The 325,002-nt window shown below is 51.7% G+C and carries 293 protein-coding genes, 7 tRNA genes, 1 other RNA gene, 3 pseudogenes and 1 CRISPR repeat array; of the genes and pseudogenes, 187 read left to right on the top strand and 117 right to left on the bottom strand.

What is annotated here, in order from left to right; genetic code table 11:
• The 16 genes from OGV52_RS16985 to OGV52_RS16905 form a co-directional block, all read left to right on the top strand.
• Nucleotides 1–672 (top strand): S-type pyocin domain-containing protein (locus OGV52_RS16985; RefSeq protein ID WP_287108832.1); only part of this gene is annotated, 672 nt, incomplete at its 5' end.
• A gap of 117 nt (nt 673–789) precedes the next feature.
• A complete protein-coding gene (locus tag OGV52_RS16980; protein ID WP_502873808.1) occupies nt 790–1,179 on the top strand; it encodes a DUF6392 family protein in 390 nt (129 codons plus the stop codon).
• 219 nt (nt 1,180–1,398) lie between these two features.
• Nucleotides 1,399–1,797: an SUMF1/EgtB/PvdO family nonheme iron enzyme gene (locus OGV52_RS16970; RefSeq protein WP_200052159.1), complete on the top strand. Its 399-nt coding sequence runs from the start codon at nt 1,399–1,401 to the stop codon at nt 1,795–1,797.
• A gap of 39 nt (nt 1,798–1,836) precedes the next feature.
• Nucleotides 1,837–2,289, top strand: a complete 453-nt coding sequence (locus OGV52_RS16965; RefSeq protein WP_200108145.1) for a hypothetical protein — start codon at nt 1,837–1,839, stop codon at nt 2,287–2,289.
• A complete protein-coding gene (locus OGV52_RS16960) occupies nt 2,270–3,046 on the top strand; it encodes a hypothetical protein (RefSeq protein WP_287108830.1) in 777 nt (258 codons plus the stop codon). The genes OGV52_RS16965 and OGV52_RS16960 overlap by 20 nt, the downstream gene beginning before the upstream one ends.
• A gap of 242 nt (nt 3,047–3,288) precedes the next feature.
• The gene (locus OGV52_RS16955; RefSeq protein WP_200052162.1) at nt 3,289–3,498 is read left to right on the top strand and encodes a hypothetical protein; all 210 of its coding nucleotides are present in this window, start codon (nt 3,289–3,291) and stop codon (nt 3,496–3,498) included.
• Between the two features lie 208 nt (nt 3,499–3,706).
• Nucleotides 3,707–3,955 carry a hypothetical protein gene (locus OGV52_RS16950; RefSeq protein WP_200052163.1) on the top strand — a complete coding sequence of 83 codons (249 nt, stop codon included), beginning with the start codon at nt 3,707–3,709 and terminating at the stop codon, nt 3,953–3,955.
• A gap of 169 nt (nt 3,956–4,124) precedes the next feature.
• Nucleotides 4,125–4,391: a PAAR domain-containing protein gene (locus OGV52_RS16945; RefSeq protein WP_200052164.1), complete on the top strand. Its 267-nt coding sequence runs from the start codon at nt 4,125–4,127 to the stop codon at nt 4,389–4,391.
• Nucleotides 4,392–4,395: 4 nt separating this feature from the next.
• The gene (locus OGV52_RS16940; protein WP_200052165.1) at nt 4,396–5,580 is read left to right on the top strand and encodes a KPHS_23130 family T6SS system protein; all 1,185 of its coding nucleotides are present in this window, start codon (nt 4,396–4,398) and stop codon (nt 5,578–5,580) included.
• Nucleotides 5,552–8,938 carry an ImcF-related family protein gene (locus OGV52_RS16935; RefSeq protein WP_287108829.1) on the top strand — a complete coding sequence of 1,129 codons (3,387 nt, stop codon included), beginning with the start codon at nt 5,552–5,554 and terminating at the stop codon, nt 8,936–8,938. Before OGV52_RS16940 ends, OGV52_RS16935 begins: the two co-directional genes overlap by 29 nt.
• Nucleotides 8,935–10,533 (top strand): type VI secretion system protein TssA, encoded by a 1,599-nt coding sequence (gene tssA, locus OGV52_RS16930; RefSeq protein ID WP_287108828.1) that lies wholly within the window; start codon nt 8,935–8,937, stop codon nt 10,531–10,533. Before OGV52_RS16935 ends, tssA begins: the two co-directional genes overlap by 4 nt.
• Before the next feature lie 22 nt (nt 10,534–10,555).
• Nucleotides 10,556–12,322: a type VI secretion system baseplate subunit TssF gene (gene tssF, locus OGV52_RS16925; protein WP_287108827.1), complete on the top strand. Its 1,767-nt coding sequence runs from the start codon at nt 10,556–10,558 to the stop codon at nt 12,320–12,322.
• Entirely contained in the window at nt 12,283–13,371 is a 1,089-nt protein-coding gene (gene tssG / locus OGV52_RS16920; RefSeq protein WP_287108826.1) for a type VI secretion system baseplate subunit TssG, read from the top strand. The genes tssF and tssG overlap by 40 nt, the downstream gene beginning before the upstream one ends.
• Nucleotides 13,346–13,879 (top strand): type VI secretion system lipoprotein TssJ, encoded by a 534-nt coding sequence (gene tssJ, locus OGV52_RS16915; protein ID WP_287108825.1) that lies wholly within the window; start codon nt 13,346–13,348, stop codon nt 13,877–13,879. The genes tssG and tssJ overlap by 26 nt, the downstream gene beginning before the upstream one ends.
• Nucleotides 13,879–14,322, top strand: a complete 444-nt coding sequence (gene tssE, locus OGV52_RS16910; protein WP_047414982.1) for a type VI secretion system baseplate subunit TssE — start codon at nt 13,879–13,881, stop codon at nt 14,320–14,322. The genes tssJ and tssE overlap by 1 nt, the downstream gene beginning before the upstream one ends.
• Before the next feature lies 1 nt (nt 14,323).
• Nucleotides 14,324–15,664 (top strand): VasL domain-containing protein, encoded by a 1,341-nt coding sequence (locus OGV52_RS16905; RefSeq protein WP_287108824.1) that lies wholly within the window; start codon nt 14,324–14,326, stop codon nt 15,662–15,664.
• Nucleotides 15,665–15,823: 159 nt separating this feature from the next.
• On the opposite strand, the gene OGV52_RS16900 is transcribed toward OGV52_RS16905, so the two are convergent.
• Genes OGV52_RS16900 through OGV52_RS16890 form a run of 3 tightly spaced genes read right to left on the bottom strand, consistent with a single transcriptional unit; the run spans nt 15,824 to nt 17,390 of the window.
• On the bottom strand, nt 15,824–16,360 hold the full coding sequence (locus OGV52_RS16900) for a redoxin domain-containing protein (RefSeq protein ID WP_047499262.1): 537 nt from the start codon (nt 16,358–16,360) through the stop codon (nt 15,824–15,826).
• A gap of 41 nt (nt 16,361–16,401) precedes the next feature.
• On the bottom strand, nt 16,402–17,142 hold the full coding sequence (locus OGV52_RS16895; RefSeq protein ID WP_049282737.1) for a hypothetical protein: 741 nt from the start codon (nt 17,140–17,142) through the stop codon (nt 16,402–16,404).
• 8 nt (nt 17,143–17,150) lie between these two features.
• Nucleotides 17,151–17,390 carry a thioredoxin domain-containing protein gene (locus tag OGV52_RS16890; protein WP_046276182.1) on the bottom strand — a complete coding sequence of 80 codons (240 nt, stop codon included), beginning with the start codon at nt 17,388–17,390 and terminating at the stop codon, nt 17,151–17,153.
• Nucleotides 17,391–17,573: 183 nt separating this feature from the next.
• Here OGV52_RS16890 and OGV52_RS16885 point away from each other — a divergent pair, with 183 nt between their 5' ends.
• Entirely contained in the window at nt 17,574–18,161 is a 588-nt protein-coding gene (locus OGV52_RS16885) for a MarR family winged helix-turn-helix transcriptional regulator (RefSeq protein WP_049282739.1), read from the top strand.
• Between the two features lie 510 nt (nt 18,162–18,671).
• Complete coding sequence (locus OGV52_RS16880; protein WP_153690027.1) at nt 18,672–19,877, top strand: PDDEXK-like family protein; 1,206 nt, start codon at nt 18,672–18,674, stop codon at nt 19,875–19,877.
• Between the two features lie 712 nt (nt 19,878–20,589).
• Here the strand turns inward: OGV52_RS16880 and OGV52_RS16875 are convergent.
• From OGV52_RS16875 to OGV52_RS16860, 4 genes are all read right to left on the bottom strand, one after another.
• Nucleotides 20,590–21,120 carry a hypothetical protein gene (locus OGV52_RS16875; protein ID WP_149382417.1) on the bottom strand — a complete coding sequence of 177 codons (531 nt, stop codon included), beginning with the start codon at nt 21,118–21,120 and terminating at the stop codon, nt 20,590–20,592.
• A gap of 238 nt (nt 21,121–21,358) precedes the next feature.
• A complete protein-coding gene (locus OGV52_RS16870) occupies nt 21,359–23,404 on the bottom strand; it encodes a lipase family protein (protein ID WP_233623823.1) in 2,046 nt (681 codons plus the stop codon).
• Between the two features lie 592 nt (nt 23,405–23,996).
• A tRNA-Phe gene (locus OGV52_RS16865) sits at nt 23,997–24,072 on the bottom strand.
• A gap of 105 nt (nt 24,073–24,177) precedes the next feature.
• Entirely contained in the window at nt 24,178–24,885 is a 708-nt protein-coding gene (locus OGV52_RS16860; protein WP_046274954.1) for a DUF554 domain-containing protein, read from the bottom strand.
• A 468-nt stretch (nt 24,886–25,353) separates the two neighbouring features.
• Between OGV52_RS16860 and OGV52_RS16855 the strand changes: the two genes are divergently transcribed.
• Nucleotides 25,354–27,489 carry an ornithine decarboxylase gene (locus OGV52_RS16855; RefSeq protein WP_200108164.1) on the top strand — a complete coding sequence of 712 codons (2,136 nt, stop codon included), beginning with the start codon at nt 25,354–25,356 and terminating at the stop codon, nt 27,487–27,489.
• A 55-nt stretch (nt 27,490–27,544) separates the two neighbouring features.
• Here OGV52_RS16855 and OGV52_RS16850 read toward each other — a convergent pair whose 3' ends face one another.
• The 4 genes from OGV52_RS16850 to mutY all read right to left on the bottom strand — a co-directional run bounded on the left by OGV52_RS16850 (nt 27,545) and on the right by mutY (nt 31,547).
• Complete coding sequence (locus tag OGV52_RS16850; RefSeq protein WP_047499271.1) at nt 27,545–28,801, bottom strand: nucleoside permease; 1,257 nt, start codon at nt 28,799–28,801, stop codon at nt 27,545–27,547.
• Nucleotides 28,802–29,011: 210 nt separating this feature from the next.
• Nucleotides 29,012–30,097 (bottom strand): membrane-bound lytic murein transglycosylase MltC, encoded by a 1,086-nt coding sequence (gene mltC, locus OGV52_RS16845; RefSeq protein ID WP_049040265.1) that lies wholly within the window; start codon nt 30,095–30,097, stop codon nt 29,012–29,014.
• 94 nt (nt 30,098–30,191) lie between these two features.
• On the bottom strand, nt 30,192–30,467 hold the full coding sequence (locus OGV52_RS16840) for an oxidative damage protection protein (protein WP_016154409.1): 276 nt from the start codon (nt 30,465–30,467) through the stop codon (nt 30,192–30,194).
• Nucleotides 30,468–30,494: 27 nt separating this feature from the next.
• On the bottom strand, nt 30,495–31,547 hold the full coding sequence (gene mutY, locus OGV52_RS16835; protein WP_287108822.1) for an A/G-specific adenine glycosylase: 1,053 nt from the start codon (nt 31,545–31,547) through the stop codon (nt 30,495–30,497).
• 160 nt (nt 31,548–31,707) lie between these two features.
• Between mutY and trmB the strand changes: the two genes are divergently transcribed.
• The 5 genes and pseudogenes from trmB to OGV52_RS16810 form a co-directional block, all read left to right on the top strand.
• The gene (trmB, locus tag OGV52_RS16830) at nt 31,708–32,427 is read left to right on the top strand and encodes a tRNA (guanosine(46)-N7)-methyltransferase TrmB (protein WP_016154407.1); all 720 of its coding nucleotides are present in this window, start codon (nt 31,708–31,710) and stop codon (nt 32,425–32,427) included.
• Entirely contained in the window at nt 32,427–32,753 is a 327-nt protein-coding gene (locus OGV52_RS16825) for a YggL family protein (protein ID WP_019077661.1), read from the top strand. Before trmB ends, OGV52_RS16825 begins: the two co-directional genes overlap by 1 nt.
• A gap of 49 nt (nt 32,754–32,802) precedes the next feature.
• Complete coding sequence (locus OGV52_RS16820) at nt 32,803–33,522, top strand: YggN family protein (RefSeq protein ID WP_016157447.1); 720 nt, start codon at nt 32,803–32,805, stop codon at nt 33,520–33,522.
• A 188-nt stretch (nt 33,523–33,710) separates the two neighbouring features.
• The gene (gene ansB / locus OGV52_RS16815) at nt 33,711–34,757 is read left to right on the top strand and encodes an L-asparaginase 2 (protein ID WP_287108821.1); all 1,047 of its coding nucleotides are present in this window, start codon (nt 33,711–33,713) and stop codon (nt 34,755–34,757) included.
• 119 nt (nt 34,758–34,876) lie between these two features.
• Nucleotides 34,877–34,989: pseudogene (locus tag OGV52_RS16810) on the top strand (DUF1202 family protein); the annotation flags it as partial.
• An 18-nt stretch (nt 34,990–35,007) separates the two neighbouring features.
• On the opposite strand, the gene hemW reads toward OGV52_RS16810, so the two are convergent.
• Genes hemW through OGV52_RS16785 form a run of 5 tightly spaced genes read right to left on the bottom strand, consistent with a single transcriptional unit; the run spans nt 35,008 to nt 38,314 of the window.
• The gene (hemW, locus tag OGV52_RS16805) at nt 35,008–36,144 is read right to left on the bottom strand and encodes a radical SAM family heme chaperone HemW (RefSeq protein ID WP_287108820.1); all 1,137 of its coding nucleotides are present in this window, start codon (nt 36,142–36,144) and stop codon (nt 35,008–35,010) included.
• Nucleotides 36,137–36,730 carry an XTP/dITP diphosphatase gene (locus OGV52_RS16800; protein ID WP_016154402.1) on the bottom strand — a complete coding sequence of 198 codons (594 nt, stop codon included), beginning with the start codon at nt 36,728–36,730 and terminating at the stop codon, nt 36,137–36,139. Before OGV52_RS16800 ends, hemW begins: the two co-directional genes overlap by 8 nt.
• Nucleotides 36,731–36,737: 7 nt before the next feature.
• A complete protein-coding gene (yggU, locus tag OGV52_RS16795; protein ID WP_005123286.1) occupies nt 36,738–37,028 on the bottom strand; it encodes a DUF167 family protein YggU in 291 nt (96 codons plus the stop codon).
• Entirely contained in the window at nt 37,025–37,591 is a 567-nt protein-coding gene (locus OGV52_RS16790) for a YggT family protein (protein WP_016154401.1), read from the bottom strand. The genes yggU and OGV52_RS16790 overlap by 4 nt, the downstream gene beginning before the upstream one ends.
• A gap of 18 nt (nt 37,592–37,609) precedes the next feature.
• Complete coding sequence (locus tag OGV52_RS16785; protein WP_016154400.1) at nt 37,610–38,314, bottom strand: YggS family pyridoxal phosphate-dependent enzyme; 705 nt, start codon at nt 38,312–38,314, stop codon at nt 37,610–37,612.
• A 17-nt stretch (nt 38,315–38,331) separates the two neighbouring features.
• On the opposite strand from OGV52_RS16785, the gene OGV52_RS16780 reads away from it, so the two are divergent.
• Complete coding sequence (locus OGV52_RS16780; protein ID WP_181636295.1) at nt 38,332–39,312, top strand: type IV pilus twitching motility protein PilT; 981 nt, start codon at nt 38,332–38,334, stop codon at nt 39,310–39,312.
• Here OGV52_RS16780 and ruvX read toward each other — a convergent pair.
• The 8 genes from ruvX to metK all read right to left on the bottom strand — a co-directional run bounded on the left by ruvX (nt 39,309) and on the right by metK (nt 46,556).
• Nucleotides 39,309–39,725 carry a Holliday junction resolvase RuvX gene (gene ruvX, locus OGV52_RS16775; protein ID WP_003825428.1) on the bottom strand — a complete coding sequence of 139 codons (417 nt, stop codon included), beginning with the start codon at nt 39,723–39,725 and terminating at the stop codon, nt 39,309–39,311. The genes OGV52_RS16780 and ruvX overlap by 4 nt on opposite strands.
• A complete protein-coding gene (locus OGV52_RS16770; protein WP_287108819.1) occupies nt 39,725–40,288 on the bottom strand; it encodes a YqgE/AlgH family protein in 564 nt (187 codons plus the stop codon). The genes ruvX and OGV52_RS16770 overlap by 1 nt, the downstream gene beginning before the upstream one ends.
• Nucleotides 40,289–40,464: 176 nt before the next feature.
• Nucleotides 40,465–41,412 (bottom strand): glutathione synthase, encoded by a 948-nt coding sequence (gene gshB, locus OGV52_RS16765; RefSeq protein WP_016154394.1) that lies wholly within the window; start codon nt 41,410–41,412, stop codon nt 40,465–40,467.
• Nucleotides 41,413–41,424: 12 nt separating this feature from the next.
• Nucleotides 41,425–42,156 carry a 16S rRNA (uracil(1498)-N(3))-methyltransferase gene (gene rsmE / locus OGV52_RS16760; protein WP_181220827.1) on the bottom strand — a complete coding sequence of 244 codons (732 nt, stop codon included), beginning with the start codon at nt 42,154–42,156 and terminating at the stop codon, nt 41,425–41,427.
• Between the two features lie 75 nt (nt 42,157–42,231).
• Complete coding sequence (gene endA / locus OGV52_RS16755) at nt 42,232–42,939, bottom strand: deoxyribonuclease I (RefSeq protein ID WP_016154392.1); 708 nt, start codon at nt 42,937–42,939, stop codon at nt 42,232–42,234.
• 94 nt (nt 42,940–43,033) lie between these two features.
• Nucleotides 43,034–43,531 carry a SprT family zinc-dependent metalloprotease gene (locus OGV52_RS16750; protein WP_016154391.1) on the bottom strand — a complete coding sequence of 166 codons (498 nt, stop codon included), beginning with the start codon at nt 43,529–43,531 and terminating at the stop codon, nt 43,034–43,036.
• 77 nt (nt 43,532–43,608) lie between these two features.
• Nucleotides 43,609–45,003 carry a galactose/proton symporter gene (gene galP, locus OGV52_RS16745; RefSeq protein ID WP_016154390.1) on the bottom strand — a complete coding sequence of 465 codons (1,395 nt, stop codon included), beginning with the start codon at nt 45,001–45,003 and terminating at the stop codon, nt 43,609–43,611.
• A gap of 398 nt (nt 45,004–45,401) precedes the next feature.
• On the bottom strand, nt 45,402–46,556 hold the full coding sequence (metK, locus tag OGV52_RS16740; protein ID WP_003027071.1) for a methionine adenosyltransferase: 1,155 nt from the start codon (nt 46,554–46,556) through the stop codon (nt 45,402–45,404).
• A 538-nt stretch (nt 46,557–47,094) separates the two neighbouring features.
• Between metK and yqgG the strand changes: the two genes are divergently transcribed.
• The 4 genes from yqgG (at nt 47,095) to speB (ending at nt 50,503) form a co-directional block, all read left to right on the top strand.
• Nucleotides 47,095–47,232: a small protein YqgG gene (gene yqgG / locus OGV52_RS16735; protein WP_269149342.1), complete on the top strand. Its 138-nt coding sequence runs from the start codon at nt 47,095–47,097 to the stop codon at nt 47,230–47,232.
• A 91-nt stretch (nt 47,233–47,323) separates the two neighbouring features.
• A complete protein-coding gene (yqgB, locus tag OGV52_RS16730) occupies nt 47,324–47,455 on the top strand; it encodes an acid stress response protein YqgB (protein WP_049041971.1) in 132 nt (43 codons plus the stop codon).
• Nucleotides 47,456–47,463: 8 nt separating this feature from the next.
• Nucleotides 47,464–49,440 carry a biosynthetic arginine decarboxylase gene (speA, locus tag OGV52_RS16725; protein ID WP_016154389.1) on the top strand — a complete coding sequence of 659 codons (1,977 nt, stop codon included), beginning with the start codon at nt 47,464–47,466 and terminating at the stop codon, nt 49,438–49,440.
• 142 nt (nt 49,441–49,582) lie between these two features.
• A complete protein-coding gene (speB, locus tag OGV52_RS16720; RefSeq protein ID WP_287108816.1) occupies nt 49,583–50,503 on the top strand; it encodes an agmatinase in 921 nt (306 codons plus the stop codon).
• Between the two features lie 111 nt (nt 50,504–50,614).
• Here the strand turns inward: speB and loiP are convergent, their stop codons facing one another.
• On the bottom strand, nt 50,615–51,373 hold the full coding sequence (gene loiP / locus OGV52_RS16715) for a metalloprotease LoiP (RefSeq protein ID WP_151222338.1): 759 nt from the start codon (nt 51,371–51,373) through the stop codon (nt 50,615–50,617).
• 279 nt (nt 51,374–51,652) lie between these two features.
• On the opposite strand from loiP, the gene tkt reads away from it, so the two are divergent.
• The 11 genes from tkt to OGV52_RS16660 all read left to right on the top strand — a co-directional run bounded on the left by tkt (nt 51,653) and on the right by OGV52_RS16660 (nt 64,052).
• Nucleotides 51,653–53,644 (top strand): transketolase, encoded by a 1,992-nt coding sequence (tkt, locus tag OGV52_RS16710; protein ID WP_016154386.1) that lies wholly within the window; start codon nt 51,653–51,655, stop codon nt 53,642–53,644.
• 316 nt (nt 53,645–53,960) lie between these two features.
• A complete protein-coding gene (gene cmtB, locus OGV52_RS16705; protein ID WP_016157436.1) occupies nt 53,961–54,404 on the top strand; it encodes a PTS mannitol transporter subunit IIA in 444 nt (147 codons plus the stop codon).
• A 27-nt stretch (nt 54,405–54,431) separates the two neighbouring features.
• Nucleotides 54,432–55,811: a PTS mannitol transporter subunit IIBC gene (locus tag OGV52_RS16700; RefSeq protein WP_153690034.1), complete on the top strand. Its 1,380-nt coding sequence runs from the start codon at nt 54,432–54,434 to the stop codon at nt 55,809–55,811.
• Between the two features lie 24 nt (nt 55,812–55,835).
• Complete coding sequence (locus OGV52_RS16695; protein ID WP_181220825.1) at nt 55,836–57,113, top strand: zinc-binding dehydrogenase; 1,278 nt, start codon at nt 55,836–55,838, stop codon at nt 57,111–57,113.
• A complete protein-coding gene (glpX, locus tag OGV52_RS16690) occupies nt 57,110–58,081 on the top strand; it encodes a class II fructose-bisphosphatase (RefSeq protein WP_287108814.1) in 972 nt (323 codons plus the stop codon). The genes OGV52_RS16695 and glpX overlap by 4 nt, the downstream gene beginning before the upstream one ends.
• Nucleotides 58,082–58,096: 15 nt before the next feature.
• Nucleotides 58,097–58,606: an MltR family transcriptional regulator gene (locus OGV52_RS16685; RefSeq protein ID WP_016154381.1), complete on the top strand. Its 510-nt coding sequence runs from the start codon at nt 58,097–58,099 to the stop codon at nt 58,604–58,606.
• The gene (locus tag OGV52_RS16680; protein WP_216403478.1) at nt 58,603–59,313 is read left to right on the top strand and encodes a nucleoside/nucleotide kinase family protein; all 711 of its coding nucleotides are present in this window, start codon (nt 58,603–58,605) and stop codon (nt 59,311–59,313) included. Before OGV52_RS16685 ends, OGV52_RS16680 begins: the two co-directional genes overlap by 4 nt.
• Nucleotides 59,314–59,600: 287 nt before the next feature.
• Nucleotides 59,601–60,629: an erythrose-4-phosphate dehydrogenase gene (gene epd / locus OGV52_RS16675; protein WP_016154379.1), complete on the top strand. Its 1,029-nt coding sequence runs from the start codon at nt 59,601–59,603 to the stop codon at nt 60,627–60,629.
• 39 nt (nt 60,630–60,668) lie between these two features.
• Entirely contained in the window at nt 60,669–61,832 is a 1,164-nt protein-coding gene (gene pgk / locus OGV52_RS16670; RefSeq protein WP_003027032.1) for a phosphoglycerate kinase, read from the top strand.
• Nucleotides 61,833–61,920: 88 nt separating this feature from the next.
• A complete protein-coding gene (gene fbaA, locus OGV52_RS16665) occupies nt 61,921–63,000 on the top strand; it encodes a class II fructose-bisphosphate aldolase (RefSeq protein WP_003027029.1) in 1,080 nt (359 codons plus the stop codon).
• 191 nt (nt 63,001–63,191) lie between these two features.
• The gene (locus tag OGV52_RS16660) at nt 63,192–64,052 is read left to right on the top strand and encodes a small-conductance mechanosensitive channel MscS (RefSeq protein WP_019077645.1); all 861 of its coding nucleotides are present in this window, start codon (nt 63,192–63,194) and stop codon (nt 64,050–64,052) included.
• A 41-nt stretch (nt 64,053–64,093) separates the two neighbouring features.
• On the opposite strand, the gene dctP is transcribed toward OGV52_RS16660, so the two are convergent.
• Entirely contained in the window at nt 64,094–65,140 is a 1,047-nt protein-coding gene (gene dctP / locus OGV52_RS16655; RefSeq protein WP_216403479.1) for a TRAP transporter substrate-binding protein DctP, read from the bottom strand.
• A gap of 200 nt (nt 65,141–65,340) precedes the next feature.
• Here dctP and argO point away from each other — a divergent pair, with 200 nt between their 5' ends.
• The 3 genes from argO to srsR all read left to right on the top strand — a co-directional run bounded on the left by argO (nt 65,341) and on the right by srsR (nt 67,875).
• On the top strand, nt 65,341–65,976 hold the full coding sequence (gene argO, locus OGV52_RS16650; protein WP_003027005.1) for an arginine exporter ArgO: 636 nt from the start codon (nt 65,341–65,343) through the stop codon (nt 65,974–65,976).
• Between the two features lie 93 nt (nt 65,977–66,069).
• Complete coding sequence (locus OGV52_RS16645) at nt 66,070–66,792, top strand: oxidative stress defense protein (protein ID WP_029139653.1); 723 nt, start codon at nt 66,070–66,072, stop codon at nt 66,790–66,792.
• A gap of 186 nt (nt 66,793–66,978) precedes the next feature.
• Nucleotides 66,979–67,875, top strand: coding sequence for a LysR family transcriptional regulator SrsR (gene srsR / locus OGV52_RS16640; RefSeq protein ID WP_016154369.1), 897 nt, complete (start codon nt 66,979–66,981; stop codon nt 67,873–67,875).
• On the opposite strand, the gene scpC is transcribed toward srsR, so the two are convergent.
• The 5 genes from scpC to argP all read right to left on the bottom strand — a co-directional run bounded on the left by scpC (nt 67,872) and on the right by argP (nt 74,411).
• The gene (gene scpC, locus OGV52_RS16635; RefSeq protein ID WP_287108812.1) at nt 67,872–69,338 is read right to left on the bottom strand and encodes a succinyl-CoA:acetate CoA-transferase ScpC; all 1,467 of its coding nucleotides are present in this window, start codon (nt 69,336–69,338) and stop codon (nt 67,872–67,874) included. The two genes, srsR and scpC, sit on opposite strands and share 4 nt — an antisense overlap.
• Nucleotides 69,339–69,362: 24 nt before the next feature.
• Complete coding sequence (gene scpB / locus OGV52_RS16630) at nt 69,363–70,148, bottom strand: methylmalonyl-CoA decarboxylase (RefSeq protein ID WP_016154367.1); 786 nt, start codon at nt 70,146–70,148, stop codon at nt 69,363–69,365.
• 10 nt (nt 70,149–70,158) lie between these two features.
• The gene (meaB, locus tag OGV52_RS16625; RefSeq protein WP_181626958.1) at nt 70,159–71,154 is read right to left on the bottom strand and encodes a methylmalonyl Co-A mutase-associated GTPase MeaB; all 996 of its coding nucleotides are present in this window, start codon (nt 71,152–71,154) and stop codon (nt 70,159–70,161) included.
• Nucleotides 71,147–73,291 (bottom strand): methylmalonyl-CoA mutase, encoded by a 2,145-nt coding sequence (scpA, locus tag OGV52_RS16620; protein ID WP_181626959.1) that lies wholly within the window; start codon nt 73,289–73,291, stop codon nt 71,147–71,149. The genes meaB and scpA overlap by 8 nt, the downstream gene beginning before the upstream one ends.
• 226 nt (nt 73,292–73,517) lie before the next feature.
• Nucleotides 73,518–74,411: a DNA-binding transcriptional regulator ArgP gene (gene argP, locus OGV52_RS16615; RefSeq protein ID WP_003825477.1), complete on the bottom strand. Its 894-nt coding sequence runs from the start codon at nt 74,409–74,411 to the stop codon at nt 73,518–73,520.
• A 170-nt stretch (nt 74,412–74,581) separates the two neighbouring features.
• Here argP and rpiA point away from each other — a divergent pair, with 170 nt between their 5' ends.
• Together rpiA and serA are read left to right on the top strand one after the other, a co-directional pair.
• The gene (gene rpiA / locus OGV52_RS16610) at nt 74,582–75,241 is read left to right on the top strand and encodes a ribose-5-phosphate isomerase RpiA (protein WP_016154364.1); all 660 of its coding nucleotides are present in this window, start codon (nt 74,582–74,584) and stop codon (nt 75,239–75,241) included.
• A gap of 270 nt (nt 75,242–75,511) precedes the next feature.
• Nucleotides 75,512–76,744: a phosphoglycerate dehydrogenase gene (serA, locus tag OGV52_RS16605; RefSeq protein ID WP_016154363.1), complete on the top strand. Its 1,233-nt coding sequence runs from the start codon at nt 75,512–75,514 to the stop codon at nt 76,742–76,744.
• Between the two features lie 381 nt (nt 76,745–77,125).
• On the opposite strand, the gene OGV52_RS16600 is transcribed toward serA, so the two are convergent.
• The 3 genes from OGV52_RS16600 to zapA form a co-directional block, all read right to left on the bottom strand.
• The gene (locus OGV52_RS16600; protein ID WP_047499309.1) at nt 77,126–77,722 is read right to left on the bottom strand and encodes a 5-formyltetrahydrofolate cyclo-ligase; all 597 of its coding nucleotides are present in this window, start codon (nt 77,720–77,722) and stop codon (nt 77,126–77,128) included.
• 19 nt (nt 77,723–77,741) lie between these two features.
• Nucleotides 77,742–77,925, bottom strand: a non-coding RNA gene (ssrS, locus tag OGV52_RS16595) — 6S RNA.
• Nucleotides 77,926–77,966: 41 nt separating this feature from the next.
• Nucleotides 77,967–78,296, bottom strand: a complete 330-nt coding sequence (gene zapA / locus OGV52_RS16590; protein ID WP_003026980.1) for a cell division protein ZapA — start codon at nt 78,294–78,296, stop codon at nt 77,967–77,969.
• Between the two features lie 167 nt (nt 78,297–78,463).
• Here zapA and OGV52_RS16585 point away from each other — a divergent pair, with 167 nt between their 5' ends.
• The 8 genes from OGV52_RS16585 (at nt 78,464) to OGV52_RS16550 (ending at nt 88,726) form a co-directional block, all read left to right on the top strand.
• Nucleotides 78,464–79,042 carry a YecA/YgfB family protein gene (locus OGV52_RS16585; protein ID WP_141875622.1) on the top strand — a complete coding sequence of 193 codons (579 nt, stop codon included), beginning with the start codon at nt 78,464–78,466 and terminating at the stop codon, nt 79,040–79,042.
• Between the two features lie 24 nt (nt 79,043–79,066).
• Entirely contained in the window at nt 79,067–80,392 is a 1,326-nt protein-coding gene (gene pepP, locus OGV52_RS16580; RefSeq protein ID WP_049282166.1) for a Xaa-Pro aminopeptidase, read from the top strand.
• The gene (gene ubiH / locus OGV52_RS16575) at nt 80,389–81,567 is read left to right on the top strand and encodes a 2-octaprenyl-6-methoxyphenyl hydroxylase (RefSeq protein ID WP_287108809.1); all 1,179 of its coding nucleotides are present in this window, start codon (nt 80,389–80,391) and stop codon (nt 81,565–81,567) included. Before pepP ends, ubiH begins: the two co-directional genes overlap by 4 nt.
• A gap of 139 nt (nt 81,568–81,706) precedes the next feature.
• Entirely contained in the window at nt 81,707–82,909 is a 1,203-nt protein-coding gene (ubiI, locus tag OGV52_RS16570) for an FAD-dependent 2-octaprenylphenol hydroxylase (RefSeq protein WP_094168633.1), read from the top strand.
• A gap of 452 nt (nt 82,910–83,361) precedes the next feature.
• Nucleotides 83,362–84,456: a glycine cleavage system aminomethyltransferase GcvT gene (gene gcvT, locus OGV52_RS16565; RefSeq protein WP_047499315.1), complete on the top strand. Its 1,095-nt coding sequence runs from the start codon at nt 83,362–83,364 to the stop codon at nt 84,454–84,456.
• Between the two features lie 25 nt (nt 84,457–84,481).
• Nucleotides 84,482–84,871, top strand: coding sequence for a glycine cleavage system protein GcvH (gcvH, locus tag OGV52_RS16560; RefSeq protein ID WP_003026965.1), 390 nt, complete (start codon nt 84,482–84,484; stop codon nt 84,869–84,871).
• Between the two features lie 176 nt (nt 84,872–85,047).
• Entirely contained in the window at nt 85,048–87,921 is a 2,874-nt protein-coding gene (gcvP, locus tag OGV52_RS16555; protein ID WP_047499316.1) for an aminomethyl-transferring glycine dehydrogenase, read from the top strand.
• A gap of 61 nt (nt 87,922–87,982) precedes the next feature.
• A complete protein-coding gene (locus OGV52_RS16550; protein ID WP_016154354.1) occupies nt 87,983–88,726 on the top strand; it encodes an SDR family oxidoreductase in 744 nt (247 codons plus the stop codon).
• Nucleotides 88,727–88,820: 94 nt separating this feature from the next.
• Here the strand turns inward: OGV52_RS16550 and bglA are convergent, their stop codons facing one another.
• Both bglA and OGV52_RS16540 read right to left on the bottom strand, forming a co-directional pair.
• Nucleotides 88,821–90,254: a 6-phospho-beta-glucosidase BglA gene (gene bglA, locus OGV52_RS16545; protein WP_200108181.1), complete on the bottom strand. Its 1,434-nt coding sequence runs from the start codon at nt 90,252–90,254 to the stop codon at nt 88,821–88,823.
• Between the two features lie 121 nt (nt 90,255–90,375).
• The gene (locus tag OGV52_RS16540; protein ID WP_287108884.1) at nt 90,376–91,104 is read right to left on the bottom strand and encodes a MurR/RpiR family transcriptional regulator; all 729 of its coding nucleotides are present in this window, start codon (nt 91,102–91,104) and stop codon (nt 90,376–90,378) included.
• Between the two features lie 52 nt (nt 91,105–91,156).
• Between OGV52_RS16540 and yqfB the strand changes: the two genes are divergently transcribed.
• Nucleotides 91,157–91,468, top strand: a complete 312-nt coding sequence (gene yqfB, locus OGV52_RS16535; RefSeq protein ID WP_016154352.1) for a N(4)-acetylcytidine aminohydrolase — start codon at nt 91,157–91,159, stop codon at nt 91,466–91,468.
• Between the two features lie 163 nt (nt 91,469–91,631).
• On the top strand, nt 91,632–92,291 hold the full coding sequence (gene trhA, locus OGV52_RS16530) for a PAQR family membrane homeostasis protein TrhA (RefSeq protein ID WP_153690042.1): 660 nt from the start codon (nt 91,632–91,634) through the stop codon (nt 92,289–92,291).
• A gap of 79 nt (nt 92,292–92,370) precedes the next feature.
• Here the strand turns inward: trhA and ygfZ are convergent, their stop codons facing one another.
• Entirely contained in the window at nt 92,371–93,351 is a 981-nt protein-coding gene (ygfZ, locus tag OGV52_RS16525) for a tRNA-modifying protein YgfZ (protein WP_287108807.1), read from the bottom strand.
• Nucleotides 93,352–93,608: 257 nt separating this feature from the next.
• On the opposite strand from ygfZ, the gene sdhE reads away from it, so the two are divergent.
• Nucleotides 93,609–93,875, top strand: a complete 267-nt coding sequence (sdhE, locus tag OGV52_RS16520) for an FAD assembly factor SdhE (RefSeq protein ID WP_016154349.1) — start codon at nt 93,609–93,611, stop codon at nt 93,873–93,875.
• On the top strand, nt 93,856–94,263 hold the full coding sequence (locus tag OGV52_RS16515) for a protein YgfX (RefSeq protein ID WP_016154348.1): 408 nt from the start codon (nt 93,856–93,858) through the stop codon (nt 94,261–94,263). The genes sdhE and OGV52_RS16515 overlap by 20 nt, the downstream gene beginning before the upstream one ends.
• Before the next feature lie 100 nt (nt 94,264–94,363).
• On the opposite strand, the gene fldB is transcribed toward OGV52_RS16515, so the two are convergent.
• A complete protein-coding gene (gene fldB / locus OGV52_RS16510) occupies nt 94,364–94,885 on the bottom strand; it encodes a flavodoxin FldB (protein WP_016154347.1) in 522 nt (173 codons plus the stop codon).
• A gap of 114 nt (nt 94,886–94,999) precedes the next feature.
• On the opposite strand from fldB, the gene xerD reads away from it, so the two are divergent.
• The 5 genes from xerD to lysS all read left to right on the top strand — a co-directional run bounded on the left by xerD (nt 95,000) and on the right by lysS (nt 101,215).
• Complete coding sequence (gene xerD / locus OGV52_RS16505) at nt 95,000–95,896, top strand: site-specific tyrosine recombinase XerD (RefSeq protein ID WP_016154346.1); 897 nt, start codon at nt 95,000–95,002, stop codon at nt 95,894–95,896.
• A gap of 23 nt (nt 95,897–95,919) precedes the next feature.
• On the top strand, nt 95,920–96,633 hold the full coding sequence (dsbC, locus tag OGV52_RS16500) for a bifunctional protein-disulfide isomerase/oxidoreductase DsbC (RefSeq protein WP_103766660.1): 714 nt from the start codon (nt 95,920–95,922) through the stop codon (nt 96,631–96,633).
• 5 nt (nt 96,634–96,638) lie between these two features.
• The gene (gene recJ, locus OGV52_RS16495) at nt 96,639–98,372 is read left to right on the top strand and encodes a single-stranded-DNA-specific exonuclease RecJ (protein ID WP_016157413.1); all 1,734 of its coding nucleotides are present in this window, start codon (nt 96,639–96,641) and stop codon (nt 98,370–98,372) included.
• 217 nt (nt 98,373–98,589) lie between these two features.
• Nucleotides 98,590–99,688 (top strand): peptide chain release factor 2 gene (gene prfB, locus OGV52_RS16490; RefSeq protein ID WP_100250065.1). Its coding sequence is split into 2 segments (ribosomal slippage): nt 98,590–98,664 and nt 98,666–99,688, totalling 1,098 coding nucleotides; the frame shifts between segments, so codons are not numbered across the junction.
• Between the two features lie 9 nt (nt 99,689–99,697).
• Nucleotides 99,698–101,215, top strand: coding sequence for a lysine--tRNA ligase (lysS, locus tag OGV52_RS16485; protein WP_005123357.1), 1,518 nt, complete (start codon nt 99,698–99,700; stop codon nt 101,213–101,215).
• A gap of 85 nt (nt 101,216–101,300) precedes the next feature.
• On the opposite strand, the gene idi is transcribed toward lysS, so the two are convergent.
• The gene (idi, locus tag OGV52_RS16480; RefSeq protein WP_235117300.1) at nt 101,301–101,849 is read right to left on the bottom strand and encodes an isopentenyl-diphosphate Delta-isomerase; all 549 of its coding nucleotides are present in this window, start codon (nt 101,847–101,849) and stop codon (nt 101,301–101,303) included.
• 166 nt (nt 101,850–102,015) lie between these two features.
• Between idi and actS the strand changes: the two genes are divergently transcribed.
• The 12 genes from actS (at nt 102,016) to vexE (ending at nt 117,501) form a co-directional block, all read left to right on the top strand.
• The gene (actS, locus tag OGV52_RS16475; RefSeq protein ID WP_047502233.1) at nt 102,016–102,774 is read left to right on the top strand and encodes an amidase activator ActS; all 759 of its coding nucleotides are present in this window, start codon (nt 102,016–102,018) and stop codon (nt 102,772–102,774) included.
• Nucleotides 102,775–102,853: 79 nt separating this feature from the next.
• A tRNA-Gly gene (locus OGV52_RS16470) sits at nt 102,854–102,927 on the top strand.
• Nucleotides 102,928–104,167: 1,240 nt separating this feature from the next.
• On the top strand, nt 104,168–104,695 hold the full coding sequence (locus OGV52_RS16465; protein ID WP_047499323.1) for a Vi polysaccharide biosynthesis protein TviA: 528 nt from the start codon (nt 104,168–104,170) through the stop codon (nt 104,693–104,695).
• 257 nt (nt 104,696–104,952) lie between these two features.
• Nucleotides 104,953–106,230, top strand: coding sequence for a Vi polysaccharide biosynthesis UDP-N-acetylglucosamine C-6 dehydrogenase TviB (gene tviB, locus OGV52_RS16460; RefSeq protein WP_016157409.1), 1,278 nt, complete (start codon nt 104,953–104,955; stop codon nt 106,228–106,230).
• A 2-nt stretch (nt 106,231–106,232) separates the two neighbouring features.
• Nucleotides 106,233–107,273 carry a Vi polysaccharide biosynthesis UDP-N-acetylglucosaminuronic acid C-4 epimerase TviC gene (tviC, locus tag OGV52_RS16455; protein WP_141875615.1) on the top strand — a complete coding sequence of 347 codons (1,041 nt, stop codon included), beginning with the start codon at nt 106,233–106,235 and terminating at the stop codon, nt 107,271–107,273.
• Nucleotides 107,274–107,302: 29 nt separating this feature from the next.
• Nucleotides 107,303–109,798: a Vi polysaccharide biosynthesis protein TviD gene (tviD, locus tag OGV52_RS16450; protein WP_152607523.1), complete on the top strand. Its 2,496-nt coding sequence runs from the start codon at nt 107,303–107,305 to the stop codon at nt 109,796–109,798.
• On the top strand, nt 109,798–111,534 hold the full coding sequence (gene tviE, locus OGV52_RS16445) for a Vi polysaccharide biosynthesis glycosyltransferase TviE (RefSeq protein WP_047499327.1): 1,737 nt from the start codon (nt 109,798–109,800) through the stop codon (nt 111,532–111,534). Before tviD ends, tviE begins: the two co-directional genes overlap by 1 nt.
• 45 nt (nt 111,535–111,579) lie before the next feature.
• A complete protein-coding gene (gene vexA, locus OGV52_RS16440) occupies nt 111,580–112,647 on the top strand; it encodes a Vi polysaccharide ABC transporter protein VexA (protein ID WP_047499329.1) in 1,068 nt (355 codons plus the stop codon).
• Between the two features lie 9 nt (nt 112,648–112,656).
• Nucleotides 112,657–113,451 (top strand): Vi polysaccharide ABC transporter inner membrane protein VexB, encoded by a 795-nt coding sequence (vexB, locus tag OGV52_RS16435; protein ID WP_047499331.1) that lies wholly within the window; start codon nt 112,657–112,659, stop codon nt 113,449–113,451.
• A gap of 25 nt (nt 113,452–113,476) precedes the next feature.
• Complete coding sequence (gene vexC, locus OGV52_RS16430; RefSeq protein ID WP_047499332.1) at nt 113,477–114,172, top strand: Vi polysaccharide ABC transporter ATP-binding protein VexC; 696 nt, start codon at nt 113,477–113,479, stop codon at nt 114,170–114,172.
• Between the two features lie 22 nt (nt 114,173–114,194).
• Complete coding sequence (gene vexD, locus OGV52_RS16425; RefSeq protein ID WP_047499334.1) at nt 114,195–115,499, top strand: Vi polysaccharide ABC transporter inner membrane protein VexD; 1,305 nt, start codon at nt 114,195–114,197, stop codon at nt 115,497–115,499.
• Between the two features lie 19 nt (nt 115,500–115,518).
• Nucleotides 115,519–117,501: a Vi polysaccharide transport protein VexE gene (gene vexE / locus OGV52_RS16420; protein ID WP_287108802.1), complete on the top strand. Its 1,983-nt coding sequence runs from the start codon at nt 115,519–115,521 to the stop codon at nt 117,499–117,501.
• A 228-nt stretch (nt 117,502–117,729) separates the two neighbouring features.
• Here the strand turns inward: vexE and OGV52_RS16415 are convergent, their stop codons facing one another.
• The gene (locus tag OGV52_RS16415; protein ID WP_101700195.1) at nt 117,730–118,266 is read right to left on the bottom strand and encodes a GNAT family N-acetyltransferase; all 537 of its coding nucleotides are present in this window, start codon (nt 118,264–118,266) and stop codon (nt 117,730–117,732) included.
• Between the two features lie 949 nt (nt 118,267–119,215).
• On the opposite strand from OGV52_RS16415, the gene pgaA reads away from it, so the two are divergent.
• The 6 genes from pgaA (at nt 119,216) to OGV52_RS16385 (ending at nt 126,140) form a co-directional block, all read left to right on the top strand.
• Nucleotides 119,216–121,678 carry a poly-beta-1,6 N-acetyl-D-glucosamine export porin PgaA gene (gene pgaA, locus OGV52_RS16410; RefSeq protein ID WP_287108801.1) on the top strand — a complete coding sequence of 821 codons (2,463 nt, stop codon included), beginning with the start codon at nt 119,216–119,218 and terminating at the stop codon, nt 121,676–121,678.
• Nucleotides 121,679–121,687: 9 nt separating this feature from the next.
• Entirely contained in the window at nt 121,688–123,709 is a 2,022-nt protein-coding gene (pgaB, locus tag OGV52_RS16405) for a poly-beta-1,6-N-acetyl-D-glucosamine N-deacetylase PgaB (RefSeq protein WP_287108800.1), read from the top strand.
• Complete coding sequence (gene pgaC, locus OGV52_RS16400) at nt 123,706–125,040, top strand: poly-beta-1,6-N-acetyl-D-glucosamine synthase (RefSeq protein ID WP_016154305.1); 1,335 nt, start codon at nt 123,706–123,708, stop codon at nt 125,038–125,040. Before pgaB ends, pgaC begins: the two co-directional genes overlap by 4 nt.
• Nucleotides 125,037–125,543 (top strand): poly-beta-1,6-N-acetyl-D-glucosamine biosynthesis protein PgaD, encoded by a 507-nt coding sequence (pgaD, locus tag OGV52_RS16395; protein ID WP_049041934.1) that lies wholly within the window; start codon nt 125,037–125,039, stop codon nt 125,541–125,543. Before pgaC ends, pgaD begins: the two co-directional genes overlap by 4 nt.
• Nucleotides 125,544–125,625: 82 nt before the next feature.
• Nucleotides 125,626–125,856 (top strand): 4Fe-4S mono-cluster protein YjdI, encoded by a 231-nt coding sequence (yjdI, locus tag OGV52_RS16390; RefSeq protein WP_200047139.1) that lies wholly within the window; start codon nt 125,626–125,628, stop codon nt 125,854–125,856.
• Nucleotides 125,857–125,867: 11 nt separating this feature from the next.
• Complete coding sequence (locus OGV52_RS16385) at nt 125,868–126,140, top strand: GNAT family N-acetyltransferase (RefSeq protein WP_016157396.1); 273 nt, start codon at nt 125,868–125,870, stop codon at nt 126,138–126,140.
• Nucleotides 126,141–126,182: 42 nt separating this feature from the next.
• Here the strand turns inward: OGV52_RS16385 and OGV52_RS16380 are convergent, their stop codons facing one another.
• Nucleotides 126,183–127,112: a LysR substrate-binding domain-containing protein gene (locus tag OGV52_RS16380; protein ID WP_016154301.1), complete on the bottom strand. Its 930-nt coding sequence runs from the start codon at nt 127,110–127,112 to the stop codon at nt 126,183–126,185.
• 391 nt (nt 127,113–127,503) lie between these two features.
• On the opposite strand from OGV52_RS16380, the gene OGV52_RS16375 reads away from it, so the two are divergent.
• The 7 genes from OGV52_RS16375 (at nt 127,504) to OGV52_RS16345 (ending at nt 136,007) form a co-directional block, all read left to right on the top strand.
• Nucleotides 127,504–128,109, top strand: a complete 606-nt coding sequence (locus tag OGV52_RS16375; protein WP_016157395.1) for an ankyrin repeat domain-containing protein — start codon at nt 127,504–127,506, stop codon at nt 128,107–128,109.
• Between the two features lie 15 nt (nt 128,110–128,124).
• Nucleotides 128,125–129,024 (top strand): oxamate carbamoyltransferase subunit AllH family protein, encoded by a 900-nt coding sequence (locus tag OGV52_RS16370; RefSeq protein WP_502873807.1) that lies wholly within the window; start codon nt 128,125–128,127, stop codon nt 129,022–129,024.
• Complete coding sequence (gene fdrA / locus OGV52_RS16365) at nt 129,002–130,549, top strand: acyl-CoA synthetase FdrA (protein WP_287108798.1); 1,548 nt, start codon at nt 129,002–129,004, stop codon at nt 130,547–130,549. The genes OGV52_RS16370 and fdrA overlap by 23 nt, the downstream gene beginning before the upstream one ends.
• Complete coding sequence (locus OGV52_RS16360; RefSeq protein WP_016154297.1) at nt 130,549–131,967, top strand: YlbE family protein; 1,419 nt, start codon at nt 130,549–130,551, stop codon at nt 131,965–131,967. The genes fdrA and OGV52_RS16360 overlap by 1 nt, the downstream gene beginning before the upstream one ends.
• Nucleotides 131,968–132,084: 117 nt before the next feature.
• Entirely contained in the window at nt 132,085–133,635 is a 1,551-nt protein-coding gene (locus OGV52_RS16355) for a permease family protein (RefSeq protein ID WP_016154296.1), read from the top strand.
• 26 nt (nt 133,636–133,661) lie between these two features.
• On the top strand, nt 133,662–134,612 hold the full coding sequence (locus OGV52_RS16350) for a carbamate kinase family protein (protein WP_047499340.1): 951 nt from the start codon (nt 133,662–133,664) through the stop codon (nt 134,610–134,612).
• Between the two features lie 12 nt (nt 134,613–134,624).
• Nucleotides 134,625–136,007, top strand: coding sequence for an amidohydrolase family protein (locus OGV52_RS16345; protein WP_287108797.1), 1,383 nt, complete (start codon nt 134,625–134,627; stop codon nt 136,005–136,007).
• 45 nt (nt 136,008–136,052) lie between these two features.
• Here OGV52_RS16345 and OGV52_RS16340 read toward each other — a convergent pair whose 3' ends face one another.
• Nucleotides 136,053–136,928 carry a nickel/cobalt efflux protein RcnA gene (locus tag OGV52_RS16340; RefSeq protein ID WP_287108795.1) on the bottom strand — a complete coding sequence of 292 codons (876 nt, stop codon included), beginning with the start codon at nt 136,926–136,928 and terminating at the stop codon, nt 136,053–136,055.
• Between the two features lie 120 nt (nt 136,929–137,048).
• Here OGV52_RS16340 and rcnR point away from each other — a divergent pair, with 120 nt between their 5' ends.
• Nucleotides 137,049–137,321 carry a Ni(II)/Co(II)-binding transcriptional repressor RcnR gene (rcnR, locus tag OGV52_RS16335; RefSeq protein ID WP_016154292.1) on the top strand — a complete coding sequence of 91 codons (273 nt, stop codon included), beginning with the start codon at nt 137,049–137,051 and terminating at the stop codon, nt 137,319–137,321.
• Nucleotides 137,322–137,374: 53 nt separating this feature from the next.
• Here the strand turns inward: rcnR and OGV52_RS16330 are convergent, their stop codons facing one another.
• On the bottom strand, nt 137,375–138,604 hold the full coding sequence (locus OGV52_RS16330; RefSeq protein ID WP_029139645.1) for an amino acid permease: 1,230 nt from the start codon (nt 138,602–138,604) through the stop codon (nt 137,375–137,377).
• A 142-nt stretch (nt 138,605–138,746) separates the two neighbouring features.
• Nucleotides 138,747–139,202, bottom strand: a complete 456-nt coding sequence (locus OGV52_RS16325; protein WP_016154290.1) for a multidrug/biocide efflux PACE transporter — start codon at nt 139,200–139,202, stop codon at nt 138,747–138,749.
• A 101-nt stretch (nt 139,203–139,303) separates the two neighbouring features.
• Between OGV52_RS16325 and OGV52_RS16320 the strand changes: the two genes are divergently transcribed.
• From OGV52_RS16320 to kduD, 4 genes are all read left to right on the top strand, one after another.
• Nucleotides 139,304–140,188 carry a LysR family transcriptional regulator gene (locus OGV52_RS16320; protein ID WP_016154289.1) on the top strand — a complete coding sequence of 295 codons (885 nt, stop codon included), beginning with the start codon at nt 139,304–139,306 and terminating at the stop codon, nt 140,186–140,188.
• Between the two features lie 102 nt (nt 140,189–140,290).
• Nucleotides 140,291–141,469 (top strand): acetyl-CoA C-acetyltransferase, encoded by a 1,179-nt coding sequence (locus tag OGV52_RS16315; RefSeq protein ID WP_006686936.1) that lies wholly within the window; start codon nt 140,291–140,293, stop codon nt 141,467–141,469.
• Nucleotides 141,470–141,953: 484 nt separating this feature from the next.
• Nucleotides 141,954–142,790, top strand: a complete 837-nt coding sequence (gene kduI / locus OGV52_RS16310) for a 5-dehydro-4-deoxy-D-glucuronate isomerase (RefSeq protein WP_287108793.1) — start codon at nt 141,954–141,956, stop codon at nt 142,788–142,790.
• A gap of 57 nt (nt 142,791–142,847) precedes the next feature.
• On the top strand, nt 142,848–143,609 hold the full coding sequence (gene kduD / locus OGV52_RS16305) for a 2-dehydro-3-deoxy-D-gluconate 5-dehydrogenase KduD (protein WP_046276126.1): 762 nt from the start codon (nt 142,848–142,850) through the stop codon (nt 143,607–143,609).
• A gap of 144 nt (nt 143,610–143,753) precedes the next feature.
• Here the strand turns inward: kduD and OGV52_RS16300 are convergent, their stop codons facing one another.
• Nucleotides 143,754–144,080, bottom strand: coding sequence for a cupin domain-containing protein (locus OGV52_RS16300; protein ID WP_065554331.1), 327 nt, complete (start codon nt 144,078–144,080; stop codon nt 143,754–143,756).
• Nucleotides 144,081–144,217: 137 nt separating this feature from the next.
• Here OGV52_RS16300 and OGV52_RS16295 point away from each other — a divergent pair, with 137 nt between their 5' ends.
• Nucleotides 144,218–144,925, top strand: a complete 708-nt coding sequence (locus OGV52_RS16295; protein ID WP_287108882.1) for an aspartate/glutamate racemase — start codon at nt 144,218–144,220, stop codon at nt 144,923–144,925.
• Here OGV52_RS16295 and OGV52_RS16290 read toward each other — a convergent pair.
• A complete protein-coding gene (locus OGV52_RS16290) occupies nt 144,897–145,832 on the bottom strand; it encodes a LysR family transcriptional regulator (RefSeq protein ID WP_287108792.1) in 936 nt (311 codons plus the stop codon). The genes OGV52_RS16295 and OGV52_RS16290 overlap by 29 nt on opposite strands.
• Before the next feature lie 118 nt (nt 145,833–145,950).
• Here OGV52_RS16290 and lysA point away from each other — a divergent pair, with 118 nt between their 5' ends.
• Nucleotides 145,951–147,207: a diaminopimelate decarboxylase gene (gene lysA / locus OGV52_RS16285; RefSeq protein WP_016154282.1), complete on the top strand. Its 1,257-nt coding sequence runs from the start codon at nt 145,951–145,953 to the stop codon at nt 147,205–147,207.
• A gap of 51 nt (nt 147,208–147,258) precedes the next feature.
• On the opposite strand, the gene OGV52_RS16280 is transcribed toward lysA, so the two are convergent.
• Both OGV52_RS16280 and galR read right to left on the bottom strand, forming a co-directional pair.
• Entirely contained in the window at nt 147,259–148,269 is a 1,011-nt protein-coding gene (locus OGV52_RS16280) for a LacI family DNA-binding transcriptional regulator (RefSeq protein ID WP_287108791.1), read from the bottom strand.
• 13 nt (nt 148,270–148,282) lie between these two features.
• Entirely contained in the window at nt 148,283–149,311 is a 1,029-nt protein-coding gene (gene galR, locus OGV52_RS16275; RefSeq protein ID WP_016157382.1) for an HTH-type transcriptional regulator GalR, read from the bottom strand.
• Nucleotides 149,312–149,909: 598 nt separating this feature from the next.
• On the opposite strand from galR, the gene aas reads away from it, so the two are divergent.
• Nucleotides 149,910–152,069, top strand: a complete 2,160-nt coding sequence (aas, locus tag OGV52_RS16270; protein WP_141875604.1) for a bifunctional acyl-ACP--phospholipid O-acyltransferase/long-chain-fatty-acid--ACP ligase — start codon at nt 149,910–149,912, stop codon at nt 152,067–152,069.
• The gene (gene lplT, locus OGV52_RS16265) at nt 152,062–153,267 is read left to right on the top strand and encodes a lysophospholipid transporter LplT (RefSeq protein WP_047499358.1); all 1,206 of its coding nucleotides are present in this window, start codon (nt 152,062–152,064) and stop codon (nt 153,265–153,267) included. The genes aas and lplT overlap by 8 nt, the downstream gene beginning before the upstream one ends.
• A gap of 100 nt (nt 153,268–153,367) precedes the next feature.
• Here the strand turns inward: lplT and OGV52_RS16260 are convergent, their stop codons facing one another.
• The 4 genes from OGV52_RS16260 to mutH form a co-directional block, all read right to left on the bottom strand.
• Nucleotides 153,368–154,408 (bottom strand): NADP(H)-dependent aldo-keto reductase, encoded by a 1,041-nt coding sequence (locus OGV52_RS16260; RefSeq protein ID WP_016154278.1) that lies wholly within the window; start codon nt 154,406–154,408, stop codon nt 153,368–153,370.
• A 106-nt stretch (nt 154,409–154,514) separates the two neighbouring features.
• A complete protein-coding gene (gene ygdR, locus OGV52_RS16255) occupies nt 154,515–154,733 on the bottom strand; it encodes a lipoprotein YgdR (RefSeq protein ID WP_000758660.1) in 219 nt (72 codons plus the stop codon).
• A 144-nt stretch (nt 154,734–154,877) separates the two neighbouring features.
• Nucleotides 154,878–155,591 carry a TerC family protein gene (locus OGV52_RS16250; RefSeq protein WP_016154277.1) on the bottom strand — a complete coding sequence of 238 codons (714 nt, stop codon included), beginning with the start codon at nt 155,589–155,591 and terminating at the stop codon, nt 154,878–154,880.
• 75 nt (nt 155,592–155,666) lie between these two features.
• Nucleotides 155,667–156,362, bottom strand: a complete 696-nt coding sequence (gene mutH / locus OGV52_RS16245; protein WP_047499360.1) for a DNA mismatch repair endonuclease MutH — start codon at nt 156,360–156,362, stop codon at nt 155,667–155,669.
• Between the two features lie 684 nt (nt 156,363–157,046).
• Between mutH and rppH the strand changes: the two genes are divergently transcribed.
• From rppH to recD, 12 genes are all read left to right on the top strand, one after another.
• Nucleotides 157,047–157,577: an RNA pyrophosphohydrolase gene (gene rppH, locus OGV52_RS16240; protein WP_003825602.1), complete on the top strand. Its 531-nt coding sequence runs from the start codon at nt 157,047–157,049 to the stop codon at nt 157,575–157,577.
• A gap of 12 nt (nt 157,578–157,589) precedes the next feature.
• Nucleotides 157,590–159,836, top strand: a complete 2,247-nt coding sequence (gene ptsP / locus OGV52_RS16235; protein WP_287108790.1) for a phosphoenolpyruvate--protein phosphotransferase — start codon at nt 157,590–157,592, stop codon at nt 159,834–159,836.
• A gap of 164 nt (nt 159,837–160,000) precedes the next feature.
• Nucleotides 160,001–160,876, top strand: a complete 876-nt coding sequence (lgt, locus tag OGV52_RS16230) for a prolipoprotein diacylglyceryl transferase (protein WP_003825606.1) — start codon at nt 160,001–160,003, stop codon at nt 160,874–160,876.
• 6 nt (nt 160,877–160,882) lie between these two features.
• A complete protein-coding gene (gene thyA, locus OGV52_RS16225; RefSeq protein WP_003033990.1) occupies nt 160,883–161,677 on the top strand; it encodes a thymidylate synthase in 795 nt (264 codons plus the stop codon).
• Nucleotides 161,678–161,860: 183 nt separating this feature from the next.
• Complete coding sequence (locus OGV52_RS16220) at nt 161,861–162,331, top strand: prepilin peptidase-dependent protein (RefSeq protein ID WP_016157377.1); 471 nt, start codon at nt 161,861–161,863, stop codon at nt 162,329–162,331.
• Complete coding sequence (locus OGV52_RS16215) at nt 162,322–162,885, top strand: prepilin peptidase-dependent protein (protein ID WP_287108789.1); 564 nt, start codon at nt 162,322–162,324, stop codon at nt 162,883–162,885. The genes OGV52_RS16220 and OGV52_RS16215 overlap by 10 nt, the downstream gene beginning before the upstream one ends.
• Nucleotides 162,882–163,289: a DUF2509 family protein gene (locus tag OGV52_RS16210; protein ID WP_047499364.1), complete on the top strand. Its 408-nt coding sequence runs from the start codon at nt 162,882–162,884 to the stop codon at nt 163,287–163,289. The genes OGV52_RS16215 and OGV52_RS16210 overlap by 4 nt, the downstream gene beginning before the upstream one ends.
• Complete coding sequence (locus tag OGV52_RS16205; RefSeq protein WP_287108788.1) at nt 163,274–163,597, top strand: prepilin-type N-terminal cleavage/methylation domain-containing protein; 324 nt, start codon at nt 163,274–163,276, stop codon at nt 163,595–163,597. Before OGV52_RS16210 ends, OGV52_RS16205 begins: the two co-directional genes overlap by 16 nt.
• A 12-nt stretch (nt 163,598–163,609) precedes the next feature.
• Nucleotides 163,610–166,978, top strand: a complete 3,369-nt coding sequence (gene recC / locus OGV52_RS16200; protein WP_287108787.1) for an exodeoxyribonuclease V subunit gamma — start codon at nt 163,610–163,612, stop codon at nt 166,976–166,978.
• Between the two features lie 179 nt (nt 166,979–167,157).
• On the top strand, nt 167,158–170,046 hold the full coding sequence (gene ptrA, locus OGV52_RS16195) for a pitrilysin (protein WP_287108786.1): 2,889 nt from the start codon (nt 167,158–167,160) through the stop codon (nt 170,044–170,046).
• On the top strand, nt 170,039–173,584 hold the full coding sequence (gene recB / locus OGV52_RS16190; protein ID WP_287108785.1) for an exodeoxyribonuclease V subunit beta: 3,546 nt from the start codon (nt 170,039–170,041) through the stop codon (nt 173,582–173,584). The genes ptrA and recB overlap by 8 nt, the downstream gene beginning before the upstream one ends.
• On the top strand, nt 173,581–175,401 hold the full coding sequence (recD, locus tag OGV52_RS16185; RefSeq protein WP_287108783.1) for an exodeoxyribonuclease V subunit alpha: 1,821 nt from the start codon (nt 173,581–173,583) through the stop codon (nt 175,399–175,401). Before recB ends, recD begins: the two co-directional genes overlap by 4 nt.
• A gap of 46 nt (nt 175,402–175,447) precedes the next feature.
• On the opposite strand, the gene argA is transcribed toward recD, so the two are convergent.
• Nucleotides 175,448–176,779 carry an amino-acid N-acetyltransferase gene (argA, locus tag OGV52_RS16180; protein ID WP_204552156.1) on the bottom strand — a complete coding sequence of 444 codons (1,332 nt, stop codon included), beginning with the start codon at nt 176,777–176,779 and terminating at the stop codon, nt 175,448–175,450.
• Nucleotides 176,780–177,014: 235 nt separating this feature from the next.
• Between argA and amiC the strand changes: the two genes are divergently transcribed.
• On the top strand, nt 177,015–178,268 hold the full coding sequence (gene amiC, locus OGV52_RS16175; RefSeq protein WP_016154266.1) for an N-acetylmuramoyl-L-alanine amidase AmiC: 1,254 nt from the start codon (nt 177,015–177,017) through the stop codon (nt 178,266–178,268).
• 74 nt (nt 178,269–178,342) lie between these two features.
• Here the strand turns inward: amiC and OGV52_RS16170 are convergent.
• The 3 genes from OGV52_RS16170 to OGV52_RS16160 all read right to left on the bottom strand — a co-directional run bounded on the left by OGV52_RS16170 (nt 178,343) and on the right by OGV52_RS16160 (nt 178,641).
• Nucleotides 178,343–178,419 (bottom strand) — tRNA-Met (locus tag OGV52_RS16170).
• 34 nt (nt 178,420–178,453) lie between these two features.
• Nucleotides 178,454–178,530: transfer RNA gene (locus OGV52_RS16165), tRNA-Met, on the bottom strand.
• 34 nt (nt 178,531–178,564) lie between these two features.
• Nucleotides 178,565–178,641: transfer RNA gene (locus tag OGV52_RS16160), tRNA-Met, on the bottom strand.
• Between the two features lie 205 nt (nt 178,642–178,846).
• On the opposite strand from OGV52_RS16160, the gene mltA reads away from it, so the two are divergent.
• Together mltA and tcdA are read left to right on the top strand one after the other, a co-directional pair.
• Entirely contained in the window at nt 178,847–179,944 is a 1,098-nt protein-coding gene (gene mltA / locus OGV52_RS16155; protein ID WP_019077597.1) for a murein transglycosylase A, read from the top strand.
• A 39-nt stretch (nt 179,945–179,983) separates the two neighbouring features.
• A complete protein-coding gene (gene tcdA, locus OGV52_RS16150; RefSeq protein WP_200051883.1) occupies nt 179,984–180,790 on the top strand; it encodes a tRNA cyclic N6-threonylcarbamoyladenosine(37) synthase TcdA in 807 nt (268 codons plus the stop codon).
• A 47-nt stretch (nt 180,791–180,837) separates the two neighbouring features.
• On the opposite strand, the gene csdE is transcribed toward tcdA, so the two are convergent.
• Nucleotides 180,838–181,281 (bottom strand): cysteine desulfurase sulfur acceptor subunit CsdE, encoded by a 444-nt coding sequence (csdE, locus tag OGV52_RS16145; RefSeq protein ID WP_047357912.1) that lies wholly within the window; start codon nt 181,279–181,281, stop codon nt 180,838–180,840.
• The gene (gene csdA / locus OGV52_RS16140) at nt 181,281–182,486 is read right to left on the bottom strand and encodes a cysteine desulfurase CsdA (protein ID WP_101700181.1); all 1,206 of its coding nucleotides are present in this window, start codon (nt 182,484–182,486) and stop codon (nt 181,281–181,283) included. Before csdA ends, csdE begins: the two co-directional genes overlap by 1 nt.
• Before the next feature lie 192 nt (nt 182,487–182,678).
• On the opposite strand from csdA, the gene OGV52_RS16135 reads away from it, so the two are divergent.
• The 4 genes from OGV52_RS16135 to rlmM all read left to right on the top strand — a co-directional run bounded on the left by OGV52_RS16135 (nt 182,679) and on the right by rlmM (nt 185,694).
• On the top strand, nt 182,679–182,906 hold the full coding sequence (locus OGV52_RS16135; RefSeq protein ID WP_016154261.1) for a YgdI/YgdR family lipoprotein: 228 nt from the start codon (nt 182,679–182,681) through the stop codon (nt 182,904–182,906).
• A gap of 363 nt (nt 182,907–183,269) precedes the next feature.
• Nucleotides 183,270–184,187: a glycine cleavage system transcriptional regulator GcvA gene (gene gcvA / locus OGV52_RS16130; RefSeq protein ID WP_016154260.1), complete on the top strand. Its 918-nt coding sequence runs from the start codon at nt 183,270–183,272 to the stop codon at nt 184,185–184,187.
• Nucleotides 184,188–184,205: 18 nt separating this feature from the next.
• Nucleotides 184,206–184,601: a DUF423 domain-containing protein gene (locus tag OGV52_RS16125; RefSeq protein WP_003034037.1), complete on the top strand. Its 396-nt coding sequence runs from the start codon at nt 184,206–184,208 to the stop codon at nt 184,599–184,601.
• Nucleotides 184,594–185,694, top strand: coding sequence for a 23S rRNA (cytidine(2498)-2'-O)-methyltransferase RlmM (gene rlmM, locus OGV52_RS16120; protein WP_047499372.1), 1,101 nt, complete (start codon nt 184,594–184,596; stop codon nt 185,692–185,694). Before OGV52_RS16125 ends, rlmM begins: the two co-directional genes overlap by 8 nt.
• Nucleotides 185,695–185,729: 35 nt before the next feature.
• On the opposite strand, the gene fucR is transcribed toward rlmM, so the two are convergent.
• From fucR to fucI, 4 genes are all read right to left on the bottom strand, one after another.
• Nucleotides 185,730–186,458 carry an L-fucose operon activator gene (gene fucR / locus OGV52_RS16115; protein WP_094760837.1) on the bottom strand — a complete coding sequence of 243 codons (729 nt, stop codon included), beginning with the start codon at nt 186,456–186,458 and terminating at the stop codon, nt 185,730–185,732.
• A gap of 57 nt (nt 186,459–186,515) precedes the next feature.
• Nucleotides 186,516–186,938, bottom strand: a complete 423-nt coding sequence (fucU, locus tag OGV52_RS16110; protein WP_019077593.1) for an L-fucose mutarotase — start codon at nt 186,936–186,938, stop codon at nt 186,516–186,518.
• A 1-nt stretch (nt 186,939) separates the two neighbouring features.
• Nucleotides 186,940–188,358: an L-fuculokinase gene (gene fucK / locus OGV52_RS16105; RefSeq protein ID WP_275395279.1), complete on the bottom strand. Its 1,419-nt coding sequence runs from the start codon at nt 188,356–188,358 to the stop codon at nt 186,940–186,942.
• 99 nt (nt 188,359–188,457) lie between these two features.
• Nucleotides 188,458–190,233, bottom strand: a complete 1,776-nt coding sequence (gene fucI / locus OGV52_RS16100) for an L-fucose isomerase (protein WP_287108781.1) — start codon at nt 190,231–190,233, stop codon at nt 188,458–188,460.
• Between the two features lie 463 nt (nt 190,234–190,696).
• Here fucI and OGV52_RS16095 point away from each other — a divergent pair, with 463 nt between their 5' ends.
• From OGV52_RS16095 to fucO, 7 genes are all read left to right on the top strand, one after another.
• Nucleotides 190,697–192,196, top strand: a complete 1,500-nt coding sequence (locus tag OGV52_RS16095) for a sugar ABC transporter ATP-binding protein (protein ID WP_103766720.1) — start codon at nt 190,697–190,699, stop codon at nt 192,194–192,196.
• 3 nt (nt 192,197–192,199) lie between these two features.
• Nucleotides 192,200–193,183 carry an ABC transporter permease gene (locus tag OGV52_RS16090; protein WP_003034055.1) on the top strand — a complete coding sequence of 328 codons (984 nt, stop codon included), beginning with the start codon at nt 192,200–192,202 and terminating at the stop codon, nt 193,181–193,183.
• Between the two features lie 73 nt (nt 193,184–193,256).
• Nucleotides 193,257–194,207 carry an ABC transporter substrate-binding protein gene (locus tag OGV52_RS16085; RefSeq protein WP_016157361.1) on the top strand — a complete coding sequence of 317 codons (951 nt, stop codon included), beginning with the start codon at nt 193,257–193,259 and terminating at the stop codon, nt 194,205–194,207.
• Between the two features lie 53 nt (nt 194,208–194,260).
• Entirely contained in the window at nt 194,261–195,841 is a 1,581-nt protein-coding gene (locus OGV52_RS16080) for an FGGY-family carbohydrate kinase (RefSeq protein WP_287108779.1), read from the top strand.
• Between the two features lie 66 nt (nt 195,842–195,907).
• Nucleotides 195,908–196,906, top strand: coding sequence for a LacI family DNA-binding transcriptional regulator (locus OGV52_RS16075; RefSeq protein WP_016154251.1), 999 nt, complete (start codon nt 195,908–195,910; stop codon nt 196,904–196,906).
• 141 nt (nt 196,907–197,047) lie between these two features.
• On the top strand, nt 197,048–197,695 hold the full coding sequence (fucA, locus tag OGV52_RS16070; RefSeq protein ID WP_003034062.1) for an L-fuculose-phosphate aldolase: 648 nt from the start codon (nt 197,048–197,050) through the stop codon (nt 197,693–197,695).
• A 27-nt stretch (nt 197,696–197,722) separates the two neighbouring features.
• Nucleotides 197,723–198,871, top strand: a complete 1,149-nt coding sequence (fucO, locus tag OGV52_RS16065) for a lactaldehyde reductase (RefSeq protein ID WP_016154250.1) — start codon at nt 197,723–197,725, stop codon at nt 198,869–198,871.
• A gap of 91 nt (nt 198,872–198,962) precedes the next feature.
• On the opposite strand, the gene xni is transcribed toward fucO, so the two are convergent.
• The 5 genes from xni to queF form a co-directional block, all read right to left on the bottom strand.
• Nucleotides 198,963–199,718 carry a flap endonuclease Xni gene (gene xni / locus OGV52_RS16060; protein WP_016154249.1) on the bottom strand — a complete coding sequence of 252 codons (756 nt, stop codon included), beginning with the start codon at nt 199,716–199,718 and terminating at the stop codon, nt 198,963–198,965.
• A gap of 137 nt (nt 199,719–199,855) precedes the next feature.
• Nucleotides 199,856–201,223: an L-serine ammonia-lyase gene (locus OGV52_RS16055; RefSeq protein ID WP_016154248.1), complete on the bottom strand. Its 1,368-nt coding sequence runs from the start codon at nt 201,221–201,223 to the stop codon at nt 199,856–199,858.
• A 53-nt stretch (nt 201,224–201,276) separates the two neighbouring features.
• Nucleotides 201,277–202,566 carry an HAAAP family serine/threonine permease gene (locus OGV52_RS16050; protein WP_016154247.1) on the bottom strand — a complete coding sequence of 430 codons (1,290 nt, stop codon included), beginning with the start codon at nt 202,564–202,566 and terminating at the stop codon, nt 201,277–201,279.
• 562 nt (nt 202,567–203,128) lie between these two features.
• Nucleotides 203,129–204,493: a nucleotide 5'-monophosphate nucleosidase PpnN gene (gene ppnN / locus OGV52_RS16045; RefSeq protein WP_003840366.1), complete on the bottom strand. Its 1,365-nt coding sequence runs from the start codon at nt 204,491–204,493 to the stop codon at nt 203,129–203,131.
• A 113-nt stretch (nt 204,494–204,606) separates the two neighbouring features.
• Nucleotides 204,607–205,455, bottom strand: coding sequence for an NADPH-dependent 7-cyano-7-deazaguanine reductase QueF (queF, locus tag OGV52_RS16040; RefSeq protein WP_016154246.1), 849 nt, complete (start codon nt 205,453–205,455; stop codon nt 204,607–204,609).
• Between the two features lie 68 nt (nt 205,456–205,523).
• Here queF and syd point away from each other — a divergent pair, with 68 nt between their 5' ends.
• The 10 genes from syd (at nt 205,524) to OGV52_RS15990 (ending at nt 216,505) form a co-directional block, all read left to right on the top strand.
• Nucleotides 205,524–206,069 carry a SecY-interacting protein gene (syd, locus tag OGV52_RS16035; RefSeq protein WP_016157357.1) on the top strand — a complete coding sequence of 182 codons (546 nt, stop codon included), beginning with the start codon at nt 205,524–205,526 and terminating at the stop codon, nt 206,067–206,069.
• 631 nt (nt 206,070–206,700) lie between these two features.
• A complete protein-coding gene (locus OGV52_RS16030) occupies nt 206,701–207,030 on the top strand; it encodes a YqcC family protein (RefSeq protein WP_200079781.1) in 330 nt (109 codons plus the stop codon).
• Nucleotides 207,030–207,812 (top strand): tRNA pseudouridine(65) synthase TruC, encoded by a 783-nt coding sequence (gene truC / locus OGV52_RS16025; protein ID WP_279263811.1) that lies wholly within the window; start codon nt 207,030–207,032, stop codon nt 207,810–207,812. Before OGV52_RS16030 ends, truC begins: the two co-directional genes overlap by 1 nt.
• Before the next feature lie 19 nt (nt 207,813–207,831).
• Entirely contained in the window at nt 207,832–208,281 is a 450-nt protein-coding gene (locus OGV52_RS16020; protein ID WP_016154242.1) for a flavodoxin, read from the top strand.
• A gap of 324 nt (nt 208,282–208,605) precedes the next feature.
• Nucleotides 208,606–210,279, top strand: a complete 1,674-nt coding sequence (locus OGV52_RS16015; protein ID WP_233630121.1) for a DUF8093 domain-containing protein — start codon at nt 208,606–208,608, stop codon at nt 210,277–210,279.
• A complete protein-coding gene (locus OGV52_RS16010; protein ID WP_200108207.1) occupies nt 210,257–210,673 on the top strand; it encodes a hypothetical protein in 417 nt (138 codons plus the stop codon). Before OGV52_RS16015 ends, OGV52_RS16010 begins: the two co-directional genes overlap by 23 nt.
• Nucleotides 210,674–211,224: 551 nt before the next feature.
• Complete coding sequence (gene gudP, locus OGV52_RS16005) at nt 211,225–212,577, top strand: galactarate/glucarate/glycerate transporter GudP (protein WP_016154241.1); 1,353 nt, start codon at nt 211,225–211,227, stop codon at nt 212,575–212,577.
• 2 nt (nt 212,578–212,579) lie between these two features.
• Nucleotides 212,580–213,920, top strand: coding sequence for an enolase C-terminal domain-like protein (locus tag OGV52_RS16000; protein WP_181627440.1), 1,341 nt, complete (start codon nt 212,580–212,582; stop codon nt 213,918–213,920).
• A gap of 20 nt (nt 213,921–213,940) precedes the next feature.
• Nucleotides 213,941–215,281 carry a glucarate dehydratase gene (gudD, locus tag OGV52_RS15995; protein WP_065554334.1) on the top strand — a complete coding sequence of 447 codons (1,341 nt, stop codon included), beginning with the start codon at nt 213,941–213,943 and terminating at the stop codon, nt 215,279–215,281.
• 81 nt (nt 215,282–215,362) lie between these two features.
• Nucleotides 215,363–216,505, top strand: coding sequence for a glycerate kinase (locus OGV52_RS15990; protein WP_016154238.1), 1,143 nt, complete (start codon nt 215,363–215,365; stop codon nt 216,503–216,505).
• A gap of 59 nt (nt 216,506–216,564) precedes the next feature.
• On the opposite strand, the gene barA is transcribed toward OGV52_RS15990, so the two are convergent.
• Nucleotides 216,565–219,312: a two-component sensor histidine kinase BarA gene (barA, locus tag OGV52_RS15985; protein ID WP_047357900.1), complete on the bottom strand. Its 2,748-nt coding sequence runs from the start codon at nt 219,310–219,312 to the stop codon at nt 216,565–216,567.
• Between the two features lie 57 nt (nt 219,313–219,369).
• Between barA and rlmD the strand changes: the two genes are divergently transcribed.
• The 5 genes from rlmD (at nt 219,370) to eno (ending at nt 227,173) form a co-directional block, all read left to right on the top strand.
• Complete coding sequence (gene rlmD / locus OGV52_RS15980; RefSeq protein WP_016157350.1) at nt 219,370–220,668, top strand: 23S rRNA (uracil(1939)-C(5))-methyltransferase RlmD; 1,299 nt, start codon at nt 219,370–219,372, stop codon at nt 220,666–220,668.
• Nucleotides 220,669–220,768: 100 nt separating this feature from the next.
• Nucleotides 220,769–223,003 carry a GTP diphosphokinase gene (gene relA / locus OGV52_RS15975; protein WP_016154235.1) on the top strand — a complete coding sequence of 745 codons (2,235 nt, stop codon included), beginning with the start codon at nt 220,769–220,771 and terminating at the stop codon, nt 223,001–223,003.
• Between the two features lie 130 nt (nt 223,004–223,133).
• On the top strand, nt 223,134–223,925 hold the full coding sequence (gene mazG, locus OGV52_RS15970; RefSeq protein ID WP_049040397.1) for a nucleoside triphosphate pyrophosphohydrolase: 792 nt from the start codon (nt 223,134–223,136) through the stop codon (nt 223,923–223,925).
• A 224-nt stretch (nt 223,926–224,149) separates the two neighbouring features.
• Nucleotides 224,150–225,787 (top strand): glutamine hydrolyzing CTP synthase, encoded by a 1,638-nt coding sequence (gene pyrG, locus OGV52_RS15965; protein ID WP_016154233.1) that lies wholly within the window; start codon nt 224,150–224,152, stop codon nt 225,785–225,787.
• Between the two features lie 87 nt (nt 225,788–225,874).
• A complete protein-coding gene (eno, locus tag OGV52_RS15960) occupies nt 225,875–227,173 on the top strand; it encodes a phosphopyruvate hydratase (protein ID WP_003034129.1) in 1,299 nt (432 codons plus the stop codon).
• Nucleotides 227,174–227,220: 47 nt separating this feature from the next.
• Here eno and OGV52_RS15955 read toward each other — a convergent pair whose 3' ends face one another.
• The 10 genes from OGV52_RS15955 to OGV52_RS15910 all read right to left on the bottom strand — a co-directional run bounded on the left by OGV52_RS15955 (nt 227,221) and on the right by OGV52_RS15910 (nt 236,864).
• Nucleotides 227,221–227,856, bottom strand: coding sequence for a helix-turn-helix transcriptional regulator (locus tag OGV52_RS15955; RefSeq protein ID WP_047499393.1), 636 nt, complete (start codon nt 227,854–227,856; stop codon nt 227,221–227,223).
• Nucleotides 227,857–228,105: 249 nt separating this feature from the next.
• A complete protein-coding gene (locus tag OGV52_RS15950; protein ID WP_153690061.1) occupies nt 228,106–228,621 on the bottom strand; it encodes a fimbrial protein in 516 nt (171 codons plus the stop codon).
• Nucleotides 228,622–228,660: 39 nt separating this feature from the next.
• The gene (locus OGV52_RS15945) at nt 228,661–229,686 is read right to left on the bottom strand and encodes a fimbrial protein (protein ID WP_287108772.1); all 1,026 of its coding nucleotides are present in this window, start codon (nt 229,684–229,686) and stop codon (nt 228,661–228,663) included.
• Nucleotides 229,687–229,754: 68 nt separating this feature from the next.
• The gene (locus OGV52_RS15940; protein WP_052138005.1) at nt 229,755–230,255 is read right to left on the bottom strand and encodes a fimbrial protein; all 501 of its coding nucleotides are present in this window, start codon (nt 230,253–230,255) and stop codon (nt 229,755–229,757) included.
• A gap of 31 nt (nt 230,256–230,286) precedes the next feature.
• Nucleotides 230,287–230,823 (bottom strand): fimbrial protein, encoded by a 537-nt coding sequence (locus OGV52_RS15935; RefSeq protein WP_047499395.1) that lies wholly within the window; start codon nt 230,821–230,823, stop codon nt 230,287–230,289.
• A gap of 39 nt (nt 230,824–230,862) precedes the next feature.
• A complete protein-coding gene (locus tag OGV52_RS15930; protein ID WP_287108769.1) occupies nt 230,863–231,831 on the bottom strand; it encodes a fimbrial protein in 969 nt (322 codons plus the stop codon).
• Between the two features lie 67 nt (nt 231,832–231,898).
• A complete protein-coding gene (locus OGV52_RS15925) occupies nt 231,899–234,478 on the bottom strand; it encodes a fimbria/pilus outer membrane usher protein (RefSeq protein ID WP_080981770.1) in 2,580 nt (859 codons plus the stop codon).
• Nucleotides 234,479–234,537: 59 nt separating this feature from the next.
• Complete coding sequence (locus OGV52_RS15920) at nt 234,538–235,212, bottom strand: fimbrial biogenesis chaperone (protein ID WP_219816052.1); 675 nt, start codon at nt 235,210–235,212, stop codon at nt 234,538–234,540.
• 88 nt (nt 235,213–235,300) lie between these two features.
• Nucleotides 235,301–235,831 carry a fimbrial protein gene (locus OGV52_RS15915; RefSeq protein ID WP_047499397.1) on the bottom strand — a complete coding sequence of 177 codons (531 nt, stop codon included), beginning with the start codon at nt 235,829–235,831 and terminating at the stop codon, nt 235,301–235,303.
• Between the two features lie 400 nt (nt 235,832–236,231).
• Nucleotides 236,232–236,864 (bottom strand): winged helix-turn-helix transcriptional regulator, encoded by a 633-nt coding sequence (locus tag OGV52_RS15910; RefSeq protein ID WP_047499398.1) that lies wholly within the window; start codon nt 236,862–236,864, stop codon nt 236,232–236,234.
• Nucleotides 236,865–237,247: 383 nt separating this feature from the next.
• On the opposite strand from OGV52_RS15910, the gene OGV52_RS15905 reads away from it, so the two are divergent.
• Both OGV52_RS15905 and queE read left to right on the top strand, forming a co-directional pair.
• Nucleotides 237,248–237,904, top strand: coding sequence for a winged helix-turn-helix transcriptional regulator (locus OGV52_RS15905; RefSeq protein WP_046276166.1), 657 nt, complete (start codon nt 237,248–237,250; stop codon nt 237,902–237,904).
• A gap of 113 nt (nt 237,905–238,017) precedes the next feature.
• Complete coding sequence (gene queE / locus OGV52_RS15900; RefSeq protein WP_016154229.1) at nt 238,018–238,689, top strand: 7-carboxy-7-deazaguanine synthase QueE; 672 nt, start codon at nt 238,018–238,020, stop codon at nt 238,687–238,689.
• Between the two features lie 52 nt (nt 238,690–238,741).
• Here queE and OGV52_RS15895 read toward each other — a convergent pair.
• The 3 genes and pseudogenes from OGV52_RS15895 to queD all read right to left on the bottom strand — a co-directional run.
• Nucleotides 238,742–238,867 (bottom strand): annotated as a pseudogene (locus tag OGV52_RS15895) (hypothetical protein); the annotation flags it as partial.
• 16 nt (nt 238,868–238,883) lie between these two features.
• A pseudogene (locus tag OGV52_RS23565) lies at nt 238,884–238,990 on the bottom strand (hypothetical protein); the annotation flags it as partial.
• 146 nt (nt 238,991–239,136) lie between these two features.
• Nucleotides 239,137–239,499, bottom strand: a complete 363-nt coding sequence (gene queD / locus OGV52_RS15885) for a 6-carboxytetrahydropterin synthase QueD (RefSeq protein WP_016154218.1) — start codon at nt 239,497–239,499, stop codon at nt 239,137–239,139.
• Between the two features lie 305 nt (nt 239,500–239,804).
• Between queD and cysJ the strand changes: the two genes are divergently transcribed.
• From cysJ to cas2e, 11 genes are all read left to right on the top strand, one after another.
• On the top strand, nt 239,805–241,604 hold the full coding sequence (gene cysJ / locus OGV52_RS15880) for an NADPH-dependent assimilatory sulfite reductase flavoprotein subunit (RefSeq protein ID WP_141875580.1): 1,800 nt from the start codon (nt 239,805–239,807) through the stop codon (nt 241,602–241,604).
• Complete coding sequence (cysI, locus tag OGV52_RS15875) at nt 241,604–243,316, top strand: assimilatory sulfite reductase (NADPH) hemoprotein subunit (protein ID WP_287108767.1); 1,713 nt, start codon at nt 241,604–241,606, stop codon at nt 243,314–243,316. The genes cysJ and cysI overlap by 1 nt, the downstream gene beginning before the upstream one ends.
• A gap of 15 nt (nt 243,317–243,331) precedes the next feature.
• Nucleotides 243,332–244,066, top strand: a complete 735-nt coding sequence (gene cysH / locus OGV52_RS15870) for a phosphoadenosine phosphosulfate reductase (RefSeq protein ID WP_016157335.1) — start codon at nt 243,332–243,334, stop codon at nt 244,064–244,066.
• 191 nt (nt 244,067–244,257) lie between these two features.
• A complete protein-coding gene (cas3, locus tag OGV52_RS15865) occupies nt 244,258–246,957 on the top strand; it encodes a CRISPR-associated helicase/endonuclease Cas3 (RefSeq protein ID WP_287108766.1) in 2,700 nt (899 codons plus the stop codon).
• Nucleotides 246,958–247,051: 94 nt separating this feature from the next.
• Entirely contained in the window at nt 247,052–248,566 is a 1,515-nt protein-coding gene (gene casA, locus OGV52_RS15860; protein ID WP_287108765.1) for a type I-E CRISPR-associated protein Cse1/CasA, read from the top strand.
• Complete coding sequence (casB, locus tag OGV52_RS15855; RefSeq protein ID WP_233626863.1) at nt 248,556–249,041, top strand: type I-E CRISPR-associated protein Cse2/CasB; 486 nt, start codon at nt 248,556–248,558, stop codon at nt 249,039–249,041. The genes casA and casB overlap by 11 nt, the downstream gene beginning before the upstream one ends.
• A gap of 10 nt (nt 249,042–249,051) precedes the next feature.
• Nucleotides 249,052–250,140, top strand: a complete 1,089-nt coding sequence (gene cas7e, locus OGV52_RS15850; RefSeq protein ID WP_287108764.1) for a type I-E CRISPR-associated protein Cas7/Cse4/CasC — start codon at nt 249,052–249,054, stop codon at nt 250,138–250,140.
• A gap of 2 nt (nt 250,141–250,142) precedes the next feature.
• Entirely contained in the window at nt 250,143–250,817 is a 675-nt protein-coding gene (gene cas5e, locus OGV52_RS15845; protein WP_095715735.1) for a type I-E CRISPR-associated protein Cas5/CasD, read from the top strand.
• Nucleotides 250,804–251,397, top strand: a complete 594-nt coding sequence (gene cas6e / locus OGV52_RS15840; RefSeq protein ID WP_046274803.1) for a type I-E CRISPR-associated protein Cas6/Cse3/CasE — start codon at nt 250,804–250,806, stop codon at nt 251,395–251,397. The genes cas5e and cas6e overlap by 14 nt, the downstream gene beginning before the upstream one ends.
• A 38-nt stretch (nt 251,398–251,435) precedes the next feature.
• A complete protein-coding gene (gene cas1e / locus OGV52_RS15835) occupies nt 251,436–252,350 on the top strand; it encodes a type I-E CRISPR-associated endonuclease Cas1e (RefSeq protein WP_149381245.1) in 915 nt (304 codons plus the stop codon).
• A 3-nt stretch (nt 252,351–252,353) separates the two neighbouring features.
• On the top strand, nt 252,354–252,638 hold the full coding sequence (gene cas2e, locus OGV52_RS15830; protein WP_046274804.1) for a type I-E CRISPR-associated endoribonuclease Cas2e: 285 nt from the start codon (nt 252,354–252,356) through the stop codon (nt 252,636–252,638).
• A gap of 93 nt (nt 252,639–252,731) precedes the next feature.
• A CRISPR array of direct repeats spans nt 252,732–254,102; the repeat unit is 29 nt; unit sequence GTGTTCCCCGCGCCAGCGGGGATAAACCG.
• 34 nt (nt 254,103–254,136) lie between these two features.
• Here the strand turns inward: cas2e and OGV52_RS15825 are convergent.
• Nucleotides 254,137–255,183, bottom strand: coding sequence for an aminopeptidase (locus OGV52_RS15825; RefSeq protein WP_019077559.1), 1,047 nt, complete (start codon nt 255,181–255,183; stop codon nt 254,137–254,139).
• A 254-nt stretch (nt 255,184–255,437) separates the two neighbouring features.
• Here OGV52_RS15825 and cysD point away from each other — a divergent pair, with 254 nt between their 5' ends.
• The 10 genes from cysD (at nt 255,438) to OGV52_RS15775 (ending at nt 262,902) form a co-directional block, all read left to right on the top strand.
• Nucleotides 255,438–256,346, top strand: coding sequence for a sulfate adenylyltransferase subunit CysD (cysD, locus tag OGV52_RS15820; RefSeq protein ID WP_003034152.1), 909 nt, complete (start codon nt 255,438–255,440; stop codon nt 256,344–256,346).
• 9 nt (nt 256,347–256,355) lie between these two features.
• Entirely contained in the window at nt 256,356–257,783 is a 1,428-nt protein-coding gene (gene cysN, locus OGV52_RS15815; RefSeq protein WP_016154213.1) for a sulfate adenylyltransferase subunit CysN, read from the top strand.
• On the top strand, nt 257,783–258,388 hold the full coding sequence (cysC, locus tag OGV52_RS15810; RefSeq protein ID WP_019077557.1) for an adenylyl-sulfate kinase: 606 nt from the start codon (nt 257,783–257,785) through the stop codon (nt 258,386–258,388). Before cysN ends, cysC begins: the two co-directional genes overlap by 1 nt.
• Before the next feature lie 47 nt (nt 258,389–258,435).
• Entirely contained in the window at nt 258,436–258,759 is a 324-nt protein-coding gene (locus tag OGV52_RS15805; protein ID WP_016154211.1) for a DUF3561 family protein, read from the top strand.
• A 215-nt stretch (nt 258,760–258,974) separates the two neighbouring features.
• Nucleotides 258,975–259,286, top strand: a complete 312-nt coding sequence (gene ftsB, locus OGV52_RS15800; protein WP_003034163.1) for a cell division protein FtsB — start codon at nt 258,975–258,977, stop codon at nt 259,284–259,286.
• An 18-nt stretch (nt 259,287–259,304) separates the two neighbouring features.
• The gene (gene ispD / locus OGV52_RS15795; RefSeq protein ID WP_016154210.1) at nt 259,305–260,015 is read left to right on the top strand and encodes a 2-C-methyl-D-erythritol 4-phosphate cytidylyltransferase; all 711 of its coding nucleotides are present in this window, start codon (nt 259,305–259,307) and stop codon (nt 260,013–260,015) included.
• On the top strand, nt 260,015–260,494 hold the full coding sequence (gene ispF / locus OGV52_RS15790; RefSeq protein ID WP_016154209.1) for a 2-C-methyl-D-erythritol 2,4-cyclodiphosphate synthase: 480 nt from the start codon (nt 260,015–260,017) through the stop codon (nt 260,492–260,494). The genes ispD and ispF overlap by 1 nt, the downstream gene beginning before the upstream one ends.
• A complete protein-coding gene (gene truD, locus OGV52_RS15785) occupies nt 260,491–261,540 on the top strand; it encodes a tRNA pseudouridine(13) synthase TruD (protein WP_259688444.1) in 1,050 nt (349 codons plus the stop codon). The genes ispF and truD overlap by 4 nt, the downstream gene beginning before the upstream one ends.
• A complete protein-coding gene (surE, locus tag OGV52_RS15780; RefSeq protein WP_016157332.1) occupies nt 261,521–262,282 on the top strand; it encodes a 5'/3'-nucleotidase SurE in 762 nt (253 codons plus the stop codon). Before truD ends, surE begins: the two co-directional genes overlap by 20 nt.
• Entirely contained in the window at nt 262,276–262,902 is a 627-nt protein-coding gene (locus tag OGV52_RS15775) for a protein-L-isoaspartate(D-aspartate) O-methyltransferase (RefSeq protein ID WP_003034172.1), read from the top strand. Before surE ends, OGV52_RS15775 begins: the two co-directional genes overlap by 7 nt.
• Before the next feature lie 32 nt (nt 262,903–262,934).
• Here OGV52_RS15775 and OGV52_RS15770 read toward each other — a convergent pair whose 3' ends face one another.
• Nucleotides 262,935–263,162 carry a hypothetical protein gene (locus tag OGV52_RS15770; protein ID WP_223870215.1) on the bottom strand — a complete coding sequence of 76 codons (228 nt, stop codon included), beginning with the start codon at nt 263,160–263,162 and terminating at the stop codon, nt 262,935–262,937.
• On the opposite strand from OGV52_RS15770, the gene nlpD reads away from it, so the two are divergent.
• Both nlpD and rpoS read left to right on the top strand, forming a co-directional pair.
• Entirely contained in the window at nt 263,065–264,147 is a 1,083-nt protein-coding gene (gene nlpD, locus OGV52_RS15765) for a murein hydrolase activator NlpD (RefSeq protein WP_230330220.1), read from the top strand. The genes OGV52_RS15770 and nlpD overlap by 98 nt on opposite strands.
• A 62-nt stretch (nt 264,148–264,209) precedes the next feature.
• Nucleotides 264,210–265,202, top strand: a complete 993-nt coding sequence (gene rpoS / locus OGV52_RS15760; RefSeq protein WP_000081498.1) for an RNA polymerase sigma factor RpoS — start codon at nt 264,210–264,212, stop codon at nt 265,200–265,202.
• A 79-nt stretch (nt 265,203–265,281) separates the two neighbouring features.
• Here rpoS and mutS read toward each other — a convergent pair whose 3' ends face one another.
• The 12 genes from mutS to OGV52_RS15700 form a co-directional block, all read right to left on the bottom strand.
• Complete coding sequence (gene mutS / locus OGV52_RS15755) at nt 265,282–267,843, bottom strand: DNA mismatch repair protein MutS (protein ID WP_047499414.1); 2,562 nt, start codon at nt 267,841–267,843, stop codon at nt 265,282–265,284.
• Nucleotides 267,844–268,252: 409 nt separating this feature from the next.
• Entirely contained in the window at nt 268,253–268,858 is a 606-nt protein-coding gene (locus tag OGV52_RS15750) for a hypothetical protein (protein WP_181633315.1), read from the bottom strand.
• A gap of 136 nt (nt 268,859–268,994) precedes the next feature.
• Entirely contained in the window at nt 268,995–269,585 is a 591-nt protein-coding gene (locus OGV52_RS15745) for a Crp/Fnr family transcriptional regulator (protein ID WP_225622994.1), read from the bottom strand.
• 108 nt (nt 269,586–269,693) lie between these two features.
• Nucleotides 269,694–270,167 carry a FidL-like protein gene (locus OGV52_RS15740; RefSeq protein WP_047414279.1) on the bottom strand — a complete coding sequence of 158 codons (474 nt, stop codon included), beginning with the start codon at nt 270,165–270,167 and terminating at the stop codon, nt 269,694–269,696.
• Nucleotides 270,164–270,940, bottom strand: a complete 777-nt coding sequence (locus OGV52_RS15735; RefSeq protein ID WP_103766742.1) for a winged helix-turn-helix domain-containing protein — start codon at nt 270,938–270,940, stop codon at nt 270,164–270,166. The genes OGV52_RS15740 and OGV52_RS15735 overlap by 4 nt, the downstream gene beginning before the upstream one ends.
• Before the next feature lie 69 nt (nt 270,941–271,009).
• Nucleotides 271,010–272,197, bottom strand: a complete 1,188-nt coding sequence (locus tag OGV52_RS15730) for an HD-GYP domain-containing protein (RefSeq protein WP_047414275.1) — start codon at nt 272,195–272,197, stop codon at nt 271,010–271,012.
• A gap of 68 nt (nt 272,198–272,265) precedes the next feature.
• Nucleotides 272,266–273,444 (bottom strand): fimbrial protein, encoded by a 1,179-nt coding sequence (locus OGV52_RS15725; RefSeq protein WP_047499423.1) that lies wholly within the window; start codon nt 273,442–273,444, stop codon nt 272,266–272,268.
• Nucleotides 273,445–273,473: 29 nt separating this feature from the next.
• Entirely contained in the window at nt 273,474–275,978 is a 2,505-nt protein-coding gene (locus tag OGV52_RS15720) for a fimbria/pilus outer membrane usher protein (protein WP_103928523.1), read from the bottom strand.
• 33 nt (nt 275,979–276,011) lie between these two features.
• Nucleotides 276,012–276,719, bottom strand: a complete 708-nt coding sequence (locus tag OGV52_RS15715) for a fimbrial biogenesis chaperone (protein ID WP_287108757.1) — start codon at nt 276,717–276,719, stop codon at nt 276,012–276,014.
• A gap of 41 nt (nt 276,720–276,760) precedes the next feature.
• Entirely contained in the window at nt 276,761–277,321 is a 561-nt protein-coding gene (locus tag OGV52_RS15710; protein WP_047414269.1) for a fimbrial protein, read from the bottom strand.
• A gap of 917 nt (nt 277,322–278,238) precedes the next feature.
• A complete protein-coding gene (locus OGV52_RS15705; RefSeq protein ID WP_049282625.1) occupies nt 278,239–278,751 on the bottom strand; it encodes a YqeJ family protein in 513 nt (170 codons plus the stop codon).
• Nucleotides 278,751–279,650 carry a winged helix-turn-helix domain-containing protein gene (locus OGV52_RS15700; protein ID WP_287108756.1) on the bottom strand — a complete coding sequence of 300 codons (900 nt, stop codon included), beginning with the start codon at nt 279,648–279,650 and terminating at the stop codon, nt 278,751–278,753. Before OGV52_RS15700 ends, OGV52_RS15705 begins: the two co-directional genes overlap by 1 nt.
• A gap of 342 nt (nt 279,651–279,992) precedes the next feature.
• On the opposite strand from OGV52_RS15700, the gene OGV52_RS15695 reads away from it, so the two are divergent.
• Together OGV52_RS15695 and OGV52_RS15690 are read left to right on the top strand one after the other, a co-directional pair.
• Nucleotides 279,993–280,595, top strand: coding sequence for a helix-turn-helix domain-containing protein (locus OGV52_RS15695; RefSeq protein ID WP_287108755.1), 603 nt, complete (start codon nt 279,993–279,995; stop codon nt 280,593–280,595).
• Nucleotides 280,596–280,824: 229 nt separating this feature from the next.
• Nucleotides 280,825–281,622, top strand: a complete 798-nt coding sequence (locus OGV52_RS15690; protein WP_287108753.1) for an EAL domain-containing protein — start codon at nt 280,825–280,827, stop codon at nt 281,620–281,622.
• A gap of 108 nt (nt 281,623–281,730) precedes the next feature.
• On the opposite strand, the gene sitD is transcribed toward OGV52_RS15690, so the two are convergent.
• Genes sitD through OGV52_RS15670 form a run of 4 tightly spaced genes read right to left on the bottom strand, consistent with a single transcriptional unit; the run spans nt 281,731 to nt 285,168 of the window.
• On the bottom strand, nt 281,731–282,582 hold the full coding sequence (sitD, locus tag OGV52_RS15685) for an iron/manganese ABC transporter permease subunit SitD (RefSeq protein ID WP_016154200.1): 852 nt from the start codon (nt 282,580–282,582) through the stop codon (nt 281,731–281,733).
• Nucleotides 282,579–283,436: an iron/manganese ABC transporter permease subunit SitC gene (sitC, locus tag OGV52_RS15680; RefSeq protein ID WP_016154199.1), complete on the bottom strand. Its 858-nt coding sequence runs from the start codon at nt 283,434–283,436 to the stop codon at nt 282,579–282,581. Before sitC ends, sitD begins: the two co-directional genes overlap by 4 nt.
• A 2-nt stretch (nt 283,437–283,438) precedes the next feature.
• A complete protein-coding gene (gene sitB / locus OGV52_RS15675; RefSeq protein WP_019077551.1) occupies nt 283,439–284,254 on the bottom strand; it encodes an iron/manganese ABC transporter ATP-binding protein SitB in 816 nt (271 codons plus the stop codon).
• Nucleotides 284,251–285,168: a metal ABC transporter substrate-binding protein gene (locus tag OGV52_RS15670; protein WP_200051908.1), complete on the bottom strand. Its 918-nt coding sequence runs from the start codon at nt 285,166–285,168 to the stop codon at nt 284,251–284,253. Before OGV52_RS15670 ends, sitB begins: the two co-directional genes overlap by 4 nt.
• Before the next feature lie 188 nt (nt 285,169–285,356).
• Between OGV52_RS15670 and OGV52_RS15665 the strand changes: the two genes are divergently transcribed.
• Nucleotides 285,357–285,701 (top strand): nitrous oxide-stimulated promoter family protein, encoded by a 345-nt coding sequence (locus tag OGV52_RS15665; RefSeq protein ID WP_287108881.1) that lies wholly within the window; start codon nt 285,357–285,359, stop codon nt 285,699–285,701.
• Between the two features lie 106 nt (nt 285,702–285,807).
• Here the strand turns inward: OGV52_RS15665 and flhA are convergent, their stop codons facing one another.
• The 6 genes from flhA to hypA all read right to left on the bottom strand — a co-directional run bounded on the left by flhA (nt 285,808) and on the right by hypA (nt 291,780).
• On the bottom strand, nt 285,808–287,886 hold the full coding sequence (gene flhA / locus OGV52_RS15660) for a formate hydrogenlyase transcriptional activator FlhA (RefSeq protein ID WP_137352612.1): 2,079 nt from the start codon (nt 287,884–287,886) through the stop codon (nt 285,808–285,810).
• Between the two features lie 206 nt (nt 287,887–288,092).
• Entirely contained in the window at nt 288,093–289,103 is a 1,011-nt protein-coding gene (gene hypE / locus OGV52_RS15655) for a hydrogenase maturation carbamoyl dehydratase HypE (protein ID WP_016157324.1), read from the bottom strand.
• Nucleotides 289,100–290,221, bottom strand: coding sequence for a hydrogenase formation protein HypD (hypD, locus tag OGV52_RS15650; protein ID WP_019077547.1), 1,122 nt, complete (start codon nt 290,219–290,221; stop codon nt 289,100–289,102). Before hypD ends, hypE begins: the two co-directional genes overlap by 4 nt.
• Entirely contained in the window at nt 290,221–290,493 is a 273-nt protein-coding gene (hypC, locus tag OGV52_RS15645) for a hydrogenase 3 maturation protein HypC (RefSeq protein ID WP_003037411.1), read from the bottom strand. Before hypC ends, hypD begins: the two co-directional genes overlap by 1 nt.
• On the bottom strand, nt 290,484–291,356 hold the full coding sequence (hypB, locus tag OGV52_RS15640; protein WP_016154192.1) for a hydrogenase nickel incorporation protein HypB: 873 nt from the start codon (nt 291,354–291,356) through the stop codon (nt 290,484–290,486). The genes hypC and hypB overlap by 10 nt, the downstream gene beginning before the upstream one ends.
• 52 nt (nt 291,357–291,408) lie before the next feature.
• Nucleotides 291,409–291,780: a hydrogenase maturation nickel metallochaperone HypA gene (gene hypA / locus OGV52_RS15635; protein ID WP_019077546.1), complete on the bottom strand. Its 372-nt coding sequence runs from the start codon at nt 291,778–291,780 to the stop codon at nt 291,409–291,411.
• A gap of 198 nt (nt 291,781–291,978) precedes the next feature.
• On the opposite strand from hypA, the gene hycA reads away from it, so the two are divergent.
• From hycA to hycI, 9 genes are all read left to right on the top strand, one after another.
• Nucleotides 291,979–292,437, top strand: a complete 459-nt coding sequence (hycA, locus tag OGV52_RS15630) for a formate hydrogenlyase regulator HycA (protein WP_016154190.1) — start codon at nt 291,979–291,981, stop codon at nt 292,435–292,437.
• Between the two features lie 141 nt (nt 292,438–292,578).
• On the top strand, nt 292,579–293,190 hold the full coding sequence (gene hycB / locus OGV52_RS15625; RefSeq protein ID WP_016154189.1) for a formate hydrogenlyase subunit HycB: 612 nt from the start codon (nt 292,579–292,581) through the stop codon (nt 293,188–293,190).
• Complete coding sequence (hycC, locus tag OGV52_RS15620; protein WP_046274831.1) at nt 293,187–295,013, top strand: formate hydrogenlyase subunit 3; 1,827 nt, start codon at nt 293,187–293,189, stop codon at nt 295,011–295,013. The genes hycB and hycC overlap by 4 nt, the downstream gene beginning before the upstream one ends.
• 2 nt (nt 295,014–295,015) lie before the next feature.
• Nucleotides 295,016–295,939 (top strand): respiratory chain complex I subunit 1 family protein, encoded by a 924-nt coding sequence (locus OGV52_RS15615; protein ID WP_046274832.1) that lies wholly within the window; start codon nt 295,016–295,018, stop codon nt 295,937–295,939.
• A gap of 17 nt (nt 295,940–295,956) precedes the next feature.
• Complete coding sequence (hycE, locus tag OGV52_RS15610; RefSeq protein ID WP_287108751.1) at nt 295,957–297,666, top strand: formate hydrogenlyase subunit HycE; 1,710 nt, start codon at nt 295,957–295,959, stop codon at nt 297,664–297,666.
• A gap of 9 nt (nt 297,667–297,675) precedes the next feature.
• On the top strand, nt 297,676–298,218 hold the full coding sequence (hycF, locus tag OGV52_RS15605) for a formate hydrogenlyase subunit HycF (protein WP_016154185.1): 543 nt from the start codon (nt 297,676–297,678) through the stop codon (nt 298,216–298,218).
• Nucleotides 298,218–298,985, top strand: coding sequence for a formate hydrogenlyase subunit HycG (gene hycG / locus OGV52_RS15600; protein ID WP_003037388.1), 768 nt, complete (start codon nt 298,218–298,220; stop codon nt 298,983–298,985). Before hycF ends, hycG begins: the two co-directional genes overlap by 1 nt.
• The gene (locus OGV52_RS15595; RefSeq protein WP_287108750.1) at nt 298,982–299,392 is read left to right on the top strand and encodes a formate hydrogenlyase maturation HycH family protein; all 411 of its coding nucleotides are present in this window, start codon (nt 298,982–298,984) and stop codon (nt 299,390–299,392) included. Before hycG ends, OGV52_RS15595 begins: the two co-directional genes overlap by 4 nt.
• Nucleotides 299,385–299,855, top strand: coding sequence for a hydrogenase maturation peptidase HycI (hycI, locus tag OGV52_RS15590; protein WP_287108749.1), 471 nt, complete (start codon nt 299,385–299,387; stop codon nt 299,853–299,855). Before OGV52_RS15595 ends, hycI begins: the two co-directional genes overlap by 8 nt.
• Before the next feature lie 74 nt (nt 299,856–299,929).
• Here the strand turns inward: hycI and OGV52_RS15585 are convergent, their stop codons facing one another.
• Entirely contained in the window at nt 299,930–300,169 is a 240-nt protein-coding gene (locus OGV52_RS15585; RefSeq protein ID WP_016154182.1) for a SymE family type I addiction module toxin, read from the bottom strand.
• A gap of 272 nt (nt 300,170–300,441) precedes the next feature.
• Between OGV52_RS15585 and OGV52_RS15580 the strand changes: the two genes are divergently transcribed.
• On the top strand, nt 300,442–300,906 hold the full coding sequence (locus OGV52_RS15580; RefSeq protein ID WP_287108748.1) for an OB-fold putative lipoprotein: 465 nt from the start codon (nt 300,442–300,444) through the stop codon (nt 300,904–300,906).
• Nucleotides 300,907–300,982: 76 nt separating this feature from the next.
• On the opposite strand, the gene OGV52_RS15575 is transcribed toward OGV52_RS15580, so the two are convergent.
• The gene (locus tag OGV52_RS15575) at nt 300,983–302,407 is read right to left on the bottom strand and encodes a 6-phospho-beta-glucosidase (RefSeq protein WP_016154180.1); all 1,425 of its coding nucleotides are present in this window, start codon (nt 302,405–302,407) and stop codon (nt 300,983–300,985) included.
• Nucleotides 302,408–302,429: 22 nt separating this feature from the next.
• The gene (ascF, locus tag OGV52_RS15570; RefSeq protein WP_046274835.1) at nt 302,430–303,884 is read right to left on the bottom strand and encodes a PTS cellobiose/arbutin/salicin transporter subunit IIBC; all 1,455 of its coding nucleotides are present in this window, start codon (nt 303,882–303,884) and stop codon (nt 302,430–302,432) included.
• A gap of 264 nt (nt 303,885–304,148) precedes the next feature.
• Between ascF and OGV52_RS15565 the strand changes: the two genes are divergently transcribed.
• The 3 genes from OGV52_RS15565 (at nt 304,149) to hypF (ending at nt 308,188) form a co-directional block, all read left to right on the top strand.
• Nucleotides 304,149–305,162, top strand: coding sequence for a LacI family DNA-binding transcriptional regulator (locus OGV52_RS15565; protein ID WP_259688446.1), 1,014 nt, complete (start codon nt 304,149–304,151; stop codon nt 305,160–305,162).
• A 145-nt stretch (nt 305,163–305,307) separates the two neighbouring features.
• Nucleotides 305,308–305,853: an electron transport protein HydN gene (hydN, locus tag OGV52_RS15560; protein WP_003037366.1), complete on the top strand. Its 546-nt coding sequence runs from the start codon at nt 305,308–305,310 to the stop codon at nt 305,851–305,853.
• Nucleotides 305,854–305,947: 94 nt separating this feature from the next.
• Nucleotides 305,948–308,188, top strand: coding sequence for a carbamoyltransferase HypF (hypF, locus tag OGV52_RS15555; RefSeq protein WP_287108746.1), 2,241 nt, complete (start codon nt 305,948–305,950; stop codon nt 308,186–308,188).
• A gap of 110 nt (nt 308,189–308,298) precedes the next feature.
• Here hypF and norW read toward each other — a convergent pair whose 3' ends face one another.
• Together norW and norV are read right to left on the bottom strand one after the other, a co-directional pair.
• Nucleotides 308,299–309,432 (bottom strand): NADH:flavorubredoxin reductase NorW, encoded by a 1,134-nt coding sequence (gene norW / locus OGV52_RS15550; RefSeq protein WP_181636357.1) that lies wholly within the window; start codon nt 309,430–309,432, stop codon nt 308,299–308,301.
• The gene (norV, locus tag OGV52_RS15545; RefSeq protein WP_287108745.1) at nt 309,429–310,877 is read right to left on the bottom strand and encodes an anaerobic nitric oxide reductase flavorubredoxin; all 1,449 of its coding nucleotides are present in this window, start codon (nt 310,875–310,877) and stop codon (nt 309,429–309,431) included. The genes norW and norV overlap by 4 nt, the downstream gene beginning before the upstream one ends.
• 191 nt (nt 310,878–311,068) lie before the next feature.
• Here norV and norR point away from each other — a divergent pair, with 191 nt between their 5' ends.
• Nucleotides 311,069–312,586, top strand: coding sequence for a nitric oxide reductase transcriptional regulator NorR (gene norR, locus OGV52_RS15540; protein WP_047499449.1), 1,518 nt, complete (start codon nt 311,069–311,071; stop codon nt 312,584–312,586).
• Here norR and gutQ read toward each other — a convergent pair.
• From gutQ to srlA, 7 genes are all read right to left on the bottom strand, one after another.
• Nucleotides 312,583–313,548 (bottom strand): arabinose-5-phosphate isomerase GutQ, encoded by a 966-nt coding sequence (gene gutQ, locus OGV52_RS15535; RefSeq protein ID WP_287108744.1) that lies wholly within the window; start codon nt 313,546–313,548, stop codon nt 312,583–312,585. The two genes, norR and gutQ, sit on opposite strands and share 4 nt — an antisense overlap.
• A complete protein-coding gene (gene srlR / locus OGV52_RS15530; RefSeq protein WP_003037350.1) occupies nt 313,541–314,314 on the bottom strand; it encodes a glucitol operon DNA-binding transcriptional repressor SrlR in 774 nt (257 codons plus the stop codon). Before srlR ends, gutQ begins: the two co-directional genes overlap by 8 nt.
• A gap of 70 nt (nt 314,315–314,384) precedes the next feature.
• Nucleotides 314,385–314,744: a transcriptional regulator GutM gene (gene gutM, locus OGV52_RS15525; RefSeq protein WP_016154172.1), complete on the bottom strand. Its 360-nt coding sequence runs from the start codon at nt 314,742–314,744 to the stop codon at nt 314,385–314,387.
• A gap of 97 nt (nt 314,745–314,841) precedes the next feature.
• Nucleotides 314,842–315,621, bottom strand: coding sequence for a sorbitol-6-phosphate dehydrogenase (gene srlD, locus OGV52_RS15520; protein ID WP_003037345.1), 780 nt, complete (start codon nt 315,619–315,621; stop codon nt 314,842–314,844).
• A 17-nt stretch (nt 315,622–315,638) separates the two neighbouring features.
• The gene (gene srlB / locus OGV52_RS15515) at nt 315,639–316,001 is read right to left on the bottom strand and encodes a PTS glucitol/sorbitol transporter subunit IIA (RefSeq protein ID WP_053389534.1); all 363 of its coding nucleotides are present in this window, start codon (nt 315,999–316,001) and stop codon (nt 315,639–315,641) included.
• A gap of 13 nt (nt 316,002–316,014) precedes the next feature.
• The gene (gene srlE, locus OGV52_RS15510) at nt 316,015–316,986 is read right to left on the bottom strand and encodes a PTS glucitol/sorbitol transporter subunit IIB (RefSeq protein ID WP_016154170.1); all 972 of its coding nucleotides are present in this window, start codon (nt 316,984–316,986) and stop codon (nt 316,015–316,017) included.
• Nucleotides 316,983–317,546: a PTS glucitol/sorbitol transporter subunit IIC gene (gene srlA / locus OGV52_RS15505; protein ID WP_016154169.1), complete on the bottom strand. Its 564-nt coding sequence runs from the start codon at nt 317,544–317,546 to the stop codon at nt 316,983–316,985. The genes srlE and srlA overlap by 4 nt, the downstream gene beginning before the upstream one ends.
• Before the next feature lie 264 nt (nt 317,547–317,810).
• Here srlA and mltB point away from each other — a divergent pair, with 264 nt between their 5' ends.
• The 8 genes from mltB (at nt 317,811) to OGV52_RS15465 (ending at nt 325,000) form a co-directional block, all read left to right on the top strand.
• Nucleotides 317,811–318,890, top strand: a complete 1,080-nt coding sequence (mltB, locus tag OGV52_RS15500) for a lytic murein transglycosylase B (RefSeq protein ID WP_279265543.1) — start codon at nt 317,811–317,813, stop codon at nt 318,888–318,890.
• Between the two features lie 191 nt (nt 318,891–319,081).
• Entirely contained in the window at nt 319,082–319,579 is a 498-nt protein-coding gene (pncC, locus tag OGV52_RS15495; protein ID WP_016154167.1) for a nicotinamide-nucleotide amidase, read from the top strand.
• Between the two features lie 92 nt (nt 319,580–319,671).
• Nucleotides 319,672–320,736 carry a recombinase RecA gene (recA, locus tag OGV52_RS15490; protein WP_016154166.1) on the top strand — a complete coding sequence of 355 codons (1,065 nt, stop codon included), beginning with the start codon at nt 319,672–319,674 and terminating at the stop codon, nt 320,734–320,736.
• A 69-nt stretch (nt 320,737–320,805) separates the two neighbouring features.
• Entirely contained in the window at nt 320,806–321,306 is a 501-nt protein-coding gene (recX, locus tag OGV52_RS15485) for a recombination regulator RecX (protein ID WP_016154165.1), read from the top strand.
• A 128-nt stretch (nt 321,307–321,434) separates the two neighbouring features.
• Nucleotides 321,435–324,062, top strand: coding sequence for an alanine--tRNA ligase (alaS, locus tag OGV52_RS15480; protein ID WP_016157306.1), 2,628 nt, complete (start codon nt 321,435–321,437; stop codon nt 324,060–324,062).
• Nucleotides 324,063–324,300: 238 nt separating this feature from the next.
• A complete protein-coding gene (gene csrA, locus OGV52_RS15475; protein ID WP_000906486.1) occupies nt 324,301–324,486 on the top strand; it encodes a carbon storage regulator CsrA in 186 nt (61 codons plus the stop codon).
• 341 nt (nt 324,487–324,827) lie between these two features.
• Nucleotides 324,828–324,920 (top strand) — tRNA-Ser (locus tag OGV52_RS15470).
• Between the two features lie 3 nt (nt 324,921–324,923).
• Nucleotides 324,924–325,000: transfer RNA gene (locus OGV52_RS15465), tRNA-Arg, on the top strand.
• Nucleotides 325,001–325,002: the final 2 nt, after the last annotated feature.

Genomic DNA, 325,002 nt, shown 5'->3' with positions numbered 1-325,002 from the left:
CATGATGGTAAAACTGGCGGTTATTCCACGCCACCTACACCAGTCCCAGACTCTCGGGGTATTTGGGGATTGCCTAACCCTGCACCTGAATCGTTACCCCCCGTACCAGGAACGCCGATCCCGGAGGAGCTGGGGCCAAATATTGAAACATTTCCTATCGAAGACCGGGATTTCAATGACTTTATCATTATTGACCCGATGGGGGTTGTATTGGCGATTTATGTGTATTTTCAAAAAGCCCCTGTGGAAGAGTATGAGGTTGACTATTATGAAAATTTTAAAGGGCGTTCAAGGCAGGGATTATATGAAGTAGATCATATTCCATCTAAGGCGGCAGTTCGTATACACTTAAAAAAATTGTATCCTGATGAATCCAGAGAAATTATCGAAAAAATGGTTGATAAGGCCGCAGCGGTTGTGATTCCGAAAGCCGTACACAAAAAATACAGTAAGACCTACGGTGGGCGGAATAATCAGAATGTTGAGATGGAAAATGGTGAGGTATTAACACAAAAGGATCTGGACGCCAGTAGCTTAGAAGGTGCCGTCAATGCCAACTGGGATACTAATGCGAAGTGTCTTAAGAGTGAATATGGCATGAGTGATGAAAAAAGCGAATCGATCAGAGCCAGACTATATGAGCTAAACCGACAAACGGGTTATATTAAATGAATATTGACGTTGAAGAATTGATAAAACAGTTAGGTAAGCCGTACCTGGAGATTTTTGAAAAAAGATTTAATTCCCTATAAAACTAAACCATACCGTGCCATTGATGATGATGAAGCTATATTAGAAATGAAACGTGAAGGACTATTTTTGGTCTTTGATAATAAACCTGATATGGAGTTTAAAGAAATATCGCTAAGATTAGAGGATGAAGGGAAAACCGACTGGCTTTTTCCTAATCCGATGCCATTTGGTCTGGAGCCTGTGATGACGCAGCAGTGGGTGCGGGCACGATTCGGGCTACCGATGATTTATGTTGACGTGAAAGTGGTTATGACTCTCTATAGGGGGGTAAAGGAATTTTATCCATTATTATCTCCTGACCAAGATATAGTTGCTTCATTTAGTTATAATAAAGAACTCTTTGTAGAGAGTGTGACTTTTTATCCACTGGTTCGAGCAAAGGAGATTCAGGTTGCGCTGGAGAAAAAACGGCTTGGTGGCAAATGAACATTGACGTCGAAAAACTTGTGAGGTAATTAGGCAAACCTTGGCAGGATATTTATGAACAAGGTTTAATTTCCTATAAAACAAAACCAAGTAGTACTGTTAGTGATGATATTTATACCCGATAAATTAATGGATCAGTATTTAGCGTTGGTTGACCAGCAACAGACACATGACCCAATGATTGATGATGGACAGACCAGAATAGTTTAATTAAGATATATGATATTAAATAAAAAATACTGCACCGCACTATTAGTAACAATAACATTTTGTAATGGCTGCGATAACAGCAACAGTGCTGAAAGCCAGCAACACACGCATGCGCTGGATAATATGGTACCCATTGCAGGCGGTGAGTTTTTAATGGGGGACTTCGGTCCGCTGATTGGGGAAAAACTGCCCTTCAGCATGAACCAGGATGATAAATATCTGCATATGGTCAAGCTGAGTGACTTTATGATCGGCAAATATAAGGTTACCTATAATGATTATATAAAAATCACCCATAGCAAAAAGCTAACCTATACATTTGGTGGTAAGTTACTGGCGGATGATGTGTCCCTCAGCGTTCCCTGGCAGATGGCCAAAGACTACTGCCTGTGGCTGGGTAAAATGTAGGATATGCCACCAGTAACGGAAAAATAGAGCTCGGATTTAATGTTTCGTCCTTTGATTGCACGGTGTGACAGCAGCAAGTTCTATCTTGTTCCGGCATTAGATTCAGGAACATATTATCAGGCCGAGAAACTCCAGTCTCAATATACCAAGCTGTTTCCACCAAACGCTAATCCGCACCAGGATTCGTTTATTAACCCCATGCATCACTTGATGGGTGATAAATATATCCCATTCTTAAATAATCAGTTGCTTGAATTATGCGATCCAGACAGGGAAATGCAGAGAAAAAGAAAGAGAGAAAGGTTTATTAACCGTATTGAACCTTACAAAGGTCCGGTAACTGTCTGTGAGGATGAAAGACAGAGGAATTTGCTTTTTAGCAAAATTCAAGAAGAAATGTCAGGCACATTATTAATATCACAGTCTGCGGAGGGCGGGAATAATGCGTTATTGCGATTTAAGAAATTCGCTGATGAAGATGAAGAACTTTAAGCTTCTCTTGTCTCCTTTGCTATTCTTAGTTCTTTCTGGATGTGACGGCAGTTTCATTTTCTCCGATGTCAGAAAAGTCACCATAGCAATGGATACGCCGGACCTTCTTGAGAAACCGTGGTTCTCCGTGACCTACCGTTCACATAAATGCCAGCGTACCCGGCGTGATGGTGATTTTAAAAAACACTATGAAGATAATTCCAGTGTCACTACCTATGAGCCGGAGCGGGAAAAGAACAGTAATATTTATAGTGTCACGGTGCCGGTGGAAAAGGGCTGGTACTGTGACTGGAAACTGAGTAATGTTGAATTTAAGCTGAAGTATAAAAAAGGGAATAAATTTTATGATGGAAAACAGGATTCGGCCTTTAAAAGAATAATATTCCGATTTGATGATCATCAGCCTGGTGCAACGAATGGATTATCTGACAGTAGGTATGGTAGAAGGGAAGTAATTAATGAAGATATTTACCCATTTAAGATTGAACATCATATCGTTGGGGGTTTTAATGAATTAAGGTTTACTGGTCGAAGTTTTTTTTATACATACAATTTTGAACGTGATGTTGAATATATTATTTTTAAGCCAACTATACATTTTAATGAAGTGGTTACCTGGATAGATCCTTTAACATGGGGGCATGGCGAACAGGTAAAACTGCTTTATCCGGATGGTTCAGTCGATTTTGGTGAAACTGAACCTGATTTTGAACGACTGCAGAAGATCAGGCGCGAGCGCCAACAAACAAGTAATTAATGCAATATTCAAGCATGAGAAATTTTACCAGAATAAGTTAATGACTGTATCTTATCTTCTGAAGCAAACGTAACCATTATAATTCACCTCAGGGTAACCGGGGAATATGTCATTTATGAAAAATCTACGTACTTATATAAAAATAAAACACAATAAATTTCTATTTCTCCCCGTATTTTGTCTACTGCTGTCCGGATGCGACGATAATTTATTCATCCGATGTCAGAAAGGTCACTATAGCAATGGATACGCCGGACCTTCTTGAGAAACCGTGGTTCTCCGTGACCTACCGCTCACATAAATGCCAGCGCACCCGGCGTGATGGTGATTTTAAAAAACACTATGATGATGATTCCAGTGTCACTACCTATGAGCCGGAGCGGGAAAAGAACAGTAATATTTATAGCGTCACGGTGCCGGTGGAAAGGGCTGGTACTGTGACTGGAAACTGAGTAATGTTGAATTTAAACTGAAGTATAAAAAAGGCAGTAAAATTCTTGAGGGAATTGATGACACGATCTTTGAAAGAATCACGTTTGTGTTTGATGAACATTATCCCCGGGCTACAAATGGACGATCTCAACCTCAGCCAGGGAGGAATAAAATAATTAACGAGGAATTTTACCCTCGAAAAAGGAAAACCATTTAGTCGGAAATCTGGTGAAATTTTCATTTACAGGACGGAAAAATTTCTATGCATACAGGCTTGATAGCGATATTGAACGTGTCATTTTCAGGCCGGTTATACATTTTAATGAAGTGGTTAATTGGATAGATCCTTTAACCTGGGGACATGGTGAACAGATAAAACTTGTTTATCCGGATGGTTCGGTCGAGCTTGGTGAAGCTGAACCTGATTTCGAACGGCTGCAGAAAATCAGTAGTGAACGCAAGGCATCGGCAAACTAACACTCAGTAGAGATAGATTTAGATTTGCCAAAAAATTTAATAATTAATTTAGCCAAGGATTATGCCAAACATTGCTAGTCCTTCAATGTTTAGAGTAGTTCCAACATACAATCATTATATTAAACGATTGGTGTGATTATTAAACGAACATTTTATTAGGAGGTTAATTATGTCAAAAGGTTTTGTTTTGCTAGGCGATAAAACAACTCATGGTGGAAGTGTAATATCTGCATCTTCCACGATGTTTATTCAGGGAAAAACGGTGGCACTTCTGGGGGACATGGTCAGTTGCCCGATACCATTCCATGGTATTAATCCAATTATTGAAGGTTCGCCAGAATGGTTTTCTGATGGTAAACCGATAGTTGTCGATGGATGCCATAGTCTGTGTGGATGTCAGGTTATTTCAAGTGCGCCGGAAGCATCAATAGGATGAAATCATGGGCTGGGAACGCCATAGAATTATCACGCCCGTAGCTCCTGAATCTCTTTCTCTCTGGCGATGGACACTGGTCGGAATATTATCAGCAATAGTAAGTATCTTACTTTTTGTATTGCATGCAACAGATCATCTGCTTTTTATTAATGATGTCAATATCTGGCTGGTTTCACTTTTTCCAGTATTCCTGTGGTTAATAATTGCTAGTATTAGAGGGTATTTATATGGGCGGGCACTTGAATATTATGAATTTTTGCAAAAAGAAATATTAATTTCTCAGCGGGAATGGCAGTCTTGGGGGCAGCGCTCTATTGTCGTGATGAATAGCTGCGTATTGTTACCAGAGACAATTACCGTTTCGTTTATTGCAGATAATTCCACAAATATTGAGAATAAATGTGGTTTAGCTCATCGTATTGACTATTTACCTGGCGTCAAAAATCAAGACAATGCAGTGACTGTTTTGCTTAACAGTATTGCTGAATCACTTGCTATATTACCGACAGCTATTCCTTTGCATGTAACACTTATCACCGATGGTTCAACGGAAGAATGGCATTTACTGCAAAATAACTTTCATAGCATCTGGCAGACAAGTTTCCCTGGCAGGCCACAACCTTCCTCTGTACAGGTAGAAACGGAGTTTCCTTTCTATCAACTGGATACGATCCTGAAAAATGCTGAAGTCAGAAGCGATCTTTTTCTGATTTTGCAATTTAATGGGCATCAGAAATATTCTGATGGAATGGCTGTTTTTCTTTTAGCCAGTGATGATGTTGCGCGCAATTACGGTTTTGAAGGCAAATGTCGCTTATTGCGCCCAATGCCCTTGGATAAATCGTGTTTGCCGCAAGAATTAACCACTTTTTTTACTACACAGGTAAGTGCGAAAAAAACTAGGGCGATTGTGTCTGATTACCAGTCAATTGCTTCGTTGAGTACGCAACTTTACCCAATTGCTCATGACAATGGTATTTATTGGCAGGTTGAAAGCACTATCGTTCTTGAACGATTTATGGGGATCCCCGGTCCATTTTCCGGTTGGCTATGTGCTGGTGTGACCGCTGATATGTCAAAGCATCACTCAGCATCATATTTGATCGTTTCTGTTCAGGAACAACAGCCATATATCTGTACCGTTTTACCCTGGAGTGATAATGAATACGACAAGCCATCTGTGGAGTAGGGGAAGTCAGGCTGTTTTGTTTTTGGTAATCCTGGCGGGATTATCATGGCTGGCGAATCGCTTTGGTGAGTATCTGGGCGCAGATTCATCTACGAAGAAATTTCTCTTAGTTGTAGCAACGGTAATTTTAATTATTTTGATTCGCCTGTATCCGCACATCAAGATTTATGCAAGGGAGCACCTGTTTCGCGCAAAAGAGGAAAACGACGGAGTTTATCCTGAAAATGAATCCCGAATAGAGGAAACACTCTCTGGGAATATACGGGGGGGGGAAATTCGTGATGTACTTAAAGATAACTACGGTCGCCGCTGGCGCGCCAAAACGCGTATCCTGCTGGTGATGGGGGATGCCCCTCAGGTTGATCAACTGGTACCTGAACTCACCTCCCAGCGCTGGGTTGAAGGGGATGGCGTGGTGTTAATCTGGGGAGGCAAGCTCACTGCAACGCCAGATGTCTCGCTGTTTGATACGATACGCAAACTGCATCGGCGCCCGCTGGATGGGGTTGTATGGGTAACCCATACTTTTCAGCAACATGATGCCTTGCTTCAATCAGCCCCTGTTGTGCCCTTAACTTCACAGCAAATGGATGAGGCCGCCCGCCATCTTCTGGCGGTTTTTACCACGCTTCGCTGGCGAGTGCCGTTATACCTCTGGTCGCTGCATGGCACTCAATTTGTACCGGATAACGTAACCTTACACTCTGCGACGTGTATGTTCCCTTCAAAATGCACCACGGCTTTATGTCGTTCGCAGTTGACCTCGTTGGCAATGCACATGGCGGAGCAGGGCACGCAGCAGGTTACGCGAAATATCCGCGATAACTTTTTACTGAAAATGGCTAATTTGCTGATGCCTAATGCAGAAGCCATCAGCGACTCGTTGACCACTTTTTTCAGCCCGCATCGGCCCCTGCCGCTGGCGGCGGTAATCTTGAGCCAGTATGCGGAAAGTACCCCATCGCGCGTTGCGCATGCCTGGACGCGTGATGAGCGTTGGCGCGCGTTGCTTGATTCACTCCCTGCGTTACCTGCGGAGCTAAAGGCACAACGCACAGGCCGTTCAGGGATTCGAGTGCTGGCAGTCGGTACAGCCGGTTTGATGCTGCTATGGGGCGCGGGAATGGCGGTTTCTTTCCTGGCTAATCGCAATATGATCACCGAAAGCCAGGACCAGGCGAGACTGGCCGGCGGTCCGGATAAACCGCTCGCCGAGCGTCTTACGGCGCTATCCGCTCTTCAGCAAACGCCGGGCATGCTTCGCTGGCGTCAGCAGAATGGCGTGCCGTGGTATTACCGCTTTGGCTTGAGCCAAAATGATGCTCTGCTGGATGCCCTATGGCCGCGTTATACGCGTATTGCTATTCCACTACTGCGTGATGAAGCCGCACAACATCTCACTCAGGAATTGACGGCGTTAACGAGACTGGCACCGGATAGCCCGCAGTTTGCAGCTCGGGCAAAGATCGCCTACAACCAGTTGAAAATGTATCTGATGCTCTCCCGGCCCGAACAGATGGAGGCGTCATTTTTTAGTCAGGCGCTGATGCAAGACTGGCCAGAGCGCGCAGGCATTTCGCGCGCATCATGGCAAGGCGTTGGGCCGGGGCTCTGGCAATTCTGGGGAGAAAACCTTCAGGCGCATCCTGAATGGAAAATAGCGGCCGATAAAAATCTTATTAGCCAGGTGCGAACGCTGTTAATTCGTCAGATGGGGATCCGCAATGGCGAAGCCGCCCTGTATCAGAAAATCATTGAACAGGTGACTCCGCATTACACCGATCTTCGTCTGGAGGACATGACCGGCGATACTCGGGCAGACCAGGTATTTTATACCCGGAGTTCGGTTGCTGGCGTGTATACCCGCCAAGCCTGGGAAGAGGAGGTTTTGCCCGCCATAGAAAAAATCGTAAGCAACCGCCGTGAAGAGATGGATCAGGTGCTGGGGGATGAAACGCACTCTGCAAGCGACCCTCTCTCTCCACAGGCGTTAAAGGCGCGTCTTAGCGAGCGTTACTTTATGGATTTTGCCGACAACTGGCTGGATTTTCTCAACAGTATTCGCTGGAAGCGCACCCAAACGCTGAGTGATGCCATCGATCAACTCACGTTGATTGCAGATATCCGTCAGTCTCCTCTGGTTGCGTTAATGAATACGCTCGCCGTTCAGGGACGTACAGGGTTAACCGGGGAAGCGTTGTCGGACTCACTGGTGAAGTCGGCAAAGGATCTGTTTAACACCAAAGAGAATCAGACCATTGACCAGCATGCACGGGAAGAAGGTCCTATGGCGAGTACCTTCTCGCCAATCCTGGCATTGATGGATGAGCAATCGGCTGGGCAGGATATCAGCCATCTGAGTCTGCAAACCTACCTGACCCGGGTAACGCAGGTCAGGCTGAAACTCCAGCAGATTACTAACGCTGCCGATCCGCAGGGAATGAGTCAGGCCCTGGCGCAGACGGTATTTCAGGGCAAAACCGTTGATCTCACTACCACGCGTGACTATGGAAATCTGGTGGCTGCCAGTCTGGGGCAAGCATGGAGTGGATTTGGTCAAACAATGTTTGTTCAGCCGCTGGAGCAGTCATGGCAGCAGGTGTTGCAGCCAACCGCGGCGGGTCTGAATGCGCAATGGAAGGCGCTGATTGTGAATGACTGGAACAGCGCATTCGGTGGACGTTATCCGTTCCGTGATGTCGGCAGCGAGGCTTCCCTGCCGCTGCTGGCGCAATATCTGCGAAGCGATAATGGCCGAATTCAGCATTTTCTCGAAAGTCATTTAAGCGGTGTGCTGCATAAACAGGGAAGTCACTGGGTTGCCGACACGGTGAATGCTCAGGGACTGGTATTTAATCCTGCGTTCCTCGAGGCGATGGACCAGCTCAGTCAAATTGCGGATGTCGCTTTTATTCGTGGAGAAGCCGGGATTCGTTTTGAACTGCGTCCTGGAACAGCACGGGATGTGATGCAGACAGACCTCGTGCTGGATGGCCAGAAACTCACCTACGTTAATCAGATGCCTACGTGGAAAAACGTTGTCTGGCCTGCCGATACGCAAGCGTCAGGAGCAACCCTAAGCTGGGTGAGCACGAATACGGGAACCCGAATCTACTCAGATAACCCCGGTACCTGGGGCTGGATAAGACTGCTTGAGAAAGCGGAGATAACTGATAATGCTGGCGTGAGCAGCGGTTTTAACCTGCGCTGGACTGCGCAAGATGGATTGCCGCTGAACTATACCCTGCGCACGGAAGCGGGTGAAGGTCCCCTTGCATTACTCAAACTCCGCGATTTTGAACTACCCGAAGCAATTTTTATTGTTAGCAGCAAGCTTTCCTCAGAGGAAGAAGAATGAGCGCTCTGAATCGTCTACTGGCCGCCAGTGCGGATTCGACAGATGAACAACAGCAACTGATGGAACAGGCACAAACGCAGATTGCGCTATGGCAAAACTGGTTATTGCCAATTTCAGCAGCCAACCCGGGTGGTGACGATCCTGGCTATGACGATGATTTTCAGCGCATGCGGGAAGAGGTGAATAAACTTTCTGGCGCACAAACGGATCTCATCATTGAGCTTGCGGAAAAACTCCTGATCAACACCTGTAAGGATGTCCGTGTTGTCACTTATTACACATGGGCGCGTTTGCACCAAGATGGTGAGTCCGGCCTGGCGGATGGTCTGATTTTGCTGGCTGGCCTGATGCAGCAATATGGCGATACTCTTCATCCCTTAAAAGCGAATAGTCATAAAGCCGCCCTCGAATGGTTAGCAGGCGGGCGGATGCTGGATAGTCTGGCGCGATTCCCGGAAGTTTCACGACCTGACGCGCAACGGATCGCCGGTGCGCTGATGTTGCTGGACCAGCAATTTAATCAGCGAGAGGAGAGCATTCGCCCAGGGCTTGGAGCGCTGTATAGCGCGCTGGAGAACCGTCTGGCCCAATCCGGCGGTGCTCAGGCATTGGTTCCACAAAATATCAGCACCCAAACCGCTCGGTACAGCGCAGATACTCCCGTCCTCAAAAGTATTGCCTCGGGCCGAGAGTTGCTGGAGCAGGCACGGGTGTTGGCCAAATATCTGGCCGATCAGCCAGATGGCTGGCTGGCGGCGCATCATTTGATGAAAAGCGTGCGGCTCGATACGGTCAGCCAGCTTCCTCCGCCAGATGGCGCCGGACGTACACGTCTGGAACCGCCCAAGAGTGATTACCGTGCGCAGCTTAAACGTCTTTATTTGCAGCAAAGCTGGACTGAATTGATTGAGTTAACTGACTGCTTATTTGTTGAGGGAGTGAATCATTTTTGGCTTGATGTGCAGTGGTACCTTCATCAGGCATTAATGAGGGCTGGATCGCCATGGGATAAAAATGCCGGGATTATCATCAGCGATCTGAAAATGTTGCTGCATCGGATGCCGGGTCTGGAAACGCTGGCATTTAACGACGGAATGCCCTTTGCCGATGACGTCACGCGTGAGTGGATCGCCCGTGAGGTGCTGCAGGAAAGTGACTGGCAAACGGAAAAAGTCACTGCGGCTACCGCAGGGGCGGACGACGATATCCTGCTACTTGAAAGCGAGGCCTTGACGCTGGCGGATAGCGAAGGCGTTGAAGCCGCGCTCGCCTGGCTTCAGGCTCGCCCCGGCGTGATTTCACGTCGACAACGCTGGTTACGCCAACTGTTGATGGCTCGCCTGACGGAACAATGTGGGCGCAACGATCTCGCGCTGCATTTGCTTGGCGAGTTGAATGCGACAGCACACTCTCTCACCCTCAAACAATGGGAGCCTGAACTGCTGTTTGAAGTAAAAGCGCGACGGCTGAAACTTCTGCGTTTGAAAGCCAATCGCAGTGAAAGTGACAAAGCGCGTCTGATGCCAGAGATGGACTTACTGTTGTCCGGACTGGTAGCCATTGATCCTGCCAGAGCTGCCGTCTTGTGTGGCTAAAACAAAATAAGCGAACTGTAAAATGGAAGACTTAACTCTGCGTTATTATGACGCGGAAATGCGTTATTTAAGGGAAGCGGCAAAAGAGTTTGCGCAGGCGCATCCGGATCGTGCAGCCATGCTGGATCTGGATAAAGCCGGTATTCCCGATCCCTATGTGGAGCGATTATTTGAAGGTTTTGCATTTTCGATGGGGCGATTGCGGGCCAAAATTGACGATCATCTTCCTGAATTTACCGAAGGTTTGATGAGTCTGCTGTGGCCTCATTATTTACGTACCATCCCTTCCTTAAGTATTGTCGAGCTTTTACCTGATATTGATGTGCTGAAAATGAGCGAGAGGATTAACGCGCGGTTTGGCGTATTGTCACAGCCCGTCGGTCCTAAAAAAACGGTATGTCAGTATCGTACTACACAGCCCGTCACGCTCAATCCGCTGTCTGTCACGGCGGTGAATATCGATGCGGAACCTGACGGACGCTCGGTCATCCGTATGCGAATAAAGTGCAATCCACAGATGGACTGGTCGCAAACTGATCTGACGCGCCTCAGTTTTTACCTGAGTGGTGATGCACCGGTGACCCATGCGCTGCACCTTGCTTTGACAAAGCGTCTGGCCTCTCTTTATCTGAGGCTCCCCAAAAGCGTAGAGCGTATTCGACTGGATGGTTACTTTTCACCTGGCGGATTTGCCAGTGAAGACAGTTTATGGCCAAAAGGCGATACGGCGTTTGGCGGCTGGCAATTATTGCTTGAGTATTTTACGTTCCGCGAAAAATTTATGTTTGTCCATCTTAACGGTCTGGAAAAGATAATGTTTCCTGCTGGTATAGATTGCTTTGAAATAGAGGTGGTACTGAGTCAACAGTGGAATTCTGAGCTTCCTCTGGGGAGTGAAAATATTCGTCTTCATTGCGTTCCGGTGATTAATCTCTTCACTATGGAGGCCGATCCACTGGTGGTTAATGGACTAGAAAGCGAATATTTGCTGCGTCCGCGTAGGTTGCAGGATGGACATACGGAAATTTATGCAGTCGATGCGGTTTCAGGTTCACAGCGAACGCATAACGCCGTCTATGCTCCTTTCACCAGTTTTCGCCATAAGGGAGGCATGATGCGCCGTAACGCGCCAGAGCGTTATTACCATACTCGCGTCAGACGCGGCGTATCCGGATTATATGATACATGGTTGATCCTTGGAGGAGATGCCTGGGAGCGGGATCGTCTTGCTGAGCAGGAAACCTTGTCATTAAAAGTGACCGGAACAAACGGTCAACTACCCAGGCGAGCTTTGCAGAGTTCATTGCTCAATCGCTGCGAGCAGATCCTCCAGACGCCGATTGCCGTGCGCAATCTGTGTAAGCCGACACTACCTGCTTATCCTCCCGCAGAGGATCGTTTTCACTGGCGAGTGTTGAGCCACCTGGGATCCAGCTTTCTGAATATGATGGCCAGCGCAGAAGTGCTCAAAGGAACGTTGTCTCTCTATAACTGGCAGGACGATGAGCTTAATTATCGTCGTCTGGATGCGATCATGGAGGTTCAGCAACATGAAATACAGCGCTTTGAAAAAGGATTTTTACTCCGTGGTGTGGATATCGAAATAACGCTTGATGAGAACGGATTTACCGGTGAGGGCGATATTCATCTGTTTGGTGAAATGCTTAACCGCTTTTTTGCGTTGTATGCGGATATTCACTTATTTAATCAGCTTACTTTAATCATACAGCCGGCAGGGAAAAGCTTGCGATGGAAAGAGAATCACAATCAGCGACTACCCGGCTGCTAAATAGCCTTGGTGAAAACCTACCCCGTACTAATTTTTATCGTTTCTGCCAGTTGTTGGAACAGTGGAATCCACAAGCGCCAAGTCCTGGAAGCCAACAAAGTCCGCGCTTCGATACCATTCGTTTTCGTCCTCATCCCGGGATGGGGTTCCCGGCGGGGGAGCTAAAAAATGCAGAATATGATCCGCTACAATCCGTACTTCCACCAACGGTTCGTGTCACTTTTATGGGATTGTATGGCGTGGAATCGCCGCTGCCGACAACCTATCAGGATGATATTGCCCAGCGTCAGGAAGGTTCGGACGTTGCTGCTGAGTTTCTGGATATTTTTAACCATCGCTTAATTACGCAGTTTTATCGAATCTGGCGTAAATACAGCTATCCGGCCACCTTCCGCCCAGGCGCTACAGATGAAACATCACAATATTTACTGGGGTTGACCGGGTTGGGCATTCGGGGATGCGCCACGCAAACCGAGGCTCCGTTATCGCGTTTTTTGGCGCTGTTGGGAATCATGAGAATGCCAACGCGTACGGCGGAAGGTATATCCGCGCTGGTATCTTTATTATCACCAACAACAAATATTACCGTGACTCCTCATGATAAGCGCTTAATCCTGCAGGATAAGCCGTTAAAAATGAGTACGCGGCAACCCGTTAGCCTCCATTCTCGCCCGGTGATGGGACATAGCGCTGTAGATATTAACAGCCAGGTGCTTATTACTCTTACAACGGATGTTCCCGATGAGGTTCGCGACTGGTTACCGGGCGGCCAGCTTTATCATGATTTTCTCGCGCTGATGCACGTGTATTTAGGCGCCAGAGTCAATGCAAGGCTGCAATTACGCATTCCTCGCTCGGCACTTCCGGATGCTCAACTTACCAGTAACAAATGTGAACGGGCAGTACAGCTTGGCCGCACGGCCGTTTTGCGTCTGGATAACCCGGAAGCTAATAATCAATTTATAACAATTAAACTTGGGCTTTGGCAGAGCCTTAGTCAACATGATCAGCGGAGGGAAGCCGATGAGACTGGCGATTATCGCTATTAATTTTGCCGTAATAACCGGAATGACCAGTGTGGTCACTGGATGTGGTCTGACACAAAAAGTATCGGAAGGCACGGTGTCATTAACGAAGTCTATTTTTTATAAGGAAATTAAAACGCTGCATTTGGATCTTTCCGCCAGAGAAGGCGCTAATAAAAATGCGCAGGGCATAGCGCTTTCTACGGTTGTGCGTATTTACCAACTCAAAGATCGTAAAGCGTTTGACTCGGCTAATTATCAGTCTTTATTTGTGCAAGATAGCACGGTGGTGAAAACAGATTTACTGGCCCAGAAAGATGTTTTGATACGTCCTGGTGAAAGTGTAACTGTCGATATTCCACTCGAAAAGGAAGCGAAATACGTTGCCGTGGCGGGGATGTTTATTTCTCCCGAACAGTCTGAAGATTCATGGCGCGTGGTATTACGCCGTGAAGATCTCGATCCTGATAAGGCGCGTGTGCTTGAATTAAATACCCGGACTCTGGCACTCCTGGTGCAGGAGGATGAGTAATGGTCAAGCAGCCGTCTCTTTATGACATCTTACTGGGTAATTTTTCCGGTGGTTTCCCTTTGCACTCGGTCAGTGAAAACACGCAGGTCATCTTATCCGTCCTGGATAATATGCAGCGCATTTTGAATACTCGTGCCGGTAGCCTCAAACATTTACCCGATTACGGTCTGCCGGATATGACCAAAATCCTCCAGGGAATGCCAGGTACGGCACATCAGCTTATCAGCACGCTTTCTCAGGTTTTGTTGAAGTATGAACCGCGGCTAAAAGGTATTCAAGTAACGATGCAGGAGCAGGAAACGCCGGGGCATTTGCGTTATTCCATTGATGCTGAACTGCAAGACCTTGGCATTGTTCGCTATGGTACTGATTTTACCCCTGAGGGGCGGGTTCTTATCCGTCACCTTAAGAGGCAGGGTTGGCTTGAGACTGGAGTGTACTGACATGGATAAGTATCGCATCAGCACCGGTGGTGACCCGCGTGCTTTCACGGAGTTCGGGTTGTTACGCGATGAAATCAGCAAGCTGACTCACCCCGCGCGCCCGGACGTTGACTGGCAAAAAGTTGAACAGTTAAGCCTGGCATTGTTTCGTCATAACGGCGTCGAACTGCAAACACTGTCCTGGTACACCGTCGCCAGAATACGTAATGCGGGACTGGTGGGACTTGCCGAATGCGCGGAACTCCTGGAGGCCTTACTGACGCACCACTGGAATGCAATATGGCCACAGCAAACTCATGCCCGCGTTGAGATGTTGGCATGGCTCTCAGCCCGTTTACAGCAAGAATTGCGTACGCTAACGCTGTCATATACTGATTTATCCATGGTGTATCGGGTTGAACAGAGTTTAAAACATGCCTGCGAAGTGCTGCAACGGCTTGAGTTGAAAGCGCTTAGTAAACTGGAGGCTGTCGTGACCTGGATGCACAATGCAGCTTTGCGTCTGGAGAAATCCGAACCCGATTCGGGATCGGCCATTGTGATGATACCGGCTTCAGATGCAACAAATAACGTTGTGACGTCTTTGCCACAACTGGTCTTTGTGGTTAATGAGCCAGCGTCGTCCGGGAAATCGAGCGCAGCGGTTTTAGCGACCAAAATCGATCATGGAACCAGACGGATATGGCTGGGGTTTGCTATCGGTGTCATGGTTACAGCAGTGGTGAGTACAGGCGCTTTTCTTGGTCTCAACCCTATGCGAGCCGACGGATATGAACTGGTTAAGCCATTGCCACAGGTGCCGACGCCTGAACAATTGTCCACATTGAAGCAGTCCTCAGATTTGCAGGGGAAGAAGCAAGATATAATTGCTGCAACGCAAGGGCAATTGGACGTTTTACATCGCTTGTCACCTTTGTGGTCGCGGGAATACGCTGCATCATTAGCGCAGCAGTTAGTCACTCTGTGGCCGGAAGAATCGCAGACGACAGTAATCGCGAGCAGATTACAGAAACAGTTAACTACGGAAGCGTTGCCGGAAAGTGCTCTGCAAAACTGGCATCATGCCCAGCAGGGGCTGGAAGCGTTAACCGCCCAGCTAAATGCGCTTGATGAACGCAAGGGTAAATATCTGACGGGGTCGGAGTTGAAATCAGCCATTTTCACTATCCGCCGCCAGCTTGACCAAACGCCGCCGACAGAAGAATTGTTGCGTCAAATCGATGAGGAATTAAAAAAACAGGGGAGTGTATCACCCGCTTTGTATCAGCAGCTCGATATACGACTTAACCAGCTTCTTAATCGTTATACGCTGCTGAAACAAAATGCCATTCGAGGGCGGTAGCACAGGAAATAAGCCAGCCAAAGATCATCAACTGATTCAGTTGGTTATATAAAATTGGTTGATGATCTTCGCTATAAAATCATGAAAAATTAATAACATTCATCAGGGATTATCACTGAGTGCCCTAAAAGGTTAACGCCAGGATCTCTATCGGGACCCCTATAGTGCACACTGCCCATCACTGCACCCTGATGCCATAGACGTGTTCTCGGAAACAGACAACGACTCATTCAATAACGCCCCGATTTCTGCTCCCAGCGCGAGGTCGTCTACCTGACCAAAATATTGCTGGCGTAGATATCCCTGCTGATCAATTAACGTCAACGTAGGTGTACCGCGCATAGCGTAGGACAGCATGGTCTGGGGGACATCATTGTCAGGAGACGGCATATCCACCCCGACGGGAAAAGGGATGCGGTATTCTGATAGAAAGGTTTCTAGTGCCTGTGCGGTCATTACCTCATGATGTTCAAAAACCGTATGTAGGCCAATAACGGCCACCTTATCCTGTGGAAAAGTGGCATACACACGTGAAACCTGCGGCAGTCCATGGGAAACACAGCCGGGACACAGCATCTGAAATGATTCCATTACCACGACCTTGCCGCGTAATGATTCCAGGGTTATCGGCTGTGACGTATTAAACCAGCGTTCAATTGTCAATGCTGGTGCTCGCGGATGACGAATGATATTCATGTTAACTCCAGAACCCGCACTGTGGTGCGGGTTAATTTCCGTTACTGGTTTACTTTCCCCGGCAGCGTCAGCTTGCCAGAGGCCACTTTAAATACATCCTCGACGCAAAGTAGCGGCGCATGAACGGACGCATTAACTCGTAGCCCGGCAGTTACGCCATCAAACTGGCTGGCAGTGACCACCCCAATATTATCGAACGGAACTTTCACTTCTACAGTTTCGCCTGTCAGCGTAGGATTCCAGCCCGGACTGTCCAACAGTACCGGCAAGCCAGGCCAGGTTTTAGGCAGCCTAGGTTTTTGTCCCTCAGGAATATCAACTACGGCCAGTGCGTCAGGCCCGCAGACCTCGTTAGGCTTCAGCACCACCCAGTGGGTATGCCACAGATCGCCATCATTGTTGCGGTTACCATCGCCATTTTCATCATACAGCGGCGTATCATCCAGATCAGGATGGGATGTTACCGCCAGTGCCAGGATACCGGCCTTATGTTCAAATCCCACTTCATACGGATCGATCGTTGTCGGCCAGACATAAGAGAAAATTTCCGTTCCCGCCAGCTTACCTGTCACTGCAGGCTTACTTTTACCTGCCTTGCCGGAAACTGCCATATGGAAGGTGGCAACATTCCCTTCGGTAGTGACTTTAGTGTGCACAATATCAAACTCAGCCAATACAGCCTTGTCGGCGCTGGTTTTAATACCGCCCTGATGAGGCTCATTGCCATGTGCACCGGCAGAGGTGGCGACAGCCATTGCTAATACAATCGCAATACGTTTCATTTTTATCCTTAAAGCAGATCTTTAATAAACGCACCAAAGTTGATGTGAAGCGGGATACCGCCATCCAGTACCAGGGCTGGAACAGATTGCACACCAGCTTCGATGGCCTCATTCAGTCGGGTTTTATCATTTCCGAGATGAACGATTTCTACCGTGTATTGAGCGGGATCGAGTGCCAGTGCGATTTGGTGTTCTGCATCTACGCATACCGGGCAACCTGCATGAAAGAAAACGGCTTTTTTACTCATGATGACTTTCCTTGTGTAATATTTAATGGTATCGAATCGATATCATTAAATATTACACACACACTGAAAATATTGTCAATATTGTTTTGAATCGATACTATTGATGACAGTAAATCCCCATCTTTAGAAAGTCTGGACGTTTGCTTATCCAGCACGTATCCCGGCAAGCAGAGGCAGGTTACTGTGACACTCTTTGATATTCTTGAACGCCTGGTGAGCCTGCAAATGGGCAGCTTTTATCGCCATCCGCAACTGAAAGGACTCCCCACAACATGGGTTCAGATTCTTTTCTATTTAACGCGATGCAATGGTTATTCCAATACGCCCGCTGCAACCACGGAATACCTCGGGCTGACTAAAGGCACGGTATCGCAGTCCCTGAATAAACTAGAGCGTGAAGGTTGGATTAGAAGAGAAAATGACGGCAAGGATAAACGGGTTGTCCATCTGGTTCTGACATCCAAAGCGAGTGAAGTGATGCATAGCATCATGCAGGAGACACTGCAGGAGCCGTGGGATTCATTAGCTTTTTCTGAGGAACAACTGAAAACAGTTTTTCTGGCCCATCTGCGGAGTATGCAGAAAAATCAGGGGGCCAGAATGTTCGGTGAGTGCCGTTTTTGCCGGTTTCATCAGTCGATAAATGGGCATCCCTGGTGTGGTCTAACAGAAGAGCCAATTCCCATGGAAAGCATCACATTAATTTGTCGTGAATTTGAGGAACCGGAAAATAGTTGCAGCGTTAGCGATCAGAACGAGAGAAAGGGCTAGATACTGGCTTTTGAACGGATAAAGTGCGGACATAAAAAAATCCAGAAAATGGTATGCGCATTCTCTGGATTTAAGTCCCGTTTTCAACTGATGTGGTAACACGAGTACCATCATCATGCCGTATGGGGACTGCTGTCTTACCCGTTAAGGATTTTATCTCTTAACGAACAAGCTCTGAATAAGTGGCGTCCTGACTCGGAATCGAACCAAGGACACGGGGATTTTCAATCCCTTTAAAACTGCCTATGAACTGCCTTTGAGAAGCGCGGTATGACTGGATAGCCTTACAAAAAACTTTCATATCGAGCATTACATCGGAATACATCACAAAATGATCAAATAAAACCTACCAGAATTCTACCTTGTTATTAAGAAAATAGGGATGCCCTTTTCGAGGATTACCACTACGGTTGTCTTGTGTTGATGCTAATCAGGACTGTTCTCGATTTCCCTTGATTTCACCGAGCGCGACATTAAGGTACAGAACACCATTTTGTAACGAGTAAGACAATGAATGAGATACAGCTGCAGAATGCAGCGACGCTTCTGGAAAGTGTTGTACGATGGAATGAAGTGACGGCTCTGGCTAAATTACGCTATCAGGCCGAGCTGGCACCTGATTTCAGCCTTATGGACTGGCTGAAGAATGATGAACTGGCTCTTTCACGCTATCTACGATTTTTGCTTTCTCCTGATGGAACTCATGGGCAGTCAGCACTGTTTCTAAAGGGATTTCTTTCCCTCATCGAAAAGAGTGGACACGATAGCCCTGTAGCTACCGGAGATAAAGTCAGGGTTGATTATGAAGTCACTATCGAAAATGGAAGAAAGATAGACCTGTTACTGACCTCTTCAGAAGGTGTTATTGCTATCGAAAATAAACCATGGGCAGCAGATCAGGAAAACCAGTTACGGGATTATGCGCTATGGCTGAACAAACGTGAAAGGCCCTGGAAGTTAATTTATTTATGCAACCACGAGCCGAGTGAATGGTCTCTTCCCGACACTACTCAGGAAACAATAAGGCAACATATCCTTACAATATCATGGTATGACGTCGTCGAATGGCTAAATACGTGTTTATTACATGTTCGGGCTGGTGCAGTCAGAATATTTGTTGAATCATTGATTAAATATATCAACCAGTCGATTAATGGTGAGTTTATAATGGATAATAGTCGTGAGTTGTCAGAAATCATCCGCAAGGATGGTCATTCTATTGAATCGGCATTTATGATTTTTAACCAGATGAATAAAGTTCGCAGCGATTTACTCAAAGAGTTTGTCTATGATTTAAATGCAAGTTTCATCGATTATCGTTCTATTGAAGTCCTATCGGAAAATAGTACAGATTTTTATAGTCCATTAAGTGCGGATGGTAATTACTCTTTATGCTGGAAGTTTGAATATTCAAATTATAACGGTTTATTCTTTGGCATATCAGAGATTATTCATATAGAAGAGAGGGCTGCTAAAATAGTAGCTGCAATTACAGAGAATTTCCCTCAATTGCGCATTAGGGGACCCTACACAACCTGGTCATGGTGGAGCAGGGATTTCGATCTTCAAGGGAAAAACCGTATTCCTCGTGATTGGGGAAATGACGGAAGTGTATGGGCAAAACTCCCTGAGCGTGGTGAAGACAGTATTTTTGCTGCTGTACGAGAGATGATCCTTGCCATTCACGAAAAGATCGATATGAGTCTGTTGCGCTAAATCCCTGCGCAGAGGAGAAGTAATAATGCTTCCCTTCGTCTGACCGGGCAAAGACCAGATACAGCTTACCTTGATGAATTCACCAGAAATGTATACATGCTGGGAATAATGATCATTGAAAGTTTGGGGGCTAACAGATGAGGAGTCAGTAACCGGAGGGGCAGGGATCTACTAACGGGAATGTTCAGACGGGATACGAAACGCAGGATGGTAATGTCTGAGCTGAGAGCAACCAAAAATCCCCGGCCCCAGAAAGCAAAAAACCAGCCCTAAGGCTGGTTTTTCTAAATAGTGGTGCCCGGACTCGGAATCGAACTGTAAGATGCGGGGAAATGGCGGGAAGTCTTCAGAAAGGTTACAGTCGCCGGGCAAACGCTGCCCACTACCGGTTATCTACGGATAAGAGTATTTGCTAGATGTTTATGATTTTTATGCAATATGCCACTGGTGCTTTTGCCATCAAGCGCTGACAGACAGATATTTTCAAGTTGTTGGCTACGTGGGAAGCTGCTGAAATACTTCAACCTGCTTATTTGCGATGGAAGATTGTTGGCAGTATTGATATCGGCATAGATCCTGTAATCACAAGATGTAAAGGCGTTGTCAGCTCGACGGAGCTGACCCAACCCACCTTACAGAGATTTTTTATTTTATCGAGCAAGGGATTTTACGCGAAAAAGAAGGATCTAAAGGAGATCTTTCTTTTTCCTTTCTATTTCATTCGAAGTAACTTGTCATAATCGGGAACTCTACCACTTATGTTCTCCGAAGTACCATCTGGATATGTGACAATAACTTTTCCGCGTGATGAACCTGATGTTTGAAGTTTTACGACTTTATTCAAATATAAAACAGGTTCAATTTTTATATTCCTGCTATCAGTAACTCTATAATATCTATTCCATTTGTCGTATTTTTCATTCCCTGCAAAGAGATCTAGGTCAATCTCACTAATTGAGCGATATACATATTCCATCGGGAAAAATTCAGTTTTAAAAATCAGATCACCACTGACTGAGTTTGGTTCTCCTTTCCCAAACGCATTACTGTAACCTTCATCATCAAAATCAAATACATAGTTAGCAGGGGTAATATCCTTACCATTAGCAAGAACAGATGTTTTGGCTAACTGAATTCCGACTCTGATACCACTGAGGGTCCAGCCACACTTTGTTCCACCGTCAAGGGCAATTCGGATCTGGCGAATACCCTTAGCATCAGCTGGACTGAGATCCATCTGCATGGGATTCAGTCCCCTTTCCGTACTCACATGTGATTCAGTCGTGGGATCATAAACTTTCCGTCTGCAAGTATCTGAGCGGTAAAGCACATCCAACGGTAATACCTCCGTTTCAGCTGGGAGTTTCACCGCTACAGTTACCCATTCACTACTGGCTGGGGGGTTAAGGGTATAGTCCGGGCGACTGGCACAGCCACTCAGGGGTAACAGCACCAGAAGTGGCAGCAGTCCTGCCAGATATTTAGCGTGTCGATTCAACTTCTTCCTCCGCAACTGATTTAAAACGAGTCAGGGCATTCTCGCCACCATGTAGTTTCCGGGTAACCGTCAGCGAATTGCCCACCATATCCTGCAGGGCCAGGAACATCCGGTTACGCTTCAGCTCTTCTTCCGGCGAATTTGCGCCGTATTTATCCATTTGCTCTCGGAAATCCTCCCGGTACTCTTTCCGGCTCAGTTTCAGCTCCGGCCATGCTGATTCCAGAAGCTGGTTGTTCAGGAACGGCAGATACTCACTCGCCATCGAGTGCTGGCCTGGACTGGTCATATGGTCAAAATTAGGATTGGTGTTCCGGGGGAAAACCTTCTGAATATCTGTGGCCGGGAACTCACGCACAAACGCCTCCTGCGCCTCTTTGGCCTCCGTGTTTTCAGCCTCAGACAGCGACGGGACAAGGAACAACTTAACTTTGTGCATATCGCTTGAGCTGAGACGGCGGCAGGTATGGCTGTTCATCGTTTTACATTCCAGCCAGGTTCGGGTCTGTGTGGCGCGGAAGAAAACCACCGGGCTGCCGTGATGCCAGTAGTGCTCACCGATGTAGGCTCCGGCCATCTGCACCGGCAACTCGGCTGCCAGCGTCCAGAAAAAGCCGAGCGTGGTTCCTAGAGGGCCAAACTTACCGTACATCCAGTTATCCAGATTGGCATCAAACGGTACGCTGGTGATGGTATCGCTGTCGTTGACGTGCCGATAGTGAGTGATCTGATAGAGATTACCCACGGCATCCGCAGTAAAGGTCCTGGGCATTCCGTATGTATAGAGTATCGGCGCAAATTCCTTCATCTCCGCAGCATGAGTCAACCCCAGTGCTCCGCCCAGACTGTGACCGGCGATAAACAGTTTTTTTCCGCCATCAGCTATTCTTTTTATTTCTTTAAATTCATCCCCAAACCGCTCTTTCGCCAGCTGATATGCCTCCAGAAACCCACCATGAATACGACCAGCTTTAGCCAGCTCTGACGGACAAGGCTGCGGCGAATACCAGCCATCGGTGACCCAGTCTGGAACTTCCTGCGTTCCCCGCCATGCCACAACTACATGGACCGCATTTTCAACGTAAAAAAGCTGGGTGCTGTCGAGCAATAAGCGGATGGGGGCTTTGTCACTTAAGCGGGATGAGTCCAGAAATTCAGCAGAGATGTACCGTTCACGGAACGGTACATCAACAACAAGCGCGTAAGGAAATGACGGAAATTCTTCATATTTCGGCGTCGTGGACAAATCCAGGCACTTTTCCAGGAAAAACGGCTTAATCACCGAGTTCCCACCTTTCGCATAGGCCTTATCAGCCATCACGCCGAGGTTATAGCCATTTGCCAGCGAATAGTCTTTTGTATCGTGCAGCACCAGCGACCACGCCCGGAAGGGACAAATCTCAATAACATGGCGCTTTTCCAGTGCCTCCCGCGCTACCTTCGTGCCTTTCAGCGATGTTCCGTGCGGAAAGTGAAACCGGGGTGGCTCTTTATCCTTCCATTCAGGGATATCAGGCATTCGGTCACACAGCTCACCGATAGTCACATAATGATGGTCATAGCCATGCTGTTCCGCGCTAATTTGCACGTTTGAACGCCATTTCGGATCACGCGTTTCTGGCCGGAATATATTACTACTTACCGGCTGGCTGTTCGGGTTGCGGCTGATGCTGAGTGGACGTTGTTCCATTTCGTCGGCCAGCTTCTGACCGTCTGTTTTCACATCAACGTTAATCCAGTACAGGTCATCAAACCGCACCACTCCCTGGCTGTCAGTGACACTGGCGGGCGGGTTCGGTGGCGGCGAGGGATCGAACCGGCTGTCGCCTCCTCGCCTCAACAGTGCCAGCTCCGCCTCCGTTGCAAGCTGGTGGTATTCCAGTTGCACGTTGAGGCCGGATACCGGGTTGTTGTTCTCATCTACAAACTGCAGCTCCAGCCAGTACATCCGCTGCTTACCGCAGGCGACTTCTTTGTACTTCATTTTGTGACTCAGGCAGGTCACTGTCGTGTTGTCTGTTGCGTCCATTATGCGGTTAAATCCTTTTAATTCAATTTGTTAAATTGCTTTCCACCTTGCGCGGGGCGTAACTTAACCAAAATATTCACTGTTATCTTAATATGCAATGGGCTGGAGGTTGCAGGTCATTTAGGGATTTTACGGTAAGCCCCGTTTTGCAGAACTTTCTATCTCCGATTGAGATCCTGTCTCTCGGTATTACCAGTATTCTGACCATAATCCCCCATGGATCATATTGATATAGTAGGAATAATACCCAAAAGGTGACTAAAGCTAAATCAATAAGAGTGAAAAATGTTCGGTTTGATGTAGGGGGAGTGAGGAGGGGTCAAATCAGGTTGTATGCGTTTTACTTCAGACCGGACAAAGACCGGATGTAGCCGTGCAGTAATGAATCTGTTAGCCAGGTACACATGATGGAAATAGTGTTTATTGGGTATAGGAAGTCTGACAGGGAAGGCCCCTGCGACCAGAGGGGTTGGTAGCAGCTCAAGAGAAATGCTCATGCTGGATGGCAGAGGCAGGGCAGGGGCATCGGCGAGCATCTCGACCAGAACCCTGAAAAGCAAAAACCCGCCTCTAGGGCGGGTTCTTTAAATAGTGGTGCCCGGACTCGGAATCGAACCAAGGACACGGGGATTTTCAATCCCCTGCTCTACCGACTGAGCTATCCGGGCAACGAGGCGCATTAAACCCGATTCGCTTCGCTTCGTCAACGAAATTTCTTCAAATCAATGCAGACTGCACAATCTATCACCACATTGCTGCTAATGCACGCATTCTCAGCCAAAAAATGCCGTCCAGGCGGCGGAAAGCGGCATTGCCAGCAGCAGGGCAGGAAGCATATTCACAACCGCAAACATCTTGATGCCGCAAATACGCAAACCGGTTGCCAGCAGCAATAGACCGCCTACGGCGCTGAAATCGGCCATCATAGCTGGCGTCGTCAGGGGTAAAATCAGTGCTGCACAGGTGGCAAGCGTTAACTGGATTGCCAGCATCGGCATGCAAATGGCGGATACCGCGATTCCTAATGAGCAGGCAAAAATGATGGCCGTGAAGAAATCCAAAAATGACTTGGCGATTAAAATATTCGGGTCGCCGGTCATCCCTTCATGTATCGCACCGAAGATCCCGGTACCGCTGGCGCAAAACAGCACAATGATAGCCACATAGCTTTGAATAAAGGATTCGTGCGTAACGTTGGCGTCCGAGCGGGTGAAAACCTGCTGCGCTTTGGCTACCGCGGCATTGATCCCTTTTTCCAGATGACAGAACTCGCCAATTAACGCGCCGACGAGCGTTGCCAGAACCATCACCGGTAGGTTGGCGCATTTGATAACCAGCAAGATACCAATCCCTAACGAGGCCAGCCCGAAAATAGAGGTCATGGAGACCCGAATGCGTTCTGGTATATGCTGGCTGAGCAGCGCGCCGAGAATGCCACCAAATAAAATGGCGCTGGCATTAATAAAGGGTCCGATTACCACATTTGCTCCTGCATACCCATCATCGTCTTGATACTAAAGGCAATTAGCTGGGTGAAATTATGTTTCAGATTGCATTATTATGCCGCAACTTTCAGACGAAATGCTTGCTTATCTGTAAGGTTTTCGCGCAAGATTTTATCTTGCGCCTGTAATTGAAAGGTGCCATGATTGCGCGAATTTTCTCCTGTCTGAATGGGGCTGCCTGGGATGATATTACTCCCCCTACATCGCCTTCAACATCGCCTTTTTGCGCGACGTTTGCCCCTTCCCGCGACTTATCTTTACGCTCCCACCATGCGGTGAGGGCAGCGCACGCTCACTGCAGGATAACAGTAAAATCAGAGGCTATCTGCTTTTACTGATGTCTGGCGGTCGGGGCTGGTAACCAGTTTGACCTGTCATTTCGTGGGCAAAGCCATGCGGCGTTGTCCGGGACTTTTGATTTTCCCGAAACGGGTTATTGCGCTTATGAAATCAATGAAAATTGCCGCCAGTAGTGAACTGGTTTCTCGTCTGTCCAGCCATCGTCAGGTGGTGTCGCTGGACAGTACCGATTTTACTGACGTTGCGGCAGTCGTCATTACCGTTGCGGACAGCCGCAGTGGGATCCTGGCTTTGCTGAAACGCACCGGTTTTCATCTACCTGTGTTTCTGTTCGCAGAGTCTGATGTTGATGTGCCTGCGGGCGTTAATGCGGTAATTCGCGGTCAGGCTCAGGACTGGCTGGAGCTGGAATCTGCTGCCTGTCAGTATGAGGAAGAGCTGCTGCCGCCGTTCTATGACACGCTTACCCAGTATGTCGAAATGGGGAACAGCACGTTTGCCTGCCCGGGACACCAACACGGTGAGTTTTTTAAGAAGCATCCTGCGGGCCGACATTTCTATGAGTTCTTTGGTGAGAATCTGTTTCGCGCGGATATGTGCAACGCTGACGTTAAGCTTGGCGATCTGTTGATTCATGAAGGATCAGCGAAACATGCGCAGAAATTTGCCGCGAAAGTTTTCCACGCGGATAAAACCTACTTTGTGCTGAATGGGACCTCTGCGGCCAATAAAGTGGTCACCAATGCGCTGCTGACGCGCGGCGATCTGGTGCTGTTTGACCGCAACAATCATAAATCGAACCACCACGGGGCGCTGATCCAGGCGGGGGCTACGCCGGTTTACCTGGAAGCGGCGCGTAATCCGTTTGGCTTTATTGGCGGCATTGATGAGCACTGCTTTGATGAGGAGTATCTGCGCCAGCAACTTCGAGAAGTTGCGCCGCAAAAGGCTGATCAACCGCGCCCGTTCCGTCTGGCGATCATTCAGTTGGGTACCTATGACGGTACGATCTACAACGCCCGACAGGTGATCGACAAGATCGGTCACCTGTGCGATTACATTCTGTTTGATTCCGCATGGGTCGGTTACGAGCAATTTATCCCGATGATGGCCGATGGGTCGCCGCTGCTGCTGGAGCTCAATGCTAACGATCCGGGGATTTTTGTCACTCAGTCGGTACACAAACAGCAGGCCGGATTCTCGCAAACCTCGCAGATCCATAAAAAGGATAACCATATTCGCGGCCAGGCGCGGTTCTGCCCGCATAAGCGTCTGAACAATGCGTTTATGCTGCATGCTTCCACCAGCCCGTTTTACCCGCTGTTTGCGGCGCTGGACGTTAACGCCAAAATCCATGAAGGCGAGAGCGGCCGTCGGCTATGGGAGGAATGTGTGACGCTGGGGATCGAGGCCCGCAAAGCGATTATTACCCGCTGTAAGCTGCTTCAACCGTTTATTCCTCCGGTAGTGGATGGCAAACCGTGGGAAAGCTATCCGACACAGGTGATTGCCAGCGAGCGTCGCTTCTTTAGCTTTGAACCTGGTGCTAAATGGCATGGTTTTTCTGGATATGCACGCGACCAGTATTTTGTCGATCCCTGCAAACTGCTGTTAACCACTCCGGGCATTGATGCGCAAACCGGGCAATATACTGAGTTTGGCATTCCGGCGACGATTTTGGCGCATTATCTGCGTGAAAACGGTATCGTGCCGGAGAAATGCGACCTTAACTCGATTCTGTTCCTGCTGACCCCGGCAGAAAGCGCTGAGAAACTGGCGCAACTGGTCGCGATGCTGGCGCAGTTTGAGCAGCATATTGAAGACGATACGCCGCTGGCAAACGTGCTGCCCACCATCTTCAACAAGTATCCGGTACGTTACCGGGATTACACGCTGCGTGAACTGTGTCAGGAGATGCACTCACTGTACGTCAGCTTTGATGTGAAAGATCTGCAAAAAGCGATGTTCCGTCAGGAGAGTTTACCTGCCGTGGCGATGAACCCACAGGATGCTAACAGCGCCTTTATCCGCGGTGATGTTGAACTGGTGCGTATTTGTGATGCCGCTGGTCGCATTGCGGCAGAAGGCGCGCTGCCTTATCCTCCGGGCGTACTGTGCGTGGTACCGGGCGAAGTATGGGGCGGGGCGGTGCAACGTTACTTCTTGGCATTGGAAGAGGGCATAAACCTGCTGCCGGGCTTCTCGCCGGAGCTGCAAGGGGTTTACAGTGAAACGGATGTAGACGGTATTAAACGTCTGTATGGATATGTTCTGAAGTAAGCGTCATCTGACCAAATAGGGCCACCATCAGGTGACCCTATTTAATCAATAAAGATTAGTGCGCGATAGTCTGGGCGCCTGCCGGAACGCGTACGTGTTTGTATTTAAACAGCGCAACGAAGGCAAAAGCCAGAACCAGCGAGTAACCTGCGAAGATCAGCCACACGGTCTGCCAATCGGTAATACCGTTCAGCGTATAGTGTTCAACTACTTTACCGCTCACCAGACCGCCCAGAATACAACCGAAGCCGTTGGTCATCATCAGGAACATGCCTTGTGCGCTGGCGCGGATTTCAGGGCGAACTTCTTTCTCTACAAACACGGAGCCAGAGATGTTGAAGAAGTCGAAGGCGCAGCCGTAAACAATCATCGACAGAACCAGCAGCACGGTACCAAACGGTGTTGGATCGCCGTAGGCAAACAGGCCGAAGCGCAACATCCACGCCACGATACTGATAAGCATCACGTTCTTAATACCGTAACGGCTTAAGAAGAACGGGATGGTCAGGATAAACAGCGTCTCGGAGATCTGCGAAATCGACATCATCACCGACGCGTGTTCAACGATGAAGCTGCCGGAGAACAGCGGATTGTTATCGAAGCTGTGCAGGAAGGTATTACCGAACATATTGGTAATTTGCAGCTCTGCGCCCAGCATCATAGAGAAGATGAAGAAAATCGCCATACGCTTGTTTTTAAACAACGCGAAGGCATCCAGGCCCAACATGGAAGACCAGCTCTGGTTTTTCTGCTGATTGGCGACCGGGATATGCGGCAGCGTCAGGGTGAACAGCGCCAATACGATGGACAGCGTCGCGCCGATATACAGCTGCATATGGCTCAGTTCAAAGCCGGAGAAGCTTACCGCCCACATCGCCAGAATAAAGCCGATGGTGCCCCAGATACGGATTGGCGGGAAGTCTGTAACAATATCCATCCCGGCTGATTGCAGGCGATAGTAAGAGATGGTGTTGATTAACCCCAACGTTGGCATATAGGCCAGGGAGTTAAGCAAGATCACAAAGAACATGGCACCTGGCGTGGTGACTTCGGCTGCGGCGAACAGCGTTGCTGCGCCGACCAGGTGACAAATGGTGTACACCCATTTTGCACTGATCCATTTGTCAGCCACGATCCCTAACAGCGTAGGCATAAACACGGCGGCGATCCCCAGCGAGCTGTACACCGCGCCAATGGATGCACCATCAAATTTAAGGGTGACAAACATATAGGAGCCGAGGGTAGTGAGCCAACTACCCCATAAGCAGAACTGCAGAAACGAGAGAACTTTCAGCTGCAGCTTAAGATTCATGTTAATTTCCTCACACCGTAATGCGGATGAATGTTTTAAAAGGCACATTTGCCGTGGCTATATGATGTGATTCTATCAACGAGAGGCACTCTTTTTTTGTTACCTGTGACAAATATTTGCAAACAATTTCGGATTGCAAAGCAAAAGAGTGATGGAGTTAACGTTTTTCCCCCTTCAGGCCCCCGTTTTAGGGGGCAAGAGAGGGATACATTAGCGGCGACGATATGATTTTTGTGCGGAATTGACCTTGTAAAGATATCGGCGTGATTCAGCAGATGGGTGTCGGGTGGTCAGCGTTTGATAAACGTCCCCTGGGGACATGCTGTTAATGATGTTTGCGGCCTGAATTTTATCGTTCGAGAACACGCGCAGCACGCTGCCCGCGCCGCCGTTATACGCGGTGATCACCGCATAGCGACGCGAGGTCGGATTATCAATGCCGCCCAAATAGACATTATTCAGCATTGCCAGATAGGCTGTACCGGTATCAATGTTGCTGGCCGGGTCAAACAAGAAGCTACGGCTTGGCGTGCCTGAGCGCCCCTGGGAACGGAACACATCTTTTCCGGCGCTGTGTTGTACCACCTGCATGAGTCCCAGCGCATCGGCATGGCTGACCGCATACGGGTTAAACGAGGATTCGGTTTGCATGATGGCCAGAATCAGCGACTCTTCGACGCCATACTTACGTGAAGCCTGACGTACCATGCCGACGTATTTATGCGCGCGCTTATCAAGGTGATTTGGGACCAGATTGATCGTCACGCTATAGATGATACGCAAGCCATTGCTGCGCTTTTTCAGTCGCGTTTGTAGCAGGTAGTTGGCAAAGTTGGTTGCACGTCCCTCCCAACGAATAGGCTGGCCGGTATTATCGACTACCTGCCCGTACAGGAACGGCTCTTTGGAAATCTTAATGTCGTCGACATCGGAATAGAGGTCGATAGAACCCGGATCATCGCCCATCAGCAACGTCTTGATAATCGCTAGACGCAGATGTCCGGCGGGATCTGTCCCGGCAATGGTCTCGACGGTTATCGTACCGTCATCAAAATTGATATGGCTGCGGGTTTGATACTGATCGGTATACTTTACGTAGTCCTTCGGACCCGCAATCAGCACTTCCTTAAATCCCCACAGATTCTCAATGTTATGGGCAAATTGCCCCATCAGAATATCAAAACCGTTGGTATCCTTGACCCAGGCTTCGTTATAGGAATCGCCTTTTTTGGTCGAACTGGAACAGGAGATGAGCAACGGCGCGATAACGGCAAGCGCGAGAAATTTTTTCATCATTCCGGGAGTGCGTGTTGTGTTTGTTGTTGTATCGTTTTGCCGGATGGCAGTGCAAGCACCCTATCCGGCCTACGAGATTGCCAGCAAGCGATGCTTATTTTTTTTCTTCAGGCGTATAGCCTTCAATATGCACATCCTTACCTTCAAACAGGAAGTTAATCATCTCCTGTTCCAGTAACTTACGGTGTTCAACGTTCATCATATTGAGTTTCTTCTCGTTAATCAGCATGGTTTGTTTATGCTGCCATTGCGCCCATGCTTCTTTAGAAATCTCGTTATAGATGCGTTTTCCCAGATCGCCCGGGTACAGCTGAAAATCCTGTCCTTCTGCTTCGCGTTGCAGGAAAGTGCAAAAAATCGTTCTGCTCATAAAAAATCCTCTTTATCGACCGGTACGTTAAACCTGTGTGCCGGCACGTAATTGCTGTAACAAACGCTCCACGGGGGCCGCCAGTCCGACCGACGGCGGTTGCGCTAAGTTATACCAGAGCGCGTTGCCTTCATCCATGCATGAGGTGAATGAGGACACGGGAAGCCACATAGGCACAATATCTAAGTGGAAATGGCTAAAGGTATGGCGAAACGCATTAAGTTGGGTCAGATTATCTGCGTTAATTTGCCGTTGCGCCAGCCAGTCGCGTAGCCCATCCTCATCATCAAACTGCGGAAAACAGTATAAGCCACCCCATAAGCCGCTGGGTGGTCGCTGCGTGAGCAACACCTCGTTTTCATGCTGCATCAGTAAAAAATAGCCCGTCCGTTCTGGTAATGTCTGTTTGGGCTTTTTACCCGGATACAGCGCCCAGCTTGCATCGGCGCTCGCCACACAGCCATTTTCCAACGGACACAGGGAACATTTGGGTTTTGAGCGCGTACAGACCATGGCGCCTAAATCCATCATCGCCTGATTAAACCGCTCAACCCCATGGGCTGGCGTAACCTGCTCGCTCAACTCCCACAGTTTCTTTTCGACCTCTTTTTTACCCGGCCAGCCGCTTACAGCATAACAGCGAGCCAGCACTCGTTTGACGTTACCGTCAAGAATCGGAAAATGCTGACCCAGGGAGAGCGAAAGGATCGCGCCTGCAGTTGAACGTCCGACGCCTGGCAGGGCGGCCACTTCATCAAAGGTTTGCGGGAATGAGCCGCCGTGCAGCGTCACAATCTGTTGTGCGGCTTTATGCAGATTACGCGCTCGGGCGTAATAGCCCAGCCCGGTCCATAAATGCAGGACTTCATCCAGCGGCGCATGGGCTAAATCCGTTACCGTTGGGAAGCGCGCCATAAAGCGCTCAAAGTAGGGGATAACGGTCGCAACCTGAGTTTGTTGCAGCATCACCTCAGAGAGCCATACTTTGTAAGGCGTCTTATCAATTTGCCAGGGCAGCGTTTTCCGCCCGTATTTGTCGTACCAGCTCAAAACCTGAGCCGAGAATTGAGACGCTTGCATGATTACCGTTTCATTATTGCCGGGGGCAAGATTGCAGCACAGCGGCAACGGGGTGTAAACCGGAACTTTCCGCTGCTCACTTTCTTCCTTTACTTGCATCCGGCAACTAACTTTGGATAATGCCCGTTTTCAGAACTCAAACACAGCAGACTAAACTTTTATGAAGAACGACGTCATTTCACCGGAATTTGATGAAAACGGCCGCCCGCTGCGCCGGATTCGTAGTTTTGTTCGTCGCCAGGGGCGACTGACGAAAGGGCAGGAACACGCGCTGGAAAACTACTGGCCGGTGATGGGCGTTGAGTTCAGCGAAGAACCTGTGGATTTCGCTGCGCTGTTTGGTCGCGATGCGCCAGTCACGCTTGAAATTGGTTTTGGTATGGGGGCTTCGCTGGTGGCGATGGCGAAAGCGCGTCCGGAGCAAAATTTCCTCGGCATTGAGGTTCACTCACCGGGCGTTGGCGCGTGTCTGGCTTCAGCCCATGAAGAGGGCGTCGAGAACCTGCGTGTCATGTGCCATGATGCCGTCGAAGTCCTGCATAAAATGATTCCTGACAATTCTTTATCTATGGTTCAGCTGTTTTTCCCTGACCCGTGGCATAAAGCACGTCATAATAAACGCCGTATCGTTCAGGTACCGTTTGCTGAGCATATCTTAAGCAAGCTGAAGCTGGGCGGCGTGTTCCACATGGCAACCGACTGGGAAGCCTATGCGGAGCACATGCTTGAAGTGATGTCCTCGATTGACGGGTATAAAAACCAGTCAGAGAGTAACGATTACGTACCGCGCCCGGAATCGCGCCCGGTAACCAAATTTGAACAACGTGGTCATCGTCTTGGCCACGGCGTATGGGACTTAATGTTCGAGAGGGTGAAATAATGGCAAAGAACCGTAGCCGTCGTCTGCGTAAAAAAATGCACATCGACGAATTCCAGGAAGTAGGATTTTCGGTTGCATGGCGTTTCCCGGAAGGTACATCTGGAGAGCAGGTCGATCAAATCGTTGATGATTTTATCAATGAAGTTATCGAACCGAACAAGCTGGCCTTTGACGGCAGCGGCTATCTGGCCTGGGAAGGTCTGATCTGTCTGCAGGAAATCGGCAAATGCACCGAAGAACATCAGGCTATCGTGCGTAAGTGGCTGGAAGAGCGCAAACTCGAAGAAGTGCGCACCAGCGAACTTTTCGATATTTGGTGGGACTAAGTAGCAAAGGGTCGGCAAATGCCGGCCCAATTTGTATTGAGGGAAAGATATGATGCGCAAAACGCTGCTGGCGGCAGTCCTAACGTTCACGGCGATGGCCGCACATGCTGATTATCAGTGCAGCGTCACCCCGCGTGACGATGTGATTTTGAGTCCACAAACGGTACAGGTGAAGGGTGAGAACGGCAACCTGGTCATTACCCAGGCCGGTGATGTCACCTTTAACGGTAAACAGTACAACCTGAACGCCGCGCAGCGTGAGCAGGCTAAAGATTATCAGGCGGCGTTGCGTAGCAGCCTGCCGTGGATTGACGAAGGTGCCAGAGCGCGCGTGGAGAAAGGTCGCGTGGCGCTGGATAAAATCATCGCCAAAGAGGTCGGCGAAAGCAGCAACATGCGTGGCCGCTTAACTAAGCTGGATGCGCAATTGAAAGAGCAGATGAACCGCATTATTGAGCATCGCACTGACGGCCTGACCTTCCATTATAAGGCGATTGATCAGGTTCGCGCGGATGGACAACAGCTGGTCAATCAGGCGATGGGCGGTATTTTGCAGGACAGCATCAACGAGATGGGGGCGAAAGCCGTGCTCAAAGGCGGTGGTAATCCGCTGCAGGGCGTGCTCGGAAGCCTCGGAGGTTTACAAACCTCAATTCAGAACGAATGGAAGAATCAGGAACAAGACTTCCAGCAGTTTGGCAAAGATGTTTGTGCCCGCGTCGTGACGCTGGAAAACGATCGTAAAACGCTGGTTAGCACTCTGAAATAATCTTCACCTCTTTTTAACGGCACAGAAACATTCTGTGCCGTTTTATTTTGTATTTTTCTGTTTTTTTGATATCCATCTCTAAGAATAACAATTTGATGGAGATATAAATCTGGTTAATTGGATGGCGTCACATTATTCATCTGTAAGATAGACATAATGCTGCAAATTCAAGTAACTGGAGAAATAACATGGAGTTTTTCAAGAGAACGGCACTTGCCGCACTGGTTATGGGTTTCAGCGGCGCGGCGCTTGCACTGCCAAACATCACTATTTTAGCTACCGGCGGGACGATTGCCGGCGGTGGTGACTCCGCAACAAAATCTAACTACACGGCAGGCAAAGTCGGCGTTGAAAATTTGGTTGATGCCGTACCTCAGTTGAAAGATATCGCCGTTGTGAAAGGCGAGCAGGTGGTGAACATCGGCTCCCAGGATATGAATGACGATGTCTGGCTAACGCTGGCGAAAAAGATTAATACCGAGTGTGATAAAACTGACGGCTTCGTGGTAACACATGGTACGGATACCATGGAAGAAACCGCCTATTTCCTCGATCTCACCGTCAAGTGCAACAAGCCGGTGGTGCTGGTCGGCGCAATGCGTCCGTCTACAGGTATGAGCGCTGATGGCCCCTTCAACCTGTATAACGCCGTGGTAACCGCCGCAGACAAAGCCTCTGCCAACCGTGGTGTGCTGGTGGTGATGAACGACACCGTTATGGATGGTCGCGATGTGACCAAAACTAACACTACGGATGTCGCTACTTTCAAATCCGTTAACTATGGTCCGCTGGGGTATATCCATAACGGTAAAATCGACTACCAGCGTACGCCTGCGCGTAAGCACACCACATCCACGCCGTTCGATGTATCTAAGCTGACCGAGCTGCCGAAAGTTGGGATTGTTTACAACTACGCTAACGCCTCCGATCTGCCAGCCAAAGCATTGGTAGACGCGGGTTACGCCGGGATCGTCAGTGCGGGTGTAGGTAACGGTAATCTGTATAAAACCATTTTCGATACGCTGGCCACTGCCGCGCATAAAGGTACCGTTGTGGTGCGTTCATCCCGTGTAACAACGGGCGCCACCACCCAGGATGCTGAAGTTGATGATGCGAAATACGGATTTGTGGCGTCAGGCTCTCTGAACCCGCAAAAAGCGCGTGTTCTGCTGCAATTGGCTCTGACCCAAACCAAGGATCCTAAGCAGATCCAGGAAATGTTTAATCAGTATTAATCACTCCGGCCCCGGTCATTCGACTGGGGCGTTTTCTCAAAACCTCCTGAATATGCGTAACGAACAATTCGCTCATCATTTTTGTGGTTATGATGATTGCCGATCGTTATTTTGCATATTTATACACCTTAGTGGGATTGGTCGGGGATTATGCATTTTTTGAAAGACCTGGACGAAAGGCCATCCTGTAAAGTTTTCCGCCATGCTGACCACTAAAGGCACACCTGTCAATAATGCGCCCGTGGGCGCATCACTCCGCCAGAAACAGCTCCAGCAGCGAATTCAAAAATAGCTTACCGTGTTGGGTAATCTGCCAGTATTCATCGCATTCACTCAGATAGCCCTGGGCAATGGCCTCATCGATCTGTCGACGAATAACGTCTTCGGTAAGCCCGGTATATTGCGTGAACTCCGCGCGAGGCGCGGCTTCCAGCAGCCGGAAACGGTTCATAAAGAACTCAAACGGCTTATCGGCCTCGGCGACATCTCGCTGGCTTTCCAGATAACGTCCTTGCATGTATCCGCGCGGATGTCGCGTTTTGGTCGTGCGCAGGATGCGACCGTCAGGGAAAGTGACTTTGCCGTGCGCGCCGCAACCAATGCCTAGGTAGTCGCCAAAACGCCAGTAATTTAGGTTGTGCTGACACTGATAACCCGGTCTGGCGTAGGCAGAGGTTTCGTACTGCTGATACCCCGCGGCGGTCAGCAACTGGTGGCCTTGCTCAAAAATATCCCACAGCGCGTCGTCGTCCGGTAATACCGGTGGTCGGGACCCGAACAGCGTATTCGGCTCGATGGTCAACTGATACCAGGAAAGATGCGGCGGGTTAAGCGCTATGGCCTGTTGTAAATCGCCCAGCGCCTCTTCCAGCGTCTGATCCGGTAAACCGTGCATCAGGTCGAGGTTAAAGCTGCGTAGTCCCAGACCGCTCGCCAGGTGCGCTGCACGTTTGGCTTCTTCCGGCCCGTGAATACGTCCCAGACGTTCGAGTTTGGCGGAGCTAAAGCTCTGTACACCAATGGAGATACGGTTTACGCCAGCACGTTGATAATCCACAAAGCGATCGGCTTCCACCGTACCGGGATTCGCCTCCATCGTGATTTCTGCATCTGCGGCGAGATTCAGCCGTGCGCGCACGCCGTCGAGCAGCGTTTGCATTGCCGGGCCAGAAAGCAGGCTCGGCGTACCACCACCGATAAAAATCGTCTTTACCTCGCGGCCCTGGGTGTGGGCCACCTCAGAATCCAGATCGCTCAGCAGATGCTGCACATAGTCGTCATGAGGGACTTCGCCTTTAAGCGCATGCGAGTTGAAGTCGCAGTACGGGCATTTCTGCACGCACCACGGGATGTGTATGTAAAGACTTAACGGCGGAAGCTTAACCATTACGCAGGGCATCCAGCAGCAGCTTCAGCGCTTGTCCGCGGTGAGAAATCGCGCTCTTTTCTTCGCGGGTCAGTTCGGCGGCGGTTTTCCCTTCAGACGGCACAAAGAAGATTGGGTCGTAGCCAAAACCACCGTTTCCGGCAGGTTCACGGGCAATAACGCCCGGCCAGCGTCCGTGGCAAACCACAGGTGTTGGATCGTCTGCATGGCGCATATACACCAGCACGCAGTGGAATTGTGCCTGGCGCTTGTCATCAGGAACATCCTGCAGGGTGTGGAGCAGTTTTTCCAGGTTCTGCTGATCGGTTGCATCTTCGCCGGAATAGCGGGCTGAATAGATGCCCGGCGCGCCGCCAAGGGCATTTACCGCCAGACCGGAGTCATCAGCAATGGCGGGTAAACCGGTAATTTGCGCGGCATGACGAGCCTTCAGAATGGCGTTCTCAATAAACGTCAGCCCGGTCTCTTCTGCAGAATCAACACCCAGATCCGTTTGAGCAACAACATCAAGACCGAAATCACTCAGAAGAGAGGCGAGTTCACGCACTTTACCGGCGTTGCCGGTCGCGAGGACAACTTTTTGCATGGGATACCTAATCAGTTAGCGCCGCAATTTCGGGCGGGATCTGTTGCGGATGAATGATTTTAACCTGTTTGTGACGACCAAGCTCGCCCTTCTCAATGACGACCTGGCTTTTTGCCACACGGAACTGTTTGCCGAGAAACTTCACCAGATGGCTATTGGCTTGCCCATCAACCGGTGGGGCGGTAATGGCGACTTTTAACTCGTCGCCATGTAAACCTACAATACTGTCACGGCTGGCTTTAGGCTGAATGTAGAGCCGTAAAACCAGACCGTCATCGCAGGGGGTAACGGCACTCATAGCGCCATCCACAGCCCCGGCAGCAGCATGTTACCTGTCGCCTGTAACACTTCTGCGATGCCCATGTTAATGACATACAGCAGCAGAACCAGGATCATTGGCGAGAAATCGATCCCACCCATGCCTGGAAGTAAGCGACGAATAGGACGCAGCAGCGGATCCGCCAGTTGAATCAGCACGTACTCCACAGGGCTGCGGCCCTGGCTGACCCAGCTCATAATCGCCATTACCAGCAGAACCCAGAAAATCAGCAGTCCGATGGTCTTCAGGACAATGAGCACGGCGGCGATCCAGATGATCGGCTGGAACGTAACCACCTTAAACAGCACGATGGCCTTGATAAAGCTCAGAACGAGCGCAACTAATGCCGATGCGCTGTCAATTGGCCCCATCGGCGGAATAATACGGCGTAACGGCCCAATAATGGGCTGAGTGATTTTCACAATAAACTGCGAGAACGGGTTGTAGAAATCGCAGCGAGACCATTGCATCCACACGCGCAGCAGCAGCGCCATGGTATACAGCTCAATTACCGTTGAGAGCAGGAAGGTCAACGTATTCATGGTGTTCCTTAGTTTTCCTTATTTTTTAGTGTAATCACGAGCACCAAAAATGGCAGTGCCGATGCGCACCATCGTGCTACCCGCCGCAATGGCGGCATCCATATCATCAGACATCCCCAGTGAGAGCGTGTCGATACTTGGGTAACGTGTTTTCAACCCGGCAAATGCTACCGCCATTTGCTGTGCAACTTCAAACTGCCTTACATAATCTGACTCTGGCGCCGGAATCGCCATCAGACCACGCAGGGTAATCCGTGGCAACGCGGCGACTTCAGCGGCCAGTGCATCAAGCTCTGCAAGCGGAATACCTGACTTACTGTTCTCATCGCTGATATTAATCTGAATCAACACATTGAGCGGCGGCAGTTCCGCAGGGCGCTGTTCGCTCAGACGGGCAGCGATACGCAGACGATCAATTGTATGGCACCAGTCAAAATGTTCAGCGACCAGACGACTTTTGTTCGACTGCAGCGGGCCGATAAAGTGCCACTGCAGATCGTTAACGCCTTTTTCCTGAAAGTAGCGGATCTTATCCACCCCTTCCTGGACATAGTTTTCACCGAAGGCACGCTGCCCTGCGGTCATGGCTTCTTCGATGGCGCTCGCAGGTTTGGTTTTGCTGACTGCAAGCAACATAACTTCTTCTGAAGACCGCCCGCAACGCGTCGCGGCGGCTGAGATTTTGTCCCGGACATGTGCCAGGTTATGCGCGATATCGTTCATTTTCCGAGGATGTTCATATGAATATGGAAGAAATAGTGGCCCTTAGTGTAAAGCATAACGTGTCGGATCTACACCTGTGCAATGCATGGCCTGCGCGCTGGCGCATAGGTGGAAAAGTCGAAACCGCACCATTTACTACGCCTGACGTGGAGAATCTGCTGATGTGCTGGCTCAGTGAGCAACAACAGGTACAGTGGCGGGAACAGGGGCAGATTGATTTTGCCCTTACGCTGGCGGACTCCCGGCGTCTACGCGCCAGCGCATTTGCTCATCAGCAGGGAACCTCGCTGGCGCTAAGATTGCTACCGCTTGAATGTCCTCGTTTAGACGATCTCCAGACCCCGGAGGCCATACCTGAACTGCTGCACGGTGAAAATGGATTAGTTCTGGTCACTGGAGCCACCGGCAGCGGTAAATCAACCACCCTGGCGGCGATGGTGGAGTACCTTAATCAACATATTGCGGGGCATATTCTGACGCTGGAAGATCCGATTGAATATCGCTACACCAGCCAGCGTTGTCTTATTCAACAGCGGGAGGTGGGCGTACACTGCGCTTCTTTTGCTGCCGGTTTGCGCGGCGCGTTACGCGAAGATCCCGACGTCATTTTGCTGGGCGAGCTGCGCGACGTGGAAACTATTCGTTTGGCCTTAACGGCAGCGGAGACCGGGCATCTGGTGTTGGCAACCTTACATACGCGAGGGGCGGCGCAGGCCATCGCGCGGCTGGTGGACACCTTTCCCGCTCAGGAGAAAGATCCGGTGCGTAACCAGCTGGCAGACAGCCTGCGGGCGGTACTTTCGCAAAAGCTGGAGGAAGATAAGCAGGGAGGACGCGTGGCGCTATTCGAACTGCTCGTCAACACGCCCGCCGTGGGCAATTTGATCCGCGAAGGGAAAACGCATCAGCTACCCGGTGTGATTCAAACCGGGCAGCAGACAGGTATGCAGACGTTTGCACAAAGTCAGCAGCAGCGCCAGGCGCAGGGGCGACTTTAGTAGCCCTGCTCGAAATAGCTTTCAAGGATAATAACGGCAGAAGCGGAATCTACTTTGCCTTTATTCAACGCCCGGTATCCGCCTTGCTCAAACAGGCCTGAGCGGGCTTCGACGGTGCTCAAACGTTCATCGTGCAGCGTTACGGTTACGCCAAAGCGACCGTGAATGCGGTTAGCGAATTTGCGTGCACGCGCAGTAAGGGGTTGTTCAGTGCCATCCATGTTGAGCGGCAGGCCGACAATGATTTCGTCCGGCTGCCACTCTTTTAGCAGGCGTTCAATCAAACTCCAGTCTGGCGTACCGTCCTGTGCTTTGATGGCGGGCAAGGGTCTCGCCGTACCGGTAATGCGTTGACCAACCGCGACGCCGATACTTTTCGTACCAAAATCAAAAGAGAGTAATGTTCCGCTCATCAGGCGTGTCCCGCCACGCCAGGCATGGTCTGAATATCAATCCCGATAAGCTTCGCCGCATCGCGCCAGCGGTCGGCAATCGGCGTTTTAAATAAGATGTTGAGGTCTGCGGGAGCAGTGAGCCAGGCGTTATCCAGTAGCTCTTGTTCCAGTTGACCTTTTTCCCATGATGAATAGCCCAGCGCAACCAGCACTTCAGATGGCTGCTCCTGCGTACCCAGGGTTTCAAGTACATCGCGGGAGGTGGTGATGATAGTGTTATCTGAAATGCGAATACTGGAGGCAAAGCATGACGGCGGGGTGTGTAGAATAAATCCACGGTCTTCCGCCAGTGGGCCGCCGAGCATCACCGGTTTGTCCAGACGAATGGCAGGATCGCGTGCTTCTGGAGTAATCTTCAGCTTTTCCAGAATCCCTTCAATTTGTAAGTTTTCCAGAGGCTTATTGACGATAATCCCCATTGCTCCGTTCTCATTGTGTTCACAGATATACACCACGGAACGGCGGAAAATCGGATCCTGGAGAGCAGGCATGGCAATTAGAAAGTGATGCTGTAAATTCATTGTCAGAGGTTCTGTTTCCTGGTTCAAAAAAGCAACAGAGCCCAGTATGTGGGCAAAGCGCGAAGATGTCACCCTCTGAAGATAGCTTTGCCGGATGGCGGCTTCGCCTTATCCGGCCTACGGGGTGCAAATGTAGGCCGGATAAGACGCGAAGGCATCGCCATCCGGCAACTTATTTATTTCTGCAAACGTGCCTCGATGGCGTCCATCAGCATACCGGTAATCGAAACCGGGAACTCCGCTTCAATTTCACGAATACAGGTTGGGCTGGTGACGTTAATTTCCGTCAGACGGTCGCCAATGATATCCAGACCGACAAAAATCAAGCCTTTTGCTTTCAGCGTTGGCCCAATGCGACGTGCAATTTCCCAGTCGCTGTCGGTTAATGGACGCGGCTCGCCACGACCGCCTGCTGCCAGGTTGCCACGGGTTTCGCCGCCTTGTGGAATACGCGCCAGGCAGTAAGGAACGGGTTCGCCATCGACCACCAGCACGCGTTTATCACCGTCTTTAATTGCCGGCAGATAGTTCTGCGCCATGCAATAACGGGTACCGTGCTCGGTCAGCGTTTCGGCAATAACGCCAAGGTTCGGATCGCCTTCCTTCACGCGGAAAATAGATGCGCCGCCCATGCCGTCCAGCGGTTTGAGAATGATGTCGCTGTGTTTTTGCCAGAAGGCTTTCAGCTGCGCTTTGTTACGCGTGACCAGTGTTTCCGGCGTCAGGTCGGCAAACCATGCGGTGAACAGCTTCTCGTTACAATCGCGCAGGCTCTGCGGTTTGTTGACGATTAGCGTCCCTTTCTCCTCTGCACGTTCCAGAATATAGGTTGCGTAGATGAACTCGGTATCAAACGGCGGATCCTTACGCATCAGAATGACGTCCAGATCTGCCAGCGGGAGATCCTGCTCGCTATTGAACTCATACCATTTGTCGTAGTTCTGCTCTACGCTCAGGGTACGTGTACGGGCGCGGGCTTCACCGTTGATCAGATAGAGATCGGCCATTTCCATATAATGAATTTCGTAACCGCGACGTTGCGCTTCCAGCAGCATAGCGAAGCTGGAATCTTTCTTGATGTTGATGCTTGCGATGGGATCCATCACGATGCCGAGCTTGATCATTGTTCTTCTCCGTTAGCCCAGATCGCCAAAACGCACCTGTAGCGCGGTGATGGCGGTGAGCGCAGTTGTCTCAGTACGCAGAACGCGAGGTCCTAACAGAATATCAGTAAACTGATACCGTGCGGTCATGGCAATTTCATCTGCCGACAGCCCACCTTCGGGGCCAATCAGCAAGCGGATGCGTTCCACCGGGAGCGGCAGCGTATTGATGCTGGCGCTGGCGCGGGGATGCAGGTTCAGTTTCAGACCTTCATCCTGTTCGGCGCACCACGCTTCCAGATCCATCGCCGGGCGAATTTCAGGCACCCGATTACGACCGCACTGTTCGCAGGCGGCAATGGCGATTTTCTGCCACTGCTGGAGCTTCTTGTTCAGGCGTTCGCTGTCCAGTTTAACGCCGCAGCGCTCAGAAAAAAGTGGCGTAATGAGGCTTACACCCAGTTCAATCGATTTTTGGATAGTAAATTCCATTTTTTCACCCCGCGACATCACCTGGCCCAGGTGGATGTGCAGCGGCGATTCTCGATCGTCGAGTTCAGCGTTAAGCACCTTCACGTCCACGCTTTTCTTACTGGCGTGGGTGATTTCGGCGTCGAATATCTGATTGCTGCCATCAAACAGCTGTAGCGCCTGGCCTGGCCCCATACGCAGTACGCGGCCGATATGGTTGGCTGCATCTTCACACAGTGAAATTTGGCGGCCGGAAGTGAGTGGCTCAGGGTGATAAATGCGAGGAATGCGCATAGTTAAACATCCGCGTCATGGCCCTGGGCTGCAAAAGGCCAGGGCATGGTTAAAAAATATTGCTGCTAGTGTAGGTTAGCTCTTTTGCGCCTGGCAAGCGCGTTGCACATAGGGGTTATGGTTCCCCTGTACCTTTGCAATGCGTTCGTCGCGCTCACACTCCCAATCGGTGACCGGATACTGCTTATTCCAGGCATTAAAAAGCTGAGTTTGCTGGCGGGAGAGCGTCAGGTTGTATTGGTCGCGCATGTAAAAATAGGTACGCGCGATGGCGCCACGGGCGCGGGCTGGCGGCTCGGCAACTTTCTCTTTGAAGTCAACCTTCATGGTGCATTGTCCATATTGGCCTTCGCCACCGTTCCACTGGCTGTACATAAAGTTTGCGCGATCGCCATTGACCTCACCCACCGCGGGCTGCAGGTTATGCATATCGCTTTCCATTTTGCGATAGACCGGATCTTTAGCGCAGTTTTTACGCCCTCCGTCCTGCCAGCACTGGCGCTGATGACCAAATTGCCAGGCGGGGACCACGTGTTCCCATTCAATTCGACTGGCGCGGTTTTCATTTTTTCGCACTTTATAGCCGCAGGATTCGAGGTCAACGACCCCTTTTTTTCCTTGCCAGTTAATTTTACATCCGCAATAGAAATCGCCTGGCGCATCGGCGTTAACTTTAACGCCTGCTGCTTTTGCCTGAGAAAAACTGTTGATGCCTTCGGCTAAAACCGAGCCTGAAAACGCAGCGGCTAACAAGGCCGCAGCAAAAGAAAGATTACGGTACATCACGAACTCCGTGTCAAAACGAGCCCGCAACGTAGCGAAAGTCATTCCTGTATGCAATCAGTTAGATCAGAAAAGTTCCTGATAATTCTGAAGATTATTCTGCAACCAGCGGTTGACCGCAGTGAACGCAGCGGTAGGTGGCTTCGCCGCGTACAACGCGGTTATGGCGGCGGACGGTCAGTTGGTGCTCCTGACACTTACAGCGGTATGTAAAGGTCTTACGCTGCACGGATTGCAGCTCAAACTGATGCGTGCGCCGGGCCGGTACGCCCAGCACGCTCTCCATCATCCATTTCCACTCTTTCCCGTGCGGCGGTACGCGGCCAAAGTGTTTCCACACCAGTAGATGCGCCAGTTCATGGGGCACCACTTCGTTAACGAACGCGTCAACATTCTCCATCAGCAAAACTGGATTAAGACGAATTTCGTAGGTTTGTAGCCACGCGGTACCCGCGGCGGTTCCGCGCTGTTGGTAAACCAGCTTTGGTTCCGGGTATTGGCGTTCGAGCTTGAGATTGGCCTGAGCGAGTTTTTCCCGCAGGCTGCGCATAACGGCTTGCTGGATGGCGATCGGGAGACGGGAGGTTTTCATAACGCCAGAGGATAGTGCGACAGGGAAGGGACTGCAAGAGGAAGGCTCCCTCCCACGGGGGAGGAAGCCTAACGAGATTAGTCGTGTGCGCCAATTTCGCGCAGTTTACGACCTTTCATCAGGTTACGTTCAATGTGTTCCAGAGAGACGTTTTTAGTTTCAGGGATCAGCCACAGGGTCAGGAAGATGAACAGTACGTTCAGGCCACCGTAGACCCAGAAGGTGTTGGCGCTGCCCAGCGAGTTCAGCATCGTCAGGAAGGTTGCGCCGACAATCATGTTGGCAATCCAGTTAGTTGCGGTAGAGCAGGTGATGCCGAAATCGCGACCTTTCAGCGGCTGGATTTCAGAGCACAGTACCCAAATCAGCGGACCGGCGCTCATCGCAAAGCCAACGATAAACATTAGCAGCATCAGGACAGCGAAGTATTGTGCGGCTGGCGAGTGAATACCCACGTGCATCATTGTACCCAGCACGCCCATACCGACGGCCATGACGATAAAGCCGAGGATCAGCGTAGGTTTACGGCCCCAGCGGTCAACCAGGCCAATGGCGATAAAGGTTGCCAGCACGTTGGTCAGACCGACAATAACGGTCCCCCACATCTGTTCGGTGGTGTTGGTGTAACCCGCCAGCTCAAAGATTTTTGGCGCGTAATACATAATGACGTTCATCCCGGTGAACTGCTGCATCACCTGTAACAGGACGCCAAGGAAAACTGCGCGGCGGAAGTTGCTGTTTTCTTTAAACAGCGCCCAGCCGCTCTGCTTCACTTGCAGGCTTTCACGAATTTCATCCAGCTCGCGTTTGGCTTCAGCGCTGGTGTCACGCAGACGCAACAGAACGCGTTCGGCATCGACAAAACGACGTTTAGCCGCAAACCAACGCGGGCTGTCCGGCAGGAAGATGACGCCAACCAGCAGTAACAGGGCAGGAATGATGATCACGCCCAGCATCCAGCGCCATGCGCCGCTGTAGCTAAATGCCGTATCGGAAAGATACGCACCTAAAATACCGATGGTGATCATTAACTGATACATAGAAATCATGCTGCCGCGAATTTTTTCCGGGGCGATTTCGGACAAGTACAACGGTGCGGTATAAGACGCAACGCCGACTGCCAGGCCGAGCAGCACGCGGGAAACCAGCAGCACTTCAACGTTTGGCGCTGCGGCGGAGAACAGCGAACCGGCAACAAACAGGATTGCGCCGATCATCAGGCTTTTTTTACGCCCCAGCTTGAAGGAGAGCCAACCGCTGCCGACGGCGCCCACTGCCGCACCAAACATCATGGAACTCACCACCCATTCTTGAGTGTGTGGGGTAATTTGGAACTCGTCGGTGATGAATGGTAAAGCACCGGCAATAACACCGATATCCAGGCCAAAAAGTAATCCAGCCAGGGCTGCCAGGAAGCAGACAAAAAATGTCATGGCTTTGTTGGAATGCCCCGTTTTTTTATTGTCAGGCATGATGCCCTCCGTTGGGTAGCTAGTTTTGTTGATGTTAAGGGTAGGTGAGTACGGGGTAAAAAAATGCGAATCACATCACATTAGTGTAATCGGTTACACTAACATTCATGTGGATTATTGCTTAATGAATTGAAAGTTAACATTATTTATTATTATAGAATAAAGTTGATTGGCTGATTTTAAGACAATGCTGAAATATGATGTAACAGTGATGCAATGCTGGTAACTAAGAGATGTGAATTCAAGGTAGATAGAAATACCGTGCTATGTAATCGCTTTCATTTGTTATTGAGGCAAATGAAATTAGCGTGGTTATAGCGATGGGGGATGGGAGAGCAAATGACATAAAAAAAGACCAGCACGAGGCTGGTCTTCATAAGCGTTGAGCCGTAGGGGTATTACTTCAGACCGGCAGCTTCACGCAGCAGGGCGGCTTTGTCGGTTTTTTCCCATGGGAAATGTTCGCGACCAAAGTGACCGTAAGCAGCGGTTTCTTTGTAAATCGGGTGCAGCAGATCCAGCATCTGAATCAGGCCATACGGGCGCAGGTCGAAGAACTCACGCACCAGCAGGGTCAGCTGCTCTGAAGGCACTTTTTCAGTACCGAACGTTTCCACCATGATAGAGGTCGGTTCAGCCACGCCGATTGCGTAGGAAACCTGAATCTCACAACGGTCAGCCAGGCCAGCGGCAACGATGTTTTTCGCTACGTAGCGGGCTGCATAAGCTGCGGAACGGTCAACTTTAGACGGATCCTTACCAGAGAATGCGCCGCCGCCGTGACGGGCCATGCCGCCGTAGGTATCAACGATGATTTTACGACCCGTCAGACCGCAGTCACCCATTGGACCGCCGATAACGAAACGACCAGTTGGGTTGATGAAGAACTTGGTTGAAGCTGTCAGCCATTCAGTCGGCAGTACCGGCTTGATGATCTCTTCCATAACGGCTTCTTGCAGCGATTTCTGATCGATATCTTCAGAGTGCTGAGTCGACAGAACAACCGCATCAATACCGACGATTTTACCGTCGTCATACTGGAAGGTTACCTGGCTTTTTGCATCCGGGCGCAGCCAGGATAAGGTGCCGTTTTTACGCACTTCAGCCTGACGCTGCACCAGACGGTGAGCATAGGTAATCGGGGCTGGCATCAGCACGTCGGTTTCGTTGGTTGCATAACCAAACATCAGACCCTGGTCGCCTGCACCCTGTTCCAGCGGATCCGCACGGTCAACACCCTGGTTGATGTCCGGAGACTGTTTACCAATCGCGCTCAGTACCGCACAAGAGTTGGCATCAAAGCCCATGTCGGAATGCACATAGCCAATTTCGCGAACCGTGTTACGGGTGATCTCTTCGATATCAACCCATGCGCTGGTGGTGATCTCACCGCCAACTAAAACCATGCCGGTTTTGACGTAGGTTTCGCAGGCAACGCGTGCTTTCGGATCCTGCTCCAGGATTGCATCCAGCACGGCATCAGAGATTTGGTCAGCGATTTTGTCAGGATGCCCTTCTGATACGGACTCGGACGTAAAAAGGTGTTTTGCCATATTTAATTTCACCTAAGGAGAATGTAGTTAGCTCAAACTGTCGAGTGGAATAGCCATGTGTAGAAGATTCTACCATGAGTCTGCAGATGACGGACACTGGCAGTCTGAGTGTTAATCGGTATAGATGGATTAACATCTGGACGGCTATTTTAAGGTGGTTCTGCGCCTGATTTCCAGCTTTTTTTGATTGAGCTCGCATTGTACTGAAAATGTAACTGGAAATTTTTCCTGACGGTGCTGGCAATGCGCGTATTTATCTTTTGCTTTTTCGTACTGTTGTCGGTATAAAACGCGGCGCGCGGCTCATATCCGTCATACTTCAAGTTGCATGTGCGTTGGCAATACTCGCCCAGTCACTTACTCCTGTAAGCGCCCGGGGATTCACTGCGTTGCCGCCTTCCCGCAACTCGATTTATTGAGGATAGACAAAAAAGCACACGACGTTTTCATCGTGTTGCCACTTCCAGCCGGGTTAAAACTTTAGCTTTGGCTTGTGGGTTCGTTCCGTCAGGAGCAACCGTGGAGGTGATACGAGATAATGAACCGTTGTATTCTGCTGAATCTGTCGCACCGTTCTGGTGTACATATGTCCCCCGCAATCTGCATCTTGCATACCTGCCGATGTTATACCCATCTCGGCGCTTCTCAGGACTCCAGGGCCGGCAACGGTCACTAAGAACTGAACAAGGGCGCTCTTGGTAAACAAGAGTTTTCTCGTGGTTTCGCCGAACCGTCAGCATTAAGTTCGGTTACGTGTTTACATTGATATGAAAAAGAAACCGGTCGCACAGTCGGAGCGTCAGCACTATCTGCTGGAAATTCTGCCTGTATTTGGGTTGTTATCGCGTCTTCGGATTGCGATAGTAGTCAACTGTTTTACACTTGTTAATAAAATTTGAGGTTCGCTATGTCTGACGACATTTCTTTGGGTTCGCCTTCGTCAGCAGGCGAACACGGTGTACTACGCTCCATGCAGGAGGTTGCAATGAGTTCCCAGGAAGCCAGCAAGATGCTGCGTACTTACAATATTGCCTGGTGGGGTAATAACTACTATGACGTCAATGAACTGGGCCACATCAGCGTGTGCCCGGATCCCGACGTACCAGAAGCGCGCGTTGACCTTGCTGAGTTGGTGAAAGCCCGTGAAGCGCAGGGCCAGCGTTTGCCTGCATTGTTCTGCTTCCCGCAGATCCTGCAACACCGTCTGCGTTCGATTAACGCCGCGTTTAAGCGCGCCCGTGAGTCTTACGGCTACAACGGTGACTATTTCCTCGTTTACCCGATCAAGGTTAACCAGCACCGTCGCGTGATTGAATCGCTGATCCACTCCGGCGAACCGCTGGGGCTGGAAGCCGGTTCTAAAGCTGAACTGATGGCCGTTCTGGCTCATGCCGGAATGACCCGCAGCGTGATCGTGTGTAACGGCTATAAAGACCGCGAATACATCCGCCTGGCGCTAATTGGCGAAAAGATGGGCCATAAGATCTATCTGGTCATCGAGAAGATGTCTGAAATCGCTATCGTGCTGGATGAAGCTGAACGACTGAATGTTGTTCCGCGTCTGGGCGTGCGTGCGCGTCTGGCGTCGCAAGGGTCCGGCAAATGGCAGTCCTCCGGCGGAGAGAAATCGAAATTCGGCCTGGCGGCAAACCAGGTGCTGCAACTGGTAGAAATGCTGCGCGAGCGCGGTCGTCTGGACAGTATTCAGTTGCTGCACTTCCACCTCGGCTCACAGATGGCGAACATTCGTGATATTGCCACCGGCGTACGTGAGTCGGCGCGTTTCTACGTTGAGCTGCACAAGCTTGGCGTAAATATCCAGTGCTTCGACGTGGGCGGTGGCTTGGGCGTGGACTACGAAGGTACCCGTTCGCAGTCTGACTGCTCCGTAAACTACGGCCTGAACGAATACGCGAACAACATCATCTGGGCCATTGGCGACGCCTGTGAAGAGCACGGTCTGCCGCACCCGACGGTAATTACCGAATCCGGTCGCGCTGTTACCGCGCATCATACCGTGCTGGTGTCTAATATTATCGGCGTTGAGCGTAGCGAGCATACCGAAGCAACGCCTCCGGCTGACGATGCGCCGCGTGCCCTGCAAAGCATGTGGGAAACCTGGCAAGAGATGCATGAGCCGGGAACCCGTCGTTCGCTGCGTGAATGGCTGCACGACAGCCAGATGGATCTGCACGATATTCACGTTGGGTACTCTTCAGGCACCTTTAGCCTGCAGGAACGCGCGTGGGCAGAACAGCTCTATCTGAACATGTGTCACGATGTGCAAAAACAACTCGACCCGAGCAACCGCGCGCACCGTCCGATTATCGACGAGTTGCAGGAGCGTATGGCGGATAAGATTTACGTCAACTTCTCGCTGTTCCAGTCGATGCCGGATGCGTGGGGGATCGATCAGCTGTTCCCGGTGATGCCGTTGGAAGGGCTGAACAAGGCTCCTGAGCGCCGTGCGGTGCTGCTGGATATCACCTGTGACTCTGATGGCGCTATCGACCACTATGTTGATGGTGACGGCATTGCGACCACCATGCCGATGCCGGAATACGACCCGGAGAACCCGCCGATGCTGGGCTTCTTTATGGTGGGTGCGTACCAGGAGATCCTTGGCAACATGCACAACCTGTTCGGTGATACTGAAGCGGTTGACGTGTTCGTCTTCCCTGACGGCAGCGTGGAAGTTGAGCTGTCTGACGAAGGGGATACCGTGGCGGATATGCTGCAATACGTGCAGTTGGATCCGAACACCCTGCTAACGCAGTTCCGTGACCAGGTGAAAAACACCGATCTGGATACCGAGTTGCAGCAGCAGTTCCTCGAAGAGTTTGAGGCAGGTCTGTACGGATATACCTATCTCGAAGACGAGTAATGCTGTTGGGGTTCGCTTGAACCTGAGCAAATTAACGGCGATAATTCGCCTATACAAGTAGTCACGTAAATCAATCCCTTCCTCGTCGGGCTTAACGACGCGGAGGGGATTTTTTTTCACCGATTTTAAAAGAGGTCAGTACATGAGCACCTTAGGTCATCAATACGACAACTCCCTGGTTTCTAACGCCTTTGGTTTTTTGCGTCTGCCGATGAACTTCATGCCGTACGACAGCGACGCCGATTGGGTGATCACCGGCGTACCGTTTGATATGGCAACGTCTGGCCGCGCGGGCGGTCGTCATGGTCCGGCTGCGATCCGTCAGGTTTCCACTAACCTGGCGTGGGAACACAATCGCTTCCCGTGGAACTTCGATATGCGCGAGCGTCTGAACGTGGTGGACTGCGGCGATCTGGTTTATGCGTTCGGTGATGCCCGTGAAATGAGTGAAAAACTGCAGGCGCATGCTGAGAAGTTGCTTTCTGCCGGTAAGCGCATGCTCTCTTTCGGCGGTGACCACTTCGTCACGCTGCCGCTCCTGCGCGCGCACGCTAAACACTTTGGTAAAATGGCGCTGGTACACTTTGATGCCCACACCGACACCTACGCTAACGGCTGTGAATTCGACCACGGTACCATGTTCTACACTGCGCCGAACGAAGGTCTGATCGATCCGAATCACTCTGTGCAGATCGGTATTCGTACCGAGTTCGACAAAGATAACGGCTTTACCGTGCTGGATGCTTGCCAGGTGAACGATCGCGGCGTAGATGACGTCATCGCCCAGGTTAAGCAGATTGTTGGTGATATGCCGGTGTATCTGACCTTTGATATCGACTGCCTCGATCCGGCGTTTGCTCCTGGAACCGGTACGCCCGTGATCGGCGGTCTGACTTCCGATCGCGCGATCAAGCTGGTACGTGGTCTGAAAGATCTGCATATCGTCGGGATGGATGTGGTGGAAGTGGCTCCGGCCTACGATCAGTCAGAGATCACCGCGCTGGCGGCGGCTACGCTGGCACTGGAAATGCTGTATATCCAGGCGGCGAAGAAAGGCGAATAACGGGTTTCGGACTATTTTGCCGGATGTCGCTGACGCTAGTCCGGCCTACATTATTGCTGAATTTGTAGGCCGGATAAGGCGTTCACGCCGCCATCCGGCACTGTTCGAGGATTATTTTATCCCGTCTGCGCTCATGCGATCGCGAATGTGTTGCGCACGTTCTACAGATGCCGGGTGATCGTCAAACATTGAGCTTTGGCGTCCTGCTTCCAGTTTAGCCAGTTTCTCAAAGCTGGTGGCCAGGCCTGCCGGATTGATCCCACGTTTGCGCAACAAATCATACGAGTAATCATCTGCTTCGGATTCCTGACGCTGGGAGAACTGCGAGTTCACCAGTTTTTCGCCAAGATCGCCCAATTGCGACTGCGACAGGCTGCCGACAATGCCGCCAGCGGAAGCCGCTGCTGCACGTACGGCGTTAGTGCCCAGCGCGACCTGCATGCCTTTTTTCACATGACCCAGCGCGACGTGGCCCATTTCGTGGCCGATCACCGCTTCGACTTCGTTATCGGTCATCATATCCATCAGGCCGCTGTACACGCGGATACAACCGTTTGCCATGGCAAAGGCATTCACATCTTTCGCCATATAGACTTTGTAGTTCACCGGCTGGCCGTTAATGTTGTCGCCAAGCGCGGCGGCGATTTTGCCAAGACGCGTTGCGTACTCGCTGCTGGCAGGGGCGATAGTAGCCTTGCTGTCCATATCTTTACAGGCCTGATCGCTCAGCGCTTTTACCTGAGTATCGCTCAGACTATAGGCCTGAAAAGCCTCTGCGCCAGAAGAAAGCAGTCCGTTTGAGTCCATGTTCTGGCAGCCGGTCAATGCCGCCGCCATGCTCGTAGCAAGCAGTAAAGCGCGAATTTTCATTTTTTCTCTTCCGCACAAAGTCAGGATTATTCTAAAAAATGCGTCGTTTGCAGGTAAACCGACGCTCGGCCTAAGTATAAAGAAAAGAACATTCAGCGGGCGAGAAGATTGCGCAACTTGCGCGCATGATCCAGAGATTTCTGAAGCGGTAAAAGGATGCTCCATGTACATGACACGCGGCTTGGGTTACATTGTTGGCACTTTTTTCCGGCGTAGCCCAAAACGCGCTGTCGTCAAGTCGTTAAGGGCTCAGCCTTCATTATCCGATCTGGAGTCAAAATGTCCTCACGTAAAGAGCTTGCCAATGCTATTCGTGCGCTGAGCATGGACGCAGTACAGAAAGCCAAATCCGGTCACCCGGGTGCCCCGATGGGTATGGCTGACATTGCCGAAGTCCTGTGGCGTGATTTCCTGAACCACAACCCGACTAACCCGTCCTGGGCTGACCGTGACCGCTTCGTGCTGTCCAACGGCCACGGCTCCATGCTGATTTACAGCCTGCTGCACCTCACCGGCTACGATCTGCCGATGTCCGAGCTGCAGAACTTCCGTCAGCTGCATTCCAAAACGCCGGGTCACCCGGAAGTGGGTTACACCGCGGGTGTTGAAACCACTACCGGTCCTCTGGGTCAGGGCATTGCGAATGCTGTGGGTATGGCTATCGCCGAAAAAACGCTGGCGGCGCAGTTTAACCGTCCTGGTCACGACATCGTTGACCACTTCACCTATGCTTTCATGGGCGACGGCTGCATGATGGAAGGTATCTCTCACGAGGTATGTTCCCTGGCCGGTACGCTGAAGCTGGGTAAACTGGTAGCGTTCTACGATGACAACGGCATCTCTATCGATGGCCACGTTGAAGGCTGGTTCACCGATGACACCGCTAAGCGTTTCGAAGCTTACGGCTGGCACGTGGTTCGTGGCGTTGATGGTCACGATGCTGACGCGATTAAGCGCGCAGTTGAAGAAGCTCGCGCTGTGACCGACAAACCGTCCCTGCTGATGTGCAAAACCATCATCGGTTTCGGTTCCCCGAATAAAGCTGGTACCCACGACTCTCACGGTGCGCCGCTGGGTGATGCAGAAATCGCACTGACCCGCGAACAGCTGGGCTGGAAATACGCGCCGTTTGAAATTCCGTCTGAAATCTACGCGCAGTGGGATGCGAAAGAAGCAGGCCAGGCAAAAGAAGCTGCATGGAACGAGAAGTTCGCTGCTTATGCGAAAGCCTTCCCGCAGGAAGCCGCTGAATTCACCCGTCGTATGAAAGGTGAAATGCCGTCTGACTTCGACGCAAAAGCGAACGAGTTCATCGCTAAGCTGCAGGCTAACCCGGCGAAAATCGCCAGCCGTAAAGCGTCTCAGAACGCGATTGAAGCGTTTGGTCCTCTGCTGCCTGAATTCCTCGGCGGCTCCGCTGACCTGGCACCAAGTAACCTGACTCTGTGGTCTGGTTCTAAAGCTATCAACGAAGATACTGCCGGTAACTACATCCATTACGGTGTACGTGAATTCGGTATGACCGCTATCGCTAACGGTATCTCCCTGCACGGTGGCTTCCTGCCGTACACCTCCACCTTCCTGATGTTTGTGGAATATGCCCGTAACGCGGTGCGTATGGCTGCGCTGATGAAACAGCGTCAGGTGATGGTCTATACCCACGACTCCATCGGTCTGGGCGAAGATGGCCCGACTCACCAGCCGGTAGAGCAGGTAGCTTCGCTGCGTGTGACCCCGAACATGAGCACCTGGCGTCCGTGTGACCAGGTTGAATCTGCCGTTGCATGGAAATACGGAGTAGAGCGTCAGGACGGTCCGACCGCGCTGATCCTCTCCCGCCAGAACCTGGCACAGCAGGAACGTACCGAAGAGCAACTGGCGAACATCGCGCGCGGTGGTTACGTGCTGAAAGATTGCGCCGGTCAGCCGGAACTGATCTTCATCGCTACCGGTTCTGAAGTTGAGCTGGCTGTGGCTGCCTGGGACAAACTGACCGCTGAAGGCGTTAAAGCGCGCGTGGTTTCCATGCCGTCTACCGACGCGTTCGACAAACAGGATGCCGCTTATCGCGAGTCCGTACTGCCGAAAGCTGTTTCCGCACGTGTTGCAGTGGAAGCGGGTATCGCAGACTACTGGTTCAAATACGTGGGCCTGAACGGCGCTATCGTTGGTATGACTACCTTTGGTGAGTCTGCACCGGCTGAGCTGCTGTTTGAAGAGTTTGGCTTCACTGTCGACAACGTTGTCGCGAAAGCAAAAGAACTGCTGTAATTTTGATTACAGGTGAAAACGGGTCGCTTATGCGGCCCGTTTTTTTTAAGTAAGTAAATTTATTTGATCTTTCGCAACCCGAAAATGTAGATTTGCATCACAAATATGATATTTAGCGATGTTTTATATTTGCAGCTTGAATCACATTATTACTGTTGATTTTTATATTCCTTTTCTCAATCCATTGTTTTTAAAGGCATCACCAAAAAACATTCTGTGCTGTATGTAGTTTTCTCCTCGATTGATTTCATTTCGCCGTGCGCGTATTTTATTTTTAACGCTAACTCGTACCCTAAAAATAAAATAAGGAAAATGTATGCGGCTGATTGATTACTTTCCCGAATCATCTATCTCAATAAAAAATTCAGCAAAGAACTGGCAGGAGGCAATTGACTTTTCTATGTCATCCTTACTTGCCAATCATTATGTCAATTCAGATTATATTCAGGCCATTAAAGACTCAACGATTAACAATGGTCCTTATTATATTTTAGCGCCAGGCGTCGCCATGCCGCACGCTCGACCGGAGTGTGGCGCGTTAAAAACCGGTATGTCATTAACGCTTCTCAAACAGGAAGTGAAATTTGCCGAAGACGATGAAGGCATTAGATTATTAATCGGATTGTCGGCGGCTAATGCTGATTCACACATTGGCGCTATTCAGGCCTTAAGCGAATTATTATGTGAAGAGGAAGCACTAACCGCTTTGTTAGCGGCTAAATCAGAAAAACAATTGGCGGATATTATCGCTCAAGCATAATTAACGGTTTCCTTTCAGGACATTATTATGGAAAACAAGTCTGCTCGTGCCAAAGTCCAGGCTTTTGGTGGGTTTTTGACTGCAATGGTCATTCCCAACATCGGCGCATTTATTGCCTGGGGTTTTATTACCGCATTATTTATTCCTACTGGTTGGATGCCGAATGAGCATTTCGCCAAAATTGTCGGTCCGATGATTACCTATTTACTGCCCGTCATGATTGGCTCCACTGGGGGGCATCTGGTTGGCGGGAAACGCGGTGCGGTAATGGGGGGCATTGGTTCTATTGGCGTTATTGTGGGCGCGGATATCCCGATGTTCCTTGGCGCGATGGTAATGGGGCCGCTTGGCGGTTGGGTGATTAAGCATATCGACCGTCTGCTGGAAAAACGCATTCCTGCAGGCTTCGAGATGGTTATCAATAATTTCTCTCTTGGTATTGCGGGAATGCTTTTATGCTTGCTGGGGTTTGAAGTTATCGGCCCGGCGGTTCTCATTGCCAATAATTTCGTGAAGGAGTGTATTGAAGCGTTGGTTCATGCGGGCTATCTGCCGTTGCTATCCGTAATCAATGAGCCGGCAAAAATCCTCTTTCTGAACAATGCCATCGATCAGGGGGTGTATTATCCGCTGGGGATGCAGCAAGCTTCTGAAACGGGAAAATCGATTTTCTTCATGGTGGCATCTAACCCAGGGCCGGGATTAGGTTTGTTACTCGGCTTTGCTATCTTTGGCAAAGGGATGAGTAAAAAGTCTGCGCCAGGCGCCATGATTATCCACTTCCTCGGTGGTATTCATGAACTGTATTTCCCGTATGTGCTGATGAAGCCTCTGACCCTGATCGCGATGATTGCCGGGGGAATGACCGGGACGTGGGTATTCCACCTGCTGGACGGTGGGTTAGTTGCGGGGCCAAGCCCAGGATCTATATTCGCCTATCTGGCATTAACGCCGAAAGGTTCTTTCCTCGCGACCATTGCAGGAGTCACCGCGGGAACCGTTGTTACTTTTGTTATTACCTCTGTCATCCTGAAAATAGAAAAGAACGTTGAAACAGAAAGTGAAGATGACTTTGCTGAATCAGCCAGAACCGTCAAAGCGATGAAGCAGGAAGGGAAATTCTCTTATAAAAACATTAAACGTGTCGCTTTTGTCTGTGATGCAGGAATGGGTTCCAGTGCTATGGGGGCAACCACGTTTCGTAAGCGTCTGGAGAAAGCGGGATTGAATATTACTGTGACTCATTATGCTATCGAAAACGTTCCGCAAGATGCCGATATTATTGTCACCCATGCCAGTCTTGAAGGTCGTGTTAAACGTGTAAGTGAAAAGCCATTAGTGCTGATTAAGAACTATATTGGTGACCCATTGTTGGATGATTTATTTAAACGCATTACTGCGAACTAGCCTTCTTATATTTTTGGAGTGAATATGAAAACGAAAGTTGCTGCCATATATGGCAAGCAGGATATTCGTATCCGCGAATTTGAACTGCCTGCAATTACAGATAATGAATTGTTAGTAAGCGTAATATCCGATAGCGTTTGTTTGTCCACCTGGAAAGCAGCAGCATTGGGGAGCGATCATAAACGCGTACCGGACGATCTGGAAAATCATCCGGTTATTACCGGACATGAATGTGCTGGTATCATTGTTGAGGTGGGGAAAAACCTGACGGATAAATATAAGAAAGGTCAGCGTTTTGTGCTGCAACCCGCGATGGGATTGCCAAGTGGATATTCAGCAGGATACAGCTATGAATATTTTGGCGGCAATGCGACATATATGATTATCCCGGAAGTGGCGATTAACCTGGGATGCGTTTTGCCTTACCACGGCTCTTATTTTGCTGCCGCCTCATTGGCAGAACCGATGTGCTGCATTATTGGCGCGTATAACGCGAATTTTCACACCACGCCTTACGTTTATGAGCATCGCATGGGGATTAAGCCAGGGGGGAACATTGCGCTTCTGGCCTGCGCCGGGCCGATGGGTATTGGTGCAATAGATTATGCCATTAACGGGAATATTCAGCCGTCGCGCGTGGTGGTGGTCGACATTGACGAAGCACGACTGGCGCAGGCTAAAAAACTGTTGCCCGTTGAGCGGGCGGCAGAAAAGGGGATTGAGCTCATCTATGTGAATACTACTGGCATGGATTCTCCGACAGCGATGCTGCGAGCGTTAACTCATGACGCAGGTTTTGATGATGTCTTTGTGTATGCGGCAGTGCCTGCAGTTGTTGAGATGGCTGATGATTTACTCGCGGAAGATGGTTGCCTGAATTTTTTTGCCGGTCCTACGGACAGTAACTTCAAAGTGCCGTTTAATTTTTATAACGTGCACTACAACAGCACTCACGTTGTCGGGACATCTGGTGGTTCAACGGATGATATGAAAGAGGCCATTGCGCTCAGTGCAACCGGCCAACTGCAACCGTCGTTTATGGTGACGCACATTGGCGGCCTTGATGCAGTTCCGGAAACTGTATTGAATTTACCGGCGATCCCCGGCGGTAAGAAGCTGATATATAACGGCGTTACCATGCCACTAACCGCCATTGCTGATTTTGCCGAGAAAGGGAAAACTGACCCATTATTCAAAGAACTGGCGCTGCTGGTGGAGGAGACGCACGGTATCTGGAATGAAAAGGCAGAAAAATACCTTTTGGCACACTTTGGCGTTGATATCGGGGAGGCGGCGATATGATGTCGCTGGCATGGCCGCTATTTCGTATCACGGAGCAGGCTGCACTTGCAGCCTGGCCGCAAACCGGGTGCGGCGATAAAAACAAGATTGATGGTCTGGCTGTGACGGCAATGCGGGAAGCATTGAACTGTATTGCCATTCGCGGACGCATCGTTATTGGCGAAGGGGAGATTGATCAAGCCCCGATGCTGTGGATTGGTGAGGAAGTGGGAATTGGCACCGGACCTGAGGTAGATATCGCCGTTGATCCTATCGAAGGAACCCGAATGGTGGCTATGGGGCAAAGTAATGCGCTGGCCGTCATGGCGTTTGCCCCTCGCGGTAGTTTGTTACACGCCCCTGATATGTACATGAAAAAACTGGTTGTTAATCGGTTTGCGAAAGGGGCGATTAATCTGGCGCTGCCGTTGGCAGATAATCTGCGTAATGTGGCAGAGGCGTTGGGTAAACCGCTGGAGCGACTGCGGATGGTGACGCTGGATAAGCCGCGCCTTCAACCAGCGATTGCCGAGGCGACACGGCTTGGCGTCAAGGTCTTTGCTCTGCCCGATGGTGACGTGGCCGCCAGCGTGCTGGCCTGTATGCAGGAGAATCCTTATGATCTGATGTATACCATTGGCGGCGCGCCTGAGGGGGTTATTTCAGCCTGTGCGGTTAAAGCGCTGGGGGGCGATATGCAGGCTGAACTGATTGATTTTTGCGAAGCGAAAGGAAATAACGCAGATAATCGTCTGATTGCGGCACAGGAACATCAGCGCTGCGCGGAAATGGGCGTTGAGATCAACCGGATCTACGCGCTGGACGAACTGGTAGGGGGAGATAAGATCCTCTTCAGCGCAACAGGGGTCACGGGCGGCGATCTTGTGAAAGGGATCCAACAGGTTGCGAATGGTGTGCGCACGCAAACTTTACTGATCGGCGGCGCGGATCGAACGTGTAATATAATAGACTCTCTGCATTCATGGTGATTTATCGAGAAACGAATGACGACGCTGACAGAAGACGATGTGCTTGAGCAACTGGATGCTCAAAATAATTTACTCTCGTTTATGACGACGGCACATAACATTTTGCTCCAGGGCATTAAGCGCTTTCTACCGTCGCTGTTCGTTAATAACGATGAAGAGATCGTGGAATATGCAGTGAAACCGTTACTCGCCCAGAGTGGACCGCTTGACGATATCGACGTTGCGTTACGTCTGATTTATGCGTTGGGAAAAATGGATAAATGGCTTTATGCCGACATCACCCATTTCTCTCAATTTTATCAGTACCTGAACGAGCAGGATAATATCCCCGGTTTTGCCGATGACATTACCTGGGATTTTGTCAGCAACGTGAACAGTATCACCCGCAACGCAACGCTCTACGGTGCGCTGGAGTCGATGAAATTTGCCGACTTTGCTGCGTGGTCCGAAGTGCGCTTTAGCGCAATGGTCAAGACGGCAATGACGCTGGCAGTGACGGCGATTTTAAAGGAATTAACGCCGTGAAAATCAAACTAACGGTGAATGGGCTACAGGTTGAAGCACATTACCGTGATGATGAGATAGAGAACGTCCACAAACCGTTATTACAACAGCTGGCAAAAATACATGCCACTCACCCGCAGCGACGAACGATCGTTTTTCTCAGCGCACCGCCTGGTACGGGTAAATCGACGCTGACCACCTTCTGGGAATATCTCTCCCGTCAGGATCCTGGCCTGCCGGAGATCCAGACGCTGCCGATGGATGGCTTCCATCACTACAACACCTGGCTGGATGCTCATAACCTGCGAGCATATAAAGGTGCGCCGGAAACCTTTGATGTGGATAAGCTTGCGCAGAATCTACGTCTGATAAGGGAAGGGGAGGGCACCTGGCCACAGTACGACCGGCAAAAACACGATCCGGTAGAAGCGGCCATAACAGTGAGCGCGCCGATTGTGATTGTGGAAGGCAACTGGTTATTACGCGATGATGAAAGGTGGCGGGCGTTAGCTGAGTTTTGTGATTACTCGCTGTTTATTCGTGCTCCTGCCAACGCGCTCCGTACACGACTGGTAGGCCGTAAACTGGCGGGCGGACTATCACAAGCTGACGCTGAGGCGTTTTATGAGCGTACCGACGGACCGAATGTTCATCGGGTACTGGAAGCGAGTCTGCCAGGTGACCTGACGCTGGAGATGCTGGAATCTGGTGAATATCGGATAGCGTGAAGGCCAATTATTCCTGTTAAGCCGTAATGATTATTACGGTTTACTGGAATAATTTCCCCCGGTCTCAGCGGGAAAAATGTGATGTACGTCAGATAACTGTTTTCTTTGGCTGGACAATCATTCCTTTTATTCCGCGTTTCGCTTATTCTAGCTGAAGCGTTTCAGTCGATTAAATGTTCGACAATTAACCAATTAGTCGCAGTTTGCGACAGGTAAGGTTTCCCTGAGCGATTTGCTGCATTACTCTGTCTGCCACATCGTTTCTGAGAAATCCTTGCAGGAGACCTATGACCGTACGCGTAGCGATTAATGGTTTCGGTCGCATCGGACGCAACGTGGTTCGTGCTTTGTATGAATCCGGGCGTCGGGCGGAAATCACCGTGGTGGCAATCAACGAACTGGCGGATGCTGCAGGCATGGCGCATTTGTTGAAATATGACACCAGCCATGGACGTTTTGCCTGGGATGTTCGTCAGGAACGTGACCAGCTCATCGTTGGCGATGACGCGATCCGCATTCTGCATGAGCGAACGCTCGATGCGCTTCCCTGGCGCGAACTGAGTGTCGATGTTGTGCTGGACTGTACGGGGGTTTTCGGCAACCGCGAACACGGCGAGGCGCATATTGCCGCTGGTGCAAAAAAAGTGCTCTTTTCACATCCTGGTAGTCACGACATCGACGCAACCGTTGTGTATGGCGTTAATCAGGATCAGCTGCGCGCTGAACACCGGATCGTTTCCAACGCCTCCTGCACCACGAATTGCATAATACCCGTCATTAAATTGCTGGATGATGCTTACGGCATTGAGTCTGGTACCGTCACCACGATCCACTCCGCGATGCACGATCAGCAGGTTATTGATGCCTATCATCCTGACCTGCGTCGCACGCGAGCGGCCAGCCAGTCTATTATTCCGGTTGATACCAAACTGGCGGCGGGCATCACGCGAATTTTCCCGCAGTTTAACGATCGTTTTGAAGCGATTGCGGTGCGTGTACCGACCATAAATGTGACGGCGATCGACTTAAGCGTGACGGTGAAAAAACCAGTAAAAGCCAGTGAAGTCAACCAGTTGCTGCAAAAAGCAGCACAAGGTGCATTTCATGGTATAGTTGACTATACGGAATTACCGTTGGTCTCTGTAGATTTTAACCACGACCCGCACAGCGCCATCGTTGATGGTACGCAAACGCGCGTGAGTGGCGCTCACCTGATCAAAACGCTGGTCTGGTGTGATAATGAATGGGGCTTTGCTAACCGTATGCTCGACACAACGTTAGCGATGGCTGCTATTGGTTTCAGGCTCGACGCTTGAGCGTCGACAAAACTTTATGAATCAACGAGAGGATTCACCATGTCTGTAATTAAGATGACCGATCTGGATCTGGCTGGTAAACGCGTTTTTATCCGTGCGGACCTGAACGTACCAGTTAAAGAAGGGAAAGTAACCAGCGATGCGCGTATCCGTGCTTCCCTGCCGACCATCGAACTGGCCCTGAAACAGGGTGCTAAAGTGATGGTAACTTCCCACCTGGGTCGTCCTACCGAAGGCGAGTACAACGAAGAATTCTCTCTGCTGCCGGTTGTTAACTACCTGAAAGACAAACTGTCTGCTCCGGTTCGCCTGGTAAAAGATTACCTGGACGGCGTTGAAGTCGCTGCCGGTGAACTGGTTGTTCTGGAAAACGTTCGCTTCAACAAAGGCGAGAAGAAAGACGACGAAGCGCTGTCCAAAAAATACGCTGCGCTGTGCGACGTATTCGTAATGGACGCTTTCGGTACAGCTCACCGTGCACAGGCTTCTACCCACGGTATCGGTAAATTCGCCGACGTAGCTTGCGCTGGTCCGCTGCTGGCTGCTGAGCTGGATGCGCTGGGTAAAGCGCTGAAAGAACCTGCTCGTCCGATGGTGGCTATCGTTGGTGGTTCTAAAGTTTCTACCAAACTGACCGTTCTGGACTCTCTGTCAAAAATCGCTGACCAGCTGATCGTTGGTGGTGGTATCGCGAACACCTTCGTTGCTGCTCAAGGCCACAACGTCGGCAAATCCCTGTACGAAGCTGACCTGGTTGATGAAGCTAAGCGTCTGCTGACGACTTGCGATATTCCGGTCCCGACTGACGTTCGCGTAGCGACTGAATTCTCTGAAACTGCACCGGCTACGCTTAAATCCGTTAGCGATGTAAAAGAAGACGAGCAGATCCTGGATATCGGCGACGCTTCTGCACAGCAGCTGGCTGACATCCTGAAGAATGCGAAAACCATTCTGTGGAACGGCCCGGTTGGCGTGTTCGAATTCCCGAACTTCCGCAAAGGTACTGAAATCGTTGCTAATGCTATCGCAGACAGCGAAGCATTCTCTATCGCAGGCGGCGGTGACACCCTGGCAGCAATCGACCTGTTCGGCATTGCTGACAAAATCTCCTACATCTCTACTGGCGGCGGCGCATTCCTCGAATTCGTGGAAGGCAAAGTACTGCCAGCAGTAGCCATGCTCGAAGAGCGTGCTAAAAAGTAAGACATTGATGGGCAGGGAAACCTGCCCAATTATTAGCGCGCTGTCGAGCGCGCCCCCTTTCCAAGGCCGAAGATACAGGACTCGCAACATGTCTAAAATTTTTGATTTCGTAAAACCAGGCGTAATCACTGGTGATGACGTACAGAAAGTTTTCCAGGTAGCTAAAGAAAACAACTTTGCTCTGCCAGCTGTTAACTGCGTTGGTACCGACTCCATCAACGCCGTTCTGGAAACCGCTGCAAAAGTTAAAGCGCCGGTCATCGTCCAGTTCTCCAACGGTGGTGCTTCTTTCATCGCGGGTAAAGGCGTGAAGTCTGACGTTCCTCAGGGCGCTGCAATCCTGGGTGCTATCTCTGGTGCGCATCACGTTCACCAGATGGCTGAACACTATGGTGTTCCGGTTATCCTGCACACTGACCACTGCGCGAAGAAACTGCTGCCGTGGATCGACGGTCTGCTGGACGCGGGTGAAAAACACTTCGCAGCAACTGGCAAACCGCTGTTCTCTTCTCACATGATCGACCTGTCTGAAGAGTCTCTGGAAGAGAACATCGAAATCTGCTCCAAATACCTGGCGCGCATGTCCAAAATGGGCATGACTCTGGAAATCGAACTGGGTTGCACCGGTGGTGAAGAAGATGGCGTGGACAACAGCCACATGGACGCTTCTGCACTGTACACCCAACCGGAAGACGTTGACTACGCATACACCGAGCTGAGCAAAATCAGCCCGCGTTTCACCATCGCAGCGTCCTTCGGTAACGTACACGGCGTTTACAAGCCGGGTAACGTAGTTCTGACCCCGACCATCCTGCGCGACTCTCAGGACTATGTTTCTAAGAAACATAACCTGCCGCATAACAGCCTGAACTTCGTCTTCCACGGTGGTTCCGGTTCTACTGCTCAGGAAATCAAAGACTCCGTAAGCTACGGCGTAGTGAAAATGAACATCGACACCGATACCCAATGGGCTACCTGGGAAGGCGTTCTGAACTACTACAAAGCAAACGAAGCTTACCTGCAGGGTCAGTTGGGCAACCCGAAAGGCGAAGATCAGCCGAACAAGAAATACTACGATCCGCGCGTATGGCTGCGTGCTGGTCAGGCAACCATGATCACCCGTCTGGAACAGGCTTTCAAAGAACTGAACGCGGTTGACGTTCTGTAATTTACGCCGTCCAACGTGACATGAGGCCCGCAAATGCGGGCCTTTTTTATTGCCATTTCAATGTGCTGCTGACAGAGAATTCTGTGATCTGTTTGGCAAAATCTGAGTTTATTGTTTACCCTTGTCAGGTTGCCAGTCCCGTTAGGGCGGCTTTATTTCTCCCGTTTGGGTAAGCAAAAAAGGAATATTGAATGGAAGATTTGAATGTTGTCGACAGCATAAACGGTGCGGGCACCTGGCTGGTCCGCAATCAGGAGCTACTGTTGAGCTATGCCGTCAACATCGTTGCGGCTCTCGCGATTGTCATTATCGGTATGATCGTGGCGCGTATCGTATCAAACACCGTTAACCGCCTGATGCTGGCGCGTAAAATTGATGCCACCGTTGCCGACTTTCTTTCTGCACTGGTGCGCTACGGTATTATCGCTTTCACGCTGATTGCCGCGCTGGGTCGCGTTGGGGTGCAAACTGCCTCCGTGATCGCCGTTCTCGGTGCCGCAGGTTTAGCTGTCGGTCTGGCGCTGCAAGGGTCGCTGTCCAACCTCGCCGCAGGCGTGCTGCTGGTGATGTTCCGTCCGTTCCGCGCGGGTGAATATGTAGACCTTGGCGGCGTTGCGGGAACCGTGCTTAACGTGCAGATTTTCTCCACAACTATGCGTACCGTAGACGGTAAGATTGTGGTGATCCCAAACGGTAAAATCATTGCCGGGAACATCATTAACTTCTCTCGCGAGCCGGTCCGTCGTAACGAATTTATTATCGGCGTGGCCTACGACTCCGATATCGATCAGGTGAAAAAAATCCTCACTGATATCATCCAGTCTGAAGATCGCATCCTAAAAGACCGTGAAATGACGGTACGCCTGAATGAGCTGGGCGCTTCCTCGATTAATTTCGTCGTACGCGTCTGGAGCAACAGCAGCGATCTGCAAAGCGTCTACTGGGATGTACTGGAGCGTATTAAGCGCGAGTTTGACGCCAACGGTATCAGCTTCCCGTACCCGCAGATGGATGTGAACTTTAAACGCGTGAAAGAGAACGCGACCGAGTAACTTCAGCTAAAAACGCCCGCCAGAGAGAGGCGGGCGTTGATTTATCTCGTCTTGTTAAGAATTGCGCTGACACCCTGCATCAGCTCGCCAACATCGTTTATTCCTTTACTTTCCTGTTGGGCAATCCATTCGGCCTGAACGTGCTGATACCCGGTAGCGGCTTGCCACGCATTCAGCTCGCTGTTGGTCAGGTAATGAACGTGTGCACCCTCTTTTGCCATCTTTTTCGCCATTGCGGTCAGGCTTGCGTCCTGCACTGCGCCAATACGCTTTTGCGTCATGGCGGCGGCCCGATTGATGGCTGCGCGATCTTTCACGTCCAGGCTATCCCAGACGTCTTTATTCATCACCAGAAGATAAACGTGTCCGAGCCAGAGCGAAGGGGAGAGCTGAATATAGGGGGCCGCCCGCTGGGCATGGATATCATCTCCGCTGTCGAGGTTAACCATCAGGCCGTCAAGCTGTCCGGTCTGAAGCGCATCGGTAATTTTTTCATTCCATGGCATGCTGACCGGCACGCCGCCCGCGTTGCGTAAAAATGATTGATGCCAAAAGCTGGCGGTCCGCCATTGGCTTGCATTCAGCTGTGCCAAATCGACGTTCGGCCTGGTAGTAAAAAATCCAACCGGATAGCCGAGGAAAAACTGAAGATTCACCAGATTGTTGTTTTCCAGCTCGCGACCAAACTGGCGATACTCGCGGAAAATCCGCTGAAAGGCGTTAACCTGCGCTTCACCACGACCCGGTCCGAGGGGGAAGCTCTTAAAAATCTGGTGTCGCGGCAGTTGTTCGGGCGTGTACTCAGGGACCACGATCCCCATATCCGCCACGCTGCCCTGGCCGATCGTTTTTAAGGCGTCATAGCTGGTGGACAGCTCGCCGTTCCAGTGAGCGTCGATTTTCAAACGTCCAAGCGACTCTTGTTCGATCGCGCGAAAAAAAGTCTCTTTTATGAGCCGGGTACGCATGTTGCCATATGGCTCGTGATCGGTATAGCGCAGCGTTCTGTCTGCGCTGGCGACAGTGGGCCACAAACTGGTAACTACCAGCGAGGCACAGAAGAGAAAAATGTTCGCGTTATGCTTCATACCCATTCCTTTGGTATAGACAGACTTATCTTTCAGCATACCTCGGGTAACGCACAATCGCTATTGTCAGAGACTGAATATGGAGGGGAGTGTGCGCGGTATTATTAATAATGCTAATTACTGATTAATATTATCCATTTCCTCTAATGAATCCCGCGCAGTATAGTCTGCCCACAAGACAATTATGTGAGATGCTTTACATGTTATCCTACTATTTTCAAGGGCTTGCGCTTGGTGCAGCCATGATACTTCCGCTTGGTCCACAAAATGCCTTCGTGATGAACCAGGGGATCCGTCGTCAGTATCACATCATGATTGCTTTACTCTGCGCTATCAGTGACTTAGTGCTGATTTGCGCGGGGATCTTCGGCGGTAGCGCCTTGCTGATGCAGTCGCCATGGCTGATGGCGCTGGTCACCTGGGGCGGGGTCGCATTTTTACTCTGGTACGGATTCGGTGCGCTAAAAACGGCGATGAGCAGTAATCTGGAACTGGCCAGCGCCGAAGTGATGAAGCAGGGGCGCTGGAAAATCATCGCTACTATGCTGGCGGTGACATGGCTCAACCCACATGTTTACCTGGATACCTTTGTGGTGCTCGGGAGTCTGGGGGGGCAACTGGACGTTGAGCCTAAACGCTGGTTTGCACTGGGAACCGTCAGCGCTTCGTTCCTGTGGTTCTTCGGTCTGGCATTGCTGGCGGCCTGGCTGGCACCGCGTCTGCGAACTGCGAAAGCACAGCGCATCATCAATACGCTGGTAGGATTAGTGATGTGGTTTATCGCTTTTCAGCTGGCAAAAGAAGGTGTTGCGCACGTTCATGCGCTGTTCAACTAAGTGTTGTCTGATGGACAACGCAGCGAGATCGGCTAAGCTTGCCTGCATGTGCCCTGAGTTTTGGGGTAATTAATGAAACATGGAGGAACGACCGTGAAGTTCAAAATAATGGCCCTGGCGGCATTAGTCGGATTCAGCGCACTATCGGTACAGGCAAATGAGTTGCCAAATGGACCGCACATCGTGACTTCCGGAACGGCAAGCGTAGATGCAACACCAGACATCGCCACCCTGGCGATTGAAGTGAACGTTGCTGCAAAGGATGCGGCTTCCGCGAAGAAGCAGGCCGATGAGCGCGTGGCGCAATATCTGTCTTTCCTTGAACAGAACCAGATAGCGAAGAAAGACATTAGCGCTGCAAACTTGCGTACGCAGCCGGACTACGACTACCAGAACGGCAAAAGCATCCTCAAAGGTTATCGTGCAGTGCGCACCGTTGAAGTCACGCTGCGTCAGTTGGACAAACTCAACGCTCTGCTTGATGGCGCGCTGAAGGCCGGTCTGAATGAGATTCGTTCGGTATCGCTGGGCGTTGCCCAGCCGGATGCTTACAAAGACAAAGCGCGTAAAGCGGCGATTGATGATGCTGTTCATCAGGCTGAACAGCTGGCCGCGGGCTTTAATAGCAAACTGGGTCCCGTTTACAGTGTGCGTTACCACGTTTCCAATTATCAACCGAGCCCGATGGTACGGATGATGAAAGCAGATGCAGCGCCTGCAACCTCCGCTCAGGAAACCTACGAACAGCCAGTTATTCAGTTTGACGATCAGGTTGATGTCGTCTTCCAGATTGAGCCTACAGTAACCAATAAGTAGTCTTGATATAGGCGTAAGTCGCCATCCGGCAAGTTTTTAGCCTGATGGCGATGCTTACGCGTCTCATCAGGCCGACAAAACATTCCAGCCGGTTTTTCTGTGAGCAACTGTAAAAATGAGACCTCACATTCAGTCTTTTTTTTCGTGGTAATGAGGATAGGCCATAGCGATTTTTAAGGGGACGCTATGGATATTTTTATCTCGAAAAAGATGCGTAATTTCATTCTGCTGGCGCAAACCAATAACATCGCCAGAGCGGCAGAAAAAATACATATGACCGCATCGCCTTTCGGTAAAAGCATTGCTGCACTGGAAGATCAAATCGGCTATACGCTGTTTACCCGTAAAGATAACAACATCAGCCTGAATAAAGCCGGACAGGAGCTGTATCAGAAGCTGTTTCCAGTCTATCAGCGTCTCTCTGCCATTGATAATGAAATCCATAACGCCTCTTGTCGCTCGCGGGAAATCGTCATCGGTATCGATAATACTTATCCAACGATTATTTTTGACCAGTTGATTAGCCTTGGCGATAAATATGACGGCGTTACGGCCCAGGCCGTTGAATTCAGTGAGAATGGGGTGATTGATAATCTGTTCGACCGCAAACTGGATTTCATTATCTCGCCACAGCACGTTTCCCCCCGCGTACAGGAGTTGGAAAATCTGGCGATCAGCGAACTGTCTCCGCTACGTCTGGGGTTTCTCGTTTCCCGGCGCTACGAAGAGAAACAGCCGCAGGATCTGCTGCGCGAGCTACCCTGGCTGCAAATGCGCTTCCAGAATCGCGCCAACTTTGAGGCGATGCTGGATGCTTATATGCGGCCCTGCGGGATCAATCCGACGATTATCTACCGTCCGTACAGCTTTATGGCCAAGATTAGCGCGGTGGAGCGCGGGCAGTTTTTGACGGTGATTCCTCATTTTGCCTGGCGGCTGGTGAATCCGTCGACGCTAAAGTATTTCGACGCGCCCGGCAGCCCCATGTATATGCAGGAGTTTCTCTATTCGCTGAAAAATCATCGCTATACCGGCACCATGCTCCAGCATATTGCTGAAGATCGTGACGGTACGGCAAGTTAACCGAGCATCGATCCTGTCTCGAGAAGGTTGCGATGCAGATCGAACGCATGGCTGAGATCGTGATGGATATGCCCGCCGGGCGCTTTTTCCATATAGCGGTGCAGGTAGTCCCGGTAAAGGGGATGCGCACAGTTATCGATAATCGTGTGCGCCCGCTGCATCGGAGATAACCCACGCAGATCGGCAATCCCTTGTTCGGTCACGATCACTTTAACGCTATGTTCGCTGTGGTCGACATGGCTGCACATCGGCACGATGGTTGAGATTTTCCCGCCTTTGGCAATCGACGGCGCCATAAAGATAGACAGGTAGGCGTTGCGCTCGAAATCCCCGCTGCCGCCGATACCGTTCATCAGGTTCACGCCCGCAACGTGCGTGGAATTGGCATGGCCGTAGATATCAAACTCTAGCCCAACGTTGAGCGCAATGACCCCCAGTCGACGGATGATTTCCGGGTTATTGGAGATCTCCTGCGGGCGCAGCACAATTCGGCTGGCGAAGAAGTCCATGTTGTCGTAAATCTTCTGTAGCGACGGGGCTGAGATGGTCAGGCTGGAGGCGCTGGCACCGGTGATCTTGCCCGTTTCCAGCAGATGCACCACCGATTCCTGTAACACCTCTGAATACATCATAAAGGGCGGGATATCCGGATTCTCTCCCAGTCTCGCCATTACCGCGTTATTGATATTGCCCACGCCGCTTTGTAAGGGCAGAAACTCTGCTGGAATGCGTTTGTGCGCCATTTCTGCCAGTAGGAAAGTGACGACGTTATCGGCAATTTGTTGGCTGACCGGATTGGTTTTATCCGACGCATTCCCGGCATCGGGCAGCTCGGTATCCACCACCGCGACCACTTTCCTGGGGTCTATCTGCACGCACTGACTGCCCACGCGATCCATGGTATGAAATATGGGCACGCTGTTACGCCGCGGCGGTGCGCCGGGTATTACGATGTCGGCAAACTCAGCCACGCGTGGATTATGGTAATGATTCAACTCGATAATCACCTTTTTCGCCCGCAGCAGCCAGGTGGGCGCATTGCCAATACCGCTGGAAAGCCAAATCCGGCCATCCGGCGCAATGGCGGAGGCTTCAATGACGGCAACATCGATTTCGCCAAAAAAGCCGTAATTAACCATCTGCGCGACTTCGCTCAAATGGAGATCGACAAACCTCACCTGGCCCTGGTTAATTTTCTCGCGCAGGCCAGATGAGGTTTGATAAGGCGCACGCCAGGAAACGGCATCCGCCGCGGATAGTGCATCATCAGCGGCGGCGCCAATTGACGCCCCGGTCAACAGGCGGATCTGAAAAGGCTGCCCGTCCTGATGCCGTTCGCAGGCGCGTTGGGCAATTGCGGTGGGTAACGCTTTTGGCGAACCCGCGGGGGTAAAGCCGCTGAACGCCACCATATCATCGTGCTGGATAATTTCTGCCGCCTGTTCGGCGCTCATCCGTTTCATGGCCGTCTCCTTCGTCGGACGTGATTAATGGCCAACAAAATTAGGTTTACGTTTTTCCATAAACGCGTTCATCCCTTCCTGATAATCCTCGCTGTCATATACCGCGCGGCGCATGCCCTGAATGCGCTCGAATTCGTCAGAGTTCATGGTGTGTGCTTCGCCCAACACGCGCAGTTCTTCTTTGATGACGGCGATTGCCAGCGGCGCTTTTTCCGAGATGTGATGCGCCATTTGCAGGGTGAAATCTTCCAGTTCCTCGGTTGGAACGACATGGTTGAGGATCCCGACCGCCATGGCGCGTTGAGCGGTGATGGGCGAGGCGGTAAAAATCAGCTCCTTAACGATGTGAAAACCAGCGTCGCGGGTCAGGTTGTGGATGCCCACCAGGTTATAGGGCACGCCGAGGTTGACCGGGGTCATGGAGAAGGTAGACGTACTGGCTGCGATGATCAGATCGGAACTCATGATCATCTCAAACGCGCCGCCCCAGACGCTGCCTTCAACCATGGAGATCACCGGCTTCGGATATTTTTGGATCATACGAGTTATCTGACGCAGCGGATCGTCATAAGAGAGCGGATCGCGACGTCCGGTGGGGAGTTCATGAATATCATGCCCGGCAGAGAACACTTTGGCCCCGCTCGGGGCGCGCAGAATGATGCAGCGAATGTCCGGACGATTGAGGTCGTTCAGCGCCTGCATCAGATCGTCAATAAACACTTTGCTCAGGGCATTGAGCTTGCGGGCGTAATTGAACTCAATGACCGCGACTTTCTGGATGATGACCACGTTGACGTATTGATAAGACATAATGTTCTCTTTATTGAAAGTAATGATGCTGGATAAATTCGCTGATGTGCCGCAGGCCGGTGCGCGGCGAAAGATCATTGTTTTTGACGGCCAGCAGCGTCTGCTGGAAATACCGGTCGAAATCAGCCCGGGCAAACAGCAGATGCAGGGCTTCTTCTTCAGCCTGCTTGTGTAGCCATTCCACCGCCTGCTGCTGGCGGACTTTTTCCAGTCGACCGCTGGCGGTAAGGCACGTTTTAAAGTCGGTTATCGCCTGCCAAACCTCCTCAATGCCGCGTTTTTCCAGGGCGCTACAGGTCAGAACCTGCGGCTGCCACTCGTCATATTTGCGGCGCAGAATATGCAGGGCGGATTCGTACATATGGCGGGCGATGGCAACGCTGGTACGGTTATCACCGTCGTCCTTGTTGATGACGACCAGATCCGCCATCTCCATCAGGCCTTTTTTGATGCCCTGCAAATCGTCGCCACCGCCGGCGATTTGCAGTGAGAGAAAGCAATCCACCATGCCTGCGACTTCGGTTTCTGACTGCCCAACGCCGACGGTTTCCACAATCACCACGTTGAAGCCCGCCGCCTCGCACAGCAGCATTAATTCGCGGGCGCGCTGGCTGGCACCGCCTAAATGACCGCTGGAAGGAACCGGACGTATAAACGCAGATTCTGCGCGAGCCAGTTCCGTCATGCGGGTTTTATCACCCAGAATGCTGCCGCCGCTGACCGGGCTGCTGGGATCGACGGCGATCACCGCTACCCGTAACCCGCGGCGAATCAACAGCATGCCGAATGCTTCCAGAAAGGTGCTTTTACCCGCGCCCGGCGTGCCGGTGATCCCCAGACGCAGGGCGTTACCGGTGAACGGCATAATCGCGTCCAGCAATTGCGTACTCAGCGGCTGGTGGCGCGGGTGATTGCTTTCGACCAGCGTCATCGCCTGGGCGAGCGTAGCCCGTTCACCGAGTCGCAAGCGGCGGACGGTATCCTCAAGCGTGGCGGCGTTAATCATGATGCTGACTGATACGGGTTAACACATCGCGGACGCTGTCGAGCATTGGCGTGCCTGGGCCATAAATGGCTGCCACGCCATGTTCGTGTAGAAAAGCGTAATCCTGTGGCGGAATAACCCCGCCGGCGACGACGCAAATGTCTTCGCGTCCCCAGCCTTTGAGCGCGGTGACCAGCTCCGGGATCAATGTCTTATGACCCGCCGCCAGCGATGATGCGCCAATGACATGCACATCGTTTTCTACCGCCAGACGGGCAATTTCCTCCGGTGTGGAGAACATCGGGCTGAGATCGACATCGAAGCCGAGATCGGAGTAGGCGCTGGCGATCACTTTTGCGCCGCGATCGTGGCCGTCCTGACCCATCTTGGCGATCAGAATACGCGGGCGGCGGCCATTTTCTGCGAGGAACTGTTCGGTTTGCGCAACAATGGCATCGAACTCATCGGCGGATTTGTCGGACTGGTGATAGCTTTGTGCAATCACCCCGGTAACGCACTGGCTGGGAACCAGATAACGGTCAAAGGCGGCCTCGAGCGCATCGGAGATTTCACCGAGCGTGGCGCGAACGCGGGCGGCGTTGACGGCGGCGGCCAGCAGATTTTCATTCTGTTGCGCAGCGTGGGTCAGCGCGGATAGCGCGGCTTTAACCGCATCATTGTCGCGGGTGGCGCGGATATGCTGCAGTGAGGCAATCTGCTCGTTGCGCACCTTCACGTTGTCGATCTCCAGCACCGACGTGTCGTCTTCTTTATCCAGCTTGTATTTGTTCACCCCGACGATAACGCGCTTACCCTGGTCGATCAGCGACTGTTCGCGCGCGGACGCTTCTTCGATCATCCGTTTAGGAAGTCCGGCTTCAATCGCCTTCGCCATGCCGCCTGCCTCATCAATCTGCTTGATGATCGTGCGCGCCTGCTTCACGATTTGATCGGTGAGTGATTCGACGTAATACGATCCGGCCAGCGGATCGACGGTGCGGCAGATCTCTGATTCTTCCTGAATGATGATCTGCGTATTACGCGCAATACGGGCGGAGAAATCGGTGGGCAGACCGAGTGCTTCATCAAAAGCGTTGGTATGCAGAGACTGGGTGCCGCCAAGCGTAGCGCCGAGCGCTTCAATGGTGGTTCGTACCACGTTGTTGTACGGGTCCTGCTCGGTCAGGCTCCAGCCTGAGGTCTGGCAGTGGGTACGCAGAGCGAGAGATTTCGGGTTGGTCGCGCCAAAACTGCTGACCGCTTCGCTCCACAGATACCGTGCAGCGCGCAGCATGGCGACGTTCATAAACAGATCCATGCCGATGCCGAAGAAGAATGACAGGCGCGGGGCGAAGTCATCAATTTTCAGTCCGGCGGAAAGCGCGGCCTTGATGTATTCAATACCGTCTGCCAGCGTAAACGCCACCTGCTGTACGCAGTTTGCCCCGGCTTCACCCATGTGATAGCCGCTGATGCTGATGGTGTTAAAGCGCGGCATGTTGCCTGAGCACCAGGCGATGATGTCGGCGATAATGCGCATGGAGGGTTTTGGCGGATAAATGTAGGTGTTGCGGCACAAGTACTCTTTCAGAATATCGTTCTGAATGGTCCCGGTGAGCTGTTCCGGCGTCACGCCTTGCTCCTGCGCCGCGACGATATAAAACGCCAGCACCGGCAGCACCGCGCCGTTCATGGTCATCGATACCGACATCTTATCCAGCGGGATCTGGTCGAACAGCACCTTCATATCTTCGACGGTATCGATCGCCACGCCGGCTTTGCCGACGTCGCCCGCTACGCGCGGGTTGTCTGAGTCATAACCACGATGAGTGGCAAGGTCAAAGGCGACGGAAAGCCCTTTTTGCCCAGCGGCGAGGTTACGGCGGTAAAAGGCGTTGGACTCTTTGGCGGTAGAGAAACCGGCGTATTGGCGAATCGTCCACGGCTGCGCGGTATACATTGTGGCGCGCGGGCCACGCACGTAAGGCGGCAGACCGGGCAGGGTGCCCGTGACTTCCAAATTATCGAGGTCCGCTTCGGTGTACAGCGGCTTGATGGTAATCCCTTCCGCCGTCTGTCTTTCCAGCGACTCAACGGTTTTTTCCCGTCGACTGAGTTCTTTATTGGCGAGTGTTTGCCACTCCTGCACATTAGCCATTTTTTGCTCCGTATTACGCAATAAGTTGAATCTTTGCGAATACGGTGTGCTTTTTCATTTGGCTTGTCGCCAGCAAAAAATAGCCAACAGGACGTCGTTTTTTGCCGTGTGGCGTGTTTTATTTTGTGATGTATTTCAAAGACGTGGCGGGAATAGCATGAAAAGAGGGGAAAGGCTTGCAGGCCGGATAAGGCGTCACGCCGCTATCCGGCCTCTGTTCGAGGAATTAATCCTGACGCAGTACGTTGTGGCCATAGGCCAGCAGCGCGTCGGTGACGTTGCGCATCATGCGGCTTTCTGGTGCAAAGCGGTGCCAGTATAGCATCCGACGCTGGAACAGGCCTGGCGTTAAGTCGATAAGCTCACCGCTTTCCAGCTCTTTCTCAATCTGTAAGTGTGGGATCATGCAGCAGGTTGTTCCCTGACGGGCTAACTGGACGAAGGCTTCAGACGAGTTAACGATATGGCACGGTACGCTGCCCGGCGGCAGGTCGAAGTTTTGTTGCAAGAACGCCTGGTGCATATCATCAAGATGGTCAAACGCGACCGCCGGGGCTTTCAGCAGGGCGGAACGGGTGACGCCGTTTGGGAAATAACGCTCGGCGAAAGGTTTAGAGCCAACAAACAGGTAGTCCAGCGCGCCCAGTTTATCCACCAGACAGCTTGGCAGCGCCTGATGTTGAATACTCACCGCACCGACTACTTCACCACGACGCAGACGTTCCTGGGTTCGGGTTTCATCTTCAACTTGCAGGTTCAGTCGAATCGGTGAATTAGCCAGTACCGGGGCCAGCGCCGGAAGTAACCAGGTCGCCAGACTGTCGGCGTTCACCGCCAGCGAAAGCAGAAGCGGCGTCGAGCCGGTTTGTTCATCGCCCAGCCACTCGTCTTCCAGCAGTTCAACCTGGCGCAGAAGCGCCAGTAGTTTCTGTCCCTGTTCCGTTGGGCGCGGCGGTACGGTGCGCACCAGCAGCGGTTGTCCGAACATATTCTCAAGCTGTTTTATGCGCTGTGAAACCGCGGATTGCGTGATGCACAGCTTTTGCGCCGCGCGTTCAAATCCTCGTTCACGAATAACCGCATCCAGTGCTTGTAGTGTTCTGTAGTCCGGACGTTTCATTGCTTTGACGCACTCCTGAAATTTTTGCTTGTTCTGCACTATGACACAATTTTTGATTGGGTAAAGACGAAATCCGCCGCTTGCGAGCGGGTGTGGGGACATTTTTCTGCACAATGTTCTATAATGCGCGTGAATTTTCCCACCATATTCACACCACAGGCGAAACGATCATGACGCAGGATGAACTGAAAAAAGCAGTAGGATGGGCGGCACTTCAGTATGTACAGCCCGGCACCATTGTGGGCGTAGGTACAGGTTCAACAGCCGCACACTTTATTGATGCGCTGGGCACAATGAAAGGTCAGATTGAAGGTGCGGTATCCAGTTCGGACGCATCGACTGAAAAACTCAAAAGCCTTGGCATCCACGTGTTCGATCTTAACGAAGTGGATAGCCTCGGCGTATACGTTGACGGCGCGGATGAAATCAACGGTCACATGCAGATGATCAAGGGCGGCGGCGCAGCGTTGACCCGTGAAAAAATCATTGCTTCCGTGGCGAAGAAATTTATTTGCATCGCGGATGCGTCTAAAGAAGTCGATATTCTCGGCAACTTCCCGCTGCCGGTCGAAGTGATCCCAATGGCGCGCAGCGCTGTGGCTCGCCAGTTGGTGAAGCTGGGCGGTCGTCCTGAATACCGTCAGGGCGTCGTGACGGACAACGGCAACGTCATCCTCGATGTGCACGGTCTGGAGATCCTCGACGCCATCGCGCTGGAAAATGCCATCAATGCGATTCCAGGTGTGGTAACCGTCGGCCTGTTTGCCAACCGTGGTGCGGATGTCGCGCTGATCGGTACGCCTGACGGCGTGAAAACTATCGTAAAATGATCTGACGGGAGCGTCTTCTCCCGTTAAAAAAATTTTGGCAGGGCAAATTTGGTGACTTGTGTCACGTTTATAATATTGTCCTGCCGATCTCTCCAAAGAAAAAGTTATCGCCAGTATTTTCCTCTGACATTTCCCGTTGAATGACATTTCTTCAGCACGGCGACGCAAACGTTCATATTGCCGCAATATTATTTTTTGATATGTTGAAGAGACGGATGAAAATCCCACACACAACACATCAGTTTGAACAAAAAAGACAGGGTCGGGGAAATGGCAAAGGTATCACTGGAGAAAGATAAGATTAAATTTCTGCTGGTTGAAGGCGTGCACCAAAAAGCACTCGAAAGCCTTCGTGCAGCAGGTTATACCAACATCGAGTTTCACAAAGGTGCTCTGGACACTGAACAACTGAAAGAGTCCATCCGTGATGCCCACTTCATTGGCCTGCGATCCCGTACCCATCTGACTGAAGATGTGATTGACGCCGCAGAGAAACTGGTCGCGATTGGCTGCTTCTGCATTGGCACCAACCAGGTTGATCTAAGTGCAGCGGCAAAGCGCGGGATCCCTGTATTTAACGCACCATTCTCTAACACACGTTCCGTTGCTGAGCTGGTGATTGGCGAACTGCTGCTACTGCTACGTGGCGTACCCGAAGCGAACGCCAAAGCGCACCGCGGCGTGTGGAATAAACTGGCTACCGGCTCTTTTGAAGCGCGTGGTAAAAAACTGGGGATCATCGGCTACGGCCACATTGGTACTCAGTTGGGCATTCTGGCGGAATCGCTCGGGATGCATGTCTTTTTCTATGATATTGAAAATAAACTCCCGCTTGGCAATGCCACGCAGGTACAGCATCTTTCCGACCTGCTCAATATGAGCGACGTGGTCAGTCTGCACGTGCCGGAAAATGCCTCCACCAAAAACCTGATGGGCGCGCGTGAGATTTCGCTGATGAAGCCGGGGGCGCTGCTGATTAACGCCGCACGCGGTACGGTTGTTGATATTCCTGCGTTGTGCGACGCATTAGCGACTAAACATCTGGCGGGGGCTGCAATCGACGTATTCCCAACCGAGCCGGCAACTAACAGCGATCCTTTCACTTCGCCGCTGTGTGATTTCGATAACGTGATCCTGACGCCGCACATTGGTGGTTCAACGCTGGAAGCGCAGGAAAACATCGGTCTGGAAGTAGCTGGGAAACTGACCAAGTATTCCGACAACGGGTCTACGCTGTCTGCGGTAAACTTCCCGGAAGTTTCGCTGCCGCTGCACGGTGGTCGTCGTCTGATGCACATTCACGAAAACCGTCCGGGCGTACTGACGGCACTGAACCAGATTTTTGCCGAGCAGGGCGTCAACATTGCCGCGCAGTATCTGCAAACTTCCGCGCAGGTAGGTTATGTGGTTATCGATATTGAAGCGGATGAAGATGTGGCGGAGAAAGCGCTGCTGGCGATGAAAGCCCTTCCTGGAACCATTCGCGCTCGTCTGCTGTACTGATTTCCTCTACATGGGCAGGCGGTTGACCTGCCCATCTTTCCTCTGATTTCCCTGCCTCAAAATCTCTTTCTGTAACGCATACATTCTGTTTTCGAGCTTTGCCGCAGTTGGCAACTAAAGGCAGCGTTGCGTGTTGTACAGCAATAAAAGGAATTTACGATAGGGGCGCAGCATAGCGCTGAAACGGGAAAGCCCCTACCGAAGCAGGGGCTCTAAAAAGGAAAGGGACGATGATGAGATACGTCATCATGCTGCTGATCCTGTTAATCATCGCTTGGCCAGCATATTAACAGAGAGTACGCAGGAGGGAGGTTCGCCTCCCTCACCCTTCACCGAGGAATTTAGGTCAAAAAAACGGCGCTGTCAATCGGCAAAAAACGGCTACCACTCCCAGATTTTGGACGGCGTCACCACCGCTGGCAGCGGGATATCCCACTCTTCAACCGGCAATTTTTCTACTAACTGGCAGTCATGCGCGTAGCCCACGGGTTGGAGCTTATGCTGTTGCCAGTTTTGTAGCGTGCGGTCGTAAAATCCGCCGCCCATGCCCAGGCGTTGCCCGTCCTCATCAAATGCCACTAACGGCGTAATCAGTACGTCCAGCTTTGACAGCGGCAATACGTCGCGTACATCAAGCCGTGGTTCCTGGATCTTTAAGCGATTGGTCACCAGGTCGCTGCGCGGATGATAGTGCAGGAACAGTAAATTACCGGGACTGAAGGGATGAAGAACCGGAAGGTAAACGCGCTTGCCCGCTCGCCACAGCTGATCTATCAGCGGCTGGGTATCGAGTTCGCCATCGAACGAGAGAAATACCGCCACAGTATGCGCGAGTACAACAGGGGGAAAACTGAGCATTCGGGTCGCGGCTTGCTGACCGTAGTGTCGTTGCTGTTCAGAGGTCAGCGCGCGACGACGCTGTCGAATCAGTTGACGAATTTCTTGCCGGGATAAAGGGAGTTCAGAAAGTAGTGTCATGGCTGTTGCCAGGTAGAAGGGAATCTCCGAGATGCCGCCGCAGGCTGTAACCCTTGAACCCTTGGTTCAAGGTGAATGCGTCGTCACAGTTTTAAGGCTTCTCGGACGGGCCGAGCATGCTCACCAACCATGGAGCGCCACATTCTTGTGGTATGAAATATCGGCTCAGGGGACTGGCCCGCTTGCAAACATCTCAGAGAAATTTTGTCTTCACGGTCACTCTACCACAGTAAACCGAAAAGTGTTATTCAAAGTTTTGGCCCGTTTTTTCGGTTATGCGACCCTGATCAAGCAACGCCTGTTCGATGGTCTGTTGTAGCATCCGAATACGTTGTTCCATGCTCGCCGCGTACTCACGCGTCTTCGCTTTTTCCTGAGTTAATTCATAGCTGATGTTCAACGCGGCGATGAAAACCAACTGCTCAGTATTTGTGACTCTAGTGCGAACTTTCAGATCTTGCAATCGCTGATTGAGATCGTCCGCAGCCTGATTCAACGCATCCCTTTGTTCAGGCGGGCAATTCACTCGCAGTGAACGGCCAAATATTTGGATATCGACGGGTTGTGCAGACATGCCACCTTCCTGCTGATTGACTGCGCTGCCTTCGTCTCCAGACCTTGGGTCCGCGAAGGGGCGACACTATAGCTACCCTGGTATCAAGATACAAGCCCTTTTCTGGTCCACCAGGGCCCAAAGTGGTAGCATACCATGAATATTCCTCCCTTTGATGACGAATGCTTATGTCTATACAGAACGAAATGCCTGGCTACAACGACGTTAGCCAGTTTTTGAACCAACAAGGGGCTGGATTAACCCCGGCCGAAATGCACGGCTTGATCAGCGGGATGATTTGCGGCGGCAACAACGACAGCTCATGGCAGCCGCTGCTGCACGACCTGACGAACGAAGGTTTGGCCTTCGGTCACGAGCTGGCTCAGGCACTGATGAAAATGCACTCTGCCACCAGCGATGCCCTCGAGGACGACGGTTTCCTTTTTCAGCTTTATCTGCCTGAAGGCGACGATGTTAGCGTGTTTGATCGTGCCGATGCGCTGGCGGGGTGGGTAAACCACTTTTTGCTGGGCCTTGGCGTTACGCAGCCAAAGCTCGACAAGGTGACCGGTGAAACCGGTGAAGCGATTGACGACCTGCGCAATATCGCTCAGTTGGGATATGACGAAGACGAAGATCAGGAAGAGCTGGAAATGTCGCTCGAAGAGATTATCGAATACGTGCGCGTAGCCGCCTTGCTGTGTCATGACACGTTTACGCGTCAGCAGCCGACCGCGCCGGAAATCCGTAAACCGACTCTGCACTAAGAACGAAACGCAAAGGAGAGTGTGATGAGCGAGATATCTCAGCAAGAATTCCAGCGTCGTCGCCAGGCTTTACTGGCACAAATGCAGCCTGGCAGCGCCGCGCTGATTTTTGCCGCGCCTGAAGCGACGCGCAGCGCGGACAGTGAATACCCGTACCGCCAAAGCAGTGATTTCTGGTACTTCACCGGTTTTAACGAACCGGAAGCCGTGCTGGTGCTGATTAAAAGTGATGACACTCATAACCACAGCGTTTTGTTTAATCGGGTTCGCGATCTGACGGCGGAGATCTGGTTTGGCCGCCGTCTGGGCCAGGACGCCGCACCGGCAAAACTCGGCGTTGACCGGGCGCTGGCCTTCAGTGAAATCAACCAACAGCTGCACCTGTTGCTCAATGGCCTGGATGCGGTGTACCACGCGCAGGGCGAATATGCCTGGGCAGACGAGATTGTGTGCACGGCGTTGGATAAACTGCGTAAAGGCTCCAGACAAAATCTGCACGCACCCGCCGCGATCATCGACTGGCGTCCAATGGTGCATGAAATGCGCCTGTTCAAATCAGCAGAAGAAATTGCGGTCATGCGCCGTGCCGGAGAGATCAGTGCGCTGGCGCATACCCGCGCGATGGAAAAATGCCGTCCGGGAATGTTTGAATACCAGTTGGAAGGGGAGATTCACCACGAGTTTACTCGCCATGGCGCGCGTTACCCATCCTATAACACGATTGTCGGCAGCGGCGAAAACGGCTGTATTCTCCATTACACCGAAAATGAAAGTGAAATGCGCGATGGCGATCTGGTGTTGATTGACGCCGGGTGTGAATACAAAGGTTATGCGGGCGACATTACGCGTACCTTCCCGGTAAACGGCAAATTTTCCCCTGCTCAGCGTGAAATCTACGACATCGTACTGGAGTCATTAGAGACCAGTCTGCGCCTGTATCGCCCGGGGACGTCCATCCAGGAAGTCACCGGCGAAGTGGTGCGCATCATGATTACGGGTCTGGTGAAGCTTGGCATTTTGCACGGCGAGATCGACCAACTGATTACCGAAAATGCGCATCGCCCATTCTTTATGCATGGTCTTAGCCATTGGCTGGGACTGGATGTGCACGACGTTGGCGTTTATGGTCAGGACCGCTCACGTATTCTCGAGCCAGGAATGGTGCTCACCGTCGAACCGGGGCTGTATATCGCGCCGGACGCCGATGTGCCGCCTGCTTATCGTGGTATCGGCATTCGTATTGAAGATGACATCCTCATCACCGAGGACGGCAATGAGAACCTGACCGCCAGCGTGGTGAAGAAAGCGGATGACATTGAAGCCTTAATGGCTGCGGCGCGGCTGCAATGAGCGTGATTATCGTTGGCGGTGGTATGGTCGGTGCAACGCTGGCGCTGGCCATTTCTCAGCTCAGCCACGGGACTCAGCCTGTTCACCTGATAGAAGCGAGCGAACCTGAAACTGACCGCCATCCAGGGTTTGACTCCCGGGCGATCGCGCTGGCGGCAGGGACCTGCCAACAGCTGGCGCGAATTGGCGTATGGCAGGCGATTGCCGATTGCGCAACGGCGATCAAAACGGTTCACGTCAGCGATCGCGGCCATGCCGGATTTGTGACGCTGGATGCGCAGGAATACCGTATTCCGGCGCTGGGCCAGGTGGTAGAACTGCACGATGTCGGGCTGCGTTTGTTTGCGCTGCTGCGTAAAGCGCCGGGCATCACGCTGCACTGCCCCGACCGTGTAGCCAGCGTGTCACGCACGCAGGAACGCGTTGAGGTTACGCTGGAAAATGGCGAGATGATTAATGGTCGCCTGTTGGTGGCCGCCGATGGCACGCGCTCCGCGCTGGCTACCGCCTGCGGCGTTGGCTGGCAGCAACAACCCTATGAACAACTGGCGGTGATTGCCAACGTCACGACCTCCGTTGCGCATGACGGGCGAGCGTTTGAACGTTTCACACAATATGGTCCGCTGGCAATGCTACCGATGTCTGATGGTCGCTGCTCGCTGGTGTGGTGCCATCCGCTGGAGCGGCGGGATGAGATTATGGCCTGGTCCGACGAACAATTTTGCCGCGAACTGCAAACTGCGTTTGGCTGGCGGTTGGGGCGTATTACCCAGGCCGGTAAACGCAACGCCTATCCGCTTTCGTTAACCTCGGCGCAAAAAGCCATTACCCATCGTACTGTGCTGGTGGGGAACGCAGCACAGACGCTGCATCCCATTGCCGGACAAGGTTTCAACCTTGGTCTGCGCGATGTGATGAGCCTGGCTGAGACGTTGACGCAGGCGCAAAACTGCGCGGAAGATATCGGTGATTATGCGGTACTGGCACGCTATCAGCAGCGCCGCGAACGCGATCGCGAAACGACGATTGGTGTGACCAACAATTTGGTGTATTTGTTTGCCAATCGCTGGGCCCCGCTGATCGTTGGGCGTAATGTCGGGCTGATGGCGATGGAATTATTCACGCCTGCACGCGATGCGCTGGCGGAGCGGACCCTCGGTTGGGTTGCGCGATAGATATATCCTGTAGGCCGAATTAAAGAAGCTGGCCTGATTAGCGCAGCGCCATCAGGCAATGTCGCGGAAGTAATGCCGGATGGCGGCTTTGCCTTATCCGGCCTACGGTTTTTGATTGTCCTATTTTCAGGAGCAAACAGTGCAAAGTGTTGATGTAGCAATTGTTGGTGGCGGCATGGTGGGACTGGCGGTTGCCTGCGGCTTGCAGGGCAGCGGGTTGCGCGTTGCGGTGTTAGAACAACATGTTCCGCAGCCTTTGGCGGCGGATGCACCTCCTCAGCTTCGCGTATCGGCCATTAATGCCGCCAGTGAAAAACTGCTTAGCCGACTGGGCGTCTGGTCCGACATTGTTGCCCGTCGCGCTTGTTGCTACCACGGCATGGAAGTCTGGGACAAAGACAGCTTTGGGCGTATTGCGTTTGATGACCAGAGCATGGGCTACAGCCATTTAGGTCACATCGTTGAAAACTCAGAGATCCATTACGCACTCTGGCAAAAAGCGCAGCGTTCAGCGGATATTACGCTGATGGCTCCCGCAGAGTTACAGCAGGTAGCCTGGGGTGAGAATGAGGCATTTCTGTCCCTGAAAGATGGCGCAATGCTGACAGCTCGCCTGGTGGTCGGCGCCGATGGCGCTAACTCCTGGCTGCGCAACAAAGCGGATATTCCGCTCACTTTCTGGGATTACCGTCATCATGCGCTGGTGGCGACTATCCGTACGCAGGAAGCTCACGGCGCGGTTGCGCGGCAGGCGTTTCACGGTGAGGGGATCCTGGCGTTTCTGCCGCTCAGTGACCCGCACCTGTGCTCTATCGTCTGGTCGCTCTCGCCGCAGGAAGCAGAACGCATGCAGCAGACAAGCGTTGACGAGTTTAATCAGGCGCTGAATATCGCTTTTGATAATCGCCTGGGGCTGTGCAGCCTTGAAAGCGAGCGTCAGGCGTTTCCGCTGACGGGACGCTATGCCCGTCAGTTCGCTGCTCATCGTCTGGCGCTGGTGGGGGATGCGGCGCATACCATCCACCCGCTGGCGGGTCAGGGGGTTAACCTTGGCTTTATGGATGCGGCGGAGCTGATCGATGAGCTGAAGCGGCTACAGCGTCAGGGCAAAGATATTGGTCAGTATCTCTATTTGCGCCGCTACGAGCGTAGCCGTAAGCACAGCGCAGCGATGATGCTGGCCGGTATGCAGGGATTTCGTGAACTGTTTGCAGGCGAGAATCCGGCGAAAAAACTGCTGCGTGATATTGGTCTGAAACTGGCCGATACCCTGCCAGGCGTAAAACCACAGCTCATCCGCCAGGCGATGGGACTGAACGATCTTCCTGAGTGGTTACGCTAGCGTCCGTAAGGACAATCTTAAGAGTTTGAGACCCGTCACACTTTCCACTCCCGGCCTGCGCGCCGGGGTGCTTCTCTCATTTGAAATAATCTAATTCCACGCCTTTTTTCGCATTAGTTTTTTTAATATTACGTTTTTTTCATAACGCCATTTTTGACAATTTTTCCACATTTAATGTTGGTTGGTGCTGTTAATTCCAGCTTGTATTTATTTTTTGTTCTGATTATTTGCCGTATGGATGGGGTTTTGTTCTGCCGGTGATTTTGCTGTTTTTGGCCATAAGCTAATGTGATGGTTAATTTTGCCTTATGGTTTAGCGTCTGTTTCGGTGGTAAGTTCAGGACAAAGAGAACGTTTGCGTCGTGGCCCCTGGAGCGGCTGCGGTGCTGGGTTTCGTGGCGAAAATTTCACCGCGAAAGAGTTGGTAGCCCCGCTTATTCAACGAGGAAAAGATGGCTCAACAGACTCCTTTGTACGAACAACACACGCTATGTGGCGCGCGCATGGTAGATTTCCATGGCTGGATGATGCCACTGCATTACGGTTCTCAGCTTGATGAACACCATGCTGTTCGCACCGATGCCGGAATGTTTGATGTGTCACATATGACCATCGTCGACCTGCGCGGTAGCCGCACCCGGGAGTTCTTGCGTTATCTGCTGGCAAACGACGTCGCGAAGCTAACGAAGACGGGTAAAGCCCTCTACTCCGGTATGCTCAACGCGTCGGGCGGCGTGATAGATGACCTGATTGTCTACTACTTCACTGAAGATTTCTTCCGCCTCGTTGTAAACTCCGCCACCCGCGAAAAAGACCTCTCCTGGATTACCCAACACGCTGAACCTTACGCCATCGACATCACCGTTCGAGATGATCTGTCGCTGATTGCGGTGCAGGGCCCAAACGCGCAGGAAAAAGCAGCCACATTGTTTACTGACGAGCAGCGCCAGGCGGTAGAAGGCATGAAGCCGTTCTTCGGCGTTCAGGCGGGTGATTTGTTTATCGCAACCACCGGTTATACCGGCGAAGCAGGCTATGAAATTGCCATGCCGAGTGAAAAGGCGGCAGACTTCTGGCGTGCGCTGGTACAAGCAGGTGTCAAACCTTGCGGTCTTGGCGCGCGCGACACGCTGCGTCTGGAAGCCGGCATGAACCTGTACGGTCAGGAGATGGACGAAGGCATTTCCCCGCTGGCGGCCAACATGGGCTGGACTATCGCGTGGGAACCGACTGACCGCGACTTTATCGGTCGGGAAGCGCTGGAAATGCAGCGTGAAAAAGGCCACGAACAGTTGGTTGGACTGGTGATGACCGAGAAAGGCGTACTGCGTAATGAACTGCCGGTGCGTTTCACCGATGCTTCCGGCAATCAGCAGGAAGGTATTATCACCAGCGGGACATTCTCCCCAACCCTGGGTTACAGCATCGCGCTGGCGCGTGTCCCTGCGGGTATTGGTGAGACCGCGATCGTACAGATCCGTAACCGCGAAATGCCGGTAAAAGTGACTAAACCTGTTTTTGTGCGTAACGGCAAAGCCGTCGCGTAATTCATCCTTTTTTGGAGATTGATTGATGAGCAACGTACCTGCAGAACTGAAATACAGCAAAGAACACGAATGGCTGCGCAAAGAAGCTGACGGCTCTTACACCGTTGGGATCACTGAACATGCTCAGGAGCTGTTAGGTGACATGGTTTTCGTTGACCTGCCCGAAGTTGGCGCAACCGTCAGCGCGGGCGATGACTGCGCCGTTGCGGAATCCGTAAAAGCAGCATCCGATATTTATGCGCCAGTAGGCGGTGAGATTGTTGCGGTTAACGACGCGCTCAGCGACTCCCCGGAACTGGTCAACAGCGAGCCGTATGCAGGGGGCTGGATCTTCAAAATCAAAGCCAGCGATGAAAGCGAAATTGAATCGCTGCTGGATGCGACTGCATATGAAGCTTTGTTAGAAGACGAATAAATACGCTTCATTCTTCACGTTGCAGGTGTGTTGGCTTTCTTGCACACCTCAGTTACTTACTGATGTAAGCTCCTGGGGATGTGCTGCGTCGCCGCCTTCCTGCAACGCGAATTTTTTGCGTATTCAGGTAAGTAGAGACACCTACGATTCACTGCACGTTTCAGGAACCATCGCCCATGACACAGACGTTAAGCCAGCTTGAAAATAGCGGCGCTTTCATTGAACGCCACATCGGACCGGACGCCGCGCAGCAGCAAGAGATGCTGAATGCGGTTGGCGCCGAGTCGTTAAACGCGCTGATCGGCCAGATTGTGCCGAAAGACATTCAGCTCGCAACCCCGCCACAGGTGGGCGAGGCGGCGACCGAATACGCTGCGCTGGCTGAATTAAAAGCCATCGCCGGGCGTAACAAGCGCTTCACGTCCTACATTGGCATGGGCTACACCGCCGTGCAGCTGCCACCGGTTATCCTGCGTAACATGCTGGAAAACCCGGGTTGGTACACCGCCTACACCCCGTATCAACCGGAAGTCTCCCAGGGCCGTCTGGAAGCACTGCTGAACTTCCAGCAGGTGACGCTGGATCTGACCGGCCTGGACATGGCTTCCGCTTCTCTTCTGGATGAAGCTACTGCTGCAGCTGAAGCCATGGCGATGGCCAAACGCGTCAGCAAACTGAAAAACGCCAACCGTTTCTTTGTGGCGGCTGATGTTCATCCGCAAACGCTGGACGTAGTGCGTACTCGTGCGCAAACTTTTGGTTTTGACGTCATTGTTGATGACGCGGCAAAAGCATTGGATCATCAGGATGTGTTCGGCGTGCTGTTGCAGCAGGTTGGCACCACCGGTGAAGTGCACGACTACAGCGCCCTGATGGCTGAGCTGAAATCCCGTAAAATAGTGGTCAGCGTCGCTGCCGACTTTATGGCGCTGGTACTGCTGACTGCACCGGGCAAACAGGGCGCGGATATCGTTTTCGGCTCTGCGCAACGCTTCGGCGTACCGATGGGCTACGGCGGCCCGCACGCGGCATTCTTTGCCGCTAAAGACGAATTCAAACGCTCCATGCCAGGCCGTATTATCGGCGTCTCCAAAGATGCAGCGGGTAATACCGCCCTGCGTATGGCGATGCAGACTCGCGAACAGCATATCCGCCGCGAGAAAGCGAACTCCAACATTTGTACCTCGCAGGTTCTGCTGGCCAACATCGCCAGCCTGTATGCCGTTTATCATGGCCCGGTTGGCCTGAAACGCATCGCTAATCGCATCCATCGTCTAACCGATATTCTGGCAGCCGGTCTGCAACAGAAAGGATTGAAGCTGCGTCATGCGCACTACTTTGACACTTTGTGTGTTGAAGTGGCCGATAAGGCTGCGGTACTGGCACGTGCTGAAGCGGCAGAAATCAACCTGCGTAGCGATATCCATAACGCGGTAGGTATTACGCTCGATGAAACCACCACCCGTGAAAACGTGGTGCAGTTGTTCAATGTTCTGCTGGGAGACTGCCACGGTCTGAACATCGATACGCTGGACAAAGACGTGGCGCTCGACAGCCGTTCCATTCAGGACAGCATGCTGCGTGATGATGCGATCCTCAGCCATCCGGTGTTTAATCGCTATCACAGCGAAACCGAGATGATGCGTTACATGCACTCGCTGGAGCGCAAAGATCTGGCCCTGAACCAGGCAATGATCCCGCTGGGATCTTGCACCATGAAGCTGAACGCTGCCGCCGAGATGATCCCTATCACTTGGCCGGAATTCGCTGAACTGCATCCGTTCTGCCCGCCAGAGCAGGCAGAAGGTTATCACCAGATGATCGGCCAGCTTTCCGAATGGCTGGTAAAACTGACCGGTTATGACGCAGTCTGCATGCAGCCGAACTCCGGCGCGCAGGGCGAGTATGCGGGTCTGCTGGCGATTCGCCATTATCACGAAAGCCGTAACGAAGGCCATCGCGATATCTGTCTAATCCCGGCCTCTGCCCACGGTACCAACCCGGCCTCCGCACAGATGGCGGGTATGCAGGTAGTGGTTGTCGCCTGTGATAAAAACGGCAACATCGATCTTGGCGATCTGCGTGAAAAAGCGGCGCAGGCGGGTGAAAACCTCTCCTGTATCATGGTGACCTATCCCTCTACTCATGGCGTGTATGAAGAAACGATCCGTGAAGTGTGCGACGTTGTGCACCAGTTTGGCGGCCAGGTTTATCTTGATGGCGCGAACATGAATGCTCAGGTTGGGATCACCACACCGGGCTTTATCGGTGCCGATGTCTCACACCTTAACCTGCATAAAACATTCTGCATTCCGCACGGCGGCGGTGGCCCAGGTATGGGACCAATCGGTGTTAAATCGCATCTGGCGCCGTTCGTGCCGGGTCATAGCGTAGTACAGATTGAAGGGATGCTCACCCGTCAGGGCGCGGTTTCTGCGGCACCGTTCGGTAGCGCATCCATTCTGCCGATCAGCTGGATGTACATCCGTATGATGGGCGCAGAAGGTCTGAAGCAGGCAAGCCAGGTGGCGATCCTGAACGCTAACTACATTGCCAGCCGTCTGAAAGATGCCTATCCGGTGCTGTATACCGGTCGCGATGGTCGCGTGGCACATGAATGTATTCTCGACATTCGCCCACTGAAAGAAGAGACCGGCATCAGCGAACTGGATATTGCCAAGCGTCTGATCGATTACGGTTTCCATGCGCCGACCATGTCGTTCCCGGTAGCGGGTACGCTGATGGTGGAACCGACTGAATCGGAAAGCAAAGTGGAACTGGATCGCTTTATCAATGCGATGCTGGCAATCCGCGCAGAGATCGATCGCGTGAAAGCCGGTGAATGGTCGCTTACAGATAACCCGCTGGTTAACTCCCCGCACACGCAAAATGAGCTGGTCGCGGAGTGGAATCACGGTTACAGCCGCGAAATCGCCGTCTTCCCGGCGGGCGTAGCGAACAAATACTGGCCGACCGTGAAACGCCTTGATGACGTTTACGGTGACCGTAACCTGTTCTGCTCCTGCGTGCCGCTGAGCGATTATCAGTAATCGACTGATTCAGCTATCTTTTAAAGGCGCTTCGGCGCCTTTATTTTTGGGGAGAATAGTGATGGCTATAGCACTGGTTACGGGGGGCAGTCGCGGTATTGGTCGGGCAACCGCGCTGCAGTTAGCGCTAGAGGGTTACACGGTCGCCGTTAACTTTCATCACAATATTCGTGCGGCAACGGAGGTGGTGAACAATATCGCCGCTGCGGGAGGAAAGGCGTTTGCTCTGCGGGCAGATATCAGCGATGAAAGCCAGGTCGGGGCGATGTTTGAGTCCATTGACCGCGAGGGTGAGCCGCTGACTGCGCTGGTGAACAATGCCGGGATTTTGTTTGAACAGAGCACGGTGGAAAGCCTAACCGCTGAGCGTATTAATCGCGTCCTGGCGACTAATGTTACCGGCTATTTTCTGTGTTGTCGGGAAGCGGTAAAGCGTATGTCGTTTAAGCACGGCGGTCAGGGCGGGGCGATTGTGAATGTCTCTTCGGCGGCGTCACGGCTTGGCGCCCCGTTCGAATACGTTGATTATGCAGCCTCAAAAGGTGCGGTGGACACGCTTACCACCGGCCTCGCGTTGGAGGTTGCGGCGCAGGGGATACGCGTGAACTGCGTGAGACCCGGTCTTATCTACACGGAAATGCATGCGTCAGGCGGTGAGCCGGGAAGGGTGGATCGCGTGAAATCCATGTTGCCTATGCAGCGCGGCGGACAGCCGGAAGAGGTCGCGCAGGCGATTACCTGGCTGCTGAGTGAGAAGGCGTCTTACGTCACGGGCAGTTTTTTGGAGCTGGCCGGCGGGAAGTAATGCGTTGCTTGCCGGATGGCGGCGTAAATGTCTGCTCTGGTCTACAGGTTCAGTTCCCGTAAACCCGATAAGCGCAGCGCCATCCGGCTAAAAATTACAGATTCTCGCCGTTGCTGGCAATCACCGCTTTATACCACTCAAAACTTTTCTTACGCGAACGCGACATATCGCCAGTGCCGTCGTCGTGTTTGTTCACGTAGATAAAACCGTAGCGTTTGCTGTACTGGCCGGTGGTGAACGAGACGCAGTCGATGCAGCCCCACGGCGTGTAGCCCATCAGATCTACGCCGTCATACGTTACCGCTTTCATCATCTCTTCGACGTGGGCGCGCAGATAGTCGATGCGGTAGTCATCGTGGATGCTGCCGTCTTCTTCAACTTTGTCGTAAGCGCCAAATCCGTTTTCAACGATAAACAATGGCTTCTGATAACGCTCGTACAGTTCGCATAAGGCGTAACGCAGGCCGACCGGATCAATCTGCCAGCCCCAGTCGGATGCTTTGACGTGCGGGTTCGGCACGCTGCCCTCAAAACCGGAAATAGCATCGCCGCTACCACCTTCCGCTTTTACCGCGTTGGTCATGTAGTAGCTAAATCCGAGATAGTCGCAGGTGCCTTCACGCAGGATTTGTTCATCGCCAGCTTCCATTCGAATATTGAATTCGCGGCGCTCCCACTCGTTCAGTACATAAGATGGATAGTAGCCGCGCAGTTGAACGTCGGTGAATACATAGCGTTCACGCATCGATTCCTGCGCGAACATCACATCTTCAGGCTTACAGGAGTACGGGTATAGCGGGACCATTGCCAGCATGCAGCCGACTTTCATTTCAGGGTTGATGCGACGTGCGGCTTTCACCGCCAGAGCGCTGGCCACGAACTGGTGGTGCAGCACCTGGTACATAGTCTCTTCCGGGTTTTCATGCTCGGTATACACCACGCCGGAGCAGCAATAGCCAAACAGCGGTGCACGCCAGTTACGCTGGTTGTTGATCTCGTTGAAGGTCATCCAGTATTTGACTTTGTGCTTGTAGCGCTCAAGGACCACTTCAGCAAAACGGACAAAGAAATCAACGACTTTACGATTGGTCCAGCTACCGTACTGTTGAACCAGGTGTAGCGGCATTTCGAAGTGGGAAAGGGTGATGACCGGTTCGATATTATACTTCAGCAGTTCATCAAACATGTCGTCGTAGAATTTTAGCCCTTCTTCGTTTGGCTGGGTTTCGTCCCCTTTGGGGAAGATACGGGTCCAGGCAATTGACGTACGGAAGCATTTGAAGCCCATCTCGGCAAACAGCTTAATGTCTTCTTTGTAATGACCGTAAAAATCGACGGCTTCGTGGTTGGGGTAGTACTTACCTGGCACGACGTCCTGAGTGATTTCTCGCGGAACGCCGTGTGCCCCCCCGGTCAGTACGTCGCAAATGCTGGGCCCTTTGCCACCTTTATTCCAGCCGCCTTCAACCTGATGCGCCGCAACCGCGCCGCCCCATAAAAAATCGTTTGGTAAGGTAAGTTTTTTCATCTGCGCTCAGTCTCAAATTAATACAATCTGATTTTGAGTCTAACAAAGGAAAGATAAATGTCACGATATAACAAAATAGCGTTAATGTGATTTGTTACATCAAAAAAACATATTGTTTTTTTTACTCTATTCTTTTCGCCAGCTTGCGACCGAGTGATTCCAGAATATAAATAACGGGGATCTGCGTGGTTATATCGTATACCCCGGCAATGCGTGTCTGTGGAACGTGCCAGGAGAGATTAAAGTCGGCAAGTTTCGCGAGGCGCGAATGTTCATGGCTGGTGACCGACAGAACCTTACAGTTATGCAGACTGAACTGGCTGGCAAAGCGTAGGATCTCTTCGGTTTCTCCAGAAACGGAAAGCACGATCGCCAGCGCGTTTCTGGCCATATCATTAGTTACCGGGAAATAAGGGTCATCGATGTGGTTACTGAATTTTCCGACGTTTGAGAAAAAACGTGCGCCATATTTTGCCAGGGATCCGGATGTTCCCGCCCCGACGAATATAATACGCTCGGAAGATAATATAATATCAACAGCCTGATCGAGTAATTTGTCGAACTCGTCGTTATTGACGCCTTTAAAGAAGCTGATAATTTCGCTGGCACCGAAATTAGCCTGTTGCGGTTCATTCTGCTCTAAATATAATTTGAAGCGTACGCGAAATTCTGAGTAACCTTCACACTTAAGCTTGCGGCAAAAGCGCAGTACGGTGGTGGTGGAAACGCCCACGGCATCCGCCAGTTCGCGAATGGTCATGTACATGACTTTGTCACGGTTTTTGATGACATAGTTGTAGACCAGCATCTCAAGATTGTTGAGACTGGCGATGGCAGCGTGGGAGAACATACTCACAATGGCAAAACTCACTCATCAGACTTCATCTACAGGGAATAATAACATGCAGCCAAATGACATCACTTTTTTTCAGCGTTTCCAGGATGACATTCTGGCCGGACGCAAAACCATTACGATTCGTGACGAGTCCGAATCACACTTCAAAGCCGGTGACATTCTACGGGTTGGGCGCTTCGAAGATGAGGGGTACTTCTGCACGATTGAGGTTGTTGGCACCTCAACCGTCACGCTGGATACGCTGACAGAGAAACATGCTCGCCAGGAAAACATGACGCTAGAAGAACTTAAACACGTGATTGCCGAGATTTACCCGGATCAAACACAATTTTATGTGATTGATTTTAAATGCCTTTGATTTTAAAGGTACGCCTGTTAGCTGAATATTAAAATATAACATCATGATTTTTATGGATTATTATTTAGTTGGCAAATATTTTAGCTAACAGGTGTTCACTGGAACCATTCTCAGTTACGCTAGAGGAGCAATCACGATAGTGTTCGTTTCTCGGGAGTAAAATATGGTTCAGAAGCCATTAATTGCGCAGGGATATTCGCTGGCAGAGGAAATAGCCAATAGCATCAGTCACGGTATCGGGCTGGTGTTTGGGATTGTCGGACTGGTATTGTTGCTGGTTCAGGCAGTGGATACCAACGCCAGCGCCGTGGCGATAACCAGCTATAGCCTGTATGGCGGCAGCATGATCCTGCTGTTCCTCGCCTCAACTTTATATCACGCGATCCCCCATCAAAGAGCAAAAGTCTGGCTGAAAAAGTTCGACCACTGCGCGATTTATCTGCTGATTGCCGGGACCTACACGCCATTTCTGCTGGTGGGGCTGGATTCGCCGCTGGCACGTGGACTGATGATTGTTATCTGGAGCCTGGCGCTGCTCGGTATTTTATTCAAACTGACCATTGCGCACCGGTTTAAGGTTCTGTCGCTGGTAACCTACCTGGCGATGGGCTGGCTATCGCTGATTGTGGTGTATCAACTGGCGGTTAAGCTGGCGGTGGGGGGGGTGACGTTGCTGGCAGTTGGTGGTGTGGTGTATTCGCTGGGCGTTATTTTCTACGTCTGTAAGCGCATTCCATACAACCACGCGATCTGGCACGGCTTTGTGCTGGGTGGCAGCGTTTGCCATTTCCTGGCGATCTACCTGTACGTGGGGCAGGCGTAATTATTATTACCCAGCGGTGCTGTGCTTACCGGGTCTTTAAAACTCGTGACCCGGTAAGATAAAGTCACCACCCGGCGATTTACTCTTCCAGCGAATACGGCAGCGGTACGATATGCAGCGTTTTCGCGTCGTCACGAACGCGGAACACGCTGTCGGCTTCCATGTCGTTATTCATCACAACCTGCACCAGTACCTGTCCATCCGCCAGTTGCACCGCGGCGAGTACGGTGCCGGTACGACGCCAGTTCTCGCCCATTTTCAGCTCCAGGTCTTCACCTGCTTCCGGTACCCGACTGGCCGCACCTGCCAGCGTCCACATGGCACGTTTGTTGGCTCCGCGGAATTTTGCGCGAGCAACCATTTCCTGACCGGTATAACAGCCTTTTTTAAAGCTGATCCCGCCCAGAGCCTGCAGATTGGTGGCTTGCGGAATAAACTGCGCGCTGTTGGCAGTATCAATCACCGGAATACCTGCTTCGATATCCAGCGCCAGCCACTGTTGGCTGTTATTTAACTCCGCTTCACCGCGCAGCTTCTCTACCAGGGTTTCCGCCGTTGCAACATCAACGATCAGCAGGAAACGCTCAGCGGGATGTTCGAACCACAATATGGTGGAAGAACCTTCAGTAATGACCTGCTTATCGCTGTTTGGTAATTCGCTAAAGAGATTGGCCAGCGCAGCACGCGCCTGGAATCCCGCGACGCCCATCAGTACGCGCTCGTCGTCCGGGGCAATCGCTACTTTCGAGAAGACTGCATATTTTTTCAGTTCGGTGAGCTGCGCATCGCGCAGACTACGGCGCTCAAGCCATGCAAAACCGTCACCCTGGCGGAACAGACGCAGGTTGCTCCACATTTTACCTTTGGCGTCACAATGTGCTGCCAACACGTGCTGATGCTCGGTCATCTGGCTGACATCCGCTGTGACCTGACCCTGAATATACTTCTCACTGTCGACACCGGTGATGGTGGCGAGCGCCCATTCATCGAGCGTCATTAGCGTCAGAGGCAAGCGCGTTGACGCGAAAGGCTGGCGAGGAGGAAAAGATATAAAAGCCATAATTAATGTCCTGATTTGCTTAACGCAGTGATAATGACTAATGGTAAAAGAGCTATGGCCCATTGCAAGCGGTTTAAACAGGCTATTTGTGCCATATATTAAGCTTTGCGAGGAGACATCCAAAAATGCTGAATCCTTTGACTTAATGTGGTTTTATTTAGCGAGCACGCTTCCGTTTGCTGATATTCCCGTAAATATGAGGGAAAAACACGTTACAATAGCGGGATACTTCGTTTTCGCGAGACAGGAAGAAGAACATGGATATTAACAACAAAGCACGTATTCATTGGGCATGCCGTCGCGGTATGCGTGAGCTGGACATCTCGATCATGCCGTTTTTCGAACATGAATATGACAGCTTAAGTGATGAAGAAAAACGTATCTTTATCCGTCTGCTAGAATGTGATGATCCAGACTTATTTAACTGGTTGATGAATCATGGGAAACCGGCTGATGCTCAGCTAGAGCAGATGGTGCGACTTATCCAGACACGGAATCGGGAACGTGGTCCAGTGGCAATCTGATTTACGCGTTTCATGGCGCGCGCAATGGCTTTCGCTGCTCATTCATGGGCTGGTGGCGGTATTTATATTATTGATGCCCTGGCCATTGAGCTACACCCCATTATGGCTGGTTCTGCTCTCTCTGGTGGTGTTCGATAGCGTCCGTAGCCAGCGCCGAATCAATGCCTGTCAGGGCGAGATTCGGCTGTTGATGGACGGTCGTCTACGCTGGCAAGGGCAAGAGTGGACTATTGCTAGCGCACCCTGGATGGTCAAAACAGGCATGATGCTGCGTTTACGTTCCGATGCCGGAAAACGTCAGCATTTGTGGCTGGCGGCAGACAGTATGGATGACGCGGAGTGGCGGGATTTGCGGCGGTTAATACTGCAACAGGCGAAGCAGGGATAATGCTGATGAATGCCTGATGGCGTGCAGCGTTAAGGTCTACGGTTCGGTGCGGCATGTAGGCCGGATATGGCGTTTACGCCTACATCCGGCAAAATGGTTATCAGGACCAGTGTTCGGCCATTTCACCAAGGATTTGCTCGCACCAGGCCTGAATGCGTTCATCGCTGAGATCGTACTGGTTTGTTTCATCCAGTGCCAGGCCAACAAACAGCTGTCCATCGGCAATGACGGGCTTATCGCTGGTAAATTCATACCCTTCGGTTGGCCAGTAACCAACAAATTTTACGCCTTTGGTGACCAGTTTATCGTGCAGCATACCCAGCGCATCCAGGAACCATTCACCGTATCCCAACTGATCGCCCATACCGTAAAGCGCAACAATTTTGCCTTCCAGGTTGAGGTCGTCCAGTTGCTCCCAGACCGCTTCCCAGTCCTCTTGGATTTCACCGAAATCCCAGGTTGGGATGCCTAAAATGAGCACGTCATACTGCTCCATTAAGGTCGGGGAATCATCTTTGAGGTTGTGCAGTGTCACCAGTTCGGGACCCAGGATATCGCGGATTTTTTCTGCTGCCATTTCGGTATAGCAGGTGCTGGAACCGTAAAAAAGACCCATGTTCATGACGTAAACATCTCAATTCTGCTGTAGCGTTGCGGGTAGTGTAACAGAATCGCCGCATTCTCGGCACAATGGGGCATAATGCATCAAAAATGAGAGTGAAATAAGGGGGCGCGAGTGGAACAGGATCTGGCGCGCATCGAGCAGTTTCTTGATGCCCTGTGGCTGGAACGAAATCTGGCGGAAAACACGCTAAGTGCGTATCGTCGCGATCTGACCATGCTTGTTGAATGGCTACATCACCGCGGCGCCTCGCTTGCGACCGCGCAGAGTGATGACCTGCAAGCATTGCTGGCTGAGCGGATGGATGGGGGATATAAAGCCACCAGTTCCGCACGCTTGCTCAGTGCAATGCGGCGTTTTTTTCAGCATCTGTACCGTGAAAAATATCGCGAAGATGACCCCAGCGCCTCGCTTGCATCACCTAAACTTCCGCAGCGTCTGCCCAAAGATCTCAGCGAAGCACAGGTCGAACGACTTCTGCAGGCGCCGCTAATAGAACAACCGCTGGAACTTCGCGACAAAGCCATGCTGGAAGTATTGTATGCCACAGGCCTGCGCGTGTCTGAACTGGTGGGGCTGACGATGAGTGACGTCAGCCTGCGTCAGGGCGTGGTTCGGGTGATCGGTAAAGGTAATAAAGAGCGCCTTGTCCCGTTAGGTGAGGAGGCGGTGTACTGGCTGGAAACGTACCTTGAGCATGGGCGTCCGTGGTTGCTCAACGGTGTATCAATAGATGTGCTGTTTCCCAGCCAGCGGGCGCAACAGATGACTCGTCAAACCTTCTGGCATCGTATCAAACACTATGCTGTGTTGGCTGGAATCGACAGCGAAAAGCTGTCCCCGCACGTCCTGCGGCATGCGTTTGCCACGCATCTGCTCAACCATGGCGCTGACCTGCGCGTGGTGCAGATGCTACTGGGGCATAGCGACCTCTCGACAACGCAGATTTATACTCATGTCGCAACGGAGCGCTTGCGGCAACTACATCAACAGCATCACCCGCGAGCGTGAGTGCTGACAGGAAAGGATAGGTTATGAAAAAACGTTTTATGATGTTCACCCTGCTGGCGACGGCGTTTTCCGGCATGGTACATGCAGACGATGCGGCGATTCGCCAGTCATTAGCGAAGCTGGGTGTTAAGAGTACCGAGATTCAGTCTGCTCCGGTTGCGGGCATGAAAACTGTACTGACCAATAGCGGCGTGTTGTACGTTACCGAAGACGGTAAACATATTATTCAGGGACCGATGTATGACGTGAGCGGTGCAAGCCCGGTAAACGTCACCAACCAACTGCTGATGAAGCATTTGAACGCGCTGGAAAACGAGATGATCGTCTACAAAGCGCCGCAGGAAAAACACGTCATTACCGTTTTCACCGACATCACCTGTGGCTACTGCCACAAGCTGCATGAAGAGATGAAAGACTACAATGCGTTAGGGATCACCGTACGCTATCTGGCCTTCCCTCGTCAGGGACTGGAAAGCCAGGCCGAGCAGGATATGAAATCTATCTGGTGTGCGAAGGACAAAAACAAAGCCTTTGACGACGCCATGGCTGGCAAAGATGTGAAGCCTGCGACCTGTAATGTGGACATCGCTAACCACTACGCGCTGGGCGTACAGTTTGGCGTCAGCGGTACGCCGGCGATTGTGCTGAGCAATGGCTATGTAGTACCTGGCTATCAGAGCCCGAAAGAGATGAAAGAATTCCTCGACGCACATGCAAAACAAACCAGCGGTAAATAATTCGCGTGAAACAACAGATACAACTTCGTCGGCGTGAAGCCGACGAGACCGCCGAGCTACCTGCCGACTTGCCGCCATTGCTGCGCCGTTTATACGCCAGCCGCGGTGTGCGCAGCGCGCAGGAGCTTGAGCGTAGTGTGAAAGGCATGCTGCCGTGGCAGCATTTGAACGGTGTCGAAAAAGCGGTTGAAATCCTCTATAACGCTTTTCGCGAAGGAACCCGAATCATCGTGGTCGGCGATTTTGACGCCGATGGCGCGACCAGCACCGCGCTCAGCATTCTGGCGATGCGCGCGTTGGGCTGCAGTAACGTGGACTACCTGGTGCCTAATCGTTTTGAAGACGGTTATGGCTTAAGCCCGGAAGTTGTTGATCAGGCCCATGCCCGGGGCGCTCAGCTGATTGTCACCGTCGACAACGGCATCTCGTCCCACGCGGGTGTTGAACATGCCAGAACGCTGGGGATCCCGGTCGTTGTGACCGATCACCATCTGCCTGGGGACACGCTGCCGGGCGCTGAAGCGATCATCAATCCTAACCTCCACGATTGTGAATTCCCGTCTAAATCGCTGGCTGGCGTTGGCGTGGCCTTCTATCTGATGCTGGCGCTGCGCACCTTCCTGCGTGACAAAGGCTGGTTTGATGAACGAGGAATTGCGCCGCCGAACCTGGCGGATTTGCTCGATCTGGTTGCGCTTGGTACGGTGGCTGACGTGGTCCCGCTGGATGCCAATAACCGCATTCTGACGTGGCAAGGCTTAAGCCGTATTCGTGCCGGAAAGTGCCGCCCTGGTATAAAAGCGCTGCTGGAGATTTCCAATCGCGACCCACTCAAATTGGCTGCTAGTGATTTAGGTTTTGCCCTCGGGCCACGGCTGAATGCAGCGGGGCGTCTGGACGATATGTCCGTTGGTGTGGCGCTGTTGCTGTGCGACAACATTGGTGAAGCACGCGTGCTGGCCAATGAGCTGGACGCACTCAACCAGACGCGTAAAGAGATCGAGCAGGGTATGCAGGCGGAAGCGCTGACTCTGTGTGAAAAGCTGGAACGCAGTAGCGATACGCTACCAGGCGGTCTGGCGATGTACCATCCCGAGTGGCATCAAGGAGTGGTGGGGATTCTGGCATCGCGTATTAAAGAGCGCTTTCACCGTCCGGTAATTGCGTTTGCCCCGGCCGGTGACGGTACGCTGAAAGGCTCCGGGCGCTCGATTCAGGGGCTACACATGCGCGATGCGCTGGAGCGCCTGGACACTCTTCATCCAGGTATGATCCTCAAGTTTGGCGGTCACGCTATGGCGGCGGGTTTGTCGCTGGAAGAGGCGCAGTTTGAGCGTTTCCAGCAGCGTTTCGGCGAACTGGTAACCGAGTGGCTGGACCCCGCCTTACTGCAGGGCGAAGTGGTGTCTGACGGTGCTCTGAGCGCGGCGGAGATGACCATGGAGGTCGCGCAAATGCTGCGTGATGCCGGACCGTGGGGACAAATGTTCCCGGAACCACTGTTTGACGGGCATTTCCGTCTGCTCCAGCAGCGTCTGGTCGGTGAGCGTCATCTGAAGGTGATGGTGGAGCCCGTCGGTGGTGGACCGTTGCTGGACGGTATTGCGTTTAACGTTGATACCACCTGCTGGCCGGATAACGGTGTTCGCGAAGTTCAGCTTGCCTACAAACTGGATATTAATGAGTTTCGCGGCAACCGCAGCCTGCAGATTATAATCGATAATATCTGGCCACTTTAGCGTCACTTTACACAAAATCATTCAAGCTGCATCGAGGCGGCAAGTGGATGAGTCTCCATAAGCGTACGAGCAGTACGTGACTGGGGCGAAATCGCGCAGCCAACAAAGAGGCAGCTTGAAGGATGATGTGTATATTCGCTATAAAAAAGGGTGTGGATTAGTTACAATCCCGCTCTTATAACCGCATTTTGACTAGTCCAATAAAAGAAATCAGACAATGTTTGAAATTAATCCGGTAAATAACCGCATTCAGGACCTCACGGAGCGCTCTAACGTTCTTAGGGGGTATCTTTGACTATGATGCCAAGAAAGAGCGTCTGGAAGAAGTAAACGCCGAGCTGGAACAGCCGGACGTATGGAACGAACCCGAACGCGCGCAGGCGCTGGGTAAAGAGCGTTCCTCCCTTGAGGCCATCGTTGATACGCTCGATCAGATGAGCCAGGGCCTGGAAGATGTCTCCGGCCTGCTGGAACTGGCTGTAGAAGCCGACGACGAAGAAACCTTTAACGAAGCCGTAGCAGAACTTGATACGCTGGAAGATAAGCTGGCCCAGCTGGAATTCCGTCGTATGTTCTCCGGTGAATATGATAGCGCAGATTGCTATCTCGATATTCAGGCTGGCTCAGGCGGTACGGAAGCACAGGACTGGGCAAGCATGCTGATGCGTATGTACCTGCGTTGGGCTGAAGCGCGTGGCTTTAAGACTGAAATTATTGAAGAATCTGAAGGTGAAGTGGCGGGTATTAAATCCGTGACCATCAGAATTGCTGGCGAATATGCTTACGGTTGGCTGCGTACTGAAACCGGTGTACATCGCCTGGTGCGTAAAAGCCCGTTCGACTCCGGCGGTCGTCGCCATACGTCGTTCAGCTCTGCGTTTGTCTACCCGGAAGTTGACGATGATATTGATATCGATATCAACCCGGCGGACCTGCGTATTGACGTTTACCGCGCTTCTGGTGCGGGCGGTCAGCACGTTAACCGTACCGAATCTGCGGTGCGTATCACCCACATCCCGACTGGGATTGTGACGCAGTGTCAGAACGACCGTTCCCAGCACAAGAACAAAGACCAGGCCATGAAGCAGATGAAAGCGAAGCTTTATGAACTGGAAATGCAGAAGAAGAATGCCGAGAAACAGGCGATGGAAGATACTAAATCAGATATCGGCTGGGGTAGCCAGATTCGTTCTTATGTCCTTGATGACTCCCGCATCAAAGATCTGCGTACCGGGGTTGAAACCCGCAACACGCAGGCGGTGCTGGATGGCAGCCTGGATCAATTTATCGAAGCAAGTTTGAAAGCAGGGTTATGAGGAACCAACATGTCTGAACAACACGTACAGGGCGCTGACGCGGTAGCCGACCTTAACAATGAACTGAAAACGCGCCGTGAGAAGCTGGCGAGCCTGCGCGAGCAGGGGATCCCCTTCCCGAACGATTTCCGTCGCGATCATACCTCAGACCAACTGCATGCTGACTTCGATGCAAAAGAAAACGAAGAGCTGGAAGCGCTGAACATTGAGGTTTCCGTTGCTGGCCGTATGATGACCCGCCGTATTATGGGTAAAGCATCATTCGTTACGCTGCAGGATGTTGGCGGCCGCATTCAGCTGTACGTTGCTCGCGACGATCTGCCGGAAGGCGTCTACAACGAGCAGTTCAAAAAATGGGATCTGGGCGATATCCTCGGCGCGAAAGGTAAGTTGTTCAAGACCAAGACCGGTGAGCTGTCTATCCACTGTACCGAGCTGCGTCTGCTGACGAAAGCGTTGCGCCCATTGCCGGATAAATTCCACGGTCTGCAGGATCAGGAAGCGCGCTATCGTCAACGCTACCTGGACCTCATCTCTAACGATGAATCCCGCAATACCTTTAAAGTGCGTTCACAGATTATGGCGGGTATCCGTCAGTTCATGGTTGGTCGTGGCTTTATGGAAGTAGAAACCCCGATGATGCAGGTGATCCCAGGCGGGGCGGCAGCGCGTCCGTTTATCACCCATCATAACGCGCTGGATCTGGACATGTACCTGCGTATCGCGCCGGAACTGTACCTCAAGCGCCTGGTGGTTGGCGGCTTCGAACGCGTATTCGAAATTAACCGTAACTTCCGTAACGAAGGCATCTCTGTTCGCCATAATCCAGAGTTCACCATGATGGAACTCTACATGGCTTATGCGGACTACAAAGATCTGATCGAACTGACCGAATCGCTGTTCCGTACGCTGGCGCAGAACGTTCTGGGAACGACTGAAGTGCCTTACGGCGAAGAAGTCTTTGACTTTGGTAAGCCGTTCGAAAAACTGACGATGCGCGAAGCGATTCAGAAATACCGTCCGGAAACCAACATGGCCGATCTGGATAACTTCGATTCTGCAAAAGCGATTGCGGAATCTATCGGCATCAAAGTTGAGAAGAGCTGGGGTCTGGGCCGTATCGTGACCGAAATCTTTGAAGAAGTTGCAGAAGCGCACCTGATTCAACCGACCTTCATTACCGAGTACCCGGCAGAAGTTTCTCCGCTGGCGCGTCGTAATGATGAAAATCCGGAAATCACCGATCGCTTCGAATTCTTCATTGGCGGACGTGAAATCGGTAACGGCTTCAGCGAGCTGAACGATGCAGAAGATCAGGCGCAGCGTTTCCAGGATCAGGTTAATGCCAAAGATGCAGGTGACGACGAAGCGATGTTCTACGACGAAGACTATGTTACCGCTCTGGAACACGGTCTGCCGCCGACTGCGGGCCTGGGCATTGGTATCGACCGTATGGTTATGCTGTTCACAAACAGCCATACTATCCGCGACGTAATCCTGTTCCCGGCAATGCGCCCGGTTAAGTAAGATGTGAAATGCCGGATGGGGGCTGATGCCTTATCAGGCCTACGATGCGTTATGTAGGCCTGATGGGCGTAGCCCCGTCAGGCAATCAATTCCCGTTGGCAAACTTGCGCAGTAACTCTCGCGCCTTAACATCTGAAACCTGCATTACCATCCACGGGCTAAAAGCCCACGGCGTCGCGTCAATCCCGCTTAAAATATCCTCAAGATTGCTCCACTGGAAATCCATCACTTCATCTGGGTTTAGCTGTAGCTCACTGACGATATGTGCGGCATAAACCGGGCATACTTCGTTTTCCACTATTCCACTCGGGTCCGTTGCGCAATAACGAAAATCAGCATATACGGGGCTGAGTGAGTCGATGTCTGCACCCAGCTCGAAGCAAGCCCGGCGGATAATAGCGGCTTCGGTGGTTTCACCCAACTGCGGGTGACCGCAGACAGAGTTGGTCCAGACGCCTGGCCAGGCTTTTTTGTGCAGCGAACGGCGGGTGACCAGCAGTTGACCCTGCTCGTTAAATATCCAGCATGAGAAAGCAGAGTGCAGGGGGGTTGTGGCGGTATGCGCCGCATACTTTTCCAGTGTTCCACAGGGCTGGCCCTGCTCATTCAATAAAATGACATGTTCCTGTCGCATAGCGTCCACCATCAATCTTAAGCATTCACATTATATGCTTTATTAAGTCAGAATGATTAACAGAGGGTGTGAAATGCCAGAGTCGACGCTTCGTTGCGCGATATGATTTGGCATCCGGTTTCTGGCTGCTATGATAAAGCGTCTGAAAATGTTGCGAGGTATTGTTTTGAGTGCAGGACGCCTGAAGAAAAATGGCCTGAGTATCGCGATGCTGCTGTGTGTCGGTCTGCTGTTAGCAGGCTGTTCCGGGAGCAAGTCGTCTGATACAGGAAGTTATTCCGGCTCCGTGTATACCGTGAAGCGGGGAGATACGCTATACCGTATTTCGCGCGCCACCGGGACCAGCGTAAAAGAGCTTGCACGCCTGAATAATATTTCACCGCCCTATACCATTGAAGTGGGGCAAAAGCTGAAGGTCAGCGGCGGCGCGAAAACCAGTTCAGGCTCTGGCAAAACAACTGCGAAATCCTCAACCAAAACGGCGGCGGTCAGACCATCTTCGTCCGTACCGCAGTCCTCCTGGCCACCGGTCGGACAGCGTTGCTGGCAGTGGCCTGCCAGCGGTAAAGTGATTCTGCCTTATTCAACCGCGGACGGCGGCAATAAAGGCATTGATATCTCAGCTGCGCGCGGTACGCCGATTTATGCCGCCGGAGCCGGAAAGGTGGTTTATGTCGGTAATCAGCTGCGGGGTTACGGTAATCTCATTATGATTAAGCACAGTGAGGACTACATCACTGCGTATGCGCATAATGACACGATGTTGGTGAACAACGGTCAAAACGTGAAAGCCGGGCAGAAGATCGCGACGATGGGCAGCTCGGATGCGACCACGGTGCGGCTGCATTTCCAGATCCGCTATCGGGCGACGGCTATCGATCCGCTGCGTTATTTGCCACCAAAGGGCAGTAAGCCAAAATGCTGACGGTGAATTAATCGCCAGTCAGTCAGTCAGTCCCTTGCCAAGAAGAGCGTAAGGTTTATAATCCCTTACGCACTCCAATGCGGGCGTAGTTCAATGGTAGAACGAGAGCTTCCCAAGCTCTATACGAGGGTTCGATTCCCTTCGCCCGCTCCACGACTTACTTCTCACTGACTCTCCTGATTCAATTATCCTTCGTAATCTCAATGTGTTTCTTTGTTTAACGGTCAGACAGACTCAATGCGCGACTATGCAGGCTAAAGCGATTGTGGGAGACGATAGCCCCCCTGGCGGGAGATACCTCATATGAAACTAACTATCCACAGGGGCCAAAGAGAAATCTTTGACGCTCTCGGATAGTAGAGCCTTGTATATGCTGGTTAATCCTTTCAATTCGCGATACTGGTGTCTTAAATATCGCATTTCCCCCCGTGGTACAAAAAATCAACTATCAATCAATTGAATTTATTTAAGAAATTTTAAGAAGTATATTTGATTGTCTGTCTGAAAATATATCAACGTTAATACAGGTCACGTAGTTAATTGTTAGATTATAATTCCAAAGTTATCTTTATTTAACACGATATAAGATTGGTCATTCTTCATAAATAAGTAATGTAGTTTTTTTGTAGGTCAATTTTCTCTAATCGGCAGTAACAGGTTTTAAATGGTTTAGACTTGGTATGATTTTACCTGGATAAACATGGTGACATCTATTTTGTTAAAAACATCTTCAGGAGTTTAATTACTGCTGATAATTTCTTAAGGTGACTAGTTTTGTTCTCATTATCCGGTCACGAAATTATGTAGATACACAAAAATATACGAGTCAGTTTAGTACTTTGTACCATTTTGAATGCTTGCTATGCCGGGGGGCTCGTTAGCCTTGTGTATATTATGTCATTGTTGTTGAAAAATATAGCAAATATAGTTAGATAGACTTCAGTTGTACTGATTAAAATCTCACACGGTATAGCTAAGAATTTAAAGGTAGAGACATGGGTGACAATTCAGTCAGGCTACCTTTAACCCCAGTATGTATGCTGGTAATTTGTAAGAAAATGTTTCCTTGTGTTTTGAGAATTTTCTCATTTTGAATAAAAGATGAAAGTGCGGTTTCACAGGTAGTGCTAATAATACAACCAATAATCGTATTAAAATGCCGATATCCATTAGTAATTCAAATCTAAGAATGAGTGATTGATAGCTTTTAGCTATGAATGGCGAGGGGTTGATATCACATCCTTGTTGTGTAAAAGTTCATCTCATGTATTTAGCAATATTAATAAAATCAATTACTCGATTGTTAGGTATTTTTTAGAGGGTCGGTGTGCTTAAAAGTAGACACTTACCTTTCCATGGATGAAATAGAGTTTTTTGAGGTTATGGAGGCTTCATGAAGTATCAACATTTCTGGCCACCTAATGATATTTACTTTGGGGGTGGTGCCGCTAGTGTTATTGATGAAATGTCACTGATTACAAACGAAAGAAATTATTTATTCGTGAATCTTAATCAATATAGCTTACGTAGCACCTTGGTTTTTTTCTCACGGAATAAAAATATCAATAAAATCATAATCATCATTTCCAGCTCACGGTTGATGCCTTTGGCTCTTTTTTGGTTGGATAATATCAAAAATGTTATTGCTGTTTTCGATACCTCAACATCTGTGTCGGAGATGATTAAGAAAATAAGCCTATATCGACGAAATGGTGACAAGATAACGGCAGGGCGAAGGGAATGTAACTTTAAGATTAGCAACAAAGATATCATGAAGATGAAGTACTTCTTAACCGAAAGCGGTATGGAGGAGCTTCAGGATAGATTTATGAACTCGCCGTCAACATTGTATCGTTGGAGAAAAGAGATCGCCCTTAAATTCGGCGTGCGAGACCCTCGATATCTTCTATTGCCAGAATAAAATGCTATGCGTTTTCTCATTAAGAATTACAATTAAAGATCCGATCTTTAATTGTTGTTTTAGAACGGATACTGCATACGACCTCCATTTAACTAAAATTAGGAAATATAAAATTTCTAGCCTTGCTTAGACTAGAAACTGTCGTGATTTCGATAAGAATAGATACGCTGGCTAAGAACGTCAGGGGCGGTAGCGTTCCAGAAAACATCTGGGATTTATTTAAAGTTAATAATTATTAAATAAGGGACTTATCAGTAATGATCAGCAAAGATGATGTAAAAATTGCCATTATTGGACTCGGGTATGTTGGCTTACCATTGGCTGCTGAATTTGGGAAAATTCGTCAGGTGGTTGGTTTTGATGTTAATCATAAACGTATACTCGAGCTAAAAGAAGGGATCGATGTCAATCTCGAAACCACAGAAGAAGAGCTACGTGATGCTCGCCATCTGACGTTTACCTCATCAATTGATGAAATCAGAGAATGCAATTTTTACATCATTACCGTCCCGACGCCGATCAACGATTATAAGCAACCAGATCTCACCCCTTTGATTATGGCAAGTGAAACTGTTGGCAAAGTACTGAGGCCGGGGGATATCGTGGTGTATGAATCTACGGTATATCCAGGGTGTACTGAAGAAGAATGCGTGCCGATCCTTGAGCGTATGTCAGCGATGACATTTAACAAAGACTTCTTTGTCGGATATAGCCCAGAACGCATCAATCCCGGCGATAAAAAATATCGTCTGACAACTATCAAGAAAATCACCTCTGGTTCAACTGCAGAAACGGCCTGTCTGGTTGATGAGATCTATCGACAGATCATCACGGCAGGAACGTACAAAACGGAAAGCATTAAGATCGCGGAAGCGGCAAAGGTGATTGAAAATACCCAACGCGATCTCAATATCGCGCTGGTAAATGAATTGGCGATTATCTTTAACCGATTAGAGATTGACACTGAAGCCGTACTGCGAGCAGCGGGAAGTAAATGGAACTTCCTGCCATTCCGTCCTGGACTGGTTGGTGGTCACTGCATTGGCGTCGATCCCTATTATCTGACTCATAAATCTCAGGGCATCGGTTACTATCCGGAAATTATCCTCGCGGGTCGTCGACTGAACGATAATATGGGTAACTATGTTTCGGGACAGTTGATCAAAGCCATGATCAAAAAAGGGATTAATGTTGAGGGTTCTAACGTTCTGATTCTGGGGTTCACCTTTAAAGAAAACTGCCCGGATATCAGGAATACCCGCATTATCGATGTTGTAAAAGAGTTGGGCAATTACAGCTGTAATGTTGATATTTTTGACCCTTGGGTGGATGCTGAGGAAGTCGAAGAGGAATACGGGATTATACCTGTATCGGAAATCAAGGCGGCTTCTTATGATGCCATTATTGTTGCCGTTGGCCATGAGCAGTTTAAGAAGATGGGGAGTACTGATATTCGTGGCTTTGGAAAAGATAAACATGTGCTTTATGATTTGAAGTATATCCTTTCGCCTGAGCAGTCAGATGTGAGGTTATAATCATGACAGCCTATGATGAATTAAAAATACAACTCGTTCTTGAACCAAAACGTTGGCTTATTACTGGCGTAGCAGGTTTTATCGGCTCTGGATTATTAGAAGAACTACTCTATTTAAATCAAACAGTAATTGGGTTGGATAACTTTTCAACTGGCTATCAACATAATTTAGAGGATGTGCGTGCCGCTGTCAGTGAAGAACAATGGTCGCGGTTTACCTTTGTTCATGGGGATATCCGGTCGTTTGCCGATTGTCAGGCTGTTTGTGAGAATGTCGATTACGTTTTACATCAGGCCGCTCTGGGAAGCGTACCTCGTTCCTTGCAGGATCCTATCACGACAAATAGCGCTAACATTGATGGTTTTTTAAATATGTTGACGGCGGCGAGAGATGCACATGTATCTGGTTTCACCTATGCCGCAAGCAGTAGTACTTATGGTGACCATCCCGATTTACCTAAAATTGAGGAACGGATCGGCCGGCCATTAAGCCCGTATGCGGTTACAAAATACGTCAATGAATTGTACGCCGAGGTGTTTGCTCGCAGCTATGATTTTAACACTATTGGCCTACGCTACTTTAATGTATTTGGCCGCCGCCAAAACCCTAACGGAGCATACTCTGCAGTCATTCCTCGCTGGATACTATCGCTTCTTAAAGATGAACCAATTTATATCAATGGCGATGGTTCAACAAGCCGCGATTTTTGCTATATAGAAAATGTGATTCAGGCAAATTTATTATCAGCAACGACTAATGATTTAGCCTCAAAAAATAAAGTCTATAATGTGGCTGTTGGAGACAGAACTTCGCTAAATGAGCTTTATTATCTCATCCGCGACGGGTTGAATTTATGGCGGGACGAACAAATTAGTGCTGAACCAATTTATAAAGATTTTCGTGACGGTGACGTTAAGCATAGTCAGGCAGATATTACCAGAATAAAAACATTTCTTTCATATGAGCCTGAGTTTGATATCAAAGAAGGACTTAAGCAGACTCTAAAATGGTATATCGATAAACAGACTGCTTTGTATTCCTGAGTATAACTACTCACTTTCTTTTCACGTGGATGAATTTAATGAAATCGTCAGAGATGTTTACGCTTACCGCCATTGGTAGTTGCCGTATCGCGAGTCCGGTAAAAAGAGCTCAGCCTTATTTTAATTTTAAGGCTAATTTTAAGAAAATATATGGGTTTACGCATACGAGCAGCGAGGCATTACAGCAGGTCCGTTTTATTTTGGGATTGATAGATATTCCTGAAAAGGTCCGGCCTTTTATTTTTAGAACTGCTGTAAATTATTCAAAAACCGACGTTCATAGTCGTTCTGATTTCTATATCGTTGAGATTTCAAGTCAGAAGAAGATTATGGCCTATGGGTTGTGCTTACAACAAAATTATATAACTCGTCATTTTTATGAGTTTTTTAGCCAAACAGAGCGGGCGCGTGTGTACTGGTCGCTGGCCACGCAAGGGAATCAACACAAACTGCTGGCCTATCTCAAAGACGATCCCTGTTTTGCCGGAATGTCGGAAGACGATCGTGCCTTATTAAGCAATATTAATGTTGAGCAGATGGATGAGCATGCTATCGAACAGGATATGATGGAAATCATTCAGCTTCTTGGTCGCGATCGCGTTATGTTTATGACCCATGTTGATGCTGTGACTCGTGCTGGAACCGTCATTCAGTCCCGCAGTCGGTTGATTAAAAATGTCGAGACCATCGCCGCCAGGATGGATATTCCCTGCGTTAACCCGACAAATTTGATGGAAAAGTGGGGGCAGAAACGAGCCCTGGAAAAAAATGGCGACGATCTTACTCATTATACCGACATGTTTGGTGATGCGATCGTTGCGGCTATTTTTAAGGGAGTGATCAACAATACTAAGCATCATCTTGATGAGAGGCGGCAAGAGAAACAAGACCAAATACGTGAGATTACATTATCGATCACTAAGCTGCTTGCCGATGGCGACATTATTGCTGCATCACAGCAACTTTTTGCCGCATTAAGAAATCAGCAGCAAGAGCCCGTTCTGATCCAACTTCGGTCCGTAATCTTCAGCCGTTTAGGTTATTATGAACAGGCTTATCAGGATATTAGTGATGTTGAGAAAATTATCGGTACGACGGACAGTACATTACGTTGTCGGCTGAGGTCTCTGCATGGATTAGCGCGTTGGCGGGAAGCCTTATCGACGGCCGAGATGATGCTTTCCAATGAAATTGAAGATGAAGAAGTCCTTACCGTTGCCGCCGGCTCAGCCGATGCTTTACAGCTGTTTGATAAGTCATATCAATACTGGAAAAGTGTACTGTTATTGAATCCTGAAACCCAAAGCGGATGGGTTAATTTCCTGAGCAGCACGCAATATTTCAATGATGGCAACGCATTCTCCGAAGCTTTCCATGCCGGCATTCAATCGCAGCGCCTAAATGATGCGTTTATGGAAACAGCGTTATCTTTGGCAATCAAATTCAGTGATGAATTGATTTTCAAGCATGCGCTTGAGCAGTTACTCCGCCATGAGTCAGAATTTGCGCTGACGGTATTGTCGACGATTCATGATACCGGTCTCGTCATCCACGCAGCTTTCTGCATCAAGAATATGAGCTATCATCAGGCGCTTAGCACCTCGTATAAAGATAAACTCCACGACGTTTTTGTGGCATGGAACAATACCGCGCTGTCGCTACATTCGGTTGATGATTTTGTCTCACTGAGTACTTCGCTGGTGTACACCTTCTCTGCATTTATGGTTTATCCCCATGCACGTATTTCTCGCTTTAATAATGAAGTTAAAACGGCATGGCGCGAGAAATTAAGAGAAATGTATGAGCGTGAGGATTATGAAAATATCCTGGTAGGGGCGAAAATTGTGTGGCCACTTCTGGAGTTCGATCCTGTTAGCACCGTATATTGTGCAAGAACGCTGGTGAATCTTGGTGCCTGGAAGGATGCGTGCACGTTGGCCCACATGACCTTGATTCGTAACTCGAACATTACCAGCCTGCAGTCGATTATGTTACGCAGCATACGTCATATTAACGACATTCCGTTCCTCATTGATTTGATTGCTAACGTCATGAGCATTTCTCCATCATTCCAGAATGCCTCGATGAACGAGCTGTTTGAGAAAGAGTGTCGCAATGTTGCAACCAGAGCCCTTAAATATGTACGCCAGAAGAAAACTGAAGGGCGTCTGGATGAAGCATTGTCTGTATTGATTAGCCTGAAACGAATTGATCCTGATGTTTCTCGCCTGATGCGTGAATATAAGCAAATTATCAGATTATTTAATGAGTCACTGAAGGATGGCGGCAGCACTATCGCGTCTTATGAACATCTGGATTATGCGAAAAAATTACTCGTTTTTGATAGCGAAAATGCCTATGCCTTGAAATATGCCGCATTAAATGCAATGCATTTACGCGACTATACCCAGGCTTTGCAGTATTGGCAGCGACTGGAGAAAGTGAATGGGCCAACGGATCCGGTGACAAGGCAGATCTCGACCTGCATAACCGCATTACAAAAAAATACATCAGGGAAGTCGTAATGATTACGGAGGAAGAAAAGTTAGCTGCGCTAGGGAAAACGCTTTTAACATTGAAACAAGAGAGGAAGCTTGCGCAAGCTATTGCGTTAATTGACAGTGAATTACCGGCTGAGGCTTTAACTTCATTAGCGATGCTAAAAAAAGCAGAATTTCTTCATGATTTCAATGAAACGGCGCGTGCATACGCGCTCTACGAAACGCTAATTACACAAAACAATGATGAAGCACGTTATGAGTATGCGCGTCGTTTATATAATACGGGGCTAGCCAAAGATGCGCAGCAAATTCTTAAAAAGGTTAGCACTGGCGTGCAGAAAAAATATAACAATTATTTAGGCAAAATAAATAAGATCTGCGATTTGCTTGAACGCCTTGAAGGGGAAGCGATCCCTGTGGGGACCAACACCCGTATTATTGCAATGAAGCATGCCATCTTGTTCTATCGAAATCGTCAGCCGCGGCAGCTTCCCGTCGGATCTTTTGGTCGCCTTGCGCTCTGTACAGGCTCGCTAGGTAGCGGCGGTGCAGAGCGTCAGATTTCCAGGCTGGCTATTGAGATCGCCAGAAAATATCGGCAACAGGGGAAAATTGGCGGCCTGAAAGTAGAAGAGCCGGTAGAGCTCATTATTCGCTCCCTGGCACCGGAACTCAGGCAAGACTTTTTCCTGAAAGAAGTGCTGGAAGAACAGGTCGAGGTGCTTGAAATCGCGAAGATTACCGGAAACTTCTTTGACGATGCGACAATAGAATCTCCGGAGTTGCGCTTATTGCTCTCTCATCTGCCGCCGGTGTGTAACTACGGCATCAAGCATCTGGTCCCCCACTTATGCGAGCGCAAGCCGGATTATCTCTCCGTTTGGCAGGATGGCGCTTGTCTGATGATTGCGCTTGCAGCGCTGATTGCTGGCGTGCCCAGAATTCAACTGGGATTACGTGGCTTACCGCCGGTGGTGAGAAAGCGTCTGTTCAAGCCGGAATATGAGCCTCTTTACCAGGCGCTGGCGGCCGTGCCTGGCGTTGATTTTATGAGTAACAACCATTGTGTGACCCGCCATTATGCCGACTGGCTAAAGTTGGAGGCGAAGCACTTCCAGGTTGTATATAACGGCGTCTTACCGCCATCTACCGAGCCCTCTTCTGAGGTGCCACATAAAATCTGGCAGCAGTTTACGCAAAAAACCCAGGATGCGGACACAACTATTGGTGGCGTTTTCCGCTTTGTAGGCGATAAGAACCCTTTTGCATGGATTGATTTTGCAGCACGCTATTTACAGCACCACCCCGCCACACGCTTTGTGCTGGTAGGCGATGGTGATTTGCGCGCTGAAGCGCAGAAACGCGCCGAACAGTTGGGGATTCTGGAGAGAATACTATTCGTTGGCGTCTCGCGTGACGTGGGGTATTGGCTGCAAAAAATGGACGTATTCATTTTGTTTTCGCGTTATGAAGGGCTACCCAATGTGCTCATTGAAGCACAAATGGTCGGGGTGCCGGTGATTTCAACCCCTGCAGGCGGATCGGCAGAATGCTTTATTGAGGGTGTTTCGGGTTTCATTCTTGATGATGCGCAGACGGTCAATCTTGACCAGGCTTGCCGCTATGCAGAACAGTTGGTCAATTTATGGCGCAGCAGAACCGGTATTTGCCAACAGACGCAGTCATTTTTACAAGAACGCTTCACCGTTGAACATATGGTGGGAACGTTTGTACAAACCATTGCCTCTCAGCCTCGTTAATTAATGGGCAGCATTTTTTCAGCTATTTCATTTATAAAATAAGTTATGAAAAAAATTATTATATTGTTAACGACGTTTTTACTGCTTTCGGGATGCACTATTCCCAGGGCGGTATTTAAATCCAGCCTGATTAATCAGGACGATCCTCATTATCATCTGGTTGAAGTCACACCGACATTAAAACTGAGTGATGCCGATACTGTGCCGAAAACTATTGTCGATCCGGTCTTTGCCGAAAATAACTGGCACTGGACATCTTTGGCTAAAGGCGATGTGCTGCATATCACTATTTTATCCTCGGGCGGGGCGGGGTATTTATCCAATAACGCGAGCGGCGACCGGGCGGATTTTGAAAATATTCTTGTGACTGACGGTAATATCGTTCAGGTGCCTTATGCCGGGATCATTCCGGTTACCGGGCTGGATGTGACACAACTGGCTGAAGAGATCAGAAAGCGACTTTCGCGCGTTGTCCTGAATCCTCAGGTGCTGGTGACGCTTACCGCCCGCACCGGAGCCATGGTGACGGTCGAGGGCAGCGGGAAAACGGGTCGCTACCCTCTCGAACAGAGTATGAATCGTCTTAGTCATTTTTTGGCAACGGCGGCGGCAGTAGAAAATACCAGCGCAGAGATGATGGAAGTTCACGTGACGCGCCAGCAGCATTATTTCAATGCGCGACTGTCAGATATTTATCAGTATCCCGGGTTGGATATTGTCTTACAGCCGGATGACCGTATCACTCTGCGTCAAGTGACCGAGTATGTTAATGTGCTCGGCGCGGCGGGTGTTCAGGGGAAACATGCTCTGGTTCAGCGTCATTCCAGCGTAGTGGATGCTTTGGCGCTGGCGAAAGGATTAAACGACAATCTTGCCGATCCGCAGGCGGTTTTTCTGTACAAGCATGACGAAGCGGAGCAAGCGAAACAGCAGATGCGTAAACTGAATATCTATCATGTCGATATGAGCCAACCTGACTCGGTGTTTTTAGCACAGGCCATGCGGGTGGAAGACGGCGATGTTATCTATATCTCGAACGCCTCTTTGACTGATTTCGCTAAGGTGAAAGCCGCATTCGATAGCTTTTTGATCCGCGGCTCTAATTCTTTCTAACGTCGCCATATGAATATTTTGAAAAATAATACTTATTATTTTATGAAACTCATTACCGTCTGTGAGTTAATCATTTTGTTAATGTCACGCGATATCAAAACACGCTATAACGGTAATTTGCTAAACTATATGATGGTGCTGGCCGTACCACTGGTATGGATAACCATTACCGTTATTTCTTTTCAATATTTAAATCGCACCGTACCAATATTTACTGACGATATCAGCTTTGTTATTGCAGGTATATTACCGTATCTGTTATTTCGTTATACCATTACCGCAACCATGCGTACCCGTTCATTCTCCACATCGTTGGCGGTTGTCTCGCAGGTTAAGAAAAGACATGTGATTTTTGCTCTTGCCGCAGTCGAATTTGTTAATGCGGTTATCATTTATATTATTGTTTCATTAATTAACTTTCTTATCTTCTCCCGCTGGGAAGCCCAGAAACCGATCCTGATTTTTGAAGGGATGGTTATCGCATGGCTTCTGGGGTTATCGTTTGGTTACTTTTGTGACGCACTGTCTGAACGGTTTCCGCTGGTCTACAAAGCCGTTCCTGTGGTGCTAAGACCGATGTTTTTGATTTCAGCTGTCTTTTATACGGCGAATGAATTGCCCTATTCATTATTGAGCATATTCAGCTGGAACCCTCTACTTCATGCTAATGAGATAGTCAGAGAAGGAATGTTTGAGGGATATAACTCCTTGTACCTTGAACCTCTTTACCCTCTGGCATTTTCCGCAACGTTATTCCTCGCGGGCATCATTTTTCACCTGATTTGTGACACTGAAAATCACTGACTTTGGCTTCAGGAGAGACGCGTTCGTGTTCGGTTTATTAGGTTGTACACGCTATTTTGAGTCTGATAAGGGCCCGCGGGTGGTCCTTGATAAAACAGATTTTGTCATGGATTACCATGAGCATATCGGTATTCTGGCGGCCCCTGGTTCAGGCAAAACGACGCTAACCCGATTGCTGTGCGGTATAGATGCTCCTGATGAAGGGGATTTTATTGGGCTACGGGGTGATGCGCTCCCACTGGGGGCAAATGCTTTTGTTCTGCCGGGGTTAACCGGCGAAGAGAATGCGCGCATGATGGCCAGTCTTTATGGCCTGGATGGCGATGAGTTTTCACATTTCTGCTATCAATTGACCCAGCTTGAACAGCGCTATACCGACAGGGTGAGTGAATATTCTGTCACGATGAAAGCGCATCTGGCATTTGCCATTAATTTACTGCTTCCCTGTCGCCTTTATATTGCCGATGACAAGCTGTACACCGGGGATAATACCTCACAGTTGCGTATGCAGGCGGCGCTAGCTTATGAGCTGCAACAGAAAGGGTTGATTGTGCTAACGCGCAACCCTCGGCTTATTAAAGAACACTGTCATGCGTTTGGCGTACTGCTGCATGGGAAAATTACGATGTGTGAAGATTTAGCACAGGCATCTGCGCTTTTTGAACAATATCAGTCAAATCAGGCGATGCTTCAAACTGATAATTATTCCTTTGATATATAAATAGAAAATATACGGATAGAGAGTGGAAAATTCAGAACGTATTAAAAAATGGAAAGAGGAAAGGGCGAAGGTAGCAGAAGAAAGCCGAGCCTTGCGACTGAAACAAAAAGAGGATGAACGCGCCCTTCGCCAGACAGAAAAAACGGCCGATGCGAAAAGTCAACATCGCCCAGACGCCGGTTGGTCCGCGACGGATGCTGATTCCGTCCGTAGAGCGTCATTGGTTATTAAAGAGCGACGTGTTCAGCAAGCCAAACAATCGCTACGTCGGCTCTTTCTTTATATTGCTTTGCCGCTGCTGGTTATTATGCTTATGTCGTGGCTATTAACTTCGCGTTTTTATAGCGCGGATGCCACCTTTATTGTGCAAACTGATGCCAGCCAGGATAATTTTTCTGGAACAGCTTTCTTTGGTGCAGGCAATGAGATGTCGGAGGGCTTTCAGGTTCGCGAGTTTATACTTTCGAAAGAAATGATGGAGCGGATGGAAAAAGATCTCGGTTTTTTATCTTATTTCGCGCAAGACGATATCGCATTATTTTCCCGCTACCATGCACCGCTGGGTATTAATGATGATCCTTATCGTTACTATTTATCGAAAGTCTCGGTTGCTGTCGATATTCAACAGGGCATGCTGCGTTTAAACGTCAAGGCGCGGAGTGCGAAACAGGCTGAGTTTTTTGCCCAGCGCATTCTGGCTTTTGCTGAACAGCACGTTAATACCGTTTCAGCGCGGATGCAGCAGGAACGAATTTTATGGCTGGAAAACGATGTTAAATCGGCCCAGGAAAATCTGGGGGCAGCTCGGCTTGAATTGCTAAAAATACAGCATATACAAAAAGATATTGAACCGCAGGAAACCGTGACCGCGATTTATCAATTAATTGCTGGCTTTGAAACGCAGTTGGCGGAGGCGAAAGCGGAATACGCGCAATTAATGGCTAATGGTTTGGATCAGAACCCCCTTATTCCTCGCCTGTCGGCCAAAATCAAGGTCCTGGAAAAGCAGATCGGCGAACAACGTAACCGCCTGTCAAATAAGTTAGGGTCGCAAGGCTCTTCAGAAAGCCTGTCCCTGTTTGAAGATCTTCGCCTGCAGAGTGAGATCGCCAAAACACGCTGGGAATCTGCCTTACAGACCTTACAGCAAGGGAAGCTTCAAGCGTTACGTGAGAGACGGTATTTGCTGATCATTTCTCAACCGATGGTGGTGTCTGACACCACTCGCTATGCCGATGGAACAAAGTGGTTACTGTTCTTCGTGTTGCTGGGCATCGCGTACCTGGTGACTTCTCTCCTGATAACTATCAGGCGGATGCGTGAATAAGGCGGAGTAAGGAAATACGATGAGCTTGCACTCTACATGTAAAAAAAAATCGCCAACCACCCTGCTCAAACAAGAGGATTGGGAGGGGCTATGTCACTATTTCGGGCAGCATCCCGAAAAAGTGCGAGATAGTGCTGGAAATGAGCAAAACATTATTCTCTTCGCTATCGCGTGTTTGCGTAAAGATGAAACAGATGCCGCGCTGACTTTGTTGTCCGACCGTGTGCTGACAGCAAAGAATAGCCGTGATTTATTGCGACGCTGGGTTATTTCGCCGCTGGCATCACATCATCGGGACGCTGTACTACAGGTGGTTAACAAACTGCTGGCGGTGAATGTGTGCCAGCCGGAGGATGTCCTGCTGGTCGCAAGCGTGCTGCTTAAGAGTAAACAATATGCGACTGTTGCTGACTTAGCCGAGCGGGCATGGCTCGCTTTTTCGGGCAATAGCAAAATTTTTGCCCTCCATCTGCGCAGCCTGACGCTTGTGGATAAAGAGTTACAGGCAATCTCGTTGGCCAGAACACAGGCGCAGGAAGTTCCCCCGCGGGGAGATATGATTGAGACCTGCCTCCGTTTCTTAAATAAAAGCCGCCTACCAGAAGATCATGACCTGGCCCGCGCATTGCTCCCTTTCTTCGCGTTAGAAAAGCAGGAGTCGGCGGGGCTGGCGGTTGATACGCTGTGCGCTGTCGGTAAATATCAGGAAGCCATTCAGATTGGGGAGTCCGCATTAGCCCGTGGGTTGGATGGTGCAGCGCTGCGTCGTAGCCTGGGGCTTGCCCACTATCAATCTGGTCGCAGCCGGGAAGCGAAGCTTCAGGCCGCTGAGCATTGGCGTCATGCCCTGCAATTTAACCCTGATAATTTACGGATCGTGACCCTGTATGCCGATGCCTTAATCAGAACGGGTCAGAATGAGAAAGCCATTCCGTTACTGCAGCAGTCGCTCGCGACTCATCCTGATCTTCCTTATGTCAGAGCCATGTATGCCCGAGCACTGCGCCAGGTTGGGCAATACGCTGCTGCCAGCGATGAGTTTGTACAACTGGCAAGGGAAAAAGGGGTGACCAGTAAATGGAACCGTTATGCCGCGGCGGCGTTGTTACAGGCGGGGAAAACAAGCGAAGCGGAAAGCATCTTTGAGCACTATATTCAGGCCAGAGCAAGCCATCTGCCTCAGTCATTCGAAGAGGGGCTGCTGGCGCTTGATGGGCAAATATCTGCCGTTAATCTACCGCCTGAGCGCCTTGACTGGGCATGGGAAGTTGCCGGCAGACAGTCCGGTATCGAGCGCGATGAATGGGAACGCCGGGCGAAGTGGGGGTATCTTGCCGATAATTATCTCCTCGACTGGCTTGAATGCCGTGGAGAGCAGGCCGACGAACCGATGTATCGGTTGGCCGATATATCGCATGTCGAGCAGTTTTTCCAACGGCTGCAGCTCGATAAGCGTGGTTGCATTGTTGTATCGGCTCATATGGGCGCAATGTATGCCGGGCCGATGATCCTCTCCTTGCTGGAAATGAACAGCAAATGGGTGGCTTCCACGCCTGGCGTGCTCAAAGGGGGCTACGGCGAGCGGTTGATTTCGGTTAGTGACAAAAGCGAAGCGGACGTGGTCAGGGCCTGCATACAGACCTTACATAGTGGGCAGTCGCTTGTTGTGGCGATCGACGGCGCGTTGAATTTGAGCGCGCCGACTATCGACTTTTTCGGCCAGCAGATTACCTACTCCACCTTTTGCTCTCGACTTGCCTGGAAAATGCACTTACCCACCGTATTTGGTGTTCCGGTGTGGCGAGACGGGCGCATCCATTTTGTTTTGGAGAAAATGGTCGATCCGCAGAGGTTCGAAAGCCAGTCTTCTTTTATTGAGCGCTGGAAAGACAATTACCTGAAATGTGTAACCCAAATCCTCAATAGCGGGCCTGAAAATCTGAGACTGTCGGGGGGGATTTGGCGAAATATCACGCGCAGGGATGAATCATCTTCGGGCTGAAAAGACGTTTGCCCCGCGATGCCTTTGGCGCACCAGGCGGGGCCGCCCGCTAAGTAAAACTGAGTTATTCGATTTAGAAAGCATCCGTTCATTAACGTTCGGGTGCTTTTTTCGTTCTAACGAGCTGAAAAATGGAGAATTATTTAATAACTACGTTATACCTGATTGTGGTTCTGTTTGTCTGAGGGTTACCAGAAGACAGTATCCTGAAGTCATCCCTTAGCAATGTTAAATAGCGGCATCGAAATCCGCTGGTAGCGTACTGTTACCTGTGCCCAGGCTGCGTTGCATTAATACCGTATCAAGCCAGAGCCCATGCTTGAATCCAATGTTCGTCAGCGTGCCTATTTTCGTAAATCCGGCCTGCTGATGGACTTTCAGCGATCCCTGATTATTGCTGTCGCCGACGATAGCGATCAACTGCCGATAACCCTGCGTTTCAGCCCACTCAATTACATGGCGTAGCAACGCTTTTCCCACCCCCTGACGCTGTGCCGTCGGGTCAATATAAATCGAATCTTCGAGGGTATAGCGATAGGCATAACGCTCGCGGTAGCGGGTGAGATAGCAATACCCGATGACCTTATCTTCTTGCAATGCGACAACCCACGGCAGTCCCAGACTACGGATTTTTTCCAGACGCCCCTGCATCTCGCGGGTATCCGGCGGGTCAGTTTCAAAGCTGCCGGTACCGTGAATAACATGATGGGCGTAGATATCGCGTATGGCGGGGATGTGTTTTTTTTCAGCGTTAACGATTTTCATTGACCAGCTCCCATTGGCATCTTTGTCCAAATTACCTCAAAGGCTGGAGGGAAGGTAAGTGCAAAAAATTATGCGTCTATACCCGTCATTCTTTAAGCTGCATGTGCGTTGGCTACGTTAGCTCGCCTCAGTCACATAGTTCGCGATGCTCCTGGGGATTTACTCACTTGCCGCCTTCATGTAACTCGAATTATTTAGGGTATATAAATTATTTTCAATGCAAATAAGCTTTCAAATTGTAAGGGTAAAGTGAGTGTGGTTGATACTGTCAATAATACGCAAGAGTGGTAAATACTTTAGCGAGTCGAGCAATGCACAATTCTTCGCGCACGTATTATGGCGGATACCAAAATACCAATTTTGGTAGATTTCAAGGATAGGTCAAGAAGTCATTTGATTTTATTGAGTTTTTACTGTACTTAGTTCTGCTTATGACTGTACCTTTAATTTCATTTTATCGACCCTGTTCGAACCTTAAAATTAGGTTATATTATTTACATTGTGAGCTTTGTTGTTATCAGGGGCATTATTATCAGAACTTTCTCTATCCGCACACAATAGTTACCATGCAAACAGTTGCGCGGTGTAGCTATGCTAGCCAGCAATAGTTATCATCGTCACAAGGTTTCGTCATGCAAACTTAATCTAAATCCAGAATTCAATCCCAAGAGTATTAGGATTATTTAGTCTAAAATACTTTTTTGTCTAAGAGTTTTCGTATCGCATAGCCACGAACTACGCTGAGTGATAAAATTTTCGAGTTTACGCCTGCTTTCCCACGATTAGAGGGCGAGGCGCGGGTAGTCAATAAGACGAAAGAATTAATTGCTTCATAACCCTATTGCAAAATAAGCGGCAGTGCATCTTACATGGTCGGGTATCGTAAGTAACTGACTGTAATATATTGAAAACGCTTATTTTTACTCTGATGTAAGTTATAAGGGCAGATATGTTAAGTATGCGTCGACATGCCAACTTCATTAAACGTTTTAAGTCTTTAAGCTGTTTATTTACGGCAAGCGTTCTTTTCCCTATGCAAATCTCTGCAGCGACATCAGATTATGACGCTTTGGTTATTGAAGCGCGGGGTGGTAATAGTGCACCGTTATTGCGTTATCTAGAGGATCAGGGAAAGCAAAGCGCGCTAACGCCAAATCAGGTTGCCGACTGGCTGCAAGTTTCCAGTTGGGTTGATAACAACGATAAAGCCACTATTGAAATCTGGCAGCGCTATCGTGGGCAGATGGATGTGCCTGCACGCGGCAAAGTCGCCGCTGCACGTGCGTACCGTAACCAGAAAAACTGGAATGATTCATTGGCGGTATGGGAAAGCGTTTTACAGGAAGAGCCTGACAACGTTGACGTACGCACCGGCTGGATAATGACGTTGGCAGATGCTCGCTACAATCAGCAAGCCCTTACTGAAGCGAATAAATGGGCACAGGCACATCCGGGGGCTGACTCCGATGCGCTACTTGCCTACGTATATCATTCTCAGGGAAAAAACTGGGACGCGCTGTTGGTTGCCAGCCAGGCGGATGACGTTGATCCTGGCAACAAAAATGCAAAATCTACGCTGCTGTCTGCTCTGTCAGCAAACCGTGTTTCCGGACCCGCCTTAAATATGGCGGAGGTGGTGCCTACGGCAGATCCTGTGAAGCGCCGCCTTGAGCTTGATGCGGCCGCCGAAATGGTACGTTCCTCCTATACGTCCGCACGTAATGAAGAAGAGCGGTTTATCGTGGCGGATAAAGCGCTGGCCCGTTATGACCAGTTGCTGGCTGCCTGGAAGGATGAGCCGTCCGCGCAGAATGATGTCCGTCGGGCGAGAATTGACCGCATGGGCGCTTTGCTGGTTCGTAAGCGAACGTCTGAAGTGATTAAGGAATACGAATCGCTTTCTGCGAGCAGCGAAGTGCCAAACTACGCAAAACGCTGGGTAGCATCGGCATGGTTAAGCGAACGCCAGCCAGAAAAAACCGAAGCGATGCTGATGAGCATCTACTACCCGAATGGACCGATTCCCGTTACGCCGCTTGGTCCTGAGGATCAACAGGATCTGTTCTACGCGCATATCGATAATGAAAACTTTGATGCCGCTAAAAAACAGGCCGAAAACTTAATCAAAGAGAGTCCGTACCTGCGACGCATCTATGGTTCGCCAACGCCGCAGCCTAACGATAACTGGCTGCTCGGACAGTCGATGCTGACGCAATATTATATTGCTGCCAATGAACTACCTGAGGCTGAAAAGCTCGCTGAGCATCTGGCGCGAACAGGTTCAGGTAACCAGGGGCTGCGCATATCTTATGCCTCCGTTCTTGAAGCGCGTGGCTTGCCGCATGCGGCGGAGAAAGAGCTGAAGCTGGCGGAAGTGATTGAGCCAAGTAACCTGGAACTGGAACGTCAGCAGGCTTATGTTGCGTTGGATCTCCAGGAATGGAGGCAGGCCGATGAACTGACGGATGATGTCATTGCTCGTAGCCCGGATGATGAAGCGACGCTACGCCTCGCGCGTATTCGTGATGTCCACAAAATGTCGGAAGTGCGCATTAGCGGCACACAAGGGATCTCGTCCGATAGCCCGGTCAGCGGTAAGAATGACTTCAACATCAATACTGCCATTTACAGTCCGCCAATTAACGACAACTGGCGATTGTTTACTGGATTCAACTTTGCTACTGGCGAATTTGAGGAAGGTAAAGGCATCAGCCGCGATCTGGCGGCAGGGGCGGAATGGACTTCCCGCGACTACTGGGCAGAAATGGAAGTCTCTGGCCGAAATTATGGCGATGGTCAGAAAATTGGCGGTCGTCTTTCCGGCTGGCATGACTTCAATGACAACTGGCGCGTAGGCGGTTCGGCCGAGCGCTTGTCGCGTAATACGCCACTGCGCGCGCTGCGTAGCGGCGTGTATGCCAACGGCGGCGATATGTTTGTTCGCTGGTATCAAAACGAACGACGTGAATATCAACTGTCGTTTGCCGCATCACATTTCTCAGATGGTAACGATCGCATCGAATACGGACTCAGCGGAAAAGAGCGCATGTGGACAACGCCGCGCTTCACCCTGGACTTTACCCCGGGCATCGGCGGGAGCACCAACACCAAAGAGAATGTGCCGTATTACAACCCGAAGAGTGATTTTTCCGTGGTACCGGGTCTGAGCGCGGAGCAGGTTCTTTACCGCCATTATGACACCGTGTGGACGCAGCAAGGTCTGGCTGGCGTAGGTGGCTATTGGCAGCAAGGCCAGGACGCTGGTGCCATCGTTCAGGTGGGATACGGACAACGGCTCAAATGGAACAACGTTGTAGATGGCGGGGTGATGCTGATTTGGGATAAACGCCCCTACGACGGTAAACGTGAGCGGAATATCTCCCTCGCTTTCGATTTAAATGTCAGGTTTTAAGGATTGTTCATGCTGAAAAGATGCCTGTGGCTTAGCGCATTAATCGCTGGCTGGTTGATGATTACCGCGTGCAGTAGTGCGCACAATACAACGCCTCGCTACGTTCCTCCCGCAGAGAGAACGCCGCTGACGGCGGATCATCCGTGGCCGAAAAATAGCTTCCTGGTGCTCGGCTACCACGATGTCGAGGATGGTGCCGCCGACCAACGCTATCTTTCTGTGCGCACCAGCGCGTTGAGCGACCAAATGGCCTGGCTGCGTGATAATGGCTATAACCCGATCAGCGTGCAGCAAATCCTGGACGCCCATGACGGTAAAATCGTGTTGCCGGAAAAAGCGGTATTACTCACCTTTGATGACGGATATAGCAGTTTTTATACCCGCGTCTGGCCGCTGCTGAAAGCCTATAACTGGCCTGCGCTCTGGGCGCCGGTAGGGAGTTGGGTTGATGCTCCCGCCAACAAAAAAGTCGATTTTGGCGGCTTAATGACGGCGCGAGATAAATTCGCCACCTGGAAAATGGTCGAAGAGATGGGTAAATCACCGTTGGTGGAAGTCGGTGCACACACCTGGAATTCGCATTTCGGTGCACAAGCCAACCCGCAGGGAAGTAAAGAACCGGCAGTGGCGAACCGCCTGTATGATAAGAAAACCGGCACTTACGAAACGGATGAACAGTACACGCGCCGTATAAACGCGGATATCTCTCTCATCACCAACAAGATCAAATCGGTGACCGGGAAATCACCGCGCGCGTGGGTCTGGCCTTACGGTGCGGCCAATGGCACAACGTTAAACCTGGCTAAAGAGCATGGCTATAAGATGGCCTTCACGCTCAACGAAGGGTTGGCGAATGCCGCGTTTCTTGATGACATCCCGCGCGTGCTAATCTCTGATAACCCCTCTCTTAAGCGCTTTGCCAGCCAGGTCGCTCAGGTACGTGAACCGCAGACGATGCGCGTGATGCATGTCGATCTGGATTACGTGTATGACAAGGACCCTGCTCAGCAGAAGCGAAACATCGACAAACTTATCCAGCGCGTTTATGACATGCGTATTTCTCATGTCTTCCTGCAGGCCTACGCCGATCCGCAGGGTGACGGAAATATTCGCGAGCTCTATTTCCCTAACCGCTGGCTGCCGATGCGTGCCGACCTCTTTAACTATATCTCCTGGCAGTTACAAACGCGGGCAGGGGTGACGGTGTATGCCTGGATGCCGGTTCTGGCTTTCGATCTCGACGCTTCCATCCCACGCGTAACCGCCTGGGATCCGAAAACGGGACGTACAGCGATCAACCGCGAGAATTATGTCCGTCTGTCCCCCTGGAGCAGCGAAGCGCGTCAGCGCATCACTGAAATCTATGAAGACCTGGCCAAACACGCCAGCTTCAAAGGGATTTTGTTCCATGACGATGCTTTCCTGACGGACTTTGAAGACGCGTCACCGGAGGCATTGGCTGCCTACCGCGCCGCAGGGCTTCCCGGAAACATTGAGCAAATCCGTAGCAATCCCCAGGCGTTCGAGCGCTGGACGCGACTGAAAAGTAAGGTGCTGATCGACTTCACCAAACAACTGACTCAGGCGGTGCGTAATATTCGCGGTCCGCAGGTGCAGACGGCGCGCAATATTTACGCCATGCCGGTACTGGAGCCGGAGAGTGAAGCTTGGTTTGCGCAGAACCTGAATGATTTCCTCAATACCTATGACTGGACGGCACCGATGGCGATGCCTCTCATGGAGCAGATCCCGGCTAATGATGCCAACGCCTGGCTCGACAGATTAGTGAATGCCGTTGCACAAACGCCCGGCGCGCTGGACAAAACCGTGTTTGAACTACAGGCACGAGACTGGCGTAAATCCGGGGACGAGGCTGAAATCAGCGGAAAACAAATAGCCGAATGGATGCGCCAGCTGAAATTAAGCGGTGCAGGTAACTACGGCTATTACCCGGATGATTTCATCAGCGACAAACCTGAGATGTCAGAGATTCGCTCGACGTTCTCCTCATACTGGTACCCGCAAAAATGACCGATCGCATAATTGCTTTCCTGATACTTTGCCTGATGTTCAGCCTGCCGTTTGGCGTGGCGGTCATCTTTACAGGTGAAGTGATGTTGAACTTCGTCTTCTTCTGGCCTTTGTTTATGTCTGCTTTGTGGATAAGCGGCGGGGTCTATTTCTGGTTCTACCGTGAGCGTCACTGGAAATGGGGAGATGACACACCGCCACCGACGCTGGAGGGGAATCCGCTGGTTTCCATTCTGATCCCCTGTTTTAACGAAGGGATCAATGCGCGCGAAACCATTGAGGCCGCGCTGGCGCAGCGATATAAAAATATTGAAGTGATTGCCATCAACGATGGTTCAACGGATGACACCCACGACGTGCTGGAACAACTGGCGGTGGAATACCCCAGTCTGCGGGTGATTCATCTGGCTGAAAACCAGGGCAAAGCGCTGGCGCTCAAGACCGGGGCAGCAGCGGCGCGCAGTGATTACCTGGTGTGTATTGATGGCGATGCGTTACTGGACCGTGATGCCGTTGCCTATATTGTGGCGCCGCTGATCCAGTTCCCGCGCGTCGGTGCGGTGACCGGGAACCCACGTATTCGAACCCGCTCCACCTTAATCGGTCGGGTACAGGTCGGGGAGTTTTCTTCCATTATCGGCTTGATTAAGCGTACTCAGCGAGTCTATGGGCAGATCTTTACCGTTTCCGGCGTGGTTGCTGCGTTTCGTCGTCGCGCGCTGGCCGAGGTCGGTTACTGGAGCCCGGACATGATCACCGAAGACATCGATATCAGTTGGAAGCTGCAATTGCGCCACTGGTCGATATTCTTTGAGCCGCGCGCACTGTGCTGGATCCTGATGCCTGAAACGTTAAGAGGGTTATGGAAACAACGACTGCGCTGGGCGCAAGGCGGCGCGGAGGTGTTTATCGTGAACATGCGCCGCCTGTGGTCATGGGAATATCGCCGTATGTGGCCGCTGTTTTTTGAGTTCTGTTTTTCTACCACCTGGGCGTTTGCCTATGCGATCAGTATCGTGCTGTTTCTGTTAGGGCTGATGATCCCGATGCCGGACTCGCTGTATGTACAACATCTCTTCCCGCCGGCCTTTACTGGGCTAATCCTCGGCGTGGTGTGCTTGCTGCAGTTTGCGGTGAGTCTGATGATTGAGCGGCGCTATGAAAAAGGCATTGGCGCGTCGTTGTTCTGGATTATCTGGTTCCCGGTGGTGTACTGGATGCTAAGCCTGTTCACCACGCTGGTCGCTTTCCCGAAAGTAATGCTCAAACGCAAACGCGGCAGGGCGCGTTGGGTGAGTCCCGATCGTGGAATTGGGAGGATCGAATCATGAGCCAGCCGCTGATCTTTACGGAGCAGCGTTTGCTGCCGCGCATCATTGACGTGCTGTTAACGCTTTTTGCCTGGGTTGGCTTTTTATATTTGATCTATAAAGGGCTGATCACCGCTCTGGCGCACTCACCTTATATAGGCGTGCGACCCTTTTTCACCACGCTGGATACGGTCACGTTTTACATCCTTGTCGCGCTGGTCAACGGACTGGTGCTGATTGGTTGGGCGAAGTACAACCAGTTTCGTTTTCGGGTGGAACGTCGCAGTCGCAGACCCGGACTGGAAGATCATGAGCTGGCGGAAAGTTTACGTATTACCCGGGAACTGGTGACAGAGCTGAACAAAGCGCGGGTGCTGACGGTTCACCATCATGAAAGTGGTGAAATCAGTCATATCGATGTGGACAGGGATATCGCCGATAACCGTCTACCGCCGCCGACGCCTGCGATGCTGGAGTATTTGCCGCCAGAGCCGCAGCCGTCGTGGCAGAAAAGGCCTGAGTGATATTTCTACTTTCAGCTGCTTCCTTCAGCCTCGCACAGGTCTATGATTAGACCCAGACAATAAAAAAATGCGAGGCAATGTCGTGGATAAGGAACTACTGGATGCCGGTTACCGGGCCTATACCGGTGAGAAGATTGACGTCTACTTCAGTACGGCGATATGTCAACATTCGGGCAACTGCGTGCGGGGAAGCGCAGCGCTTTTTAACCTGAAACGTAAACCGTGGATCATTCCGGATGAAGTGGATGTCGCGACAGTCATTAAAGTGATTGATACCTGTCCGAGCGGTGCGCTGAAATATCGCCAGAAATGAGTGAGGGGACCATGGAAATTCTTGCAGGCCACAACAAATTTTATGTTAACGATGCCGAAGGCAATCAGGTTGCCGAGATTGTCTTCGTGCCGACGGGTGAGCATCTGAGCATCATTGAACATACCGATGTCGACCCCAGCCTGAAAGGCCAGGGGGTCGGTAAACTGCTGGTGGCGAAGGTGGTGGAGAAAATGCGCGCCGAAAACCGCAAAGTTATTCCGCTGTGCCCGTTTGCCAAACATGAGTTTGATAAAACCCGCGAGTACGACGATATTCGCGCCTGATAATCTTACGTGCGCCGGAAGGCATGACCGCCGTCCGGCGCATCACTCCCGATGCAGCAAATCCTGATAAATTCCCGTCAATACCCCTTGTGGGCCAAACTCTTTTTTAATCCATTGGGTTACACGACCGGTGGCCGAATGCTGGGTCGCCAGCAGCATCCGTGAATCCTGACGCGGGTTGTGGATCTGCCGCGTGACCAGCAACGACTTTTCCATCGCCTCGCGCACCATATAGTCCGGCAGAAAACCGATGCCCTCACCCAGGATCTGGCACTGGCATTTGGTATTAAAATCAGGAACCAGAATCGACTCCTGTCCGTGTAACAGCCAGCCGACCTTCTTGTTGATGGTGTGGGCGGTGTCTTCCACCATGATGTTCGGGTACAGGCGCAGCTGGCTCTCAGAAATCGGTTCAGGCATAAAAGCCAGCGGATGATCCGGGGCAATCGCAAACGACCAACGGATCGCGCCGATCTCGGTGTAATCAATCCCCCCGCCGTCCAGTAACGTATCCGGTGCGCCGATAGCGATGTTGGCGAGGTTGTTAATGATCGAATCCCAGACGCCGTTATACACCTCGGTGGTGACGGTTATCTGGCAGGTTGGAAACTGTTTCTTGAGTACCTGCAGCAGTCGTGCCGTATGTTGAGGGGTATACAACAGTTGATTAATACAGATGCGTACCCGGGCTTCAATGCCCTGAGCAATAGTATCAATACTGCGCTTGATGGCGTGGAAATCGTTGAGCAGGTCGGTCGCCTTGCGAAACAGATAGCGTCCGGACTCGGTCAGCTCAATGCTGCGGGTACTGCGGGTAAACAGCACCACGTCGAGCCCCAACTCCATGCGCTTAATGGTGTAACTAATTGCTGATGTGGTTAAGCCAAGTTCCTCAGCCGCCTTGCTGAAGCTGCTGTAGCGGGCTGCCATCGTAAATGCCAGCAGGTTTTCCTCGGTAAAAATTGAATTCATCTTCCTCCCCTCCGGCGACAAACGCGCATCCGCGACGCGATGATTGTTGAATGTATTTGTAATCCTTATGCAGAGCAATCAGTTTTGAACAGAATTTAACACTAGTTTTACAATTGATTTGAAGGCAATCACACTTCTGTATATTAATTGCAGGCCGCTATCCGTGTAGCATCACGCCTGATTTTCCTGACAACTGATTAATGGCTAAAAGCGGCTCTGTCATAAGGAAAAGATTGCACTACAGCACGTTTTGTTCTCATTGTTAAATTTGATTCAATAATCGACACGCTTACGATGAATGAAATTTAAGCGGATATTATTCTCTGCACTCTGTTGCTATTCTCAACTTATCGGATATTTAAAAAGTCTAAAAAACTGCAGGAGAGCGATTATGTCAGAGAAAGAACTCATTACTGAATTTCTGCTGGCGGCAGAGCAGGGTGATGCCGATGGATTAAAATCCTGCCTGGCAAAAAATGTGGATATTAATGCCACTAACCGCCAGGGGCGCACTGCCATAATTATTGCCAGCCTGAATAAACATTATGACTGTGTTTCTTTATTGATTGCCGCCGGTGCCGATATTAATAAACAGGATCAAACCTGTTTTAATCCATTCCTGATTAGCTGTCTGACTAACGATTTAACGCTGCTGCGTACCGTATTACCGGCCAATCCCGATCTCAATTGCCTGAGCCGTTTTGGCGGCGTCGGTATTACGCCTGCCAGCGAAAAAGGTCATGTAGAGATCGTGCGCGAACTGCTGCTGCGTACCGATATCAATGTTAATCATACCAACTTTGTCGGCTGGACGCCGTTACTGGAAGCCATCGTGCTTAATGACGGCGGCGCGAAACAGCAGGAAATCGTCAAGCTGCTGCTCGACCATGGCGCAAACCCGCACATGACGGATAAATACGGTAAAACCCCGCTGGAGCTGGCGCGGGAGAAAGGATACCACGAAATTGCCGAGCTGCTGATTGCGGCCGGAGCCTGACAGAGGAGCGCCACTATCGCTACGCCATCACGGCGATGCGTACGGGCGCTAACCGCAGACGGCGCGTTTCTCGCTTTCCGGGGAACGGGACGGGTTGAACAGGTTTTTTCCCGCGCGGTAAACCTGTTGATACCCGAACAGCAGCGGTTGCTGACGTTACTGAGTGAAGGTTGTGATAACGCGCCTAACAGCTGTCGGCTGGCGCTGACGCATTGTGAAGAGCTGTTTCACCCCGGTGAGAGAGTCAGTTTTACCGAATCGGGGATAGCCGTTGGCAACGATAAATGGATAGAAACTTCCGGTTGTCTGCCATGGCGCATACCACGGTGGAGGCTTGATGCAATAAGCCTTGCTGCAATCCGCTGGCTGCGCTGGGAAGAGGTTATCCGCCAACAGCTAAGAAGCGCTGACACATTATTTCTGTACCAGGGTGATAACCCGTTTTATCTGGAAATCACCCGCCAATTACTGAGTCGCCGACAAACATTACTGGCGGCGTTGCAGACAGGAGAAAATATCTCTACAGCGGTCAGCCATTTAATTGGTCTGGGGATTGGTCTGACGCCTTCATCTGATGATTATTTAGTGGGTTTAAGCACTATTTTATTTATTCCGGGACATCCGCTGGGGAAATATCGTGATGATTTTTTAGCAGCCTTACAACGTGCCGGAAATAATACCACGCTACTCAGCAAAATAACGCTAGAGGAAGCCTTTCATCAACGTTATCGAGAAAGCGTCGGACGGCTGCTGAACCATATTATTACAGAGCAACAACCCGTTTCTACGCAATATATTACTGACATTAAAAATATCGGCTCAAGTTCTGGCTGCGACATGCTGTATGGCATGGCGGATGCCTGCGCCCTGAGCCACAGGTCCGGAGGGAATTATGTCGATCAGGATAGTTGTTAAAAAGAACACGTATTTTGATTCTGTCTCACTGATGTCTATCTCCACACGCGCAAATAAGCTCGATGGCGTTGAGCAGGCGTTCGTGGCTATGGCGACAGAAATGAATAAGGGCGTACTGAAGAATCTCGGTCTGCTCACGCCTGAACTTGAAGAGGCGAAAAGTGGCGACCTGATGATTGTCATTAAAGGCGCCAGCGAGGCGGCGAACGATCAGACGCTGGTGGCGATTGAAGATTTGTTTACGCATAAAGAGCAGGGAGGGCAGCATGAAGCGCGCTATGCCACGCTTGCCAGTGCGAAGAAGCATGTTCCTGACAGCAACCTGGCGGTGATCTCGGTCAATGGTCTGTTTGCCGCGCGTGAAGCGCGTCAGGCGCTGCAAAATAACCTCAACGTGATGCTGTTCTCTGACAACGTCTCTCTTGAAGACGAACTGGCGCTCAAGCAGCTGGCGCATGAAAAAGGGCTGCTGATGATGGGGCCCGATTGCGGAACCGCCATTATTAACGGCGCGGCGCTGTGTTTTGGCAATGCGGTGCGTCGCGGCAACATCGGAATTGTTGGTGCCTCCGGTACCGGTAGCCAGGAGCTGAGCGTACGCATTCACGAGTTTGGCGGCGGGATTTCCCAACTGATTGGCACCGGTGGACGCGATCTGAGCGAAAAGATTGGCGGCCTGATGATGCTTGACGCGATTGGTATGCTGGAGGCCGATCCGCAAACCGAGATCATCGCGCTTATCTCCAAACCTCCTGCGCCAACAGTGGCGCGCAAAGTGCTGGAACGTGCGCGTGCCTGCCATAAGCCCGTCGTGGTGTGTTTCCTCGTACGTGAAGCCGCGCCTGCGGATGAAAACGGTCTGCTGTTTGCACGCGGCACTAAAGAGGCGGCGCTGAAAGCGGTACTGCTGACTGGCGTGAAAAAAGAGAGTCTGGATCTGCATCCGCTCAACTGGCCGCTGATTGAAGAGGTCCGCGCCCGCCTGACCCCGCAGCAAAAGTACATTCGCGGCTTGTTCTGTGGCGGCACGCTGTGCGATGAGGCGATGTTTGCTGCCATGGAAAAACATGCGGAAGTTTACAGCAACATTCATCCGGATCCGGCTTTTCGCCTGACAGATCTCAACCGCAGCGTGGGACATACCTTCCTTGATTTCGGAGATGACGATTTTACCAACGGTAAACCGCACCCGATGATCGATCCAACCAACCGCATTAGTCGTCTGTTGCAGGAAGCACGCGATCCTGAAGTCGGCGTGATCGTTATGGACTTCGTTCTTGGATATGGATCACATGAAGATCCGGTTGGCGTGATGATCGAGGCGATCGTCGAAGCCAAAGCGATCGCCGCCGCAGAGGGGCGTCCGCTTGAGATCCTCGGCTACGTGCTGGGAACCGATCTCGATACGCCGTCGCTGGAAAAACAGTGCCAGATGCTGACCGATGCAGGCGTGATCTGGGCGAGCAGTAGCACCAATACCGGATTGCTGGCGCGTGAATTTATCTGTAAAGGGGAGGAAGCCTGATGAGCCAGACACTGTTTAACCAGCCGCTGAACGTGATTAACGTCGGCATCGCGATGTTCAGCGATGACCTCAAAAAGCAGAATGTTCCCGTGACCCAGCTCGACTGGACGCCGCCGGGCCAGGGCAACATGCAGGTCGTGGCCGCACTGGACGAAATTGCCGATTCGCCGCTGGCTGACAAAATCGCTGCCGCTAACCAGCAGGCGCTGGAACGCATTATCCAGTCGCATCCGGTGCTGATTGGCTATGACCAGGCGATCAACGTCGTGCCGGGCATGACCCGCAACACCATCCTGCACGCCGGACCGCCCATCTGCTGGGAAAAAATGTGCGGCGCAATGAAGGGCGCGGTCACCGGGGCTTTGGTGTTTGAAGGGCTGGCGAAAGATCTGGATGAAGCCGCCGACCTGGCCGCCTCGGGTGAAATCATCTTCTCACCGTGCCACGAGCATGACTGTGTCGGTTCGATGGCGGGTGTAACGTCGGCGTCGATGTTTATGCACATCGTCGAGAACAAAACCTACGGCAACCGCGCATATACCAATATGAGCGAGCAGATGGCGAAGATCCTGCGCATGGGCGCGAACGATCAGAGCGTTATCGATCGCCTGAACTGGATGCGCGATGTGATGGGACCGATGCTGCGCGACGCCATGAAGCTGGCGGGCGAAATCGATCTGCGCCTGATGCTGGCGCAGGCGCTGCACATGGGCGATGAGTGCCATAACCGCAACAACGCCGGGACGGCGCTACTGATACAGGCACTGACGCCGTGGATTATTCAGACCGGCTATCCGGTTGAGCAGCAGCGTGAGGTATTCGAATTCGTCCTCAGCAGCGATTACTTCTCCGGACCGACCTGGATGGCGATGTGTAAAGCCGCAATGGACGCCGCACACGGGATCGAATACAGCACCGTAGTCACGACGATGGCGCGTAACGGCGTTGAATTCGGTCTGCGCATCAGCGGCTTACCGGGTCAGTGGTTTACCGGTCCGGCGCAGCAGGTGATTGGCCCAATGTTTGCGGGCTATAAGCCCGAAGATTCCGGACGTGATATCGGTGATAGCGCAATTACCGAAACCTACGGCATCGGCGGTTTTGCCATGGCCACGGCACCGGCCATCGTGGCGCTGGTGGGCGGTACGGTTGAAGAGGCGGTCGATTTCTCTCGCCAGATGCGCGAAATCACTCTCGGCGAGAACCCCAACGTTACCATTCCGTTACTTGGTTTTATGGGCGTACCGACAGCTATCGACATTACGCGCGTGGGTAGCACCGGCATTCTGCCGGTGATTAACACCGCAATTGCGCACAAAGATGCGGGGATCGGCATGATCGGCGCCGGAATAGTCCATCCGCCGTTCGCCTGTTTTGAAAAGGCGATCCTCAACTGGCGCGACCGCTACTGCCAATAACAACAATCGGGGCTAACGCTGTTAGCCCCACAGTAGCGAAGCAAAAAACGTTGCTTACCTGCAGGGCTGGGCGATCCCCGGGATCGCAAACGATGCTTAACCTGTTAAGGATATTCCATGAACAGCATAAAACTAGAATGGAAACGTGGTGACTGGGCTGCTTACTTTGGGCTGATGACCAACAACCTGACTAACCTGCTGACAATGATGGGGCTGCTCATTTTTGTCGTCGGGATCCCTACCGAAATTGTCTATGGTCGCATTGCGCCTGCCTTTGGTCTGGCGGTGCTGGTGGCCAGCGTCTGCTACGCCTGGTTTGGCCTGCAGATGGCAAAGCACACCGGGCGTAAAGACGTGACGGCGCTGCCGTCCGGGCCGAGCGCACCGTCAATTTTTACCGTGACCTTCCTGGTGCTAATGCCGGTATATCAGCAAACCAAAGATGCCAACTTTGCTATCCAGATAGCCCTGGTGTGGTGCTTTGTCGAAGCGTTGATCCTGGTCGGCGGCTCCTTCCTGGGCGAGACCATCCGCAAGATGATCCCGCGTACGGTATTACTTTCTTGTCTGTCCGGTCTGGGACTGTTGCTGCTGGCGATGAACCCGATGCTGCAGGCATTTGAAGCGCCGACCGTCTCTTTCATCGTCTTGTTGTTAATCTTCATTAACTGGTTCGGTAAGAAGCCGATTTTTGCCCGCATCCCCACCGGTTTGCTGCTGCTGATTGCCGGTACAGCGTTGGCGTGGATCTCCGGTTTGCAAAGCCCGGAAGCCATTAAATCTTCGATGTCTTCCTTTGGCTTCAATCCGCCGGAAATCCATGTCGACAGCTTCCTGCAGGGTTTGCCGCACGCGCTGCCGTACCTGGCTTCTGCGGTTCCTCTGGGTCTGGCGAACTACATTTTTGACCTTGAGAATATTGAAAGTGCGCATGCGGCGGGGGATGAGTACAACACCCGTAAAGTCATGATGGCGAACGGTTTTGCCTCCATGCTCGGCTGCATGCTGGGCAACCCATTCCCGGTGACCGTATATGTTGGGCATGCGGGCTGGAAAGCGATGGGGGCCAGCATCGGTTATACCCTCGCTTCAGGCATCACCATGTTCCTGGTACCGCTGTTTGGGCTGGGGGCGTTTATGCTCGCGATTATTCCGATGACTGCGATAGTGCCGATTCTGGTGTTTATCGGCGTGGTGACCGCCAACCAGGTGGTGCGAGAGACGCCCAAAGTCGAGGTTCCCGTTATCTTTATCTGCTTGTTCCCGTGGATCGCTAACTGGGCGTTGACCATCGTCAACAGCGTGATGGGCGCCGCCGGAACATCCGCGGGGAAACTGGGCAGCGACCTGCTGCACAGCAAAGGTGTCTATTACGATGGGCTGGTGCATCTGGGAAGCGGTGCGCCGCTGGCCAGTATGCTGTGGGGCTGCGTCGCTATCTTCGCCATTATGAATAAGCCGCTGCGTGGGGCGATTGCCGCAGCTTTTGGCGCGCTGTTATCGCTGTTTGGTGTGATTCACTCTCCGGCGGTTGGCTTTGCAGAAGGCAGTTCGATGATGTTTGTTGTGGCCTACCTGATGATGAGCGGCATGTTTGTCCTCAAGCATGTTCTTGATAGCCGTGAAGCGGTGACTGCGCCTGAGCAGGAACCGACGAAAACGACCTGAATCGCCTGTAAGCGGAAGATAACACTATGAAAGAACTTGTGGTCGTTGCCATTGGCGGCAACAGCATTATCAAAGATAACGCCAGCCAGTCGATTGAGCACCAGGCTGAAGCGGTGAAAGCGGTGGCGGACACGGTGCTGGAGATGTTGGCATCGGACTACAACATTGTGCTGACGCACGGAAACGGGCCGCAGGTGGGGCTGGATCTACGGCGTGCGGAAATCGCGCATGAGCGTGAAGGGTTGCCGCTCACCCCGCTGGCAAACTGCGTCGCCGATACGCAGGGCGGGATCGGCTATCTGATCCAACAGGCGCTGAACAACCGTCTGGCGCGGCGCGGTGAGCAGAAGGCGGTTACGGTGGTCACGCAGGTGGAGGTCGACAAAAACGATCCGGGCTTCGCTAACCCGACCAAGCCTATCGGCGCGTTCTTTAGCGAAGCGCAGCGCGATGAACTGCAGCGGGTCAATCCGGGCTGGCGCTTTGTTGAAGATTCGGGACGCGGCTACCGCCGGGTCGTCGCCTCTCCGGAACCGAAACGTATTGTCGAGGCGGAGGCGATCAAAACGCTGACCCAGCAAGGCTTTGTGGTGATTGGCGCGGGTGGCGGTGGGATCCCGGTGGTGCGTAGCGATCAGGGGGATTATCAGAGCGTGGATGCGGTGATTGATAAAGATCTCTCCACGGCTCTGTTGGCGCAGGAGATCCGCGCTGACATTCTGGTGATCACCACCGGCGTCGAGCAGGTCTGTATTCATTTTGGCAAACCCAACCAGCAGGCGCTGGATACGGTGGATGTCGCAACGATGACCCGTTACATGCAGGAGGGACATTTCCCGCCGGGGAGCATGTTACCCAAAATCGTTGCCAGTCTGGCGTTCCTGGCGCGTGGCGGTAAGCGAGTGATCATCACCACGCCGGAATGCCTGCCGGCCGCACTGCGCGGCGAAACGGGCACCCATATTGTCCATTCCTGAGAGGAAATGTGAATGAAGGAAAGTAACAGCCGCCGTGAATTTTTAAGTCAGAGCGGAAAAATGGTGACCGCTGCCGCGCTGTTTGGCGCAGTGGCTCCGGTCGCGTATGCTGCTAATCCTGTCGGGAACACCTGCGGGGCGAAGAGCACAATGACGATTAACGATAAGCACTATTACCTGGATAACGTCCTGCTGGAAGCGGGGTTTGATTACGAAAACTCGGTGGTGGTGCATACCCGTACCGCGCTGCAAACCGTTGAAATTCAGGACGGGAAAATTGTTGCCCTGCGTGAGAATAAGCAGCATCCGGATGCGACGCTGCCGCACTACGATGCGGGTGGAAAGCTGATGCTGCCCGCCATGCGCGACATGCACATCCATCTGGATAAAACCTTTTACGGCGGTCCCTGGCGTTCGCTGAATCGCCCGGCTGGCACCACCATTCAGGATATGATCCGCCTGGAGCAAAAGCTGCTGCCTGAACTCCAGCCTTACACGCAGGAGCGCGCGGAAAAGCTCATCGATCTGCTGCAATCAAAGGGCACCTCGATCGCCCGCAGCCATTGCAATATCGAACCGGTTTCCGGGCTGAAAAACCTGGAAAATCTGCAGGCGGTGCTGGCGCGTCGCCAGCCGGGTTTTGCCTGTGAAATCGTGGCGTTTCCGCAGCATGGCCTGCTGTTATCGAAGTCTGAACCGTTGATGCGTGAAGCAATGCAGGCGGGGGCGCATTACGTCGGCGGTCTGGACCCAACCAGCGTGGACGGGGCGATGGAAAAATCCCTCGACACCATGTTCCAGATTGCGCTGGATTACGATAAAGGCGTGGATATCCATCTGCATGAAACCAGCCCGGCGGGCGTTGCGGCAGTGAATTACATGGTGGAAACGGTGGAGAAAACGCCGCAGTTGAAGGAAAAACTGACCATCAGTCACGCATTTGCGCTGGCAACCCTGAACGAACAACAGGTGGATGCGCTGGCGAGCCGCATGGCGGCGCAGCAGATTACCATTGCCTCGACGGTGCCGATCGGTACCTTGCATATGCCGCTCAAGCAGCTGCGTGACAAAGGCGTGGAAGTGATTACCGGGACCGACAGTGTGATTGACCACTGGTCGCCGTACGGGCTTGGAGACATGCTGGAGAAGGCGAATCTGTACGCGCAGCTGTATATTCGTCCCAATGAACTCAACCTGTCGCGGGCGCTGTTCCTCGCCACCGGCGATGTGCTGCCGCTTAACGATAAAGGTGAGCGCGTCTGGCCGAAGGCGCAGGATGAAGCCAGCTTTGTACTGGTGGATGCCTCCTGCTCAGCGGAAGCGGTCGCGCGAATCTCCCCACGCACCGCGACCTTCCATAAAGGCCAACTGGTGTGGGGGAACGTCGCAAGCTAGCCAGGTTTGATGCGCAGCGGCAATCGCTGCTGCGCTCTCTGCTCGTTAACCGACGATCCCCATATAGCCGTGAATCCCCATATATAAGCCGACCATCGCGATGAGCGCGCTGGAAAAATAGGGCGCTTTGCGTGCCAGTGTGTTAAATCCGCTCCAGCGTTTGGCCGCCTGCTGCACGCTGATTGCCGCTCCCACGCCCACCGTTACCAGCGTTAGCGCCAGCCCGAGGCTGAAGCACAGCACCATAGTGGCACCCAGCGTGAAGGCTTTGAGCTGGATGCAAATCAGCAGTACCGTAATGGCAGCAGGGCAGGGGATCAACCCGCCGGTCAGACCAAACAATAATATTTGGCCGTTGGTGACCTCTTTGCCTGCAAAGCGGCGCTGAATATCGGTAGCATGTGCCCGCTCGTGGGCGTCCTGATACTCTTTCGAACCCTCGCTCAGCCCTGCTAACGCAGCATGGTTATGATCGTGGTCGTGGTCATGTTCGTGATGATGGTGGTGAGCTTCACCGTGGTTATGATGGTGGTGATGGTCATCATGATCGTGGTCATGATGCGTCTGGGTCAGCCAGTTCTGTTCTCCCTGCCAGGTTCGCCAGAACATCCAGAATGCGGTCCCGAGAATAATAATCGCCGAGACAAACTGCAGCCACGGCTCAACGGCCTGGGCAGTTAACGCTTTGCTGATATACATCCCACCGAGCGCAATCAGCCATACCACTGCGGTATGCGACAGCGTTGCCGCCAGCCCCAGCATCACCGCCTGTTTGATGGTCCCCTTAATGGCAATAATAAAGGCCGCCATCATCGTCTTGGAATGCCCCGGTTCCAGACCGTGTAACACTCCTAATAGAATCGCGCTGGGAATGAAAAACCAGGCGTTGCCTTGCTGAAGAAGCGTAGAAAACTCACCCATGAGAATGATTCTTAGTTGTTTAATTTTGCCAGATTCTACTCCCCCCCAGTATTAAATACTACCCCCCAGTAGAATGACGATGGTATTGTCGCTACAGCCAGACGTTGAAAAGGTATTGCTATGTCACACACGATCCGCGACAAACAAAAGCTGAAAGCCCGAGCCAGTAAGATTCAGGGGCAGGTAGCGGCGTTGAAAACCATGCTGGATGAACCGCATGAATGCGCGGCGGTATTGCAGCAAATAGCGGCGATCCGCGGTGCGGTAAACGGGTTAATGCGCGAGGTGATTAAAGGTCATCTGACCGAGCACATTGTGCATCAGGGCGATGAAATTAAGCGCGAAGAAGATTTGGATGTGGTTTTGAAGGTACTCGATTCGTACATCAAATAAGTCAGTTTAACGGCTCATCCACATACTGATGAATGAGCCGTTAAAAACACGTTCTAGCCAAAAAACATCACAGATACGCACAGCAGACCGACAATCAGGGTGATCAGATTTCCCACTGAACGGTACGGCTTTAGCGCCGGGATCAGATAGGTAGATAATGTCGGCATGATAAACAGAATCATGGCAATCAGCGGCCCGCTAATCGCGTAAATCATTGAAATTGCATTAGGGTTAATGCAGCAAATGATAAACGTAATGGTCGAAACCAGCATAATGGACAGGGCGCGGTTAAAGGCCCGGCTTTTCTTCACTCCCACCTGATGCAACGATGTTTTTACCACCTCGGTTGCCCCTTCAATCACGCCAAAGTAGGTGCCGAGGAACGATTTTGACATCGCCACGACGGCGACAATGATCCCAGAAATTGACAGCCATGCTGGTGCGTTTGGCATCATCGATAGCGCTGACAGAATGGTCACCCCTTCATTCTTCGCGTCCTCGATATAGTTTGTCGGAATCGAAAGCAAACAGCTGAAGACGAAAAACAGCACGCTCAGGCAGATGATGACGTAGGCTACCTTCATGATTTTTTTGCATTTACCCATGGCCTGCTCGCCATATTTCTCACGTCGGTCGATGGCGAACGTCGAGATAATTGGCGTATGGCTAAAAGCAAAAACCATCACGGGAATAGATATCCAAACCTGATGAAGCGTGTGCTGATCGAAAGACATCTGGCCGGTGAGTAGCGTTGGCTGCCAGCTTCCGGTCAGGTAGAGCGAAAGGAACAAAAAGTACGCGATGAGCGGGAACACCAGAAAGCCCATTACCCGAATGGTTGCTTGACGGCCCATCAGAAAAATCAGGTTCAGCACCAGCACCACGCCAAGACTGACCAGCATGCGAACACGCAGATCGATGGCGATATGTTTTGCCAGTTGTTCGGTGAGTGAATTGGTTATCGCCACGGCGTAGATCAGCACCACCACAAAGAAGGCAATAAAATAGAGGGTCGTGATCAGGCTGCCTATCTTTTTGCCGTAGTAGTGCGTAACTGCACCAGTGATCCCTTCACCTGCCGAGGTTTTTGAGGACAGGATAAACTGGCACAGCGCCTTGTGCGGCCAGTAGGTTAAAGGCCAGGCGACGAGTGCGGTGATAAACAGTACCACCGCGCCTGCAGAACCCAGCTGTATGGGGAGGAAGAGGGTTCCTGCGCCGACGGCAGTCCCATATAGTGCGAAGCTCCAGAGAGTCTCTTCTTTTGACCAAAATTTCGACATTATTTGAACGTATCAACTATAAAATAAACAAAAAGAAGCGCAATTTACCACAAATGGCAGGGGCTGGGGGAGGTGTCAACAAGCGGGCGAGTGAATGGATCAAAAGCCGGAACCGAGAAGATTCCGGCTATTGTTTGAATTATCAGGCAGTAACGCGCTGCTGGCGACGCTTCATAACGCGCTCGCGTAAAGTGTCATAAGCCCAGTTATAGAACATGGTGTATGGCAGGAAGAACAGGAAGAAACCTATTTCCAACGTGAATGCCTGGAGCAGGCTGACGTTCAGCACATACGCCACGATGCTCACCCCGATGACAATAAAACCGCTCTCGAAGCCTAAGGCGTGGAATGCCCGCACTTTAGCCGTACGTTTTACCAGGTGCGACGGCCACAGTCGGTCAAACAGGGCGTTATAAATGATATTCCAGATCATCGCCGTCGTGGCGAGAAGAATGGTCAGTCCGCCCATTTCCAGCACCGAGCGCTGCATCAACCATGCGGTGGTTGGTGCGAGGATCGCGGTGGCAATGCCCTCAAAGCAGACGGCATGAAAAATTCGCTCCAGTAACGAGCGGCGTTGGACTGTATCGTGTTGCATAATCTAAAACCTTCTTTGATGCCCGGATAACGGAATGGTGGCAATTTTATCGTTTTATGTGATATCTAAAAGATAGTATCCATCGATAAAGTAGATAGTTCATGCGTTACTCTCCTGAAGCGTTAACGGCATTTGTGGAGACCGTTTCCTGCGGCTCATTTTCTGCTGCGGCCCGGCGGCTGCGTAAAAGTCAGTCCACCATCAGCACGGCCATTGCGCATCTGGAAGCCGATCTTGGTTTTGCGCTGTTTGACCGCTCATCACGTCAGCCGACGCTAACCGAAGAAGGTAAGCGGGTGCTGGGCTATGTGCAGGCAATTTTGACGGCCAGCGAACGTCTTGATGAGGCAGCGATTTCGCTGTCGGGTGAAACGGAAGCGCGTCTGACCTTCGTTTTGTCTGACACGCTGCACCCGGATGTGCTGGAAGAATTGATGGTGCAGTTTGACCACAAGTTTCCCCATACCGAGTTTGAATGTCTGATTGGCGAAGATGAAGACGTGATCGATCTGCTGCAAAAAGGACGTGCTCAGGTTGGGTTGATCGAAGCGCGGGAGGATTACCCGACCGACATGGGCGTCACGCGTCTGCCGATGCAAACCTGGATGGGATTATACGTTGCGGCATCACATCCACTGGCGACTCAAGAAAAACTGCAGTGGGAACAGCTACATACCTGGCGAGAGCTGCGGCTGAATACCTATCTGGAGAGCGGCACCAACGTGGCGCGCGGCCCCGTCTGGTCGGCGCCTAACTATTTGTTGCTGCTGAGTATGGCGGTGCAGGGATTCGGCTGGTGCGCGCTCCCTTGTGCGCTGGTGGAGGAGTTTGCGGCAGAAAAACCGCTGGTCCAATTGATGCTGCCCGGCTGGCCAAAGGCTATCTCTATCGATCTGCTGTGGAATAAGAAATCACCGCCTGGCGTGGCGGGAAGTTGGCTGCGCGACCATTTACAGCAGAGTGGCGTTCAGATGACCAATAAATGATACGAATTTCCTTTGTGATAAAAATCACCGTTTTTAAACAACCTTGATAACTCTTTTTAACAATCATCTACTATTGCGGTGTTATTTTGCGCTGAGGTGGTGATGAAAGAGGTTGTGATAGTCGGGGCGTTACGGACACCAATCGGCTGCTTCCAGGGGACGCTGGCGCGCCACTCTGCCGTTGAATTAGGTAGCATGGTAGTCAGGGCGTTACTGGAGCGCACGGGCGTGGACGTTCACGCTGTGGATGAAGTGATCCTCGGACAGGTGCTTACCGCAGGTGCCGGGCAAAATCCGGCGCGTCAGTCCGCCATCAATGGTGGGCTACCCAATACCGTCTCCGCCATCACCATTAACGATGTCTGCGGCTCGGGTCTGAAAGCGCTGCATCTGGCGACCCAGGCTATCCAGTGCGGCGAAGCCGACATTGTCATTGCGGGCGGACAAGAGAATATGAGCCGTGCGCCGCATGTCCTTACTGATAGCCGTACCGGCGCACAGTTGGGCAACAGTCAACTGGTCGACAGCCTGGTGCATGATGGCCTGTGGGACGCTTTCAACGATTACCATATGGGCGTGACTGCGGAAAATCTGGCGCGGGAATATGGCATCAGCCGTGAACTGCAGGATGCCTACGCACTGCATTCGCAGCACAAGGCGCGGATGGCAATTGACGCCGGGCGCTTTAAAGATGAAATCGTGCCGGTGGTAACGCAGCGTAATGGGCAATCGTTCGTGGTGGATACCGACGAACAGCCGCGCACCGATGCCAGCGCAGAAGGGCTGGCGCGTCTGGATCCGACCTTCGACAGGCTCGGTTCAGTAACCGCGGGTAACGCGTCATCCATCAATGATGGCGCCGCTGCGGTGATGATGATGAGCGAGGCTAAGGCCCAGGAGCTGAATTTGCCGGTGCTGGCCCGCATTCGTGCCTTTGCCAGCGTCGGGGTCGATCCCGCGCTCATGGGAATTGCGCCGGTGTACGCGACGCGCCGTTGCCTTGAGCGTGTGGGCTGGCAACTGGCTGATGTTGATCTTATCGAGGCCAACGAAGCCTTTGCCGCACAGGCATTGTCCGTTGGGAAAATGCTGGAGTGGGATGAACGGCGGGTGAATGTGAACGGCGGAGCCATTGCGCTTGGTCATCCGATTGGCGCATCTGGCTGCCGTATTCTGGTTTCACTGGTGCATGAAATGGTGAAGCGTCGGGCGCACAAGGGCCTGGCAACGTTATGTATCGGCGGTGGTCAGGGCGTGGCGCTCGCTATCGAGCGAGATTAACCCCCCGAAGTTTTCTCTGCTTAAACGCCTTTCCCGCTGTATATCCCCTGCATCTATAAAAAAGCCCTCCAACAGGAGGGCAAGGCCAGTTACAGAAACATACACTCTAAACTCTGCTAACGTATCAAAACGGCGTTTCATTTCATGTGATTAACAGCGCACTTTGTTAGAAAAGGTGTGTGAACGGCATGTGAGACTGGCTGTATTTTCAATGTGTTATTCCTACCCCTCATGAACTACTCGTGTTTGTTTTTATCTATCTAATTGTTTTAAATGATTTTATTGAAACCATTCCCGCGATTTATATGCGCTAGCGTGATCGCAATTACACTTTTGATAATAAGATGCAGAAAAAGTGAAACGTTGTTTTATTTGTAATTGAAAACCCATTCCGGGAGGGATATCATGAGCGCATAAGATAAAACGGAACAGCGTTTTGCTATTCGTTTAAGCATTCACGGTCAATTTATCACTGGAGGTAAATGTGGACGTAAGACAAAGCATCCATAGTGCGCATGCGAAAACCCTGGATACTCAGGAGCTGCGTAATGAGTTTTTGGTCGAAGAAGTGTTTGTCCCAGATGAATACACCATGGTCTACAGCCACATTGACCGCATCATTGTTGGCGGCATTATGCCAGTGGCCAAAACCGTCTCTGTGGGTGGCGAAGTCGGCAAACAGCTGGGCGTAACCTACTTCCTCGAGCGTCGTGAGCTGGGTGTGATTAACATCGGTGGCCCGGGCACGATTACCGTTGACGGCCAGTGCTATGAAATTGGTCATCGTGACGCGCTGTACGTCGGGAAAGGGGCCAAAGAAGTGGTATTCGCCAGCATCGATACGGCGAAACCAGCGAAGTTTTACTACAACTGCGCGCCGGCCCACACGACTTATCCAACCAAAAAAGTTACGCCAGCAGATGTTGCACCAGTGACGCTGGGCGATGACCTCACCAGTAACCGTCGTACCATCAACAAATATTTTGTGCCGGATGTGCTGGAAACCTGCCAGTTGAGCATGGGTCTGACCGAACTGGCGCCGGGTAACCTGTGGAACACCATGCCGTGTCATACCCATGAACGTCGTATGGAAGTCTATTTCTATTTCAATATGGAAGAAGATACCTGCGTCTTCCACATGATGGGGCAGCCTCAGGAAACGCGTCATATTGTGATGCACAACGAGCAGGCGGTGATTTCGCCGAGCTGGTCAATTCACTCCGGCGTTGGCACAAAAGCTTATACGTTCATTTGGGGCATGGTCGGCGAAAACCAGGTCTTTGATGATATGGACCATGTAGCGGTCAAAGAGCTGCGCTAGTTGCGGGCGATAGCCGTGCCTGCTGCGGCGGGCATTATAAAAAATTAAGGATTTACAATGATTTTGAATGCATTCTCTCTTGAAGGTAAGGTCGCCGTTGTGACCGGTTGTGACACTGGCCTGGGTCAGGGTATGGCGTTGGGTTTGGCTGAAGCGGGCTGCGATATCGTGGGGATCAACATCGTTGAACCGACGGAAACTATCGAACGCGTGACCGCGCTGGGGCGCCGTTTTTTAAGTCTGACCGCCGACCTGCGTCAAATTGACGGCATTCCGGCGTTGCTGGAGCGCGCAGTGGCAGAATTCGGTCATATCGATATTCTGGTCAACAACGCAGGTCTTATCCGTCGTGACGATGCGATCGACTTCAGCGAAAAAGACTGGGACGACGTGATGAACCTGAACATTAAGAGCGTGTTCTTTATGTCTCAGGCCGCGGCGAAGCACTTTATCGCTCAGGGTAACGGCGGCAAAATTATCAACATCGCCTCTATGCTTTCTTTCCAGGGCGGGATCCGCGTGCCGTCTTACACCGCGTCTAAAAGCGGCGTAATGGGCATCACCCGCCTGATGGCGAACGAGTGGGCTAAACATAACATCAACGTCAACGCAATTGCGCCGGGTTACATGGCGACGAACAATACTCAACAGCTGCGCGCTGATGAGCAGCGTAGCGCAGAAATTCTCGATCGTATCCCGGCGGGTCGTTGGGGTCTGCCGAGTGACCTGATGGGGCCGATTGTGTTCCTGGCATCCAGCGCATCTGACTATATCAACGGCTATACCGTTGCGGTAGACGGCGGCTGGCTGGCGCGTTAATCTGCTTTCCAGAACTGACAAACCCTGCCCTTTGGCAGGGTTTGTCGGTTAAACATAAGGTGAATGTAGCAATACACCGGAGGCGACATATTCATTCCCTCTGGAACAACATTATGCCGCCAGGCAGATTACGAACAGATAAAATTACGCAGGCAGAAAATCTTCGCGCATGGGCGTAAAGGTATCCAGTAGCGTTCCCGGTTTTAAACAGACGCAGCCATGCATAATGTTGGGCTGTTTATATAGGGTATCGCCTGCCCTAACGACATGCATTTCTTCGCCGATGGTAAATTCAAACTCCCCAGACAAAACGTAAGTCAGCTGCTCATGCGGATGATTGTGCATCGGACCAATCGCGCCTTGCTCGAAGTTCACCTCAACCGCCATCATTTTACCGTCGTGAGCAAGAATGCGTCGGGTAACGCCATTGCCCAGATCTTCAAGGGTGGTCTCTTTATGAAAAATAAACATTCGGCCTTCCTGTAATTAAAACAATGTTTCATTAAACCTATATCAGAAAATTAAAAAAAGAAATGCACGCCAACAGATGTGGAAAGTTGATCACATCTTTGGTTCACTGGAGAGATAACAACAAATCAGGGGAAATGATGAAAACGATCGGTCTGTTAGGCGGTATGAGCTGGGAATCCACCATTCCTTATTATCGACTCATTAATGAAGGGGTGAAACAGCGTCTGGGTGGCCTGCACTCGGCACAGATTCTGTTGCACAGCGTAGATTTTCACGAGATTGAAGCCTGTCAGTCTGGCGGTGACTGGCAGCGGGCTGGGGAGATCCTCGCGCAGGCCGCCGCAGGGCTTCAGCAAGCCGGAGCGGAAGGGATTGTGCTGTGTACCAACACCATGCACAAAGTTGCTGAGGCGATTGAAACCGCCTGTGACGTGCCGTTCCTGCATATTGCCGATGCGACGGGTCGGGCCATACAAAACCAGCAGATGAGCAACGTGGCGCTACTGGGTACGCGCTACACCATGGAGCAGGATTTTTACCGCGGGCGCCTACAGACTGAATTTGGTATTAGTACGCTTATTCCTGAGGCTGATGACCGTCAGAAAATAAACCAGATTATTTTCGACGAGCTGTGCCTCGGTGAGTTCAGCAACGCTTCCCGCGACTACTACCTGAGCGTAATTGATCAGTTGGCTAAACAGGGCGCTCAAGGGGTTATCTTTGGCTGTACCGAGATTGGTCTGCTGGTTCCAGCCGAGCTAAGTCCATTACCGGTTTTCGACACCGCGGCAATCCATGCGCAAGATGCGGTGGCGTTTATGCTTTCGTCTGTGGATACAAAATAGCCTCCAGCGGATCGATAAGCCTCGGGAGTTGGGCTTGCAGATGCGCTGTAAAAGCATCGACCAGCGCCGAGGCAGGGCGATGAAGTGGGTGGATCAGGCTGACCGTAAAGGGTACCGAAATACTGAAGCGGCGGATAACCACTCCGCTGCTGGCATAATCCAGCGCGGTCAGTGGGTTTACCACCGAGATCCCCACGCCCGCCCGCACCATTGCACAAATTGAAGCGGCGCTGTGGGTTTCAATCACCATGCGGCGCTTCACCTGATGTTCGTTAAACAGGGTGTCCAGTAGCTGACGGTAACTGTCGGTCCGCGACAGGCTGATATAGTTCTCTCCCTGAAAATCCTGCGGCGTTAATACCGCTTTCTCGGTCAGCGGATGCCCCTGCGGCAGTACACACACTTCATCCAGCGCCAGCAATTCGGTGTGTTTCGTTCCGGCTGGCGTATGCAGCGTTTCCGTTAACCCCAGATCGTGACGCTGCGCCGACAGCCACTCTTCCAACAGTGGTGACTCCTGCGGCACGATCTGAATGTTGACCTGCGGATAGCGCGCAAGAAATGGCTGCAGCAGCGGCGGTAAAAAGGACTGCGAAAATACCGGCAGGCAAACAATCGACAATTCACCTTGACGAAATTCGCGCAGGCTTTCGGCGGCGCTCACAATTCTGTCCAGGCCGTACCACGAACGTTGTACCTCTTCAAACAAACGTAAGCCTTGCACGGTTGGATGCAGTCGGCCACGCGTGCGTTCAAACAGCGTTAATCCCAGGACTTTTTCGAATCGGGCCAGTTCCCGGCTGACGGTGGGCTGCGAGGTATGTAGCATGCGCGCGGCTTCCGTCAGATTGCCTGCGGTCATGATGGCGTGAAAAATTTCAATGTGACGCAGGTTAACCGCGGGCATAAGCAATCCTCAAATGAGCTAATCCATATCATTTTTGCATAGACTCAAGATAAAACGATATTTTTTATTCTTTTTGAGCTGTGGCGTAATCATAAAAAAGCCAATACCGGAGCACGCCATGCCACGCCCACTCAACAACACAGACACTGACCTGACCGCCGACAACCTGTTGCGCCTGCCTGCCGAATTCGGCTGCCCGGTGTGGGTCTATGATGCGCAGATTATTCGCGCGCAGATTGCCAAACTGAGTCAGTTTGACGTGGTGCGTTTTGCCCAGAAGGCATGTTCGAATATTCATATTTTGCGCCTGATGCGCGAGCAGGGCGTGAAGGTCGATTCCGTCTCGCTTGGCGAAATTGAACGCGCGCTGGCGGCAGGTTTTGTACCGGGCAAAGATGAGATTGTCTTTACCGCCGATATGATTGATGAAGCGACGCTCGCCCGGGTGCATGAATTGAGCATTCCGGTAAATGCCGGGTCGGTCGATATGCTGGAACAACTGGGCCAGCTCTCGCCGGGCCATCGCGTGTGGCTCCGCGTAAACCCTGGATTTGGGCATGGACACAGTCAGAAAACCAATACCGGGGGCGAGAACAGCAAGCACGGTATCTGGTACAGCGATCTTCCGGCGGCGCTGGAGGTAATTCAGCGCTATAAGCTGAAATTGGTGGGTATTCATATGCATATCGGCTCTGGCGTGGACTACGCGCATCTGGAGCAGGTGTGCGGCGCGATGGTGCGTCAGGTGGTGGAATTTGGTCAGGATCTGGAGGCGATCTCCGCAGGCGGCGGTTTATCAATCCCGTATCGCGAAGGTGAAGAGGCGATCGACACCGATCACTATTTTGGATTGTGGAACGCCGCGCGCGATAGTATTGCGCGTCATCTGGGTCATGCCGTCAAACTGGAGATCGAACCAGGGCGTTTCCTGGTCGCGGAAGCTGGTGTGTTAGTGGCGCAGGTGCGCAGCGTAAAAGAGATGGGCAGCCGTCACTTTGTGCTGATCGATGCTGGCTTCAACGATCTGATGCGCCCGGCCATGTACGGTAGCTATCACCATATCTCCGCGCTGGCGGGGGATGGTCGTTCTCTGCAACAAACTCCTCAACGGGAAACCGTGGTGGCCGGACCGCTGTGCGAATCAGGCGACGTGTTTACCCAGCAGGAAGGCGGAAATGTGGAAACCCGTCTGTTGCCTGCGGTGGTGCCGGGTGATTATCTGGTTTTGCATGATACCGGGGCGTACGGAGCGTCAATGTCGTCAAACTACAATAGCCGCCCGCTGCTGCCGGAGGTCTTGTTTGATAACGGCGTGGCGCGACTGATTCGTCGTCGCCAGACCATTGATGAGCTGTTAGCGCTGGAATTAATCTGAGTAAAGCCGGCCGGATAAGGTGCTTTCGTCACTATCCGGCTCTTTTTCATATTACTTAAAGTACGGTCCGGGCGTTACTGAGTCACGTAATACCAGTTTGCCGGTAAACGGAGGGATCGGCTCCACGCTCTCACCGTTGGCCAGACGTATAGCCTGGTCGATTGCCGTGGTTATCATGGTATCAATCGGCAGATAAACGGTAGATAACCCCGGTTCCAGCCATTTGGCGCTGGGCGCATCATCAAAACCAAACAGCGAGACGTCCGTCGGGATCCTCAGTCCGGCCTGATGTAACGCTTTTGATGCACCTAATGCCATGTCATCGTTACAGGCGAACAGGGCGCTGAATTTCACCCCTTCCTCCAGCAGTTCTCGACAGGCTTCATAGCCTCGCGTCATCGTGGAGTCGCCGTATTTAACCTTATCAGGATCCCAGGGAATACCGTTTTTTTCCAGAGCCTTACGATACCCCATCAGGCGGGATTTACCGGTAGGCGTATGGCCTGGCACGGTGATACAAGCAATATCGCTGTGCCCCTGCGAGATCAGATAATTGACCGCCTGATACGCCGCGTCTTCCTGCTCAAAGAAAATCGCGCGATCGCGGGCCTGACTGACATCACGGTTGATGACCAGCAAGGGCATCGCAATGCTGTTCATCAGCGACATAATCGCCGTTTCACTCATATAGCGGGTATAGAGAATAATGGCGTCGCACTGCCTGTCGGCCAGCATTTGCACGGCTTCCTGCTCACGCTCCGGCGTGTCGTGACCATCGGTGACGATCAACTGCTTGCCGTGAGACTCCGTCTGGCGCGAGGCCTGTTGCAGCAGGCGGCCAAAGTAGAATCCATCAAATGTGGAAACCACCAGGCCAATGCTGTTGCTGGTGCGATTCGCTAAAGAGCGCGCTAAAAAGTTGGGCCGATAATCGAGTGCCTGCATGGCCTTGAACACTTTCTGGCGCGTGCTCTCTTTTACCTGACCCGTTCCATTTAGTACGCGCGAAACGGTCGCTTTTGAGACGCCTGCGTGTCGTGAAACGTCCAACATCGTAGTCATGACGCAATCCTGGTTAATCGTTTGACGATGAGTTCCCCGGCTCTGTCAGCGCCGAAACGGAATGGCGACGCACCAGAGTTGGGTTAAAGACGTGGGTAATTTCAGGTGCGGGTCGCTTCTCCGCCAACGCGAGCGCCAGTTCAGCGGCTTGGGTTGCCATCGTCACGATGGGATAGCGTACCGTGGTCAGACGTGGGCGCACATAGCGGGAAATCAGCACATCATCAAAGCCAATCAGCGAGATTTCTCCCGGCACATCAATGCCGTTATCATTCAATACGCCCATGGCGCCAGCCGCCATTGAGTCGTTGTAGCAGGCTACCGCAGTGAAGTTTTTGCCACGACCAAGTAACTCGGTCATGGCCTGTTCACCGCCGCTTTCATCCGGTTCGCCGAACGTCACCAGTCGATCGCTTACCGGTATATTGCTCTCCGCCAGCGCGTCGTAATAGCCTTGCAGACGATCTTCCGCATCAGAAATACTGTGATTGGAACACAGGTAGCCAATGCGCGTATGGCCCTGCTGAATAAGGTGTCGGGTAGCGAGCCACGCGCCGAAACGGTCGTCGAGGGCAACGCAGCGTTGTTCGAATCCCGGCAGAATTCGGTTAATCAATACCATGCCGGGGATTTGCTTCATTAATGAAGCCAAATCCGCATCCGGGATGATTTTGGCATGGACAACAAGGGCCGCGCAGCGGTGGCGAATGAGCTGTTCAATCGCCTGACGTTCCTTCTGTTCATTATGGTAGCCGTTGCCAATCAGCAAAAAATTCCCGGTGTTATAGGCCACCTGCTCGACAGCTTTAACCATTGCCCCAAAGAATGGATCGGACACATCACCAACGACCAGTCCGATGGTTTCAGTGGATTGTTGCGCCAGTGCACGCGCATTCGCATTGGGGTGGTAGCTGAGTGATTCCATTGCACTCGTTACGGCCAGACGCGATGCTTCGCTGGCTTTGGGGGAATCATTGATCACTCGAGAAACGGTGGCGACTGATACACCAGCTAGTCGGGCTACATCCTTTATGGTCGCCATGATAGTACCTGTTGTGGGTAAACGCTTACATTCCGTCAGTGTTACGGAAAATGGCTGGCTGTTCAAGCAGATTGCCCGTCAGGACCTCGCAAATGTGAGCGCGCGCGAGCGAAGTAAGACAGAAAATAGAAAATGCTAATTTTTGCTTACACTTTGCGATGTGCTGTTGCGATTGTTCGCTGGTGGGAGAACTGAGCGGATTGCTAAAGTTGGGATCCCAGAGGTATTGATAGGTGAAATCAACTTTCGGGTTGATCACTAGAATTACACCAGCCTGCGCAGATGCGCAGGTTTTTTTTTGCCTTCAGCCTATCTGTAACAGTAACCGATAATTTACACAACTCGTTGCATTTGGGTTCATTCCTTTGCGTTTTCGTACTGGCGTATCTGGCTGCTGACGACCACAATCAAGATCCCAGAGGTATTGATTGGTGAGATTATTCGGTACGCACTTCGTACCTGTCTCTTGCACCGACCTGCGCGGATGCGCAGGTTTTTTTTCGGACTGTATTTACCTGTTTACCTGTCGCGCCCATTCCCCAACTCGTATACTCTCCCACCATTAATGTTTCTATAATTAATGGCACAGGGAGTTGAGATGCTATTTGGCTTTTTTCGTAATCTGTTTCGCGTGCTTTTCCGCGTTCGCGTCACGGGCAATGTCAGCGCGCTACAGGGAGAACGCGTTCTAATCACTCCCAACCATGTCTCATTTATAGACGGCATCCTGCTGGCGCTATTTTTACCGATTCGTCCCGTCTTCGCCGTTTACACCTCGATCAGCCAGCAATGGTATATGCGCTGGCTAACCCCGCTGATTGACTTTGTGCCGTTAGACCCAACCAAACCGATGTCGATTAAGCATCTGGTCCGTCTGGTCGAGCAGGGCCGTCCGGTGGTGATTTTTCCCGAAGGACGCATTTCGACCACCGGTTCGTTGATGAAAATATATGACGGTGCCGGGTTTGTCGCCGCGAAGTCGGGAGCGACGGTCGTTCCTGTCCGCATTGAGGGGGCAGAGCTTTCCCACTTCAGCCGCCTGAAAGGTCTGGTTAAACAGCGATTCTTCCCGCGTATCCAACTGCACATTTTACCGCCGACCCAAATGCCAATGCCGGAAGCCCCGCGAGCGCGCGATCGCCGCAAAATCGCCGGTGAAATGCTGCATCAAATTATGATGGAAGCTCGCATGGCGGTACGCCCGCGTGAAACGCTATACGAGTCGCTGCTGGCGGCAAAATACCGTTTTGGCTCGGGCAAAAACTGCATTGAAGATGTTAACTTTACGCCGGACAGCTACCGCAAACTGCTGACTAAGACGCTCTTTGTGGCCCGTATTCTGGAAAAATACAGCGCCGAAGGTGAAAAAATCGGCCTGATGCTGCCAAATGCGGGGATCAGCGCGGCGGTCATTTTTGGAGCCATTGCGCGTCGACGCATTCCGGCCATGATGAACTACACGGCGGGCGTGAAAGGGTTAACCAGCGCCATTACTGCGTCTGAAATCAAAACGATCTTCACTTCCCGACAGTTTCTCGATAAAGGCAAACTCTGGCATCTACCGGAACAGCTCACCCAGGTACGCTGGGTTTATCTGGAAGATTTAAAAGCCGATGTGACGTTGAGCGATAAGCTGTGGATTTTCTCACATCTGCTGGCACCGCATCTGGCGCAGGTGAAACAGCAGCCGGAAGAGGCTGCGGTGATCCTCTTTACGTCTGGTTCGGAAGGCCATCCGAAAGGCGTGGTCCACAGCCACAAGAGTATTCTGGCGAACGTTGAGCAGATTAAAACGATTGCCGATTTCACCGCCGATGACCGCTTTATGTCGGCACTGCCGCTGTTCCACTCCTTTGGCCTGACGGTGGGATTATTCACGCCGCTACTGACCGGTGCGGAAGTGTTTCTTTATCCCAGCCCGCTTCATTACCGTATTGTGCCGGAGCTGGTATACGACCGGAACTGCACCGTGTTGTTTGGTACTTCAACGTTCCTCGGTAACTATGCGCGTTTCGCGCATCCGTACGATTTCCACCGCCTGCGCTATGTGGTGGCTGGCGCGGAAAAACTGCAAGACAGCACAAAGCAGCTATGGCAGGAGAAATTTGGTCTGCGCGTCCTTGAAGGCTATGGCGTGACGGAATGTGCGCCGGTTGTGTCGATCAATGTACCGATGGCGGCAAAATCAGGAACGGTAGGGCGCATTTTGCCTGGCATGGATGCCCGACTGCTGGCTGTTCCGGGTATTGAGGACGGTGGGCGTTTACAACTGAAAGGCCCGAATATTATGAGCGGCTATTTGCGCGTCGAAAAACCTGGCGTGCTGGAAGTGCCGACGGCAGAAAATGCGCAGGGTGAGATTGAGCGCGGCTGGTATGACACCGGAGACATCGTCCGCTTTGATGAAAACGGCTTTGTACAGATCCAGGGGCGCGCCAAGCGTTTTGCTAAAATTGCCGGAGAGATGGTCTCGCTGGAAATGGTTGAGCAACTGGCATTGGCGGTATCTGCAGACAAAATGCACGCCACGGCGATCAAGAGCGATGCCAGCAAAGGTGAGGCGCTGGTGCTGTTCACTACCGACAGCGAACTCACGCGTGAAAAACTACAGCAGTATGCGCGAGCGCATGGCGTGCCTGAACTTGCCGTACCGCGTGATATTCGCCAGCTGAAGCAACTCCCATTACTCGGCAGCGGTAAGCCGGATTTTGTTACGCTGAAAAGCTGGGTCGATGAGCCGGAAAAACAACATGATTGAGTCAGCGCACACTAACACTTCAATCTGGTCCAAAGGGATGATGTCCGTCATCGCCGCGCAGTTTCTGTCGGCGTTTGGCGATAACGCACTGCTGTTCGCTACGCTGGCGCTGCTGAAGGAACAATTTTATCCGGACTGGAGCCAGCCAATCCTGCAAATGGTGTTTGTGGGCGCTTACATCCTGTTTGCACCATTTGTTGGACAGGTGGCGGATAGCTTTGCCAAAGGCAGAGTGATGATGTTCGCGAACGCCCTGAAACTGCTGGGCGCGGCGAGTATTTGCTTCGGCATTAATCCGTTTCTCGGGTATACGCTGGTGGGGATTGGCGCGGCCGCGTACTCACCGGCCAAGTATGGCATTCTCGGTGAATTGACCACCGGTGACAAACTGGTGAAAGCCAACGGCCTGATGGAAGCCTCCACTATCGCCGCGATTTTGCTCGGTTCTGTCGCTGGTGGCGTTCTGGCCGACTGGCATGTGATTGCCGCGCTTTCTGCCTGTGCGCTGGCCTATGCTGGCGCCGTGGTGGCTAACCTGTACATCCCGAAACTGGCCGCGGCTCGTCCTGGCCAATCCTGGCATCTGGGGAAAATGACGCGCAGTTTCTTCTGCGCCGCTTCTTCGCTGTGGCGCAACGGTGAAACACGTTTTTCGTTGGTCGGAACCAGCCTTTTTTGGGGCGCGGGCGTCACGCTGCGTTTTCTGCTGGTGCTGTGGGTTCCGGTGGCGCTCGGCATCACCGATAACGCTACGCCGACCTACCTCAATGCCATGGTAGCGATTGGGATTGTCGTAGGCGCGGGGGCGGCAGCGAAGCTGGTGACGCTGGAAACCGTGTCGCGCTGTATGCCTGCGGGGATCCTGATTGGCGTCGTGGTGCTGATTTTCTCACTTCAGCATGCGCTGCTTCCGGCTTACGCGTTGCTGATGCTTATCGGCGTGTCAGGTGGCTTCTTTGTGGTACCGCTGAATGCGTTGCTGCAGGAGCGGGGCAAGAAAAGCGTCGGTGCGGGTAATGCGATCGCGGTGCAAAACCTGGGCGAAAACAGCGCGATGCTGCTGATGCTTGGGATTTACTCACTGGCAGTGCTGGTGGGGATCCCGGCGGTAGCGATTGGTATTGGATTCGGCGCGCTGTTTGCGCTGGCGATTTCGGCGCTGTGGATTTGGCAGCGCCGCCAGCCTGGTACGAGATGAATGAACAATGAATGTGCCGGATGGCAGCGTCGCCTTATCTGGCCTACAGAGAGCATCAATTTGTAGGTCTGATAAGCGTAGCGCCATCAGGCACTAACCGTCACGGTGCAGGATAGGTATACACCTGATGCACCGCTTCAATCTCTGCCAGTACTTCTTCGCTCAACTCCAGATGCAGGCTTTCAACGTTGGTTTTTAGCTGCTCCATCGTCGTGGCTCCCAGCAGGGTGCTGGCGACAAACGGCTGACGACGCACGAATGCCAACGCCATTTGCGCAGGATCCAGATTATGGCGTTTCGCGATATCCACATAGGCCGCAACGGCTTTTTGCGTTTGCTCGCCGCTGTAACGCGTGAAACGGCTAAACAGCGTATTGCGTGCACCGGCAGGCTTCGCGCCGTTCAGGTATTTACCGGTTAATGTACCGAAGCCAAGGCAAGAGTAGGCCAGCAGTTCAACGCCTTCATACTGGCTCACTTCCGCCAGTCCAACCTCAAAGCTGCGATTCAGCAGGCTGTAGGGGTTCTGGATGGTGGCGATGCGCGGCAGATCGTGTTTGTCCGCCAGGTGCAGGTAGCGCATCACGCCAAACGCGGTTTCATTGGACACGCCGATGTAGCGAATTTTCCCCGCGCGCTGAAACTCTGCCAGCGCGTCCAGCGTATCCAGCAGCGAAACGACCGGCGCAGAGTCCGTCCAGCTGTAGCCTAACTTACCAAAGCAGTTGGTCGGGCGCTGCGGCCAGTGAACCTGATACAGATCCAGGTAATCGGTTTGCAGTCTTTTCAGGCTGTCGTGCAGCGCTTCACGGATATTTTTACGGTCCAGCGCCTGATTCGGTCGAATACCGCTGTCGTTGTTACGTGAAGGTCCACTGACCTTAGAAGCAACGATTAGCTTTTCACGGCTGCCGTGTTTGGCGAGCCAGTTACCTACGTAGGTTTCGGTGAGACCCTGGGTTTCAGGACGCGGCGGTACCGGATACATCTCGGCAACGTCGATCAAATTTATGCCTTGTTCTACGGCATAATCGAGCTGTGCATGTGCGTCGGCTTCGCTGTTTTGTTCACCAAACGTCATTGTGCCCAGCCCCAGTGTACTGACTTCAAGCGAGCTGTGGGGTATACGGTGATATTGCATAGCCGTTTCCTTTTTATAATCACGACATAAGGATTATAAAAATGGCTGAGGGAAGAGAAAAAGGGAAGTAAAATTGTTAAGGCCAGCGCGCTGCTGACCTCAACCATCAGCGTTCAATGATTTGAGACACATCATCGCGATTAATCTGCATCGCATTGCCTTGCTGGTCGTGATAGCTCACCAGACCGGTATCATCGTCAATTTCTGGTTTTCCATCGGTCAGGATCATTCGACCATCTTTTGTCGCCATAACATAATCACTGCTGCATCCGGAAACGGCAAAAGCCAGTCCTACGGCGGAAATCAAAACTGCCCATTTTTTCATCTGCTTATCCTCACATGGCCTGCATCTGACAATAGTTTAGTAATAACGCGAAGTTGTGCATGGCGAAAGCAGTAAAATCTTAAACTGTGAGAAGAGGTAGGTGTGGCGCGCATTCGCTCCCCGTGCGGGGAGCGATGGATTTCATCAGAGCGGATTTTTTTTATTACGCCACAGGTTCAGGGTCTCTACCGCAATAGAGAAGAACATGGCGAAATAGATATATCCTTTCGGAACGTGGACGTCGAAACTTTCCAGAATTAGCGTGAAACCGACCAGAATCAGGAACGAGAGTGCCAGCATTTTTACCGAAGGATGGCGATCGACAAAATCGCCAATCGGGCGTGCAGCAAACATCATCACACCCACGGCAATCACCACTGCAGCCATCATGATAAACAGATGATCGGACAAGCCTACCGCAGTAATCACGGAATCCAGGCTGAAGATAATGTCTAACAACATGATCTGCACAATCGCGCCCAGAAAAGAGGAAACGCGGGTTTTCAGCCCCTCTTCCTCACCTTCAATGGATTCGTGGATCTCCTTACTGGCTTTCCAGATCAGGAACAATCCCCCGAGTAGAAGGATCAGGTCGCGCGCTGATATTGCCTCGCCAAACACTTCGAATAGCGGGTTTGTCAGACGCGTTACCCAGGCGATAGAGGCCAGCAGTGCCAGACGCATGATCATCGCCGCCGCAAGCCCAATACGTCGGGCATGATTGCGTTGCGCTGTCGGGAGTTTGGCTACAACCAGAGAGAGGAAAATAATATTGTCGATCCCAAGAACGATCTCCAGCAGCGTCAGCGTACCGAGCGCAAGCCAGGCGTTAGGATCGGTTATCCATGCAAATAACATCGAACAAAGTCCTGCCAAAAAAAAGAAGCGGTAATTATAGGCCCGTAACGCGGCGGGTGAAAGACCGGACGGTGCCTATTGCGCCTGGAACAAGAAATGTCGCTCAAGCAATGCGCGCGTGAAGTTCTTTTTCAAGTAAAAACCGCGTGGTAGGGTCAGGATGGGTTCGCCATGGGCGCCAATGGCCTCGGTAAGCGCTCGGGCGTTGGCGGCTTTAGGACGCAGCTGTAGCACTTCCCCATGGCGGGCAGTGATGCGTTCGACGTGGCCTAACACTATCATGTCCATCAACTCTTCCCAGTCCAGACGCAATTGCCGGTCTTCTTCTTCATTCGGGCTCCACAGCAGGGGAGAACCGACGCGGCGCTCTGCCAGCGGGATGCTGCGTTCGCCTTCTACCGGGATCCACAGAACGCGTTTAAGTTTGTGCCGCACATGGCTGGTTTCCCAGGTAACGCCGGTATTGCCGGTTAACGGTGCCACGCACACAAAGGTGGTTTCCAGCGGTCTGCCAAGGCTATCCACTGGGATTGTTTTCAGCTCCACGCCCAGCGCCGCAAAATCCTGTTCCGGTTTGCTGCCCGCACTGGCGCCGAGCCAGATTTCCAGTAGTACGCCAATCCAGCCTTTATCGCGCTTGAGATCCTTGGGTGCGACGAGTCCTGCCATTGCCGCCAACTCTCCTAGCGCGTAGCCCGAAAGCAGCCGTGCCTGGCTCAACAACTGGGCTTCAGATTCAGGGGGAGAAAGCAGCGGATGGAGTTCTGACATCGGGTTAACCCTTAGGTGAAAAAATGAGCAAAGATTTTATACCGTGTGGACAGAGTTTATCTTTTTCCACATGCTTTATTCAATTCTATGATTTATATTGGTTTTTAGATTCACATACGCAGAGTTGCGCAACAGCGAAGCGGGTTTTCCAATTCTGGTCACTGACAATGAACAGGATCTTACACCATGTTATCCACAGAAAGATGGGATAACTGTGAAAAACCCCCACTACTGTTTCAATTTACAGCCTTGACGTGCGACGAAAATCGAATTTTCACACAAATTGTGCCTAACTTATTGGCATAATCTGTGGATAAAACCAACGATGGTCGATCTTTCATCAGCCTAAAGATCGTGTGCGTGATATACGTCACATTTCTATGGGTTTATTTGCGCTTAACGGTTTTAACTTTATGAATATAGAAGACTATTTTTGATATGTGACGAATGTCTTATTCGGACTGTTCTGGGTTTTCCCATAGTAATTCCGTACTTCTTCACAACTATATCCACAGAAAAGGTGAATAAAATCGCCTTGCTTGCCCTTCTTCTGTTTATAACTCCGCCCTTAGCTGTGAGTTATTCAATTGTTATTAGAGTATCGCGCCCTTAACAGAGTGGTTTACCGCCTCTCTGGAGTGTGAAACAATCGTTTGTATATAAGGTTTATATTGAGGTAGTCCGGTGATTGATGACGATGGCTACCGCCCGAATGTAGGGATAGTAATTTGTAACCGCCAGGGGCAGGTCATGTGGGCCCGGCGATTTGGTCAGCACTCCTGGCAATTCCCGCAAGGTGGGATAAATGCAGGAGAGACAGCAGAGCAGGCGATGTACCGGGAACTCTTTGAAGAAGTGGGTCTCAGTCGTAAAGATGTACGGATCCTTGCTTCTACTCGTAACTGGTTGCGTTACAAGTTACCGAAACGTTTGGTGCGTTGGGACACGAAGCCGGTTTGTATCGGCCAGAAACAAAAATGGTTTCTTCTGCAATTGGTCAGCAGCGATGCTGAAATCAATATGCAAACCAGCAGTACACCTGAGTTCGACGGCTGGCGCTGGGTGAGTTACTGGTATCCGGTTCGACAGGTGGTGTCATTTAAACGCGATGTCTATCGCAGGGTGATGAAAGAATTCGCAAGTGTTGTCATGGCGCTTCAGGAGAGCACTCCTAAGCCGCAAAGCGCACCTGCGTACAGACGTAAAAGAGGTTAAGCTACGCAAATTATGCTCACCCGCCTGCGCGAAATAGTCGAAAAGGTGGCCAGTGCTCCGCGTCTGAATGAAGCGCTGAATATTCTGGTTACCGACATCTGTCTTGCGATGGATACAGAGGTCTGTTCGGTTTATTTGGCCGATCACGATCGACGTTGTTATTACCTCATGGCGACCCGGGGACTGAAGAAACCGCGTGGTCGTACTGTCGCACTCGCGTTTGATGAAGGTATCGTTGGCCTGGTTGGCAGGCTGGCGGAACCTATCAACCTCGCCGATGCGCAAAAACATCCCAGCTTTAAATACATCCCTTCGGTAAAAGAAGAGCGCTTTCGTGCGTTCTTAGGCGTACCGATTATTCAGCGCCGTCAGCTGTTAGGTGTGCTGGTGGTCCAGCAGCGCGAATTGCGCCAGTACGATGAAAGTGAAGAGTCTTTCCTCGTCACGCTCGCCACGCAAATGGCGGCTATTCTTTCGCAGTCGCAGCTAAACGCGCTGTTCGGCCAATACCGGCAAACGCGCATCCGCGCATTGCCCGCCGCGCCTGGCGTGGCAATAGCCGAAGGCTGGCAGGATGCGACGCTGCCGCTGATGGAGCAGGTCTATCAGGCTTCAACGTTGGATCCGGCGCTTGAGCGCGAGCGGCTCACCGGTGCGCTGGAAGAGGCGGCGAATGAATTCCGCCGCTACAGCAAACGCTTTACCGCCGGGGCGCAGAAAGAAACGGCGGCGATTTTTGATCTCTATTCACACTTGCTTTCCGATACTCGTCTGCGCCGTGAGCTGTTTGCGGAAGTGGATAACGGTTCGGTGGCCGAGTGGGCCGTTAAAACGGTCATTGAAAAGTTTGCCGAACAGTTTGCCGCGCTGAGTGATAACTACCTCAAAGAGCGGGCCGGAGATTTACGCGCGCTGGGCCAGCGTCTGCTGTTCCATCTTGACGACTCGATCCAGGGGCCGAATACCTGGCCGGAACGTTTTGTGCTGGTGGCGGATGAGCTTTCCGCCACCACGCTGGCGGAACTTCCTCAGGACCGCTTAGTCGGTGTGGTTGTCCGGGACGGCGCGGCCAACTCTCATGCGGCTATTATGGTTCGTGCGCTGGGTATCCCTACCGTCATGGGGGCCGATATCCAGCCATCGGTGTTACACCGCCGTACGCTGGTAGTGGACGGTTATCGCGGTGAACTGCTGGTCGATCCAGAACCGGTATTGATCCAGGAATACCAGCGTCTTATCAGTGAAGAAATTGAGCTGAGCCGCCTGGCAGAAGATGACGTCAACCAGCCAGCACAGTTGAAAAGCGGCGAGCGCGTGAAGGTGATGCTCAATGCGGGCCTCAGCCCGGAGCATGAAGAGAAGCTGGGGAGCCGGATCGACGGCATTGGCCTGTATCGCACCGAAATCCCGTTCATGCTGCAAAGCGGTTTTCCTTCGGAAGAAGAACAGGTTGCGCAGTATCAGGGCATGCTGCAAATGTTTAACGACAAGCCGGTGACTCTGCGTACGCTGGATGTCGGCGCCGATAAACAACTGCCCTACATGCCGATCAGTGAAGAGAACCCGTGCCTTGGCTGGCGTGGCATTCGCATAACGCTCGATCAGCCGGAGATCTTTTTGATCCAGGTTCGGGCCATGCTGCGTGCCAACGCGGCAACCGGCAACCTGAGTATTTTGCTGCCGATGGTCACCAGCATTGATGAAGTGGACGAAGCGCGACGTTTGATTGAACGCGCCGGACGCGAAGTGGAAGAGATGATCGGCTACGCGATCCCAAAACCGCGCATTGGCATCATGCTGGAAGTTCCGTCGATGGTGTTTATGCTGCCGCATCTGATAAACCGGATAGACTTTATCTCGGTCGGAACCAACGATCTCACCCAGTACATTCTGGCTGTCGATCGTAACAATACGCGGGTGGCCAGCATTTATGACAGCCTGCATCCGGGTATGTTACGTGTGCTGGCGATGATTGCGCAGGAAGCCGAAAGAAGCGGTATCGATTTGCGATTGTGCGGTGAAATGGCGGGCGACCCGATGTGCGTGGCCATTCTGATCGGCCTGGGTTTTCGCCATTTGTCGATGAACGGTCGTTCCGTGGCTCGCGTTAAATATCTGCTGCGCCATATCGATTTTGATGAGGCGCAAACGCTGGCGCAACGCAGCCTGGAAGCGCAGATGGCGACAGAAGTACGCCATCAGGTGGCGGCTTTTATGGAACGCCGTGGCATGGGGGGACTGATTCGCGGGGGATTGTGAATCGAGGGCTGGTAACAGTAGGTATACATATCTTTTAACTGTAATCGGCATCCGCTGCGATCCCCATGTGCTATCATTCGCACCTTTGGAGCGCCTGCATTATGCAGGCGCGCTTATCAATTGCTGTCTGACTTCAGCGAAATAACAAGAACTTGTGGTGACAGATGACCAGTAGCTATCTGCATTTTCCGGATTTCGATCCGGTCATTTTCTCAATCGGACCCGTCGCGCTTCACTGGTACGGCTTAATGTATTTGGTGGGGTTTATTTTTGCGATGTGGCTGGCGACGCGCCGTGCTAATCGTCCGGGCAGTGGCTGGACCAAAAATGAAGTAGAAAATCTACTGTATGCGGGCTTCCTCGGGGTTTTCCTCGGAGGACGTATTGGTTACGTACTGTTCTATAACTTCCCGTTATTCCTCGATAATCCGCTGTATCTGTTCCGCGTTTGGGACGGCGGGATGTCCTTCCACGGTGGGCTGATTGGTGTGATCCTGGTGATGATTATCTTCGCCAAACGCACCAAGCGTTCGTTCTTCCAGGTTTCTGATTTCATTGCCCCGCTGATTCCGTTTGGTCTGGGCGCAGGGCGTTTGGGCAACTTTATCAACGGTGAGCTGTGGGGACGCGTTGATCCGAACTTCAAGTACGCCATGCTGTTCCCGGGCTCCCGTACCGAAGACATTTTACTGCTGCAAACTAACCCGCAATGGCAGTCAATTTTTGATACCTACGGCTCGCTGCCGCGCCACGCCTCACAGCTTTATGAGATGGCGCTGGAAGGCGTTGTGCTGTTTATCATTCTTAATCTGTACATTCGTAAACCGCGCCCGATGGGCTCGGTATCCGGTCTGTTCCTGATTGGTTATGGCGCGTTTCGTATTATCGTTGAATTCTTCCGCCAGCCGGATGCGCAGTTTACCGGCACCTGGGTACAGTACATCAGCATGGGACAGATCCTCTCAATCCCGATGATTGTCGCAGGCATTATTATGATGGTTTGGGCGTACCGCCGCAGCCCACAGCAACACGTTTCCTGAGGAACCATGAAACAGTATTTAGAACTGATGCAAAAAGTGCTGGATGAAGGCACACAGAAAAACGACCGTACCGGAACCGGAACGCTTTCCATTTTTGGTCATCAGATGCGTTTTAATCTGCAGGAAGGGTTCCCGCTGGTTACGACTAAACGCTGCCATTTACGCTCGATCATTCATGAACTGCTGTGGTTTTTGCAGGGCGACACCAACGTTGCCTACCTGCATGAAAACAACGTCTCAATCTGGGACGAATGGGCGGATGAAAACGGTAATCTGGGCCCGGTTTATGGCAAACAGTGGCGTGCGTGGCCTACGCCAGACGGTCGCCATATTGACCAGATCACCACGGTGTTAAACCAGCTCAAAAATGACCCGGACTCTCGCCGAATTATCGTTTCTGCATGGAACGTCGGTGAGCTGGATAAAATGGCGCTGGCGCCGTGCCACGCGTTCTTCCAGTTTTACGTGGCGGATGGCAAGCTCTCTTGCCAGCTGTATCAGCGTTCGTGCGATGTGTTCCTCGGTTTGCCGTTTAACATTGCCAGCTACGCCTTGCTGGTACACATGATGGCGCAGCAGTGCGATCTGGAAGTGGGTGATTTTGTCTGGACCGGTGGCGACACGCACCTGTACAGCAATCATATGGATCAAACGCATCTGCAGCTTAGCCGCGAACCGCGCGCGCTGCCGAAGCTGGTCATCAAACGTAAGCCTGAATCTATCTTTGACTATCGCTTCGAAGATTTCGAAATTGAAGGCTACGATCCGCATCCTGGTATTAAAGCGCCAGTGGCTATCTAATCGGCTTCATGCTGTCACAACCGACGCCCGTGTGCGTCGGTTTTTTTTGTCTCAAATCGCGTTCTTCGGCGTGGGGTCCTGAAATATTGCAACGACCTGCAACGCGACAAATATTCCTCGTAGCTCGCCGTAGAAACCGAATTTCCCGCTCGTTATTCATTTTCCTCACGCCATACTGGCGACATGAAAAAACAACACGGCTACACGCTTCTCGAAACCCTGATTGCGATGCTGATCGTCGCGGCGCTTGGCGCCTCGGGGCTGTATGGTTGGCAGCGCTGGCAACAGCAACAGCGGCTATGGCAAACCGCCATTCAGGTGCGAGATTACCTGCTGCAACTGCGTGAAGATGCTAACTGGCGTAACCGCGATCACGTCATCAGCGTGATTCGGGATGGCACATCCTGGTGTTTTGTCAGCTCTGCTGCTGTGCAAACCACGTGTCTACCCGTTTCGCCCTTGGTTTTTACACCGCCCTGGGACGATGTCGAAATGGCAGAGATAACGCCTTCACTGGCCTTTTTTGGTCTGCGCAATACGGCATGGGCTGGACATATTCGCCTGAAAAATACGACAGGGGAATGGCGCGTGGTGGTGTCTGGCTGGGGGCGAATCAGGCTTTGCGAGAAAGATGAGGCCAGGTTATGTCAGTAAATGAACGGGGCTTTTCACTCCTGGAGGTGCTGATTGCTATGGCGATTAGCAGCGTTTTATTGCTTAGCTCAGCGCGATTTTTACCCGCGCTGCAGCGAGAGATCCTGTGCAACACGCGCCAGTTAGCGCTGGAAGATGAAATATGGCAGCGGGTATACACCGTGGCGAAGCATCTTCAGCGGGCAGGGTATTGCCGCGGAAACTGTGTCGGAGAGGGGCTGGAGATATCGGCTAAGGGCGACTGTGTCATTGCGCGCTGGGATGCCAATAGCAACGGCATTTGGGAGAGCAGTCCCGCGAAAGAGGCCGATACGATTGGCTTTCGTTTACAGGACAAGGTACTGGAGACCCTGCGGGGAGCGACGGACTGCAATGAAAAAGGGTGGGAGAAAATGACCGATCCAGCCACGATACAGATTGAGACATTTCAGGTCGAACGTCTGAATATCAGCGGATATTCCCCGCTCCTTACGTTGCGTTTGCGCGGAGTGAACAATGTCGAACCACAAAAGGTTATTGAAGCAGTCTACAGCGTGACAGGATTCAACTTGTGAACCGTGAGCGGGGCGTTTCATCTTTAGCGATGGTCCTGTTACTGCTGGTGCTCGGTAGCCTTCTGCTGCAAGGCGTTAGCAGGCAGGAGTCCCGTTTTGCTTCGCGAGTGGTCACGCAAAGTCAGGCTCTGCAGCGCCAGGCTGTGGTGCAATCCGCGATGGAATGGGGGCGTATGCAGCCCTGGCGCTTACAACTCGCCGCACAGTGTCGGCGTTATACCACGCAGGATGCCGCTGTTTGTCTGCGACTGCTTACTAATAATTTCGTGCTGCTTATAGTCCATTATGAAGGGGTATCGTTATGGCGGCAGGGGGCGATTATTGATGACAATATCGAATATTCGGCGCATGGCTGGAGCGATTTTTGTCCGCTAAAGGAGCAGGCACTATGTCAGATCCCCTGAACAGACAGCGTGGCTTTAGCCTGCCGGAAGTGATGCTGGCAATGGTGCTGATGATCATGATTGTGACCGCGCTGTCAGGATACCAGCGGGCGCTGATGAACAGCTTTATCATCAGAAACCAGTATCAGCAACTCTGGCGTCACGCCTGGCAGCAAACCCAGCGGTATCAGTTTTCATCGCCTTTGAACTGGCAGGTTAACCGAATGCAGACAACGAGCGCGGGATGTGTCAGCATCAACGTTAAAATTTCTTCACCCTTGGGCAGGCAGGGTCAGATGACGCGTCTGCATTGCCCGAATCGTCAGTAGTCAGGAGTCGCTATGTTAAGGGTCTACCACTCCAATCGTCTGGATGTGCTGGAAGCGTTAATGGAATTTATCGTTGAGCGCGAGCGGCTGGACGACCCCTTTGAACCTGAGATGATCCTGGTTCAAAGTACCGGTATGGCGCAGTGGCTACAAATGACCCTTGCACAGAAGTTTAGTATTGCCGCCAACATCGATTTTCCGCTGCCCGCGAGTTTTATCTGGGATATGTTTGTGCGCGTGCTGCCGGATATCCCGAAAGAGAGCGCGTTCAGCAAACAGAGCATGAGCTGGAAGTTGATGACGCTGTTGCCGCAATTGCTGGATGGCGATGACTTCGCATTGCTGCGCCACTATCTGACGGACGACACCGATAAACGTAAGCTGTTTCAGCTTTCCTCGCGCGCGGCTGACCTCTTCGACCAGTATTTAGTCTATCGCCCTGAGTGGTTGACCCAGTGGGAAGCTGGGCGACAGGTTGAGGGACTCGGCGAGTCTCAGGCCTGGCAGGCGCCGTTGTGGAAAGCGCTGGTGGAACACACCGAGGAATTGGGCCAGCCGCGCTGGCATCGCGCCAATTTATACCAACGATTTATTCAGACTCTGGAAAGTGCGTCCGAGTGCCCGCAGGGACTGCCTTCTCGCGTCTTTATTTGCGGCATTTCAGCGCTGCCGCCGGTTTATTTGCAGGCATTGCAGGCGCTGGGCAAGCACATTGATATTCATCTGCTGTTTACCAACCCTTGTCGCTACTACTGGGGAGATATAAAAGATCCCGCCTGGCTGGCGAAGCTGATGGCGCGTCAGCGTCGGCACAGCTTTGAAGAACGCCACCTGCCGCTGTTTCGCGATAGTCAGAAAGCCGAAGGATTGTTTAACAGCGATGGTGAACAGGATGTGGGCAACCCGATGCTGGCCTCGTGGGGCAAACTGGGGCGCGATTACATTTATTTGCTTTCAGAACTGGAAAATAGTCAGGAACTGGATGCGTTTGTCGATATTACGCCTAACAATCTTTTGCATAATATTCAATCGGATATTCTGGAACTTGAAAGCCATGCCGTGGCGGGTGTTACGCTGGAAGAGTATTCGCGTAGCGATAATAAACGACGGCTTGAGCTGAACGACACCAGCGTGACTTTCCATGTTTGTCATAGCCCACAGCGCGAGGTAGAAATTCTTCATGACCGCCTGCTGGCAATGCTGGAAGCGGATCCCACGCTGACGCCGCGCGATATTATTGTGATGGTGGCGGATATCGACAGCTACAGCCCATTTATTCAGTCGGTCTTTGGCAGTGCGCCAGCTGAGCGTTACTTACCTTATGCGATTTCCGACCGTCGGGCGCGCCAGTCTCATCCCGTCTTACAGGCCTTTATTAGCCTGCTGTCGCTGCCGGATAGCCGTTTTGTCTCAGAGGATGTGCTGGCATTACTGGATGTACCCGTGCTGGCGGCGCGTTTCAATATCGATGAAGAAGGGCTGCGCTATCTTCGGTTATGGGTCAATGAATCCGGGATTCGCTGGGGAATTGACGACGATAACGTGCGTGAACTGGAACTTCCGCCTACAGGTCAGCATACCTGGCAATTTGGTTTAACGCGCATGCTGCTCGGCTACGCGATGGAAAGCGCGCAGGGCGAGTGGCAATCGGTATTGCCATACGATGAGTCCAACGGTTTGATTGCCGAGTTGGTAGGGCATCTGGCCTCGTTGCTGATGCAGCTCAATCTCTGGCGTAGAGGGTTAGCGCAGGAGCGCCCGCTGGAAGAGTGGCTGCCCGTTTGTCGGGACATGCTTAATGATTTCTTCCTGCCGGATGCAGATACCGAAGCGGCGATGACGCTGATTGAACAGCAGTGGCAGGCCATTATCACTGAAGGTCTGGGGGCTGAGTATGGTGATGCCATACCGCTTTCTCTATTGCGTGATGAGCTGGCCCAGCGTCTTGACCAGGAGCGCATTAGCCAGCGCTTCCTGGCGGGGCCAGTTAACATTTGTACGCTGATGCCGATGCGCTCTATTCCTTTCAAGGTGGTGTGCCTGCTGGGTATGAACGATGGCGTTTATCCGCGTCAGCTTGCGCCGTTGGGCTTTGATTTGATGAGTCAAAAACCGATGAGGGGCGATCGCAGCCGTCGCGATGATGACCGCTACCTGTTTCTTGAAGCATTGATTTCAGCACAGCAAACGCTCTACATCAGCTACATTGGCCGCTCCATTCAGGACAACAGCGAGCGCTTCCCGTCGGTACTGGTGCAGGAACTGATGGACTACATCGGGCAAAGCCACTATCTGCCGGGCGATGAATCGTTGACCTGCGATCAAAGCGAGGCCCGGGTAAAAGCACACATTACTCGTTTACATACCCGTATGCCCTTTGATGCACAAAACTATCTGCCGGGCGAACAGCAAAGCTATGCCCGGGAATGGCTGCCTGCGGCGAGCCTGTCAGGAAAAGCGCACACGGATTTTGTCCAGACGCTTCCCTTTGAGATGCCTGAAACGCTGACGCTGGAAACGCTGCAGCGATTTTGGGCTCATCCGGTAAGGGCTTTTTTCCAGATGCGGCTGAGGGTCAACTTCCGCTCTGAAGAAAGTGAGATCCCGGAAACGGAACCGTTCACTCTTGAAGGATTAACCCGCTATCAGCTTAATCAGCAATTGCTTAACACGCTGGTTGAAGAGAAGGATGCTGAACAACTGTTTCGCCGTTTTCGTGCGGCGGGCACGCTTCCCTATGGGCCATTTGGCGAAATTCTGTGGGATACGCAGCGTCAGGAGATGCAGTCGCTGGCTGGACGCATTATCGCCTGTCGTCAGCCCTGTCAGAGTATGGAAATCGATCTTAACTGTAACGGCGTGCAAATCACCGGTTGGCTGCCACAGGTGCAAGAGGACGGTTTGTTGCGCTGGCGCCCATCTTTAATAAGCATTGCGCAGGGGGTGCAACTTTGGCTGGAACATCTTGTCTATTGTGCCAGTGGCGGTACGGGAGAGAGCCGGTTGTTCCTGCGTAAAGACGGGGAATGGCGTTTTCCGCCACTGGATGCAGAGCAGGCGCTGCTGTACCTGTCGCAGCTCATTGACGGGTATCGGGAAGGCATGTCGTCACCATTGCTGGTATTGCCCGAAAGCGGCGGCGCCTGGATAAAAACCTGTTATGACGCCGTAAATGATGCCATGTTAGATGACGATGCAACGTTGCAAAAAGCGCGCAGTAAGTTTCTGCAGGCCTATGAAGGCAACATGATGGTACGGGGTGAAGGTGATGATATCTGGTATCAGCGTCTTTGGCGTCAACTGGATGCGGCTACGCTGGAGACCATTGTTTTACAGTCTCAGCGCTACCTGTTACCGATTTTTCGCTTTAATCAGTCATGATGATTGTATAAAAATTGCGCAGTTCGATGGCTTCCACTATGATGCGCATTCTGTCACGGACTGATTCTTACAAAGAGAGGATGCTGGCTCGTTCAGCACATAGTCTTGCCCTGTTCAGACCACGTATTTATGCGTGCTTTGCTGTGAACAGGTGAATACGTTAATGATGAGGTTTGTGAATGCCCCGCAGCACCTGGTTCAGCGCATTACTGTTGTTCGTCGCCCTTTGGGTTCCCGTAAGTCAGGCAGATACCGGTTGGCAGCCTTTAGCTGAAACCATCCGTAAAAGCGATAAAGACACCCGCCAGTATCAGGCCGTGCGCCTTGATAACGGCATGGTCGTGTTGCTGGTATCCGATCCTCAGGCCGTGAAATCCCTTTCTGCACTGGTGGTTCCCGTGGGCTCGCTGGAAGATCCGGACGAGCATCAGGGGCTGGCGCATTATCTCGAACACATGTGTCTGATGGGCTCGAAAAAATACCCACAGCCGGACAGTCTGGCTGAATTCCTGAAAATGCACGGCGGCAGCCACAATGCCAGCACCGCGCCTTACCGTACGGCCTTCTATCTTGAAGTCGAAAACGACGCGTTGGTGGGGGCGGTGGATCGCCTGGCGGACGCTATTGCCGATCCGTTGCTGGATAAAAAATATGCCGATCGTGAGCGTAACGCGGTTAACTCCGAGCTGACGCTGGCGCGTACCCGAGACGGGATGCGTATGGCGCAGGTGAGTGCTGAGACCATCAACCCGGCGCACCCTGGCTCGCGTTTCTCCGGCGGAAATCTCGAGACATTAAGCGATAAACCGGGAAACCCGGTGGTGCAGGCATTACAAAAATTTCATGAAAAGTACTACTCCGCGAACCTGATGAAGGCGGTGATTTATAGCAATAAACCGCTGCCAGAGCTGGCGCGGATAGCTGCTGACACCTTTGGACGCGTACCGAACAGAAATATCGCAAAGCCTGAAATTACCGTACCGGTAGTCACCGACGCGCAAAAGGGCGTCATCATCCACTATGTTCCGGCAATGCCGCGTAAAGTACTGCGCGTCGAGTTTCGTATCGATAACAACAGCGCGCAGTTCCGCAGTAAAACCGATGAGCTGGTGACCTATCTGATTGGTAATCGTAGCCCTGGAACGTTGTCTGACTGGCTGCAAAAGCAGGGACTGGTTGAAGGTATTCGTGCGGATTCCGATCCGGTGGTCAATGGGAACAGCGGCGTGTTAGCCATTTCCGCGACGTTAACCGACAAAGGGCTGGCGAACCGCGATGAAGTTGTTGCGGCAATTTTCAGTTATCTCAATCTGTTACGCGATAAAGGCGTCGATAAACGCTATTTTGACGAACTGGCGCACGTACTGGATCTCGATTTCCGTTATCCCTCCATCACCCGTGATATGGACTACGTGGAATGGCTGGCTGATACCATGATCCGCGTTCCTGTCGAACATACGCTGGATGCGGTGAATATTGCCGACCAGTACGATGTGAAAGCCGTTGAGCAACGCCTGGCAATGATGACGCCACAGAATGCGCGTATCTGGTATATCAGTGCGAAAGAACCGCATAATAAAACCGCTTATTTTGTCGATGCGCCTTACCAGGTGGATAAAATCAGCGACAAAACCTTTGCCGACTGGCAGCAAAAAGCGCAGGGCATTGCGCTGTCGTTACCGGAGTTGAACCCCTACATTCCGGATGATTTCACGCTGATTAAAACGGATAATAAATACGCTCACCCGGAACTGATCGTTGATGAGCCGGATCTACGCGTGGTGTATGCGCCGAGCCAGTATTTTGCCAGTGAGCCGAAGGCTGACGTCAGCGTGATCCTGCGTAACCCGAAGGCCATGGACAGCGCTCGCAACCAGGTATTATTCGCACTTAACGATTACCTGGCGGGGATTGCGCTCGATCAGTTAAGCAACCAGGCGTCGGTAGGTGGAATTGGTTTCTCTACCAACGCTAACAATGGGTTGATGCTTAACGCCAACGGCTATACCCAACGTCTGCCGCAGCTTTTTCAGGCGCTGCTGAGCGGCTATTTCAGCTACACCTCAACGGATGAACAGCTGGAACAGGCGAAATCCTGGTATGCCCAGATGATGGATTCTGCAGAGAAGGGTAAAGCCTACGATCAGGCAATTATGCCAGTGCAAATGCTTTCTCAGGTGCCGTACTTCTCACGCGATGAGCGCCGTAAGCTACTGCCTTCCATCACCCTGAAAGAGGTGATGGCGTACCGCGACGCCTTAAAAACCGGTGCGCGGCCTGAATTCCTGGTAATTGGTAATATGAGCGCCGCTCAGGCGACGACCATGGCGCGGGATATCCAACAACAGCTTGGCGCTAACGGGTCACAGTGGTGTCGCAATAAAGATGTGGTTGTGGACAAGAAGCAGTCCGTCATCTTTGAAAAAGCAGGCAGTAGCACGGACTCCGCGCTGGCGGCGGTATTTGTGCCAACCGGATACGATGAATACGCTAGTTCAGCCTACAGCGCCATGTTAGGGCAGATTGTTCAGCCGTGGTTCTACAATCAACTGCGTACTGAAGAGCAGTTAGGCTACGCTGTATTTGCTTTCCCAATGAGTATTGGCCGTCAGTGGGGAATGGGGTTCCTGCTGCAAAGCAATGATAAGCAGCCGTCTTACCTTTGGGAGCGTTATAAAGCGTTCTTCCCGACGGCGGAAGCGAAGCTGCGGGCGATGAAACCTGAAGAGTTTGCGCAAATTCAGCAGGCGATTATTGCGCAAATGCTGCAGGCGCCGCAAACGCTGGGGGAAGAAGCCTCACAGTTAAGCAAAGATTTTGATCGCGGCAATATGCGCTTCGATTCACGTGATAAAATAGTGGCTCAGATTAAACTGCTGACGCCGCAAAAACTTGCCGACTTCTTCCATCAGGCGGTGGTTGAGCCGCAAGGCATGGCGATACTGTCACAGGTTTCCGGCAGTCAGAACGGGAAAGCAGAATATGTGCACCCGGAAGGCTGGAAAGTGTGGCAGACCGTCAGCGCGTTGCAGCAAACCTTACCCCTGATGAGTGATAAGAATGAATGATGCCGCTGAGTCCCTTGATCCACTGCGCTTGCCCCTGACGGGCGAGCGCCTGATTGAAGCCTCTGCGGGCACCGGTAAAACCTTTACCATCGCCGCCCTGTATTTACGTTTACTGCTTGGACTGGGCGGCTCTGCCGCCTTTCCTCGTCCTCTGACCGTTGAAGAACTGCTCGTGGTCACCTTCACCGAGGCAGCCACCGAAGAGTTGCGCGGTCGAATTCGTAGCAACATTCATGAACTGCGAATTGCCTGCCTGCGTGAAAAGACCGACAACCCGCTATATGCCCGTTTGTTAGATGAAATCGCCGATAAAAAACAGGCCGCTCACTGGCTGCTATTGGCTGAAAGACAGATGGATGAAGCGGCGGTGTTTACCATCCACGGCTTTTGTCAGCGTATGCTCAGTCTCAACGCCTTTGAATCAGGCATGCTGTTCGAACAGCAACTGATAGAAGATGAATCGCTGCTGCGCTATCAGGCCTGTGCGGACTTCTGGCGTCGGCACTGCTATCCGCTACCCCGCGACATTGCGCAGGTGATTTTTGAAACGTGGAAAGGACCGCAGGCTCTGCTGAGAGACATCGATCGCTATCTGCAGGGGGAAGCGCCGGTCATCAAGGCTCCGCCGTCTGATGACGAAACGCTGGCTTCCCGGCACGAACAAATTCTCACGCGCATTAACCAGATCAAGCAGCAATGGCGTGATTCCGTTGATGAGCTGGATGGCCTGCTGGAAGCCTCCGGGATCGACCGGCGTAAATTTAACCGTGGTAACCAGGGTAAGTGGATCGAAAAGATCAGCGCATGGGCGCAAGAACAAACCCAAAGTTATCAGCTTCCTGACGCGCTGGAGAAATTCTCACAGCGTTTTCTGGAAGAGCGCACTAAAGCGGGCGGAATAACCCCTCAGCACCCGCTGTTTGTCGCTATTGATGAACTGCTTAGCGAACCGTTAACTCTCCGCGATCTGGTGATCACCCGGGCGCTGGCGGAGATCCGTTCGGCGGTTGCCGAGGAGAAACGACGCCGCGGTGAGCTAGGCTTTGACGATATGCTCAGCCGTCTGGATGCGGCGTTGCGCAGTGAAAGCGGCGATGCCCTGGCGACGGCTATCCGTACCCGTTTTCCGGTCGCGATGATCGATGAATTTCAGGATACCGATCCGCAGCAGTACCGTATTTTTCGCCGGATCTGGCAGCATCAGCCGGATACCGCACTGCTGCTGATTGGCGACCCAAAACAGGCGATTTACGCGTTCCGCGGCGCGGATATCTTCACCTATATGAAGGCGCGCAGCGAGGTCAGCGCACACTATACGCTCGATACCAACTGGCGTTCGGCCCCCGGCATGGTCAATAGCGTAAATACGCTTTTCAGCCAGATGGATGACGCCTTTATGTTCCGCGAAATCCCCTTTAGCCCGGTAAAATTTGCAGAAAAAAACCAGTCGTTTCGGTTTGTTTTACATGGTGAGACACAGCCAGCCATGAGCATGTGGCTGATGGAAGGGGAAAGCTGCGGCGTAGGCGATTATCAGAACTACATGGCCCAGGTGTGCGCCACGCAAATTCGCGACTGGCTTAAGGCCGGGCAGTCTGGCGCTGCGCAACTGGTCAGTGGTAAAACATCCAGTCCGGTACGCGCGTCGGATATCAGCGTACTGGTTCGTAGCCGCCAGGAGGCGGCACTGGTCCGTGATGCGCTGACGCAGCTGGCAATTCCCTCCGTCTACCTTTCCAACCGTGACAGCGTATTTGAAACGCTGGAAGCGCGGGAGTTGCTGTGGGTGCTGCAGGCGGTGATGACGCCGGAACGTGAGAACACACTGCGTAGCGCGCTGGCGACCTCAATGATGGGGCTGAATGCGCAGGATCTTGAAGCCTTAAATAACGACGAAAATGCCTGGGATGCGGTGGTCGAAGAGTTTGATGGCTATCGTCAGATCTGGCATAAACGCGGCGTGATGCCGATGCTGCGCGCGCTGATGACAACCCGCCAGATTGCGGAAAACCTGCTGGCGACGGCGGGGGGCGAACGCCGCCTGACCGATATTTTACACATCAGCGAACTGTTGCAGGAAGCAGGCTCGCAGCTGGAAAGCGAGCATGCGCTGGTGCGCTGGCTGTCTCAGCATATTCTTGAACCCGACAGCAACGCATCCAGCCAGCAGCTCAGGCTGGAAAGCGACAAGCATCTGGTCAAAATCGTCACTATCCATAAATCGAAAGGGCTGGAGTATCCGCTGGTCTGGTTGCCGTTTATCACGAATTTCCGCGTCCAGGATCAGGCTTTCTACCACGATCGCAGCTCTTTTGAAGCCGTGCTGGATCTCAGCGATGCCGAGGAGAGCGTTGAGCTGGCTGAAGCGGAGCGTCTGGCGGAAGACCTGCGTTTGCTCTATGTCGCGCTAACCCGTTCGGTATGGCACTGCAGCCTTGGCGTGGCGCCGTTGGTGCGACGTCGGGGCGATAAAAAAGGGGATACCGATGTGCATCACAGCGCCCTTGGTCGCCTGTTGCAAAAAGGTGAGCTGATGGATGCCGCGGGTCTGCGTAGTGCGATTGAAGCGCTGTGTAGCGACGATATTGCCTGCCAGACGCCTGCGCAGCCTGACGGTGAACCCTGGCAGGTTGCACAGACTGTTAGCTGCGAACTGAGTGCGAAAATACTACAGCGTACGCCCGGCGATAGCTGGCGCGTGACCAGTTATTCCGGTCTGCAACAGCGAGGGCATGGAATCGCGCAGGATCTGATCCCGCGACTGGATATTGATGCCGCAGGCGTTGGTGAGGTTATTGAAGAGTCAGGGCTTACACCGCATCAGTTCCCGCGCGGCGCTTCGCCAGGTACATTCTTGCATAGCCTGTTTGAAGATCTCGACTTTACTCAACCGGTAGATCCGAGTTGGGTCGAGGAAAAACTGGCGTTGGGCGGTTATGACGCGCACTGGACGCCGGTTTTGACCGAATGGCTGGACGCCATTTTGCAGGCGCCTCTCAACGAGACGGGCGTGAGTTTGAGCCATCTTTCCGCGCGTGAAAAACAGGTGGAGATGGAGTTTTACCTGCCGATTTCGCAGCCGCTGATGGCCAGCCAACTTGATGCGTTAATTCGCCAATACGATCCGCTCTCCGCGGGGTGCCCTGCGTTGGAATTTATGCAGGTACGCGGCATGCTGAAAGGATTTATTGACCTGGTTTTCCGCCACCAGGGGCGTTATTACCTTCTCGATTACAAATCGAACTGGCTGGGGGAAGACAGCTCAGCGTATACGCAGCAGGCGATGGCCTCTGCCATGCAGGCGCATCGCTACGACCTGCAGTATCAACTTTATACCCTGGCGCTGCATCGCTACTTGCGCCATCGCATTGCTGATTACGATTATGAACGCCATTTTGGCGGCGTTATTTATCTCTTCTTGCGTGGCATTGATAGTGAAAATCCGCAACAGGGAATTTACGCGACCCGACCTGACGGGGAGTTAATCGCCTTGATGGACGAGATGTTTGTCGGTGCGCCACTGGAGGAGATGTCATGACAATCCAGAAACGATTACTGGAGGCTGTGGAGCAAAAACAGCTCCGGCCTCTGGATGCCCAGTTTGCGCTGGCGGTTGCCGGAAATGACAACCCTGCCGTTGCGCTGGCGGCGGCGTTGCTCAGTCGTGAAGCAGGAGAAGGGCACGTCTGCTTACCACTTTCACGGTTATCCCTGAGCGAGGATGCCCATCCCCTTTTAAGCGCCTGGCTCGCTGAAGTGGGGGAGCCAGAAGACTGGACGGAATGTCTGCTGGCCTCTGGGGCGGTAAGCCGTGGTGAGCAACCCACGCCGCTGGTGCTGCACAGCGATCGCTTGTATCTGAACCGGATGTGGCATAACGAACGGGCGGTGGCTCGCTTTTTCAGTGAAGTTAACCACGCCATTGAGGTGGATGAACAACGGCTGACCCACACGCTGGCGGCGTTGTTTCCACCAGCGGAAGGTGTTAACTGGCAAAAAGTGGCCGCTGCGGTGGCGTTGACCCGTCGTATATCGGTGATCTCCGGCGGGCCGGGGACCGGAAAAACGACAACAGTTGCGAGGCTTTTGGCTGCGTTGATTCAGATGGCGGAGGGAGAACGCTGCCGTATTCGTCTGGCGGCTCCTACTGGAAAGGCGGCAGCGCGCCTGACTGCCTCGCTGGGCGCAGCGCTACGAGAACTGCCGTTAACCGAAGAGCAAAAGAAACGCATTCCCGATGACGCCAGTACGTTGCATCGATTATTAGGCGCTCAACCAGGCAGTCAGCGCCTGCGCCATCATGCGGGAAACCCGCTGCATCTGGATGTGCTGGTGGTGGATGAAGCCTCGATGATTGATTTGCCGATGATGTCGCGCCTTATCGATGCGCTGCCGCCGCACGGGCGGGTGATTTTTCTTGGCGATCGTGACCAGCTCGCTTCCGTCGAAGCGGGGGCGGTGCTGGGGGATATCTGTGCTTTCGTCGGTGACGGGTTTACCCCGGAACGCGCCCGCCAGCTCAGTCGTCTGACCGGAAGCGCTATTCCGGCAGGTCCGGGAACTCAGGCCGCCGCTTTGCGCGACAGTTTGTGTCTGCTGCAAAAGAGTTACCGTTTCGGTAGCGATTCCGGAATCGGTCAGTTGGCTGCTGCGATTAATCGTGGTGACAAAGCCGCGCTCAAAACGGTCTTCCAGCAGGGGTTTAGCGACATTGAAAAACGCACGCTACATAGCAGCGAAGATTACGCCGCGATGTTGGATGAGGCGCTGGCGGGTTATGGGCACTATCTGGATTTACTGCGAGAGGGCGCTGAGCCGGATGCCGTCATTCAGGCCTTCAATGAGTATCAGCTGTTGTGTGCCCTGCGTGAAGGTCCGTTTGGCGTGGGTGGTTTGAATGAACGCCTTGAGCAGGTGATGGCGCAAAAACGTAAAATTCATCGTTCAACGCATAGCCGCTGGTATGAGGGAAGACCGGTGATGATCGCGCGCAATGACAGTTCGCTGGGATTATTTAACGGTGATATCGGCATTGCCCTCGATCGTGGACAGGGCCTGAGGGTGTGGTTTGCGCTGCCGGACGGTTCTATCAAATCAGTCCAGCCCAGTCGCTTACCTGAACATGAAACCACCTGGGCGATGACCGTGCACAAATCGCAGGGATCTGAGTTTGACCATGCGGCGTTGATTTTACCTAGCCAGCATTCACCTGTGGTTACCCGCGAGCTGGTCTATACCGCCGTCACCCGCGCGCGCCGGCGTCTGTCACTGTATGCCGATGAGCGGATATTAAGTAACGCCATTGCCACCCGCACCGAACGTCGCAGCGGATTGTCGGCGTTGTTTAATCAATAAAATTCGTCGCCGGATAAGGCATTTATACCGCATCCGGCAACGACCACTACCCCAAATCCGCCATCAGTACCTTTGACCGCCGCTGATAGTTGTACATCTCTTTCTTGCTTTCCGGCAGCAGGTCGATATCCACCGGCGTGAAACCACGTTCCTGGAACCAGTGGATGCTGCGCGTGGTCAGCACGAACAGTTTGCTCAGTCCCATTTGCCGGGCCTGCGCGGCGATCCTCTCCAGCAATACTTCCCCGCGCGATGAGCTACGGTAGTCCGGATGCACCGCCACGCACGCCATTTCGCCAATTCTCTCCTCCGGGAACGGGTACAGAGCGGCGCAGGCGATGGTCAGGTTATCGCGCTGAATAATCGTGAATTTGTCGATCTCCATTTCCAGTTGTTCGCGGGAGCGACGTACCAGAATGCCTTGCTGCTCCAGCGGACGGATCAGCTCCAGAATCCCGCCGATATCGTTAATGGTAGCGCGGCGGATCTGCTCGGCGCTTTCCATTACGATCTGCGTACCGATCCCGTCACGGGAGAACAGTTCCTGCAGCAATGCGCCATCTTCCTGATAGCTGATCAGATGGCAGCGCCGTACCCCACTGCGACAGGCTTTCACTGCCCCACGCAGAAAGCGCACTGTGCCGGAGCTGTAATCGCCTTGCTCTTCCTGCAACTCAACGCGCGCCTGGGCTTCGTTAGGAAACAGCTCGGAAATAATATCGCCATCATCGTTGGTGACGCCCTGAGAGGAGCAAAAGCCGATCATTTTCTCTGCCTTCAGTTTGATAGCCAACTGCGTGGCGACCTCTTCTGAAGTCAGGTTAAAGCTCTCACCGGTGACGGAAACGGCGACCGGGCCCATCAGCACAATCGCGCCACTGTCTAACTGGCGGTGAATGGCATCTTCATCAATACGACGAATACGTCCGCTATGGCAGTAATCCACGCCGTCATCAACGCCCAGCGGCTGGGAGATAATAAAATTACCGCTGACCACATTGATGTGCGCCCCCTGCAATGGCGTATTATTCAGGCTCATTGACAGGCGGGCGGTAATATCAAGCTGAAGTAACCCTGCCGCCTGTTTGACCAGCTCCAGGGTTTTAGCGTCGGTAACGCGCGTATTCTTGTGGTACACCGGTTCATGATGATGTGCCGCAAGATTGGCATCAATCTGCGGTCGTGCGCCATAGACCACGACAAGGCGGATGCCGAGGCTATGAAGAAGGCCAATGTCATTGACGATACTGGAAAAGTTTTCATGCTCGATGGCTTCGCCGCCCAGCATAATGACAAACGTCTTTCCCCGATGGGTATTGATATAGGGAACAGAATGGCGGAATCCCTGTACCAGTTCGGTTCTACGCTCCTTCACCACGGCACACCCTCATTGCATGATTATTCGTAATTTGTGTATTTTTATTCTGTTTTGACGCTGTGCGCAAGCGTAATTTTTACCCATGCCGAAGATTTTTCTCAGTAATGCCGTGAATATAAAAAGAATGTTTACCCTTTTATAGATGACAGATTATGCGTCATTCGCTAAAGTTTCCGGTCAATTCAGACGTTTTACGTATTACCTCAATAAAGATTTCTTTTTGCTCGGGAGAAGCATGTCGGGATCCAATTCAGCAATCAGTCGCCGCCGTTTACTGAAAGGTGCGGGTGCTATGTGGCTTTTGAGCGTCAGCCAGGTTGGTCTGGCTGCCATGAGTCAGGTCGTTGCCGTACGTGTCTGGCCAGCGTCCAGCTACACCCGCGTCACGGTAGAATCTAACCGTCTGCTGAAATACAAACAGTTTGCCCTGAGTAATCCTGAGCGTGTGGTTGTGGATATTGAAGGCGTTAATTTGAACTCGGTGCTCAAGGGCATGGGGGCGCAGATCCGTCCTGACGATCCGTATATTAAATCGGCGCGCGTCGGGCAGTTTGACCCACAGACCGTGCGGATGGTGTTCGAGCTGAAACAGAATGTGAAGCCGCAACTTTTTGCGCTGGCTCCGGTGGCAGGCTTTAAAGAACGTCTGGTGATGGATCTCTATCCCGCGAATGCCCAGGATGTTCAGGATCCGCTGCTGGCGTTGCTGGAAGAATACAACAAGGGCGATCTGGACAAACAGGTGCCGCCTGCGCAAAGTGGCCCGCAGCCGGGTAAAGCGGGGCGCGATCGTCCCATTGTCATTATGCTCGACCCAGGGCATGGCGGAGAGGACTCCGGTGCGGTGGGGAAATACAAGACGCGTGAAAAAGATGTGGTGCTGCAGATTGCCCGACGCCTGCGAGCCCTCATAGAGAAAGAGGGCAACATGAAGGTCTTTATGACGCGAAATGAAGATATCTTCATTCCGCTTAAAGTCCGCGTGGCGAAAGCGCAGAAGCAGCGTGCAGACCTGTTTGTCTCTATCCATGCTGATGCATTCACCAGTCGACAGCCCAGAGGTTCGTCGGTATTTGCGCTCTCGACTAAAGGGGCGACCAGCACCGCCGCGAAATATCTGGCGCAAACTCAGAACGCCTCGGATTTGATTGGCGGCGTCAGCAAGAGCGGCGATCGCTACGTCGACCATACCATGTTTGATATGGTGCAATCGCTGACCATCGCCGACAGCCTGAAGTTTGGTAAAGCGGTATTGAATAAGCTCGGTAAAGTTAACAATCTGCATAAGAACCAGGTTGAACAAGCCGGGTTTGCGGTACTTAAAGCGCCGGATATTCCGTCTATTCTGGTGGAAACCGCATTTATCAGTAACGTTGAGGAAGAGCGCAAGCTCAAAACTGCGACCTTCCAGCAGGAAGTTGCAGAGTCGATTTTGGCGGGGATCAAAGCCTACTTTGCCGATGGTGCGACGCTGGCGAGAAGGGGATAACAAAAAAGCGCTGAAAAGCGCTTTTTTTATGGACCGCAGATACAAAAAAACACCCTTTAGGGTGTTTATAATGTTGGTTGCGGGGGCCGGATTTGAACCGACGACCTTCGGGTTATGAGCCCGACGAGCTACCAGGCTGCTCCACCCCGCGTCACCGTACTGCTTTATAGTTTATCAAATTTGATTGGTTGCGGGGGCCGGATTTGAACCGACGACCTTCGGGTTATGAGCCCGACGAGCTACCAGGCTGCTCCACCCCGCGTCACCGTACTGCTTTTATTTCATCAAATTTTAATTGGTTGCGGGGGCCAGATTTGAACTGACGACCTTCGGGTTATGAGCCCGACGAGCTACCAAGCTGCTCCACCCCGCGTCCGTGGATGCGCACTATACTCTGCTCGCATTTTCATGCAACCCTTTTTTCACCTTGATCACGTTTTTAAGGTGAAAATGAACAAAAACAACGCATTCTGGATTGTTTTTTGCTCAAAATTTGCGTTCGGGTATGTATACGCATTTCATTAGGTTCGGGGGTTTGTTATCTTCGTCTCGCATTCAGGCAACATAAGACGAGAACAATGAAAGGACGTTGGGCAAAATATCTTCTTGCGGGAGCAGTCGTCGCGATGCTCGCCGCGTGTTCCTCAAAACCCACCGATCGTGGGCAGCAGTATAAAGACGGGAAATTTACCCAGCCTTTCTCACTGGTGAACCAGCCTGATGCGGTTGGCGCACCAATCAATGCCGGTGATTTCGCCGAGCAGGTTAATCAAATTCGCAGCGCTTCGCCACGTTTGTACGGCAACCAGAGCAACGTTTACAACGCTATCCAGCAGTGGTTACGTGCAGGCGGTGATACGCGCAGTATGCGCCAGTTTGGTATTGATGCCTGGCAAATGGAAGGGGCGGACAACTACGGTAACGTCCAGTTTACCGGTTACTACACGCCGGTTATTCAGGCGCGCCATACGCGCCAGGGCGAGTTTCAGTATCCTATCTATCGCATGCCGCCAAAACGTGGGCGCTTACCAAGCCGTGCCGAGATTTACGCGGGTGCGCTGAGCGACAACTACATTCTGGCATACAGCAACTCCCTGATGGATAACTTCATTATGGATGTGCAGGGCAGTGGTTACATCGATTTTGGCGATGGCAGTCCGCTTAACTTCTTTAGCTATTCCGGGAAAAACGGCCACGCCTATCGCAGCATCGGTAAGGTGCTTATCGATCGTGGCGAAGTGAAAAAAGAAGATATGTCGATGCAGGCTATTCGCCATTGGGGTGAAACGCACAGCGAAGCCGAAGTGCGTGAGCTGTTGGAGCAGAACCCATCGTTTGTCTTCTTTAAACCGCAATCTTTTGCACCGGTCAAAGGGGCCAGCGCGGTACCGTTGATTGGCCGCGCATCTGTGGCTTCTGACCGCAGTATCATTCCGGCGGGCACAACATTGCTGGCGGAAGTCCCGTTACTGGACAATAACGGCAAGTTTACCGGCCAGTACGAACTGCGCCTGATGGTGGCGTTAGATGTGGGTGGCGCTATTAAAGGGCAACACTTCGATATCTATCAGGGCATTGGTGCTGACGCCGGACACCGTGCGGGGTGGTATAATCACTACGGTCGCGTCTGGGTACTGAAAACAGCGCCGGGTACGGGTAACGTGTTCAGCGGTTAATAGCCGGATGGCGCTCGATATTAATGAATTTGAGGTGTTATGTCTGTGGTTATCAGTGATGCCTGGCGCCAGCGTTTTGGCGGTACGGCGCGTCTGTATGGCGAAAATGCGCTGCAGTTGTTTGCCCAATCGCACGTTTGTGTGGTCGGGATTGGCGGGGTAGGGTCGTGGGCGGCGGAAGCGCTGGCGCGTACCGGTATTGGTGCCATCACGCTCATCGATATGGATGATGTGTGCGTCACCAATACTAACCGCCAGATCCATGCTCTGCGCGATAACGTCGGCCAGGCAAAAGCTGAAGTGATGGCTGAACGTATCCGTCAGATTAACCCGGAGTGCCGGGTGAACGTGGTCGATGATTTTGTCACGCCGGATAATGTTGCTGAGTATATGAGTGCGGGTTATTCGTATGTCATTGATGCGATTGACAGCGTGCGCCCAAAAGCGGCACTGATCGCCTGGTGTCGGCGTAACAAAATTCCGCTGGTGACCACCGGTGGTGCGGGAGGGCAGATCGACCCGACGCAGATACAGGTCGTTGATTTGGCAAAAACTATCCAGGATCCGCTGGCAGCCAAGCTACGCGAGCGACTGAAAAGCGATTTTGGCGTGGTGAAAAACAGCAAAGGCAAGTTGGGCGTGGACTGTGTGTTCTCGACCGAAGCGCTGGTTTACCCGCAGGCAGATGGCTCGGTATGTGCGATGAAAGCGACGGCGGAAGGGCCGAAGCGAATGGATTGCGCATCCGGTTTTGGCGCGGCCACTATGGTGACCGCCACCTTTGGCTTTGTTGCCGTCTCACACGCGCTGAAGAAGATGATGGCGAAAGCGGCGCGCCAGAGTTGAGTGTGATGTGCCGGATAAGACGCGTTCGCGTCGCCATCCGGCAACCATCAAACCTGTCGGGCAGCCTCAAGAATCGCCTCGTTCAGAGCATGCAGCCCCTGGGTACGCGAGGCGCTGAGCTGCGCGCGTAAACCTAGCTCGTCAAATAATGCCATAGGCGAATGCGCCAGTAACTCGGCTGCAGTTTTACCTTCGACCGCCGTGAGTAATACCGCCAGCAGCCCGCGTACAATGCGACCTTCGCTGTCGCCGAAGAAATGCAAAGTACCATTCTCATGAAGGGTATGCCCCAGCCAAACGCGGTTTTCGCAGCCCGCGATCTCTTTGGCCTGCGCCTTTAGCGAATCCGGAAGCGCTGGCAACTGCTTACCCAGCAGAATCAGCTGGCGATATTTATCTTCCCACTGGGTGAGCGAGGTAAAGGTATTGCGTAACGTCTCTTCCGTTACGGTTGTGCCAAACGGGTGTCCGGCGAACAGAGGGCTTGTCATTAATCCACCAATATTTCCAGCGCGCGGTCAACGGCTGCGACCAACGCATCTACATCACTTTGCGTATTATAAGGTGCAAATGAGGCGCGTAGCGTCCCGGATACGCCCAGTTCTGCCAGCAGCGGTTGCGCACAGTGTTGTCCTGCACGCAGCGCAATGCCATATTCGGCCAGCAGCGTCACCATGTCGCTGTGATGAACGCCTGCGAAATCAAAGGCTAACAGACTGGAGTCCTGGCAGCGGAAGGAGCGAAAGCCGGGGCGTTTCGCCAGCGCATCTTCTGCCAGCGTCGCCAGACCCCGGCTCCAGTTTTCGGCCTGCACCACGTCAACGTCCGCCAGCCATTCGAGCGCCGCGCTTAGCCCGATAACGCCAGCAACGTTAGGCGTACCGGCCTCCAGCTTCCATGGAGCAGCCTGGGGGGTGAAACCGTCAAAACTAACTTCGCTAATCATTTTACCGCCACCGAGCCAGGGAGACATGGCATCCAGCAGTTCCGGTTTACCGTACAGCACGCCAATGCCGGTGGGGCCATACAGCTTGTGGCCCGAGAACGCATAGAAATCAATGTCTAATTGCTGTACGTCGGCGGGGAAATGGACAATCCCCTGTGCACCATCCACCATCACCACCATGCCAGCCGCATGGGCGAGCGTAATGGCGCGGGCCAAATCCGGGCAACCGCCGGTAACGTTCGACATCTGCCCAAGCGCCAGAATGCGACTGCGTGGAGTGATGAGTTGCGCGAGGCTTTCAACGTCTGGCAATAAATGGGCGTTAAGCGGCAGCCTGACGACCTTCGCCCCCGTTTGCTCCGCCACCATCAGCCAGGGCACGAGGTTGGCATGATGTTCTGCTGCGCTAACGATAATCTCATCACCCGGTTGTAAGCGCGGTCGCGCATAGCTTTGGGCAACCATGTTGATCGCTTCCGTCGTACCGCGGGTCCAGACGATTGTTTTGTCATCCGGCGCATTAATCAGGCTTGCGACTTTTTCCCGTGCGGCTTCATAGCGTGCGGTCAGGCGCTGTGCTTCGGCAAACTGGCTGCGGTGGACGTTCCCGGCGCTCAGGCTATAAAACTGATGGGTGGCCTCAATCACTGCCTGCGGCTTCAGTGCGGTAGCAGCGCTGTCGAGATAGACGCCAGCATCGTTGAGTGCGGGAAATTGCGCGCGAAACTGCGCGGGGTTAAAAGCGTTCATGGTATTCCTCAGTTCAGTAAACCGATCGTGGCGCAAAAAGGGCGCTGATACAAGGGGGGGGCTAACCATCGGAATACTCTGGATATCCTGGCAAAGTCCACGCAGTGTCTTATGCTATATACCGTTAGGCGAGCAATTTAGCCTGTTACGGAGTGTGTTTTTAATAGCATAAATCGCTTTAAGGAGAAAAAGATGAAAAAGACTGCCGCAATTATCTCTGCTTGTATGCTGACTTTTGCCCTGAGCGCCTGTTCTGGTTCGAATTACGTGATGCACACCAATGATGGTCGATCAATCGTATCTGATGGTAAGCCACAGACCGACAATGAAACGGGGATGATTTCGTATAAAGACGCTAACGGCAACAAACAGCAGATTAACCGTACCGATGTGAAAGAGATGGTAGAACTGGATAACTAACCGGTCGTCCATCGACAAAGAGTCGGACAAAAAAAAGCACCGCAATTTGGCGGTGCTACATTAATCACTATGGACAGACAGGGTAAATGTACAGGAAGTGAAAAAGGGTAGCTTTGCTACCATGGTCTGAATCGCAGACCAATTGCAAACACAACAACACAACATCACAACCGTAAGCCAAAAGCCCACCAGAACACGCATTCCGATAAAACTTTTCGTTCCGGCTTCAGGAAGTGCCGCCACTATAGGTATTTGCTGGTAGAACCTCAACGGACAATTTATAATGGCTCAGATAAAAAAAACTAATAGGTTACAACCTGTTGGTTAATTGTTAAATTCATTTAACATCAAAGCCTAAAAGTCATGTCAAAACGATTACCACCCCTAAATGCGTTGCGTGTTTTTGATGCTGCAGCGCGTCATTTGAGCTTTACTCGCGCAGCAGAAGAGCTTTTTGTGACGCAGGCCGCAGTAAGTCATCAAATCAAGTCACTTGAGGATTTCCTGGGGCTGAAGCTGTTTCGTCGACGCAATCGATCTTTGCTGTTAACGGAAGAAGGCCAAAGCTACTTTCTCGACATCAAAGAGATTTTTTCGCAATTAACCGACGCGACGCGTAAACTTCAGGCACGCAGTGCAAAAGGTGCGCTCACCGTGAGTTTATTGCCCAGTTTTGCAATCCAATGGATGGTTCCCAGACTCTCTAGCTTTAACTCAGCTTATCCGGGAATCGATGTCAGGATCCAGGCGGTGGACCGTCAGGAAGACAAACTGGCTGACGATGTTGATGTGGCGATTTTCTACGGACGTGGCAACTGGCCGGGTCTGCGCGTTGAAAAATTGTACGCAGAATATTTATTGCCGGTCTGCTCGCCGCTATTACTCACCGGTGATAAACCGCTAAAGACGCCCGAAGATCTGGCGAAACACACATTATTGCACGATGCGTCGCGCCGTGACTGGCAAGCCTATACGCGCCAGCTTGGCCTGAATCATATCAACGTACAGCAGGGACCCATCTTCAGCCATAGCGCCATGGTGCTCCAGGCTGCTATCCATGGACAGGGAATTGCGTTGGCTAATAACGTCATGGCGCAATCCGAAATAGAAGCCGGACGTCTGGTCTGTCCGTTTAATGATGTTCTGGTCAGCAAAAACGCATTTTATCTGGTTTGTCATGACAGTCAGGCAGAACTGGGTAAAATAGCCGCCTTCCGTCAGTGGATTCTGGCGAAAGCGGCCACGGAACAAGAAAAATTCCGCTTTCGTTATGAACAATAATTTACGTAGGGTATTCACATGACCAGCCGTTTTATGCTGATTTTTGCCGCCGTAAGTGGCTTTATCTTTGTGGCGTTGGGCGCCTTTGGGGCACATGTTCTGAGTAAAACCCTCGGTGTCGTTGAGATGGGGTGGATCCAGACTGGCCTCGAGTATCAGGCGTTCCATACGCTGGCTATATTTGGCCTGGCCGTCGCCATGCAGCGGCGCATTAGCATTTGGTTTTACTGGAGTAGCGTGTTTTTGGCATTAGGAACCGTGCTGTTTAGCGGCAGCCTGTATTGCCTCGCACTCTCGCATTTACGCCTGTGGGCGTTTGTTACCCCCGTCGGCGGTTTCAGCTTCCTTGTGGGCTGGGCGCTGATGTTAGTGGGCGCTATTCGATTGAAACGTAAGGGCGTTAGCCATGAATAAGGTTGTATTGTTGTGTCGCCCAGGTTTTGAAAAAGAGTGCGCCGCAGAAATTACAGATAAAGCAGGACGCCGGGAAATCTTCGGTTTTGCCCGCGTGAAAGACAATGCGGGTTACGTCATCTTCGAATGCTATCAGCAGGACGATGCCGAAAAGTTAGTGAAAGAGTTGCCGTTTAGCTCGCTGATCTTTGCCCGTCAAATGTTTGTGGTGGGTGAACTGCTGCAATATTTACCGCCGGAAGACCGCATTACGCCGATTGTCGGCATGTTGCAGGGCGTGGTGGAGAAAGGCGGCGATCTGCGCGTTGAAGTTGCTGATACCAATGAAAGCAAAGAGTTGGTTAAATTTTGCCGTAAATTTACCGTACCACTGCGCGCGGCGCTGCGGGAAGCGGGCGTGCTGGCAAAATATGAAACGCCAAAACGTCCGGTGGTTCATGTGTTCTTTATCGCACCTGGCTGCTGCTATACCGGCTATTCCTGGCCTGACAATAACTCCCCGTTCTACATGGGCATTCCGCGTCTGAAGTTCCCGGCCGATGCGCCGAGCCGTTCAACACTGAAGCTGGAAGAAGCGCTGCACGTGTTCATTCCTGCCGATGAGTGGGATGAACGTCTGGCTAACGGAATGTATGCGGTGGATTTAGGGGCATGCCCGGGCGGTTGGACCTATCAACTGGTTAAACGCAACATGTGGGTTTACTCCGTGGATAATGGTCCGATGGCGCAAAGCCTGATGGATACCGGACAAGTTACCTGGCTGCGCGAAGACGGATTTAAGTACCGGCCAAATCGCAATAACATTTCGTGGATGGTTTGCGACATGGTGGAAAAGCCCGCGAAGGTTGCCGCCCTGATGGCGCAGTGGCTGGTCAGCGGCTGGTGTCGTGAGACTATCTTCAACCTCAAGCTGCCGATGAAAAAACGCTACGAAGAGGTGTCGCAAAACCTGGCTTATATTCAGGCACAGCTTGACGAGCATGGCGTAAATGCCCAGATTCAGGCGCGTCAGCTGTATCATGACCGTGAAGAAGTCACCGTGCACGTCCGTCGCCTGTGGGCTGCTGTTGGTGGTCGTCGCGACGAGCGATAAGGTAAAATTGCAGGCCGGATGAAGGCGTAAATGCCTCATCCGGCCTGCATTGTTTCAATCAGCGGCGTATCTGAAATAATATGCGTCACATCATCCAGATGCCCAATCCGGGCCTCCCCCGAACGATTAAATTTACTTTTATCGATCAGCAATAATGACTGCGCTGCGCGTTTAAGCAGAATGGACTTGAAGTCGGCATTGGTCGCGTTAGAGTCCCAGAGTGCGCCGTCGCTGTCGATCCCTACGCAGGAAAAAATAAACAGATCGATCTCGAGTGGTTTGAGCTGCGAGATGAGCGAGGGGTTAACATAGCAACCGTATTTACGCTCAAGGCGACCGCCGGAGCTGATGAGCTGAAGGTGTTCGCGTTTAGCCAATTCCTGGCAAATGGGTTGGCTGTTGGTAAAGACGTGAATGTTGATGTCCGGTAACTGTCGCGCCAGGTACCAGCACGTTGAGCTGGCGTCCAGGGCTATCACCATACCTTCTTCGATCCATGCCAGCGCTTCGCGGGCAATATTCGCTTTGTGGGCATAGTGGCTTTTGAGTCGCATATGAAACGGGTCGCCGCTGTCCTGATTTTCCCGATGAATCACTTTGGCCCGCCCGTGATTGCGCAGCACTTTTCCCTGGGCTTGTAGCTCGCTGAGATCGCGGCGGATGGTCTCTTTGCTGACCTTAAGTTGCAAAGCAAGGGTTTCGGTTGTCAGATTTTTGTGGTTGGTAAGCAGATCTACGATCGCCTGCTGGCGCGCCGCTTTCATGTTCTGATCCTCATCTTATGATGAATGCCCGTAGCTGACGGGCATTCAGACCAGAGATTACGGGGTTACTCCTTTTTTTAATAGAATATTCCCGTACTTTGCCCGCTCTCCTGTGATAACGATCGCAAACGCCTGTTGCGCGCGTTCATAGAAGGCATAGCGGTCAATACGCGTGATGTCCGGGCAGGGGGTTTGCAGTGAAAGCGCCTGACGATAGCGGGCCTCGACGTCAGGATCGAGGGCATCGCCTTCAACAGCCGCCATCATCACCAGCGGTGGGGCATAGCTGTCCAGTTCAAAGAGCGGAATAATCGCCTGTAGAAGGTCGCTGACCAATAGACCGTCGGCGCGGATAACCTGCGGTCCCATGCTGTGGGCCGGGAAGTGGGCATCGGAAAATATAATCTCATCGCCGTGCCCCATTTCAGCCAGTACCTTCAGCAGGTCGGGCGAAATTAAGGGAGATATTGTTTTGAGCATGTTACTCAACTCCTGTTAGTTCGGATTCGGTTTGCGGATAGAAGTAACGGTACTGGTAGCGTACCTGCCCGCGTGCCTGTTCCGGTGAGGCAAATTCCCCAATGCCCGACCACGCAAACATTGCGGCACCTGCCACGGTGGTTTCGGCGTCATCCAGCACTTTGACAGGTATCCCGAGAACATTCGCTTTGATCTGATTCCACAACGCGTTGCGGCTTCCCCCACCAACCAATAGCAGTTCAGTGGCCTGGAAATGACCGATTTTTTCCAGCGTATGGAGGTTTCGCTGCAGCTGTTCTGTCAGTCCTTCCAGCGCGGCGCGATAAAAGTGCCCACGGGTGGTATTGAGCGTAACCCCTTGCCAGCCCGCATTCTGACAGGTCAGCAGGTCGCAGTGCATCTTCACGCCTTCGGCGCCTGCCGGGATGGCCCTGGCTTCGTCAATCAGCGTCTGCCAGGGGGTGTCGGCAGTCCACAGCAGCTTACGCACCCACTCGAGTACACCGGAAGCCAGCCACTGCATGCCGGGGTTATTCAGTCCAGCCTGGCTATCCAGCTCACAAGTGGAACCCGCATATTGGCTGAGCTGGGAGGTATCCACCTGCGCACTGCGCACCATCAGAATTTCCCATGTGCCGGAAGAGAGCACCGGTTCATCTGGTTGGGCTCCAGCGCCAAATAGCGCAAACTGCGTGTCGTGTCCGGCAGAGATGACCGGAATTCCCGCCGTAAGCCCGAGCAGGCTGGCAGCCTCTGGTTGCAAAGCCCCAATCTGTTCGCCTGCTTCAACCAGGCGCGGGAACAGACGGCGCGGTATGCCCGTAGCCTGCAAAATGTCATGACTAAAATCGCGCTGCCGGATGTCCAGCAGCTGACTGGTGCCCGCCATGGTGATATCTGTAGTGAACTCGCCGGTTAAACGGTGGTTGATAAGCGACGAGATAAACAACCAGGCGTGCGCCTGCTCCAGAAATTGCGGATGGTTTTCTTTCAGCCACACCAATTTATACAGCGTGTTGAAACTAAATGCGCCGACGCCGGAAATTTCCTGCAATTGCTGCGGTGATATGTAGCGGTGAATATTCTCCATCACCGCTGCGGTGCGTGGGCATTTCCAGCTAATCACCGGATACAGCTGCTTGCCGTTCTTATCAACCAGCGCGCCGTCTACGCCAAAAGTGGTGACGGCGATCCCGCGGACATGGCAGGCGGCCAGTTGCGTGCAGAGGCGCTGACAGCAATCGGCGAAGCGTTGCAGAATGGCCTCCAGCGACCATTGATGCCAGGTACTGTTTTCTGTTGCGATGTCACTGGCGTTCGGGGTTGCTGCGCGGGCGACAATCTTTCCCTGTCGGTCAACGGCGATAGCCCGCACGTTGGTCGCGCCACAGTCGAGAACCAGGATAACGTCTTGTTTCATATTCGCTCCCCAAACGTAGCCGGATGGCGCAGCGCTTACCCGGCTTACAAAATTCACCGCGCAGGCCCGGTAAGCTTGCGCCACCGGGCCAGAGTCGCATTAACGCTTATACAGCGGGCCGTAGTTCTGGCAGGCGCGATAATCCTGGCCTTCCATATCCATACCATGGGCTGCCCAGGCTGAAGGGCGGTAAATTTTTTCGTCTTCCACGTTGTGCATACAAACCGGGATACGCAGCATGGCGGCGAGCGTAATAAAGTCCGCGCCCACGTGACCTATCGTCAGTACGCCGTGGTTTGCGCCCCAGTTAGCCATGACGGAATAGACATCGCTGAACGGGCCTTTACCGGTTAAGCGCGGGGCAAACCAGGTGGTTGGCCAGGTGGAGTTGGTGCGCGCATCAAGCTGGTCGTGCATCTCTTTCGGCAATTCCACGCTCCAGCCTTCCGCGATTTGCAGCACCGGGCCCAGGCCTTTGATGATGTTGATGCGGGTCATGGTGAACGGCACGCCGCCCTCGGTCAGGAAGCGAGAAGAATAGCCGCCGCCGCGGAAGTATTCGTGAATAGCCGGACACCATTCGGTAGCCGCCAGGCAATCATCCGCCTCTTTCTGTGAGATTTCCCAGTGCGGCTTCATGGTCGGTTTCCCTTCGCCGTCGCGCTGTTTGCAGGAGCCATCCAGCGCTGCCGAGCCGGAGTTAATCAGGTGAATAATACCGTGCTCAGCAAGGCCGGTTAGTGGTTTACCCGTGACGCGTTCAACCGCCTCTGGCGACCAGTAGGTGCGCACATCGGCAAAGACCTGCGCTGTGCCGGTGAGTTGATGACCAAACAGCATCGCCACGCCGTTCAGGCTGTCGTTTTCGGTGGCGACAACGAACGGTTCGCGAATGCCGTTCCAGTCAAAGGAGCTGTTGAGCAGTGCTTCGGCGGTATCGCCATTCGGGTATTGATCGGTCCAGTGACGCTGGCCCTGGAAGCCTGCGGCAATCGCGTTGTACCCCAGCGACTCTTCAACCCGACCTTTGTCTGCCAGTTTCTGGTTACCCTGCATCATGTCGCGAATGCACATGGCCATCAGCAGGCTCTCTTTCAGCACCGCACGGCTCTGCTCTGCGTTACGCTTATATTGTTGTGCGTTCTGATCTTCACCGTAGCGGAAGTTTTTATCCGCCCACGCCAGCGCCATTTCCAGCTCGGCTTCGTCATAGATTTTTTGGTCGATGCGACGACGCAGTTCGGTCATATCAACGGGTTGAACCTTCATTCCCAGCCAGGATTCAAAGAAGTTATGATCGACAATCGAGCCGGCAATGCCCATTGAAACGCCGCCTACGGACAGGTAGCTTTTGCCTTTCATACCGGCAACTGCCAGGCCCGCGCGGGCAAAGCGCAGCAATTTTTCTTCGACATCGGCAGGGATCGTGGTGTCGCCGGCATCCTGTACGTCATGGCCGTAAATAGAGAAGGCGGGAAGTCCTTTTTGATTATGCGCAGCCAATGCTGCGGCCAGATAAACTGCGCCGGGACGTTCTGTTCCGTTAAAGCCCCAGATAGCTTTCGGGCGCATCGGATCCATGTCGATGGTTTCGCTACCGTAGCACCAGCATGGGGTAACAGTAATCGTCACGCCTACGTTCAGGCTGCTGAATTTTTCTTCACAGGCGGCAGATTCAGCCATCCCGGCAATGCAAGTGTCGGCAATCACACATTCAATTTGTGCGCCACTGGCGTGACGAAGTTTCTCTGTGATCAGCGCAGCAGTGGCTTTGGCCATATTCATGGTTTGCTCTTCGAGCGATTCACGAACACCCATACGGCGCCCATCAATCACCGGACGAATTCCAATTTTCGGTAAGCTATTTTTGTTCATTCGAGGTTCCTCATCTCACTTTATGCCGTGCTGCAAAAGCGGATGTTGAACACCACCGTCGCAGTTGGCTGAATAACCCATTTTTGCTAACTCGAGTTAGCTTAGGTATTAGAGAGTTTTTTGCACAACTTTTTTGTTGTGGAACTGTGAGAGGCTTCACGAGAAGTGGTTAAAATTCGATCTGCGTCAAATAAACCAGGACGGGTATTTTCAATAAATCCTTTTTAAATTAATCGGTTGTAATAAATTGTCTGTTCAGCGTCACAGTTTTAAACCAAATGATTTGGCTATTTTGAGTAGCTAAAATAGCTTTAAAAGGCACTTCGCTAACTCGAGTTAGCATAATTGATAAAACGCATATGAACTTATAGGTAGTATTCGCATTAACGGTGACGATGGCTCCCTGGCAACGTTTTGCGCCTGATTCACTGATTGCAGTTTCTGTATATTGAGGAAAGCAGCAATGTCTGAAACATTTTTACAGATGAGTCATATTACGAAACGTTTTCCCGGCGTATTAGCGTTGAGTAATGTGGATTTTGCTTTACGCAAAGGAGAGGTTCATGCGCTGCTGGGTGAGAATGGCGCAGGAAAGTCTACGTTGATGAAGATTTTATCCGGTGTTTATCAGCCTGATGAAGGGGATATTATTTTTGAGGGACAACCTGTTACTTTTGCGAATCCGTTGAGTGCACAAAACGCAGGTATCACCATCATTCACCAGGAGTTTAACCTTTTCCCTGAACTCACGGTGGAAGAAAATATATTTATTGGCAGGGAGTTTTGCAAAAATAATCGCTGGCGTCTGGATGATAAACAACAGCGACAGGCAGCTATCGATATTTTGCAAAAATTAAACCTGAATATCTCTCCAGAAACGCTGGTGGCCGATCTGACCGTCGCGCAACAACAAATGGTTGAGATTGCTAAAGCGATATCGGTGAATGCCAAGATTCTTATTATGGATGAACCGACGGCAGCGCTGACCGAAACGGAAATTGACAGCTTATTTCAGGTAACTCGTTTGCTGAAAGAACAGGGAACGGGCATTGTTTATATCTCGCACAGATTAGAGGAACTGGCGCTGATCGCCGATCGCGCGACGGTGATGCGGGATGGTCAGTTTATTGCCACTGTGGATTATGATGCGGTTAAAATTAGCGATCTGATTGCCATGATGGTTGGGCGCGATCTTGGCAATATCTATCCCCGCCGCGAACCTTTGGCTCAACGCAAACCGGTGTTGGAAGTAAGCGGTCTGACGCGCAATGGCGTATTGAACAATATTGATTTCACTCTGTATCAGGGCGAAATTTTGGGCTTCGCCGGTCTGATGGGGGCAGGACGTACTGAGCTGGCGCGGGCAATTTTTGGTGCGGATCCCATTGATGGCGGAACCCTCAAGCTGAACGGTAACGTGACGGTAATTAAAGATATTCCTGATGCTATCAAACAGGGTATCAGCTATTTAACCGAGGACAGGAAAAAAGAGGGGCTGGCATTAGGACTGTCCGTTGAGCGCAATATTATGTTGGGCAATTATCCTGAGTATTCCGATCGTTATGGCAACGTGGACAGCAAACGTTGTCAGAAAACCAGCGAAGAACAGGTGAAAGCCCTACGCATTAAAACACCACATTTAGAACAGGCTGCTCTGAATTTAAGTGGTGGTAATCAGCAGAAAATTATTATTGCCAGATGGGTGTGTAAAGACACCGATATTCTCATCTTTGATGAACCCACTCGCGGTATTGATGTGGGTGCCAAACTTGAGATTTATGAATTAATGAATCGACTGGTGGCCAAAGGGAAGTCAATTATCATGATCTCCTCTGAATTACCGGAAGTGCTGGGTATGTGCGATCGCATTTTAGTGATGCGTAATGGACGTATTACCGGGGAGTTAGCTTCTGATGACGCCACACAAGAAAAAATCATGCAATATGCGACGTTAGAGGACTAATTTATGACTATCTCTGTAACCTCTTCAGACAGCAATAATAAGAAAATAAAAATTAACAAAGAACTTTTAATGCGCCTTGCGCCGCTTTTGAGTCTGATTATTTTAGTAATATTTTTTAGCTTTGGTTCGCCATTTTTCTTTAACACTGAAAACATCATGACAATCGCTCTGCAAACTTCAGTGATTGGCATTATGGCGATTGGCGTTACCTTCGTCATTATCACGTCAGGAATCGACCTTTCTCTTGGCTCGGTGGTGGCCTTTTCGGGTGTTGCGGTGGGCATCAGCGCCACGCTGGGATTGCCTCTGCCCGTATGTATTCTGGCCGGGGTGCTGGCCGGTGGATTATGCGGCTATATCAATGGTCTGCTGGTCACCAAAATGACTATCCCACCTTTTATCGCCACGCTGGGCCTGATGATGTCCGTCAGAGGCATCAATATGGTGATGACAGATGGTCGTGCGATTTATTTCGCTGATTACCCCACCTTCAAAATGCTGGCCCAGGGACGTTTGTTCGATGTGTTGCCTTATCCCGTTTTTTACCTGGTGGTGGTGGCGCTAATCGCCGCCTACATCCTGAAGAAAACGGTGATTGGTCGCTATGTTTACGCTGTGGGTAGCAATGAGGTGGCCGCACACCTATCCGGAATTAAAGTTCAACGCGTCAAAATTTTCGTCTACGCCTTTTGCGGTCTGCTGACCGGGATCGCCGGCGTTATTCTGGCCTCACGTTTGAACTCTGGTCAGCCAACGGTTGGCGTGGGTTATGAACTGGAAGCCATCGCGGCGGTTGTTATTGGCGGTACGAGCCTGATGGGGGGAATTGGCACCATCGGCGGGACTATCATCGGCGCATTCATTATGAGCGTGTTGAAAAACGGTCTGAACCTGATGGGGGTTTCCCAGTTCTGGCAAATGGTGGCCATGGGCGTGGTGGTCATTGCTGCGGTTTATCTCGATACATTACGCAAAAAAATTCGTTGATTTACGCTCCCGGAAGTCACGGGGCATCATAACCCTGACGTTTAGGGTGACTCACTCAGAACGGAGTAAAACAATGAGAACCAGGAATTTTGTCTATGCGTTATCCCTGCTGGCCTGTATGACATCCAGCGTATTGGCTAAAGATATGAACCTTCCGGTGGTCAGTAAAGGTTTCCAGCATGAATTCTGGCAAACCGTAAAAATGGGGACGGAAGCGGCAGCAAAAGAGTCGGGTGATAAAACCAGCTATGTCGGCCCGGCGGATGAAACTCAGATTGCCGAGCAGATTCAGCTAGTTGAAAACGCGATGGCGCAAAAACCCAATGGGCTATTGCTGGCAGCGTTAGATGCCAATGCGCTGGCGCCATTAGTTGAGACCGCAAATTCACGCGGCATTAAAGTTGTGACGTTTGACTCCGGTGTGAATTCCGATATCCCAGTGAGCTTTGTCGCCACGAATAACCGTAAAGCCGGTGCTGAAGCGGCGGATGCACTGGCAGCGGAAGTGGGCAGCAAAGGTAAAGTGGGCATTATTGCGCACGTAGCGGGGACCTCCTCAGCGATTGAGCGTTCGGAAGGGTTTATTGCCCGCATGAAGGAGAAATACCCGGAAATCCAGGTGCTACCGGTCCAGTACAGCGATGGCGATCCGCAAAAAGCGATGGATAAAACCATCGATATGATCCAGGCCAACCCTGATATTGCAGGGATTTATGGCACCAATGAAGGCTCAACGCTGGGCGTAGCAAACGCCATTGATAGTCAAAACCTGAAAGGCAAAGTGAAAGTGATTGGTTTTGATAGCACCGAGGCAATCATTGCTTTCCTGAAGTCTGGGGTCATTCAGGGCTTTGTCGTGCAGGACGCTTATCAGATTGGCTACCAGGGTATCAAGACACTAAATGCAGCGGTATCGGGTCAGTCTGTACCGAAAGAAATTGATATTCCGGTTAAATTCGTTAATGCGAAGAACATTGACACCCCGGAAATTGACAAGCTGTTACACCCATTCGGTAAAAAATAACACCGTTGGGGCGAAGTGCTCGCCCCATCATTCGCCAGCGTCAGGGAGTTACTATGGGCAGTGGATATTTCCTCGGTGTGGATGTCGGTTCCGCCAGCGTCAGGGCTGGTGTCTTTGATGCCAGTGGCAAACGGCTGGCTTTTGCGACATATGCCATCTCGCAGTTTCGACCCGGTCCTGAGCGGGTTGAGCAGTCATCTGCAGAAATCTGGCAGCAGGTTTGCCATGCAGTGAAGGAGGCGGTGTCGTCATCCGGGGTTCGCATTGAGGAGATTCGCGCATTGGGATTTGATGCCACCTGTTCATTGGTGGCACTGGATGAGCAGGGGCGGGGTCTGGCAGTTTCACCAGGCGAACCATCAGACCATAACATCATCATGTGGATGGATCATCGTGCGGCGCAGGAGACGCAACGTATAAACGCCACGCAGGATCCGGCTTTGCGCTACGTTGGCGGTGAAGTCAGCGTCGAAATGGAGCTTCCTAAAGTACTGTGGTTGAAAAACCATTTTCCAGCCACCTGGCAGAGTGCGTATCGCTTCTACGATCTGGCGGACTTTCTGGTCTCTAAAGCTACCGCCTGTGATGTTGCTGGTCTGTGCACGCTGACGTGTAAATGGAACTATCTGGCACATGAACAACGCTTTAGCCACTCTTTGCTTGACGCTGTTGAGCTAACGGATTTGTTGGGCAAAATCCCGTCGCGGATCCTGCCGCCAGGCGCTGCCGTTGGAACGCTTAGCACCGATGCGGCCCAGGCGCTGGGGCTGACGACTGCAGTGGTCGTCGCCAGCGGAATGATTGATGCCCATGCGGGCGGAGTAGCGCTTGCTGGTGTTGAGCCTGAGGGGACGTTGGCGTTGATCAGCGGAACGTCAAATTGCCATATGCTGTGCAGCGAGCAGGAAATTCATACACCTGGTGTATGGGGGCCGTACTGGTCAGCCATGCTGCCAGGCTACTGGCTGACAGAAGGGGGGCAAAGTGCCGCTGGGGCGTTAGTCGACTGGACGCTTCAGGAGTCAGGAGCCAGCGCGGCGCTATTTCACAAGGCTGAGGCGCGGGGTTGCCATCCCATCGTTTTAGTTAATGAATGGGTTGCCGCACTTGAGGCGCAGGAGTCAGAGCCTGGTCGTTATTTGCATGTGCTGGCCGATCACCACGGCAATCGTTCACCGCGCGCGCGACCCGATGCCCGGGGGAGTGTTTGCGGTTTGACTCTTGAGCGAGGCGAGATGCAGGTTGCTCGTCTGTACCTGGCGACATTACAGGCGATCGCCTGCGGTACGCGGCATATTATGGAAGTGATGCGCGAAAACGGTCACACCATTTCCCGACTGACGCTGTGCGGCGGCGCAACGCATAATCCACTGTGGTTGCGAGAATATGCCGATGCCACCAGATGCGATATTCATCTGATGCAGGAAGAGGATGCGGTGACGTTAGGGGCGGCCATCACCGGCGCGGTTGCCTGCGGCGCGTGGGAAAATATTCCATCTGCATGCCAGGCGATGGTTCGATCAGGCGAGGTGATTAAGGCTAACCCGGCACGGCGCAACTTCTATGACCGCAAATATCAGGCTTATCTGATGATGTGGGATCAGCAGCAGGCGATTAACCAACTTATGCAGTAAGACAAAAGTTTAAAATACTTTTATGATTGTAGATTGACGTTTTTGGATGTGAACTGGGGCATATAAATGGCTAAAACAGTAGAACAGATAGCCAGCGATCTGAATTTATCGGTTACGACCGTACGACTGGTGCTGAACGGGAAAGCAGAGCAATATCGAATCAGTGTCAAAACCCAAACGCGTATTAATGAATATGTCGAGCGCTATGGTTACGTCATTAACCATTCAGCACGTAGCCTGAAATTGAATAAAACGGATACGTTGGGATTGATTGTGCCCAATATTTCCAACGTGTTTTTTGCCACACTCGCAGAAAAACTTGAGCAACGCTGTCGTCGTTCCGGTTATCAGCTAACGATTAGCTGTACCTATGACGATGTTGATTACGAAAATAAACTGACCAAAGCGTTAATAGCTCGCAATGTCGATGGCCTTTTTATTGTTCCCTCAACATTAGAGAATCAGCAGCACCATTTACGTCAGGTCAGAAAACCGATGGTGTTACTTGACCGTGATTTTAAGTATACCGATAACGCTCTGGTAGAAAGCCATAACATTTTGGGCGGCGAAAAATTGACGCAAAGTTTGTTTGACGCTGGAAAGTCGCCGATCTGGTTTTTGGTGGGAGATACCGGATTACCCAGCATCGGCGACCGTTTACAAGGTTATCTTAATGCATTGAACAATAATGGTATTTTGCATAGCGATTGGGTGCGCGAAGGTCCGGACAACACGCCCGAGGGGGGTTATCGACTGATGGATGAGTTGATCGGCGAACAGGGCTGCCCACAGGCATTTATCGCCTCATCATTACCCGTACTGGAGGGGGCCATTAACGCTATTCGTAATCGTTTTGGCACAATTCCACCTGAAATTAATATTGGGACATTCGATGAACACCCAATGCTGGGATTCCTCGCCAATAATGTCTGGTCAATGCAGCAGGATGAAAATGTTTGGGCGGAAAAAGCGTTCGATATGATGATGAGTGCTATTGATGACCAGCCAATTAAAGAAACTGTAAAAGTTGAGATGAAACTTATTAAGCGCGTAAGACAACCTTAATACGCCGCTATAAATAAATCGGCCTACTGAACCTGAATATATATGTTCAGTGGCTGCCTGTATCTGAAACCTGACCCGTCTTACTCTGCGGCTGCATTTTTCGCAATAAAGACGAGGGGAAACTGTACCCGGAGAATCATTATGGAAAGAATGCGTTTGTCGCGAGAAATCATTGAAACCTGCCTTGAAATGACCAGCCTTGGATTGAATCAGGGGACGGCGGGAAATGTGAGTGCGCGTTATGAAAATGGGATGCTGATCACGCCCAGCGGTATTCCTTACGAAAGACTTACTGAAAATATGATCGTGTATGTAGATAACGACGGGAAATATGATAAAGGACAATTACCCTCCAGTGAATGGCGTTTTCACCTGGCGGCATACCAGACGCGTCCCGATGCCAATGCGGTTGTCCATAACCATGCCGTACATTGCACGGCCGTTTCTATTCTTAATCGCCCTATCCCGGCAATTCACTACATGATTGCGGCGGCTGGGGGGAACTCTATTCCGTGTGCGCCTTATGCGACGTTTGGTACACGAGAGCTGTCAGAGCATGTGAGCGTCGCCCTGAAAAACCGTAAGGCAACGCTTTTACAGCACCATGGGTTGATTGCTTGTGAAGCGAATTTGGAAAAAGCACTGTGGTTGGCGCATGAAGTGGAAGTTCTGGCCCGCCTTTATCTGAGCACGCTGGCGATTGTTGACCCGGTGCCGGTGCTGGATGACGAGGAGATCGCCATTGTGCTGGAGAAATTCAAATCTTACGGATTACGCATTGAAGAGTAATTTCGCATAGCGAAAAGGAGAAATACGATGGCGAACAGAATGATTCTGAACGAAACGGCATGGTTTGGCCGGGGAGCTGTTGGTGCATTAACCGATGAAGTCATCCGTCGTGGTTATCGCAAGGCGTTGATTGTGACTGATAAAAATCTGGTGCAGTGCGGCGTTGTCGATAAGGTGACTTCCCGAATGGATGCTGCTGGTCTGGCATGGGAAATCTATTCAGGCGTTATTCCTAACCCAACCATTGCGGTAGTGCAGGAAGGGTTGGGTGTCTTTCAGCAAAGCGGCGCAGACTATCTGATCGCCATCGGCGGAGGCTCCCCTCAGGATACCTGTAAAGCGATTGGCATTATCAATAATAACCCTGAGTTTGCGGATGTACGCAGCCTTGAAGGGTTATCGCCAACGCGCAACCCGAGCGTGCCGGTTATGGCTATCCCCACCACCGCGGGAACGGCAGCGGAAGTGACCATTAACTACGTGATCACTGACGAAGAAAATCGGCGTAAGTTTGTTTGTGTCGACCCCCATGACATCCCACAGGTAGCGTTCATTGATGCTGACATGATGGATGGCATGCCAGCGGCGCTAAAAGCCGCCACCGGAGTGGATGCCCTGACCCATGCTATTGAGGGGTACATTACGCGGGCGGCGTGGGCGCTTACCGATGCGCTGCACATTAAAGCCATTGAAATGATAGCCGGGGCATTACGTGGTTCCGTTGCGGGCGATACCCAGGCCGGGGAAGCGATGGCGCTGGGCCAGTACGTGGCCGGGATGGGCTTTTCCAACGTTGGTCTGGGATTAGTGCATGGAATGGCACACCCGTTAGGTGCGTTTTATAACACGCCGCACGGCGTAGCAAATGCCATTTTGCTGCCGCACGTGATGCGCTATAACGCCGAATTCACCGGGGAAAAATTCCGCGATATCGCCCGGGTGATGGGAGTTAAGGTTGAAGGACTGACGCTGGCTGAGGCACGTAAAGCGGCAGTGGATGCCGTCTTCGCCCTTAACCGCGATGTAGGGATCCCACTGCATTTACGCGATGTTGGCGTACGTAAAGAGGATATTCCTGCGCTGGCGCAGGCGGCATTGGACGATGTTTGTACCGGGGGAAATCCGCGTGAAGCGAACCTTGGAGATATCGTTGAGCTGTACCACACCGCCTGGTAATTTTTCAGCGTGACGGCGTGAAAGCCTTATCCGGCCTACCGGGGTGTTCGACGTGTAGGCCAGATAAGCACAGCGCCATTCGGCAACAGACCTATCGCACCAACCGTAATTGCTGCAGGTTTCCGTCGATATGTAAGTCCGTTTGCAGCCGTGCGATATCGCGACACAGAAACGCCATCTCCTGGTGCATCTCTAGTTTCTTGCGCCACTTGTCCGGTACTTCATCAAGATGCGCGTAAATGCCTTCCAGATGTTGAAACTGTACGAGCAGCTGCGTGGCGCTTTTGGGACCAATACCTGCAACCCCCGGTACTTTCGAACTGCTGATCCCGGCCAGTCCCCAGTAATCAGGCAACTGCTGCGGCAGCACGCCAAACTCTTTCTCAATAAACGGTGCATCCAGCCAGCGCTTCTGGAAGTAGTCACGAATACGCAGCGTCGGGGAGAGCAACTGACAATAGCCTTTATCGGTTGAGACGATGGTAGCCTGATGTCCCGCCTGGCTCACTTTAACCGCCAGGGTTGCGGCTAAATCATCGGCTTCATTCCCGCTGGAGACCCAACAGCAGACGCCGCGCTGTTCAAAAGCGGCGCGTAAGGCGGGCATTTCCTGGTGCAATTCATCAGGCATCGGGGGGCGACCTGCTTTGTAGTCAGGCAACCGTTGGTGACGCCAGCCGCTGTTGCGCGCTTCATCATCGAATACCGCCACGGCGTGCGTAGGCTGACTGTGCACAATCAGCTGATCGAGCGCGTGCTGGCACGTCTCTACGCAGGGTGAGCCCTGTACGGCGTGAATGCGGCGGATAAGGTTCAGTGCATCGACAATGAGCAGGTGGACGGCCACGGTGTTCTCCCTAACAAATAAGTTTGTAGGGTAACATTCACGGAGAGGGGAGGCGAGTGTTGCGAAATAGCGTTATCCGTAGACCGGATGGCGGCGAGCGCCTCATCCGGCCTACAGATCCTGAAACGTGGTGGGACTTAATCGCAGGTGACAATCTTCATCGCCAGACCGCCGCGAGATGTTTCACGGTATTTGGCGTTCATGTCTTTACCGGTTTCGTACATGGTCTCGATGACTTTATCAAGGCACACGCGCGGTTCGCTGGTACGGCGCAGCGCCATACGTGCGGCGTTCACTGCTTTAACCGAAGCAATGGCGTTACGCTCAATGCACGGTACCTGCACCTGGCCGGCAACCGGATCGCAGGTCAGACCCAGGTTATGTTCCATACCGATTTCCGCCGCGATGCACACCTGCATTGGGCTACCGCCCAGCAGTTCAGCCAGACCGGCCGCAGCCATGGAGCAGGCAACGCCGACTTCACCCTGACAGCCCACTTCGGCGCCAGAGATAGAGGCGTTCATCTTGTACAGTGAACCAATGGCGCTCGCGACCAGCATGTAGCGTGCCAGCGAGTTAGCGTTCACTTCGCGGATAAACTTGTCGTAGTACGCCAGCACGGCAGGAACAATCCCGCATGCGCCATTAGTTGGCGCCGTAACCACGCGTCCACCGGCAGCGTTTTCTTCGTTCACGGCCAGCGCGAACATGTTGATCCAGTCAACAACCGCCATCGGATCAGTGGTGGTTTTGTCGCTGCTGACCAGCATACGACGCAGCGCCGCTGCGCGACGTGGAACGCGCAGTTTGCCCGGCAATACACCTTCGGTGGTGATGCCGCGCTCAATCCCGCTGCGCATGACGTCCCAGACGTTGGCGAAGTGTTGTTCCAGCTCTTCTTTGCTGTGCAGCGCCAGTTCGTTTTGCATCATCAGACCGGAAAGTGACAGGCCGGTTTCCTGGCAATGACGTTGCAAATCAGCCGCAGATTTATACGGATACGGCACGTTTACCGGAGAGTTGTTCGGTAAACCAAAATGTTCTTCATCAACGATGAATCCACCGCCAATGGAATAGTAAGTCTGGCTGTAAATGGCTTTTTCGCCCGCCAGTGCGGTAATACGCATCCCGTTTTCGTGCAGGGACAGATTGTCCGCATGGAAATTCATGCACTTGTCGACCGGGAACTCGACCTCATGTTGACCGTCCGCCAGCAGCAAACGTCCATGAGTATTCACATCCTGGATAAAGGCCGGGATGGCATCAATGTCTACGGTATCCGGCAGATTACCCGCCAGGCCCATAATAATCGCGATGTCGGTATGGTGACCTTTCCCCGTCAGAGACAAGGAGCCATAGACATCAACCACTACGCGGGTTACGTCAGTGAGAATTCCGCGTGCAATCAGGTCATCCGTGAATTGTTTGCCTGCTTTCATCGGGCCAACAGTGTGGGAGCTGGAAGGGCCAATGCCGATTTTGAAAATATCGAATACGCTAATCATGAGGCGTCCATTGTGTATCGAGGTGCGCCGCCCCGAGGAGCGGCGCAGGGGAATTAACTGAACAGAGAGTAGAAAATAGCGGAGATAGCGATCAGGCCCATAATCACAACGAAGACGTTGCTGATATGGCCGCTGTATTTACGCATTGCCGGTACTTTCTGAATTGCATACATCGGCATCAGGAACAGAATCATCGCGATGATAGGGCCACCCAGGGTTTCAATCATACCGAGGATACTTGGGTTCAGCGTCGCCACAATCCAGGTGGTTACCAGCATGAACAGCGCAGTGATTTTGTTCAGTTTGTTGATTTCGATGGTTTTGCCTTTGCCGCGCAGAGACTTAATCACCATACCGTTGAAACCTTCACGTGCGCCCAGGTAGTGGCCGAGGAAGGATTTGGTGATAGCGATAATCGCGATGATCGGTGCCATCCAGGCAATGATCGGCGCGTTAAAGTGGTTTGCCAGGTAAGACAGGATAGAGATGTTCTGCTCTTTCGCTGCGGCCAGATCCGCTGGGGTCAGGCTAAATACGCAGCTGAAGACGAAGAACATAACGGTCAGCACCATCATGATGTGAGCGAATGCCAGAATCTTAGAGCATTTCTTCTCAGCTTCATCACCGTATTCTTCACGCTTCGCCACGGCGAAGGAGGAGATGATTGGTGAGTGGTTGAAGGAGAATACCATTACCGGAATTGCCAGCCACAGGGTCAACAGCAGTCCGTTGCCGGTGGTTGCTGCAGAGTCAAAGGACAGGGTTTCCAGAACGGCACCGCTCCACTGAGGGATCAGGTACAGCGCCAGCAGCATCAGGGCGGCAACAAACGGGAATACCAGGATGCTCATCGCCTTCACGATCATCTGCTCACCGAAACGCACGATGGTCATCATGCCGACAATCAGGATCAGAGACAGGATTGCGCGCGGCGGCGGCGTAATTGCCAACTGGTGGGTCAGGAAGCTTTCGACGGTGTTGGTGATTGCTACGCTGTAGACCAACAGAATTGGGTAGATAGCGAAGAAGTAGAGCAGGGTAATCAGTTTTCCTGCGCCTACACCAAAGTGTTCTTCTACAACTTCAGTAATGTCTTCACCCGGATTTTTACCGGACAGCACGAAGCGAGTCAGGCCGCGGTGTGCAAAGAAGGTCATTGGGAAAGCAAGGATCGCCATGATGATCAGCGGAATCATACCGCCTACGCCTGCGTTAATCGGCAGGAACAATACACCCGCGCCAATCGCCGTGCCGTAAAGGCCCAGCATCCACATGGTATCTGTCTTGCGCCATGCGCTGCGGGTCTGGCCCGTAACGATAGTGCTGGTTTGAGTGTTTTCCATCTATTTCTCCTGGAGGAAGCTTAAAAAGTCGGGTTTGGGATCAATCCAATGAGAAAATACCCGACTGTAAATCGAAATTCGTTGAGCGATTTTTTATATAATTTTTCGCCGTAATAATTTGCGGGCGGAAAGATACATTTTAGTAATGAATGTATCAGTGATCGCGATCCCAAATGCAATAATCCACCTTTTATGTGGATAAATTTGGACCATTAATCTGTTAAAAAATAGTCAAAGCGAATTTACGGGCGCGAAGGCTAACATTAACGACATATATCATGAAAGCGAAGGCGCGAAGATACGAGCGTTACGCTGTAAAAACTGTTGTTTTTAGAGGATTTTGGCGACTAATAATAATTTCCTAAGATAAATCACGGTTGGGATTTAAAGGTAATCGTTTGCGTAGCGCGCTATTTTTAATGAAACATCATCGGTATTTATATGATCGTCTGAGCTATGTGACTGGTATCACTAAAAAAAGCCGGGAGGCTGATGCGCCAAACCCGGCTTTGATATGGACAAAACTGTCACCGCGATAGCGTCTGCTGGCGGCTGTTGGAGGTTAGGCGCAAATCTCGTAGCAAGGGATATACGCGGAGCCTGGTAACTTCATACGATGCTGTGCAACAAAGCCCTGCAGGAGATCGTCCATGCGGCGCATCATTTCGCGGTCACCGTGGATTTTGTAGGGGCCAAACTCTTCAATGGCGCGGATCCCGACTTCCTTCACGTTACCGGCTACAATCCCCGAGAACGCACGGCGCAGGTCTGCCGCCAGTACTTCCACAGGTTGGTCCGGGTACAGCTTCAGGTTAGCCATGTTTTCATGGGACGGCTCGAACGGCATCTGCAAATCAGGCGCAATACGAATCGACCAGTTAAAGCTGTAGGCATCACCGGTGTCACGGCGGTTCTCTTTCACCAGCGGCATCGCTTTTTTCATCAGACGAGCCACTTCTGCTGCATCGTCTATGATAATGCGATAGTGGCGACGCGCATCTTCCCCCAGCGTGTGCACGATAAATTCGTCCAGCACGCGGAAGTAATCGGCGCTCTCTTTTGGTCCAGTCAGGATCAGCGGTAAAACCTGATCTTTGTTGGCCGGGTTCATCAGGATCCCCAGCAGATACAGCAGTTCTTCTGCTGTCCCTACGCCGCCTGGGAAGATGATTATACCGTGGGCGATACGCACGAATGCTTCCAGACGTTTTTCAATGTCCGGCATGATGATCAGTTCATTAACCAGCGGGTTAGGCGGCTCAGCGGCAATGATTGACGGTTCGGTCATACCGATAAAGCGGCTGTCTTTGTATCGTTGCTGAGCGTGACCGACCGCAGCGCCTTTCATTGGCGCTTCCATCGCCCCCGGACCACAGCCGGTACAGATGTTCAGTTCGCGCAGGCCCAACTGGGTACCAACGCGACGGGCGTACAGGTACTCGTTTTCGTTGATTGAGTGACCCCCCCAGCAGACGACCATGTTTGGCGCTTCACCCACGTGTAGCGCCCGGGCATTGCGCAGGATCGAGAATACCAGGTTGGTAATATGCACCGAGCTTTCAAGATCCAGATGCTGAAAGCGACCGGCGTTATGGATCTGGCCATTGACGAACAGAATGTCGCGCAGCACGGCAAACAGGTTGGCCTGCAGTGCGCGAATAATGCGTCCATCAACAAACGCATCTTCAGGCGGGTTGATCAGTTCCAGCTTTACGCCCCGTTCGCGGCGCAGCACGTTAATGTCGAAACTTTCAAAGCGTGACAGCAGCTCTTTGCTGTTGTCGGTCAAACTGCCGGAGTTCAGAACGGCAAGCGAACAGTTACGAAACAGTTGATACAGGTCGCTGCTGGCCGTGCGTTTAAGCATATCGACTTCCAGCTGCGACAACATGTCCATTGAGCCAAGCGGGCTAATATGTGTAATCAAGTAAACTCCTTATGGGACGCAACACGTCATTCCCTGTTGATTACAATAGCCCTGGCTTATGACCTTTCACAACCTTGCGCGCGGAATCCGGCACGCAAAATTGAGAAAAAAGATTACTGACGTACCAGACGCCCCGTTGCTGGGGTGAAATCGGTGTTGGTACGCCATGGGTTAATGTCCAGGCCGCCACGTCGCGTGTAGCGCGCGTAAACGCTCAGTTTCTCCGGCTGGCAGAAGCGCAGAATGTCATTGAAAATGCGTTCCACGCACTGCTCGTGAAACTCATTATGGTGACGGAAGGAGACCAGATAACGCAGCAGCTTCTCGCGATCGATTTTTCGTCCGCGATACTGAATCTGTATGGAGCCCCAGTCCGGCTGGTGGGTGATCAAGCAGTTAGACTTCAGCAGATGGCTGACCAGCGTCTCTTCCACCGCTTTTTCACCGCCAACGGCATTTTCCAGATACTCTGTGCTGAACTGGTAGTTATCGATGACGATATCCTGATTGTCGATACAGGTGCCGTTAAAGTGGGCTATCGGTTGTCCTTCCAGTTCGTCAAGACGGTACAGCGCTACGCTGACATCGCCCTGAGCACAAGCGCGCAGATCGTTTTCCAGCGTCTGGCGTACCGCATCCCAGGAATCAAAACGCGTCTGGTTAAAACTGTTCAGGTAAAGCTTAAAGCTTTTCGATTCGATCAGATTTACGCTGGTATAATCCAGTTCTACATGACCGACCGCTACCTGCGGTAAACCGTTGGCATTCAGCCAAGACAGTTCATATAGCGTCCAGATATCGGCACCGTGAAAAGGCAGATTATCGGCCTGTAAATCCAGCGGGTCGCGGTTCAGGCTGCGTGGAACGCCCTGCAGCAGGCTGGCATCGTAATTGTCACGGTAATCTGTTGATTTACCAAGAGTCAGGCCGTCAAGCGCCTGATGATTTTCATAAGAGGACATGTTTCACCGTCATAAACCAGATACACTATGCGACAAGTGTATCCTGGCTTTTGTGAAGAGAGAAATCAGTGGACGAATTGACAGCGCAGGCGTTGACAGCCTTTACGACACGTTATTGCGACGCATGGTACGAAAAAAACAACAGCTGGCCCCTCAGCGAAGAGCTGTATGGCGTACCTTCTCCGTGCATCATTTCTTCCACAGACGATGCGGTATTCTGGCAACCTCAGCCTTTTGTCGGCGAAAAAAACCTCAATGCGGTTGAACGCGCCTTTGATATCGTGATACAACCAGCCGTTCACGCTTTTTACACCACCCAGTTTGCCGGGGACATGCACGCGCAGTTTGCGGATGAAAAACTAACGCTGCTGCAAACCTGGAGCGAAGACGACTTCAGGCGCGTTCAGGAAAACCTGATTGGTCACCTGGTTACGCAAAAGCGCCTCAAGCTGTCGCCTACGCTTTTTATTGCCACCCAGGACAATGAGCTTGACGTCATTTCGGTGTGCAATCTCTCCGGTGAAGTGTGCAAAGAAACGCTGGGAACCCGTAAACGAACGGTGCTGGCGGACTCACTTGCGGAATTTCTCACTCAGCTTAAGCCAGTTCTGTAATCCAGATTGCCCTGAACCTTGTGAGAGATCTCTTACAAACCCTGTAGGACATTGCCAGGTAATAAGTAAAGACTTAATGAACGGATAAAATAATTATCCCTTATTATTCATAAAGTTAATGTTTTATTGTCAACTTTCATACGAAAATAATCTTAAGGGAGTGTCTGTAAGCATCTTGTAAGACAAGGCGAAACAGGCGATTCTATATCTGTCGACAAGGAGTCGCACAACGAAGAGAACATCAGGATGATGGCTCTTCGGCAGGACACACCAGGACGGTGTTACAAGGACAGGCTTCAGGATGAAGCAAAGCGGAAAGCGCTGGATGCGTTAAGGGACACCTCCAGGATGGAGAATGAGAGCCGGTCAGGATGTTCGGCGGGTCAGGATGGCCAGGACACTTCAGGATGAAGTTTTCACATCGGGGTGATGTGAGCAGGATGCACAAGTTCAGGATGAACAAGGTCGCAAGACCACAGGAAAAGTTGTCACGGATGAGCAGGGAGCACTAAAAGTAGCTGGAACGCTGCGAAACGAACCGGGAGCACTGTTTTTACAGTGCTCCCTTTTTTTATTTCCCTTCACTAGTGCTATTCTTCGCGCCAGATTTTTCATCATTGAGGTTAATTTCATGACGACTCATGACCGTGTGCGCCAGCAGTTACACGCGCTTGAAGCGCTACTGCGTGAACATAATCACTGGCGGTTGGATGAGCCTGCAGAGCATCTGTTTACCAGCACGCAGCCTTTTTGTATGGATACCATGGAGCCGGTTGAGTGGCTGCAATGGGTATTGATTCCCCGCATGCTTACGCTGATTGATAACGCTCAGCCGCTTCCGCAGGCTTTTGCCGTCGCACCGTATTACGAAATGGCGTTGGCAGCCGATCACCCGCAACGCGAAATTCTGCTGACGGCATTGCAGGAGTTGGATGCACTGTTTACAAGTGATAACGCCTGATGCTGGAGATTCTGTATCAGGACGAATGGCTGGTCGCAGTTAACAAACCTTCGGGCTGGTTGGTTCACCGCAGTTGGCTCGACCGGGATGAGAAAGTGGTGGTGATGCAAACGGTACGCGACCAGATTGGTCAGCACGTTTTTACCGCCCACCGACTCGACAGACCGACTTCCGGAGTACTGCTGATGGGACTGTCCAGCGAAGCCGGGCGGCTGCTGTCCCAGCAATTTGAACATCATCAAATTCAGAAACGCTATCATGCGATTGTGCGTGGCTGGCTGATGGATGATGCCGTGCTGGATTACCCGCTGGTCGAAGAACTGGATAAGATCGCCGATAAATTTGCCCGTGATGATAAAGGCCCGCAGCCTGCCGTCACCCATTATCGCGGTTTGGCGACGGTTGAGATGCCGGTAGCGACCGGGCGTTATCCGACGACCCGTTACGGATTGGTGGAACTGGATCCTAAAACCGGTCGAAAACACCAGCTCAGACGCCATCTGGCGCACTTACGTCATCCAATTATCGGCGACAGTAAGCACGGTGATTTGCGGCAAAACCGCAGCGCCGCTGAGCACTTTGGCTGTCAGCGTTTGATGCTTCATGCCAGCCAGCTTACGCTGACTCATCCTTTTACCGGCGAACCGCTGGTTATTCGCGCCGGGCTGGATGATGTCTGGATGCAGGCGCTATCACAGTTTGGCTGGCGTGGACTTCTCCCTGAGAATGAAAGGGTTGAGTTCAACGGGCTGTCAGGTCAGGATGAGCAGATAGATTCTTAAGTCCCAGGAGATTACGGTTATGGCGGAAATTGGAATTTTTGTCGGCACGATGTACGGAAACGCGTTGCTGGTTGCCGAAGAGGCCGAAGCTATTTTGACGGCGCAGGGTCATAAAGCCACGGTGTTCGAAGATCCCGAGCTCAGCGACTGGCAGGCATATCAGGAAAAATATGTGCTGGTGGTGACCTCAACGACCGGACAGGGCGATCTGCCGGATAGCATCGTGCCGCTGTTTCAGGGGATCAAAGATAATCTCGGTTTCCAGCCAAATCTGCATTACGGAGTAATTGCGCTGGGTGACAGTAGCTATGTTAATTTCTGCAATGGCGGCAAGCAGTTCGATGCACTGTTGCAGGAACAAAGCGCCCAACGTGTAGGGGAAATGCTGCTGATTGACGCCAGCGAGCATCCTGAACCGGAAAGCGAATCCAATCCCTGGGTAGAAAACTGGGGAACCTTGCTTAAATAACCTTGCGCCCGGCAGCGCTTTGTTTGCACGGGCCTGTGACAAATGATGGACATGGAGAGAACAATCTGATTATCACTAAGGGGAATTTGTTTTAATTTATCTGTATTATAAATACAATCGCATAATTTTATTTGCAACCCGAATTTATAAAAATTAAATTCGGGTTTTTTATTATTTGTGAGATCAAAAGCACAAACAAATAACCCTGTTATCATGCTTTAATAAAAACAGGCCCAAAATCTGGATTTTGTGAATGAATTAATGAGGTGAATAAATGAGATGGAATGATAATAATTGGAAATTATTAAGCTAAGGAGATGCAATTTGTTTACTTTGTATAATTCACGGGATTTTAGCCAAAGCGCCAGATTAGAAGACTTTGAAAAAATAATTTCACCTAAAGAAGGTATTAGGTTAGCAAGGATATATTATGAACTTGATGATGATAAAAATCAGTGCTCAACTATATTTGGCCTGCCACAGAGAAAATGGAATGTAAACCGATATTCTTCTGGTGCGTATGAAAGGCCCCCTATTGGTAGATGTAATCGCATTTATGATGAGATACAACACAAATTAAGCGTGGGCTGGATAATAGCGATAGATTATGATGAGCATTGGTCCTGGGACAGAAATCCTTTTTATTTTGATCAGGACGGGGAGTTAGTTTATGAACCATTTATGCCTGATGTATTCGACAGTATCTTCGCAGAGAGAGTAAGGAGAGCTTATCAGGAAACCCTCGACAGGGGACTGGGAAGAAAAACCAGACCCACTCAAAAGATTGAGTATGGCGCACCAGGTTATCTTGAACCCACACTAAAACCTCTTGCCGTAGTACCAAGGCATTCATGTCCGGTTGAAGAGGATAAACCGTCTCGCGAACCTGTAGATGCAGGATTTTGTGTACTGCCCTATGAGGCCACACCGTCATCTTTCGAATCCAGCTTTTTTATTAATCCTCCGGATGGTACACGTGAGTTATATCACAAGCTCAATCCAGATATAAAAAAACAACCGGGTTCAATTCTGCTTGTCGTTGATCCTGAAAAGCAAGATCAGCAACAGATTGAAATATTGCAAAAAGCGCGTGATCGAATTGATAACGCGCTTGCACCATTAACACTGCCAGAAGCCCGTGTGTTACACAAAAATAGAGCTTCCGTGGATATTTTTTCTTCACAATTATACAGCGATGCTTTAGGACAAAGCGGGGATATCTTAGGTTACATAAAAGATACCGGCGGGGGGTATTATGAAGAAATAAATAAAACACTCAATGAAATACAGGCGCTTTATAAGAAAACATATAGTAGTAATTCTGGTCGTATTTCTGGAGAGGAGTTTTTTGGTCAACGAGAACGACTATTTAAAAAATTAGACGGTATTTTGAATAAATTCTCAAAAGAACGGCTAAATTTAAAACAATATGAAGATATAAAGCAGGCATTAGGTTTATCAACCAAATCGATTATGCATAAGTGGGATCAAACAGGAGTAAAGGATATTGAGGGATATGCAAGCTACATAGAAAAGTCAGCCAAACTGATAAAAATAATGAGAACAACAGGCTATGTAGGTGTTGGTCTTGATTTTGCGAGTTATACAACTAACGTTTATGAAGCTTGCGCAAAAGGACGTGAAAGCGAATGTAGAAAAGCAGCGATAACGGAGTACAGCAAATTCGGCTTCAAACAAACTGCAAGTTTTGCTGGCGGAGCTGCCGGGGGAATTATGGGGAGAGCCGCGTGTACATGGGTTCTGGGATTGATTACATCAGAAGCAGGAGGTATTGGCGCAAGTGTATGTTTGGTAAGTGGCATTGCTTCAAGTATTGCAGGAGGTAAATTTTTGGAAAAAATGGGTGAGAAACTAGGTGATAGGTTTGGTGGATTAGTGAATGACGATATTGATAATCCAGAACTTAAACTGTATGACCCAGATTCATTTAATGAAGCAGCAGGTATTCTAATATATGAAAAAATTTTTAACAGATAATCTAGATGTCATTAATATGAGTCTTGGTATAATGCTGGTTATTATAACGTTGATTTTAATACTTATTTCTTATGTGATAAATGATGAGAAGTATAAAAAAATAGTAATATTATACGAGGAGGAGTTTGGTCGTCTTCCTATCACTGCAAGTTTGGCGAGAACAGCAAGCTTAATTGGTACTCCCGGTATCTACTTTGCAAAGATAGATTTCATTATGTCTAGTCTTATTTTTCCCTATAACAGGGTTTTTAATAATGATATGAGTATTGAAGCATATCATTTTATTCGTTCCTTACCCAAAGAATTAACCACTGGGTTTAAAGTTGAAGCGGCGTTCTGGTTTGTTGAATTTATTGTTCTGGCTTTTTTGGTGATCCTTTATTATTTTTTCTGAAAAATCGAATGTTAATAGGGACTCCAATAAACTAGAGTCCCTTTTTTATTTTTATTTTTATTTTTATTTTTATTTCAATGTCCCATATTCCTGATCAACAATCTCACCATAAGTAGCGGCAGGTAATAACCCACTAAAAAACAATTGAGTTCACGTTAGGAGTTGGTCCGCAATCTAAGAGATCAGCTTCCTAAACTGTTAGTCGTCATAAGTAGTAGCGCCTTAAACCCAGACGGGCACCGCTGGTTAGATGTTGCCGCTACCCGGCAACAAATCTCCCACCAAACGCCAATTTCGTGAAGCATCTTCCATTCCCTTAGGCTTATGCCATAAACAACCTCATTCACCTCCCGCAATGTTGTGTTTTTGCACGGTGAGGGTAAGAGGCACTCCTTCATATACTTTTCCCGTCAGTTCCCGAAAAGGCAGCGAGTCAGAATAAAACGGCCCTGAGCTGTACCAAAACTGCCACACACTAACCTCTCATTCTGATCACCCTACAGGTGCTGTACAGAATGAACTGGCGAAAGCCAAGATTCAGGAGTGCAACAATGAGTTCATTAAGTCAGGCGGCGAGCAGCGCGGAAAAACGCACTAACGCTCGCTACTGGATAGTGGTGATGCTGTTTATCGTCACATCCTTCAACTACGGCGATCGCGCCACCTTATCCATCGCCGGCTCGGAGATGGCCAAAGATATTGGTCTGGATGCGGTGGGGATGGGGTATGTATTCTCCGCTTTTTCATGGGCCTATGTTATCGGTCAGATCCCCGGCGGCTGGTTGCTCGACCGCTTCGGTTCAAAACGTGTTTACTTCTGGTCCATTTTTATCTGGTCGATGTTTACCCTGCTGCAGGGCTTCGTCGATATCTTCAGCGGCTTCGGCATTATCGTTGCGCTGTTTACCCTGCGCTTCCTCGTGGGGTTAGCCGAAGCGCCATCCTTCCCTGGCAACAGTCGTATTGTGGCGGCGTGGTTCCCGGCGCAGGAAAGGGGCACGGCGGTCGCTATTTTTAACTCGGCGCAGTACTTTGCCACCGTAATCTTCGCGCCAATCATGGGCTGGTTGACCCACGAAGTGGGCTGGTCGCATGTGTTCTTCTTTATGGGCGGTCTCGGGATTGTTATCAGTTTTATCTGGCTGAAGGTGATTCATGAACCGAATCAGCATCCGGGCGTAAACCAAAAAGAGCTGGACTACATTGCCGAAGGCGGAGCGCTGATCAATATGGATCAGGCGGCAGCCAAAGCCAAAGTGCCGTTCAGCGTGAAGTGGGGGCAGATCAAGCAACTGCTGGGCTCACGAATGATGATCGGTATTTATATCGGCCAATACTGCATAAATGCACTGACCTACTTCTTTATCACCTGGTTCCCGGTTTATCTGGTACAGGCACGCGGTATGTCGATTTTGAAAGCCGGTTTTGTTGCCTCGGTCCCGGCCATTTGCGGATTCGCAGGCGGCGTACTCGGCGGCATTATTTCCGACTGGTTGATGCGCCGTACCGGTTCGCTGAATATCGCCCGTAAAACGCCAATCGTACTGGGTATGCTGTTGTCGATGGTGATGGTGTTCTGTAACTACGTCAACGTAGAGTGGATGATCATCGGCTTTATGGCGCTGGCCTTCTTCGGCAAAGGTATCGGTGCGTTGGGATGGGCGGTGATGGCCGATACTGCGCCAAAAGAGATCAGCGGTTTGAGCGGCGGTCTGTTCAATATGTTTGGCAACATCTCCGGTATCGTTACGCCAATTGCTATCGGCTACATCGTAGGTACCACTGGCTCGTTTAACGGTGCGTTGATTTACGTCGGGGTGCATGCGCTGATTGCTGTAGTGAGCTATCTGGTGCTGGTGGGTGATATTAAACGTATCGAACTGAAACCTGTCGCAGGGCAATGATGATGACAACACAATCGAGTCCCATTATTACCGATATGAAGGTCATTCCGGTGGCCGGTCATGACAGCATGCTGCTCAATATTGGCGGGGCGCATAACGCATACTTTACCCGCAATATCGTCGTGCTCACCGATAACGCCGGAAATACCGGCGTCGGTGAAGCGCCGGGCGGCGAAGTGATTTATCAGACGCTGGTGGACGCGATTCCACAAGTGTTGGGCCAGGAAGTCGCGCGCCTGAATAAGGTGGTTCAGCAGGTGCATAAAGGCAACCAGGCCGCTGATTTTGACACCTTTGGCAAAGGTGCCTGGACCTTTGAACTGCGGGTTAATGCGGTGGCCGCGCTGGAAGCCGCACTGCTCGACCTGCTGGGCAAGGCGCTGAACGTGCCGGTCTGCGAACTGTTAGGGCCAGGCAAGCAGCGCGATGCGGTCACCGTGCTCGGCTATCTGTTCTACGTGGGAGATCGCAGCAAAACCGATCTGCCGTATCTGGATAGCACGCCGGGCAACCATGAGTGGTATCACCTGCGTCACCAGCAGGCGATGAACAGTGAGGCGGTGGTGCGTCTGGCTCAGGCTTCGCAGGATCGCTACGGCTTTAAAGATTTCAAACTCAAAGGCGGTGTGCTGCCTGGCGAGCAGGAAATCGACACCGCTCGCGCGTTGAAACAATGCTTCCCGGATGCGCGTATTACGGTCGATCCTAACGGTGCCTGGCTGCTGGATGAAGCTATCTCCTTGTGTAAAGGGCTGAACGATGTTCTGACCTACGCCGAAGATCCGTGCGGCGCAGAACAGGGTTTTTCTGGCCGCGAAGTGATGGCCGAGTTCCGCCGTGCAACCGGCCTGCCGGTAGCAACGAATATGATAGCCACCAACTGGCGTGAGATGGGCCATGCGGTGATGCTCAACTCGGTAGATATTCCACTGGCCGATCCGCACTTCTGGACCCTTTCCGGCGCGGTACGCGTGGCACAGCTATGCGATGACTGGGGACTGACCTGGGGCTGCCACTCTAACAATCATTTTGATATTTCCCTGGCGATGTTCACCCACGTCGGTGCCGCTGCGCCGGGCAACCCAACGGCGATCGACACCCACTGGATCTGGCAGGAGGGCGATTGCCGCCTGACCAAAAATCCGCTGGAGATTACACACGGAAAAATTGCGGTACCCGACGCGCCCGGCCTGGGCGTGGAACTGGACTGGGATCAGGTACAGAAAGCGCATGAAGCCTATAAGGCGCTGCCCGGCGGCGCGCGTAATGACGCAGGCCCGATGCAGTATCTGATCCCTGGATGGACTTTTGACCGTAAACGTCCCGTTTTCGGCCGCCACTAATTTTGAATAAGGACTTAATTATGAGCGCACAATTTACTACCCCAGTCGTAACCGCGATGCAGGTGATCCCGGTTGCGGGCCATGACAGCATGCTGATGAATCTGAGCGGCGCACATGCTCCGTTCTTCACGCGTAATATTGTGATTATCAAAGATAACTCCGGTCATACCGGCGTGGGTGAGATTCCCGGCGGCGAAAAAATTCGTCAGACCCTGGAAGATGCCATTCCGCTGGTGGTGGGCAAAACGTTAGGTGAATACAAAAACGTACTGAATGCGGTCCGCAATACCTTTGCCGATCGTGATGCCGGTGGCCGTGGTTTGCAGACCTTCGATTTACGTACCACTATTCATGTGGTTACCGGGATCGAAGCGGCCATGTTGGATCTGCTGGGTCAGCATCTGGGCGTTAACGTCGCATCGCTGCTGGGCGACGGTCAACAGCGTAGCGAAGTTGAAATGCTGGGTTATCTGTTCTTCGTCGGTGACCGTAACGCGACGCCGCTGCCGTATCAGAGCCAGCCGGATGAGAAATGCGACTGGTATCGCCTGCGTCATGAAGAGGCGATGACCCCGGATGCAGTGGTGCGCCTGGCGGAAGCCGCATATGAGAAATATGGTTTTAACGATTTCAAACTGAAAGGCGGGGTGTTGGCCGGGGAAGAAGAAGCGGAATCTATTGTGGCGCTGGCGAAACGCTTTCCACAGGCACGTGTCACGCTCGATCCCAATGGCGCGTGGTCGCTGAATGAAGCGATTAAAATTGGTAAGTACCTGAAAGGATCGCTGGCTTATGCGGAAGATCCGTGCGGTGCCGAGCAGGGGTTCTCAGGCCGTGAAGTCATGGCGGAATTCCGTCGTGCTACCGGTTTGCCGACCGCCACCAACATGATCGCCACCGACTGGCGTCAGATGGGACATACGCTGTCGTTGCAGTCCGTGGATATCCCGCTGGCGGATCCGCACTTCTGGACTATGCAGGGTTCTGTCCGCGTTGCGCAGATGTGTCATGAGTTTGGGCTGACCTGGGGCTCGCACTCTAACAACCACTTTGATATTTCGCTGGCGATGTTTACTCATGTTGCGGCGGCGGCGCCGGGCAAAATTACCGCTATCGATACCCACTGGATCTGGCAGGAAGGCAATCAACGCCTGACCAAAGAGCCGTTTGAAATCAAAGGCGGCATGGTGCAGGTACCGGCGAAGCCGGGTCTGGGCGTGGAGCTGGATATGGATCAGGTTATGAAAGCTCATGAGCTGTATCAGCAACATGGACTGGGAGCGCGCGATGATGCCATGGGAATGCAGTATCTGATCCCGAACTGGACGTTTGATAATAAGCGTCCGTGCATGGTACGCTAAGCGAACTGGGACCGCTCCCACAAAGGGGCGGTTTTTCTCCTGGTGTATGCTTAACACAGTCAACATGCGTAAGGATGCTTTATGAAAATAGTAATCGCACCGGATTCCTATAAGGAAAGTTTGAGTGCGCTTGAAGTGGCAACGGCTATTGAGCTGGGATTTCGTGAGATCTGGCCTGAGGCGAATTACGTGAAGATCCCGGTCGCGGATGGCGGTGAGGGAACGGTCGAAGCGATGGTTGCCGCAACGCAAGGCCACCTTGTGCATGTTGATGTTACCGGCCCTCTGGGTAAAACGATTCAGGCATTTTATGGTTTATCCGGGGATGAGCGTTCGGCGTTTATCGAAATGGCGGCCGCCAGCGGACTGGAGCAGGTTCCCGCAGGTTTACGCGATCCGCTGAAAACGACCTCCTGGGGAACCGGGGAGCTAATCCGTCATGCGCTGGACGCGGGCGTTGAACATATCATTATCGGCATTGGCGGCAGCGCCACCAATGATGGCGGTGCCGGGATGGTGCAAGCGCTGGGAGCAAAATTACTGGATGCGCAAAATAACGATATTGCTCATGGCGGGACTGGCCTTGAATCACTCGCCCGGATTGATATTTCTCAGCTAGACCCGCGCCTTGCCGCGTGCCGTATTGAAGTGGCCTGCGATGTGACTAATCCGTTGACCGGTGAAGAGGGGGCCTCTGCGGTCTTCGGTCCGCAAAAGGGGGCGACGCCGGAGATGATTCTTCGTCTTGATCGGGCGCTCACGCATTATGCGCAACTCATTGCCCGCGATCTGGACGTCAACGTGCTGGAATTGGCGGGTGGTGGCGCGGCTGGCGGTATGGGGGCGGCACTGTATGCGTTTTGCGGTGCGCAGTTACGCTGCGGTATTGAGGTCGTGACGGATGCGTTACACCTCGACGACTGCGTTGCGGATGCGGATTTAGTGGTCACGGGTGAAGGACGTATCGACAGCCAGACCATTCACGGTAAGGTTCCGGTTGGCGTGGCGAAGGTGGCAAAGCGTTACAACAAACCGGTTATTGGCATTGCCGGCAGCCTGACGGCTGATGTCGGTGTTGTACACGAGCATGGGCTGGATGCGGTTTTTAGCGTTATTTATACCGTTTGCACGCTGGATGAGGCGCTGAAGAACGCGAGTGAGAATGTGCGAATGACGGCGCGAAACGTGGCCGCGACCCTGAAAGCTGGTCAGCAATTACGTTGAATGATGTGGCATGAAGGCCGGATAAGACGCGTGAGCGTCGTCATCCGGCAATCAGATCTTTACCCTAACAACTTCTTCGCTTCGCGCGCAACGTTATCCATTTCATCCAGAAGCTCTAAAAACTCAGGCTCCAGCTCTTCTTCTTTGCTCCCGCTACGTAATTGCTGCTCAATCAGCTGACACAGGTTTTTCATGCGGGGAACGCCGCTATAACCGCAACTGCCATGCAGTTTATGGATCATATCCACCAGTCCTTCAGGGTTTTCACCTACCAGCTGTTCTTCAATTTTGTTACGCACTTCGGGCAGAAAATCGAGCAGCATTTGCAGCATATCCCGCGCCAGATCGTTTTTACCGGCGGCTTGCCTTAACGCCAGTTGCCAGTCGAGTGTGGTATTCGGATTGACGACCGGTTCAACAGCGAGCGCCCTCAGCGATGAGCTCGCGCCGGGTTTGTAGCGTAACAGCAGATTATGCAGCTTATCTTCTTCGATAGGCTTCGCCAGGTAATCGTTCATCCCGGCGCTGAGCAGCTTCTCTTTTTGCCCGGCCATGGCATGTGCGGTGACCGCAATGACCGGCGTCTGTTGTTGATGAGGAAGCTGGTGGATCAGTTCGCAGGCGCGAATACCGTCCATGTCTGGCATCTGAATATCCATCAGGATGAGATCAAACTGCATCTGTTTGGCGCGATCCACAGCCTGATGTCCGCTGTCGCAGAGCACGACGTGCTGCACTTTATCTTCCAGCAGAGCACCAATCAGCTTGAGGTTCGCCGGGTTGTCGTCCACCGCCATGACGGTCATCGCAATTTTGCTCTCGTCTAACAGTAGCGGAGCCGCGCTGTGGTTCAGTTGACAATACTCTGTCAACGCTGGCAGTAAGCGGGTTGAGGTAAGAGGTTTCAACAGGCACGCCGCCGCGCCGCCCTGCTTTAATTTCTCGGCGTTAATCTGCGCATGGCAAGGCAGAGCCAGTAACAAAAAGTCGGTCATCGCCGCTGCGCTTGCCAGCCGCTCATGCTGCATGGTGAGCGGTTCGCGTAAAGTGACCGGTATGCCAAGCAGCAGAATATCGTAGTGATCCTTCGGCAGCCCGGAGAATGAAGGGCTGTAAATCACTTCCAGCGGTGTTTCACTCAAGATATCTAACGTGCATTGCGCGGCAGTGGCGTTAGGTTCAACGTAGGCCAGCCGCTTTCCTGCCAGACAGTGCGTGGTTGAGCGATCCACGAGAACGTTAGGGTTGAGATCGAGGCTGATATGGAACCAGAACGTGGAGCCCCGGTTCGGCTGGCTGTGGAAGGAGATATCTCCGCCCATTTCATTGACCAGCTTTTGCGTAATGACCAGACCCAGTCCGGTCCCGCCGTGGCGGCGGGAAATACTGGCATCGGCCTGGCGGAAGGCCTGGAACAGGCGTGACTGATCGCGCTCAGGGATGCCAATTCCGGTATCGCGGATTTGCACTTCAATTTGCACTTTCGTGTTACTGAGGGCGCGTTTCTCGACCAGAATGTCGATATTGCCGCCTTCGGTAAATTTGATGGCATTGCCAACCAGATTAGTGATTACCTGCTGTAAGCGCAGCGGGTCCCCGATGACGTTGTCCGGCACGTCATTCTTAATATTTAGCGTCAGCTCAAGCCCTTTATCATGGGATGAGTGCGCTAACAGCGTGACGACGTCATCCAGCGTGCTACGCAGCGGGAATGGGATGCTTTCCAGAATCAGTTTGCCCGCCTCAAGTTTGGAGAAGTCGAGCACATCATTGATGATGGCCAACAGATTGTTGGCCGAGCGTTCAATCGTATTCAGGTGATCGCGCTGCGTCGTGTTGAGCTCGGTTTTAAGCGTCAGGCGGGTGAAGCCAATCACGCCATTCAGCGGCGTACGCAGCTCATGCGACATGTTAGCCAGAAACTCAGACTTAATACGCGCCGCTTCCTGGGCGCGTTTCTTCGCCAGATCCAGTTCGACGTTCTGGATTTCCATCTGCTCCAACGTTTCGCGCAGGTCAGAGGTGGCCTGGTCGATGTTGTGCTGCATCTCTTCATGGTAGGCCGCAAGTGACATCGCCATCGAGTTGATGCCATTTTTGAGCATATCCAGCTCGCCCAACATGAAACCTTCGACGCGGCTGTCGAGCTGGCCTCTACGTATTCGGTCAACGGTATTTACCATATTGCGAATCGGGCCAGTCACGTCGCGCATCAGACGCCAGCCAAAAATTAACGCAATACCGATACAAAACAGCATCATTACGCTGGAGATAAAGATCTCTTTATACTGCTGCAATCTTACTGACTTAAGGTCCAGTTCAAGCGCCACATACCCCAGCATATTTTCCGTATTTTTGGCGTCGCTGACTGCAGATTCATCCGGCGAATAGCTTTCCGATATAATTGGCGTTCGCAGGATCATAATATCCCCGAGCCGGGTGACGCTCAGCTTTCGGGGAAATGGTGAACCGGTTGCCAGCTGCATTTCAGACGGATCGAGATGAAAATTGGATGTGACAAACAGCCGGTTATTCTCGTCATAGACAGAAATTGCCCGCACGATATCGGAATGGCGACGATGCAGCACGCTGATAAGTTGGCCGATGGATTCTCTGTTTTGCAGATTCATGCCATATTCGCTGGAGACTGCGAGTGGCTCAATGATGCTGGCGCCAGCATCTTCCAGTTGACGCTGCAAGTCGTTATAGCGATGCACAACAAAAAAGATACTGAGCAGCAAACCAATCAGGACGGTCGGGGCCAGGATCAGAATCATCATGCGTGCGCGCAGGCTGTAGTTGGTCATGGAGTTCCGTTATGGGACAATTAGGGTCACACTGTTAAATAGAGAAATATCTCGTCGATGGCGCAATTCTACTCTGCAAAACGACGCGTGACGACGCGTCAGATCATAACCGTTACCGTCAATGACCTTGATCCTTTCGGCCAGGGCGTTGCTCGCCATAACGGAAAGGCGTTGTTTATACCGGAATTGCTACCTCAGGAAAGCGCCGAGGTGGTGATTACCGAAGATAAAAAACAGTTCGCCCGCGCGCAAGTAAAACGACGTTTAAACGACAGTCCGCAGCGTGAAGTGCCACGTTGCCCGCATTTTGGCGTGTGCGGCGGCTGCCAGCAGCAGCATGCCAGCATCTCGTTGCAGCAGCGTAGCAAAAGCGCGGCGTTGTCGCGTTTAATGAAATGTGAAGTGTCGGATGTTATAGCTGATACCCCGTGGGGCTATCGTCGTCGCGCCAGGTTGAGCCTGAACTATCGGCCAAAAGAACAAAAATTGCAGATGGGGTTTCGCAAATCCGCATCCAGCGACATTATCGATGTTAAACAATGCCCTATTTTGGTGCCCCAGCTTGAAGCGCTCTTGCCCCACATCCGGGCGTGTCTGGAAAGTCTGCAAGGGTTACGCCATCTTGGTCATGTCGAGCTGGTGCAGGCGGGGAGCGGAACCCTGATGATTTTGCGCCACACGGCGCCATTAAGTGTTCAGGATAAAGAAAAACTGGAATGCTTTTCGCATTCTCAGGGGCTGTCTTTGTTTCTGGCCCCGCAAAGCGAGATACTGGAATCAATATCAGAAGAGTCGCCCTGGTATGACTCAAATGGACTACGGTTAACCTTCAGCCCGCGTGATTTTATTCAGGTCAATGAAGGGGTAAACCAACAAATGGTGGCCCGTGCGCTCGAATGGCTGGATGTGCAACCTGAAGATCGCGTACTCGATCTGTTCTGTGGAATGGGTAATTTTACCCTGCCGTTGGCAACCCGGGCTGCAAACGTGGTGGGGGTGGAAGGGGTACCGGCGCTGGTGGAAAAAGGCCGGGAAAACGCGCTGAATAACGGATTACACAATGTGACATTTTTTCATGAAAACCTTGAGGAAGATGTTACCCGGCAGCCGTGGGCGAAAAACGGATTCGACAAAGTATTGCTCGATCCTGCGCGTGCGGGGGCTGCAGGTGTGATGCAACATATTATAAAATTAGAACCTATACGCGTTGTTTATGTATCCTGTAACCCGGCAACGCTGGCTCGTGACAGCGACGCTTTGCTCAACGCGGGATATGCCATACGGCGACTGGCGATGCTTGATATGTTCCCGCACACTGGACACCTGGAATCAATGGTCCTGTTTGAGCGTATGTAATAAATTTTGTACCCATTGGATTTCGGGTGGTAATGCAGCGTGAAAGACAATGGGTATGGCTTGTCGACTTCGACAGGCCAGGCCCCTTAAGGAGAGGACAATGGTTGCGGTAAGAAGTGCACATATAAATAAAGCTGGTGAGTTTGATCCAAAGAAATGGATCGCGAGTCTGGGGATCTCCAGCCAGCAGTCGTGTGAACGCTTAGCCGAAACCTGGGCGTACTGCCAGCAGCAGACACAGGGGCATCCGGATGCGGATCTGCTGCTGTGGCGTGGCGTGGAGATGGTAGAAATACTCTCCATGTTGAGCATGGATATCGACACGCTGCGCGCAGCAATGCTGTTCCCTCTGGCAGATGCCAACGTGGTCAGTGAAGACATCCTGCGCGAGAGCGTGGGCAAATCCATTGTTCATCTTATCCACGGCGTGCGGGATATGGCGGCAATACGCCAGCTTAAGGCCACTCATACCGATTCAGTCTCATCCGAACAGGTCGATAACGTTCGCCGCATGCTGCTGGCTATGGTGGATGATTTCCGCTGTGTGGTCATCAAGCTGGCGGAGCGGATTGCACATCTGCGTGAAGTGAAGGACGCTCCAGAAGATGAACGCGTTCTGGCGGCAAAAGAGTGCACCAATATCTATGCGCCGCTGGCCAACCGTTTGGGTATCGGGCAATTAAAATGGGAACTGGAAGATTACTGCTTCCGTTACCTGCACCCGGCTGAATACAAACGTATTGCCAAGCTGCTGCACGAACGTCGCATCGATCGCGAGCATTACATTGATGAGTTCGTCGGTCATTTGCGCTCAGAAATGAAAACGGAAGGCGTCAAAGCCGAAGTGTACGGACGTCCGAAACACATCTACAGCATCTGGCGCAAAATGCAGAAAAAGCAGCTGGCCTTCGATGAACTTTTCGACGTGCGCGCGGTGCGTATCGTGGCGGAGCGTTTACAGGACTGCTATGCCGCGCTCGGGATAGTGCATACTCACTATCGCCATCTGCCGGATGAGTTCGATGACTATGTCGCTAACCCGAAACCCAACGGCTATCAGTCAATTCATACGGTTGTGCTGGGTCCGGGCGGCAAAACCATTGAAATTCAGATCCGTACGAAACAGATGCACGAAGATGCCGAACTGGGCGTTGCGGCACACTGGAAGTACAAAGAGGGCACCGCTTCAGGCGTAGCGCGTTCTGGTCATGAAGATCGTATTGCATGGCTGCGTAAGCTGATCGCCTGGCAGGAAGAGATGGCGGACTCTGGCGAAATGCTGGATGAAGTCCGTAGCCAGGTCTTTGATGACCGAGTGTACGTCTTTACGCCAAAAGGCGACGTTGTGGACTTACCTGCAGGCTCCACACCGCTCGATTTTGCTTATCATATTCACAGTGATGTGGGGCATCGTTGCATTGGCGCGAAAATTGGCGGGCGCATCGTACCGTTTACCTACCAGCTGCAGATGGGCGATCAAATTGAAATTATCACCCAGAAACAGCCCAACCCAAGCCGCGACTGGTTGAACCCTAACCTCGGCTATGTCACCACCAGTCGGGGGCGTTCGAAGATCCACGCCTGGTTCCGTAAACAGGACCGCGACAAAAACATCCTTGCTGGCCGCCAGATCCTCGACGATGAGCTGGCGCATTTAGGCATTAGCCTGAAAGAAGCGGAAAAGCACCTGCTGCCGCGCTACAGCTTCAATGAGCTGGATGAGCTGCTGGCGGCGATTGGTGGGGGGGACATTCGCCTCAACCAGATGGTGAACTTCCTGCAGGCGCAGTTTAATAAGCCAAGCGCAGCCGAACAGGATGCCGCCGCGCTGAAACAGCTTCAGCAGAAAACGCAGGCGCCGCAGAGTCGCCGTAAAGACGACGGTCGCGTGGTGGTGGAAGGGGTGGGTAACCTGATGCACCACATCGCGCGCTGCTGCCAGCCGATTCCAGGCGATGAAATTGTCGGGTTTATCACTCAGGGCCGCGGTATTTCCGTGCACCGGGCGGATTGCGAACAGCTGACCGAGCTGCGCTCCCATGCGCCGGAACGTATTGTTGATGCGGTTTGGGGCGAAAGCTACTCGGCAGGATATTCGCTGGTGGTTCGCGTCCAGGCTAACGATCGCAGCGGCTTATTACGTGATATCACCACGATTCTTGCCAACGAGAAGGTGAACGTGCTGGGGGTTGCCAGCCGGAGTGATACCAAACAGCAACTGGCTACCATCGATATGACCATCGAAATCTATAACCTGCAGGTGCTCGGGCGCGTGCTTGGCAAGCTGAACCAGGTGCCGGATGTGATCGACGCACGTCGTCTGCACGGTAATTAATTATTTAATAGGCCAGATAAGTTTGCATGCCTGGTGAGGCGCGTTAGCGTTGCCATCAGGCATTGCCATGTTGCCGGATATCGGCTGTCGTCTTATCGGGCTTCGCGTATTGAAATTTCAGGATATTCCAATGAACCAAATCGACCGACTGCTCGGTATTATGCAGCGCCTGCGCGACCCGGAAAACGGTTGTCCCTGGGACAAAGAGCAGACATTCGCCACTATTGCCCCTTACACCCTCGAAGAAACCTATGAAGTGCTGGACGCAATTGCGCGGGAAGACTTCGACGACCTGCGTGGAGAGCTGGGTGACTTGCTGTTCCAGGTGGTGTTTTACGCCCAGATGGCGCAGGAAGAAGGACGTTTCGATTTCAATGATATTTGCGCCGCCATCAGCGATAAGCTTGAGCGTCGCCACCCACATGTTTTTGCTGATGTTTCTGCCAGTAACAGCACTGAGGTGTTGACCCGCTGGGAGCAAATCAAAAGCGAAGAACGCGCTCAGAAGGCGCAGCATTCCGCACTCGACGATATTCCCCGTAGTTTACCGGCGTTAATGCGCGCCCAAAAAATCCAGAAACGCTGCTCTAATGTTGGCTTCGACTGGAAAACATTAGGACCGGTTGTCGACAAGGTTTACGAAGAGATCGATGAAGTCATGTTTGAGGCGAAGCAGGCTGTTGTCGACCAGGCTAAACTGGAGGAGGAAATGGGGGACCTGCTGTTTGCGACGGTCAATATGGCTCGGCATTTGGGCACTAAAGCTGAGATCGCATTGCAAAAAGCGAACGAGAAATTTGAGCGCCGTTTTCGTGAGGTTGAGCGAATTGTAGCGGCTCGGGGTCTGGAAATGACTGGTGTTGATCTGGAAACTATGGAAGAAGTCTGGCAACAGGTAAAACGGCAGGAAATTGATCTCTAAGGGATTTCGTCGGTCAAGGGCGATTTGTGTGATTTTTTAAATAACAAGCGCTTGATTTACGTCAAAAACATTTACCCCAAAGGGGCTATTTTCTCACTCCCGATGTTTATGTGAGCCTGGTGAAGAGGAGGAATAATGAAAGTTTGTGGCGCTCGTCATGTTCGGGTATACTACTTTCCCGTCTTGGTAATTCCATCGTTTCACCCTAACTTCTCAGGTCCAGCATGACAACGAACTATATTTTTGTGACCGGCGGGGTCGTATCCTCTCTGGGTAAAGGCATTGCCGCAGCCTCCCTGGCAGCCATTCTTGAGGCTCGTGGCCTCAACGTGACCATGATGAAACTGGATCCGTATATCAACGTCGATCCAGGTACTATGAGTCCAATCCAACACGGGGAAGTGTTCGTTACTGAAGACGGCGCTGAAACCGACCTGGACCTGGGTCACTATGAGCGTTTCATTCGTACCAAAATGACTCGCCGCAATAACTTCACTACCGGTCGAATTTACTCCGATGTCCTGCGCAAAGAGCGCCGTGGCGACTATCTGGGTGCAACCGTACAGGTTATCCCGCACATCACCAACGCGATTAAAGAGCGTGTCCTTGCCGGTGGCGAAGGTCATGACGTCGTTCTGGTTGAAATCGGCGGTACGGTCGGTGATATCGAATCCCTGCCATTCCTGGAAGCGATTCGCCAATTAGCGGTAGATATCGGTCGTGAACACGCGCTGTTCATGCACCTGACTCTGGTTCCTTACCTGGCCGCTGCCGGTGAAGTCAAAACTAAACCGACTCAGCACTCGGTAAAAGAGTTGCTGTCTATCGGTATCCAGCCTGACATTCTGATCTGTCGTTCCGATCGCGCGGTTCCGGCCAACGAACGTGCAAAAATTGCATTGTTCTGTAACGTGCCAGAAAAAGCCGTTATTTCAATGAAAGATGTCGATTCCATCTATAAAATTCCAGGCCTGTTGAAATCCCAGGGCCTTGACGATTATATTTGTAAACGATTCAGCTTGAACTGTCCGGAAGCTAATCTGTCAGAATGGGAACAGGTTATCTACGAAGAAGCGAATCCGGCTGGCGAAGTGACTATCGGTATGGTCGGCAAGTATATTGAACTGCCGGATGCTTATAAGTCAGTTATCGAAGCATTGAAGCACGGTGGTCTGAAGAATCGTGTCACCGTCAACATTAAGCTGATCGATTCGCAAGATGTCGAAACGCGCGGCGTTGAGATCCTGAAAGGTCTTGATGCAATCCTGATCCCTGGCGGCTTCGGCTACCGTGGTGTTGAAGGTAAGATCGCGACAGCGCGCTTTGCGCGTGAAAACAATGTTCCTTATCTGGGTATTTGCCTGGGTATGCAGGTTGCGTTGATTGAATTTGCACGTAACGTAGTGGGTATGGATAACGCCAACTCCACGGAATTTGTGCCAGACTGTAAGTACCCGGTGGTGGCCCTGATTACCGAATGGCGCGATGAAGACGGCAACGTTGAAGTCCGTACCGAGAAGAGCGATCTGGGCGGCACAATGCGCCTTGGCGCCCAGCAGTGTCAGTTGAGCGACGATAGCCTGGTTCGTCAGCTGTACGGCGCGCCGACAATTGTTGAACGCCATCGCCACCGTTACGAAGTCAACAATATGCTGTTGAAACAGATTGAAGCTGCGGGTCTGCGTATTGCAGGCCGTTCCGGTGATGATCAGTTGGTCGAGATCATTGAGGTACCGAATCATCCGTGGTTCGTGGCCTGTCAGTTCCACCCGGAATTTACTTCCACGCCACGTGATGGGCACCCGCTGTTTGCCGGCTTTGTGAAAGCCGCCAGTGAACATCAGAAGCGTCAGGCGAAGTAAGAAGTAAAAAAGTTAGAACGGCAATGCACCCATCCGGGTGCATTGTTTGTCTGGAGTTTTAGTTTAACTTGTACTGAGGAAAATCTAATGTCCAAAATCGTTAAAATCATCGGTCGTGAAATCATCGACTCCCGTGGTAACCCGACTGTTGAAGCCGAAGTACACCTGGAAGGTGGTTTCGTTGGTATGGCAGCAGCTCCGTCAGGTGCTTCTACTGGTTCCCGCGAAGCACTGGAACTGCGCGACGGCGACAAATCCCGTTTCATGGGTAAAGGCGTACTGAAAGCTGTTGCAGCTGTTAACGGCCCAATTGCTCAGGCTCTGCTGGGTAAAGATGCTAAAGATCAGGCTGGCATCGACAAGATCATGATCGATCTGGACGGTACTGAAAACAAATCCAACTTCGGTGCAAACGCCATCCTGGCTGTGTCCCTGGCGAACGCCAAAGCAGCAGCTGCTGCTAAAGGCCTGCCGCTGTATGCACACATCGCTGAACTGAACGGTACTCCGGGCAAATACTCCATGCCGGTTCCGATGATGAACATCATCAACGGTGGTGAGCACGCTGACAACAACGTTGACATCCAGGAGTTCATGATTCAGCCGGTTGGCGCTAAAACCCTGAAAGAAGCCGTACGTATGGGTTCTGAAGTGTTCCACAACCTGGCTAAAGTTCTGAAAGCTAAAGGTATGAACACTGCAGTGGGTGACGAAGGCGGCTACGCGCCGAACCTGGGTTCCAACGCTGAAGCTCTGGCTGTAATCGCTGAAGCGGTTAAAGCAGCTGGCTACGAGCTGGGCAAAGACATCACCCTGGCGATGGACTGTGCAGCTTCTGAATTCTACAAAGACGGTAAATACGTTCTGGCTGGCGAAGGCAACAAAGCATTCACCTCCGAAGAATTCACTCACTTCCTGGAAGAACTGACCAAACAGTACCCGATCGTGTCCATCGAAGATGGTCTGGACGAGTCTGACTGGGACGGTTTCGCATACCAGACTAAAGTTCTGGGCGACAAAATCCAGCTGGTTGGTGACGATCTGTTCGTAACCAACACCAAGATCCTGAAAGAAGGCATCGAAAAAGGCATCGTTAACTCCATCCTGATCAAATTCAACCAGATCGGTTCTCTGACCGAAACTCTGGCTGCGATCAAAATGGCGAAAGACGCTGGCTACACCGCTGTCATCTCTCACCGTTCTGGCGAAACTGAAGACGCTACCATCGCTGACCTGGCTGTGGGTACCGCTGCAGGCCAGATCAAAACCGGTTCTATGAGCCGTTCTGACCGCGTTGCTAAGTACAACCAGCTGATTCGTATCGAAGAAGCTCTGGGTGAACAAGCGCCGTACAACGGTCGTAAAGAGATCAAAGGTCAGGCGTAATCCTGTTCTTTAACTCTTAACGTAAAAACCCGCTGCGGCGGGTTTTTTTATGCGTTCAGCGGAACTTGAAGCAGATAAATCTGCTGGCTGTTTTTATCGGCAAGTTTCTGAAGGAAGCAAAATAGCGCATGATTAGTTCGCAGATTAAACTTTTTGCGGATGATGTATTTATGCACATAGAGCGTTTTCTCTGAGATTGACATGTTGCTGGCAATCTCAGATGTCGTTATCCCCTGATAGATAAAGGACATAATACGCCTTTGCTGCCTGGTCAGGACTTTATGTGGACAATGAAAACATAATGTTTTCCCCGGCTGTATTTGCTTTTTTCTTGATTCCCGCCAGGCGGTTAATACTTTCTCTTTGACTGTCGACAGTGAGTCCTGTCGGTGAATAAAAATGATCCGGGCAATGCAAAAGGGCAGATCGGAAGGGGAGTCAATCACCTCATCGGTTAAGCCAATAATAATTCCTGTTGTCCTGTTTTGCAGTTCAGGAAAACACATGAGATGCTCTCCTGGAGCCAGAGAAATAACGACGATATCTGCCTTATCAAAGTTTTGTTGGGAGTAAGATGTTAAAAAAATAATGTTATTGGCGGTTATTCCAAAGAATATCTCTATAAAAAAATGTTTCAATCCATCGCAATAAAATTCGTAAGGGTCCTGTATAAGTATTTTCATATTTAATATACCAGAAGCCAGCAGAGGCATTTATTAATAATAAGGGTATTTTTTATTGATTAAAATTCATTTGTACTAAAGAGTTAAACGTATTGGGAAGGGGGCAGATACCTGCCAGTAAAAAGGTCGCTGGACACAGGGGACAAAGTGCCAGGATAGAATAATTCATTTGTTGCACCATGATAAATATCCTTTACACAGAAATAGTTCGGTTTACTGATGAGTCATTGTGAATTGCAAAAGGGTCACTTAATTGTAGGTAAAGTTGGCCTGAACGATACCAGAGATCGTCCCCGGCATCACATTACCTTTGGAATAGGTCCGGGCACGTAAATTGTATGTAACGGTACGATCGGCGAGGACTGATTGAGTAATATTTGTATTATTTCCTTTCAGGTAACCGGTGCTGACCTGGATCAGTTCTATCGCAACGTTCGCCGTTCCGGTATTTTTATAGCGTACCGGAAAGTCGGGATCTTCCGTTCCGGTAAACGTCACGACTACGCTGGTGGTTCCCACCGGGCAACTGGCAAGGTTAATGGTAAAATTAACCGGGGTAGATGTTGTACCTGCCACTGCAATATCTGCAGCCGGGATGTCTCCTAAATTAACATTGATATTGCTGCCACTGGCTACGACACACGGGGACGCAATAACTTTCCCGGTAATATTAATATTGGTGGGTTCGGCCCCGGCAATACTGATTGTCGTCCCCAGATACAGTCCTGCCAGCGCCAGATGAATGTACTTTTTATGAATATTCATTTTAATTCTCTCCTTGTATAACTCTGATGGCGAAGTTGCCTACTGATAAGTAATATTGAGCGTCGCAGTGGCGTTAGCGCTGCCTGCGGTCACGTTGTTTTTCGTCTGAAAATAGCGTGCGGTAAAGGCTCCCGGAGGAAATTCCTGCCCGCCTGCTGAGGTTTTCAGCACGATGTTGTTATCCAGCTTCAGGGGCGTATTGCCATACAGCAGTTGGATCCCGATTCCGCTCGCAACTCCTGACATTCCTGCTCCCGATAACGCCAGGATACTGTCATTGGCGGTCTCTGCACTTTGCGTCCCACTTAACGATGCGTTAATGCGGGCGCCCGCATCACAGTTCAGGTCTATCGTGAAGGTCCGATCGCCTTTGGTGGTTCCTGCTCCGGTAAAACTATCCGCTAATACCGGATCCAGGGGAACAGCGATACTCGAGTTATTTATTGCACAGGCCTGGACCGTTACCACCACTGACCCCGCACCTGACCAGATGGGATTTAAATCCCACTGCCCGCTTTGATTATTTAACGAATAGCTTGAGGTTACAGACGGTATTGTCGTTATTGCTCCTGAGGCGACATTGGGCTTTGTTTTCACAAATTGCAGTGATGCTCCCATGGATAAACCCTGCGTGTCCTTGTTAAGTATATGGCAGGTGTAAGTCCGGGTTGAGTTTGAAATATGATCGTCAAACTGCACCGGGCAAAAGGACAGTGAGCCTGAATTCAGGGCGAAATTATAACGAACGCCAATTCCGTCGATATTCGTGGGATAGACATCGGTATAACCTGCAACAGGGGCTGAATTAACCTGTAAACGCAAGTACACATCTCTGTCGGCGTCATGATCCCCAAAGCAACCCAACCCCCATACTTCGCTGCTAATAGATCCAAACTTATGGCTGAAAACATTCATGGTGGCGTCATCACGTTGATAATTTAGCGCTCCTGAGAACGTATAATATCCGCCGGAATTAACACAGCTGGCCGCTTCAACAGGGGCAGTAAACGCACTGGTTAACCCAAATACCAAAGTGAATATATAATTCTTCTTTTTCTGTAACATAACGCATACTCTCACCGCTATTTCAGGTGACTATTCTCAGTAACCCATTTAGAGCAGGGTAGTTTTGTTTATCGGTAAGTAAAATTCATTTGTACCAGGGAATTAAACGTACCGGGGAGGGTAGTGTCAGAGACGATCACCCGACCAGCCAGTAAAAAGGTTGCCTTGCGCTGAGCGTCAACGGGGACGCTCATGCTGCTGCCGTTTCCCTGCACCTGCGCCTTGTTCGTGTCCCGGGCCATTTGCACGGCGGCGTTGGCGGCGGTCCCCGTATTGGCATACAACGTGGGATCTTCTGCTGCCGGTTGTCCGTTGAACGTCACGTCCACCGATGTCGTTCCTGCCGGGCATTTGAAAAGCCTTACCTCAAACGATTTCCACGCGGAAGCATTTCCGTCGGCGCGCATTTCATTTAAGCGGAGCTGGCCGAAATTAACGCTCTGGTTTTGCGAGGCGATATCGACTACGCAGGGAGAAGCCACAACATGACCACCGATATTGATCTCCGCAGCATATGCAGGGCACGCCAGACAAAGCGCCGGGAGAACATATTTCATTTGTTGCTGCATGATAAACACCCGTTGAGCAGAGAAGTCAGGTTTACTGATAGGTGAAGGTGACTTGTGAAACAGTCACTATCGTGCCGGGCATAACGTCTGCCGCTGCGGCAATGGCACGCGCGCCTATCGGGAAGGAGACTGTGCGGTCGGTTGCAACATTACGCTTTAATGTGGTTCCCGGACCTAAAAACTTACCGTTACCGGAACCCAGACTCTCTTTAAGCTGTACGTTAACATTGGTTGCCGTCCCGGTATTGGCATACTCCCCGGGGCTGTTCGCTGCTGGCGTTCCCGAAAAGGCCGCCGTTACCGATGTTGTGCCGAAAGGACAATCTTTTAAGATTAAATAAAAGATTTTGAATGTTGTGACGTTACCAGGCTGTGCCAGGGCGGTGGCCTGAATATCATCACCCAAATTAACATTGAGCTGTGATTTGGTGGTGTCAACGGTACAAGGTGAGGCGACGACTTTGCCGGTAATATTAATATTGACCGGATTGGCCCCGGCAATATTGATTGTTGCCGCTAAATACAGCCCCGCCAGCGCCAGATGAATGAATCTTTTATGAATATTCATTTTATTCCTCTCCTTGTATAACTCTGATGGCGGAGCCGTCTACTGATAAGTAATATTGAACGTCGCTGTGGCGTTAGCGCTGCCCGCGGTCACGTTGTCTTTCGTCTGAAAATAGCGTGCGGTAAAGGCTCCCGGAGGGAATTCCTGACCGCCTGCTGAGGTTTTCAGCACGATGTTGTTATTCAGCTTCAGGGGCGTATTGTCATACAGCAATTGGATCCCGATTCCTCTCGCAACCCCTGACGTTCCGGCCCCTGATAACGCCAGGATACTGTTATTGGAGGTCTCTGCACTTTGCGTCCCACTTAACGATGCGTTAATCCGGGTGCCCGCATCACAGTTAAGATTGATGGTAAAGGCAGTATCGCCTTTAGTTGTACCTCTTCCTGTAAACGCACTGCCTAAAGCATCAGGCAACGGTACGGTAATCGTTGAACTGTTTAGCGAACAGGCTAACTGAATAACCTGACCTGCGACGATACTTCCCCTGACAACCTCAAGGTTGTCATAGGTTTTTTGAAAATACAGTCCGCTATCAATATTTTTTGATGTTATCGGTCCGGTCTTATATAGCTCCACCGTTACGCCCTGACCCAGCCCGGAGCCATCGACAGGGATTGCACCCTGTCCCATTGTTCCTGTCCTGGGTGGGTTATCAAATGTATCTTGCGTGAACGCCGTATAATAGACCTTTATCCCGACGCCGGGGATGCCCGTATTATAGATATGGGGAAAACCGCTGATTGCATCGCGAAACATGGATACTGAAATTAATTCTCCCCCCTGACAACCGAACCATGGGCCAGTAAAGGGCGCAGGTAATATTATCGTACCGATCTTCTGACCCACGAGAATATCACGTTGCACATAGATTGTGCCAATATCTATATTATCCCAGACCATAGCTCCCTTTCTTTTTTCGATATTGCAGGCGGCAAGCGCAGGAAATGCGCTGCATATCAGAAAAGCAGCGCTCCAGATAATTTTCTGAAATTTTATTTTGCTCATTGGTATACCTCAATACGCAACAGGTATCAGATAAAAAATTAATTTTTTGAACGGCTAAGTTATTTACTTAATGACATCGCTCGCTAATGATCAGAATATCGCTATTTTCCGGCGGCGCTTTATCCAGGGAATAATTCACCTGACACTGCTGCTCTGCACCGTTCCCCCATTTCACTCTTAGTTCGCCGCGGTCGGCCAGACCGGTCAGATACACCTGTCCGCCATCGCCAACGATAAATGCCTGGGCGCTTTTCTGCGCGGTATCGCTGACCGTCGCGCCAAATGGCACCGGCATTCCACCCTGTCGCAATAGCGTCATCATCACGCGCTGGCCCACGCTGGCGTTAAAGCTGGCCTGCACCACGGCTCCCCGCGTCGGCACCACGTTGCGGGTGGTCTGCATCAGCTCTACGTTATCGGGCAGCGTCAGCGTATTCAGCTGCACCTGGTTTTTACGGTAGGGCGAGGTATAAGGCACGATGGCATAGCCGCGCCAGTCGGTTTTCACCCCGCTCTGATTGCTCACGCCAACCCCGGAGGCTCCCGGAGCCTGAACCAGCGCCATGGTTTCACCCAGCGGTTGGCCGAAGGTGACGCCGCTGGCGTGCGCGACTATCCCGCCCTGTAGCCCGTAGTTCAGCCGCTGGCTGTTTTTGTCGTAAGCATATCCTGCAGTGACTTCAGCATAGGTTCCGCGATAGTCGGCGTTCAGATTGCCGCCGTTGCCCGTCCCCTGGCTGCCGTAACTCTGCTGGATGCTCCAGCTCAGGTTATTGCCCTCAAGCGTCGTACCATTGAGTCCCACGGTGTGATTGGTGCTCCCTTTCTGGCTGCTGCTGACGTTCCACGACGCGTGGGTATTACTTAACCAGTGGCTCAGTGGAATGCTGACGTTCAGTGAGAACACCTGGTCGCGCTCATAGACCTTTTCTTTGCCGGAGCCCCCGCTGCGCGACGTCGAGTTAATGTTATAGCTGTAATTAAGCCCGTAGCTGATGCCGTTCCAGCTATTGTTGTAACCGGCGCTCATCGACCGCAGGGTCCGGCCGCTGTTCCAGTAGTCTTCGTTTATCAGGCTCAGCGACAGCGAACCCGCTCTTTCCCACAAATTCTGGCTCAGCGACAGTTCAGTACGGTTACGCCTGCGCTCGAAAAACGTCGGGGTGTTCCCGCCGCGCCAGGTATCCATGACTTCTGCCAGCGTGTAATAGCCATCGGTCGAGTAGCGATAACCGGCAATGGCGAAGTTAGTCCCGGTTTCGACAATATTTTTGCTGTAGCGGATCCGCCATGACTGGCCTTTCTCCTTCGGCTGGCTCTGTATCTTCGACCAGCCCTGGGTGACGTCCAGCGAAAGCGCGCCAATTTCCCCCAGATTTTTACCGACGCCCAGCGCCAGCGACTGATAGTGGTCCGCGAACTGGCCGCCGCCATAGAGGGTAAAACCCCGGGGCAGGCCGTAGATCAGCGTCGCCTGGCTAAACGGCGTCTTTTCCACGCTGCGGTCATACGAACGATACTGGCCGCTGGTCAGTGAATATTTCAGCCGCTGTTCACGCTGGAGCACCGGCAGTGAGGCAAACGGTACTACGAGATTCTGCTCGCTGCCGTTATCTTCTTTAATCGTCACATAGAGATCCCCGCTGCCGCCGGTGGCGTACATGTCGTTGATTTCAAATGCGCCTGGTGCCACATAGCTCTGATAAATAACATACCCGTTCTGGCGGATAATCACCTGCGCATTGGTTCGCGCGATGCCTTTGATCGCCGGTGCATAGCCCTTCATGCTGTCGGGGATCATCTCCTCGTCGGACGCCAACTGCGCGCCGCGAAAAGGAACGCTGTCGAAAATATCGGACGGGGAGGCGCTGTCTCCCAGCACCAGCTGGCTCTTCAGGACACGAATATCACGGGACAAATAGGTATAGACGGTGTCCCAGCTGTCGCGACCGTTATTCTCCCGCTGAAAAGTCGTGTAATTACGCAGCCGCCAGGGACCGATATTCATGCCGGGACGCAGGTTGGCGTACTGGGTCGTACTGTCCGTGCCGCTACGATCCCGTGCCCGGGTACTGGCGCCGTTCACGCTGTAATTAAGCAGCAGGGCGGTGATCCCATCATCCCACTGCGTTTCAGGAACGTAATCGCGTGGATTCATCACAATGGCGGCCTGCGGAATGCTCAACAGCAGTTGCTGCGCGCTAAAGCGAAACTCTGCGCGAGCATGGGGGATCGCGTCCAGCCTGGCGCACGGCGCGGCGGCATCGCCCAGATCCGGGAACAGGTCGGTTTTGACTCCCATCGCGTTAAGCTGGCTCACGCTCAGGCATGGCGACAGAAGCGCTTTCCCGTCCGGGCCGGGCTGCATGCTGAATTCCACTTCCCGGGTTTCCTGAAACTGGTTGTTAACAGAGATATCGACCCGGTAAACGCCCGGCGCCTGGCCGTTTTCCTCTTCAAATACGCTAAGATCGGTCTTTTCCTGATGCGGGTTGTCAATTTCCAGCATCAGCGGATTAAAATATTCCCTGGCGTGTGAGGCAAAAGTCGTTAAATTTAATAGTAAAAAGGGTGTCGAAAAAAGATAAATCAGCCTGCGGATATTATTGGTTTGTGGATATTCGCGCAGGTTTTTTGGGCTCCCCATCTGTGTAGTCCTTCCCTGAAGGGTAAATAATTAACGCCGGATTCCTGTGCTGTTATTTATCAGAACGAAGCACGATGAAGCTCGCCGATTCCGCCGTAATCATTAATAATTTTCCAGCTCACGCTATTACCCGCACCGCTGGGTAATTCAAAAATGGCGCTACTCTGCGGCGCAATATACCGGGCATCTTCCAGCTCTTTACCTGCAACGGTAACGCTCTGGAAATTCATATAAAATGAGGTCGGGTTACTCACCTCCAGCCGGTTGCCGCGGCGCTGCCAGGAAAGCTTATGGGTTAACACTTCCGCGGAGCCTGTTAAACCTTCAGGGCGATAGATCAGTTTGATGCGCGTCTTGACCGCGATCTGCAGCAGGTTTTTACCCTGATCTTTTTCTATCGAGGGGATACTCTTAATATTCAGCCAGTACAGCGATTCCCTATCCTGCGGTAGATTCCCGCCCGCCCGCACGACGCGCAAGACATTTTCCTGCCCGCCGTCCAGACGAAATAACGGCGGGGTGATCACAAACGGCGTTTTCTCTGCGCGATTAATTTCGGGCTCGACCCAGCTTTGTACCAGATAAGGTGCATGGTCCGGGTTGCTCACATTAATTGAAGACTCTTTCTTACTCCCATCGTAAATTAAGCGGGTGCCACCCACAATCAGGCCAGCCTGGGCTAACCCGGAGGTTATTATTAGTGCAGTCAGCAAGGTGAGAGGAATAAGTTTCATCATTAGTCATTCATTAAAAGAGTGAGGACGGACCGACAATAATCCATCGGTCCGAATAACAATTTCGTTATGCAGGTATGACGGGCTATTAATTATAAACAATGGTGAAACTTGCCATTGAATTAGCCTTGCCTGCAGTCACCGTTGTCGATGTGGCGATATAGCGCGCAATAAAATCCAGATTATTCACCACGCCGGTACCTGACGTCAGAGGGTATTGTTTGGATGCGTTATACAGCGGAATCGCGGTATTGGCATCGTCGTATAATTGAATCCCCACGCCGCCTGCCACGCCAGTTTCTGCGGTCAGGGCCAGCACGCCAGGACTCCCTGTCACCGGGGAGCCGTCAAACTTCACGGCCGCCTTGGTTGCGCTTACCGGGCAATCCGTGAGCTGCAACGTGAATTTGGTCGGTGCAGCAGTAGAGCCTGCGTTGGTAAAGGCGCTCTTACTGACCTGACCTAGTGTCACCGTCAGCGGACTGGCCGGACTATTGGTGACTTTACAGGCGGCATCAATAATCTCGCCGTTAAAATTCACCTCCCCATCAGCTGCCATCGCTGAAACTCCAGCCAGAGACGAAATCAGCACTCCCAGTGGCAGTAATTTGCTTTTCATGATCTATTCCTTGAGTATATTCAATTTATTAGTATTAATGTATTGCCAGGCAAACGGCAGCTTTTTGAAATTTATCAATAGAATATCGTCCCGTTTCCAGGCTCACAGATCTCTAATGATAATATTAATAAGAATGACAGTTCCCTGCTTTTATATTTAAAACGGGTTTGTCAAACGTTATAATTTGTATGAGATTATTCTTGTACATTTCAAAATATCCGGCAACACTTTTTTGGGTGTAATTTTACACCCTGTGTGTTTTCCGCGATAAAAGGGTTATGCCAGAGGGGTGGTAAGTCTTGGGAAAATAGCGACTGTCAGTTAACAAAACAAGAACATATTATAAGGGTAAACATTTCATCGAAGAGAGTACGTTATTTTTCTTCGTTGATACAATAGGTTAGTACTTTAACGGAAGATGCTCGATTGTCAAAAGGATGCCGTTTTCAATGCTGATATAGCCCCCCTTTTTAAGCTGTGCGAGGATTTTCATAATGCTGCTACGTGAAAGGCTGGTTTTCTGCTGGATATACTGCGCGGCAGAAACATCATGTCTGTATTCCGCTGGTTCACTCATCAACTCCTGTAACTGAACGCGGACAATTTCATAGGCACAGGTGGCCATGAGCCTGGTATTTATCGTATACAGTCGTGAGGTGACTCTGAGGCTATGGCAGGCCAGCAGCCTCCAGAGATTGTGCTCGGTGACGAACTGGTTGACCTTATCGGTACGGGTAATGGCGATCTCAGAGGTACTGTGGGTCTGAATAAACATCCCCGCCTCGGCGTAAAGTGTTCCACTGAGACCCATGATCCCTGGCACATACAGCGTGCCCAGCAGAATTTCACTCGTCTGATGATAGACGTTGCACACGCCGCTTCGTACCAGATAGCAGTACGCAACGCCATTATTATAAAGATATAACCGGGTGTTGGGAGGATACATAGCAAAAGTCGCCAGAGGAGCCAGGCTTTCCAGCAGTTCGGCGGTAGCGGAGAGGATCAGACTGCGATCCGGATGTTCGGTATCCATAACATACTCCTCATGTTGATTGACGCTCACTTAAAATTTGACTCAGAATTATCCGATAGATCTTAATCTTATTTCTTTTTAAATCAATATCTTCAAAGTAATATTTAATTTTGTTTATATAACAAAATAATTCTGATAAATAATTTATGGTTTTATTACTTATTTCCTTTTACTAAAATGGCTGTAATATCAAATTGGATGATTTTTAAGAAGAATGAATTCATTACCCATAATAGTATTATGGATATTTATGCAAGTTGTTTATGGGTGTAATTTTACACCCATAAACAACTTTTAAAAATCTAAAACAATTATCATAATTATCGTTTATGTGAGGGGAGTGCGTTAGGGGGATGTTCATAAGCCTATGGAGGGATTTATTTGTGAATAATAAAAAAAGAGCCACCTCAATAAGTTACAGCATCAGACACAAAAAGCCTCTGGCTGATATCAATCAACTGATAAGCATCCTTACACCTTCAGCCAATAAGTTGACGCTCGCCAATAAGCAGTCACTTAACTTTAGAGTGGAAGGGGAGCATAAATGTTTTTTACTTCATCACGGTAACATTACGCTTTATCGCCATGCCGACGGTATTGCCTTAAATTCAGAATCAGCTCCCTACATATTTGGCTTAAGTACGCAATTGCTGGAGCATGATTATTTCTATATCAGAACGAATGAGACTTCTGATATTAGCGTGCTTTCTATTGCCGATGCTAACCGGATTATCGACAGGAGTAACCTGTGGAAAGGTGTAGCCGCGCTATTAATTTATAGTGCGACAAGAATGTTCGATCACTGCACGAAGATCTCGGCATTATCTTCTTATGAGATTATATGCTATCAGCTCTATGAACTGATGGATGAAACAGAAGAAGTGAGAAATAATGTCAGCATTGTTTCTTATATTTTAAGTCGTACCTTTCTGTCACGCAGCAGCATCATGAAGATACTGGCTCAGCTGAAGACCGGAAATTATATCGAGACTGAAAAAGGCCTGCTCAGAGCGATAAACAACATACCTTCAAAATATTAAATCATCACCGCTGGCGACGGTACCTTAAGCCACAGAGGCGCGGCGGCTCCCGTACATGACCTGATGACCGAAATCTGCGATACTTATGCTTTATCCCCCTCACAGAGATGACTATGCAGTACCCGATTAACGAGATGTTCCAGACCCTGCAAGGTGAGGGTTACTTTACCGGCGTCCCCGCCATTTTTATTCGTTTACAGGGATGCCCGGTTGGCTGTGCCTGGTGCGATACCAAACACACCTGGGATAAGCTTGAGGATCGGGAAGTCTCCCTGTACAGCATCCTGGCTAAGACCAAAGAGAGCGATAAATGGGGCGCGGCAAGCAGCGAGGATCTGCTGGCGGTCATTGTGCGTCAGGGCTATACCGCCCGTCACGTGGTGATAACCGGTGGCGAGCCCTGCATTCATGACCTGATGCCGCTGACAGACCTGCTGGAAAAGAACGGCTTTAGCTGCCAGATCGAAACCAGCGGTACCCACGAAGTGCGCTGTACGCCGAATACCTGGGTGACCGTATCGCCGAAGGTGAATATGCGCGGCGGTTATGATGTGCTTTCGCAGGCGCTGGAGCGTGCGAATGAAATCAAACATCCGGTTGGTCGCGTTCGCGATATTGAAGCGCTGGATGAATTGCTGGCTACGTTGAGCGACGACAAACCGCGTATCATCGCCTTACAGCCAATCAGCCAGAAAGAAGATGCCACGCGTTTGTGTATTGATACCTGTATTGCGCGGAACTGGCGTCTGTCGATGCAGACCCATAAATATCTGAATATTGCCTGATGATAATGGGTTTATCGGCCTGCATTGAGTGCTACATGCAGGCCGGACAACCTTATGCGTTAGACCAGCTCTGAATCGAATTGACGTTATTCAGGCCGCCATGCAACACTTCATACGACTTTTTCAGGATCACATCGGTGTGCTGGGTTAAATCGCGGAAAATCCCTTTGTTCAGCGCCAAAGTCTCTTTAATGCCTAATGCCTAATGCCATTGCGGTTGTCGAGGGACGAGGCAGGAATCCATAACGCTCGGCCAGCAGGTTATTGCCCCTTCCGCCAGTACCACATAGCGGGCACGCAGCGTAAAGCACAAGCGGTGCCCGCTATCCCTGCACCGATAATAATAATATCGAAATCGTCAGACATGTTGTGCTCCAGATATCCAGAGCACATAACCCTAACAGAGTGTTAGTTAAGGAAAATTGACCGTTGCCACAGACGATACAATCATTCCCCGCGATACACGCAGCCTGCTGTGCAGGTCTCTTTCACCATTACGGCACTCAGCAGAGGGACAACTGGTTTAACCTGATCCCAAATCCATTTGGCCAGAACTTCACTGGTTGGGTTTTCTAAGCCAGGAATATCGTTCAGATAGTAGTGATCGAGTCTGTTGTAAGTTGGCTTAAACGCGGCTTTTAACTCAGAAAAATCCATGATCCAACCGGTATGCGGATCGACTTCACCGGTAATTTCAAGACGCACCATAAATGAGTGACCATGCAGGCGGCCACACTTATGCCCTTCCGGTACATGCGGCAGGCGGTGAGCGGCTTCGAAGGTGAAATCTTTAAACAAGGTGGTGGACATTTTTTACTCTCAAGAATGCGAAAAACCGCCGTAGGGTACCGTAAAGAGCGAATTTTATCATTAGTTAAAAGGGCGCTGAGTATCAGAACGACCTATTCATGATGGTAATATTTAATAATTATTGATATATCATATGGTTATCCAATCTGTTTTGCTGTTAATAACTATAACTAAAACAGGTTAGTTCATTTGGTTATTTGTTATTTCTATCCCTTCTTTAATTGTTACTATCCCCGCCGTTAACCTTATCTTCAGTTTGGGTTTTATTGCTGAAATCCGCTTTGCTTACTGGAACATGACAACGCATGACGACACAGGCCCCACCTTCCGCTCTGCTACCGCTAAACCCGGAGCAACTGGCACGCCTTCAGGCGGCCACGACCGATTTCACTCCCGCACAGCTTGCGTGGGTTTCTGGCTATTTTTGGGGCGTGCTGAATCAGCAGCCAGGCAGCAATGCGGCGACTCCTGCGCCTGCTGCTGAAATGCCTGGCATTACGCTTATCTCCGCCTCGCAAACCGGTAATGCGCGTCGTGTGGCGGAAGCCCTGCGCGATGATCTGATCGCTGCAAAGCTCAACGTCACTCTCATCAATGCTGGCGACTATAAATTCAAACAAATCGCCAATGAGAAATTGCTGATCGTAGTGGCGTCGACGCAAGGGGAAGGTGAACCGGCGGAAGAAGCCGTAGCGTTGCATAAATTCCTGTTCTCGAAAAAAGCGCCGAAGCTTGATAACACCGCTTTTGCCGTGTTTGGTCTTGGTGACACTTCTTACGAGTTTTTCTGTCAGTCAGGAAAAGACTTCGATGCAAAACTGGCTGAGCTGGGCGGTGAACGCTTGCTTGACCGCGTGGATGCCGACGTCGAATACCAGGGCGCGGCAGCCGAATGGCGTGCCCGTCTGGTTGATGTCCTGAAAGCGCGTGCGCCTGCGGCATCGTCTGTGCAAGTTGCTGCGAGCGGTGCGGTAAACGAAGTACACACCAGCCCGTACACCAAAGAAGCGCCGCTGACGGCGTCACTTGCGGTGAATCAGAAAATCACCGGTCGCGACTCGGAAAAAGATGTGCGCCATATTGAAATCGATCTCGGCGATTCCGGCCTGCGCTACCAGCCGGGCGATGCCTTAGGAGTCTGGTATCAGAACGATCCGGCACTGGTCAAAGAGCTGGTTGAATTGCTGTGGCTGAAAGGAGATGAGCCGGTCACGGTTGACGGCAAAACCCTGTCGCTCACCGAAGCGCTGCAATGGCATTTCGAGCTGACGGTTAACACCGGCAATATCGTCGAGAACTACGCCACTTTAACCCGTAGCGACTCTCTGCTGCCGCTGGTGGGCGACAAAGCGCAATTGCAGCATTACGCCGCAACCACGCCAATCGTCGATATGGTGCGCTTCTCCCCAGCGCAACTGGACGCCCAAACGTTGGTTGATCTTCTGCGCCCGCTGACGCCGCGTTTGTATTCTATTGCCTCTTCCCAGGCGGAAGTGGAAAGCGAAGTGCATGTCACCGTGGGCGTGGTGCGTTATGACATTGAAGGTCGGGCCCGTGCTGGTGGTGCGTCCAGTTTCCTCGCCGATCGCGTGGAAGAAGAGGGCGAAGTGCGCGTGTTCATCGAACACAACGATAACTTCCGCCTGCCGGCTAACCCGCAGACACCGGTGATTATGATTGGACCGGGCACGGGGATTGCGCCATTCCGTGCATTTATGCAGCAGCGTGCGGCTGACGGAGCCGAAGGCAAAAACTGGCTGTTTTTTGGCAACCCACACTTTACCGAAGATTTCCTGTACCAGGTGGAATGGCAGCGCTACGTCAAAGAAGGTGTGCTGAGCCGTATCGATCTCGCCTGGTCCCGTGACCAGAAAGAAAAAATATACGTACAAGACAAACTGCGCCAACAGGGTGCGGAACTGTGGCGCTGGATAAACGACGGTGCCCACATTTATGTCTGCGGCGACGCCAATCGCATGGCGAAAGACGTTGAGCAGGCTTTGTTGGAAGTGATTGCCGAATTCGGTGCTATGGATATCGAAGCGGCGGATGAATTTTTAAGTGAGCTGCGCATTGAGCGCCGTTATCAGCGAGATGTCTACTAATGAGCGAAAAATACCCAGGACCATTGGTGGTCGAAGGCAAGCTGTCCGACGCTGAGCGTATGAAGCTGGAAAGCAACTATCTGCGCGGTACGATTGCCGAAGATTTAAACGACGGCCTGACCGGCGGCTTCAAAGGCGATAACTTCCTGCTGATCCGTTTTCACGGTATGTACCAGCAGGATGACCGCGATATCCGCGCCGAACGAGCCGAGCAAAAGCTGGAGCCGCGTCATGCGATGCTGCTGCGCTGCCGTCTGCCGGGTGGGGTGATCACCACCAAACAGTGGCAGGCGATCGACACGTTCGCCCATGACAACACGATTTACGGCAGCATTCGTCTGACCAACCGTCAGACCTTCCAGTTTCACGGCATTCTGAAGAAGAACGTTAAGCCGGTACACCAGATGCTGCATTCAGTCGGGCTGGACGCGCTGGCGACCGCCAACGACATGAACCGTAACGTTCTGTGTACCTCTAACCCGTACGAGTCCGAGCTGCACGCCCAAGCCTATGAATGGGCGAAGAAGATCTCCGAACATCTGCTGCCGCGTACTCGCGCCTATGCAGAAATTTGGCTGGATCAGGAGAAGGTAGCGACCACCGACGAAGAGCCGATCCTCGGTCAAACCTATCTGCCGCGTAAGTTTAAAACCACGGTCGTAATCCCGCCGCAGAACGACATCGATCTGCACGCCAACGATATGAACTTCGTGGCGATTGCCGAAAACGGCAAGCTGGTGGGCTTTAACCTGCTGGTCGGCGGTGGCTTATCGATTGAGCACGGCAATAAGAAAACCTACGCCCGCACCGCAAGCGAGTTCGGCTTCCTGCCGCTGGAGCACACCCTGGCGGTAGCAGAAGCTGTGGTGACAACGCAGCGCGACTGGGGTAATCGTACCGATCGTAAAAACGCCAAAACTAAATACACGCTTGAACGCGTTGGTATCGACACGTTCAAAAAGGAAGTGGAGCGTCGTGCGGGTATTAAATTTGAGCCGATCCGCCCGTACGAGTTCACCGGTCGCGGCGATCGTATTGGTTGGGTAAAAGGGATCGACAATAACTGGCACCTGACGCTGTTTATTGAAAACGGCCGTATCCTGGATTATCCGGGCCGTCCGCTGAAAACCGGCCTGCTGGAGATCGCGAAGATCCACAAAGGGGATTTCCGCATCACCGCCAACCAGAACCTGATCATTGCTGGTGTGCCGGAAAGCCAAAAAGCGAAGATCGAGAAGCTGGCGCGCGATCACGGATTGATGAATGCGGTGAAGCCGCAGCGTGAAAACTCGATGGCCTGCGTGTCGTTCCCGACCTGTCCGCTGGCGATGGCGGAGGCCGAACGTTTCCTGCCATCGTTCACTGATAAAGTGGAAGCTATTCTCGAAAAACACGGCATTCCTGACGAGCATATCGTGATGCGCGTTACAGGCTGCCCGAACGGCTGCGGCCGCGCGATGCTGGCGGAACTGGGCCTGGTGGGTAAAGCCCCGGGGCGCTACAACGTACACCTTGGCGGTAACCGCATGGGCACGCGCATTCCGCGTATGTATCGCGAAAATATTACGGAATCGGAAATTCTCGACTCCGTTGACGAACTGGTTGGGCGCTGGGCGAAAGAGCGCGAAGCGGGTGAAGGCTTCGGTGATTTTACGGTGCGTGCGGGCATCATTCGCCCGGTGCTCGATCCCGCCCGGGATTTCTGGGAGTAACCACGAGAGGTAATTATGTCCGTACTCGATCTAAACGCCCTTAATGACCTGCCAAAAGTCGACCGCATTCTGGCGCTGGCGGAAACCAACGCACAGCTCGAAAAGCTGGACGCTGAAGGGCGCGTGGCGTGGGCGCTGGAAAACCTGCCAGGTGAATATGTACTGTCATCAAGCTTTGGTATCCAGGCGGCAGTAAGCCTGCACCTGGTGAATCAGGTTCACCCGGATATCCCGGTGATCCTCACCGATACCGGCTATTTGTTCCCGGAAACCTACCAGTTTATTGATGAGTTAACGGACAAGCTCAAGCTTAATCTGCAAGTCTACCGGGCGAAGGAGAGCGCGGCCTGGCAGGAAGCGCGCTACGGCAAACTGTGGGAGCAGGGCGTTGAAGGCATTGAGAAATACAATGAGATCAACAAAGTCGAGCCGATGAACCGCGCGCTTAAAGAACTCAATGCGCAAACCTGGTTTGCCGGTCTGCGCCGCGAGCAGTCGGGCAGCCGGGCGCATTTGCCAGTGCTGGCTATCCAGCGCGGCGTGTTTAAAGTGCTGCCGATCATCGACTGGGACAACCGTACCGTTTACCAGTATCTGCAAAAGCACGGCCTGAAATACCATCCACTGTGGGATCAGGGCTATCTGTCAGTTGGTGATACCCATACCACCCGCAAATGGGAGCCGGGTATGGCGGAAGAAGAGACGCGGTTCTTCGGATTGAAGCGCGAGTGCGGATTGCACGAAGGGTGATCGTCTCATCAGCACCGGAAAATAGAGGGAAATATTTCTGGTGCTTATTTATATAATTCATCTTATTCATATTTATTATTATCTTGCATAAATACTTTATTTTGCGCGTTAAGGTGTGATTCTGATCACCGATATTATTTCTTAGTCTGTAATTCTCTTAATATATTTGGATTCGGACTTGTTATTAATAAATGGCTAATTACGCACCTTATTTTGCTTACTGGGGAAAAACCAGTAAAAAGGAAAATATTCACGACCAGGGGGATGCATACCATTTGCTGCCCTATCACTGTCTGGATGTGGCGGCGGTGGCGGCGTACTGGTGGGATCATAGTGTTGCCATGCGTCGTCATTTTTGCTGCGATCGATTGGCGACAGAGAGCGAAATTCGTGCATGGCTGCTGTTTTTTACTGCCCTGCATGATCTCGGCAAATGGGACATTCGCTTCCAGTGCAAGGTGTGCGCAACATGGCTGGAGTTACATCCGGAAGACGGTAAGCTAAAACGCCCTTCACTGGAGACTTGCCGACATTTTGATCACGGAGTGGGCGGTTTATTTTGGTTTATTGAAGACTTTCAACCCACAATAAATCATAACGGTTTCTTAAGTTTTGATGAACCATCTGCACATCCTTACGCTTCCTGGTTTCCCTGGATTGAAGCCGTGACAGGTCATCATGGCTACGTGCGGCAAGCAGCACATATTTCATCAAGTCAGTACGAAATGCCTCACCTCTTTCAATCTTTCGCTGCGCGAGATAAAGCGGCGCGTTGGGAATGGATCAAGGTTCTCGAACTGTTATTTTTGCAACCTGCCAGCCTCACACTGAAAAGTATTCCCCCGAAGGCGTCAACGCTTTTAGCAGGATTTTGTTCAGTTTCCGATTGGTTGGGCTCCTGGCGCAGTGAAGATACTTTTCAGTTCTGTGCAACCCTGCCGAAAAGCGACGAAGCATTAAAATCTTATTTTACAAAACGGTATGAGGAAGATGCGGCGCTAGTTATAGAACGCAGTGGCTTACTGACGACGGTGAGCTCTTATTCTGGTACGCAGGCGTTGCTTGAAAAAGGGTATGTTCCACGACAACTACAAATATTGGTTGATGAGATACCTGTCGCCTCTGGTGTGACATTAATTGAAGCACCGACAGGCTCAGGAAAAACGGAAACTGCATTGGCTTATGCCTGGAAATTACTGGATAACGATCTGGCCGATAGCATTATTTTTGCTTTGCCGACGCAGGCTACTGCGAATGCGATGCTGGAACGGATGGGAACGTTGGCGCTCCAGATATTTGAACATCCGAATATTGTTCTGGCACATGGCAATGCTGACTTTAACCCAACCTTTAAGGCATTAAAACACGCAGGTGCTAACCCACAGGGGGAGGAGGCCTGGAGCCAGTGCTGTGAGTGGCTTTCCCAGGGGCATAAACGTGTTTTTCTTGGGCAGGTAGGCGTGTGCACCATCGACCAGGTGCTTGTTTCGGTGTTACCTGTCCGTCATCGTTTTATTCGGGGATTGGGCACCGGACGCAGCGTTTTAATCGTTGATGAAGTTCATGCGTACGATAGCTATATGAATGGATTACTCGATGCTGTTTTAAGTGAACAACTTGCAGCCGGAGGAAGTGCGATTCTGCTTTCCGCAACCTTGTCGGCGAAACAGCGCCAGCGCCTGCTTTCTCATGGTAAATCTGATTCTGTCGTAACGCGGCGCTCGCCTCTTCCTGAACCTTATCCGCTAATTAGCTGGTGCGATGCGCAACGGGCAGAGCAACTCGATTTGCAGCATAAACCTGAACATTTGCCTCCTGCTTTTCAGCTTTACCTTGAAGCGCTCCATGTTGCGGAGTTAATGCCAGACTCAACGTTGATCGAAAGGATGGTTGCCGCCGCACGCTCAGGAGCGCAAGTCTGCATTATTTGTAACCTGGTTGATGTGGCGCAGCGTGTGTTCCGGCAGATTCAGGCACAGGCCGATACAGATATTCAGGTGATGTTATTTCATGCCAGGTTTACGTTGATTGATCGTCAGAAAAAAGAGCGCGGGGTGCTGAGCTATTTTGGTAAGAAAGGCGATCGTAGCTGCGGGCGGATCCTGGTATCAACCCAGGTAATTGAAGCCAGTTTAGATGTCTGCTTTGACTGGTTAATTACGCAATTGTGTCCTGTGGATCACTTATTCCAACGGTTGGGGCGCTTACATCGCCATAAAGAGAACTGGCGACCGGCGGCCTTTTCTGTTCCGAAAGCCACCGTTTTACTCCCGGATGGTGATGATTATGGCGCACATAATCTGATCTACAGCCATACCCGCGTGATGTGGCGCACCCAGCAATATATTGAGGCTTTAGGTGATAACCCTCTGGTTTTCCCGCTGGCATATCGTGGCTGGATTGAGCCGATTTACGACGATGCGGAGGAAATGAATGAGCCGGAATGGGTAACAGCCGGAATGGATGAGTATCAGAAAAAGGAATTCGCTAAAAGGCATTGTGTTCGTTTGATGCTGGACTGGGCTGAGAATACCGTGCTGACGGATGACGATCAGAACGTTCGTGCTGTGACGCGTGATGGTGAAATGAGCTTACCGATAATACCTTACGTGATGACATCTCAGGGGAAATGTTTATTAAATGGGCAACTTGTTGAACAACTGGATAATTATTTGCTGCGTGAAGCCTTAATGTTGAATCGTGTTGGCGTGCCGCATCATTGGGAGGAGGTCTTTACTGAAAAAGTTGATGAGGATGGATTGCTATGGCTGGAAGGAAACATTGATTCAGGGGGCTGGCAATACCAGGGGAAACGGTTTTCCCTCACTTACACCGTGGAGACAGGGATGGTAAGAACCATCCCTGCTGAGCGCGAGGAAGAGTTTGAATGATAGAGGCAAGATTAGGTTTATTGCTTTAGTCGCAGTGGTGCTGGCGTTGGTTGTTGTTTTGAGAAGCCAGTAAAAAATCAAAAAGGAAAACAGAATGGATCTTCTGAATGATAAATGGATATCGGTCCGTCCTTTACATGGCGGTTCTCCGCAGATAATTACGTTACAGACTCTGCTTTGTGGCTCGCAGTCATGGGTTCTCTGTTTACCTCGTGATGACATGGAGTTGGCTGCACTACAGCTATTGATTTGTTTGGTTCAGGTCATTTTACCTGTGCAGGATTACCTGGTGCTTCGGCAGCGCCTCAGCAACCCACTTTCTGAGTCACTCTTTACCGATGCTGTGTCTGGCTGGAATGAGGTTTTCCTGCTTAACCATCCTGATGCGCCTTTTATGCAGACAAAAGGCGTGGCGGCAAAAGAGGCTACAGGGATGGATAAGCTATTGGTGGGATTAACCGGAGCAACAAACTGTGCTTTTGTTAACGAACCAGGACAGGGGAACGCACTTTGCGGTGGATGTACGGCAATTGCGCTTTTTAATCAGGCAAATAATGCACCCGGGTTTGGCGGTGGATTCAAGAGTGGGTTACGCGGTGGATCCCCGGTAACCACCCTGGTACAGGGAAACGATCTGCGTACTACCGTGTGGCTTAATGTGCTTACTACTCAGCACCTGGAAATATTTCTGGATAGCGAGCTACCTCAAAATGATCGTTTCGTCTGGCAGGATCCGATCAAAAGCGGGGAAAAAATTCCGGCAGCCAGTATTGGTTTATTCAGGGGACTATTCTGGCAGCCTGCACATATTGAACTATGCCCGACAATAGCGGGTGGAATTTGCAGTGGTTGCGGTCAGAATGCCGAACAGCGTTATGATGGTTTCCTGAAAGAAAAATTTAGCTTTAACGTTGAAGAAATATGGCCTCATCCCCACTCACCCCGCCTGTTGCAAACCAGGAAAGGCCAACCGGAAGAGAAATTTTTGTCTTTTACGACCTCAATACCCTCATGGACCCAGGTAAGCCGAATATTGGTAGAAAAAGCAGCAGCGAAGAATGTTGAAGGGCATCGTGTTGCAGCCGTTGTTAAGCAAGCGCAGGAGCTGCTTCGTGGTCAACGATTACAGCTTATTATTGGCGGTTATCGTACCAATCAGGCATCAATCCTCGAACGGCGCCATGATGTTTTAGTCTTTAATCAGGGCTGGCAGCAGTTCCTGGATCTCGTTAATGAGATCGTAGAAACGGGGTTGAATTATAAAACTGCGTTACGCAAAGCTCTTTATACGTTCTCCGTGGGCGTTAATACCAGTGGAATTAAAGGCGCTGGTGTTGCGGTGCATGAAAGCGCTGAGCGTCACTATTATCGTCAAAGTGAGTTAATTATTCCTGATCTGCTTGCGTCGTTGGATTATGAGAATGCGGACAAAGCTCTGGAGCACTTGAGAAGGAACCTTCATCAAGTTTGTGAACGCTTATTCGAGGACGCTACGGCCCCCTATATACACCATCCTAAGTTGGCTCTTACGTTGGCCGTTGCTCGTCGAAGTTTGTACAAACATCTTGGTGCATTACAACCAGAAGGAGGTAATAACAATGTCGATTAACACCATGGCGCTTTACCGTGCATGGGAACAGCTTGATAACGGAGCCAGGGCTCAACTCCGGCGGGTTTCAGAACCCGATGAGTTAAAAGATATTCCGGTTTTTTATCGGTTGGTTTCTTCCTTTGGCTGGGATAACCCAGTGAATCAAAAACCGTTATTACGCATGGTGTTTTGCCTTACGGCAGGCAGAAATGCTGTTTGCCATAAAGAAAAGGAAGCTGAGGAAAAATATGGTATTAGCGTAGGTAAAGCGTTGGCAAATAGTCAGCAGCGTATCAATGAGCGTCGGGTTTTTCAGCTTCTTCGCTCTGAATGGCCTGCTGATATGGTACAGCTGCGCCGCTTGTTAGCACATGCGGAACCGATTTTATATTGGCCGGATTTTGCTAACCAGCTTATCTGGTGGAGTCCAAAAGAGCGCCGTCAGCTTCTGGAAGATTTTGTAATTGCAAGCCCTCAAAAGAAAAATCAGTAAGGATACGTTCATGAATAATTTTATCAATTTCCACATTCTTATTTCCCACAGCCCTTCATGCCTGAACCGCGACGATATGAACATGCAGAAAGATGCTTTTTTTGGTGGTAAACGGCGGGTACGGATATCCAGCCAGAGTCTGAAAAGAGCAATGAGAAAAAGTGAATATTATGCTCGCCATCTCGGAGAATCGAGTATTCGAACCATTCATCTGGAGTTATTAAGGGAGCGCCTGCGCAAAGACCTGGGTGAACGTTTTGATAAAGCGTTAATCGATCGTACGCTTTTTTTATTATCCGGGAAACCAATCGATGAATCAGAAAAAATTGATGCAGACGCCGTAACCCCTTGGGTATTGGGGGAATTTGCATGGTTTTGCGAGCAGGTGAAAATTGGTGATGAAGAAGGTCTGGATGAAAAAAAACTCATCAAAAAGCTGAAAGAACAAGTGGCTGCAATGCGTGTGAATTTGCAGAATGGCGTAGATATTGCCCTGAGCGGTCGTATGGCGACAAGCGGGATGATGAGTGAATTAGGTAAAGTTGATGGCGCTATGTCGATTGCTCACTCAATTACGACACATCACGTTGATTCTGATATTGACTGGTTTACCGCTGTGGATGATCTACAAGAATTAGGCTCGGGTCATCTTGGTACTCAAGAATTCTCCTCCGGTGTGTTTTATCGTTACGCTAGTCTGAATATCAGTCAGTTGCAGGAAAATCTCGGTAGTGTTGATCGTAGTAAGGTTCTGGAAATTGCCTCCCATCTGGCACATATGCTGGCAACTGAAACACCGAATGCCAAACAACGTACCTTTGCTGCATTTAACCCTGCTGATTTAGTGATGGTTAATTTCTCTGATTTCCCTCTCTCGCTCGCTAATGCATTTGAGTGTCCGGTTAAGGCCAAAGAGGGGTATCTGAAACCTTCAATTGAGGCATTCACTGAATACTGGGAATGCGTCTCGAAAGGTTATGGCCTGACGGGACCTGCTGCTGAATTCTTGCTAACCGGCGACAGTTTGCCTGCCGGAGTCGCTAAGATGGAGAGTCTTGAGCAACTGAAGCAGTGGATCCGTAATAGCGGTGAGGTTTGATTATGAATCGGTATCTGATTCTGCGCCTTGCGGGTCCGATGCAATTCTGGGGATTACCGACATTCGAAGGTACGCGGCCAACGGCGGCTTTTCCTACGCGTAGTGGATTACTTGGGTTGCTGGGGGCATGCCTTGGGATTCGGCGTAATAATAAGGACAGCCTGCAAAAGCTTGCGAACAGCGTACGTTTTGCTATCCGCTGTGACCAGAAAATGGTTGATAGCCACCCGTTAAAGGTAACAAAAATTATTGACTACCATACGGTCCAGGATGCACGCGAAGACTACGTTGGTTTGAAATGCCACCAGACAATACAAACCTGGCGTGAGTATTTGTGCGACGCGTCATTTACGGTGGCAGTGTGGTGTCTGCCATCGACTGATTTTAACGTTGAAATGCTTAGCGAAGCCGTTCGTAAACCTTATTTTACACCTTATCTGGGGCGACGCTCTTGCCCTATGACAGAGCCGCTTTTTGTTGGTGATTGCCAGGCGGTAGATCCTGAAAATGCGCTGATGAATTATGCGCCGACAGGTGGGGACATCTATTGTGAAGAGGCCGTTGGTTCGGCAAATCAACGTTTTCGCATGAGGGATGAACCTATCATTTCATTACCCCGTCAGTTTGCCGCAAGGGAGTGGTTTGTCATTAAGGGGAAAAGAAATGTATCTGAGTAAAATTTTTGTTAACTGGCGATGGGCCAGAGATCCTTATCAACTTCATCGAGCCTTATGGCAACTTTTCCCGGATCGCGCTGATATGTCACGTGATTTCCTTTTCCGTCTGGAAGAATTGCATACCGGGAAGGGGGGCGTGGTACTACTGCAATCAATGCTTTCACCTTGTGATGCAATCGTTGCTCAGGTGGTTGCGAGTAAGCCGCTTGGTTTTAGATTAGAAAAAAATGCCAGATTACGTTTCAGGCTGAGAGCTAATCCGGTCAAAACGATTAAGGACGCTCAACGTCGGCAAAATAGCCGTGGAGAAGTGAAAAGTTGCCGTGTGCCTTTAATCGATGAAGGTGAACAGACTGCATGGTTACAACGGAAATTATCGGGTATTGCTGTTCTGGAACAATGTCGCATTACCCAGGAGAAAGCCTTATTTTTTCAGAAAAACAATCGGAATGGAAAAATCCAGCCAGTTTGTTTTGATGGATTTCTGACGGTCTCGGATACTGATAAGTTCAATCAAATATTGATACAAGGAATTGGGCCTGCAAAAGCGATGGGGTGTGGTTTGTTATCAATCGCCTGAAGTCATTAATTTTGTTTGATATATATAGAGGTGTCGTTGTGGTTTATTTACCTTTGTCACCCATCCCAATGAAAGATCGTACCTCTATGATCTTTCTGCAATACGGGCAGATTGATGTGATCGACGGTGCGTTCGTGCTGATCGACAAAACGGGAATACGAACGCATATTCCGGTGGGATCGATAGCCTGCATTATGCTGGAGCCAGGCACGCGCGTTTCTCATGCCGCGGTGCGACTGGCGGCAACCACGGGCACCTTACTGGTATGGGTTGGTGAAGCAGGTGTACGACTGTACGCCTGCGGACAGCCGGGAGGCGCGCGTTCAGACAGACTGTTGTATCAGGCAAAGCTGGCGCTGGATGAAGAACTCCGGCTGAAAGTGGTGCGTAAAATGTTCGAATTGCGTTTTGGTGAGCCTGCTCCCAGCCGTCGCTCCGTTGAACAACTCCGCGGCATCGAAGGCGCGCGGGTACGCCAGAGCTATGCTCTGCTGGCAGAGCGCTACGGTGTGAAGTGGCATGGTCGACGTTACGATCCTAAAGACTGGAAAAAGGGCGACACGGTTAATCAGTGTATTAGTGCTGCCACATCCTGCCTTTATGGTATTACCGAAGCGGCGGTATTAGCCGCAGGTTATGCACCTGCTATTGGTTTTGTGCATTCCGGTAAGCCGCTCTCTTTTGTGTATGACATTGCTGATATCGTCAAATTTGATGGTGTTGTTCCGGTTGCTTTCGAGATTGCTGCCCGTGCGCCAGTCAGTCCAGATAAAGAGGTTCGTCTGGCCTGTCGGGATATATTCCGCAGCCAGAAAACGCTGGCGCGGATCATCCCATTGATTGAGGAAGTACTGGCTGCCGGGGAAATTGAAATCCCTAAACCTTTTGCAGATGCCCAACCTCCGGCGATCCCTGAGCCTGTTTCATTGGGCGATGCAGGGCACAGGGGGTAGCGCATGAGTATGCTTGTTGTTGTCACCGAAAATGTTCCTGCTCGTTTGCGCGGTCGTCTGGCTGTCTGGTTATTAGAAGTTCGCGCAGGTGTTTACGTTGGCGATACCTCACGTAAGGTGCGAGAAATGATCTGGCATCAGGTCACTACCCTGGCAGACGAAGGGAATGTTGTTATGGCTTGGGCGGTGAATAATGAGTCTGGTTTTGATTTTCAAACATGGGGTGAAAACAGGCGCATGGCGGTGGAACTGGATGGATTAAGGTTAGTGTCATTCCATCCTTCGTAAAATCAATGGGTTATAGTTCTTTAATAATGTGGAAAATTTGGTGAAATTTTTCTACGGCTATAACCCCTTTTAGATCAGTGATATAGTTTTAGAGTGTTCCCCGCGCCAGCGGGGATAAACCTTCCGGCTGTGGGTGGCGGTAATTCAATAACTCGTGTTCCCCGCGCCAGCGGGGATAAACCGTAAGGATCAGAAATACCAGGTTATCTACCATTGTGTTCCCCGCGCCAGCGGGGATAAACCGATTGAGGACTACAACGACTTTACCGTGTTCACGTGTTCCCCGCGCCAGCGGGGATAAACCGGCCTGCGTTTTCAGCGGCGCACAGCTCATCAAGTGTTCCCCGCGCCAGCGGGGATAAACCGCTTGGTTTTGGGTCTTTCCCAAACTTCCTGATGTGTTCCCCGCGCCAGCGGGGATAAACCGGGGCTTTATTCTGCCAGTGTAGCACGGCGTTAGTGTTCCCCGCGCCAGCGGGGATAAACCGATAACACGTCGGGTGGCTCTGGTAATTCAGGTGTGTTCCCCGCGCCAGCGGGGATAAACCGAATATGGATATTAATAATTAGTTTGATTTTTTGTGTTCCCCGCGCCAGCGGGGATAAACCGACCAGCAGCAGCAGTTATCGCAGGTGATAACGGTGTTCCCCGCGCCAGCGGGGATAAACCGGCGAGATTATATGGCGCGGCGCTGGCCCGTTGGTGTTCCCCGCGCCAGCGGGGATAAACCGCCTACCCAGGCAACCACAGCTAAACCAAAAACGTGTTCCCCGCGCCAGCGGGGATAAACCGGAATTATTAAAATCATCATTCGATGAATTAAGGTGTTCCCCGCGCCAGCGGGGATAAACCGCTGTTTAAATTTCACAGTAAACCTCCCTCATTGTGTTCCCCGCGCCAGCGGGGATAAACCGTAATGCAATGCCGTGTTTTTACGCTATATTCTGTGTTCCCCGCGCCAGCGGGGATAAACCGGCGCTGGACGGATTCCAGCGTGACGGCATGAAGTGTTCCCCGCGCCAGCGGGGATAAACCGGATTAGAGAGGCAATTTATGCTTTGTACCTGCGTGTTCCCCGCGCCAGCGGGGATAAACCGATATCGCCGCAGCACTCACGCAGTTTGCCACCGTGTTCCCCGCGCCAGCGGGGATAAACCGAGCGGGGTCGGAGTTACTTTTTGTTTTCGCGTGTGTTCCCCGCGCCAGCGGGGATAAACCGGTGCGCTGCCCCATTTAGCAGGGCGTTTTGCGGTGTTCCCCGTGCCAGCGGGGATAAACCGTCAACGACATTATTTTTCTCAGGATAACTGATGTGTTCCCCGCGCCAGCGGGGATAAACCGTCTCTGGCCGCGTTTAAATACTCAGTCGAGAAGTGTTCCCCGCGCCAGCGGGGATAAACCGACGCTGAGTTTGGTTCTGTTAGTCTCGGTGCCGTGTTCCCCGCGCCAGCGGGGATAATCCACTTTGAAAGCAGAAATATTATGGGGCTGGATGGGTTACGAGGATTTACCCGCCTTTGCCAGTTCTTTTACCAGCGGGAGCATAATGCGTACCACGTCGCGGCTACGGTGCTCTATCCTGCCCGGTAAGGCTTTATCGATATGCTGCTGGTTATCCAGTCGCACATCGTGCCAGCTGTTGCCTGCCGGGAACGAGGCGCTTTTGGCGCGCTGTTGATAGCCATCTTTCTTGCCCAGACTCCAGTTGGTTGCTTCAACGGAGAGCACGGCAATGCCCGCATCGTCGAAGACCTCTGCATCGTTACAACATCCAGTACCTTTCGGATAGTTTTTGTTCAGTCCCGGATTGGTGCTGGCTACGATACCGCGGCTGTGCGCGATGGCCAGCGCCCGGTCGCGCGTCAATTTTCGCACCGCTTCCGGGGTTTTCTTACCGCTATTGAAATAGAGCTTATCGCCGACGATCAGGTTATCGAGGTTGATAACCAGCAGCGTATTTTTCTTCTCGGCGGCGCTCATTCGCTTCAGGATGTTCTCCGCGCCCAGTTTGCCTTCTTCCTCGCCGCTGGTGGCGATAAATCGAATGCCGTACTGCGTCGGCACGTCTTTGAGTTTTTCTGCCAGTTCCAGCATCACGCCAAGTCCTGCGGCGTTGTCATCAATACCTTGCAGGGTCAATCCACCCAGATTGGCATCGGAATCGGCGTCGCTCTGTGCGGCGTAGGTGTCGAGGTGCGCCATGATAATAATCTGCTGTGGCGCTTTACCCTCATGTGCGGCAATAACGGTACTTCCCGTGACGTTATGCCAGTTTTTACGGTTATTTTTGGCGGTATAAACATAACGGCTATTAAACGTTCGAATATCACTGCTGTAGCCCATCTGCTGAAATTGCTGACGAATATAATCAGCAGACAACATTTCTGCCGGAGAGCCCGTTACGCGGCCTGGGAAAAACGTTGCGATATATCGAGCCTGGGTATTTGCGATATCTCCAGGTTTGGAAGATGTTGCCTGTGCGGGAAGGATAAAGCACGCGCCGAGCGCCAGGATTGCAAGAAGGGGGCGCGTTGCGGAAAACATAATGAGTCCTTAAATACCAAGCAGAAATTTTTAGCCGCTAGTATGAAACCGTGATCGAGGTAAAACAATTTCATTTGCTCCTAAATGCCCGAAATTCGGTAGCTTAAGCACTTTTTGATATTTGCTTTTCCGGATCGTTATTCCTTTGAGGAACTACTCATTCCAATTCGTAATTTCATTCGCCCTCTTGCCCTCCCTATAGTCAGGTTATCTGAGCATCGTTAGCAAAATAACGGCATTACATAGGAACGGTTATGGATCAAAAACGACTTACCCACCTGCGGCAACTGGAAGCGGAAAGCATCCATATTATTCGTGAGGTGGCCGCCGAGTTTTCGAATCCGGTGATGATGTATTCCATCGGCAAAGATTCCAGCGTAATGCTGCATCTGGCGCGCAAAGCGTTTTATCCTGGCACGTTGCCGTTCCCTCTGCTGCACGTTGATACCGGCTGGAAATTCAGCGAGATGTACGAGTTTCGTGACCGCACGGCGAAAGCCTACGGTTGTGAACTGCTGGTGCATAAAAACCCGGAAGGGGTGGCGATGGGCATCAACCCGTTTGTTCACGGTAGCGCCAAGCATACCGATATTATGAAAACCGAAGGGTTGAAGCAGGCGTTGAACAAATACGGTTTCGACGCCGCGTTCGGTGGCGCTCGTCGTGACGAAGAGAAATCGCGTGCCAAGGAGCGCATTTATTCTTTCCGCGATCGTTTTCATCGCTGGGACCCTAAAAATCAGCGTCCGGAACTGTGGCATAACTACAACGGACAGATTAACAAAGGCGAAAGCATTCGCGTATTCCCGCTCTCCAACTGGACTGAACAGGATATCTGGCAGTACATCTGGCTGGAAAATATCGACATCGTGCCGCTGTACCTGGCGGCGGAGCGTCCGGTGCTGGAACGCGACGGCATGCTGATGATGATTGATGACGACAGAATCGATCTGCAACCGGGCGAAGTGATTAAAAAACGTATGGTGCGTTTCCGTACGCTCGGCTGCTGGCCGTTAACAGGCGCGGTGGAGTCGAATGCGCAGACTCTGCCGGAAATTATCGAAGAGATGCTGGTCTCAACCACCAGTGAACGTCAGGGCCGCGTGATTGACCGCGACCAGGCGGGCTCCATGGAGCTGAAGAAACGTCAGGGGTATTTCTAAGGAGCCGCCATGAACACGACACTTGCACAACAAATTGCTAATGAAGGCGGCGTTGAAGCCTGGATGGTCGCCCAGCAACACAAAAGCCTGCTGCGTTTTTTAACCTGCGGTAGCGTGGATGATGGGAAAAGCACCCTGATTGGTCGCCTGCTGCACGACACGCGTCAGATTTATGAAGACCAGCTTTCATCGCTGCACAACGACAGTAAACGTCACGGTACTCAGGGCGAAAAGCTCGATCTGGCGTTATTGGTTGACGGCTTGCAAGCCGAGCGCGAGCAGGGCATCACCATCGACGTGGCTTACCGTTATTTCTCTACCGAGAAGCGTAAATTTATTATTGCGGATACTCCCGGCCATGAGCAGTACACTCGCAACATGGCGACCGGTGCGTCGACCTGCGACCTGGCGATCCTGCTGATAGATGCGCGTAAAGGCGTGCTGGATCAGACCCGTCGTCACAGCTTTATCTCCACGCTACTTGGGATCAAACACCTGGTGGTGGCGATCAACAAAATGGATCTGGTGAACTTTAGCGAAGAGACATTTAACCGCATTCGCGAAGACTATCTTACTTTTGCTGAACAGTTGCCGGGCAACCTGGATATCCGGTTTGTGCCGCTCTCTGCGCTGGAAGGCGACAACGTGGCTTCACAAAGCGCCAGCATGTCGTGGTACAGCGGTCCGACGCTACTGGAAGTACTGGAAACCGTTGAGATCCAACGCATAGTTGATACTCAGCCGATGCGCTTCCCGGTGCAGTATGTGAACCGACCGAATCTGGATTTTCGTGGTTATGCCGGGACGCTGGCCTCCGGTAGTGTGAAGGTAGGGCAACGCGTCAAAGTGCTGCCATCCGGCGTTGAGTCGAGCGTGGCGCGGATCGTAACCTTTGATGGCGATTTACAGGAAGCACATGCGGGTGAAGCGATCACCCTGGTATTGAAAGATGAGATCGATATCAGCCGGGGCGACCTGCTACTTGATGCCGGTGAAGCGTTACCTGCGGTACAAAGCGCTGCCGTTGATGTGGTGTGGATGGCGGAACAACCGTTGTCGCCTGGGCAGAGCTACGACATCAAAGTCGCCGGTAAGAAGACCCGCGCACGCGTTGATAACGTGCAGTACCAGATTGATATTAATAACCTGACCCAACGTGATGTTGAAGCGTTGCCGCTAAACGGCATCGGTCTGGTTAATCTGACTTTTGATGAGCCGCTGGTGCTGGATACCTATCAGCAGAATCCGGTTACGGGCGGGCTGATTATCATTGACCGCCTGACCAACGTTACCGTTGGCGCGGGGCTGGTACGTGAGCCAATCGTCCAGGAGCACACCGCGGCTTCTCAGTTCAGCGCGTTTGAGCTGGAGCTTAATGCGTTGGTGCGTCGCCATTTCCCGCACTGGGGCGCGCGCGATCTGCTGGGAGGAAAATAATGGCGCTGCATGACGAAAACGTCGTCTGGCATGCCCATCCTGTTACACCGCAACAGCGGGAACAACGCCACGGTCATCGTGGTGTTGTGCTGTGGTTTACCGGGCTGTCTGGTTCCGGTAAATCCACGGTAGCAGGGGCGCTGGAAGAGGCGTTGCACAAGCTGGGAGTGAGTACCTATTTGTTGGATGGCGATAACGTGCGCCACGGCCTGTGCAGCGATCTTGGGTTTAGCGATGCCGATCGTAAGGAGAATATTCGTCGGGTTGGCGAGGTGGCTAACCTGATGGTGGACGCGGGCCTTGTGGTGTTGACCGCCTTTATCTCTCCGCATCGCGCCGAACGCAAAATGGTCCGTGAACGCGTTGGCGAAGGGCGTTTTATTGAGGTTTTTGTCGATACGCCGCTGGCAACGTGCGAATTACGCGATCCAAAAGGGCTGTATAAAAAAGCGCGGGCGGGTGAGTTGCGCAATTTCACCGGAATTGATTCGGTATACGAAGCGCCTGAATCGCCAGAGATTCACCTTGATGGTGAACAATTGGTAACAAATTTGGTACCCCAATTATTAGACCTGCTGAGGCAGGAAGATATTATCAGATCCTGAGACACCCGAGCTTGTATGCCCGGTCAGTCACGGTCACAGGATTAGATATGCGTAACAGCCATAACATTACTATTACAGAGTCAGATACCTTCGCCGCCGACGATGAAACCACCTGGTCACTACCGGGTGCCGTGGTCGGTTTTATCGCGTGGCTGTTGGCGCTGGGGATTCCGTTTCTGATTTATGGCCCTAACACACTCTTTTTCTTCATTTATACCTGGCCCTTTTTCCTCGCATTGCTGCCCGTGGCGATTGTCGCGGGTATTGCGCTGCACTCCCTATTGAAGGGGCTGTTGCTGCTGAGCATTACCTGCACCCTACTGGTGGTTGGGGCGATGTTTGGCGCGCTATTTCTGTGGTTGTTGGGTTAGGCAAACGCCTTTTTTTAACAATCGCTGATGTTGTTCACTCTCTGGTCATAATTCAAACCGTAACCAACAATGAGATTATGTTCTCCTTACACGGGGTATACGTAACAACGGGCAAATGTGGTACATTTGCCCGCGTTGTCGCGGCATTCCCGACCGTTGATGTAAAGTTGTCTGCGGAAGTTATGGGATGTTAATGCCGTTTTTCAGGGGGCAGGATGGGTAAACTAACGCTGCTGTTGCTGGCTTTATTGGTCTGGCTGCAGTATTCGCTGTGGTTCGGTAAGAACGGCATACATGACTATAGTCGCGTCAACGATGATGTTGCTGCGCAGCAAGCTACGAACGCGAAACTTAAAGCACGTAACGATCAGCTCTTTGCCGAAATTGACGATCTCAATGGCGGACAAGAGGCTATTGAGGAGCGCGCGCGCAACGAACTCAGCATGACTAAGCCGGGCGAAACCTTTTATCGTCTGGTGCCTGACGCATCTAAACGCGCTCAGACTGCAGGGCAAAACAATCGATAAACCGTCCAGGGATTTAACATGGCAGCCACTTTATTGGACGTTTGCGCTGTGGTGCCGGCTGCCGGGTTTGGCCGCCGAATGCAAACAGAGTGTCCTAAGCAGTACCTCTCTATTGGCAATAAAACCATTCTTGAACACTCGGTTGATGCGCTGCTGGCTCATCCCCGGGTGACGCGAGTCGTTATTGCTATCAGCCCAGGCGACAGCCGCTTTGCCCAACTTCCACTCGCCGCGCATCCGCAAATTACCGTAGTGGATGGCGGCAACGAGCGTGCCGATTCTGTCCTTGCCGGTTTGCAAGCCGCAGGTGAGGCCAGTTGGGTACTGGTGCATGACGCCGCGCGTCCGTGTCTGCACCAGGATGATTTAGCCCGTTTGCTGGCAATCAGTGAGACCAGCCGCACCGGCGGGATCCTGGCGGCACCAGTACGCGACACGATGAAGCGCGCGGAGCCGGGCCGAACAGACATTGCCCATACGGTCGATCGCACCGATTTATGGCACGCGTTGACGCCGCAGTTTTTCCCTCGCGAGCTGTTGCACGACTGCCTGACCCGTGCCCTCCACGAAGGCGCAACCATTACGGATGAGGCCTCGGCGCTGGAATATTGCGGCTTACACCCTCAGCTCGTTGAAGGACGGGCTGATAATATTAAAGTAACGCGTCCAGAGGATTTGGCGTTGGCCGAATTTTATCTGACCCGGACTACCCACCAGGAGAAGACATAATGCGAATTGGACACGGTTTCGACGTACACGCTTTTGGCGGAGAAGGCCCAATTATCATTGGTGGTGTGCGCATCCCGTATGAAAAAGGATTGCTGGCGCATTCTGATGGCGATGTGGCGTTACACGCGCTAACCGATGCTCTGCTGGGCGCAGCTGCGCTGGGGGATATCGGTAAACTCTTCCCTGACACCGACCCGACCTTTAAAGGTGCCGATAGTCGTGAATTATTGCGAGAAGCCTGGCGGCGTATTCAGGCCAAAGGCTATACGCTTGGTAATGTGGATGTGACAATTATTGCTCAGGCGCCGAAGATGCTGCCGCACATTCCGCAAATGCGTGTGTTTATTGCCGAAGATCTCGGCTGCCATATGGATGATGTTAACGTGAAAGCGACCACCACGGAAAAACTCGGTTTTACCGGACGTGGGGAAGGGATTGCCTGTGAAGCGGTGGCGTTACTCATTAAGGCACCGAAATGACTGTGTTTGACGATCTGACGTATCTCCATGGCAAACCACTGGGCCATGGCGTCCTGAAAGCGAATCCGGAAGACTTTGTTGTCGTCGAAGATTTAGGCTTCGAACCGGATGGCGAAGGCGAGCATGTTTTGGTGCGCATCCTGAAAAACGGTTGTAACACCCGTTTTGTGGCTGACGCGCTGGCGAAATTCCTGAAAATTCACGCCCGTGAAGTGAGCTTTGCCGGGCAGAAAGATAAGCATGCGGTCACGGAACAGTGGCTGTGCGCGCGTGTACCGGGCAATGCAATGCCTGATCTAAGCAAATTTGAGCTCGAAGGCTGTAAAGTTCTGGAGTACGCGCGCCACAAGCGTAAGCTGCGTTTAGGGGCGCTGAAAGGCAACGAATTTACGCTGGTGTTGCGTGAAGTGAGCGAGCGAAATGACGTTGAAGCGCGTTTGCAGGCGATTAGCGAACGCGGCGTACCGAACTATTTTGGCGCTCAGCGTTTTGGTATTGGCGGTAGCAACCTGCAAGGGGCGCTGCGCTGGGCGCAAAGCGATGCGCCGGTGCGCGATCGCAATAAACGCAGTTTTTGGTTGTCGGCGGCCCGTAGCGCGTTGTTTAATCAGATAGTCAGTGAACGCTTGAAAAAAACAGACTTTAATCAAGTTGTTGACGGCGATGCGCTACAATTATCCGGACGCGGAAGCTGGTTTGTCGCCACACAGGAAGAACACACTGAATTACAGCGTCGCGTCGATGAGAAAGAATTGATGATCACAGCGGCATTACCGGGCAGCGGTGAGTGGGGAACTCACCGCGATGCACTGGCGTTTGAAAAAGCCGCTGTTGCTGATGAAACCGCGCTGCAGTCTCTGTTATTGCGCGAGAAAGTCGACGCGTCGCGTCGCGCTATGTTGCTGTATCCACAACAATTAAGCTGGAACTGGTGGGATGACGTAACCGTCGAGTTACGCTTCTGGCTACCGGCAGGTAGCTTCGCCACCAGTGTTGTAAGGGAACTTATTAACACAATGGGTGATTATGCGTATATTGCTGAGTAACGATGATGGGGTCCACGCACCTGGTATACAAACGCTGGCGAAAGCGCTGCGTGAGTTTGCTGACGTACAGGTGGTTGCCCCGGATCGTAACCGCAGTGGCGCGTCTAACTCGCTGACGCTGGAATCCTCACTTCGCACCTTTACCTATGATAACGGCGATATCGCCGTACAAATGGGTACGCCCACCGACTGCGTCTATCTGGGCGTGAACGCATTAATGCGTCCGCGTCCGGACATTGTCGTTTCTGGTATCAACGCGGGTCCTAATCTGGGTGATGATGTTATCTATTCCGGTACCGTTGCGGCGGCAATGGAAGGTCGTCATCTGGGGTTCCCGGCGCTGGCTGTTTCACTCGATGGCCATAAACACTACGAGACTGCTGCCGCAGTAACCTGTCGTATCTTACGGGCGCTGAGTCGTGAACCGCTGCGCACCGGTCGCATTTTGAATATCAACGTGCCGGATTTACCACTGGATCAGATTAAAGGTATTCGCGTCACGCGCTGCGGCAGTCGCCATCCGGCGGATCAGGTTATTCCACAGCAGGACCCACGCGGTAATACGCTGTACTGGATCGGGCCACCGGGCGAAAAGTGCGACGCCGGGCCGGATACGGATTTTGCCGCCGTCGATGAAGGCTATGTTTCTATCACGCCGCTGCATGTCGATTTAACCGCATACGGCGCGCATGAAGTGGTTTCTGACTGGTTAGACAGCGTGGGAGTCGACACGCAATGGTAAGCAGACGCGTACACACTCTTCTTGAACAATTACGTGCGCAGGGCATCAGAGATGAGCTTGTCCTCGATGCGCTCGCCGCCGTGCCGCGTGAAAAATTCATTGATGAGGCGTTTGAACATAAGGCCTGGGACAATATTGCCCTGCCGATTGGTCAGGGGCAGACGATTTCGCAGCCTTATATGGTTGCGCGAATGACCGAACTGCTTGAGCTAACGCCGCAGTCTCGGGTGCTGGAAATTGGTACTGGCTCTGGCTACCAGACGGCGATTCTGGCGCACCTGGTGCATCATGTGTGCTCCGTTGAGCGCATTAAAGGTTTGCAATGGCAGGCGCGTCGCCGCCTGAAGCAGCTTGATTTACATAATGTTTCGACCCGTCATGGTGATGGATGGCAAGGCTGGCAGGCGCGAGCCCCGTTTGACGCTATCATTGTAACGGCAGCGCCGCCCGAGATCCCAACCGCATTGATGATGCAGTTGGATGAGGGCGGCATTCTCGTCTTACCCGTGGGCGATGAGCACCAGTTTCTGAAGCGGGTGCGTCGTCGGGGAGGCGAATTTATTATCGATACCGTGGAGGCCGTACGTTTCGTTCCCTTAGTGAAAGGGGAACTTGCGTAGATAGCGCTGCTGAATACCTGGAGTTTTCCTGGTTATTCTCGAAAGAGTAAGCGTATTGTGACGGGGCCTTGCACGGTGATTACGTCACTGGTTTTAACCAATTTTCCTGGGGGATAAATGAGCGCGGGAAGCCACAAATTTACCGTTCGCCGCATTGCGGCATTGTCACTGGTTTCACTATGGCTGGCAGGTTGTTCAAACACCTCGAATCCACCAGCGCCGGTCAGCTCGGTTAACGGTAGTGCATCAACGAACACCAGTTCTGGCATGCTGATTACGCCTCCACCTAAAATGGGCTCGACGTCGACAGTTCAGCAGACGCCACAGATCCAGTCGGTGCAGCAACCAACCACACAGCCAACGCAAATCCAGCCTGTTGCTCAACAGCCTGTGCAGATGGAAAACGGTCGTATTGTATACAATCGTAAGTATGGGAATATTCCGAAAGGTAGCTACACGGGCGGCAGTACCTATACTGTTAAGAAAGGCGATACCCTTTTCTATATTGCCTGGATCACCGGGAACGATTTCCGTGACCTCGCACAACGCAATAACGTTCCGGCCCCGTATGGCCTGAATGTCGGTCAAACTCTGCAAGTGGGCAACGCGTCTGGCGCACCGATTACCGGTGGCAATGCCATCACCCAGGCGGATGCAGCACAGCAAGGAGTTGTGACCAACCCTGCACAAAATTCCACCGTTGCTGTTGCTTCGAAACCAACAATTACGTATTCTGAGGATTCAGGTGAACAAAGTGCTAACAAAATGTTGCCGAACAACAAGCCTGCTGGGACTGTGGTCACAGCGCCTGTAACGGCTCCAGCAGTTAGCACAACCGAATCAACTGCAAGCTCAACGTCGACTAGCTCGCCAATCTCTACCTGGCGCTGGCCGACTGACGGCAAAGTGATCGAAAACTTTGCGGCTACCGAAGGTGGCAATAAAGGGATCGACATTGCAGGCAGCAAAGGACAGGCTATTGTCGCGACCGCAGATGGACGCGTCGTCTATGCCGGTAATGCGCTGCGTGGTTACGGTAATCTTATTATCATCAAACATAACGATGATTACCTGAGCGCCTACGCCCATAACGATACAATGCTGGTCCGGGAACAACAAGAAATCAAGGCGGGGCAGAAAATAGCTACCATGGGTAGCACCGGAACCAGTTCAACACGCTTGCATTTTGAAATTCGTTACAAGGGGAAATCCGTAAACCCGCTGCGCTATTTACCGCAGCGATAATTAGGCGGAACCAGGCTTTCACGTGCTAGTTCCGTTAGGGATCACGGGTAGGAGCCACCTTTATGAGTCAGAATACGCTGAAAGTTCATGATTTAAATGAAGATGCGGAATTTGATGAGAACGGAGTAGAGGCTTTTGATGAAAAAGCCTTGAGTGAAGAGGAACCCAGTGATAACGACCTGGCTGAAGAAGAGCTGTTATCGCAGGGGGCCACACAGCGTGTGTTGGACGCGACTCAGCTTTACCTTGGTGAGATTGGTTATTCACCACTGTTAACAGCCGAAGAAGAAGTTTATTTTGCGCGTCGCGCACTGCGTGGAGATGTCGCATCTCGCCGTCGCATGATTGAAAGTAACCTGCGTCTGGTGGTGAAAATTGCTCGTCGTTATGGCAATCGTGGTCTGGCATTGCTGGACCTGATTGAAGAGGGCAATTTAGGGCTTATCCGTGCCGTCGAGAAGTTTGACCCGGAACGTGGGTTCCGCTTCTCAACATACGCAACCTGGTGGATCCGCCAGACGATCGAACGGGCGATTATGAACCAAACCCGTACGATCCGACTGCCGATTCACATTGTAAAAGAGCTGAACGTCTATCTGCGTACCGCGCGTGAGTTGTCGCATAAACTGGACCACGAACCGAGTGCAGAAGAGATTGCTGAACAACTGGATAAACCGGTTGATGACGTCAGCCGTATGCTCCGACTCAACGAGCGTATTACCTCGGTAGACACCCCGCTGGGTGGCGATTCCGAAAAAGCGTTGCTGGATATTCTGGCCGATGAAAAGGAAAACGGTCCGGAAGACACCACGCAAGACGATGATATGAAACAGAGCATCGTCAAATGGCTGTTCGAACTGAACGCCAAACAGCGTGAAGTGCTGGCACGTCGTTTTGGTCTGCTGGGGTACGAAGCTGCGACACTGGAAGATGTGGGCCGTGAAATTGGTCTCACTCGTGAACGTGTTCGCCAGATTCAGGTTGAAGGTCTGCGTCGTCTGCGTGAAATTCTGCAGACTCAGGGACTGAATATCGAAGCGCTTTTCCGCGAGTAAGCACAAGTTCTATCAAGAAAGGCCAGTCTCATTGGGACTGGCCTTTTTCTTTAGGGCTACCGCTATCGGGTTCTTTTTACTACACCAGACTTTTCAACCGGTAGATCCACTCCAGCGCCTGGCGAGGCGTTAGTGAATCCGGGTCGAGATTTTCCAGCGCATCAACGGCGGGTGACGTTTCTTCCGGTACTGACAGCAGCGACATCTGCGTGCCGTCGACCTGGGTTGCGGCAACATTTGGCGCGATGCTTTCCAGTTCGCGCAGTTTTTGCCGCGCGCGTTTGATCACCTCTTTCGGTACGCCAGCCAGGGCAGCGACTGCCAGACCATAGCTCTTGCTCGCCGCGCCATCCTGCACGCTGTGCATGAAGGCGATGGTATCGCCGTGCTCTAACGCATCCAGATGCACATTAGCGACGCCCTCCATCTTCTCCGGTAACTGCGTCAGTTCGAAGTAATGGGTCGCAAATAAAGTTAATGCTTTGATTTTATTTGCCAGATTTTCTGCGCATGCCCATGCCAGCGACAGGCCGTCGTAGGTGGAGGTGCCGCGTCCAATCTCATCCATCAGCACCAGACTGTTCTCGGTGGCGTTATGCAGAATGTTGGCGGTTTCGGTCATTTCTACCATGAAGGTGGAACGACCTGATGCCAGATCATCCGCCGCGCCCACGCGGGTAAAGATACGATCGATAGGCCCGATCTCGACTTTCTGCGCCGGAACGTAGCTACCGATATAGGCCAGTAGCGCAATCAACGCAGTCTGGCGCATATAGGTACTTTTACCCCCCATGTTTGGGCCGGTGATGATCAGCATCCGTCGCTGAGGCGAGAGGTTAAGCGGGTTGGCGATAAACGGCTCGGTCAGCACCTGTTCAACCACCGGATGACGTCCCTCGGTAATACGAATGCCGGGTTTATCGGTGAAGATCGGACAGGTGTAATTCAGGGTATAAGCACGCTCCGCGAGGTTGACCAGCACGTCCAACTCCGCCAGCGCGCTGGCGCTTTGTTGCAAATCAGCCAGGTGTGGCAGCAGCATGTCGAACAGTTCGTCATACAGCTGTTTTTCCAGCGCCAGCGCTTTGCCTTTTGAGGTCAGAACTTTGTCTTCGTACTCTTTCAGTTCCGGAATAATGTAGCGTTCGGCGTTTTTCAATGTCTGGCGGCGTACGTAGTTAATTGGCGCCAGATGACTTTGCCCACGGCTGATCTGAATGTAGTAGCCGTGCACGGCGTTAAATCCTACTTTCAGCGTGTCCAGACCGGTGCGTTCGCGTTCGCGGATTTCCAGTCTGTCGAGGTAGTCCGTGGCGCCATCAGCCAGCGCTCGCCACTCATCAAGCTCTTCATTGTAGCCTGGGGCAATGACGCCGCCGTCACGTACGAGCACTGGTGGAGCTTCCACGACGGCACGTTCCAACAGTTCACGCAGCTCAGTAAACTCACCCATTTTCTCGCGCAGCATCTGCACGGGGGCACTGTCTACGTTTTCCAGTTGCGCGCGCAGTTCGGGTAATTGCTGGAAGGCATGACGCATACGGGCCAGATCGCGCGGGCGCGCAGTACGCAGGGCCAGACGCGCCAGAATACGTTCCAGATCGCCTACCTGACGCAGCACGGGTTGTAATTCGCTGGTGGTATCCTGCAGCGCGCCGATAGTCTGTTGGCGCTCGGTGAGGATTTTGGTGTCGCGGACCGGCATATGCAGCCAGCGCTTGAGCATACGGCTACCCATCGGTGTCACGGTGCAGTCGAGTACTGAAGCCAGCGTGTTTTCCACCCCGCCCGCCAGGTTCTGGGTGATTTCCAGATTGCGGCGTGTGGCGGCGTCCATGATGATGCTGTCCTGCTGACGCTCCATGGTGATGGAGCGAATATGCGGCAGCGAAGTGCGTTGGGTATCTTTTACGTATTGCAGCAGACAGCCGGCAGCGCATAACCCGCGTGGGGCGTTTTCCACGCCAAAGCCAATCAGATCCCGCGTGCCGAACTGCAGATTTAACTGCTGACGGGCGGTATCAATTTCAAATTCCCACAGCGGACGACGACGCAGGCCGCGACGTCCCTCTATCAGCGAGGTTTCGGCAAAATCCTCGGCATACAGCAATTCAGCGGGGTTGGTGCGCTGCAATTCCGCGGCCATGGTTTCGCGGTCAGCGGGTTCACTGACACGAAAACGCCCGGAGCTGATATCCAGCGTAGCGTAGCCGTACCCTTTACTGTCTTGCCAGATGGCGGCCAGCAGGTTGTCCTGGCGTTCCTGCAACAACGCTTCATCACTGATGGTGCCTGGTGTGACAATACGTACCACTTTGCGCTCAACCGGGCCTTTGCTGGTCGCCGGATCGCCAATCTGTTCACAAATAGCAACGGACTCACCCTGATTGACCAGCTTGGCGAGGTAGTTTTCTACCGCATGATGAGGAATGCCTGCCATCGGGATTGGCTCGCCCGCAGATGCGCCGCGTTTGGTCAGGGAGATATCAAGCAGCTGAGACGCGCGTTTCGCATCGTCATAAAACAGTTCGTAAAAGTCGCCCATGCGGTAAAACAGCAGTATTTCCGGGTGCTGAGCCTTCAGCTTGAGATACTGCTGCATCATTGGGGTGTGTGAATCTAAATTTTCTATTGTACTCATTGGTTTATGATGTCCATTTTCTTAATTTTTAATGAGTTAGTGATTTTTTGGTTATCATTAAGTTTCACGTTGTCTCATCGAATATCATGAAATCCTACATTTAAAGGTGGGTTAAAGTGTGCCTTGCCAACCTATACCTGGGTAAAATATGGGCATATACAGAGTAACCTACCTTGATGTTCATGATTGCATAAGGTGCATGATAACGGAGTCTTTATGGCAGGAAAACAAGAGGGAAAGCTACTTTCGTTTAAAGCGGTAGAAATGATGAAGCCTGGCGACAAAGATAAGTCCATAAATGACTCTGAGGTGTCTGTTAAATCCGTAGTGATTCAACCTGTACGACAACCGGGGCGATACCTCAGTCCGGAGGCCATTAGACAGGCCTCGTCGTGAGGATCGAATCTGCTTACAGATGTAGGGTCGATCCATTATTCTGGAATACACCGGTATCAGGACGATGTTTCATGCAATTTATCTGCTGGAGTTCCTCAATGGTATATTCGCGGTACAAGAAATACTGGATTTGGGTACCGTATCTGAGGTTCATTTTCTGAGCCAAGGCTGATACCCGCTGATACACTGCTTTCGTTGAGCAGTGCAGAAGTTGGGATGTGGCAGTAATATTTATTTGTCGGCGTAACGCACAGGCTACGGAAATCTCGGTATGGGTAAGGTTACGTAGCTCCCGCAAAGAATCAATTATGGTGAGTATATGATAGACAGTATATCTTCGGCCTTCATTAATATACTGGATAAACTCCGTTACAGAGGCGGTTCTGGAGATACCCTCCAGTGATGAAAGCACCTTTGATAACATTCCACGGCCTTTTACAAAAATGATAGAATAGCTGTCGGTCAGTTCATTGCAAATACGATGTTTAATATCATGTAAGCTGAAGAAAGATTCAATATCAATAATACATAAGTTCTCTTCGCGCAGGCTATCTATTGGCATCAGCCCTCCCGCAGACCGGGTAAAAAAAATATCATCAGAGAATACGACAAACGACATTGGGAAAAACCTTAACTCTTTGTTTTTAAGAAAAATGAGTCCGGTGCTTTCCTCAAAGGGATACACTGGACAATAAATGATTTACTGATTTTTTGAGATGAAACTAAGAAATTACAAGAAGATCATCATTCAGACGCTATTTTTTGTCTGACACCATTAGCGTTATCTCTTTTTTATTTAGCATGGAAATAATCCCCTGATCCTTCAGGCTATCCAGGGCACGCGACAAGGTGGATATCGAAATGCCCAGAACCTGGGCCAGTTCTTTCTTACTGATCGGTAACTCAAGGTTGAGATGCTCAAAGCCATACTCTTTATAAGTGCGAGACAACAGTTGCAGGAAATATTGAACCTTCTGCAAGGTATCACTTTTGGTCAATACTGAAATAAATTGCTGTTTTTCCTGCGCCGAACGTGACAGGATCCTGACAATAAAATCTGTAAATCCTGGCATCAGCTGGCTCATTTCGTAGAAATGATCGCTTCTCAGTACGCAAACTTCTATTTCCGTTGCGGCTTGAATATCCTGCTGACTGTAACCGATGTGCAGCTCCTCCACGCCCATCACCTGTCCTGGCAAAACGATCCCCATCAGCTGCCCGCGCGTATCGTAAACCTTAGCGGCCCCGCTACGTAGGGCATATAGCGCGTCTATTTTCTCTCCCCGACGATAAATATATTCACCTCTGGCAATCTTCTTTTTTGTCTCCAGATTGCGGATAAACAATGGATCTTTCTGCCTGAACAGATAGGCAGAGCACAGTTCTGCAAAACCGCACTCTTCACAATTGACACAATTATTTCTTTTCATAGTGAATGTATAACACTATCCCTGTTATTGAATCACACAGTTCATTAAGGGTGATAAGGTATTTGCAATCGTAATATAGTTATTGTCTTTTTTGTCTAAGGAGATAACGTATTCGCCTTCCATCCCAAATATTTTTGTTGTCAGCAGGGTAATGTCTTCCGGCACATTATCGTGAGCCATGATATCTTTTGTCGTCGTATTCATACGATACTGGTTGCCACTGACGTTATGATAGGTAAATGTTATATAACGCGACAATCGATACTGACGCCCCTGATAGTCAATGTTGCCGGAAAGATTAAATACGCCCGTTTCGTTCTTGTTAAATTCAAACGTGATATTTCCTTTGAATAAGAGAGCGTGATCCGAAGCGTCAACATAGGTTATATTCGCAAAGCAGCGTTTGTCAAAATAAACACCCGATCGCAGGCTTAGTTGCCATGTTAACAGACAAATCAACGCGACCACTGCCAGCACTAAGGTTGTCATCAGCTTCATTTTAATTTCCAGTTAAAAGCATAATAGTTCTCACAATAGACAATTTTTGCTGTTGCCTTATCTGTTGGACAATAAGAGTAGAAAAACCGACCATGACTACCGTAAAGAACACTGGGTTGAAAATAAACCATAATCTGCGCGGGTTTCTGGGCGCACTTTAGCTCAAGTTCAGGCTGTAGCTGACGGATAATATTCATGACCTGAGGGTCAACTTCCTCCGATAAATCTTCATAGGCAGTAAATTTGCAGTTCCCGATTTCACCAATACGGTATTCGGCTGCAAAACGCGGTGAACCCTGTTTCTGGCTGAGTATCCAAAGGTTGGCCAGCAGCAAAAACGCGATAGCCGCAATCAGCCAGAGGTTTTTTTTATCCTTCGTTGCCGCCTTACGCAGGGATACCGGAAGAGGTGTGGTACTCACCATTTCTTCATCATTCTGCAGTTCAACGGCGATTTCCGGTGAGAAGTAAAAGCCCACCTTGGGTACGGCTACAATAATTTCCTCAATGAATATTAAGGATGTTAATGTTTTTCTGAGGATACTAATGTACTGGCTCAGCGATGAACTGGAACCCGGATGGCCCGCTTCCTCCCAGACTTTATCCAGAAGATAATCACGTTCAAGTACCCGGCCTGGCGACGCAATCAGTAACGAAAGAATACGGTTAGCGGTATTTGTTAGCCTTTTACTTTGCTCGTTTCCGGGTTCCTTGACCACAAGTTCCCCGCTCTCGCTATCGTAAATGACTCTATTGGCTATCAAATATTTCATTCGCGTTTTCTTTCGGTAAATTTATACAATATGCATTCTGCGCGGCTGCGATTTCGGGTTATGCCTGGCTTAGTACATCGCAACCAAAGGTCTGAGCACTGCAATATTATGGCTTAGCAGATCGACAATGTCCCGATCCAGACGAAAATTTGACGCCTCTTCCTCGAGAATAATCAATGCTTTTTCGCTGGACATCCCCTGACGATAGGGGCGGTTCTCGGTCATCGCGGTGAAAACATCAGCCACAGCAATAATACGCGAAGGGATATCCAGCGCAGCCGCACCCAGACGAAAAGGGTAGCCGCTGCCGTCGAGGCGTTCATGATGTCTTGCCGCCCAGTGTACGATTTCACCCAGCTCTTCAATAGGGTGTAGCATCTCCAGCGTCTTATAGCTATGGCGCTTCATTTGCGCATACTCGTCCGGCTCCAGCTTTCCCTGCTTCTCGAGGATTTCCAGTGGAATACCCAGCTTGCCAATATCGTGCAGGTACCCCGCGATGCGGATTTTATCCTGGGTGTAGCGATCGCAGCCGTACAGCTCCGCAAGCTTCGCCGCCACGTGAGCCACGCTGGTACTGTGAGTCTGCGTAAAGCTGCTGTATTTATCGACGATATTCGAAATCAGCAGGCAGACCTCCAGAAAATCATGGTGATCCAGCACCACATCATTGAGCGGGCTGATAACACGCAGCACCTGTTGTAATGAGGGCGAACTCAGGCGAAACCAGAAGCCATCCTCATGGCTGGCATCCTGTAGCGCCTCGACCAGGCACGATGGCCATAGTGGGCTACTGGCCAGAAAACCGGAAACAATATTATGCCGTTGGGCCACATAGTCACCTTCAATCCCGCGCAGCCACAGCTCAAACTCATCGGCCAGATGCACCAGATGCCAGGTATTCAGCATTGTATTCTGCGTGTAACCCAAGGCATCCGCGTGGCGCGTTTCAAGAATTGCGGTCACTGGCTGTAAAAAACGTACGCCGGACATCATTGAGGCGCCAAGCCGTCCATGCTCTTCAATAAAGGCTTTACCATGGGCGCCACTGAAGGGATGCACTTTGCTCAGCGCCCCGATATTGTGCAACATACCCGCAAGCCAGGCGTTATTGATGGCTGCACTGTCAAAACCGGCTCGATTCCCGAGATACCAGCAAATGAGACCCGTGCGTTGCAAATGATGCACCAGTTCAGGAGAAAGCGGGTGCATAATGCTGTGCAGAAGATCAAGCACGGTTTGAACAGATATTTTCATAAAATCCTTTAAGAGAATTAAATTAAAAACTTACTGTAGCCCGTCTGGGCCACAGTAAAATAGGGGGGTTAATCGTAGCCAAACATTATCTGCGCAGTCGCCACCACGCTACCGGTTGATAATGCTGATGCGTTATAAACTTTGTAATAAGCATGAAGATAAATGTATTGCGTATTGCTTATATCATCATCTTTAGCGATATCTAATATTTGTGAGGCATGTTCCATATTATTGCTACTGGATATTTGCACCTCATCATAGTCACCCATAAACATCCGGCTACGAATGGCAATACCTACCCCTCCCGCCGTGGTTTCATCGTTGACCATTATCTGGTAGCTGGTATCCGAACTGACTAAATCATTGCTGGATAACCAGGCCTTAACATTGCGGGTAGACGTTTTAATTCCGGCCAGGTTGCCGCACTTCAGCGGGATCGTGAAATCGGCACCAGCTGCCTTTCCATTTTTTTTCAGGACGCTAAACGGAGCGGGGGGTAATTTCACGCTCATGTCCCGCGTCATATTGCAGGTTGTTTCTTTTGGCTCAAACTGAATCGTCAGCTTCTCATAAGCAATAAAATAATCGGTATTCCAGCTTTTGCGTGCGGTTTCAGACATCATATTGGACCAGGCGCGATAAGCATATGTTTTGCTGGAAAGGAACGGTGAGCTGGAGCCGCTTCCGGTACCGCTCATCACCGCAGGTATGACCGACAGTGCGCCGCTGGTTGTGGTTTTGGTATAGCTTTCCATGCCCACAGGCGGAGCCGACATTAATTCCGCTCGCAGCGTATATTGTGTCTGATATGACAGAGAGTGAATGCCCACGATACCGCTGACAGTCACTTTGGTATCGCCACTAATGGTGGACGTTAATTTTATCCAGTAGCTACTTTCACCATCCACACTGTTGAAATTCAAATAAACAGGAGAACCGTTGAAACCGGTAAAATAATATAAGTGGTCTTGCGCCAGACCACCGATCCCAATATTCCCGTAAGTACAGGTCATACTACCCGACCAACTGGTGGTATAGGAATATTCAACGACGTTTGAATTCACGAAAGCCGATGAAAGATTTAGCGACTTATCCGATTCTGCGACGCTGGTAAAAAGTATACCGGAATTACGGCAGGTATCGCCTGTTACACCGCGAGACTGAGCCTGCGACTGTGCTTGTGCAGATAATATTGGGATTGCGGTCAGTATTATGGCCGTAACCATAAAATAAAATAATTTTTTCATGATTGATTCTGTTAGCTGAGTAAACTGAGTTAGCGACAAATATTTTCAGCATGCTCTGCAGGCTGGGAAATAGTGCAGAATTTTTTAGTCTTACCTTTGCTGATATTCACCTTCAGGCTGGCGGGAAGCGTCTCTGACTTAATAAAAATCTGACTCCCCTGTGCGACATAGCCGACTTCTTCATTCCCGGCACCGCTGACAACCGCGCCAAACGGTAACTGACCCCCTTCAGCGGTTTGCACATCAAAAGTGAAGAGTCTGCGCGTGTCAGTTTTGTACTTCAGCCAGCTGATACTGCCTTCGTACGGCGCCACATTGAGTAAATTACCTTCAAGGTCGACGTCGCTTTTTTGGGTTCCATCCTGCTCCAGATGGAAATTATTCTGTCGGTACGGTGTCGCGCTGGTGATGAGGGCGATACCTTTGCTGTTGGTGTGTGCGGAGGTATCGCCGTTAACGACCGCATTCACCACTCCTGGCGCTTCAATAATGACAAAATTACGTCCGTTATGAGGAGACGCCAGCAGCCCACCTTTCCATGCCAGCAGATTGCCGCTGGCACCCAGGCTTAGCTGGCGATATTCACGGGCCAGAGTCGCGCCGCTGTTCATGCTGGTATAGTCATTTTTCCAGCTGGTGTAGAGATCGGCTGCCCGCGAATCGTTGTCACTGTCGTGGCTCAGCATCAGGCTGTAGTCAACATCATGCATATTCCCGCTCATGCTGACGTCAGAAGAGGAATATTTGCCGTTCTGCACGCTGGCATGAGAAGACAGGCTGCCGCCGCTGCCGAATATCGACATCGGTATCGTGACAGAAAAATAGAGGTTGTTTTCCGTCTTACCGCGTGAACGCAACGCGCTCACCAGGTCGCCTTCATAATTGGTTTCATAGTCGTAATAGGACTGCGTAACCTCCGAGCGGCGCAGCGAAACCGAGTAGTTGACGCCGTGACTGGCATTGCTCCAGGTCAGGTTGTACTGACGGCTACTTTTCTGACCGCGCCAGTAATCGCGCCAGTAGGCTGAAAGCGACAGTCTTCCAAATTGTTCCCCCAGCGGCTGATTAATATTGGCGCTAAAGGCTTGTTTGCTGTTGATCGTTGAGGTGCCCGTTCCGCCATAATCCTTAATATTGGATTTGGTCAGGATATAATCGCTAAAAGAAGCGTAATCCTGAGTACGGTAATAATACGAAGCCAGCGAAATATTGGTGCGGGTCGGGAAGTATTTACTCCAGGACAGCGCGTATTTTTCTCCGTGGCGACGGCTATCGCCAGGCAGACGATACTGCGACTCCTCCACGGAAGCCGAGAGTGACCCAGCGTAGGGGATGGAAACCGCTCCTCCCAGAAGCAGAGACTGATAATTCTGGCTCCAGATCCCGCCCGCTGACGCGGTGAGGTAGTTATTCACCCCACGTGAATAGCTCACCTGGGTAAAATGGCTGCTATCGTCGACGTTGCGCATGTCCACCGCCCCGACGTTAATCTGATAGTCGCTGCTGCCGGGGCGCTGCATATCCGGGATCGAGGAGAATGGCACAATGAAGCGCTCAATGTTGCCGCCGGTGTTTTTTACCTCGACGGATAAATCGCTGCGTGAGCCGGTAGGCATCAGATCGCGGATGGCAAAGGGGCCTGGTGGGACATTGATCTGGTGGATGATATGACCATCCTGGGAGATACTGACCACCGCTGAACTGGTTGCAACACCTTCGATCACTGGCATATAAACGTTTTCGCTGTCCGGTAACATCTGACGACTTTTATTCAGTGTCACCCCACGAAAACGGACCGTGTCAAAATAATCAGACGTCGTATAGCTTCGACCAATGCGCAGTACCGAATCGATTGCCGCAATTGGTTTTTCAACAAAACGCGTGGTATTTATCCAGCTACCTTTGTTCATTGCGCTGTAGCGCATCCACGATGAGCTATCGAGAAAATGCCAGCCATACATGTTTAGTCCGCTGTTCAGCGATAAATACAGATTATCGCTGTCACTATAGCCATTCTGCAGGCCGTGAAAATTGTAATAGTTGAAATTGTAATTGGTATACAGGCCATTAATTCCCTGATCCCATTTTTGCGGTGACACCCAGTTACGGCTATATTCTTTTACGAAAGCCTGAGGTACTTCTAAATCCAGACGCAGTGTGCCGGGTATCAGGGCGCTTTTCCCTCCGTGTAGCAGGGTATTAACGTCGAGCTTTTCAGCGGTGCTTTTATTTACAATATCATCCAGCCCCTGAATATCCAGTAGAGATGCGTCGTCTTTATTAATAAGCAGAGTACCTTTATCGTCATTAGCGACGGAAATATTAAATTTCCCGCGCCAGACGTTATTCACATAAACATCCAAATCATAAGCCCCCGGCGTCATAACCAGCCGAGAATTACTCCAGTCCATATCTGCTGAATTACCTACCAGCAGGCTGCTATTAAAATCCTCCGCCAACGCGCCGTATGAAAATATCGCGAGGCTGACAGAGTGAACTAGCAAACTTATACGAAACAGAGAACTGTTTTTCATCAGAATTGAACCTGGAGTCATTTATCTGGGATATCAGTGGATAGTGCTGAATCTCTTTGCGCCATAATCATCAAGCCAGGTTAGGCGATATTGCCCACCGGACTGAATTTTGCTGGATACCAGCGCGCAGCCAAACGGCGGTATAAACGCAGTCTCAGCCAGTAAATTATCTTTTCGGCTTTGCTTTAGCTCGCCCCCCTGCCATGTCACGACCTGAGGGATGGTCATGTAATATGGCGAATTATTCTTCAGGCAAGTTTGACCGCCAGAAGTCGAAACGGTAATTTTCTCCGCCACGCTGCTGTCGAGATCGCTCAGTTGATCCGGACGATAGAACAATTTTATACGATTGCGAATGGCCACTTGTAGATAGCTATCTCCACTGCCTTCAGGGACAGGAGGGACATCCAGAACGTTAAGCCAGAACACACTTTCACGGTCTTTTGGCAGCGAATGGGGGTTCATCGCCGAGATTTTCAGAGCCTGTCCGGCGTGTCCGCTCATTTTTACGACCGGAGGCAGCAGAGAAAACGGCACTTTGACTTTCTCCGGCGCGGCGGAAGCATCGCCCTCGTCAATCCAGGACTGCACCAGATGGGTTTGTTCGCTGTCGTTTACCAGTTGCACCGACACAAATTTGGCGCTGGCCGGATAAATAACACGCGTTTCGTTGATCACAACGCTTGCGCTGGCATTCATGGAAATGAACGTAGCCGCAAGAAAAAATATCAGAGTTTTCATAATGTCGTAGAGGAGAGCCGGGGAGACCCCGGCTGAATGAGTTAGTCGTAGCTGAAGGAATAAGTTGCGTCAGTAACTACTTTACCGGTTGTTACGGCCGCGCCACCGTAGTTGTAGTAGTTGGCATACATGGTCAGTGTGACGCCATCTTCGGTGGCAGCGTCAGCGGAACTCAGACCAGTATCGAAAGCGGTATCAAACGGTACGGCAGTGTTACCGTCTTTGGTTAGCGCAATACCCACACCTTCGGCGCCATTGTCGCTGTAGTTTTTCAGGTATTTAGCATCATCCGACAGGTTGCTGCTGCTGAAAGTGATTTTAAGCGTTTTAGCTTCGTCCGATGCCGCAGAGCAGTTTTTCAGATTCATGGTGAAGTCTTTGGCGTTGGTTTTAACAACACCGGCGGTGGTGCCCATATCACCCACAGCAATAGGGGAAAGGTTTACCGTGAAGTCTGAACCGTTATTGGTCACCACGTTACAGGTGGTATCGGACACTGAACCGTTAAAGGTAATAGTGCCACCCGCTACGCCGGTTGATTCAGCTGCAAATGCAGAGCCGGAAACCATCAATGCCGCTACGATGAATGTTTTGTTAAACATTTGTGTATATCCCATTTTCATAATCAAATTTACTTTTGTCAGTAGCGTGAAACTTTTTCCCTGCTCCCTGGTTCGCGCTACATCATCCCTGGCATCTGAACAGATGTTGATGATTCATTTCACCTTCTCTGGAGTGGCGCATTAGGTTGCAGAACAACATTTCGCGTCACGCTGTAAGGTTGGAATATAAGACCATTGTTTGAATATTCGGTAAATGTAAATATCGATTAAATTGTTTTTTTAAGATTAAAACGCTATTTTTAATGTTGTTTATAAATTTATATCATGAGCGAGGGGGTGAAGAGGCTAGCGTTAAGAAAGTAATTACTGGTTAGATGATGGACAAAAGCTGCAAATGACGTTTTTGCAGAACAGCGGAATAGGCGAATGAATAAATTAATTAACTAATTGTTATCAAAAGCTTAATAAAATAAACGTGTTAGATACAATTACTGTGTCGGCCCTGGGCTAAAGTGGACTCCCGGGCAGGGCAATCAATCGGGTTATGAACATGCTCAATACCTGTCTGACCGGATGATTGTGCCGCATTGCAGAATATCAGCTTGGCACACCGTCAAATTTCACCGCTAACTCTGCGCCTGAAAAGTCGCCCGAGCTATAAAATCATCGTTGCATCAATATACAACTGTCGGTGACATTTGTTACTGGCGGTCAGAGAGGGAAGGGATTATTGGAAAACCAGAAAGTTATAACGCTGGACGAGCAGGGTAACAATGTTCGCATAATCAGCGAGTTATGGTAGTGTAGGTTAGAATAGGGTTTTTATATTATGAGAGAAAATAATCTTTATGAATCAGCATTAACACACCAAGACATCTTGGGCGTGTAGTTCGTGATGCCCGTATCAAGTGACTCTTTCAAATCGTTTTTGTTTTTTTTTAATCTTCGCTTACTGATTATTCATTTTCCGGCAACGCATAATTCTGGCAGTACAGATAGGGGATCCCCTCTTTGGTAATCAAATACGTCTCTCTATTCAGCGCAAAAAAATCGACGTTGGATACGCTGGTGTTGGTCAGGAAGAAGTCGGGGAGGAGTTCCTGAATGAGACTGGCGGGTGCTGTTTCGCGATTGGAGATTTGGATTTTCTGCGAAATCCAAACCGGGCTTGAGCCGTAGCTGGATTGTGTAAAAAGTACCATGCGTTGCACGGTCTGCTCATTATTTTCGGCATCTTTGATAATGCCATCAATATTTACAATACCTTTGCTGCCGCCGGTTTTGATATCAATGATCCCTCGGAATGAGCTTGTCTTGCGTACAATCTCGATGGCAGACCGACAGGTCAGATTATGTAACTGACCATTGTTTTTACTGTACCGGTAGACGGCGGTAACAATTAGCGCAGCAAAACAAAGCAGCAGGATAATACCTGTCTGGATGCGGGGCGTTCGGGAATAAAAATTCATTAGCTATCATACCGTGGGTAATAAACCGACTGACAGGCGTTTTCCTGCCTGTTTTTCATCGGTGAGCGACATACAAGCACGGATAATTTCTTGGATTCAGGGTAGGTGGTGATATAGATAAATTTATGGCTCTGACACAGCCCAGGATTTTTGTTGATAAATGCCGTATGTCGGGAGAAATTACTGGCATCATTATTAAAATAATACTGACAGTCAGTGGGGGCTTTGTCTGCGGTGATATAGCCGGAGAAATAGTTATCACTGGTTTGCCACGGATACATTATAAGCACACAAATTATCAGGGTAATGGCAAGTATTACCATTTCAGCAGTGGTGATCAAAGGTTGGCGCGCTGTGTCATCTGACAGTTCTTCGATGGCGACATCCGGCACTAAGGGTTCTGCTGTAAAAGATACGCTCTCCTTCGGAGTTTCAATCACCTGAATATTGAACTCTTCCTGGATGATCAGCCCTTTGCGGGGGATCGTGGTGATAAGCGGTTGCTCCAGTTCCAGCTGCAGCAAACTTTTGCGCAAAGAGAGAATGCTTTGATAAAAGGCGTTGAAGCTCACCTGGCGGTGATTTTTACCCCAGCCGAATTCCAGTAGTTCGTTTTGGGAAACCACTTGCCCACGATGTTGAATAAGTAATAAAAGACATAATGACGCCGAGTGTTTGAGTTTTATCCGCTGATTGGGTTGATCTATCCGCGCCAGAGATTGTGTAGCTGGCGTAAATATTATTATTTTTTCAATCAGATAACTGACATTGCCAGTCTCAGACATGATGTTTCTACTCTTGCTGGTGCGCCAGGCGGTTGGCGAGTCATGATACCACTTAGCCCATAAAGACCACCAGTATGGACCCGACCCTACAGCGAGAACCGCGAAGTGTTTCAATTTCGTATCATAATATAACAACAATGATAACTTTTTAATGAAAATAAACTATATATAAATCAATGTATTGTATCTTTTTGGCTACATTGAAAAGAACAGAAAGATGAAATAACAACGAAAAAGATGATTGCCATTAATTCTTTATGGACAGCGTCATATACTGCCTGGCGCCACCACGCGAAAACAGCATGAGTCTGAACGCGTCAACGGCACCAGGGAATGCCGGTGGTAGATGTAGATGGGAATAAATGTCAGCTTGTTGGTGAGCTGACATTTATTTTTCGTGTTGAGTAAAATTCCACCCTCGTTTTGACAAAGCCATAATTTGCGGTAGAGAGTCCCATGTTTCAGAAAGATATTGAAAATGCTGTAGTGCTTGTTGGTGATGAAATGAAAAAGTCAGATAATGCCTGGCTGTCCTTACGCAAAAAACGCCAGAGTATTGATCTGAAGAGTGATGGAAATATCTTGTTTCTGGAGAAAGGGGCCGTCTCTGTTCATCGTGTGGAAAATGATTTGGTGATGGTAAGTATATCTGCACCGGCCATCCTCGGCTTGCCCCAAATGCGTACGGAAGTTGCCGGACACTATTTACGTTGTGATACCGATTGTGAAATGTGGGCGATGAGTGCACCCAATGCCGAACTTTTGTTCACTGCGAAGAATCTTTGGAAACATGCATTTGATATTTTAACGCTACATCTGCAACGCTATTTTCAACGAGAAAAATTGCAATCGCATCGCACTATCCGTGAATTGATTATTGAACACCTGAAATATATTTGGTCGATGGAGCCTGAGACGCGTGAAAACACATCTGTGTATACATTCATTCTCGCTCGAAATCATATCTCACGCAGTGCTATCCACAAAGTATTGCAGGAGTTAGTGAGTGACGGAAAAATAATTATGAAGCGAGGGAAACTCTCTTTTTTTGTATGTTAAAGTTAACATTAAAAGCATCTGACGTGTTTTTTTTGCACTCAGCTGGAATGATAATGCAAAAACTGAGTTTGTGATTTTTGTTAATTATCAGTATGTTGGTTTTTGTCTTTTTCTTCACCGCTGATGCCAGCTACGCGGAATGTCCATTTTTATCTATAAATTAGTATTTATTTATTAATTTGATATGAATATGATGTTCCCTCCAATAATAACAAAAGTCATATCGCCAATGACCAACGGCAGGCCGGAAAACCTTGAGGTACAGCATAGCCGACTGTTTGGCAACCCTACTACCGATACAACGGATGTTCGCGCTGCACTGCAACACGCGTTAGATCACAATACCTTTGTCCTGCTGGCCCAGCCTATCGTCAGTACTCGTGGTGATGAATCCTATCATGAGATATTGATCCGCATGCTCAATGAGCACGGGGAGTTTATTTCCCCTGACTATTTTCTGTCGGTTGCACGCGACACAGGGTTAGCACCCGATATCGATCTTTGGGTTATTGAGAACACCCTGAAGTACATGCGCTACCATCCGCTGAGTTGTTTTTCCATTAACCTTGCGCCAGTGACGCTATGTCGTTCAGGTATCGTTGCAAAGATAACTGCGTTGTTGCAGGAATATGTGGTGATACCGCAACGGATTATTTTTGAGATAACCGAGGCTGATACCCTGTCAGATAAAGAACACGCGGCAGATACACTACGCTTACTACGTCAATTGGGATGCCGGATCGCGATTGATGACTTCGGTGCCGGGTTTGCAAGCTATGAACGCCTGATGAACATTGAAGCAGATATTTTGAAGATTGATGGGTCTTTCGTTCGTGGGATTATAAAATGTGAGGTTAGTCGCTATATCATCGAATCTTTCTGCCGGGTTGCGGCAATGAAAGGTATGCAGGTTGTCGCCGAGTTTGTTGAAAGTGCCGAAATCCAGATGCACCTGGAACACATGAATGTCGGGTGGTTACAGGGATACCACATTGGCAAGCCACAACCGTTGTTTACGTTAGAGTAATCTATAATCCGTTTATTTAAACGTATCATCACGATGCTGTAATCTGCCGATAATATAACCTCCTGGCGGAGGCTATATTAATATCAAGAACATTAGCTGACCAATAATTTACGGATCCTGTAGCTGAAGCTGATTCTCTAAACGCCGATCGCGCAGGGTTGCATAAATAAAGGTAATCACAAACAGCAGGGAAAATAGTACGACGATGGTGGGAGCCGGCGCGCTGTCGATGAAAAATGACAGGTACACGCCCATAAATGAGGTAATGACCGACATCGCCACCGCCAGCCATAAGGCGTGGGAAAATTTGCGCGTCATTAAAATCGCGATGGCGCCAGGTGCAATCAGTAATGAAATTGACAAAATAATCCCTACCGATTTTAGCGTGGCGACAATCGTCAGGGCGATCATGCACAACAGGCCGTAATGCAGCAGTGCGGTGTTAAGCCCACTGGCCTTTGCCTGATGTGGGTCGAACGCATGCAGTAGCAAATCTTTCCATTTAAGTCCGATGATAAGTGCGATCCCCAGAGTAATAACCGCGGTTTGCATGATATCGCTTAACGATACGCCCAGCATGTCGCCGAACAGAATATGATCGAGATGGACTTCTGACTGGATAGAGACGTACAGCACCAGACCCGCACCAAACATCCCGGAGAAAACAATACCCATGATGGTGTCGCGCTTGATGCGGCTGTTATCGTCGAGGTATCCGGTCGCCACCGCGCAGAACAGACCGGCGATAAACGCGCCAATTGCCAGCGGGATGCCCGCAATCCACGCCAGTACAATCCCTGGGAATACCGCATGACTCATGGCATCGCCCATCAGCGCCCAGCCTTTGAGTACTAAAAATACCGACAGCAGCGCGCAGGGCACAGCGACGATGGTAGAGATGACCAGCGCATTAACCATAAAGCTAAACTGAAAAGGTTCCAGCAGCGTTGTTAAGATCATACTTGCTCCTTGTTCACCAGACGGGCGCGGCGGCGATTTGCCAGCAGACCGTGTTTTGGTGCGAAGACAAATGCCAGCAGGAACAGCAGCGTTTGCAGAACGACGATAATTCCGCCGGTTGCACCGTCCAGCCAGTAGCTTAGCCAGGCGCCGAAAAAGCTGGTCAGGCTGCCGAGCGCCACGGCGATGGTGAGCAGGCGGGGAAAACGATCGGTCAGCAGCCAGGCCGTCGCACCGGGCGTAACCACCAGGCAAATCACCAGAAAGGCGCCGACGGTTTGCAGTGCGGCGATCGTGGAAACGGAGAGCAGCGTAAAAAACAACAGCTTCAGCCGACCCGGGTTCAGACCGATAGACCGCGCGTGGTTTTCATCAAAAAAGACCACCATCAGATCTTTCCACTTCAAAAACAGAATGGTCAGCGAAACCACGCCGATGATCGCCAGTTGCAGAATATCTTCCGGCGCAATCGCCAGGATGTTACCCAGAATAATGGTCTGGATGTTCACCGACATCGGATTAAGCGACACCATAAACAGCCCGATACCGAAAAAGGACGAAAAAATCAGCCCGATAATGGCATCTTCCTTCAGGCGTGAACGCTGATTGAGAAACAGCATGCTGCCCGCCGCCAGTCCACCGGAAAGAAATGCGCCCAGCGCAAAGGGAAGCCCTAACATATAGGCTCCGGCCACGCCTGGAACGATCGAGTGCGACAGCGCATCGCCAATCAGCGACCACCCTTTGAGCATCAGATAGCAGGAGAGAAATGCGCACAGGCCGCCGACCATCGCCGAAACCCACATGGCGTTGAGCATGTACTGGTAGCCAAACGGCTCCGTTAGCCAGTTCATGATTACTCCCCCTCGCTTGCCGCGCGTCGCGAAATAAACGGACGTTCATCATCGGTAATCACGTGTTGTTCACCGCCGCTTAGCGCGACGTGACGCAGAACGCCGCTGAATGCCAGTTCGAGATTCTCGTGGGTAAAGGTGGTTTCGGTTGGCCCACTTGCCAGCACCGTGCCCTTAATCATCACCGTGTAATCGCAAAATTCGGTGACGGATCCCAGATTATGGGTAGAGACCAGCATAGTCCGGCCTTCATCACGCAGTTCACGCAGCAGATCGATGATCCGGGCCTCGGTTTTCACATCCACGCCGGTGAAGGGTTCATCCAGTAAAATAACCTGCCCGTCCTGTGCGATGGCTCTTGCCAGAAAAACGCGTTTTTTCTGCCCGCCGGACAGTTCACCTATCTGGCGATGGCGATAGTCCAGCATATCTACCCGCGCCAGCGCCGCATCCACGCAGTCGTGGTCGATTTGTTTTGGTCGACGCAGCCACCCCATATGGCCAAAGCGGCCCATCATCACTACATCTTCCACCAGTACCGGAAACGACCAGTCCACCTCTTCTGACTGGGGGACATAGGCGATCAGATTTTGTTTGAGCGCCTTATTAACCGGTTGTTGCAGAATCGATATTTCCCCTTTCGCCAACCGGACAAAACCCATCAGCGCTTTAAAAAGCGTTGATTTTCCCGAACCGTTTACGCCGACCAGAGCGGCAATTGAGCCGCCCGGAACCTGAAAAGTGGCATCCCGCAGCGCGGTGTGGCCGTTGCGATACGTCACCGTAACCTGATTCACGGTAATCGCAGATTGACTCATTTTTGGCTCCTTAACCCGTCGTTGATGCCGCTGAGGATGGTTTCTGTCGTCACGCGTAGTAAATCCAGATAGGTCGGTACCGGACCATCGGCAGCGCTGAGCGAATCGACATACAGCACGCCGCCGTAATACGCGCCAGACTCGCGGGCGACCTGACGCGCAGGTTTGTCGGACACGGTGCTTTCGCTAAATACGGTAGGGATTTGATGTTTTCTGATCGCATCGATCACTTTGCGTACCTGCTTGGGCGTGCCTTGCTGATCGGCATTGATCGGCCACAGATACAGCTCTTTCAGGCCGTTATCACGCGCGAGGTAAGAGAATGCGCCTTCGCTGGTGACCAGCCAGCGTTTATCAGCAGGGAGCTTCGCCAGTTCTGCATGCAGTGGCGCCAGAGTCTGCTGGATTTTCGCTTTATAATTCTCCGCATTTTTCTGGTAGGTTGCGGCATGGTCGGGATCGTATTTCATCAGCGCATCGCGAATGTTATCCACGTAGATAAGCGCGTTCTCCGCTGACATCCAGGCATGCGGATTCGGTTTGCCGTTGTATGGCCCTTCGCTGATACCCATTGGCTGCACGCCATTTGAGACCATGACCTCCGGTACGCCGGACAAATTTTGGTAGAAGCGGGCAAACCATAGTTCGAGATTAAGGCCGTTGGAGAGAATAAGCTGTGCGCCTTGCGCCCGTTTAATATCCCCCGGTGTGGGTTGATATTCGTGAATTTCTGCCCCGGGTTTGGTGATGGAACTGACGTCCGCCGCGTCACCTGCCACGTTGCTTGCCATATCGGCAATCACCGTAAAGGTGGTTATCACTTTGAACTTTTCTTTCGCCCAGGCAGGTGACAGCGTAAGCGCCGTTAACACGCTGGCAAGGAGAAATGACTTCAGATGGGGCAGATGCGGCATAGTATCCCTCACAACAAAGTGGTTAATTTATCATCGAATATAGCCTTTGCTATGTTATATAGCACATGGCATAAACAAATGAAAATAATTCTTATTTGCGTAGGGTGCTAAGGAATGTATCACCGCCAGGTAATAGTCCTGCGCTTAGTTAAGGTGTATTATTTATGCAACTTAATTATGGAGGCATCATGTCCGGCAAACGTATTGCACGTGAGAAAATGACGATCCAGAGAATGATCTCGCTGTATGAGAGCCAGTGTCCGCAGGCTTCAGATGAACCGGGGCATTACGATGCGTTGTTTGCCTATGCGCAAAAGCGCCTGGATAAATGCGTATTTGGTGAGGAAAAACCGGCCTGCAAACAGTGTCCGGTGCACTGTTACCAGCCCGCTAAACGCGAAGAGATGAAGCAAATTATGCGTTGGGCTGGACCCAGAATGCTCTGGCGTCATCCGATCCTGACCGTGCGTCATCTGATTGAGGACAAACGTCCGGTGCCGGAGTTACCCGAGAAATACCAGCGGAAGAAGTGATTTAGCTATTCTATGCCGGGTGGCGGCTGCGCCTTATCCGGCCGACAAAGACAAACGCACCAGTGGCGTAGGCCCGATAAGCGTAACGCTATCGGGCAATAATCCGTTAAACCAGTGCGTCCTTATCAATGCCCAGGCGCTTCATGCGCGAGAGTAACGTTGTGCGTTTCAACCCCAGTCTTTGTGCCGCGCCTTTAGGACCGGCGACGACGCCATTGGTTTCTTTCAGAACGCGCATTATCAGTTGGTATTCATCTTCGCCATCCTGCGCGACTTCGGTCGCCACCGGCGGCGTAGACGGCGCCATAGCGATTACATCCGGCAGGGACAGTTGCAGCACGTTGCCCCGGGTGAGCAGAACCGCGCGTTCTACGACGTTTTCCAGTTCGCGCACGTTACCCGGCCATTCCATGCTGCTCAGCGTACGCAGGGCTTCGGCGGGAATGCTGTCGATATTGCGCCCCATCCGGCGGGCAATTTTGAAGGTGAAGGCTTTCACCAGCAGCGGAATATCTTCCGGGCGCTCGCGCAGCGGTGGCAGATGGATCGGGAAGACGTTCAGTCGATAGTAGAGATCGTTACGAAACTCGCGATCGGCGACCATCTTTTTCAGATCGCGGTTAGTGGCAGCGATCAAGCGAACGTCGGTCTGGATCAGTTTATTGCTGCCCAGACGTTCAAACTCCTGCTCCTGCAGAACGCGCAGCAGCTTGGGCTGAAGCTCCAGCGGCATGTCGCCAACTTCATCGAGAAATAACGAACTTTTGTCCGCCAGTTCAAAGCGTCCAATCCGCTGCGTGCTGGCCCCGGTAAATGCGCCACGCTCATGGCCAAACAGATCGCTTTCCAGCAATCCGGCAGGCATTGCCGCGCAGTTCATTTTCACCATCCGACGGGCGTTACGTCCGCTCAGGTTGTGAATTGCTCGTGCAATCAGCTCCTTACCCGTCCCGGTTTCACCAAGAATCAGGACAGTGCTGTCGCTTTGCGCCACCATTTCGACCTGTTTGAGTACGCTGTACATCGCTTCGCTGCGGCCAATGATTTCTCCGAACTCACTCTCCACGTTGTTGAGTTGTTCAGTCAGCGCCAGGTTTTCATCGACCAGCCGCTCCTTCAGGCGGTGGATCTCCTGGTAGGCGAGAGCGTTATCCACGGCGATCGCCACGCGTTCTGCGATTTGGCGCAGCAGTTTGAGATTGGCGGTGGTGAATACTTTCTCTTCGCATTGCGCCAGCTTAAGTACGCCGAGCATATTATTGCCGGACATCAGCGGCAGCAGGCACAGAGTCTGTAGCTGGTTGCCCCAGGTTTCGAACAACATTCTTTCGTAAGGGGCCAGGGTATCGCGTTCGCTCAGGTTAATCAGCAGCATCTCTTTACTTTTGAAGACCCGTTCAGAGAGCGTGCCGGCTTCGTCCACTTCACTTTGTTCGTGTGCCGGATGATGTTCATCCAGATAGTGAGTGGAATAAATGCTGAGCTTGTTTTTGCGATCGCTGCGTAACACGATGCTGATGGCATCAATGTCGAAGTAGTGATGGATCTCTTTGGCGACTTCGCTGACCAGCTCATCAATATCCAGGCGGGAGAGCACAGCATTGGTGATGGCGACCAGGATGCGAAAGTTATCACGCTCACGGCACAGGAGATCGTAATCGACATTGTTGCTGACCCGGCTTTGAATTTGTTCAGCAACGACACCGACTATTTGGGTGAAGGTCTGCAGCCGGTTGTACTCTTTTTCACTCCACGGTTGGTCTTCGTTACGGATAAATTCGCAACCGCCAAAGATTCGCCCATCTGCTGCCAGCGGTAGCAGGCAATAGTGACCAAATTTAGAATACAGTCCGCCAGAGGCCAGCTGTGGCCAGGTTTCGCTAAACTCGTGATAGTTGCAGTGCAGCGCATCGGGGCGAGACAAAATACGGCGTACCGGGCCATGCGCCAGCACCGTTTCGTCTTCATAATCGATGGGGTTACCATTTTCACGCGTCGCAAAATAACGCGCACGCTGCGTTTGTGCCTGCCATAAGACAATAGCCGCGCAGTCGGCCAGCGCTGAACGCTTGACCAGTTGCGAAAGCGCCTCGCTGAGAGACGGCAGGTCGGGCTGCTGTAATAATGTACGAGTAATATCGAACAGGCCTTGCTGTCCGAGGTCACTCATCGGTGTATACGACATATTGCTTTTCCAGGAAAAGCACCGCAGAACGGTGCGAAAACGGTAAATGAATTATAGGTATAAGTCGTAAATTATTGCCGGACTGGTCCCGCTACTCGAACCGTAGACCCGATCGGCAAAACGCCATCAGGTGATAATGCAAAGTTAAGGCCGGATGTCGACGCAAATGCGTCTTACCCGGCCTACAGCTTGCTGCCAACCGGCTGTTAGCATATACGAGGTAATGGTTCGGCGTGTGGTAAATCGAGAGTGCGTTTCACGCCGTAGAGTCCGGCAAGACGCACACCTTTGCGTTCTACCACTTCACCAATCATTGCGGCATCGCGTCCTAACGGATGTGCGCGCAGCGCGGCAAGCACCGTTTCAGCAGCCTGACGCTCAACGGCAATCACCAGCTTGCCTTCGTTAGCAAAGTTAAGCGCATCCAGACCCAGCAGTTCGCAAACGCCACGCACCGCGGGCTTCACGGGCAGGGCCGCTTCAGACAGCTCAATACCAAACCCGCATGAGGCGGCAAATTCATGCGTTACAGCATTTACGCCGCCACGGGTCGCGTCACGCAGCGCCTTCACGCCGGGAATATCACGCAGCGTCTGGATAAGCGGTGTCAATACCGCGCAGTCGCTGACCAGTTCGCCATCAAGACCCAGCTGTTCGCGCAGGTTAAGGATAGTTGCGCCGTGATCGCCAAGCGTACCGCTGACCAGCAGCACATCGCCTGGGCCGAGGGTCTGTGCGCCCCAGTGAATGTTGGCGGGGATCGCCCCCATTCCGGCCGTGTTGATGAACAGCTTGTCTGCAGCGCCGCGCTGCACGACTTTGGTATCGCCGGTCACGATGGCGATGCCCGCTTCACGCGCGGTCGCCGCCATACTGTTGACGACGGTTTTCAACGTCTCCATCGGCAAACCCTCTTCGAGGATAAAACCGCAGGAGAGGTAGCGAGGGATCGCGCCGCTGACCGCCACGTCGTTAGCCGTACCGCAGATGGCCAGCTTGCCGATATTGCCACCCGGGAAGAACAACGGATCGATAACATAGCTGTCGGTTGAAAACGCCAGACGATCGCCTTCTGCAACCAGTTGCGCCAGGTCCAGACGGGCCTGATCTTCTTGTTCCGCCAGCCACGGATTAGCAAAAGCCTCCATAAACAGACTGTTGATCAACTGCTGCATAGCCTGACCGCCGCTACCGTGGGCGAGTTGTACGCTGTTCATGCTTCACACTCCTGCTGACGATACTGATACCAGGCGGCACATGCGCCTTCTGAGGAGACCATCAGGGCGCCAAACGCGGTCTCCGGGTTACAGGTTTTGCCAAATAGTGGGCACTGATGCGGTTTGCATCTGCCGGTCAATACCTCGCCGCAACGCGCGCGCGGATCGTCATACACCTGCTGCGGCGCTGGCTGGAAATGCGCTTCGGCATCAAAGCGCTGATAGTCTGGCGTCAGGTGAACGCCAGAGGATTCAATGACGCCCAGACCGCGCCATTCGCTATCGCCATTGACGCAGAACACTTCGGCGATGGCCTGTTGCGCTAACAGGTTACCGGCGTCCGGCACCACGCGGCGATACTGGTTTTCAACCTGGCTATGCGCGGCAATCTTCTGTTCAATCAACATCACCACGCCCTGCAACAGATCGAGCGGTTCGAAACCGGCGACCACCAACGGACGATGGAAATCTGAAGCAATGAAATTATAGGCATCAGTGCCAATCACCATGCTGACATGGCCCGGCGCTAAGAAGGCGTCGATGCCGTTGTCCGGCTGTTCCAGCAGGCTGCGCAGCGTGGGGATAAGCGTGATGTGCTGGCAGAAAAAGTAAAAGTTCTGCACGTCACGCTGTTTTGCCTGCTGAAGGGTGATGGCGGTGGTTGGCATTGTGGTTTCAAAACCCAGGCCAAAGAACACAACCTTACGCGTTGGGTTTTCCTGCGCCAGCTTCAGCGCATCCATCGGTGAATAGACGATGCGGATATCCGCGCCGCGCGCTTTGGCTTGTAGCAAAGAACCTTGTTTACCCGGAACGCGCATCGCATCGCCAAAGGTGCAAAAAATCACTTCCGGATGGCTGGCGATTTCCACACAGCTGTCGATTCTGCCCATCGGCAGAACGCAAACCGGGCAGCCCGGGCCATGAATAAACTCGACGTTGTCAGGCAACAATTGGTCGAGACCGAACTTGAAGATAGCGTGGGTATGACCACCACATACTTCCATGATGCGCAGCGGACGTTCAGCAGTGTAGGGGAGGTGTGCGGCACGTTCACACAGGTGCTCTATCAACTGCATCACCTGTTCTGGTGCGCGGTATTCGTCAACAAAACGCATTATTTTTCCTCGCCATACAACAACGCGCCGACATCCGGCTCAACGTCAAACATGTTTTGCAGCGCGTCGAGCGTGTCGCGCGCTTCAGCTTCATTAATGATGCTCATGGCAAAGCCGACGTGGACCAGTACCCACTGGCCCAGACGGGGTTGACCGTGTTCATCGCAGCTTCCGACCAGCGTCAGGTCGACGTCGCGCTGAATACCGCAAACGTCGACTTTGGCCTGGTTGCCATCAATGGTGCGGATTTGACCCGGAACACCTATGCACATCGCTGCGTCTCCAGCCAGGAGAGCCATTGGTCCATGCCTTCGCCACTGGTGGCGGAAATCAGGATGATCTCAATTTCCGGGTTCACTTCCCGGGCGCTGGCGATGCACTTTTCTACGTCAAAATTGAGGTACGGCAGTAGGTCTACTTTGTTGAGCAGCATCAGCGACGCGGCGGCAAACATATGCGGGTATTTCAGCGGCTTGTCTTCGCCTTCGGTGACGGAAAGCACCGCCACTTTATGGCGTTCGCCGAGATCGAAGCTAGCCGGGCAAACCAGGTTCCCGACGTTTTCAATGAACAGGATGCCGTTGTCTTCAAGCGGCAAACGTGGCGCGGCGTCAGCAATCATTTGTGCGTCAAGGTGGCAACCTTTACCGGTGTTGACCTGGATGGCGGGCGTACCTGTGGCGCGAATACGGGCGGCATCGTTAACCGTCTGCTGGTCGCCTTCAATGACGGCGCAAGGCACGCTGTCTTTGAGCTTCATCAGCGTTTCGGTCAGCAGCGTGGTTTTACCGGAGCCTGGGCTTGAGACAAGGTTTAATACCAGATGTTGACGGGCAGCAAAGCGGGCGCGGTTGCGCTCGGCCAGACGGTTGTTTTTATCCAGCACGTCAATTTCCACTTCCAGCATCCGGCGCTGACTCATGCCTGGCGCGTGGGTGCCTGCTTCACCGTGACCGTAATGCAAATCGCCTTCTTCAGTCTGGCTCGGGGTGAAACTGGAGGTCTTCACCCCGGTAATATTCAGCGCCGGACGAGCTGCCGGGGCAAATGGCGCGCTGCGAAACGCCGAGTGGGGATTATGCTCATCACCCTCTATATAAAGGTTGCCTTCAGCGCAACCACATGTCGTACACATCGCTCACTCCTGATTTATTACTTGCGATACTTCAGTTGCCGGATGATGACGCTTAGGCGTCGGCATCCGACGCTGGAGTTTCATCTATTTCAATACGTCGAATCTGTAAGCCGTCATCGGCCACAATTCTCAGCATATCGCTGTTGCATTGCGGACATCTGCGCACGCGTTGCGTCAGTAAGGTGACGTATTGCTGACAAGATTCGCACCAACATTCGGCTTCTTGTTCTTCGAGGTGGAGTTTACAACCTTCTGCAAGGGTCCCGCGGCATACCAGATCAAAACAAAAGGCGAGAGCGCTGGTTTCTACGCAAGAAAATGCGCCAATTTTGAGCCAGACCCCAGTTACTCGTTGAGCACCGTATTGCGTGGCCTGTTGTTCAATCAATTCCAGTGCCCGTTGGCAGAGGGTTATTTCGTGCATACCGCCTCCTATGAAGTTGCCGTATTAAAAGCAATAAACATGCCAGCTTGAATTTTTTCTATCGTGACAATGACGACGATGACGAAATGACATGTCGTCACCGCTCTTTGATTTTTTATCTATATGAAAATTAAGGTTTTTAATTTTGGCACGAAATGTGCTTAAAGCTGTTCATCTCTGCTAAACGGGTAACCTGACATGACTATTTGGGAAATAAGCGAAAAAGCCGATTACATCGCTGAACGGCATCGTCGCCTACAGGACCAGTGGCGTATTTACTGCAACTCGCTGGTTCAGGGGATCACCCTGTCAAAAGCGCGTTTGCATCATGCAATGAGCTGCGCACCGGACAAGGATCTCTGCTTCGTCCTTTTTGAACACTTCACTATCTACGTCACGCTGGCGGACGGCTTTAACAGCCACACCATCGAGTACTACGTTGAAACGAAAGACGGTGATGATAAGCAACTGATTGCACAGGCTGAGTTGACCATCGACGGTAAAGTCGATGAGCGTATCAGCAACCGCGATCGCGAGCAGGTGCTGGAACACTATCTCGAAAAAATCGCCACCGTGTACGACAGCCTCTATACCGCGGTTGAGAACAATATGCCGGTGAATTTAAGCCAGCTGATTGAGGGACATAGCCCGGCTTAAGCCTTGGGTGTGCCCACTTTTGTCATGATGCACTTTCATACTGCATCACGACGTTTAGGGAATGGGCATGTCGAAAAATGTCGAAATGACATTTTCCAGACATGTTTTCGTCAAAAATGACTATCACCTGAGGAATGCCTGGTGAATCGTTTTGTAATTGCTGACTCCACTCTTTGCATCGGCTGCCACACCTGTGAAGCCGCCTGCTCAGAGACACATCGCCAGCATGGCCTGCAGTCAATGCCGCGCCTGAAAGTGATGTTAAATGAAAAAGAATCCGCCCCGCAGCTTTGCCACCATTGCGAAGATGCGCCTTGCGCCACCGTTTGTCCGGTTAATGCGATTAATCGCGTTGATGGTGCCGTGCAGCTGAATGAAAGCCTGTGTGTAAGCTGCAAACTGTGCGGGATCGCCTGTCCGTTTGGCGCGATTGAGTTTTCCGGTAGCCGTCCGCTGCATATCCCGGCAAACGCCAATACGCCAAAAGCGCCTCCGGCTCCGCCAGCGCCTGCCCGCGTGAGCACGTTGCTGGACTGGGTTCCGGGTATTCGTGCCATCGCGGTGAAATGCGATCTGTGCAGTTTTGACGAGCTTGGTCCGGCCTGTGTACGCATGTGCCCGACCAAAGCCCTGCACCTGGTGAGTAACGTGGATATTGCCCGCGCCAGCAAACGTAAGCGTGAGCTGACTTTCAATACCGACTTCGGCGATCTCACCTTGTTTCAGCAGGCTCAGAGTGGGGATGCAAAATGAGCGCAATTTCACTGATTAACAGCGGCGTAGCCTGGTTTACGGCGGCTGCGGTTCTGGCATTTCTGTTTTCATTTCATAAACCGCTGAGCGGCTGGATTGCCGGGGTTGGCGGTGCGGTTGGCAGCCTGTGTACAGCGGCTGCGGGTTTCACCGTACTGACTAATGCTCTGGCGGTAAGCGGTGTGATGCCATTTATTGGTCACAGTGTGCAAATTACCCCGTTGAACGCTATCTGGCTGATTACATTGGGCCTGTGCGGCCTGTTTGTCAGCCTGTACAACATTGACTGGCATCGTCATCCGCAGGTAAAAGCCAACGGGCTGCTGGTGAATCTGCTGATGGCCGCGGCGGTATGTGCGGTGGTTGCCAGCAACCTCGGAACGCTGGTGGTGATGGCGGAAATCATGGCGCTGTGTGCCGTGTTCCTCACCGGCTGCAGCAAAGAGGGCAAACTGTGGTTTGCGCTGGGCCGCGTTGGCACGCTACTGCTGGCTATTGCCTGCTACCTGGTGTGGCAACGCTACGGCACCCTGGAGCTGCGCCTGCTTGACCTGCGCGCACAGGAGCTGCCGCTCGGGTCTGATATCTGGCTGCTGGGCGTGGCGGGTTTTGGCCTGCTGGCCGGGATTATTCCGCTGCACGGATGGGTGCCACAGGCACACGCCAACGCCAGTGCACCGGCTGCGGCGCTGTTCTCTACCGTCGTCATGAAGGTGGGGCTGCTGGGTATTCTCTCCCTGTCGCTGCTGGGCGGTAACGCGCCGCTGTGGTGGGGCATTACGCTGCTGGTGCTGGGAATGATCACCGCGTTTGTCGGCGGTCTGTATGCGCTGATGGAGCACAACATTCAGCGTCTGCTGGCATACCACACGCTGGAAAACATCGGCATTATTCTGCTGGGTCTGGGCGCAGGCGTAACCGGAATTTCCCTGAATCAACCTGCGCTTATTGCGCTGGGTTTGACCGGCGGTCTGTACCACCTGGTAAACCACAGCCTGTTCAAAAGCGTTCTGTTCCTGGGCGCAGGCAGCATCTGGTTCCGTACCGGTCATCGTGATATCGAAAAACTGGGCGGTATCGGTAAACGTATGCCGGTTATCTCTCTGGCGATGCTGGTTGGCCTGATGGCGATGGCCGCACTGCCGCCGCTGAACGGTTTTGCCGGTGAGTGGGTTATCTACCAGTCCTTCTTTAAGCTTGGCAATAGCGGCGCGTTTGTCGGTCGTCTGTTAGGACCGTTGCTGGCGGTAGGACTGGCGATTACCGGCGCGCTGGCGGTGATGTGTATGGCGAAAGTCTATGGCGTTACGTTCCTAGGCGCACCGCGCACGAAGGAAGCTGAAAATGCCTGCTGCGCGCCAATCCTGATGGGCGTTAGCGTAGTCGCGTTGGCTATCTGCTGCGTGATTGGGGGCGTTGCTGCGCCGTGGCTGCTGCCGATGATCTCCGCTGCCGTTCCGCTGCCGCTGGAAACCGCGAACACCACCGTTTCTCAGCCAATGATCACGCTGCTGCTGATCGCATGTCCGCTGCTGCCGTTCATCATCATGGCGATTTTCAAAGGCAACCGTCTGCCATCGCGTTCACGCGGTGCGGCATGGGTGTGTGGTTACGATCACGAGCAGTCAATGGTCATTACCGCACACGGTTTTGCCATGCCGGTGAAAGAAGCCTTTGCACCGGTACTCAAACTGCGCAAATGGCTGAATCCGGTATCACTGGTTCCGGGCTGGCAGAATGCGGCTGCACCGGTGCTGTTCCGTCGCCTGGCGCTGATTGAGCTGGCGGTACTGGTGGTGATTGTGGTTTCACGAGGAGCCTGAGAATGAGTGTTTTATATCCGTTAATTCAGGCGCTGGTGCTGTTTGCCGTTGCGCCGCTGCTGTCCGGTATTACCCGCGTGGCACGTGCGCGTTTGCACAATCGCCGCGGTCCGGGCGTTTTGCAGGAATACCGCGACATTATCAAACTGCTGGGCCGTCAGAGCATTGCGCCTGCGGACTCCAGTTGGGTTTTCCGCCTGACGCCGTTTGTGATGGTGGGTGTGATGCTGACTATCGCCACCGCGTTGCCGGTAGTGACCGTTGGCTCACCACTGCCGCAACTGGGCGATCTGATCACCTTAATTTACCTGTTCGCCATCGCCCGCTTCTTCTTCTCTATCGCTGGCCTGGATACCGGTAGCCCGTTTACCGCTATTGGCGCCAGCCGCGAAGCGATGCTCGGCGTGCTGGTTGAACCTATCCTGCTGCTGGGTCTGTGGGTTGCGGCGCAGGTTGCTGGCTCAACGCATATCAGCAATATCGCCGATACCATTTATCACTGGCCAGCTGCACGCAGCATTCCGTTGATTCTGGCGCTGTGCGCCTGTGCTTTCGCCACCTTTATCGAAATGGGCAAACTGCCGTTCGATCTGGCAGAGGCAGAGCAGGAGCTGCAGGAAGGTCCATTGACCGAATACAGCGGCAGCGGTTTTGCGGTGCTGAAATGGGGCATTAGCCTTAAGCAACTGGTCGTTCTGCAAATGTTCGTTGGCGTGTTCCTGCCGTGGGGACAGATGGAAACCTTCACCTCGGGTGGGCTGCTGCTGGCGCTGGTGATTGCCGTCGTCAAACTGGTTCTCGGCGTGCTGGTCATCGCCCTGTTCGAAAACAGCATGGCGCGTCTGCGTTTTTGCGCCACTTCACGCGTGACCTGGGCCGGTTTTGGGTTTGCGTTTTTAGCGTTCGTCTCCTTGCTGGTGGCGTGATTTAAGAGAGTTTGAGCATGTCTGAAGAAAAATTAGGTCAACAATATCTCGCGGCGCTGCACCAGGCCTTCCCGGGCGTCGTGCTGGATGAAGCCTGGCAGACCAAAGATCAGCTGACGATCACCGTCAAGGTGAACTACCTGCCGGAAGTGGTGGAGTTCCTGTACTACAAACAGGGCGGCTGGTTGTCCGTGCTGTTTGGTAACGACGAACGTCAGCTGTGTGGTCATTATGCCGTGTACTACGTGCTGTCGATGGAGCAGGGTACCAAGTGCTGGATTACCGTGCGCGTTGAGGTCGATGCCAATAAGCTGGAGTTCCCGTCCGTCACGCCGCGCGTGCCTGCTGCGGTCTGGGGCGAGCGCGAAGTGCGCGATATGTACGGTTTGATCCCGGTTGGTTTGCCCGATGAGCGTCGTCTGGTACTGCCGGATGACTGGCCGGACGAACTCTACCCGCTGCGTAAAGACAGCATGGATTATCGCCAGCGCCCCGCGCCGACTACCGATGCTGAAACCTACGAGTTCATCAACGAACTGGGCGACAAGAAAAACAACGTGGTGCCGATTGGCCCATTGCACGTCACCTCTGATGAACCCGGTCACTTCCGTCTGTTTGTTGACGGCGAGAACATCATCGACGCCGACTACCGTCTGTTCTATGTCCACCGCGGCATGGAGAAGCTGGCGGAAACCCGCATGGGTTACAACGAAGTGACCTTCTTGTCCGACCGCGTGTGCGGCATTTGCGGCTTTGCGCACAGCACCGCCTATACCACCTCCGTCGAGAACGCGATGGGCATCGTCGTGCCGGAACGTGCGCAGATGATCCGCGCCATTCTGCTGGAAGTTGAACGCCTGCACTCGCACCTGCTGAACCTCGGCCTGGCCTGTCACTTTACCGGTTTTGACTCCGGCTTTATGCAGTTCTTCCGCGTGCGTGAAACCTCCATGAAGATGGCGGAGATCCTCACCGGGGCACGTAAAACTTACGGTCTGAACCTGATCGGCGGTATTCGTCGTGATCTGCTGAAAGAGGATATGATCCAGACCCGTCAACTGGCGCAGCAGATGCGTCGTGACGTGCAGGAACTGGTCGATATGCTGCTCAGCACGCCGAACATGGAACAGCGTACCGTAGGTATTGGTCGTCTTGATCTGGAAATTGCCCGTGATTTCAGTAACGTCGGCCCGATGGTACGCGCCAGCGGCCATGCGCGTGACACTCGCGCCGATCACCCGTTTGTGGGCTATGGTCTGCTGCCGATGGAAGTTCACAGTGAGCAGGGTTGCGACGTTATTTCTCGTCTGAAAGTCCGTATCAATGAAGTCTACACCGCACTGAATATGATCGACTTTGGTCTGGACAACCTGCCAGGCGGCCCGCTGGCTGTGGAAGGTTTTACCTACATTCCACACCGCTTTGCGCTGGGCTTTGCTGAAGCGCCGCGCGGGGATGACATCCACTGGAGTATGACTGGCGACAACCAGAAACTGTATCGCTGGCGCTGTCGCGCGGCGACTTACGCCAACTGGCCGACGCTGCGCTACATGCTGCGTGGCAACACCGTTTCCGATGCCCCGCTGATTATCGGTAGCCTCGATCCTTGCTACTCCTGTACCGACCGTATGACCGTGGTCGATGTGCGTAAGAAGAAGAGCAAAGTCGTGCCGTACAAAGAACTTGAGCGCTACAGCATCGAGCGTAAAAACTCGCCGCTGAAATAAGGAATCGCCATGTTTACCTTTATCAAAAAAGTCATCAAAACCGGGGCGCCGACATCGTCGTATCCGCTGGAGCCGATTGCGGTCGATAAAAACTTCCGTGGCAAACCGGAACACAATCCGCAGCAGTGCATTGGCTGTGCGGCCTGTGTGAATGCGTGCCCGTCGAACGCGCTGACGGTAGAAACCGATCTGGTCACCCATGAGCTGGCGTGGCAGTTCAACCTCGGCCGTTGCATCTTCTGCGCCCGCTGCGAAGAAGTCTGCCCGACGGCGGCAATCAAGCTGTCGCAGGAGTATGAACTGGCGGTGTGGAAGAAAGAGGATTTCCTGCAGCAGTCCCGCTTTGCGCTGTGTAATTGTCGCGTATGTAACCGCCCGTTTGCGGTACAAAAAGAGATCGATTACGCCATTGCGCTGCTTAAGCACAACGGTGACAGCCGTGCGGAAAACCACCGTGAAAGCTTTGAGACCTGCCCGGATTGTAAGCGCCAGAAATGCCTGGTGCCGTCTGACCGTATTGAACTGACTCGCCATATGAAAGAGGCCAGCTGATGAGCAATTTATTAGGCCCACGTGACGCCAACGGTATTCCGGTACCGATGACGGTGGATGAATCCATTGCCAGCATGAAAGCGTCGCTGCTTAAAAGCATCAAGCGTTCAGCGTACGTTTACCGTGTGGACTGCGGCGGCTGCAACGGCTGTGAAATCGAAATCTTCGCTACGCTTTCTCCGCTGTTTGATGCCGAACGTTTTGGGATCAAAGTTGTACCATCACCGCGCCATGCGGATATCCTGCTGTTTACCGGCGCGGTAACGCGTGCCATGCGCTCTCCGGCGCTGCGCGCCTGGCAGTCTGCGCCAGATCCGAAAATTTGTATCTCTTACGGTGCCTGCGGTAACAGCGGCGGTATCTTCCACGACTTATACTGCGTATGGGGCGGCACGGATAAAATCGTACCGGTGGATGTGTATATTCCTGGCTGTCCGCCAACGCCTGCGGCTACGCTGTACGGTTTTGCAATGGCGCTGGGTCTGCTGGAACAAAAAATTCACGCGCGTGCGCCAGGTGAACTGGACGAACAGCCGGCTGAAATTCTGCATCCGGACATGGTTCAGCCGCTGCGCGTGAAGGTGGATCGTGAAGCACGCCGTCTGGCGGGCTACCGCTACGGTCGCCAGATTGCTGATGACTATATGACACAGTTAGGGCAGGGCGAGCATCAGGTGGCGCGCTGGCTGGAAGCGGAAAACGATCCGCGTCTGACCGAGATCGTCACGCATCTTAATCATGTTGTCGAAGAGGCGCGTATCCGATGAGTGAAACGGTGGTGTTCAGTCAACTGAGCCGTAAGTTTATTGATGAGAACGATGCAACGCCCGTTGAGGCGCAGCAGGTTGTCTATTACAGCCTGGCGATTGGTCACCACCTTGGGATCATCGATTGCCTGGAAGCGGCGTTAACCTGTCCGTGGGATGAATATCTGGCGTGGATTGCCACGCTTGCCGAAGGCAGTGAAGCCCGCCGGAAAATGGAAGGCGTGCCGAAGTACGGCGAGATCGTCATCGACTTCAACCATGTGCAGATGCTGGCGCGCGCGTTCGATGATGCGCGTGCCGTGCAGACCCCGCAGCAGCAGGAGTGGAGCAAGCTGATGCTTAGCATGCTTCACGATATCCACCAGGAAAGCGCCATCTATCTGATGGTGAGGAGACATCGTGACTGACGTTTTATTATGTGTGGGTAACAGCATGATGGGCGATGACGGCGCGGGGCCGCTGTTGGCCGAAATGTGTGCTGCAAATCCTCAAGGTCAATGGGTTGTCATCGACGGCGGTAGCGCGCCGGAAAACGACATCGTCGCCATCCGTGAGTTGCGCCCGCAGCGTCTGTTGATTGTGGATGCCACCGACATGGGGCTAAACCCTGGTGAAATCCGCATTATCGATCCTGATGATATTGCCGAGATGTTCATGATGACCACCCACAACATGCCGCTGAACTACCTGGTCGATCAGCTGAAAGACGACGTTGGCGAGGTGATTTTCCTTGGCATTCAGCCGGATATTGTCGGTTTTTACTACCCGATGACACGGCCGATCAAAGATGCGGTAGATACCGTTTATCAGCGATTAGCCGGGTGGGAAGGACACGGTGGGTTCGCTGAATTAGAGGCACCGGAAGCCTGAGCCTGAGGGCACTGAATACCGGATGGTGTGTCGCATTACCACCATCCGGATAACGTCGACACCCTCGAAACAGACTATTCACCTGCTTGTTCAATAATTAATTTCCCCTGCGTAACCGATACTTTTACCGACGTGCCCGTTGGGAACCCCGCCTGTTCCAGCCAGTCTCCGTTCATCGTAAGTGAAGCATGGCGGCTTATACGTCGTGTAAAACCGGTTTTGCGATCTTCATGCCGTACTCTGACATAGCTGACTTTAAAATGACGTAATGGCTTGTTGATAACCGCTTCGGCATTACCATTTTTACCAGACATAAACACTCCCTTGTTACGAATAAAACGATGGAAAACTACTGAATAAAATGCCAGTAAAAAGGCGGGAGGGCAAACCCGAAACTGGAAGGCAGATCCAGAAAATAGAATGCAAATAATGAAAAAGATGAGAAGTTGATAATAGCTGGGGGGAGAATATTCTCTTCTTTTACTAATACGGGAGTTATATTATATTTCGGCGTTGTTCAGGGAGGTTATATACTCGAATTATTTAGAATTTGAATATATGGGAAATTAATATACAGGAGTTATTTATGCGTTCAGGTATTCGTTTGGTAGATTTAATTATTATTTCCTCTCTTCTTAGCGGGTGCGAGACGGCGGCTGACGCGTTCTTCTCTGCGGGAGACCGATTATTTCAACCGGGGGAGTCATCAGCTGCGTCAATGCCAACCTTGTCCGTCGATGATTTTGTCGCGCCCTATACCTTAAATCCTGTTAAAGCCAATAAGGACTATCTTGGTGAATGGGTGAAGCTGCGGGGCGTGGTCATTGATATTCGTAAGGTTAATGGTATTTCCAATGCTTATTCTTATCTTGTCAGCCTGAAAGACGAAAATAATAAAACGAACAACGTGATTCAGTTCCAGTTTGGCTCCCATAATAGTACGAATGTTGAGTCATTACAGATTGGCCGGAGCGCGGCAATTATTGGTCAGGTCCACGCGTTGGGCGAAGCGCCTTTGCCGCTGCTGCAAAATCCTAAAGTTGTACAATAAAAATGATAACAGACAGCGGGTATATATATTCTGAATAATACGTGTTGCCGGATGGCGGCGTCATCCGGCAATATTGTTATTCCAGATCGGTCCCGTTGCTCGCAATCACTTTCTTATACCACCAGAACGATTTTTTGCGTTTACGCGCTAACGTGCCGTTGCCCGCGTCATCGCGGTCCACATACACAAAACCGTAGCGTTTGCTCATCTCACCGGTTGAGGCTGAAACCAGATCGATACAGCCCCAGGTGGTGTAGCCCAGCAGCGGCACGCCATCTTCAATAGCATCTGCCATGGCGCGAATGTGCTCGCGTAAATAGCTAATGCGATAGTCGTCATTGATTTCGCCGTTAGCATCGATCTCATCTTTCGCCCCCAGCCCGTTTTCCACCAGAAACAACGGCTTCTGGTAGCGGTCATACATCATATTCATGGTGATGCGCAGACCGAGTGGGTCGATGCCCCAGCCCCATTCGCTGGCGGCAATGTACGGATTACGCAGCGACTTCACCACGTTAGCGGCGCTGGTATTGCCAGTATTCATTTCAGCGGAGGCGCAGCGCGATGCGTAATAACTAAACGAGACGAAATCGACGGTGTTTTTCAGGATATCGTCATCTCCCGCCGCTTTTTCTATCACCACGCCTTTTTCGCGAAACACACGGGCAGAGTAAGCGGGGTAAGCCCCGCGCGCCTGCACATCAATAAAGAACAGGTTTTCGCGGTCTTTTTCCAGTGCGGTCCACACATCTTCCGGTTTACAGGAATAAGGATAAAAATTACCGCCCGCCAGCATACAGCCGACCTGGTTTTGCGGATTAATTTCATGGGCAATTTTAGTTGCCAGGGCGCTGGCAATCAGTTCGTGGTGGGCGGACTGATATTTCACCTGATCCTGATTTTCACCTTCTTCAAACACCAGTCCGGCGCCAGAAAAAGGGCTGTGCAGCATAATGTTGATTTCGTTGAACGTTAGCCAGTACTTCACCAGACCGTCAAAGGCCTCGAAGCAGGTACGGGCGTAGCGGGTAAAGAACTCCACCATTTTGCGGTTACGCCAGGAGCCATACTCGCTGACCAGATGCATCGGCACATCGAAGTGACACAGCGTAACTAACGGCTCAATACCGTATTTTTTACACTCGGCAAACACGGCCCGGTAAAACGCGATACCCTCTTCATTAGGCGTCAGCTCGTCGCCGTTGGGGTAGAGACGGCTCCAGGCAATGGAAGTACGAAAAACCGTAAACCCCATTTCCGCCATCAGCGCGATATCTTCTTTATAGCGATGATAAAAGTCGATTGCCTGATGGCTGGGATAAAATTCGTCATCCCGCAGCGTAAAGCGTTTTTCCTGACCCAGTTTGACGGCCATGCGGTTTGTGCCGTGGGGGATCATATCGACGGTGGTCAGCCCTTTGCCGCCTTCCCGGTATGCCCCTTCAGACTGGTTGGCGGCCAGTGCGCCGCCCCATAAAAATCCTTGCGGAAAAACAGACATAGTTAACCTCAGTTCATACCAGTCAAATGCTGGCTCTATTGATATTGCCTGGTTGCGCGGCCTGGTTTTTTCTGGCCTGCGCGGCTGCATCTTCGACGGGAATATCTTCAAAGCCGAGAAGCAGTGTTAATACAAAGGAAAGCACGACCGCCAGCGCCATCACGCCAAACACCCAAACGATGGTCATCGGATTGGCTGGATCGAAAAACTGTACGCTGGTGAACAAGCCTGGAGCCGCCATGGAGTGGCTCGCCAGTCCGGCCATTCCGGCAACGGCACCGCAGATAAAGCCGCTGATAAGACTCGCAATCAGTGGGCGTTTCAGGCGGATCGCCACGCCATACAGCGCGGGTTCGGAAATGCCTGCCATGATGGCCGAGGCGGCTGCCGCTAACGCCGTCTGACGCAGTTCCGGGTTTTTGGTTTTCCATGCCACTGCCAGCGATGAACCGCCCAGCGACAAATTGGCGCCGATTTCCGACGGCATCACCATGCCTTCTTTTCCGGTTTCGGCAATGGTCTGAATAATGGTTGGCGTGAAGACGCGGTGCATACCGGTCATCACCAGCAACGGCCACAATGCGCCCATAATGGCCACCGACAGCCAGCCGAGATAGCCGTGAATGGTATAAACCAGCGCTGAAATTGCACTACCGATCCAGATACCGATCGGGCCAATGATGACGATGGCGAGTGGGGCGGCGATCAGCACGATTAGCATCGGTTTAAGGAAGTTTTTGGTTACCGCCGGAGTGATGCGATCGACCCAGCGTTCGATGTAGGACAGACACCAGGTCATAACCAGCGCCGGGATCACCGTGTAGGTGTATTTCACCGCCGTCACCGGGATCAGGGCAAACTCAACGTGCTCACCCTGCGCGGCCTTCGCCATCAGTTCGATGAAGCTGGGATGCACCAGTACGCCTGCGATGGCGATTGCCAGCGACATGTTGGTTTTGAATTTTATGGCTGCTGAGGCGGCGACCATCAGTGGCAGGAAGAAGAAGGCGCCGTCGCCGATTACGGTCAGAATAGTGAGCGTGGACGATCCTTTCACCAGCACGCCGGTCATTTCGAGGATCATTGCCAGCAGCTTGAGCATTGATCCGCCGATAATAGCCGGGATCAACGGGGACATTGTGCCGATCAGCGCGTCGAGGATCCCAGCGCCAATCCGCTTCAGCGTCAGCCGAGGTTTGGTTTGCGGCTCTGCAGGTTGCATATTGGCAGGTAACAGGCTGACTACCTCGCGATACGCCTGCGAAACGGTGTTGCCGATGATCACCTGGCACTGGTTATCGCTGCGCACCACGCCGAGCACGCCAGGGAGCGTCTTCAGCGTCGTGCTGTCGACCTGCGAGTCATCTTTGATAACGAAACGCAAACGGGTCATACAGTGGGTCACTGCTGTGATGTTGTCCACGCCTCCCAGAGCCGTCACAACCGAGCGCGCCAGCGCTGCATAATTTTTGGACATCGGATTTAATCCTGTTTTATCAGTAGAGTACGTTATGTTTTATCCGTTCACGTTGGTCGCTTTTCTGGGTTGATGAAACGCAGATAGGAAACCGGTTCCACAAAATCATGTTTAAATTACACGTAATGGGCAAGGTTTAATTTTGATCGTTTTTTATAATTGTGACTCCGATCACCAGATGTCAGCGTTTGCAATTGAGCAGCAAGGACAGCGGCGAAACGGTGCAGTACACTGCGTCACATTGAGAGAAAAGGGATGAGTAATATGACCACGATGCTGGAGGTGGCGAAGCGTGCCGGGGTGTCAAAAGCGACGGTTTCCCGGGTGCTTTCCGGGAATGGCTATGTCAGCCAGGAAACCAAAGACCGCGTGTTTCAGGCCATTGAAGAGAGTGGTTACCGCCCTAACTTGCTGGCACGCAGTCTGGCAGCGAAAACCACGCAGACGCTGGGTCTGGTGGTAACTAACACCCTTTATCACGGCGTCTATTTCAGCGAACTGCTGTTTCATACCGCGCGGATGGCGGAAGATAAGGGACGCCAGTTGTTGCTGGCTGACGGTAAGCACAGCGCAGAGGAAGAGCGTCAGGCGATCCAGTACCTGCTCGACCTGCGCTGTGACGCGATTATGATCTATCCGCGTTTTCTTAGCGTGGATGAGATAGACGATATCATCGACGCCCACGCCCAGCCGATTATGGTGCTTAATCGGCGGCTGCGGAAAAATACCAGCCACTGCGTGTGGTGCGATCAAAAGCAAACCAGTTTTAACGCCGTTACTCAACTCATTGCCGCCGGGCACAAAGAGATTGGTTTTATTACCGGCTCAATGGATTCGCCTACCGGCGTAGAGCGACTTTCAGGCTATAAAGACGCGCTGGCACATCATGGTATTCCGCTTAATAATGATTTGATTGTTAAAGGGAAATGGACGCCAGCCTGCGGCGCAGCGGGAGTCGATACTTTGCTTTCGCGTCAGGTCAATTTTACCGCGCTGGTGGCCAGCAATGATGATATGGCGATCGGTGCGATGAAGCAGTTGCACGCGCATGGCGTGCGCGTCCCTGCTCAGGTGTCGGTGATTGGCTTCGATGATATCGCTATCGCGCCATACACTATTCCGGCGCTTTCCAGCGTCAAAATCCCGGTAACGGAAATGATTCAGGAAACGATAGGCCGCCTGATCTTTATGCTGGATGACGGGGCGTTTACGCCGCCAAAAACCTTCACCGGTGAACTCATTCAACGCGACTCTGTTGCGCCGCTCGTTTTGCGCTGACGGCTGTCATTTGTCATCGTCACTAGTGACGATGACACGGTTTCTCTGCATTCAGCAAAATAAAAAACCTTTAATAACAGTCAATTAAATTCTGGCACGATTTATGAATGCTTCGGCAGATAATCTGTCATTGCTGGAGAAATTGATGAACCGTTTCATCATTGCAGACGCCAATAAATGCATTGGTTGCCGTACCTGTGAAGTGGCCTGCGTGGTATCCCATCAGGATAACCAGGACTGCGCATCGCTGACCCCTGAAACCTTTTTACCCCGCATTCACGTCATCAAAGGCGTTAATGTCTCCACGGCGACGCTGTGCCGCCAGTGTGAAGACGCGCCGTGCGCTAACGTCTGTCCGAACGGTGCAATCAGCCGTGATAAAGGCTTTGTCCACGTGATGCAGGAGCGCTGCATTGGGTGTAAAACCTGCGTTGTGGCTTGCCCTTATGGCGCAATGGAAGTGGTCGTGCGTCCGGTTGTTCGTAACAGCGGGGCAGGTCTGAACGTCCGGGCAGAAAAAGCCGAAGCCAATAAGTGCGACCTGTGCCACCATCGTGAGGCCGGCCCTGCCTGTATGGAAGTCTGCCCGACTCACGCGCTGATTTATGTGGATCGCAATAAGCTTGAGCAACTGAGCGCTGAAAAACGCCGTCGCGCGGCGCTGGATTCCACGGCATCTTTGCTGTTCTGATATCTGAAAATCCGCGTAAAATACGTGCCGGATAAGGCGAAGCTGCCATCCGGCAAACGGACATTTCAGGGATACAATACCGCGGGAATTCATCATGACAATAAACAACCACTCCGGCGTACAGCTGCGTATTCGCGGTAAGGTACAGGGCGTCGGATTTCGCCCCTACGTCTGGCAACTGGCGCAGCGGTTACAGCTACATGGCGATGTGTGTAACGACGGTGACGGTGTGGTTGTGCGTATACAGGAAGATCCGGCAGAGTTTATTGCGCAACTGCATCAACACTGCCCGCCGCTGGCGCGCATTGACAGCGTTGAGAGCGAACCGTTCGCCTGGACGCAGCCGCCTGCCGATTTCTCGATTCGGCAAAGTGCTGGCGGAACGATGAATACGCAAATCGTTCCGGATGCCGCGACCTGTCCAGAATGTCTGGTTGAAATGAACACCCCCGGTGAACGCCGCTATCGTTATCCCTTTATCAACTGCACCCACTGTGGCCCGCGCTTTACGATTATCCGCGCCATGCCCTACGATCGCCCGTTTACCGTGATGGCGTCATTCCCACTCTGTGCGCAATGCGATAAAGAGTATCGTGATCCGTACGACCGTCGCTTCCATGCCCAGCCCGTTGCCTGTCCGGCATGCGGTCCCCACCTCGAATGGTTTAGCGCGGGTGAGCGGGCGGAGAAAGAAGAGGCGTTGCAGGCGGCAGTATCGCGCCTGAAAGCGGGCGGTATTGTGGCTGTTAAAGGGATTGGTGGGTTTCATCTGGTGTGCGATGCACGAAATGATGACGCCGTAGCGCTGCTCAGGCTGCGCAAACACCGTCCGGCAAAACCTCTGGCAGTGATGCTGCCCGGTGATGACGGACTGCCTGAACCCGCTCGTCGTTTGCTGACAACCCCAGCCGCGCCGATCGTGTTGGTGCAGAAACGCTATATCGCAGCATTGAGCGAGGGCATTGCGCCAGGGTTAACGGAAGTGGGCGTCATGCTGCCAGCGAATCCGTTGCAGCATTTGCTCTTACAAGAGATGAATTGTCCGTTGGTAATGACCTCCGGCAATCTCAGCGGCAGACCGCCCGCTATTACCAACGCGCAGGCGCTGGAAGATTTACACGAAATTGCCGATGGTTTCCTGCTGCATAACCGCGAAATTGTGCAGCGGATGGATGACTCTGTGGTACGCGACAGTGGGGAGATGCTGCGTCGTTCACGGGGTTACGTGCCGGATGCGGTGGCGCTGCCGCCAGGATTTCACGACGTGCCGTCGATGCTTTGCCTGGGCGCAGATCTGAAAAATACCTTCTGCCTGGTGCGTGGTGAACAGGCGGTTATCAGCCAGCATTTGGGCGATCTCAGCGATGACGGCATTCAGCAGCAGTGGCGTGATGCGCTGCGCCTGATCCAGAACATTTATGACTTTTCGCCGCAGCGTATCGTGCATGATGCACACCCTGGTTATGTTTCCAGCCAGTGGGCCAGCGAAATGAATCTGCCAACCGAAACGGTGCTGCATCACCATGCGCATGCCGCTGCGTGTCTGGCCGAGCACGGCTGGTCGCTCGATGGTGGTGACGTGATTGCTCTGACGTTAGACGGTATCGGCATGGGGGAAAACGGCGCGCTGTGGGGGGGAGAGTGTTTGCGGGTCAACTATCGTGAATGCGATCACCTTGGCGGCTTGCCAGCGGTAGCGCTGGCGGGGGGCGATCTGGCGGCAAAACAGCCGTGGCGCAATTTGCTCGCGCAGTGCCTGCGTTTTGTTCCTGACTGGCAGCGCTACCCGGAAACATCGGTGCTGCAACATCAAAACTGGAACGTGCTGGCGCGCGCCATTGAGCGGGAGATTAACGCACCGCTGGCGTCATCGTGCGGACGGCTGTTTGATGCCGTTGCCGCCGCGCTTCAATGTGCGCCGGAATCGCTGAGTTATGAAGGTGAGGCGGCCTGCGCGCTGGAGGCGATGGCATCGCAATGTGCTGGCGTTGAGCACCCTGTCACGGTGCCGCTTGATGGCAATCAGCTGGACTTAGCGGTTTTTTGGCAGCAATGGCTGACCTGGCAGGCCAAACCTGCCGAAAGAGCGTGGGCGTTTCACGACGCGCTGGCGCGTGGGTTTGCTACCCTGATGCGTTTGCAGGCCGAAGAGCGGGGGATTAAGACGCTGGTATTCAGCGGAGGTGTGATGCATAACCGCTTATTGTCAGCCCGGCTGGCGTTTTATCTGCATGATTTTACCTTACTGTTCCCACAGCGTTTACCGGCGGGCGACGGCGGGTTGTCGTTGGGGCAGGGCGTGATTGCCGCGGCGCGGGCGTTGGCGCAAAAATAAAAAAAGCCCCGGGACTGGCGGGGCAAGAACTACAGGTCGGGGCATACCGACAAGTGGCAACGCACATCCATGTGCGTGAGGTTAATAAATCAAGCAACGGTATCCTGTACTTACACGGGCAGCGTTTTCAGCAGCGCAAAGGCCTCTTTCATGCGGTCTTCGCTGACGACAAAGGCACATAGCTGGCCTGCGTCGTTCATCCCTCTGGCCACCATCCCTTGCGCTTCGGCGGCAATATGCCAGTTCAGATCGCGGCGCTGGGTTTCCCCAGCCAGATGCAAAGGTAATTCCGGCGTTTTGACTTTTACCAGCATGGCAGGCAACTTCAATGGTGCATTGCCGCCGAGCAGGTTTTTCGCCAGATACATGGCGCTCAGCTGAATCGGTTGCAGGAACGGGAGTACCTGACCGTTAATTTCCGCACAGTCGCCGAGAGCATAAATGTCCGGGTGGCTGGTTTGCAGGTAGCTGTCGACGCAGACTCCACGATTGATGTTCAATCCGGCGCGACGCGCCAGCGCGGTTTCAGGGCGCAGACCCGTAGCGGCGATCACCGCATCGACTTCTACGCTGCGGCTACGATCGAGCGTGGCGCGAATCCCCGACTCCGTTTTCTCCAGCCCCTGAAGCTGCGATTTCAGCAGCAGGTGTACGCCCATATCGGTCAGACGATGCTGTAAGCGACTGCTTACTTCTGGCGGCATCAGCGAAGCCAGAATGCTGGCGGCGTTGTCGATAAGCGTCACCGCTTTACCAGCACGACAAAAATCCATCGCCAGTTCGCTGCCAATCAAGCCGCCGCCGACAATCAGCACCCGTTGGGCGTCACGCAGTTGTGTTTCACAGGCGCGATACTCTTGTTGGCTGTTCAGTGTGAGCATTAACTCACGTCCGGTAATCGGCGGTACGAAGGCAGATGCTCCCGTCGCCAGCACCAGTTTGTCGTATGGCCACTGTTGCTCCTGGCTTTTCACTACGTGAGTATCGGCATCGATGTCGGTTACCCAGGTGTGCGGGAAGAGGCGCAAATTAAACTGTTCGGCAAACTCCCCCGCCGACTGGCGGGTGAGGTCGTCTGCACGTTGCGACTGACTGATAACATGGCTGAGATCGGGCTTGTTGTACTCATCCATACTGTCCGCAGCAATCAGGGTCAGCGGGACATTTGCATCCTGCTTACGGATATTTTTGACTAACTGGCGGGCGGCGAAGCCCGAACCAATAATGACAATTCCGCGGCTCATTTTGCCTCCGATGCCAGTACGTCAAAGACGTCTTTACCTAATGAACATTCCGGGCACAGGAAGTTATCCGGCACGTCGCTCCACGGTGTTCCCGGCGCGACATCCTGCAGCGGTTCACCTTTTGCCGGGTCGTAAATCCACTGGCATACGCTGCACTGCATGCTTGGACCAAGATCAGCGGCAGCCGCAGCGGCACAGGCGCACTCTTCCTCTTTGGTTGCCGTTTTGACGATTGTTTCCGGCAGCGGAGCAAGCGCCCACTGACGTGCGATTTCACGGCCATGCTGGCGACACAGTTCCAGCGCGTCCAGATCCGGACGCCATTTCGCTTTCAGACTTAGCGACATCTCGAAACCGGCATCCTGCAAGCGTGTGGACAAACGGTCTACCGCACCGCCGCTCCAGCCGTGTGAACCAAAGGCGCTGGCGCGTTTGTTACGAAAACGCAGGCCGGTCATCTCTTCTACCAGACCGGCGATTTTTGGCATCATTACGTTGTTCATCGTTGAAGTACCAACCAGCACGCCTTTAGAGCGGAAGACGTTAGTCAGGACTTCGTTTTTGTCGCTACGGGCGACGTTAAAGATTTTCACCGCCACGTTCGGGTCAACTTCGTTGATGCCCTGGGCAATGGCGTCCGCCATCATGCGGGTGTTGTTGGACATGGTGTCGTAGAAAATGGTGATACGGTCTTCCTGATAGTCAGCCGCCCATTTCAGATACATTTCAACGATTTGTGTCGGGTTGTCGCGCCATACCACGCCGTGGGAAGTGGCAATCATATCCACCGGCAGGTTGAAGCCGAGAATCTCAGTGATTTTCGGTGTAACCAGACGGCTGAACGGCGTCAGGATGTTGGCGTAGTAACGCTGGCACTGTTCGAACAGTTCGGTCTGGTCAACTTCGTCGTTAAACAGACGTTCATCACAGTAGTGCTGGCCGAAGGCATCGTTACTGAACAGCACCGCATCGCCGGTCATGTAGGTCATCATGCTGTCAGGCCAGTGCAGCATCGGTGTTTCAACGAAGATCAGCTGCTTACCGTTGCCAATGTCCAGCGAGTCGCCGGTTTTCACCACGTTGAAGTTCCACTCCGGGTGGTGGTGGTGCCCGTTGATAGAGTCAATAGCGTTGGCTGTGCAGTAAATTGGCGTGTCCGGGATGCAGGACATCAGTTCAGTCAGCGCACCGGCATGGTCCTCTTCCGCGTGGTTAATGATGATGTAGTCGATATCTGCCAGGTCAATTTCACTGCGCAGGTTCTGCACGAATTCACGGCTAAACTTGTGGTCTACTGTATCGATCAGGACATTTTTTTCTTCACGGATGAGATAGCTGTTGTAGCTGCTACCGCGCAGCGTTTTATATTCAGTCCCGTGGAAATCACGAACTTCCCAGTCACGTTGGCCAACCCAATGAATGTTATTTTTAACCAGAATAGACATAGCAACCTCAGTAATTAATTCAGCGTTTTTCTAAAAAAGATGTTTTGCTTATTGCATGTTGCGTGCCAACTTTTTATTTTGTTGATTTTAAAGGGTTTGTTTTTTAATGCCTATAAGGTGGTAGTCAAAATGACTATTCATTTTATTGTCAATATGACAATATGAATTGTCAAAATGACAATGAGGTCGTCATGAGTTTTTCCGTAGACGTGCTGGCGGGTATCGCCATTGAATTACAAAGCGGTATTGGACATCAGGACCGTTTTCAACGCCTGATAACCACATTGCGTCAGGTGCTGGAGTGCGACGCGTCGGCATTGCTGCGCTATGAGTCGCGACAGTTTATTCCGCTGGCGATCGATGGGCTGGCGCAGGACGTTCTCGGCAGGCGCTTTACCCTGGAAGGGCATCCTCGTCTGGAGGCGATTGCCCGCGCCGGGGACGTGGTTCGTTTCCCTGCCGACAGCGATTTGCCAGACCCTTACGATGGGCTGATTCCGGGCCAGGAGAGCCTGAAGGTACACGCCTGCATTGGCTTACCGCTGTTCGCTGGTCAAAATCTGATTGGCGCGTTAACGCTGGATGGCATGGAGCCCGATCAATTCGACGTTTTCAGCGATGAAGAACTTAGGCTGATTGCCGCGCTGGCGGCGGGCGCGCTGAGCAATGCGCTGCTGATTGAACAACTGGAAAGCCAGAATATGTTGCCGGGCTCGTCGACGGCCTTCGAGCAGGTGACTGAAACCCAAATGATTGGCCTGTCGCCCAATATGCTGCAGTTGAAAAAAGAGATTGAGATTGTGGCGGGATCCGATCTCAACGTACTGATTAGCGGCGAAACGGGGACCGGGAAGGAGCTGGTAGCTAAGGCTATCCATGAAGGTTCGCCGCGCGCGGTGAATCCGCTGGTGTATCTGAACTGCGCGGCGTTGCCGGAAACCGTAGCGGAAAGTGAGCTGTTTGGTCACGTAAAAGGCGCCTTTACCGGGGCTATCAGCAATCGTAGCGGTAAGTTTGAAATGGCTGACAATGGGACGCTGTTTCTCGATGAGATTGGCGAGCTCTCGCTGGCGTTACAGGCTAAGTTGCTACGTGTGTTGCAGTACGGCGATATTCAGCGTGTGGGTGACGATCGCAGCCTGCGCGTGGATGTTCGGGTGCTGGCGGCAACGAACCGTGATTTACGGGAAGAGGTGCTGGCCGGGAATTTCCGTGCGGATTTGTTCCACCGTCTGAGCGTCTTTCCCCTTTCCGTACCGCCCCTTCGTGAACGCGGCGAAGATGTGGTACTGCTGGCCGGTTATTTTTGCGAACAATGTCGGCTGCGGCTGGGACTTTCCCGCGTGGTGTTAAGTCCCGGCGCGCGTAGCCATCTGTTGAATTATGGCTGGCCCGGGAACGTGCGTGAGCTGGAACATGCCATTCACCGGGCGGTTGTTCTGGCAAGGGCCACCAGGGCAGGGGATGAAGTGGTGCTTGAGGCGCAGCATTTTGCCCTGCAGGATGAAACCCCGGCTCCCCAGGCAGAGGTTGTTGCGGAGATCCCGCAGCATCGCAACCTGCGTGAGGCAACGGAGTCATTCCAGCGGGAGATGATCCGCCGGGCGTTGGCGCAAAATAATCACAGTTGGGCGGCAAGTGCGCGGGCGCTGGAAACAGACGTCGCCAACCTGCACCGGCTGGCGAAACGTCTGGGGCTGAAGGATTAGAGAATACCTGCCTGATAGAAATCCTGCAGGTTGATAGCACCGGTGAGTTTACCGTTTTCATCTACCACCGGTGCGGCAGTGATTTTGCGCTTCATCAGGATCTCTTTGGCGTCAATGGCGCGGCTCTGCGCCTGCAGCGTAATGCCATTATGGGTCATTGCTTCGCTAACCTGAGTGGTGAGCGCTCCGCCGCCAACCAGCCAGCGGCGCAGGTCGCCGTCGGTAAAGACGCCTTTCACCAGCGACTCGTCGTCGCAGACTGCCACCAGGCCAAGACCCGTACGGCTTAGTTCCAGCATCGCGTCCATGACGCTGGTGGTGAGCGTCACCTGCGGAATGGCATCGTCACGGCGCATCAGATGATGCACTTTATTTAACAGACGAGCGCCCAGCGCACCCGCCGGATGCGAGCGGGCAAAATCTTCTTCGTTAAAGCCGCGCGCCTGCATCACGGCGATTGCCAATGCGTCGCCCATCATCAGAGTGTTCACGGTGCTGGAAGTCGGTGCCAGGCGCATCGGACAGGCTTCACGCTCAACGGAAATATCCAGCACGGCTTTGGCTGCCAGACCCAGCGGTGAGGTCGGTTTTCCGGTCATTGCCAGCAGAGCGACGGACTTGTCTTCCAGGCGCGGAATGATGAGATCCAGTTCTTTTGCGCCGCCGGAGTAGGAAATAAACAGCATGACATCACGGCTTTCAATCATCCCTAAGTCGCCATGCAGCGCTTCAGCCGGATGCATAAAAAAGGCGGGCGTGCCGGTACTGGCGAGGGTCGCGGCTATTTTTTTGCCAATATGGCCTGATTTGCCAATCCCGGAGACAATCACTTTGCCTTCGCAGTGGATGATAGTATTGGCGGCGCGGACAAAATCATCGCCCAGTCGTTCAGGCAGTCGGCTGGCTTCCTGTAGCTCCAGCATTAACGTCTGACGGCCCGCGTTCAGTAGTGCATCACTCATTGGTTTCTCCGGTTATGATCACTTCAATCCCTTTTGCTTCCAGCGCCTGACGAAACGCAGGGTCGATACCCGCATCGGTAATCAGCTTGTCGACGCTTTCCAGACTGCACACAACATTGGGGCTTTTGCGCCCAAATTTTGACGAGTCAGCCATCAGAATCACTTCGCGAGCGGCATTGCACATCGCTTTACTGACGCTAAACACCTCATTAAAGGTGGTCACGCCGGCATTGAGGTCAATGCCGTCGGTGCCCATGAAGAGTTTATCAAAGCTGAACTGCTCAAAGGCGTTTTCTGCCAGCTGACCGTGAAATGACGCAGATTTTTTGCGAAAGGTCCCGCCGGGCATCAGGATAGTTTGCTCGTTGTCCAGCTCTGAAAGGGCGTTAACAATGTGCAGACTGTTGGTCATGACGGTGATGTTGCTAAAGCGGGTGAGCATCGGCACCATCTGCAATACGGTGCTGCCCGCATCCAGAATAATCGAGTCGCCATCGTGAATAAAACGGACGGCGGCTTCGGCAATCTGCTCTTTTTTATGCGTATTGATTAGCGTTTTGTGATCGATTGGCGGGTCGGATTCATCTTTATTTAATACCACGCCGCCATAGGTACGAATGACGGTTCCGGCATTCTCCAGAATGACCAGGTCTTTGCGAATGGTCGTGCCGGTTGTGTCAAAGTAGTGGGCCAGTTCTTCAACCGAGCATTTCCCCTGCTTTTGCAGGTGCTCCAGTATGGCTGCCTGTCGCTGACGAGGTTTCATAGGCGTGATTACCCTGACTTAATAGGTTGCAAAATGATAATTTCGCAAGCTATTAGCATTCACAACGAAATTACCCATGTTTCAGTTTAAGCGCCAATGATAGTGCATTCTGCGCTAACGGATCATGGGGAAAGATCACATCAGGCTGTAAATCATCAAGATGTTTGCCCATTATCGTGGCAATTTTACCGGGCCTGGCAAATACAGTAAGACCTTTCATAAATAACGAATCGGTAACCCGCTGCTGCTCATCCAGCGCGATGGCGACCACCACGCGGGGTTTAAACCGTCCACCGGAACGACCTACGCCAACCCGACCCCGCTGGCAGAGTTGATCAAACGCCCGGTTAAAGCGGGATATTTGCCAGCCGCCGAGCGCCAGTTGCAGGCACCAGGCGATAGCAGCGACGGTAATCAGTGCGGAAACCATAATGTGCTCCTTTGATTTTGCCGGATGGCGGCTGTGCCTTATCCGACCAGGTGTGTGTAGGCCCGGTAAGCGCAGCGCCACCGGGCAATCATGTTTCTTAGAACATCACCTGACCACCGGTCACGTTAATGGACTGACCGGTGCAGTAAGAGGCTTTCGGGCTGGCGTAAAACAGCAGCATGTTCAGCACGTCCTGATAATCGCAGCCGCGCTTAAGCGGAACCTTATCAATGTAGTACTGCTCGACTTCGTCTGGCTTAAGGCCAAGCTTGGTCGCATATTGCGGTAATAATGACTGAAACATCGGTGATTTCAGCAGATTGCCGAGCATCAGTGAATGCACGGTGATCCCGTACTCTGCCAGATCCAGCGCCAGCGACTGGGTTAAACCTACGCCGCCAAATTTTGCCGCGCTATAGCCTGAGTTGTGTTTACTGCCCACTTTCCCTGATTTGGAGTTGATCTGGATAATGCGTCCCTGGACGCCATCGCGGATCATCAGGCGTGAAAATTCACGTGCGCAGAGGAAGTAGCCGACCAGATTCACCTGCAGCGAGCGGTCGAAATCCCCAAGCTGAAAGTCGCTGATAAACGCGGCTTTTGCGATACCCGCGCTGTAAACCAGCAGATCGACGCGGCCAAATATTTCATCCACTCCGCGCGACAGCGCCAGCACACTTTGTTCGCTGGTGGCATCAGCGCCAAAACCGTAGGCGGTGCCTTCGCCAAACTCGGCGTTAATTTCCTGCGCGACGTTGGCGGCTTTATCGCTTTGGATATCCACCACCGCGACGCGGTACCCTTCTGTCGCAAGCCCACGGCAAAGGAATGCCCCCAGGGTCTGGCCTCCACCAATGACAACGGCAACCTGATTCATCTTTATCTCCTTCAATCTTAAGCAATAAACTTCAAAATACAGCCCGGTGCGATACCGTCCGGTACGGGGCCCGCAACGTGTACGGTGCCGGGAAATTCCGCTTCACTCAGTCCGTCAAAGCGCAGAGTGATATGCCCCAGTTCACGTAAGTTTTGTTCCGCCACGCTGCCAACGGCTGTGACCGGGTAGCGATGCTGGCTTAGCTCAAATTGGATCCCAGCCTGCAAAGAGCCGTTCAGCTCCCCATGGCAATGGATGAAGCAAAATTCTTCGATATCCGCAGGCGCGCCTTCACGAAAGGTAATTAGCATCTGGTCGCAGAGTGCATCCGGGGCGCTCTGGCCGATGCGGGTGATGGTGGTTTCATAAATCACGGTCATTTTTGAGTGCCTCTTATTGGTAAATAAAGCCGGAAACAAACCAGGCGATGAGAACGGTCGGTGCGCCGGTCAGAAAACGACTCACCAGTACGGATGGCACACCGACGCGGACCGTGTCCTGGCGCGCTTCGGCTAGCGACAATCCGACTGGAATAAAGTCGCATGCCGCCTGAGCGTTAATGGCGAACAAGGCAGGTAGCGCCAGATGCGGAGGAATGTTCCCCAAACCAATCTGTACGCCGATCAGGACGCCGATAACCTGGGCGATGACCGCACCAGGGCCGAGGAAAGGGGACAGCAGCGGGAAAGAGCAGATCAGCGCCAGGGTTACCAGCCCCAGCGGATGGCTGGCCAGCGGTGCGAGTCCATGGGCAATCCAGTCCCCCAGGCCAGACGCCATAATGATGCCGATCAGCGCCGAGACGAACGCCATAAACGGCAGAATGGTTTTCAGGACGGTATCGATAGTGTCTCGCCCGGCCTGAAACAGAACCGCAACGGCTGAACCCATTCCCATGCCGACTTTTGCCAACAGACCGTCGCTTTGTTCGGTAATTTTCTTGCTGGTGTCGTACTCGCGACCCATCGTGCTGTTTGCAGGCGTTGGCGCAGCGGATGCTTCACCGATAACGGTAATGTTTTCTTCTTTCACGCCAGAGACATAGATATCTTCGATAATATATTGGGCCAGCGGACCGGATTTACCCGTCGCGTGAATATTCACTGTTGGTATACGGCGTTTTGGATAGATCCCGCAGCGCAGCGTGCCGCCGCAGTCGATGATCGCCACGCCAATTTCGTTCTCTGGCGGCTCGCCTTCTTTGAAGCCATCAACGGCCTGCCAACCTGTCAGGCTGGCTATCCTGTCGACTATTGCGGGGCGAGTCCCTGCGGTGATATAGACAATTTTCTTGCCTGGCACGGCATCCAGTTCAAGCGGGCCGCCCCAGCCGCCGGTGCCTTTTTCAATACGAATACGCGTCATGATGCTGCTCCCGCCAGATGTACTTTCTGCTCAAGTTGAATGCCCATTTTTTTCTCAAAGATGGTGGTGGTGAAATCGGTCACCCAGCCGCGGAAGAAGTTGGTCACCAGGCCGACCAGCAAATAGCTCACCGCCAGCGGGCCGAGCGGAAGACCCAGCGTAGTCAGTCCGCTGGCGATCCCCAGATAGACGAACAGCTCACCGGGGTTGATGTGGGGAAATAAGCCGTTCATTGAATGGCAGCTGTAAGAGGCGGCTGCGTAGTAGCTGGGCTTGAACTTTTCCGGCATAAAGCGGCCCAGGCTCAGCGTCATAGGATTACAAAACACAAATGTGCCGATGCACGGCAGCAGTAGATAGCGGGACAGCGGGTTTCCGGCGCAGCGCTGGGCAAAACGTTCAATACGTTGCTGACCGATAAAGTTAATCAGCGCATTCATGATGACCAGCAGACTGATCAGCAGAGGCAGAATACCGGTCACCATGCCGGTAAACACCTCTCCGCCTTTCTGGAACAATCCGATAAACCACTCAGCACCGAGTGTGATGGTGTCGATCATTATTCTCTCCTGTAGGGGTTTTAGTTATCTTGCCAAACGGTAACTAATTTTAATCAGATCGAAAGATTTAAAAGTGTTATTTTGATCGCAAAATGAAAGATAAATATTTTAATTTGAAAGATTGTGCGTGAGAACGCGCAAATGTGCCGGTCAGGAGTGCAAGAGGGGGGAAATTCTGTGAAGGAGAGCGACTACTGCTTCCTTGTGTGGCGGAGGATGCTTTACCATACTTCTCCCAGGCTGAATTTGTTTAATGGATGTCTCATGTTCAAGCGTCGTTATGTAGCGTTACTTCCCCTTTTTGTATTGCTTGCTGCTTGTAGCAGCAAACCTAAACCTTCAGAGACTCAAACGACTACGGGTACGCCATCCGGCGGCTTCCTGCTTGAGCCACAGCACAATGTCATGCAAACGGGCGGCGATTTTGCCAATAATCCGAACGCGCAGCAGTTCATCGAGAAAATGGTGAGCAAGCACGGCTTTGACCGCCAGCAGCTGCAGGAGATCCTGTCGCAGGCCAAGCGTCTGGACTCGGTATTGCGTTTGATGGACCGCCAGGCGCCGACGACTCAACCGCCAGCCGGACCTAACGGTGCATGGCTGCGGTATCGTAAACAGTTCATCACTCCGGATAACGTACAAAACGGTGTGGCCTTCTGGAACCAATATGAAGATGCGCTGAACCGTGCATGGCAGGTCTACGGCGTACCGCCGGAAATTATCGTTGGCATTATTGGCGTAGAGACTCGCTGGGGCCGCGTGATGGGTAAAACGCGGATTCTGGATGCGCTGGCGACGTTGTCGTTTAACTATCCTCGTCGTGCGGAATACTTCTCTGGTGAACTGGAAACCTTCCTGCTGATGGCGCGAGATGAAAGCGACGATCCGCTCGATTTGAAAGGTTCTTTCGCAGGGGCGATGGGCTACGGCCAATTTATGCCATCTTCCTATAAACAATATGCCGTTGATTTCAATGGCGATGGGCACATTAACCTGTGGGATCCGGTTGATGCTATCGGTAGCGTGGCGAACTATTTCAAAGGCCACGGCTGGGTAAAAGGCGATACGGTCGCGGTTCCGGCGAATGGCCAGGCGCCTGGGCTGGCGAACGGCTTTAAAACCCAGTACAGCATTTCTCAGCTTGCCGCCGCAGGCCTGACGCCGCAGCAGTCGTTGGGGAATCATCAGCAGGCCAGCCTGCTGCGACTGGATATCGGTACCGGTTATCAGTATTGGTATGGACTGCCGAACTTCTACACCATCACCCGCTATAACCACAGTACCCACTATGCAATGGCCGTGTGGCAATTGGGTCAGGCGGTCGCGCTGGCGCGCGTGCAGTAATCATTTGTTATCGGTCTACAGGGGCAATCCCTTGTAGACCGAATAGACTATCCTGGTGCGTTATCCGGTACTCTTTTGAATGCGGTTTATCTATTTTCTGAATGCCCCTCGTAAAATTGTCTCCTCATCCCCATCTTGGTTATGAAAGTGCTATCTTGTCCGGCATATTTTTTTAACTGACAGAGGCTGAAATGACCGACAGTGAACTGATGCAGTTAAGCGAGCAGGTTGGCCTGGCGTTGAAAGCGCGCGGAGCAACCGTGACGACGGCGGAATCCTGCACCGGCGGCTGGGTAGCTAAAGCAATTACGGATATTGCCGGCAGCTCCGCCTGGTTTGAACGCGGGTTTGTGACCTACAGCAATGAAGCCAAAGCGCAGATGATTGGCGTGCGCGAAGAGACGCTGGTCCAGCATGGGGCGGTGAGCGAACCTGTGGTGGTGGAGATGGCGATTGGCGCGCTAAAAGCGGCCCGCGCGCATTTCGCTGTTTCGATTAGCGGCATTGCGGGGCCAGATGGCGGCAGTGAAGAAAAGCCCGTGGGGACGGTATGGTTCGCTTTTGCCAGCGCGAGCGGCGAGGGGATTACTCGCCGGGAATGCTTCAGCGGCGATCGCGATGCGGTACGTCGACAGGCGACCGCCTACGCGTTACAAACCCTGTGGCAACAATTTCTACAAAACACTTGATACTGTATGAGCATACAGTATAATTGCCCCAACAGAACATTATCTATCACGTTTCGCGGTTTAACCCGAAAGCGGCATGACAGGAGTAATTAATGGCTATCGACGAAAACAAACAGAAAGCGTTGGCGGCAGCGCTGGGTCAGATCGAAAAGCAATTCGGTAAAGGCTCCATCATGCGCCTGGGTGAAGACCGTTCCATGGATGTGGAAACCATCTCCACTGGTTCGCTTTCTCTGGATATCGCATTGGGCGCGGGCGGTTTGCCAATGGGCCGTATCGTTGAAATCTACGGGCCTGAATCTTCCGGTAAAACGACGCTGACCCTGCAGGTTATTGCTGCCGCACAGCGCGAAGGTAAAACCTGTGCGTTCATCGATGCTGAACACGCGCTGGATCCCGTCTATGCGCGCAAGCTTGGCGTTGATATCGACAACCTGCTGTGCTCTCAGCCTGATACCGGTGAACAAGCGCTGGAAATCTGTGATGCGCTGGCGCGCTCCGGTGCGGTTGACGTTATCGTTGTCGACTCCGTTGCCGCATTGACGCCGAAGGCAGAAATCGAAGGCGAGATTGGTGACTCTCACATGGGCCTTGCGGCACGTATGATGAGCCAGGCCATGCGTAAGCTGGCCGGTAACCTGAAGCAGTCCAACACGCTACTGATTTTCATCAACCAGATCCGTATGAAGATTGGCGTTATGTTCGGTAACCCGGAAACCACCACCGGTGGTAACGCCCTGAAATTCTATGCTTCTGTTCGCCTGGATATCCGTCGTATTGGCGCGGTGAAAGAAGGCGACAACGTGGTTGGTAGCGAAACCCGTGTTAAGGTCGTGAAAAACAAAATTGCAGCGCCGTTCAAACAGGCTGAATTCCAGATTCTTTACGGTGAAGGTATCAACTTCTACGGCGAACTGGTCGATTTGGGCGTGAAAGAGAAGCTGATTGAAAAAGCCGGTGCATGGTACAGCTACAACGGTGAGAAAATTGGTCAGGGTAAAGCGAATGCCACTAACTGGCTGAAGGAAAACCCGGCAACTGCGAAGGAAATTGAGAAGAAAGTACGTGAGTTACTGCTCAATAACCCGGATTCAAAACCAGACTTCTCTGTTGATGACAGCGGTGAAGATGTAAAAGAAACGAACGAAGATTTCTGATAATCTGACGTTATCGCACATAGAAGGGCTGCATACCATGCAGCCCTTTTCCATTTCTGAAGGCTCACTATGACAGAAGCAACTTCCCGCCGCTCCGCTTATTCCCGACTTCTTGACCGCGCTGTACGTATACTGGCGATGCGCGATCACAGCGAGCAGGAACTGCGGCGTAAGCTGGCCGCTCCGGTGATGGGAAAAAATGGACCGGAAGACATTGATGCAACGCCGGAGGATTACGACAAGGTCATCGCCTGGTGTATTGAAAGTCGTTATCTGGATGATGACCGCTTTGTTCAGCAGTTTATCTCCAGCCGTAGCCGTAAAGGTTATGGACCCGCGCGTGTGCGTCAGGAATTAAACCAAAAAGGGATTTCGCGGGAAGCCGTTGAACGAGCCATGCGCGAGTGCGAAATTGACTGGGCAGCACTTGCGCGCGCGCAGGCCATTCGTAAATACGGAGAACCTTTACCTGTAGATTTTTCAGATAAGGTAAAGGTCCAGCGCTTTTTGCTCTACCGTGGCTATCTGATGGAAGATATTCAGGCAATATGGCGAAATTTTGACGATTGAGCGCATACGGGATTTTACTTCCCAGTAAAGAAAACTTATCTTATTCCCACTTTTCGATTGCCAGAGGCGCAGTTTACGTGCCGATGCTGGTAATGACATTTCGTTAGCTTGATTTCTTCAGGATAATTATGAGCAAGAGCACCGCTGAGATCCGTCAGGCGTTTCTCGATTTTTTCCATAGTAAAGGACATCAGGTAGTTGCCAGCAGCTCCCTGGTACCGAACAATGACCCTACTTTGTTGTTTACCAACGCCGGGATGAACCAGTTCAAGGATGTGTTCCTTGGCCTCGACAAGCGTAATTATTCCCGCGCAACCACCTCGCAGCGTTGCGTGCGTGCGGGCGGTAAGCACAACGACCTGGAAAACGTCGGTTACACTGCACGTCACCATACTTTCTTCGAAATGCTGGGCAACTTCAGCTTCGGCGATTATTTCAAACATGATGCTATTCAATACGCATGGGAACTGCTGACCGGTGAAAACTGGTTTGCCCTGCCAAAAGAGCGTCTGTGGGTCACCGTCTATGAAACTGACGATGAAGCCTATGAAATCTGGGAAAAAGAAGTCGGCATTCCGCGCGAACGTATCATCCGTATCGGTGATAACAAAGGCGCGGCTTATGCTTCCGACAACTTCTGGCAGATGGGTGATACCGGCCCTTGCGGTCCGTGCACCGAAATTTTCTACGACCACGGCGACCATATTTGGGGTGGCCCTCCGGGAAGCGCAGAAGAAGATGGCGATCGCTACATTGAGATCTGGAACATCGTCTTCATGCAGTTCAACCGTCAGGCTGACGGTACCATGGAACCGCTGCCGAAGCCGTCCGTGGATACCGGTATGGGCCTTGAGCGTATTGCGGCCGTGCTGCAACACGTTAACTCCAACTATGAAATCGACCTGTTCCGTTCACTGATTGAGTCCGTGGCGAAAGTCACCGGCGCGACCGATCTGAGCAACAAGTCGCTGCGTGTTATCGCTGACCATATCCGCTCCTGTGCATTCCTGATTGCCGATGGCGTTGTCCCGTCGAATGAAAACCGTGGTTATGTGCTGCGTCGTATCATTCGTCGCGCGGTACGTCATGGCAACATGCTGGGCGCGAAGGATACCTTCTTCTACAAGCTGGTTGGTCCGCTGGTGGACGTCATGGGCTCCGCAGGTGAAGAACTGAAGCGTCAGCAGGCTATGGTTGAGCAGGTTCTGAAAACCGAAGAAGAGCAGTTTGCGCGTACACTGGAGCGTGGTCTGGCGCTGCTGGATGAAGAACTGGCAAAACTGTCCGGTGATACACTGGATGGCGAAACCGCATTCCGTCTGTATGACACCTACGGTTTCCCGGTTGACCTGACGGCGGACGTTTGCCGCGAGCGCAACATTAAGGTTGACGAAGCGGGCTTTGAAGCTGCAATGGAAGAACAGCGCCGTCGCGCGCGTGAAGCCAGCGGCTTTGGCGCAGACTACAATGCGATGATTCGTGTTGATGGCGCCTCTGAATTTAAAGGCTACGAACACCTGGAACTGAACGGCAAAGTGACCGCGCTGTTTGTTGATGGTAAAGCGGTAGACGCAATTAACGCAGGTCAGGACGCAGTTGTCGTACTGGATCAGACTCCGTTCTATGCGGAATCTGGTGGTCAGGTTGGCGACAAGGGTGAACTGAAAGGCGCAGGCTTCGCGTTTGCCGTGAGCGACACGCAGAAATATGGCCAGGCCATTGGTCACATCGGTAAGCTGTCTGCGGGTTCTCTGAAAATTGGCGATGCAGTACAGGCTGATGTTGATGAAGCTCGTCGTGCGCGCATTCGCTTGAACCACTCCGCAACGCACCTGATGCACGCGGCGCTGCGCCAGGTACTGGGCACGCATGTGGCACAGAAAGGCTCGTTGGTTAACGATAAAGTGCTGCGCTTCGACTTCTCTCATACTGAAGCTATGAAGCCTGCTGAAATCCGTGCCGTTGAAGATCTGGTGAATGCGCAAATTCGTCGCAATCTGCCGATTGAAACGAACATCATGGATCTCGAAGCGGCGAAAGCCAAAGGCGCAATGGCGCTGTTTGGCGAGAAATATGACGACCACGTGCGTGTTCTGAGCATGGGTGATTTCTCTACCGAACTGTGTGGTGGTACTCATGCCAGCCGTACGGGTGATATCGGTCTGTTCCGTATTGTGTCTGAGTCAGGCACTGCGGCGGGCGTTCGTCGTATCGAAGCTGTGACCGGTGAAGGCGCTATCCAAACCGTGCATGCTGAGAGCGATCGCTTAAGCGATATTGCGCAGCTGCTGAAAGGCGATAGCCAGAATATTGGTGACAAAGTTCGTTCCGTGCTGGAGCGTACGCGTCAACTCGAAAAAGAATTGCAGCAATTGAAGGAACAGGCTGCGGCGCAGGAGAGTGCAAATCTCTCCAGCAAAGCGGTTGATATCAATGGCGTGAAGCTGCTGGTCAGCGAACTCGCGGACGTTGAGCCGAAAATGTTGCGTACCATGGTTGATGATCTGAAAAATCAACTGGGGTCTACCGTTATCGTTCTGGCAACGGTAGTGGAAGGTAAGGTTTCTCTGATTGCGGGTGTGTCTAAGGACGTGACAGATCGCGTGAAAGCAGGGGAACTGGTTGGAATGGTCGCTCAGCAGGTAGGCGGTAAGGGTGGTGGTCGTCCGGACATGGCGCAAGCCGGTGGTACGGATGCTGCGGCTCTGCCAGCAGCGTTAGCCAGTGTGAAAGGCTGGGTCAGCGCAAAACTGTAATAATTATAAGCGTAAGTCGACGCTGCGGACTTCAATCCGCAGCGTTTGTATCAACGCTATCGACAACGATAAAGTCAGGTTGAAGTTGTGTATATCGGCTAAACTTAGGTTTAACAGAATGTGATGCCGTGACTGCTTACACTTAGGTGTTTGTCATCGCTTACTTTTTGGCGTTATATGATGGATAATGCCGGGATACAGAGAGACCCGACTCTTTTAATCTTTCAAGGAGCAAAGAATGCTGATTCTGACTCGTCGAGTTGGTGAGACCCTCATGATAGGCGATGAGGTCACCGTGACAGTTTTAGGGGTGAAGGGCAACCAGGTGCGCATTGGCGTAAACGCCCCGAAAGAAGTTTCTGTCCATCGTGAAGAGATCTACCAGCGTATCCAGGCTGAAAAATCCCAGCAGTCCAGTTACTAAGGTTTTCGCGTCTCACCTTTCTGGTGAGGCGCAACCTGATTGAATTGTCCCTTTTCTTCTCTTCTCTTTTCTTCTTCGTCTTCCTCATTTTTTCGATTCTCATCCGCGCATTGCCTTTCCCTGCGATTTTTCCGTTTGTTCATTGCCTCAGGAAATTGCCAATTTATCTGTTGATAAAACACTCTTTTTGCCGTTTTTGCAGACTAATTGCGCGTGAAATGTGCAAACGATAAAAGCGCTGGAAAAATTGTTTGACTTATAAGTCCCAGAAAGTAATATGTGCGCCACGCAGCGACGATGAGCAGAAACAAGTTCTTCGAAGCACTCGCAAGAGGCGTGTTGGTGAGGTGGCCGAGAGGCTGAAGGCGCTCCCCTGCTAAGGGAGTATGCGGTCAAAAGCTGCATCCGGGGTTCGAATCCCCGCCTCACCGCCATTTGCATCCGTAGCTCAGCTGGATAGAGTACTCGGCTACGAACCGAGCGGTCGGAGGTTCGAATCCTCCCGGATGCACCATC

This window comes from Citrobacter sp. Cb041 (assembly GCF_030336655.1).
GTDB lineage: Bacteria > Pseudomonadota > Gammaproteobacteria > Enterobacterales > Enterobacteriaceae > Citrobacter > Citrobacter braakii.
This window is presented reverse-complemented; position numbering and strand designations above follow the sequence as displayed.

Bases quoted from the DNA above. Each gene is read 5' to 3' on its own strand.
- lysS (WP_005123357.1), top strand. From the start codon at position 99,698: ATGTCTGAACAACACGTACAGGGCGCTGACGCGGTAGCCGACCTTAAC.
- ptsP (WP_287108790.1), top strand. From the start codon at position 157,590: ATGCTCACCCGCCTGCGCGAAATAGTCGAAAAGGTGGCCAGTGCTCCG.
- hypB (WP_016154192.1), bottom strand. From the start codon at position 291,356: ATGTGTACGACATGTGGTTGCGCTGAAGGCAACCTTTATATAGAGGGT.
- metK (WP_003027071.1), bottom strand. From the start codon at position 46,556: ATGGCAAAACACCTTTTTACGTCCGAGTCCGTATCAGAAGGGCATCCT.
- mltA (WP_019077597.1), top strand. From the start codon at position 178,847: ATGAAAGGACGTTGGGCAAAATATCTTCTTGCGGGAGCAGTCGTCGCG.
- alaS (WP_016157306.1), top strand. From the start codon at position 321,435: ATGAGCAAGAGCACCGCTGAGATCCGTCAGGCGTTTCTCGATTTTTTC.
- tviB (WP_016157409.1), top strand. From the start codon at position 104,953: ATGATCAGCAAAGATGATGTAAAAATTGCCATTATTGGACTCGGGTAT.
- OGV52_RS15935 (WP_047499395.1), bottom strand. From the start codon at position 230,823: ATGAATATTCATAAAAGATTCATTCATCTGGCGCTGGCGGGGCTGTAT.
- OGV52_RS16970 (WP_200052159.1), top strand. From the start codon at position 1,399: ATGATATTAAATAAAAAATACTGCACCGCACTATTAGTAACAATAACA.
- OGV52_RS16320 (WP_016154289.1), top strand. From the start codon at position 139,304: ATGCGTTACTCTCCTGAAGCGTTAACGGCATTTGTGGAGACCGTTTCC.
- hemW (WP_287108820.1), bottom strand. From the start codon at position 36,144: ATGGTTAAGCTTCCGCCGTTAAGTCTTTACATACACATCCCGTGGTGC.
- hycF (WP_016154185.1), top strand. From the start codon at position 297,676: ATGTTTACCTTTATCAAAAAAGTCATCAAAACCGGGGCGCCGACATCG.
- fucK (WP_275395279.1), bottom strand. From the start codon at position 188,358: ATGAAACAAGACGTTATCCTGGTTCTCGACTGTGGCGCGACCAACGTG.
- gshB (WP_016154394.1), bottom strand. From the start codon at position 41,412: ATGATCAAGCTCGGCATCGTGATGGATCCCATCGCAAGCATCAACATC.
- OGV52_RS16855 (WP_200108164.1), top strand. From the start codon at position 25,354: ATGAAATCAATGAAAATTGCCGCCAGTAGTGAACTGGTTTCTCGTCTG.
- epd (WP_016154379.1), top strand. From the start codon at position 59,601: ATGACCGTACGCGTAGCGATTAATGGTTTCGGTCGCATCGGACGCAAC.
- cas5e (WP_095715735.1), top strand. From the start codon at position 250,143: ATGAATCGGTATCTGATTCTGCGCCTTGCGGGTCCGATGCAATTCTGG.
- rsmE (WP_181220827.1), bottom strand. From the start codon at position 42,156: ATGCGCATTCCTCGCATTTATCACCCTGAGCCACTCACTTCCGGCCGC.
- flhA (WP_137352612.1), bottom strand. From the start codon at position 287,886: ATGTCGTATACACCGATGAGTGACCTCGGACAGCAAGGCCTGTTCGAT.
- ygdR (WP_000758660.1), bottom strand. From the start codon at position 154,733: ATGAAAAAATGGGCAGTTTTGATTTCCGCCGTAGGACTGGCTTTTGCC.
- ftsB (WP_003034163.1), top strand. From the start codon at position 258,975: ATGGGTAAACTAACGCTGCTGTTGCTGGCTTTATTGGTCTGGCTGCAG.
- vexE (WP_287108802.1), top strand. From the start codon at position 115,519: ATGAGCTTGCACTCTACATGTAAAAAAAAATCGCCAACCACCCTGCTC.
- meaB (WP_181626958.1), bottom strand. From the start codon at position 71,154: ATGATTAACGCCGCCACGCTTGAGGATACCGTCCGCCGCTTGCGACTC.
- OGV52_RS16220 (WP_016157377.1), top strand. From the start codon at position 161,861: ATGAAAAAACAACACGGCTACACGCTTCTCGAAACCCTGATTGCGATG.
- gcvH (WP_003026965.1), top strand. From the start codon at position 84,482: ATGAGCAACGTACCTGCAGAACTGAAATACAGCAAAGAACACGAATGG.
- scpA (WP_181626959.1), bottom strand. From the start codon at position 73,291: ATGGCTAATGTGCAGGAGTGGCAAACACTCGCCAATAAAGAACTCAGT.
- amiC (WP_016154266.1), top strand. From the start codon at position 177,015: ATGTCGGGATCCAATTCAGCAATCAGTCGCCGCCGTTTACTGAAAGGT.
- recB (WP_287108785.1), top strand. From the start codon at position 170,039: ATGAATGATGCCGCTGAGTCCCTTGATCCACTGCGCTTGCCCCTGACG.
- OGV52_RS15565 (WP_259688446.1), top strand. From the start codon at position 304,149: ATGACCACGATGCTGGAGGTGGCGAAGCGTGCCGGGGTGTCAAAAGCG.
- OGV52_RS16880 (WP_153690027.1), top strand. From the start codon at position 18,672: ATGAATGAGATACAGCTGCAGAATGCAGCGACGCTTCTGGAAAGTGTT.
- recC (WP_287108787.1), top strand. From the start codon at position 163,610: ATGTTAAGGGTCTACCACTCCAATCGTCTGGATGTGCTGGAAGCGTTA.
- tssJ (WP_287108825.1), top strand. From the start codon at position 13,346: ATGAGACTGGCGATTATCGCTATTAATTTTGCCGTAATAACCGGAATG.
- OGV52_RS16315 (WP_006686936.1), top strand. From the start codon at position 140,291: ATGAAAGAGGTTGTGATAGTCGGGGCGTTACGGACACCAATCGGCTGC.
- OGV52_RS16050 (WP_016154247.1), bottom strand. From the start codon at position 202,566: ATGGAAAACACTCAAACCAGCACTATCGTTACGGGCCAGACCCGCAGC.
- norR (WP_047499449.1), top strand. From the start codon at position 311,069: ATGAGTTTTTCCGTAGACGTGCTGGCGGGTATCGCCATTGAATTACAA.
- glpX (WP_287108814.1), top strand. From the start codon at position 57,110: ATGATGTCGCTGGCATGGCCGCTATTTCGTATCACGGAGCAGGCTGCA.
- sitD (WP_016154200.1), bottom strand. From the start codon at position 282,582: ATGATCTTAACAACGCTGCTGGAACCTTTTCAGTTTAGCTTTATGGTT.
- ptrA (WP_287108786.1), top strand. From the start codon at position 167,158: ATGCCCCGCAGCACCTGGTTCAGCGCATTACTGTTGTTCGTCGCCCTT.
- OGV52_RS16075 (WP_016154251.1), top strand. From the start codon at position 195,908: ATGGCTAAAACAGTAGAACAGATAGCCAGCGATCTGAATTTATCGGTT.
- cas3 (WP_287108766.1), top strand. From the start codon at position 244,258: ATGGCTAATTACGCACCTTATTTTGCTTACTGGGGAAAAACCAGTAAA.
- OGV52_RS15595 (WP_287108750.1), top strand. From the start codon at position 298,982: ATGAGTGAAACGGTGGTGTTCAGTCAACTGAGCCGTAAGTTTATTGAT.
- OGV52_RS16300 (WP_065554331.1), bottom strand. From the start codon at position 144,080: ATGTTTATTTTTCATAAAGAGACCACCCTTGAAGATCTGGGCAATGGC.
- rlmD (WP_016157350.1), top strand. From the start codon at position 219,370: ATGGCGCAATTCTACTCTGCAAAACGACGCGTGACGACGCGTCAGATC.
- OGV52_RS16695 (WP_181220825.1), top strand. From the start codon at position 55,836: ATGAAAACGAAAGTTGCTGCCATATATGGCAAGCAGGATATTCGTATC.
- lysA (WP_016154282.1), top strand. From the start codon at position 145,951: ATGCCACGCCCACTCAACAACACAGACACTGACCTGACCGCCGACAAC.
- hycA (WP_016154190.1), top strand. From the start codon at position 291,979: ATGACTATTTGGGAAATAAGCGAAAAAGCCGATTACATCGCTGAACGG.
- trmB (WP_016154407.1), top strand. From the start codon at position 31,708: ATGAAGAACGACGTCATTTCACCGGAATTTGATGAAAACGGCCGCCCG.
- gutM (WP_016154172.1), bottom strand. From the start codon at position 314,744: ATGGTTTCCGCACTGATTACCGTCGCTGCTATCGCCTGGTGCCTGCAA.
- speB (WP_287108816.1), top strand. From the start codon at position 49,583: ATGAGCACCTTAGGTCATCAATACGACAACTCCCTGGTTTCTAACGCC.
- OGV52_RS16295 (WP_287108882.1), top strand. From the start codon at position 144,218: ATGAAAACGATCGGTCTGTTAGGCGGTATGAGCTGGGAATCCACCATT.
- rlmM (WP_047499372.1), top strand. From the start codon at position 184,594: ATGAATAAGGTTGTATTGTTGTGTCGCCCAGGTTTTGAAAAAGAGTGC.
- OGV52_RS15615 (WP_046274832.1), top strand. From the start codon at position 295,016: ATGAGTGTTTTATATCCGTTAATTCAGGCGCTGGTGCTGTTTGCCGTT.
- OGV52_RS15940 (WP_052138005.1), bottom strand. From the start codon at position 230,255: ATGCAGCAACAAATGAAATATGTTCTCCCGGCGCTTTGTCTGGCGTGC.
- OGV52_RS15920 (WP_219816052.1), bottom strand. From the start codon at position 235,212: ATGAAACTTATTCCTCTCACCTTGCTGACTGCACTAATAATAACCTCC.
- OGV52_RS15805 (WP_016154211.1), top strand. From the start codon at position 258,436: ATGCGTAACAGCCATAACATTACTATTACAGAGTCAGATACCTTCGCC.
- srlA (WP_016154169.1), bottom strand. From the start codon at position 317,546: ATGATCGACACCATCACACTCGGTGCTGAGTGGTTTATCGGATTGTTC.
- norV (WP_287108745.1), bottom strand. From the start codon at position 310,877: ATGTCTATTCTGGTTAAAAATAACATTCATTGGGTTGGCCAACGTGAC.
- yqgG (WP_269149342.1), top strand. From the start codon at position 47,095: ATGAACCGTTGTATTCTGCTGAATCTGTCGCACCGTTCTGGTGTACAT.
- mutS (WP_047499414.1), bottom strand. From the start codon at position 267,843: ATGAGTACAATAGAAAATTTAGATTCACACACCCCAATGATGCAGCAG.
- gudD (WP_065554334.1), top strand. From the start codon at position 213,941: ATGAGCGCACAATTTACTACCCCAGTCGTAACCGCGATGCAGGTGATC.
- gcvA (WP_016154260.1), top strand. From the start codon at position 183,270: ATGTCAAAACGATTACCACCCCTAAATGCGTTGCGTGTTTTTGATGCT.
- OGV52_RS16685 (WP_016154381.1), top strand. From the start codon at position 58,097: ATGACGACGCTGACAGAAGACGATGTGCTTGAGCAACTGGATGCTCAA.
- queF (WP_016154246.1), bottom strand. From the start codon at position 205,455: ATGTCCTCTTATGAAAATCATCAGGCGCTTGACGGCCTGACTCTTGGT.
- queE (WP_016154229.1), top strand. From the start codon at position 238,018: ATGCAGTACCCGATTAACGAGATGTTCCAGACCCTGCAAGGTGAGGGT.
- cysJ (WP_141875580.1), top strand. From the start codon at position 239,805: ATGACGACACAGGCCCCACCTTCCGCTCTGCTACCGCTAAACCCGGAG.
- OGV52_RS16125 (WP_003034037.1), top strand. From the start codon at position 184,206: ATGACCAGCCGTTTTATGCTGATTTTTGCCGCCGTAAGTGGCTTTATC.
- argP (WP_003825477.1), bottom strand. From the start codon at position 74,411: ATGAAACGTCCGGACTACAGAACACTACAAGCACTGGATGCGGTTATT.
- OGV52_RS16415 (WP_101700195.1), bottom strand. From the start codon at position 118,266: ATGAAAATCGTTAACGCTGAAAAAAAACACATCCCCGCCATACGCGAT.
- OGV52_RS16010 (WP_200108207.1), top strand. From the start codon at position 210,257: ATGAAAAAATTTTTAACAGATAATCTAGATGTCATTAATATGAGTCTT.
- kduD (WP_046276126.1), top strand. From the start codon at position 142,848: ATGATTTTGAATGCATTCTCTCTTGAAGGTAAGGTCGCCGTTGTGACC.
- OGV52_RS16820 (WP_016157447.1), top strand. From the start codon at position 32,803: ATGATGCGCAAAACGCTGCTGGCGGCAGTCCTAACGTTCACGGCGATG.
- srlD (WP_003037345.1), bottom strand. From the start codon at position 315,621: ATGAATCAGGTTGCCGTTGTCATTGGTGGAGGCCAGACCCTGGGGGCA.
- OGV52_RS16385 (WP_016157396.1), top strand. From the start codon at position 125,868: ATGGAAATTCTTGCAGGCCACAACAAATTTTATGTTAACGATGCCGAA.
- pyrG (WP_016154233.1), top strand. From the start codon at position 224,150: ATGACAACGAACTATATTTTTGTGACCGGCGGGGTCGTATCCTCTCTG.
- OGV52_RS16965 (WP_200108145.1), top strand. From the start codon at position 1,837: ATGTTTCGTCCTTTGATTGCACGGTGTGACAGCAGCAAGTTCTATCTT.
- surE (WP_016157332.1), top strand. From the start codon at position 261,521: ATGCGTATATTGCTGAGTAACGATGATGGGGTCCACGCACCTGGTATA.
- argO (WP_003027005.1), top strand. From the start codon at position 65,341: ATGTTATCCTACTATTTTCAAGGGCTTGCGCTTGGTGCAGCCATGATA.
- hypA (WP_019077546.1), bottom strand. From the start codon at position 291,780: ATGCACGAAATAACCCTCTGCCAACGGGCACTGGAATTGATTGAACAA.
- OGV52_RS16550 (WP_016154354.1), top strand. From the start codon at position 87,983: ATGGCTATAGCACTGGTTACGGGGGGCAGTCGCGGTATTGGTCGGGCA.
- trhA (WP_153690042.1), top strand. From the start codon at position 91,632: ATGGTTCAGAAGCCATTAATTGCGCAGGGATATTCGCTGGCAGAGGAA.
- OGV52_RS15945 (WP_287108772.1), bottom strand. From the start codon at position 229,686: ATGTTACAGAAAAAGAAGAATTATATATTCACTTTGGTATTTGGGTTA.
- ispF (WP_016154209.1), top strand. From the start codon at position 260,015: ATGCGAATTGGACACGGTTTCGACGTACACGCTTTTGGCGGAGAAGGC.
- OGV52_RS16080 (WP_287108779.1), top strand. From the start codon at position 194,261: ATGGGCAGTGGATATTTCCTCGGTGTGGATGTCGGTTCCGCCAGCGTC.
- OGV52_RS15730 (WP_047414275.1), bottom strand. From the start codon at position 272,197: ATGAAAATATCTGTTCAAACCGTGCTTGATCTTCTGCACAGCATTATG.
- cysC (WP_019077557.1), top strand. From the start codon at position 257,783: ATGGCGCTGCATGACGAAAACGTCGTCTGGCATGCCCATCCTGTTACA.
- OGV52_RS16770 (WP_287108819.1), bottom strand. From the start codon at position 40,288: ATGAATTTACAGCATCACTTTCTAATTGCCATGCCTGCTCTCCAGGAT.
- OGV52_RS16790 (WP_016154401.1), bottom strand. From the start codon at position 37,591: ATGAATACGTTGACCTTCCTGCTCTCAACGGTAATTGAGCTGTATACC.
- yqgB (WP_049041971.1), top strand. From the start codon at position 47,324: ATGAAAAAGAAACCGGTCGCACAGTCGGAGCGTCAGCACTATCTGCTG.
- galR (WP_016157382.1), bottom strand. From the start codon at position 149,311: ATGGCGACCATAAAGGATGTAGCCCGACTAGCTGGTGTATCAGTCGCC.
- OGV52_RS15925 (WP_080981770.1), bottom strand. From the start codon at position 234,478: ATGGGGAGCCCAAAAAACCTGCGCGAATATCCACAAACCAATAATATC.
- mutY (WP_287108822.1), bottom strand. From the start codon at position 31,547: ATGCAAGCGTCTCAATTCTCGGCTCAGGTTTTGAGCTGGTACGACAAA.
- OGV52_RS16330 (WP_029139645.1), bottom strand. From the start codon at position 138,604: ATGTCGAAATTTTGGTCAAAAGAAGAGACTCTCTGGAGCTTCGCACTA.
- OGV52_RS16215 (WP_287108789.1), top strand. From the start codon at position 162,322: ATGTCAGTAAATGAACGGGGCTTTTCACTCCTGGAGGTGCTGATTGCT.
- tcdA (WP_200051883.1), top strand. From the start codon at position 179,984: ATGTCTGTGGTTATCAGTGATGCCTGGCGCCAGCGTTTTGGCGGTACG.
- OGV52_RS16090 (WP_003034055.1), top strand. From the start codon at position 192,200: ATGACTATCTCTGTAACCTCTTCAGACAGCAATAATAAGAAAATAAAA.
- queD (WP_016154218.1), bottom strand. From the start codon at position 239,499: ATGTCCACCACCTTGTTTAAAGATTTCACCTTCGAAGCCGCTCACCGC.
- fbaA (WP_003027029.1), top strand. From the start codon at position 61,921: ATGTCTAAAATTTTTGATTTCGTAAAACCAGGCGTAATCACTGGTGAT.
- ruvX (WP_003825428.1), bottom strand. From the start codon at position 39,725: ATGAGCGGAACATTACTCTCTTTTGATTTTGGTACGAAAAGTATCGGC.
- fucA (WP_003034062.1), top strand. From the start codon at position 197,048: ATGGAAAGAATGCGTTTGTCGCGAGAAATCATTGAAACCTGCCTTGAA.
- sitB (WP_019077551.1), bottom strand. From the start codon at position 284,254: ATGAGTCAATCTGCGATTACCGTGAATCAGGTTACGGTGACGTATCGC.
- pgaB (WP_287108800.1), top strand. From the start codon at position 121,688: ATGCTGAAAAGATGCCTGTGGCTTAGCGCATTAATCGCTGGCTGGTTG.
- gudP (WP_016154241.1), top strand. From the start codon at position 211,225: ATGAGTTCATTAAGTCAGGCGGCGAGCAGCGCGGAAAAACGCACTAAC.
- mltB (WP_279265543.1), top strand. From the start codon at position 317,811: ATGTTCAAGCGTCGTTATGTAGCGTTACTTCCCCTTTTTGTATTGCTT.
- OGV52_RS16955 (WP_200052162.1), top strand. From the start codon at position 3,289: ATGGATACGCCGGACCTTCTTGAGAAACCGTGGTTCTCCGTGACCTAC.
- OGV52_RS16000 (WP_181627440.1), top strand. From the start codon at position 212,580: ATGACAACACAATCGAGTCCCATTATTACCGATATGAAGGTCATTCCG.
- pgk (WP_003027032.1), top strand. From the start codon at position 60,669: ATGTCTGTAATTAAGATGACCGATCTGGATCTGGCTGGTAAACGCGTT.
- OGV52_RS16360 (WP_016154297.1), top strand. From the start codon at position 130,549: ATGAGCCAGACACTGTTTAACCAGCCGCTGAACGTGATTAACGTCGGC.
- loiP (WP_151222338.1), bottom strand. From the start codon at position 51,373: ATGAAAATTCGCGCTTTACTGCTTGCTACGAGCATGGCGGCGGCATTG.
- OGV52_RS16875 (WP_149382417.1), bottom strand. From the start codon at position 21,120: ATGCAGATGGATCTCAGTCCAGCTGATGCTAAGGGTATTCGCCAGATC.
- OGV52_RS15950 (WP_153690061.1), bottom strand. From the start codon at position 228,621: ATGAATATTCATAAAAAGTACATTCATCTGGCGCTGGCAGGACTGTAT.
- OGV52_RS15825 (WP_019077559.1), bottom strand. From the start codon at position 255,183: ATGTTTTCCGCAACGCGCCCCCTTCTTGCAATCCTGGCGCTCGGCGCG.
- tkt (WP_016154386.1), top strand. From the start codon at position 51,653: ATGTCCTCACGTAAAGAGCTTGCCAATGCTATTCGTGCGCTGAGCATG.
- truC (WP_279263811.1), top strand. From the start codon at position 207,030: ATGCTGGAGATTCTGTATCAGGACGAATGGCTGGTCGCAGTTAACAAA.
- OGV52_RS16850 (WP_047499271.1), bottom strand. From the start codon at position 28,801: ATGAATCTTAAGCTGCAGCTGAAAGTTCTCTCGTTTCTGCAGTTCTGC.
- srlB (WP_053389534.1), bottom strand. From the start codon at position 316,001: ATGACCGTGATTTATGAAACCACCATCACCCGCATCGGCCAGAGCGCC.
- OGV52_RS16825 (WP_019077661.1), top strand. From the start codon at position 32,427: ATGGCAAAGAACCGTAGCCGTCGTCTGCGTAAAAAAATGCACATCGAC.
- OGV52_RS16750 (WP_016154391.1), bottom strand. From the start codon at position 43,531: ATGAAAACCTCCCGTCTCCCGATCGCCATCCAGCAAGCCGTTATGCGC.
- cas7e (WP_287108764.1), top strand. From the start codon at position 249,052: ATGAATAATTTTATCAATTTCCACATTCTTATTTCCCACAGCCCTTCA.
- OGV52_RS16260 (WP_016154278.1), bottom strand. From the start codon at position 154,408: ATGCAATATCACCGTATACCCCACAGCTCGCTTGAAGTCAGTACACTG.
- aas (WP_141875604.1), top strand. From the start codon at position 149,910: ATGCTATTTGGCTTTTTTCGTAATCTGTTTCGCGTGCTTTTCCGCGTT.
- OGV52_RS16905 (WP_287108824.1), top strand. From the start codon at position 14,324: ATGGATAAGTATCGCATCAGCACCGGTGGTGACCCGCGTGCTTTCACG.
- OGV52_RS16585 (WP_141875622.1), top strand. From the start codon at position 78,464: ATGTCTATACAGAACGAAATGCCTGGCTACAACGACGTTAGCCAGTTT.
- OGV52_RS15575 (WP_016154180.1), bottom strand. From the start codon at position 302,407: ATGTCTGTTTTTCCGCAAGGATTTTTATGGGGCGGCGCACTGGCCGCC.
- OGV52_RS15750 (WP_181633315.1), bottom strand. From the start codon at position 268,858: ATGTCGTTTGTCGTATTCTCTGATGATATTTTTTTTACCCGGTCTGCG.
- OGV52_RS15585 (WP_016154182.1), bottom strand. From the start codon at position 300,169: ATGTCTGGTAAAAATGGTAATGCCGAAGCGGTTATCAACAAGCCATTA.
- OGV52_RS16345 (WP_287108797.1), top strand. From the start codon at position 134,625: ATGAAGGAAAGTAACAGCCGCCGTGAATTTTTAAGTCAGAGCGGAAAA.
- OGV52_RS15705 (WP_049282625.1), bottom strand. From the start codon at position 278,751: ATGAATTTTTATTCCCGAACGCCCCGCATCCAGACAGGTATTATCCTG.
- hypC (WP_003037411.1), bottom strand. From the start codon at position 290,493: ATGTGCATAGGTGTTCCGGGTCAAATCCGCACCATTGATGGCAACCAG.
- dsbC (WP_103766660.1), top strand. From the start codon at position 95,920: ATGAAAAAACGTTTTATGATGTTCACCCTGCTGGCGACGGCGTTTTCC.
- fdrA (WP_287108798.1), top strand. From the start codon at position 129,002: ATGTCGATCAGGATAGTTGTTAAAAAGAACACGTATTTTGATTCTGTC.
- OGV52_RS16380 (WP_016154301.1), bottom strand. From the start codon at position 127,112: ATGAATTCAATTTTTACCGAGGAAAACCTGCTGGCATTTACGATGGCA.
- sitC (WP_016154199.1), bottom strand. From the start codon at position 283,436: ATGAACTGGCTAACGGAGCCGTTTGGCTACCAGTACATGCTCAACGCC.
- casB (WP_233626863.1), top strand. From the start codon at position 248,556: ATGTCGATTAACACCATGGCGCTTTACCGTGCATGGGAACAGCTTGAT.
- truD (WP_259688444.1), top strand. From the start codon at position 260,491: ATGACTGTGTTTGACGATCTGACGTATCTCCATGGCAAACCACTGGGC.
- OGV52_RS15690 (WP_287108753.1), top strand. From the start codon at position 280,825: ATGACCAACGGCAGGCCGGAAAACCTTGAGGTACAGCATAGCCGACTG.
- OGV52_RS16940 (WP_200052165.1), top strand. From the start codon at position 4,396: ATGGGCTGGGAACGCCATAGAATTATCACGCCCGTAGCTCCTGAATCT.
- OGV52_RS16945 (WP_200052164.1), top strand. From the start codon at position 4,125: ATGTCAAAAGGTTTTGTTTTGCTAGGCGATAAAACAACTCATGGTGGA.
- OGV52_RS16960 (WP_287108830.1), top strand. From the start codon at position 2,270: ATGAAGATGAAGAACTTTAAGCTTCTCTTGTCTCCTTTGCTATTCTTA.
- lplT (WP_047499358.1), top strand. From the start codon at position 152,062: ATGATTGAGTCAGCGCACACTAACACTTCAATCTGGTCCAAAGGGATG.
- srsR (WP_016154369.1), top strand. From the start codon at position 66,979: ATGGATATTTTTATCTCGAAAAAGATGCGTAATTTCATTCTGCTGGCG.
- OGV52_RS16900 (WP_047499262.1), bottom strand. From the start codon at position 16,360: ATGAATATCATTCGTCATCCGCGAGCACCAGCATTGACAATTGAACGC.
- OGV52_RS15710 (WP_047414269.1), bottom strand. From the start codon at position 277,321: ATGTTTAACAAAACATTCATCGTAGCGGCATTGATGGTTTCCGGCTCT.
- hydN (WP_003037366.1), top strand. From the start codon at position 305,308: ATGAACCGTTTCATCATTGCAGACGCCAATAAATGCATTGGTTGCCGT.
- OGV52_RS16870 (WP_233623823.1), bottom strand. From the start codon at position 23,404: ATGGACGCAACAGACAACACGACAGTGACCTGCCTGAGTCACAAAATG.
- recD (WP_287108783.1), top strand. From the start codon at position 173,581: ATGACAATCCAGAAACGATTACTGGAGGCTGTGGAGCAAAAACAGCTC.
- csdE (WP_047357912.1), bottom strand. From the start codon at position 181,281: ATGACAAGCCCTCTGTTCGCCGGACACCCGTTTGGCACAACCGTAACG.
- ansB (WP_287108821.1), top strand. From the start codon at position 33,711: ATGGAGTTTTTCAAGAGAACGGCACTTGCCGCACTGGTTATGGGTTTC.
- OGV52_RS16055 (WP_016154248.1), bottom strand. From the start codon at position 201,223: ATGATTAGCGTATTCGATATTTTCAAAATCGGCATTGGCCCTTCCAGC.
- OGV52_RS15580 (WP_287108748.1), top strand. From the start codon at position 300,442: ATGCGTTCAGGTATTCGTTTGGTAGATTTAATTATTATTTCCTCTCTT.
- csdA (WP_101700181.1), bottom strand. From the start codon at position 182,486: ATGAACGCTTTTAACCCCGCGCAGTTTCGCGCGCAATTTCCCGCACTC.
- vexB (WP_047499331.1), top strand. From the start codon at position 112,657: ATGAATATTTTGAAAAATAATACTTATTATTTTATGAAACTCATTACC.
- norW (WP_181636357.1), bottom strand. From the start codon at position 309,432: ATGAGCCGCGGAATTGTCATTATTGGTTCGGGCTTCGCCGCCCGCCAG.
- endA (WP_016154392.1), bottom strand. From the start codon at position 42,939: ATGTACCGTAATCTTTCTTTTGCTGCGGCCTTGTTAGCCGCTGCGTTT.
- csrA (WP_000906486.1), top strand. From the start codon at position 324,301: ATGCTGATTCTGACTCGTCGAGTTGGTGAGACCCTCATGATAGGCGAT.
- OGV52_RS16350 (WP_047499340.1), top strand. From the start codon at position 133,662: ATGAAAGAACTTGTGGTCGTTGCCATTGGCGGCAACAGCATTATCAAA.
- OGV52_RS16785 (WP_016154400.1), bottom strand. From the start codon at position 38,314: ATGAACGATATCGCGCATAACCTGGCACATGTCCGGGACAAAATCTCA.
- recA (WP_016154166.1), top strand. From the start codon at position 319,672: ATGGCTATCGACGAAAACAAACAGAAAGCGTTGGCGGCAGCGCTGGGT.
- speA (WP_016154389.1), top strand. From the start codon at position 47,464: ATGTCTGACGACATTTCTTTGGGTTCGCCTTCGTCAGCAGGCGAACAC.
- cysD (WP_003034152.1), top strand. From the start codon at position 255,438: ATGGATCAAAAACGACTTACCCACCTGCGGCAACTGGAAGCGGAAAGC.
- OGV52_RS15740 (WP_047414279.1), bottom strand. From the start codon at position 270,167: ATGAAGCTGATGACAACCTTAGTGCTGGCAGTGGTCGCGTTGATTTGT.
- srlE (WP_016154170.1), bottom strand. From the start codon at position 316,986: ATGACGCGTATTCGTATTGAAAAAGGCACCGGCGGCTGGGGCGGCCCG.
- tviC (WP_141875615.1), top strand. From the start codon at position 106,233: ATGACAGCCTATGATGAATTAAAAATACAACTCGTTCTTGAACCAAAA.
- scpB (WP_016154367.1), bottom strand. From the start codon at position 70,148: ATGTCTTATCAATACGTCAACGTGGTCATCATCCAGAAAGTCGCGGTC.
- OGV52_RS16895 (WP_049282737.1), bottom strand. From the start codon at position 17,142: ATGAAACGTATTGCGATTGTATTAGCAATGGCTGTCGCCACCTCTGCC.
- recX (WP_016154165.1), top strand. From the start codon at position 320,806: ATGACAGAAGCAACTTCCCGCCGCTCCGCTTATTCCCGACTTCTTGAC.
- OGV52_RS16780 (WP_181636295.1), top strand. From the start codon at position 38,332: ATGAATATGGAAGAAATAGTGGCCCTTAGTGTAAAGCATAACGTGTCG.
- OGV52_RS15955 (WP_047499393.1), bottom strand. From the start codon at position 227,856: ATGAAAATACTTATACAGGACCCTTACGAATTTTATTGCGATGGATTG.
- OGV52_RS16340 (WP_287108795.1), bottom strand. From the start codon at position 136,928: ATGGGTGAGTTTTCTACGCTTCTTCAGCAAGGCAACGCCTGGTTTTTC.
- cysN (WP_016154213.1), top strand. From the start codon at position 256,356: ATGAACACGACACTTGCACAACAAATTGCTAATGAAGGCGGCGTTGAA.
- scpC (WP_287108812.1), bottom strand. From the start codon at position 69,338: ATGAAACGGATGAGCGCCGAACAGGCGGCAGAAATTATCCAGCACGAT.
- OGV52_RS15775 (WP_003034172.1), top strand. From the start codon at position 262,276: ATGGTAAGCAGACGCGTACACACTCTTCTTGAACAATTACGTGCGCAG.
- OGV52_RS16840 (WP_016154409.1), bottom strand. From the start codon at position 30,467: ATGAGCAGAACGATTTTTTGCACTTTCCTGCAACGCGAAGCAGAAGGA.
- OGV52_RS16700 (WP_153690034.1), top strand. From the start codon at position 54,432: ATGGAAAACAAGTCTGCTCGTGCCAAAGTCCAGGCTTTTGGTGGGTTT.
- rpoS (WP_000081498.1), top strand. From the start codon at position 264,210: ATGAGTCAGAATACGCTGAAAGTTCATGATTTAAATGAAGATGCGGAA.
- cas6e (WP_046274803.1), top strand. From the start codon at position 250,804: ATGTATCTGAGTAAAATTTTTGTTAACTGGCGATGGGCCAGAGATCCT.
- cmtB (WP_016157436.1), top strand. From the start codon at position 53,961: ATGCGGCTGATTGATTACTTTCCCGAATCATCTATCTCAATAAAAAAT.
- OGV52_RS15725 (WP_047499423.1), bottom strand. From the start codon at position 273,444: ATGAAAAAATTATTTTATTTTATGGTTACGGCCATAATACTGACCGCA.
- OGV52_RS15930 (WP_287108769.1), bottom strand. From the start codon at position 231,831: ATGAGCAAAATAAAATTTCAGAAAATTATCTGGAGCGCTGCTTTTCTG.
- OGV52_RS15915 (WP_047499397.1), bottom strand. From the start codon at position 235,831: ATGAAAAGCAAATTACTGCCACTGGGAGTGCTGATTTCGTCTCTGGCT.
- tssF (WP_287108827.1), top strand. From the start codon at position 10,556: ATGGAAGACTTAACTCTGCGTTATTATGACGCGGAAATGCGTTATTTA.
- idi (WP_235117300.1), bottom strand. From the start codon at position 101,849: ATGCGACAGGAACATGTCATTTTATTGAATGAGCAGGGCCAGCCCTGT.
- gcvT (WP_047499315.1), top strand. From the start codon at position 83,362: ATGGCTCAACAGACTCCTTTGTACGAACAACACACGCTATGTGGCGCG.
- casA (WP_287108765.1), top strand. From the start codon at position 247,052: ATGGATCTTCTGAATGATAAATGGATATCGGTCCGTCCTTTACATGGC.
- OGV52_RS16800 (WP_016154402.1), bottom strand. From the start codon at position 36,730: ATGCAAAAAGTTGTCCTCGCGACCGGCAACGCCGGTAAAGTGCGTGAA.
- hycG (WP_003037388.1), top strand. From the start codon at position 298,218: ATGAGCAATTTATTAGGCCCACGTGACGCCAACGGTATTCCGGTACCG.
- pgaC (WP_016154305.1), top strand. From the start codon at position 123,706: ATGACCGATCGCATAATTGCTTTCCTGATACTTTGCCTGATGTTCAGC.
- rpiA (WP_016154364.1), top strand. From the start codon at position 74,582: ATGACGCAGGATGAACTGAAAAAAGCAGTAGGATGGGCGGCACTTCAG.
- yqfB (WP_016154352.1), top strand. From the start codon at position 91,157: ATGCAGCCAAATGACATCACTTTTTTTCAGCGTTTCCAGGATGACATT.
- OGV52_RS16290 (WP_287108792.1), bottom strand. From the start codon at position 145,832: ATGCCCGCGGTTAACCTGCGTCACATTGAAATTTTTCACGCCATCATG.
- dctP (WP_216403479.1), bottom strand. From the start codon at position 65,140: ATGAAGCATAACGCGAACATTTTTCTCTTCTGTGCCTCGCTGGTAGTT.
- OGV52_RS16020 (WP_016154242.1), top strand. From the start codon at position 207,832: ATGGCGGAAATTGGAATTTTTGTCGGCACGATGTACGGAAACGCGTTG.
- pgaD (WP_049041934.1), top strand. From the start codon at position 125,037: ATGAGCCAGCCGCTGATCTTTACGGAGCAGCGTTTGCTGCCGCGCATC.
- tviD (WP_152607523.1), top strand. From the start codon at position 107,303: ATGAATTTAATGAAATCGTCAGAGATGTTTACGCTTACCGCCATTGGT.
- hypF (WP_287108746.1), top strand. From the start codon at position 305,948: ATGACAATAAACAACCACTCCGGCGTACAGCTGCGTATTCGCGGTAAG.
- hypE (WP_016157324.1), bottom strand. From the start codon at position 289,103: ATGAACAGCGTACAACTCGCCCACGGTAGCGGCGGTCAGGCTATGCAG.
- OGV52_RS16890 (WP_046276182.1), bottom strand. From the start codon at position 17,390: ATGAGTAAAAAAGCCGTTTTCTTTCATGCAGGTTGCCCGGTATGCGTA.
- ygfZ (WP_287108807.1), bottom strand. From the start codon at position 93,351: ATGGCTTTTATATCTTTTCCTCCTCGCCAGCCTTTCGCGTCAACGCGC.
- barA (WP_047357900.1), bottom strand. From the start codon at position 219,312: ATGACCAACTACAGCCTGCGCGCACGCATGATGATTCTGATCCTGGCC.
- OGV52_RS15715 (WP_287108757.1), bottom strand. From the start codon at position 276,719: ATGAAAACTCTGATATTTTTTCTTGCGGCTACGTTCATTTCCATGAAT.
- ascF (WP_046274835.1), bottom strand. From the start codon at position 303,884: ATGTCCAAAAATTATGCAGCGCTGGCGCGCTCGGTTGTGACGGCTCTG.
- OGV52_RS16660 (WP_019077645.1), top strand. From the start codon at position 63,192: ATGGAAGATTTGAATGTTGTCGACAGCATAAACGGTGCGGGCACCTGG.
- fucI (WP_287108781.1), bottom strand. From the start codon at position 190,233: ATGAACAAAAATAGCTTACCGAAAATTGGAATTCGTCCGGTGATTGAT.
- OGV52_RS15720 (WP_103928523.1), bottom strand. From the start codon at position 275,978: ATGAAAAACAGTTCTCTGTTTCGTATAAGTTTGCTAGTTCACTCTGTC.
- gcvP (WP_047499316.1), top strand. From the start codon at position 85,048: ATGACACAGACGTTAAGCCAGCTTGAAAATAGCGGCGCTTTCATTGAA.
- eno (WP_003034129.1), top strand. From the start codon at position 225,875: ATGTCCAAAATCGTTAAAATCATCGGTCGTGAAATCATCGACTCCCGT.
- fucR (WP_094760837.1), bottom strand. From the start codon at position 186,458: ATGAAAGCGGCGCGCCAGCAGGCGATCGTAGATCTGCTTACCAACCAC.
- bglA (WP_200108181.1), bottom strand. From the start codon at position 90,254: ATGAAAAAACTTACCTTACCAAACGATTTTTTATGGGGCGGCGCGGTT.
- mazG (WP_049040397.1), top strand. From the start codon at position 223,134: ATGAACCAAATCGACCGACTGCTCGGTATTATGCAGCGCCTGCGCGAC.
- pncC (WP_016154167.1), top strand. From the start codon at position 319,082: ATGACCGACAGTGAACTGATGCAGTTAAGCGAGCAGGTTGGCCTGGCG.
- pgaA (WP_287108801.1), top strand. From the start codon at position 119,216: ATGTTAAGTATGCGTCGACATGCCAACTTCATTAAACGTTTTAAGTCT.
- ispD (WP_016154210.1), top strand. From the start codon at position 259,305: ATGGCAGCCACTTTATTGGACGTTTGCGCTGTGGTGCCGGCTGCCGGG.
- OGV52_RS15670 (WP_200051908.1), bottom strand. From the start codon at position 285,168: ATGCCGCATCTGCCCCATCTGAAGTCATTTCTCCTTGCCAGCGTGTTA.
- OGV52_RS16085 (WP_016157361.1), top strand. From the start codon at position 193,257: ATGAGAACCAGGAATTTTGTCTATGCGTTATCCCTGCTGGCCTGTATG.
- fucU (WP_019077593.1), bottom strand. From the start codon at position 186,938: ATGCTCAAAACAATATCTCCCTTAATTTCGCCCGACCTGCTGAAGGTA.
- fldB (WP_016154347.1), bottom strand. From the start codon at position 94,885: ATGAACATGGGTCTTTTTTACGGTTCCAGCACCTGCTATACCGAAATG.
- cysI (WP_287108767.1), top strand. From the start codon at position 241,604: ATGAGCGAAAAATACCCAGGACCATTGGTGGTCGAAGGCAAGCTGTCC.
- relA (WP_016154235.1), top strand. From the start codon at position 220,769: ATGGTTGCGGTAAGAAGTGCACATATAAATAAAGCTGGTGAGTTTGAT.
- OGV52_RS16205 (WP_287108788.1), top strand. From the start codon at position 163,274: ATGTCAGATCCCCTGAACAGACAGCGTGGCTTTAGCCTGCCGGAAGTG.
- lgt (WP_003825606.1), top strand. From the start codon at position 160,001: ATGACCAGTAGCTATCTGCATTTTCCGGATTTCGATCCGGTCATTTTC.
- srlR (WP_003037350.1), bottom strand. From the start codon at position 314,314: ATGAAACCTCGTCAGCGACAGGCAGCCATACTGGAGCACCTGCAAAAG.
- OGV52_RS16325 (WP_016154290.1), bottom strand. From the start codon at position 139,202: ATGCAACACGATACAGTCCAACGCCGCTCGTTACTGGAGCGAATTTTT.
- OGV52_RS15665 (WP_287108881.1), top strand. From the start codon at position 285,357: ATGTCCGGCAAACGTATTGCACGTGAGAAAATGACGATCCAGAGAATG.
- OGV52_RS16540 (WP_287108884.1), bottom strand. From the start codon at position 91,104: ATGTTCTCCCACGCTGCCATCGCCAGTCTCAACAATCTTGAGATGCTG.
- hycC (WP_046274831.1), top strand. From the start codon at position 293,187: ATGAGCGCAATTTCACTGATTAACAGCGGCGTAGCCTGGTTTACGGCG.
- OGV52_RS16280 (WP_287108791.1), bottom strand. From the start codon at position 148,269: ATGACTACGATGTTGGACGTTTCACGACACGCAGGCGTCTCAAAAGCG.
- cas2e (WP_046274804.1), top strand. From the start codon at position 252,354: ATGAGTATGCTTGTTGTTGTCACCGAAAATGTTCCTGCTCGTTTGCGC.
- OGV52_RS16250 (WP_016154277.1), bottom strand. From the start codon at position 155,591: ATGTTATTTGCATGGATAACCGATCCTAACGCCTGGCTTGCGCTCGGT.
- zapA (WP_003026980.1), bottom strand. From the start codon at position 78,296: ATGTCTGCACAACCCGTCGATATCCAAATATTTGGCCGTTCACTGCGA.
- OGV52_RS15910 (WP_047499398.1), bottom strand. From the start codon at position 236,864: ATGGATACCGAACATCCGGATCGCAGTCTGATCCTCTCCGCTACCGCC.
- OGV52_RS16375 (WP_016157395.1), top strand. From the start codon at position 127,504: ATGTCAGAGAAAGAACTCATTACTGAATTTCTGCTGGCGGCAGAGCAG.
- OGV52_RS15735 (WP_103766742.1), bottom strand. From the start codon at position 270,940: ATGAAATATTTGATAGCCAATAGAGTCATTTACGATAGCGAGAGCGGG.
- mutH (WP_047499360.1), bottom strand. From the start codon at position 156,362: ATGTCAGAACTCCATCCGCTGCTTTCTCCCCCTGAATCTGAAGCCCAG.
- yggU (WP_005123286.1), bottom strand. From the start codon at position 37,028: ATGAGTGCCGTTACCCCCTGCGATGACGGTCTGGTTTTACGGCTCTAC.
- hypD (WP_019077547.1), bottom strand. From the start codon at position 290,221: ATGCGTTTTGTTGACGAATACCGCGCACCAGAACAGGTGATGCAGTTG.
- OGV52_RS16600 (WP_047499309.1), bottom strand. From the start codon at position 77,722: ATGACACTACTTTCTGAACTCCCTTTATCCCGGCAAGAAATTCGTCAA.
- ubiH (WP_287108809.1), top strand. From the start codon at position 80,389: ATGAGCGTGATTATCGTTGGCGGTGGTATGGTCGGTGCAACGCTGGCG.
- OGV52_RS15990 (WP_016154238.1), top strand. From the start codon at position 215,363: ATGAAAATAGTAATCGCACCGGATTCCTATAAGGAAAGTTTGAGTGCG.
- OGV52_RS16465 (WP_047499323.1), top strand. From the start codon at position 104,168: ATGAAGTATCAACATTTCTGGCCACCTAATGATATTTACTTTGGGGGT.
- tssE (WP_047414982.1), top strand. From the start codon at position 13,879: ATGGTCAAGCAGCCGTCTCTTTATGACATCTTACTGGGTAATTTTTCC.
- mltC (WP_049040265.1), bottom strand. From the start codon at position 30,097: ATGATGAAAAAATTTCTCGCGCTTGCCGTTATCGCGCCGTTGCTCATC.
- sdhE (WP_016154349.1), top strand. From the start codon at position 93,609: ATGGATATTAACAACAAAGCACGTATTCATTGGGCATGCCGTCGCGGT.
- OGV52_RS15695 (WP_287108755.1), top strand. From the start codon at position 279,993: ATGTTTCAGAAAGATATTGAAAATGCTGTAGTGCTTGTTGGTGATGAA.
- tssG (WP_287108826.1), top strand. From the start codon at position 12,283: ATGGAAAGAGAATCACAATCAGCGACTACCCGGCTGCTAAATAGCCTT.
- cysH (WP_016157335.1), top strand. From the start codon at position 243,332: ATGTCCGTACTCGATCTAAACGCCCTTAATGACCTGCCAAAAGTCGAC.
- galP (WP_016154390.1), bottom strand. From the start codon at position 45,003: ATGCCTGACAATAAAAAAACGGGGCATTCCAACAAAGCCATGACATTT.
- tssA (WP_287108828.1), top strand. From the start codon at position 8,935: ATGAGCGCTCTGAATCGTCTACTGGCCGCCAGTGCGGATTCGACAGAT.
- fucO (WP_016154250.1), top strand. From the start codon at position 197,723: ATGGCGAACAGAATGATTCTGAACGAAACGGCATGGTTTGGCCGGGGA.
- serA (WP_016154363.1), top strand. From the start codon at position 75,512: ATGGCAAAGGTATCACTGGAGAAAGATAAGATTAAATTTCTGCTGGTT.
- thyA (WP_003033990.1), top strand. From the start codon at position 160,883: ATGAAACAGTATTTAGAACTGATGCAAAAAGTGCTGGATGAAGGCACA.
- OGV52_RS16030 (WP_200079781.1), top strand. From the start codon at position 206,701: ATGACGACTCATGACCGTGTGCGCCAGCAGTTACACGCGCTTGAAGCG.
- hycE (WP_287108751.1), top strand. From the start codon at position 295,957: ATGTCTGAAGAAAAATTAGGTCAACAATATCTCGCGGCGCTGCACCAG.
- rcnR (WP_016154292.1), top strand. From the start codon at position 137,049: ATGTCACACACGATCCGCGACAAACAAAAGCTGAAAGCCCGAGCCAGT.
- pepP (WP_049282166.1), top strand. From the start codon at position 79,067: ATGAGCGAGATATCTCAGCAAGAATTCCAGCGTCGTCGCCAGGCTTTA.
- tviE (WP_047499327.1), top strand. From the start codon at position 109,798: ATGATTACGGAGGAAGAAAAGTTAGCTGCGCTAGGGAAAACGCTTTTA.
- OGV52_RS16935 (WP_287108829.1), top strand. From the start codon at position 5,552: ATGAATACGACAAGCCATCTGTGGAGTAGGGGAAGTCAGGCTGTTTTG.
- OGV52_RS16095 (WP_103766720.1), top strand. From the start codon at position 190,697: ATGTCTGAAACATTTTTACAGATGAGTCATATTACGAAACGTTTTCCC.
- OGV52_RS16135 (WP_016154261.1), top strand. From the start codon at position 182,679: ATGAAAAAGACTGCCGCAATTATCTCTGCTTGTATGCTGACTTTTGCC.
- gutQ (WP_287108744.1), bottom strand. From the start codon at position 313,548: ATGAGTGATGCACTACTGAACGCGGGCCGTCAGACGTTAATGCTGGAG.
- OGV52_RS16355 (WP_016154296.1), top strand. From the start codon at position 132,085: ATGAACAGCATAAAACTAGAATGGAAACGTGGTGACTGGGCTGCTTAC.
- vexA (WP_047499329.1), top strand. From the start codon at position 111,580: ATGAAAAAAATTATTATATTGTTAACGACGTTTTTACTGCTTTCGGGA.